438 protein-coding genes, 1 tRNA gene, 1 other RNA gene, 14 pseudogenes and 1 other annotated feature (1 of these 455 running past the window's edge) are annotated in these 457001 nt (G+C 55.3%); of the genes and pseudogenes, 261 read left to right on the top strand and 193 right to left on the bottom strand.

The features are described from left to right. Window positions 1-1376, top strand: the 3' portion of a protein-coding gene (flgK, locus tag H7R76_RS14580) for a flagellar hook-associated protein FlgK (RefSeq protein WP_106926313.1). It extends 292 nt beyond the left edge of the window; 1376 of the gene's 1668 nt are visible here — the last part of the coding sequence; its start codon lies off the left edge, out of view; the stop codon is at window positions 1374-1376. Between the two features lie 14 nt (window positions 1377-1390). Next, window positions 1391-2326, top strand: a complete 936-nt coding sequence (gene flgL / locus H7R76_RS14575; protein WP_106926315.1) for a flagellar hook-associated protein FlgL — start codon at window positions 1391-1393, stop codon at window positions 2324-2326. A gap of 85 nt (window positions 2327-2411) precedes the next feature. Here flgL and H7R76_RS14570 read toward each other — a convergent pair whose 3' ends face one another. Then, the gene (locus H7R76_RS14570; protein ID WP_106926317.1) at window positions 2412-3626 is read right to left on the bottom strand and encodes an MFS transporter; all 1215 of its coding nucleotides are present in this window, start codon (window positions 3624-3626) and stop codon (window positions 2412-2414) included. Between the two features lie 109 nt (window positions 3627-3735). Between H7R76_RS14570 and H7R76_RS14565 the strand changes: the two genes are divergently transcribed. Further along, window positions 3736-4671, top strand: a complete 936-nt coding sequence (locus H7R76_RS14565) for a LysR family transcriptional regulator (RefSeq protein WP_106926319.1) — start codon at window positions 3736-3738, stop codon at window positions 4669-4671. 86 nt (window positions 4672-4757) lie between these two features. Here the strand turns inward: H7R76_RS14565 and rne are convergent, their stop codons facing one another. Continuing rightward, the gene (gene rne / locus H7R76_RS14560; RefSeq protein ID WP_182965608.1) at window positions 4758-7985 is read right to left on the bottom strand and encodes a ribonuclease E; all 3228 of its coding nucleotides are present in this window, start codon (window positions 7983-7985) and stop codon (window positions 4758-4760) included. A 780-nt stretch (window positions 7986-8765) separates the two neighbouring features. Here rne and rluC point away from each other — a divergent pair. Continuing rightward, window positions 8766-9728 carry a 23S rRNA pseudouridine(955/2504/2580) synthase RluC gene (rluC, locus tag H7R76_RS14555; protein WP_181357987.1) on the top strand — a complete coding sequence of 321 codons (963 nt, stop codon included), beginning with the start codon at window positions 8766-8768 and terminating at the stop codon, window positions 9726-9728. A 106-nt stretch (window positions 9729-9834) separates the two neighbouring features. Here the strand turns inward: rluC and H7R76_RS14550 are convergent. Then, window positions 9835-10951 (bottom strand): annotated as a pseudogene (locus H7R76_RS14550) (dienelactone hydrolase family protein). A 168-nt stretch (window positions 10952-11119) separates the two neighbouring features. Continuing rightward, complete coding sequence (locus H7R76_RS14545; RefSeq protein ID WP_182929097.1) at window positions 11120-11704, bottom strand: Maf family protein; 585 nt, start codon at window positions 11702-11704, stop codon at window positions 11120-11122. 142 nt (window positions 11705-11846) lie between these two features. Here H7R76_RS14545 and yceD point away from each other — a divergent pair, with 142 nt between their 5' ends. From yceD to ptsG, 14 genes are all read left to right on the top strand, one after another. Then, window positions 11847-12368, top strand: coding sequence for a 23S rRNA accumulation protein YceD (gene yceD / locus H7R76_RS14540; protein WP_182965606.1), 522 nt, complete (start codon window positions 11847-11849; stop codon window positions 12366-12368). Between the two features lie 16 nt (window positions 12369-12384). Further along, on the top strand, window positions 12385-12558 hold the full coding sequence (gene rpmF, locus H7R76_RS14535; RefSeq protein WP_003036242.1) for a 50S ribosomal protein L32: 174 nt from the start codon (window positions 12385-12387) through the stop codon (window positions 12556-12558). A 79-nt stretch (window positions 12559-12637) separates the two neighbouring features. Further along, complete coding sequence (gene plsX / locus H7R76_RS14530) at window positions 12638-13696, top strand: phosphate acyltransferase PlsX (protein ID WP_106926333.1); 1059 nt, start codon at window positions 12638-12640, stop codon at window positions 13694-13696. Between the two features lie 60 nt (window positions 13697-13756). Further along, on the top strand, window positions 13757-14710 hold the full coding sequence (locus H7R76_RS14525) for a beta-ketoacyl-ACP synthase III (protein ID WP_106926335.1): 954 nt from the start codon (window positions 13757-13759) through the stop codon (window positions 14708-14710). 17 nt (window positions 14711-14727) lie between these two features. Beyond that, entirely contained in the window at window positions 14728-15657 is a 930-nt protein-coding gene (gene fabD, locus H7R76_RS14520; protein ID WP_182929096.1) for an ACP S-malonyltransferase, read from the top strand. 10 nt (window positions 15658-15667) lie between these two features. Next, the gene (gene fabG, locus H7R76_RS14515) at window positions 15668-16402 is read left to right on the top strand and encodes a 3-oxoacyl-ACP reductase FabG (protein WP_182929095.1); all 735 of its coding nucleotides are present in this window, start codon (window positions 15668-15670) and stop codon (window positions 16400-16402) included. A 209-nt stretch (window positions 16403-16611) separates the two neighbouring features. After that, window positions 16612-16848 (top strand): acyl carrier protein, encoded by a 237-nt coding sequence (acpP, locus tag H7R76_RS14510; RefSeq protein ID WP_000103754.1) that lies wholly within the window; start codon window positions 16612-16614, stop codon window positions 16846-16848. 88 nt (window positions 16849-16936) lie between these two features. Beyond that, window positions 16937-18178, top strand: a complete 1242-nt coding sequence (gene fabF, locus H7R76_RS14505) for a beta-ketoacyl-ACP synthase II (RefSeq protein WP_106926341.1) — start codon at window positions 16937-16939, stop codon at window positions 18176-18178. A 122-nt stretch (window positions 18179-18300) separates the two neighbouring features. After that, window positions 18301-19110, top strand: coding sequence for an aminodeoxychorismate lyase (gene pabC, locus H7R76_RS14500; protein WP_182967999.1), 810 nt, complete (start codon window positions 18301-18303; stop codon window positions 19108-19110). A 1-nt stretch (window position 19111) separates the two neighbouring features. Next, on the top strand, window positions 19112-20134 hold the full coding sequence (gene yceG, locus H7R76_RS14495; protein ID WP_106926345.1) for a cell division protein YceG: 1023 nt from the start codon (window positions 19112-19114) through the stop codon (window positions 20132-20134). Continuing rightward, window positions 20124-20765, top strand: a complete 642-nt coding sequence (tmk, locus tag H7R76_RS14490) for a dTMP kinase (RefSeq protein ID WP_182929094.1) — start codon at window positions 20124-20126, stop codon at window positions 20763-20765. Before yceG ends, tmk begins: the two co-directional genes overlap by 11 nt. Further along, window positions 20762-21766 (top strand): DNA polymerase III subunit delta', encoded by a 1005-nt coding sequence (gene holB, locus H7R76_RS14485; RefSeq protein WP_182965603.1) that lies wholly within the window; start codon window positions 20762-20764, stop codon window positions 21764-21766. The genes tmk and holB overlap by 4 nt, the downstream gene beginning before the upstream one ends. 10 nt (window positions 21767-21776) lie before the next feature. Then, a complete protein-coding gene (locus H7R76_RS14480; protein WP_106926351.1) occupies window positions 21777-22571 on the top strand; it encodes a metal-dependent hydrolase in 795 nt (264 codons plus the stop codon). A 300-nt stretch (window positions 22572-22871) separates the two neighbouring features. Next, complete coding sequence (gene ptsG / locus H7R76_RS14475; RefSeq protein WP_106926353.1) at window positions 22872-24305, top strand: PTS glucose transporter subunit IIBC; 1434 nt, start codon at window positions 22872-22874, stop codon at window positions 24303-24305. 196 nt (window positions 24306-24501) lie between these two features. Here the strand turns inward: ptsG and fhuE are convergent, their stop codons facing one another. The 3 genes from fhuE to melR form a co-directional block, all read right to left on the bottom strand. After that, window positions 24502-26685, bottom strand: coding sequence for a ferric-rhodotorulic acid/ferric-coprogen receptor FhuE (fhuE, locus tag H7R76_RS14470; protein ID WP_106926355.1), 2184 nt, complete (start codon window positions 26683-26685; stop codon window positions 24502-24504). Between the two features lie 293 nt (window positions 26686-26978). Next, window positions 26979-30425 carry a transcription-repair coupling factor gene (gene mfd, locus H7R76_RS14465; RefSeq protein WP_182965601.1) on the bottom strand — a complete coding sequence of 1149 codons (3447 nt, stop codon included), beginning with the start codon at window positions 30423-30425 and terminating at the stop codon, window positions 26979-26981. A 117-nt stretch (window positions 30426-30542) separates the two neighbouring features. Next, window positions 30543-31469 (bottom strand): transcriptional regulator MelR, encoded by a 927-nt coding sequence (melR, locus tag H7R76_RS14460; RefSeq protein WP_182965599.1) that lies wholly within the window; start codon window positions 31467-31469, stop codon window positions 30543-30545. Between the two features lie 269 nt (window positions 31470-31738). Here melR and melA point away from each other — a divergent pair, with 269 nt between their 5' ends. From melA to H7R76_RS14445, 3 genes are all read left to right on the top strand, one after another. Next, window positions 31739-33094 (top strand): alpha-galactosidase, encoded by a 1356-nt coding sequence (gene melA / locus H7R76_RS14455; protein ID WP_106926361.1) that lies wholly within the window; start codon window positions 31739-31741, stop codon window positions 33092-33094. A gap of 92 nt (window positions 33095-33186) precedes the next feature. Then, window positions 33187-34617 (top strand): melibiose:sodium transporter MelB, encoded by a 1431-nt coding sequence (gene melB, locus H7R76_RS14450; RefSeq protein ID WP_182965597.1) that lies wholly within the window; start codon window positions 33187-33189, stop codon window positions 34615-34617. A 2-nt stretch (window positions 34618-34619) separates the two neighbouring features. Then, window positions 34620-34874 carry a SemiSWEET transporter gene (locus H7R76_RS14445; protein WP_106926364.1) on the top strand — a complete coding sequence of 85 codons (255 nt, stop codon included), beginning with the start codon at window positions 34620-34622 and terminating at the stop codon, window positions 34872-34874. Here H7R76_RS14445 and H7R76_RS14440 read toward each other — a convergent pair. Continuing rightward, window positions 34855-35547 (bottom strand): DUF2238 domain-containing protein, encoded by a 693-nt coding sequence (locus H7R76_RS14440; RefSeq protein WP_182967997.1) that lies wholly within the window; start codon window positions 35545-35547, stop codon window positions 34855-34857. The two genes, H7R76_RS14445 and H7R76_RS14440, sit on opposite strands and share 20 nt — an antisense overlap. Window positions 35548-35721: 174 nt before the next feature. Between H7R76_RS14440 and lolC the strand changes: the two genes are divergently transcribed. From lolC to cobB, 5 genes are read left to right on the top strand one after another with little or no spacing between them, the layout of a single operon-like run. Next, on the top strand, window positions 35722-36921 hold the full coding sequence (gene lolC, locus H7R76_RS14435) for a lipoprotein-releasing ABC transporter permease subunit LolC (RefSeq protein WP_182929088.1): 1200 nt from the start codon (window positions 35722-35724) through the stop codon (window positions 36919-36921). Continuing rightward, window positions 36914-37615 (top strand): lipoprotein-releasing ABC transporter ATP-binding protein LolD, encoded by a 702-nt coding sequence (gene lolD, locus H7R76_RS14430; RefSeq protein ID WP_182965595.1) that lies wholly within the window; start codon window positions 36914-36916, stop codon window positions 37613-37615. The genes lolC and lolD overlap by 8 nt, the downstream gene beginning before the upstream one ends. Continuing rightward, window positions 37615-38859 (top strand): lipoprotein-releasing ABC transporter permease subunit LolE, encoded by a 1245-nt coding sequence (gene lolE, locus H7R76_RS14425; protein WP_106926370.1) that lies wholly within the window; start codon window positions 37615-37617, stop codon window positions 38857-38859. Before lolD ends, lolE begins: the two co-directional genes overlap by 1 nt. Window positions 38860-38919: 60 nt before the next feature. Next, complete coding sequence (nagK, locus tag H7R76_RS14420; protein ID WP_182967995.1) at window positions 38920-39831, top strand: N-acetylglucosamine kinase; 912 nt, start codon at window positions 38920-38922, stop codon at window positions 39829-39831. 12 nt (window positions 39832-39843) lie between these two features. Beyond that, on the top strand, window positions 39844-40665 hold the full coding sequence (gene cobB / locus H7R76_RS14415) for a Sir2 family NAD+-dependent deacetylase (protein WP_182965593.1): 822 nt from the start codon (window positions 39844-39846) through the stop codon (window positions 40663-40665). Between the two features lie 40 nt (window positions 40666-40705). Here the strand turns inward: cobB and bglX are convergent, their stop codons facing one another. Then, window positions 40706-42928: a beta-glucosidase BglX gene (gene bglX / locus H7R76_RS14410; RefSeq protein ID WP_182929087.1), complete on the bottom strand. Its 2223-nt coding sequence runs from the start codon at window positions 42926-42928 to the stop codon at window positions 40706-40708. Next, window positions 42925-44202, bottom strand: coding sequence for a PTS sugar transporter subunit IIC (locus tag H7R76_RS14405; RefSeq protein ID WP_106926376.1), 1278 nt, complete (start codon window positions 44200-44202; stop codon window positions 42925-42927). The genes bglX and H7R76_RS14405 overlap by 4 nt, the downstream gene beginning before the upstream one ends. Before the next feature lie 260 nt (window positions 44203-44462). Here H7R76_RS14405 and H7R76_RS14400 point away from each other — a divergent pair, with 260 nt between their 5' ends. Continuing rightward, a complete protein-coding gene (locus H7R76_RS14400) occupies window positions 44463-45167 on the top strand; it encodes a GntR family transcriptional regulator (protein WP_106926378.1) in 705 nt (234 codons plus the stop codon). Between the two features lie 35 nt (window positions 45168-45202). Here the strand turns inward: H7R76_RS14400 and potD are convergent, their stop codons facing one another. From potD to potA, 4 genes are read right to left on the bottom strand one after another with little or no spacing between them, the layout of a single operon-like run. Further along, window positions 45203-46249, bottom strand: coding sequence for a spermidine/putrescine ABC transporter substrate-binding protein PotD (gene potD / locus H7R76_RS14395; protein ID WP_182929086.1), 1047 nt, complete (start codon window positions 46247-46249; stop codon window positions 45203-45205). A gap of 1 nt (window position 46250) precedes the next feature. Next, window positions 46251-47057 carry a spermidine/putrescine ABC transporter permease PotC gene (potC, locus tag H7R76_RS14390; RefSeq protein WP_106926382.1) on the bottom strand — a complete coding sequence of 269 codons (807 nt, stop codon included), beginning with the start codon at window positions 47055-47057 and terminating at the stop codon, window positions 46251-46253. Beyond that, the gene (gene potB / locus H7R76_RS14385; protein WP_106926384.1) at window positions 47054-47911 is read right to left on the bottom strand and encodes a spermidine/putrescine ABC transporter permease PotB; all 858 of its coding nucleotides are present in this window, start codon (window positions 47909-47911) and stop codon (window positions 47054-47056) included. Before potB ends, potC begins: the two co-directional genes overlap by 4 nt. After that, entirely contained in the window at window positions 47895-49031 is a 1137-nt protein-coding gene (potA, locus tag H7R76_RS14380; RefSeq protein WP_182965591.1) for a spermidine/putrescine ABC transporter ATP-binding protein PotA, read from the bottom strand. Before potA ends, potB begins: the two co-directional genes overlap by 17 nt. 294 nt (window positions 49032-49325) lie before the next feature. Between potA and pepT the strand changes: the two genes are divergently transcribed. Further along, entirely contained in the window at window positions 49326-50552 is a 1227-nt protein-coding gene (gene pepT / locus H7R76_RS14375) for a peptidase T (protein ID WP_181357988.1), read from the top strand. 102 nt (window positions 50553-50654) lie between these two features. On the opposite strand, the gene H7R76_RS14370 is transcribed toward pepT, so the two are convergent. The 11 genes from H7R76_RS14370 to H7R76_RS14320 all read right to left on the bottom strand — a co-directional run bounded on the left by H7R76_RS14370 (window position 50655) and on the right by H7R76_RS14320 (window position 62629). Further along, on the bottom strand, window positions 50655-51776 hold the full coding sequence (locus tag H7R76_RS14370; RefSeq protein WP_106926390.1) for a ribosomal protein uL16 3-hydroxylase: 1122 nt from the start codon (window positions 51774-51776) through the stop codon (window positions 50655-50657). A 77-nt stretch (window positions 51777-51853) separates the two neighbouring features. Further along, the gene (phoQ, locus tag H7R76_RS14365) at window positions 51854-53317 is read right to left on the bottom strand and encodes a two-component system sensor histidine kinase PhoQ (protein ID WP_106926392.1); all 1464 of its coding nucleotides are present in this window, start codon (window positions 53315-53317) and stop codon (window positions 51854-51856) included. Further along, window positions 53314-53988 carry a two-component system response regulator PhoP gene (phoP, locus tag H7R76_RS14360; protein ID WP_106926394.1) on the bottom strand — a complete coding sequence of 225 codons (675 nt, stop codon included), beginning with the start codon at window positions 53986-53988 and terminating at the stop codon, window positions 53314-53316. Before phoP ends, phoQ begins: the two co-directional genes overlap by 4 nt. A 1762-nt stretch (window positions 53989-55750) precedes the next feature. Beyond that, on the bottom strand, window positions 55751-57121 hold the full coding sequence (purB, locus tag H7R76_RS14355) for an adenylosuccinate lyase (protein ID WP_182929083.1): 1371 nt from the start codon (window positions 57119-57121) through the stop codon (window positions 55751-55753). Between the two features lie 3 nt (window positions 57122-57124). Next, entirely contained in the window at window positions 57125-57766 is a 642-nt protein-coding gene (gene hflD, locus H7R76_RS14350; RefSeq protein WP_182965589.1) for a high frequency lysogenization protein HflD, read from the bottom strand. Window positions 57767-57838: 72 nt separating this feature from the next. Continuing rightward, complete coding sequence (mnmA, locus tag H7R76_RS14345) at window positions 57839-58948, bottom strand: tRNA 2-thiouridine(34) synthase MnmA (RefSeq protein WP_146145712.1); 1110 nt, start codon at window positions 58946-58948, stop codon at window positions 57839-57841. Window positions 58949-59001: 53 nt separating this feature from the next. Continuing rightward, a complete protein-coding gene (locus H7R76_RS14340; RefSeq protein WP_182965587.1) occupies window positions 59002-59463 on the bottom strand; it encodes an NUDIX hydrolase in 462 nt (153 codons plus the stop codon). 57 nt (window positions 59464-59520) lie between these two features. Then, window positions 59521-59850: a curli assembly chaperone CsgC gene (gene csgC, locus H7R76_RS14335; protein ID WP_181357989.1), complete on the bottom strand. Its 330-nt coding sequence runs from the start codon at window positions 59848-59850 to the stop codon at window positions 59521-59523. 59 nt (window positions 59851-59909) lie between these two features. Beyond that, window positions 59910-60701 (bottom strand): hypothetical protein, encoded by a 792-nt coding sequence (locus H7R76_RS14330; RefSeq protein ID WP_106926405.1) that lies wholly within the window; start codon window positions 60699-60701, stop codon window positions 59910-59912. A 44-nt stretch (window positions 60702-60745) separates the two neighbouring features. Next, window positions 60746-61252, bottom strand: coding sequence for a curlin (locus H7R76_RS14325; RefSeq protein WP_106926407.1), 507 nt, complete (start codon window positions 61250-61252; stop codon window positions 60746-60748). 345 nt (window positions 61253-61597) lie between these two features. Next, window positions 61598-62629 (bottom strand): IS630-like element ISEc33 family transposase, encoded by a 1032-nt coding sequence (locus H7R76_RS14320; RefSeq protein ID WP_003033020.1) that lies wholly within the window; start codon window positions 62627-62629, stop codon window positions 61598-61600. Window positions 62630-63126: 497 nt separating this feature from the next. Between H7R76_RS14320 and csgD the strand changes: the two genes are divergently transcribed. From csgD to csgG, 4 genes are read left to right on the top strand one after another with little or no spacing between them, the layout of a single operon-like run. Then, a complete protein-coding gene (gene csgD / locus H7R76_RS14315; RefSeq protein ID WP_106926409.1) occupies window positions 63127-63777 on the top strand; it encodes a biofilm master transcriptional regulator CsgD in 651 nt (216 codons plus the stop codon). A 2-nt stretch (window positions 63778-63779) separates the two neighbouring features. Next, complete coding sequence (gene csgE, locus H7R76_RS14310; RefSeq protein ID WP_106926411.1) at window positions 63780-64169, top strand: curli production assembly/transport protein CsgE; 390 nt, start codon at window positions 63780-63782, stop codon at window positions 64167-64169. A 9-nt stretch (window positions 64170-64178) separates the two neighbouring features. Further along, on the top strand, window positions 64179-64592 hold the full coding sequence (csgF, locus tag H7R76_RS14305; protein WP_106926413.1) for a curli production assembly/transport protein CsgF: 414 nt from the start codon (window positions 64179-64181) through the stop codon (window positions 64590-64592). Between the two features lie 19 nt (window positions 64593-64611). Beyond that, window positions 64612-65457 (top strand): curli production assembly/transport protein CsgG, encoded by an 846-nt coding sequence (gene csgG, locus H7R76_RS14300; RefSeq protein ID WP_106926415.1) that lies wholly within the window; start codon window positions 64612-64614, stop codon window positions 65455-65457. A gap of 20 nt (window positions 65458-65477) precedes the next feature. On the opposite strand, the gene rluE is transcribed toward csgG, so the two are convergent. Continuing rightward, complete coding sequence (gene rluE / locus H7R76_RS14295; RefSeq protein WP_106926417.1) at window positions 65478-66140, bottom strand: 23S rRNA pseudouridine(2457) synthase RluE; 663 nt, start codon at window positions 66138-66140, stop codon at window positions 65478-65480. Between the two features lie 215 nt (window positions 66141-66355). Between rluE and icd the strand changes: the two genes are divergently transcribed. After that, entirely contained in the window at window positions 66356-67606 is a 1251-nt protein-coding gene (gene icd / locus H7R76_RS14290; RefSeq protein ID WP_106926419.1) for an NADP-dependent isocitrate dehydrogenase, read from the top strand. A gap of 69 nt (window positions 67607-67675) precedes the next feature. Here icd and H7R76_RS14285 read toward each other — a convergent pair whose 3' ends face one another. Together H7R76_RS14285 and H7R76_RS14280 are read right to left on the bottom strand one after the other, a co-directional pair. Continuing rightward, window positions 67676-67918 carry a DinI-like family protein gene (locus H7R76_RS14285; RefSeq protein WP_106926421.1) on the bottom strand — a complete coding sequence of 81 codons (243 nt, stop codon included), beginning with the start codon at window positions 67916-67918 and terminating at the stop codon, window positions 67676-67678. A 296-nt stretch (window positions 67919-68214) separates the two neighbouring features. Continuing rightward, window positions 68215-68775 (bottom strand): thioredoxin fold domain-containing protein, encoded by a 561-nt coding sequence (locus tag H7R76_RS14280; protein ID WP_227673906.1) that lies wholly within the window; start codon window positions 68773-68775, stop codon window positions 68215-68217. Between the two features lie 223 nt (window positions 68776-68998). Between H7R76_RS14280 and H7R76_RS14275 the strand changes: the two genes are divergently transcribed. Next, window positions 68999-69538 (top strand): DUF2058 domain-containing protein, encoded by a 540-nt coding sequence (locus tag H7R76_RS14275; RefSeq protein ID WP_106926423.1) that lies wholly within the window; start codon window positions 68999-69001, stop codon window positions 69536-69538. Between the two features lie 11 nt (window positions 69539-69549). On the opposite strand, the gene H7R76_RS14270 is transcribed toward H7R76_RS14275, so the two are convergent. Beyond that, a complete protein-coding gene (locus tag H7R76_RS14270; RefSeq protein WP_182967991.1) occupies window positions 69550-70236 on the bottom strand; it encodes an RluA family pseudouridine synthase in 687 nt (228 codons plus the stop codon). A gap of 189 nt (window positions 70237-70425) precedes the next feature. Here H7R76_RS14270 and H7R76_RS14265 point away from each other — a divergent pair, with 189 nt between their 5' ends. Continuing rightward, the gene (locus H7R76_RS14265) at window positions 70426-70902 is read left to right on the top strand and encodes a cold-shock protein (RefSeq protein WP_106926427.1); all 477 of its coding nucleotides are present in this window, start codon (window positions 70426-70428) and stop codon (window positions 70900-70902) included. Between the two features lie 68 nt (window positions 70903-70970). Here the strand turns inward: H7R76_RS14265 and H7R76_RS14260 are convergent, their stop codons facing one another. Next, window positions 70971-71366 (bottom strand): DUF1398 family protein, encoded by a 396-nt coding sequence (locus H7R76_RS14260; protein ID WP_106926429.1) that lies wholly within the window; start codon window positions 71364-71366, stop codon window positions 70971-70973. A gap of 228 nt (window positions 71367-71594) precedes the next feature. Here H7R76_RS14260 and H7R76_RS14255 point away from each other — a divergent pair, with 228 nt between their 5' ends. The 3 genes from H7R76_RS14255 to H7R76_RS14245 all read left to right on the top strand — a co-directional run bounded on the left by H7R76_RS14255 (window position 71595) and on the right by H7R76_RS14245 (window position 74196). Continuing rightward, on the top strand, window positions 71595-71819 hold the full coding sequence (locus H7R76_RS14255) for a hypothetical protein (RefSeq protein WP_106926431.1): 225 nt from the start codon (window positions 71595-71597) through the stop codon (window positions 71817-71819). Between the two features lie 286 nt (window positions 71820-72105). Next, the gene (locus H7R76_RS14250) at window positions 72106-73455 is read left to right on the top strand and encodes a GGDEF domain-containing protein (protein ID WP_182965585.1); all 1350 of its coding nucleotides are present in this window, start codon (window positions 72106-72108) and stop codon (window positions 73453-73455) included. Window positions 73456-73560: 105 nt separating this feature from the next. Then, window positions 73561-74196 carry a carbonic anhydrase gene (locus H7R76_RS14245; RefSeq protein ID WP_182929078.1) on the top strand — a complete coding sequence of 212 codons (636 nt, stop codon included), beginning with the start codon at window positions 73561-73563 and terminating at the stop codon, window positions 74194-74196. Window positions 74197-74463: 267 nt separating this feature from the next. Here H7R76_RS14245 and H7R76_RS14240 read toward each other — a convergent pair whose 3' ends face one another. The 3 genes from H7R76_RS14240 to H7R76_RS14230 are packed head-to-tail and all read right to left on the bottom strand — an operon-like array spanning window position 74464 to window position 75363. After that, the gene (locus H7R76_RS14240; RefSeq protein ID WP_106926437.1) at window positions 74464-74646 is read right to left on the bottom strand and encodes a DUF1869 domain-containing protein; all 183 of its coding nucleotides are present in this window, start codon (window positions 74644-74646) and stop codon (window positions 74464-74466) included. 5 nt (window positions 74647-74651) lie between these two features. Continuing rightward, window positions 74652-75005 carry a TehB family protein gene (locus H7R76_RS14235; protein ID WP_106926439.1) on the bottom strand — a complete coding sequence of 118 codons (354 nt, stop codon included), beginning with the start codon at window positions 75003-75005 and terminating at the stop codon, window positions 74652-74654. 31 nt (window positions 75006-75036) lie between these two features. Continuing rightward, window positions 75037-75363: a TehB family protein gene (locus H7R76_RS14230; RefSeq protein WP_106926441.1), complete on the bottom strand. Its 327-nt coding sequence runs from the start codon at window positions 75361-75363 to the stop codon at window positions 75037-75039. Window positions 75364-75575: 212 nt separating this feature from the next. Between H7R76_RS14230 and H7R76_RS14225 the strand changes: the two genes are divergently transcribed. After that, a complete protein-coding gene (locus H7R76_RS14225; protein WP_106926443.1) occupies window positions 75576-75836 on the top strand; it encodes a DUF2534 family protein in 261 nt (86 codons plus the stop codon). A gap of 195 nt (window positions 75837-76031) precedes the next feature. Next, window positions 76032-77507 carry a GGDEF domain-containing protein gene (locus tag H7R76_RS14220; protein ID WP_182929077.1) on the top strand — a complete coding sequence of 492 codons (1476 nt, stop codon included), beginning with the start codon at window positions 76032-76034 and terminating at the stop codon, window positions 77505-77507. A gap of 102 nt (window positions 77508-77609) precedes the next feature. On the opposite strand, the gene H7R76_RS14215 is transcribed toward H7R76_RS14220, so the two are convergent. After that, window positions 77610-77714 carry a YoaK family small membrane protein gene (locus tag H7R76_RS14215; RefSeq protein ID WP_106926447.1) on the bottom strand — a complete coding sequence of 35 codons (105 nt, stop codon included), beginning with the start codon at window positions 77712-77714 and terminating at the stop codon, window positions 77610-77612. 46 nt (window positions 77715-77760) lie between these two features. Then, on the bottom strand, window positions 77761-78780 hold the full coding sequence (locus H7R76_RS14210; RefSeq protein ID WP_106926449.1) for a sensor domain-containing diguanylate cyclase: 1020 nt from the start codon (window positions 78778-78780) through the stop codon (window positions 77761-77763). A 324-nt stretch (window positions 78781-79104) separates the two neighbouring features. Between H7R76_RS14210 and H7R76_RS14205 the strand changes: the two genes are divergently transcribed. Further along, the gene (locus H7R76_RS14205; RefSeq protein ID WP_182965583.1) at window positions 79105-79353 is read left to right on the top strand and encodes a putative hemolysin; all 249 of its coding nucleotides are present in this window, start codon (window positions 79105-79107) and stop codon (window positions 79351-79353) included. Between the two features lie 60 nt (window positions 79354-79413). Next, window positions 79414-79719, top strand: coding sequence for a hypothetical protein (locus tag H7R76_RS14200; protein WP_182965581.1), 306 nt, complete (start codon window positions 79414-79416; stop codon window positions 79717-79719). Between the two features lie 30 nt (window positions 79720-79749). Here the strand turns inward: H7R76_RS14200 and H7R76_RS14195 are convergent, their stop codons facing one another. Further along, window positions 79750-80094 carry a DUF488 domain-containing protein gene (locus H7R76_RS14195; protein ID WP_106926456.1) on the bottom strand — a complete coding sequence of 115 codons (345 nt, stop codon included), beginning with the start codon at window positions 80092-80094 and terminating at the stop codon, window positions 79750-79752. 139 nt (window positions 80095-80233) lie between these two features. On the opposite strand from H7R76_RS14195, the gene H7R76_RS14190 reads away from it, so the two are divergent. Beyond that, window positions 80234-80941 (top strand): CTP synthase C-terminal region-related (seleno)protein, encoded by a 708-nt coding sequence (locus H7R76_RS14190; RefSeq protein WP_106926458.1) that lies wholly within the window; start codon window positions 80234-80236, stop codon window positions 80939-80941. Window positions 80942-81003: 62 nt separating this feature from the next. Here H7R76_RS14190 and H7R76_RS14185 read toward each other — a convergent pair whose 3' ends face one another. Then, entirely contained in the window at window positions 81004-82191 is a 1188-nt protein-coding gene (locus H7R76_RS14185; protein ID WP_182929074.1) for a CynX/NimT family MFS transporter, read from the bottom strand. 99 nt (window positions 82192-82290) lie between these two features. Here H7R76_RS14185 and H7R76_RS14180 point away from each other — a divergent pair, with 99 nt between their 5' ends. Next, a complete protein-coding gene (locus tag H7R76_RS14180) occupies window positions 82291-83082 on the top strand; it encodes an AraC family transcriptional regulator (RefSeq protein WP_182965579.1) in 792 nt (263 codons plus the stop codon). Here H7R76_RS14180 and H7R76_RS14175 read toward each other — a convergent pair. The 6 genes from H7R76_RS14175 to yeaG form a co-directional block, all read right to left on the bottom strand. Continuing rightward, entirely contained in the window at window positions 83066-83512 is a 447-nt protein-coding gene (locus H7R76_RS14175) for a DUF441 domain-containing protein (protein WP_106926464.1), read from the bottom strand. The two genes, H7R76_RS14180 and H7R76_RS14175, sit on opposite strands and share 17 nt — an antisense overlap. Window positions 83513-83862: 350 nt before the next feature. After that, complete coding sequence (locus H7R76_RS14170) at window positions 83863-84363, bottom strand: YbaK/prolyl-tRNA synthetase associated domain-containing protein (RefSeq protein ID WP_106926466.1); 501 nt, start codon at window positions 84361-84363, stop codon at window positions 83863-83865. Next, window positions 84356-85852: a diguanylate cyclase DgcJ gene (dgcJ, locus tag H7R76_RS14165; RefSeq protein WP_182965577.1), complete on the bottom strand. Its 1497-nt coding sequence runs from the start codon at window positions 85850-85852 to the stop codon at window positions 84356-84358. Before dgcJ ends, H7R76_RS14170 begins: the two co-directional genes overlap by 8 nt. A gap of 570 nt (window positions 85853-86422) precedes the next feature. Then, window positions 86423-87268 carry an acyltransferase family protein gene (locus H7R76_RS14160; RefSeq protein WP_227673905.1) on the bottom strand — a complete coding sequence of 282 codons (846 nt, stop codon included), beginning with the start codon at window positions 87266-87268 and terminating at the stop codon, window positions 86423-86425. Window positions 87269-87838: 570 nt separating this feature from the next. Continuing rightward, entirely contained in the window at window positions 87839-89116 is a 1278-nt protein-coding gene (locus tag H7R76_RS14155; protein ID WP_182965574.1) for a YeaH/YhbH family protein, read from the bottom strand. A gap of 77 nt (window positions 89117-89193) precedes the next feature. Continuing rightward, window positions 89194-91128 carry a protein kinase YeaG gene (gene yeaG / locus H7R76_RS14150; protein WP_106926473.1) on the bottom strand — a complete coding sequence of 645 codons (1935 nt, stop codon included), beginning with the start codon at window positions 91126-91128 and terminating at the stop codon, window positions 89194-89196. Window positions 91129-91564: 436 nt separating this feature from the next. Between yeaG and H7R76_RS14145 the strand changes: the two genes are divergently transcribed. Continuing rightward, entirely contained in the window at window positions 91565-92311 is a 747-nt protein-coding gene (locus H7R76_RS14145; RefSeq protein ID WP_106926615.1) for a MipA/OmpV family protein, read from the top strand. Between the two features lie 78 nt (window positions 92312-92389). On the opposite strand, the gene H7R76_RS25040 is transcribed toward H7R76_RS14145, so the two are convergent. From H7R76_RS25040 to gapA, 3 genes are all read right to left on the bottom strand, one after another. Then, entirely contained in the window at window positions 92390-96427 is a 4038-nt protein-coding gene (locus H7R76_RS25040) for an autotransporter outer membrane beta-barrel domain-containing protein (protein ID WP_182965572.1), read from the bottom strand. A 322-nt stretch (window positions 96428-96749) separates the two neighbouring features. After that, window positions 96750-97634 (bottom strand): D-hexose-6-phosphate mutarotase, encoded by an 885-nt coding sequence (locus H7R76_RS14135; RefSeq protein ID WP_106926477.1) that lies wholly within the window; start codon window positions 97632-97634, stop codon window positions 96750-96752. Between the two features lie 84 nt (window positions 97635-97718). Continuing rightward, window positions 97719-98714 carry a glyceraldehyde-3-phosphate dehydrogenase gene (gene gapA, locus H7R76_RS14130; protein ID WP_106926479.1) on the bottom strand — a complete coding sequence of 332 codons (996 nt, stop codon included), beginning with the start codon at window positions 98712-98714 and terminating at the stop codon, window positions 97719-97721. Window positions 98715-99053: 339 nt separating this feature from the next. Between gapA and msrB the strand changes: the two genes are divergently transcribed. Further along, complete coding sequence (gene msrB, locus H7R76_RS14125; RefSeq protein ID WP_106926481.1) at window positions 99054-99467, top strand: peptide-methionine (R)-S-oxide reductase MsrB; 414 nt, start codon at window positions 99054-99056, stop codon at window positions 99465-99467. Between the two features lie 43 nt (window positions 99468-99510). Next, the gene (locus tag H7R76_RS14120; RefSeq protein WP_106926617.1) at window positions 99511-99789 is read left to right on the top strand and encodes a YeaC family protein; all 279 of its coding nucleotides are present in this window, start codon (window positions 99511-99513) and stop codon (window positions 99787-99789) included. On the opposite strand, the gene H7R76_RS14115 is transcribed toward H7R76_RS14120, so the two are convergent. After that, complete coding sequence (locus H7R76_RS14115) at window positions 99786-101714, bottom strand: sigma-54-dependent Fis family transcriptional regulator (RefSeq protein WP_182965570.1); 1929 nt, start codon at window positions 101712-101714, stop codon at window positions 99786-99788. The two genes, H7R76_RS14120 and H7R76_RS14115, sit on opposite strands and share 4 nt — an antisense overlap. A gap of 273 nt (window positions 101715-101987) precedes the next feature. Here H7R76_RS14115 and ssuD point away from each other — a divergent pair, with 273 nt between their 5' ends. Genes ssuD through H7R76_RS14100 form a run of 3 tightly spaced genes read left to right on the top strand, consistent with a single transcriptional unit; the run spans window position 101988 to window position 106008 of the window. Further along, the gene (gene ssuD / locus H7R76_RS14110) at window positions 101988-103160 is read left to right on the top strand and encodes an FMNH2-dependent alkanesulfonate monooxygenase (RefSeq protein ID WP_182965568.1); all 1173 of its coding nucleotides are present in this window, start codon (window positions 101988-101990) and stop codon (window positions 103158-103160) included. A 10-nt stretch (window positions 103161-103170) separates the two neighbouring features. Beyond that, window positions 103171-104556, top strand: coding sequence for an FAD/NAD(P)-binding protein (locus tag H7R76_RS14105; protein WP_106926487.1), 1386 nt, complete (start codon window positions 103171-103173; stop codon window positions 104554-104556). Window positions 104557-104610: 54 nt separating this feature from the next. Further along, window positions 104611-106008, top strand: a complete 1398-nt coding sequence (locus H7R76_RS14100) for an LLM class flavin-dependent oxidoreductase (protein ID WP_106926489.1) — start codon at window positions 104611-104613, stop codon at window positions 106006-106008. Window positions 106009-106122: 114 nt separating this feature from the next. Here H7R76_RS14100 and chiD read toward each other — a convergent pair whose 3' ends face one another. The 4 genes from chiD to sppA all read right to left on the bottom strand — a co-directional run bounded on the left by chiD (window position 106123) and on the right by sppA (window position 111173). Further along, entirely contained in the window at window positions 106123-107376 is a 1254-nt protein-coding gene (gene chiD / locus H7R76_RS14095; RefSeq protein ID WP_182965566.1) for a chitinase ChiD, read from the bottom strand. Between the two features lie 215 nt (window positions 107377-107591). Then, complete coding sequence (gene pncA / locus H7R76_RS14090; RefSeq protein WP_182929064.1) at window positions 107592-108233, bottom strand: bifunctional nicotinamidase/pyrazinamidase; 642 nt, start codon at window positions 108231-108233, stop codon at window positions 107592-107594. A gap of 10 nt (window positions 108234-108243) precedes the next feature. After that, on the bottom strand, window positions 108244-109260 hold the full coding sequence (ansA, locus tag H7R76_RS14085; protein WP_106926496.1) for an asparaginase: 1017 nt from the start codon (window positions 109258-109260) through the stop codon (window positions 108244-108246). A gap of 56 nt (window positions 109261-109316) precedes the next feature. Further along, the gene (gene sppA / locus H7R76_RS14080; RefSeq protein ID WP_106926498.1) at window positions 109317-111173 is read right to left on the bottom strand and encodes a signal peptide peptidase SppA; all 1857 of its coding nucleotides are present in this window, start codon (window positions 111171-111173) and stop codon (window positions 109317-109319) included. Window positions 111174-111333: 160 nt separating this feature from the next. On the opposite strand from sppA, the gene H7R76_RS14075 reads away from it, so the two are divergent. The 3 genes from H7R76_RS14075 to H7R76_RS14065 all read left to right on the top strand — a co-directional run bounded on the left by H7R76_RS14075 (window position 111334) and on the right by H7R76_RS14065 (window position 114999). Further along, window positions 111334-111885: an NAD(P)H nitroreductase gene (locus tag H7R76_RS14075; RefSeq protein ID WP_182965564.1), complete on the top strand. Its 552-nt coding sequence runs from the start codon at window positions 111334-111336 to the stop codon at window positions 111883-111885. A gap of 128 nt (window positions 111886-112013) precedes the next feature. Next, window positions 112014-113057: a selenide, water dikinase SelD gene (selD, locus tag H7R76_RS14070; protein WP_106926502.1), complete on the top strand. Its 1044-nt coding sequence runs from the start codon at window positions 112014-112016 to the stop codon at window positions 113055-113057. 4 nt (window positions 113058-113061) lie between these two features. Continuing rightward, window positions 113062-114999, top strand: a complete 1938-nt coding sequence (locus H7R76_RS14065) for a DNA topoisomerase III (RefSeq protein WP_182929063.1) — start codon at window positions 113062-113064, stop codon at window positions 114997-114999. A 111-nt stretch (window positions 115000-115110) separates the two neighbouring features. Here H7R76_RS14065 and gdhA read toward each other — a convergent pair whose 3' ends face one another. After that, window positions 115111-116454: an NADP-specific glutamate dehydrogenase gene (gdhA, locus tag H7R76_RS14060; RefSeq protein WP_106926506.1), complete on the bottom strand. Its 1344-nt coding sequence runs from the start codon at window positions 116452-116454 to the stop codon at window positions 115111-115113. A gap of 234 nt (window positions 116455-116688) precedes the next feature. Between gdhA and H7R76_RS14055 the strand changes: the two genes are divergently transcribed. Then, window positions 116689-116958, top strand: coding sequence for a DUF1496 domain-containing protein (locus tag H7R76_RS14055; RefSeq protein WP_182929062.1), 270 nt, complete (start codon window positions 116689-116691; stop codon window positions 116956-116958). Here H7R76_RS14055 and H7R76_RS14050 read toward each other — a convergent pair. Further along, entirely contained in the window at window positions 116918-117334 is a 417-nt protein-coding gene (locus H7R76_RS14050; RefSeq protein WP_106926510.1) for a pyrimidine (deoxy)nucleoside triphosphate diphosphatase, read from the bottom strand. The genes H7R76_RS14055 and H7R76_RS14050 overlap by 41 nt on opposite strands. A 78-nt stretch (window positions 117335-117412) precedes the next feature. On the opposite strand from H7R76_RS14050, the gene H7R76_RS14045 reads away from it, so the two are divergent. Further along, window positions 117413-117979, top strand: a complete 567-nt coding sequence (locus H7R76_RS14045; protein WP_223878926.1) for a carboxymuconolactone decarboxylase family protein — start codon at window positions 117413-117415, stop codon at window positions 117977-117979. Next, entirely contained in the window at window positions 117972-118604 is a 633-nt protein-coding gene (locus H7R76_RS14040; protein ID WP_106926512.1) for a CDP-alcohol phosphatidyltransferase family protein, read from the top strand. The genes H7R76_RS14045 and H7R76_RS14040 overlap by 8 nt, the downstream gene beginning before the upstream one ends. Here the strand turns inward: H7R76_RS14040 and H7R76_RS14035 are convergent. The 6 genes from H7R76_RS14035 to H7R76_RS14010 form a co-directional block, all read right to left on the bottom strand. Next, the gene (locus tag H7R76_RS14035; RefSeq protein ID WP_182965562.1) at window positions 118601-119905 is read right to left on the bottom strand and encodes a rhodanese-like domain-containing protein; all 1305 of its coding nucleotides are present in this window, start codon (window positions 119903-119905) and stop codon (window positions 118601-118603) included. The genes H7R76_RS14040 and H7R76_RS14035 overlap by 4 nt on opposite strands. An 84-nt stretch (window positions 119906-119989) precedes the next feature. Next, window positions 119990-120622, bottom strand: a complete 633-nt coding sequence (locus tag H7R76_RS14030) for an ATP-binding cassette domain-containing protein (RefSeq protein ID WP_106926516.1) — start codon at window positions 120620-120622, stop codon at window positions 119990-119992. After that, entirely contained in the window at window positions 120622-122157 is a 1536-nt protein-coding gene (locus H7R76_RS14025; protein WP_182929061.1) for an ABC transporter permease family protein, read from the bottom strand. Before H7R76_RS14025 ends, H7R76_RS14030 begins: the two co-directional genes overlap by 1 nt. Beyond that, window positions 122130-123317, bottom strand: a complete 1188-nt coding sequence (locus H7R76_RS14020; RefSeq protein ID WP_420258334.1) for an ABC transporter substrate-binding protein — start codon at window positions 123315-123317, stop codon at window positions 122130-122132. Before H7R76_RS14020 ends, H7R76_RS14025 begins: the two co-directional genes overlap by 28 nt. Then, entirely contained in the window at window positions 123317-124009 is a 693-nt protein-coding gene (locus H7R76_RS14015; protein WP_106926520.1) for a TVP38/TMEM64 family protein, read from the bottom strand. Before H7R76_RS14015 ends, H7R76_RS14020 begins: the two co-directional genes overlap by 1 nt. After that, window positions 124006-124668, bottom strand: coding sequence for a TVP38/TMEM64 family protein (locus H7R76_RS14010; protein ID WP_106926522.1), 663 nt, complete (start codon window positions 124666-124668; stop codon window positions 124006-124008). The genes H7R76_RS14015 and H7R76_RS14010 overlap by 4 nt, the downstream gene beginning before the upstream one ends. Between H7R76_RS14010 and H7R76_RS14005 the strand changes: the two genes are divergently transcribed. Next, window positions 124594-124752, top strand: a complete 159-nt coding sequence (locus H7R76_RS14005) for a hypothetical protein (protein ID WP_181357991.1) — start codon at window positions 124594-124596, stop codon at window positions 124750-124752. The two genes, H7R76_RS14010 and H7R76_RS14005, sit on opposite strands and share 75 nt — an antisense overlap. 115 nt (window positions 124753-124867) lie before the next feature. Here H7R76_RS14005 and xthA read toward each other — a convergent pair whose 3' ends face one another. Further along, window positions 124868-125671, bottom strand: a complete 804-nt coding sequence (xthA, locus tag H7R76_RS14000) for an exodeoxyribonuclease III (protein ID WP_182965560.1) — start codon at window positions 125669-125671, stop codon at window positions 124868-124870. A 449-nt stretch (window positions 125672-126120) separates the two neighbouring features. On the opposite strand from xthA, the gene H7R76_RS13995 reads away from it, so the two are divergent. From H7R76_RS13995 to spy, 6 genes are all read left to right on the top strand, one after another. After that, window positions 126121-127341, top strand: coding sequence for an aspartate aminotransferase family protein (locus tag H7R76_RS13995; RefSeq protein WP_182965558.1), 1221 nt, complete (start codon window positions 126121-126123; stop codon window positions 127339-127341). Then, window positions 127338-128369, top strand: coding sequence for an arginine N-succinyltransferase (gene astA / locus H7R76_RS13990; protein ID WP_106926530.1), 1032 nt, complete (start codon window positions 127338-127340; stop codon window positions 128367-128369). The genes H7R76_RS13995 and astA overlap by 4 nt, the downstream gene beginning before the upstream one ends. Further along, window positions 128369-129847, top strand: coding sequence for a succinylglutamate-semialdehyde dehydrogenase (astD, locus tag H7R76_RS13985; protein ID WP_182965556.1), 1479 nt, complete (start codon window positions 128369-128371; stop codon window positions 129845-129847). The genes astA and astD overlap by 1 nt, the downstream gene beginning before the upstream one ends. Beyond that, window positions 129844-131169, top strand: coding sequence for an N-succinylarginine dihydrolase (gene astB, locus H7R76_RS13980; protein ID WP_182965554.1), 1326 nt, complete (start codon window positions 129844-129846; stop codon window positions 131167-131169). Before astD ends, astB begins: the two co-directional genes overlap by 4 nt. Window positions 131170-131178: 9 nt before the next feature. Beyond that, window positions 131179-132150, top strand: coding sequence for a succinylglutamate desuccinylase (gene astE, locus H7R76_RS13975; protein WP_182965552.1), 972 nt, complete (start codon window positions 131179-131181; stop codon window positions 132148-132150). A gap of 318 nt (window positions 132151-132468) precedes the next feature. Beyond that, complete coding sequence (spy, locus tag H7R76_RS13970; RefSeq protein ID WP_181357992.1) at window positions 132469-132975, top strand: ATP-independent periplasmic protein-refolding chaperone Spy; 507 nt, start codon at window positions 132469-132471, stop codon at window positions 132973-132975. An 81-nt stretch (window positions 132976-133056) separates the two neighbouring features. On the opposite strand, the gene nadE is transcribed toward spy, so the two are convergent. Beyond that, complete coding sequence (gene nadE, locus H7R76_RS13965; protein WP_106926539.1) at window positions 133057-133884, bottom strand: NAD(+) synthase; 828 nt, start codon at window positions 133882-133884, stop codon at window positions 133057-133059. A 217-nt stretch (window positions 133885-134101) separates the two neighbouring features. Here nadE and osmE point away from each other — a divergent pair, with 217 nt between their 5' ends. From osmE to cedA, 8 genes are all read left to right on the top strand, one after another. Continuing rightward, entirely contained in the window at window positions 134102-134443 is a 342-nt protein-coding gene (gene osmE, locus H7R76_RS13960) for an osmotically-inducible lipoprotein OsmE (protein ID WP_182929054.1), read from the top strand. Between the two features lie 285 nt (window positions 134444-134728). After that, window positions 134729-135049, top strand: a complete 321-nt coding sequence (locus H7R76_RS13955) for a PTS sugar transporter subunit IIB (RefSeq protein WP_182934707.1) — start codon at window positions 134729-134731, stop codon at window positions 135047-135049. 80 nt (window positions 135050-135129) lie between these two features. Continuing rightward, on the top strand, window positions 135130-136488 hold the full coding sequence (gene chbC, locus H7R76_RS13950; RefSeq protein WP_106926545.1) for a PTS N,N'-diacetylchitobiose transporter subunit IIC: 1359 nt from the start codon (window positions 135130-135132) through the stop codon (window positions 136486-136488). Between the two features lie 54 nt (window positions 136489-136542). Continuing rightward, window positions 136543-136890, top strand: coding sequence for a PTS N,N'-diacetylchitobiose transporter subunit IIA (gene chbA / locus H7R76_RS13945; protein WP_182965550.1), 348 nt, complete (start codon window positions 136543-136545; stop codon window positions 136888-136890). 25 nt (window positions 136891-136915) lie between these two features. Further along, window positions 136916-137740, top strand: a complete 825-nt coding sequence (chbR, locus tag H7R76_RS13940) for a transcriptional regulator ChbR (RefSeq protein ID WP_106926549.1) — start codon at window positions 136916-136918, stop codon at window positions 137738-137740. A gap of 105 nt (window positions 137741-137845) precedes the next feature. Further along, complete coding sequence (locus tag H7R76_RS13935; RefSeq protein WP_182965548.1) at window positions 137846-139192, top strand: 6-phospho-beta-glucosidase; 1347 nt, start codon at window positions 137846-137848, stop codon at window positions 139190-139192. 11 nt (window positions 139193-139203) lie between these two features. Then, window positions 139204-139959 carry a chitin disaccharide deacetylase gene (chbG, locus tag H7R76_RS13930; protein ID WP_106926553.1) on the top strand — a complete coding sequence of 252 codons (756 nt, stop codon included), beginning with the start codon at window positions 139204-139206 and terminating at the stop codon, window positions 139957-139959. 133 nt (window positions 139960-140092) lie between these two features. Beyond that, a complete protein-coding gene (cedA, locus tag H7R76_RS13925) occupies window positions 140093-140332 on the top strand; it encodes a cell division activator CedA (RefSeq protein ID WP_106926555.1) in 240 nt (79 codons plus the stop codon). Between the two features lie 94 nt (window positions 140333-140426). On the opposite strand, the gene H7R76_RS13920 is transcribed toward cedA, so the two are convergent. From H7R76_RS13920 to hxpB, 4 genes are all read right to left on the bottom strand, one after another. After that, a complete protein-coding gene (locus tag H7R76_RS13920) occupies window positions 140427-141818 on the bottom strand; it encodes an L-cystine transporter (RefSeq protein ID WP_106926557.1) in 1392 nt (463 codons plus the stop codon). Between the two features lie 178 nt (window positions 141819-141996). After that, complete coding sequence (locus tag H7R76_RS13915) at window positions 141997-142587, bottom strand: metal-dependent hydrolase (RefSeq protein ID WP_106926559.1); 591 nt, start codon at window positions 142585-142587, stop codon at window positions 141997-141999. Between the two features lie 89 nt (window positions 142588-142676). Then, complete coding sequence (gene kduD, locus H7R76_RS13910; protein WP_374956738.1) at window positions 142677-143435, bottom strand: 2-dehydro-3-deoxy-D-gluconate 5-dehydrogenase KduD; 759 nt, start codon at window positions 143433-143435, stop codon at window positions 142677-142679. 156 nt (window positions 143436-143591) lie between these two features. Then, entirely contained in the window at window positions 143592-144260 is a 669-nt protein-coding gene (gene hxpB / locus H7R76_RS13905) for a hexitol phosphatase HxpB (protein WP_106926563.1), read from the bottom strand. Between the two features lie 138 nt (window positions 144261-144398). Here hxpB and H7R76_RS13900 point away from each other — a divergent pair, with 138 nt between their 5' ends. Beyond that, on the top strand, window positions 144399-144935 hold the full coding sequence (locus tag H7R76_RS13900) for a YniB family protein (RefSeq protein WP_182929048.1): 537 nt from the start codon (window positions 144399-144401) through the stop codon (window positions 144933-144935). Window positions 144936-145032: 97 nt separating this feature from the next. Here H7R76_RS13900 and yciA read toward each other — a convergent pair whose 3' ends face one another. The 4 genes and pseudogenes from yciA to H7R76_RS13880 all read right to left on the bottom strand — a co-directional run bounded on the left by yciA (window position 145033) and on the right by H7R76_RS13880 (window position 147215). Beyond that, window positions 145033-145431, bottom strand: a complete 399-nt coding sequence (yciA, locus tag H7R76_RS13895) for an acyl-CoA thioester hydrolase YciA (protein WP_106926567.1) — start codon at window positions 145429-145431, stop codon at window positions 145033-145035. A 15-nt stretch (window positions 145432-145446) separates the two neighbouring features. Next, window positions 145447-145986: a septation protein A gene (locus H7R76_RS13890; protein ID WP_106926569.1), complete on the bottom strand. Its 540-nt coding sequence runs from the start codon at window positions 145984-145986 to the stop codon at window positions 145447-145449. 47 nt (window positions 145987-146033) lie between these two features. Further along, window positions 146034-146776 (bottom strand): annotated as a pseudogene (locus H7R76_RS13885) (YciC family protein). 25 nt (window positions 146777-146801) lie between these two features. Next, window positions 146802-147215, bottom strand: a complete 414-nt coding sequence (locus H7R76_RS13880) for a YkgJ family cysteine cluster protein (protein ID WP_182965546.1) — start codon at window positions 147213-147215, stop codon at window positions 146802-146804. A 268-nt stretch (window positions 147216-147483) separates the two neighbouring features. On the opposite strand from H7R76_RS13880, the gene ompW reads away from it, so the two are divergent. Further along, complete coding sequence (gene ompW, locus H7R76_RS13875; RefSeq protein WP_106926573.1) at window positions 147484-148119, top strand: outer membrane protein OmpW; 636 nt, start codon at window positions 147484-147486, stop codon at window positions 148117-148119. Window positions 148120-148191: 72 nt separating this feature from the next. Here the strand turns inward: ompW and H7R76_RS13870 are convergent. Then, a pseudogene (locus H7R76_RS13870) lies at window positions 148192-148266 on the bottom strand (LysE family translocator); the annotation flags it as partial. Between the two features lie 260 nt (window positions 148267-148526). Then, window positions 148527-149474 carry a quinone oxidoreductase family protein gene (locus H7R76_RS13865; RefSeq protein WP_182965544.1) on the bottom strand — a complete coding sequence of 316 codons (948 nt, stop codon included), beginning with the start codon at window positions 149472-149474 and terminating at the stop codon, window positions 148527-148529. A 75-nt stretch (window positions 149475-149549) separates the two neighbouring features. Between H7R76_RS13865 and H7R76_RS13860 the strand changes: the two genes are divergently transcribed. Beyond that, a complete protein-coding gene (locus H7R76_RS13860; protein ID WP_182965542.1) occupies window positions 149550-150005 on the top strand; it encodes a MarR family winged helix-turn-helix transcriptional regulator in 456 nt (151 codons plus the stop codon). Between the two features lie 32 nt (window positions 150006-150037). Here H7R76_RS13860 and trpA read toward each other — a convergent pair whose 3' ends face one another. Genes trpA through H7R76_RS13835 form a run of 5 tightly spaced genes read right to left on the bottom strand, consistent with a single transcriptional unit; the run spans window position 150038 to window position 156569 of the window. After that, a complete protein-coding gene (trpA, locus tag H7R76_RS13855; RefSeq protein ID WP_182965540.1) occupies window positions 150038-150847 on the bottom strand; it encodes a tryptophan synthase subunit alpha in 810 nt (269 codons plus the stop codon). After that, entirely contained in the window at window positions 150847-152040 is a 1194-nt protein-coding gene (gene trpB, locus H7R76_RS13850; protein WP_106926581.1) for a tryptophan synthase subunit beta, read from the bottom strand. The genes trpA and trpB overlap by 1 nt, the downstream gene beginning before the upstream one ends. 9 nt (window positions 152041-152049) lie before the next feature. Continuing rightward, a complete protein-coding gene (gene trpCF, locus H7R76_RS13845; RefSeq protein WP_106926583.1) occupies window positions 152050-153408 on the bottom strand; it encodes a bifunctional indole-3-glycerol-phosphate synthase TrpC/phosphoribosylanthranilate isomerase TrpF in 1359 nt (452 codons plus the stop codon). 3 nt (window positions 153409-153411) lie between these two features. Further along, window positions 153412-155007 carry a bifunctional anthranilate synthase glutamate amidotransferase component TrpG/anthranilate phosphoribosyltransferase TrpD gene (gene trpD, locus H7R76_RS13840; RefSeq protein ID WP_106926585.1) on the bottom strand — a complete coding sequence of 532 codons (1596 nt, stop codon included), beginning with the start codon at window positions 155005-155007 and terminating at the stop codon, window positions 153412-153414. Further along, window positions 155007-156569, bottom strand: a complete 1563-nt coding sequence (locus H7R76_RS13835; protein WP_106926587.1) for an anthranilate synthase component 1 — start codon at window positions 156567-156569, stop codon at window positions 155007-155009. Before H7R76_RS13835 ends, trpD begins: the two co-directional genes overlap by 1 nt. A 34-nt stretch (window positions 156570-156603) precedes the next feature. Next, window positions 156604-156695: a sequence feature (Trp leader region), on the bottom strand. 166 nt (window positions 156696-156861) lie between these two features. On the opposite strand from H7R76_RS13835, the gene rnm reads away from it, so the two are divergent. Together rnm and H7R76_RS13825 are read left to right on the top strand one after the other, a co-directional pair. Then, complete coding sequence (gene rnm, locus H7R76_RS13830; RefSeq protein WP_106926589.1) at window positions 156862-157743, top strand: RNase RNM; 882 nt, start codon at window positions 156862-156864, stop codon at window positions 157741-157743. Further along, window positions 157740-158360, top strand: coding sequence for an L-threonylcarbamoyladenylate synthase (locus H7R76_RS13825; RefSeq protein WP_106926591.1), 621 nt, complete (start codon window positions 157740-157742; stop codon window positions 158358-158360). The genes rnm and H7R76_RS13825 overlap by 4 nt, the downstream gene beginning before the upstream one ends. Before the next feature lie 34 nt (window positions 158361-158394). Here H7R76_RS13825 and H7R76_RS13820 read toward each other — a convergent pair whose 3' ends face one another. Then, the gene (locus H7R76_RS13820) at window positions 158395-159306 is read right to left on the bottom strand and encodes a LysR family transcriptional regulator (RefSeq protein WP_197975070.1); all 912 of its coding nucleotides are present in this window, start codon (window positions 159304-159306) and stop codon (window positions 158395-158397) included. 97 nt (window positions 159307-159403) lie between these two features. Here H7R76_RS13820 and H7R76_RS13815 point away from each other — a divergent pair, with 97 nt between their 5' ends. The 5 genes from H7R76_RS13815 to H7R76_RS13795 all read left to right on the top strand — a co-directional run bounded on the left by H7R76_RS13815 (window position 159404) and on the right by H7R76_RS13795 (window position 165954). Continuing rightward, a complete protein-coding gene (locus H7R76_RS13815) occupies window positions 159404-159895 on the top strand; it encodes a GNAT family N-acetyltransferase (protein WP_106926593.1) in 492 nt (163 codons plus the stop codon). A gap of 241 nt (window positions 159896-160136) precedes the next feature. Beyond that, window positions 160137-161039 (top strand): 23S rRNA pseudouridine(2605) synthase RluB, encoded by a 903-nt coding sequence (rluB, locus tag H7R76_RS13810; protein ID WP_106929050.1) that lies wholly within the window; start codon window positions 160137-160139, stop codon window positions 161037-161039. Window positions 161040-161220: 181 nt separating this feature from the next. Next, window positions 161221-162582 carry an MFS transporter gene (locus H7R76_RS13805; RefSeq protein ID WP_182965539.1) on the top strand — a complete coding sequence of 454 codons (1362 nt, stop codon included), beginning with the start codon at window positions 161221-161223 and terminating at the stop codon, window positions 162580-162582. 18 nt (window positions 162583-162600) lie between these two features. Then, window positions 162601-164958: a beta-glucosidase gene (locus tag H7R76_RS13800; protein ID WP_182965537.1), complete on the top strand. Its 2358-nt coding sequence runs from the start codon at window positions 162601-162603 to the stop codon at window positions 164956-164958. Window positions 164959-164976: 18 nt separating this feature from the next. Beyond that, a complete protein-coding gene (locus H7R76_RS13795; RefSeq protein ID WP_106929044.1) occupies window positions 164977-165954 on the top strand; it encodes a helix-turn-helix transcriptional regulator in 978 nt (325 codons plus the stop codon). Here the strand turns inward: H7R76_RS13795 and cobO are convergent. Continuing rightward, window positions 165926-166516 carry a cob(I)yrinic acid a,c-diamide adenosyltransferase gene (gene cobO, locus H7R76_RS13790; protein ID WP_106929043.1) on the bottom strand — a complete coding sequence of 197 codons (591 nt, stop codon included), beginning with the start codon at window positions 166514-166516 and terminating at the stop codon, window positions 165926-165928. The two genes, H7R76_RS13795 and cobO, sit on opposite strands and share 29 nt — an antisense overlap. Beyond that, window positions 166513-167274, bottom strand: a complete 762-nt coding sequence (locus tag H7R76_RS13785) for a YciK family oxidoreductase (protein WP_182965535.1) — start codon at window positions 167272-167274, stop codon at window positions 166513-166515. The genes cobO and H7R76_RS13785 overlap by 4 nt, the downstream gene beginning before the upstream one ends. A gap of 253 nt (window positions 167275-167527) precedes the next feature. On the opposite strand from H7R76_RS13785, the gene sohB reads away from it, so the two are divergent. Then, the gene (sohB, locus tag H7R76_RS13780) at window positions 167528-168574 is read left to right on the top strand and encodes a protease SohB (RefSeq protein WP_182929037.1); all 1047 of its coding nucleotides are present in this window, start codon (window positions 167528-167530) and stop codon (window positions 168572-168574) included. Window positions 168575-168656: 82 nt separating this feature from the next. On the opposite strand, the gene H7R76_RS13775 is transcribed toward sohB, so the two are convergent. Then, window positions 168657-168908, bottom strand: coding sequence for a YciN family protein (locus H7R76_RS13775; protein ID WP_106929037.1), 252 nt, complete (start codon window positions 168906-168908; stop codon window positions 168657-168659). 395 nt (window positions 168909-169303) lie between these two features. On the opposite strand from H7R76_RS13775, the gene topA reads away from it, so the two are divergent. The 5 genes from topA (at window position 169304) to acnA (ending at window position 176573) form a co-directional block, all read left to right on the top strand. Further along, window positions 169304-171901 (top strand): type I DNA topoisomerase, encoded by a 2598-nt coding sequence (gene topA, locus H7R76_RS13770; protein ID WP_106929035.1) that lies wholly within the window; start codon window positions 169304-169306, stop codon window positions 171899-171901. Between the two features lie 180 nt (window positions 171902-172081). Continuing rightward, the gene (gene cysB, locus H7R76_RS13765) at window positions 172082-173056 is read left to right on the top strand and encodes an HTH-type transcriptional regulator CysB (protein ID WP_035892921.1); all 975 of its coding nucleotides are present in this window, start codon (window positions 172082-172084) and stop codon (window positions 173054-173056) included. Between the two features lie 306 nt (window positions 173057-173362). Next, window positions 173363-173512 carry a YmiA family putative membrane protein gene (locus tag H7R76_RS13760; RefSeq protein WP_484132387.1) on the top strand — a complete coding sequence of 50 codons (150 nt, stop codon included), beginning with the start codon at window positions 173363-173365 and terminating at the stop codon, window positions 173510-173512. 1 nt (window position 173513) lies between these two features. After that, complete coding sequence (locus H7R76_RS13755) at window positions 173514-173681, top strand: YciX family protein (RefSeq protein ID WP_182929035.1); 168 nt, start codon at window positions 173514-173516, stop codon at window positions 173679-173681. 216 nt (window positions 173682-173897) lie between these two features. Further along, window positions 173898-176573, top strand: coding sequence for an aconitate hydratase AcnA (gene acnA / locus H7R76_RS13750; protein WP_182965533.1), 2676 nt, complete (start codon window positions 173898-173900; stop codon window positions 176571-176573). A gap of 93 nt (window positions 176574-176666) precedes the next feature. Here acnA and H7R76_RS13745 read toward each other — a convergent pair whose 3' ends face one another. Then, entirely contained in the window at window positions 176667-177347 is a 681-nt protein-coding gene (locus H7R76_RS13745) for an AraC family ligand binding domain-containing protein (protein WP_182965531.1), read from the bottom strand. A gap of 116 nt (window positions 177348-177463) precedes the next feature. Here H7R76_RS13745 and H7R76_RS13740 point away from each other — a divergent pair, with 116 nt between their 5' ends. Genes H7R76_RS13740 through H7R76_RS13730 form a run of 3 tightly spaced genes read left to right on the top strand, consistent with a single transcriptional unit; the run spans window position 177464 to window position 180389 of the window. Beyond that, on the top strand, window positions 177464-178354 hold the full coding sequence (locus H7R76_RS13740) for a carbohydrate ABC transporter permease (protein WP_106929027.1): 891 nt from the start codon (window positions 177464-177466) through the stop codon (window positions 178352-178354). Beyond that, a complete protein-coding gene (locus tag H7R76_RS13735; protein WP_106929025.1) occupies window positions 178347-179249 on the top strand; it encodes a carbohydrate ABC transporter permease in 903 nt (300 codons plus the stop codon). Before H7R76_RS13740 ends, H7R76_RS13735 begins: the two co-directional genes overlap by 8 nt. Window positions 179250-179261: 12 nt before the next feature. Then, a complete protein-coding gene (locus tag H7R76_RS13730) occupies window positions 179262-180389 on the top strand; it encodes an ABC transporter ATP-binding protein (protein ID WP_106929023.1) in 1128 nt (375 codons plus the stop codon). A gap of 46 nt (window positions 180390-180435) precedes the next feature. On the opposite strand, the gene ribA is transcribed toward H7R76_RS13730, so the two are convergent. Then, window positions 180436-181026 carry a GTP cyclohydrolase II gene (ribA, locus tag H7R76_RS13725; RefSeq protein ID WP_106929021.1) on the bottom strand — a complete coding sequence of 197 codons (591 nt, stop codon included), beginning with the start codon at window positions 181024-181026 and terminating at the stop codon, window positions 180436-180438. A gap of 167 nt (window positions 181027-181193) precedes the next feature. Between ribA and pgpB the strand changes: the two genes are divergently transcribed. The 5 genes from pgpB to yciH all read left to right on the top strand — a co-directional run bounded on the left by pgpB (window position 181194) and on the right by yciH (window position 184783). After that, on the top strand, window positions 181194-181919 hold the full coding sequence (gene pgpB, locus H7R76_RS13720) for a phosphatidylglycerophosphatase B (protein WP_182928279.1): 726 nt from the start codon (window positions 181194-181196) through the stop codon (window positions 181917-181919). A 169-nt stretch (window positions 181920-182088) separates the two neighbouring features. After that, complete coding sequence (locus tag H7R76_RS13715) at window positions 182089-182397, top strand: LapA family protein (RefSeq protein ID WP_106929017.1); 309 nt, start codon at window positions 182089-182091, stop codon at window positions 182395-182397. A 6-nt stretch (window positions 182398-182403) separates the two neighbouring features. After that, on the top strand, window positions 182404-183573 hold the full coding sequence (lapB, locus tag H7R76_RS13710; RefSeq protein WP_106929014.1) for a lipopolysaccharide assembly protein LapB: 1170 nt from the start codon (window positions 182404-182406) through the stop codon (window positions 183571-183573). 149 nt (window positions 183574-183722) lie between these two features. Next, complete coding sequence (gene pyrF, locus H7R76_RS13705) at window positions 183723-184457, top strand: orotidine-5'-phosphate decarboxylase (protein WP_181358023.1); 735 nt, start codon at window positions 183723-183725, stop codon at window positions 184455-184457. Continuing rightward, on the top strand, window positions 184457-184783 hold the full coding sequence (yciH, locus tag H7R76_RS13700) for a stress response translation initiation inhibitor YciH (RefSeq protein ID WP_106929011.1): 327 nt from the start codon (window positions 184457-184459) through the stop codon (window positions 184781-184783). The genes pyrF and yciH overlap by 1 nt, the downstream gene beginning before the upstream one ends. Before the next feature lie 58 nt (window positions 184784-184841). On the opposite strand, the gene osmB is transcribed toward yciH, so the two are convergent. From osmB to pspF, 13 genes and pseudogenes are all read right to left on the bottom strand, one after another. Then, the gene (gene osmB, locus H7R76_RS13695) at window positions 184842-185060 is read right to left on the bottom strand and encodes an osmotically-inducible lipoprotein OsmB (RefSeq protein ID WP_064545993.1); all 219 of its coding nucleotides are present in this window, start codon (window positions 185058-185060) and stop codon (window positions 184842-184844) included. A gap of 279 nt (window positions 185061-185339) precedes the next feature. Beyond that, window positions 185340-186089 carry a DNA-binding transcriptional regulator YciT gene (yciT, locus tag H7R76_RS13690; RefSeq protein ID WP_106929009.1) on the bottom strand — a complete coding sequence of 250 codons (750 nt, stop codon included), beginning with the start codon at window positions 186087-186089 and terminating at the stop codon, window positions 185340-185342. Window positions 186090-186150: 61 nt separating this feature from the next. Beyond that, window positions 186151-186333 carry a YciZ family protein gene (locus tag H7R76_RS13685; RefSeq protein WP_106929007.1) on the bottom strand — a complete coding sequence of 61 codons (183 nt, stop codon included), beginning with the start codon at window positions 186331-186333 and terminating at the stop codon, window positions 186151-186153. A gap of 76 nt (window positions 186334-186409) precedes the next feature. Next, a pseudogene (gene pdeR / locus H7R76_RS13680) lies at window positions 186410-188401 on the bottom strand (cyclic di-GMP phosphodiesterase). Window positions 188402-188548: 147 nt separating this feature from the next. Beyond that, the gene (locus H7R76_RS13675) at window positions 188549-190483 is read right to left on the bottom strand and encodes an exoribonuclease II (RefSeq protein ID WP_182965529.1); all 1935 of its coding nucleotides are present in this window, start codon (window positions 190481-190483) and stop codon (window positions 188549-188551) included. Window positions 190484-190564: 81 nt separating this feature from the next. Then, a complete protein-coding gene (locus H7R76_RS13670) occupies window positions 190565-191722 on the bottom strand; it encodes a carboxymuconolactone decarboxylase family protein (protein WP_182965527.1) in 1158 nt (385 codons plus the stop codon). A gap of 268 nt (window positions 191723-191990) precedes the next feature. Then, complete coding sequence (gene fabI, locus H7R76_RS13665) at window positions 191991-192776, bottom strand: enoyl-ACP reductase FabI (protein ID WP_106928999.1); 786 nt, start codon at window positions 192774-192776, stop codon at window positions 191991-191993. A gap of 24 nt (window positions 192777-192800) precedes the next feature. Next, window positions 192801-193607, bottom strand: coding sequence for a putrescine export ABC transporter ATP-binding protein SapF (gene sapF, locus H7R76_RS13660; protein ID WP_106928998.1), 807 nt, complete (start codon window positions 193605-193607; stop codon window positions 192801-192803). Window position 193608: 1 nt separating this feature from the next. Beyond that, complete coding sequence (sapD, locus tag H7R76_RS13655; protein ID WP_106928996.1) at window positions 193609-194601, bottom strand: putrescine export ABC transporter ATP-binding protein SapD; 993 nt, start codon at window positions 194599-194601, stop codon at window positions 193609-193611. Next, window positions 194601-195491 carry a putrescine export ABC transporter permease SapC gene (gene sapC, locus H7R76_RS13650; protein WP_106928994.1) on the bottom strand — a complete coding sequence of 297 codons (891 nt, stop codon included), beginning with the start codon at window positions 195489-195491 and terminating at the stop codon, window positions 194601-194603. Before sapC ends, sapD begins: the two co-directional genes overlap by 1 nt. Then, on the bottom strand, window positions 195478-196443 hold the full coding sequence (gene sapB, locus H7R76_RS13645; RefSeq protein ID WP_106928993.1) for a putrescine export ABC transporter permease SapB: 966 nt from the start codon (window positions 196441-196443) through the stop codon (window positions 195478-195480). The genes sapC and sapB overlap by 14 nt, the downstream gene beginning before the upstream one ends. Beyond that, window positions 196440-198089: an ABC transporter substrate-binding protein SapA gene (sapA, locus tag H7R76_RS13640; protein ID WP_106928991.1), complete on the bottom strand. Its 1650-nt coding sequence runs from the start codon at window positions 198087-198089 to the stop codon at window positions 196440-196442. Before sapA ends, sapB begins: the two co-directional genes overlap by 4 nt. A gap of 182 nt (window positions 198090-198271) precedes the next feature. Next, window positions 198272-199246: a phage shock protein operon transcriptional activator gene (gene pspF, locus H7R76_RS13635; protein WP_182965525.1), complete on the bottom strand. Its 975-nt coding sequence runs from the start codon at window positions 199244-199246 to the stop codon at window positions 198272-198274. Between the two features lie 167 nt (window positions 199247-199413). On the opposite strand from pspF, the gene pspA reads away from it, so the two are divergent. From pspA to H7R76_RS13560, 15 genes are all read left to right on the top strand, one after another. Beyond that, entirely contained in the window at window positions 199414-200082 is a 669-nt protein-coding gene (gene pspA / locus H7R76_RS13630; protein WP_106928987.1) for a phage shock protein PspA, read from the top strand. A 56-nt stretch (window positions 200083-200138) separates the two neighbouring features. Next, a complete protein-coding gene (pspB, locus tag H7R76_RS13625) occupies window positions 200139-200363 on the top strand; it encodes an envelope stress response membrane protein PspB (RefSeq protein WP_106928985.1) in 225 nt (74 codons plus the stop codon). Then, complete coding sequence (gene pspC / locus H7R76_RS13620; protein WP_182930645.1) at window positions 200360-200719, top strand: envelope stress response membrane protein PspC; 360 nt, start codon at window positions 200360-200362, stop codon at window positions 200717-200719. Before pspB ends, pspC begins: the two co-directional genes overlap by 4 nt. Before the next feature lie 14 nt (window positions 200720-200733). Beyond that, complete coding sequence (gene pspD / locus H7R76_RS13615; RefSeq protein ID WP_106928981.1) at window positions 200734-200952, top strand: phage shock protein PspD; 219 nt, start codon at window positions 200734-200736, stop codon at window positions 200950-200952. A 34-nt stretch (window positions 200953-200986) separates the two neighbouring features. After that, window positions 200987-202384: a YcjX family GTP-binding protein gene (locus H7R76_RS13610; protein ID WP_106928979.1), complete on the top strand. Its 1398-nt coding sequence runs from the start codon at window positions 200987-200989 to the stop codon at window positions 202382-202384. Further along, window positions 202381-203448 (top strand): YcjF family protein, encoded by a 1068-nt coding sequence (locus H7R76_RS13605; protein WP_182929028.1) that lies wholly within the window; start codon window positions 202381-202383, stop codon window positions 203446-203448. Before H7R76_RS13610 ends, H7R76_RS13605 begins: the two co-directional genes overlap by 4 nt. A 125-nt stretch (window positions 203449-203573) precedes the next feature. Further along, entirely contained in the window at window positions 203574-205142 is a 1569-nt protein-coding gene (locus tag H7R76_RS13600; RefSeq protein WP_106928974.1) for an ABC transporter substrate-binding protein, read from the top strand. Window positions 205143-205225: 83 nt separating this feature from the next. Beyond that, a complete protein-coding gene (locus H7R76_RS13595) occupies window positions 205226-206275 on the top strand; it encodes an ABC transporter permease (RefSeq protein WP_106928972.1) in 1050 nt (349 codons plus the stop codon). Continuing rightward, window positions 206275-207108: an ABC transporter permease gene (locus H7R76_RS13590; protein ID WP_182965523.1), complete on the top strand. Its 834-nt coding sequence runs from the start codon at window positions 206275-206277 to the stop codon at window positions 207106-207108. The genes H7R76_RS13595 and H7R76_RS13590 overlap by 1 nt, the downstream gene beginning before the upstream one ends. Continuing rightward, window positions 207101-207937, top strand: a complete 837-nt coding sequence (locus H7R76_RS13585; protein ID WP_182929027.1) for an ABC transporter ATP-binding protein — start codon at window positions 207101-207103, stop codon at window positions 207935-207937. The genes H7R76_RS13590 and H7R76_RS13585 overlap by 8 nt, the downstream gene beginning before the upstream one ends. Continuing rightward, on the top strand, window positions 207924-208628 hold the full coding sequence (locus tag H7R76_RS13580; RefSeq protein ID WP_182965521.1) for an ABC transporter ATP-binding protein: 705 nt from the start codon (window positions 207924-207926) through the stop codon (window positions 208626-208628). Before H7R76_RS13585 ends, H7R76_RS13580 begins: the two co-directional genes overlap by 14 nt. A 212-nt stretch (window positions 208629-208840) precedes the next feature. Continuing rightward, window positions 208841-210382 carry a transcriptional regulator TyrR gene (gene tyrR / locus H7R76_RS13575; RefSeq protein ID WP_106928965.1) on the top strand — a complete coding sequence of 514 codons (1542 nt, stop codon included), beginning with the start codon at window positions 208841-208843 and terminating at the stop codon, window positions 210380-210382. Between the two features lie 210 nt (window positions 210383-210592). Then, entirely contained in the window at window positions 210593-211852 is a 1260-nt protein-coding gene (locus H7R76_RS13570; protein ID WP_182965519.1) for an oligosaccharide MFS transporter, read from the top strand. Window positions 211853-211859: 7 nt separating this feature from the next. Then, the gene (locus H7R76_RS13565; RefSeq protein ID WP_182965517.1) at window positions 211860-213521 is read left to right on the top strand and encodes a hypothetical protein; all 1662 of its coding nucleotides are present in this window, start codon (window positions 211860-211862) and stop codon (window positions 213519-213521) included. Between the two features lie 300 nt (window positions 213522-213821). Continuing rightward, window positions 213822-214697 (top strand): AraC family transcriptional regulator, encoded by an 876-nt coding sequence (locus H7R76_RS13560; RefSeq protein WP_106928959.1) that lies wholly within the window; start codon window positions 213822-213824, stop codon window positions 214695-214697. A gap of 45 nt (window positions 214698-214742) precedes the next feature. Here H7R76_RS13560 and tpx read toward each other — a convergent pair whose 3' ends face one another. Continuing rightward, window positions 214743-215249 (bottom strand): thiol peroxidase, encoded by a 507-nt coding sequence (gene tpx, locus H7R76_RS13555; protein ID WP_106928957.1) that lies wholly within the window; start codon window positions 215247-215249, stop codon window positions 214743-214745. 100 nt (window positions 215250-215349) lie between these two features. Here tpx and ycjG point away from each other — a divergent pair, with 100 nt between their 5' ends. Beyond that, on the top strand, window positions 215350-216315 hold the full coding sequence (gene ycjG / locus H7R76_RS13550) for an L-Ala-D/L-Glu epimerase (RefSeq protein ID WP_106928955.1): 966 nt from the start codon (window positions 215350-215352) through the stop codon (window positions 216313-216315). Here ycjG and mpaA read toward each other — a convergent pair. Next, entirely contained in the window at window positions 216306-217025 is a 720-nt protein-coding gene (gene mpaA / locus H7R76_RS13545; RefSeq protein WP_182965515.1) for a murein tripeptide amidase MpaA, read from the bottom strand. The two genes, ycjG and mpaA, sit on opposite strands and share 10 nt — an antisense overlap. Window positions 217026-217217: 192 nt before the next feature. On the opposite strand from mpaA, the gene H7R76_RS13540 reads away from it, so the two are divergent. Next, window positions 217218-218834 (top strand): peptide ABC transporter substrate-binding protein, encoded by a 1617-nt coding sequence (locus H7R76_RS13540; protein ID WP_106928951.1) that lies wholly within the window; start codon window positions 217218-217220, stop codon window positions 218832-218834. Window positions 218835-218878: 44 nt separating this feature from the next. Here the strand turns inward: H7R76_RS13540 and H7R76_RS13535 are convergent, their stop codons facing one another. Both H7R76_RS13535 and bdcA read right to left on the bottom strand, forming a co-directional pair. Further along, the gene (locus tag H7R76_RS13535) at window positions 218879-219448 is read right to left on the bottom strand and encodes a DJ-1/PfpI family protein (RefSeq protein ID WP_106928949.1); all 570 of its coding nucleotides are present in this window, start codon (window positions 219446-219448) and stop codon (window positions 218879-218881) included. Window positions 219449-219572: 124 nt separating this feature from the next. Beyond that, the gene (gene bdcA / locus H7R76_RS13530) at window positions 219573-220286 is read right to left on the bottom strand and encodes an SDR family oxidoreductase (protein ID WP_182965513.1); all 714 of its coding nucleotides are present in this window, start codon (window positions 220284-220286) and stop codon (window positions 219573-219575) included. Window positions 220287-220444: 158 nt separating this feature from the next. Here bdcA and H7R76_RS13525 point away from each other — a divergent pair, with 158 nt between their 5' ends. After that, window positions 220445-220810, top strand: a complete 366-nt coding sequence (locus H7R76_RS13525) for a hypothetical protein (protein WP_182965511.1) — start codon at window positions 220445-220447, stop codon at window positions 220808-220810. Between the two features lie 43 nt (window positions 220811-220853). Here the strand turns inward: H7R76_RS13525 and H7R76_RS13520 are convergent, their stop codons facing one another. Both H7R76_RS13520 and H7R76_RS13515 read right to left on the bottom strand, forming a co-directional pair. Further along, window positions 220854-221843 carry an aldo/keto reductase gene (locus H7R76_RS13520; RefSeq protein ID WP_106928943.1) on the bottom strand — a complete coding sequence of 330 codons (990 nt, stop codon included), beginning with the start codon at window positions 221841-221843 and terminating at the stop codon, window positions 220854-220856. Between the two features lie 169 nt (window positions 221844-222012). After that, entirely contained in the window at window positions 222013-224157 is a 2145-nt protein-coding gene (locus H7R76_RS13515; protein WP_182965509.1) for a putative bifunctional diguanylate cyclase/phosphodiesterase, read from the bottom strand. A gap of 376 nt (window positions 224158-224533) precedes the next feature. Here H7R76_RS13515 and H7R76_RS13510 point away from each other — a divergent pair, with 376 nt between their 5' ends. From H7R76_RS13510 to dbpA, 3 genes are all read left to right on the top strand, one after another. After that, complete coding sequence (locus tag H7R76_RS13510; RefSeq protein ID WP_106928940.1) at window positions 224534-225709, top strand: methyl-accepting chemotaxis protein; 1176 nt, start codon at window positions 224534-224536, stop codon at window positions 225707-225709. A gap of 165 nt (window positions 225710-225874) precedes the next feature. Beyond that, window positions 225875-226858 carry a zinc transporter ZntB gene (gene zntB, locus H7R76_RS13505; RefSeq protein WP_106929056.1) on the top strand — a complete coding sequence of 328 codons (984 nt, stop codon included), beginning with the start codon at window positions 225875-225877 and terminating at the stop codon, window positions 226856-226858. A gap of 332 nt (window positions 226859-227190) precedes the next feature. Then, window positions 227191-228564, top strand: coding sequence for an ATP-dependent RNA helicase DbpA (gene dbpA / locus H7R76_RS13500; RefSeq protein ID WP_106928938.1), 1374 nt, complete (start codon window positions 227191-227193; stop codon window positions 228562-228564). Between the two features lie 46 nt (window positions 228565-228610). On the opposite strand, the gene ttcA is transcribed toward dbpA, so the two are convergent. Both ttcA and H7R76_RS13490 read right to left on the bottom strand, forming a co-directional pair. After that, on the bottom strand, window positions 228611-229546 hold the full coding sequence (ttcA, locus tag H7R76_RS13495; RefSeq protein ID WP_182929023.1) for a tRNA 2-thiocytidine(32) synthetase TtcA: 936 nt from the start codon (window positions 229544-229546) through the stop codon (window positions 228611-228613). A 317-nt stretch (window positions 229547-229863) separates the two neighbouring features. Then, window positions 229864-231084, bottom strand: a complete 1221-nt coding sequence (locus H7R76_RS13490; RefSeq protein ID WP_000343760.1) for an ISL3-like element ISKox3 family transposase — start codon at window positions 231082-231084, stop codon at window positions 229864-229866. Between the two features lie 98 nt (window positions 231085-231182). Between H7R76_RS13490 and umuD the strand changes: the two genes are divergently transcribed. Continuing rightward, window positions 231183-231617: a translesion error-prone DNA polymerase V autoproteolytic subunit gene (gene umuD / locus H7R76_RS13485; RefSeq protein ID WP_182929022.1), complete on the top strand. Its 435-nt coding sequence runs from the start codon at window positions 231183-231185 to the stop codon at window positions 231615-231617. Beyond that, entirely contained in the window at window positions 231601-232854 is a 1254-nt protein-coding gene (gene umuC, locus H7R76_RS13480) for a translesion error-prone DNA polymerase V subunit UmuC (RefSeq protein WP_106928933.1), read from the top strand. Before umuD ends, umuC begins: the two co-directional genes overlap by 17 nt. 79 nt (window positions 232855-232933) lie before the next feature. Here the strand turns inward: umuC and ydfZ are convergent, their stop codons facing one another. Beyond that, window positions 232934-233137 carry a putative selenium delivery protein YdfZ gene (ydfZ, locus tag H7R76_RS13475; protein ID WP_106928930.1) on the bottom strand — a complete coding sequence of 68 codons (204 nt, stop codon included), beginning with the start codon at window positions 233135-233137 and terminating at the stop codon, window positions 232934-232936. Between the two features lie 412 nt (window positions 233138-233549). Between ydfZ and uraH the strand changes: the two genes are divergently transcribed. Continuing rightward, window positions 233550-233960: a hydroxyisourate hydrolase gene (gene uraH, locus H7R76_RS13470; RefSeq protein WP_182929021.1), complete on the top strand. Its 411-nt coding sequence runs from the start codon at window positions 233550-233552 to the stop codon at window positions 233958-233960. Between the two features lie 415 nt (window positions 233961-234375). On the opposite strand, the gene H7R76_RS13465 is transcribed toward uraH, so the two are convergent. Beyond that, the gene (locus tag H7R76_RS13465; protein WP_106928927.1) at window positions 234376-234888 is read right to left on the bottom strand and encodes a hypothetical protein; all 513 of its coding nucleotides are present in this window, start codon (window positions 234886-234888) and stop codon (window positions 234376-234378) included. Window positions 234889-235003: 115 nt separating this feature from the next. Between H7R76_RS13465 and H7R76_RS13460 the strand changes: the two are divergent. Next, window positions 235004-235494: pseudogene (locus H7R76_RS13460) on the top strand (ATP-binding protein); the annotation flags it as partial. 387 nt (window positions 235495-235881) lie between these two features. On the opposite strand, the gene H7R76_RS13455 reads toward H7R76_RS13460, so the two are convergent. Both H7R76_RS13455 and H7R76_RS13450 read right to left on the bottom strand, forming a co-directional pair. Continuing rightward, entirely contained in the window at window positions 235882-236403 is a 522-nt protein-coding gene (locus H7R76_RS13455) for a hypothetical protein (RefSeq protein WP_106928925.1), read from the bottom strand. A gap of 558 nt (window positions 236404-236961) precedes the next feature. After that, window positions 236962-238082, bottom strand: a protein-coding gene (locus H7R76_RS13450) for an IS3-like element ISSen4 family transposase (RefSeq protein ID WP_182965507.1) whose coding sequence is annotated in 2 segments (ribosomal slippage) — window positions 236962-237824 and window positions 237824-238082 — 1122 coding nt in all. Because the reading frame shifts where the segments join, the coding sequence is not laid out codon by codon here. A 283-nt stretch (window positions 238083-238365) separates the two neighbouring features. Between H7R76_RS13450 and H7R76_RS13445 the strand changes: the two genes are divergently transcribed. The 10 genes and pseudogenes from H7R76_RS13445 to H7R76_RS24895 all read left to right on the top strand — a co-directional run. Continuing rightward, a complete protein-coding gene (locus H7R76_RS13445; protein ID WP_182965505.1) occupies window positions 238366-239844 on the top strand; it encodes a SulP family inorganic anion transporter in 1479 nt (492 codons plus the stop codon). 17 nt (window positions 239845-239861) lie between these two features. Then, a complete protein-coding gene (locus tag H7R76_RS13440) occupies window positions 239862-240689 on the top strand; it encodes a universal stress protein (RefSeq protein WP_182965503.1) in 828 nt (275 codons plus the stop codon). A gap of 629 nt (window positions 240690-241318) precedes the next feature. Continuing rightward, window positions 241319-241687 carry a Fe-S cluster assembly scaffold SufA gene (sufA, locus tag H7R76_RS13435; protein ID WP_106928919.1) on the top strand — a complete coding sequence of 123 codons (369 nt, stop codon included), beginning with the start codon at window positions 241319-241321 and terminating at the stop codon, window positions 241685-241687. A gap of 10 nt (window positions 241688-241697) precedes the next feature. Continuing rightward, on the top strand, window positions 241698-243185 hold the full coding sequence (sufB, locus tag H7R76_RS13430) for a Fe-S cluster assembly protein SufB (protein ID WP_182965501.1): 1488 nt from the start codon (window positions 241698-241700) through the stop codon (window positions 243183-243185). 17 nt (window positions 243186-243202) lie between these two features. Then, a complete protein-coding gene (gene sufC, locus H7R76_RS13425) occupies window positions 243203-243949 on the top strand; it encodes a Fe-S cluster assembly ATPase SufC (protein WP_106928915.1) in 747 nt (248 codons plus the stop codon). Next, window positions 243924-245198 (top strand): Fe-S cluster assembly protein SufD, encoded by a 1275-nt coding sequence (gene sufD, locus H7R76_RS13420; RefSeq protein ID WP_182965499.1) that lies wholly within the window; start codon window positions 243924-243926, stop codon window positions 245196-245198. Before sufC ends, sufD begins: the two co-directional genes overlap by 26 nt. After that, the gene (sufS, locus tag H7R76_RS13415; protein ID WP_182965497.1) at window positions 245195-246415 is read left to right on the top strand and encodes a cysteine desulfurase SufS; all 1221 of its coding nucleotides are present in this window, start codon (window positions 245195-245197) and stop codon (window positions 246413-246415) included. The genes sufD and sufS overlap by 4 nt, the downstream gene beginning before the upstream one ends. 12 nt (window positions 246416-246427) lie before the next feature. After that, window positions 246428-246844: a cysteine desulfuration protein SufE gene (gene sufE / locus H7R76_RS13410; RefSeq protein ID WP_106928909.1), complete on the top strand. Its 417-nt coding sequence runs from the start codon at window positions 246428-246430 to the stop codon at window positions 246842-246844. A gap of 110 nt (window positions 246845-246954) precedes the next feature. After that, window positions 246955-247722: pseudogene (gene ldtE, locus H7R76_RS24900) on the top strand (L,D-transpeptidase LdtE); the annotation flags it as partial. Beyond that, window positions 247723-248199: pseudogene (locus H7R76_RS24895) on the top strand (L,D-transpeptidase family protein); the annotation flags it as partial. It abuts the pseudogene before it with no gap. Window positions 248200-248262: 63 nt separating this feature from the next. Here the strand turns inward: H7R76_RS24895 and H7R76_RS13400 are convergent. From H7R76_RS13400 to ynhH, 3 genes are all read right to left on the bottom strand, one after another. Beyond that, window positions 248263-248499, bottom strand: a complete 237-nt coding sequence (locus H7R76_RS13400) for a major outer membrane lipoprotein (protein ID WP_006118977.1) — start codon at window positions 248497-248499, stop codon at window positions 248263-248265. A 310-nt stretch (window positions 248500-248809) separates the two neighbouring features. Continuing rightward, entirely contained in the window at window positions 248810-250222 is a 1413-nt protein-coding gene (pykF, locus tag H7R76_RS13395; protein ID WP_106928905.1) for a pyruvate kinase PykF, read from the bottom strand. Window positions 250223-250229: 7 nt separating this feature from the next. After that, window positions 250230-250430 (bottom strand): protein YnhH, encoded by a 201-nt coding sequence (ynhH, locus tag H7R76_RS25280; RefSeq protein WP_420107849.1) that lies wholly within the window; start codon window positions 250428-250430, stop codon window positions 250230-250232. 240 nt (window positions 250431-250670) lie between these two features. On the opposite strand from ynhH, the gene fumD reads away from it, so the two are divergent. Next, window positions 250671-250886, top strand: a complete 216-nt coding sequence (gene fumD / locus H7R76_RS13390; protein ID WP_106928903.1) for a fumarate hydratase FumD — start codon at window positions 250671-250673, stop codon at window positions 250884-250886. A 7-nt stretch (window positions 250887-250893) separates the two neighbouring features. On the opposite strand, the gene H7R76_RS13385 is transcribed toward fumD, so the two are convergent. After that, the gene (locus H7R76_RS13385) at window positions 250894-251532 is read right to left on the bottom strand and encodes a TetR/AcrR family transcriptional regulator (RefSeq protein ID WP_182965493.1); all 639 of its coding nucleotides are present in this window, start codon (window positions 251530-251532) and stop codon (window positions 250894-250896) included. Window positions 251533-251664: 132 nt separating this feature from the next. On the opposite strand from H7R76_RS13385, the gene H7R76_RS13380 reads away from it, so the two are divergent. From H7R76_RS13380 to H7R76_RS13365, 4 genes are all read left to right on the top strand, one after another. Further along, window positions 251665-253515: a bifunctional sugar phosphate isomerase/epimerase/4-hydroxyphenylpyruvate dioxygenase family protein gene (locus H7R76_RS13380; protein WP_106928899.1), complete on the top strand. Its 1851-nt coding sequence runs from the start codon at window positions 251665-251667 to the stop codon at window positions 253513-253515. Window positions 253516-253605: 90 nt separating this feature from the next. Next, entirely contained in the window at window positions 253606-254955 is a 1350-nt protein-coding gene (locus H7R76_RS13375; RefSeq protein ID WP_182965491.1) for an MFS transporter, read from the top strand. Beyond that, entirely contained in the window at window positions 254945-255781 is an 837-nt protein-coding gene (locus tag H7R76_RS13370) for a shikimate dehydrogenase family protein (protein ID WP_106928895.1), read from the top strand. Before H7R76_RS13375 ends, H7R76_RS13370 begins: the two co-directional genes overlap by 11 nt. A 68-nt stretch (window positions 255782-255849) precedes the next feature. Then, window positions 255850-256587 carry a substrate-binding domain-containing protein gene (locus tag H7R76_RS13365; RefSeq protein ID WP_182965489.1) on the top strand — a complete coding sequence of 246 codons (738 nt, stop codon included), beginning with the start codon at window positions 255850-255852 and terminating at the stop codon, window positions 256585-256587. Here the strand turns inward: H7R76_RS13365 and H7R76_RS13360 are convergent. The 4 genes from H7R76_RS13360 to chaA all read right to left on the bottom strand — a co-directional run bounded on the left by H7R76_RS13360 (window position 256565) and on the right by chaA (window position 260635). Further along, entirely contained in the window at window positions 256565-257323 is a 759-nt protein-coding gene (locus tag H7R76_RS13360; protein WP_182965487.1) for an ABC transporter ATP-binding protein, read from the bottom strand. The two genes, H7R76_RS13365 and H7R76_RS13360, sit on opposite strands and share 23 nt — an antisense overlap. After that, window positions 257323-258324 carry a FecCD family ABC transporter permease gene (locus H7R76_RS13355; protein ID WP_106928889.1) on the bottom strand — a complete coding sequence of 334 codons (1002 nt, stop codon included), beginning with the start codon at window positions 258322-258324 and terminating at the stop codon, window positions 257323-257325. The genes H7R76_RS13360 and H7R76_RS13355 overlap by 1 nt, the downstream gene beginning before the upstream one ends. Then, window positions 258311-259378, bottom strand: a complete 1068-nt coding sequence (locus H7R76_RS13350; RefSeq protein WP_182965485.1) for an ABC transporter substrate-binding protein — start codon at window positions 259376-259378, stop codon at window positions 258311-258313. The genes H7R76_RS13355 and H7R76_RS13350 overlap by 14 nt, the downstream gene beginning before the upstream one ends. A gap of 156 nt (window positions 259379-259534) precedes the next feature. Beyond that, the gene (gene chaA, locus H7R76_RS13345; protein WP_106928885.1) at window positions 259535-260635 is read right to left on the bottom strand and encodes a sodium-potassium/proton antiporter ChaA; all 1101 of its coding nucleotides are present in this window, start codon (window positions 260633-260635) and stop codon (window positions 259535-259537) included. Between the two features lie 364 nt (window positions 260636-260999). On the opposite strand from chaA, the gene H7R76_RS13340 reads away from it, so the two are divergent. Further along, on the top strand, window positions 261000-261680 hold the full coding sequence (locus tag H7R76_RS13340) for a gamma-glutamylcyclotransferase (RefSeq protein ID WP_106928883.1): 681 nt from the start codon (window positions 261000-261002) through the stop codon (window positions 261678-261680). A gap of 39 nt (window positions 261681-261719) precedes the next feature. On the opposite strand, the gene H7R76_RS13335 is transcribed toward H7R76_RS13340, so the two are convergent. Then, on the bottom strand, window positions 261720-261965 hold the full coding sequence (locus tag H7R76_RS13335) for a DUF1883 domain-containing protein (RefSeq protein ID WP_064544976.1): 246 nt from the start codon (window positions 261963-261965) through the stop codon (window positions 261720-261722). A 247-nt stretch (window positions 261966-262212) separates the two neighbouring features. Beyond that, window positions 262213-262566: a DsrE/DsrF/TusD sulfur relay family protein gene (locus tag H7R76_RS13330; RefSeq protein ID WP_106928881.1), complete on the bottom strand. Its 354-nt coding sequence runs from the start codon at window positions 262564-262566 to the stop codon at window positions 262213-262215. A gap of 71 nt (window positions 262567-262637) precedes the next feature. Between H7R76_RS13330 and nasR the strand changes: the two genes are divergently transcribed. From nasR to H7R76_RS13295, 7 genes are all read left to right on the top strand, one after another. Then, on the top strand, window positions 262638-263846 hold the full coding sequence (gene nasR, locus H7R76_RS13325) for a nitrate regulatory protein NasR (protein WP_106928880.1): 1209 nt from the start codon (window positions 262638-262640) through the stop codon (window positions 263844-263846). Between the two features lie 201 nt (window positions 263847-264047). After that, window positions 264048-265304 (top strand): CmpA/NrtA family ABC transporter substrate-binding protein, encoded by a 1257-nt coding sequence (locus H7R76_RS13320; protein WP_182965483.1) that lies wholly within the window; start codon window positions 264048-264050, stop codon window positions 265302-265304. 1 nt (window position 265305) lies between these two features. Next, complete coding sequence (gene ntrB / locus H7R76_RS13315) at window positions 265306-266184, top strand: nitrate ABC transporter permease (RefSeq protein ID WP_182965481.1); 879 nt, start codon at window positions 265306-265308, stop codon at window positions 266182-266184. A gap of 10 nt (window positions 266185-266194) precedes the next feature. Continuing rightward, complete coding sequence (locus tag H7R76_RS13310; RefSeq protein ID WP_106928876.1) at window positions 266195-266983, top strand: ABC transporter ATP-binding protein; 789 nt, start codon at window positions 266195-266197, stop codon at window positions 266981-266983. Window positions 266984-266994: 11 nt separating this feature from the next. Then, window positions 266995-271059 carry a nitrite reductase large subunit NirB gene (gene nirB / locus H7R76_RS13305; protein ID WP_182965479.1) on the top strand — a complete coding sequence of 1355 codons (4065 nt, stop codon included), beginning with the start codon at window positions 266995-266997 and terminating at the stop codon, window positions 271057-271059. Next, window positions 271056-273662, top strand: a complete 2607-nt coding sequence (locus H7R76_RS13300) for a nitrate reductase (protein ID WP_182965477.1) — start codon at window positions 271056-271058, stop codon at window positions 273660-273662. The genes nirB and H7R76_RS13300 overlap by 4 nt, the downstream gene beginning before the upstream one ends. A 117-nt stretch (window positions 273663-273779) precedes the next feature. Further along, window positions 273780-275171 (top strand): YchO/YchP family invasin, encoded by a 1392-nt coding sequence (locus H7R76_RS13295; protein ID WP_106929054.1) that lies wholly within the window; start codon window positions 273780-273782, stop codon window positions 275169-275171. 43 nt (window positions 275172-275214) lie between these two features. Here H7R76_RS13295 and narL read toward each other — a convergent pair whose 3' ends face one another. After that, window positions 275215-275865 carry a two-component system response regulator NarL gene (narL, locus tag H7R76_RS13290; protein ID WP_182965475.1) on the bottom strand — a complete coding sequence of 217 codons (651 nt, stop codon included), beginning with the start codon at window positions 275863-275865 and terminating at the stop codon, window positions 275215-275217. Beyond that, window positions 275858-277657, bottom strand: coding sequence for a nitrate/nitrite two-component system sensor histidine kinase NarX (narX, locus tag H7R76_RS13285; protein WP_182965473.1), 1800 nt, complete (start codon window positions 277655-277657; stop codon window positions 275858-275860). The genes narL and narX overlap by 8 nt, the downstream gene beginning before the upstream one ends. Window positions 277658-277968: 311 nt before the next feature. Between narX and H7R76_RS13280 the strand changes: the two genes are divergently transcribed. The 5 genes from H7R76_RS13280 (at window position 277969) to narI (ending at window position 286417) form a co-directional block, all read left to right on the top strand. Then, window positions 277969-279357, top strand: a complete 1389-nt coding sequence (locus tag H7R76_RS13280; protein WP_182965471.1) for a NarK family nitrate/nitrite MFS transporter — start codon at window positions 277969-277971, stop codon at window positions 279355-279357. A gap of 397 nt (window positions 279358-279754) precedes the next feature. After that, window positions 279755-283498 (top strand): nitrate reductase subunit alpha, encoded by a 3744-nt coding sequence (locus H7R76_RS13275; protein ID WP_182965469.1) that lies wholly within the window; start codon window positions 279755-279757, stop codon window positions 283496-283498. After that, window positions 283495-285033, top strand: coding sequence for a nitrate reductase subunit beta (gene narH, locus H7R76_RS13270; protein ID WP_106928863.1), 1539 nt, complete (start codon window positions 283495-283497; stop codon window positions 285031-285033). Before H7R76_RS13275 ends, narH begins: the two co-directional genes overlap by 4 nt. Then, window positions 285030-285740, top strand: a complete 711-nt coding sequence (gene narJ / locus H7R76_RS13265; protein WP_182929003.1) for a nitrate reductase molybdenum cofactor assembly chaperone — start codon at window positions 285030-285032, stop codon at window positions 285738-285740. The genes narH and narJ overlap by 4 nt, the downstream gene beginning before the upstream one ends. Continuing rightward, complete coding sequence (gene narI, locus H7R76_RS13260; protein WP_035895580.1) at window positions 285740-286417, top strand: respiratory nitrate reductase subunit gamma; 678 nt, start codon at window positions 285740-285742, stop codon at window positions 286415-286417. Before narJ ends, narI begins: the two co-directional genes overlap by 1 nt. A 228-nt stretch (window positions 286418-286645) precedes the next feature. Here the strand turns inward: narI and H7R76_RS13255 are convergent. From H7R76_RS13255 to H7R76_RS13240, 4 genes are all read right to left on the bottom strand, one after another. Continuing rightward, window positions 286646-286769, bottom strand: a non-coding RNA gene (locus H7R76_RS13255) — RtT sRNA. 46 nt (window positions 286770-286815) lie between these two features. Next, a tRNA-Tyr gene (locus H7R76_RS13250) sits at window positions 286816-286900 on the bottom strand. A gap of 163 nt (window positions 286901-287063) precedes the next feature. Continuing rightward, window positions 287064-287906 (bottom strand): formyltetrahydrofolate deformylase, encoded by an 843-nt coding sequence (gene purU, locus H7R76_RS13245; RefSeq protein WP_106930781.1) that lies wholly within the window; start codon window positions 287904-287906, stop codon window positions 287064-287066. Between the two features lie 46 nt (window positions 287907-287952). After that, window positions 287953-288411 (bottom strand): YchJ family protein, encoded by a 459-nt coding sequence (locus H7R76_RS13240; protein ID WP_106930783.1) that lies wholly within the window; start codon window positions 288409-288411, stop codon window positions 287953-287955. 113 nt (window positions 288412-288524) lie between these two features. Here H7R76_RS13240 and rssA point away from each other — a divergent pair, with 113 nt between their 5' ends. The 3 genes from rssA to galU all read left to right on the top strand — a co-directional run bounded on the left by rssA (window position 288525) and on the right by galU (window position 291766). Continuing rightward, on the top strand, window positions 288525-289436 hold the full coding sequence (gene rssA, locus H7R76_RS13235; protein WP_106930785.1) for a patatin-like phospholipase RssA: 912 nt from the start codon (window positions 288525-288527) through the stop codon (window positions 289434-289436). Window positions 289437-289527: 91 nt separating this feature from the next. After that, the gene (rssB, locus tag H7R76_RS13230; RefSeq protein ID WP_182965468.1) at window positions 289528-290541 is read left to right on the top strand and encodes a two-component system response regulator RssB; all 1014 of its coding nucleotides are present in this window, start codon (window positions 289528-289530) and stop codon (window positions 290539-290541) included. 316 nt (window positions 290542-290857) lie between these two features. Beyond that, window positions 290858-291766, top strand: a complete 909-nt coding sequence (galU, locus tag H7R76_RS13225) for a UTP--glucose-1-phosphate uridylyltransferase GalU (protein WP_106930789.1) — start codon at window positions 290858-290860, stop codon at window positions 291764-291766. Between the two features lie 161 nt (window positions 291767-291927). Here the strand turns inward: galU and hns are convergent, their stop codons facing one another. Beyond that, window positions 291928-292341, bottom strand: coding sequence for a histone-like nucleoid-structuring protein H-NS (gene hns / locus H7R76_RS13220; RefSeq protein ID WP_064545023.1), 414 nt, complete (start codon window positions 292339-292341; stop codon window positions 291928-291930). A gap of 235 nt (window positions 292342-292576) precedes the next feature. Then, window positions 292577-293805 (bottom strand): IS3-like element ISEc27 family transposase gene (locus tag H7R76_RS13215; protein WP_148116659.1). Its coding sequence is split into 2 segments (ribosomal slippage): window positions 292577-293490 and window positions 293490-293805, totalling 1230 coding nucleotides; the frame shifts between segments, so codons are not numbered across the junction. Between the two features lie 350 nt (window positions 293806-294155). Here H7R76_RS13215 and H7R76_RS13210 point away from each other — a divergent pair. The 12 genes from H7R76_RS13210 to H7R76_RS13155 all read left to right on the top strand — a co-directional run bounded on the left by H7R76_RS13210 (window position 294156) and on the right by H7R76_RS13155 (window position 300062). Next, window positions 294156-294605 carry a hypothetical protein gene (locus H7R76_RS13210; RefSeq protein WP_182965466.1) on the top strand — a complete coding sequence of 150 codons (450 nt, stop codon included), beginning with the start codon at window positions 294156-294158 and terminating at the stop codon, window positions 294603-294605. 139 nt (window positions 294606-294744) lie between these two features. Next, window positions 294745-295344 (top strand): DUF1367 family protein, encoded by a 600-nt coding sequence (locus H7R76_RS13205; RefSeq protein ID WP_182965464.1) that lies wholly within the window; start codon window positions 294745-294747, stop codon window positions 295342-295344. Next, the gene (locus H7R76_RS13200; protein ID WP_182967987.1) at window positions 295344-295550 is read left to right on the top strand and encodes a hypothetical protein; all 207 of its coding nucleotides are present in this window, start codon (window positions 295344-295346) and stop codon (window positions 295548-295550) included. The genes H7R76_RS13205 and H7R76_RS13200 overlap by 1 nt, the downstream gene beginning before the upstream one ends. Window positions 295551-295552: 2 nt before the next feature. Then, window positions 295553-296164, top strand: a complete 612-nt coding sequence (locus H7R76_RS13195) for a recombination protein NinG (protein WP_182965462.1) — start codon at window positions 295553-295555, stop codon at window positions 296162-296164. Then, on the top strand, window positions 296161-296301 hold the full coding sequence (locus H7R76_RS13190) for a YlcG family protein (protein WP_182965460.1): 141 nt from the start codon (window positions 296161-296163) through the stop codon (window positions 296299-296301). Before H7R76_RS13195 ends, H7R76_RS13190 begins: the two co-directional genes overlap by 4 nt. After that, complete coding sequence (locus tag H7R76_RS13185; RefSeq protein WP_182965458.1) at window positions 296298-297110, top strand: antitermination protein Q; 813 nt, start codon at window positions 296298-296300, stop codon at window positions 297108-297110. The genes H7R76_RS13190 and H7R76_RS13185 overlap by 4 nt, the downstream gene beginning before the upstream one ends. A 228-nt stretch (window positions 297111-297338) precedes the next feature. Further along, complete coding sequence (locus tag H7R76_RS13180; RefSeq protein ID WP_182965456.1) at window positions 297339-297527, top strand: hypothetical protein; 189 nt, start codon at window positions 297339-297341, stop codon at window positions 297525-297527. Window positions 297528-298203: 676 nt separating this feature from the next. Next, a complete protein-coding gene (locus tag H7R76_RS13175) occupies window positions 298204-298419 on the top strand; it encodes a class II holin family protein (protein WP_182965454.1) in 216 nt (71 codons plus the stop codon). Further along, window positions 298419-298955: a lysozyme gene (locus H7R76_RS13170; RefSeq protein ID WP_182965452.1), complete on the top strand. Its 537-nt coding sequence runs from the start codon at window positions 298419-298421 to the stop codon at window positions 298953-298955. Before H7R76_RS13175 ends, H7R76_RS13170 begins: the two co-directional genes overlap by 1 nt. Further along, on the top strand, window positions 298952-299485 hold the full coding sequence (locus H7R76_RS13165) for a DUF2514 domain-containing protein (RefSeq protein ID WP_182965451.1): 534 nt from the start codon (window positions 298952-298954) through the stop codon (window positions 299483-299485). Before H7R76_RS13170 ends, H7R76_RS13165 begins: the two co-directional genes overlap by 4 nt. Next, window positions 299482-299718 (top strand): Acb2/Tad1 domain-containing protein, encoded by a 237-nt coding sequence (locus tag H7R76_RS13160; RefSeq protein WP_182965449.1) that lies wholly within the window; start codon window positions 299482-299484, stop codon window positions 299716-299718. Before H7R76_RS13165 ends, H7R76_RS13160 begins: the two co-directional genes overlap by 4 nt. A gap of 116 nt (window positions 299719-299834) precedes the next feature. Then, entirely contained in the window at window positions 299835-300062 is a 228-nt protein-coding gene (locus H7R76_RS13155; RefSeq protein WP_182965447.1) for a hypothetical protein, read from the top strand. 94 nt (window positions 300063-300156) lie between these two features. Here H7R76_RS13155 and H7R76_RS13150 read toward each other — a convergent pair whose 3' ends face one another. Both H7R76_RS13150 and H7R76_RS13145 read right to left on the bottom strand, forming a co-directional pair. Beyond that, window positions 300157-300417 carry a DUF6953 family protein gene (locus H7R76_RS13150; RefSeq protein ID WP_502711071.1) on the bottom strand — a complete coding sequence of 87 codons (261 nt, stop codon included), beginning with the start codon at window positions 300415-300417 and terminating at the stop codon, window positions 300157-300159. Window positions 300418-300440: 23 nt separating this feature from the next. Further along, window positions 300441-300623 (bottom strand): YodC family protein, encoded by a 183-nt coding sequence (locus H7R76_RS13145; protein WP_182965445.1) that lies wholly within the window; start codon window positions 300621-300623, stop codon window positions 300441-300443. 124 nt (window positions 300624-300747) lie between these two features. On the opposite strand from H7R76_RS13145, the gene H7R76_RS13140 reads away from it, so the two are divergent. The 18 genes and pseudogenes from H7R76_RS13140 (at window position 300748) to H7R76_RS13060 (ending at window position 316272) form a co-directional block, all read left to right on the top strand. After that, entirely contained in the window at window positions 300748-301734 is a 987-nt protein-coding gene (locus tag H7R76_RS13140; RefSeq protein ID WP_182965443.1) for a terminase small subunit, read from the top strand. Next, the gene (locus H7R76_RS13135) at window positions 301712-303019 is read left to right on the top strand and encodes a terminase large subunit domain-containing protein (protein ID WP_182965441.1); all 1308 of its coding nucleotides are present in this window, start codon (window positions 301712-301714) and stop codon (window positions 303017-303019) included. Before H7R76_RS13140 ends, H7R76_RS13135 begins: the two co-directional genes overlap by 23 nt. Before the next feature lies 1 nt (window position 303020). Next, window positions 303021-304409 carry a DUF4055 domain-containing protein gene (locus H7R76_RS13130; RefSeq protein WP_182965439.1) on the top strand — a complete coding sequence of 463 codons (1389 nt, stop codon included), beginning with the start codon at window positions 303021-303023 and terminating at the stop codon, window positions 304407-304409. Between the two features lies 1 nt (window position 304410). Further along, window positions 304411-305496: pseudogene (locus tag H7R76_RS13125) on the top strand (structural protein); the annotation flags it as partial. A gap of 665 nt (window positions 305497-306161) precedes the next feature. Next, a complete protein-coding gene (locus tag H7R76_RS25035; RefSeq protein WP_286187534.1) occupies window positions 306162-306296 on the top strand; it encodes a hypothetical protein in 135 nt (44 codons plus the stop codon). A gap of 81 nt (window positions 306297-306377) precedes the next feature. Continuing rightward, a complete protein-coding gene (locus tag H7R76_RS13120) occupies window positions 306378-307157 on the top strand; it encodes a hypothetical protein (RefSeq protein WP_182965437.1) in 780 nt (259 codons plus the stop codon). A gap of 10 nt (window positions 307158-307167) precedes the next feature. After that, a complete protein-coding gene (locus H7R76_RS13115) occupies window positions 307168-308121 on the top strand; it encodes a major capsid protein (RefSeq protein ID WP_182965435.1) in 954 nt (317 codons plus the stop codon). Beyond that, complete coding sequence (locus H7R76_RS13110) at window positions 308046-308402, top strand: Ig-like domain-containing protein (protein WP_182967983.1); 357 nt, start codon at window positions 308046-308048, stop codon at window positions 308400-308402. The genes H7R76_RS13115 and H7R76_RS13110 overlap by 76 nt, the downstream gene beginning before the upstream one ends. Window positions 308403-308438: 36 nt before the next feature. Continuing rightward, window positions 308439-308921 (top strand): DnaT-like ssDNA-binding protein, encoded by a 483-nt coding sequence (locus tag H7R76_RS13105; protein WP_182965433.1) that lies wholly within the window; start codon window positions 308439-308441, stop codon window positions 308919-308921. 1 nt (window position 308922) lies between these two features. Beyond that, the gene (locus H7R76_RS13100; RefSeq protein WP_182965431.1) at window positions 308923-309273 is read left to right on the top strand and encodes a hypothetical protein; all 351 of its coding nucleotides are present in this window, start codon (window positions 308923-308925) and stop codon (window positions 309271-309273) included. 1 nt (window position 309274) lies between these two features. Further along, window positions 309275-309859, top strand: a complete 585-nt coding sequence (locus H7R76_RS13095) for a hypothetical protein (protein ID WP_182965429.1) — start codon at window positions 309275-309277, stop codon at window positions 309857-309859. Continuing rightward, a complete protein-coding gene (locus H7R76_RS13090) occupies window positions 309856-310266 on the top strand; it encodes a DUF4128 domain-containing protein (protein ID WP_182965427.1) in 411 nt (136 codons plus the stop codon). Before H7R76_RS13095 ends, H7R76_RS13090 begins: the two co-directional genes overlap by 4 nt. A 69-nt stretch (window positions 310267-310335) precedes the next feature. After that, window positions 310336-311268 (top strand): phage tail tube protein, encoded by a 933-nt coding sequence (locus tag H7R76_RS13085; protein WP_182965425.1) that lies wholly within the window; start codon window positions 310336-310338, stop codon window positions 311266-311268. A gap of 216 nt (window positions 311269-311484) precedes the next feature. Further along, window positions 311485-312015: a KilA-N domain-containing protein gene (locus tag H7R76_RS13080; protein WP_182965423.1), complete on the top strand. Its 531-nt coding sequence runs from the start codon at window positions 311485-311487 to the stop codon at window positions 312013-312015. Between the two features lie 40 nt (window positions 312016-312055). Further along, the gene (locus tag H7R76_RS13075; protein ID WP_182965421.1) at window positions 312056-312394 is read left to right on the top strand and encodes a phage tail assembly chaperone; all 339 of its coding nucleotides are present in this window, start codon (window positions 312056-312058) and stop codon (window positions 312392-312394) included. A gap of 17 nt (window positions 312395-312411) precedes the next feature. Continuing rightward, on the top strand, window positions 312412-312702 hold the full coding sequence (locus tag H7R76_RS13070) for a DUF1799 domain-containing protein (RefSeq protein ID WP_182965419.1): 291 nt from the start codon (window positions 312412-312414) through the stop codon (window positions 312700-312702). Next, window positions 312699-315686: a phage tail tape measure protein gene (locus H7R76_RS13065; RefSeq protein WP_182965417.1), complete on the top strand. Its 2988-nt coding sequence runs from the start codon at window positions 312699-312701 to the stop codon at window positions 315684-315686. The genes H7R76_RS13070 and H7R76_RS13065 overlap by 4 nt, the downstream gene beginning before the upstream one ends. A gap of 103 nt (window positions 315687-315789) precedes the next feature. Continuing rightward, window positions 315790-316272 carry a hypothetical protein gene (locus tag H7R76_RS13060; RefSeq protein ID WP_182965415.1) on the top strand — a complete coding sequence of 161 codons (483 nt, stop codon included), beginning with the start codon at window positions 315790-315792 and terminating at the stop codon, window positions 316270-316272. Between the two features lie 812 nt (window positions 316273-317084). Here H7R76_RS13060 and H7R76_RS13055 read toward each other — a convergent pair. Beyond that, a protein-coding gene (locus H7R76_RS13055; RefSeq protein WP_096147877.1) for an IS3-like element ISSen4 family transposase occupies window positions 317085-318205 on the bottom strand; the annotation gives its coding sequence in 2 pieces (ribosomal slippage) (window positions 317085-317947 and window positions 317947-318205; 1122 coding nt in all). A gap of 21 nt (window positions 318206-318226) precedes the next feature. Here H7R76_RS13055 and H7R76_RS13050 point away from each other — a divergent pair. The 3 genes from H7R76_RS13050 (at window position 318227) to lpxP (ending at window position 322801) form a co-directional block, all read left to right on the top strand. Further along, window positions 318227-318691 carry a DUF6453 family protein gene (locus H7R76_RS13050; protein ID WP_182965413.1) on the top strand — a complete coding sequence of 155 codons (465 nt, stop codon included), beginning with the start codon at window positions 318227-318229 and terminating at the stop codon, window positions 318689-318691. A gap of 11 nt (window positions 318692-318702) precedes the next feature. After that, the gene (locus H7R76_RS13045; RefSeq protein ID WP_182965411.1) at window positions 318703-321042 is read left to right on the top strand and encodes a tail fiber domain-containing protein; all 2340 of its coding nucleotides are present in this window, start codon (window positions 318703-318705) and stop codon (window positions 321040-321042) included. Window positions 321043-321865: 823 nt separating this feature from the next. Then, window positions 321866-322801: a kdo(2)-lipid IV(A) palmitoleoyltransferase gene (gene lpxP, locus H7R76_RS13040; protein ID WP_106927738.1), complete on the top strand. Its 936-nt coding sequence runs from the start codon at window positions 321866-321868 to the stop codon at window positions 322799-322801. 31 nt (window positions 322802-322832) lie between these two features. Here the strand turns inward: lpxP and H7R76_RS13035 are convergent, their stop codons facing one another. The 4 genes from H7R76_RS13035 to yebS form a co-directional block, all read right to left on the bottom strand. Continuing rightward, window positions 322833-323072: a DUF1480 family protein gene (locus H7R76_RS13035; protein ID WP_106927736.1), complete on the bottom strand. Its 240-nt coding sequence runs from the start codon at window positions 323070-323072 to the stop codon at window positions 322833-322835. 112 nt (window positions 323073-323184) lie between these two features. Beyond that, window positions 323185-324624, bottom strand: coding sequence for a 16S rRNA (cytosine(1407)-C(5))-methyltransferase RsmF (gene rsmF / locus H7R76_RS13030; RefSeq protein ID WP_182965409.1), 1440 nt, complete (start codon window positions 324622-324624; stop codon window positions 323185-323187). Window positions 324625-324708: 84 nt separating this feature from the next. Next, complete coding sequence (locus tag H7R76_RS13025) at window positions 324709-327342, bottom strand: PqiB family protein (protein WP_106927734.1); 2634 nt, start codon at window positions 327340-327342, stop codon at window positions 324709-324711. Then, a complete protein-coding gene (gene yebS / locus H7R76_RS13020) occupies window positions 327311-328594 on the bottom strand; it encodes a membrane integrity lipid transport subunit YebS (protein WP_106927732.1) in 1284 nt (427 codons plus the stop codon). Before yebS ends, H7R76_RS13025 begins: the two co-directional genes overlap by 32 nt. 143 nt (window positions 328595-328737) lie before the next feature. Between yebS and msrC the strand changes: the two genes are divergently transcribed. The 4 genes from msrC (at window position 328738) to htpX (ending at window position 333172) form a co-directional block, all read left to right on the top strand. After that, window positions 328738-329235, top strand: coding sequence for a free L-methionine (R)-S-oxide reductase MsrC (msrC, locus tag H7R76_RS13015; protein WP_106927730.1), 498 nt, complete (start codon window positions 328738-328740; stop codon window positions 329233-329235). 97 nt (window positions 329236-329332) lie between these two features. Next, the gene (gene proQ / locus H7R76_RS13010; RefSeq protein WP_106927728.1) at window positions 329333-330025 is read left to right on the top strand and encodes an RNA chaperone ProQ; all 693 of its coding nucleotides are present in this window, start codon (window positions 329333-329335) and stop codon (window positions 330023-330025) included. A 19-nt stretch (window positions 330026-330044) separates the two neighbouring features. Then, the gene (gene prc, locus H7R76_RS13005) at window positions 330045-332093 is read left to right on the top strand and encodes a carboxy terminal-processing peptidase (protein ID WP_182965407.1); all 2049 of its coding nucleotides are present in this window, start codon (window positions 330045-330047) and stop codon (window positions 332091-332093) included. A gap of 194 nt (window positions 332094-332287) precedes the next feature. Beyond that, a complete protein-coding gene (htpX, locus tag H7R76_RS13000) occupies window positions 332288-333172 on the top strand; it encodes a protease HtpX (protein WP_106927724.1) in 885 nt (294 codons plus the stop codon). A 51-nt stretch (window positions 333173-333223) separates the two neighbouring features. On the opposite strand, the gene pgaD is transcribed toward htpX, so the two are convergent. The 4 genes from pgaD to pgaA are packed head-to-tail and all read right to left on the bottom strand — an operon-like array spanning window position 333224 to window position 339447. Beyond that, window positions 333224-333655, bottom strand: coding sequence for a poly-beta-1,6-N-acetyl-D-glucosamine biosynthesis protein PgaD (pgaD, locus tag H7R76_RS12995; protein ID WP_106927722.1), 432 nt, complete (start codon window positions 333653-333655; stop codon window positions 333224-333226). Next, window positions 333652-334983 carry a poly-beta-1,6-N-acetyl-D-glucosamine synthase gene (gene pgaC / locus H7R76_RS12990; protein ID WP_182965405.1) on the bottom strand — a complete coding sequence of 444 codons (1332 nt, stop codon included), beginning with the start codon at window positions 334981-334983 and terminating at the stop codon, window positions 333652-333654. The genes pgaD and pgaC overlap by 4 nt, the downstream gene beginning before the upstream one ends. Continuing rightward, entirely contained in the window at window positions 334976-336991 is a 2016-nt protein-coding gene (gene pgaB, locus H7R76_RS12985) for a poly-beta-1,6-N-acetyl-D-glucosamine N-deacetylase PgaB (protein WP_227673903.1), read from the bottom strand. The genes pgaC and pgaB overlap by 8 nt, the downstream gene beginning before the upstream one ends. Window positions 336992-336999: 8 nt before the next feature. Further along, window positions 337000-339447, bottom strand: a complete 2448-nt coding sequence (gene pgaA / locus H7R76_RS12980) for a poly-beta-1,6 N-acetyl-D-glucosamine export porin PgaA (protein WP_182965401.1) — start codon at window positions 339445-339447, stop codon at window positions 337000-337002. A gap of 614 nt (window positions 339448-340061) precedes the next feature. On the opposite strand from pgaA, the gene H7R76_RS12975 reads away from it, so the two are divergent. Further along, window positions 340062-340670: a helix-turn-helix transcriptional regulator gene (locus H7R76_RS12975; RefSeq protein WP_106927714.1), complete on the top strand. Its 609-nt coding sequence runs from the start codon at window positions 340062-340064 to the stop codon at window positions 340668-340670. A 6-nt stretch (window positions 340671-340676) separates the two neighbouring features. On the opposite strand, the gene H7R76_RS12970 is transcribed toward H7R76_RS12975, so the two are convergent. Further along, the gene (locus H7R76_RS12970; RefSeq protein WP_182965399.1) at window positions 340677-342050 is read right to left on the bottom strand and encodes an MFS transporter; all 1374 of its coding nucleotides are present in this window, start codon (window positions 342048-342050) and stop codon (window positions 340677-340679) included. 176 nt (window positions 342051-342226) lie between these two features. On the opposite strand from H7R76_RS12970, the gene kdgR reads away from it, so the two are divergent. Beyond that, window positions 342227-343018, top strand: a complete 792-nt coding sequence (kdgR, locus tag H7R76_RS12965; protein WP_064544768.1) for a DNA-binding transcriptional regulator KdgR — start codon at window positions 342227-342229, stop codon at window positions 343016-343018. A gap of 208 nt (window positions 343019-343226) precedes the next feature. Here kdgR and H7R76_RS12960 read toward each other — a convergent pair whose 3' ends face one another. Continuing rightward, complete coding sequence (locus H7R76_RS12960) at window positions 343227-343466, bottom strand: YobH family protein (protein ID WP_106927711.1); 240 nt, start codon at window positions 343464-343466, stop codon at window positions 343227-343229. A gap of 168 nt (window positions 343467-343634) precedes the next feature. Here H7R76_RS12960 and mgrB point away from each other — a divergent pair, with 168 nt between their 5' ends. From mgrB to rlmA, 5 genes and pseudogenes are all read left to right on the top strand, one after another. Beyond that, window positions 343635-343778, top strand: coding sequence for a PhoP/PhoQ regulatory lipoprotein MgrB (gene mgrB, locus H7R76_RS12955; RefSeq protein ID WP_035891646.1), 144 nt, complete (start codon window positions 343635-343637; stop codon window positions 343776-343778). Between the two features lie 72 nt (window positions 343779-343850). Then, window positions 343851-344144 (top strand): YebO family protein, encoded by a 294-nt coding sequence (locus H7R76_RS12950; RefSeq protein WP_106927709.1) that lies wholly within the window; start codon window positions 343851-343853, stop codon window positions 344142-344144. 755 nt (window positions 344145-344899) lie between these two features. After that, window positions 344900-345043, top strand: a pseudogene (locus H7R76_RS12945) (DUF2627 domain-containing protein). Window positions 345044-345055: 12 nt separating this feature from the next. Beyond that, complete coding sequence (gene cspE, locus H7R76_RS12940; RefSeq protein WP_001062678.1) at window positions 345056-345265, top strand: transcription antiterminator/RNA stability regulator CspE; 210 nt, start codon at window positions 345056-345058, stop codon at window positions 345263-345265. A 169-nt stretch (window positions 345266-345434) separates the two neighbouring features. Further along, a complete protein-coding gene (gene rlmA / locus H7R76_RS12935) occupies window positions 345435-346232 on the top strand; it encodes a 23S rRNA (guanine(745)-N(1))-methyltransferase (protein ID WP_182965397.1) in 798 nt (265 codons plus the stop codon). On the opposite strand, the gene mntP is transcribed toward rlmA, so the two are convergent. The 5 genes from mntP to manX form a co-directional block, all read right to left on the bottom strand. After that, window positions 346229-346798 (bottom strand): manganese efflux pump MntP, encoded by a 570-nt coding sequence (mntP, locus tag H7R76_RS12930; protein WP_106927703.1) that lies wholly within the window; start codon window positions 346796-346798, stop codon window positions 346229-346231. The two genes, rlmA and mntP, sit on opposite strands and share 4 nt — an antisense overlap. 379 nt (window positions 346799-347177) lie before the next feature. Next, entirely contained in the window at window positions 347178-347636 is a 459-nt protein-coding gene (locus tag H7R76_RS12925; RefSeq protein WP_106927701.1) for a DUF986 family protein, read from the bottom strand. Between the two features lie 54 nt (window positions 347637-347690). Further along, window positions 347691-348542 carry a PTS mannose transporter subunit IID gene (locus H7R76_RS12920; RefSeq protein WP_181358014.1) on the bottom strand — a complete coding sequence of 284 codons (852 nt, stop codon included), beginning with the start codon at window positions 348540-348542 and terminating at the stop codon, window positions 347691-347693. 12 nt (window positions 348543-348554) lie between these two features. Next, window positions 348555-349355, bottom strand: coding sequence for a PTS mannose transporter subunit IIC (gene manY / locus H7R76_RS12915; RefSeq protein WP_106927697.1), 801 nt, complete (start codon window positions 349353-349355; stop codon window positions 348555-348557). 60 nt (window positions 349356-349415) lie between these two features. Beyond that, a complete protein-coding gene (gene manX / locus H7R76_RS12910; protein ID WP_182965395.1) occupies window positions 349416-350384 on the bottom strand; it encodes a PTS mannose transporter subunit IIAB in 969 nt (322 codons plus the stop codon). 454 nt (window positions 350385-350838) lie between these two features. On the opposite strand from manX, the gene yoaE reads away from it, so the two are divergent. After that, window positions 350839-352398 (top strand): CNNM family cation transport protein YoaE, encoded by a 1560-nt coding sequence (gene yoaE / locus H7R76_RS12905; RefSeq protein ID WP_106927693.1) that lies wholly within the window; start codon window positions 350839-350841, stop codon window positions 352396-352398. 61 nt (window positions 352399-352459) lie between these two features. Here yoaE and pdeD read toward each other — a convergent pair whose 3' ends face one another. The 4 genes and pseudogenes from pdeD to pabB all read right to left on the bottom strand — a co-directional run bounded on the left by pdeD (window position 352460) and on the right by pabB (window position 357618). Then, on the bottom strand, window positions 352460-354016 hold the full coding sequence (gene pdeD, locus H7R76_RS12900; RefSeq protein ID WP_182965393.1) for a cyclic di-3',5'-guanosine monophosphate phosphodiesterase PdeD: 1557 nt from the start codon (window positions 354014-354016) through the stop codon (window positions 352460-352462). Between the two features lie 136 nt (window positions 354017-354152). Then, window positions 354153-355517: pseudogene (sdaA, locus tag H7R76_RS12895) on the bottom strand (L-serine ammonia-lyase). A gap of 164 nt (window positions 355518-355681) precedes the next feature. Further along, window positions 355682-356260 carry a CoA pyrophosphatase gene (locus H7R76_RS12890; RefSeq protein ID WP_106927687.1) on the bottom strand — a complete coding sequence of 193 codons (579 nt, stop codon included), beginning with the start codon at window positions 356258-356260 and terminating at the stop codon, window positions 355682-355684. A gap of 2 nt (window positions 356261-356262) precedes the next feature. Further along, window positions 356263-357618: an aminodeoxychorismate synthase component 1 gene (gene pabB / locus H7R76_RS12885; RefSeq protein WP_182965391.1), complete on the bottom strand. Its 1356-nt coding sequence runs from the start codon at window positions 357616-357618 to the stop codon at window positions 356263-356265. A 91-nt stretch (window positions 357619-357709) separates the two neighbouring features. Between pabB and H7R76_RS12880 the strand changes: the two genes are divergently transcribed. Both H7R76_RS12880 and H7R76_RS12875 read left to right on the top strand, forming a co-directional pair. Further along, on the top strand, window positions 357710-357889 hold the full coding sequence (locus tag H7R76_RS12880; protein WP_106927685.1) for a YoaH family protein: 180 nt from the start codon (window positions 357710-357712) through the stop codon (window positions 357887-357889). A gap of 3 nt (window positions 357890-357892) precedes the next feature. After that, window positions 357893-358612 carry a phosphodiester glycosidase family protein gene (locus H7R76_RS12875; protein WP_182965389.1) on the top strand — a complete coding sequence of 240 codons (720 nt, stop codon included), beginning with the start codon at window positions 357893-357895 and terminating at the stop codon, window positions 358610-358612. Between the two features lie 30 nt (window positions 358613-358642). Here H7R76_RS12875 and H7R76_RS12870 read toward each other — a convergent pair whose 3' ends face one another. Together H7R76_RS12870 and H7R76_RS12865 are read right to left on the bottom strand one after the other, a co-directional pair. Further along, on the bottom strand, window positions 358643-360640 hold the full coding sequence (locus H7R76_RS12870) for a heparinase II/III domain-containing protein (protein ID WP_182930433.1): 1998 nt from the start codon (window positions 360638-360640) through the stop codon (window positions 358643-358645). Continuing rightward, complete coding sequence (locus tag H7R76_RS12865; protein WP_106927679.1) at window positions 360640-361878, bottom strand: alginate lyase family protein; 1239 nt, start codon at window positions 361876-361878, stop codon at window positions 360640-360642. The genes H7R76_RS12870 and H7R76_RS12865 overlap by 1 nt, the downstream gene beginning before the upstream one ends. 521 nt (window positions 361879-362399) lie before the next feature. Here H7R76_RS12865 and H7R76_RS12860 point away from each other — a divergent pair. The 5 genes and pseudogenes from H7R76_RS12860 to H7R76_RS12840 all read left to right on the top strand — a co-directional run bounded on the left by H7R76_RS12860 (window position 362400) and on the right by H7R76_RS12840 (window position 367745). Further along, window positions 362400-363688, top strand: a pseudogene (locus H7R76_RS12860) (ABC transporter substrate-binding protein). Between the two features lie 11 nt (window positions 363689-363699). Continuing rightward, on the top strand, window positions 363700-364641 hold the full coding sequence (locus H7R76_RS12855) for a carbohydrate ABC transporter permease (protein ID WP_223878943.1): 942 nt from the start codon (window positions 363700-363702) through the stop codon (window positions 364639-364641). Window positions 364642-364650: 9 nt separating this feature from the next. Continuing rightward, window positions 364651-365490: a carbohydrate ABC transporter permease gene (locus H7R76_RS12850; protein WP_064544808.1), complete on the top strand. Its 840-nt coding sequence runs from the start codon at window positions 364651-364653 to the stop codon at window positions 365488-365490. Between the two features lie 10 nt (window positions 365491-365500). Next, complete coding sequence (locus tag H7R76_RS12845; protein ID WP_106927675.1) at window positions 365501-366595, top strand: ABC transporter ATP-binding protein; 1095 nt, start codon at window positions 365501-365503, stop codon at window positions 366593-366595. Between the two features lie 7 nt (window positions 366596-366602). Further along, entirely contained in the window at window positions 366603-367745 is a 1143-nt protein-coding gene (locus tag H7R76_RS12840; RefSeq protein ID WP_182967981.1) for an alginate lyase family protein, read from the top strand. A 100-nt stretch (window positions 367746-367845) separates the two neighbouring features. On the opposite strand, the gene H7R76_RS12835 is transcribed toward H7R76_RS12840, so the two are convergent. Further along, window positions 367846-368190, bottom strand: a complete 345-nt coding sequence (locus H7R76_RS12835) for a RidA family protein (protein WP_106927673.1) — start codon at window positions 368188-368190, stop codon at window positions 367846-367848. Between the two features lie 128 nt (window positions 368191-368318). Between H7R76_RS12835 and yoaA the strand changes: the two genes are divergently transcribed. The 5 genes from yoaA (at window position 368319) to rnd (ending at window position 374701) form a co-directional block, all read left to right on the top strand. Then, window positions 368319-370229 carry a DNA repair helicase YoaA gene (gene yoaA, locus H7R76_RS12830; protein ID WP_106927672.1) on the top strand — a complete coding sequence of 637 codons (1911 nt, stop codon included), beginning with the start codon at window positions 368319-368321 and terminating at the stop codon, window positions 370227-370229. A 67-nt stretch (window positions 370230-370296) separates the two neighbouring features. Beyond that, on the top strand, window positions 370297-370992 hold the full coding sequence (gene tsaB, locus H7R76_RS12825) for a tRNA (adenosine(37)-N6)-threonylcarbamoyltransferase complex dimerization subunit type 1 TsaB (RefSeq protein WP_182965387.1): 696 nt from the start codon (window positions 370297-370299) through the stop codon (window positions 370990-370992). A gap of 37 nt (window positions 370993-371029) precedes the next feature. After that, window positions 371030-371611, top strand: a complete 582-nt coding sequence (locus H7R76_RS12820; RefSeq protein WP_106927905.1) for a Slp family lipoprotein — start codon at window positions 371030-371032, stop codon at window positions 371609-371611. A gap of 207 nt (window positions 371612-371818) precedes the next feature. Beyond that, window positions 371819-373504 (top strand): long-chain-fatty-acid--CoA ligase FadD, encoded by a 1686-nt coding sequence (fadD, locus tag H7R76_RS12815; protein WP_182965385.1) that lies wholly within the window; start codon window positions 371819-371821, stop codon window positions 373502-373504. Between the two features lie 81 nt (window positions 373505-373585). After that, window positions 373586-374701, top strand: coding sequence for a ribonuclease D (gene rnd / locus H7R76_RS12810; protein WP_182967979.1), 1116 nt, complete (start codon window positions 373586-373588; stop codon window positions 374699-374701). A 134-nt stretch (window positions 374702-374835) separates the two neighbouring features. On the opposite strand, the gene minE is transcribed toward rnd, so the two are convergent. From minE to minC, 3 genes are read right to left on the bottom strand one after another with little or no spacing between them, the layout of a single operon-like run. Further along, window positions 374836-375105: a cell division topological specificity factor MinE gene (gene minE / locus H7R76_RS12805; protein WP_035894584.1), complete on the bottom strand. Its 270-nt coding sequence runs from the start codon at window positions 375103-375105 to the stop codon at window positions 374836-374838. 3 nt (window positions 375106-375108) lie between these two features. After that, the gene (minD, locus tag H7R76_RS12800) at window positions 375109-375921 is read right to left on the bottom strand and encodes a septum site-determining protein MinD (protein WP_106927666.1); all 813 of its coding nucleotides are present in this window, start codon (window positions 375919-375921) and stop codon (window positions 375109-375111) included. 23 nt (window positions 375922-375944) lie between these two features. Next, complete coding sequence (gene minC / locus H7R76_RS12795) at window positions 375945-376652, bottom strand: septum site-determining protein MinC (RefSeq protein ID WP_106927664.1); 708 nt, start codon at window positions 376650-376652, stop codon at window positions 375945-375947. 127 nt (window positions 376653-376779) lie between these two features. Between minC and H7R76_RS12790 the strand changes: the two genes are divergently transcribed. The 3 genes from H7R76_RS12790 to ycgN all read left to right on the top strand — a co-directional run bounded on the left by H7R76_RS12790 (window position 376780) and on the right by ycgN (window position 378315). Further along, entirely contained in the window at window positions 376780-377061 is a 282-nt protein-coding gene (locus H7R76_RS12790; RefSeq protein ID WP_106927662.1) for a YcgL domain-containing protein, read from the top strand. A gap of 54 nt (window positions 377062-377115) precedes the next feature. Continuing rightward, a complete protein-coding gene (locus H7R76_RS12785; RefSeq protein WP_182928654.1) occupies window positions 377116-377775 on the top strand; it encodes a fumarylacetoacetate hydrolase family protein in 660 nt (219 codons plus the stop codon). A gap of 93 nt (window positions 377776-377868) precedes the next feature. Then, window positions 377869-378315, top strand: coding sequence for a cysteine cluster protein YcgN (ycgN, locus tag H7R76_RS12780; protein WP_106927658.1), 447 nt, complete (start codon window positions 377869-377871; stop codon window positions 378313-378315). A gap of 266 nt (window positions 378316-378581) precedes the next feature. Here ycgN and dsbB read toward each other — a convergent pair whose 3' ends face one another. After that, window positions 378582-379112, bottom strand: a complete 531-nt coding sequence (dsbB, locus tag H7R76_RS12775) for a disulfide bond formation protein DsbB (protein ID WP_106927649.1) — start codon at window positions 379110-379112, stop codon at window positions 378582-378584. Between the two features lie 137 nt (window positions 379113-379249). Further along, window positions 379250-380803, bottom strand: a complete 1554-nt coding sequence (nhaB, locus tag H7R76_RS12770) for a Na(+)/H(+) antiporter NhaB (RefSeq protein WP_182930438.1) — start codon at window positions 380801-380803, stop codon at window positions 379250-379252. A gap of 212 nt (window positions 380804-381015) precedes the next feature. Between nhaB and fadR the strand changes: the two genes are divergently transcribed. After that, complete coding sequence (fadR, locus tag H7R76_RS12765) at window positions 381016-381735, top strand: fatty acid metabolism transcriptional regulator FadR (RefSeq protein ID WP_106927644.1); 720 nt, start codon at window positions 381016-381018, stop codon at window positions 381733-381735. 119 nt (window positions 381736-381854) lie between these two features. Here the strand turns inward: fadR and H7R76_RS12760 are convergent, their stop codons facing one another. After that, window positions 381855-383387, bottom strand: a complete 1533-nt coding sequence (locus H7R76_RS12760) for a SpoVR family protein (protein ID WP_182965383.1) — start codon at window positions 383385-383387, stop codon at window positions 381855-381857. A 325-nt stretch (window positions 383388-383712) separates the two neighbouring features. Between H7R76_RS12760 and H7R76_RS12755 the strand changes: the two genes are divergently transcribed. The 3 genes and pseudogenes from H7R76_RS12755 to H7R76_RS25275 form a co-directional block, all read left to right on the top strand. After that, complete coding sequence (locus H7R76_RS12755; RefSeq protein WP_106927640.1) at window positions 383713-385011, top strand: D-amino acid dehydrogenase; 1299 nt, start codon at window positions 383713-383715, stop codon at window positions 385009-385011. Between the two features lie 9 nt (window positions 385012-385020). After that, window positions 385021-386091 (top strand): catabolic alanine racemase DadX, encoded by a 1071-nt coding sequence (gene dadX / locus H7R76_RS12750; protein WP_106927638.1) that lies wholly within the window; start codon window positions 385021-385023, stop codon window positions 386089-386091. 19 nt (window positions 386092-386110) lie between these two features. Continuing rightward, window positions 386111-386242, top strand: a pseudogene (locus H7R76_RS25275) (hypothetical protein); the annotation flags it as partial. On the opposite strand, the gene H7R76_RS12745 reads toward H7R76_RS25275, so the two are convergent. Both H7R76_RS12745 and ldcA read right to left on the bottom strand, forming a co-directional pair. Next, window positions 386183-387916 carry a potassium/proton antiporter gene (locus H7R76_RS12745; RefSeq protein ID WP_106927636.1) on the bottom strand — a complete coding sequence of 578 codons (1734 nt, stop codon included), beginning with the start codon at window positions 387914-387916 and terminating at the stop codon, window positions 386183-386185. The pseudogene H7R76_RS25275 and the gene H7R76_RS12745 overlap by 60 nt on opposite strands. 94 nt (window positions 387917-388010) lie before the next feature. Then, entirely contained in the window at window positions 388011-388925 is a 915-nt protein-coding gene (ldcA, locus tag H7R76_RS12740) for a muramoyltetrapeptide carboxypeptidase (RefSeq protein ID WP_182965381.1), read from the bottom strand. Between the two features lie 93 nt (window positions 388926-389018). Here ldcA and emtA point away from each other — a divergent pair, with 93 nt between their 5' ends. After that, on the top strand, window positions 389019-389630 hold the full coding sequence (gene emtA / locus H7R76_RS12735; protein ID WP_106927632.1) for a membrane-bound lytic murein transglycosylase EmtA: 612 nt from the start codon (window positions 389019-389021) through the stop codon (window positions 389628-389630). A gap of 150 nt (window positions 389631-389780) precedes the next feature. Here the strand turns inward: emtA and H7R76_RS12730 are convergent, their stop codons facing one another. From H7R76_RS12730 to H7R76_RS12715, 4 genes are all read right to left on the bottom strand, one after another. Then, the gene (locus H7R76_RS12730; RefSeq protein WP_068815383.1) at window positions 389781-390761 is read right to left on the bottom strand and encodes an IS5-like element ISKpn26 family transposase; all 981 of its coding nucleotides are present in this window, start codon (window positions 390759-390761) and stop codon (window positions 389781-389783) included. A gap of 45 nt (window positions 390762-390806) precedes the next feature. After that, window positions 390807-391280: an alcohol dehydrogenase catalytic domain-containing protein gene (locus tag H7R76_RS12725; RefSeq protein ID WP_227673902.1), complete on the bottom strand. Its 474-nt coding sequence runs from the start codon at window positions 391278-391280 to the stop codon at window positions 390807-390809. Between the two features lie 8 nt (window positions 391281-391288). Then, window positions 391289-392140 carry an aldo/keto reductase gene (locus H7R76_RS12720; protein ID WP_182965378.1) on the bottom strand — a complete coding sequence of 284 codons (852 nt, stop codon included), beginning with the start codon at window positions 392138-392140 and terminating at the stop codon, window positions 391289-391291. 220 nt (window positions 392141-392360) lie between these two features. Then, complete coding sequence (locus tag H7R76_RS12715) at window positions 392361-393554, bottom strand: multidrug effflux MFS transporter (protein WP_182965376.1); 1194 nt, start codon at window positions 393552-393554, stop codon at window positions 392361-392363. A gap of 244 nt (window positions 393555-393798) precedes the next feature. Between H7R76_RS12715 and H7R76_RS12710 the strand changes: the two genes are divergently transcribed. Both H7R76_RS12710 and H7R76_RS12705 read left to right on the top strand, forming a co-directional pair. Then, the gene (locus H7R76_RS12710) at window positions 393799-394383 is read left to right on the top strand and encodes an NAD(P)H-binding protein (protein ID WP_182930468.1); all 585 of its coding nucleotides are present in this window, start codon (window positions 393799-393801) and stop codon (window positions 394381-394383) included. Window positions 394384-394400: 17 nt separating this feature from the next. Further along, the gene (locus H7R76_RS12705) at window positions 394401-395387 is read left to right on the top strand and encodes an aldo/keto reductase (RefSeq protein ID WP_106926643.1); all 987 of its coding nucleotides are present in this window, start codon (window positions 394401-394403) and stop codon (window positions 395385-395387) included. 118 nt (window positions 395388-395505) lie between these two features. On the opposite strand, the gene H7R76_RS12700 is transcribed toward H7R76_RS12705, so the two are convergent. From H7R76_RS12700 to tnpA, 4 genes are read right to left on the bottom strand one after another with little or no spacing between them, the layout of a single operon-like run. After that, window positions 395506-395757: a zinc ribbon domain-containing protein gene (locus H7R76_RS12700; RefSeq protein ID WP_106926645.1), complete on the bottom strand. Its 252-nt coding sequence runs from the start codon at window positions 395755-395757 to the stop codon at window positions 395506-395508. Window positions 395758-395816: 59 nt separating this feature from the next. Next, entirely contained in the window at window positions 395817-397406 is a 1590-nt protein-coding gene (tnpC, locus tag H7R76_RS12695) for an IS66 family transposase (protein ID WP_064146682.1), read from the bottom strand. 29 nt (window positions 397407-397435) lie between these two features. Further along, window positions 397436-397786, bottom strand: coding sequence for an IS66 family insertion sequence element accessory protein TnpB (gene tnpB / locus H7R76_RS12690; protein ID WP_032414478.1), 351 nt, complete (start codon window positions 397784-397786; stop codon window positions 397436-397438). Further along, entirely contained in the window at window positions 397783-398190 is a 408-nt protein-coding gene (gene tnpA, locus H7R76_RS12685) for an IS66-like element accessory protein TnpA (protein ID WP_015632445.1), read from the bottom strand. The genes tnpB and tnpA overlap by 4 nt, the downstream gene beginning before the upstream one ends. A gap of 124 nt (window positions 398191-398314) precedes the next feature. Between tnpA and H7R76_RS12680 the strand changes: the two genes are divergently transcribed. Next, window positions 398315-398557 carry a hypothetical protein gene (locus H7R76_RS12680; protein WP_182965374.1) on the top strand — a complete coding sequence of 81 codons (243 nt, stop codon included), beginning with the start codon at window positions 398315-398317 and terminating at the stop codon, window positions 398555-398557. Between the two features lie 35 nt (window positions 398558-398592). Here the strand turns inward: H7R76_RS12680 and H7R76_RS12675 are convergent, their stop codons facing one another. Next, the gene (locus tag H7R76_RS12675; RefSeq protein WP_182934397.1) at window positions 398593-399522 is read right to left on the bottom strand and encodes a hypothetical protein; all 930 of its coding nucleotides are present in this window, start codon (window positions 399520-399522) and stop codon (window positions 398593-398595) included. Beyond that, window positions 399519-399704, bottom strand: coding sequence for a hypothetical protein (locus H7R76_RS12670; RefSeq protein ID WP_182934396.1), 186 nt, complete (start codon window positions 399702-399704; stop codon window positions 399519-399521). The genes H7R76_RS12675 and H7R76_RS12670 overlap by 4 nt, the downstream gene beginning before the upstream one ends. 747 nt (window positions 399705-400451) lie before the next feature. Between H7R76_RS12670 and H7R76_RS12665 the strand changes: the two genes are divergently transcribed. From H7R76_RS12665 to H7R76_RS12625, 8 genes are all read left to right on the top strand, one after another. Continuing rightward, window positions 400452-400952: a hypothetical protein gene (locus tag H7R76_RS12665; protein WP_182934395.1), complete on the top strand. Its 501-nt coding sequence runs from the start codon at window positions 400452-400454 to the stop codon at window positions 400950-400952. Window positions 400953-400955: 3 nt separating this feature from the next. Continuing rightward, window positions 400956-401234 (top strand): hypothetical protein, encoded by a 279-nt coding sequence (locus H7R76_RS12660; protein ID WP_182934394.1) that lies wholly within the window; start codon window positions 400956-400958, stop codon window positions 401232-401234. Between the two features lie 12 nt (window positions 401235-401246). Beyond that, window positions 401247-402044, top strand: coding sequence for a hypothetical protein (locus H7R76_RS12655; protein ID WP_182934393.1), 798 nt, complete (start codon window positions 401247-401249; stop codon window positions 402042-402044). 9 nt (window positions 402045-402053) lie between these two features. Continuing rightward, window positions 402054-402314 carry a hypothetical protein gene (locus tag H7R76_RS12650; protein WP_182934392.1) on the top strand — a complete coding sequence of 87 codons (261 nt, stop codon included), beginning with the start codon at window positions 402054-402056 and terminating at the stop codon, window positions 402312-402314. Between the two features lie 153 nt (window positions 402315-402467). Beyond that, window positions 402468-404675 (top strand): tape measure protein, encoded by a 2208-nt coding sequence (locus H7R76_RS12640; protein WP_182965370.1) that lies wholly within the window; start codon window positions 402468-402470, stop codon window positions 404673-404675. A 349-nt stretch (window positions 404676-405024) separates the two neighbouring features. Continuing rightward, window positions 405025-405702: a helix-turn-helix domain-containing protein gene (locus H7R76_RS12635; RefSeq protein ID WP_182934387.1), complete on the top strand. Its 678-nt coding sequence runs from the start codon at window positions 405025-405027 to the stop codon at window positions 405700-405702. 478 nt (window positions 405703-406180) lie between these two features. After that, window positions 406181-406492, top strand: a complete 312-nt coding sequence (locus tag H7R76_RS12630) for a hypothetical protein (RefSeq protein ID WP_182934386.1) — start codon at window positions 406181-406183, stop codon at window positions 406490-406492. A 138-nt stretch (window positions 406493-406630) separates the two neighbouring features. Continuing rightward, window positions 406631-407254: a recombinase family protein gene (locus H7R76_RS12625; protein ID WP_182934385.1), complete on the top strand. Its 624-nt coding sequence runs from the start codon at window positions 406631-406633 to the stop codon at window positions 407252-407254. 439 nt (window positions 407255-407693) lie between these two features. On the opposite strand, the gene H7R76_RS12620 is transcribed toward H7R76_RS12625, so the two are convergent. The 4 genes and pseudogenes from H7R76_RS12620 to H7R76_RS12605 all read right to left on the bottom strand — a co-directional run bounded on the left by H7R76_RS12620 (window position 407694) and on the right by H7R76_RS12605 (window position 409943). Next, a complete protein-coding gene (locus H7R76_RS12620; protein WP_182965368.1) occupies window positions 407694-408083 on the bottom strand; it encodes a hypothetical protein in 390 nt (129 codons plus the stop codon). Between the two features lie 2 nt (window positions 408084-408085). Further along, entirely contained in the window at window positions 408086-408769 is a 684-nt protein-coding gene (locus H7R76_RS12615) for a DUF4145 domain-containing protein (RefSeq protein ID WP_182934383.1), read from the bottom strand. A 116-nt stretch (window positions 408770-408885) separates the two neighbouring features. Continuing rightward, window positions 408886-409380 (bottom strand): annotated as a pseudogene (locus H7R76_RS12610) (DUF72 domain-containing protein); the annotation flags it as partial. Further along, window positions 409377-409943 (bottom strand): hydrolase, encoded by a 567-nt coding sequence (locus H7R76_RS12605; protein ID WP_182930419.1) that lies wholly within the window; start codon window positions 409941-409943, stop codon window positions 409377-409379. The pseudogene H7R76_RS12610 and the gene H7R76_RS12605, both read right to left, overlap by 4 nt. 266 nt (window positions 409944-410209) lie before the next feature. On the opposite strand from H7R76_RS12605, the gene aspS reads away from it, so the two are divergent. From aspS to ruvC, 4 genes are read left to right on the top strand one after another with little or no spacing between them, the layout of a single operon-like run. After that, window positions 410210-411997, top strand: a complete 1788-nt coding sequence (aspS, locus tag H7R76_RS12600; RefSeq protein ID WP_106927787.1) for an aspartate--tRNA ligase — start codon at window positions 410210-410212, stop codon at window positions 411995-411997. A gap of 1 nt (window position 411998) precedes the next feature. After that, window positions 411999-412442, top strand: a complete 444-nt coding sequence (gene nudB, locus H7R76_RS12595) for a dihydroneopterin triphosphate diphosphatase (protein WP_106927785.1) — start codon at window positions 411999-412001, stop codon at window positions 412440-412442. 28 nt (window positions 412443-412470) lie between these two features. Further along, complete coding sequence (locus H7R76_RS12590; protein ID WP_106927783.1) at window positions 412471-413214, top strand: YebC/PmpR family DNA-binding transcriptional regulator; 744 nt, start codon at window positions 412471-412473, stop codon at window positions 413212-413214. A gap of 34 nt (window positions 413215-413248) precedes the next feature. Further along, window positions 413249-413770: a crossover junction endodeoxyribonuclease RuvC gene (gene ruvC / locus H7R76_RS12585; protein WP_106927781.1), complete on the top strand. Its 522-nt coding sequence runs from the start codon at window positions 413249-413251 to the stop codon at window positions 413768-413770. An 11-nt stretch (window positions 413771-413781) separates the two neighbouring features. Here ruvC and H7R76_RS12580 read toward each other — a convergent pair whose 3' ends face one another. Continuing rightward, window positions 413782-414375 carry a YebB family permuted papain-like enzyme gene (locus H7R76_RS12580; RefSeq protein ID WP_182930420.1) on the bottom strand — a complete coding sequence of 198 codons (594 nt, stop codon included), beginning with the start codon at window positions 414373-414375 and terminating at the stop codon, window positions 413782-413784. Window positions 414376-414577: 202 nt separating this feature from the next. On the opposite strand from H7R76_RS12580, the gene H7R76_RS12575 reads away from it, so the two are divergent. From H7R76_RS12575 to ruvB, 4 genes are all read left to right on the top strand, one after another. Beyond that, window positions 414578-415273, top strand: coding sequence for a hypothetical protein (locus H7R76_RS12575; protein WP_182965366.1), 696 nt, complete (start codon window positions 414578-414580; stop codon window positions 415271-415273). 120 nt (window positions 415274-415393) lie between these two features. After that, window positions 415394-416056, top strand: a complete 663-nt coding sequence (locus tag H7R76_RS12570; RefSeq protein WP_182965365.1) for a hypothetical protein — start codon at window positions 415394-415396, stop codon at window positions 416054-416056. A gap of 102 nt (window positions 416057-416158) precedes the next feature. Further along, complete coding sequence (gene ruvA / locus H7R76_RS12565; protein WP_182965364.1) at window positions 416159-416770, top strand: Holliday junction branch migration protein RuvA; 612 nt, start codon at window positions 416159-416161, stop codon at window positions 416768-416770. An 8-nt stretch (window positions 416771-416778) separates the two neighbouring features. Continuing rightward, window positions 416779-417789, top strand: coding sequence for a Holliday junction branch migration DNA helicase RuvB (gene ruvB, locus H7R76_RS12560; protein ID WP_106927779.1), 1011 nt, complete (start codon window positions 416779-416781; stop codon window positions 417787-417789). 78 nt (window positions 417790-417867) lie between these two features. Here ruvB and znuB read toward each other — a convergent pair whose 3' ends face one another. Both znuB and znuC read right to left on the bottom strand, forming a co-directional pair. Then, window positions 417868-418653: a zinc ABC transporter permease subunit ZnuB gene (znuB, locus tag H7R76_RS12555; protein ID WP_182965363.1), complete on the bottom strand. Its 786-nt coding sequence runs from the start codon at window positions 418651-418653 to the stop codon at window positions 417868-417870. Further along, on the bottom strand, window positions 418650-419405 hold the full coding sequence (gene znuC, locus H7R76_RS12550) for a zinc ABC transporter ATP-binding protein ZnuC (protein ID WP_106927774.1): 756 nt from the start codon (window positions 419403-419405) through the stop codon (window positions 418650-418652). The genes znuB and znuC overlap by 4 nt, the downstream gene beginning before the upstream one ends. Before the next feature lie 77 nt (window positions 419406-419482). Between znuC and znuA the strand changes: the two genes are divergently transcribed. From znuA to lpxM, 3 genes are all read left to right on the top strand, one after another. Beyond that, the gene (znuA, locus tag H7R76_RS12545) at window positions 419483-420442 is read left to right on the top strand and encodes a zinc ABC transporter substrate-binding protein ZnuA (RefSeq protein WP_106927772.1); all 960 of its coding nucleotides are present in this window, start codon (window positions 419483-419485) and stop codon (window positions 420440-420442) included. A gap of 12 nt (window positions 420443-420454) precedes the next feature. Then, window positions 420455-421774 carry a murein DD-endopeptidase MepM gene (mepM, locus tag H7R76_RS12540; RefSeq protein ID WP_106927770.1) on the top strand — a complete coding sequence of 440 codons (1320 nt, stop codon included), beginning with the start codon at window positions 420455-420457 and terminating at the stop codon, window positions 421772-421774. 131 nt (window positions 421775-421905) lie between these two features. After that, on the top strand, window positions 421906-422883 hold the full coding sequence (lpxM, locus tag H7R76_RS12535) for a lauroyl-Kdo(2)-lipid IV(A) myristoyltransferase (protein ID WP_106927768.1): 978 nt from the start codon (window positions 421906-421908) through the stop codon (window positions 422881-422883). 126 nt (window positions 422884-423009) lie between these two features. Here lpxM and pyk read toward each other — a convergent pair whose 3' ends face one another. Beyond that, window positions 423010-424452, bottom strand: coding sequence for a pyruvate kinase (pyk, locus tag H7R76_RS12530; protein ID WP_106927766.1), 1443 nt, complete (start codon window positions 424450-424452; stop codon window positions 423010-423012). Between the two features lie 109 nt (window positions 424453-424561). Then, window positions 424562-425466: pseudogene (locus H7R76_RS12525) on the bottom strand (MurR/RpiR family transcriptional regulator). 363 nt (window positions 425467-425829) lie between these two features. Between H7R76_RS12525 and zwf the strand changes: the two are divergent. The 3 genes from zwf to H7R76_RS12510 all read left to right on the top strand — a co-directional run bounded on the left by zwf (window position 425830) and on the right by H7R76_RS12510 (window position 430032). Continuing rightward, the gene (gene zwf / locus H7R76_RS12520) at window positions 425830-427305 is read left to right on the top strand and encodes a glucose-6-phosphate dehydrogenase (RefSeq protein ID WP_106927762.1); all 1476 of its coding nucleotides are present in this window, start codon (window positions 425830-425832) and stop codon (window positions 427303-427305) included. A gap of 234 nt (window positions 427306-427539) precedes the next feature. Further along, entirely contained in the window at window positions 427540-429351 is a 1812-nt protein-coding gene (gene edd, locus H7R76_RS12515) for a phosphogluconate dehydratase (protein ID WP_182965362.1), read from the top strand. A 39-nt stretch (window positions 429352-429390) separates the two neighbouring features. Then, window positions 429391-430032: a bifunctional 4-hydroxy-2-oxoglutarate aldolase/2-dehydro-3-deoxy-phosphogluconate aldolase gene (locus H7R76_RS12510; protein ID WP_106927758.1), complete on the top strand. Its 642-nt coding sequence runs from the start codon at window positions 429391-429393 to the stop codon at window positions 430030-430032. Between the two features lie 74 nt (window positions 430033-430106). Here the strand turns inward: H7R76_RS12510 and purT are convergent, their stop codons facing one another. Continuing rightward, the gene (gene purT, locus H7R76_RS12505; RefSeq protein ID WP_106927756.1) at window positions 430107-431285 is read right to left on the bottom strand and encodes a formate-dependent phosphoribosylglycinamide formyltransferase; all 1179 of its coding nucleotides are present in this window, start codon (window positions 431283-431285) and stop codon (window positions 430107-430109) included. A 182-nt stretch (window positions 431286-431467) separates the two neighbouring features. Between purT and H7R76_RS12500 the strand changes: the two genes are divergently transcribed. Both H7R76_RS12500 and ptrB read left to right on the top strand, forming a co-directional pair. After that, a complete protein-coding gene (locus H7R76_RS12500) occupies window positions 431468-432109 on the top strand; it encodes a tellurite resistance TerB family protein (protein ID WP_106927754.1) in 642 nt (213 codons plus the stop codon). Between the two features lie 82 nt (window positions 432110-432191). Then, entirely contained in the window at window positions 432192-434243 is a 2052-nt protein-coding gene (ptrB, locus tag H7R76_RS12495; protein ID WP_182965361.1) for an oligopeptidase B, read from the top strand. Here ptrB and exoX read toward each other — a convergent pair whose 3' ends face one another. The 3 genes from exoX to H7R76_RS12480 all read right to left on the bottom strand — a co-directional run bounded on the left by exoX (window position 434244) and on the right by H7R76_RS12480 (window position 435912). Next, complete coding sequence (exoX, locus tag H7R76_RS12490) at window positions 434244-434903, bottom strand: exodeoxyribonuclease X (RefSeq protein WP_106927750.1); 660 nt, start codon at window positions 434901-434903, stop codon at window positions 434244-434246. It lies immediately after the preceding gene. A gap of 22 nt (window positions 434904-434925) precedes the next feature. Continuing rightward, window positions 434926-435594 carry a carbon-nitrogen hydrolase family protein gene (locus H7R76_RS12485; protein WP_106927748.1) on the bottom strand — a complete coding sequence of 223 codons (669 nt, stop codon included), beginning with the start codon at window positions 435592-435594 and terminating at the stop codon, window positions 434926-434928. 87 nt (window positions 435595-435681) lie between these two features. After that, window positions 435682-435912 (bottom strand): DNA polymerase III subunit theta, encoded by a 231-nt coding sequence (locus H7R76_RS12480; protein WP_106927746.1) that lies wholly within the window; start codon window positions 435910-435912, stop codon window positions 435682-435684. Between the two features lie 137 nt (window positions 435913-436049). Here H7R76_RS12480 and yobA point away from each other — a divergent pair, with 137 nt between their 5' ends. The 3 genes from yobA to H7R76_RS12465 are packed head-to-tail and all read left to right on the top strand — an operon-like array spanning window position 436050 to window position 437650. Next, window positions 436050-436424 (top strand): CopC domain-containing protein YobA, encoded by a 375-nt coding sequence (gene yobA / locus H7R76_RS12475; protein ID WP_106927913.1) that lies wholly within the window; start codon window positions 436050-436052, stop codon window positions 436422-436424. A 2-nt stretch (window positions 436425-436426) separates the two neighbouring features. Next, window positions 436427-437299 (top strand): copper homeostasis membrane protein CopD, encoded by an 873-nt coding sequence (copD, locus tag H7R76_RS12470; protein ID WP_106927744.1) that lies wholly within the window; start codon window positions 436427-436429, stop codon window positions 437297-437299. A gap of 15 nt (window positions 437300-437314) precedes the next feature. Then, a complete protein-coding gene (locus tag H7R76_RS12465) occupies window positions 437315-437650 on the top strand; it encodes a YebY family protein (RefSeq protein WP_106927742.1) in 336 nt (111 codons plus the stop codon). Between the two features lie 331 nt (window positions 437651-437981). On the opposite strand, the gene H7R76_RS12460 is transcribed toward H7R76_RS12465, so the two are convergent. The 8 genes from H7R76_RS12460 to H7R76_RS12425 form a co-directional block, all read right to left on the bottom strand. Continuing rightward, the gene (locus tag H7R76_RS12460; RefSeq protein WP_182928594.1) at window positions 437982-439067 is read right to left on the bottom strand and encodes a tyrosine-type recombinase/integrase; all 1086 of its coding nucleotides are present in this window, start codon (window positions 439065-439067) and stop codon (window positions 437982-437984) included. Then, on the bottom strand, window positions 439036-439308 hold the full coding sequence (locus tag H7R76_RS12455; RefSeq protein ID WP_182928595.1) for an excisionase: 273 nt from the start codon (window positions 439306-439308) through the stop codon (window positions 439036-439038). The genes H7R76_RS12460 and H7R76_RS12455 overlap by 32 nt, the downstream gene beginning before the upstream one ends. 61 nt (window positions 439309-439369) lie before the next feature. Then, entirely contained in the window at window positions 439370-439612 is a 243-nt protein-coding gene (locus H7R76_RS12450) for a DUF4060 family protein (RefSeq protein WP_182965360.1), read from the bottom strand. Then, on the bottom strand, window positions 439609-440031 hold the full coding sequence (locus tag H7R76_RS12445) for a PerC family transcriptional regulator (protein ID WP_182928597.1): 423 nt from the start codon (window positions 440029-440031) through the stop codon (window positions 439609-439611). Before H7R76_RS12445 ends, H7R76_RS12450 begins: the two co-directional genes overlap by 4 nt. A 35-nt stretch (window positions 440032-440066) precedes the next feature. After that, window positions 440067-441179 carry a RecT family recombinase gene (locus H7R76_RS12440; protein ID WP_182967977.1) on the bottom strand — a complete coding sequence of 371 codons (1113 nt, stop codon included), beginning with the start codon at window positions 441177-441179 and terminating at the stop codon, window positions 440067-440069. 11 nt (window positions 441180-441190) lie between these two features. Beyond that, window positions 441191-443998, bottom strand: coding sequence for a RecE family exodeoxyribonuclease (locus tag H7R76_RS12435; protein WP_182965359.1), 2808 nt, complete (start codon window positions 443996-443998; stop codon window positions 441191-441193). Between the two features lie 142 nt (window positions 443999-444140). Continuing rightward, on the bottom strand, window positions 444141-444311 hold the full coding sequence (locus tag H7R76_RS12430) for a YdaE family protein (protein WP_182965358.1): 171 nt from the start codon (window positions 444309-444311) through the stop codon (window positions 444141-444143). 101 nt (window positions 444312-444412) lie between these two features. After that, the gene (locus H7R76_RS12425) at window positions 444413-444679 is read right to left on the bottom strand and encodes a hypothetical protein (RefSeq protein ID WP_182965357.1); all 267 of its coding nucleotides are present in this window, start codon (window positions 444677-444679) and stop codon (window positions 444413-444415) included. A gap of 412 nt (window positions 444680-445091) precedes the next feature. Between H7R76_RS12425 and H7R76_RS12420 the strand changes: the two genes are divergently transcribed. Then, window positions 445092-446212, top strand: a protein-coding gene (locus H7R76_RS12420) for an IS3-like element ISSen4 family transposase (protein WP_096147877.1) whose coding sequence is annotated in 2 segments (ribosomal slippage) — window positions 445092-445350 and window positions 445350-446212 — 1122 coding nt in all. Because the reading frame shifts where the segments join, the coding sequence is not laid out codon by codon here. A gap of 47 nt (window positions 446213-446259) precedes the next feature. Then, a complete protein-coding gene (locus tag H7R76_RS12415) occupies window positions 446260-446466 on the top strand; it encodes a hypothetical protein (RefSeq protein WP_182967975.1) in 207 nt (68 codons plus the stop codon). 26 nt (window positions 446467-446492) lie between these two features. Here H7R76_RS12415 and H7R76_RS12410 read toward each other — a convergent pair whose 3' ends face one another. From H7R76_RS12410 to H7R76_RS25270, 3 genes are read right to left on the bottom strand one after another with little or no spacing between them, the layout of a single operon-like run. Further along, window positions 446493-446936 carry a hypothetical protein gene (locus tag H7R76_RS12410; protein ID WP_227673901.1) on the bottom strand — a complete coding sequence of 148 codons (444 nt, stop codon included), beginning with the start codon at window positions 446934-446936 and terminating at the stop codon, window positions 446493-446495. Then, window positions 446929-447375: a hypothetical protein gene (locus H7R76_RS12405; RefSeq protein ID WP_182965356.1), complete on the bottom strand. Its 447-nt coding sequence runs from the start codon at window positions 447373-447375 to the stop codon at window positions 446929-446931. The genes H7R76_RS12410 and H7R76_RS12405 overlap by 8 nt, the downstream gene beginning before the upstream one ends. 23 nt (window positions 447376-447398) lie before the next feature. Continuing rightward, window positions 447399-448121 (bottom strand): XRE family transcriptional regulator, encoded by a 723-nt coding sequence (locus H7R76_RS25270; RefSeq protein ID WP_182965355.1) that lies wholly within the window; start codon window positions 448119-448121, stop codon window positions 447399-447401. A 68-nt stretch (window positions 448122-448189) separates the two neighbouring features. Here H7R76_RS25270 and H7R76_RS12395 point away from each other — a divergent pair, with 68 nt between their 5' ends. From H7R76_RS12395 to H7R76_RS12335, 13 genes are all read left to right on the top strand, one after another. Beyond that, window positions 448190-448417, top strand: a complete 228-nt coding sequence (locus H7R76_RS12395) for a hypothetical protein (protein ID WP_019076923.1) — start codon at window positions 448190-448192, stop codon at window positions 448415-448417. A gap of 31 nt (window positions 448418-448448) precedes the next feature. Further along, entirely contained in the window at window positions 448449-448991 is a 543-nt protein-coding gene (locus H7R76_RS12390; protein WP_182965354.1) for a toxin YdaT domain-containing protein, read from the top strand. A gap of 7 nt (window positions 448992-448998) precedes the next feature. Then, window positions 448999-449256: a hypothetical protein gene (locus tag H7R76_RS12385; RefSeq protein WP_182968075.1), complete on the top strand. Its 258-nt coding sequence runs from the start codon at window positions 448999-449001 to the stop codon at window positions 449254-449256. A gap of 73 nt (window positions 449257-449329) precedes the next feature. Then, on the top strand, window positions 449330-450253 hold the full coding sequence (locus H7R76_RS12380) for a phage replication protein O (RefSeq protein ID WP_182965353.1): 924 nt from the start codon (window positions 449330-449332) through the stop codon (window positions 450251-450253). Beyond that, the gene (locus tag H7R76_RS12375; RefSeq protein WP_182965351.1) at window positions 450237-450929 is read left to right on the top strand and encodes a replication protein P; all 693 of its coding nucleotides are present in this window, start codon (window positions 450237-450239) and stop codon (window positions 450927-450929) included. Before H7R76_RS12380 ends, H7R76_RS12375 begins: the two co-directional genes overlap by 17 nt. Before the next feature lie 2 nt (window positions 450930-450931). Continuing rightward, window positions 450932-451183, top strand: coding sequence for a hypothetical protein (locus H7R76_RS12370; RefSeq protein ID WP_182965349.1), 252 nt, complete (start codon window positions 450932-450934; stop codon window positions 451181-451183). After that, window positions 451180-451353 carry a hypothetical protein gene (locus tag H7R76_RS12365; RefSeq protein ID WP_157093533.1) on the top strand — a complete coding sequence of 58 codons (174 nt, stop codon included), beginning with the start codon at window positions 451180-451182 and terminating at the stop codon, window positions 451351-451353. Before H7R76_RS12370 ends, H7R76_RS12365 begins: the two co-directional genes overlap by 4 nt. Continuing rightward, window positions 451350-451790 (top strand): hypothetical protein, encoded by a 441-nt coding sequence (locus tag H7R76_RS12360; RefSeq protein ID WP_182965347.1) that lies wholly within the window; start codon window positions 451350-451352, stop codon window positions 451788-451790. The genes H7R76_RS12365 and H7R76_RS12360 overlap by 4 nt, the downstream gene beginning before the upstream one ends. Continuing rightward, on the top strand, window positions 451787-451933 hold the full coding sequence (locus tag H7R76_RS12355; protein WP_182965345.1) for a hypothetical protein: 147 nt from the start codon (window positions 451787-451789) through the stop codon (window positions 451931-451933). The genes H7R76_RS12360 and H7R76_RS12355 overlap by 4 nt, the downstream gene beginning before the upstream one ends. Next, entirely contained in the window at window positions 451926-452432 is a 507-nt protein-coding gene (locus H7R76_RS24875; protein WP_227673900.1) for a hypothetical protein, read from the top strand. The genes H7R76_RS12355 and H7R76_RS24875 overlap by 8 nt, the downstream gene beginning before the upstream one ends. After that, the gene (locus H7R76_RS12345; RefSeq protein ID WP_182965343.1) at window positions 452432-452689 is read left to right on the top strand and encodes a hypothetical protein; all 258 of its coding nucleotides are present in this window, start codon (window positions 452432-452434) and stop codon (window positions 452687-452689) included. The genes H7R76_RS24875 and H7R76_RS12345 overlap by 1 nt, the downstream gene beginning before the upstream one ends. Further along, on the top strand, window positions 452686-454671 hold the full coding sequence (locus H7R76_RS12340; protein ID WP_182965340.1) for a DNA cytosine methyltransferase: 1986 nt from the start codon (window positions 452686-452688) through the stop codon (window positions 454669-454671). The genes H7R76_RS12345 and H7R76_RS12340 overlap by 4 nt, the downstream gene beginning before the upstream one ends. 35 nt (window positions 454672-454706) lie before the next feature. Beyond that, a complete protein-coding gene (locus tag H7R76_RS12335; protein WP_182965338.1) occupies window positions 454707-454949 on the top strand; it encodes a DUF2767 family protein in 243 nt (80 codons plus the stop codon). A 239-nt stretch (window positions 454950-455188) separates the two neighbouring features. Here H7R76_RS12335 and H7R76_RS12330 read toward each other — a convergent pair. Then, a protein-coding gene (locus tag H7R76_RS12330) for an IS3-like element ISEc27 family transposase (protein ID WP_148116659.1) occupies window positions 455189-456417 on the bottom strand; the annotation gives its coding sequence in 2 pieces (ribosomal slippage) (window positions 455189-456102 and window positions 456102-456417; 1230 coding nt in all). Window positions 456418-457001: the final 584 nt, after the last annotated feature.

The raw sequence follows: 457001 nt of genomic DNA, 5'->3' as shown, positions 1-457001 counted from the left end.
TGCTCTCCAGCTCAACCAACAACCTGTCGACAACGCTGCAGGATTTCTTCAGCAGCCTGCAAACGCTGGTCAGCAACGCCGAAGATCCGGCGGCGCGCCAGACCGTGCTCGGCAAGGCCGACGGCGTCGTGAACCAGTTTAAGGTGACGGATCAGTATCTGCGCGATCAGGACAAGCAGGTTAACCTGTCGATTGCCTCGAGCGTTGATCAGATCAACAACTACACCTCACAGATCGCCAGCCTCAACGACAAGATCTCGCGCCTGACCGGCGTGGGCGCCGGAGCGTCACCGAACGACCTGCTGGACCAGCGCGATCAACTGGTGAGCGATCTGAACAAGCTGGTGGGCGTGGAAGTCAGCGTGCAGGACGGCAGCACCTACAACATCACCATGGCCAACGGCTATACGCTGGTGGCGGGGACGAAGTCAAACCAGCTTGCCGCGGTACCGAGCAGCGCAGACGCGTCGCGCACGACCGTAGCGTATGTGGATAATGTAGCCGGCAACGTGGAAATCCCGGAAAAACTGCTGACCACCGGTTCGCTGGGCGGCCTGCTGACCTTCCGTTCACAGGACCTGGACCAGACCCGTAATAGCTTGAACCAGATGGCGCTGGCCTTTGCCGACGCGTTTAACCAGGTGCATCGCGGCGGGATTGATGCCGATGGCAACACCAACGTCGATTTCTTCGACTTCGGCGATCCATCGGTAGTGGCTAACGGTAAAAACAGCGGTAAAGCCGAGCTGACGGCGACGATGACCAGTTCATCGGCGGTGCAGGCGACCGATTATCGTATTACCAAAACCGATTCCGGCTGGGAAGTGACTCGTCTGTCCAACAACACGAGCGTGACGCTGGACCCGACCAGCGACGCGCAGACTCTGGTGTTTGATGGTCTGTCGGTCAAAGTCGACAGCACCAAGGGCGCTGCCAACACCGGCGACAGCTTTACCGTTAAACCGGTCAGCGACACCATTGTGAATATGAAGGTGGCCATCAGCAGTGAATCGCAGATTGCGATGGGGCTGGCGGATACCACCACTGGCACGAGCGTGGGTGAAAGCGATAACCGTAACGGACAGAAGCTGCTGGATCTGCAAAACAGCAAGGTAGTCGGCGGATCGAAGACCTTTAACGATGCCTACGCCGCGCTGGTCAGTAATATCGGTACCCAAACGGCGACGCTGAAGAGCAGCAGTACCACTCAGGCGAACGTGGTGACCCAGCTGAGCAATCAGCAGCAGTCTATCTCCGGGGTTAACCTCGACGAAGAGTACGGTAACCTGCAGCTGTTTCAGCAGTACTATCTGGCCAATGCGCAGGTGCTGCAAACCGCCAGCACGCTGTTCGATGCATTAATTAATATCCGCTAAGGAAGGGGGCAGCCATGCGCGTGAGTACCATCATGATGTACCAGCAGAATATGAGAGGCATCACGGACTCTCAGTCTGAATGGTTAAAGTACGGCGAACAGATGTCTACCGGCAAGCGGGTTAACCGCGCCTCGGATGACCCGGTCGCCGCGTCGCAGGCGGTGGTGCTGTCACAGGCCCAGGCGCAGAACAGCCAGTACGCTACCGCGCGAACCTTTGCCACCCAGCGCGTATCGATTGAAGAAAGCACGTTGTCGCAGGTGACCACTGCGATTCAGTCGGCGCAGGAGAAGATCGTTTATGCCGGTAACGGCACGCTGAGCGACGATGACCGCGCTTCGCTGGCAACCGACCTGCAAGGGATCCGCGACCAGTTAATGAACCTGGCCAACAGCCAGGACGGTAATGGGCGTTACATTTTTGCGGGCTATAAAACGGATACGCCACCGTTTAGCGATGATGGCACCTACGTCGGCGGCAATATCAACGTTGAGCAGCAGGTGGATTCGTCGCGGACCATGGTTATCGGGCACACGGGCAATCTGATTTTTGATAATGCGACCAGCAATGCCAAGCCGGATGCGGATAAAAACATTTTTACCGCGCTCGATACGGCCATTGCTCAGCTGAAAATCCCGGTCGCTGACGATGAAACCGCCCAGGCGACGGCATCGGCGGCGATTGATAAAACTAACCGCAGCCTGAGCAATGCGTTGAATAACGTGCTGACCGTTCGCGCCGAACTGGGCACCCAGCTCAATGAGCTGGATAAGCTGGATTCCCTGGGCGATGACCGTGCGCTGGCGCAAACGCAGCAGATGAGCAACCTGGTGGATGTGGACTGGAACTCGACGATTTCCAACTACACCATGCAGCAAACGGCGCTGCAGGCGGCCTATAAAGCCTTTACCGATATGCAGGGCATGTCACTGTTCCAACTGAATAAATAACAACATGCAGTTTTGAACATGTCTGGAAACTGGATATGTTTTTGTCGCCCGCGTCACTACCCCGTCGCGGGCTTTTTTTCCTGTTTTATCGCGCGTTAAGCGCCGTCTGGCGCAGACGGTAGGTTTCACTCACGCGAATAGCCAGCGCCACCAGGCCTGCGACCGTCGCTAACGCCACCACGCCTTCCCAGCCCGCCAGTGAATATACCTGCGTTCCCAGCACGGAGCCCACGGACATGCCGATAAACACGCCGGTAAACAGCAGCGCATTCAGGCGACCGCGCGCCTGAGGTTCCAGGCTATAGACCAGATTCTGGTGCGCCACCAGGCTTGATTGCAGACCCAGGTCAAAGCCGATGGCGGAGATGGCAATCAGCGCCAGCTGGGCCATCGGCGGCAGGGCAGGCAGCAGGAACATCAGGGCAAACGAAATGCTGACCAGCAGGGCACCCAACTGGGTAACCTTTTCCGCGCCTACTTTATCGGCTAAACCACCTGCCAGCGGGGCGGCCAGCGCGCCCGCCGCCCCGGCGATACCAAAACCCCCGGCGACCGCGCTACCCATGTGGTAACGTTCGGCCAGCATCACCGCCAGCGTTGACCAGAAGGCACTAAAGGCGATGGACAGAAAGCCCTGCGCCATCGCGGCGCGGCGCAGCGTGGGATAGCGACGCCACAGGTGCGCCATCGACATCATCAGCGCCGGGTAGCGCAGCTCGGAGTGGGCGGTAAAGTGCGGCAGCACGCGCCACAGCAGCGCGCCAATCAGCGCAATACTGACGGCGGCGGCCTGATACATCACGCGCCAGCCGAACAGCTCACCCACCACGCCGCTGACGGTACGCGACAGCAGGATCCCTAGCAGCAGGCCGGTCATGACCGTGCCTACCATCTTCCCTTGCTTACCCGCCGGGGCGAGGATGGCCGCCGCCGGAACGATGTCTTGCGCCATGGTGGCCGCCATACCGATGAGCAGGCTGACCGCCAGCAGCGAGTGAAACTGCTGGGTCAGGCTGTAAACAAGCAGCAGCGCTGCCAGCGACAGGCTTTTAAGCAAAATGAGCGTGCGGCGATCGTAGCGGTCGCCGAGCGGCAGCAGGAACAAAATGCCCAGCGCGTAGCCGGCCTGGGTCAGCGTCGGGATAAGCCCCATCCCTTCAACGCTCAGCTTCAACGTTTCCCCCATCAGCGGCAGCAGCGGCTGAGCATAGTAGATGGCGGCGACGCTAAAGCCTGCGCCAAGCGCCAGGACAAAAATCATCAGGCGGGATGCCTGAGTGTGGATATGTTCGGTTTTCATGGTGTCATCCTCAACGGTGTATGCCGCGTATTCTCTGCTTCTTCAGGGTGGTGCGGTAGCCGCAGCGGTGGTAAAACAGTTATACGTTTTGCGTATAGGCAATAGGGTAATGAAAAGAAATGAGCGTATAGATCGCGTCGAGCTGATGCGCACCTTCATTCGCATCGTCGAGTCCGGCTCGCTGTCGGCGGCGGCGCGACAGCTGGAAACCACGCAGGCGACCATCAGCCGTCGCCTGCAATCGCTGGAAGCGCTGCTGGGGGCGAAGCTGCTGCTGCGTTCGACCCATGCGATGAAGCTGACTGACGACGGCGAACGCGCTTACCAGCACGCGCGGCAGGTGGTCGACGCATGGCTGGCGCTGGAGGACGCGCTGCAGCTTACTGAGGAACAGCCGGTGGGGACGCTACGCGTACGTGCCCCGCATGCGTTCGGCCAGCAGCAGTTGCTGATGCCGCTGGTGGGATTCCTGGCGCGCTACCCGCAGCTTTCCGTGGAGTGGATGTTGCACGACAGGGCGGTGGATTTTATTAGCGATAATATTGACTGTGCGATTCGGGTTGGCGCTGAGGTCGATCCGGCAACGGTTTCGGTACTGCTGGCGGAAGTGCCGCGCTGTACCGTAGCCTCACCCCAGCTGTTGGCCCACTATCCGACGATAGCCGGGCCCTCCCAGCTATCTGCGCTGCCGTGGATTGCCATCAGTACGTTCTATCAGCATGAGGTTGTGCTGCACCATGTGGAACGCGGGCTGAGTGAGAATATTGCGATCGCCGCCCGTTTGAGCACCGACAGCCTGTATGTGGCAAAGAACGCGGCGCTGGCGGGGCTTGGGGCGGCGGTCGTATCAAGCTGGACGGTGGAAGAGGAGCTGGCAAACGGTACGCTGGTGGAACTGCTGCCGGAATGGCAGGCCGCGCCGCTGCCGGTCCATCTGGTCTACCCGTGGGCGCGCTATTATCCGGCGCGTCTGCGCACGTTTCTGAACCTGATGCGCGAAGTGATGCCGCAGATTGCGGGGATGCGGCTGCCGGAGCAGGACTAGAAGGCCCCAGGCCTGGCGCTAGCAGCCACTCGACGGATAAAAAAAATCGGCCGCGGAGGGCCGATTTTTTATTTCACGCGCGCGGTTTATTCAACCGACTGCGGGCGAGTAGGGCCTGCGGTAGCGGTGTGCGTTGCACTGTGGCCGCCAGCGGAACCTTTGCCGTCGAAGTCGAAGGACGGACGAACCCAGTCGCTATGACGCGGCGCTTCCGGCACGTAGTCCGGCGCAGGTGCGCGGGTCATCGGTGCAGAGGCGCGGTTAGCGGCCACCGGTTTTGCAACCGGAGCTGGCTCGGCAATCGCCGGGCTGGCGGCGGCAGGTTCAGCGACGACCGGTGTTTCGATGACCGGCGCTTCAACAACGGGAGCCTCAACTACCGGGGCAGCAACAACAACCGGTTCAGCTTCAACCGCAGGGGCAACGACCGGCTCAGCCTGAACAGCCGGTGCCGCTTCGACGACCGGTGCGTCTGCTTCGGCTTTTGCCTCTTCGACGACTGCCGGCGCGGCGGCTTCTTCCACCTGTGCTACGACGGCGTCTTCGACGACCGTGGCGACAGGGGCTTCGCTTTCCGCTGCCTGTTCCTGCACAATGACAGCCGGTTCAGTCACGACGGTTTCAGCGTGTTCCGTTACGGTTTCTACCGCGACGGCTTCAGCAACGACAGCCTGCTCGGTGGCTTGCGTCTCAATCGGCTGCACGACTTCTTCTTGCTCAACCGGTGCTTCGAGATCGGCCTGATTTTGCACCTGTGCAATCGGGTAGCTGATCCACACTTTACCGGAAGCCAGCTCAGGTGACGCACAGGCGACAGTCAGCGGCATCGGTGATTGGGTCGGGTAACGCTCGTCACGGTAACGACGACGACGCTGGCCGCTCACGCGCAGGTGGCGCGGGGAACGACGAGAACGACGTGGCATACCGTTGTTATCGCGGCCTTCGGCGCTTTCGTCCTGCTCGCCCTGAACCGGCGCATCGACAACGGCTGGCAGGTCAACTTTGGCCAGCGCGGTACGCGGCGCTTCCTGCTGCGGTTCATCGTCGACGATCAGCTCGCGGGCTGCGGTCTGCTCAGGCGTTTCGATACGCACTTTCTGCGCCAGCTGACGCGGCTTACGACGCGGCATGGTCTGTACGCGTTCTTCCTGCGCGGCGTCTGACTCGACAACCGATTCTTCACGCACCTGCTGCGGTTTCGCTTCCTGCGGCTGCTGACGTTTTTCGTCATTGCGGCGGCGGTTACGTTCGCGGCGGGACTGCTGCTGTTCGTCGCGTGACTTCGCTTTCTCGGCGTCATCTACGGCGTTCTGCTGGCGATTTTCGCGGGCTTCGGTCTGCTGAGGCTTCTCGCGGCGGTTGCGGCGATTGTCTTCGCGACCTTCACGGGTTTCGCGCGGCTCGCGAGCTTCGGCGTTTTCGTTACGTTCGCTGCGATCGTTACGATCATTACGGTCGTTACGACGGTCGCTGCGTTCGTTGCGATCGCGACGGTTGTTCTGACGCGGCTTGCGGCGCTCCTGCTGACGCTCAGGTTTCGCATCCTGCTTCTCCGGTACGGCTTCAACCGGCTTCTCCGGGCTACCGGCAAACAGGCTCTTCAGCGCGGCAAAGAAGCGAGAGAGCAGGCCCGGTGCGGCAGCAACAGCGACTTTTGGCTGTACGGCGGCCGGTGCAGCTTTCTCGGCAGTCGCCTCAGGCGGAACTTCCGGCATGACGAAGGTTGCCAGCGCCGGCTGCTCAGGCAGCTTACGTTCAGCAAACTCTTCTTCAACCGGCAGCGCCATGGCTTCTTCATGCAGCTTCGGCAGCAGGTAGCTCAGGGTGGTCGTCTCTTCGCCTTTACGCACGCGCAGTACGGAGTAGTGCGGCGTTTCCATCTGGTCGTTCGGAACGATGATGCAGCGAACGCCGCCCAGGCGGGATTCAATGGCGCTGACTGCCGCACGTTTTTCGTTCAACAGATAGGATGCAATCGGCACCGGGACGATGGCGTGAACTTCTTTGGTGTTCTCTTTCAGCGCTTCTTCTTCAATCAGACGCAGAATGGAGAGCGACAGCGATTCGTTATCACGCACGGTGCCGGTACCGGAACAGCGCGGGCAAACGTGATGGCTGGACTCGCCGAGCGACGGGCTCAGACGTTGACGGGACATTTCCAGCAGGCCGAAGCGAGAAATGTGGCTGATCTGGATACGCGCACGGTCCTGACGCACCGCTTCGCGCAGACGGTTTTCGACCGCGCGCTGGTGGCGTACCGGGGTCATATCGATAAAGTCGATGACGATCAGGCCGCCGAGGTCACGCAGACGCAGCTGGCGAGCGATTTCATCGGCCGCTTCAAGGTTGGTGTTGAAGGCGGTTTCTTCGATATCGCCGCCGCGGGTTGCCCGCGCGGAGTTGATGTCGATAGCGGTCAGCGCTTCGGTGCTATCGATAACGATAGACCCACCTGACGGCAGACGGACTTCACGCTGGAAGGCGGATTCAATCTGCGATTCAATCTGATAATGGCTGAACAGCGGGATTTCGCCGGTGTACAGCTTAATTTTGCTGCTGAAATCCGGACGGCCCAGCGCAGAAATGTGCTGACGCGCCATTTCCATCACTTTCGGGTTGTCGATCAGGATTTCGCCAATGTCCTGGCGCAGGTAGTCGCGGAAGGCGCGAACGATGACGTTACTTTCCTGGTGAATCAGGAATGGCGCAGGGCGGCTTTCAGCGGCTTTCTGAATGGCTTCCCAGTGCTTCAGGCGGAAGCTTAAGTCCCACTGCAGCGCTTCGGCGGATTTGCCAACGCCTGCGGTACGAACGATTAAGCCCATGCCGTCAGGCAGTTCGAGGCTGGACAGCGCTTCTTTCAGTTCGGTACGATCGTCACCTTCAATGCGACGGGAGATACCGCCCGCGCGCGGGTTGTTCGGCATCAGTACCAGATAGCTGCCCGCCAGGCTGATAAAGGTCGTCAGCGCAGCGCCTTTGTTGCCGCGTTCCTCTTTATCGATCTGGACGATAACTTCCTGGCCTTCACGCAGCACATCTTTGATGTTTGGACGACCGTGTGAGCTGTAGTTGGCTGGGAAGTATTCGCGAGCGATTTCTTTGAGAGGGAGGAAACCGTGACGTTCGGCGCCGTAATCAACAAATGCGGCTTCGAGGCTCGGTTCAATACGGGTAATTTTGCCTTTGTAGATGTTCGCTTTTTTCTGTTCGTGCCCTGGGCTTTCAATATCCAGATCGTACAGACGCTGCCCATCAACAAGGGCGACACGCAACTCTTCCTGCTGAGTTGCGTTGATTAACATTCTTTTCATCGTAACTTACTCATTATTCTTACATTGACGACTAAGCTGCGAGCAGAGTGTTGCCTTTCCGGGGTAAACCGATGGCCTCGTGACTATTCACGTCGCCAACCTCACGGTTGTCGCTCGCTTAAGAGGCGCAGAGTGTCGGTAGCCTGTGTTTCAAACGGAAACACAGCGCAATTATTTGGGGAACAGCCTGGGATAACTCTCCAGAGAAGATTCCATTTATACTCGTCATCTTTCAGAAGGTAGAGGGTGCACGGATGTTTCCCGTTGCGTTTTCTTTCTGCCATCTAAAATTCGTACAGTATATGTACCGGTAAGGACTGCAACTCGCAGCCCGCTAACTGTCTGAGGGATCAATACGTCTTACGCCATTGCTGCGTGGATGATCGAACAGACAAAACTGGTCATTCCGTCATACACTTCATCGTTCAAGCTGCTTCGGCGTTGGCTGCGTTCGTTCGCTTCAGTGACGTACTCAAGTACGCTCCTGCGGGCTCACTCCCTTGCCGCCTTGATGCCGCTAGAATGATTTTGTGCATTTATCCTTGTTATTCCAGGTTCAACACGGAAAACAGCTTCATTATTCCTTGGTAACCCGGTTATAGCAAGATGACTTTCACCTTTTATCACCCGGTTACTCACAGTTTCTTCACTCGCTCACTGAGATTGTTCTAATAACAAACAGCTCGCGGGGAAAAGCAACAGCAATAAACGGGTAATGATAAATATAAGCATAGAAAAATGAGTGGCGCTAATGTGCCGGGATATTTAAAATCGCGCACCATGAAAACTGAGACTCCGACCGTAAAAATGATTGCCATTAGCGCTGATGAAGCCGGGCAACGAATTGATAACTTTTTGCGCACCCAGTTAAAGGGCGTGCCAAAGAGCATGATTTATCGCATCCTGCGTAAGGGCGAGGTGCGGGTGAATAAAAAGCGCATCAAGCCAGAGTACAAGCTGGAAGCCGGCGATGAAGTGCGTATTCCGCCGGTGCGCGTCGCCGAGCGTGAAGAAGAAGCGGTCTCGCCGCATCTGCAAAAGGTGGCCGCGCTGAGCGATGTGATTCTGTATGAAGACGATCATATCCTGGTGCTCAATAAACCTTCCGGTACCGCAGTGCACGGCGGCAGCGGCTTAAGCTTTGGGGTGATTGAAGGGCTGCGCGCCCTGCGCCCGGAAGCCCGCTTCCTTGAGCTGGTTCACCGTCTCGACCGCGATACCTCCGGCGTGCTGCTGGTGGCGAAGAAGCGCTCGGCGCTGCGTTCGCTGCACGAGCAGCTACGCGAGAAGGGGATGCAGAAAGACTATCTGGCGCTGGTGCGCGGGCAGTGGCAGTCGCACGTGAAATCGGTGCAGGCGCCGCTGCTGAAAAATATTCTGCAAAGCGGCGAACGCATTGTGCGCGTGAGTCAGGAAGGCAAACCGTCGGAAACCCGCTTTAAGGTGGAAGAGCGCTATGCGGTCGCTACGCTGGTGCGCTGTAGCCCGGTGACCGGACGTACGCACCAGATTCGCGTACACACGCTGCATGCCGGCCATCCCATCGCTTTTGATGACCGCTATGGCGACCGCGAGTTTGATAAACAGCTGGCGGGCACCGGCCTGAATCGCCTGTTCCTGCACGCGGCGGCGCTGAAGTTTACCCACCCGGGTACCGGCGAAGTTATGCGCGTGGAAGCGCCGATGGACGACCAGCTTAAGCGTTGTCTTCAGGTACTGCGTAATCAAAGCAAGCAGCAGTAAGCTGTAAGGCCGCAGGCCGGATAAGCGAAGCGCCATCCGGCTGATGCCGCCCAGATTGCCGGATGGCGATTCGCTTATCCGGCCTACTAGCCTCTCTTATTTTCACTCACTTCAGCCATTTATCCAGCCAGGGGAAAACTTCCTCCTGCTGTTGCAGGTAAAAGACGTGACCTAAATCTTGCCAGGTTTTGGTGACGAGCCTATCGTCGGCGTTTTGCGAAGACCAGACGCGGTGTGCTTTAGCAAAGGCATCATTGACGGTGTTCGCCGGGAACAGTTTGTCCTGCCCGCCGCTGAAAATCAGCATCGGTTTCGGCGCGGCTGGCGATATCAGGGATATCCATTCTGGCAGGCATCCCCGGATGCAGCATATAAAACGCCGACTGGCCGCGCAGCACGTTGTTGCCCGGCGTCATCAGGCCATCGTAGGTACCAAACCAGGAGATAACCGCCGTGGCGGCGACGTTTTCAGAGAGCGCAGCCAGCTGCCAGGCGCGGAAACCGCCCATTGAGAAGCCGAGCACGCCGATACGCTGAGGGTCGACGCCCTTAAGCGAAGCGACGAAGTCGACGGTACGCATATCTTCATAGGCGACTTCCCCGGCTAACGAACGGCCAAGATTGAAGTAGTTACTGGCCAGCGCCTGCTGCTGTTCGTAGACCATCGGGCCACGATCGCCCCAGCCGGGGCTGTCGATGGCGATCACCACATAGCCACGCTTGGCCAGTTCATCACCGATAAAGCGCCCGGTAAAGAACTTATCGGCCCACGCCTGGGCGCTGGCGAGCTGTTGCGGATTGCCCCAGGGGCGAATCAGCTTCTCTTTACCAATATCGAATTTTGAACCATGGTCGTGCAGCAGGACGATGGCCGGATGCGGGCCGGGCGATTTGGGCGTGAGCATGAGCGCGGAGATACGGTTGTCGTCGGTAATATTGAGCGCTAGCTTTTCCGCGGTATAGCTGCCGCGGTCTTCACTGGCGACTTTACGCGCATCGAAAGGTTTGGTTGCGTCCGGCGTCAGCAGGGATTGCCGGAATACCTGCCGGGCGTGCTGCTGCCAGCGTTTAAAATCAGTGAAATGCCCGGAAAGCCACGAATCAGGGTACTGCATGCTGGTTTTCATCTGCTGCCAGCTGGCAGGGAGATTGCCCTCCACCACGCCCTCTGTTTGCCAGTCATCAGCGGCGTGCGCCTGAACTGCGGTTAGCATTGCCAGCATAAATAATATGTTACGTTTGCCACGCATTATTACCCCTTAAATTAAAACGTTGTTTCAATATGGTAAGGGGATTTTAACGGTGAGGAAAAAATAAACTGTGATCGTGGAAGAAATAAGCACGTTTATAGCGCGCGTTTCCCGACGCCGGATCACAACGCCGGGAAGCGACTAATCTAACAGCGGGTTATGATTTTCGCGGCGCAGCATTTTGCACAGCGCAATCAGCGGTAGCCCCACCAGCGTATTGGGGTCACGGCCTTCAAGCCGTTCAAAAAGCGTAATACCTAACCCCTCGCTTTTAAAACTGCCGGCACAGTTGAGCGGGTTTTCTTTGCGAATATAGGCGGTGATTTCTTGTTCGCTTAAATGGCGGAAATGCACATCGAACGGTTCGCATTCGGTCTGTAATTGTCCGTTAGCGGAATTGTACAGCGCCAGCCCGGTATAAAATGTCACCACATTACCGCTGGCTTTTTGTAATTGCAGGCGGGCGTTATCCGGCGTGTGCGGTTTGCCGGTAATTTCACCATCCAGCATACAGACCTGATCGGAGCCAATAATCAGATGATTCGGGAAGCGTTGTGCCAGCGCCTGCGCCTTTAGCTGCGCCAGACGCAGCACCAGGCTGCGTGGCGTTTCGCCCGGCAGCGGCAGCTCGTCCACCTCCGGAGCCGCGCATTCGAAGGGCACGCCAAGCTTCTCTAGCAGCTGTTTGCGATAGGGGGAAGTGGAGGCAAGGATCAAATCAGGCATAATTTTTCAAATAGACGGTAGCGAATTAGATTCCGACATTTTAAACTATAGGCCGCAATGTGTGCGAATTATTGGCAAAAGGCAACCTGAGGCTGCCTTTTTCTTTGACTCTATGACGTTACAAAGTTAATATGCGCGCCCTATGCAAAAGGTAAAATTACCCCTGACTCTCGATCCGGTTCGTACGGCTCAAAAACGCCTTGATTACCAGGGTATCTATACCCCCGATCAGGCGGAGCGCGTCGCCGCGTCCGTAGTCAGTGTGGACAGTGATGTAGAATGCGAGATGTCCTTCGCTATCAATAACCAACGCCTCGCGGTCTTGACCGGTGATGCGAAGGTGACGGTATCGCTGGAATGTCAGCGTTGCGGGAAACCGTTTACTCATCATGTCTACACAAAGTATTGTTTCAGCCCGGTCAAAAATGACGATCAGGTTGAGGCACTCCCGGAAGCGTATGAGCCGATTGAGGTTAACGAATTCGGTGAAATCGACCTGCTGGCGTTGGTAGAAGATGAAATCATCCTCGCCTTGCCGGTAGTTCCGGTGCATGATTCTGAACACTGTGAAGTGTCCGAGGCGGACATGGTCTTTGGTGAATTGCCTGAAGAGGCACAGAAGCCAAATCCATTTGCCGTATTAGCCAGCTTAAAGCAAAAGTAATTGAGGAGTAAGGTCCATGGCCGTACAACAGAATAAACCAACCCGTTCCAAACGTGGCATGCGTCGTTCTCATGACGCTCTGACCGCAGTCACCAGCCTGTCTGTAGACAAAACTTCTGGTGAACAACACCTGCGTCACCACATCACTGCCGACGGTTTCTACCGTGGCCGTAAGGTCATCGCTAAGTAATCACGCGAAAGCGTGGTGAAGCTTAGTGAGGATTTCCCCGCGCAAGCGGGGATAAACCAAACCGAGCGGCGACGATACCTTGACACGTCTAACCCTGGCGTTAGATGTCATGGGGGGCGATTTTGGTCCTTCCGTGACAGTGCCTGCAGCTTTGCAGGCACTGAGTTCTAATCCGCAACTCTCACTTCTTTTAGTCGGCAATCCCGACGACATTACGCCATTACTTGCCAGAGCTGACTTTGAACAACGTTCACGTTTGCAGATTATTCCTGCCCAGTCGGTTATTGCCAGTGATGAGCGGCCATCGCATGCTATCCGCCACAGTCGCGGCAGCTCAATGCGATTGGCGCTGGAGATGGTGAAAGAAGGGCGGGCCGAAGCCTGCGTCAGCGCTGGAAATACCGGTGCGCTGATGGGGTTGGCAAAATTGCTGCTCAAGCCCATTAAAGGGATTGAGCGCCCGGCGCTGGTGACGGTACTGCCGCATCAGCAGAAGGGCAAAACGGTGGTGCTGGATCTCGGCGCTAACGTAGATTGCGACAGTACCATGCTGGTGCAGTTTGCCGTCATGGGGTCGGTGATGGCCGAGGAAGTGCTGGGAATTGCTAACCCGCGCGTTGCCTTGCTCAACATCGGCGAAGAAGAGATTAAGGGTCATGATAGTATTCGTGACGCCTCATTAATGTTAAAAACAATCTCTTCGCTCAATTATATCGGCTATCTTGAAGCCAATGAGCTGTTAACGGGCAAAACTGACGTTCTGGTTTGCGACGGCTTTACAGGAAACGTCACCTTAAAGACGATGGAAGGGGTGGTTCGCATGTTCCTTTCGCTGCTGAAATCGCAGAGCGAGGGGAAAAAACGGGCGTGGTGGCTGATTTTATTAAAGCGTTGGTTACAAAAAAGCCTGACAAGGCGATTCAGTCACCTCAACCCCGACCAGTATAATGGCGCCTGTCTGTTAGGATTGCGCGGCACGGTGATTAAGAGCCATGGTGCCGCCAACCAGCGAGCCTTTGCGATCGCCATTGAACAGGCAGTGCAGGCGGTGCAGCGACAAGTTCCTCAGCGAATTGCCGCTCGCCTGGAATCCGTATACCCCGCAGGGTTTGACGTGCTGGAAACGGGCAAGCAGTAAGGCCCGCTTCGCCGTGCGTTAAACAGAGCGGCTAAATTAGCGAAAAGTGACTGAGCGTACATGTATACGAAGATTATTGGTACCGGCAGCTATCTGCCTGAGCACGTGCGGACTAACGCCGATCTGGAAAAAATGGTTGATACGTCTGACGAGTGGATTGTCACCCGTACAGGTATCCGTGAGCGCCGTATTGCTGGCCCTGATGAAAACGTGTCTACGCTGGGTTACGAAGCGGCAAAACGCGCGCTGGAAATGGCGGGTATTGAGGCAAGCGAACTGGGCCTGATTGTGGTCGCGACCACTTCGGCGACCCACGCGTTCCCAAGCGCTGCCTGCCAGATTCAGGATATGCTGGGCGTGAAAGGCGCGCCGGCGTTTGACGTTGCCGCCGCGTGCGCAGGTTTTACCTATGCACTGAGCGTGGCCGATCTGTACGTGAAAACGGGCGCGGTGAAGTACGCGTTGGTTGTGGGTGCGGATACGTTGGCTCGTACCTGCGATCCTACCGATCGCGGCACGATCATTATCTTCGGTGACGGCGCGGGCGCCGTGGTGCTGGGCGCTTCCGAAGAGCCGGGCATCATCTCTACCCATCTGCACGCCGATGGGAGCTACGGTAAGCTGCTGACGCTGCCGAACGCCGATCGCGTTAACCCGGAAAACTCTATCCATCTGACGATGGCGGGTAACGAAGTCTTTAAAGTCGCGGTGACCGAACTGGCGCACATCGTTGATGAGACGCTGGCGGCGAACAACCTCGACCGTTCTGAACTGGACTGGCTGGTGCCGCACCAGGCGAACTTACGTATTATCAGCGCGACGGCGAAGAAGCTCGGCATGTCCATGGACAACGTCGTCGTCACCCTTGACCGTCACGGTAACACCTCGGCGGCTTCCGTACCGTGCGCCTTCGATGAAGCCGTACGCGATGGCCGCATTAAGCGCGGTCAGCTGGTGCTGCTGGAGGCCTTCGGCGGTGGTTTCACCTGGGGCTCTGCGCTGGTTCGTTTCTAAGTATAAGGATAAAAAACATGACGCAATTCGCTTTTGTGTTCCCGGGGCAGGGTTCACAGGCGGTAGGCATGCTGTCTGAACTGGCGGCTACCTATCCGGTTATCGAAGAAACTTTTCATGAAGCTTCTGCGGCGCTGGGTTATGACCTGTGGGCGCTGACTCAGCAGGGTCCGGCGGAAGAGCTGAACAAAACCTGGCAAACGCAGCCTGCGCTGCTGACGGCTTCCGTTGCGCTGTATCGCCTATGGCAGCAGCAGGGCGGTAAAGCACCGGCGGTGATGGCGGGCCACAGCCTGGGCGAATACTCTGCGCTGGTTTGCGCGGGCGTTATTGCCTTTGCTGACGCGGTACGTCTGGTTGAAATGCGCGGCAAGTTTATGCAGGAAGCCGTACCGGAAGGCACCGGCGGCATGTCCGCAATTATCGGTCTGGATGACGCCTCTATTGCCAAAGCGTGTGAAGAGTCTGCTGAAGGGCAGGTGGTTTCTCCGGTTAACTTCAACTCGCCGGGCCAGGTGGTTATCGCGGGCCATAAAGAGGCGGTTGAACGTGCGGGCGCAGCCTGTAAAGCCGCAGGCGCCAAGCGCGCGCTGCCGCTGCCGGTCAGCGTGCCGTCTCACTGCGCGCTGATGAAGCCTGCCGCAGAAAAACTGGCCGTAGAACTGCAGAAAATCACCTTTAATGCGCCGACGGTTCCGGTTGTGAACAACGTTGACGTGAAGTGCGAAACCGATGCCGACGCGATTCGCGACGCGCTGGTTCGCCAGCTGTACAGCCCGGTTCAGTGGACCAAAACCGTTGAGTTTATGGCGTCCCAGGGCGTAGAGCATCTGTATGAAGTTGGTCCGGGTAAAGTCCTCACCGGCCTGACCAAACGTATTGTAGATACCCTGACTGCGTCGGCCATTAACGAACCGACTGCCCTGTCAGCGGCACTTGCGCAATAAAGAGGAACGCATGAGCTTTGAAGGAAAAATTGCCCTGGTAACGGGTGCAAGCCGCGGTATTGGCCGCGCGATCGCTGAAACTCTCGTCGCTCGCGGCGCAAAAGTTATCGGCACTGCGACCAGCGAAAGCGGCGCGCAGGCGATTAGCGACTATCTGGGTGCGAACGGTAAAGGCCTGATGTTGAATGTGACCGACCCTGCATCTATTGAATCTGTTCTGGGAAATATCCGCGCAGAGTTTGGTGAAGTCGATATTCTGGTCAATAATGCCGGGATTACTCGTGATAACCTGTTAATGCGCATGAAAGATGACGAGTGGAACGATATCCTCGAAACCAACCTGTCATCTGTTTTCCGTCTGTCAAAAGCGGTAATGCGCGCTATGATGAAAAAGCGTCATGGGCGTATCATCACTATCGGTTCTGTGGTTGGTACCATGGGAAATGCGGGTCAGGCTAACTACGCTGCGGCGAAAGCCGGTCTGATCGGCTTCAGTAAATCACTGGCGCGTGAAGTTGCGTCACGCGGTATTACTGTGAACGTTGTTGCTCCGGGCTTTATTGAAACGGACATGACGCGTGCGCTGACCGATGAGCAGCGTGCGGGTACACTGGCGGCAGTTCCTGCGGGGCGCCTCGGCACTCCAAATGAAATCGCCAGTGCGGTTGCATTTTTGGCCTCCGACGAAGCAAGTTACATCACTGGTGAAACGTTGCACGTAAACGGCGGGATGTACATGGTCTGATCGTGTTTTGCACAAAGTGCTCAGACAACGGGCAATCTACGTATGTCTGAGTATGATTAGTGCAAAATCATTTGCGTTATGAGGGCAAACACCCGCAAAATAGCGTAAAATCGTGGTATGACCTGCCGGGATTTAGTTGCAAATTTTTCAACATTTTATACACTACGAAAACCATCGCGAAAGCGAGTTTTGATAGGAAATTTAAGAGTATGAGCACTATCGAAGAACGCGTTAAGAAAATCATCGGCGAACAGCTGGGCGTTAAGCAGGAAGAAGTGACCAACAATGCTTCCTTCGTTGAAGACCTGGGCGCAGATTCTCTTGACACCGTTGAGCTGGTAATGGCTCTGGAAGAAGAGTTTGATACTGAGATTCCGGACGAAGAAGCTGAGAAAATCACCACCGTTCAGGCTGCCATTGATTACATCAACGGTCACCAGGCGTAAGTGAACATCTCCAGGCGGTCATTCGACCGCCTGAGTTTTATCTTTTTGTCCCACAAGTATCTATTTTATCCCTCCTTGGAGGACAAACGTGTCTAAGCGTCGTGTAGTTGTGACCGGACTGGGCATGTTGTCTCCTGTCGGCAATACCGTAGAGTCTACCTGGAAAGCTCTCCTTGCCGGTCAGAGTGGCATCAGCCTGATCGACCATTTCGATACTAGCGCCTATGCAACCAAATTTGCTGGCTTAGTAAAGGATTTTAACTGTGATGACATCATCTCGCGTAAAGAACAGCGCAAGATGGATGCCTTCATTCAATATGGAATTGTCGCTGGCGTTCAGGCCATGCAGGATTCTGGCCTTGAAGTGACGGAAGAGAACGCTCACCGTATTGGCGCCGCTATCGGCTCCGGTATTGGCGGCCTCGGTCTGATCGAAGAAAACCACAGTTCGCTGGTAAACGGCGGGCCGCGTAAGATCAGCCCCTTCTTCGTTCCGTCCACGATTGTTAACATGGTGGCAGGTCACCTGACCATCATGTTCGGTCTGCGTGGGCCAAGCATCTCTATCGCGACCGCCTGTACTTCCGGTGTGCATAACATCGGCCAGGCCGCGCGTATCATCGCCTACGGCGATGCAGATGCCATGGTTGCCGGTGGTGCCGAGAAAGCCAGTACCCCGCTGGGCGTGGGTGGCTTTGGCGCAGCGCGTGCGCTGTCTACGCGTAACGATAACCCGCAGGCGGCAAGCCGTCCGTGGGATAAAGATCGCGATGGCTTCGTGCTGGGCGACGGCGCAGGTATGGTCGTGCTGGAAGAGTACGAACATGCGAAAAAACGCGGTGCGAAAATCTATGCGGAAGTCGTTGGCTTCGGTATGAGCAGCGATGCCTACCACATGACGTCACCGCCGGAGAACGGCGCAGGTGCAGCGCTGGCGATGGTTAACGCCATTCGCGATGCAGGTATTGAAGCGGGCCAGATTGGCTACGTCAATGCTCACGGTACCTCTACGCCAGCGGGCGATAAAGCAGAAGCACAGGCCGTTAAGTCTGTCTTCGGTGACGCCGCCAGCCGCGTTATGGTCAGCTCCACTAAGTCAATGACCGGCCACCTGCTGGGCGCTGCGGGTGCAGTAGAGTCTATCTACTCCATCCTGGCGCTGCGCGATCAGGCCGTGCCGCCAACCATCAACCTGGATAACCCGGATGAAGGTTGCGATCTGGACTTCGTTCCGCACGAAGCGCGTCAGGTCAGCGGAATGGAATACACCCTGTGTAACTCCTTCGGCTTCGGTGGTACCAACGGCTCGTTGATTTTCAAAAAAGTCTGAGTTCGTTGTCTGACAACGCCGTGATAAGGGCCCGCTAGTCGGGCCTTTTTTTATTCGGCTTTCTCTGCTTGTTCAGCGTGGTTCATCCTGCGACACTACCCGGCCATCAATAAGGAGCCATGATGTTCTTAATTAATGGTATTGAGCAGAACGCCCTTGCGGCGGGCGATCGCGCCACGCAGTTTGGCGACGGTTGTTTCACCACCGCGCGGGTGATACAAGGGCGAGTACAGATGCTGGCGGCCCACATCACCCGTCTGCAGCAGGCGTGCCAGCGCCTGGCGATTCCCTTTACCGACTGGTCTACCCTGAGTCAGGAGATGACGCAGCTGGCGCAGTCGCAGCGTGACGGCGTGCTGAAGGTTATTCTCAGCCGCGGTGCCGGCGGCCGCGGCTACAGCGGCAGCGCCTGCCTCGCGCCGACGCGCATTTTGTCTACCTCTCCCGTGCCCGCACACTACACCCGCTGGAAAGAAACGGGCATAACGCTTGCCCTCAGCCCGGTTCCACTGGGCCGCAATCCTTATCTTGCAGGAATGAAACACCTCAATCGCCTTGAGCAGGTGTTGATTCGTTCTCATCTTGAGCAGACGGACGCTGATGAGGCCCTTGTTCTTGACAGCGACGGGTGGCTTACGGAATGCTGTGCCGCAAATCTGTTCTGGCGCTGCGGGCAGAATGTCTATACCCCGTGCCTCGACCAGGCTGGCGTAAACGGTATTATGCGGCAGTTTATCATCGCCCAACTGGCACTGACCGCGTATCGCGTTGTCGAAGTGAATGCGCCGCTAACGGCGCTCGCACAGGCCGATGAAATCCTTATTTGTAACGCGCTGATGCCGGTGATCCCCGTTCAGCGCTACGCGGAGCAGCAGTGGCCTGCGCGCGAACTTTACCAATATTTAGCCCCAATTTGTGAGTCGTCTGATTAGCATGAAGAAACTGTTACGCCTTGTTCTGTTACTGTTGGTTGCCCTCGGCGTTGCCGCCGGCGTCGGCATGTGGAAAGTGCGCCAGCTGGCAGACAGCACTATCCTGGTGAAAGACGAGACCATCTTCACCTTAAAAGCGGGCACCGGGCGACTGGCGCTGGGCGACCAGCTGTACGCCGAGAAGGTGATCAATCGTCCGCGGGTGTTCCAGTGGCTGCTGCGCCTTGAGCCGGAGCTTTCCCACTTCAAAGCCGGGACCTATCGCTTTACGCCGCAGATGACCGTTCGCGACGTGATGCAGTTGCTGGCCAGCGGCAAAGAGGCGCAGTTCCCGCTGCGCTTCGTTGAAGGTATGCGTCTGAGCGATTATCTGAAGCAGCTGCGCGAAGCGCCTTATATCAAACACACGCTGAGTGACGATAGCTACGCCACCGTGGCGAAAGCGCTGGCGCTGGAGAACCCAGAGTGGATTGAAGGCTGGTTCTGGCCTGACACCTGGATGTATACCGCCCACACGACCGATGTCGCCATCCTCAAGCGTGCGCACCAGAAAATGGTTGCCCAGGTCGATAAAGCCTGGGAAGGGCGAATGGACGGCCTGCCGTATCAGGATAAAAACCAGCTGGTGACCATGGCGTCGATTATTGAAAAAGAGACGGCGGTAGCGGAAGAGCGCGATCGCGTGGCGTCGGTATTTATCAATCGCCTGCGTATAGGTATGCGTCTGCAAACCGATCCCACCGTGATTTACGGCATGGGAGAGCGCTACGATGGGAAGATCTCGCGTAAGGATCTTGAGACCCCAACTGCGTATAATACCTACACGATATCTGGCCTGCCGCCGGGCCCGATCGCCAGCCCGGGCGAAGCGTCGCTGAATGCCGCCGCGCATCCGGCAAAAACGCCGTACCTCTATTTTGTGGCCGACGGTAAAGGTGGTCATACGTTTAATACCAATCTTGCGAGCCATAATCGCTCGGTGCAGGATTACCTGAAAGTGCTAAAGGATAAAAATGCGCAGTAATTACATCGTCATTGAAGGACTGGAAGGGGCCGGGAAAACCACCGCACGGGATGTCGTCGTTGACACGTTGCGCGGCCTCGGCGTCAACGATCTGCTGTTTACCCGCGAGCCGGGTGGCACCGTGCTGGCAGAGAAGCTGCGCAGCCTGGTTCTGGATATCAAATCAGTCGGCGACGAAGTCATTACTGATAAGGCCGAAGTGCTGATGTTCTACGCCGCGCGCGTGCAGCTGGTTGAAACGGTGATTAAACCGGCGCTGGCAAGCGGGCAGTGGGTGATTGGCGACCGCCACGATCTTTCAACCCAGGCCTACCAGGGCGGCGGGCGCGGTATCGATCGCCATTTGCTGTCGACGCTGCGTGATGCGGTGCTCGGTGACTTCCGTCCTGACCTGACGATTTACCTTGATGTGACGCCGGAAGTTGGCCTTAAGCGCGCCCGCGCGCGCGGCGATCTTGACCGCATTGAGCAAGAGTCGCTGAACTTCTTTAACCGCACCCGCGCGCGCTACCTTGAACTGGCTGCGGCGGATGACAGTATTCTCACCATTGATGCCACCCAGCCGCTGGACAACGTGATGAGCGATATCCGTGCGGCAGTGACCGCGTGGGTGGTGGAGCAACAGGCATGAAATGGTATCCGTGGTTACGCCCGCCGTTTGAACAGCTCGTCACGAGCTATCAGGCCGGACGTGGTCACCATGCGCTGCTGGTTCAAGCGCGCAGGGGAATGGGGGCTGACTCGCTGGTCTATGCTATCACCCGCTTCCTGATGTGCCAGACGCCGGACGGTCATAAAAGCTGCGGCCACTGCCACAGCTGCCAGCTGATGCAGGCCGGTACGCACCCGGATTACTATGCGCTACAGCCTGAGAAAGGCAAAAGTACGCTGGGGATTGATGCGGTGCGCGAGGTCAGCGAAAAGCTGTACGAGCACGCGCGTCTCGGTGGCGCTAAAGTGGTGTGGATAGCCGATGCGGCGCTGTTGACCGAGGCTGCCGCTAACGCGTTACTGAAAACGCTGGAAGAGCCGCCGAAGAATACCTGGTTCTTTCTGGCCTGTCAGGAGCCCGCGCGGCTGCTGGCTACGTTGCGCAGCCGCTGCCGTTTTTACCATCTGGCTCCGCCGGGTGAAGGGTACGCGCTGGCGTGGCTTGAGCGTGAAATCAGTGCGTCGCGTGAGACGCTGCTGAGCGCGCTGCGCCTGTCCGATCACGCGCCCGCTGCGGCGCTGGAACTGCTTGCCCCCGATACCTGGGCGGCACGGGAAAAATTATGTCAGGCGCTGAGTGCCACGATCGACAGCGGCGACTGGCTGGCATTTTTGCCGTCGCTGAACCATGATTCAGTCGTACAGCGTTTACATTGGTTTTCATCGCTGCTGCTGGATGCCCTTAAGCATCAGCAGCGGATTACGCGCCTGACCAATGCCGACTGTTCGGCGCTGGTTCACCAGCTGGCGCAGACGCTGTCCGGCGCTCGCCTGCAGGCGATTGCCGCCGATGCCTGCACCTGCCGTGAGCAGTTGCAAAGCGTGACCGGGCTGAACCGCGAATTAATCCTCACCGAGCGCCTGCTGCGCTGGGAACAGTATTTGCAACCTGGTGCGGTACTGCCAGTATCTCACCTCTAAGAGAGACACCATGTTTTTAGTCGACTCGCACTGCCATCTTGATGGCCTTGATTATCAATCCCTGCACAAAGACGTAGACGACGTGATGGCGAAAGCCGCCGCGCGTGACGTCCGTTTTGCTCTGGCGGTGGCCACCACGCTGCCGGGCTACCGTCATATGCGCGAGCTGGTGGGCGCGCGCCCGGAGGTGGTGTTCTCCTGCGGCGTACACCCGCTCAACCAGGACGAAGCCTACGATGTTGAAGAGCTTCGCCGTTTCGCGGCGGAGGAGGGCGTCGTGGCCATGGGTGAAACGGGCCTGGACTACTTCTATACGCCGGAAACCAAAGCGCAGCAGCAGCTGTCGTTTCGCCAGCATATTCAGATTGGTCGTGAACTGAACAAACCGGTTATCGTCCATACCCGTGACGCCCGGGCCGATACGCTGGCGATTCTGCGGGAAGAAAAAGTGACGGATTGCGGCGGTGTACTACACTGTTTCACTGAAGACGCGGAGACGGCGGGCAAGCTGCTGGATATGGGGTTCTATATTTCATTTTCCGGGATTGTGACCTTCCGTAATGCTGAACAGCTTCGCGAGGCCGCGCGCTATGTGCCGCTGGATCGTCTGCTGGTTGAGACCGATTCACCTTATCTGGCGCCGGTACCGCATCGTGGCAAAGAGAACCAGCCGGCCATGGTTCGTGACGTCGCCGAATATATGGCGGTGCTGAAGGGCGTAAGCGTTGAACAGCTGGCCGAACAGACCACCGAAAACTTCTCTACGCTCTTCCATATCGACCCCGCCCGCCTGCAATCTGCCTGATTTTAGAGCTTATTTTAATGCTCGTAATTAATGGTCAAAGCGAGTACAGTTCACCGCCATAAAAGTGGCGGTGAATGTTAATCTTGCAACATACAGACACGTTTTATGTAAAGAAGATTAAGTTTTTAAGCCATGGCTCTTTGAAACGTGATAGCCGTCAAACAAAAGCACAGGGATTTATTTTACTCTGTGTAATAAATAAAAAGGGCACTTAGATGCCCTGTCCCTGGTGAGTTTCTCCCCATCTCACCGATGCGTGAAAACGTAGATAAAAGTACAAACTCAGGAGCACTCCTTATTATGTTTAAGAATGCATTTGCTAACCTGCAGAAGGTCGGTAAATCGCTGATGCTGCCGGTATCCGTACTGCCTATCGCAGGTATTCTGCTGGGCGTCGGTTCCGCAAACTTCAGCTGGCTGCCAGCCGTCGTTTCCCATGTTATGGCAGAAGCAGGCGGTTCTGTTTTTGCCAACATGCCGCTTATCTTCGCTATCGGTGTCGCATTAGGCTTCACCAATAACGACGGTGTTTCCGCGCTGGCGTCCGTCGTCGCTTACGGCATCATGGTGAAAACCATGGCCGTGGTCGCGCCGCTGGTACTGCACTTACCGGCTGAAGAGATTACCGCGAAACACCTGGCTGATACCGGCGTGCTCGGCGGGATCATCTCCGGTGCGATTGCCGCGTACATGTTCAATCGCTTCTACCGTATCAAGCTGCCGGAATACCTGGGCTTCTTCGCGGGCAAGCGTTTTGTTCCGATCATTTCAGGTCTGGCCGCCATCTTTACCGGTGTGATCCTGTCCTTCATTTGGCCGCCAATCGGTACCGCCATTCAGACCTTCTCTCAGTGGGCTGCTTACCAGAACCCGGTTGTGGCGTTCGGTATTTACGGCTTCATCGAGCGTTGCCTGGTGCCGTTCGGTCTGCACCACATCTGGAACGTTCCTTTCCAGATGCAGATCGGCGAATTCACCAACGCAGCGGGTCAGGTCTTCCATGGCGATATTCCTCGTTACATGGCAGGCGACCCGACCGCGGGCAAACTGTCCGGCGGTTTCCTGTTCAAAATGTACGGCCTGCCGGCTGCTGCGATTGCAATCTGGCACTCTGCTAAACCAGAGAACCGTGCAAAAGTGGGCGGTATCATGATCTCCGCTGCGCTGACCTCGTTCCTGACCGGTATCACCGAGCCGATCGAGTTCTCCTTCATGTTCGTAGCGCCGATTCTGTACGTTATCCACGCGATTCTGGCGGGTCTGGCATTCCCGATCTGTATCCTGCTGGGTATGCGTGACGGGACGTCGTTCTCTCACGGCCTGATCGACTTTATCGTCCTGTCCGGTAACAGCAGCAAACTGTGGCTGTTCCCGATTGTCGGTATCTGCTATGCGATCGTGTACTACGTCATCTTCCGCGTGCTGATTAAAGCACTGGATCTGAAGACGCCGGGCCGCGAAGACACCACTGAAGAAACCAAAGCGGGCGCAACCAGTGAAATGGCTCCGGCGCTGATTGCAGCCTTCGGCGGTAAAGAAAACATCACGAACCTTGACGCCTGTATCACTCGTCTGCGCGTGAGCGTAGCCGACGTCGCGAAAGTGGATCAGGCTGGCCTGAAGAAACTGGGCGCTGCGGGTGTGGTGGTTGCAGGTTCCGGCGTTCAGGCTATTTTCGGTACCAAATCCGATAACCTGAAAACCGAGATGGACGACTATATTCGTAATAACTAAGTTATTCGAAGTCGAAAAGTTGGGGAGACTAAGGCAGCCGAATGGCTGCCTTTTTTACGTCTGGAGCAGGGTGCCGGATGGCGGCGGCGCCTTATCCGGCCTACAGCTGAACATCCCGTAGATCGGATAAGCGTCAGCGCCATCCGGCAATAAAAAAGGAGCCATCAGGCTCCTTTTGTCTAGTGACGCTCCCCGGTCAGAACTGATAGCTCGCGGTCACGCTCACGTTACGCGGTTCACCGTACACGATTGAACCATCAATATTGGTGTCGTAGGTTTTATCAAACAGGTTGTTCAGGTTGCCCTGAATAGCGAAGTTTTTGGTGACCTGATAACGGGTGAATAAATCCACCAGCGCGTAGCTGCCTTGTTCTGCTCGGAACGTTCCGTATGCGGTGGCGGTATCTTTGTAGACGCGGTTCTGCCAGTTCACGCCGCCGCCAACGGTCAGTTCGGGCATTGCAGGCAGGCGATAGTGGGTGAACAGCTTCACGGTGGTGCGCGGCAGGTTCGGGTTAACCGCTTGACCTTGATTGTCGGTGGCAACATAGCGGGTGGCGCCAAAGGTCATCTGCCAGTTGTCAGTCAGCGCACCGTTAATTTCAAATTCAACGCCTTTGCTGACGGTGCCGTCGGCGGTGGTGTAGGCCGTTTCGCCGTTGCTGCCGGCGATCGGTACCCCGGTAGACTGCGCCAGGTTATCCTGCTCAATGCGGAACACGGCAAGCGTGGTGGTCAGGCGGCTGTCCATCCAGTCGGATTTCAGGCCGACTTCATAGTTGTTGCCGGTAATGGGCTTCAGATATTTGCCGGAACTGTCTTTGTCCTTTTGCGGCTGGAAGATGGAGGTATAGCTGGCGTAGGTAGACCAGTTATCGTTGATGTCGTAAACCAGCCCCGCGTACGGCGTCGTGTGGTTCTGTTCCATGCTGTAGGACAGCGTGTTAACGCTCCAGTTGGTATAACGTGCCCCAACGATCAGATGAAGCGGGTCTGCGAGCGTGATGCGCGTAGCCGCATACAGCGACTTCATGCGCGTGGTATCGTCCTGCGCGAGGCTCTGTGGGGACCAGTTGGTTTCCGGGAAACTGGCGCTATTGAAGTTATCAAAGTTGCCGATTGCATCCGGGAAAACGTTATCCCAGGAGCTGAAATAGCGATTGTTCTGCTTGCTGTAGCTACCGCCCAGCATCAGGTTATGCTGGCGGCCGAACAGGTCATAGCTCCCGTCTGCATAAAGATCTAACGCATCAACTTTACGCTTACCGCTGTTCCAGCCCGTCCCGCCAACGTATTCATAATCCGGACCGTAGCTGCCGTACGGGCCAACTAATGTTCCATCCGCCTTGTTAACATAGGCGTCGATGTACATCATTTTACTGTCGAACTTCACCTCTGAATGGGTGGCATTCAGCGTCGCCTGCCAGGTATCGGCAAAGCGCTGCGTCAGCGTCATGAAGACTTTATTGATGTCTTTATCGTTATAGGCCCAGTCCGGCGAGGTGCTGTGCGCGCGATCGTAATGGTTGGTACTGCCGTCGGTATTCCAACGTGGTAAACCGCCCCAGGTAGGGCTGTTGACATTGATTTGCTGGTATTCATAACCAACGGAGAGGCGGGTGGTGTCGCCGAGATCCGCATCCAGAATGCCTGAGAAGAAGGTCTTTTCGTTATTGTAGCGGTCAAGCCAGGAATCATTGTTCTGATAGCCTGCAACGATACGCGCGCGCACTTTACCGTCATCGGTCAACGGGCTTTGCAGGTCGGCAACATAGCGTTGTTTATTCCAGCTACCGTACTCAGCGGAAAGGTTGCCTTTGAACTCCTGGCTGGTGGCATGTTTACGGATCATGTTAATGGAGGCGGAAGGGTTCCCAGTCCCCGTCATCAGGCCATTTGCCCCGCGTACCACTTCCACGCGTTCAAACAGCGCGGTATCGGAAAGCGCATCGCCCAGGTTCCAGCGGGATTCAAAATAGGTCGGGATACCGTCGACCATATAGTTATCGATTTGAAAGCCACGTGAGAAATAGCTGGTGCGGTCGGAGTCGGCCTGGCTGCTGGTAATGCCGAGGGTATTATTCATGACGTCGCCGAGCGTTTGCAGCTGCTGATCCTGCATACGCTGCTCGTTCACAATGCTGACCGACTGCGGGATATCGCGCTGAACCATCTGCATTTTGGTGCCAGCGGTGGTGGATTTTACGCTGTAGTCCTGCTGGTCGTTGGCAGCACTGCTGTCGGCCGAACCATCGACGACGATGGTGTCTTCGCCGCTGCTGGCAGCAATGCCGAGGCCTGGGTAGAGCGCCAGCGCAATGCCCATAGCCACGAGAGTGAGGGCGGCACGGTTATCCCGGGTAGTGGAAATGAAAGACATGATAAACCCTTAATCTAACGAGTGTTGTTGTGTTCCGCAGCTCTGTGGCCACGGTCAATGAGTGATGCCAATGTGCACTTAAAGATAAATGCAAATGAGAAATATACGCATTTTTATTCATATGTAAACAAAAGTAAGCCGGATAAGGGGCGAAGTGAAACGGTTTTTCAGTCGGGAGCGATCGGTGAGGAAAGGGGGGGCGGGGAGAAATGGCCCGGCGGCGCGACGCTTACCGGGCCTACCATGATGAGGTTAAAAGCCGGGTAAACGTCGCGCCGCTCGGCAGGAGAAACTCAGGCGAGCGCGTTCTCTTCAAGCTGGCGCATAAACTGGCGTACCCAGTCCATGCGTGTTTTACGATCGCCGAGCTCCTGGAAGAACTTCAGACGCGTCGGGCCGTCGAGACGGAAGTGCTGCGGCTGCTTCTGTAGCAGGCCAATCAGCCACGTCGGGTTAACGTGGTTCTTCTCGGCGAACTCGATAACCCCACCTTTCTCGTTGCCCTCCAGCTTGCGAATGCCCAGCTTCTGCGCCTGCTGACGCAGACGGGCAATATCCAGCAGGTTACGCGCGGCGTCCGGCAGCAGGCCGAAGCGATCAATCAGCTCAACCTTGATTTCATCCAGCTCGTTTTCGCCCTTCGCGCTAGCGATACGCTTGTAGAACGACAGGCGCGTGTTGACGTCCGGGATAAAATCGTCCGGCAGCAGCGACGGCATGCGCAGCTCGACTTCGGTTTGCTGGCTGGTTAAATCCTCCAGCGACGGCTCGCGACCTTCTTTGAGCGCATCGACGGCGTTTTCCAGTAGCTCCATATACAGCGAGAAGCCGATGGTCTCCATGGAACCACTTTGGTCTTCGCCGAGCAGTTCGCCCGCACCGCGAATCTCGAGGTCGTGGGTCGCCAGCGCAAAGCCCGCACCGAGGTCTTCCAGTGACGCAATGGCTTCCAGGCGTTTTTGCGCATCGGTGGTCATCGCTTTCGGATGCGGCGTCAGCAGCCAGGCGTAGGCCTGGTGATGCGACCGACCGACGCGGCCGCGCAGTTGGTGTAGCTGCGCTAAGCCGAAGTGGTCCGCTCGCTCGATGATAATGGTGTTGGCGGTCGGAATGTCGATACCGGTTTCGATGATGGTGGTACACACCAGCACGTTGAAACGCTGGTGGTGGAAATCGTTCATCACCCGTTCCAGCTCGCGTTCGCGCATCTGGCCGTGACCGATGGCGATACGCGCTTCGGGCACCAGCTCAGCCAGCCGGTCGGCCGCTTTCTGGATATTCTCGACGTCATTGTACAGATAGTACACCTGGCCGCCGCGCAGGGTTTCACGCAGAATCGCTTCGCGTACGACAAGGCTATCGTACTCGCGCACGAAGGTTTTCACCGCCAGGCGTCGGGCGGGCGGGGTGGCAATAATGGACAGATCGCGCATCCCGCTCATCGCCATATTCAGGGTTCGCGGGATCGGGGTGGCGGTCAGGGTCAGTATATCGACGTCGGCACGCATCGCCTTAATGCGCTCTTTATGGCGCACGCCGAAGCGGTGTTCTTCATCGACAATCAACAGGCCCAGGTCGCGCAGCTTGACGTCGCTTTGCAGCAGCTTATGGGTGCCGATGAGAATGTCAATTTTGCCTTCAGCGGCTTCGGCAAGGATCTGTGTTTGCTCTTTGGCGCTGCGAAAACGCGAGAGCATTTCAATACGCACCGGCCAGTTGGCGAAGCGGTCGCGGAAGTTATCGTAGTGCTGCTGAGCCAGCAGGGTGGTCGGTACCAGCACTGCCACCTGCTTGTGGTTCTCTACCGCGAGGAAAGCGGCGCGCATGGCGACTTCGGTTTTACCAAAGCCGACGTCGCCGCACACCAGTCGGTCCATCGCCAGCGGCTGGCACATATCGCTGAGCACGGCGTTAATCGCCTGCGCCTGGTCCGGCGTGGTTTCGAACGGGAAGCTGTCGCAGAACAGCTGGTACTGCTCGCGGTCATGTTTGAAGGCGAAGCCTTCTTTTGCCGCCCGCTGCGCGTAAATATCCAGCAGTTCTGCTGCGACATCGCGCACCTTCTCGGCGGCTTTCTGTCGCGCGCGGGTCCAGGCATCGCCGCCCAGTTTGTGCAACGGTGCGTTCTCTTCGGCCCCACCTGCATAGCGGCTGATCAGATGCAGGGACGACACCGGCACATACAGTTTGGCGTCGTTCGCGTAGGTGAGCATCAGATACTCGCCGGTTATGCCGCCCGCTTCCAGCGTGGTCATTCCGGCATAGCGGCCGACTCCGTGCTCCAGATGCACCACCGGCTGGCCAACGTGCAGCTCCGCCAGGTTACGAATCAGGGTATCCGGGTTGATGGTACGCCGTGCGTCCTGACGACGACGGGCCACGCGCTCGCCCAGCAGATCGCTCTCGCAGACCAGCGCCAGATTGGCCTGAGTGTCGATAAAACCGTGCTCGGCCGCGCCAATCATCAGATAGTGACCTTTGCCGCTGGCCTCATCCAGCCGCTGAATACGCTTAGGCGACAGCTTAATGCGCGCCAGCAGCTCGCCCAGCGCCTCGCGGCGGCCTTCGCTCTCTACCGAGAACACCACTGAGCCGCCAAAGGACTCAATAAATTTGCGCAGGTTATCCAGCGGCGATTTATTCTGCGCCTGCACGGAAAGGTCCGGCAGCGGCTGGAACCCCAGGTTCGTGCGGGCCGCTTTCTCGGCCAGACGGTCGGTCTTCAGCTGGACGCGCGGCCATTTTTTGAGTTCGCTGTTCAGCTCGTCGGTGCGCAGCCAAAGCTGGGCAGGCGGCAGCAGCGGGCGCATCGGGTCAACGCCGCGGCTTTCAAAACGCGCCTGCGCATCGGCCTGGAAACGCGCCGCGCTGGCTTCCAGATCGCCGGTATTGACCAACAGCGTGTTGGCGGGGAAATAGCTAAACAGCGGCGGCAGCGGCTCGCTGAAGAACAGCGGCTGCCAGTATTCGATCCCGGCGGGCAGGGTGCCTTTGCTGACCTGCTGGTAGATATGCTCGGCATCGCGTTTGACATCGAACTTGTCGCGCCACGCGCTGCGGAACAGCTCAATAGCCGCTTTGTCGGTGGGAAATTCGTGCGCGGGCAGCAGGTTGATGGCCTCAACCTCTTCCAGGGTGCGCTGGCTGTCGACGTCAAACACGCGCAGGCTGTCAATTTCATCGTCGAAGAAATCGAGACGATAGGGTCGGTCGCTGCCCATCGGGTAGAGGTCGAGCAGCGCGCCGCGGGTAGCGAATTCGCCGTGTTCCATAACCTGATCAACGTGACGGTAACCCGCGCTGTCTAGCTGGTCGCGCAGGGCGTCGCGCGACAGGCGCTGGCCTTTTTTCATCACCAGCGCGTGGCCGTGCAGGAAGCTGTGCGGGCATACCCGCTGCATCAGCGTGCTGACCGGCACAATCAGTACACCGCGCTGCATGGTCGGCAGCTGGTACAGCGTCGACAGGCGCGAGGAAATAATATCCTGATGCGGCGAGAAGCTATCGTAGGGCAGGGTTTCCCAGTCGGCAAGGTTCATCACCATGCTGTCGGTAAACTGGCCGATTTCATCGTGCAGGCGCAGAGCGTTTTGCATATCCGGGGCGATGAGCACCACCGGCCCCGCGTGGCGTTCGGCAATATCTGCCACCAGCGTCGCACAGGCCGCGCCGGTCAGTTCGCCAAGCTGGCGCTGGTCGCCAGGTTTTGTCGGTAGGGCATAACGAGCAAGTTCAGGCATAGTCAGCGCACGTTCTCCAGAAGGCCGTAATTTCACGGTAATAATATAAATTTGCTGTACTTATTATCCGTGATGGCGGCGGGAGTGCAACCGCTGAAAGTGCGGGGCGTTCGGGTTTCAGAACATTTGCCGTCTCTGCTGGCTGAGCTTGCGGTATTGCTGCGGCGACATGCCGACAAATTTGCTGAAGGTACTGTAAAAACGACTGCTCGAGCGGAACCCGGCGGTCATGGCAACGTCGATAATGGTTTTATCGGTATCGCTGAGCAGCGCGCGCACGTGGTTGATGCGCATGGCGGTAATGTATTGCTTCAGCGTGAGCTGCATGACGCGTTGGAAGATGCCCATTGCGTAGTTAGCGTTAAGCTTCACGTGTTCGGCGACGTCGTTGATCGTCAGCGCCTGATCGTAGTTGTCGGCAATAAAGCCCAGCATCTGGCTGACATAAAACTGCGCGTGGCGCGAGACGCTGTTTTTGTGGGTGCGTGAAGTTTTGTTCAGCAGGATCGGCTGCCAGCCGGAAAGGCTAAAGCGTTTGAGCATCAGGGCGATTTCGTCGATCGCCAGCTGGCGAATTTGCTCGTTGGGGCTGCTGATTTCCTGCTGCCAGCGCATCACTTCAAAAGTGCTGAGCTGCTGGGTAGCCAGTGATTTAATCACCATACCATGCGTCACGTGATTGACCAGTTCCCGGTCCAAAGGCCAGGAGAGAAACAGATGCATAGGCAGGCTGAAAATGGCCATCTGTTTACAGCTACCGGGGCGGGTTAGCTGGTGCGGCGTACAGGCCCAGAACAGGGTGATGTGCCCCTGTTTTATCTGCACCACTTCGTTGTTAATCAGGTATTCCACATCGCCGTCGAACGGGACGTTGACCTCAACCTGCCCGTGCCAGTGGCTGGCGGGCATGGCGTGAGGCGGGCGCAGCTCAACGTCCAGCCGCTGGTATTCGGAGTAAAGCGACAGCGGGCTGCGGGTCTGTTTTTCATCGCCGTTACACATGTGCGGGTCGGGAGGAAGAAAGACTATCGGTTCGCTGCTCATGATTGCTCCATTTCCTGATTTATCAGAATCATGCCATCGCGGTGGCTTTTAAACCGGGAAGCAGGCCGCAAAAGCCACCGTTACTCATAAGAATAGACTCAAAAAAGGGCCGGATACTCTGCTTTTTTGCCTATTTGTTCCCATAAACTCAGATTATTTGCCTTCCCGCAGAGGATCTGAGTTTATGGGAATGCTCATTGTGGAAGGTGGAAGTTTTCTGTACCTGGCGCGTGCCACCATGAAGGTGTCCAATACTGTTCGGGAGAGTCATGATGACAGCACCAAAAATTACCTTTATCGGCGCCGGTTCCACCATTTTTGTTAAGAATATCCTCGGCGACGTGTTTCACCGCGAGGCGCTGAAGTCGGCGCATATCGCGCTGATGGATATCGACGAAACGCGGCTGGAAGAGTCGCATATCGTGGTGCGCAAGCTGATGGATTCCGCCGGTGCATCCGGCCATATTACCTGCCACACCGACCAGCGCGTTGCGCTGCAGGGGGCTGATTTCGTGGTCGTCGCCTTCCAGATTGGCGGCTACGAGCCGTGCACCGTCACCGACTTTGAGGTTTGTAAGCGCCACGGTCTGGAACAGACGATCGCCGATACCCTTGGCCCCGGCGGCATCATGCGCGCGCTGCGTACGATCCCGCATTTGTGGCAGATTTGTGAGGATATGAGCGAACTGTGTCCGGATGCCACCATGCTGAACTACGTCAACCCGATGGCGATGAACACGTGGGCGATGTATGCCCGCTATCCGCATATCAAACAGGTTGGGTTATGTCACTCCGTACAGGGAACGGCGGAAGAGCTGGCGCGTGACCTGGATATCGATCCGGCATTGCTCCGCTATCGCTGCGCCGGGATTAACCATATGGCGTTTTATCTTGAGCTGGAGCGTAAAACGGCCGATGGCCGCTACGTCAATCTGTACCCTGAGCTGCTGGCTGCCTATGAGGCCGGGCAGGCGCCTAAGCCGAATATTCATGGAAATACGCGTTGCCAGAACATCGTGCGCTATGAAATGTTCAAAAAGCTGGGCTACTTCGTCACCGAGTCGTCTGAACACTTTGCGGAATATACCCCGTGGTTTATCAAACCCGGACGGGAAGATCTCATTGCGCGCTACCGCGTTCCGCTGGATGAGTACCCGAAACGCTGCGTTGAGCAGGTGGCGAACTGGCATAAGGAGCTGGAGGAGTACAAACGCGCCGATCGCATTGATATTAAACCGTCGCGCGAGTACGCCAGCACCATTATGAACGCGCTGTGGACCGGTGAGCCCAGCGTCATTTATGGCAACGTGCGCAATGACGGGCTGATTGATAACCTGCCGCAGGGCAGCTGCGTGGAAGTGGCTTGTCTGGTTGATGCTAACGGGATCCAGCCAACCAAAGTCGGGGCGATACCTGCTCACCTGGCGGCGATGATGCAGACCAACATCAACGTGCAGACGCTGCTCACGGAAGCCATTCTGACGGAAAACCGCGATCGTGTTTACCATGCGGCAATGATGGACCCGCATACCGCTGCCGTGCTGGGTATTGAGGAGATTTATGCGCTGGTGGATGACCTGATTGCTGCCCACGGCGACTGGTTGCCAGCCTGGCTGCATCATTAATCAAAATGACACTGCGCCGGGCAATGTATCCGGCGCGTTACCTTTTGCTACTCTACAGAAGGCGGGCGCTGGTAACAGCGACCCGATACCCTATGAGCATCTCTCTGACGACAAAACTGAGTTACGGATTCGGGGCATTTGGTAAGGACTTCGCTATCGGTATTGTGTACATGTACCTGATGTATTACTACACCGATGTTGTGGGGCTGTCGGTGGGCCTCGTGGGCACGCTTTTTCTGGTGGCGCGCATCTGGGACGCGATAAACGACCCGATTATGGGGTGGATTGTCAACGCGACCCGCACGCGATGGGGGAAGTTTAAACCGTGGATTTTTATCGGCACGCTGGCGAACTCGCTGGTACTGTTTTTGCTGTTCAGTGCGCATTTGTTTGAAGGCACCGCGCAGGTGGTTTTTGTCTGCGTCACCTACATTTTGTGGGGCATGACCTACACCATTATGGATATTCCCTTTTGGTCGCTGGTACCGACCATTACGCTTGATAAACGTGAACGCGAGCAGCTGGTGCCGTATCCACGCTTTTTCGCTAGCCTGGCCGGGTTCGTCACGGCGGGTATTACGCTGCCGTTTGTGGAATTTGTCGGCGGGGCGGATCGCGGCTTTGGCTTCCAGATGTTTACGCTGGTGTTAATTGCCTTCTTTATCGTCTCCACCCTGGTCACGCTGCGCAATGTCCATGAGGTCTTTTCCTCGGATAGTGACGCCTCTGCCGACGGCGCTCGCCTGACGCTGAAAGGGATTGTCGCGCTGATCTACAAAAACGATCAGCTCTCCTGTCTGCTTGGTATGGCGCTGGCCTATAACATTGCCTCAAACATCATTACCGGCTTTGCGATTTACTATTTCACCTACGTGATTGGCGATGCGGCGCTGTTCCCGTATTACCTGTCCTACGCCGGGGCGGCAAATTTACTGACGCTGATATTGTTCCCGCGGCTGGTGAATGCGCTCTCGCGCCGGGTGCTGTGGGCCGGGGCATCGGTGCTGCCGGTTATCAGCTGCGCGGCGTTATTTGCCATGGCGCTGGCGGGCTATCATAACGCACCGATGATTGTGCTGGCAGGGATCTTCCTTAACGTCGGTACCGCGCTGTTCTGGGTGCTTCAGGTCATTATGGTGGCTGACACCGTCGACTACGGCGAGTATAAGCTCAACGTGCGCTGTGAAAGTATTGCCTATTCGGTACAAACAATGGTGGTAAAAGGCGGCTCGGCGTTTGCCGCATTCTTTATCGCCGTGGTGCTCGGGGTGATTGGCTATACGCCTAACGTGGCGCAGTCGGCGCAAACCATTCAGGGGATGCAGTTCATTATGATTGTGCTGCCGGTGCTGTTTTTCATCGTGACGCTGGTGCTTTATTACCGCTTCTATCGCCTGAATGGCGACATGCTGCGTAAGATTCAAATCCAGCTGCTGGATAAATACCGCAAAGTCCCGCAGCCGACGGTGACCCCGGAGAAACCGGCCATCGCGGTGGCAACGGCACGTGACGTAAAGGCATGAGCATGGAATGGTCGTCATGGATTGGTTATCTGGCCGCCAGCCTCACCACGCTCTCGTTTTTACCGCAGGCGATAAAGGTTATCGCCACGCGCAACACGCAGGGTATTTCCGGGCTGATGTACGTGATGTTTGTCTGCGGGCTGGTGATGTGGCTGGTTTATGGCCTGATGATTGAAGACGCGGCGGTAAGCATGGCGAATTTTCTGACGCTGGTGTTTGCTCTGCCGATTTTAATTATCAAGTTTCGTCGCGGGTAACGTGCGCCGCCATCCGGCCTACAACTCGATCCCGTAGGCCGGATAAGCGCCAACGCCATCCGGCAGATTTCAGTTGGCAACTGTGCCAGCGCGCCAGCAGCAGCACCGTCGTCAATGCGCCCAGCAGCGCACAGAACATGTCCGACTGGGTATCCCACGGGTCCCCCTGAGTGCCAAGAAAATCGTCCGCGCCTTGCCCCATCGCCAGCGCCGCCCACCATTCAATCAGCTCGTAGGTGGCGCTGATCGCCAGCGCCACGCAGCACACCAGAAACGCCAGCATTTTTTCACCGCGTACAATGTGCCCGCGCAGCAGAATTTCGCGCGCCGCTAGCGCCGGTACCAGCCCCTGGAAGAAATGGCCGAGTTTGTCGTAGGGATTACGGCTCAGGCTCAGCCACTCCTGCACCTCAAACCCCAGCGGGACTTTCGCATAGGTATACTGGCCGCCGACCATCAAAATGACGGCATGCAGGAAAATCAGCAGATACAGCAGTGGCGTCAGCGGGTAGCGCTTTGCCGTTAACAGCAGCAGCGGGACCACAATAATCACCGGCGTCACCTCCATCAGCCAGGTCACTTTTTCTGCGGCGCTGACGCCGGTATACAGTAAGAACAAGCTCAGCAACAGGGCGCCAGCGGCTAATATCTGTGGGGGAACGGTGCGGATCATCATGAATTCACGGCTAATAAGGGAAAACATCACTATTAACCGTTACGGCGAAAATTTCAACGTTGTCGCCGCCCGGCGGAGAATTGTCAACCTTGCGCTTACGGTTCAGTCATTTACCCATCCTGCTTTCGCTTATATACTCGTGCTTCTGCTATCAGCAACCAGACGGATTACATGTACCAACCTGTCGCACTATTTATCGGCCTGCGCTACATGCGCGGGCGAGCAGCGGACCGCTTTGGTCGCTTTGTTTCCTGGCTGTCAACTATCGGCATTACGCTTGGCGTGATGGCGCTGGTCACCGTACTTTCGGTGATGAACGGCTTTGAACGCGAGCTGCAAAACAACATCCTGGGGCTGATGCCGCAGGCCATTCTGAGCGCCGATCAGGGCTCACTCAATCCGCAAAAAATTCCGCAGGATAGCGTGAAGCTACAGGGCGTGACCCGCGTGGCACCGCTGACGACCGGCGACGTCGTGCTGCAAAGCGCGCGCAGCGTGTCGGTTGGCGTGATGCTGGGCATTGACCCTGCGCAGAAAGATCCGTTGACGCCATATCTGGTGAACGTTAAGCAAACCGACCTGGCGCCGGGCAAATACAACGTGATCCTGGGTGAACAGCTGGCAGGCCAACTGGGCGTGAATCGCGGCGATCAAATCCGCGTGATGGTGCCTTCGGCCAGCCAGTTCACGCCGATGGGGCGTCTGCCGAGTCAGCGTCTGTTCACGGTAATTGGCACCTTTGCGGCGAACAGTGAGGTCGACGGTTACCAGATGCTGGTCAACATTCAGGACGCTTCGCGCCTGATGCTTTACCCGCTGGGCAACATCACCGGCTGGCGTCTGTGGCTGGATAAACCGCTGCAGGTCGACACCCTTAGCCAGCAAACGCTGCCGGCAGGCACCAAATGGCAGGACTGGCGCGAGCGTAAAGGCGAGCTGTTCCAGGCCGTGCGCATGGAAAAAAACATGATGGGCCTGCTGCTCAGCCTGATCGTCGCCGTTGCCGCATTTAACATCATTACCTCGCTGGGGCTGATGGTGATGGAGAAGCAGGGCGAAGTGGCTATTCTGCAAACCCAGGGCCTGACGCCGCGGCAGATCCTTACCGTCTTTATGGTGCAGGGGGCCAGCGCGGGTATTATCGGCGCACTGTTAGGCGCGGTGCTTGGCGTGCTGCTGGCCAGCCAGCTCAATAATTTAATGCCGATTATCGGTGCGTTCCTCGACGGCGCGGCGCTGCCGGTTGCCATCGAGCCGCTGCAGGTTATCGTGATTGCGCTGGTGGCGATGGCCCTGGCGCTGTTGTCAACGCTTTACCCTTCCTGGCGCGCTGCCGCCACCCAACCCGCTGAGGCTTTACGTTATGAATAAGATCCTGTTGCAATGCGACAACCTGTGCAAACGCTATCAGGAAGGCTCGGTGCAGACTGACGTGCTGCACAACGTCAGCTTCAGCGTCGGCGAGGGGGAAATGATGGCGATTGTCGGCACCTCCGGCTCGGGCAAAAGTACGCTGTTGCACCTGCTGGGCGGCCTGGACACGCCGACCAGCGGTGATGTGATTTTCAGCGGCCAGCCGATGAGCAAACTGTCGTCGGCGGCAAAAGCCGAACTGCGCAACCAGAAGCTCGGCTTTATTTACCAGTTCCACCACCTGCTGCCAGACTTCACGGCGCTTGAAAACGTGGCGATGCCGCTGCTGATTGGCAAGAAAAAAGCGGCAGAAATTAACACCCGCGCGCTGGAAATGCTCAATGCGGTCGGCCTGGCGCATCGCGCCAGCCATCGTCCATCGGAGCTGTCCGGCGGCGAACGTCAGCGCGTCGCGATCGCCCGCGCGCTGGTCAATAACCCGCGTCTGGTGCTGGCGGATGAGCCGACCGGCAACCTGGATGCCAAAAATGCCGATAGCATCTTCAAACTGCTTGGCGAACTGAATCAGTCTCAGGGCACCGCTTTTCTCGTCGTGACCCACGATTTGAAGCTGGCGAAACGTATGGGGCGTCAGCTTGAGATGCGCGACGGCCACCTGAGCGACCAACTGACCCTGATGGGAGCGCATTAATGGCTCCTTCGCTGTCGTTACTGATCGGCCTGCGCTTTAGCCGCGGGCGTCGGCGCAGCGGCATGGTGTCGCTGATTTCCGTTATCTCAACCGTTGGCATTGCGCTGGGCGTAGCGGTACTGATCGTCGGGCTAAGCGCGATGAATGGCTTTGAGCGCGAGCTGAACAACCGCATTCTGGCGGTGGTACCGCACGGCGAAATTGAGGCGGTCAACCAGCCGTGGAACCACTGGCAGAGCGTGTTACCGAAAGTTGAAGCGGTGAGGGGCATTGAGGCCGCCGCGCCGTACATCAACTTTACCGGTCTGGTGGAGAGCGGCAGCAATCTGCGCGCGATTCAGGTTAAAGGCGTGGATCCACAGCAGGAAACCCGACTGAGCGCGCTACCGCGCTTTGTGCAGGCCGATGCCTGGGCCAACTTTAAAGCCGGTGAACAGCAAATTATTCTCGGCAAAGGCGTTGCCGATGCGCTAAAGGTCAAAGCCGGTGACTGGGTATCGATAATGATCCCCAACTCCAACCCTGAACACAAGCTGCTGCAGCCAAAACGCGTGCGTCTGCACGTGACCGGCATTCTGCAGCTGAGCGGCCAGCTTGACCATAGCTTCGCCATGATCCCGCTCCAGGATGCTCAGCAGTATCTCGATATGGGCGAGAGCATTTCCGGTATCGCCATCAAAGTGAACGACGTGTTTAACGCCAATAAACTGGTGCGCGACGCGGGCGAGGTGACGAATAACTACGTCTATATCAAAAGCTGGATTGGCACCTACGGCTATATGTACCGCGATATCCAGATGATCCGTGCGATCATGTATCTGGCGATGGTACTCGTGATAGGTGTGGCTTGCTTCAACATCGTGTCGACGTTAGTGATGGCCGTTAAAGATAAAAGTAGCGATATTGCGGTGCTGCGCACACTGGGTGCCAAAGACGGGCTGATTCGCGCAATTTTCGTGTGGTATGGTTTATTGGCCGGTTTGCTGGGCAGCATCTGCGGTGTGGTTATCGGGGTGCTGGCATCCCTGTATCTGACCGGCATTATTAACGTGATTGAAAAACTGATTGGTCACCGATTCTTGTCGGGTGACATTTATTTTATCGACTTCCTGCCGTCTGAACTGCACTGGCTGGATGTCGTTTATGTGCTGGTCACGGCACTGTTGCTGAGTCTGCTGGCAAGCTGGTATCCCGCCCGCCGCGCCAGCCGTATCGACCCTGCGAGGGTGCTGAGTGGCCAGTAATTTGACGTCCTGACCACGCGGCGTTGCTGCTGCGTGCGTCAGTTAGAGAAATTGATCATGATGCATTATGGATTTGACATTGGCGGCAGCAAAATCGCGCTGGGCGTATTTGATTCATCGCGCCAGCTTCAGTGGGAAAAACGCATTCCGACGCCGACAGAGAGCTATGAACGCTTTCTTGAGGCGGTGACCGGCCTGGTGGCGGAGGCTGACGAACGCTTTCACTGCCGGGGCTCTGTCGGTATCGGTATTCCCGGTATGCCGGAAACCGAAGACGGTACGCTGTACGCGGCGAACGTGCCAGCGGCGACCGGACGCCCGCTGCGCGCGGACCTGAGCAGGCTACTGGAACGTGACGTACGGCTCGACAACGACGCCAACTGCTTTGCCATCTCCGAGGCCTGGGACGACGAGTTTACCCAGTACCCGCTGGTGATGGGGCTGATTCTCGGCACCGGCGTGGGTGGCGGCATCGTACAGAACGGTAAATCGATTACCGGGCATAGCTATATCACCGGCGAGTTTGACCATATTCGTCTGCCGGTCGATGCGCTGGAAGTCGTGGGGCGTGATTTTCCGCTCGTCCGCTGCGGCTGCGGCCAGCTTGGCTGCATTGAAAACTATTTATCCGGTCGCGGGTTTGCCTGGCTGTATAACCATTTTTATCAACAGTCGCTCACTTCACCGGAGATTGTGGCCCTGTGGCAGCAGGGAGATGAAAAGGCGCGTGAACACGTTGAACGCTACCTGGATCTGCTTGCCGTCTGCCTGGGCAATATACTGACCATTGTCGACCCGGATCTGCTGGTGCTCGGCGGTGGGCTATCAAACTTTTCAGCGATCGCCGATGGACTAGCGCACCGCCTACCGCGTCATTTACTGCCTGTAGCCCGCACGCCGCGTATTGAACGCGCGCGCCACGGCGATGCAGGGGGAATGCGCGGCGCTGCGTTCCTTCATCTGACCAACTAACATGGAGTAGATATGCAGTCGCGCCGCTTACATCGATTGAGCCGTTTCCGTCGGAATAAACGTCAGCTGCGCCAGCGTCTGCGCCAGCGTATTTTTTTCACGGACAGGGTGATGCCAGAACAGATGGATAAACCAAGAGTACTTGTGCTTACGGGCGCGGGGATTTCGGCAGAGTCGGGTATTCGGACCTTCCGCGCGGCGGATGGCTTATGGGAAGAACACAAGGTTGAGGATGTGGCGACGCCGGAAGGCTACGCGCGCGATCCGCAACTGGTGCAACGTTTCTATAATGCCCGTCGTCGCCAGCTTCAGCAGCCGGAGATTGCGCCCAACGCGGCGCACCTGGCGCTGGCCCGGCTGGAAGCGGCGCTTGGCGAGAACTTTATGCTGGTGACGCAGAACATCGATAACCTGCACGAGCGCGCGGCCAATCACAACGTGCTGCATATGCACGGCGAGCTGCTGAAGGTGCGCTGTACCCAAAGCGGCCAGGTGTTTGACTGGCCGGGGGATTTAACGGTGGAAGACCGCTGCCACTGCTGCCAGTTCCCGGCGCCGCTGCGCCCGCATATCGTCTGGTTTGGCGAGATGCCGTTCGAGATGGACCATATCTACCTTGCGCTGTCGATGGCCGATATTTTTATCGCTATTGGCACTTCTGGCCACGTCTACCCGGCGGCGGGTTTTGTGCACGAGGCGAAACTGCACGGTGCGCATACCGTTGAGCTGAATCTTGAACCGAGCCAGGTGGGCAGCGAGTTTGAGGAGAAGCATTACGGTCTGGCGAGCGAAGTGGTGCCAGCCTACGTCGACGCGCTGCTGAAATCGCTGTAAACGTTCGGGCGCCCGCGACAACTCGCCGGGCGCCCGAAAATTAACTTTCTGCGTAGTAAAATTCTCCCTCCAGCAGTGATGCGCTGTTCAGGCCGACAAAGACCCTGAACCTGCCGTACTCCAGCCGAACATCGCCTTCGGCATCGTAGAAGCCAAGATCGTGCGGCGTTATCTCAAAGTGAACCACCTGCGTTTCACCCGCGGCGAGCATCACCTGGGTAAAGCCTTTCAGCTGCAGGGCGGGGCGGGCGATGCTGGCGACACAATCATGAAGATACAACTGGAGGGTTTCGAGGCCGTCAACGTCAGACGTATTGTGAGCTGCCACGCTCACCATGACCGTCCCTCCGGGCAGCAGACGGGGCGTCACGTGAAGATCGCTGAGGCGCGTCTCGTGCCACGATAGGCCAAAACCAAAGGGAAACAGCGGCGCGTTCGGGCAGTCCAGATATTTGGACAGAAAGCGCGGGCTATGGTCGGACTGATGCGCCGGTCGGCCGGTATTCAGCGCGTTGTAATAGACCGGCACCTGGCCGTTGGCATAAGGGAAACTCATCGACAGCCGTCCGGAAGGGTTGCGTTTGCCGCTGAGTACATCGACCAGCGCGTGGCTGCCCTCAATGCCGGGGAACCAGGCCTCGACGATGGCGTCAACGTGGTCGACAACGTCGGTCAGCACCAGCGGTCTGCCGTTAAACAGGATCAGCACGGTTTTCTTTGCCACGGCGGCGATCTGCTGAATAAATTCGACCTGGTGGCGGGGCAGATGCAGGTCGGTGCGGCTGGCGGCTTCGCCGCTCTGCATCATATGTTCCCCCATCGCCAGCAGGACCACATCGGCCTGACGCGCGTAGTCCAGCGCGCGCTCAAGCTCCTGTGCTCGCTCGTTATCGGTCAGGCAGCGGGTTTGTTCTACCTGGTGCGTTGCGCCAAATTCGCCGAGAAAACCGTAGTCCAGCAGCAGGTCGCAGCCCGGCGTTACGCACAGGTTGCCGTCGGGGATGGTCTCTTGCAGCGCGGTCTTAAGCGTCGTACAGCGCGATTTCTCGCCGTAAACGGCCCACAGCCCAAAGATATCCGGGTTGTCGGCATAAGGGCCAATCAGCGCAACGCGCGTTGTCGCTGGGTTAAACGGCAGCGTCTGACGATCGTTTTTGAGCACCACCAGCGATTTCCCCGCCGTCTCTCGGGCAAGGCGCAGATGCTCCGGGTGATAGCAGCAGCGCTGCTCGCCCTCGGGGGTGACGCCGCGATACGGATCGTCGAATAACCCCAGCTTCTGCTTCAGCCGCAGCACGCGCAGGACGGCGTCATCCAGCGCGCGTTCGCTGATTTTTCCGGCCGCCAGCAGCGGCTTCAGGCCGTTGGCATAGCAGGCGGTTTTCATGTCGATATCCAGCCCGGCGTTGAACGCGATCGCGCAGGCGTCCTGTTCATCGGCCGCGACGCCGTGCGCAATCAGCTCTTTCACGGCGGCATAGTCGGCAATGGTGATCCCCTGAAACCCCCAGCGCTCGCGCAGCAGGGTTTTCAATAGCCATGGGTTGGCGGTGGCGGGAACGCCGTCAACGGTGTTGAAGGACGTCATCACCATCTCGCAGCCCGCGTCAATGGCGGCCTGGAAGGGCGGGAAATAGTCTTCGAACAGGCTCTGGTGCGACAGCTCGACGGTATTGTAGTCGCGACCGCCGATCGGCGCGCCGTAGCCGGCAAAATGCTTCACGCAGGCGGCCAACCCATGCTGCGTGGGCATATCCTGCTGGAAACCCTCAACGCTGGCGCGCACGTACTGTGTGTTCAGAAACACATCTTCGCCGGTTGACTCCATGCAGCGACCCCAGCGAGCATCGCGCACCAGGTCGGCCATTGGCGCAAAGGTCACATGGCTACCGGCGCTGGCGGCTTCTCTCGCCGCCACGACGCAGCACTGACGGATCAGCGCGGGCGACCAGCTGCAGCCGAGCGCCAGCGGGATCGGGAAGATCGTCCGGTAGCCGTAAATCACGTCGGCCATAAACAGCAGCGGTATCTTTAGCCGACTGTTTTGCAGGTGTTTGCGCTGGATTTCGCGCGTTTTCACCGCACCGGAGACGTTCAGCACCGAACCGACGTTATCCACCACCGCCTGCGCGATACCCAGCTTCGCCTTCGGCCCCACGGTCAGCTGGGGCTCATCAAGGAAAAATTCCCCGGACAGCTGCACCAGCTGGCCTATTTTTTCGTCCAGCGTCATCTGCGCCAGCAGCGCGTGAAGGGAGGTCATTGGGCCTCCTGGTCAGCGTTGCGTTCTGCCGCCAGCGCGGCGCGCTCGGCCATTTTGAACCACGGATACCAGAGCAGCGGCGAAAGAATCAGCTGCAGGAACAGGTGCAGGGCGATAATTGATGTCGCGCCGCCTACCGCAGCGAAGAAGCCGACCGGCAGGCCAAAGAGGGTCTGAGCCCCCACGATTTTGGCCACCAGCCCCAGTTTGATCAGCAGCCACGCAATGACGATGGCGATGGCGTTGTTGGTCACAAACGGCACCATCAGGCGGTAGTTCATCACCAGCGGCGTACCGAAGATCACCGGTTCGGTGATGCCGAACAGCGCGGGCATCAGCGCCAGCCTGCCCATCTGGTTAAACTGTTTGCTTTTTGACAGACACATCAACAGTACCAGCCCCAGCGCCAGCCCGCTCCAGGTCACGATGTTAAAGAACGCCAGCCCGAGCACGTTGGGCATTTCCAGACCGTTACGCCACGCGTCAAGGTTTTCGAGATCCATCGCCAGCCAGATGGGGGTCACCAGCGGCAGCACCACGTTGGTGCCGTGAATACCGAGAAACCACATCAGCTGCATGACCAGCGTGACCAGCAGGAACGCCCAGAGGCTACCGCCCAGCCCTTTCAGCGGTTGCTGGATAAGGGTATAGATGCACTGGTGAATGTTTTCCCACGGTGTTGCCACAAAGAGGCGGTTAATCAGCAGAAACACAATACCCACCAGCACGAACGGAAACAGGCCTTCGAACACCCGGCCAATCATCGGCGGCACGCCTTTTGGCAGACGCAGCGTCCAGCCGCGCTGGATGGTAAAGATAAACAGACGCCCGACGCCCAGGCCAATCAGCATCGCGGAAAAAACACCCTGTACACCGAGCCAGGTCAGGGGAATAGCGGTAATTGCGCCACTTTCGTCCGCCATCGGCGTCACGATTAAAAAGGCCATGACAGCCGCCACGCCGCTCAGCGTACTGTCCGTGTCGACGTTGTACTGCCGGACCAGGTTGCGCGCCATGAAGAACGTAACGTAAATGGCCAGGATGCCTAGCGTGCTGGTCGTGACGTTGTTAAACACCGGCATCATGCTGCTGCTGACAAAAAATTGATGCACGCTGTCGATAGGCAGCACCATCAGGAGCACGCTGAGCGATCCGATGAGCGTAATTGCGACGGTAGAGACCATCGAAATAGAGATGGCCTGTAGCCATGGGCTTTTCCCGAGCCAGACAATAAGAGGATTTATTTTATGAAAGGTTTTTTCTAATTTATTCATGAGGTTAATGATAAGTGGTCAGGTCGTCGGGTATTTTTGTTTTAATTGGCTCGGGATAATGTTAAGTCCATCAATATTTTTCTGCGCTGACTTGTCCATTTACATCGCCAGACAGGAATAGGTAGGCGGGAATGGTGCGTAATTACTATTTATCTTATTGAAATAATGATGAAAAAACGTGTTCCTTAGTGGTGCCTTTGCGTGCTGGCAATCCGAGGAAATCGCGTTATGCTGTTTCTCTGAACCGCAGGGAGGCTGCCATGATTTACCGTTCGGTTGTCCACTTAATAAATGAATATATTGATACGTCGAACCGGCGGGAGGGCGATGCGCTACCGGCGGAAAAATCGCTCGCTGCGCATTTTAAGGTGTCGCGAAATACGCTGCGTAAAGCGCTGGCGGTGCTGGAAGCGGAAGGCATTATTGAAAAACGGCAGGGCGCCGGCAGTATTATTCGCCACAAAAAAACGGTGGCCTGGCTGAATGGATTTATGGGTTTTAGCGAGATTGCCCGCATTCAAGGCAAACCGGCGGTCAGCCGCGTGCTGAGCTTTGAGGTGATCCCGGCAGTGGAGAATATTGCCGGTTGGCTACAGTGTGACCCGGGTGAGCCGTTGTTCCACGTGAAGCGGATTCGCACTATGGATAAAACCCCAATGCAGTTGGAGGAAACCTGGCTGTCGGCGCTGCGTTTTCCTCGTTTGACGCTGGAGCACATGAACCACTCAAAGTTCGACTTCTTCGAACAAGAGTGCGGTATTACCATCGCCGGCTGTTACGAGACGTTTTCTACCACTTTAGCTCGCCGAGACGTGGCGCGGATGCTCAATCTGAGCGAAAAGGACCCGGTGATTCGTATCGAAACGCAGGCCGTGGAACCCTCGGGCAGGCCGCTCGACTATTCGGTACTGTATAACAATAACGATGAATTTCGGGTGCGCTATTTCTACCCGCGGGTGAGGTGAGCGTCGGGACGCACGGTGTCCCGACGCGTGGACGCTTAACGTCCGGCTTTCAGTTTCTGATAATACTGTTCATACAGCGCGCTGGCGTTGCCGACGTCGTTCTGCCACTCGCCTTTCTGAATGGTTTCGGCGTCAGGGTAGAGCGACTTATCGTTGGCCACCTCCGGGCTCAGCAGTTTGCGTGCCGCCAGGTTAGGCGTCGGGTAGCCGATGGTTTCCGCAACCTGTTTTGCCACGTCCGGGCGCAGCAGGAAGTTAATCAGCTTCAGCGCGCCCTCTTTATTTTTGGCATTGGCCGGAATCGACAGGCTGTCCATCCAGAAGATACCGCCTTCTTTCGGCCACACGATTTCCAGCGGCGTGCCGGCCTGGCGAGCCACGAACGCCGAGCCGTTCCAGACCATACCGAGGTTAACTTCGCCTTCCATATACGGGTTCGCCGGGTTGTCGGAGTTGAACGCGGCAACGTTCGGCATCAGTTTTTTCAGCTCGTTATAGGCGGCTTCAATCTCTTTCGGATCCGTCGTGTTACCAGAGTAGCCGAGCTTGCGCAGAGCAACCTGGAACACTTCGCGCGCATCGTCGGTCAGCAGCAGGCTGCTTTTGTATTCCGGCTTCCACAGGTCGGCCCAACTGGTGACGCTTTTCGGATCGATGGCATCGCTGTTGACGCCGATCGCCGTTGCGCCCCAGATGTACGGAATAGAGTAGTCATTGTTCGGGTCAAACGGCTTGTTGAGCATCTCTGGGTCAAGATTGCTGAAGTTGCTCAGTTGGGTTTTATCGATCTTCTGAATCATCCCTTCTTTGCGCATTTTGTCGACAAAGTAGGTGGACGGCACCACCAGATCATAGGCACCGTCTTTATAGGTTTTAAGCTTGGCGTACATGGTTTCATTCGACTCGTAGGTCGAATAGATAACCTTGATGCCGGTCTCTTTGGTGAACTGTTCCAGCAGTCCGGGCGGAACGTATTCCGTCCAGTTATAGAAATACAGTGTTTTGCTATCGTCCGCGTGGGCTGCGCTCATGCCGAGCGCTAAAGCACCTGCCGCGAGCAGGTGGCGTGACCATTTCATCATTTTACGTCCCCTGAGTTGTGCGCCTGACCTTCAGGCCCTTGGTTTTATCACGAGCAATCAGCTGGCTGGCAATCACCATGACCAGCGACAGAACCAGCAGAATCGTTGCCAGCGCGTTCACTTCCGGCGACACGCCGACTTTCACCATGGAATAAATCTTCAGCGGCAGAATTTCGTAGCTGGGCCCGGTAACGAACGACGAGACCACGACATCATCCATCGACAGGGTGAAGCTCAGCAGCCAGCCCGCCGCCACCGCCGGCATCGCCAGCGGCAGAATAATTTTCCACAGGATAGTCAGCTCGCTGGCCCCCAGATCTTTTGCCGCCTCCAGCATGCGTACGTCAAAGCCCTTCAGACGGGAGAAGACGGTGACCACCACGAACGGCAGGCAGAAGGTGATGTGGGAGAACAGCAGCGACCAGAAGCCGAGCTGGATCCCAAGCAGCATAAACAGCACCAGCAGCGAGATAGCCATGACGATATCTGGCGACATCATCACCACGAACAGCATGCCGCTGACGAACGGTTTACCGCGGAAGCGATAGCGATACAGCGCCACGGCGGTTAACGAGCCGATGAGCGTGGCGGCGGTCGCGGAGAAAATCGCCATCGTCAGCGAGTGCTGGGCCGCCTGCAGCAGGCTATCGTTGTTCATCAACAGGCTGTACCACTGGGTGGTAAAACCCTGCCAGTTGATCCCGAAACGCGAACTGTTAAACGAGTTCACGATCAAAATGATAATCGGAATATAAAGATACGCATAAATGGCGGTCATAAAGCCGCCGCGCAGCAGTCGACCTATCATTCCAGCTCCACCTTTTTATTGAGCAGGCGCGACGCGCGCCAGTACACCAGCAGCATCAGCCCCATCACCACCGTCAGCGTTATGCTGGTGGCCGCGCCGAACGGCCAGTCGCGAATGTTGAGGAACTGGCTCTTAATGACGTTACCAATCAGCAGGTTTTTCGCCCCGCCCATGAGATCGGAGACGTAGAAGAGGCCCATCGCCGGCAGCATCACCAGCAGACAGCCCGCAATAATACCCGGCATGGTAAGCGGAATAATAATGCGAATGAAGGTTTGCAGCTTGCTGGCGCCAAGGTCTTTAGCGGCTTCCAGCAGCGGTTTATCGAGCTTTTCGATGCTGGAATAGAGCGGCATCACCATAAACGGCAGCAGGATGTACACCAGGCCGATGATCACGGCGCTGGGGGTGAACATAATCCGCATTGGCGTATCAATGATGCCAAGCCACAGCAGAAATTCGTTGAGGTAGCCTTTGGTGCTGAGGAAGATTTTCAGCCCGTAGATTCGAATCAGCGAGTTGGTCCAGAAGGGCACGATCAGCAGAAACAGCAGCAGCGGGCGCACTTTCTGCGGCAGCCGGGCCAGGAACCAGGCAAACGGATAGCCCAGTACCAGGCACGCCAGCGTGGCGATGGCCGCCATGTTCAGCGAGTGCAGTAGCACCTGCGCGTAGAGCGGATCGAGCAGACGCGTATAGTTGTCCAGCGTGAACACCATCTGAACAAAGTTGGCATCGTCACGGGTCAGGAAGCTGGTGACGATGATCATCAGGTTGGGCAGGAACACGAACAGCACAAGCCAACCGACAATTGTGGCAATCACCACATTCTGGAATTTACTTGTGCTCTTCATCAGCCAGTACGACCTCCCAGCTTTCGACCCAGTTAATCGCCATTTTCTGGTCCAGCGAGTGGTCAAAGTCCGGATCGTCTTCGTTAAAGAACTCGCTGACCATCACCATCTTGCCGTTTTCCAGCTCAACGACCGACTCCAGCGTCATCCCTTTATAGTTACGTTCACGGATGTAGCCAATCAGTCCTTCCAGTTCATTGCCGTCGTGGATCTCCTCGACGCGCAGATCTTCCGGGCGCAACAGAACGTTGAGCTTTTGTCCCGGAACAACCGGGAAGTTGACGTAGATATTGCATTCACGGCCTTCGACGTTGGCGCGTACCCGCTGATCGTCAAGACGTGCGATCACGGTCGCATCGAACAGGTTGATCTCGCCAATAAAGCCGGCGACAAACAGGTTTTTCGGCTCTTCGTAGATTTCACGCGGCGTACCGTCCTGCTCGATTTTGCCGTCGCGCATGACCACGATACGGTCGGACATCGTCAGCGCTTCTTCCTGATCGTGGGTAACGAACACGAAGGTGATACCGAGCTTACGCTGCAACGCCTTCAGTTCGTTTTGCATCTGTTTACGCAGCTTGTAGTCAAGCGCAGAGAGCGATTCGTCGAGCAGCAGCAGGCTTGGCTTATTGACTACCGCACGGGCGATGGCGACGCGCTGCTGCTGGCCGCCGGAGAGCTGGTGTGGCTTGCGCTGGGCAAACTCTTCCAGCTGTACCATCCGCAGGGCGTCGTGCACGCGTGGCGCGATTTCGCCCGCCGGCGTTTTCTGCATACGCAGGCCAAACGCGACGTTATCGAAAACGGTCATATGCGGAAACAGCGCGTAGCTCTGAAATACGGTATTAACGTGGCGATCTTCGGCCGGAACGCGGGTGATATCCTGGTTTTCCAGGTGGATCTGCCCTGCGTCAACGCTTTCAAGCCCGGCGATCAGGCGTAGTACGGTCGTTTTGCCGCAGCCAGAAGGGCCAAGCAGCGTGAGGAACTCACCGTTATTGATGGTCAAATCGAGATCCGAAATGACCGTTTTACCATCGAAGTCCTTGCGAATCCCCACCAGTTCGACCAGCGGCGACAGCGAACGCGATTTTGTGTTCAATTTATTACTCTGTCCCATGTAAACGCACCGTGGATACACATCATCTTCGATCGACGGTATCGCTTCCCGATGCGGGGTTTGTGGTTAACCACCTTTAGACGTTTAGAGGTCTGATTCGTATTAATAAGGGCTGGCATTCTACGGCAAACGTACTCAATCGCCAATCCTTGTTAAACTTCCTATAGGAATATCTGACGATTAGATGCCGTTCGGGGAAAAAAAGTCGCCTTTGACGGGCTAAAAGTGACCTGACGCAATATTTGTCTTTTATGGCTTATTGATAATGTTGTCACAAAAAGTGAGGGTGGCTACATGGATAAATTGCTTGAGCGTTTTTTGCAGTACGTTTCTCTGGACACGCAATCGAAGCCCGGCGTGCGTCAGGTGCCGAGTACCGAAGGGCAGTGGAAACTGTTACATCTGCTCAAAGAGCAATTGGAAACGATGGGGCTGGTTAACGTCACGTTGAGCGAAAAGGGCACCGTCATGGGGACTCTGCCGGCCAACGTCAGCGGCGACATTCCGGCGATTGGTTTTATCTCCCATGTGGATACCGCCCCGGACTTTAGCGGTAAAAACGTTAACCCGCAGATCGTGGAAAACTACCGCGGCGGCGATATCGCGCTGGGTATCGGCGACGAAGTGCTGTCACCGGTGATGTTCCCGGTGCTGCACCAGTTGCTGGGGCAGACGCTGATCACCACCGATGGTAAAACGCTGCTCGGCGCCGATGATAAAGCAGGGATCGCCGAAATCATGACCGCGCTGGCGGTGCTGAAAGAGAAAAATATCCCGCACGGCGACATTCGCGTGGCCTTCACGCCGGACGAAGAAGTGGGCAAAGGGGCAAAACATTTCGACGTTGAGGCTTTTAACGCTCAGTGGGCCTACACCATTGACGGCGGCGGCGTGGGCGAGCTGGAGTACGAAAACTTTAATGCCGCATCGGTGACGATCAAGATTGTCGGTAATAACGTCCACCCGGGAACCGCGAAAGGAGTGATGGTCAACGCGCTGTCGCTGGCGGCGCGCATTCATGCGGAAGTGCCCGCCGATGAAAGCCCGGAAAAAACCGAAGGCTATGAAGGCTTTTACCATCTGACCAGCATCAAAGGTTCGGTAGATCGCGCCGAGATGCACTACATTGTGCGCGACTTTGAACGTAAGCAGTTTGAAGCCCGTAAGCGCAAGATGATGGAAATCGCCAAAAAGGTCGGCAAAGGCCTGCACCCGGATTGCTATATTGAACTGATCATTGAAGACAGCTATTACAATATGCGCGAGAAGGTGGCGGAGCATCCGCATATCGTCGAGATTGCTCAGCAGGCGATGCGCGACTGCGATATTGAGCCGGATCTCAAGCCGATTCGCGGCGGCACCGACGGCGCGCAGCTCTCCTTTATGGGGCTACCGTGTCCGAACATTTTCACCGGTGGCTATAACTACCACGGCAAGCATGAATTTGTGACCCTGGAAGGGATGGAGAAAGCGGTGCAGGTGATTGTGCGTATCGCTGAGCTGACGGCCCAGCGCGGCTAACCGTCAAAGAAAACCCGGCGTAGATTCGCGCTGGGTTTTTATGCAGGCCGGATGGCGGCGTAAACGCCTTATCCGGCCTACTATCGGTATAGATTCGGTGGTTTATTCTGCAAAGAACCAGTAGCCGCTGTTGACCAGCGCAGCCAGCAGCGCCAGGAACGATGGATCGTCCAGCGCTTCACCAAAATGCTGGCTTTCCAGCATGATGCTGCCCGCCATCGCATCCAGCGCCTGATGGTGCGGAGAATCCACCTTCTCGCCGTTGACGAAGAAATCATCGCCGATACGGATCACCCGCAGCCCGCCCAGACGCTGAAGCATGTCGCCTTGCTGCAAGGCATCGTAGATTTCATCCGGCTGGTACGGCGGCTCCGGCGGCGCAATATCCAGCTCGTGGCGCGACTGGCTGATAAATTCGCCCAGCCACTGCTGGAAGTGCTCCGGCTGCTGAATTAATCCCAGCATCATCTCGCGAAGGCTGTCGACTTCCTGTGGCAGTAAATCTGCCGGATGATCGCGCGAGGGCACGTCCGGATCGCTGTAGTGCTGGTTGCCCAAGTCGCGCTGCAGAATGTAGTCGGCAAAGCCGCTGATCAGCTCACGGCTGTTCGGCGAACGGAAGCCTACAGAGTAGTTAAGCGAGTTTTCCAGCGCGTAGCCTTCATGCGGGAATCCTGGCGGGATGTAAAGAATGTCACCCGGCTCCATCTCTTCATCAATGATGGCGTCAAACGGCTGCACCTGCAGCAGGTCAGGGTGCGGGCAGTGCTGTTTAAGGGCGGTTTTCTCGCCTACGCGCCAGCGGCGGCGGCCGGTCCCCTGGATAATAAAGACATCGTACTGATCGACATGCGGGCCAACGCCGCCGCCGGGTACCGAGAAAGAGATCATCAGATCGTCAATACGCCAATCGGGCAGGGCGCGGAATGGACGCATCAGCGCGCTGGACGGTTCGTGCCAGTGATCGACGGCCTGCACCAGCAGCGACCAGTTGCTCTCGCCGAGGTGGTCGAAGCTTTCGAACGGGCCGTGGCTCACCTGCCAGTCGCCGTCGAGATGGCTAACCAGGCGGCTATCGACCTCATTTTCCATCGCCAGACCCGCCAGTTCATCCGGTGAAATGGGGTCAATAAAGTTGGCGAAGCCGCGTTTAAGAACGACCGGGCGCTTTTGCCAGTAGCGAGCCAGAAAATCGGCCCAGTTTAACGTTAAGTGGTATTCCATATGACTATTTCCGCAGCAGAGATATGTCCTGGATTATACATCTTATTCACAAAACTACCTTGCTGCGGAAACAGAATTTACCCTTCGTGACTGTCCAGGTTCTGGTGGCCGAAGATAACCTCCATTTTCGCCCCGCCGAGCAGGCTATCGTGGGCAGCGATATGGCCGTCATACTGTTCAACAATATCGCGAGCGACGGCGAGGCCAACGCCCTGACCTGGACGCATGGTATCGGCGCGCTGACCGCGGTCGAAGACGATATCACGCTTGCTCTGTGGAATACCGGGGCCGTCATCCTCAACGATAATGTGCAGGTAATCGTCGGTCTGGCGGGCGGACACTTCCACAAACTCCAGGCAGTATTTACAGGCGTTATCCAGCAGGTTGCCCATGACTTCCATAAAGTCATTTTGTTCACCGGCAAAGGTTATCTCCGGCGAAATATCCAGCGTGATGTTCACCCCTTTGCGCTGATAGACTTTATTCAGCGCCGAGGTCAGGCTGTCTAGTAGCGGCGCAACCGGGTGCAGCTCGCGGCTGACCAGGGTGCTGTCGGTACGCATGCTGGCACGGTGCAGGTAGTAGCCGATTTGCTGCGAGATACGGCTGATTTGCTCCAGCATAACCGGCTCGGCTTCACTGACGGTGATTTTCTCGCTGCGCAGCGAACGTAGCGAGCTTTGCAGCACCGCCAGCGGCGTTTTCAGACTGTGCGTCAGGTCGGTTAGGGTGGTGCGATATTTGTCATAGCGCTCGCGTTCGCTTTTCAGCAGTCGGTTCAGGTTGCGTACCAGGCTGGTGAGCTCGCGGGTGGTATCGGGATTAAGATGCTCACGGTGGTGCTCTTCCAGTTCGCGCACTTCGCGGGTGAGGTCGGCAATCGGGCGCAGGCTCCAGTGAGCGGCTATCCACAGCAGCGGAATGACCAGCAGCAGGTTGGCGGCAACCACGTAGGAGAACCAACTCCAGACCATATAGGAGCGTTTCAGCTCTATCGGAATGGTGTCGATGACCACGATCACCAGCGCGGGCATCAGGCTGGTGGCCGGGTAGCTGTTGACCGCCACCGAGTGGGTCATTTCTGAGTCGTCCCCCTGTTCACGCATCTCGGTGAGCTCTTTTTGCATCTCATGATCGTTGCGCAGCAGCGTACTGGTAGAGTTGACGTCGGCTTCAATTTCATAAAAACCGTTGCCCCGCAGCCACTCCGGCTGAATACGTTTGGTCAACCACGGCAGGTCTTTTTGCTGCCACAGCAGCTGGCCTTTGTCGTTGTAGATCAACGCTACCGTAGGGCTTTGCATATTGAGATTGTCGGGAATATCAACGCTCAGCGCATTGTTTTCCCATTTTGCCAGGGTATAGAACAGGTTGCTCTCGCCGCGCAGCAGACGAAAAGTGGTTTTATCAAAACTGACGCTGTAGCCGACCAGCGCCACCATGCCGTAGGCCAGCGACAGCACGATAACCACGGCAGCCGTCGCCAGCAGAAAACGCATCCGCAGCGACAGCGGCAGAATATGCCGACGAATATGCTTCATTCGCGTAGTTCGAACAGGTAGCCCTGACCGCGCACGGTAATAATCACGTCGTGCGGATACTGGGCCTGAATTTTCTTACGCAGACGCCCCATCAGCACATCAATCGTGTGGCTTTCGCGCAGTTCGGCGTCAGGGTAGAGCTGAAGCATGAGAGAATCTTTACTGACCACCTTGCCATTGTTGCGGATCAGCGTTTCCATAATGGTGTATTCGAAGGCGGTGAGTTTGATCACTTCTTCATTAATGGACAGCTCGCGGCGCGACAGGTCAACCTGGAACGGCGGCAGAGAGATCACCTGCGACGCGTGGCCGCTATTACGGCGCATCAGCGCCTGCATGCGGGCGGCGACCTCTTCAATATGGAACGGTTTGGTCACGTAATCATCAGCACCGGCGCTCAGAACTTCCACCTTATCCTGCCAGCTCTCACGGGCCGTCAGCACCAGAATCGGCAGTGAGATATCGTGGCTGCGCCAGCGGCGAATCAGCGACAGGCCATCTTCATCCGGCAGGCCCAGATCGACAATCGCAATATCGGGGAGGTGCTCGCCTAAATAATAATCTGCTTCCTTCGCGTCTTCTGCGGCATCCACCTGATGGCCCATTTCCTGGAGCTGAACTTTCAGATGGTGACGTAACAGAGCGTTGTCCTCTACGACGAGTACGCGCATGCTGTTTCTCCATTAAATTAGTGACATGAATAGTTTAACGCTAAATATTGTTCCGAACCACATGATGCTGAAATCAAATGGTTTTTTGTTTCTAAAAACAAACGGTAGTGTCTATTGTTCCGCTTTTCCATGTTTGCGATGCTGAATGTTGCCCCGATCAGCATCTTACACGTAAAGGTGCGTTTCTCTTCGAGCCGGGGTGGGGCCTCTTTCCGAGAATGTTATTCCGGCCGCGCTTTCCTGGTGAGCATGAACTATAAGCTGACTTTGATTCGCCAGCTTAAGCATTTTTGATAAATCAGACATTTGTTTATTGGCGGTTGAGGGCGCACGGCTGGATTTTGAGCGGATTCGCGATCGCCATTGATTCTGCGTAATGTGTTGGCTATGGCTGCTATTGACAACCCGTGAAGAGCCGTAAGCCGCGAGAGCCATTGCCTGCAGAAAAACGTACCAATATTCATCTTGCTGCGACCATAGTCGCCGTAGCGTTCATGCTACGTAGCTAGCGCGACTGCGCTTGCCTGACAAGTGGGGATAGATTCCAGCTTCCTGAATAACGACGCTGACAGATTTATCTTTTTCTAGAATTGTCTCAAAATGGAAAAATATGAGTGGCTATGCAGCATTATATGCAATGGCGACAGTCGATGGTTTAATTATTGATGCAGGAACTGGCACAAGTCGTACGAGATTGCTTATGTTGGCGGATACATTAGCAATACTGTTCTGGGAGCGGTAAATCTGAGGTGCTGACGATAGTCCCTCTCACACTATTTATTACGGCATAAATCCTAACGGCTCTGTTGTCAAAACATAGCCAGTATCATTATGATTTACGCTACATTAACAAATGATAGGGAATGCATTTTAGTCGTATTTTCATGTCCGCAATAACTGTCCGTAGCTATTGATGAAAGCAATACACTTTACATTTATTTCTATAACGTGAAGTCTAATGTGGTGCAACAAAGTGCATTGTAATCAGATAGTTGAATAAATATTGTGATGGGTGACGGTACTGCTAGCTAATAGCGCCGCCACCCTGCGTTATTCAGGGAAACAGTCGTGTTCTAATGGTATTGTCGGGTAGTTCGGCGCGCATGCCTGAATAGGTAAATGAGCGGGCCAAGTAACAAAAAAGCAATAAAAATGATAACAGATTCTATTGGCCAGAGTAAGGCAATCAATACATAACATGCCATTTCAAGATTAGTCGTTCGCTCCTCCAATATAGTTGCTTTTGATAAGGTCAATTGGAGTGTGAAAAAAAAGCAAATGGCACAAATTAAATATATTGTAGCTAGTGTAGTAAGGTTCATTCAGATAAGTCCTCTGAGTTTGTTCGGTACAACACCATGGGCACCGTAAAAATAAGATTGTATTGTGATATCCTTATTATTTATAGGTTTATTGGCTATTTTCATGCGGAAACTATCGATGCTTCTGTTACAGGATATTAATGGGCCAGGTCCTTTGGTATCAGCGTATCTCTCCTTCCCAGAAAACATCTGCGATGTAAACATATATTTGAACATTACGAGGACAAAAGGCCATTCAGGGGGAGGGTAAAGGGTAATAAATGTCCGGCCTTATTCTGCCCGCTGCAATAGGCATATAGTTTATTTATATCTATTTGATTTTAAACGATTTTGTTGGTATTGGCTTTGCTTCGCGCTGATTATGTCGAGATGGAAATGGATATTTCTGAAATGGCAGTAGATGTCCTCTCCTTCGGAAAGAAGGAGAGGAGGAGACGGGATTATTTCAGCTCGTCGACCATGGTGATGGCGCGGCCGATATAGTTAGCCGGTGTCATCGCCTTGAGGCGGGTTTTCTCTTCTTCCGGCAGCGCAAGGCCGTCGATGAACTGTTTCATGCCTTCAGCGTCAACGCGTTTGCCGCGGGTCAGTTCTTTCAGCTTCTCGTACGGCTTCTCGATGCCGTAGCGACGCATAACGGTCTGGATAGGCTCGGCCAGTACTTCCCAGTTGTGATCCAGCTCGTCGAGCAGACGGTCGCGGTTCACTTCCAGCTTGCTCACGCCCTTCAGCGTAGACTGGTAGGCGATCAGCGCGTAGCCGATACCCACGCCCAGGTTACGCAGCACGGTGGAGTCGGTCAGATCGCGCTGCCAGCGAGATACCGGCAGTTTGCTCGCCAGATGCTGCAGCACCGCGTTCGACAGGCCCAGGTTGCCTTCGGAGTTTTCGAAGTCGATTGGGTTGACCTTATGCGGCATGGTGGAAGAACCAATCTCGCCAGCGATGGTTTTCTGCTTGAAGTGGTTCAGCGCAATGTAGCCCCACACGTCGCGATCGAAGTCGATCAGGATGGTGTTGAAGCGCGCGATGCAGTCAAACAGCTCGGCAATATAGTCGTGTGGCTCAATCTGGGTGGTGTACGGGTTCCACTGAATGCCCAGCGAGGTCACGAACTCTTCGCTGAACTGGTGCCAGTCAACGTCCGGGTATGCGGCGATGTGGGCATTGTAGTTACCTACCGCACCGTTGATTTTGCCCAGAATTTCTACCTGGCCCAGCTGACGGAACTGACGCTCCATACGGTACGCGACGTTGGCCATTTCTTTGCCGATGGTGGACGGCGTAGCGGGCTGACCGTGGGTACGGGAGAGCAGCGGGATATCACGATACTGCACCGCCAGGTCTTTAATGGCATCAATAATTTTACGCCAGTACGGCAGCACCACTTCTTCGCGCGCGGTTTTCAGCATCAGCGCGTGGGACAGGTTGTTGATGTCTTCGGAGGTGCAGGCAAAGTGAATAAACTCAGACACGGCGTGCAGCTCAGGCACCGACGCGACTTTCTCTTTCAGGAAATACTCAACCGCCTTGACGTCGTGGTTGGTGGTGCGCTCGATAGTTTTAATGCGCGCGGCGTCTTCTTCAGAGAAGTTAGCCACGATGCTATCAAGGTAACCGTTTGCGTCGGCAGCAAAAGCAGGAACTTCCTTGACGGCTGCGTGTGCGGCCAGCTTCTGCAGCCAGCGTACTTCGACTTGTACACGGAATTTCAGCAAACCATATTCGCTGAAAATCCCGCGCAGCGCGCTGACTTTATCGCCGTAGCGTCCATCGACAGGGGAAACGGCGGTCAGTGAGGATAATTCCATAGATCACAACTCCGGGGTTAAATGAGCGAGAATTTGTTTTGCCTGAGTGGTCAGGCGATTACGAGAAAACATGAGCTGCAGACGTCCGCCGCCGACCTGGTGCCACAGCACCGCCGAGCGGATCCCCGCCAGCAGCGAAGCACGGACTTTGGCCTGCACCTGCGGGCTTTGCAGCACTGCAGGGGAGCCAGTCACCTGAATACGCGGGCCGAGTGGGCTGATGACGTCCACATAGATACCTGCCATGGCGCTGAGCAGCGTATCGGACTGCAAATCAAAATGGTCGAGCTGACGCTGCAGGCCGCTGATGCGGTTGCCCAGCGTGTCCATTGCGCCTTTGGCGGCGGCAAGCTTGCGCTCGAGCACCATCAGGCTGAGCGTATAGCGAGTCAGCTCGGCGTTCAGCCCCTGGCGGCTGCTGGCGTTCAGCACGCCGAGTAAGGTTTCAAGGCCGAGACGAAGATAGGCTTCGCTGCCACCAAACACACCCAGCGCGGAGTCTGGGTTAAGGTCGATGACGCTGTTGAGCGAAACGTGTAACGCGTCGCCGTCGCAGTGCCCCTGATGGGCCAACTGCTGCACCAGACGGGCGGACTGGCAAATTCCCGCCAGCGCCAGGGTGATGTCATAGTAATTCTTCGCCACGCTAACTCCTTGTTGCGCTGCCCGACGGCGCGACGCCAGGCAGACTACGTTATGCCCTGCTCGGGGAGGGCTTTATTCCACAGGCAGCGGCAGGCGCTGCTCAATCACGCCGCCGCCGAGGCAGACTTCACCGCGATAGAACACGGCGGACTGGCCAGGGGTAACAGCGGCAACAGGTTCATCAAAGCGAACCTCAATACGTTCTGCATCCAGCGCGGTGACGGTGCACGGGATATCCGTCTGGCGGTAGCGGGTCTTCACGGTGCAGCGGAAGGTGCCGGTGACCGGTTCGCGATCCACCCAATGCAGCTGCTGGGCAATCAGCCCCACGGACATCAGGCGCGGATGATCGTGACCCTGAGCGACAACCAGAATGTTGTTCTCAACGTCTTTATCCACCACGTACCACGGATCTTCGCTGCCTTCTTTGGTGCCTCCGATGCCCAAACCTTTGCGCTGGCCCAGCGTGTGATACATCAGCCCCTGATGAGTACCGATCTCTTCGCCATCGACGGTGATAATTTTACCCGGCTGTGCGGGCAGGTAGCGGCCGAGGAACTCGCGGAATTTACGCTCGCCGATAAAGCAGATACCGGTGGAGTCTTTTTTCTTCGCGGTGATGAGATCCAGCTCTTCGGCGATTTTACGCACCTGCGGCTTTTCCAGTTCGCCGACCGGGAACAGGCTTTGCGCGATCTGTTCGTGGCTCAGCGTATAAAGGAAGTAGCTCTGGTCTTTGTTGCCATCGAGGCCGCGCAGCAGCTGGCTCTTGCCGTTAACATCGGCGCGGCGCACGTAGTGGCCGGTGGCAATGTAGTCGGCGCCGAGATCTTCTGCGGCAAACTCGAGGAAGGCTTTGAATTTGATCTCTTTGTTGCACAGGATATCCGGGTTGGGCGTGCGGCCCGCTTTGTACTCTTCCAGGAAGAGCTCAAATACGTTGTCCCAGTATTCGGCGGCAAAGTTAACGGTGTGCAGCTCAATGCCGAGCTTATCGCATACCGCTTGCGCATCGGCAAGGTCGGCGGCGGCAGTGCAGTATTCCTCGCCGTCGTCTTCCTCCCAGTTCTTCATGAACAGGCCCTCCACCTTATAGCCCTGTTGTTGCAACAGGTAGGCGGAAACGGAGGAATCAACACCGCCGGACATGCCGACGATCACTTTTTTCTGGCTTTCTGACATTGGAATACTCACGACATTGGACTTCAAGGCGGCATATTCTAGCACGCAGCCTGTTACTTGGCACCCTCGGTAAACGGCCAGTTAAATGCACCGATCAACGACAGCGGATAGCGCTCGTCCTGCTGATAGCAGCGGATGCTTTCGGCAACCAGCGCAGACCGGAGGTTTTTGGCATTGAGGATCTCTTCGGCGCTGAGCCACAGGCAGCGATCGATATCGCTATCGTGCGGTTCAGTGGCGCACATTTCGGCAAGTTCAATGACGAAAAGAAAGCGCAGAAACGGCGTGTGGTCGGGTGCCAGCCACTGATGCAGACGCACAAAATGCTGCGGCGTTGCGCGAATGCCGGTCTCTTCCCACAGCTCGCGCTCGGCGGCCTGTATCAGGGTTTCGTCGGCTTCCAGATGGCCGGCAGGCTGATTCCACAGCACTTTGCCATTGATGGTTTCTTCTACCAGCAAAAATTTGCCTTCGGCGTGAACCACGCAGGCGACGGTAACGTGAGGTTTAAACATGCGGCATCCTTATCGGGCAAGAAAGAGGATAAGGATATAAAGAAGGGGAGGGGAAAATCAAACCTTCGTCGGCGAACTCCAGCTTTGCTGCAAAATAACGCCTTTACTGTCGCTGAGGGTGACGGTGATTTGTGTCCATTCGCCGTGGGGAATATCCAGCATCATGCTGGCCAGCGGCTGCGGATGCTGACCTTTTATCACGACGCTGCCGCTTTGGCTGCTGTTGCTTTGCCCGGACTGCCCCTGATGAATCACGTTAATCGTCATCTGGCAGCTGCAATCGTTTGTCAGCGTCGCCATCGGTGTGACAACCAGCGCGTTATCCTGCTGTTGGGTTTCAAACCACAGTTGGTTGCTGAGCGCGGCGGCGATAAGCAGGAGGTGCATAGAAGTCCTCGTCATTGAGCGAAAGACAGCCGGATGAAAAATTCATCCGGCTGTAGGGGTTAGTTCTGATTAACGTACGAAATGTTACCTGAACCGGATTGCTGAACGTAGGTCACCGCATTGTTATGCGTCTGACCGACGCTGCTGAAGTTACCCGCGTTGGTCTGAGACACTAAAATAGCCGAATCATTAGCGCTCTGATTCACGTAAGACTTGTTGTTGCCGACAGACTGCTGTACATCAACAATACTTTTGCTGCCCGCCTGGACAATATCAGAGAGGTTGTAGTTGCCGCTCTGTACTACAGAGCTTGAGTTACTGGTGCCAGATTGTTTAACGCCGGAATTATTGCCAGTGCCATCTTGTGACACCACAATGGCGTTACCCTGACCACCCGATTGCTGTGTCGCAGAAGAGATGTTGTTTGCGCCTTTTTGAGTGACGCTGATAGAACTAGTGGTACCTTTCTGCGTCGCCGAAGATTGGTTACCCGAACCATATTGGTTTACGAAGACAGCGCTTTTGGTCGCAGCCTGGTTGACGATAGAACTGCCATAACTGCCGTACTGATGGACATCAATGACGGAGCCGGATGAGCTCGCCTGATCGGCCTGGGAGAAGTTACCGTTTCCCGGCTGGTAAATATGAATGGCCTGATCCCATTTGCCGCTTTGCGGGACGATAGGGGCTTTGCCCGTAATTGTCGGGATATCCGGAAGCGTGACGCCGCTGCCACCGCCGCCGCCATTACCATTACCAGGCCAACTACCACCGCCTTTGCCATCTTCACTTGCCACAGCGACACCCGATGCTAACAGTGTTGACAAAATAACAATTTTCCACGTTTTCATTAAGATACCCCATAGGTTTAGAGATTGGTCAATCAGTTAAAACGCTAATTTTGGGTAATGCGAATTGCCATTCCTGCCGAATTTTGCACAACGGCCGCGCCGCGGCTTGTGCCTGTTTGATTAATCTGCGTAATATTGCCAACGCCTTTGCTGACAATTTTTGCAGAGTTATCAAAACCAGTTTGCGTAATATCCGCCTGGTTCGCCGATCCTGCCTGCACGACCTCTGCAGAATTATTCGTCCCTGATTGGCTTACCGTAGCGTTATTACCATTACCGTATTGCGCTATTGCAGCGCGATTATTAAAACCATTTTGATTTAATATCGCGTTGTTATACCCACCCACCTGAGAAATAGAACCATAAATATGCGAGCCTGACTGGTTAATAGACGCGTTATTACCGCTGCCATGTTGGCCAGTAATTGCTACCATATCGTAGTTCTGACGATATTGACTTAACCCTGAAAACTCAGAGCCCGCCAGATCGCCTCCCGCAGTAGCCAGATATGAACAGCCCAATAAGGGTATTAATAAGAACCACTGTTTCATAATGGCACCTTGATTTAACCGACGGTTAAAGTCAGGAGTTAAACCAGCGATAGCTTCGTCCGCTTACGGAGTGCGGCAGTCGCTGATTTATGGATTGAGTATGTTCGACAGAAATAATCATTGTTTTCGCCTGGATTACGTATTTTGAAAATGAGCGTCAGTCGATAGTATGAGGATTCAGGAATGAGACAGGCTGGCAGCGGCGTCACCAGGCGGATGCAAACGGAGCGGGCTGCCGCGATAGCACAACAGTATTTAGCGCTTTACGGCCTAAGCTAAATTATTCTTCCATAAGCTAAATGATGGAATAGAAAGTTTACAGCTAAATAGCTGCGCCTAATACCGCTACACTTTTGCCTGACCATGTTTTCCTCCGGGGAATGGGCTGGCGGTTTCCATAAAATGGCGGACCTTTTTCAGTAACTGCCACATTGAGCGGCACTGATGATTACGGGTTATCGTGTCATGAAGTGCCTGCCATAGCCGTTCCACATGATTCACCCACGGCGAGTAAACCGGCTGGTAAATTACCCTGAACTTGGGATTTGCTTTCAACCAGCGCTGTGTTTCGCGGCTTTTATGGATAATGTAGTTATCAACGATCAGCGTGATTGTTTTCGCCCGCCGGTAAGTGGCTTTCAGGTGCTTCAGCAGAGCGATAAACAGCGCTGAACTTTTGCTGTTGCCGCCCACGTAGCTGACTTTACCCGTGCCACTGTGCAGTGCGCCGGCCAGATAGTATTTTTCGTTCTGCCCCGGCGTCACTACCCGTTTCTGCTGTCCGCGCAACTGCCAGTCCGCACCGATTTTAGGATTAAGGTGAATATCCACTTCATCTTCATAAAATACCGGATGCTCTGCGTTGCATTCATCCAGCGCTTTGTGGATTACCGCCATCTTTTCATCTTTATGTGGGTCACGGATGCGCAGAGTTGGCGCGGCCCTGCGCCATACAAGCCCCGCAGATGGCAACCAGCGGCGAACGGTTCCTGCATGTAACTGGCAACCGGTTATCTCATTGATTTTTATTGCCAGTAATTCGGTGCTCCAGCGTGAACGTTGATAACCAAAATCGCCGGGAGAATGCTTTATCAGCTCACGTAACAGGGTGCAGATATGTTCAAAAGGCCAGCGTCGGGAGCGCCCTGCGGGTAAGGATTTCAGGCCTTCAATACCTGAGTGCGTAAACCAGTTAATCCAGCGACCAACGGATGAACGGGCACAACAGAGAGTTCTGGCAACATCGCTGACCCGTTCACCCCGATGAAGCATCAGCATGGCCGTGAGTCTGCGGGCATGATTTTTATCGCGCGTTTTATGAATAGCTTTCTGCATCAGGCGTCGTTCGCCACGGGGTATTGGTGCTATGATCGGCATCGCTCAGTCCGGTTGGTGGTTTTGGTTGGTTTGGCGAATGATCAGATCGCGCAATCCGGGCTGAGTTCCCTTTCAGTGATCTACTATTCCGCGCAGCTATTTAGCGGCATTGTCGGCAGAAGATGGCATACCTTGAATAGACTGAAGTGTAAATACGCATGTTGGCTCAGGCGCTATGGGAAAAGATAAAATTATTTTCTTTATATAAATCATAACCAATAGTGTATTTCTTCGTAATAACCTGACATGTTATTGTTACATTTTGAAACACAAATAACCCTTGCGATTAAAATGCCAATGTCTAGATTGAACAGTATTGCAGCACTTAGGAAACAAGCGCACATTCTGTGCTTAATACCCTTTATTGTCATACTTATTAATTGTCATACTTATTAAATCAGCAACTACACAGAACGGCGACTCTTTCTGCGTATGCATATTGTGTGCATAGCAGAAAGAGATCGCGTTCCGAGCAGCAAGCGGGATGGGGTTTCATAATGCCGAAAGAAACTGAACCGGTACATAACGATATTTTGCTGTTAATAACCAGGCCGTCATTGCAGGCCACTGCCCTGGTTCATCAACTCAAAACATCATTACCAATTAATGTCAGAATTCAGAATATTCAAAAAATGCTCGAGCAGACTGACGCCGAGCGCGTTCTGGTTCTTTTTGATCTTAGTGAGTCGGATAAAAAAAGGACCTTACTCTGGCAAAGTGAACTACGACGATTACGTGAAAAAGTGAAAGTTTTGCTCATTAATATGCCAGAGGACTATCACTTTCATGAAGTAGAGTCATGGTTTGGTATTAGCGCAGTGTTTCATCTTTCCGTCGATGAGCAAACCTTAGTGGGTGGCATTCGCAACGTGATGAACGGGGGTTGCCATTTTCCTCACGATCTCACCAGCTATCTTATTAATCAGTCGGGCAGTTACCGGTACCATGACGATACCAGCGGGTTGACGCAGCGCGAAAAGGATATTCTTAATAAGCTGCGAATGGGTGCCTCGAATGTTGAAATTGCCCGCCTGTTATTTATTAGCGAGAATACCGTGAAGACACATTTATATAATCTTTTTCGCAAGATATCTGTAAAAAATAGAACGCAGGCTGTTACCTGGGCTAACGAAAACCTTAGACGCTAATCATGAAAAAACTGATAGTGATAACGGTAACATTAATAATGCTGCTGGCAGTACGCGTCACCGCTGCAGCAGAAATAGAGGTGCCGGGGCTGGTGACGGATAATACGATCACCCGTGTGGGCCACGATTTTTATCGGGAGTTTACCGACCATTGGGAGGAAGAGTACCCGGGTTCGATTACGATTAATGAACGCCCCAGTGCCCGCTGGGGCAGCTGGATAACGATCAAGGTCGATCAAGATTTGCTGTATCAGACGTTTTTATTTCCAAGTAAAAATGACTTTGATAAACAAGTTAATGTCGCATTAGCTTCCGTGTATGAGGCTTTGCAGAAGCGCGCCATTAATAAAGCTTTATTAAATACTGGCGACTTAACCAAAGATGAGTTCTAGGAGCGTACGATGAAAGTGCTTTCTTTAATTCTTGGTATTGGTTTTTTATCTACCACAGCCCAGGCGGGGAACCTGACCTTCCAGTTTGTTAACCCTAATTTTGGCGGCAACCCCAATAATGGTTCTTTTCTGCTCTCGGAGGCGAATGCGCAAAACTCATATAAAGATCCCAATGCTTACGACTGGAGTACTTCGTCATCAAGTTCAACACTTGATAATTTCACTTCAGCTATCCAGTCGCAGCTGCTCGGTAGCCTGATGGGCAACCTCTCTACCGGTAAACCGGGGCGGCTGGTCACTAAAGACTTTATTGTTGATATCACCAATACCGACGGTCAGCTGATGATGAACATCCTTGACCGCTCTACCGGGAAATCGTCCTCTATTCAGGTCAGCGGCCTGAGCAGTGTTTCAACAAATTAATCAGTGGCGGGATGCTGAGATGAAAAATATAACCGGCGTAGTGGTCATTTTAATTAGCCTGTCGATGCTTACGGGCTGCATTACCTCTCCCCCTAAACAGGCTGCAAAACCAACGCTGTTGCCGCGCTCGCAGAGCTATCAGGACTTAACGCATCTGCCGCCACCGCAGGGTAAACTGTTTGTCTCAGTTTATAATATCCAGGATGAAACCGGGCAGTTTAAACCTTACCCGGCGAGTAACTTTTCAACCTCTGTCCCGCAGAGTGCCACCGCGATGCTGGTTTCGGCGCTGAAAGATTCCAACTGGTTTACGCCGCTGGAACGTCAGGGGCTGCAAAACCTGCTCAATGAGCGCAAAATTATTCGCGCCGCGCAGGAAAACGGTACCGTCGCAGAAAATAACCGCGGTCAGCTGCCGTCGCTGGTGGCGGCTAATATCCTGATTGAAGGTTCGATCATCGGTTATGAAAGTAATGTGAAATCGGGCGGGGCGGGGGCGCGTTACTTTGGTATTGGCGCCAGCACGCAGTACCAGCTCGATCAGATTGCCGTCAACCTGAGGGTCGTCAACGTGAGCACCGGCGAAGTACTTTCCTCGGTGAATACCAGTAAAACGATTCTGTCCTACGAGTTCCAGGCGGGCGTCTTCCGCTATATCGACTATCAGCGTCTGCTTGAAGGGGAAGTGGGCTACACGGTGAATGAACCGGTCATGCTGTGCCTGATGTCGGCCATTGAAACCGGCGTCATTTATCTGGTCAATGACGGGATCACCCGCAACCTGTGGCAGTTGAAGAACGCCTCGGATATCAATTCACCGGTACTCGAAAAATACAAAAGTATCATCGTTCCTGATATTTCCTGACCGCTCACGCCAGGCGAGCGCTATTCGCGCTCGCCGCTGGCATCACGCCATTCGCCGTTGCCGAGGTTGTCCAGCGTGTAGCCACCCATCGCGTAACGAATTAACCGCAGCGTCGGGTAGCCCACGTGAGCGGTCATCCGCCTTACCTGACGATTACGGCCTTCATAAAGCGTCACTTTGAGCCAGGCAGTGGGAATAGACTTACGCTCGCGGATCGGCGGGTTACGCGGCCACAGCCACTCCGGAGCCTCAACGCGTTCGATACCGGCCGGCAGCGTCGGGCCGTCGTTGAGCGTGACGCCGTCGCGCAGCGCCTGCATCGCCTCTTCGCCAGGCTCGCCTTCTACCTGTACATAGTAAATTTTTCCCGTCCGCTTACCCGGCTGGGTGAGCCTGGCCTGCAGCGCGCCGTCATTTGTTAACACCAGCAACCCTTCACTGTCGCGGTCAAGGCGTCCGGCGGCGTACACATTTTGCACGGGAATAAAATCTTTCAGCGTGCTGCGGCCCGCTTCATCGGTAAATTGCGGCAAAACATCATAGGGTTTATTGAACAGTATGACGCGTTTTGGTTGGTTATCCCGGCGCGGCTTAGCGGCTTGTTTTGAGCTGAATCGCTCAACCCGGTGTTTTCTAAAAGAAGTTTTAATCATAGTATTTTCAGGCTTTATAGATTCGCGCATTATAGCCTAAGAACGAGAGTCTTTCATGGCGCCAAACAATCAGGTAGTATTGACAGGCTTATTACAAAACATTAACAAAAATGCTCTAACTCTTTGTGTTGCAGGAAGACGGTAAGACAGTGCATCTCCAGACTAAGTGGAGTGGGCGTAGTAGCGGCAAGAACCTGTGGCGTAAAGGATGACGAGCACACCAGTAGCGCTCGAAGGAGAGGTGAATGGAAAGCAAAGTAGTTGTTCCGGCGGAAGGTCAAAAAATCACCCTGAAAGACGGCAAGCTGAATGTGCCACACAATCCGATTATCCCATTTATTGAAGGCGACGGTATCGGCGTTGACGTGACTCCGGCAATGCTGAAAGTGGTTGATGCCGCTGTTGAAAAAGCCTACAAAGGCGAGCGTAAAATTTCCTGGATGGAAATTTACACCGGGGAAAAATCCACTCAGATCTACGGCCAGGACGTATGGCTGCCAGCAGAGACGCTGGATCTCATCCGCGATTACCGCGTTGCTATCAAAGGCCCTCTGACCACGCCAGTTGGCGGCGGTATCCGTTCTCTGAACGTTGCGCTGCGTCAGGAACTCGACCTGTACGTGTGTCTGCGCCCGGTGCGTTACTACCAGGGCACACCTAGCCCGGTGAAACATCCAGAACTGACCGATATGGTTATCTTCCGTGAAAACTCCGAAGACATCTACGCGGGTATCGAATGGAAAGCTGACTCCGCAGACGCTGAGAAAGTGATTAAATTCCTGCGCGAAGAGATGGGCGTGAAGAAAATTCGTTTCCCGGAACATTGCGGTATCGGCATTAAACCGTGTTCCGAAGAAGGGACCAAGCGTCTGGTACGTGCGGCGATCGAATACGCGATCACCAACGACCGTGACTCCCTGACCCTGGTGCACAAAGGCAACATCATGAAGTTCACCGAAGGCGCGTTCAAAGACTGGGGCTACCAGCTGATTCGCGACGAATTCGGCGGCGAACTCATCGACGGCGGCCCGTGGCAGAAAATCAAGAACCCGAACACCGGTAAAGAAATCATCATTAAAGATGTGATTGCCGATGCGTTCCTGCAGCAGATTCTGCTGCGTCCGGCAGAATACGACGTGATCGCCTGTATGAACCTGAACGGCGACTACATCTCTGACGCCCTGGCGGCGCAGGTTGGCGGTATCGGTATTGCACCGGGCGCGAACATCGGTGACGAATGCGCACTGTTCGAAGCAACCCACGGTACAGCACCGAAGTACGCAGGCCAGGACAAAGTGAACCCAGGTTCTATCATCCTGTCCGCAGAAATGATGCTGCGTCATATGGAATGGTTCGAAGCGGCTGACCTGATCGTTAAAGGTATGGAAGGTGCGATCAACAACAAGACCGTGACCTATGACTTCGAACGTCTGATGGAAGGCGCTAAACTGCTGAAATGTTCAGAGTTTGGTGACGCGATCATCTCAAACATGTAATCCAGATTCTGGGTTAGTGTGAAACGGGAGCCTGATGGTTCCCGTTTTTTTTATCGGTGAATAACGCGCTTACTCGCTGACCAACCAGAATTCAGCTTCCTCAAACATTTCCGTGACGACGCGGCTGATTTGTTCTTTTTCGTGCTTGCTGGCGTCAGTGTTAATGGCGGGCAGCGTCATCATCGGCTTTACGCGAACGTCGGCATCGGGAAAGAGGTTATGAACTCTTTTGCTGAGCTCTGACAGGATAATCTCTTTTGCGCCGGGCAACCCTTCAAAATTCCGTTTGTCATACACCAGTTCCACAAACATGCTAACACTCCATCTTACTGTATATAATAACAGTATATATATCGGAGGCGTGGTGGTGTCAATATCAGCGAGCGTATCGGCCAGGGTTTGCGCAAAAAACGCTGTACGGCAATGCAGGTTTTAGCGGGTGGTAGGCCGGATAAGCGAAGCGCCATCCGGCAGCCTGTACTTGATTGCCGGATGGCGGCGTCAACGCCTTATCCGGCCTACCGCGCGATTATGATGAATCTATCGGCGCCATAATGCTTAACCTCGCGGGATTACCGCCGTGCGGGGTTATCTCAGGCGCCTGCGGGTTACAGGGCTTTGCCGGCTATTTTATCCAGAATGGCATCCGGCTTGGCGCTGCCCAGAATGACCTTTGGCGGGTTATCCAGCACGATCATCGTTGGGGTCAACTGAATCCCCAGGCGTTCGGCTAAGGCCGACTGTTGCACCACTTCGTCCGAGCAGGAGGTACTGGTGCCATTATTGGGCAAAAAGCCCGCCATTGCGCCTTGCAGGCTTTTTTTACGGTCATCGGCACACCACACTCGCCCCATATCTTCAATCACGGAATCACGGATGGAAGGCGGTGCGACGGTCAGGAATGACATTGTCAGCCCGGCATCGTTGTAGCTCTTGATGTTTTTTACAACCTGCGAGCAGAAAGAACACTGATTATCGATGAACACCAGAACCTTGTGTTTTTCATCAGCGGCGGTGAAGGTCACGGGGGCTAACTTAGGCAGAGTGCGGTCGAGATCCTTTAATGCTTCTGCGGTGCTCTCATCGGCGCTGGCCGGGGCATCAGCGGAAAAAACGCTAAAACTCATTGCCCAGACAACTGGCAGGGCAATCAGCGGAAATACTTTCACGGTATACCTCATTTCAACAAACATCGGATCGTCAACGGCGTCTTCGGATGATGTTATTGGCATCAACCGTAAAACGCAGTGACTTTAGCGGATCGAAGCATATCTGAGCAATGATTATTTTTTATACATCTCGCGATACGCGCTTAGCGGCTCCGCCAACTGGCTTCGCGGTGGTCATTGCGGCTATAATCGGACTAAATTTTTCAATGAGTTTAAAACAACGATGACCAAACTGACCTTACAAGAGCAGATGCTAAAAGCCGGGCTCGTCACCAGCAAGAAAATGGCCAAAGTACAAAGAACGGCTAAAAAGTCGCGCGTTCAGGCTCGTGAGGCCAGAGAAGCGGTGGAAGAGAATAAAAAGGCCCAGCTGGAGCGCGATAAGCAACTGAGCGAACAGCAAAAGCAGGCGACGCTGTCTAAAGAGTATAAAGCGCAGGTGAAGCAACTGATTGAGATGAACCGCATCACTATTGCCAGGGGGGATATCAACTTTAACTTCACCGATAATAACGTGATCAAAAAGCTGGTGGTGGATAAACCGACACAGACTCAGCTGATTAACGGCCGTCTGGCGATTGCACGCCTGGCGACGAATGCGGCTGGGGAAAGTGAGTATGCGATCATTCCGGCGATTGTCGCGGATAAAATTGCCCAGCGTGATACCAGCAGCATCGTACTGCACAGTGCGCTAAGTCAGGATGTGCAGGATGAAGACGATCCGTACGCTGATTTTAAAATCCCTGACGATCTGATGTGGTAACGCATTGCCCATCAAAACGGGCTCGCGCAGTGGGCGTTGATATGTTCCAAAGTGACGGGATGGACAAAACGCAGCTCGCTGGCGTGCAGCATCAGCCGCGGCGTCCGTTCGGTGCCTGGAAGCAGAAGGCCGCCATACAGATCGCAGCCTAGTATCGGGTGGCCCAGCAGCTGGCAGTGGATACGGAGCTGATGGGTACGCCCGGTTTCCGGCAGCAGATGTACCCGGGTGAGCGGCAGCGCGCTGCCGTTTTCCTGCTCCTGGCAGAAACGCGACAGCACGCGATAGCGCGAGCGCGCGGGCTTACCGTTGGCGGTGGAAATCGACATCAGGGGAAAACGTGCCGGGTCTTTGGCGATGGGTGCGTCAATCAGCCCCTCGTCATGGCTCAGGTGCCCGCAGAGCAGAGCGCTGTAGGCCTTGCTGACCGTCCGCTGGCTGAGCGCCGCGTTGATGGCCTTATTTCGCGCCACCACCATCAGCCCGGAGGTCCCGAAATCCAGGCGATGCACCAGGGTACAGCCCGGAAAGCGCTGCGTCAGACGGTAGTGTACGGAATCAAAATTTAACGGATTCTTCCCCGACAGGCTGAGCAGCCCACTGGGTTTATTGATAATCACCAGGTATTCGTCCTGATAGCGTATTTCAATCTGCTTATCGCAGGGTGGCGCAATAAAGGTATCGAGAATGGTAGACATCAGGCTGCACGGCTGGAGAGTGGAAGCGGATGATACCCAATTTTCCCTCGGCTGGCGAATTACACGCTCGCCCGTCAGAAAATTATCATCCACACTTAACCCAAAGACATAGTCTGCGCGCGCATTGTGCATTACACTGCGCGCTGCAAAAAATTGAGTTGATTAACGATTAACCAGGCGGTAACGGCGATGAACGGAACAATCACAACGTGGTTTAAAGATAAAGGTTTTGGATTTATCAAAGATGAAAATGGCGACAACCGCTATTTTCACGTGATTAAGGTTGCCAACCCTGAGCTGATAAAAAAAGATGCAGCCGTCACTTTTGAACCGACCACCAATAATAAAGGTCTGTCGGCCTATGCGGTGAAGGTGATACCGGATAGTAAGTACATCTACATTGCAGGCGAAAAGCTGAAGCTGACGTCAATCAAATCTTTCGTGGTCTACAGCGAAGAGGTGCCCGCTGAGACGCGTGTCGATAAAGAGAATGCGGTGCTGTCGGTTGGCCTGCTGATGAACAGTATCCGCCCGAAATCAGAAGCGAAGCCCGGCGAAATGCGCTCTCTGAAAAAGCTGGCGATCACGACCTTCCAGGGGACGACGCTGATTTTCTCGGAAGATGAGATCGATATTGACGCCACGATAAAGCTGCTTAAAATCTAACCATTGCTGCGATGGCGGAAACGGGAGACGATCGTAACCGGCGTTCTCCCGTTTTTTATGGGTCATTATCAGGTGGGACTAATAATATTCTCGGTATGTAATAGCTGATTGTCTTTCGACCAGTAAGAGCGGTTGACTTCATTCACATCCACTACCCACTTAAAGACGCCTGCTCTGGCTAATTCGCGGCAATATTGTTCAAACGGGGTGATGCCGGTAAAATGTCGCTTTGCGGCCATTCTGGCCAAATGGCTGCTGCCGCCCGCGCTGACTTTAATTAAGCTACGGTCACTCTTCATGGATACGTAAGAGTCAGAGGTCGTGACAATTTTGACATTGCCCGTGGCGACAAAATAAATGTAATACGAAATATCATTTTGTTTTAACTGTGTTAAGAACTGCGGGAAATCTGATTTATACCTGACTTGCTCAAAAAGTTCGCACAGCGTGTCGCTCAATTCCATTTTTATCTCCCCTGTATCCCTGTTTCTTATATTAATTTTATTGATTCACCATCCCTGTATTCCCTGAAATGAGTGTAGACGATTAATTGCAAAACTAATAGTTTGTGATGGTTATTTTGTCTGTTTGCGCAGGTTATGCCGCGCTTATGTGGCTGACGGTGGGCGATTTTGGTGGCCTGCGCGCGGCTATCCCCCTACACTAGGCAAGCACTTATAAAGGAGATAACCATGTTAGAAGGGTACTTTGATCTTGATGATGCAACCGGCGTTGATGCCGCTGAGAACCGCAAGCGTCTGCTGGCCGTTCAGGCTGCGCTAGAGATAGCTAAAGCGGCCGTGTCTGCCACCACTGCGAATGCCGGGATTCGTTCGCAGATGGACCTGCGTAACGTCTCACAAGAGGTTGCTACCCTGGCTGATGCAATCCAGGATGCGCTGGAGTCAGACGTGTAGTATCGCAATACCGCCTTCGGGCGGTTATTTCCGACGTGAAGCGTATCAGGCGGTTTATCTATTAATGCGGGTATTTATTTGGAACGCTTTTTGCCAATATAAATACATTTTATTAATGATGGTGATTAAAGTATTCATCGCGTGAATGATTTTTCTCTTCATATAAATGGCTGATAAAACATTAGCAAAGAAATAGCAAGTGGATGTCCTGCTATTTATAAAGTTAAATATTGATTAAGCGCAATATGCATTGGCGTGACGACAGACTATAACATGAGAAGTTGTCATGGAGGACTCATTGATGAGCCTGTGCTGTTCCTGCGTCAGTAAACGAATTATTTTTAGCCTCACCGCCGTCAGCCTGCTTATCGTGGCGATGTTTATGCTGGCGGGCCATCTGGCTACCTATACCATTTTTATTGCCGATATTTATTACCTGGTTTTTTCCGGGCTACTGCTGTTGCTTGATGCAATTATCTTTTTCTTTATGTTTTTCCAGTTTATCTGTAATAGAAAACTGCTTTTTGTCGCCATCCTTGGGCTGGGATTTCTCGGTGCGGATATTTATTGGGTCGAGGTTCTGGTTCTTATCCAGGAAATGATTGCGCTGTGTATTCCATTGAAAGCTATCACCAATGATTTAGCGATTTTTTATCTGTTTCGCCAGCTAACGCTGATGTCGTCATTTCTGATTGCGCTGTTTTATGCCCGTCGAATGAACCAGAATATTGCGCCTGTGGGTAAAGATGAAGCGCTGGTGCTGCTCCTTGCCTGCATATTCCTGGTGATGGCGATCTCTGCGCATAATTTGTCCAGCTATAATCCGCAGATTTCACTTAATCTTATGGGGACGCGCTTTGCGAATGGCCGCAATGCCTGGAATTCCTACTACGGCGTTGCCGTTGTGGCCGCCTGGCTTATGACCCTGGTGCTGACTATTGTGATTACCCAACTGCGCAGCTTGCTGTGGTGCAGCATCGCCGCGTTCTGTGTTTCCAGCCTGTTCAGCAATATTATTTTGCTTAACCTGAACGAGTACAATTTCCCCGTCTGGTACCTTAGCCGCGGCGTGGAGGTCGTTTGTACCTTCTTTGTGATTGTCGTGCTGCTGTACGATATTTTCAAAATGCATAAAAAATCGACGATGTTGTCGATTCACGATCCGCTTACCGGGATCTATAACCGCGCCTATTTCTACCAGGAGCTGCAGCAGTTGGTGGTTTCCAGGAAGCCAATCAGCCTGATGATTATGGACATTGATCATTTTAAACGTATCAACGACCGCTATGGGCACCCGGCGGGCGATGCGGTGATTAAGACGGTGGTTGCGCTGGCGAAAAACGCGGTGCGCGAGGAGGATATTCTGGCACGCATCGGCGGGGAAGAGTTCGCGGTGCTACTGCACGACACGCCCCCGACGGTGGCGGCGCGGATTGCCGAAAGAATACGCGTTGAAATAGAGCGGGAAACGGCGCAGGGCGTGGCGTATCGGACTCCGGAGCCAATGACGATTAGCATAGGTTTGTTTTGTTCGTCGGACAAAGTGTTCTCCGCCGATGAATGTATTTCTTTCGCCGACAGCGCGCTGTACGCCGCCAAGCGCGCCGGGCGTAACCGGGTTATGACCAGTACGTAACTTGCATGTTAATGCCAGAAGGGTCTTTTCCTTCTGCGCGCAGGTGGTACACTGAAAATGTGATGTTAATCATGACCTGCGTAAAAACGAAAAAGAGATACTGCTATGCAACATATCATTGAAGGGTTCCTCAACTTTCAGAAAGAAGTTTTCCCTCAGCGTAAGGAACTCTTCCGCAGCCTGGCGTCTAGCCAGAATCCAAAAGCACTGTTCATCTCCTGCTCAGACAGCCGTCTGGTGCCTGAACTGGTGACACAGCAAGAGCCGGGGCAGCTGTTTGTTATCCGCAACGCCGGGAACATCGTGCCGTCATTTGGCCCGGAGCCGGGCGGCGTATCAGCGACGATCGAATATGCTGTTGTCGCGTTAGGCGTCACGGATATCGTTATCTGCGGTCACTCTAACTGCGGTGCCATGAAAGCCATTGCGACCTGCCAGTGCCTGGAGCCTATGCCTGCGGTATCCCATTGGCTGCGTTACTCCGATGCGGCGAAAGCGGTCGTTGAGAAGAAAACCTTCGACAACGAAACCGATAAAGTGAACGCCATGGTTGAAGAGAACGTGATTGCTCAGCTGAATAATATTAAAACCCATCCGTCGGTGGCAGTAGGCCTGCGCGATAACGCGCTGCGTTTGCATGGCTGGGTATACGACATTGAGAGCGGCGAAATTCGTGCGCTGGAAAAAAACAGCAAGCGCTTCGTGTCGTTGGCCGATAACCCAGACGTTTTCTTCGAGTAATCGACAAACCTGCGCCGCTATACGCTGCTGACCAGCCTGAGCTTGCCGCGTCCTGGCGTAAGGTGTGGTGTTTTGTTGATGATCAAATAAAGAAAAGGTCGCCAGGCCATTGCGTTTTCCTCCGCCAGTGATTGTTTTAAACCTGGCAAAACGCGGGCGCTAGGGCGCTGCAACCAAAGTATGAATCTGCATTGATGGCCTACGCCATCCGGGCGAGAGCAAAAAAAAGGAGCCGTTTCAGGCTCCTTTTTTCATTTCATGCGAACGCTACCAGCCGCAAACATCATGCTCGTTTTCGGTATCATAAGCGCGCACGGTATTGACCAGCTCTTTAACCACGTCAGCGGCAACATCTGGGACCAACAGCTCCATCGGCGTCTCGGTTTCATAATCGACGGAAACGCCGTTGCTATTGTTGGTGACGGTCACCGTATAGGTTGCCTTACCCATTGCTGTTACCCCTTATGTGAATTAACCACTTTGCCCAGGCCAATACCCTCAAGCGTAGCATCAGGATCGGCAAAGAAGTCGATATTAAAATAGGTGTCGTCAGTGAGCAGCTCAATGCGATGCCACTTCTGCGGCGGTGAAATGCCAAAGGAGCCCGCTTCTATCACCACCTCAACGTCGGGTTCGGTTGCGTCGCCGTCGGGGAAGCCAAAGTAGCGCACGGCCCCTTGCATCACGGATAACCGTCCGTAAACGTGGGCTTTAGTGTTGTGATGGGTGAACAGGGCTTTCGGCGCGGTGTCTTTATTCCAGAACGGGGTCGAACGCGAATGAACAAAGTTTTCAGGAATACGTAACATGGATGGCTCCTTACTACATCACCATAGTGTTCTATAGGGATTTCAGCACATCAGCTTCGACAAAGAAGTCGATGTTAAAGACGGTATCGTCGGTCATCGTTTCGATGTAATGCCACTTCTCCGGCGGGAACACGCCAAAATGGCCGGCGTTGATAACCAGTTCGCTCTCCGGCTCCGGTGAGGTTTCGCTGGCAAAACCCAGATAACGAACGGCCCCCTGATGGACCGACAGTCGCGGATAAACGCCCGGTCGCGTACCTTTATCCAGGTGACGTTGAAAAATACCGGCCGGCGCGGTGTCTTTGTTCCAGAACGGGGTGGAACGGGTATGAATACAAGTTTGCGGAATGCGTAGCATGTTTTCCCCCTATACGTTGAATGTATTAAAGCACATTTTTTCCAGCCTGTTCACAATAAAATGTATTTTAAATGCATCTTTCGTGTGGTGTTAAATTCTTGTTCTTTTTTGCCGTTAATTGTTCACTTGTTGCAATGATAAATATTCAATTTATGCTTCATTAGTGTTACAAATACGGTGAAATATCGTGAAGTCAGCGTCGGGAGGATGCAATGATTCTGGAGAAACTGCGGACGTCAAACGGCAAAAAATTCCTGTTGTCCGCTTTTGTGGTGTTTGCGATTGCCGTTGTGGTGGTGGGACGAGCGACCTTCGGTGGGGTGGTGAGTGAATACAACCTGCCGTATTCCGAATGGACCACAAGTATGTTTGTGCTGCAGGGGGCAATGGTGCTGGTTTACAGCTCTATTTTTACCTTACTGTTTTCAATTCCATTGGGTTTTTTCTTTTTAGGCTCTGATAACCAGCGTTAATTCTTTCCGGCGAGCGTTCTGCTCGCCTTACCGTATTCTGATTGCCATTTTGATAAAGACCTGACACGATCAAATTCACGCGTGCGCACTTCGTTATCCAGAATGATCCTGCTTCGTAATGCAAATTTATCGCAATACGAAAAATGCTAACGTAGAGCGTGTTTCAGGAAGAAAGCCCATTCATTCGGGGTGCCAGTGAGAATTATCCAGGACAGTTTACGTAAGAAACAGGCGCTGCTGGCATCGGCATTGATGACCTTGGGTTTGATCTGCGTAACGCTTTTCATTCTTTATTCCCGCGCCATGTCGCAGGTTAACGAAGGCATTAACGCTCTGCAAAATCAGATGACGGAGATGTTTAATGATAATGAGCTGATTGCCGATGCGACGGGCGTGCGCTTTCAGCAGATAAGCTCTCATGCGATGTGTGGCGAGGCCGATATTTTCGAGGCGCGAGGTAGCGCATGGGGGATTAACGCTAACCCGCAGGCGCTTGACCTTCAGCGCGGCGCGATGGTTGCCCGCACCCAGGAGCGTCGTGGCCGCTGCATGTACCTGGCCGCCGAATTCGTGCGTCAGAAAAGCCACGCGCTGAATCCAGCCCTCAAAGACATTCACCGCTATGTTATTGCCAGCGACGCGAGTTGGTTTTACTGGTTTAACGCCTCTGACTCCGTGCCGTTTAATTTTGACACATCACAAATGGCTAATAACCTGCGAAAGTTCTTCTCCGAGCCAGAACCGTTTTACGATCGCGTATTACAGACCAGTGTCCTGAAAAAATCGCGCAGTTCGACGGATTTTTATGATGATAAAATTACGGGCAGTAAAGCCTATAGCGTGGTGAGCTATATTTACGATCTTTCCGAGGGGGAGGCCAGCAATCATATTGTTGCTTACCTGGTTTATGATTTATCTTCACCCCAGCTGATGTCTGCCCTGAAGGAGGCATTCAATAATCGGGTGCAGGACGGATTAATACTGGGTTTTCAGAATCGTCGTACGGGCGAATTGCTGTGTATCGTTAATGACTGTAGCTGGCTGGATAACTATCATACCCATACGGTGTCGTCGCGTTATGAGATCAAATATGCGCTGCCTTTCTGGTCCTTCCTGGGCGAAGATCCTGCGGCGATGACCACCCTGGCACTTGCGCCTGTGCTGCTCATACTGCTGTTTATACTGATTCGCTTCCACCTTAATCGCGCCGATTTGCGCTTTTATCGCGACGCGTTGACCGGTTGCTTTACGCGCAATATTTTCTCTGTGATTCAGCAACGCTCGCTGCCGTATATGACGGTGATCCTCTTCGACTGTAATAAATTTAAGTCAATTAACGATAGCTACGGGCACCAGGTGGGCGACCTTGCGCTACAGGCGATTGCTGGCCGCATGCTGGATTCAGTGCGCGCTAACGGTGACTGGGTCATTCGCAGCGGCGGCGATGAGTTTATTGTGCTGCTCAGCCGTACGGATGTTGCCCACGCGCATATGGTGGCTGAACGGATAGCTTCCGGTATTGCCATGCTGCCATTTAGCGTCCAGGGGACGCCGGTGCCGCTGTCGGTATCATGGGGCGTGGCATCGTGCCGGGATAGCCTGGACGAGGCGATTCAGCAGGCGGATGCGGAAATGTATCAGATGAAAAAGCGGCGCGGGGAAAGGGGATAAGCCGGCGGGGGCGCGGCTTATCTTTGGCGAGCTACCACCAGCCGAGCTGGACGCCAACGACGGTGACGATGGCGACGATCAGCATGATAATCGTGGTCTTTCTCATTGTGCTCCTCCCGGCAGCGCGTAGCCGCCAATAAAAAACCAGCCCAGAAAGATCACGGCAATAACAAAGATAACGATAGGGAAAGCGATACCCAATCTCATGGTGACATCCTGATTCCTGTTATAAACAGCGCGTATGATACTGTAATTAGCCTACCCGCTGGGCGCTAATTTGCGGCCGATGGCGAAATTTTTTGTCCTCGTACATTGCGCTATCGGCGGCGCGAAGGGCGCTGTCCGGGTCCATGTGCGATGGGTCGACGCGCACTGCGCCGATGCTGGCGCCAGGATAGTGGATCAACACCTCACCCAGCAGATAATCGCCGATCAGCAACTGGCGCAGCGTTTCGGTAAACTGCGCAAGCTGAGTGGTCGAACGCTCAAGCGTGGCGACCATAAATTCGTCGCCGCCTAGTCTGCCGAGCTGATCGTCGACAGAAATGCCGTGCCTAAGACGTTGCCCCACCAGCTGTAAAAATTCATCGCCCGCCTGGTGACCGTAGACATCGTTAATTTCCTTGAAGCGATCGAGGTCGATAAACGCGAGAATGACCGCGTGGTTCAGATGACGCGCCAGTGAAAACAGCGTCTCCAGGTTTTCAAAAACCGCCCGGCGGTTAGGCAGACCGGTCAGCGCATCGGTATAGGAGTGATAGACCAGCGCCGCGTTGGCCTCCTGCAGCTGGGTTACCAGCGACTCCTTTTCGATATAGCGCGCGATAATGCTGGCAAACAGCTGCAGCACCTGTTCGCTGTTAAAGCTGAGCGGCTTTTGCTGCGTGCTGGTGGCGCACAGCGTGCCATAGAGCGAACCATCGGTAAGGTGAATCGGTGTACTGAGGAAGGTGGTGATACCCAGCGCTTTTGCCGCTTCGCAGTCGGCCCAGCGTTCTGGCACGTTGTCGCTATAGAAACAGCGATCGTCCATTGCGCGCTTACATAGCGTATCGCCCCACGGCACCGTCAGGTTTTCGGGGATGGTCATATCGCCGCTGTTGCGCGAATAAACAATGTGCTGCAGGTCGGCCTGCGTATCAATTTTTGTCAGATAGGTCGATTCCATATTAGTAACTAACTCAAGCATTTCAAGCAGTTGCCGGACAAGGCTTTCCAGCGACTGTTCCGTAGCAAGCGTTTGTGACACTCTGGCGAGAATAATATCTGACATGAAAACAACGGTCCCCTGGAATGGTATGAGCGATCATAGTGTATGATCCTCAAACGAAATCGTATCTCCTGAATTTTATACATTCTGTATCAGAAAGGTAAGCATAGTGCTGGCAAAACGGGGGTGTTTACCGAGAAGCACCGTGAATGACGGGTAAAAAAAAGCCCCATCGGGGGAGATGGGGCAAAGTAACTCATTGATTATGGAATGTTCTGTTCTCTGGTCAGTTGAGAACGAGAATGACTTTACCTATCAAAAGTGTAGTTAAAATGAAGAAATTATGGAGTTTAAAGCTAAACTCCGGCGTAAAAATAAGGAAAAATTATGTCATCCCGCTATCTTTTACTGCTGCCGCTGTTCCTTGCTGGCTGCGCAAAACAGGCTCAACCGGAGGCGCCATTACCGCCGCAGATCGGTATGGCAAATCCTGCTGCCGTCTACTGCCAGCAGAAGGGCGGAGAAAGCATTCCGCAGATTAATGAGAAGGGACAATTCAGCCTGTGTAAACTGCCAGATGGGGAAACGATCGAAGAATGGGCGCTGTGGCGTCGCGATCATCCGCAGAAAAAATGACAGCGAAGGTGACATCCAGTACACTTCGTAACCAGGATTATTCTGACTAACGAGTGATGTATGTTTTCGCTAAAACCGGGCACTACCGCCATGATCATCGGTGCCCGTACGGTTGCTGGCCGTGCCAATATAGGCAAGAGCGTTGAGCTTTTCGCTCTCATCCAACCCGGTGAACGCTGCCTGAATCCTGTCAACGGCGTGATGACTGAACTGGCTGCCGACGCGCCGCGCGCGCTGTGGCTGGTGACCGGTGACGTCAGCGCCGGCGACGGTCTGCACGGTTTTGCCTTTGTGCGATCGGAATATTTAATGCCGCTGATGCCCGATATGCTGCCGGCGCGTGAGCGTGAGGTGCGGGTAGCGTAAACGCGACGTCGGCTGACGTCGCGCGGTAGGTCAGAGATTTTTCAGCCAGTCGGCGAGCACGCGCGCGTGGTTTTGCGCGGTGTTTGCGGCGGCGTAAACCAACGTAACGCCCTGATTATGCGCAATGTCGGCCAGCCTGCGACCGTCCTCCAGATGGTGTGAAAGCTCTTCGCGATAGTGCTGGCAGAAGCTGGCAAAATCGATCACTTCTCCGTGAAAGGCCTTACGCAGCTCTGCCGACGGGGCCAGGGTTTTACACCACTCATCGTAGATGAGGTCTTCCTTTTTGATGCCGCGCGGCCACAGCCTATCAACCAGAACACGGTAGCCATCATCAGGTGCAGCGTCTTCGTATACGCGTTTACACTGGATCATATCCTTCCTCCCTTTGTCCTTTTTGACCATACCACAAACTTTGGTTGGGTTCTCTGGTCAGCTATTGCTATTGTGCGCAGACATCGCTAGTCTGAGGCTCCTTATGCCGTACGTTAACGTCAGCCCATAAGGACCCATCATGGAAAACTCCGCCGTTACTCCTCTTCTCCGTATTGCCCTCGTTGGCGACTACAATGCGGATGTCATTGCGCATCAGGCGATCCCGCTGGCGATCGACGATGCTGCCGCGGTGCTGGAACTGCCCGTTGAATATTGCTGGTTGGCCACGCGCGACGTGAAAAGCGCTGACGATCTGGCCGGTTTTGACGCCCTCTGGCTGGTGCCTGCCAGCCCGTACCAGAATACCGAAGGCGCGCTGACTGCCGTGCGCTATGCGCGTGAAAACAGCCTGCCGTTTCTGGGTACCTGCGGGGGTTTTCAGCATGCGATCGTTGAATACGCGCGTAATGTGATGGGCTGGGAAGATGCCGCGCACGCGGAAACTGACCGCGAGGGGCGGATGGTCATCGCGCCGCTCACCTGCTCGTTGGTGGAAAAAAGTGATGCCATTGAACTGCGCGCCAACACGCTGATTGCCCGCGCCTACGGCCGCGACACGATCGAAGAAGGGTATCACTGCAACTACGGGATTGCCGCCGACTTCGCCGCCGAGCTTGATGCGCAGCCGCTGCGCGTGACGGGTTGGGATGATAATGGTGATATTCGCGCGGTAGAACTGGTCACTCACCCGTTCTTTGTCGCGACGCTGTTCCAGCATGAGCGCAATGCGCTGGCGGGCCGGCCGGCACCGCTGGTGCAGGCCTTCCTGCACGCCGCCGCGCAGTAAAAATAGACTCACAGTCGATTGGATGGCGGCTACGCCTTGCCCGGCCGACTGTGACTCTCTCTCTACTGGCCGACGTGAATCTCTTTGTCGCGCCCGGCCAATCCGCCAAATACGGCCATCACCAGCGCCAGCCCGGCGACCGCCATCAGTGACAGCTGCCATGCTCCGGTGGCGTCATGCATTTTCCCCATCAGCGGCGGGCCACAGGCGGCGAGCAGATAGCCCACCGCCTGAGCCATACCGGACAGCGCCGCCGCCTGATGTGCCGAACTGGCGCGCAGGCCGATAAACGTCAGCCCGAGAATCATCGTCGCGCCGGAACCGAAACCAAAAATAACCGTCCACAGCGCTGCCTGTGCCGGCAGCAGCCAGTAGCCCAGCGCGCCGATCGCGCACATTAACGCCACGGCAATGGCGATCCCGCGCTGATCCTTTAGCCGATGGAGGATCAGCGGGATGGCGAAACCGGGTGCGGCCGTGGCCAGCTGAAGCAGGCCATGCAGAGAACCCGCCTGCGCTTCGCTGTAGCCCCGGCTAATCAAAATTGCCGGTAGCCAGCCAATAATGACGTAGTAGACCAGCGAGTTCAGCCCGAGGAAAAGCGTGACCTGCCAGGCCAGCGCCGAACGCCAGATCCCCCGGTTATGCATCGCGCCGCTACTGGAGATTGCGCTAGCGCGCGATGAACGCCACTGCGGCAGCCAGCACGCCAGTGCCAGCAGCGGGAATACCATTAACATCAGTAGCGCACCGCGCCAGCCCAGGCCGCTGAGCGCAATCGGTACTACCAGCGCGGAGCCCAGCGCGGCGGCGGCCCCCATCGTTACCGAATAAGCACCGGTCATTTTCGCGACCTGGCCAGAAAAATCCCGTTTGATAAGCCCTGGCAGCAGCACGTTGCCCAGCGCAATGCCGCAGCCAATCACCGCGGTACCGATAAACATCAGTGCGATCGAGGGCAGTGAGCGTACGGCGATGCCGGCGCAAATCAGTAACATCGCGGCAAACAGGCTGCGTTCCATACCAAAACGGCGAGCGACGCCGGCGGCCAGCGGCGAGACCAGCCCAAACGCCAGCAGCGGCAGGGTGGTTAACAGGCCTGTTTGCGCGGTGGTGAGCGCGTATTCGGCGCGAATGGCGTCAAGCAGCGGTGCCGCGCCGGTAAAGGTGACGCGTAGCGTCGAAGCAATCAGTAAAATACCGACAATCAGCAGCCAGCGGCGGCTGGAAGAAGTCACAGCGTCAGACATAGTGTTCTCAGGTCAACAGTAGAGACGCTACGATACCTGCTTTAGCCTTCGTTTAAATCAAGCTAAAATGACAAATTATCGCTAAATTCGGACAAAATAATGCTGGGGTTGGGTTTAGGTGGCTATCATCCTGACAGCCATGAGGATGCTGCAGTAGCCTTTGGTGTGCAGGTATCAGAAGGGGAACAGCATATTCCGCTGCATCAGCACCGAAAAGGACAGCTGATTCTGGCGCTGCACGGTGCGATTACCTGCGAAGTTGAAAACGCTATGTGGATGGTGCCGCCGCAGTTTGCGGTGTGGATCCCCGGAGAAGTACCGCACAGCAATCGCGCGACGCCACAGGCGGAGCTATGCTTTCTGTTTATTGAACCGGGCGCCGCGAAGATGCCCGCGCACTGCTGCACGCTAAAAATTTCGCCGCTGGTACGTGAGCTGATTCTGACGCTGGCCCGGCGGGATAAGGACGCGCGTCTGACGGTGGAAAGCCAGCGGCTGATACAGGTTCTCTTTGATGAACTGCCGCAGCAGCCGGAGCAACAGCTACAGCTGCCGGTTTCCGCGCACCCGAAAATCCGCCTGATGGTCGACACGATGGCATCGGCACCGGCGCAGTGGCAGACGCTGACGCAGTGGGCCAGCCGCTTTGCGATGAGCGAACGCAACCTTGCCCGGCTGGTGGTTAAAGAGACCGGCCTCAATTTTCGCCGCTGGCGGCATCAGCTGCAGCTGATCCTCGCGCTACAGATGCTGGTACGTGGCCTGAGCGTTCAGCAGGTGGCGCTATCGTTAGGCTATGACTCGACGACCGCGTTTATCACCATGTTCCGTAAGGGGCTCGGGCAAACGCCGGGGCGCTATCTGATGGCGCTGACTACGACTTCCCAATAAGCAGCGACACCAGCCCAGCGGCAATCAACGGCCCTACCGGCACGCCGCGAAACAGCGCTACGCCGAGCACGGTACCTATCAGCAGACCCGCTACCAGGTGCGGCTGGCTGCCCATCAGCGTCACGCCGCGCCCGCCAAGCCAGGAGACAAAGACCCCGACGGCGATAGCAACCAGTGATTTCCAGTGACCGAAAGAGTGAATCAGCGTGCTGGCGGGCAGGGTGCCGCTGGCGATAGGCGCCATGACGCTGATGGTCAGAATAATGATACCCATGCTGAGCCCCTGTTTTTCCACCCACGGGAAAAAGGCGCTCAGCGGCGTAACGCGGATAATAATCAGAACCAGGATAGACACGGCAACGGTGGTGTTATGGCTTACAAAGCCAAGCGCCGCCAGACCCAGGAGGATCAGCAGGGTGGTATCGAGCATAGAGCGGTAATCCTTGCCAAAAAGAGAAAAAGACAGCGTTGCCGTAGCCCTGGCGAGGCATTTATTGTCCCCCGGGTCGTGCCCCGGCGTTGTTATGCTCGGCCGGGCTACGTATTTCCGTTTCCCTACTGTACGCAAGAAGCGGCGCGCTGGCAGGTGTTTTTCAATCTTTGCGCAGAATTTCAGGCATTTGCCTGATTATTTGACCAATACCGTCATTAATGGGCTGCCTTCGCGCATAAACAGTGGAATCGTCTTCAGCCATACTTTGCGTAGCGCCGTTCGGCAATGGGGGTCAGGGTGCCGGCTGGCGCTTCGCTTATCCGGCCTACGATCGACCAGGGGTATCATCAGGATTGGCGGCGGAAGGCAACCAGCTCCGGCTGGGCAATGCGCAGGTAATCAGCGGTATTGAGGATCACGGATTTTTCGAGACTGCCTGCGTTAAAGGCAATTTCATCAAAGCGTTCAAACAGCAGCGGATCGGCAATAAGCCGCAGCGCGCGGTGGAAGCTGAACGGCGGGATAGCACCGAACACGCAGGCCGTGAGCGCTTCAACTTCCGCCGGGCTTGCCAGCGATGCCTTCAGCCCGCCAATATGCTGTGCCAGGCGCGACAGATCGGCCTGCTGGTCGGCCGCCAGAATCGCCAGCACATGCTGGTTCACGCCATTGCCTTTTACTTTGCATACCAGCGCCTTTGCGCCCTGGCCAAGCGCGGTACCGCGAAGGGCGGAAACGGCTTCACACTTACCCACTGCGTCGTGCTCCATCACCCGATAGCGCGCCTGTTGGTTATCCAATAATGCCAGCAGCCGCTGGTGGATATTCGGTGATACGGGCTCAATCATGCTTCCCCCCATTATTGCCATTTCGCTGATGTTTATGTTGATAAAGGCGCTGGTCGGCAATGTCCATCGCCGTATCCAGGTTATCGCCTACCTGCATTTTATACGCGCCCCACGAGAAGCTAACGCGATTTTCATCGTCAAGCAGCGCCAACTGCGCTTTGATGCGCTGCGGGATCAACCGGGCATCTTCTTCGTCATAGTCGACCAGAATAATGCAGAACTCGTCGCCGCCGAGACGCACCGCATAATCGCTCTTGCGCACGGTAGCGGAAATCGCCTGGGCAAGCAGGATAATGGCGCGGTCGCCCTCGTTATGCCCCCAGGTGTCGTTGATTTTCTTTAACTTGTCGAGATCGAGCGCGATGATCACGATGCTGGCACCTTGCTCGGTCAGGCGCTGAAGGCGCATGCTTTGCACCGGCGAGAGGATCTTCCGGTTATACAGCCCGGTGAGTGAATCGCTGATGTTTTCTTTGCTGACCATCTGGTAAAGACGGAAGTGGGTGCGCACCAGGTGCATTAAGGTCGCGGTTGTCAGCAGATAAAACAGGAACAGTTTCCACGAGCTGAGCAGGAAGTACATCACGTCCAGCGACAGCTCGATGCGCATATTTTCTGCTAGCGGGCGTGAGTAGTTCACATAGCTCAGTAGATGCGCTGCGCTGCGATGGACTTCAATATGCGCATTATTGTCGGAGTCGGTGAACGAGATATCCAGGTAGCGCCAGACCAGCGGCCGATCGTGGGTATAAAAGATATCGCGCATATCCTGATGAGAAAGATCGACCATCACGATCCCTTTCAGCAGTTCATGCTGAAAGACAGGGGTCAGGAAAGTTAAGATATTCTTACGGGTAAAGGTATCGGCATAGATGCTTGATACCACCGTTCTACCCAGAAAGAGGTTTTCCAGACTGGCGGGAGAAATACCCAAACGCCCACCGTAGAGGAAATTCCAGCCGGTTAACGCCGTATTTGTAATTTTAACCGGGGAATTAAAATAAATATATTGATTCATTAAATCAATATAATAACGAAAACGTTTTTGTGGCTGCGGTTCATTCGGCAGAATAGATTTCCACGCTGTATTATTGGCGATGGCAGAATCAAAGGCTTCCAGCGCGGGCAGATCGTTCACCCACGTCTGGCAGGGAGAATGACCCGCGGTCAACGTGCCCTGCAGCGGCGTATAGGTGTAGTCGTCGACGTTCAGGCCGCTGATGTCACCGCGGTGCTGAACGCTGGCGCAGGCGCGCGCCGCCGCCTGGGCAGTAGGTCGGTCGCCCATTTTGCGGGTGAATTGCGATATAATTAGCTGGTTCTGATATTTATCATAGAGAAAAGCGGCTTCTCCTTTGTCTATGATATATCGCATATATTCTGTCATATCCCGGTGGCTGGCCACCAATTCATAGATCAGAAATGATGATGTCAGTATTACCACACCGGAGGAGATGACGAAACGTAATATTTTGTTCTGCAGTTTCATGGTGAAATTAAATCTTCTTCCGTGTAATTCGGAATTTTACCATGCTATGGTGTGGATCACTAGTGAAGCATGAGATGTGAAATTGTTTCTGGGGATGTCTATGCTTGCCAGATAGGACTCAGTTTATCTATCTGACCGCAATGAGAGGTTGATTTATCTCGTGTAAAGAGATAATGACAAATGAAGCGGGTAACTGGAAGCAAACACGAAGAGCGTATTTGATATTTCAATAATGCTTTCTTGCGCTCATCATCATAATAATGTCGTTTTATAGTAATGACATGGTTCTACACGCAGCGTGGCTTTTCCATATTCATACAAAAATGGAAAAGCCTGCTTCTTTTTATTTTCTATCTGGATAATAACGTTCTTAATTTTCTCTGTAGAGGTGACTCAATTAGCTTAAATGATGTATAGCTTATAATGACAAGAGTGACCATAAAGATTATCATCACATATGGCTTATAGAAAACATTGCGGCCATACCCGCTGAAATCATAATAAAGTACAAAAATAATTTGTAGCGGAAAGTGAAGAAGATATGACGAGTAGCTAATATCGCCAATCCATTCAATTTTTTTTTCCTAAATTTTTGTTCGCGGCATTTAACATGGCAAGAACACATGTGAGTGATGTAAATCCAAAAATAACTATTAAGAACACATTGTCAATTTTTAATTTTAAAATGAAAAACCATGCAATGATAAATGCTAATGAGGCAATCAGAAGGGATTTTTGTGCGCCAAATTTATATATGCTTTGTTCTGTTATTTTAAAACAAATACCACCAAGGAAAAAACAAAATGCACCAATCATGATTGCATTATTTACGTTATATAACATGAATGCCATTAAAACTATTAATATCGATGATGTTATCCGTTTCTGCACAAGGGCGCATAACATAAAGAAAAACAGATACATGAGCATTTCAATAGATACAGACCAGGTAGGCGCATTATATGACCATCCTTTTTCAAATCCCCATGACTGTACCATAAATATATTTAATATCGCATGATAAATGTCATTCATCGGGTAAACAAAAAAAGTATTATGAGAGTGGAAGTATAATATTTGCAATAATGCAACGAATACAAAGCTGATAATATAAAGGGGGTACAACCGGCTTAGTCTTTTAACGAAAAAGGATTTAAAAGAAACTTTTTTTAAATATATACCATCAGAATACAAATAGAAGAAGATAAAACCAGAAATTACAAAGAAAAGCTCGACAGCATAAAGACCATGGGTGTAAAAAATAGACAGATATTTATAAAATGGCTGACTGGTAGTTACAAAAACATTTTTATCGTTCATGAAAAAATGTTGCCAATGCCATAGAACAACGGAAAGCGCTGCTATTCCTCTCAATATATCAAGAGTATAAATTCTTCTCCCAAAAAGCTTTTGCAAAACATACCTCTAGTTATTTGTGTGTTGAAATAATGCGCGGGTAATATTTATTAAGTATAGAGTTATAAAGTGCGCACTATATGAATGAGAATAATCTGACTAGTAATGTTATGTGAGGAAACATACCAGCTTTCTTCAATGATTGCATGTAAAAGTCAAGGTCTGTTGGTTATCTATTTGATTTTAAAGTGTTTTTAATGTTTTTTATCCATTTGCCGAATGATGAGCATACTTGATACAAACAATATATTCGCTCTTTTTTTCATCAACTTATATGTTAAAACTCGTTATTATAAAAATCAAACATGTAAAAATTAAGTAATTTCAGCAGGAATTAACATTCGTATAGTGATTATAGAACTCATCATCATTTGCTATTCAGCATTGAATAACGTTTGAATAATACGGCATAAATTGTGAATTTATTGATTAAAATAGGGGCGTGATTTAAATTTATGTCTGTTTATGGTATATCGATTGGGTGAAAATCAACCCATTTGAAATAAAATCATCCCGGATGAGCATTAAAAATCAGCCAGTTATCACGGTCAACTGGCTGATTGATATGACTTAGTCCTTAACGGTACTGCCTTGCTTATGAAACAGTTCTCGGAACACCGGATAGATATCATCCTGATCGCGAATATGCTGAATGGCAAAATTATCAAACGTCTGCTGCAGGTGTTCATACTCGCGCCACAGGGTTTGATGTGCCCGGCGGGTGATTTCGATATAGCTGTAGTAGCGCACCACCGGCAGAATCTTCTTCGCCAGAATCTCATGGCACAGCGGCGAATCGTCCGCCCAGTTATCGCCATCCGACGCCTGCGCGGCATAGATATTCCATTGTGCCGGGTCGTAGCGGGCCTTCACCACTTCGTCCATTAACTTCAGCGCGCTGGACACGATGGTGCCGCCGGTTTCCTGCGAGTAGAAGAACTCATGTTCATCCACCTCTTTGGCCTGGGTATGGTGGCGGATATACACCACCTCGACGTTTTTATAGGTCCGGCTCAGGAACAGATAGAGCAGGATATAAAAGCGCTTGGCCATGTCCTTGGTGGACTGATCCATCGAGCCGGAAACGTCCATCAGGCAGAACATTACCGCCTGGCTGGAGGGTTCTGGCCGCTTCTCATAGTTTTTGTAGCGCAGGTCAAAGGTATCGATAAACGGAACTCGGTCAATTTTGGCCCGCAGCTCGGCTATCTCTTTGCGTAAGCGCTCTTCTTCCAGCAGCTGTGCGGGCTCACTTTTGGCCACCTCGTCAAGCGTGGCCTCCAGCGCGTGCAGCTCGCGGCGCTTCCCGGCCGTCATGGCGGTACGGCGAGCAAGGGAGTTTTGCAGCGACCGTACCACGCTGATATTGGCGGGCACGCCGTTAGACGTGAAGCCCGCGCGATGGGTTTTGTACTCGGTGAGCTGGCGCTGCTGATTGCGCTTGAGGTTCGGTAGGGCTAAATCCTCAAACAGCAGATCCAGGTACTCGTCTTTGGAAATCTGGAAGACAAACTCATCCTGACCTTCGCCATCGGCGCTGGCCTGTCCTTGACCACTGCCGCCGCCGCCGCCCTGTGGGCGCTCGATGCGATCGTTTTGCACAAAGTGATCGTTACCGGGATGTACCCGGTGGCGTAATCCGCCGCGCCCCTGATGGAACATCGGCTCGCTGATATCATCCGTCGGTATAGAGACAGATTCGCCGCTGTCGATGTCGGTCACCGAACGTTTATTGATAGCCTCGGAGATCGACTGTTTGATTTGCGCTTTATAACGGCGCAAGAAGCGCTGGCGGTTAACCGCACTCTTGTTTTTGCCGTTCAGACGCCGGTCAATGAACCAGGTCATAGCCCCTCCTGAACTGCGTTGCCAACTTATGCATGCCTTGGCCCGGTAAGCGTAAGCTTCCGGGCCGTATGTGGCTGTTATGATGATTTACGTACGCGCAAATACCATTCACATAACAGGCGAACCTGTTTACGGGTATAGCCTTTTTCCATCATCCGATCGACAAAATCATCGTGCTTTTTCTGTTCGTCAGTTGAGGTCTTGGCGTTAAACGAAATCACCGGCAGCAGCTCCTCGGTATTGGAGAACATTTTCTTCTCAATGACCGTGCGCAGCTTCTCGTAGCTTGTCCAGTTCGGGTTGCGGCCGTTGTTGTTGGCGCGGGCGCGCAGCACAAAGTTGACAATTTCGTTGCGGAAGTCTTTCGGGTTGCTGATCCCGGCAGGCTTCTCAATTTTCTCCAGTTCGGCGTTCAGCGATTCGCGATCGAACAGCTGTCCGGTGTCCGGATCGCGATATTCCTGGTCCTGAATCCAGAAGTCCGCATAGGTGACATAACGGTCGAAAATGTTCTGTCCATATTCAGAATAGGATTCAAGGTACGCCGTCTGGATCTCTTTACCGATAAACTCGGCGTATTTCGGAATCAGGTAGCCTTTCAGGAACTCCAGGTAACGCTCCGACTGCTCCTGAGGGAACTGTTCGCGCTCAATCTGCTGCTCCAGCACGTAGAAAAGATGTACCGGGTTAGCCGCCACTTCGGCGTGATCGAAGTTAAACACCCGCGAGAGGATCTTAAAGGCGAAGCGGGTCGACAGACCGTTCATTCCCTCGTCGACGCCAGCATAGTCGCGATACTCCTGGTATGACTTGGCTTTCGGGTCGGTATCCTTCAGGCTTTCCCCGTCGTAGACGCGCATTTTTGAGTAAATGCTGGAGTTTTCCGGTTCTTTCAGACGCGAAAGAATCGAGAAGCGCGACAGCGTTTCCAGCGTACCCGGCGCACACGGCGCGTGGGTCAGCTCACTGTGGTTGAGCAGTTTTTCGTAAATTTTGATCTCTTCGGAGATCCGCAGGCAGTAAGGCACTTTGACGATGTAAACACGGTCAAGGAACGCCTCGTTATTTTTGTTGTTACGGAAAGTCACCCACTCCGATTCGTTCGAGTGCGCGAGGATAATACCGTTAAACGGCAGGGCAGAGATCCCCTCAGTACCGTTATAGTTCCCTTCCTGGGTGGCGGTCAGCAGCGGATGCAGCACCTTGATAGGCGCTTTAAACATCTCAACGAACTCCATAATCCCCTGGTTGGCGCGGCACAGTGCGCCGGAATAACCATAGGCATCCGGATCGTTTTGTGCGTAGTGTTCAAGCTTACGGATATCGACCTTACCGACCAGTGCCGAAATATCCTGGTTGTTTTCATCGCCGGGTTCAGTTTTGGCAATCGCAATCTGTTCAAGAATGGATGGCCACACTTTGACTACGCGGAATTTGGTGATGTCGCCGCCAAATTCATGCAGCCGTTTCGCCGCCCACGGCGACATGATCGTGCCGAGGTAGCGGGAAGGGACGCCGTACTCTTTTTCCAGAATCTGCGCATCTTCCTGCGGGTTAAACAGACACAGCGGATGATCGTTTACCGGGCTGCGCTCGCCGTTGGCGCTCAGCACATAAATGGGCACGCGCTGCATTAAGGATTTCAGACGTTCAGCCAGCGATGATTTACCGCCGCCGACCGGTCCCAATAAGTAGAGAATTTGCTTTTTCTCTTCCAGTCCCTGGGCGGCGTGTTTCAGGTAGGAAACAATCTGTTCGATGGCTTCTTCCATGCCGTAAAACTCTTCGAACGCCGGGTAGCGCCCGATGACTCGGTTCGAAAAGAGACGGGAAAGCCGCGGTTCCTGGGCGGTATCAACCATTATCGGCTCGCCAATAGCCGTTAATAGCCGTTCTGCCGCGTTAGCATAGGCACTGCGATCCTGCTTACATACAGCAAGAAACTCCTGCAGTGTGAACTCTTCGTCCTTGGCAGCTTCATAGCGCTGGCGATAGTGATCGAATATATTCATGGCATGCCGTCCTTTCGTTTTTTAGCACAGGTTAAGAGCCGTTGGTATGAATAATGGGGGCTCCCGGAAGAGGTAAGCCGAACGCCGTTCAACCTTGACCCAGCAACCTGTATGCCAGGTCTGCGGACAATTAACGGTTACGCGTGTGGCGATTACGCCTTCTAAAAATAAGCGTAGATGGCATTTGCAAAACTTGCATGGCGATAAAATCGATTTTCAATGACATATCAATAACTCATCAAAAAATACGAGCATTAAATCTTTTCAACTTTTTTGTGCTTTCATATAGCCGTCATGCATTTGTAAGGGCATTGCCATCAATAGGCGAGATAATGACAAGTCACATTATGTAATTACAGGTAAAAAATTTGTCGTCCGGCTAAGTGGAAGGTAAACTTTCGCCGCTGATACGTTGAAAAAAAAGGAATTACAGATTGTGAATCGAATCAAACTTCTAGCCCTAGGGGTGCTGATTGCCACTTCTGCTACCGCTGCTCAAGCGGAAAGTAAGTTCACGCTGGGTGCGGGCGTCGGCGTCGTTGAGCATGCATACAAACAGTATGACCACGATGTGTACCCGGTACCGGTAATCACCTATGAAGGCGATAACTTCTGGTTCCGTGGTTTTGGTGGTGGTTACTACCTGTGGAATGACGGTACTGACCAGCTGTCTCTGACGGCGTACTGGTCACCCATGTATTTCAAACCGGGCGACAGCGATAACAGCCAGTTGCGTAAACTGGATCGTCGTCAGTCCACGATGATGGGCGGGCTGTCCTGGTTCCACCATACTCAGTACGGTTCTCTGCGTACCACCCTGGCGGGCGATATGCTGGATGAAAGCAACGGTCTGGTCTGGGATCTGGGCTGGGTTTACCGTTACACCAACGGTGGCCTGACCTTAACGCCGGGCATCGGCGTACAGTGGAACAGCGATAACCAGAACGACTACTACTACGGCGTTTCCCGTCGTGAAGCGGCGCGCAGCGGCCTGCGTAGCTACAGCGCAGACAGCAGTTGGAACCCGTATCTGGAAATGACCGCGAATTATCGTTTCGCTGGAAACTGGAGCGTGTACGGTACCGCGCGTTATACCCGTCTGTCTGACGAAATCACCGATAGCCCGATGGTTGATAAGAGCTGGTCCGGACTGCTGTCTACCGGTATCACCTACACCTTCTAAGGCGTGAGCATTCGGTGCGACATGTCGCACCGAATTCAGGCCCCATGACGGTGCGTCGCACCGTCATGATCCCTCCCGCTAAAACGCGTATTTCATCCCAACCATCACCGAGACATCGCTGTAGCGATTGTTGCCTGCCTGTAGTGCGGTTCCGCCCCAGACGTTCAACGCCGACGTCAGTTGCCCCTGAACGCCAAGCTTAAGCTGCGCCACGTTTTGCGCGCCTTGCTGGGTGATGCGTACGGTATTCATGCGAATATCTGCAGCGTGCGTATTGTGCAACCAGTCGAGCTCAACATAAGGTTTGAATTCACGGTTTTTACCGTCATCCTCTGCACGATGGCCGCGCAGATAGAGACGAAGCCCCAGCCGCGACTGCATATTCCCGTGTCCGTTGTCCTGAATTCGGGTCCCGTTATCCTCGGTATGCGCTGCGCTTTTTACGCCCATCCACGTCAGCTGAGCCTGAGGTTCAAGATAGACCGCCTGGCGCCGCGATTCATGCAGCAGAATGTTGTATCCACTCTCAATCGAGGCCGTCATTCCCTTACTGCGGTAATGCTCGCTGGCCAGACTCTCGCCTTTAATCTGGTTATTGAACCAGCTGTAGTTGAGCCAGCTGTCCAGATACATGCCCCGACGGTTCTGCGCATTCTGATACCAGGTGCCGTAAGCCCCGACGCTGTAACCGTCCATGCTGTTGCGCGAGCGATAGCCCGTCGTGGCGGCGCGGGTTGAACCTTGTATGTCGCCGTAGCCCGCCATTAAGCCAGCCCCCCAGCGATCGTCACCGTTGCGGCTGCCGTGGAGGAACTCATTGCCCATTTGGGCAACGTAGCGATTGGCCCGCGAACGAAGCTGCCCGTCGGCAGCGCTAACGCGATTCTGCCCCCCTTCCTGGCGCAGCCAGAATGACCCGGCGAGAGCAGGGCGGTGATCTCCCTGAACGCCGTATTCAGTGGCCCCTTCACGATCGTCGAGCGAGAGATTGAACAGCGTGTTGGCGGCGGCAAGGTTCATCAGATAGCTGCCGGCTTCCGGGCGATACTGTGGCACCGGCGATGGCGGTGAAACTGGCGTTACCGGGGTGGTATTGATCGACGTCAGATACCAGTTTTTCCCTTTTTGCACCAGGCTGTAATCCCATGGCCCGGCAACCACGCGCCCCGTCTGGCGAAATGCGCCCGTAGCGGAGGCCCCGCTAACGCTAATGACCTCAATCCCTTGCTGGGTTTGCGCTCCCAGCCCGCCGACGTTGCGAAAACTGACCGCCGTGGTTCCGGCGGTACTGCCGGCAATGCTGACGCGATCGGTCAGCGAATGATCGCCGCCAAGTACGGTGTTGATCGCCAGCAGGGCGCTGCCCTGGCCGCGGTAATCGCCGCTAATATTAAGCTGATTACCGGCATGCTCGGCGCTGCGTGAGAGGGTGACGGTTCCGCTATTATCCAGCGCTCCGGTAATGCTAAAGACGGCATCAGCGCTCGTAGCCTGGGCGAGCGAGCCGACGGTCAACGAACTGCCGTCATCGAGAGTGGTGCTGCCAACGCTGCCGTTACCTGAAAGCGCCGTCCCGGTTTGCGCACGCACGGCTCCTGCAAGTGAGCCGGTAACATCAAGACGCCCGGCGGCAAGCTTCGTCTCGCCGCTAAAGCGATTGTCGCCGCTCAGCGTTAAGGTACCCGCCCCCTGTTTAGTCAGGCCCCCGGGGCCGGTGATCCCTTGCTTAATCGTCGTATTGTAGCCTTGGGTATCGAGCGTGCCGCCCGCGTCGTTAAGCGCGATCGGACGCGCGCTGTTTAAATCCAGATTATCCAGCAGCTGCAGCGTACCGCCGTCAAACGTCAGCGTACCGCTGGCGTTGCCGAGGTTGGCATCTTTAGCGATTTGCAGTATGCCGCCGGAGAGCGTCCACGGCGTCGTGGCCGTCGTGGTGTTTTGCAAAAGCCAGGTGCTCGCGTCTTTTTTCGTAAAATGGTCAAAGCCCTGATACTGGGCGTCGTTGCCGATGCTGGAAACATCAAAACGGGCATTTTGCGACCCGCCGAGCATAAGGGTATCGTCACCGCTATCGCCGCTTACCGTGCCGATCACCTGATACCCCGCGTGCAGTGTAAGTGAGTTCGTGCCGTCGGTAAACTCGACCGCCCGGGCTCGCGTCTTGCCGTCCTGGCTCATCCCGCCTTCAAGTGTGCCGCTATTAATAATCGTCATATTGCTGCCGTAGACGCCGATACCGCCCGCGCCGGAGGTGCCGCTGGCCGTTCCGGCATTGCCGCCGCTGCCACCGGCAATGGTCCCGGTATTATTGAGCGTTCCGCCGCCGCTGGCGATGTGTACGCCGTCGCCGCCGCTACCGCCATCCGCTTTACCGCTGCCACCGCCGCGATTACCGGTACCGCCGAGGATCGTGCCGTCGTTGGTCACCGTTCCCCCCGCGCCAATCAGCACGCCGTTACCGCCTTTCCCGCCAGCGCCACCGTTGCCGGTATTGCTCCCGCCGCCGCCGGTACCGCCCATCCCGCCGCGCACCGAGGCGCCAGCGGCATTGGTGACGGTGCCCTGGCCGTCAATGGCGAGCCCGTTGCCGCCCTGCGCGCCGGTACCGCCGTTCGCGCTGGTGCCGTTGGCATTGGCTCCCGCGCCGCCGTCACCGCCGATAAACTGCCCTTTATTCAATACCTCGCCCGCGCCGATAATGCTGACGGCGGTGCCGCCAACGCCGCCAACGCCGCCGACGCCGCCGCCGCCGGCAGAATCATCGCCGCCTTTGCCGCCTGATACCTTACCGGAGGTTTCGTTAGTGACGTTGCCCTGCTGGCTGATTTCGATTCCGGTGCCGCCGGTGCCTGAATCACCGCCGCGCGCAGAGGGGAGGTTACCGCTACCGCCGCCTCGGTTGCCCGCGCCGCCGAGCACAGCGCCAAAGTTATCGACGTTCCCGCCGTTTTGTAACGCAATGCCGCTGCCTCCGTTCCCTCCGTCGCCACCGTCCCCGCCGGTCAGGTTGAGCCCGCTGCTGGTGGAGTTTCCGCCGCCGCCGGTACCGGCGCTACCGCCAACTATCTGTCCTGCGGCTTGGTTGGTGATGATGCCGCTGCCAACGACGGTGATCCCGCTGCCGCCGTCGCCGCCCTCTGCGCCATAGCCGACAACGCCGGATCCCTGACCCACTTCTGCAGCCCCGCCGTTACCGCCGTCGCCACCAATGCCGCCGACGATCTGCCCGCTGTTGGTAAGGGTGCTGGTATCACTCAGCCAGACGCCACTGCCGCCGCTGGCGGCTTCACCACCGGTGCCGCCAACGCCGGTAACGGTACTGTTTTGCGTGCTGTTGGCGTTAGCCGCCAGCCCGCCCGTCGCACCGCGACCGCCGCGAAGGGTACCGGTGTTATTAATGTTGCCGCCCTGGGTGGCGGTCACGCCGTCACCGCCTTTCCCGCCGGATCCGCCGCTTCCCGCATGAAGCGTACTGCCGCTGGTGGTCAGAGCGCTAGCGCTGGCGCTACCGGTATTCCCGCCGGTGCCACCATCGCCACCGCTTATTGTTCCGCTGTTGGTATAGCTGCCGCTGGTGGTTAACAGCACACCGCTACCGCCGCCGCCGCCATCGCCGCCGTTACCTCCGTTGCCGGCATTCGCGATATCCGCAGTGTTTGCGCCGCCGTTGCCGCCGTGGCCCCCACGGCCCCCGACGATCGTACCGGTATTGCTGGTTGATCCGCTGCCGTTAAAGACAACGCCAGCCGAACCGCCGCCGCCGCCACCGCCTGCAGCCCCGGACCCGCTGTTTGCACTGCTAACGGGCTCCTGATGACGGCCACCTGTTCCTGCGGGGAGCGGCGTGCTGCCGGTGCTGCCAGCATAGCCGTTTTCACCATCGCTGCTGGCCTGGCCACGGCCACCGACGCCGCCGCGGCCACCGTTACCCCCTACGCCGGTGACAAGGTCCATATTGCCGCCGTGTCCGCCCTGGGCGCTGGCATCCGATGTCGCTGGGCTGCCATCCGCACCGTTGGCGGCATAGGCACCCTGGCTGAAGGCGGCGTAAAGCGCCAGGCTTGTGGCAAACGCAATTGCGCTCTGCCTGAAGGGGAGCGCGTGTAAAACAGGCATGGTAATCCTCTGCTAAAAACTGAATCGGCACATATACGCTTTGCGCAGGTGAGGCCTTTATGGCGTCATGGTTTGCGCAATAGAGTTGATAAGGGAGGCGAGGAGGGATTTAAATAGATAAAAATGGTATTCATTCACTATTAGCTAGTGAGTTGTTTTTATCGATGCAGACTATCACCGATTTTTGTGCCGATTTAGGATCTTGCTTAGAAGATTGATCTATTCAATGTTACCGGTAACTTATTTTGAATAAATGCGCTTTGTTGATGTGCCGTAGAGAAAAAGGCCGGGCAATAGGATAGGCCCGGCCAGGAGGAGGGAATTAGCGGTTGAGGACGCGAATGGTTTGCGCAAGGCGCGCCGGTTTTTCTTCGGTGGCTTTCTGCGTTGCGCTGGCGCAGGCGGTTTCTACGCAAACGAAGGTTTTATAGCCGTCATCCGGCATATCACCCATGCTAACGGACAGGGCCGGGCCAGGGTTCCAGCCGACAACGTTCACATGGTGATGATGAATCACGTCGATAGTACGCTTCAGCGAGGCGTCGTGGATCACGCTGCATGCTTCCGGGTTCAGGTAAACGCGGTCGGTTCGATCCGGGAAGGTCTGTACACCGTCGCTCAGCTCACCGATTTGCGCATTCAACACTTTATCAATATAGCGATCGCCCAGACCACTCACTTTCACGGCATGAATGTCGCCGACGTTGAAATAGGTATGCAGTGCGGTCGTGGTTTCGAATTCACCGTGGGCTTCCAGCTCCATCTCGCAGGTTTTACCCAGCTTGAAGCGCGCGAGCAGAGAGAACTCGTGCGGCCAGTACTGACGGGTGGCATCGCTGCTTTTGAGCTCGAAGGTTAAGACCACGCCATTATCGTCTTCATTATGCGCCTTCAGCGCCCACGGCAGGTTACGGGCAAAACCGTGCGCCGGGAAACCCTGCTGCGCGGCTGGGCCAAACCACGGCCAGCAAATGGGCACGCCGCCGCGGATGGCAACGCCGTCTTTAAACGGGGTATTGGCGCTTAGCCACAGCACTTCTTGTTCCCCCTCTGGCTTCCAGGAAAGCAGATGTGCACCCTGGAAGGCCACTGAGGCTTTTACTTTGGGATGGTCTACGACAATCAGTTCCAGCTCGTCGAGCTGGCGACGGGAGAGGACAGGGGTAAGCTGTTCGATAACCGGGAGAGCGAAAATTTTGTTAATCATGATGCAATCCTTGGTGTTGAAAACTTTTAGCCATAAAAAAAGGCGACCGAAGTCGCCTTTTTGGATCAGGTTCTCATCTCAAACTTATTTGGAGATGTGAGCGATCAGGTCCAGAACTTTGTTAGAGTAACCAGTTTCGTTGTCGTACCAGGAAACCAGTTTCACGAAGTTGTCGTTCAGAGCGATACCTGCTTTAGCATCGAATACGGAAGTGCAAACTTCACCGTTGAAATCGGTAGATACAACGTCGTCTTCGGTGTAACCCAGAACGCCTTTCATTGCGCCTTCGGAAGCAGCTTTGATTGCTTTCTTAATTTCTTCGTAAGAAGCAGCTTTTTCCAGACGAACGGTCAGGTCAACAACGGATACGTTCGGGGTAGGAACGCGGAACGCCATACCGGTCAGTTTGCCGTTCAGTTCTGGCAGTACTTTACCTACAGCTTTAGCAGCGCCGGTAGAGGACGGGATGATGTTCTGAGCTGCGCCGCGGCCGCCGCGCCAGTCTTTGTGAGACGGGCCATCAACGGTTTTCTGAGTGGCGGTGGTCGCGTGAACAGTCGTCATCAGACCTTCGATGATGCCGAAGTTGTCGTTGATAACTTTAGCCAGCGGTGCCAGGCAGTTAGTGGTGCAGGATGCGTTGGAAACGATGTCCTGGCCTTCGTATTTGTCAAAGTTAGCGCCTTTAACAAACATCGGGGTGTTGTCTTTGGACGGACCAGTCAGAACAACTTTTTTCGCGCCAGCGGTGATGTGCTTACGAGCGGTTTCGTCGGTCAGGAAGATACCGGTAGCTTCAGCAACAACGTCAACACCAACTTCGTCCCATTTCAGGTTAGCCGGATCGCGTTCAGCGGTAACACGGATTTTTTTACCGTTAACGATCAGATGACCGTCTTTCACTTCAACGGTACCGTCGAAACGGCCGTGAGTGGAGTCATATTTCAGCATGTATGCCATGTACTCTGCGTCTAACAGGTCGTTGATTGCAACGATCTCAATGTCAGAACGTTTCTGAGCAGCACGGAAAACAATGCGACCGATACGGCCAAAACCGTTGATACCTACTTTGATAGTCATATATTCCACCAGCTATTTGTTAGTGAATAAAAGGTTGCCTGTAAAATTACAAAAACCTTACGCAGCGTCAAGCGGAATCGTGTCAATCATTGCGACAAATCAATCTGCTGCCTAAGCTTTGCACGACTAACCTGCCTCACTCTCCCTTTGAGCTTGAAACCACGTGGGGGCGGCGCCGGGAATTTTAAAGGGCACTGGAGATAAAAATGTGATTGGCGTCACAATTACCCGGCAGCTTTTTTACGCCGATTAAGTTTAGAACAAAAGTTCACGCTTCATTGTTAATGTTTTGTTAGAATCGACTGGCAAATGTATTTTTCATAGCGAGATGTGAGCAAAATGGTGAACAAACCCACCCCAGAAGAACTGAAAAATACCCTGAGTGAAATGCAGTTCTATGTCACGCAGAAACATGGCACAGAGCCGCCGTTTACCGGGCGTTTATTGCACAACAAGCGTGATGGGATTTACCACTGTCTGGTGTGCGATGCGCCGCTTTTCCACTCCCAAAGTAAGTACGATTCCGGATGCGGCTGGCCGAGCTTTTATGAGCCGGTTAGCGATACGGCCATTCGTTATCTCAACGATTACTCCCACGGTATGCAACGCACTGAAATTCGTTGCGGAAATTGTGACGCGCATTTGGGGCACGTGTTTCCCGACGGTCCGCAGCCAACGGGTGAACGTTTTTGCGTCAATTCCGCATCGCTTAGCTTCACGGATGACGAAAATGGCGACGCAATCAAAGGGTGAAGAAACGATTCAGCAAATTATTCCACAGGAGAGGGGGCTGAACATGAGTATTGAGCAAATGATCGACAATATGACGCCGGAAATTTACCAGCGTTTAGCCACCGCGGTGGAGCTGGGTAAATGGCCCGACGGCGTGGCGCTGACCGCAGAGCAAAAAGAAAACTGCCTGCAGTTGGTGATGCTGTGGCAGTCGCGCAACAACAGCGATGCCCAGCACATGACCATTGATACCAACGGCCAGATGGTGATGAAAAGCAAGCAGCAGTTGAAGGAAGACTTCGGCATTGCGCCGAAGCCTATTGCGACCTTTAAGCAGCACTAAGCGGCGGCCCACGGCTCAATTAACCGCTCTTTGGCGTACCACATCGCCTCTCTGACCGCGACCGGCCTGCTCAGCAGGCCAAGCGCGTAGAAGCGATCGGCGATGGTTTGCTGCGCGCGAATGGCCTGCATGTCCATTTCCCGGGTCTGATGGCTGCGCCTTGCCAGCGCGCAGGCCAGAGACCCGGTATCCAGCCCCAACTCCCCGGTCAGCAGCTGCGCGGCCTCCTGGCGGTGACGATCGATATATTTGCCAGTTTTGACCAGCGCGGCCACCACCCCGGCAATAATATCCTCGTTTTGTTGAGCGTACTGGCGGCGGGTGATGTAAAACTGATGATTGTTGACGCGGCCTTCGCCCGTGGCCAGGACACGCAGCGTACCGCTGCGCTCGGCGGTGCTCAGCAGCGGGTCCCACATCATCCAGGCGTCGGCTGACAACACGTCGCTGGCGGTCAGCGGGTATTTCGGCGGCGCGTAAACCACTTTCACATCTTCAAGCCCCAACCCGGCTTCCTCCAGAATCTGTACCAACAGCCAGTGCACGTTCGATCCCTTATTCAACGCAATCCGTTTTCCCCGGAGCTGCTCAAGCGTGCGGATATCGCTCGCGTTGGGCACGACCATCGCCACGCTCCTAGGCGCTGGCGGCTCCCAGGCAACGTACAGCAGCGCGTTGTCCTTCGCCTGGGCGAAAATCGGCGGGGCTTCACCGGTGGTGCCAAAATCAATTTCGTTGTGACTTAAGGCCTGTAACAGCTGTGGGCCTGCCGGGTATTCGCTCCACATCACGTTAACCCCCAGTTCGGCGAAGTTTTGTTCAAGCAGCTGACGCGCCTTCAGCACGCCCAGGTTGCCAAAACGCTGATAGCCGATACGCAGTTCGCGTTCGCGTGGCGCAGGGGGCGGCAGCACCCCGGCTTTCCGCCGCTGTTTAATCACGCCCAAATGTGCCAGATGCGTGCGCAGCGTATGGCGGCTGATACCCAGAAGCTGAGCGGCCTGGCTTTGGTTATGGTCGCTTCGGTCCATGGCGGCGTGGATCATCGCCTGCAGCAGACGGTCGTACAGCGCGCCGCTGTGGCTGTCCAACTGACGACGCATAAAGGCGGCCAGTTCATCGCTCTCCTCCGGTGCGCCCGGCTGCGTGGGCGAAACCGGCGTTAAGCGCAGATGTTCGGCGCCGAGTTCGCTTTCCGGGTTCAGCAGCACCGCGTTGTGCAGCGTGTTTTCCAGCTCGCGGATGTTGCCTGGCCACGGATGAGCGCTCAGCCGCGCCAACGCCTGGGCGGAAAGCCGCTGGGTTGGTCGCCCCAGACGACTGGCATACAGCTGCACGAAATGGTGCGCCAGCACCGGAATATCCTGCCGACGCTGGCGCAACGGCGGCAGCGTGACGGCGGCGATGTTCAGACGATAAAACAAATCCTCACGAAAACGGCGCGCCTGAATCGCTTGCGCCAGATCGACGTGGGTGGCCGCCAGCACCCGCACGTTAATACGGATGGGGCGATGAGAGCCGACGCGGGTAATTTCCCGTTCCTGAAGCACCCGCAGCAGTTTCACCTGCAGCGCGAGGCTGAGCTCACCAATCTCATCAAGCAGCAGCGTGCCGCCTTCTGCCGCCTCAAACCAGCCCTGATGGGTGTGGGTGGCGCCGCTGAATGCGCCTTTTTCGTGGCCGAACAGCTCCGACTCCGCCAGCGACTCGGTCAGCGCGCCGCAGTTGACGGCTAAAAATGGCCCGCCGGCGCGCGGGCTATGGCGATGCAGGTAGCGCGCCACCACCTCCTTGCCGGTGCCGGTTTCTCCGATAATCAGCACCGTCGCGTCGGTAGGCGCAAGGCGCGCAAGGACCTTCTGGAAGGCCTGCGACGCGGGGTCGATCGGCGCGGGTCCGGATAATGTGAGTTCGGCGTTAAGCATCGTGTATCTCCTGCGGATTAATGGCTCGACGTTATCCGTTGCCCACGCAAGATACCAGAGGGGGAAGGCGGCGGTTTGTCGCCATTGCAGCAGCTTTCGCCGTTGCGCTGTTGTATTTGCAACACGCACCGAACGACGGATTTCTGTTTAATTCAATGATAAATAACGTTTTTATTTTAACGAAAAACTGGCACGCATTTCGCTAATGTCTTTATAACTGACGAAGATAATGCCTTCTATAAATACCAAATATAGTTATAAAGGAAATGGATAATGACAGTACAAGCCGCTGAGAAAATAAATGTTTTCTGGTTCTTACCCACCCACGGTGACGGGCGCTACCTGGGGACTACCGAAGGCGGTCGGCCGGTCGATTTACCGTATCTCCAGCAGGTTGCGCTGGCGGCGGACAGCCTTGGCTATTACGGCGTGCTGATCCCGACAGGTAAAAGCTGTGAAGATTCCTGGCTGGTGGCCGCCGCGCTGGCACCGATGACCCGCAACCTGCGCTATCTGGTGGCGGTACGTCCCGGGCTTCAACCGCCGACGCTGGCGGCGCGCATGGCGGCTACCCTCGATCGCCTGTCAGAAGGACGGCTACTGATTAACGTGGTTACGGGCGGCGATCCGGTCGAAAACAAAGGCGACGGCATTTTCCTCAGCCACGCCGAGCGTTACGAAGTCACCCATGAATTCCTGGAGGTTTATCGCCGACTGCTGGCGGGCGAAAAAGTGGATTACCACGGCCAGCATATTCAGGTGGAAGGGGCAGAAGTGCTGTTCCCGGCGGCGCAGAAAAATGGGCCACCGCTCTATTTTGGCGGTTCGTCGACGCAGGCGATCGACGTTGCCGCTGACCACATCGATGCCTACCTGACCTGGGGCGAGCCGCCTCAGCAGGTGGCGGAAAAGTTGGCAGTAGTCCGGGCGCGGGCGCAAGAAAAAGGTCGTCAGCTTGAGTATGGCATTCGTCTGCATGTGATTGTGCGCGAGACGGAAGAAGAGGCATGGGCGGCGGCAGACAGGCTGATTGCGCATCTTGACGACGACACCATCGCTCAAGCGCAGCAGATTTTCGCCCGTATGGATTCAGCGGGGCAGGCGCGGATGAGCGCGCTGCATAACGGCAGCCGCGACAACCTGCGCATTGCGCCCAATCTGTGGGCGGGCGTCGGGCTGGTGCGCGGCGGCGCGGGGACCGCGCTGGTGGGCAATCCGCAGCAGGTGGCGGAGCGTATTCGTGAGTATCAGGCGCTGGGCATCAGCCACTTTATTTTCTCCGGCTATCCGCATCTGGAAGAGGCGCACCGCTTTGCTGAGCTGGTGATGCCGCTGCTGAACACCAGCAGCCAGCCGCGTTCGGCGACGGGGCAGGTGAACACCGGGCCGTTTGGCGAAACCATCGGCGGGGCCAAACGCCCCACTCAGCACGCCAGCGCCAACTGAGGAGGAAACCATGCCCGAGCGTGAGAAGGACCCGCATATTGTGATTGTCGGCGGCGGCTTTAGCGGCACGGCCGTGGCGATTCATCTGCTGCGCGAGGCGACGAGCCCGCTGCGCATTAGCGTCGTGGAGCCGCGCCCGAGTCTGGGATTCGGCGTGGCCTATTCAGCCACCGATCCGGCGCACCGCATTAACGTGCCTGCCGCACGTATGCAGCTTGCCGGTGACGACGATGGCGCGTTCGATCGCTGGTATCGGCGGCACGGTGATTTCCCTCAGGACCCGCAGGCCCTGCTGGCGGACGGTAGCGTTTACCCGCAGCGCGGCGCGTTTGGTCGCTATGTTCAGGACGCGTTTACCGCGGCGGCGCGGGCCCATGGCGATCGTGTGACTCACGTCCGGGAGCGTGCGGTGGGCTGGCAGGATGGCTGCGTTATCACAGCTGAAGGCCAACGCCTGCGCGCGGATGGCCTGGTGCTGGCGGTGAGCCATCCGCCGCCGCGACTGCCTCAGGCTGCACGGCCGCTGGCGCAGCACCCGCGCTTAATTGCCGACCCCTGGCGCGACGGGGCGCTGTCGGCGATCCCCGCCACCGCGCGGGTCGCCATTATGGGAACGGCGCTGAGCATGGCTGACGCGGTCGCGACGCTACAACGTCAGGGGCATCACGGTGACATTGTCGCGTTTTCACGTCATGGGCTGCTCTCGCGGCCCAATGCGCCGCTGACCGCCGAGAAATGGCAGGCCGACTATCAGACGGGAACGCTGCGCCAGCGTTTACGCCAGATTCGCGTCGATATCGCCCGGGCAGCGGCGGTGGGGCTGCCGTGGCAGGCGGTGCTGGACGCGGTGCGCGGACAGGGACAAACCCTCTGGCAGCAGATGGGCGATGCAGAAAAACGGCAGTTCTTACGTCACCTGCGGCGCTACTGGGACGTGCACCGTTACCGGATTGCGCCACAGGTTGCGCAGGCCATTGAGGCACGACGCGCCAACGGAACGTTTCGCTCGCTGGCCGCGCGTTTGCAGACGCTGGAAGCCGATGACGAGGCGCTGGCGCTTCATCTGGCGCTGCGCGGCGGCGGTCAGCATCGGGAAGCGGTGGATTATCTGGTGCTGACTACCGGGCCTGCGCATCACGATTTACTCGACGGCCAGCCTTTTTTCACCGCGCTGCGGCAGGCAGGACTGATTCGCGCGGATGCGTTGGGATTGGGGATAGCGGTCGATGCGCAATCCCTGGCCGTGGGGCGTGCCGACCACATCTGGGTCGCCGGACCGGCGGCGCGCGGCTATTTCGGTGAGTTGATGGGGCTGCCGCAGGTTGCGGACCACGCTCAACGGGTGGCCCGGTCGGTACTACAAACCCTGGCCTGTCGGCAATCCGTAGCCTTCTGAAATTAATACAACCTTATGATTGCGCTGGGGAATCCGGGCGCAGGAGAGACCGTTATGCCATCACAACGTGAAATTCGTCTAAATGCCTTTGATATGAACTGCGTCGGCCACCAGTCCCCGGGACTGTGGGCGCATCCGCGCGATCGTTCGTGGCAGTATAAAGACCTGGAATATTGGGTCGATCTGGCGCGTCTGCTGGAACGTGGCAAATTCGACGGTTTGTTTATCGCCGATGTGTTGGGCGTTTACGATGTCTATAACGGTAACGGCGACGCGGCGATTCGCCAGGCGGCCCAGGTACCGGTAAACGATCCGCTGGCGCTGGTGACGCCGATGGCCCTGGTGACCGAACATCTGGGCTTTGGCCTCACCGCCTCGCTGTCGTTCGAGCACCCTTATCCGTTTGCGCGCCGTTTGTCGACGCTGGACCACCTCACCAAGGGCCGCGTGGGCTGGAATATTGTCACCTCCTATCTGGAGAGCGGGGCGCGCAATATTGGCCAGCAGGCGCAAACGGCGCACGATGCCCGCTATGACTACGCCGATGAATATCTGGAAGTGGTGTATAAACTGCTGGAAGGCAGTTGGGAAGAAGGGGCTATTCTGCGCGATCGCGAGCGGCGTATTTTCAGTGACCCGAGTAAAATTCACGCTATCAATCATCACGGTAAATTCTTCGATGTACCGGGCTACCATCTGTGCGAGCCGTCGCCGCAGCGTACGCCGGTGCTGTACCAGGCGGGCGCGTCAAGCCGTGGTAAACAGTTTGCCGCCAGCCATGCGGAATGCGTGTTTGTGGCTTCGCCGTCGAAAAGCGCGCTGAAAAAAACGGTGGCCGATATTCGCCGTCGCGCCGAAGAGGCCGGGCGCGATCCGCGCAGCATTCTGATCTTCAACATGCAAACGGCGATCGTTGGCGAGACGGATCTCGCCGCGCAGGCCAAATGGCGGGAGTATAAAAACTGGACCAGCTACGAAGGCGCGCTGGCGCTGATTTCCGGCTGGACCGGCATTGATTTTGGTCAGTATCAGCCGGATGAAGTGTTTACCTATGCCAAAACCAACGCGATTCAGTCGGTGGTGGATACGTTTTCAACCGCGGATCCCGATAAACAGTGGTCGGTGAAGGCAATGGCGGAGTGGGTGGGCATCGGCGGGTTTGGCCCGCTGGTGGTCGGCAGCGCGCAGACCGTGGCCGATGAGCTGCAATCCTGGGTGGAAGAGACCGACGTTGATGGGTTTAACCTCGCGTATGCGGTGACGCATGAAACCTTTACCGACGTGGTGGAGCTGCTGATCCCCGAGCTGCAAAAACGCGGCGTGTATAAAAAAGCGTACCGCGAGGGGACGTTGCGCGAGAAGCTATTCGGCGGTAGCGCCCGGCTTCAGGCGCCACATCCGGGGGCCGGTTACCGTATTCATGAAACCAGCGGGCTGTTAACGCCGGTCTGAATTTTGTAGGCCGGATAAGGCGACGCCGCCATCCGGCAAACGGCGCCGGAGCGCCTGATGGCGCCGGAGCGCCTGATGGCGCTGCGCTTATCAGGCCTATAGGATCACCGCGTCTTAATGCTTGATGCCTAACGACTCAGCCAGTTGCTTCGCCAGCTGGTTGTGGTCATCCGCGCCGTACTCCCAGAACATCGCGCCAGCCAAACCTTTACGCTTGATGTAGTCGGCCTTAATGCTGACCGATCGCGGATTCTCATACGACAGCGCAAACAGCGGTTTACCGTCGCTTGACTGCACCGACAGCCACGGTACCTTCGCCTGGTCGTCCCAGTGCTCGGTAAAGCGTTTCTGCGGGTCGTTCAGCAGCTTGCTGACGATATCGTTGTACTTGACGTACGTATCTTTGGTTAAGTCAACGCCGAGCGATTTAAACAGCGCCAGCTCCGGCTCGCCGAAATAAGGCTGGGTAACCGGATTTTTCTGTGCGTCCGCTTTGCTCCAGTCGATGCCCGGCTCTACGCTGCGTTTGGGCACCCGACCATAGAAGCCGATGCCGAGGTTCATCTGGCTGGGCTTCAGCCCGGCGGCAAGGTAGTTATTGACCACAAAGTCGACGCTGTATTTATCGGCGTTCGCCACCGTTGGCCACTGGGTTGAATCATACAGGTTCGCGTTAAAATACTGCGTGCCGTATGCCATGTCATAGGTCATCAGGTTGATGTAGTCCAGCAGTGGCGCAATTGTCTTCACGTCTACCCAGCTTTTCGGGCTTTCTGCGTTGGCCCCCACGGCGATAGTGACCAGCTTTTTCTGCCCGAACGCCGCGCGGAGCTCTTTCAACAGCGCGGTGAAATTATCGCGATCCGCTGGCTGACTTGCGACCAGCCCCCACGCGCCGTTGACCGGATATTCCCAGTCAAGGTCGATTCCGTCGAGGCCGTATTTTGCCACTACCGCCTGGGCCGAGCGGATAAACACCGCGCGTGTTTCAGGCGTCGCTGCCGCGCCGGAGAAGCCGCGAGCCCCCCAGCCGCCGACCGACAGCAGTACTTTCAGATTGGGGTTCTGTTTACGCAGCGTGGGGATGATTTCTAAATCGGACTGCACCTTCGGCGACAGCCAGATTTGATGCAGCCTGGCGGCATCTTTTAAGGCGTCGTTGGTTTCATTTTTTTCGTCATTGTAGATAAGGCCAAACGAATAGTTCAGGTGGGTGATTTGCCGCACGTCGAGCTTATTGATATCGCCGCCCGGCCCGGCGGTAACGTCACCGCCGCCGTTGAAGTAGCCGACGGACATCAGGGAATTCGCGGAAACAACCGAAACGCAGAGCAGGGGTAATGCTGCCAGCAAAGGCAAAAGTTTCATACACGGTCCTCTTTGACATTGAAAAAGCAAACATGCCACGGAAAGGGTGTGGCGAAAAAACAACCGCCTGAACATAGCATTGCCGTGAGGGGAAATCTGCGAGGTGGTTCACGCCGAAGGGAGAGGAGGAGCGTAGGCCGGATAAGGCAAAGCCGCCATCCGGCAAACTGTGCCGCAGTGCCTGATGGCGCTGCGCTTATCAGGCCTACGTGGTGCTAGTTGTGAATTTCCAGCCAGTCGTCCAGCGTATACAGCGTTGCGCCTGCCGCTGCCATCTCCATAAACGCGTTGGCGCTGTCCTGCGGCGTAAGATTCACCCCGCGGCAGCCGTCGGTAATGACGTTAACGGTATAGCCCAGTTGCAGCGCATCGAGCACGGTGAATTTCACGCAGTAGTCAGTGGCCAGGCCCAGGACGATCAGTTCGCGGATATCGTGCTCGCGCAGCCACGCATCCAGCCCGGTTTTCTGCCGATGCCCGTTGTCGAAAAAGGCGCTATAGCTGTCGATATTGACGCTTTCGCCTTTGTAGAACACCGCGTCGATCGCCTGCTGAGAGAGCAGCGGGTGCAGGGCGGCACCTTCGCTGCCCTGCACGCAATGATCCGGCCAGAAGGTCTGCGGCAAACCGTCAAGCGTCCCCTGGCTGTAAGGTTCCACGCCGTGCTGGCGGGCAAAGCTACCGTGGTTGGCCGGATGCCAGTCCTGGCTGGCGATAACGGCCTCGTCGCGCTGTTTCGCGGCGGCGATCAGCGCATTCGCCACATCAACGGTGCTGTCGCCATCGGCAACGGCCAGCGCGCCGCCCGCACAAAAATCGTTTTGCAGATCAACTAATAACAATGCGCGTGCGCTCATTATGCTCTCCTTAGTCGTCCGGGGTTAATTCACCGCGCAGGTTTTGCTGCATGGCCTTACGAATCGCCGTCGCATCCAGCCCCTGGCTTAGCAGATAGTGCAGTTTGGTCAGCGTCGCCTCAACGGTCATGTCCGAGCCGCTAATCACTCCTGCCTGTGCCAGCGCATTGCCGGTGGCGTAGCCGCCCATATTGACCTTACCCGACATACACTGTGTCAGATTGACCACCACGATGCCGCGCTTGCTGGCTTCCGCCAGTTCGTTGAGGAATACGCCGTTCTGCGGCGCATTGCCTACGCCATAGGAGCGCAGAATCAGCGCTTTCACCGGCTGCAGCAGGAAGTTGCGTACCACGTCGGCGGAAATGCCCGGATAGATCGTGACCACGCCAATCGGCTGCGGGGTAATGGGATGCACGATAAGCGGGCCTTCACCGTGCGGGGCGGGCGGCGTACCGAGCCTGCGGATATGGATGCCCGCTTCCAGCAGCGGCGTCAGGTTCGGTGACGCAAAGGCATCGAAGCCGTCGGCATGAGCTTTGGTGGTTCGGTTACCGCGATAGAGACGGTTGTTGAAAAACAGCGTCACTTCGTTGATCGGGTAGTTGGCCGCCACGTACAGCGAATTGAGCAGGTTGATTTGCCCGTCAGACCGCAGCTCCGCCAGCGGAATCTGCGAGCCGGTGACGATGACCGGTTTACCGAGGTTTTCCAGCATAAACGACAGCGCCGAGGCGGTGAACGCCATCGTGTCGGTGCCGTGCAGGATCACAAAGCCATCGTACTCGTCGTAGTGCGCTTTAATATCGTCAGCGATGTGCTGCCAGTCTTCCGGTGTCATGTCGGAAGAGTCCATCAGCGGCTCGTATTCGTGGATAGTAAAGTCCGGCATCTCGGGGCGATGGAACTCCGGCATCAGCGCCAGCTGACGCTGCAGGTGCCCAGAGACCGGAATATAGCCGTGGTCTGAGCGCTGCATCCCGATGGTCCCGCCGGTATAGGCGACGTAAATGGATTTTTTAGGCATGGTTCGTCTATTGATTGAGCAAAAGAAAATCCCCTCCGGCGAGGAGGGGATTACGATTAGCGAATATTGGCGCAGGTCAGGCAAATTGCATAGCGATTTTGCGGATCGTTAAAAATCGCCAGCTTGTCGCCTTCAGCCTTCATCGCGCTGGCGGCATTCGCCAGCGGTGCCGGTAGGTAGGCCTGTAGCGCCTGCGGCAGCGATGCACGCACCGAGCCGGAGAGGTTATCCATGACCATATCAAAGAACGTCGGCTCGCTCTGATAGTAATCGATGTGCCACACCTTCAGTTTCGCCAGTTCAGCGGCTTTCGCCACCGCATCGTCGAAGTCGCCGAGGCTATCTACCAGGCCGTTCGCTTTCGCGTCTTCGCCGGTCCAGACGTGGCCTTGGGCGATTTTATCGATCGCTTCCGGGGTGCTGTGACGCGACTGCGCAACAAGGGTAATAAAGCGTTTGTAGCCGTTCTCAATGCTCAGCTGCATCATCTGCTGCACTTCCGGCGTTAAGGCTTTGGTGACCGCCATGTCGGCCAACGGTGAGGTTGCGACGCCGTCGGTGTGCACGCCGATAGAATCCAGCGTATTTTCCACGGTATTGATCACGCCAAAGATACCGATAGAGCCGGTCAGCGTGCTTGGACTGGCGATGATGTAATCCGCCGGGGTGGAAATCCAGTAGCCGCCGGAGGCCGCCATGCCGCCCATTGAGACCACAACCGGTTTGCCCGCCGCCTTCGCCGCCGCCAGCTCTTCGCGGATCACCTCAGAGGCGCTGACGCTGCCGCCTGGGCTGTTCACGCGCAGCACAATCGCTTTCACCTTCGCGTCCAGGCGTGCGTCGCGAATCTGCGCTGCCGTGGTGTCGCCGCCGACGTTGCCCGGGGTTTCTTCACCGTCCATGATAGCACCGTTGGCAAACACCACCGCGATGCTTGAGCCGGTGTCGGCCGGGGTTTTCACCGCATAGTCATACATGCTGACGGCGCTGAAGTTATTGTCTTTTTTACTCCAGCCGAACGCTTTGGTCATCGCTTTTTCAATCTCTGCGCTTGAGCCTAAGGCATCCACCAGCTTGTTATCCAGCGCGTACTGCGCCGTGTCGCCGTCGACTTTACGCAGGCCGTCCAGCACGCCCTGCGCGCCCGGGAAGATCTGCTGCGCAGTAACCTGACGGTTGGCGGCGACGGTATTGAGGTAGTTCTGCCACAGTTCGCCTATCCAGCGGCTGTCGGCCTCGCGCGCGGCGGGGGACATATCGTCGCGGATAAACGGTTCGACGGCGGATTTATACGTGCCGACGCGGAACACGTGGGTCGAAACCTTCAGCTTGTCGAGCAGCGTTTTATAGTACAGGCCGTTGGTGGCGAAGCCGTGTAAATCAACCACGCCCTGCGGCGACAGCCAGATTTTATTGGCGAAGCTCGCGAGGTAATACTGCGCCTGACTGTAGCTGTCGTTGATCGCATAGACCGGTTTACCGCTGTCGCGGAACTCGCGCAGCGCTTTACCGATATACTGCATTGAAGGCTGGTCGCCGCCGGCAAAGTTTTTCAGGTCCAGCACGATGCCGGTGATGTTACGGTCATCCTTCGCCTGGCGAATGGTCTGAACGACATCGAACAGTGAGTTTTCCTGCAAACGGTCCGAGCTGGCGCCAAAGAACTGACGGCCCAGAACGCTGAGCTTGCTGCTGGGCGAGGGTTTATCCACCACCACGCCGCTGATGTCCATCAGCAGCGCACCACGAGTACTGTGCTCCGTGCTGCTGCTGGAACTGAGCTGCATCCAGATGCCGACGCCGACCAGCACCAGCAGAATAAAGAACAGGTTCAGCACCAGTTCCCGGACGAAATTAAGTAATCGCCACGTCCATTTAAAGAATCCGGCAATGAAGCGCCATACGGTTCGCATGTATTCTCCCTGCAAAACAAAAAAGGTTTACCGAAACGGTAAAACGTCTGGCTATCCTAAATAGACCGCCGCCGGTTGTCAGCAGGAATCGCCTTCGGCGCTGTAACAAAATCCTTGCGCATGTTAATTTTATGAAAAATAACGTGAGAGGAGTGGTTCAATGGATGCCCTGGAACTATTAGTGAATCGCCGCAGTGCGTCGCGCCTGGCCGAACCGGCGCCGGCGGGCGAACAGCTGCAAAATATTCTCCGTGCCGCGCTGCGCGCGCCGGATCACGGCACGCTGCAGCCGTGGCAGTTTGTGATTGTCGAAGGCGAAGGCCGCGAGCGCTTCAGTCAACTGCTTGAGCAGGGCGCGGTGGCCGCTAACGGCGATGATAAGGCGATTGAAAAAGCGCGCAACGCACCATTCCGTGCGCCGATGATTATCGTGGCGATCGCCAAATGCCAGGATCACCCGAAGGTGCCGAAGTGGGAGCAGGAGATGTCGGCTGGCTGCGCGGTGATGGCGATGCAGATGGCCGCGATAGCCCAAGGGTTCAACGGTATCTGGCGCAGCGGTGCGCTGACCGACAGCCCGGTGGTGCGTGCAGGCTTCGACTGCACCGAGCAGGATAAAATTGTTGGCTTCCTCTATCTGGGTACCCCGCAGCTGAAAGCGTCGACGACGATCGGCGTGCCGGATACCGCGCCGTTCGTCCGTTATCTCTGAAAAACGGCTACGATTGTCTGGATTTCACGCAAATGCCCGCGAATTCAGACAGTCGTACTTATCACCGCAGTGTTCTGGCGTTAACATACATCTCTATTCCCATGCCAAAGCAATGACAGGAGTTGTCCATGAGCGAGCAGGCCATTCGTTTAACGCAGTACAGCCACGGAGCAGGTTGCGGTTGTAAAATTTCGCCGAAAGTGCTGGAGACTATCCTGCACAGCGAGCAAACGAAGTTTATCGACCCCAACCTGCTTGTCGGCAACGAAACGCGCGACGATGCTGCCGTTTACGACCTGGGTAACGGTACCTCGGTCATCAGCACCACCGATTTCTTTATGCCAATTGTCGACAATCCGTTCGACTTTGGCCGCATTGCCGCGACCAACGCCATCAGCGATATTTTTGCCATGGGCGGCAAGCCGATTATGGCAATTGCGATCCTCGGCTGGCCTATCAACACGCTGGCGCCGGAAATTGCTCGCGAAGTGACCGAAGGCGGGCGCTTTGCCTGCAAACAGGCGGGCATTGCGCTGGCGGGCGGCCACTCCATCGACGCGCCAGAGCCCATTTTCGGCCTGGCGGTTACCGGCATCGTACCAACCGAACGGGTGAAGAAAAACAGCACCGCGCAGGCGGGTTGCAAGCTATTCCTGACGAAGCCGCTGGGCATTGGCGTGTTGACCACCGCCGAGAAAAAATCGCTGCTGAAGCCTGAACATCAGGGGCTGGCGACGGAAGTGATGTGCCAGATGAACCTGGTTGGCTCGGCGTTTGCCAATATCGAAGGCGTTAAAGCCATGACCGACGTGACCGGTTTTGGCCTGCTGGGCCACCTGAGCGAAATGTGCCAGGGCGCTGGCGTGCAGGCGCAGATTGACTTTGCCGCCGTACCGAAGCTGCCGGGCGTTGAAGCGTATATCGCGCTGGGCGCGGTACCGGGTGGAACCGAGCGCAACTTTGCCAGCTATGGCCATCTGATGGGCGCGATGAGCGACGCTCAGCGCGCGCTGCTGTGCGACCCGCAAACCTCCGGTGGCCTGCTGCTGGCGGTGACGCCGGACGCGGAAGCTGACGTGCAGGCAGCGGCAGCCGAATTTGGCATCACCCTGACCGCCATCGGCGAGCTGGTGACGGCCCGCGGCGGTCGTCCGATGATCGAGCTGCGCTGAACCCATGCGGCTGTTTATTGCGGAAAAACCGAGCCTGGCCCGCGCCATTGCTGATGTACTGCCAAAGCCTCACCGCAAGGGCGATGGCTTTATCGAGTGTGGCAACGGCCAGGTGGTGACCTGGTGTATCGGTCACCTGCTGGAGCAGGCGCAGCCGGATGTCTATGACAGCCGCTATGCGCGCTGGAATCTGCAGGATTTACCCATCGTCCCGGAAAAATGGCGGCTGCAGCCGCGACCTTCGGTGACGAAGCAGCTCAACGTCATTAAGCGCTTTCTTCACGACGCCAGCGAAGTCATTCACGCCGGAGACCCGGATCGCGAGGGGCAGTTACTGGTGGATGAAGTGCTGGATTACCTGGAACTGCCGGCGGAGAAGCGCCATCAGGTGCAGCGCTGCTTAATTAATGACCTTAACCCACAGGCGGTGGAGCGTGCGATTTCGCGCCTGCGCGCCAACAGCGAGTTTATTCCGCTGTGCGTTTCGGCGCTGGCCCGCGCCCGCGCCGACTGGCTGTACGGCATCAACATGACCCGCGCCTACACTATTCTGGGGCGTAACGCCGGTTACCAGGGCGTGCTCTCCGTCGGGCGCGTGCAAACGCCGGTGCTGGGTCTGGTGGTGCGTCGTGATGAAGAGATTGAACACTTTGTCTCGAAAGACTTCTTCGAGGTGAAAGCGCACATCGTGACGCCGAAAGATGAGCGTTTTACCGCCGTCTGGCAGCCAAGCGAAGCCTGTGAACCGCACCAGGATGAAGAAGGCCGTTTGCTCAACCGGGCGCTGGCCGAGCATGTGGTGAAGCGCATTACCGGCCAGCCGGCGCTCGTCACCGCCTATAACGATAAGCGTGACTCTGAACCGGCGCCGCTGCCATTTTCGCTTTCTGCGCTGCAAATTGAGGCGGCGAAGCGTTTTGGCCTGAGCGCGCAGAACGTGCTGGATATCTGCCAGAAACTGTATGAAACCCATAAAGTGATCACCTATCCGCGTTCTGACAGCCGCTATCTGCCGGAAGAGCATTTTGCTGGCCGCCACGCGGTGATTAACGCCATCGGCGTGCATGCGCCGGATTTGCTGCCGCAGCCGGTGGTCAATACCGATACCCGCAACCGCTGCTGGGACGACAAAAAGGTTGATGCTCACCACGCGATAATCCCGACCGCGCGCGCCAGCCACGTGAATCTCAATGACAACGAAGCAAAGGTGTATAACCTGATTGCGCGCCAGTATCTGATGCAGTTTTGCCCGGATGCGGTCTACCGTAAATGCCAGATCGACCTCGATATCGCCAACGGTAAATTTGTCGCCAAAGCGCGCTTCCTTGCGGAAGCGGGCTGGCGTACGCTGCTGGGGGCGAAAGAACGTGATGAAGAGAACGACGGCACGCCGCTGCCGGTGGTGGCGAAAGCTGACGAATTACTGTGTGAGAACGGCGAAGTTGTCGAGCGGCAAACTCAGCCGCCGCGGCATTTTACCGACGCTACGCTGCTGTCGGCGATGACCGGGATCGCCCGCTTCGTGCAGGATAAAGACCTGAAAAAAATCCTCCGCGCGACCGATGGCTTAGGCACCGAAGCGACGCGTGCTGGCATTATCGAGCTGCTGTTTAAACGCGGTTTCCTGACCAAGAAAGGGCGTTATATCCATTCTACCGACGCCGGTAAAGCGTTGTTCCACTCTCTACCCGAGATGGCGACGCGTCCGGATATGACCGCGCACTGGGAGTCTACCCTGACGCAGATCAGCGAAAAACAGTGTCGCTATCAGGACTTTATGCAGCCGCTGGTGGGGACGCTGTTCCAGCTGATTGACCAGGCTAAGAGCACGCCGGTGCGGCAGTTCCGCGGACTGGCAGCGCCGGGTGGGGCGAAGAAGTCATTCAGTAAAGGGAAGGGGAAGAGTAAGAAGCCCGCGGCGAGTTCAGAGCAGCCCGGATAGCCCCTCATGCCTGGTGGCGCTGCGCTTATCCGGCCTACAAGACTATCGTAGGCCGGATAAGGCGTTTACGCCGCCATCCGACAACCTGCTCAGGATGGCGGGATAACGCGATTAAATCACGCCCTGCGCCAGCATGGCATCGGCCACTTTCACGAAGCCTGCGATGTTCGCGCCGCGCACGTAGTTGGTTTGCTTCGCTTCACCGCCGTGCTCAACGCAGGCGTGGTGAATATCCAGCATGATGTGGTGCAGACGCGCGTCGACTTTCTCTGCCTTCCAGCTCATGCGCGCGGCGTTCTGCGCCATTTCCAGACCGGAAGTGGCAACGCCACCGGCGTTGGCTGCTTTGCCCGGCGCGAACAATACGCCCGCGTCGAGGAACAGGTCGGTCGCTTCGATCGTGGTTGGCATGTTGGCACCTTCCGCGACCGCCTTCACGCCGTTGGCGATCAGCACGCGTGCCGCATCGGCATCCAGCTCGTTCTGGGTAGCGCACGGCAGGGCAATATCCACCGCCACGCTCCACGGCTGCTGGCCTTCGAGGTACACCAGACCAAATTCACGCGCGTAGTCGGCGACGCGGCCGTCTCGGCTGGCTTTGATTTCACACAGGCGCGCCAGTTTCTCTTTAGTGAAGCCAGACTCATCAACCACGGTACCGCTGGAGTCAGACGCGGTGATCACGCGCGCGCCCAGCTCCATCGCTTTTTCAATCGCATACTGCGCTACGTTGCCGGAGCCAGAGACCGCGACGCGCATCCCCTCGAAGCCCAGGCCGTGACGCTGCAGCATTGCCTGGGTGAAATACACCAGACCGTAGCCGGTGGCTTCCGGACGAATCAGGCTGCCGCCAAAAGAGAGCCCCTTGCCGGTAAACACGCAAGAGGTGTCGTTGGAGAGTTTCTTCATCATTCCGGCCATAAAGCCGACCTCACGGCCGCCTACGCCGATATCGCCCGCTGGAACGTCGGTGTCGGCGCCCAGATGACGATACAGTTCGGTCATCAGTGCCTGGCAGAAGCGCATCACCTCACCTTCGCTTTTGCCTTTTGGATCGAAGTCAGAACCCCCTTTGCCACCGCCCATCGGCAGGGTTGTCAGGGCGTTTTTAAAGGTCTGTTCAAAGCCGAGGAATTTCAGAATAGAGAGGTTTACGGACGGGTGGAAGCGCATCCCGCCTTTGAACGGCCCGATAGCCGAGCTGAACTGGACGCGCCATGCGCGGTTCACCTGAACCTGATTACGGTCGTCTACCCACACCACGCGGAACTGAATGACGCGCTCAGGTTCAACCAGTCTTTCCAGCAGGGAAAGCTGACGATAGCGCGGGTTCTGCTCGAGGAACGGCCAGAGGGTCGTCATGACTTCGCGTACGGCCTGAGCAAACTCGGTCTGGTGTGGGTCGCGCTGTTGAACATGAGCCAGGAAGGTATTAAGGGAGCAAGCCTTGTCCATAAGTATAAGTACCTCTTATGATTGTGAATGTATGTAGTTGTTATGGTTGTGTTTAATAACGTGCGTTATTTCGACTATATCACTACCCTGCTAACGGATGACAAGGAATTTCCGGGTGCGTAATAAAATTAATACGTCGCGTCGGGTCATAACGAAAAGCGATGATGTAAAAAAGTTAAGTTAGACGTCCATTTGGTCGATAGTAATAAAAGGGCTTTTTAAAGGAGATTGCTGATGAAATGGGTGTGGATGGTCGGTGGGCTGTCGCTTTTGTGCAGCGTCGCGCAGGCGAGGCCGCAGGTGGAAGTGAACGTTCCACCTGAAGTGTTCAGCAACAATGCCAGCAGCCAGCGCGCACAGCCGTGCGCCCGTTGCTGCATGTATGAAGACAGGAACTACTCGGAAGGGGCGGTGATTAAAGCGGAAGGCGTGCTGCTTCAGTGCCAGCGCGATGAGCGCGCCATCAGTACGAATCCCCTGGTGTGGCGTCGGGTAAAGCCATAAACGCGGCGAGTAACGGCACGTCGGCAGGGGCCAGCGCGTAGCGTAAGGCTTCCTGCGGCGTGCACCACACCAGCGCGCTGTGTTCGCGGGCAATGAGTTCGCCGTCGAAACGGGGGACGTGCCAGCCGTGCAGATGCACGATCCTTCCTGAGACTTCGCGCCGATGGCTAGTAATATAGCGCCCCGGCCACGCGACGATAGCCAGCTCTTCCTGTAGTTCGCGCACTAACGCCTCCTGCTGGCTTTCACCGGCTTCAACTTTCCCACCGGCAAATTCCCACAGCCCGGCCTGATCGGCATGCGGCGGGCGCTGCGCAAGGAGAATTTTGCCATTTTGTTCGATAATAGCGGCAACAACATCAATGGTTTTCAGCATAGCGGTCAAAGACTCCGTGAATGAGTTGCCATATTATCGCTGCTTTGTCGTGTGCTAAAGCCTTACAGGAGTTTTCGGGTGAAAAATCAACAACCCTGGGTGCCGCCGCTCAGCCAGCTGCCGCTGAGCCTGAAGCCGATTACCGCGATGCAGCAAAAGCACTATGGCGAGGTGCTGAACCCCACGCGCTGGTGGGGGCGGATGCCGCGACTGTTCTGGCTGGTGGCGCTGTTTGTCGGCTACCTGGAGCGGAAAAAAGCGCGTCTGACGCCGACGCTGCGCGCGCTGCTGATGACCCGCGTCTCCCAGCAGTGCGACTGCGCGTTTTGCATTGACGCCAACAGCCTCCGCCTGGCTCAGCGCTGCGGGGCGATGGACAAGGTGCTGGCGCTGAGCGACTGGCGATCGTCGCCGCTGTTTAACGATGCTGAGCGCGCGGCGCTGGATTATGCCGAAGCGATGACCGCTACGCCGCCGCAGGTCACTGTTGCGCAAAAAGATGCGTTACGTTGTCACTTTAATGCGGAGCAGATTAGCGAAATGACGGCGCTGGTGGCGTTTCAGAATTTATCCGCTCGCTTCAACGCCGCGCTGGATATTCCGTCGCAGGGGCTGTGTCAGATGGGAGAAAAAGCCGATGCTTGATAAGCACCTTCATCCGCGACTTAAGCCGGTACTCAACCGCCTGGCGCAGGCGCTGGACAAGCCCGGCGTATCGGCGGACGGCATTACGCTACTGGGGTTCGCCATTGGGGTGCTGGCGTTGCCGTTCCTTGCGCTCGGTTGGTATGGCGCGGCGCTGGTGGCGATTGTGGCCAACCGTCTGCTGGATGGTCTTGACGGCGCGCTGGCGCGGCGGCGCGGCCTGACGGATGCCGGGGGATTTCTCGATATCGCGCTCGATTTTCTGTTCTACGCGCTGGTGCCGTTCGGCTTTATGCTGGCGGATCCGGCAGCCAATGCGCTGGCGGGCGGCTGGCTGCTGTTTGCGTTTATGGGCACTGGCAGCAGCTTTCTGGCCTTTGCCGCGCTGGCGACGAAGCACCAAATCGACAATCCGGGCTATGCTCATAAATCGTTTTATTACCTGGGCGGCTTAACTGAAGGCACGGAGACGATCCTGCTGTTTGTGCTGGGCTGCCTGTTTCCGGCGTGGTTTGCGTGGATGGCGTGGGTTTTCGGCGCGCTGTGCTGGCTGACGACCTTTAACCGGGTGTGGGGAGGTTACATGACGCTGAAAGGGCTTCAGCGTCATGAAGGCGCGAATTAGCGTGCGCTTTCTGGCCCGCGATCGCCGGTGGCAACCGGGTTTTTCGGGTTCGCACTCCATTCGTACCAGCCGCCATCGTAGACGCTGACGTTCTGCCAGCCCATGGCGCGCGCGTACATGAAGGTTTCCGAGGCGCGCCAGCCGGTACCGCAGTAGAAGGAAACCTGCTGGCTCGGCAGGATATTCCAGGATTTCCACATCCGGGTGATATCATCGGCGCTGCGCATAGTGCCGTCCGGGTTGTGGAAGTCTTCCATATGGGTTGAATCGCTGCCCGCATGGCCCCAGCGCGCGCCGGCAATGTCACCTTTTGGCTTAATGTAGCTATAGCCGCTGGTGGTACCGATAAATTCCGGCCATGAGCGAATGCTCACCAGCGAAGCGTCCTGACGGTGCAGTAGGCCGCGCGCCTGTTCCATATCCAGCATCAGCTGCGGCTGCGCGGTAATGGTGGCACCAAAATCAGGCGCTGGTTTCACGTCCTGAGGTAAGCCACGCTCGACCGGCAGCCCGGCATCGGCCCAGGTCTTCCAGCCGCCGTCCAGCAAGCGAACATCCTTCACGCCCGCATACAGCATGATCTGCGCGACGCGCGCTGCGGCGTACACATCACGACCGTAGAGAATCACGGTGGTGTCGTGGCGGATACCGTGTTTGGCCAGCATCGCCTTGAGCTGTTCGTCGGACACTTTATTCCACAGCGGCTCGCTTTCAACCTCGTTGGTATCGATATAGCCAGCCCCCGGAATATGGCTGACCAGATACAGCTTCGGCGCGCCCCATGCGGCTTCAATAATTTTGTAGTCGCCCGCCGGTTTGGCGGCCACCGCTTTACCTTGCTGCAGGTCGTGCAGCCACTGCGGGTACACCAGTTGCTCGAAGTGCGGCAGCTTTTGCAGCCGTTCCGGCTGCTGCAGCGCATCGCTGAGGGTGGAGATACGGGTGAAACCTGCCGCTTTTAAGCGCTTCGCCACGGCATCGTTATCTTTGCTGTCACCGTAGAGGGCAATGTCGGTCTCTTTTTTCAGCTGATGCTGCTGCGCCCAGGCTTCCAACTGCTCGTTGTTCATGGCTGACAGCCAGCTGGCAGAGAGGTTCAGCGCGCCTGGCTCATGCCCGCGAGGGCCATTTTCCTGCTGTGGCCAGCCGTTGTAAAAGGCGCTCATGCGCGTATCGATGGCGGCACCCTTTTGCTGGAGCAGGTGGGTAAAGGTGAAGGTATTCGCCGTTTCAGCGGCGAAAGCAGAAGAGGCGAGGCCAAGCGCAAGGGCTAGCGCAGTCAGTTGAGAAACACGTTTCATCAAATCGTCCGACGAAGATAAAAGGAGCGTCATTCTGAACCTCTGCTAAAAGAAATACCTTGCGTTAACGCAGTATTTACCGCGTCAGCGCCAGTCCGCGAGCGGTAAACAGCGGCCGTTCGGCGGCACATCGTCCGGGTCGTGGGTGACCTGAACGACCGGAATCTGCTGCGCGCGTAGCGCGTGAAAGACCCACTGACGAAAGCTGCCGCGCAGCTGTTGATCGAGACGGCTGAACGGTTCATCCAGCAGCAGAGCATCCGGCTGCGCCAGCAGAGCGCGGAGCAAGGCCACCCTGGCGCGCTGACCGCCGGAAAGCGTCGCCGGATCGCGCGAGAAAAACCCGGCCAGCTCCGCGTGGGTCAGCGCTTGTTCAACCTGCGCATTACGTGCGCTGCGCGGCACGCTGGCGGGCAGGGCCAGCCGCAGATTCTGCCCAACGCTCAGATGATCGAACAGCAGCGCGTCCTGAAACAGAATGCCGATGCGCCGCTGCTCGGTAGGCAGCGCATCGCAGCGGCGGCCGTTGAGCCACAGCTGGCCCTGGCTGCGGAACGCGCCGTCCAGGGCGCCAACCATCCACGAAAAGAGCGTCGATTTTCCGCAGCCGGAAGGCCCCATCAGCGTCACAATTTCACCCGGCGCGACGCTAAAGTTAACCTCGCGCAGCAGGGGCTGCTCTGCCTGCATGAGCGTTAAATTCTGCACCTGTAGCATCAGCGTAGCCCTCGTCTGAAATGGCTGATTCGCCGCGCCAGTAGCGCGGTTAACAAAAAGAAGAACATCGGCAGCAGCGTTTGCCAGAGTCCCTGAGCGGCAAGCGTGGCGGTGGCGCCGCCGCTGCTCAGCGCGACCGCTTCGGTGGTGAGCGTGGGAATGCGCCCGCCGCCGAGCCATTGCGTGGGGAGATATTGCGCGATGCTGACGGAAAAGCCGACGGCCAACGCAGAGAGCAGGGGGCGGATGACCAGCGGGCACTTTAGCTGTAAAAAGACGCGCCCGCGCCCCCATCCCAGCGTGTGTGCCAGCAGCGTCTGGCGCGGGTCTATCTGCCGCCAGGCAGGACGCAGTACAAACAGCATCCAGGGGACGACCCACAGCAGATGTCCCCACAGCACGGTACTGAACAGTCCGTCTACCCAGCCGTACAGCGCTAACTGATACTGCCCGGCGGCCAGCGGCAGCGCCGGCAGCAGCAGCGGCAGATCCAGCCAGCGCTGATGCCGCGCTGGCCCCCATTCCAGCCACAGCAGGCAGACGACAGCGCCAATCGTGGCCGACAGCAGCGCCAGCCACAGGCTGTTGCCGATCGTTTCCTGGCCGGGCAGCGCGCCGTGCGCCAGCGCCAGCAGGAACAGCGCGCAAAGCGGGCCGCACAGCGGCAGAAGTTGCCCCAGGCTGCGCCCCGGTAGCAACGGGAAATGCGGCTGCCGTTCGCCGTCAAAGTGCGGCGTGCGGTTTTGCCCGTACCGCCACAGTCGCGCGGCGGCGCTGGCAATGACGGCGAGGGCCGCCAGCAACAGCAGGCAGGCCAGTGCGCCTTTGGCCTGCGTGTCGACGTCGCCGTCGTTCAACCACTGCCAGGCCAGGACGGCCAGCGTCGGCGGGTTCCCCGGGCCGACTATCATGGCGACGTCGACCACTGAAAGCGTCCAGGCGGTGGTCGCCAGCAGCGCAACGCTGAGCGATGGCATCAGCGAGGGCAGGATCACCCGATTAAGACACTGGCCGCGCCCGTAGCCGAGACTTTTGAACACCACCACCTGTTCCGCCAGCCGCCGCTCGCCGAGTAGCGCCCAACAGACCCATAGCAGAAAGCCGCTTTCTTTCACCGCCAGCACCAGCCCGAGTCCGATGCCATAGCGATCCTGAATCGGGCTCAGGGCCGGCAGCAGCCGATACAGCGCGCCGCCTTCGGCAAACAGCAGCAGCGCCGCGCTGGCAAAGGCCACATGCGGCAGCGCCAGCAGCCACGGCAGACGCGAGGCCAGCCGCTGCCAGGCGGGAGAGGGCCAAAGGGTGGCGATAATCAGCAGGGTTAACAGCAGCGCGCCGCCGACGGCAATCAGCGTTGAGATAAACGTCGCCGCTGCAGCCTGAGGCAGTTGAGGATCCGCCAGCAGCTGTTGCCATGAGGATAGCGATAGCACAGGCGTGAAGAGCACACCCGCAGCGGGCAGCAGGGGCAGATAGATGACCAGCATCATGCCCCAGCACAGCAGAATCAGTGCGTACCGTAGCGGCGAAGCCATTCCTGCTCCAGCGCGTTCACCCAGGCAGCGTGCGGCTCAGCCAGCACCGGCGGCGTATCTTCCGGCATCAGCGCCCGCAGCGTTTTTTGCTGGCCGGCGCTGAGCGTTGCCGGGTTGAGCACGCTCGGGTCACCCCATACGGCGGGGTCCGCTTTACGCAGTTGTGCCGTCGGCGACAGCAGGAAATTCGCCACCACCTGCGCTCCGGCGCTGGCCGAGGAATTTGCCGGAATGGTGACGAAGTGAACGTTGCCGAGCATCCCGGAGCGGAAGCCGAAGCTGTAGCTGTCCTTCGGCAGTTGGCCTTTTGCCACTTTCTGTCTGGCGTGCATAGGGTTAAAGGTCAACGACAGGCGTAGCGTGCCGTTGGCCAGCATGCTATCCATCCGCGCGGGCGAGGGCGGGAAATCTTTGCCCTGGCGCCACATCAGCGGATGCAGCCGGTCGAGATAAGCCCACAGCGGCGCGGTAACGGCGGCAAAGCTCTGGGAGTCCGGTGGCAGCTTAAGGGCGTCGGGTTGTGTGGTCAGGTTGATCAGCAGCTGTTCGAGCAACGCGGTGCCGGTAAAGTCCGGCGGACGCGGGTAGGTCACCGTACCTGGATGCGCCTGGGCAAAATCGAGCAGCGCCTGCGGTGATTGCGGCGGCTGCGGCGTTTGCTGCTGACGGGCGATAAAGGTCAGCTGCGCGCTGCCCCACGGTGATTCAGCGCCCTCGACCGGCACGGAAAAGTCTTCACGTACGGGCTTGCTGAGATCGACATAGCGCCAGTTTGGCAGCTGTTCTGCCCAGCCGGTGCGCAGCAGGTTGGCCTCTTTAAGCGTACGGAAGTTCTCACCGTTGACCCATAGCAGGTCGACCGAGCCGCGCTGGGTACGCCCGGCACGGGCTTCGGACTGGATGCGTTTAACCGTATCCGCCGCGTCGGCAATGTGCACAATCCGCAGGTTGATGGCGTAATCACGCTTCACTTCACCGCTGACCCAATCCAGGTAGTGATTGACCGCTTCATCGCCGCCCCAGGCGTTGAACCAAACGGTTTGGCCTTTGGCTTCATGTTCAATTTGCTGCCAGTCGGCGGCGATGGCCGCCGATGAACATAGCGACAGCAGGCCCAGCAGCGCGCCGCGCAGGTAACGGTGTGCTCCGTGATAACGCATCAGGATTTCCTCTTCTGGCGTTCGAGATAAAATGTCTTCGCGACAAAGATAACGATAGTCAGTGCGAACAGAATCAGCAGCCCCGTCACGAACCAGTACGTGCCGCCGGTAAGCATGCTGCCGACCCACGAATAGATGATGGTGGCGGGCAGTTGACCGAGGCCGGTGGCAATCAAAAAGTGGCGAAAGCGCATTGACGTTAGCCCGGCGGCGTAGCTTATCGGATCGAACGGCACGAAAGGCAGCAGGCGGCAGATAAGGATCGTGTGTTTACCGTAGCGTGCAAAAAAACCGTCGACGCCGTTGAGCACCGCTTTTCCGGTGAGCTTTTCTACCACGCCGCGGCCCATAATGCGCGCAATATAAAAACATAGCGCTGCGCCGGCCATCGCGCTGCTCCAGGAGAGCACGCCGCCCCAGAATGCGCCAAACAGCGAGGCGTTGGCAAAGGTGATCAAAAACGCCGGCAGCGGCGCGGCGATAGCCTGAAAAATCATCAGCAGAAACGAGACGATCGCCGCTTGCGAACCGTAGGCGCGAATAAAACGCTCGATGCCCTGCTGGTCTACCGCCAGAAAGGCATCGAGGCTATCGCGAACGAACGCATGTACGCCGGGAATCAATAGCCATGCGAGCACCAGCGCCGTCAGCGCGGCAATCATCAGCAGTCGGGCGTACCAGATAGGCTTCATTTCTCGTCCTCTTCGGCCAGCGCAATGTGCTTATGGCGTGCGTAAGCCTTGGCCGCCTGTACCAGCGCAAACAGCACCAGCCCGGCAAGGCTAAGCTGAAGCACAAAGGTCAGGGTGATGCCTTCCGCCGCCAGTTTGCTGGCCATCAACGTATAGATAACAATCCCCGGCAGGGTGGTGAGCGCAGAAACCAGGGTGTATGACCAGAAGGGCATCGACGTTAAGCCGTACGCGTAGTTCTGAATATTATACGGAAACAGCGGGATAAGTCGGGTCAGGATCAGAAAATCAATGCCGCTGTGGGCGATGCCGCGCTCGATAGCCTGAAAGGTGCGGGTATGGCCGACGTATTTGAGCACCAGCGCGCGTCCCAACCCGCGGGCCAGCAAAAAAGAGAGCGCCGAGGCAACGGTCGCGGCGATAAGCGACAGCAGCGTACCGAGCCATGGGCCGAATACCATGCCCGCCGCCAGCACCAGGACGCTGCCCGGCAGCAGGCAGAGCGACGCGAGCACAAACAGGGTGATGTAAAGCGCATAGCCCATCGCGCCGCTTTGCTGCACGGTATCCTGTAATTGACGTAAATGGGTGACCAGCTCAATCAGGCCGATGCGGTGTATCAGAAAGGACAGCAGTGCGACAACGGCAACAATCAGCAGGAGCTTAACGGCTGCGTGGTTGCGACTTCTTTTGCATGGGGGTCCTCCTGCCGGGAAGAAAAGGTGCGCGCGACGGTATTATAGAACGGCCACCTCGGCAAGGATTTCGCGCCTGTTTGTTGATTTTGCTCAGGATTTTTACAAAGCTGCGTTAACGCGACGCCCTTTACGTCAGCAAAGCGCGCCGCGCGGCAACCGATTATTTAAACGTCGCCCATACCGGCGCGTGGTCCGACGGTTTTTCCATCCCGCGGATCTCATAATCGATGCCGGTTTCCACGCAGCGTGCTGCCAGCGGCTGGCTGGCCAGCAGCAGGTCTATGCGCAGGCCACGATTGTCGTCAAACCCTTTGGAGCGGTAATCAAACCACGAGAAGCGGTCGTTGGTTTCCGGGTTGGCGTGACGGAAGGTATCCACCAGACCCCAGCCGAGCAGACGCTGCATCCATTCACGCTCTTCTGGCAGGAACGAACATTTACCGGTGCGCAGCCAGCGCTTGCGGTTCTCTTCGCCGATACCGATGTCGAGATCGGTCGGGCTGATGTTCATATCCCCCATAATCAGTACCGGGTTATCTTTGTTCAGCCGGGTTTCCAGGTAATCCTGCAGATCCTGATAGAACTTGGTCTTGGCCGGGAATTTGGTTTCGTGATCGCGGCTTTCTCCCTGCGGGAAGTAGCCATTGATCACCTTCACGTTGCCAAACGGCGACGGCACTTCGGCAATGATAATGCGGCGCTGGGCATCTTCGCCATCGTTCGGGAAGCCGCGATAAACCGCCACCGGCTCGGCCTTGGTCAGCAGCGCCACGCCATAGTGACCTTTCTGGCCATGATAGAAAATGTGATAGCCGAGCTTTGCCACTTCTTCCAGAGGAAACATGTCATCGTGAACTTTTGTCTCCTGTAGACCAATCACGTCGGGCTGATGCTTTTCGACAATGGCTTCCAGTTGATGAGGACGGGCGCGCAGGCCGTTGATATTAAAAGAGACAAATTTCATAGTCGTTGCCACTTTGCAGAGTGAATTGTGACGGGATAGTAGCAGAATTTAACGTCAGCCGCTGCCTTCACTCCGCGGTATCGCCAATTTCTTTGATGGCTGCTGCCATCTTCCCGAGCAAAATGTGCACCAGGTTGAGGCAATCTGCGCCGTGATGAAGCGTAAAGCTACGATAAATTTCGTAGTGGATCACAAATCCAGAATGATATTTTGCCGATGCATAACATTTCTTAATTTTGCCCTGCAAAGCGCCGTTAATGCCTTAATATTCACTTTTTATGCACATTTATTGAATGGTGATGGTGTGTAACCTATTGATATTTCGTTTGCAGTCCGCGTTTATGCAGTTTTCTCTCTCGCTGGCACGAACCGTGCAATCTACATTTACAGTGAAAAACACTCAAATAATTAACATAAATTAAACCATTCATTTACCTGTAGAGGTCGCTATGTCTCAGTCAATCAGCCGTCAAGATTTTGATCAGTGGATGATGTCGGTTTATGCACCGGCACCGTTTATTCCGGTTCGCGGTGAGGGCGCCTGGCTGTGGGATCAACAGGGGAAAGGCTATATCGATTTTGCTGGCGGTATCGCGGTAAATGCGCTGGGACACGCCCACCCGGCGATGATACGTGCGCTGACCGAGCAGGCGGCAAAATTCTGGCATACCGGTAATGGCTACACCAACGAACCGGCGCTGCGACTGGCAAAGCAGCTGATCGATGCCACGTTTGCCGACCGCGTGTTTTTCTGTAACTCCGGCGCCGAAGCTAACGAAGCGGCACTGAAGACGGCGCGTAAGTATGCGCACGACAAGTTTGGCAGCCATAAGAGTGGGATCGTGGCCTTTAAGAATGCGTTTCACGGCCGCACGCTGTTTACCGTAACCGCCGGCGGGCAGCCCGCCTACTCGCAGGACTTCGCGCCGCTGCCGGGGGAGATCCGTCACGGGGTATATAACGACATCGACTCGGCCAGCGTGCTGATTGATGACGATACCTGTGCCGTTATCGTGGAGCCTATCCAGGGCGAAGGTGGCGTGATACCGGCATCGGGTGAATTTTTACAGGCGCTACGCGCGCTGTGCGATCGTCACCACGCGGCGCTGATTTTTGATGAGGTGCAGACCGGCGTAGGGCGTAGCGGAGAACTCTATGCGTATCAGCATTATGGCGTGACGCCGGATCTGCTGACGACCGCCAAAGCGTTGGGCGGTGGCTTCCCGATTGGCGCGCTGCTGGCACGCGATGCGTATGCCAGCGTGATGACGGTGGGGACGCACGGCACCACCTATGGCGGTAACCCGCTGGCCTGTGCGGTGGCCGGTGAAGTGCTGTCGATCGTGAATACGCCGCAGGTGTTAAACGGGGTGAAGCAGCGCGAACAGTGGTTCAAAGAACGCCTGCGGGCGATTAACCACCAGTTTGCGTTATTTAAAGAGATCCGCGGCGTTGGCCTGCTGATTGGCTGCGCGCTGCGGGATGAGTATGCCGGGAAGGCGAAGCTGATAAGCCAACTGGCGGCTGAAGAGGGGCTGATGGTGCTGATTGCCGGGGCTAACGTGGTGCGTTTTGCGCCGGCGCTGATTATCAAAGAAGACGATGTGACCCTTGGCCTCAATCGCTTCGCCGCCGCCTGTGAACGGTTCATTGCGGGAGAATCATCATGATGATTATCCGTCCGGTCGGCGTAGACGATCTGCCCGGCCTCTATACGCTGGCGGGGGAAACGGGCGGCGGGCTGACCTCACTGCCGGCCGACAAACAGACCCTGGCGGCGCGTATCGCCCGCTCGCAGGCCACCTGGCAGGGCACGCTGCCGCGCGGCGACCAGGGCTATGTTTTTGTCCTGGAAGATACCCGCAGCGGCGCGGTGGTTGGGGTGTGCGCGATTGAGGTCGCCGTTGGCATCAACGATCCCTGGTATAACTACCGGGTCGGTACGTTGGTACATGCCTCGAAGGAGCTGAACGTGTATAACGCGCTGCCGACGCTGTTCCTGACCAACGATCATACCGGCAGCAGCGAGCTGTGTACCTTGTTTCTCGACCCGGCGTGGCGCAAAGAAAGTAATGGCCACCTGCTGTCCTCGTCGCGTTTTCTGTTTATGGCGGCTTTTCGCGATCGCTTTAACCACAAGGTGGTGGCGGAAATGCGCGGGGTAATTGATGAGCACGGTTATTCGCCGTTCTGGGAAAGCCTGGGCAAACGCTTTTTTTCTATGGAGTTTGCTCGCGCGGATTACCTGTGCGGCACCGGGCAAAAGGCGTTTATCGCTGAGCTGATGCCAAAGCATCCGATCTACACCGATTTCCTGAGCGAAGAAGCGCGGGCAGTGATAGGCCAGGTGCATCCGCAAACGGCTCCCGCGCGGGCGGTGCTGGAAAAAGAAGGCTTTCGCTACCGTGACTATGTCGACATTTTCGACGGTGGCCCGACGCTGGAATGTGAAATTGACCGGGTGCGCGCGGTGCGTAAAAGCCGTCTGGTGACGGTGGCTGAAGGCGAACCCGGCGGCGGCGACCTGCCGCTGTGCGTAGTGGCTAACGAACAGTACCAGCATTATCGCGCCATGCTGGTTCACGCTGACCCGGCGAGTGACAGCCTGAGCTTAAGCGCCGAACAGCGAGATGCGCTGAACTGCCATCCTGGCGATAACGTACGCCTGGTGCGCCTGTGCCCAGAGGAGAAAAAATAATGAGCCTGTGGATTAATGGAACCTGGCTTGCTGGCGATGGCCCGCGTCGCCAGCGCGCAAACCCGGTAAGCGGTGAAACGGTGTGGCAGGGGTACGACGCGAGCGTGCAGCAGGTGACCCTGGCCGTGGACGCGGCGCGGGCGGCGTTTCCCGCCTGGGCGCGCCGGCCGTTCGGCGAACGTCAGCAGATTGTTGAGGCCTTTGCCGGGCTGCTTGAGGCGAATAAGGCGGGGTTGACGGAAACCCTGGCACGCGAGACGGCCAAACCGCGCTGGGAAGCGGCGACCGAGGTGGCGGCGATGATCAACAAAATCGCCATTTCCGTGAAGGCCTATCACAGCCGGACCGGCGAAAGCCAGGCCGATATGGCCGACGGGGCCGCAACGCTGCGGCACCGCCCGCACGGCGTGCTGGCGGTTTTCGGTCCCTACAACTTTCCCGGTCATTTGCCGAACGGGCATATCATACCGGCGCTGTTGGCAGGCAACACGGTGGTGTTTAAACCCAGCGAACTGACGCCAGATTGCGCGCAGGCGGTGGTGAAACTGTGGGAACGGGCGGGGCTGCCGCCGGGCGTACTTAACCTGGTTCAGGGCGGGCGGGAGACCGGGGAGGCGCTGAGCGCCCAGCCGGGAATCGACGGCGTGCTGTTTACCGGCAGCTCGGCGACCGGTTTCCATCTGCATCGTCAGCTGGCCGGTCAGCCGCAGAAGATACTCGCGCTGGAAATGGGCGGCAACAACCCGCTTATCGTCGATGAACCTGCGGATATTGACGCTGCCGTACATTTGACCATTCAGTCGGCGTTTATCACCGCCGGTCAGCGTTGTACCTGCGCGCGCCGTCTGCTGGTGAAACGCGGCGCGCTGGGCGATGCGTTCCTGCAGCGGCTGGTCGAGGTGAGCGGACGGATTATTCCTGCCGCCTGGGACGCTGAACCGCAGCCGTTTATCGGTGGGCTGATTTCTGCGCAGGCCGCCGAACGCGTGTATCAGGCCTGGCAAATGCAGGTGGAAAAGGGCGGCGTGACGCTGCTGGCCCCGCGTCTTCTCCAGCCAGGAACATCGCTGCTCACGCCGGGGATTGTTGATCTGAGCGAAGCGCGCGATCTGGCTGATGAAGAGGTCTTTGGCCCGCTATTGGGCGTCTGGCGTTATGATGATTTCGATCGGGCTATCGCGCTGGCGAACGCGACGCGTTACGGGCTTTCCTGCGGATTGATTTCGCCGGACCGGCACAAGTTTGACCGTCTGCTGCTGGAGGCGCGCGCCGGGATCGTGAACTGGAATAAACCGTTAACCGGCGCGGCCAGCACCGCACCGTTTGGCGGCGTGGGTGCATCGGGCAACCATCGTCCAGGTGCCTGGTACGCTGCGGATTATTGCGCATGGCCAATGGCCAGCCTCGAATCGCCGACGCTGGTGCTGCCTGCCGCGCTTAATCCCGGGCTGGATTTTCAGCGTGAGGTGCCCTCATGAACGCCTGGGAGGTTAACTTCGATGGCCTGCCGGGTCTGACGCACCACTACGCCGGGCTGTCGTTTGGCAACGAGGCGTCGACGCGTAATCAACATCAGGTGTCGAATCCACAGCGAGCGGCCAGACAGGGGCTGCTGAAAATGAAGGCGCTGGCTGATGCCGGTTTCCCGCAGGGGGTGATTCCGCCGCAGGAACGGCCCAACGTGGCGCTGCTGCGTCAGCTTGGGTTTAGCGGCCGCGACGAGCAGGTGCTGGCGAAAGCCGCCACGCAGGCGCCAGCGCTGCTCAGCGCCGCCAGTTCGGCGTCGGCGATGTGGGTGGCGAATGCGGCGACGGTATGCCCCTCCGCCGACGCGCTGGACGGAAAGGTCCATTTGACGGTTGCCAATTTGAGCAGCCTGTTGCATCGCGCCAGCGAAGCGCCCACCACCCAGGCCATCCTGCAGGCGATATTTGCCGATCCGGATAAGTTTGCGGTACATGGCCCGCTGCCTGCGGGCACATCGATGGGGGACGAAGGTGCGGCAAACCATAATCGACTGGGGCGTGATTACGGGCAGCCGGGCACTCAGCTGTTTATCTACGGCCGTGATGCGCATGCCAGCACATCACCGCAGCGCTATCCGGCGCGGCAGACCCGCGCCGCTAGCGAAGCGGTGGCCCGGCTTAACCAGATCAATCCCAATCAGGTGATTTTTGCCCAGCAAAATCCGCAGGCGATCGATGGTGGCGTGTTTCATAATGATGTTATCGCCGTCAGTAACCGCCAGGTGCTGTTTTGCCATGAGCAGGCGTTTGTTGACCAGCCGGCGTTATTGCAGCTGCTGGCGCATAAAGTGCCGGGGTTTATGCCCATCGAAGTTCCCCGTGCGAAGGTGACGGTGGCGGAAGCGGTGGCGACCTACCTGTTTAACAGCCAACTGCTGAGTAAGCCTGACGGCAGCATGCTGCTGGTGTTGCCGGGAGAAGTGGAGGAGAACCCGCGCGTCTGGCGTTATCTGAATACGCTGCTGGCGCAGGATAATCCTATCGACGAGCTAAAGGTGTTTGATCTGCGCGAAAGCATGGCCAACGGTGGCGGCCCGGCGTGCTTGCGTCTGCGGGTCGTGCTGACCGAAGATGAGCGCCGGGCGGTAAACCCGGCGGTGATGATGAACGATACGCTGTTTGCCACGCTCAATAATTGGGTCGACCGCTATTATCGCGATCGGTTGACTCAGGCCGATCTTGCCGATCCGCTGCTGCTGACAGAAGGGCGCGAAGCGCTCGACCGTCTGACGCAAATTTTACAGCTGGGTTCCCTCTACCCCTTTCAGCGTTAAGGAGGCGGCATGAAACAGTTTCTGGCATTAACGCTGGCGGGGCGGTTGCCGTCGCAGCCCGAAGGGGACATGGGCACGTTTCACTGGGAGTGGCGAGAAGCGGGGGTGCTGCAGCTGACGCCGCACCGCCCTTGCTCGCAGGCGATGGTGCTGTCGGCGGGGATCCACGGTAACGAAACGGCACCGGTCGAAATCCTCGATAAACTGTTGAGCGCGCTGATCGGCGGCAAGCAGGCGCTACGCTGGCATCTGCTGGTGGTGTTAGGTAACCCGCCGGCGCTGCGTGATAACAAGCGCTACCTGCACAGCGATCTTAACCGCATGTTCGGCGGACGCTGGCTGCATTTTCCGGTCAGCGATGAAACCATCCGTGCCGCCAGTCTGGAGCAGACCGTGACGGCATTTTACCAGCGCGGTGCGGCCGACACGCGCTGGCACCTTGATATGCACACCGCCATTCGCGGCTCACATCACCCGCGCTTTGGCGTCCTGCCGGCGCGCGAGCTGCCTTGGGAGCCGGAGTTTTTAAGCTGGTTAGGCTCAGCGGGGCTTCAGGCGCTGGTGTTTCATCAGGCACCGGGCGGCACGTTCAGCCATTTTACTAGCGAGGCCTTTGCGGCGCTGTCATGCACGCTGGAGCTGGGTAAAGCGCGGCCGTTTGGGCAAAACGATCTGAGTCAGTTTGCCCTGGTGGAACGACAGTTGGCCAATCTGCTGGCGGACGAGCGCGGCGGCGGCTGTGCAACGCCGCCGCTCAACTACCGGGTGGTACAAGAAATAACGCGTCGCAGCGCTGAGTTCCAGCTGCACATGTCGGCACAGACGTTGAACTTTACGCCGTTTGCCAAAGGGACGCTGCTGGCGCAGGACGGCGAGATCCGCTACGTGGTGCAATCGCCCTGCGAGTACGTGCTGTTTCCTAACCCTGACGTCGCGCTGGGTATGCGGGCGGGGCTCATGCTTGAACGTCTTCCCCCATAATATAAAAAAGCCGCACATCATGGTGTTGCGGCTTTTTATTATTTCTCCTCGAGGATATTGCAGAATATTCCTGGTGTTTTGCTTTATTAATAAACATGCTTGCTTTATACTTCTTCAAAATCTCTTCTTAATCAGCATATTGCATATTTTTGTTGCAACTCTCCACAGTTTATCCTTAATTTCCTCATAATTGTCGTAAAATTGTTTTTTACACTTTCATTGTTTTACCTACACTCTGATTATTTGACGATAAACCCCGTAAAGTTAATCTCGTCAACACGGCAATGCGCCGTCAGAATAACTGAAAGTAAGGACTTGATGATGAAAAAATTAACTGCACTGTTTGTTGCTTCTACCCTGGCTCTGGGCGCGGCTAATCTGGCTCACGCTGCGGATACCACCACGACCACCGCGGCAGATGCGACGCAGCCGGCCGGTAAGATGATGCATCATCACAAAGGTAAGATGGGCCCACGTCACGATATGATGTTCCAGGGGCTGAACCTGACCGATGCACAGAAACAGCAGATTCGCGACATTATGAAAGACAGCCGCGAACACATGAAACGCCCGCCGCAGGAAGAGATGCGTGCAATGCACAGCCTGATTGCCAGCGACAGCTTCGACAAAGCTAAGGCTGAAGCACAGATTAACAAGATGGAAGAGCAGCATAAGACCATGATGCTGTCTCGTCTGGAAACCCAGAACAAGATTTACAACATTTTAACGCCGGAACAGAAAAAGCAGTTTAATGCTAATTTTGAGAAGCGTCTGACAGAACATAATGCACCGGAAGGTAAAATGCCTCCTGCGCCTGCCGAATAATCGACCCGGCATACGATCTTAAGACCGCCGAAGTTGCCCATAAATGCCGATGGCTATGGGCAGCTCCGGCGGTTTTCTCATTTATCGCTTCCAGAAGTCATCAAAAACGGTAATCGGCGGACGGCGTTTGTGCTCCGTCTTCAGATACCAGCCTTCGATAATCTTCGCCTGTTCAGGCGCCAGGGTTTTACCTTCCAGATAGTCGTCAATGTTGTCATAAGTGACGCCCAGCGCGACCTCGTCCGGCAGAGAAGGGCGGGAATCTTCAAGGTCAGCGGTGGGGGCTTTCAGATAAAGATGCTCAGGGCAGCCCAGCGCGGCGAGCAGCTGTTTGCCCTGGCGCTTGTTGAGGCGGAAGATGGGGTTAATGTCGGTGCCGCCGTCGCCGTATTTGGTGAAGAAGCCGGTTATCGCTTCCGCTGCATGATCGGTACCGACCACCACGCCGTGGGTCATCCCCGCGATGCTGTACTGGGCCTTCATGCGCTCACGGGCTTTTTCATTGCCGCGAACGAAGTCGCTCAGCTCAATGCCTGCTTCGCGCAGCGCCTGTTCGCTGGCCAGCACGGCTCCCTTAATATTGACCGTCAGTACGCGGTCCGGCTGAATAAATTCGATGGCATCCTGACAGTCCTGTTCGTCGGCCTGCACGCCATAGGGCAGGCGGACCGCGATAAACTGCAGCGCACTGTCACCGGTTTCCGCGCGCAGCTCGTTAATGGCCTGTTGGCACAGCTTGCCGGTTAGCGTCGAATCCTGACCGCCGCTGATTCCCAGCACCAGGGATTTGATAAACGGATAGGTTTTCAGATATGCCTTGAGAAAATCCACGCTGCGGCGGATCTCTGCTTGTACATCTATTTGTGGTTTTGCGCCGAGCGCCTGAATGATCTCTTGCTGTAATGCCATTTACCCCTCCGGAATGAGTGTGCCAGCCTTGCCGATAGCCCATCAGAACAAAGTGTTAAAGCTACCTCTTTGACGGTAAAACGACAAGGATCACAGTTTTACCAGAGGTAAATAAATCCGATTCATTAACCTGATTGGCGTTGATTTCGGCGTATCGGTTGATAATTAGCAATATTTATTCCAGGCTTAAAAAACATCGAACGAAAGGAGAGGGAAGATGAAAAAGCATGTTGCAGGACTTCTGGGGGCCGCAGCCGTACTGGCAATGCTGGCAGGCTGTACCGCTTACGATCGTACCAAAGACCAGTTCACACAGCCGGTTGTGAAAGATGTGAAAAAAGGGATGAGCCGTTCACAGGTGATGCAGGTCGCCGGCAAGCCGTCGTCGGAAGTGACGATGATCCACGCACGCGGCACGTGCCAGACCTATATCCTGGGTCAACGTGATGGTAAAGCTGAAACCTACTTTGTGGCCCTGGATGACACCGGTCACGTTATCAATTCCGGCTATCAGACCTGCGCTGAGTACGATACCGATCCGGCGGTTAAGAAGTCATAATCGCGCATCCAGAGGACATCTACGAAAGCCCGACCTTCGCGTCGGGCTTTTTTATCAGATGTCATGCTTATTTCTTGTCGCGAATTATTTTGAGTAAAGTGTGAAGGTAGTCAAAACAAGAGGTCAATGAGAGACAATTTTTGGGTCTTAGGAATTATCGGTAGGCAAATTGTTGCCGTATACTCAAGGCATAAACAGTAGATAACTCATCTGTTACATACGAGGGTTATGGGCACATGGAACATCGCCCGATGATGACAGATTTCACAAGTTGAGGAAGCGTGAATGGAAAAGAAACATATCTATCTTTTTTGCTCTGCCGGAATGTCCACTTCATTGTTGGTATCCAAAATGCGTGCACAGGCTGAGAAATACGAAGTACCGGTCGTGATTGAAGCCTTCTCGGAAACATTTGCCGGTGAGAAAGGTCCGCAGGCTGATGTTATTTTACTCGGCCCGCAAATCGCCTATATGTTGAACGATATTAAAAAGATTTTACCGAACAAGCCGGTTGAGGTTATTGATTCAACGCTGTATGGCAAGGTCGATGGTTTAGGTGTGCTTAAGGCAGCTGTTGCTGCAATTAAAAAAGCAGCTGCGCAGTAATTTTTTTATTTTTCCCGTCAAAGAGTTATTTCATATTTAATCGCCGCAATTTTATTGCGGCCCTTTAAGGGTATTTTTCTATGAGTAAAGTGATCGATTCGCTTGAAAAGGTACTCCTTCCTTTTGCTGTTAAAATAGGAAAGCAGCCACACGTCAATGCCATTAAAAACGGCTTTATTAAATTAATGCCGCTGACCCTCGCGGGGGCCATGTTTGTATTAATTAACAACGTTTTTCTGAGCTTTGGTGAGGGGTCATTCTTCTATTCAATGGGCATTCGTCTGGATGCGTCCACCATTGAAACATTAAACGGCTTTAAAGCCATCGGCGGTAACGTTTATAACGGTACCTTAGGCATTATGTCGCTGATGGCACCTTTCTTTATCGGTTCAGCGTTAGCCGAAGAACGCAAAGTTGACCCGATGGCCGCAGGCTTAATTGCAATTGCTGCGTTTATGACCGTTACACCGTACAGCGTAGGCGAAGCCTATGCCGTAGGCGCTAACTGGTTAGGCGGGGCAAACATTATTTCCGGTATCATTATCGGTCTGGTTGTTGCCGAACTGTTCACCTTTGTGGTGCGCCGTAACTGGGTCATCCGTTTACCGGATAGCGTACCGGGCTCGGTGTCCCGTTCGTTCTCAGCGGTTATCCCGGGGTTCATTATTCTGTCCATCATGGGGATTATCTCCTGGGCGCTGACCCACTGGGGCACCAACTTCCACCAGATCATCATGGACACCATCTCTACGCCGCTGGCTTCTATGGGTCACGTCGTGGGCTGGGCTTACGTTATCTTTACCTCGCTGCTGTGGTTCTTCGGTGTGCACGGTTCCCTGGCGCTTTCCGCGCTGGACAGCGGCATCATGACCCCATGGGCGCTGGAAAACATCTCTCTGTACCAGCAGTACGGTTCTGTTGAAGCCGCGGTTGCCGCCGGTCACCAGTTCCACATGTGGGCGAAGCCGATGCTGGATTCCTACATCTTCCTCGGCGGTACGGGTGCAACGCTGGGTCTGATCATCGCTATCTTCATCGCCTCTCGCCGCGAAGATCACCGTCAGGTTGCTAAGCTGGCGCTGCCGTCAGGCATCTTCCAGATTAACGAACCGATTCTGTTCGGTCTGCCAATCATCATGAACCCGGTTATGTTTATTCCGTTCATCCTGATTCAGCCGCTGCTGGCCGCGATTACCATGACCGCGTATACCCTGGGCATCATCCCGCCAATCACCAACGTGGCGCCATGGACAATGCCAACCGGTCTGGGTGCATTCTTTAACACCAACGGTAGCGTAGCCGCACTGATTCTGGCGCTGTTCAACCTGGGTGTCGCAACGCTGGTCTACATGCCGTTCGTGATTATCTCGAATAAAGCGCAGGCCACCATTGACAAAGAAGAAAGCGAAGAAGACATCGCCGCTGCTCTGAAATTCTAATGCCAATGCGGTATGGAGCGAACCTCCATACCGCCCTCACAAAAGGGAATAAGTATGTTCGATCTGGATAATGTTGTTGCTGAGGACGTGCAGGAAAACGATCTCGAAGAAGTGGTGATGGGTCTGATTATCAACTCAGGTCAGGCGCGTAGCCTGGCATACGCCGCGCTGAAGCAGGCAAAGCAGGGTGAATTTGAGGCCGCGAAGGCGACCATGGAACAGTCCCGCATCGCGCTGAGCGAAGCACACCGCGTACAGACGCAGCTGATTGAATGCGATGAAGGTGAAGGCCGAATGAAGGTTAGCCTGGTGCTGGTTCATGCGCAGGATCATCTTATGACGTCAATGTTAGCGCGCGAGCTGGTTGCTGAATTGATCGAACTTCACGAGAAGGTACAATAGGCTTTTCCCTATGAGGCAACCAAAGATGATCACCATGGAAATCAACACCGCCCGAGAACAACAGCTCTTTAACGGTAAGAATTTTCATGTCTTCATCTACAACAAAACGGAAAGCATCAGCGGGCTGCACCAGCATGACTACTACGAGTTCACCATCGTACTGACCGGGCGCTATTATCAGGAGATAAACGGCAAGCGGGTCATGCTGGAGCGCGGAGACTTTGTTTTCATCCCGATGGGTTCGCACCACCAGAGCTTTTACGAGTTTGGCGCGACGCGGATCCTCAACGTCGGGATCAGCAAAGACTTCTTCGACACCCATTATCAGGCGCTGGTACCGTTTGCTTTGGTTGCTTCGCAAGTCTATTCGATTAAAAGCACGTTTCTCAGCTACATTGAGTCCGTTATTTCTTCGCTGCATTTTCGTGAAACGGAATTTGACGAATTTATTGAACTGGTTTCCTTCTATGTGATTAACCGCTTGCGGCATTACCGTGAAGAACAGGCGCAGGATGTTACGCCAGCGTGGTTAAAATCCACCGTTGAAGCCATGCATGATAAATTAAAATTTGGTGAAGGTGCCCTGGAAAATATGGTCGAGTTATCCGGAAAAACTCAGGAATACTTAACTCGAGCGACCCAGCGCTACTATGGCAAAACGCCAATGCAGATCATTAATGATATCCGCATTAACTTCGCCAGAAAACAGCTTGAAATAACCAACTACTCGATTACCGATATTGCCTATGAGTCAGGGTATAGCAGCCCAAGTTTGTTTATTAAAACATTCAAAAAGCTCACCTCATTCACGCCGAGCAATTATCGGAAGCAACTGACGGTTATTAAATAACGCGCTGCGGAATTTCGCCGCAGCTCTGAATTAAAGACTTTAACTATCCACGCATAATGTGGAGGGTAACCCACGTTTAACTTGTGGATCACGAGGGAGAAAAGTATGAGCCAGAAATTAAAAGTCGTCACAATTGGTGGTGGTAGCAGCTATACGCCGGAATTACTGGAAGGTTTTCTCAAGCGCTATCATGAACTGCCGGTCAGCGAACTGTGGCTGGTGGACGTGGAAGATGGCCAGGAGAAGCTGGACATCATTCACGCACTTTGTGAGCGCATGGTAGAAAAGGCCGGCGTGCCGATGAAGGTCTATAAGACGCTGAACCGCCGTGAAGCCCTCAAAGATGCCGACTTCGTGACCACCCAGCTACGCGTGGGCCAGCTTAAAGCCCGTGAAAAAGATGAACGCATTCCGCTGAGCCACGGTTACCTGGGCCAGGAAACCAACGGTGCGGGCGGCCTGTTTAAAGGTCTGCGCACTATTCCGGTGATTTTCGACATCATTAAAGATGTTGAAGATGTTTGCCCGAACGCGTGGGTTATCAACTTCACCAACCCGGCCGGGATGGTGACCGAGGCGGTGTATCGCCATACCAACTTCAAGCGTTTTATTGGCGTATGCAACATTCCGATCGGCATGAAGATGTTCTTCACCGACGTGCTGCGACTGACTGAGAAAGACGATCTTTCCATCGACCTGTTTGGTCTGAACCACATGGTCTTCGTGCGTGATGTGATCGTCAACGGCGAGTCCCGTTTTGCCGAACTGCTGGACGGCGTGGCCTCCGGTACGCTGTCTGCCAACACGGTGAAGAACATTTTCGACATGCCGTTCAGCGAAGGGCTGCTGCGCTCCCTGAATCTGCTGCCGTGTTCTTATCTGCTGTACTACTTCAAGCAGAAAGAGATGCTGGCTATCGAAATGGGCGAGTACTACAAAGGCGGCGCGCGCGCGCAGGTGGTGCAGAAGGTTGAGAAACAGCTGTTTGAGCTGTACAAGAATCCGGATCTGAACGTCAAACCGAAGGAGCTGGAACAGCGCGGTGGAGCGTATTACTCCGACGCGGCGTGTGAAGTGATCAACGCTATCTACAACGATAAGCAGACCGAACACTACGTCAACATTCCGCACCAGGGACACATTGACAATATTCCGGCGGACTGGGCTATTGAGGTCACTTCTATTCTGGGCCGCGACGGTGCGAAACCGCACCCGCGTGTGACCCATTTCGATGAGAAGGTGCTGGGCCTGATTCACACCATCAAAGGGTTCGAAATTGCCGCTAGCCAGGCGGCTATCAGCGGTGAATTCAACGATGTGCTGCTGGCGCTGAACTTAAGCCCGCTTATCCACTCTGATAAAGATGCAGAGGTGCTGGCGCGCGAACTGATTCTGGCCCATGAAAAATGGTTGCCGAACTTCGCCGCCACCGTGGAGAAACTGAAACAGTGACAGGAGGCATGATGGAGCGTTTGTTAATCGTTAATGCCGATGATTTTGGCCTGAGCAAAGGGCAGAACTACGGCATTATCGAAGCCTGTAAGAATGGACTGGTTACCTCGACCACCGCGCTGGTTAACGGCGCGGCTATCGACCACGCGGCTCAACTGAGCCGCCGCACGCCAGCGCTGGCGGTGGGGATGCACTTCGTATTGACGCTGGGCGAACCGTTGACGCCGATGCCGGGTCTGACCCGTGAGGGTAAGCTGGGCAAATGGATTTGGCAGATGGCGGAAGAAGACGCGTTGCCGATGGATGAGATTGCCCGCGAGCTGGAGTGTCAGTACCAGCGCTTTGTCGACCTGTTCGACGCTGAGCCGACGCATTTTGACAGCCATCATCACGTGCATATGATCCCGCAAATCTTCCCGCTGGTGGCCGAGTTTGCGAAATCCAAAGGCATTGCGCTGCGGGTTGACCGCACCATTCCGTATCCGTTTACCCTCCCGGAAGGGCTGCGCAGCAGTGAAGGGTTCAGCAGCGAGTTTTATGGCGATGCTATCTCAGATGCGCTGTTCCTTGAGGTACTGGATAGCTCTGCCGCGCGCGGCGAGCAGTCGCTGGAAGTGATGTGCCATCCGGCGTTTGTCGACAACACCATTATGGGCAGCGCGTATTGCTACCCGCGTCTGGCTGAACTGGATGTACTGACCTCAGCGTCGTTGAAATATGCTATTGCGGAAAGAGGCTACCGCCTCGGTACATTCCGCGACGTGTAATCCTTGTTTTACCCCCTCAACCCTTTGCCCGACAGCCACCCTGTCGGGCTTTTTTGTGTATGACGATTGCGCGTGAATCCTGCTATCATAAGGGTTTACCGCTTTGTCTTACTGATTGTGAATTTAACTGCTTATGAAACCGCTTCGCCAACAAAATCGGCAGATTATCAGCTATGTCCCCCGTTCCGAACCCGCTCCGCCCGAGCATGCTGTGAAGGTTGAAGGCTTTCGCGACGTGTGGCTGCTGCGCGGCAAATACGTGGCGTTTGTGCTGATGGGCAGCGCGTTTCGACGTTCTCAGGCGTTCAGCGTTCCGGAATCGGCCCAGCGTTGGGCGGTGCAGATGCGTCAGGAAGGGGACATTGAGGCGTAGCAGGTATAACACCGGATATCAAAAAACCGCGGGTGATTAACCCGCGGTTTTTTTGTGCCCCGGAGAGGGGCGGCGATAACGGTAGCCCGACAGATTAGCGGTGGGCTAACTCGGCATCTTCTTCGCTGTTCAATACGTCTTTATCGGTCTGACGCAGCCATTGGCTGGTCAGCGTACCGGCGGTCATTGAGCCACTGACGTTCAGCGCGGTACGCCCCATGTCGATCAGCGGTTCAACGGAGATCAGCAGCGCCACCAGCGTGACCGGCAGACCCATCGCGGGTAGGACGATCAGCGCGGCGAAGGTTGCACCGCCGCCAACGCCCGCAACGCCTGCGGAGCTAACGGTGACCATACCGACCAGGGTCGCAATCCACAGCGGATCCAGCGGGTTAATGCCGACGGTTGGGGCAACCATTACCGCCAGCATGGCCGGGTAGAGGCCCGCACAGCCGTTCTGGCCGATGGTCGCGCCAAAAGAGGCGGAGAAGCTGGCGATAGATTCCGGTACGCCCAGACGACGCGTCTGCGCTTCAACGTTCAGCGGGATGGAGGCCGCGCTGGAGCGACTGGTGAAGGCGAAAGTCAGCACTGGCCACACTTTACGGAAGTATTTCAGCGGGCTGACGCCGTTGACGCCCAGCAGAATGCCGTGCACAACGAACATAATCAGCAGGCCCAGGTATGAGGCAACCACAAAGCTGCCCAGCTTGATGATGTCCTGCAGGTTAGAACCGGCAACCACTTTGGTCATCAGCGCCAGTACGCCGTACGGCGTCAGCTGCATGACCAGACGCACCAGCTTCATTACCCAGCCCTGTAAGGTGTCGATAGCCGTCAGCACGCGCTGGCCTTTCGGCGCGTCATCTTTCAGCAGCTTCAGCGCAGCAACGCCGAGGAAAGCGGCAAAGATAACCACGCTGATGATTGACGTTGGGTTAGCACCCGTCAGGTCAGCAAACGGATTTTTCGGCACAAACGACAGCAGCAGCTGAGGAACGCTGAGGTCGGCCACTTTACCTGCGTAGCTGCTCTGAATTGCGTTCAGGCGTGCCGTCTCGGCGGTGCCCTGTACCAGACCTTCGGCGGTCAGGCCGAACAGGTTGGTGACCAGTACGCCGACCAGCGCGGCAATCAGCGTGGTGAACAGCAGAGTACCAATGGTGAGCACGCTGATTTTACCCAACTGAGAGGCGTTGTGCAGACGGGCCACCGCGCTCAGAATCGAGGCGAAGACCAGCGGCATGACAATCATTTGCAGCAGCTGTACGTAACCGTTGCCGACAACGTTAAACCACTGAATAGAGTCTTTGAGTACCTGGCTATCAGACCCGTAAATAAGCTGCAGTGCAAGCCCGAAGACCACGCCGATAACCAGACCGACCAGCACTTTTTTTGCCAGACTCCACTGCTTGTGACGCGTTTGCGCCAGCGCCAGCAGCAATACGGCGAACACAACGACGTTCGCGATTAATGGAAGGTTCATCCCCGTTCTCCTGAAGTATTTTCCACGCCGTCTGCGGGCAGTAAAGATGCCGCAGCGGGTGTCTTTTTAGGACAAACCCGTAAAGATTTGTCTGGATGTGAGAAGGTTAACAGAACTGAAAAAAGTCCGCTTATATCCAAATGGAATGGATTATGCCAAAAAAGACATTATCGCTGGATTATTGCTCAGCCCGGCGATTAATAAAGCGATCGAAGTCGTTTTGCAGCAAATTAATCATCGACGAAGACCAGCGCACCACGCTGTTGTCTGGCAGCGATTGCGGCATAAAAACGGCGTAGGCAAACAGCGCCATGCACAGTACGCGCTCTAATTGGTTGCCCTTGCGCGGTGCGAGAATCGGCAAACGAAAGCGCCAGCGGCACGGCCAGAGTAGCGGTACGCCGGCGGGCGTGAGCATATCGGCAAGAATGTGGCTCAGGTAGCCCAGCACCATGCCCTGTACGGCATCGGCGGGGACAATCCAGCTATCCGGGACTTTCAGGTAGAAAAGGGTTAGCGCGCCGAACACGGCGAGCAGGCTGTGGGTAAAGCCGCGATGGCCGCACATTCGGGCGATGGGTTTAGACAGCCAACTGAGCCGTTGCCCGAGGAAGGAGCGCGGATGGTCGATGTCCGGAAGCAGACAAGTTAATATCGCCGAAGGCACGATGTGCCACCAGTCTCCTTGTGCGAGTACCGGCGTCAGTTCGGCATTTTTAGCAAATACCGCGCAGGCGATAGAAAAGAGCAGATGACCTTCCGCCGTCATGATAAAACCCATTAATCTGTGAATTCATACAGTATAGGGTTTTTGTACAGTAGGCGGAAGAGGTTACGGTGTAACTCTTTGTCAAAAAATTAACGTGCCAGCCAGCCACCGTCTACGGCTATCGTATAGCCATTGATGTAGTCTGATGCCGGCGAGGCAAGAAACACCACCGGGCCTTTGAGATCGTCCGGCGTTCCCCAGCGACCGGCGGGAATGCGTTCGAGGATGGCTTTATTGCGCTCGACGTCATCACGCAGCGCCTCGGTGTTGCTGGTCGCCATGTAGCCCGGGGCGATGGCGTTAACGTTGATGCCATGCTGCGCCCATTCGTTAGCCAGCAGGCGGGTGATACCTAATACGCCGCTTTTGGAGGCGGTGTAGGATGGCACACGGATGCCGCCCTGGAAAGAGAGCATTGACGCAATATTGATAATCTTGCCGCCGCTGCCCTGGCTCAGGAACTGCTTTGCTACCGACTGGGAAAGGAAGAATACGGATTTCAGATTCAGGTTCATGACGTCGTCCCAGTCTTTTTCGCTGAAGCTCAGCGCATCTTCGCGACGGATAGTCCCGGCGTTATTCACCAGAATATCGATGCGGCCAGCGGCAGCAACGGCGGCCGGCACGATATCGGCGATCCCCTCAGGTCGGCTGAGATCGGCCTGAATAGCAAACATCCGGCGGCCCAGCGCGGCCACTTTTTCTGCGGTTTCCTGCGGGATACTGCGGCTGACGCTCACGATATCGCAGCCGGCTTCCGCCAGCCCCAGCGCCATCCCTTGACCAAGACCTTTATCACACCCGGTCACCAGCGCGACTTTACCTTGCAGATTGAAAGTATGAAGCATGATTTCGACCCCTGTATTTGGTTTTTATCGTTATGAGAAGACTTACAGGGCTAGAGCATAGAAGGGCATAGCAGAAATTTCAAATAAAAATAAAACAGCGTTTCATTTTTATGATTGGGTTGGCATTTGCGGGCACAATTGGTGCCCGCATTATCATTAGCCGCACAGATTTTCGCGGGTCAGATATTCCAGCGACGTCAGTTTAACGTCGGCAAGCGCAAAACGCGGGTCGAGCTGGCTTTCTGCGGCAGGCACGACAATCGAGCGCATGCGGGCGGCCTTGCTGGCAACCATGCCGTTCACGGAATCTTCCAGCGCCACGCAGCACAGCGGGTCAACGCCTAGCGCCGCCGCACAGTTGAGATACACCAGCGGGTGCGGTTTGCTGTAGGGCAGGCTGTCGGCGGAAGCGAGCGCATCGAACTGGTCACGCAGGTCGAACATGGTCAGCACTTTTTCCAGCATATACAGCGGAGAGGCCGAGGCGAGGCCCACTTTTAGCCCCTGCGCTTTACACAGGGCGACGGCTTCGCGTACCCCCGGCAGCAGTGGACGCGTTTGCTCAACCAGCGCAATCACTCGGGCAATCATGCGTTCAACGACCGTCGCGCGGTCCGGGCCGCTCCAGGGTTGTTGACCGAACCACAGATCCACCACCAGGTCGATGCGCAAACCGCGGGTGTCAGGAAGCTCGTGTCGGCGGGAGAAATCGACACCCAGTTCGCTCAGTACTTCGTGTTCGGCGCGATCCCACAGCGGCTCAGAATCGATCAGTAAGCCATCCATATCGAAAATAGCGGCGCGTATTTGACGCTCGGCGGACATAACTACCTCTCCTTTAGGGTAACGAATGCGGCTTAATGGTATATCATATCGCGCGTAAAGTCGGGCGAAAGTCGCCTTCAGCAGGTAGACTTCATAAGCACTTAGCCCGAGATTCAGGCGTCTTAACAAGGGGAACTCATGACGTATCAACAAGCTGGACGCATTGCCATCCTCAAGCGTATCGCCGGGTGGGTGATATTTATTCCTGCGCTTATCTCTACGCTGATTTCCGTGCTGAAATTCATGTACGAGCACAGTGCAAAGCAGCCGGGGATCGATGCCGTCATGATGGATTTCGTACACGTGATGGTCGACATGATGCGTTTCAATACGCCGTTTTTGAATCTGTTCTGGTACAACTCGCCGCAGCCGGACTTTCAAAACGGGCTGAATATTATGTTCTGGATTATCTTTGCGCTGATCTTTGTGGCGCTGGCGCTGCAGGATTCCGGGGCGCGGATGGCGCGTCAGGCGAAGTTTCTGCGCGAAGGGGTGAACGATCAGCTCATCCTGGAGAAAGCGAAAGGGGCGGAAGGGCTGAGCCGTGAAGCGCTGGAGGCGCGGGTAGAGGTACCTCGCCATACGATTTTTGTGCAGTTCTTCCCGCTGTATATTTTGCCGATTATCGTCATCGCGATCGGTTATTTCGTTCTGAAGGTGCTGGGTTTTCTCTAATGCAGGCCGGATAGGGCGTTTACGCCGCTATTCGGTCATCTGACCGTATCCGGTCGACAAACAATAGGCCCGGCGATTCATTGCCGGGCCTATTGTTTTATGCAGCGGGAATGGCGCGCGGTTTGCCCTGAGGGTCGACCGCAACGTAGATAAACAGCGCCTCGGTGGCTTTATAGCGCTGGCCAATCGGTTCTGATGAAACCTTCTTGACCCAGACTTCAATATTGATGGTGACCGACGTATTGCCGCGCTTGACGCAGCGTGCGTAGCAGCACACTACGTCGCCGACCGCGACCGGGCGCAAAAACGTCATGCCGTCGACCCGTACCGTCACCACGCGGCCGTGGGCCACTTCCTTCGCCATAATGGCGCCGCCAATATCCATTTGTGACATTAGCCAACCGCCAAAAATATCGCCGTTGGCATTGGTATCCGCAGGCATGGCTAGCGTACGTAATACCAGCTCTCCCTGCGGAGCGTCATTCTGTAGTGTCATTCTTATTCTCTGTGCTTACTTGTGGTCGTCTTGTGGCATATGACGATAGATGTACACGCCGCTCAGTACGGTGAATACCAGCGTCAACGCCGTCAGGCCAAACACCTTAAAGTTTACCCAAATGTTTTGCGGTAACCAGAAGGCGATATAAATATTTGCCAGCCCGCAGAGGATGAAAAACACCGCCCAGGCGAGGTTCAGCTTCGACCAGACCGCGGCCGGCAGGGTAATCTCTTTGCCGAGCATGCGCTGAATCAGCGGCTTTTTCATTACCCACTGGCTCACCAGCAGCGCGCCGGCGAACAGGGCGTAAATCACCGTCACCTTCCACTTAATGAACTCGTCGTTGTGGAAGAAAATGGTCAAACCGCCGAAGAACGCCACCACGATAAAGGTGATCAGGGCCATTTTTTCGACTTTGCGATAGCGCACCCAGCTGTAAATCAGGACCACGGCAGTGGCGACAATCAGCGCGCCGGTTGCCGCATAGATATCATAAATTTTATAAAAAGCGAAAAAGACAACCAGCGGTAAGAAATCCAGAAACTGCTTCATACTTCGATTCCGTAGTTCAGCGCCGCCCGCCAGCGGGCGGCATCAGATTATTGACGAATAAGCATATACACGCGGAATAAATAGATCAGCAACAGGGCGGAAACCAGGTTACTGAGCGCATTAACCACTACGGCGCCAAGGTACGGCGTCAGGAAGGCAAAGCTTGATGCAAACAGCAGCAGCAGCGTTTTTGCCAGCATCCAGCCCACGACGGCGGGCGCAATCAGGCGCATATTAGCCCAGCCGAGTCGGGTACTGTGCCGAATGGCGGCAAAGACACCCAGCTTGTCCTGGACCAGCATGACCGGCGCGAACGCCAGCACGATAGCCAGCAAAATGCCCGGCACCACGATCAGCATGACGCCCATCTGGACGAGGAAGGTACTGATAAAATCAGCACCAGCAGCTTCGGCAGCACCGGCGCGCTGGCGCCAATGGCGCGAAGCGCGCTCACCGGCTGCCCGGCAGAGATGAGCTGAATCATCAGCAGAATACCGCCCGCAAGGATGGCATTACCAATCAGCCCGGCAAAGGTCGATGCCGCAGAGGAGCGCAGCAGGATCTGCTGTTGCTCCGGCGTCATGTTCTGAACCAAATCAAACAGCCCCGTACTGCCGGCGAGATGATCGCCGGTTGTCAGCGTCGCCAGCTGTTCATCGCTGGGGGAAAAGGCATGGCCAAGCACCACCGTGATAAATGAACAGAGCAAGGCAATCAGTAAAATGGTGACGAACTGATTGCGGAAAAAATTACCCGTGTCACGGTATACAGACTGCGCCGTGATAGACATGCACTCTCCTTGAGTATTGCAGGTGTTAATTAGCCGGCAATTGTACCGCAAATCGCGCCTGCGTAGCAGCCTCTGCGCCAGCTCCGCTAAGTATATCTTTGTAAAGAGGTTCCAGCGGCGGCAGGCCGTATCGCGCGCGGGCTCGATTGCACGCTTCGTTGAGTTCGCCGTTCTCACCGGACATCGCGAACTCGCGGCACGGAGAGGGACGGTGAGCATAGATAGTACAACTGACGGAATCGCCTATCGTGCCCGAAAGGGCCGAGCAGCGCGGCTGACGCTGGTTAGTGCCGGTCATACAGCGCAAAAAGGGGGTAACAGGCTCAGTAAGCTGCGCGGGGACGGGGCCACCTGCATCATCACCTTCTGCCCAGTAAAAAGAGACTCGAAAATACGCACAACAGGCACCGCACGTCATGCACGGGTTGATTTCACTCATGATTACACCTGATCAAAACGCATCAACAATATTGTCGTGTCCTAAATTATCCAGCCGCTGAGAAGCCGACAAGAGGAGACAAAAAAAATTTTCCGACAAATCAATAAAATTGATATGGCTATTAATAACGGTTGTGACATAAAGCCACAAAATTGATCTGGATTAACAAATGTTAAATCTAATGACTTTGTGTGATCCGTGACGGATCAAAAGTAACTCATTGTGGGTATATTTGCCGCGCTTGAAAAACCATAATGAGGAAGTGGATATGAAAAAGTTAGCAGCGGTTGCATTGGCGTTAAGTACTGTTTCCGGCGGCGCCTGGGCGCATGAAGCCGGCGAGTTTTTTATTCGTGCGGGTTCGGCAACGGTACGTCCTACGGAAGGATCGGATAGCGTCCTCGGCAGTCTGGGAAGCTTTAACGTCAGTAATAACACCCAGTTAGGCTTAACCTTTACCTATATGGCGACTGACAATATTGGTATTGAACTGCTGGCCGCCACGCCGTTCCGTCATAAGGTTGGCACGGGCCCTACCGGCGATATCGCCACTGTCCATCATTTACCGCCGACGCTGATGGCGCAGTGGTACTTTGGCGACGCGCAGAGCAAATTCCGTCCTTATATTGGCGCGGGTATTAACTACACCACCTTCTTTGATAATGATTTCAATAAAACCGGTAAAGAGGCGGGGCTGTCGGATCTCAGTCTTGACGATTCCTGGGGCGCGGCCGGGCAGGTGGGGCTGGATTATCTGATCAACCGCGACTGGCTGATCAACATGTCCGTCTGGTACATGGATATCGACACCAACGTGAAGTTTAAACACAATGGCGTGAACCAGAGCGTCAGTACCCGACTGGATCCGTGGGTGTTTATGTTCTCGGCGGGTTATCGCTTCTAAGGCGTTCCCGGCGGCAATTTATGCGGTCGGGATGTTTTTCTAGCGGCAGGCCTCGGTAGTGATTTTCACCGCCAGCCTGGCCGCGCGCCCTTGGGCGATAGAACGCGGAATCAGGTAGATCATATTCGGACCCGGCGTCAGCGCCATGCCCAGCGAGACGGTGATTTTTTCATCCTACGATGCCAGGCTTTACTGCGGAGGTCATTGTTAGTGGGAAGGTCAGTTACGCCAGGCGTAGCGTTTCGGGCGAAAAAAAAGCCCGCATCGGATGCGGGCAAAAATACTGGAAGCAATGTGAGCAATGTCGTACCGAATACCTGAGTGATTTGCTCAACTACTCGGTAATGAGAAAGATAATATTTCTCATTTAAGATATCAACCCTATTTTTTGTGTGAAAGCGATTTTTTTATCCGAGGGTGAAGACCGTCCGTTTCAGACTATTGTCCAGTGACCAGGCTGTGGCAACGTTTTGCAGCGGCACGGGCGTGGTGGCGATGGTAAATCCGCCCGCAACCGCCGCATTCAGCATCTCGCCGGTCGCCTGTAACAGCTGCGACATTGGCAGGCTGCCAATCCCGCTTCCCATTAGCTGCAGCGGGGCGGATCGCAGTATCGCGCCGTTAAGCGCAATGTCGCTTCCCGCGAGTGACCCGACCTGTACGTAACGAATGGGGGTGTGGCCGCGGCTGTATTTCGCCAGCGCCGGCAGCATCAGTTCCGCGCTGTGCCCCCAGAGATAATCGACGACGACATCAATCCCCAGGTTGGCCTGAACGGCGAATTCGGCGCTGAGGGTGGTGTCATCTCCGGTGAGCAGGATGCTGACATCAGCGTCCAGTGCCGCCAGTGCGCTGGGGTTACGCCCGGTAGCGATCACTTTGCTGGCCCCGAGATGGCGGGCAATTTGCACCGCTAGCTGTCCGGCGCTGCCGGTTGCGCCGTTGACCAGTACGGTTTCACCGGCCCGGAAATTCGCGCGCTTCACCAGCGCCGCCCAGGCGGACATGCCTGGATTGGCCATCGCCGCGGCGGTGATATCGTCCAGGTCGTCCGGCAACGCAAAGCAGTTCTGACGGTCAACAGGGGCGTACTGCGCCATGCTGCCCCACGGCGCGGTTTGAAAGGCAAAATAGACTCGTTCACCGGAAGGGAGCGTGCCGGTGCCGTCGATGCCGACGACAAACGGCAACCTGCCGTCAAAGCTGTAATGTTTACCCGAGGCGCGGCTTTTCACGACGTGGCTGATGGCGGCGGCACGGACGCGAATCCGCGTCTGTTCATCGCCCACCGGCGGTTCATCAAAATCGGCCCATACCGGGCCCTGGTCAAGGTCAAAAACGACGGCTGCTTGCATAAAGGTGTCTCCAGAAGATAATTATGTGTAAAATGCACATATCAGATAACGGCACTATACTTGGTTGGAAAATATATGCAATATGCACATAATAATTATGACATCACGGACTTCCACGGTGCGCTGCTGGATATTATCGGCGTCATGAATCAGCCGGCCCGCGACGAGCAGCTGTTACAGGCGGCGGGCGTTCAGCTTGAACAGCTGCTGTTTCCGCTGCTGGTGGCGATTGGTCGCTGTGGGCCGATAGGCGTGGTGGAGCTGGCGGATAACATCGGGCGGGATTACACCACCGTCAGCCGCCAGGTGAAGAAGCTTGAAGCTCAGGGGCTGGCACATAAGCAGCCGAACGAACGCGACAGGCGGATTAGCGAAGTGACGCTGAGCGAGCAGGGGCAGGCGATTTTTGCGCAGATAGCGGTCGCGCGGCAGACGCTGATGAATCGGGTACTGGAGAACTGGTCGCCGGAAGAGGTACAGACGCTGTTTACGCTGACGCGCAAATACGCCGACAGCCTGCAACAGCAATAAGCCGCCCGACGAGCGTCAGGCGGCTTGAGGCGTTACGCCAATTTGGTGGCCGCTTTCATACGGGCCACAAAGCGTGAAAGCTCATCCAGCATTGCCTGCGGATTGTCGACGTTACGCTCAATGATTTTGACAATGGCGGAGCCCGAGATAGCCCCGGCGGCACCGGCTTCAATCGATGCGGATACCTGATCCGGCGCAGAGATACCAAAGCCCTGCAGCGGCGGCGCGGCGTTGTACTCTGCCAGTTTCGCCACCAGGTGGTGCAGCGGCAGGGCGGCGCGGGTTTCGGTACCCGTCACGCCCGCACGGGAGAGCAGATAAGTGTAACCACGACCGTGTTCGGCGATCTGACGCAGCAGCTCGTCGTCAGCGTTCGGCGGGCAGATGAAAATCGGTGCCACGTTATGACGCATGGCGGCCTGACGGAACGGCGCGGACTCTTCCACCGGCACATCGGCGACCAGTACGGAGTCGACGCCTACGCGCGCGCATTCGGCGTAGAACTCGTCAATGCCGCGGTTGAACACCAGGTTGGCGTACATCAGCAGGCCAATCGGAATCGTCGGGTGCTTCTGGCGAATAGCCGCCAGCATCTCAAAGCACTGAGTCGGCGTGACGCCAGAAGCAAACGCACGCAGGGTCGCGTTCTGGATGGTTGGGCCATCGGCCAGCGGATCGGAGAACGGAATACCCAGCTCAAGCGCATCGGCACCGCCTTCAATCAGCGCATCAATGATTTTCAGTGATTGTTCCGGATTCGGATCGCCTAAGGTGACGAAGGGAACAAACGCGCCTTCCTTGCGGGCCTTCAGTTGAGCAAACAGGTTGTCATAGCGTTCCATCAGATTTCCCCTCGCGCTTTCAGAATATCGTGTACGGTAAAGATGTCTTTGTCGCCGCGCCCGGACAGGTTTACGACCAGCAGCTGCTCTTTTTCTGGGTTTTCACGCATCATTTTCAGCGCGTGGGCCAGGGCGTGGGAGGACTCCAGCGCCGGGATAATCCCTTCATGGCGGCTGAGTTCCTTGAACGCATCCAGCGCTTCGTTATCGGTAATCGAGACGTATTCAGCACGGCCAATGCTGTTCAGGAAGGCGTGCTGCGGCCCAACGGACGGGAAGTCCAGACCCGCAGAGATTGAGTAAGACTCTTCAATCTGGCCTTCATCAGTCTGCATCATCGGCGATTTCATACCAAAGTAGATGCCGACACGGCCGTGTTTCAGCGGCGCGCCGTGTTCGCCGGTTTCAATACCGTGACCGGCTGGCTCAACGCCAATCAGACCAACGCTGGTTTCATCGATGAAGTCGGCGAACATACCGATGGCGTTAGAACCGCCGCCGACGCAGGCAATAACCGCATCCGGCAGACGACCTTCTTTTTCACGGATTTGCACTTTGGTCTCTTCACCAATCATGCGCTGGAATTCACGCACGATGGTTGGGAACGGGTGCGGGCCTGCTGCGGTGCCGAGCATATAGTGCGCGGTTTCATAGCTGCCAGACCAGTCGCGCAGCGCTTCGTTACAGGCATCTTTCAGCGTCGCGGAGCCGCTGTGTACTGCAATAACCTCTGCCCCCATCAGGCGCATACGGAAAACGTTCGGCGACTGACGTTCGATATCTTTCGCGCCCATATAGATGCGGCACTTCAGACCGAGCAGGGCACAGGCGAGCGCGGAGGCTACGCCGTGCTGACCAGCACCGGTTTCGGCGATAATTTCGGTTTTACCCATGCGTTTTGCCAGCAGCGCCTGACCCAGAACCTGGTTGGTTTTGTGCGCGCCGCCGTGCAGCAGATCTTCACGCTTGAGGTACAGCGTGGTTTTGGTGCCTGCCGTCAGGTTGCGGCACTTGGTCAGCGCAGTCGGACGACCGGCGTAGTTTTTCAGCAGGTCGGTAAATTCGGCCTGAAATTCGGGATCCTTCTGCGCGCTGACAAACGCTTCTTCCAGCTGGCGCAGGGCGGGCATCAGAATCTGCGGAACGTACATGCCGCCAAATTCGCCGAAGTAGGGGTTCAGTAAAGTACTCATTCTTGCTCCTTAATATGCGCGCAGCGTCTGAAACACCGAGGCCAGTTTGCTGGCATCTTTAATACCCGGTTTTGACTCGACACCTGAATTGAAATCCAGCCCGACGCAGCCGCTTTTGGCTGCATCTACGCAGTTGTCTGCGCTTAACCCACCGGCCAGCATCACATTGCTCAGATCCTGACCTTGTAACAGTGACCAATCAAACCGCTGGCCGGTGCCGCCCTGGCCGTTGTCGAACAGATATCTGTCGACGTGCTTCAGGCTGCGCGGCGGCAGTGCATTGGTGACGCTCAGCGCTTTCCAGATTTGTACATCGGCCGGTAGCGCGGCGCGCAGGTCATCGATGTAGGCCTGTTCTTCATCACCGTGCAGCTGTACCGCACGCAGGGAAAGCGCAGTCGCGCGACCAACAACCTCCGCAACCGGGGCATTGCGGAATACTCCGACGTAGCTCAGCGGCGCGGCGGCGATAACCTCGCGAGCCTGCTCAACGCTTACCGCGCGCGGTGAAGTGGGGACAAAAATCAGTCCGCCATAAATAGCGCCCGCTTCATAGGCCGCCTGGGCATCCTGCGCGCGGGTCAGCCCGCAGACTTTATTCTCCCCCAGCAGTACGCGGCGGACCGCCGCGTTGAGGTCATCGTGCGCCATCATCGCTGAACCGATCAGGAAACCGTTGGCGTAATGGGCCAGCTCACGAACCTGGGCATTCGTGTTGATACCGGATTCGCTGATGACGGTGACCTCGTGACCCAAACGCGGTGCCAACTGGCGGGTACGGTTGAGGTCGATGGAGAGATCGCGCAGGTCGCGGTTGTTGATGCCGACGACTTTTGCCTTCAGCGCAATGGCGCGCTCAAGCTCTTCTTCATTGCTCACCTCGGTCAGCACGCCCATGTTCAGGCTATGCGCCACCGCGGACAGCTGACGATACTGTTCATCGTCCAGCACGGAGAGCATCAGCAGACAGGCGTCCGCCTGGTAGAAACGCGCCAGATAAATCTGATAGGCGTCGATAATAAAGTCTTTGCACAGAATCGGTTGCGGTGCGATACCGCTGACGATCGGCAGAAAATCAAAGCTGCCCTGGAAGTACTTTTCATCGGTCAGTACCGAAATGGCGGAGGCGTAATGCTTGTAAACGTTGGCAATACGTGCCGGATCGAAATCATCGCGAATGACCCCTTTTGACGGAGAGGCTTTTTTGCACTCCAGAATAAACGCGGTGCGGGTGCCGCTGAGCGCATCATAAAAATGACGCTGGCTCGGCTGCACGTCGTTCTGGAACGAGGCTAACGGTTGTTGTTGTTTGCGGGCTTCTACCCAAATCGCTTTATCGGCAACGATTTTTGCTAATACGGTCTGCATTTCTTATCCTCTTGCCGCTAATGCGGTTACGCGGTCGTAGGCTGCACCGCTGTGTAGCACGTCCAGCACTTTCTTGACGTTCGCCTTCAGGTCTTCATGACCGTACAGGCGCATCAACATGGCGACGTTTACCGCGACGGCGGACTCATGCGCGGTCTCGCCTTTACCTTGTAGCAAGCGCGTCAGAATGTCACGGTTTTCTTCCGGCGTACCGCCCGCCAGCTCGGCCTGGTGGTAGGGCTTGAGGCCGAAGTCGTCGGCAGTCAGCTGATAGCTTTTGATTTCGCCATGGTTCAGCTCGGCAACCACGGTCGGTGCATGCAGCGACACTTCATCCATGCCGCCGCTGTGTACCACCGCCGCACGCTCATAACCCAGCACACGCAGAGTCTCGGCAATCGGCAGCACCAGCTCCGGGCTGTAAACGCCGATCAGCGCCAGCGGCGGGTGCGCCGGGTTAATCAGTGGCCCCAGCACGTTAAACAAGGTGCGGGTTTTCAACTGCTGGCGAACCGGCATGGCGTAGCGGAAACCGGTGTGATACTTCGGTGCGAACAGGAAACAGACGCCCAGTTCGTCCAACGCCGCGCGAGACTTGTCGGCGTTCATGTCGAGATTGATACCAAATGCCGCCAGCAGGTCTGACGAGCCTGATTTACTGGAGACGCTGCGGTTACCGTGCTTGGCGACCTTCAGACCACAGGCCGCGGCCACAAAAGCGCTGGCGGTAGAGATGTTAATGCTGTTGCTGCCATCACCGCCGGTGCCGACAATATCGGCAAACGGATAGTCCGGGCGTGGGAACGGCGCGGCGTTCTCCAGCAGCGCGGTGGCGGCGCCGGCGATTTCGTTCGGGCTCTCGCCGCGAATTTTCATACTGACCAGCGCGGCGGCCAGTTGCTCCGGTTTCACTTCGCCGCGCACCACGGCGGAAAACAGTACGTGGCTTTCCTGCTGGCTCAGCGTTTGTGCCTGATACAGTTTTTCCAGAATCGGCTGGATGGTGTTGCTCTGCTCCAGCTTCTGCAACGCCCATGCCAGCGTTTGTTCCAGCAGACGCGCACCCTGGGTAGTCAGGATGGACTCCGGATGGAACTGAAAGCCGCAGACGCGATCGGCATCGTGACGAACCGCCATCACCATGCCATTAAAGTGGGCGTTGATGGTCAAGCCGGCCGGAATGTTGCTGCCGACCAGCGAGTGGTAGCGCGCTACCGGTAGCGGATTGCTTAAGCCTTCAAACATGGCCTGGCCGTCGTGCTCAATGCTGGACGCTTTGCCATGCAGAATTTCGCCGGCCTGGCCGACGTAGCCGCCGTAGGCTTCCACGATGGCCTGATGGCCGAGGCAGATGCCGATAATCGGCAGCTTGCCGCGCATACGGGTCAGCAGCTCCGGCATGCAGCCGGCTTCGGACGGCGCCCCCGGCCCCGGGGAGAGCATCAGCACCGGGTTATCCATAGTGCCGAGACGGTCGATTAAGGTCTGAGCTGGAACGTGATTACGGTAAATGACCACGTTATGCCCGTTCGCGCGCAGCTGATCTGCCAGGTTATAGGTAAATGAGTCGATGTTATCGAGCAGCAGAATGTCAGCCATCAGAAAATCTCCTGTGCATGATGCGCGGTGGCAATGGCACGCAGCACCGCGCGCGCTTTATTACGGGTTTCATCGGCTTCAGACTGCGGGATGGAATCCAGAACCACGCCTGCGCCAGCCTGAACGGTGGCGATACCGTTTTCAACAAACGCAGAGCGAATAACAATACAAGTGTCCAGGTCGCCGTGTGCGGTGAAGTAGCCCACCGCACCGCCGTAGCTGCCGCGGCGCTTGCCTTCGGCGGCGGCAATCAGCTGCATCGCGCGCACTTTCGGTGCCCCGCTAAGGGTGCCCATGTTCATGCAGGCGCGATACGCGTGCAGCACGTCGAGATCTTTACGCAGCTCGCCGACCACGCGGGAGACGAGATGCATGACGAACGAGTAGCGATCAACTTTGGTCAGGTCCGCGACGTAGCGGCTGCCCGGGGTGCAGATGCGCGCCAGATCGTTACGCGCGAGGTCAACCAGCATTAAGTGCTCCGACAGCTCTTTGTGGTCGGTGCGCATCTCCAGCTCAATACGGCTGTCGAGGTCGCGATCCAGCGAACCGTCGGCGCGACGGCCGCGCGGACGGGTACCGGCAATCGGATAAATTTCAATCTGGCGGCTGGTAGCATCGTACTTCAGCGAACTTTCCGGCGATGCGCCGAACAGGGTGAAGTCGTTGTCCTGCATAAAGAACATGTACGGGCTCGGGTTGCTCTTCTTCAGCACGTCGTAGGCCGCCAGCGGTGAGGGGCAGGGCAGTGAGAAGCGGCGAGACGGCACCACCTGGAAAATTTCCCCGGCGCGAATCGCTTTTTGCATCTTGCGCACGACGTCGCCGTACTCTTCATCGCTTTGGTTAGTTTCACAGCGCATGGTGCTGATTTCTTCTACCGGTAGCGCCGACGGCGGCTCATTGAGCTGCTGGCGAACCTGGGCAATACGCTCAAGCAGGCGATCTTTTTCCGCTGCTGATGGCGTAAACAGGCTGGCCTGAATGCGGGTGCTTTTGGTCTGATGGTCGATCACCAGCAGCGTTTCTGCCAGGTAGAAACAGTAGTCCGGGCAGGCGGTGTCGCTGTCAAGATGCGGTAAATCTTCAAACCCGGCAACCAGGTCGTAGGCGAACAGGCCGCCAAAGAACATGGCTTCGCGTTCGTTCTGCGGCACGTTGACCAGCGTTTGTAACAGACGGAAGGCGTCGAAGACCGACAGCGAGCACAGGCGGGCATCTTCATCCAGCAGCGCACTGACCGCCGGGAAGCGCAGGACGCGGCCGTCAGGCTGATGCGTATTCTCAACGCCTGCGGGCAGTACCGCGTCCAGCAGCGGCAGCAGAGACGCGCCGTTGGCGGAGAGCGCCTGAAGGGTGACGGTATCGCCCAGCGCGGTGATGCGCAGTGCGCTATCCACCAGCAGCAGGCTTTTTAAATCGTTTTTACTGTCAATGTCGGCTGATTCAAGCAGCAGCGTGGCCGGGCGCTTCGCGCAGAGTTGGTGAAACAGTGCGGTTGGGTTTTCACGGTAAATCGCGTCACTGGTCAGAAGCTCGAGCATGGGTTTTGGTGTTTGCATCGTTGTTCTCGCCTGTTCTGTATAATCTTTGCTTAATAAAAAGCCCGCTCATTGGCGGGCTGGTATCTGTATGCGTAACGCAGACGTGATGACTTCGCCCTATAGGGAAGTACGCCACCAACCGCCGTGCAGAGCAATCATTTTGCGAGCCATTTGCAGATACCTTTACTAAGTGAACTTGCGTACTAGTTAACTAGTTCATGAAGGCAAAGTCAACCCCTGATTTTAGAATTTCCCGTATTCCCGCTATGATAGGTCGCGAATAACTCTGAGTAGCACAAAGGAAGCCGTTTTGAGCGACACCAATTACGCAGTGATTTACGATCTGCACAGCCATACTCTCGCCTCTGATGGCCGCCTGACGCCGGAAGAACTGGTGCACCGCGCCGGGGAGATGCGCGTGGGGACGCTCGCCATCACCGATCATGATACCGTTGACGCCATTCCGCGCGCGCGGGCAGAAATTGCCCGCGCCGGGCTGCCGTTAACGTTAATTACCGGCGTTGAAATTTCGACGCTGTGGGAAAATCACGAAATTCATATCGTCGGGCTGAATATTGATATTGCTGACCCGGCGTTGACGGCGTTTTTACGCGCCCAGATCGAACGCCGCCAGCAGCGTGGCATGATGATTGCCGAGCGCCTGGAAAAGGCGCATATCCCCGGCGCGTGGGAAGCGGCGCTGGCGCTGGCCGACGGCGGAGCGGTTACCCGCGGCCACTTTGCCCGTTTTCTGGTCGAGCAGGGCAAGGCCAGCAATATCGGCGATGTCTTCAAAAAATATCTCGCGCGAGGGAAAACCGGTTACGTTCCGCCACAGTGGTGTACAATAAGGGAAGCTATTGATGTCATTCATCATTCGGGTGGGGTCGCCGTACTGGCCCATCCGGGGCGGTACAATTTGTCCGCCAAGTGGCTGAAAAGACTGCTGGCACACTTCAGTGAACACGGCGGTGACGCGATGGAAGTGGCCCAGTGCCAGCAGGCGCCTCACGAGCGCGCTCAGCTTGCCACCTATGCCCGTGAATACGGATTACTGGCGTCACAGGGGTCGGATTTCCATCAACCCTGCCCGTGGATTGAGCTGGGCCGCAAACTGTGGCTCCCGGCGGGCGTCGAGGGCGTCTGGCAGCGCTGGGAACAGCCGCAGAATACAACTGAGAGGGAAGCATGAGTCAGTTTTTTTATATCCATCCGGATAACCCGCAGGCGCGTCTGATTAACCAGGCGGTCGAAATTGTGCGTAAGGGCGGCGTTATCGTCTACCCAACCGACTCCGGCTACGCGCTGGGCTGCAAAATTGAAGATAAAGGCGCGATGGAGCGTATCTGCCGCATTCGTCAACTGCCGGACGGCCACAACTTTACGCTGATGTGTCGCGATCTGTCCGAGCTGTCGACCTATTCCTACGTCGACAACGTGGCGTTTCGCCTGATGAAAAACAACACGCCGGGTAACTACACGTTTATCCTGAAAGGGACGAAAGAGGTACCGCGTCGGCTGTTGCAGGAGAAGCGTAAAACCATCGGGATGCGCGTGCCGTCCAACCCGATCGCGCAGGCGCTGCTCGAAACCTTAGGCGAGCCGATGCTCTCTACCTCGCTGATGCTGCCAGGCAGTGAGTTTACCGAGTCTGATCCGGAAGAGATTAAAGATCGCCTCGAGAAAGTGGTCGATCTGATCATTCACGGTGGCTATCTCGGACAGCAGCCGACTACGGTTATCGACCTTACCGAAGATGCACCGGTGGTGGTGCGTGAAGGCGTGGGGGACGTTAAACCGTTCCTGTAATGCTTCTTATAACCCGGCGCCCGCCGGGTTATTGCTATTTCAAGGCCGCAATCTGCGCCAGCATCCACTGCTGTGCTTTTGCCTGTCCGTTGGACGGGCGGTAATAGACTTTTAGCGTATACGGTGGAATAGGGAATGGCGGTGCGTGTAGCGCCAGCTGGCGGGTATCAAACAGTTGATGCACACCACGGCGCGGTAGGGTAATCGCCAGATCGGTTCGACTGACGATGAACGGCGCCGACATAACGCTTGGCAGCTCTACCACCGTATTGCGGCTGACGTGGCGTGATAGCAGGTAGCTGTCAATCGGACGGTGGTGCTCGTTCCATGGGCTAACGACCACGTGACCGAGCTGGAGATACGTTTCTGGGGTCAGCGTCTCTCCCGCCAGCGGATGCCCTTTACGCACCGCAACAACATAATCATCGGTAAACAGCGCCAGCGACGCCAGGCCGTGGCGCGGTTGAACTTTTTCCTCTTCAAATCCCACCGCGAAATTAACGCGCCCTGCGAGTAAGTCTTCCAGCGCATCATATTCCCGTGAATAGATGATACGGACACGAATTCCCGGCGCAGCGGCCTGCAGGCGGGCAATCAGTTCGGGAAAGAAAACGGCGGCGGTATAATCGGTAGCCGCAAAGGTAAAGGTCTGAGTGCTGGTGGCGGGATCGAAGCTGTCGACTTTCCCCAATTCCCCATTGAGCGTTTCCAACGCACGGGAGATCGCGGGAAAAAGCGCGTCGGCTCTTGGCGTGGGCTGCATCTGGCTGTTCTGGCGGACGAAGAGCGGATCCTCTAACGCAACACGCAAACGCGCGAGCGCATGGCTAAAAGCCGATGGGCTGATGGCGAGGTCGCTGGCGGCTTCCGTCACGCTGCCAAGCCGGTAAAGTGCGTCGAACACCAGCAGCAGATTGAGATCGAGCAGGCGAAGATTATGATGCATGATATTCAGTTTGGTAGTGAAAAGAATGCAGCGTGTTCATATCATGTCAGCGCTAAAATAGCGACTTCTTATCGGAGTGCGTTAATCAGGAGGCATTGTGTCACACGTGACTTTTCGTCAGGCGACCGCGGCGGATATTGACCGCTGTTATGAAATCGAATCGGCGGCCTATCCGGCCGACGAGGCGGCAACCCGGGAAAAAATCGCCATACGTATCGCCCGCTATCCACAGGGCTTTTTGTGTATGGAGCAGCGCGGAGAAGTGATCGGCTTTATTAATGCCGGCTGCGCCTGGGAGGTGGTGATGTCGGATGAGGCTTTTAAAGAGCTGGTCGGCCACGATCCGGCGGCACCCAATGCGGTCATTATGTCCGTCGTGCTGCATCCGGATTATCAGGGCCAGGGGCTGTCGACGCAAATGATGCAGGCCTTTATCGCCCACTTGCGTCAGCAGGGAAAAACGGCCATTTATCTGATGTGTAAGGCCCAGTACCTGGAGATGTATAAGCGTTTTGGCTATCAATTCCTTAAGCGCTCCGATTCGACCCACGGTGGCGAAGAGTGGTTCGAGATGATGCAAACCCTGTAGCGGGCGGCGACGCTTTTGCTTCATTCAGACGCTATTATGTCGCGCGCGGTAGAAAAGGGCAGGAACAAGCTGCCCATTTCTTCTAAAATTCGTGTAGTATGTGCGGTCACCATTCTGGGCGGGTAGCCTGCGCTGTTGTAAAGCGCCGCTGCCGGCCTGTTTATGCGGCCCGGTGTATACTTCCCGCGCGGCTAATGAAGTCTCTAAGACGCCTGTGAAGGCGACACCTGAAGGAAGCTCAATGAGCGATAAAAGCGAAAAACTGCAAAAAGTGCTGGCACGCGCTGGCCACGGCTCCCGTCGTGAAATTGAAACGATTATTGAAGCGGGCCGCGTGAGCGTCGACGGCAAAATCGCCAAGCTGGGCGATCGCGTTGAAGTCATCCCTGGTCTCAAAATTCGTATCGACGGGCATCTGATCTCCGTTAAAGAATCCGTAGAACAAATTTGTCGCGTTCTGGCTTATTACAAGCCGGAAGGTGAACTGTGTACGCGTAACGATCCGGAAGGGCGTCCGACCGTGTTCGATCGCCTGCCTAAACTGCGTGGCGCACGCTGGATTGCCGTGGGGCGTCTGGACGTCAACACCTGTGGTCTGTTGCTGTTTACTACCGACGGTGAGCTGGCTAATCGCCTGATGCACCCAAGCCGTGAAGTTGAACGTGAGTACGCGGTACGTGTGTTCGGTGAGGTCGATGACAATAAGGTGCGTCAGCTTTCCCGCGGCGTGCAGTTGGAAGATGGCCCGGCGGCGTTCAAAACTATTAAATTCAGCGGTGGTGAAGGTATCAACCAGTGGTACAACGTGACCCTGACTGAAGGCCGTAACCGTGAAGTACGACGCCTGTGGGAAGCCGTTGGCGTACAGGTTAGCCGACTGATTCGCGTCCGCTACGGCGACATTCCGCTGCCGAAAGGCCTGCCGCGCGGCGGCTGGACTGAGCTGGATTTGGCGCAGACCAACTATCTGCGTGAGCTGGTTGAACTGCCGGCAGAAACGTCCTCAAAAGTGGCGGTGGAAAAAGACCGTCGCCGTATGAAGGCCAACCAGATTCGTCGCGCCGTGAAGCGCCATGCGACCACCGGCAATAGCGGTAACGGCGGCAACCGTCGTTCCAGCACGCGTAACAACCCGAAAGGGTAATGACGTAGGTTCCGGCGGGCGTCCGCCGGAACCATCTTCTCGTTTTCATTCTCTCCTGTGATTGCATTCACACTTCTGTATAAAGACAAAAAACAGGAATTCCCCAGACAAAGAACGCAAAGTGATAAAATAACCCCCGCCATATACTGTCGCTACAGATTACTTAAACAGGTAGCCCGAAATGGAAACAACCCAAAAACTCTCGGCAAGCTATGTGGTTATCGGCGTAAAAGAAAAAATTGGCTATGGCTTTGGCGATTTTGCCTCTAATTTATCCTTCGGTTTTGTTTCGCTCTTTTTATTATTTTTCTATACCAACATCTACGGCATTAGCGCCGTTCAGGCGAGCCTGATATTTGTGATTGCGCGGGTGGTTGACGCCATTTTCAATATTCTGATTGGCTTTGCGATTGATAAAACCCACAGCCGTTACGGCAAGCTTCGCCCCTGGTTATTATATGGTTCAATCCCCCTTGGGTTATTAACCGTACTCTGCTTTCTGCCGTTTGGCGGTGAGGTGAAATTCTGGTTTGCGCTGTGCTCGTATACCCTTTATTGCCTGGCGTATACCGCCGTCAATACGCCGTATTCGGCCATGACTAACCGCTTAACGCAGCATGAATCCTCGCGTTCATCGCTGTCCGTATATCGCTTCGTGCTGGCGATTGTCGGCTATCTGATTGTATCAACGACTGCAGATATTCTGATTTCTCCGTTTGATGACAAGCAAATGGGCTACGTTTTTGCCGTTTCCTGTTTTGCGCTGCTGGCGACGTTTTTGTTCCTGGCCTGCTTTGGCATGACCAAAGAGCGCGTGGGGGCAGAGGAAGATACGCCCGCGCCAACGCTGCGTGAAATGTTCCGTGCGGTAATGGGGAATGCGCCGTTGATTAACCTGTCTCTGTTTACCGTCTTTTTCTATATTGCCTATACGGTCTGGATGGCGATTGCTATCTACTTTATTAAATACATTATTGGTAATGAAGGTTTTACCTCCTCTTTCTTTATGATCCAGTCTGCGGCCTATATTTTGGGGACCGTCATTTCTGAGAAAGTCATCGCCGTCATGGGCAAAAAGAAAATGACCCTGGTGGCGCTGCTGATAGGCGTACTGGGGATGCTCATGCAGTATTTTGTTGCCGGTCATAATATCTGGCTGATTATGACCGGCGTCTGTTTATTCAGTATTACGCTAGGCATGGGATTCGTCGCCATGTGGTCAATGATTGCCGATACCGTTGAGTATGCTGAATGGCACCATGGCGTGCGTACGGAAGGCGCCATATACGGTTTCTTCAATTTCATCACCAAAATTGCCATGGCTATCGGCGGCGGCTGTGCCGGATGGATGCTCGATTACTACCACTACGATGCGGCTAACGTGAGCGCCAGCGCGCTGGCGGGAATCAATATTCTGATGACGCTGTTCCCCGGCGCGATGTTTGCGATCGGTGCCATCTTTGTGGCCAGTTACGCGCTGGATGAGAAAACCTATCGCGACATCGTACAAAAAATCAGCCTGCGTAAGCAGAATGCGCTTTAACCTCAGGGAGTCAGAGAAATGAATCGTGATTTTACCAGCATCATTACGGCAATGAGCGCCGAAGAGAAAGTTGCGCTGCTTACCGGAAGCGGCCTGTGGCGCACGGCGAACCTGCCACAGCATGGCATCCGCGACATTGTGATGACCGATGGCACCTATGGCGTGCGCTACAGCAGTGCGCAGATAGACGGTAGCGAGAAGTGGAGCATGGATGACTTCATCTCCGTCATCACGCAAACCGCCAATCAGGCCAGCGCTGAAGAATCGGCCGCGAAAGGGGGCAGTGAGGCTCTGTTTAGCGCGTCACTGCCGGCAACCTGCTTCCCGAACGGCTCCAGTCTGGCCTGTAGCTGGGACAGTGAACTGGTCTACCAAATGGGGCAGGCGCTTGGGCGTGAGTGCCAGCATATGGGTGTCGGCATTCTGCTTGGGCCGGGGATCAATATTCGCCGTACGCCGCTGGCCGGGCGCGGTTATGAATATTATGCCGAAGACCCGGTTGTAAGCGGCGATATTGCCGCCGCGCTGATTAACGGCCTGCAGGATGAGGGGGTGGGGGCAAGCCTCAAGCACTTTGCTGCCAACAACTCGGAATACCGTCGTACCGAGATGGATTCGATTATTGAAGAACGCGCGCTGCGTGAAATCTATCTCGCGGGGTTCCAGCGGGCGATTGCGAAGTCGCAGCCGTGGACGGTGATGTCCTCCTATAACCGCCTCAACGGCGTGCAAACCTCTCAGGACCCGTTCCTGCTGACGCAGGTGCTGCGTGAAGAGTGGGGATACGACGGTCTGGTGATGTCTGATTGGTACGGCGTGAAAGATCGCCCGGCGTCGCTGCTGGCGGGCAACGATCTGGCCATGCCGGAAACGCGTCGCGATAAACAGACGCTGCTGGCGGCCATTGAGGAAGGGACTGTACCGATGGCGGTGGTGGATCGAGCCTGTCTGCGAATGCTGACGCTACTGGATAAAGTACATCGTCACCGGCGGCCTGACGTGCAGGCAGACTTCCCTGCACATCACGCGCTGTCTCAACAATTGGCTGCTGAATCCATTGTATTGTTGAAAAATGAACACGATCTTCTGCCGCTGCGTGCGGAAAAAACGCGACGTATTGCCGTTCTGGGCAAGCCCGCGCAGGAGCCGGTTATTCAAGGTTCAGGCTGTGCAACCACGGTACCGTACCTGCTTGACCGCCCGCTGGACGAAATTTTTGACCTCGCCGGGGACGATTTCAGCGTGAGCTGGGCGGTAGGGGCACCGGATGATGTCCACAGTGACGAAGCCGCGCTAGCGCAGGCGAAAGCGGTGGCCCAGGAAGCTGACGTCGCGGTGATTTTTGTCAGCACGGCCGTCGGTGAGGACGGTGAAAACGGCGATCGCCAGGATCTGAATATTCTCGCCGTGCATGAGCGGTTGATCCGTGAAGTCGCCTCGGTACAGCCTAATGTCGTGGTGGTGCTGGCTAACAGCGATGCGGTCGTGATGCCGTGGCTGGGGGAATGTAAGGCGCTACTGGAGACGTTCTTCGCCGGGCAGGGCATGGGGCGCGCGGTGGCCGAGATCCTCTTCGGTTTGCGTAACCCCAGCGGTAAGCTGACGGTGACGGTGCCAAATACGCTGGAAGAGACGCCCGCCTGGCTGCATTACCCGGGGGAAAACCTGCGCCATCACTACGGCGAAGGGCTGTTTGTTGGCTACCGCTACTATGATAAACGCCGCCTGACGCCGCTGTTCCCGTTCGGGTTCGGCTTAAGCTACACGCAATTTACCTACGCGAATTTGACCCTGGAGGCCACTCGGTTAGGGGCGGAGGACACGCTGGCGGTATCATTTGATTTGAGCAACGTGGGCCAGATTGACGGTAAAGAAGTCGTTCAGCTTTACGTCAGCGCGCCGCAGGGCGAGCTGATTCGTGAAGTCCGTGCCCTGAAAGCTTTTGATAAAATTGCGTTGGCGGCCGGGGAAACGCGGCGGGTAACGCTGAGGCTGCCGGTTGCGGAGCTGGCTTGCTATCATCCGGGGCTGGCCGATTGGCTGGTAACCCCGGGGACATGGCAGGTCCAGATTGGCGGCTCTTCACGTGACCTGCCGTTGCAGGCGGAATTTACCGTTGACTGCCCGGCTCGCCATGTTCCGTTGCGCGACGATAACTCGCTGCAGCAGCTGATTCAGCAGCCGGAAGCGTTTGCCCGCGTGGTGCAGCTGATTAGCGATAAAAGCCATCTGCCTGCGGATCGGGTGCGGGAAAAGCTGATTCGCCTGGCCCCGGATCTGTTTTGCGGCCTGCTGATTGCATTGACGGAGTTCCTTGCGCTGGATATTGAGCGCGATGAGCTGAATGCAGTACTGGCAGGGCGGCCTTACCCGTAAGTACACAGGAGAGCGCGCGTGTTTCCTTTTTCAGTCACTCACCCGGGCCCGGTGGTACAAACCGGGCGGCAGACGGCCCACAGCGGCTATGAGCTGATTGCCTTCGACGCCGAGAAGCTGAACGTATTTGCCGCGGAGGTTCGCTACTGCGAACCCCACTGGCATCTTGCGCCGGAGCTTATCACCGTCCTCAGCGGCCGTTTTTCATTGACGGTTGGTCAGCGCAATGTGGAACTCGGGCAGGGGGAGATGCTGTACATCAATGCGGAAGAGGTACACGCGCTGAGTGCGCTAGAGGACGGGAGTCAACTGGTGACCGTCCAGTTTTCCCCCGGACTTTTTGATGAGCTGCACCCGGCGCCGGTACTGGACTGGCGGACATCTCGCCAGGCGCCGACTGACGCAGCTCGGCAGGTGTTTCAGCGGCTCATCGCGCTGCTGGCGCAGATTATTGATGAACGTGCGCCGTTTCAGCGCATCGCGGCAATTTACCTGTTGCTGGATGCATTAGTTGCCGGCGGCAAACCTACCCAGCGGGCGGAAAGTACGCTGCGGGAAGAGGCGATGATAAAAGAAGGCATTGACTACATTAACCAGCATTTCGACCGGCCGTTGACGCTTAGCGATGTCGCCCACCATAGCGGCATGAGCTACTCGTGGTTTTCCAGGCTGTTTAAAAAGGTCAGTCGACACAATTTTAAAGAGTATCTGACGCTGGTGCGGCTCAACAAAGCCCGCACGCTGCTGCGTGATACGCGAACGCCGATTACGGAAATCAGCCACAGCTGCGGTTTTCAGGAGCATAAATCGCTGATCGCCGCGTTTAATAAATACTGTGGCCTAACGCCGACCGAATACCGAAAGCGCTTTATTTCGCGTCAGAATCTGGCGGAGAGTACCCTGGCACAAGGGGAAGATTGCCTGTGCCTGCCGCTCAACCGCGCGTTGCTCGACAGGCTCACGCTGCTTAGTAATCGATGCCAATCTGCGCCTTGATTCCGGCTTCGAACGCGTGTTTTACCGGGCGCAGTTCGCTGACCGTATCGGCATAGTCGAGGATGTCACGGTGACAGCCGCGACCGGTGATGATGACCGTCTGGTGATGCGGGCGGCTTTTCAGCGCGGTTAACACCTCTTCCAGCGGCAGATAATCATAGGCCACCATATAGGTCAGCTCGTCGAGCACCACCATATCCAGGCTATCGTCGGCCAGCATTCGTTTGGCATGCTGCCAGACTTCAAGGCAGGCCGCCGTATCGCTTTCGCGGTTCTGCGTATCCCACGTAAAGCCGGTCGCCATCACCTGAAACTCAACGCCTAGCGGCTCAAGCAGGTTACGTTCGCCGTTAGGCCACGTGCCTTTAATAAACTGAATCACGCCGACGTTATGGCCGTGGCCCACAGCTCGGGTGGCGGTGCCGAAGGCGGCGGTGGTTTTACCTTTGCCGTTGCCGGTAAAGACGATCACGATCCCCCGGCTATCCTGGGCGGCGGCGACGCGGGCGGCCACGCGCTCTTTTACGCGCTGCTGGCGTTCACGGTAACGTTCATCACTCATTGGGCAATTCCTGGTTTACGCCCTGGCTGGGCATCAAAAGTCATACCGGTTTTCCGCCGGCTATCGTCGCCCATCAGCCACAGGTAAAGCGGCATAATATCGGCAGGGGTTTTTAACTTCATTGCATCTTCCGTCGGGAACGCACTGGCGCGCATTTTAGTGCGCGTGCCGCCCGGGTTAATGCAGTTTACGCGCAGATGGCGGCTTTGATACTCCTCGGCCAGCACCTGCATCATACCTTCGGTGGCGAATTTAGACACCGCGTAGGCCCCCCAGTTAGCGCGGCCCTCGCGCCCGACGCTGGAGGAAGTGAAGACCAGTGAACCGGCTTCAGATTCCAGCAGCAGCGGCAACAGTGCCTGGGTGAGCATAAAGGTGCCATTGACGTTCACCTGCATCACCTGCTGCCAGACCTGCGGATCCTGCTCGGCCATCGGGACCACGTCGCCCAATAGCCCGGCGTTGTGCAGCACGCCGTCAAGGCGCGGGGAGTGCAAACGGATTCGCTGCGCAAGCTGCTGGCAGTCCTGCGGGGTGCAGGTTAACAAATCCAGCGTGTAAATGTGGGCAGGCAATTCGCTGATTTTGCTGATTTCCTGCGCAACTGAACGCAATTTTTCTTCGCTGCGGCCCAGTAAAATGACGCTGGCGCCGTAGCGCGCGTAGGTGATTGCGGCTTCCCGACCGATGCCGTCGCTGGTACCGGTGACCAGAATGATACGGTTTTGCAACAAGTCGAGCTGGGGTTGATAGTGCACGGTTGCTCCTCTATGGCCCTTGCTGACCATATTTTATGTACTTTTCATGGCTTTTGGGCTTTATGCCTGAATCTGCTCGCTATTTCAATCAGCGAGCCGGAGAGACAACGTCTGATTAACAATTTGCAATGATTTCATTTGCAAAAAAGTCATCTGGAAGCCGCCTCGAAGGCTGATACTCGGGCCGAGACGCGCCGGGCTCGGTGTTGTACACTGAGCGACAGAATATGTGATTTTTGTACAAGGTGGATGTGTGGAATTACTTTTTCAGTATGGTCTGTTTCTGGCGAAAATCGTCACCGTTGTCGTTGCCATCGCCGTGGTGGCGGTGCTGATTGTTAATCTGACGTCGCGTAAGCGGCAGCGCGGCGAGCTGCGGATCACCAACTTAAGCGAGCAGCACAAGGACATGCAGGAAGACTTAGCCGTGGCGCTGCTTGATGGCCCGCAGCAGAAGCTGTGGCAGAAAGCGCAGAAGAAAAAGCTGAAGCAGGAGGCGAAAGCCGCGAAGGCGAAGGCTAAACAGGGTGAGTCGTCAACATCCAGCAAGCCGCGCGCCTGGGTTCTGGATTTTAAAGGCAGCATGGACGCTCACGAAGTGGCCTCGCTGCGCGAAGAGATTACCGCCGTATTGACGGTTGCGACTCCGCAAGATCAGGTGGTGCTGCGTCTTGAAAGTCCTGGAGGGGTGGTGCACGGCTATGGTCTGGCGGCTTCCCAGCTACAGCGTATCCGCGATAAGCAAATCCCACTGACGGTGGCGGTGGATAAAGTCGCCGCCAGCGGCGGCTACATGATGGCCTGCGTGGCGAACAAAATTGTTGCGGCGCCGTTTGCGATCCTCGGTTCCATTGGCGTGGTGGCGCAGATCCCGAACCTGAACCGTTTTCTGAAAAATAAAGACATCGACGTAGAGCTGCATACCGCCGGCCAGTATAAGCGCACGCTGACTCTGCTGGGCGAGAACACCGAAGAAGGGCGACAGAAGTTCCGCGAAGAGCTCAACGAAACCCACCACTTATTTAAAGACTTCGTGAAAGCGATGCGTCCGTCGCTGGACATCGAACAGGTTGCCACCGGTGAACACTGGTACGGTTCGCTGGCGCAGGAAAAAGGGCTGGTGGATGAAGTGGGCACCAGCGATGAGCTGCTGCTGGGGCTGATGGCCGACCATGAAGTGGTGAACGTGCGCTACACTCAGCGTAAAAAAATGATGGATCGCTTTACCGGCAGTGCTGCAGAAAGCGCCGATCGTCTGATGATGCGCTGGTGGCAGCGTGGGCAGAAGCCGATGCTGTAAGAGGCCTCCGTCTGAAATGACGACGCCCGGTAAACATCGTTTACCGGGCGTTTTTGTTGGGGCTTAGGCCAGGGCCTTACGCTCAGTCAACCAGGTGATACTTTTCAGATAGCTCGTGGGCGAGATACTTGAACATATTAAACACGGCTGTGCTTTTCGGCGTCGGCAGGCCTTGTTCATCCAGGAAGTACTCTCCGCTGAAAACCAGCACGCCGTTACGCTGTTCAACGCCCGTTGCTTCAATTCCGGCCAGGGTATCTTCGTGCTCGCGGATAAGGCGATTGGCTTCAATCAGCAGCGTCTGACGATCGATAGGTTGGCTATTCTTTGACATATTCAACTCCTCAACATTCTCGCGCTAGTGTACGCCGGGAGGATGCTGTGGGCAAATATTCCCGACGTTTACCAGGGGCAATCATTTTATCGCAAAGTTGGCACGAATGGTGTTTGCATGCTAATAAAGTTGCGTAACGAATTTTATCAGGTACAGTGTGACGCTTTCGGCAATCTGGCAGCAGATTTGCTTGACATTCGACCAAATATTCTTCGTGCTATAGCACCTGACGAAAAAAAGTCTGTAAACTCAGCCGCCTGGCCGCTTGCCTCAAAAGCCGGTCAGTAAAGGGTTGATATCCATTGGCGTTGCCGCAACATACAAGGTTTGTCGCCAGTGGGATGTGGAACATGTGCGATGTATTCCTGGAAGAATCAAATTAGGTAAAGGTGAATATGGGTAAAGCTCTCGTTATCGTTGAGTCCCCGGCAAAAGCCAAAACGATCAATAAGTATCTGGGTAATGACTACGTGGTTAAGTCCAGCGTCGGTCATATCCGCGATTTGCCGACAAGTGGCTCAGCCGCCAAAAAGAGCGCTGACTCTACCTCCACCAAAACGGCCAAAAAGCCTAAAAAGGATGAACGAGGCGCGCTGGTTAACCGCATGGGCGTCGACCCATGGCATGACTGGGCGGCACACTATGAAGTGCTGCCAGGCAAAGAAAAGGTAGTTTCGGAACTCAAACAGCTGGCGGAAAAAGCCGACCACATCTATCTCGCAACCGACCTTGACCGCGAAGGGGAGGCCATTGCATGGCACCTGCGGGAAGTGATCGGTGGAGATGAAACGCGCTACAGCCGCGTGGTGTTTAACGAAATTACCAAGAATGCGATTCGTCAGGCTTTCGAAAAGCCGGGCGAACTGAACATCGACCGTGTTAACGCCCAGCAGGCGCGTCGCTTTATGGACCGCGTTGTGGGTTATATGGTCTCGCCGCTGCTGTGGAAAAAGATCGCCCGTGGTTTATCCGCCGGTCGCGTACAGTCCGTTGCGGTGCGCCTGGTCGTAGAGCGCGAGCGCGAAATTAAAGCCTTCGTTCCGGAAGAGTTCTGGGAAGTTGACGCCAGCACCACCACGCCGAGCGGCGATGCGCTGGCGCTGGAGGTAACCCATCAGGGTGACAAGCCGTTCCGTCCGGTAAACCGTGACGAAACCATGGCGGCGGTCAGCCTGCTGGAAAAAGCCAGCTATAGCGTGCTGGAACGTGAAGATAAGCCGACCAGCAGCAAGCCGGGTGCGCCGTTTATTACCTCCACGTTGCAGCAGGCGGCAAGCACCCGTCTGGGCTTTGGCGTGAAGAAAACCATGATGATGGCGCAGCGCCTGTATGAAGCGGGCTACATCACCTACATGCGTACCGACTCAACCAACCTGAGTCAGGATGCGGTCAACATGGTTCGCGACTATATCGGCGATAACTTCGGTAAAAAATATTTGCCGGAGAACCCGAACCAGTACGCCAGCAAAGAGAACTCGCAGGAAGCGCACGAAGCGATTCGTCCTTCCGACGTTTCCGTTCAGGCGGAAGCGCTGAAAGACATGGAAGCGGACGCGCAGAAGCTGTATCAGCTGATCTGGCGCCAGTTCGTGGCCTGTCAGATGACGCCGGCACAGTATGACTCCACCACGCTGACCGTGAAGGCCGGGGATTTCAAACTCAAAGCGCGCGGTCGTACGCTGCGCTTCGACGGCTGGACTAAAGTGATGCCAGCGCTGCGTAAAGGCGATGAAGACCGCACGCTGCCGATGGTCAACCAGGGCGATAAACTGAGCCTGGTTGAACTGACCCCTGCGCAGCACTTCACCAAACCGCCTGCGCGCTTTAGCGAAGCATCGCTGGTGAAAGAGCTGGAAAAACGCGGAATTGGCCGTCCGTCTACCTATGCGTCGATCATTTCGACCATTCAGGACCGCGGCTACGTGCGTACCGAAAACCGCCGTTTCTACGCGGAAAAAATGGGCGAGATCGTCACCGATCGTCTGGAAGAGAACTTCCGCGAGCTGATGAACTACGACTTTACCGCGCAGATGGAAGACCACCTCGACCGCGTGGCGAACCATGAAGCCGAGTGGAAGCAGGTGCTGGATCTGTTCTTTGGTGATTTCACCAAGCAGCTCGAAAAAGCTGAGAAGCCGCCAGAAGAGGGCGGCATGCAGCCGAACGAGATGGTACTGACCAGCATCGACTGCCCGACCTGTGGCCGTAAGATGGGGATTCGTACCGCCAGCACCGGTGTGTTCCTCGGCTGTTCCGGCTACGCGCTGTCGCCGAAAGAACGCTGCAAAACCACCATTAACCTGGTGCCGGAAAACGAAGTCCTCAACGTGCTGGAAGGCGACGATGCCGAAACCAATGCGCTGCGCGCCAAACGTCGCTGCCAGAAATGCGGCACGGCGATGGACAGCTACCTGATCGATCCGAAGCGTAAGCTGCACGTTTGTGGTAACAACCCGACCTGCGACGGCTACGAGATTGAAGAAGGCGAGTTCCGCATCAAGGGCTATGACGGTCCGATCGTCGAGTGTGAAAAATGTGGTTCTGAGATGCACCTGAAAATGGGGCGTTTCGGTAAGTACATGGCCTGCACCAATGACGAATGTAAGAACACGCGTAAAATTCTGCGTAACGGTGAAGTGGCGCCGCCGAAGGAAGATCCGGTGCCGCTGCCGGAGCTGCCGTGCGAGAAGTCTGACGCCTATTTCGTGCTGCGTGATGGCGCCGCTGGGGTATTCCTGGCCGCTAACACCTTCCCGAAATCACGTGAAACTCGCGCGCCGCTGGTGGAAGAACTGTTCCGCTTCCGCGACCGTCTGCCGGAGAAACTGCGCTACCTGGCCGACGCGCCGCAGCAGGATCCCGCGGGCAACAAAACGATGGTGCGTTTCAGCCGTAAAACCAAACAGCAGTACGTTGCCTCTGAAAAAGACGGCAAAGCGACGGGCTGGTCAGCGTTCTTCGTTGACGGTAAATGGGTCGAAGCGAAAAAGTAACGTTTTTCATCAAAACATCACAAAGGGCCGCATTGCGGCCCTTTTTTATAACCTCGTTATTATTTTTTGTTTCCATCTATACACACTTGCTATAAATGATATAGTGGTTATAGCCGATGCATTTCTTATGATTAAATCGTCTTTATGATCGATTTCTGAGTACAGACTGGATACAACCGCATGAAATTACAGCAGCTCCGCTATATCGTTGAGGTGGTAAACCATAACCTCAACGTCTCCTCTACCGCAGAAGGGTTATACACTTCACAGCCGGGTATCAGTAAGCAGGTCAGAATGCTGGAGGACGAGCTGGGTATTCAGATTTTCGCCCGTAGCGGTAAACATCTGACGCAGGTCACCCCCGCTGGACAGGAAATTATCCGCATTGCGCGAGAGGTGCTGTCGAAGGTTGACGCCATCAAGTCGGTTGCCGGGGAGCACACCTGGCCGGATAAAGGCTCGCTGTACGTGGCGACAACCCATACGCAGGCGCGCTATGCGCTGCCGGGCGTGATTAAAGGCTTCATTGAGCGCTATCCGCGCGTGTCCCTGCACATGCACCAGGGGTCGCCGACTCAGATTGCCGAGGCGGTCTCTAAGGGGAACGCTGACTTTGCTATTGCTACCGAAGCGCTGCATCTTTATGACGATTTAGTTATGCTGCCGTGCTATCACTGGAACCGTTCTATCGTGGTGACGCCGGAGCATCCGCTGGCGTCGAAAACGTCGGTCACCATTGAAGAGCTGGCGCAGTACCCGCTGGTCACTTACACCTTCGGCTTTACCGGCCGCTCTGAGCTGGATACGGCATTTAACCGCGCGGGCCTGACGCCGCGCATCGTCTTCACCGCTACCGATGCGGACGTGATTAAAACCTACGTGCGTCTGGGGCTCGGGGTGGGGGTGATTGCCAGCATGGCGGTCGATCCGATTTCCGACCCCGATCTGGTGAAGCTCGATGCGGACGGTATTTTCAGCCACAGCACCACTAAGATAGGTTTCCGTCGCAGCACCTTCCTGCGTAGTTATATGTATGATTTTATTCAGCGTTTCGCCCCACACCTGACCCGAGATGTAGTGGATACAGCGGTTGCGCTGCGCTCGAATGAAGATATCGAGGCCATGTTTAAAGATATTAAGCTGCCTGAGAAGTAATCCGTAATGATTATCCGCCTTCAGCCCTTGAAGGCGGAAATGCTTATAATACTCCCCAATAATCCCCTGTTTTTTATGCTGTCATCCTGCAATTTCAAGAAATAAGAATTGTTTCTATTAGCCATTTAGCCACAAAAGTAGAAATAAATTTAAGGTAAGGCAAACTTCTTCGCGTAAATAACCCATGGCTGTCAAAAGATTAAATAAATCTCCGCCGCGGGTTCGTAAAATCGCTGGATCTTTGCTTAAAATTTACTTAGGATTTATCTCAATGATGATTAGTTGTAACAATTAATTGGTGTGAAAGTGATAAGTAATATCGATTGTGAGAGGGCGGTAATGACGTCAGAAAATAAAGCATCAGGCGTGAAACGTAAAGCCTGGCTGAGCGTGTTCCTCGGGTCTGCGCTGTTCTGGATTGTCATTGCGCTGCTGATCTGGAAATTCTGGGGCTGACATGCTGGCGTCCGAACGCATTAAGCCGAAGAAACCTCGCGCCCCGTTGGTAGAGAAGCCGGCCCGCGATGATGAGAATAAGGTTAAGCTCCCTGAAGAATGGAAACTGACGCCGGAGCAAAAGGAATTTATCGAACTCTTCAATCAGGATGAGAATAAGAAACAATAACAATATAGCTGTTTTGCCGCCGTCCGATCCCTCCTGTTTACCAGCCTGCTATTCCCCTTAGCTCTTTATTACGTCCCATCGCTGTCCCTGAATAAGGCGTTGATCGCATTTGTCATTCCGAGCCCTTTTCCGGCGTGTTCGGGCCTGTGTGTTATCTTTAATAAGGACCCTAAGGAGTGTCTGAGTACCGCAATTCCCGCCATTTAAGGAGGAGCTATGTCGTCAACCCTACGAGAGGCCTGCAAGGAAACGCTACAGGTCGATAATAAAACGTACCACTACTACAGTTTAGCGCGCGCCGCTGAAGCCTTGGGCGATCTCTCCCGCCTGCCCAAATCACTCAAAGTCTTACTTGAAAACCTGCTGCGCTGGCAGGATGGCGACTCGGTTACCGCGCAGGATATTCAGGCGCTGGCCGGCTGGCTTCATGGTGCCCATGCGGACAGAGAAATTGCCTATCGCCCTGCGCGCGTGCTGATGCAGGATTTCACCGGCGTACCGGCGGTGGTGGACCTGGCCGCCATGCGTGAAGCGGTAAAACGGCTGGGCGGCGATACCCACAAGGTTAACCCGCTGTCGCCGGTCGACCTGGTGATTGACCACTCGGTGACGGTGGACCGCTTTGGCGATGATGAGGCGTTTGATGACAACGTCTGCCTCGAAATGGCGCGTAACCACGAACGTTATACCTTTTTGCGCTGGGGGCAGCAGGCCTTCAGCCGCTTCCGCGTCGTGCCGCCGGGCACCGGTATTTGCCACCAGGTCAACCTTGAGTACCTTGGCCAGGCGGTGTGGAGCGAACAGCAGGGCAATGAATGGGTTGCCTATCCCGACACGCTGGTCGGCACCGACTCTCATACCACGATGATTAATGGTCTGGGTGTTCTGGGCTGGGGCGTCGGGGGTATTGAAGCCGAAGCGGCGATGCTGGGGCAGCCGGTCTCCATGCTGATACCTGACGTGGTGGGCTTTAAGCTGACCGGTAAACTGCGTGAAGGCATTACGGCCACCGACCTGGTCCTGACCGTTACTCAGATGCTGCGTCAGCTTGGCGTCGTGGGTAAATTTGTCGAATTTTACGGCGATGGGCTCGACGCTTTGCCGCTGGCAGACCGTGCCACGATTGCCAATATGGCGCCGGAGTACGGCGCAACCTGTGGTTTTTTCCCGGTTGATGAGGTTACCCTTGGCTATATGCGGTTGAGCGGGCGTAGCGACGCGCAGGTCGCGCTGGTAGAAGCCTACGCCAAAGCGCAGGGGATGTGGCGACAGAGCGGAGACGAACCGGTATTCAGTCAGACGCTGGCGTTGGATATGGGCACTGTCGAAGCCAGCCTGGCTGGGCCGAAGCGCCCGCAGGACCGCGTTGCGCTGGGCAGCGTACCGAAAGCCTTTAGCGCCGCGACGGAGCTCGAGGTTAACGGCGCGCCGCGTGCGAAACCGGCCGTTGGCTTCACGCTCGATGGTAAACAGCATGCGTTGCCGGAAGGGGCGGTGGTGATTGCGGCCATCACGTCGTGTACCAACACGTCCAATCCCAGCGTGCTGATGGCCGCCGGGCTGTTGGCGAAAAACGCCGTCGCGCGCGGCCTGAAGCCCAAACCCTGGGTCAAGGCCTCGTTGGCACCGGGATCGAAGGTGGTGTCCGAATATCTGGATTACGCCGGGCTGACGCCGTATCTCGACCAGTTGGGCTTTAATCTTGTCGGCTATGGCTGTACAACCTGTATCGGCAACTCCGGCCCGCTACCGGAACCGATTGAGCACGCGATCAGGCAGGGCGACTTAACCGTTGGGGCGGTGCTCTCCGGTAACCGTAACTTTGAAGGGCGTATTCATCCGCTGGTGAAAACCAACTGGCTGGCTTCTCCGCCGCTGGTGGTGGCCTATGCGCTGGCGGGCACCATGACGGTTGACCTGACGCAGGAGCCGCTTGGGGAGGATAGCCTGGGTAACACGGTATATCTGAAGGATATCTGGCCGAGCAGCGCTGAGATTGCGCATGCGGTGCAGCAGGTGTCGACCGATATGTTCCATAAGGAGTATGCAGAAGTGTTCGCGGGGACGCCGGAGTGGAAGGCCATCAGCGTGCCTGCCTCTGATACCTATGGCTGGCAGGCGAATTCAACCTACATCCGGCTGTCGCCGTTCTTTGATGAGATGGGCGTAACGCCCGATCCGGTTGAGGATATCCACGGTGCTCGCGTGCTGGCCATGCTCGGCGATTCGGTGACGACCGACCATATCTCCCCTGCGGGCAGTATCAAGGCCGATAGCCCCGCTGGCCGCTATTTGCAGGAGAACGGCGTCGCCAGCCGCGACTTCAACTCCTACGGCTCACGCCGCGGTAACCATCTGGTCATGATGCGCGGGACGTTCGCCAACATCCGTATCCGCAATGAGATGGTGCCTGGCGTTGAAGGGGGAATGACGCGACTGCTGCCGGGCAACGACGTGATGTCTATCTATGACGCGGCCATGCAGTATCAGGCCCAGGGAACGCCGCTGGCGGTGATTGCCGGTAAAGAGTACGGCTCAGGATCCAGCCGCGACTGGGCGGCAAAGGGCCCGCGTCTGCTGGGCGTTCGGGTCGTTATTGCCGAATCGTTTGAACGTATTCACCGCTCGAATCTGATCGGTATGGGCATTCTGCCGCTGGAGTTCCCGCAGGGCGAAACGCGCAAAACGCTGCAGTTGACCGGCGAAGAGCGGATTGATATCGGCGGGTTACAGCAACTGAAGCCCGGCGCAACTATTCCGGTGCTGTTCACCCGCGCGGACGGTCAGCAGCAAACCGTGCTGTGCCGCTGCCGAATTGATACGGCAACCGAGCTGACCTACTACCAGAACGACGGCATTTTGCATTATGTGATTCGCAATATGCTGCATTAAAAAAAGGGGGCCGGTGACGGCCCCCAAAACGGACGATTGCAAAAGGGAAAACGGACCCAGCATGTTGAACAGCATCATTAATGCGTTCATGCTCTACACCACTCGCGCTAAAACCGATTTATTAAACTTTCTTGCCAGATAGTCGATGCTCAACTCATCGTTGGCGTAATTATGATGTAAATAATTCAGTAAATAAATGATTGAGTCTTCTTTTACACGGTTATTAATAATCTGAGAAATATGACCGCGCTGCAAGAATATTGCCAGCTGTATTAATAACGTTTCGAGCATCAGGGGGCGGTGAGCGAGTTCATTAATCAGCTCTTCATTTAATTGATTCGTGTAAAAGGCGCTGTGAACAAGAGTTTGATGGGTCGCCATAAACTGTTTTTCTGGCGCAAATTCGGCGAGGAGGGCGAGCAGCGGCGGTGTGAGAAAGGCCGGACGAATCAGAATATTCAGCAGCGACAGCTTTTCCACTTTCTCAAAGTAGTGCTCTTCATGCGGGGCCACCACGAACACGGAACCGCGGCTGATGGGCCAGGAAATCCCGTCAATGACGTGCATGCCGCTGCCGGAGGAAACGCAGACCATTTCATAGAAATCGTGAGCGTGCAGCGGGCAGATATCCTGATCGGCAATATGTTTAATCATCAATGAGGCGTTATCTGGGAAATAGGTCGCGTGGCGACGTAGTGTCATAGCCGGTACCTCCAGAAATATATTGTTTTTCAATAATACAACCTGATAAAGAAAAATGAAATGTTCTTTCATTAATCTGTGTGGCTTCACAGCTAATTTTTATTAGCTGCTATTTAATGCCGTAGCAAGATGGCTTTTTCGACCGTAAGGAGACAACCGCAGCATGTTTTTATATATTAGAGGAATCTATGAACGAAAATAAACTATTAGGTCTGGCATGGATCTCGCCCTACATAATAGGGTTACTGGTGTTTACCGCATTCCCCTTTGTATCATCGTTCCTATTGAGTTTTACTCAATACGATCTGATGAGCCCGCCGCAGTTTACCGGTATTGAAAACTACCGGTATATGCTGACGGAGGATGGTCTGTTCTGGAAGTCCCTTGGGGTGACCTTTGCATACGTTTTTGTCACGATTCCCCTCAAGCTCGCGTTTTCGCTGTGCATTGCCTTCGTGCTTAACTTTAAGCTGCGTGGCATCGGTTTTTTTCGCACGGCTTATTACATTCCCTCGATCCTCGGCAGTTCGGTCGCGATTGCGGTGCTGTGGCGAGCGCTGTTCGCCATTGATGGGCTGCTGAACAGCTTTATTGGCGTATTTGGCGTTGACCCGATTAACTGGCTTGGGGAGCCGCCTTTAGCGCTGCTCTCGGTCACGCTGCTGAGCGTATGGCAGTTTGGTTCGTCGATGGTGATCTTTCTCGCTGCATTGCAAAACGTCCCGCAGTCGCAATATGAAGCGGCGATGATCGACGGTGCGACAAAATGGCAGATGTTTTTGAAAATCACGGTGCCGCTGATTACCCCGGTTATCTTCTTTAACTTCATTATGCAAACCAGCGGTGCCTTTCAGGAATTTACCGCGCCGTATGTTATCACCGGCGGCGGCCCAACGTATTACACCTACCTGTTCTCGCTGTACATCTATGATACCGCCTTTAAATACTTCGATATGGGCTATGGCGCTGCGCTAGCGTGGGTGCTGTTCCTGGTCGTGGCTACCTTCGCCTTACTTGCCTTTAAATCGTCGAAATACTGGGTGTTTTATTCTGCCGATAAGGGAGGCAAAAATGAGTGAACTGACCCACCAGACCCCTTCGGAAATGGCAGCCGCGCGCGAGGTTGCACGTACGCTGCGGCGTGAAAAGATCAGCCGCAACATCCGTTATACCATCCTGATGCTGGTGGGGCTGCTGATGCTTTACCCGCTGGCGTGGATGTTCTCAGCCGCGTTTAAACCGAACCATGAAATCTTCACCACGCTGAGTCTGTGGCCTTCACACGCCACCTGGGACGGCTTTATTAACGGCTGGAAGACCGGTACGGAATATCACTTCGGTCATTACATGCTCAACACCTTCAAGTACGTGATCCCGAAAGTTATTCTGACCATTATCTCCTCGACCATCGTGGCCTACGGTTTTGCCCGTTTTGACATCCCAGGGAAGAAATTCTGGTTTGCAACCCTGATTGCCACCATGCTGCTGCCGAGCACCGTGCTGTTGATTCCTCAGTACCTGATGTTCCGCGAAATGGGCATGCTCAACAGCTATCTGCCGTTGTATCTGCCCACCGCATTCGCCACTCAGGGGTTCTTCGTCTTTATGCTGATTCAGTTCCTGCGCGGCGTGCCGCGTGACATGGAAGAAGCCGCGCAGATTGACGGCTGTAACTCCATTCAGGTGCTGTGGTATGTGCTGGTGCCGATTCTGAAGCCGGCGATCATCTCCGTGGCCCTGTTCCAGTTTATGTGGTCGATGAACGACTTTATCGGTCCGCTGATCTACGTCTACAGCGTGGATAAGTACCCGATCGCCCTGGCGTTGAAAATGTCTATCGACGTCACCGAAGGCGCGCCGTGGAACGAAATTCTGGCTATGGCAAGTATCTCCATTCTGCCTTCGATCATTGTCTTCTTCCTGGCGCAGCGTTACTTCGTCCAGGGTGTCTCCAGTAGCGGAATTAAAGGTTAAAAGGAAAATATCATGGCTGAAGTGATTTTTAACAAACTGGAAAAGGTGTACTCCAACGGCTTCAAAGCGGTGCATGGTATCGACCTGAAAATCGCCGAAGGCGAATTCATGGTGATCGTCGGGCCATCCGGCTGCGCTAAATCGACGACCCTGCGCATGCTGGCAGGGCTTGAAACCATCAGCGGCGGCGAAATTCGCATTGGTGACAAGGTGGTGAATAACCTCGCGCCGAAAGCGCGCGGCATCGCGATGGTGTTCCAGAACTATGCGTTGTACCCGCACATGACCGTGCGTGAAAACCTGGCGTTCGGCCTGAAGCTGAGCAAAATGCCGAAAGAGCAGATTGCGGCCCAGGTGAACGAAGCCGCCAAAATCCTCGAGCTGGAAGAGCTGCTGGACCGTCTGCCGCGACAGCTCTCCGGTGGGCAGGCGCAGCGTGTGGCCGTGGGCCGCGCGATTGTGAAAAAGCCGGACGTGTTCCTGTTTGATGAACCGCTGTCTAACCTTGACGCTAAGCTGCGTGCGTCGATGCGCATCCGTATTTCTGACCTGCATAAACAGCTCAAACAATCGGGTAAGCCGGCGACCACCGTTTACGTCACCCACGATCAAACCGAAGCAATGACCATGGGCGACCGCATCTGCGTGATGAAGCTGGGTCATATTATGCAGGTCGATACCCCGGACAACCTCTATCACTATCCACATAATATGTTTGTTGCCGGGTTTATCGGCGCGCCGGAGATGAACATCAAACCGGCGAAAATACTGAAAAAAGCGGACGGGCTGCACGTGACCGTCGGCCACGATACGCTGCCGCTGAGCGCCCAGCAGCAGCGTAAAGTCGTCGGCCACATCGACAAAGACGTGTTCTTCGGCATTCGCCCTGAATATGTTGCGGTATCAGTCCGTCCGTTCGCGGAAGGCGGCGGTAGGGGCACGCTGATCCGTGCGGAAAATATGGGCCATGAGTTCTTCCTCTATCTGCAGGTAGGGGAGTTTGAAATGACGGCGCGAATACCGTCAGACGATGCGAAAGAGATCCTTGACGCCGGTCTTCACCGCCCGGTTTGGTTTTGCTTTGATATGGAGAAATGTCACATCTTTGATGCGCAGAGCGAGCTGAATATTTCGCTGTAGGGTGGGGGACGGTCGCCGTTCAGGAACGTAACGGCGACCGCAAATATTACTTAGTCAGCAAATGCCCCATCTTGGCTGCTTTGGTGTCAAGATAGTGGGCATTTTTCGGGTTACGGCCAACGATCAGCGGCACGCGTTCCACGATATTGATTCCCGCTTCGGTCAGAATTTCGACCTTCTTCGGGTTGTTGGTCAGCAGACGCACCGCGTCAACGCCCAGCAGCTTGAACATATCGGCGCACAGGGTGAAGTCGCGCTCATCGGCGGCAAAGCCGAGCTGGTGGTTGGCTTCTACGGTATCGTAGCCCTGATCCTGCAGCGCATAGGCACGAATTTTATTCAGTAGACCAATGTTGCGACCCTCCTGGCGATGATACAGCAGGATCCCACGGCCTTCTTCCGCGATGTGCGACAGCGCGGCTTCAAGCTGGAAACCACAGTCACAGCGCAGGCTGAATAGCGCATCGCCGGTCAAACATTCAGAGTGTACCCGCGACAGCACCGGCGTTTGCCCGGTAATATCACCAAAAACCAGCGCGACGTGGTCGTGCCCGGTTGCCAGTTCTTCAAAGCCCACCATCAGGAAATCGCCCCAGGGGGTTGGCAGTTTGGCTTCTGCCACACGTTTAAGCTGCATGTGATTCTCCAGATTATGTCAGCGCCAACGACGCCTTCTGTTTTCCTTATTTTGCCACAACGTGCTTTACTTCACCTAATCGTGCGCGGGCGACCGCCGTTAAAGCGCACAAAATTGACACTTTATTGGGTTTCCACACTGTGACATCGCTGAAAAAAGGAAGAAAAATGCCGACCATTGCCACGCGAACCCTTATTGGAGCCGCCATACTTTTACTGATGCCGCTCGCGGTGTGGATAACCGGCTGGCAGTGGCTTCCGGGGCCGAGCGGCTGGGGGCTCAAGGCGCTATACGCGGTAACGGAAACGGTCACTCAGCCCTGGGGGATTATCACCCATCTGCTGCTATGCGGCCTGTTTGTCTGGGCGCTGCGCCCGCGTCCGCGTGGCGCGATTGTGCTGGTGTTGATTCTGAGTGCAGCGGTTGTGCTGGGGCAGGGGGCAAAATCGCTGGTGAAGGGCATGGTGCAGGAACCCCGGCCGTTTGTGGTCTGGTTGGAAAAAACGCAGCAAATCCCGGTTGAGCAGTTCTACACTTTAAAACGGAGCGAACGCTCGGCGTTGGTCAAAGAGCAGCTGGCGCAACAGCGTGATATTCCCGGTTTTTTACGCCATCACTGGCAAAAAGAGACCGGTTTTGCGTTCCCGTCAGGACACACCATGTTTGCCGCAACCTGGGCTCTGCTGGCCGCCGGGCTGCTGTGGGCGCGGCGTCGCGCGATTGCGGTAGCGCTGATGATGGCCTGGGCGATTGCCGTGATGGGCAGCCGTCTGCTGTTAGGGATGCACTGGCCGCTGGATTTGATGGTGGCCACCGTCATGTCGTGGGTGCTGGCGACGCTCGCCGGCTGGCTCGCCGTGAGGTACTGTGGGCTGCTGGAAAAAGAGACATAAAAACAGGGCGCGAAGCGATGAAAAGGGGAAAAGGGTTGATTTCCTTCGTTGTCACCCATAGATCCTGGTCTTACAGAACGCTTTTCCATTTCGTCGCCGCGGTGAAGATGTTATTTTATAAGGCTGGATGCTGTGTTAACACTGCAGAAGCCGCATAACGGGAAGTCATGTGAAATACTTACTCATTTTCTTATTAGTGTTAGCGATTTTCGTCATTTCAGTGACGCTGGGTGCGCAAAACGATCAGCTTGTGACCTTCAACTATCTGCTGGCACAGGGTGAATTCAGAATTTCGACGCTGCTTGCGGTGCTGTTTGCCGTTGGCTTCGCCATTGGTTGGCTGGTTTGTGGCCTGTTCTGGCTGCGTGTGCGCGTGTCGCTGATGCGTGCGGAACGTAAAATCAAACGACTGGAACATCAACTTGCCCCAGAGACGGCCCCAGCGGTAACGCCGGCGGCAGCGGCGGCGAAGGAATAATTATCTATGCTGGAGTTGTTGTTTCTGCTTTTGCCTGTCGCCGCCGCCTATGGCTGGTATATGGGCCGCAGAAGTGCGCAACAGTCCAAACAGGACGAAGCGAACCGCCTGTCGCGTGACTACGTGGCAGGGGTCAACTTTCTTTTAAGCAACCAGCAGGATAAAGCGGTTGACCTGTTCCTCGACATGCTGAAAGAGGACACCGGCACCGTGGAAGCGCACCTGACGCTGGGCAACCTGTTCCGTTCACGCGGCGAGGTTGACCGGGCTATCCGCATTCACCAGACGCTGATGGAAAGCGCCTCCTTAACTTACGACCAGCGTCTGCTGGCGGTGCAGCAGCTTGGTCGCGACTATATGGCCGCCGGGCTGTACGACCGCGCCGAAGATATGTTCAGCCAACTGGTCGACGAAACCGATTTTCGCATTAGCGCGTTGCAGCAGCTGTTGCAAATTTATCAGGCTACCAGCGACTGGCAGAAGGCGATTGATACCGCCGAGCGGCTGGTCAAACTGGGTAAAGACAAACACCGCGGCGAAATTGCCCACTTCTGGTGTGAACTGGCGCTTCAGCAGATGGGCAACGACGAGCTGGATAAAGCCCTGTCGTTACTCAAGCGCGGCGCGGCGGCCGATCCGTCCAGCGCCCGTGTCTCCATTATGATGGGCCGCGCGTGGATGGCGAAAGGCGACTACGCCAAAGCCATGGACAGCCTGCTGCGGGTGATTAACCAGGATAAAGAACTGGTTAGCGAAACCCTCGAGATGCTGCAAACCTGCTATCACCAGTTGGGCAAAGACAAAGAGTGGGAACCGTTCCTGCAGCGTTGCGTGGAAGAAAACACCGGCGCAGCGGCCGAACTGATGCTCGCGCAGGTCGTGGAGCAGAGCAAAGGCAGCGACGCGGCGCAAACCTACGTTACGCGCCAGCTCCAGCGTCACCCGACGATGCGCGTGTTCCATAAGCTGATGGACTACCACCTCAACGAGGCGGAAGAAGGGCGCGCGAAAGAGAGCCTGATGGTACTGCGCGACATGGTTGGCGAACAGGTGCGCAGCAAGCCGCGCTACCGCTGCCAGAAGTGCGGCTTCACCGCTTATACGCTTTACTGGCACTGCCCGTCGTGCCGGGCATGGTCAACCATAAAACCAATTCGCGGCCTTGATGGGCAGTAATTGTAAAAAAACGCCCTCCTTAGTTACAACATACTTTAATTTCCCCACCGTTGCCGCCTCTGCCATTGTGCCTGCTGGGTCACGCAGGTAGAATGCTGCCCGTTTACCTTTTCTGCACCGCGCGTGCCCATCAACAAGAAGGTCCAGTCATGTCCGTTGCTTCATCTTCTTCTCGTATCGTCACATCCTCTCCCGTTGTTGTTGCTCTCGACTATGATAATCGCGATAAGGCGCTCGCCTTCGTTGACCGTATCGATCCGCGCGACTGCCGCCTGAAGGTCGGCAAGGAGATGTTCACGCTGTTTGGCCCACAGCTGGTGCGTGATTTACAGCAGCGCGGTTTTGATATTTTCCTCGACCTGAAGTTTCACGATATCCCAAACACCACCGCCCACGCGGTGGCGGCAGCAGCCGATCTCGGCGTGTGGATGGTGAACGTCCACGCTTCAGGCGGCGCGCGCATGATGACCGCCGCGCGTGAAGCGCTGGTGCCGTTTGGCCACGATGCGCCGCTGCTGATTGCGGTCACCGTGCTCACCAGCATGGAGTCCAGCGACTTACAGGATCTGGGCATCGCGCTGACCCCGGCCGACTACGCGGCTAAGCTGGCGACGCTGACCAAGAACTGCGGGCTGGACGGCGTGGTATGCTCGGCGCAGGAAGCGGTACGCTTTAAGCAGGAGCTGGGACAAGCGTTTAAGCTGGTGACGCCGGGTATTCGTCCGGCTGGCAGCGCGGCGGGCGATCAGCGTCGTATTATGACGCCGGAACAGGCGCTGGCGGCGGGCGTGGACTATATGGTGATTGGTCGTCCGGTGACGCAGTCCGACAATCCGGCACAAACTCTGCGTGATATTAACGCATCGTTAAATCTGGGGGCGTAATGAGCGAGACGAACAGCCGTCTGGTTTACTCAACGGAAACCGGGCGTATTGACGAACCGAAAGTTGTCGCAGCGCGTCCGAAAGGCGATGGTATTGTGCGTATACAGCGCCAAATCAGCGGGCGTAAAGGGAAGGGCGTGTGCCTGATTACCGGCATCGATCTGGATGACGATGCGCTGGCAAAGCTGGCCGCCGAACTGAAGAAAAAATGCGGCTGTGGCGGTGCGGTGAAGGACGGCGTGATTGAAATTCAGGGCGATAAACGTGACCTGCTGAAATCACTGCTGGAAGCGAAAGGCATGAAGGTGAAGCTGGCGGGAGGCTGAGTAGCCTCCATGAAAAGGGCCCCGATTTTCATCGGAGCCCTGCAATTCTGCGTGCGACTTACTTGCCAACCTGATGGCCGATAATCCCGCCAACCGCCGCGCCACCCAGCGTACCCAGGGCGCTGCCGTCCGTTAATACTGCGCCACCGATGGCACCTGCACCGGCACCCAGCGCGGTGTTACGGTCACGTTTAGACCAGTTAGAACATGCGCTCAGCGACATGACCAGTGTTACTGCTACCATCGCGGCAGCCATTTTTTTGCTCATTGAAGTCATTTTGTTTCTCCTGAATGTTTCTATTCACGGAAGCGCTACCGTCATTATAGACATCGCAGGCGGTCCTCTCCCGTAAAGCTTGTTGCGCAGGTTGTAAATTTTGCTGCTAAAAGTCACGCAAGTGATAGTTACTTCCTGTTATATCGCTAACATTAATTTTACGGTTTTGTGATGTTGTAGACAGGTAAAAACTCTTAATTCCGTGGTCGGAAAAATCTCATAGCGAGGCGGGGGCGGGAAAGGGAAACAACCCGACGCGGTGCGCATCGGGTCAAGGCGTTACGGGCGTTTAACGATGTTCACGGTCAGACCCGTTTGCTCAAGCTGAAGCTGCTTTTCGGTGGTCAGATTATCGTCGGTGATCACCCGGTTGAATGCGCTCATCGGGCCGAGCGCGTAAGGGTGAATCGCACCGAATTTCGAGCTGTCGCTAAGTACAATCGCCTCGCTGCCTTTTTCCAGCACGGCGTTGACGATATCGGCACGCATCATATCGCGGCCGGTAAAGCCAGTCTCTGGCTGCCAGCCGTCAATGCCGATAAACGCCTTACTGAAATGCACCTGCTGAATATACTGACGCGTCAGTGGGCCGACCATACTCTCGCTTTTTTTCTGGTAAATGCCGCCCAGCAGAATCACTTCTCCCGGCGTCTCTTTGAGCAGATGGGCAATATAGCTGCTGACCGTAATAATGGTGATATCCGCCTGAGTTGCCAGCGCGCGCGCGAGCAGGGCGTTGCTGCTGCCGTTTTCGATAAATACGGTTTCACCCGGACGAACCAGCGAAGCGGCAAACTCTGCCAGCTCACGCTTGAGGGCGAAGTTGTTCATCATGCGCGTTTCGACGTCTTCGCTGTCCAGCGGCACCGCATAGCCGTGGGTACGGCGCAGGTAGCTCTGTTTTTCCAGCAGGTTCAGGTCCTGACGAATCGTCACTTCCGATACGCCGGTCATTTTCGCCAGATCGGCGACGCTCATACGGCCTTTATCAATGACCAGTTGGAGAATAGTTTGCTGTCGGGCGTTCATAATAAATCGATTAATTTCTCTATGCTAAGGCGTCCGTTACGCGATGGCAGGGCAAATGGCGTCAGATTTCCCACGGGGATTTAGGCTGACCTGTTTTGGCATCGCGTTCATCTGCGGCATACGCCAGCAGCTCGGCTTTTAATATTTCCAGATTATTGATGGCGGAGTGGGTATCGCCGCCGACCAGAATATCCAATACGGTATCAATACGTTGGGCAACCTGGCGCGCATCGAGCTCGGACATGGTGGGATCCTGTTAATAAATTCGATTGAAATCAATGATGCAAAATTTACAGACAAAAGAGAAGTGAAAAAAAAGCTTAGCTTATAACCCCCTGGCGCGCCGCCAGCCAGCTTTCCAGCTCGGATGCGGGCATGGGGCGGGCAAAAAAATAGCCCTGACGTTCCTCGACGCCGTTGTGGGTCAAAAATGCATCGTCGTTTGCATCCTCCACGCCTTCGGCAATAACGCGTAAATTCAGCGCGCGGGCCACCGCGATAATCGCCAGCACGAGCGATTGCGATACGGAATGCGTGTGTACGTGATGCACAAAAAGATGGTCCAGTTTGATGGTATCAATAGGGAAACGCGCCAGCTGCGAAAGAGAAGAATAGCCGGTACCGAAGTCATCAAGATGGATTTGCGCGCCCAGCGAACGAAACTGCTTGATGACCTCCAGCGCCAGTTCCGCGTTATCAATCAGACAGCTTTCGGTCAGCTCGATATCAATCGGGCATTCCGCAAAATGCTGCGCCTTTAGCGCCTGTTTGAGGTCGCTGACGATGGATTGATCGACCAGCTGGCGCGCTGAGACGTTCACTGCGACGCGCAGATGAATGCCGCGATCGCGCCACTGCGCCAGCTGGCGGATAGCCTCCAGCATCACCCAGCGCCCCAGCGGGACAATCAGCCCGGACTCCTCGGCGTAGGCAATAAAGTCCATCGGCGGGATCAGCCCGCGCTCCGGCGAATTCCAGCGTACCAGCGCCTCTACGCTTTGTACTTCACCGTTCATCGTCACCTTGGGCTGATAGTGAATGATGAGCTGATCGCTTTGCAGTGCTTTGCGCAGGTTGGTGTCCAGCCACAGGTATTCAAATACCCGCAGATTCATCTCAGGGGAAAATATGCTAAAACGACCGCGTCCGCGCTCCTTGGCGGTGTACATGGCGGTATCGGCATTGCGAATCAGGCTTTCCGGGTCTTCACCGTGCTGCGGGGCGAGCGAAATGCCGAGCGAGCAGCCGCTGTAAACTTCAAGCAACCCAATGCGGAACGGATCGCGCAGGCGGCTCAGAACCCTGGATGCCATCGCCTCTAACGCCCCCTGCGACGTATTGACCGCCAGTACGATAAATTCGTCGCCGCCGAGCCGGGCCAGCGTCTGACCCTCTTCCAGGCAGCTTAAAATCGACAGCGCGACCGATTGCAACAGCTGATCGCCAAAAACGTGGCCATAGGCATCGTTCACTTTCTTAAAGTTATCGAGGTCAAAATAGACGATGCCAATCTGCTCGTCCCCCTGGCGGGCGTCAATGGCGTGGCCGATCATCTCAGTGATGGCGTGACGGTTGGGTAAGCCGGTGATGGTATCGGTATTCGCCAGCACCCGCAGCCGCTCCTGAGCCTTACGCTCTTAGGTAATATCGATGCCGGAGCAGATTAAGTAGATTTCATTTTTGCCGCTGCCGCTGTGGACGAAGCGGTTGCGGAACAGAAACAGGCGTAGCCCCTTGCGGGTTTTAATCCAGCGTTCAACTTCATAGGGCCCGCCGTTAGTAAAAAAATGGGCAACGTTTTCCCGGGCGGCGGCGGCCTCCGGGGCGGACATAAACAGCTCAAACGCTGTTTTACCAATCACGTCCTGCTCTTTGACACCGCTGTATTCCTCGCACAGGCGGTTAAAGCGCTGAATTTTGCCTTCACGGTCGAGGATAACGATGACGGTATTGGCTTCGGAAACGACCTGTTCGGCAAACAGCAGACCCTGTAAAAGATCGCGGGCGACGGAAGAGGTGTCGAACCAGGAGGAGGCGGTACCGGCCCATTCGGTACAGCTGATTTTGCGGCCAATCAGATGAACAGGCACGTCATAGCCGTTGAGCTGAATAGAGATAGCCACGCTTGAGGTCGTAACGGTCATGGCGCGAATACGGCTGACGCTTTCTTCGCTTAGCGGAATGGCGAGGTCGGTGTTTCTGTCGGGGTCCGTCCCCATATGCAGCGCGGACTCACCGTGCGACATACGCCAGTACAGGCTGCTTTCACTGGAGTTTGGGTCGAGCAGACTTTGTGCCAGAGATTTCTCCATTTCTTCCCCTCGTACACCTGCGTTTGATGAGACCAATTTCCACGTCATTGGTATTCAGTGTGAACGCATTTGGGTAATTTCGCTGGAAAAAAAAGAGAAGGGTATCGCGGATAAAAAAACGGCCCCGTCAGGGGCCGTTTTACAGCATTATGCTGCTGGTCGGGCAATCACGCTGCGTGTCTCCATGCGGACTTCCGCAATGGTGACATCAATAACGTCGGTCACTTTATAAACCACTTCGCCTTTGATTTGCACGGTGCCGTTTTCCTGGCTGCAGACCAGCTCGTCGCGCACGGCGTGCAGGAACGGTGCCGGGATAAAGGCAACCGCGCCGTTATCAACCAGACGCACGCGCATACCGCCGCGGCTGACGTCGATAATCTCAGCGGCAAAGCGGGTATCTTTACCTGCCTGCAGATTGAGGTAGCGTGCGTAGAGCCAGTCGGCCACGTCGCGTTCCGCCATGCGGTTCAGACGGCGGCGTTCGGCCATCTGCACGGTAACGTCGTCCTGAGGGCGCGTTGCGCTTTCACCTTTCACGATTGCTTTCAGCAGACGATGGTTGATCATGTCGCCGTACTTACGAATCGGTGAGGTCCAGGTGGCGTAGGCTTCGAGCCCTAACCCAAAGTGCGGGCCCGGCTCCGTGCTGATTTCAGCGAACGACTGGAAGCGGCGAATGCGGCTATCGAGGAAGCCCGACGGCTGTGCATCCAGCTCACGGCGCAGCTTGCAGAAGCCCGGTAGCGTCAGAACCTCAACCGGATCAACATGCACGTCATGGGTTTTCAGCAGGGCGGCCAGCGCTTCCGTGTTGTCCGGAGTGAAGCCGGTGTGAACATTGTAAATACCAAACCCGAGCTTATCGCGCAGCACGCGGGCAGCGCAGATGTTCGCCGCGATCATCGACTCTTCAACGATGCGGTTGGCAATGCGGCGCGGCTCGGCCACGATATCCAGCACTTCACCTTTTTCACCGAGGACGAAGCGATAGTCCGGGCGGTCTTTAAAGACCAGCGCGTGGATTTTACGCCACTCGCTGCGCAGCTGGCACACGCGCTGTAGCAGGGTGATTTGGCGCGCAATGGCATCGTTCTGCGGCTGCCAGCTACCGGTGTTCTCCAGCCAGTTGGACACGTCGTCATAGGCCAGTTTGGCTTTCGACTCGATGTTGGCGGCGAAGAACGCGATGTTGTCTTCGATGGTGCCATCGGCGGCCAGCGTCATTTGGCAGGCCAGCACCGGACGCACGACGTTAGGGCGCAGGGAGCACAAATCGTCAGACAGCTCACGCGGCAGCATCGGAATATTGAAGCCCGGCAGATAGTTGGTGAATGCGCGGATTTTTGCCGCCTCATCCAGCTTGCTGCCTTCGACTATCCAGGCGGTTGGGTCGGCGATGGCCACGGTGAGCAGCAGCTTGCCGTCGGCCGCTTCTTCTACGTACAGCGCATCATCCATATCTTCAGTGCTGGCGCTGTCGATAGTGACGAAGTCCAGCGCGGTCAGATCGCGGCGCTCAAGACCTTCGTCCTGCATTTCGGTGGCGACGCCGTTCGGCGCTTCTTTTTCCAGATTGTGACGGGCGAGGGTGACCCACCACGGCACAAAGTGGTCGTCACCGTAGGTGATAAACTGGGTGAGTTCGGCGTAGAAGCTACGATCGCCTTTCAGCGGATGACGGCGCATTTCAGCAACGGCCCAGTCACCCTCTTTAAAATCATGAGTTACGCCGCGTTCAGCGCGGCATGGAATCGCATCTTTCAACAGCGGATGGTCAGGCACGATAGACAGACGATCGTCTTTGCGGTGAACCTTGCCCACAAAGCGAGTCAGGAACGGCTCAACCAGTTCTTCGGGCTCGGCGCTCTCTTTCTCTTTTTCAGAGTGAATTACCGCGATAATGCGGTCGCCGTGCATCACTTTTTTCATCTGCGGCGGCGGAATAAAGTAGCTTTTCTGTGCGTCGACTTCGAGGAAACCGAAACCTTTTTCCGTGGCTTTGACGACCCCTTCCGCGCGGGGCGTTTGGGAATGGAGTTGCTGTTTTAGCTGCGCAAGCAGCGGGTTGTCCTGAAGCATATTGATCTATTTTCGTGGCCAAAAGAGCGGCTGACATTTTTACGCGAATCGATGGGTTGCAGCAAGCGCTCTTTCACCCTTTTACGTAACTTGTTGTGCGCTACTAAACGCGATGCGCAGCCGGTTTAGCCAGCCGCTCAGCGCGCTCCAGACCAGCAGCGCAATTGCGTCAGGTGTTGATATGCCGTGCTCGGCGAGCGGGCTCAGCTGCGCGGCGCTAAATCGGTCCGGCGCGCGGGTCAACAGCTGTGTTGCCAGCGCAAGCGCGCGCTCGCAGGGATAGTGGTGGCTCCAGGCCTGAATCGCGCGCTCGCCGTTACGCACAGCGTCGGGCAGGCCGCTGGCGCCTTGCCAGAGGGTGCTGTAATGGTTAAAGCAGCTGACGCTGCCATTGACGCGCGCCGGGATCAGCGCCGCCAGCGGCAGCATCGGGTGGGCGAAAGTTAACGCATTAATCAGCTCGCCAAAGCCATCAAGCAGCGCCGCCTCGTGCGCCAGTACCGGCGCCAGTGCGTTCAGCTCAGGCAGATGTTGCCAGCGGGCGAGAACATCACTCTGCGGGGTATTGGCCTGCTGGGCCTCAATGGTCGGCAGATCGCTGTGCCAGCGCGCGTTCTCGTGGCGAAAACGTTCGGCGTCAGCATCTTCCTGCACCGGCATGCCGGGGATCCAGCGCACCGGAAAGCCGAGCTGAGCCTGGAATATCGCCACCACTCGCGCCTGGAAGCCGACAAACCCCACGATCTGGTTGATGAGAATCATATCGTGGAGCGTCAGGCCAACGTCGTCCAACTGCTGGCGCGCGCGTGGCGTGATGATTGACGGCGAGCTGGCGAGCTGGCGGGCATATTCCGTAATTTGCGCCAGACGGCGGTTGCTTTCACGCGAGGAGTCCGGGCCGGGCAACGGCGCCAGGCGTGCGGCATAGTGGTTACACAGCCGCTGAACGCCGGAAACCTGGGCGACGGTCAGCGCGGTGCTCAGCCTGTCGTACGCGCTGAAGGTCTGTAAACGGCTGACGGCGACGGTATCAGGGAACAGGGTATTGGCTAACCGCGTGGCGGCACCCAACCAGCGCAGATTGGTGTTTAGCAACGCATCGGGCAGGGCGAGATCCAGTAAAAAACGGTCGTCTACGTGCGCGGCTTCGGGAACCAGCGGCATCACGTCGCTGTGTTGGGTTCTCGACTGGGTTTCGTGATACCAGTGGTTTTTGCCGGAAACGCGGCGTGGCTCCATGGGTGTTCCTTGATCTGAAGGTGGCGAACCAGCAGCGTCGAAGGTGATGTTGCCGGATCGTTATGGGTAAATATCCTGGCGCATGCGTGACGAGGGAGAAAATATTGTTCGGCGATAATTAATAACTGACTGGAATAACAGAGGGGGAAGAAGGGAAACCTTGTCGCCCGGCAGAACGCAGTGACGCCGGAGAATGCAGGCCTGATAAGCGTAGCGCCATCCGGCAATGCGGAGCACATTGCCGGATGGCGGCGTTGCCTTACCCGGCCTACAGTTCCAGTTCGTTCATCGCGGCAATGCTGAAACCGCCGTCCACGTGCACCACTTCTCCGGTGATCCCGGCGGAAAGGTCAGAGCACAAGAAGGCGGCGGAGTTCCCCACGTCTTCGATAGTGACGGTGCGGCGAATCGGCGTGACGGCTTCGCAGTGCGCCAGCATTTTGCGGAAATCCTTGATGCCGGAGGCGGCGAGCGTGCGAATTGGGCCGGCCGAAATCGCGTTTACGCGCACCCCCTCTGGCCCCATAGCGTTCGCCATATAGCGCACGTTGGCCTCCAGCGACGCTTTAGCCAGCCCCATCACGTTGTAGTTCGGGATAGCGCGCTCGGCACCCAGATAGGAAAGGGTCAACAGCGCAGCGCCGGGATTCAGCATGCTGCGGCAGGCTTTCGCCATCGCCACAAAGCTGTAAGCGCTGATGTCGTGAGCGATTTTAAAACCTTCACGGGTCACGGCATTGACGTAATCACCGTCCAGCTGATCTGCCGGAGCAAAGCCAATAGAGTGAACAAAACCGTCAAACGTCGGCCAGACTTTAGCCAGCTCGGTGAACAGGGAATCGATGCTTGCATCTTCCGCCACGTCACACGGCAGAACGATGCTGGAGCCCAGAGAGGCGGCGAACTCGACTACGCGGCCTTTCAGTTTGTCGTTCTGATAGGTGAATGCCAGCTCGGCGCCTTCGCGCTGCATCGCTTGGGCAATACCGTAGGCGATGGAGAGCTTACTGGCGACGCCCGTAATCAGAATACGTTTACCGGAAAGAAAACCCATCGTATTTCATCCTTCTCTTCAGTGTTAGCGATCTTTACGCCAGGCGTCGGCGGTCAGCGCCTCGCCAAAGTGGCCAGCAATCAGTCGCTTGGTTAAATCGTGCAGCGGAGAGGCCAGCACATCAGCAGTGCTGCCGCGTTCCACAACCTCACCCTGGTGCATCACCAGCACCTGATCGCTGATGTGTTTCATCATGCCTAAATGCTGGGTCACGTAAATATACGAGATCCCCTGTTTTTCCTGCAGTTCGAGCATCAGGTTAACCAGCTGCGAGCGCATCGACATATCCAGCGAGGCCAGCGCTTCATCACAGATGATTACTTTGGGACGTAGGATCAGCGCGCGCGCCAGCCCCAGACGCTGTTTCTGGCCCGGCGCCAGCATATGCGGATAGTAGCTGACGTGATCCGGCAGCAAGCCGACCAGACGCAGCGTGTCGATAATCTGCTTCTGCCGCGCCTCCGGCTCGAGATCGGTGTTCAGGCGCAGCGGGAAATCAAGGATCTGCGAAATACGCTGACGCGGGTTCAGCGAGGTGCTCGGGTCCTGGAAAATCATGCGAATACGCTGGCTACGGAACGAATAATCGCCGAATTCCAGCGGGTGATCGTCAATCAGCAGCTCGCCGGTGGTCGGCTCGACCATCCCCGCCAGCATTTTGGCCAGCGTCGATTTGCCGGAACCGTTCTCACCGATGATCGCCAGCGTCTGTTTTTCGCGCAGCGTAAAGCTCAACGGCTTCACCGCCTGTAGCGTCTGGCGGTGGAACCAGCCGGTGCGGTAGCGGAAGGTTTTACTCAGGTTGCGAACTTCAAGCAGCGTTTCAACCATGTCACTCTTTCTCCATGTTCAGCGGGAAATGACAGGCGAACAGGTGGTTCTTCGCTCCCGTCAGGCGCGGGGTTTCAATGCATTTGCGCTGTGCATAAGGGCAGCGCGGCCCCAGGCGGCAGCCCATCGGCAGCTGTTCGAGCAGCGGAATGGCCCCGGAAAGGGTGTTCAGGCGGCTCTTATGCGGCATCGAACGGCCGAAGTCCGGAATAGCGCGAATCAGCGCCTGGGTATACGGGTGATGTGGAATCGTCACCAGCTCTTCGCTGGGCGCGCTCTCCACCGTCTGCCCGCAGTACATGACGTTAATCTTATCCGCCCAGTGGGTCAGCATTTGCAAGTCGTGTGAAATCAACAAAATGGTGGTGTTGTTATTCTGGTTAAGGCCGGTCAGCAGGCGGAAGATTTGCGCCTGAGTGGTGGGCTCCATGGCGTTGGTTGGCTCGTCGGCAATCAGCAGACGCGGCTGGTTGGCGAGCGCAATCGCGATCATCACTTTCTGACATTCGCCTTCGGTCAGCTCGTAGGGGAAGCTACGCATCGCGTCTTTGTGATCTTTAATCCCCACGCGGTGTAAAAGCTCGATGGCGCGGCGCTTACGCCAGCCCAGACGCTGCCACCAGCGGCCTTTAAAGGTCCAGCCAGGGATATTTTGCATCAGCTGCATGCCCACACGTTCAGACGGATCGAGACAGGACTGCGGCTCCTGGAAAATCATCGATACGTTGTGGCCGACCAGCCTGCGGCGCTCGCGATTGGACAGGCGCAGCAGGTCAATATCATCAAAGCGCATACGGTCGGCGGTGACCCGCCAGTTGTCTTTGGTGACGCCGCAAATTGCTTTGGCAATCAGGCTTTTGCCCGAGCCAGACTCCCCTACCAGGCCGCGAATTTCACCTTCTGCCAGCGTCATGCTGACGCGATCGACGGCCTTCACCCAGCCTTCGTTGGTTTTAAACTCAATGGTTAAGTTGCGAATATCCAGTAACGGCATTATTCCACCCCCGCATTAATCGCGCGGCGAATGCCGTCGCCCAGCAGGTTGACCAGCAGTACGCTGACCATAATGGCCGCGCCGGGCAGCATCACCGTCCACGGCGCAACATAGATAAGTTCCAGCGCATCACCCAGCATCGCGCCCCATTCGGGGGAAGGCAGCTGCGCGCCAAGATCAAGAAAGCCCAGCGCGGCAATGTCCAGAATCGCCATCGACAGGGCGCGGGTAATTTCGGTGACCAGCCCGGCGGCGATGTTCGGCAGAATGGCAAACCATAAAATATTCAGCGTCGTCGCGCCGTCCAGACGCGCGGCGATGACGTAATCGCGCTCCAGCTCGTCGTGCACCATGCTGTAGATAGAGCGCACCATGCGCGGCAGCAGCGCCAGCCAGACGGCAAACATAGCGTGCGTCAGGTGTGGCCCGGCAAAGGCCACCACGATAATCGCCAGCAGCAAAGAGGGGATGGATAAAAGCGTATCAAGGATGTGGTTCAGTACCGCCGAGCGCAGGCCGTGGGTTGACCCGGCAAACGCGCCCAGCACCAGCCCAAAAGCGGTAGCCGCGAGGGTCACCACAAACGCGCCGCCAACGGTGGGGGCCGCGCCGCTCAGCAGACGGCTTAAGACATCACGGCCCAGGTCGTCGGTGCCGAGGAAGAAGGAGACCTCGCCGTAGCGCGACCACGACGGCGGCAGCAGTTGATAGCCGAGGAACTGTTGATCGATACCGTATGGCGCAAACCAGCCGCCGAGAATGCAGATTACCGCCAGGGCGATGCAGCCGTAAAAGCCGATCATCGCGGTGGTGTCACCGTAGAACTTACGCCACACGGTGCGCAGGGCGCCCGGCGGGCGCTTCTCAAGGTAGACGCTATCGTAAGGCATACCATTCCTTATGTTTCAGTGGGTTAGCCATAGCACCCAAAATATCGGAAATCACGTTAACGATGATCACCAGCGCGCCAATCACCATCACACCGGCCGAAATGGCCGCGTAGTCCTGCTGGCGAATGGCGTTAATCAGCCAGCGTCCGAGCCCCGGCCAGCTAAAGACCATTTCGGTGATCATTGCCAGCGTCAACATGGTGGAAAACTGCAGCCCCAGGCGGGGAATAACCGGCGGCAGCGCGTTGTGCAGCACGTGACGGCGCAGAATGGTCAGGCGCGATACGCCGCGGGTGGCGGCGGCCTTCACGTAGTTGGTGTCGTAGACAGCGATGGTGCTGATACGCATCAGGCGCACCACTTCGGTGGTTGGGGCGACGGCCAGCGTCAGTACCGGCAGCACCATATGACGCAGGGCGCTGACGATCATCTCATGGCGCCACGGCGAGTCGGAAAGCCACGCGTCAATCAGCGCAAAACCGGTGACGTTTTTCACTTCGTACAGCAGATCAAAGCGGCCGGAAACCGGCAGCCAGCCCAGCGTCAGCGAGAAGAACAGCGTCAGCAGCAGCGCCAGCCAGAAAACAGGAATGGAGAAGCCGAGCAGCGCGAAGAAGCTGATGACTTTGTCCTGCCATTTGTTGCGGGTGATCCCGGCCAGCATACCGACCGGAATACCCATCAGCAGCGCAAAGCCGAACGCCAGAATGCACAGCTCCATCGTGGCGGGGAAGACCTCGCGCAGCTGCTCGGAGATCGGCTGGCCGTTGATGCTCGACACGCCGAAATCCCAGTGCAGGACGCTTTCAAACCAGAACGTCCATGCGTTCCACAGCGATGCGCCCTGAAGCGGTGCGTGCGGGGTAAAGTAGCTCAGGCTGAAGCCAACGAAGGTCAGGAAAAAGAGCGTAACCAGCAGCAGCAACAGGCGACGAAGGGTGAAAATAATCATGGTTTTTGCACCTTCTCTTCTTTTTCCCGCGAGACGCCGGCGAACGAGGCGTTACCAAACGGGCTCAGCACCAGCCCTTTAATATCGTACCGGTAGGCCTGCAGCCGCAGCGAGGAGGCCAGCGGCAGTATCGGCAGCTCGCGAGCCAGAATCTGCTGGGCTTCGTCGTAGGCGTCAATACGTGATGCCAGCTGCTGCGAGTCCAGCGCTTTGCGCAGCACGTTGTCGAATTCGCGGTTGCACCAATGGGCAAAGTTGGTTTGCGAGTTAATCGCCGCACAGCTCAACAGCGGGCGGAAAAAGCTGTCCGGGTCGTTACTGTCGGTGGCCCAGCCGGAGAGGGTCAGGTCGTGGTTCATGTCCATCAGCCTGGCCTCCTGGAAGCGGCCTTCCACCGGGACGATAATCACTTTGACGCCAATCTGCGCCATATCGGCCTGAATCAGCTCCGCGGTTTTCAGCGGGCTGGGGTTCCACGCCTGAGAGCTGGTAGGCACCCACAGGCGCAGCGTCAGCTTATCGAGGCCCAGAGCCTGCAAACGGCGCCGCGCTTCTTTCGGGTTGTATTCGGTAATTTTAGCTTCGTTATCGTAGGCCCAGGAGGCACGAGGCAAAATCGACGCCGCCGTTTCGGCGGTACCGTAATAAATCGACTGCATCAGACGCTGATTATTGATAGCCAGCGACAGCGCATGACGTACCTCAGGATTATTGAGCGGCGGTTTGTCGGTATTAAAGGCCAGATAGGCGATGTTCATCCCCGGGCGCAGCGTCAGGCGCAGGCGCGGATCGTCACGTAAAATGGTTAACTGGCTGGCGGCAGGCCAGGCCAGAACATCGCACTCGCCGGTCAGCAGCTTCGACAGCCGCCCGGTGCCGCCGGAACCGAGGTCAACCACCACCTGCGGCATCAGCGGCGTACCGCGCCAGAACTGCGGGTGACGCTGCAAGCGGATATATTGCCCGGCGCGATATTCATCAAGCTGGAACGGCCCTGTGCCTACCGGCTGGCGATCCAACTGCTCCTGACGATCCTCTTGGGTGAGCCTGGCGGCGTATTCTGCTGACATCACCGACGCGTAGTGGGTGGCCAGATGCCAGAGGAAAGACGCGTCCGGCCGCGCGAGGCGAAACTCAACCGTGTGGCTATCGAGCTTGCGCACGCTCTGTACGCTGTCGGCAAACTGCAGGCTATCGAAATAGGGGAACGCGCTGCCGTTGACGTTATGCCACGGGTGCTGGCGATCGAAAATGCGCTCGAAGGTAAACACCACGTCGTCGGCGTTCAGCGCGCGCGACGGCGTAAACCAGCGGGTGGTCTGAAACTGCACGTTATGGCGCAGATGGAAACGGTAGGTTGCGCCGTTGTCCAGCACCTCCCAGCTTTCCGCCAGCTCCGGCACCAGACGATAGGTGTACGGGTCGACGTCCAGCAGACGGTCGTAAAGCTGTGCGGCGAGGGTATCGACAATCAGCCCGCTGCCCGCTTTTTGCGGGTTAAAGGTGTTAACCTGCCCGCTAACGCAGTAGACAAAGCCGCTGTCGCGAATGTCGGCATGGGGTGGGGCAAGCGGCTGCGGTGCGGCAATCGCCTGGCCGCAGATTAACCCCAACGCTGCCAGGAAAGGTGACAAATTCAGGCGCATAGTTTCTGTATTTTTTCGATTGATCTGCAAAGTGTATCGCACTTACGGCTGCCAGGTACAAATGTCTGCGCGTAACTGCTTTAAAAGTCATCAAATCAGTGGGGTTAACGCGTATCACACCCGCGTGTTGCTCTCTGATCGCCACGCAAAATTCGCCGCTGGTGCGGCGCGTCGTGCCGTTGTCAGATCTGATGTTTTTTTAACAGCGCGCGCAGTTGATGGTAGGTTAGCCCCAGCAGTTCTGCGGCGTTTTTCTGATTAAACCGGGCCTGTTGCAGGCTTTGCTGTAGCAGGCTTTTTTCTTGCTCCAGCTGAAACTGGCGCAGGTTAAGCGGCAGCGCGGGGCGGGCGGTAGCCTCTTGCGTTGCGCTGCTGATGGCGGGCTGGCGGTGGAAGGGGTCGATAATAATGTCGTCCAGCGGTTCATCAATGGAGCCATGGCGATAAACTGAACGCTCCACCACGTTTTTCAGTTCGCGAATATTACCCGGCCAGCGGTAGTGCCGCAGCGTGTCGCGCGCGCGTTCGGTAAAGCCCGGGAACAGCGGTAGCTTCAGCTCGCGGCACATCTGAATCGCAAAATGTTCGGCCATCAGCATGATATCGCTCTGGCGCTCGCGTAAGGGCGGTAGCAGCACCACGTCAAACGCCAGACGGTCAAGCAGGTCGGCGCGGAAGGTGCCTTCCGCAACCTGCTGGGGCAGATCGGCGTTGGTAGCGCAGACCAGGCGGACGTTGACCTGCAATGGCTGACTGCCGCCGACGCGTTCGAGCTCGCCGTATTCAATGACGCGCAGCAGTTTCTCCTGTACCAGCATTGGCGCGGTGGCCAGTTCATCAAGGAACAACGTGCCGCCATCGGCGCGCTCGAAACGGCCTGGATGACGCTTTTGCGCGCCGGTAAAGGCGCCGGCCTCATGGCCGAACAGTTCGGAATCGAGCAGGTTTTCATTCAGCGCCGCGCAGTTGAGCGAAATAAACGGCCCCTGCCAGCAGGAGGAGAGGTAGTGCAGACGGTTGGCGATAAGCTCCTTGCCCGTCCCGCGCTCACCGATAATCAGCACCGGTTTATTCAGCGGCGCCAGCCGGGAAACCTGCTCCAGCACTTCGAGAAAGCGGTTGTTCTCGCCGAGAAGGTTATCTTTGTATTCTGCCATGATGAAATTCGCCACTTGTTGGTGTAATTCGGCATTTTACTGTAGACGCTTGCGGCGCAAAATTCAATCACCTCTTTTATAATCAATGAGATAAAAAGTTGGCACGGAAGTTGTAATAAGCATTACGCAGGGCTAAGCCCGAAACACAGAACTATGAGGATTGAACAATGGGTATTTTTTCTCGTTTTGCCGACATCGTGAACGCCAACATCAACTCGCTGCTCGAGAAAGCAGAAGATCCGCAGAAGCTGGTGCGACTGATGATCCAGGAAATGGAAGATACGCTGGTGGAAGTGCGCTCCACCTCCGCCCGCGCGCTGGCGGAAAAGAAAGACCTGACCCGCCGCGTGGAACGTGCGCTGGCGCAACAGGTTGAGTGGCAGGAGAAAGCCGAGCTGGCGCTGCGCAAAGATAAAGAAGATCTGGCGCGCGCGGCGCTGATTGAAAAACAAAAGCTGACCGATGTTATCGATACGCTGGAGCATGAAGTCACGCTGGTGGATGAAACGCTGGCGCGAATGAAAAAAGAGATTGGCGAGCTGGAAAACAAGCTGAGCGAAACCCGCGCCCGTCAGCAGTCGCTGGCGCTGCGTCATCAGGCGGCCAGTTCGTCCCGCGATGTGCGTCGTCAGTTGGACAGCGGTAAACTGGATGAAGCGATGGCCCGCTTCGAGTCCTTTGAACGTCGTATCGATCATATGGAAGCCGAGGCTGAGAGCCACCGCTTTGGTAAACAGCCGTCGCTGGACCAGCAGTTTGCTGAGCTGAAGGCGGACGATGAAATCAGCGAGCAGTTGGCCGCGCTGAAAGCCAAAATGAAGCAAGATAACGAATAATTATTCCAGCGGCGCGCCATCCCCGCGCCGCTGCTCATACATGATAAGGAGTTATTATGAGCGCGCTTTTTCTTGGCATACCGCTGACGCTGTTTGTGCTGTTCGTATTGCCAATTTGGCTCTGGCTTCACTACAGCAACCGCTCCCGTTCGGGTGAGCTTTCGCAGGGCGAGCAGCAGCGTCTGCTGCAGCTGACCGATGACGCGAAGCGAATGCGCGAACGCATTCAGGCGTTGGAGGCGATTCTCGATGCCGAGCATCCAAACTGGAGAGACAAATAATGGCGCTGGATTTTAACAAAAAGCTGTGGCGAATCCCGCAGCGGGGCATGGTGAAAGGGGTCTGTGCCGGCATTGCCGAGTACCTCGACGTGCCGGTGAAGCTGATTCGTATTATTACCGTGCTGGCGATGCTGTTCGGCCTGTTTTTCTTCGTCCTCGTCGCCTACGTCATTCTGACCTTTGCCCTCGATCCGATGCCGGAAGGGGCCATGAACGGCGAGCATCAGCCCACCAGCCGCGACTTGTTGGACGCGGTCGATGCCGAACTGGCCGCTGGCGAACAGCGGTTACGCGAGATGGAACGCTACGTGACGTCCGATACCTTTACGTTGCGCAGCCGCTTCCGTCAGCTCTGATAAAGAGGTAAACGATGAGCAATAAATGGCAGCGGGCGGGACAGAAGGTGAAGCCCGGTTTGAAAATCGTCGGCAAACTCGCTCTGCTGACCGCACTGCGTTACGGTCCGGCGGGCGTCGCCGGATGGGCGGTGAAGTCCGTGGCGCGCCGTCCGTTGAAAATGATCCTGGCGGTGGCGCTGGAACCGCTGCTGTCGCGCCTCGCCAAACGCTATTTCCCCATGGCAAAATAGCGCTATCGGCGTGGACGGGAGTGTCTGATAAGCAATGAAGCGACTCAAAAATGAATTCAATGCGCTGGTCAACCGTGGCGTTGACCGGCATCTTCGTCTTGCCGTTACCGGCCTGAGCCGGAGCGGCAAGACCGCATTTATCACCGGCCTGGTGAATCAACTGCTGAACGTGCATACCGGCGCGCGGCTGCCGCTGCTGAGCGCGGTGCGTGAGGAGCGCCTGCTGGGCGTGAAGCGCATTCCCCAGCGCGATCTCGGCATTCCACGCTTTACCTATGACGAAGGGCTGGCGCAGCTCTACGGCCAGCCGCCGGCGTGGCCGACGCCCACTCGCGGAGTGAGTGAAATTCGCCTTGCGCTACGCTACAAATCCAACGATTCGCTGCTGCGTCATTTCAAAGAGACCTCCACGCTGTATCTGGAGATTGTCGACTATCCCGGCGAATGGCTGCTCGATCTGCCGATGCTGAATCAGGACTACCTGACCTGGTCGCGACAGATGACCGGTCTGCTGAACGGCCAGCGCGGCGAGTGGTCGGCAAAATGGCGCCAGCTGTGCGCCGGGCTGGATCCGCTGGCTCCCGCCGATGAAAACCGTCTGGCGGAAATCGCCCAGGCCTGGACCGACTATCTGCACCGCTGTAAGCAGGAAGGGCTGCACTTTATTCAGCCAGGGCGCTTTGTGCTGCCCGGTGATATGGCGGGCGCCCCGGCATTACAGTTCTTCCCGTGGCCTGACGTCGACGGTGCGGGTGAGGCAAAACTGGCGCAGGCGGACAAACACAGCAATGCGGGGATGCTGCGCGAACGCTTCCATTATTACTGCGAAAAAGTGGTGAAAGGGTTCTACAAAGAGCATTTCCTGCGTTTCGACCGCCAGATCGTGCTGGTTGACTGTTTACAGCCGCTCAACAGCGGGCCGCAGGCGTTTAACGATATGCGTCTGGCCCTGACTCAGTTGATGCACAGCTTCCACTATGGTCAGCGCACGCTGTTCCGCCGCCTGTTTTCGCCGGTGATTGATAAGCTGCTGTTTGCCGCTACCAAGGCGGATCACGTGACCGTCGATCAGCACGGCAATATGGTGTCGCTGCTACAACAGCTGATTCAGGATGCCTGGCAGAATGCCGCCTTTGAAGGTATCACCATGGACTGCCTGGGGCTGGCTTCGGTGCAGGCGACGCAAAGCGGGTTGATTGAGGTCAACGGCGAGAAGATCCCCGCGCTGCGCGGCCATCGTTTGAGCGACGGCCAGCCGCTGACGGTTTATCCTGGCGAAGTTCCGGCACGGCTGCCGGGCCAGGCTTTCTGGGACAAACAGGGCTTCCAGTTCGAGGCTTTTCGCCCGCTAACGATGGACGTTGACCAGCCGCTGCCGCACATCCGCCTGGATGCGGCGCTGGAGTTTTTGATTGGAGATAAGCTGCGATGACCGATTCTTTTAAACCGCGAATCGATTTTGACGGGCCGCTTGACGAAGCGAAGGCGGAACAGTTTAAAGGCGCGCAGGCGTTTGACGGTGAAGCGGCGGAAAAATTCGCCCCCGTGGCGCTGGATGACATCGGCGAGCCGGAAGGGCAGGCCGAAGCTACCGTGGAAGCGGCGCTGCGCCCGAAACGCAGTCTGTGGCGTAAAATGGTCGCCGCCGGGCTTACGCTGTTTGGCGCCAGCGTGGTTGCGCAGGGCGTGCAGTGGACGGTGAATGCCTGGCAAACCCAGGACTGGGCCGCGCTGGGCGGCTGCGTTGCGGGCGCGCTGATCGTTGGCGCGGGCGTGGGCTCGGTCGCGACCGAGTGGCGCAGGCTGTGGCGTTTACGCCAGCGCGCGCAGGAGCGTGATGAGGCCCGCACGCTGATGCACAGCCACAGCGTCGGCAAAGCGCGTGCCTTCTGTGAGAGCCTGGCGCGTCAGGCTGGGCTGGATCAATCTCATCCGGCGCTACAGCGCTGGTATGCCGCAATACACGAGACCCAAAGCGACCGTGAAGTGGTGAGCCTGTATGCACACCTGGTGCAGCCGGTGCTCGATGCGCAGGCGCGGCGCGAAATCAGCCGCTCAGCGGCAGAATCGACCTTGATGATCGCCGTCAGTCCGCTGGCGCTGGTGGACATGGGGTTTATCGCCTGGCGTAACCTGCGGCTGATTAACCGTATTGCTAACCTGTACGGCATTGAGCTCGGTTACTACAGCCGTTTGCGCCTGTTCCGACTGGTGCTGATCAATATCGCTTTTGCCGGTGCCAGCGAGCTGGTGCGTGAAATTGGCATGGACTGGATGTCGCAGGATCTGGCCGCGCGTCTTTCGACTCGCGCAGCGCAGGGTATTGGTGCCGGGCTGCTCACGGCACGACTGGGCATTAAAGCCATGGAACTGTGCCGCCCGCTGCCGTGGATCGACAACGACAAACCGCGTCTGGGGGATTTCCGCCGCGAGCTGGTCGGGCAGTTGAAGGCGACGGTACAGAAGGGCAAAAGCGCGCCGTCGCGGGACGATTGAACGAGATAAAATAACCTTATGCGAAAATAGCATAAGGTATATCTATACTTATCTTTACTGAAAGTGACAAGCGGCGCTACCTTAGCGGGTATCGCCAACCGCATGATCATTATCAGGAAGTCCCGATGACAAGAAAATTGCTGCCGTTTTTGGTGCTGACCGCGCTGTCAGCTTCTGCCTATGCCGCTACGCCGCCCACGACGCTGGTGGTCGCACAGGGCCTGGATGATATCGTCAGCCTTGACCCGGCGGAAGCGAACGAGCTTTCCAGCATCCAGACGGTGCCGAGCCTGTACCAGCGGCTGGTCCAGCCGGACCGCAACGATCCGGCAAAAATCACGCCGATTCTCGCCGAAAGCTGGCAGGCCGATGCGGCGGCGAAAACGCTGACCGTCAAGCTTAAGAGTGACGCCAAATTTGCCTCCGGCAACGCCCTTCGTCCAGAAGACGTGATTTTCTCTTACACCCGCGCCGTGACGCTCAACAAGTCGCCGGCATTCATCCTCAACGTTTTAGGCTGGCAGCCGGATAACATTGCTAGCCAACTGAAGAAAGTTGACGATCACACGCTGCAAATTCACTGGACCGCTGACGTCAGTCCGGCGGTGGCGCTGAATATTCTGTCGACGCCAATTGCCTCTATCGTGGATGAAAAATTGGTCGCGGCCAACGTGAAGGGGAATGACTTTGGCAACGAGTGGCTAAAAATGCACTCGGCCGGCAGCGGTGCGTTTAAAATGCGCGTTTACCAGCCGCACCAGGCCATCGTACTGGAAGCAAACGCTACCTCGCCAACCGGTGCGCCGAAGCTGAAAAGCGTGATCATTAAAAACGTGCCCGATCCGGCCTCGCGCCGCCTGCTGATTCAGCAGGGTGACGCTGACGTGGCGCGCGATCTCGGCGCCGACCAAATTGATGCCTTGCAGGGCAAGCCAGGCCTACAGGTGCTGAGCATTCCTTCTGCGGAGCAAAACTACGTTGCCTTCAACACTGCCAATACCGCCAACCCGCTGCTGGCTAACCCGGCGTTCTGGGAGGCCGCGCGCTGGCTGGTCGACTATAACGGGATTACCAAAGATCTGCTGAAAGGGCAGTATTTTGTGCATCAGAGCTTCCTGCCGGTCGGCTTCCCGGGCGCGCTGGACAACACGCCGTTTAAATTTGACCCTGAAAAAGCGAAAGCGATTCTGGCGAAAGCGGGCATTAAAGATGCGCACTTTACCCTCGATGTGGAAAACAAGCCGCCGTTTATCACCATCGCGCAATCGATGCAGGCCAGCTTTGCCCAGGGTGGCGTGAAGGTTGAACTGCTGCCGGCCGCGGGCAGCCAGGTGTACGCTCGCGTGCGTGCGAAGCAGCACCAGGCGGCCATCCGTCTATGGATCCCGGACTACTTCGATGCGCACTCTAACGCCAGCGCTTTTGCCTTTAATGACGGTAAATCAAGCACCGTCGCCGGGCTAAACGGCTGGAAAATTCCTGAGCTGAACAAAGCGACGCTGGCGGCAGTGGCTGAGCCGGATGCGGCTAAACGTCTTGACCTGTATAAGAAAATGCAGGAAGAGCTACAGCGCAGCTCGCCGTATATCTTTATCGATCAGGGGAAAACGCAGATTGTTATCCGCGATAATGTGAAAGGCTACCAGCAGGGGCTTAACGCCGATATGGTCTGGTACGATCGCGTGACCAAGTAACCGCTATCGCAGCCGCGGCCCGCAGGTATCCGCCTACGGGCCGCGGCCGTTTGTTTTGTTGTTGATAGAAATACGGAATTCCCATGCCCGCCGTTTTACCGAATCTAACCGCTCTGCGAACCCGGCGTCTGCTGTCGGCGCTGCTTCAGGGGCTACTGACGCTGGCGCTGACGCTTCTGGGGCTGCTGCTGGTGACCTTTGCGCTTTCTGCGCTTTCGCCCGTCGATCGGGTGCTGCAAATTGTTGGCGACCATGCCAGCCAATCTACCTATGACCAGGTGCGCCACCAGCTGGGGCTGGATCGATCGCTGCCGGTACAGTTCTGGCACTATCTGGTGAATCTGACCCACGGCGATCTGGGTACCGCGAGCGCCACCGGACAGCCGGTACTGCACGATCTGCTGGCGGCATTTCCGGCCACGCTGGAACTGGCGACGCTGGCGCTGATTATCGGTGCGATTTTCGGCGTTATCGCCGGGGTCTTGTGCGCCCGCTATGCTGGCTCGCCGTGGGATTTTGCCGTGCGCACGTTGACGCTGCTGGGTAACTCGGTGCCGATTTTCTGGCTCGGGCTGCTGATGCTGGCGCTGTTTTACGCGAAGCTACAGTGGAGCCCCGGCCCCGGTCGCCTTGACGATATTTATCAGTTCACCATTGAGCCAAAAACCGGCTTTGCGCTGATCGATACCTGGCTTTCCGGCGATAAAGAGGCTTTCCGCAACGCTTTCAGCCACCTGGTGCTGCCGGTGCTGCTGTTGGCCTACTATTCGATGGCCAGCATTACGCGCCTCACGCGTTCGGCCTGTCTGAGCGAAATGAATAAAGAATACATCCTGCTGGCGCGCGCCAAAGGGGCCGGAGAAATGAGCATTCTGCTGCGCCACGTGCTGCCGAATATTCGCGGCACGCTGCTGACGGTGATTGCGCTGGCCTATACCGCCATGCTGGAAGGCGCGGTGCTGACCGAAACGGTTTTTTCCTGGCCGGGCATCGGGCGTTACCTGACGACGGCACTGTTTGCCGGTGATACGTCGGCGATTATGGGCGGAACGCTGCTGATTGGCGTGTGTTTTGTCCTGATAAATAACCTCACCGACGTGCTGGTGCGGCTAACCGATCCGAGGGTTCGCTAATGCCCACTTCGCTATTTTTACGTCGTCTGCTGCGTTCACCTGCGGCGTGCTGTGGGCTGACGGTTATTGCTTTACTGGTCCTGACGGCGCTGTTTGCGCCGTGGCTCGCGCCGCAGGACCCGAACTGGCAGGATGCCGCCGCGCGTCTGCAAATGCCCAGCGTGCAGCACTGGCTGGGGACCGACAGCTACGGGCGCGATCTGCTTTCCCGGCTGATCTACGGTACCCGGCCTGCGCTGGGGCTGGTCGCGCTGGTGACGGTGATTACCCTGCCGGTCGGGCTGCTGATTGGCATCCTCTCCGGTTATTACGGCGGCTGGCTGGAACGCGCTCTGATGCGCTTTACCGATGTCGTGATGTCTATGCCGAGGCTGATTCTGGCCTTCGCATTTGTCGCGATGCTCGGCCCTGGCCTCGTGAACGGTGCGCTGGCGCTGGCCTTAACCACCTGGCCTGCCTATGCGCGCCAGGCGCGCAGCGAGATTCAGCGTCTGCGCCACAGCGACTATCTGGCCGCCGCCGAAATGATGGGCATTCGTGGTCTACGGCTGCTGGTGGGCCACATTCTGCCGCTGTGCCTACCGTCCGCCATTGTGCGTCTGGCATTGGATCTGGCGGGCATTATTCTTGCGGCAGCGGGACTCGGTTTCCTCGGGCTGGGCGCTCGCCCGCCGATGGCGGAGTGGGGGGCGATGATTGCCGATGGTATGCAGGTTATCTTTGACCAGTGGTGGATTGCCGCCGCGCCGGGCGCGGCCATTCTGCTGGCCAGCCTGGCATTTAACCTGCTAGGCGATGGTTTACGTGACGTACTGGAGCCGCAACATGACTGAACAACGTCTCTGCGTACAGGGGCTGAATATTGACTATCCTGCTGCCCGGGTGGTCAATAATATGAATTTTACCCTGGGTAATGAACGCCTGGCGCTGGTGGGCGAATCGGGCTCCGGTAAGTCGATGACCGCACGGGCGTTGATGGGGCTGGTGCGTAAGCCCGGTATCGTCAGCGCCGAACGACTGAGCGTGCTAGGCCGCGATGTGCTGACGCTCAACGCGCGTGGCTGGCGTGAGCTGCGTGGTAACGATATCGCCATGGTATTACAGGACCCGCGCTATGCGCTGAACCCGGTGAAAACCATACGGGCACAGCTGGAAGAAGCGCTGACCCTGCATCAGCGTCTGGGGCGACGCGAGCGGCAGGAAAAAATAGAATCCGCCGTGCTGGCCATGGGGCTGGACGTGCGCGTGCTGGATCGCTATCCCGGCGAACTGTCCGGTGGAATGGGGCAACGGGTGATGATCGCCATCGCGCTGATTAACGACCCGCAGGTGCTGATCGCCGATGAACCGACCTCGGCGCTGGATGCCCGGCTGCGCAACCAGATCCTTGAGCTATTGGTCGCGCAGTGCGAGCAACGCCATATGGCCATGCTACTGATCAGCCACGACCTGCCGCTGGTGGCGCAGCACTGCCACCGCGTGCTGGTGATGTACCAGGGCAACGGCGTTGATGAGATGGCGGCTGCAGACCTGCCGCAGGCTACGCATCCCTATACGCGCACCCTGTGGACCTGTCGCCCGAATGCGCAAACCTATGGACAGATGCTGCCGACGCTGGACCGTACGCAGAATTTTGAGGAGGCGGCGCATGGCGATCGTTAATCTTGAGTCGCTTCAGGTGACCTTTGGTGACAAAACGGCAGTCTCTGCTGCCAGTTTTCAGGTCGAGGAGGGCGAAACGTTCAGCCTGATCGGCGAGTCCGGCTGCGGGAAGTCGACCATTCTGCGGGTGATTGCCGGGCTTCAGCGGGAATGGCGCGGGAAGGTGGCGCTGTTCGGCCGCCAGATTGGCGCGGGGGCGCGCTTTCACGGCGATCTGCGGCGCAATGTGCAGATGGTATTCCAGGACCCTTACGCCTCGCTGCACCCGAATCATACGCTGTGGCGCACGTTGGGCGAACCGCTGCGCATTCACGGCGAGACGGAGGTCGACATGCGCGTGCGCACCGCGCTGGAGCAGGTGGGCCTGCCCGCCGATGCCGCGCGGCGCTATCCGCATCAGCTCTCCGGCGGCCAGCGTCAGCGCGTTGCCATTGCCCGCGCGCTGTTGTTGCGTCCAAAAATCCTGCTGCTGGATGAACCCACATCGGCGCTGGATATGTCGGTGCAGGCGGAGATCCTTAATTTGCTTAACCGTCTCAAACAGGCGCACAGCATGACCTATCTGTTAGTCAGCCACGATGCGGACGTGATTGCGCATATGTCGGATCGCGCGGCGTTTATGGCCGGCGGCGTCATTCAGCGCTTTTTCGATCGCGAAGCGTTAACGCGCGGCGAACACCGTATGGGGTAACCCCTCAATGCCCGACGCAGTCCGCGCCCTCACCCTTAAAAGGGAGAGGGCGCGGGTGCAGTTTAGTGATTTTGTCCGATTGATCGTATAACTTTACGGCACAAAGGCCATTTTTCCGCCATACTGTCAATAATTGTTGACAGTCATCTTCCCGCCGACCGATAACTGTCTTATTATTCATACGTCTTTGGCTCTTAAGGGTGAACACTCCCATGCGTCTTGAAGTCTTTTGTGAAGACCGCCTTGGTCTGACTCGTGAACTGCTCGATTTATTGGTCCTGCGCGGTATTGATCTGCGCGGTATCGATATCGACCCTGTTGGCCGAATCTACCTTAATTTCGCGGAGCTGGATTTCTCCAGCTTCAGCAGCCTGATGGCGGAAATCCGCCGTATCGCCGGCGTCACTGACGTACGTACCGTACCGTGGATGCCCTCCGAGCGCGAACACCTGGCGCTGAGCGCGCTGCTGGAAGCCATGCCGGAACCGGTGCTGTCGCTGGATACTCGTAGCAAAATCGAACGTGCCAACCCGGCGAGCTGCCAGCTGTTTGGCATGAGCCAGGATCGCATGCGTAACCACAACGTGGCGCAGCTGATTAGCGGCTTCAACTTCCAGCGCTGGCTGGAGAGCGATGCGGTGGAATCACATGCTGAGCATGTGGTGATCCACGGGCAAAACTTCCTGCTGGAAGCCACGCCGGTCTACATCAACGGCGAGGGCGATAGCCGAATCCTGGCGGGGGCAGTCGTCATGCTGCGCTCGACATTGCGTATGGGCCGTCAGCTGCAAACCATGACCACGCAGGATGTTAGCGCGTTCAGCCAGATTGTCGCCGTCAGCCCGCGTATGCGGCAGGTGGTCGATCAGGCTCGTAAGCTGGCGCTGCTGACCGCGCCGCTGCTGATTGTGGGGGAAACCGGCACCGGTAAAGATCTGCTGGCTCACGCTTGCCATCTGGCGAGCCCGCGCGCGGCGAAGCCGTACCTGGCTCTGAACTGTGGTTCTATCCCGGAAGATGCCGTCGAGAGCGAGCTGTTTGGCGATGCTGCCGATGGCAAAAAAGGGTTCTTTGAGCAGGCTAACGGCGGCTCGGTGCTGCTGGATGAAATTGGCGAAATGTCGCCGCGTATGCAGACGAAACTGCTGCGCTTCCTCAATGACGGCACTTTCCGCCGGGTGGGTGAAGATCATGAAGTGCACGTTGACGTGCGCGTTATCTGTGCCACGCAGAAAAACCTGGTCGAGCTGGTGCAAAAGGGATTATTCCGTGAGGATCTCTACTATCGCCTCAACGTGCTGACGCTCAACCTGCCGCCGCTGCGCGATCGTCCGCAGGATATCATGCCGCTGACCGAGCTGTTCGTGGCGCGCTTTGCCGATGAGCAGGGGATCGCGCGGCCGAAGCTGTCTGCCGATTTGAATACGGTGCTGACCCGCTATGGCTGGCCGGGCAACGTGCGGCAGCTGAAAAATGCAGTCTATCGTGCGCTGACGCAGCTGGAAGGCTACGAACTGCGTCCGCAGGACGTGCTGCTGCCGGATCACGATGTCTCAAGCGCGGCGGTCGGTGAAGAGGCGATGGAAGGTTCGCTGGATGACATTACCCGCCGTTTCGAGCGCTCGGTGCTGACTCAGCTTTATCGCAGCTATCCGAGTACGCGCAAGCTGGCTAAGCGTCTTGGCGTATCGCATACGGCGATTGCCAATAAATTGCGGGAATATGGCTTGAGTAATAAGAAGGGCGAAGAGTAATCCCTGCCGCGTAATAACCCGGTGGTGCCGTGCCACCGGGTTATTCTGGACATATCAAAATAGAAAAGTTTGCATCATAATTCCAAACTTTTTCCCCGCCCCGACGACAATTACTTCCACGTTTTTAGCAGAATGATTTTTTTTGTGATCTCAATGCCGTTTTAGAACAGGTTGCCCGAATACTGTTGGCACTCCAAAATAGGAGAGCCTATGAATACGTGCGACGAAGCAGTAAAAGCAAAGCGTAAAATTTATATTACGTTGAGCTTATTTATATTAGTGTACTTTTTTTCATGGAAAGCGACCCTGGATACCTATTCCTTCTGGTTATCAGAAAAAATAGGTCTGGACGGCGTGGCGATCGGTATTGTTTTCGCAGTAAACGGTTTTTGTGCGGTATTGATTAAACCGGTTTACGGATTTTTAATCGATCGGCTTGGGCTGCGTAAGGATTTGCTTTTTTTCATATCACTTATTTCTATTACCGTGTTTCCATTCTTCTTTTATATTTACAAACCGCTATTACAGAATGTTCTTTATCTGGGGATCGTGGCGGGTGCGGTCTTTTTAAGTATGGGGTATTACGCGGGCTGCGCGGCGGCCGAGTCATATCTTGACCGCTTTGGTCGCCTGTTTGACCTTGAGTTTGGGCAAATTCGCATGTGGGGAGCGATTGGCTCAGTTTTCTCGGCGGCCAGCACTGGCTACATTTTTAATATTAACCCCATGATTAACTTTGGCATCAGCTCTGCCGGTGCGCTGGTCATTCTGATTATTGTTCTGACCATGAAGATTGAGGTCAGCGATGAGGTGAAAAGCCGGATTATCGCCAAAGAAAAAACGACGCTGAAAGACATCACAGCCCTGTTCCGCCAGCGCAATTTCTGGACGTTTGTCCTTTATGTTTGCGGTGTGGTGTGGGTATTGTTTGTCGCGGAGCAGCAGTATCCTCGTTTCTTTATTACCTTTTATGACAGTAAAGAGACGGGACATCAGATGTACGGCTATCTTGGCGCAGCGAGCCTTGGCTGCGAGTTTCTGTGCATGATGGTTGCGCCGGGAATCGTTAACCGGCTGGGGCCAAAAGCGGGGATGCTGATCACCGGTTTTGTCGTCGCCGCACGTTTTATCGGTTCCGGGCTGGTCACCAGCGCGCTAGCGATTGGTATTATCAAACTTTCCTGGGGCATTGAAATGTCCTTTCTGCTGGTGTCGGTATTTAAATACCTCGAGATAAATTTTGATAAAAAAATTAACGGCACCATGTATTTATTAGGCTATCAAAGCGTGAACTATGTGGGCACCGTTTTGCTGTCACCGTTGAGCGGTTATTTATACGAAAAAATCGGCTTTGCTGATACCTATTTATTAATGGGCGGTACCGCACTGCTGTTTACGGTTTTATCGGCGGTGCTGTTGAACAATAATTGTAAAACAGCGCAATTAACCTTGAACCCCCGACACTCATGAGCCGAAAATGACAAGAGCGCGAATTATCAGTCGACTTTACCAGATAATAAATAGCACCGTAACCCGAACGCTGAATAAACAACAAAGCTTTGCTCAGACATTAACATTAGCGGGGGATCCCTACATTAGCGGGAAGTTTGCGCTGGCGTTGAGCCTGCTGCTTGAACAGTCTCCAGAGCGTTGCGCGGAATGGGAAAGCCTTTGGCCTGAACTGGTGAGTGCGCCTTGCGATAACTGGGGCAAATATTATTTCCTCCAGGCGCTGCTGAGGCTGCAACAACAAAGGGTGCTGGAACAGGTATTGACCGCCGGGCAGCTCGCGGTGCTGCGTGGTAAGCTAGACTGGCAGGAGATGGTCGAAGAGACGACGTGGCAGCTGAAATCGTGCTTTCCCACTAACTTCTACGGCGTTGCGTTCAGCGTGGCGCGGCTCAGGTTCCTGCTGGGGTGGGAAAGCGAACGGGCATCGCAGGAAATCTTACAGCGGCTCCTTGAGCATTACCGCGCCCACGCGGAGAACGGCTGTTGTGACGAAACCCGTGGGCATGGCCGCTTTGATCGTTACAGCGTGCTGCTGGTAGCGGAAATTTGCCAGCGCCACCTCGAAACCGGGTTGCCGGTCGCCGATTGGTTACAAGCGTCGCTGCGCCAGGCGGCAACGCTGGTGCTGTCGATGTGTACCGATAATGGTAGCGGTTTCCAGTGGGGACGTTCGATCGGTGCCTATGGCGACAGTGCCTTTAATGAGATTCTGGCGGTCAGTGCGCGTCTTGGGTTGCTGAATGCGCAGGAACTGGCGGCGGCAGGCGCGTTTTCTCTAGCCTGTAGCGAACGCTTCCTGAGCTTCTGGTATGACCCGGATGAGCAGAGCGTAAATTTGTGGTTTAAGGGCCGTCAGACCGACGCCTATCGTGCCGAGCATCGGCTGGTCGGGGAGAATATTAGCCTTTGCGTGCAGCACCTGAACGTCCAGCAGGTCTGGTCCGCGAGAGCTGCCGCATCGGCGTCAGTGCCACGTCCGGCGCAGCTTGCGCTAACCTTCACCGCATTTCGTGAAGCGCGCTATGCTCGCGGCCTGTATCAGTGGTATGACGGGCAGCGTGCTTTTGTGCTGCCGCTGATAAACGGTGCTCGCCCCTACCACGGTACGTCGCCTTATTTCCCTATTCCGTTCAGTGAAGGGCTGTTTACCGGCGTGGCGCAGGGCGATGCGCCGCTATGGGTGCCCGGTATTTATGATGAGCGCGGCCGCGTGCTGCGTCCGCTGGTCTGGTTTCGCGGTACTCGGCAGCAAAAGACCGCCGGGGGATGGGAAATTATTATCGAATATGACGGGCTGGACGTGGTCGCCGAAGCTGGTGAGGTGGTGCAAGAACCGCTGCGCGACGCCGAATTCGGTTGCAGGACGCGCTTTCTGATCGCGCCCGGGAGCGTGACGCGCGAGGATACCTTTACCTGTCCGCCGGGTAGATCGCTGCGCATTGAGCTGATCGCGGCGGTTTATGCTGAAAGCACGCTGGTCCGGTTGCAAGGGTATACGCAGATCCAGCGTCGGGCGACCACGCTACGTAGCCCGACCGGCCCGCTGGCGCAGGAAATCGTTGGCAGCCTCGCGTGCGCCGAACGAACGGAGTTCACCGTTAGCTGGCAGGTACAATACAATGAATAAATTGCCTCTGGCGGGGCGATAAAATACACGACGCGTCATCAATCTATTTATCACCTCCTTTTATATTACGATGATTTTATATCACTCGCTTAAGGGCTTCTGCGGCTATTTGAATATGACCATGCGGGTGAGCAAGATCATCATATTGACGGACGCAGGAGGCTGGAACATTAATTGATTGATTTAATGTGATGGGTCTCTGGGTTTAACCTGGTCAGCACGAAGACAATTCTATTGTCGTCTCGAACGGGCGGCCAGGCGTAAGCCCGGATAAATTTACTTTCTCTGAACTGAGGTTCTATGGCGACATCGCGCGGCTATGGAAAAGATGCCACCCTATTGGAAACCCTTGAAATTGATGAAACGGCCATCTATTTCAATCGAATGAAAAATACATCAGCAGATTATTATCATTTTCATGAATGCCCTGAAATGCTTTTTATTACGAGGGGTATTGGCATTGCCGTCGCCGAACATCAGCAGTTTACGGTGAAACCCGGGCGGCTATTTATTTTTCCGCCTGGGCGAGTGCATAAAATTTATGTTGAACAAGGGGCGAACAATCAATATCACCGTACGACGCTACATTTCAATAGCACTCTGCTGGAACCTTTCTTTCGTGACTTTCCCCGGCTGCAGATACTGCTGCGCCAGTTGAGCAGTTACGGTGAGAAAATACGTATTTTCGATGTTTCTGCTATTCAGCCAATGATTGAAATGCTGCTCGAGCGCTTCGACGGTCTGGGGCATGATGGCCTGGTCACAATCAATGATAGCGCGCTGTTGCTGATGCAACTGATTAGCTTTCTGCCCGGGCAGGAACTGGAGAATGCGCTGCATTCAGAGCAGAATGCGTTTTCCGCCAGTATTATTCGCTGGATTGAAGAACACTTTCAGGAGCACTGCTCGCTGGAGGCGCTGGCTGCCGCATCGGGCTGTTCGGAGGGGCATGCATCGAGGCGCTTTCGTCGCGAAACGGGCGGTACGTTGCAGGAATATTTGATCATGAGGCGGATCCGCCATGCCTGTGAACTGCTCGTGCATACAACCCTGTCGGTCAGGGAAGTGGGGAAGCGCTCGGGATTTACGGAATATGCCTGGTTTATCACCAGTTTTCGAAAATATATGGCAAAAACCCCCCTCCAGTACCGCAAATCATATAGTCTAAGAGGCTGAGGGATAAGAAATTGTCCTGACCGCAGTGCGGTCAGGACAAGAATATTACGCTTTCAGCGCTGCCAGCGCAGCGTCGTAGTCCGGCTCGTTGGTGATTTCGTTCACCAGTTCGCTGTATACCACGTTGTCGTTCTCATCAATCACGACAACCGCGCGAGCGGCCAGGCCTTTCAGCGCGCCATCGGCAATGCCGACGCCGTAGGTCTGCAGGAATTCCGGCGCACGCAGAGTAGACAGCGTCACGACGTTGCTCAGGCCTTCTGCGCCGCAGAAGCGAGACTGGGCGAACGGCAGGTCAGCGGACACGCACAGAACAACGGTGTTCTCCAGTTCGCCAGCCAGCTGGTTGAATTTACGCACGGATGCCGCGCATACGCCGGTATCGATGCTCGGGAAAATGTTCAGAACTTTACGTTTGCCAGCGAACTGGCCCAGGGTGACGTCGGACAGATCTTTTGCCACCAGCGTAAACGGTTGAGCTTTATCGCCCGCCTGTGGGATAGAACCTTGAACAGCAACGGGATTGCCCTGGAAATGTACGGTTTGCGACATGATTATCTTCCTGTTTACATATAGTTAACGTCAACCCTAGTGTATGACAACAGACGTTAACACGGCAAACCCTATTTACGCCTGAATAAAAGGAGCCAAAATGAGAAACCTGCGCGTGTTTGAAGAGGCCTGGCCGCTGCATACGCCTTTTGTGATTGCCCGCGGCAGCCGCAGCGAAGCAAAAGTGGTGGTGGTTGAACTGGAGCAGGATGGGGTAAAGGGCGTCGGTGAGTGCACGCCGTACCCGCGCTATGGCGAGAGCATCGCCTCGGTGATGGCGCAGATTATGACCATCGGGGAGCAGCTGGAGCGCGGGATCACCCGCGAACAGCTTGCTCAACTGCTGCCAGCCGGGGCCGCCCGCAATGCGGTCGACTGCGCGTTGTGGGATCTGGAGAGCGCACTGGCCGGTCGCTCCGTCGTCAAGCAGCTGGGCGTCACGCTGCCCGGCACGGTGACGACGGCGCAAACGGTGGTGATCGGCACGCCCGAACAAATGGCTGCCAGCGCAAAGGCACTGTATGCCAGCGGCGCCAGGCTGCTGAAGGTGAAGCTGGACAATCATTTTATCTGTGAGCGAATGGTGGCGATTCGCGAAGCCGTACCGGAGGCGACGCTGATTGTCGATGCCAATGAGTCCTGGCGCGGAGAGGGGCTGGCCGCACGCTGCCAGCTGCTGGCGGACCTGCGCGTCGCCATGCTGGAGCAGCCGCTGCCGGTGGGCGAAGATGACGCGCTGGAGACGTTTATTCACCCGTTGCCGATCTGCGCTGACGAAAGCTGCCATACCCGTGAAGATCTGTCGATGCTGCACGGGCGCTATGAGATGGTGAATATCAAACTCGATAAAACCGGCGGGTTGACCGAAGCGCTGGCGCTGGCGGCCGAGGCAAAAGCGCAGAATTTTGCGCTGATGCTTGGCTGTATGCTTTGCACGTCGCGGGCCATTGCCGCCGCGCTACCGCTGGCACCACAGGTACGTTTTGCCGATCTCGACGGCCCCACGTGGCTCGCCGCCGACGCGCAGCCGGCGCTACGCTTTACCTGCGGTGAGCTTCATTTGTGAGGTTTCGGCTGCCAGTGCAGCAGCCTGGTCATCGCCGCCAGATAACGCTCGCTGGCCTCGTCTGAGGAGATGGGCGGGAACTCGGCGGTAATACAGTGCAGCCCGATATCGTTGCACCAGCTGCCGAATGAACCGGGCGTCTCGTAGCCGACGCTGCTGACCATCGGCAGAGTGAAGGCGTCCGCCAGCCAATGCCCCAGCTCGCTGCCGCGGGTGTCTTCAATGCAGGCCAGCGGGTCGTGGAACGATACCACCCACGCGGGGCTAATCTGGTGAATCAACTGGCACAGCGCGCGGCTTTCCGGCTCGGAGGCCGGGCGGCTGCCGGTGAGCAATACTACGTCGCGCTGTTCCGCAGCGCTATTCCAGCGATATACCGTTTCCCCTTGCTTCCAGTTTGCCGCTGGGAAATTGCGATTCAGATCCACGCCGTTGGCGTTGGCGCGCAGTCCGAGCTGGCAGCCGTCCGGATTGACTGCCAGCACCACGTGATGCCGACGCAGATCCGGCGACAGGGTGCGCAGAGCGCAGGAGAGCGTGACCACCGAGGAATTTTCATCCCCGTGGGTGCCTGCGATGATTAAGCCACTCTGCGGCCCGGCCAGCGGCGCAGGGAACCAGATCAGCGGCGCGCCCAGCAGCGAGCGGCCATAGTGTTGTGTCCCAGGAGGGAAAGCGCCGCGCTGGGCGCGGGGGCGGGTAGCAGACATAGCGTGAGTCCTGATACTTAAAGGGGATATTGTGCAGTGTTGTGCAAAATTCGCCGTGAATCAAATAGTTTCCTGCATATGAATTGACGGTGTAAATCAACTTTCTACGACATGGCGTTTGCAATTATGGCAAGTGAAACAAATAATATTTTCATTATGTTGTGTGGGTTTATCTACTTTTAAGGGGATGTCATGAAGTATCCTTTCACCTTGACCTGCTGTGCTGCGCTGTTAGTGGGTCTGAGTACTGTCGCCGTGGCGGCGGAAGTGCCTGCCGGGACGACGCTGGCGAAGCAGCAGGAGCTGGTTCGCCATATTAAAGATGAACCCGCTTCATTAGATCCGGCAAAAGCCGTCGGGCTGCCGGAAATTCAGGTTATTCGCGATCTGTTTGAAGGCCTGGTTAACCAGGATGCTAACGGCAATATCATTCCTGGCGTGGCTGCCCGCTGGCAAACGAACGATCAGAAAACCTGGACCTTTACCCTGCGCAGTGATGCGAAATGGTCGGACGGCACGCCGGTCACCGCGCAGGACTTCGTTTACAGCTGGCAGCGTCTGGTCGATCCGAAAACCACCTCGCCGTTTGCCTGGTTTGCCGCACTGGCGGGGATCATGAACGCGCAGGACATCATCGATGGTAAAGCGAAGCCTGAAACGCTGGGCGTGACGGCGGTTGATACCCATACGCTGCGCGTGCAGCTCGACAAACCGCTGCCGTGGTTCGTCAACCTGACCGCTAACTTCTCGCTCTATCCGGTCAATAAAGCCGCCGTTGACAGCGATAAAAACTGGACGCGTCCGGGCAAACTGGTGGGTAACGGCGCCTACGTGCTGGCCGATCGTGTGGTTAACGAAAAGCTGGAGCTGGTGCCGAATAAGCATTACTGGGATAACGGCAAAACGGTGATCCAGAAAGTCACCTTTATGCCGATTAACCAGGAGTCAGCCGCCACTAAACGCTATCAGGCCGGGGATATTGATATCACTGAATCTTTCCCGAAAAACCTGTATCAGAAGCTGAAAAAAGAGCTGCCGGGCCAGGTCTTTACGCCCCCACAGCTGGGAACTTACTACTACGCTTTTAACACCCAGAAGGGGCCGACCGCCGATGCGCGCGTGCGTCTGGCGCTCAGCATGAGCATCGATCGGCGCATTATCGCCGATAAAGTGCTGGGAACCGGTGAAAAACCGGCGTGGCGCTTTACTCCGGATGTCACGGCAGGCTTTAAGCCGCAACCGTCGGCGCTGGAAGAGAGTAGCCAGGCCGAGCTGAACGCGCAGGCCAAAATGCTGCTACAGGCCGCAGGCTACGGTCCGAATCGCCCGCTGAAGCTGACGCTGCTGTATAACACCCAGGAAGTTCACCAGAAGATTGCCATTGCCGTGGCGTCGATGTGGAAGAAAAATCTGGGCGTCGACGTGAAGCTGCAAAATCAGGAATGGAAAACCTATATCGACAGCCGCAACACCGGCAACTTCGATGTGATCCGCGCGTCGTGGGTTGGAGACTACAACGAGCCGTCGACTTTCTTGTCGTTGCTCACCTCAACCAACAGCGGCAATATCGCACGCTTTAACGATGCGGCGTATGACAAGGTGATTCGCCAGGCCAGCCTGGAGAGCAGCGCCGAGGCGCGTAACGCCGATTACAACATGGCCGAGAAAATTCTGGCGGAAAAAGCGCCGATTGCGCCGATTTACCAGTATACCAACGGGCGCTTAATTAAGCCTTGGGTGAAAGGATACCCGATCACCAATCCGGAAGACGTGGCCTATACGCGCACGATGTATATTATCAAGCACTAACCTCTTCGCTGGCGCAGTGAACTGCGCCAGCGGTCTTTCTTCTCTTACCGCTGCAACACCTCTGCGAACCTGGCCAGCCACTGTGGGTGCGCGGGCCAGGCAGGAGCCGTCACCAGATTGCCGTCCACGTGCGCCTGATCGATACCAATGTCGGCATACTGACCGCCGCTAAGCCTGACTTCCGGCGCGCAGGCGGGATAGGCGCTACAGGTACGGCCCTTTAATACGCCAGCGGCTGCCAGCAGCTGTGGGCCGTGGCACACGGCGGCAATCGGCTTGTTGGCTGCATCGAAGTCTTGCACCAGCTTAATCACCTGCTCATTGAGGCGCAGATACTCGGGCGCACGTCCGCCGGGGATCAGCAGGGCGTCATAATCCTGCGCGTTTGCCGAGGCGAAATCGGCGTTCAGCACAAAGCGGTGGCCGGGCTTTTCGCTGTAGGTTTGGGCACCGTCAAAATCGTGGATCGCCGTCATAATGTAATCGCCTTTCGGCTTATCCGGACAGACCGCATCAACCTGATGGCCAATCATCTGCAGCGCCTGAAATGGCACCATGGTTTCGTAATCTTCCGCATAATCACCAACCAGCATGAGAATTTTCTTGCCAACCATAATCTACCCTCAAGAAATCAAGATGTTTAAGATATAGCCTGGCGGTGAAGGGATAGCGAACCGCAAACCGCGCGCTGCATCACGGATATGACGAGAGCCCGCGCGGTAGACGGCGAGGACAGCGTCAGGCACCGAATGCGCCGTCGATGGTGTGCATCGCACCGGTAACAAATGCTGCTTCAGGCCCCGCGAGCCAGGCCACCATCCCGGCGACTTCTTCCGGGCGTCCGTGGCGTTTCAGCGCCATAAAGCTGTGCATCAGCTCTTTTAGCGGGCCGGATTCCGGATTGGCGTCGGTGTCAATCGGCCCCGGCTGCACCACGTTCACCGTGATACCGCGCGGGCCAAAATCGCGCGCCAGCCCGCGAGCCAACCCCTGTAGCGCCGATTTACTCACCGCATAGGCGGCCAGGCCGGGAAGGGGCATTCGGTCGCCATTGACTGAACCAATCACAATAATCCGCCCGCCGTCGGGCATGAGGCGGGCGGCTTCCACCGCAGCATGATAGGGCGCATGGATGTTAATCCGGAACAGGCGGTCGATGGCGTCGCTGTCTTGCTCTAACGCATCACCGAAAATAATGATACCCGCGTTAATCACCACAATATCCAGCGGACCGCAATCGTGTACCCGTTTGATGACCGCGTCGCGGTCAGCGCTATCCGCTACTACGGCAGTGCTGCCCGTTTCTGCCGCCAGCCGTTCGGCGGCTTCTCGTGAGCCAGCATAGCTGAACGTGACCGCCGCGCCCTCGGCGGCAAAGCGCCTGACGATGGCCGCGCCGATGCCGCGGCTGCCGCCTAAAACCAGTACGGATTTATTCTGAAAGACAGACATAGAATCGACCCTCATGCAGATGATGCGACGATGATGATGACGTGCGGCAGACCGCGCTGCCAGCAAGGAGTATAGCTGCTTGCGTAGCGCTCCATTTGCCGCCGCCGCTGCTATACTTGCTCAAGCAATTTTCCCATTCTGGCTGCGGGCAAACTGAGATGATCTATGCATCTGATATCATGATCTTTGGCAAAGTGTTGCTCGCCATTTTTTTGCTGCTGTTGCTGGCAAGCTATCTTTTCGCAAAATTCAATTTCCCGATTTCCGTGCTATTGACCACCTGGCTTTCTACTGCCGCGGCGTTTGCGTTGCTGGTGGTGTTGGTATTGATGCCGGGGATCCGGGAGGATGAAGTGTCGCTGGGCAAACGTTGGCTGGAAGAGTGTTCAGTGGTGGAGAAATATGAGCGACATTCGCTAGGTGAATCGACCAATCGGTTACGGTGTCACGGTGTGGAAGAGCGGGTGGATGCGCGCGATTATCAGACATTTACTCTGGCATACCTCGAACGCGGGGCGCGCTGAGATAGCCCGGCATGACGAGAGTATCGTCTCCGGGCTGCCGTGGTTATCGCCCTACGCGTGCCTGAAGCGCCGCCGGGTAACGGTCACCGACTATCTTCACGGCGTCCAGCGCCCGGGTGATTTGCTGGCGTTCATCGGCGGTCAGTTGGATATCCACCGCGCCGAGGTTTTCCTCCAGCCTGTACCGTTTTGTGGTGCCGGGAATCGGCACAATCCACGGTTTTTGCGCCAGCAGCCAGGCAAGCGCAATCTGCGCGGGCGTCGCCTGACGTTCGGCGGCCAGCGCGCCCAGTACGGTTATCAGCTGCGCGTTAGCGGCCAGCGCATCGGCCTGAAAACGGGGCACCTGGCTGCGAAAATCGTCGCTGCCAAAAGCGGTGCTGGCGTTAATCGCCCCGGTCAGGAAACCTTTTCCCAGCGGGCTGAACGGCACAAATCCGATTCCGAGCTCTTCCAGTAACGGAATGATTTCCTCTTCAGGCTCGCGCCACCACATAGAGTATTCGCTCTGTAACGCCGCGACCGGCTGTACGGCGTGCGCGCGGCGAATGGTTTGTGCACCGGCCTCAGACAGGCCGAAGTGTTTCACCTTACCTTCGGCAATCAGGTCTTTGACTGCGCCCGCCACCTCTTCAATCGGCACATTCGGATCGACGCGATGCTGATAAAGCAGGTCGATGGTCTCTGTTTTCAGGCGGCGCAGCGAGCCTTCTACCGCTTGGCGGATATGCTCCGGACGACTGTTTAAGATCTGTTGTTTGTTATCATTGCCGAATGTGAATCCGAACTTGGTGGCAATGACCACACGTTCACGAAACGGTTTCAGCGCCTCACCGACCACGTCTTCGTTGACATAAGGGCCATAAACTTCGGCGGTATCGAAGAACGTCACGCCGCGTTCGACGGCAGCGCGAATTAATGCGATAGCTTCATGCGTGTTCGTTGCCGGGCCATAGCCGTGGCTCAGCCCCATGCAACCTAGGCCAAGCGCGGAAATGGTGAGGCCGGAACGGCCAAGAGTGCGTTGTTGCATATCAAGCTCCTCAATACGTGAAACGGCGGCCCGCCGGGCGAGGGTGCTGCGGGCTGTCTTGTGTGAGCAGAGAATAGCGCGGGTGGATTTATTTTATCAGAGGGTCTAATTCGATAAGCTTAATGAATTTTATTCATAACCGATGGCCAGACCTGCCGGCCATCGGCGTTCAGGCGTGCTTTTTCTTCCCGGCGGAAGAGGAGATATCGCGGCGCAGCGCGGCGGGGGCATTCAGCTCGCCGCTGAGCGGGAGATTATTGAGCATCACTTCAATATCTTCTGCCGGGACCGGATCGGAGAACCAGAAGCCCTGTAGCGCATCGCAGCCCAGCCCGGTGAGAATGCGCTGCTGTTCCTGCGTTTCTACGCCCTCCGCCACGACGGCCATATTCATCGAATGCGCAATCGAGATAATCGTGGAGACGATTTTGATATGTTTGCTGTTTTCCCGCATGTCTTTCATAAAGCTTCTATCAATTTTCAGCTCTCCGGCAGGGAGGTCCTGCAGCGCCAGCATGTTGGAATAACCGACGCCGAAGTTATCAATTGAGATCGTGATACCGATACGGCAGAAATCGTGAAAGATCTGAACGCTGCGATCAAATCCGTGCAGCGCTGCGGTTTCGGCGAGTTCGAGCGTTAAGCGCGTTGGCGAGACGCGATGGCGGACCAGCGTGTCGCAAACCAGTTCATAGAAGTTCTGCTGCTCAAACTGCACCGGGGAAATGTTAATCGACAGCGTCCAGTCATCGTGCCCGGCAAGACTCCATTTATGCAGCTGCGCGCTGGCTTGTTCCAGGATCCAGTTACCCACCGGCACAATGAGCCCGGTGTTTTGCAGCGTCGAGAGGAACACTTCCGGCAGCAGGATGCCTTTTTTCGGGTGGCGCCAGCGCAGCAGCGCTTCAAAACCGTAAATGCGCTTTTCTTTGACATGATATTTTGGCTGATACCACAACTCAAACTGACCGCGCTCCAGCGCTTGAGTCAGGTCCTGCAAGAAGTGCGCGCCTTGCCATGTGCTGTCGAGCATCGACTCATGATAAAACACCCAGCCGTTGCGACCATTGTGCTTCACGTGATACATCGCTGTATCGGCAGAAAGCTTCAAATCCTGCGGCGTTTCGCCGTGACCCGGGTACAGGCTGATGCCGACGCTCAGCGATATTTGCAGAATCTGCCCGGAGTGATAAAACGGCCGCCGGATGCTTTCGACCATGCGCGTACAGATATCGGCAATCTCGGCTTCGGTGCTGTCGGGGGCCAGCAGAATAAATTCATCGCCGCCGATACGGGCAAGGGTCATTTTAGGCGTCAGGCAGGCGCTCATACGGTTGGCAACGGAGACCAGTAGATTATCCCCAACGTGATGCCCCCAGGCGTCGTTGACCAGTTTAAAACGATCAAGATCCATCAGCACCAGAGCAAAAGTGCTGCCCGCCAGCCGAGCCTGGTGCAGGCAGGCCAGCAGACGCATATCGATCTGGCTGCGGTTGGCAAGGCCAGTCAGACCATCGTAGCGGGCCTGCTGTTCAAGCTGCTGGTTCAAACGCTGCAGGTTTTCGGTAAGCCGCGTGGTGCGGACCTGAGAGTCGACCATGGAAATCATCAGCATCAGCCCCAGCAGCAGCAGCGTGGTGACGGAGACCCAAATAGACAGGCCTTCTTCGCTGACCATCGCCGTATGGCTTACCATGATGTGGCCATGCCCGGTAAAGGTGGCGGCGCTCATGCCGGTATAGTGCATGGCGGCAATCGCTATCCCCATCGCCAGCGCTGCACCAATGCGCGTCAGCAGGACGCCTTTGCTGTTCAGTCGCAGGCTGAACGCCAGCCACAGGGCGACGCAGGAGGCGACAATGGCTATCACCACCGAGACGATAATCAGCGGAATGCTCCAGGTTATTTCATCGTGAGCCATCAGTGCCGCCATGCCCACATAGTGCATGGTCACGACGCCGCTGCTCAGCAGCGCGGTGGCAATGCACAACCGCTTAAGCGATAGCGTGTTACCGGCAACGGCAATATTAATGGCCAGCGATGACGCAATAATCGCGGCCAGCAGCGAAATTACCGTAAGCCCCAGGTGATAGCTCATGGGCATCGACATTTTCATCGCCAGCATGCCGATAAAATGCATTGACCAGATACCAATGCCGAGCGTGGCGCCACCGGTTATGCGCCAGAAGATAGCCGCTTTCTTATTTGAAGCAGCGATTTTTGCAGCACTATCAAGCGCAACGAAAGATGCGATGAATGCCACCAAAAATGAAATACCGACCAGTATCGGGTCCCACGAAGCGTGCAGCATCATGCAATCCATACCTTTTCATAAAGTGGGTTCTATTTAATCTATCAGCATAATCCGAATTTTATCCAGAAAAATAACTATCAAAATCCGTTTTTTTTCACGGATTAGATACCTTTAGAAATTAATTAAGCAGGGCTTAAACTCGGTGAAATGACAGTGAATAATACAGCGTCGGGCATTATATTATGCTTACTTTCTATGGAGTTAATCTATTTTCTGGTGGGTGTGGTAATAAGTTTTGCTTTGGTTGAGATAATGCGCTGAAAAAAGTGAAACTCGCACAGCTAACGGTTAAAGTGATGAAAATATTTAAAAGAGTCTGGAAAATACATCTTCTGGTGATATAACAAAATGACACAACGAGCGTTGAGGGGAATTTATGTTTAAAAACATTAGCGTCCGAACGTTTATCCTGGTGTTTATTTTGGCGGTATTTTTTATTGCGGATGTGATCTGCCTTATATTGTCTAAAAATATATTCTTGCTTTTGGCTATTAATATTATATGGGTGGCAGCGATCGCCTTGCTGTGGCTGTATATGACCAAATATCTGGTCACGCCTATCAATGCGGTGAAACGCAGTATAGATGAAGTCAATGATGGCAACCTGTCGGTACGTATTCCGGTCTTTGGCAATAACTGTGCAGGCCGCTTAATTCCGGGGATCAATAACTTATCGAATAATATCTCGACGCTGGTCGCCGAAATACGCAGTTCATCAGACACGGCGATGACGTTGTCTGAACAGCTGGCGACCCGCAGCGGCGAACTGTCGGTAAAAACGGAACAGCAGTCGGCCACGCTGATGGAAACCGCCGCGAGCATGGAACAAATTGCCGCCAGTACCAAAAATAACGCCGAGCATACGCGGCTGGCCAGCGAGCGCGCGGGTGACGCAACCCAGTGCGCCCGCAAAGGCGGCGCGCTGATGGGGGAAGTGGCGACCAATATGCAGTCTATTACCGACTGCGCCCGGCAGATGACGGAAATTATCGCCATGATCGACGGTATTGCCTTCCAGACCAATATTCTGGCGCTGAACGCGGCGGTTGAGGCGGCGAGGGCGGGCGACCACGGAAAAGGATTCTCGGTGGTGGCCGGTGAAGTGCGTAATCTGGCGCACCGCAGCGCGGAAGCGGCGAAGAGCATCAAGACCTTGATCAATGTCACCAGCGAAAACGTCACCCAGGGGGCAAGTATTGTCGCCGAGGCGGAGAAAAATATGCAGGAGATCGTGACCGGCTCTGGCGAGCTGAACGGTCTGATGGAGCAGATTGCGGTGTCGACGTCCGAGCAGGAAAAAGGTATCGACCAGATAACCCTGGCGCTGAATGAGCTCGAGACCGTCACGCAAAGCAATATTACGGTGGTCGAAGAGCTGGCGAGATCGTCGGATATTCTGAAACGTCAGGTTATTGAGCTACAGTCGCGGACGCAGAATTTCCGCGTTGGTGACGAACAGCAGGCTGCATCTCCACGCCCGGCCATCGTAGGTCAACCGCTACAGCCTGCGGTGGCGGGCAGCAGCGAGCAGAATTTCTGGCAATCGTTTTAACCCGTTTTGCTTCCCTCACCCCGGCAGAGATGCCGGGTTTTTTTTGCCTTACGCCCACTCACTGCCGCTTTTATGAACGATTTCAGCGCCATGGCGCAGTCACAAGTTGCTTAACAAAGCGAGATGGCTAGACTATCAGGATAAAGAGCGGTGAGCGGAGGCGAAGTGGAAGCCATAAAAGGATCTGACCTTAACGTACCAGATGCGGTATTTGCGTGGCTGCTGGATGGCCAGGGCGGCGTGAAGCCGTTAACCGATGCGGACTGTGTCAGCCAGGACAATCCGTGCTGGCTGCACCTGAACTATACCCATCCAGACAGCGCCCAATGGCTGGCGACCACGCCGCTGCTGCCAAACGTGGTGCGCGATGCGCTTGCTGGCGAGAGCCTGAGGCCGCGGGTGAGCCGCTTGGGTGAGGGGACGCTGATTACGCTGCGCTGCATTAACGGCAGCACCGATGAACGACCCGATCAGCTGGTGGCGATGCGTCTGTATATTGACGAACGTATGATTGTCTCTACCCGCCAGCGGAAAGTGCTGGCGCTTGATGACGTGGTCAGCGATTTGCAAGAGGGCAGCGGCCCGACGGACTGTGGCAGCTGGCTGGTGGATATTTGCGATGCGTTGACCGATCACGCCAGCGAGTTCATTGAACAACTGCACGATAAAATTATCGACCTTGAGGATAACCTGCTGGAGCAGCAGGTACCGCCGCGCGGTTTTCTGGCGCTGCTGCGTAAGCAGCTTATCGTCATGCGCCGGTATATGGCTCCACAGCGTGATGTTTACGCCAGGCTCGCCAGCGAACGTCTGTCGTGGATGACCGATGACCAGCGCCGACGGATGCAGGATATCGCCGATCGTCTGGGACGCGGGCTGGATGAGATTGACGGCTGTATTGCGCGTACGGCGGTCATGACCGATGAAATTGCCCAGATGATGCAGGAATCGCTCTCCCGACGAACCTATACCATGTCATTGATGGCGATGGTTTTTCTGCCGAGCACCTTCCTGACCGGGCTGTTTGGCGTCAACCTTGGCGGCATCCCCGGCGGCGGATCGCATCTGGGTTTTTCGCTCTTCTGCATTATGCTGGTGCTGCTGATAGGCGGTGTTACGTGGTGGTTACATCGTAGTAACTGGTTGTAAAAAATCGCCTTTTTTACCCCCTTAGGATAGGGTAACGCCACTTAATTTGAGCGAAGTCAATAAAACGGTATGCCAATCGAGGCAATATCGATCTCGCAGGTGAATGCAACGTCAAGCGATGGGCGTTGCGCTCCATATTGTCTTACTTCCTTTTTTTGAATTACTGCATAGCACAATTGATTCGTACGACGCCGGCTTAGAATAGTCGGCTTTTTTTTGTCCTTTTTCCGCGGCCTGACCGCACCCGCCGATTAATTTGTCGCATCCCGCGGCGAGATCTGCGACGATACGCGCCTGCTGACCGTTAGCCCCCTAATTCGCGAGAAAATATTGTGACCGCTTTTGCCACCCTGAATGCCCTTCCTGCCGCCCAGCTCGATAATCTGAACGATCTGGGCTATCTCTCTATGACGCCGGTTCAGGCCGCGTCGCTGCCGGCAATTCTGGCCGGGAAGGACGTGCGCGTGCAGGCAAAAACCGGCAGCGGTAAAACGGCGGCGTTTGGTCTCGGTCTGCTTCAACACGTTGATGCCAGCCTGTTCCAGACCCAATCGCTGGTGCTGTGCCCCACGCGTGAGCTGGCCGATCAGGTCGCTGGTGAAATTCGTCGACTGGCCCGCTATCTGCCGAATATTAAGGTGCTGACGCTGTGCGGCGGTCAGCCGTTCGGCGCACAGCGGGATTCCTTACAGCACGCGCCGCATATTATTGTGGCGACGCCGGGCCGCCTGCTGGATCACCTGCAAAAGGGCACCGTTTCGCTGGATGCCCTGCATACGCTGGTGATGGATGAAGCAGACCGCATGCTGGATATGGGCTTTAGCGATGCGATGGATGAGGTGATCCGCTTTGCGCCCGCGTCTCGCCAGACGCTGCTGTTCTCCGCCACCTGGCCGGAGGCCATTGCCGCCATCAGCGGCCGCGTGCAGCGCTCGCCGGAGACAATCGAAATCGACAGCGTTGATGCATTACCGGCGGTAGAGCAACAGTTCTTTGATGTGCCGCGCCACGGTAAAATTGCACTCTTACAGCAGCTGCTGAGCCAGCATCAGCCAGCATCCTGCGTCGTGTTTTGTAATACCAAAAAAGATTGCCAGGCCGTGTTTGAGGAGCTGAATGCCGCAGGGCAGAGCACGATCGCCTTACACGGCGACCTTGAACAGCGCGACCGCGATCAGACGCTGGTGCGCTTTGCCAACGGCAGCGCGCGTATTCTGGTGGCAACCGACGTCGCGGCTCGCGGGCTGGACATCAAATCGCTGGCGATGGTGGTGAACTACGAGCTGGCGTGGGATCCGGAAGTGCATGTTCACCGTATTGGCCGTACCGCCCGCGCGGGTAACAGCGGGCTGGCGGTAAGTTTCTGCGCGCCGGAAGAGGCGCAGCGCGCCAATATCCTGGCCGAAATGCTGCAATTAAAGCTGAACTGGATGCCGGAACCGGCCAAAACGCGCGTTACGCCGCTGGCGCCGGAAATGATGACCCTGTGCATCGACGGCGGTAAAAAGGCCAAGATGCGCGCGGGCGACGTGCTGGGTGCATTAACCGGTGACGTGGGGCTGGTGGCTGCGGATATCGGGAAAATTGATGTGCACCCGGCGCATGTCTACGTGGCGGTGCGCGAAGGCGTGGCCCATCAGGCCTGGAAACTGTTGCAGAAAGGGAAAATCAAAGGCAAAGCGTGCCGTGCGCGTCTGCTGAAATAACCGCTTGAATCAGCGTCTCAGGCCGCAGCCTGAGACGCTAAATCGCTTACTTCACTTCGACCACGTTCAGACGCAGCTCGTCCAACTGACCGTCTTCTTCTTCCGGCTGCCAGCCCATCGGCTGTAGCGGCAGCTCTTCCCGATCAAACGCCAGGTCACCGCCGTCAACCACTTCAGAACCGTGGGTCAGTCCTTTGAAGTCAAACAGGCTGGTATCGCACAGGTGCGACGGTACCACGTTCTGCATCGCGCTGAACATGGTCTCAATACGGCCAGGATAGCGTTTATCCCAGTCACGCAGCATATCGCCAATCACCTGACGCTGCAGGTTCGGCTGCGAACCACACAGGTTACATGGAATGATCGGGAACGCTTTCGCTTCGGAGAAGCGCTCGATGTCTTTTTCACGGCAGTAGGCCAGCGGGCGGATAACGATATGTTTGCCGTCATCGCTCATCAGCTTCGGCGGCATCCCTTTCATTTTCCCGCCGTAGAACATGTTCAGGAACAGGGTTTGCAGAATGTCATCGCGGTGATGGCCGAGGGCAATTTTCGTCGCACCCAGTTCGGTGGCTGTCCGATAGAGAATACCGCGGCGCAGGCGAGAGCACAGCGAGCAGGTGGTTTTGCCTTCAGGGATCTTCTCTTTCACGATGCCGTAGGTGTTCTCTTCGACAATTTTGTACTCGACGCCCAGCTTCTCAAGGTATTCCGGCAGAATATGCTCCGGGAAGCCCGGCTGCTTCTGGTCGAGGTTGACCGCCACCAGGCTGAAGCTGATCGGCGCGCTCTGCTGCAGGTTGCGCAGAATTTCCAGCATCGTGTAGCTGTCTTTGCCGCCGGACAGGCAGACCATAATACGGTCGCCATCTTCAATCATGTTGAAGTCGGCGATGGCTTCGCCCACGTTACGACGCAGACGCTTCTGTAATTTGTTCAGATTGTATTGTTCTTTTTTGCTAATTTCTTGATTTTGTTGCATTTAATAGTTACTCAGAAATCTAAATGGAAACTCAGGCCCACTACAGCGTCTTCCAGTCCATTTGATTTACGATAAAAGCGCTGTCCCGCGCTGACGGCGAATCAGCGAATGTGTGGCGTGTATGGTACGGATTACGGCGACGAATGCCAGCATGTTTTGCACGACAGCGCCGACTGACCCGCCGATGGTCGTTGCCACGCGGTAAATGTTGTTCGTCTTCAATGGGTTCACGCCGTGGGGCACGGGATGACTTGATCTTTTTATGTGTCCTATAATACTGTATATATAAGGGTCTTCCCCGATCATGGTGGGAAGGCTCAGAACGCCATATTCAGCTTTCCGTAGTGGAACATCACCCCCAGTTTAAAGCGCTCCCGGTTTCGGTATCCCCTGGCTTTTATCCTCAGCAGCCTGATCTTGCTGTTAAGTGCCTCCGCATTTCCGTTTGAGACACTGTGTCGCATCGCATTCAGGATCCCGTACAGCCTTTTTCCTATCGTTTTCGCGGCATTTTTCATCATGGGAACGTCACTGTTAGCCGCCAGCGCCAACCATCTCTGCCAGTCACTCCGTCTTTCCTCGCTCCATGGCCTGTTCCAGATATCCTTTGCCAGCTCTTTCAGCGCCCAGCACTGGCTCGTCAGCTTCATCTGTGCACGCAGCCACATCAGCTTTTCCTGCCGGGATTCGGTCATCCACTTATCGCTGTACTGCCACAGGAAGCGGGTTCCTTTTGCCTGGTGTCGGCTTTCAACAGGGAGGTGCGGATGTTCATTCTGACGGGTTTTATCAACTACCTCGCCCAGTTGCTTCGCCACATGGAAGCGGTCAAAGGCGATTTTCTCAACCGCACTGGGTAAGTGGATACGCGCTGCTCTTATATAGCCCGCGTTCATGTCCATTGAGAGCGTTTTGATAGCCAGCAACTGCCCATCAGTGAGCGTGCGAAGATAGCCGGCAAGACTCTCTGTGCCGCGATCATCCGTTAAGGCCAGCGCCCGACCATCGCGATCGGAGATCACCGTTATGTAACGATGTCCTTTTTTAAAGGCGACCTCATCCACATTCATATGACGGGCGGATAATGGCTTTTTTATCCGGGCAAGACCTCGCTTAACTGCCCGGGTCATAATGCCGTCAACCGCATTCCAACTGAGCTTAAGTTGCTTCCTGACAGCATCAACGGTGCTGATTTTCAGCCATGAGAGAACGAACGATTCGAATAGCAACGTATACCGGCTTCCGGGGCCAGCCCACGGAACAGGCAACGTCAGGCAGCCATGCTCCGGACACATAATTCGTGGAACATCGGCTTCAACAATAGTGGTGAACTGGCAGGTATCAAGATGGCGCCATTTACGATGACGGTGATCGTGAACAGAACAGGATTTACCGCAGGTCGGACAGGCTAGCCGGGTGTTTTCAGCGATCTCAATAGTGACAGTAACAGAACCGGCATTTTCATCGAGAGAAAGGGACTTTACCTGCCACGGATCGGACAGGTTGAGAATATGAGCGTAGAGGGACTTTTCGTCCATGGCGGTGACCTCTGGCGATTAAATACACCATTATCATGCCTTCAGCCACCACAACAAGGGAAGACCCATATATAAACAGTGTTATTGAGTGGTTGAATATGAAGGTGCTTTATCTCTCTAAACCCGAACCCCCTGTCAAACTGCCGCTGTTCTTAGAGCGGGTTCCCTGCGGTTTTCCTAGCCCGGCGCAGGATTATGTGGAAGAAAGTCTGGATCTGACTGCGCTGGTGGTCAAGCATCCCAGTGCGACCTATTTTATCCGGGTGAGCGGGGATTCGATGATTGGCGCGGGGATCGGTGATGGCGACCTGCTGGTCGTGGATCGCTCGCTAAAAGCCTGCCATGGCGACATCGTGGTGGCGGCGGTGGCGGGGGAGTTTACGGTTAAAGAGCTGCGAATCCGGCCATCGGTTCAGCTGGTTGCGCATAATGCTCGCTATGCGCCGATTGTTTTTCACGCGGAAGAGGAGCTACAAATCTTCGGCGTCGTGACCTTTAGTTTAAAAGCCCATAAATATGTTCGCGCTGGTTGATGTTAACAATTTCTATGCTTCCTGTGAGACGGTCTTTCGCCCCGATCTCCAGGGTAAACCAGTGGTCGTGGTGTCCAATAACGATGGGTGCATTATTTCGCGCTCGGCAGAGGCAAAAGCGCTCGGCATCAAGATGGCTGCGCCGTATTTTAAAATTAAGGATGAGCTGCGCCGTCAGGGAGTAACCGTTTTTAGCTCAAACTACGCGCTGTATGCCGATCTTAGCCATCGGGTCATGCAGACGCTGCTGGCGTTCGTGCCGAATGTCGAGATTTATTCTATTGATGAAGCGTTTATCGATCTGTCGGGCTGCCGTTCGCTGGAATCATTTGGCCACCAGATACGCGAAACGGTGCAGAAGCATACCGGGCTGACGGTCGGCGTGGGGATCGGGCCAACCAAAACCCTCGCCAAACTGGCGAACCTGGCCGCTAAAACCTGGCGTAAAACCCATGGCGTGGTGGATCTTTCAGCGACAGAGCGCCAGCGCAAGCTGCTGGCGCTGCTCCCGGCACATGAAGTCTGGGGAGTCGGGCGTCGCACGCGTAAAAAACTCGAACTGATGGGCATTGAGACAGCATTGCAGCTTGCTGACACGTCAACATGGGTGATTCGCCAGCATTTTAACGTGGTGATGGAGCGTACGGTGCGGGAGCTGCGCGGCGAGTCTTGCCTGGCGCTTGAGGAGTTTGCGCCTATTAAGCAGCAAATTATCTATAGCCGTTCGTTTAGCCACCGCATCACGGACTACGATGAAATGCATCAGGTTGTTTGTGCTTATGCTGAACGCGCAGCGGAGAAACTGCGTGCGGAAAGGCAGTACTGTTGTGTGATTAGTCTGTTTATGCGCACCAGCCCGCATGCGGTAAATGAGGTATTTTACGCGCCGCAGTCTAGCGGCAGGCTGGCCGTTCCGACCTGTGACACCCGAGATATTATTCGTGCAGCGACCCGTTCGCTGGACACCGTCTGGCGCGAGGGTTTTCGTTATATGAAGGCGGGGGTGATGCTAAGCGATTTTTTCAGCCAGGGCGTAGCGCAGCTTAACTTGTTTGACCCTCATCCGCCGCAGGCTAACGGGCACGCGTTGATGCAGGTTATCGATAGTATTAATCACTCGGGACGGGGGCACATTGGCTTTGCCGGTAAAGGGATTGAACAGGCATGGGCAATGAAGCGAGCGATGCTGTCTCCTGGCTACACAACGCGCTATACGGATCTGCCGGTTGCCAGATAGCGGGCTGCCATTAAGGCCACGCTGAGCGGCCTTAATGGGCGTGCTTTCACCGTTTAACGCGGTGAGAACGGGGGACTGATTAGTTGAGCCCCAGGCGGATCAGATCAATCGGGCAAAACGTACCGTCCTGACCATCAATCTCTACGCAGCTTGCGCGGCGTAGCTGTTCCGCCGTTTTGCCTTCTCCGTGGATAGTGGTAATCACACCGGTTGCGCCATTGTTGGCGATCATCACACGGCTACCAGTGGTGATAGCGTTACGGTTACGATCGTAAGTTTTCATCGTCTCCTCCTTTCACATTGTAAGACGGGTTAGATTGGCGGTATGAATTAATAGCGCGGTAGACGGTGTCATGTTTTGCGCTCTGTCAAAATGCGGCTTTTTTTGTCGGGATTTATGGACAAAACAACTGTGCCCTTGCCCGCTTAATACCTATCCCGATGGACAAGCTGAATGTTGTTCGGGCTGACACACTGGCCATCGGCATCGACAAAAACGCCGGAAGCCGCTTTACCGCTTGTCTTATTCGCCAGCATCAGATGCGGCTCACCATGTAAAATATGCGCGTGCTTCTTCAGAACACCACTCCGTGAACAGAGGACATTTTCCCATCAATTGATAACAAAAAGTTGAATTTTATTTATCAATAAGATGACTAAGATTGACCTGTGATTTTGATTACAGGAAGCAAACAATGAATGCAAAAATAAGTCTGGCGTTGTTACTGACCTCTCTGTTAGCGCCGGTGGCGTACAGCGCACCAATAGGAACGCTCAGCGTCCACATTCTCAACCAGCAAACCGGGATACCGTCAAAAGACGTTGATGTGACGCTGGAAAAACAGCAGGCGACGGGCTGGGATATGCTGGCGAAAGGAAAAACGGACAGCGATGGCCGGATTAAATCGCTGTATCCTGACGATCGGGACATGCAGCCAGGCGTTTATCGGGTCACGTTTAAAACCGGGGAGTATTTTAAGCGTGAAAAGTACGCGTCGTTCTTCCCTGAAGTCCCGGTATTATTCACGGTGACAAAGACCAATGAAAAGCTGCATATTCCACTTCTGCTGAGTCAGTATGGATATTCGACCTATAAAGGAAGCTGAGTTTCGTTCTCTGCCCGAACGACCGCCAGGCCAGCCTGAACGCTGGCTTTTTTTATGCATTATTCGGATGGTGCGGGGAAAAATCCAGTCGGACGAAGGGGATTTATTATCCACCCTCCATTGCCCACGATGAAATGAAACCGCCGTATGCTGGTGTTTTTCGCACCGCGGTGGTTTTGCATGGAACCCAAATCGCCAGCGTTTATGTCTAATCTACGCTGCTTCCATGGGAGAAAACTGGTCAGATATCAACCCATTATGGGGCATGTTATTGTCATATTTTTAATGGGGGTAATATGTGCACTAATCTTTTTGATAATGCTCGTCGTTACACTGACGAGAAAAAATAACAACGAAAGCCGCAGATTGCGGCTTTTTTCATACACCTGAAAAGAAGGGGCGTTCTGGTGATTAATTATTCACCTATATTATGCGTATTGATTAACTCGGGTTTCAGGCGGTCGAATGGCACGCAATCGCGCATGTCGTAATACAGCCCTTTGTCGATGTAGCGGCTGCAAACCAGATCTACAGCATTGCCAACATCCAGATCTTTCAGCCACTGAATGTCTTCAGATTTCGTATTGTGCGGGCGGAAAGAAAATCCCATGCCGCCTTCTTTACTCACTGCGTAACAATCAACGTCTGTTTCACATTGAATACGGTCGATAGTCATTGAGAATCTGATCCAGCCTCGTTTGAGTTGGTCTTTCAGCTTCAGTTCGTTTTTAAGCCGCTGCTCGGATACGCTATCGATGCTGTATGTGTAAACCTCAATTTTCGGTTGTGGCTTTACTTCCTGCTGGTGCGGAACTGATGGTGGGATCTCCCCTGCGCTATCGTGGGAGTTGCCAGCAAAATGGTAACCGGCGAGGCCACCTATTATTAAACAACCCAATCCTGTGGCTAAAACACCATAAGTCTTCATCGTAATTCTCATTCAGTGGATTCATTCGCCGCAAAGTATACAGGATATGAATATGTATTTTTAAAGCGGTGATTGATTTCATCCCTCCGATAATAGGGGGGGATGTGCTATCTAGCCGAAATTCACCAACCCAGCAGAGCTGCTGGCGCGGCAACGGGAAGACGGACTCAAACGGTGTGAGGCGCTGGACAAACTGAACCAGAAGCGCGGACAGATAAAATCTGCAGTGGTTCCGGCATTAAACGCCTGCATCGCAGCTGTACGTTCGCCAACGACGAAGGGTCCAGCGAGCAACAGCGCAAGGCCTACACCATAGCGAAAAGCTACGCGCAGAACTTCGGGAATGGCTTTGCTCGCTTCGTGTTTAGCTGCGACCGGGGTACCGGGAAAAACCATCTTGCCGCGGCGATTGGTAACCATCTACTGTCTGCTGGTTATTCGGCCCTGGTCGTCACCATTCCGGATCTGATGCTTCGGGTTCGAGAGTGCTACGACGGCGGCCAGTCGGAAGCCTCTCACCAGGAGAATCTATGCACGGTTGACCTGCTTGTGCTGGACGAGGTCAGCATTCAGCGCGGCCGCAGCGGCGAGAAGACCATGATCAGCCATAGCCGGGAGAAGTTCTTTGAAGAAATCGCTCTAGTGGCGCAGTAAATTTGGCCACCTGATTAAAGGTGATATTCTCACCACAACATAAAACAGGTGGCTTAATGAACAAGAAAGCCAAACGTACGTTCCTCCTGCGCAGGCATTGTGGAGCGTGCAGTTGGGCTCCGGCACGGAAGGGCTAGTGCGTCTTTGTAATGGCTGAATTAATCGTCAACATTGACCTCCATCTCCCCTTGTGGCAGTTCACCCTTAGCGCAGTCAGTAAGTTGCGCACTGTAGCGATCATCTATTTTGTTACAGTCAATGATGGATACATAGGCCCACTGAGCGTGGGCCTGAATTACTGGCAGACAGAATGTCGTATTTCTTGCTACGAAGCCGAAATTAAAAAACCTTCCAGAACGGGCGAGAACATATTTTTTTAACATTCCAATATTTAACTGGATTATTGCTGTATTGTTTTACCACCTCTTCTGAGCTGACTGACGCGTCAGGAACAAAGTCCGCAGGGACCTGAACCGCGTGGCTTCCGGATGATATGTAATAGTACTTTCCTGCTTCTGGAATAAGTGATGAATGAGTGCTACTAATAAATGAGCCGAGATTCTTTAATTGTGAGACAGAATACAAAGCACCCGGTTTTACTTTACTGACGACTACGTTTCCTTTTGATTTGAAAACATTAGAATCAAGCTCATAACGATCAGCCATTTCGAAACAATCATCTTTACTATTCAGGACGTAAGAGCCGAGATAGATAGTTCCTATGTTTCCCTGACGATTCAGTACATACAATGTTGCAGCATCACTGCCATTATAATTATCATAATCAAGGGGCAGTACCCTTGCGCATCCAGTAACCCCAAGAGATATTGCTGCAATTATGATTATTTTCTCTATTTTCATATCATATCAACCTTAATTAGATAGATAGTTTTCATCATTAACAAAATTTGTGATTTTGGCTTATGATACAGATAGTTATGTGAGTCGAATAGCCGCCTTGTTCACAAAGTTGATAATACACCTTGTAGAAATGATGAAGCTGTTTGCTTCAGGGTATTGAGGTATTTAAAGACTGGCAGTCTTGACGTCGGTAGGAATGCTCAGAACACATCTCTCCTTGTTCAGGTGAGGGAACAGCCCCTATAAGTATCCATGGCAAACCGAACCATTCACTTTCAAAGACTATCTGGAGAACGGTTCAGTTATCCTGTAAGCCTAATGTCCGTTACTCGCTTACTGCGGAACTTCAGTTCAGCTAGCTGGTCCGCGTTGTGCCAAAAGCGGACACTTCCAAAACAGAATGGATAAATAAATGTCAAATAGCGCGTACAGAAGTCCACTCACAGTTTGACCCTGTCTGTGGTTTGCTTATAGTATTGTTCGGCTTTGAACGAATTCAGGTTCCGGCCTTATGCCTGTCAGTTGCCCCTGACCTGCCCCCACGATTAGATACAACACTCAGTTAGTAACGTCGGAATCTTCATTCTCAGAATGACCCTTTCTCCAGCCCGCTGCAAATTCAGACGGTGTCTGATAATTCAGCGTGGAGTGCGGGCGGCATTCGTTATAATCCTGCCGCCAGTCATTAATAATTTTCATGGCATGAACGATATCGCTGAACCAGTGCTCATTCAAACATTCATCGCGAAATCGTCCGTTAAAGCTCTCAATAAATCCGTTCTGCGTTGGCTTGCCCGGCTGGATTAAGCGCAACTCAACACCATGCTCAAAGGCCCATTGATCCAGTGCACGGCAAGTGAACTCCGGCCCCTGGTCAGTTCTTATCGTCGCCGGATAGCCTCGAAACAGTGCAATGCTGTCCAGAATACGCGTGACCTGAACGCCTGAAATCCCAAAGGCAACAGTGACCGTCAGGCATTCCTTTGTGAAATCATCGACGCAGGTAAGACACTTGATCCTGCGACCGGTGGAAAGTGCGTCCATGACGAAATCCATCGACCAGGTCAGATTGGGCGCCGCCGGACGGAGCAGCGGCAGACGTTCTGTTGCCAGCCCTTTACGACGTCTTCTGCGTTTTACGCCCAGGCCACTGAGGTGATAAAGCCGGTACACGCGCTTATGATTAACATGAAGCCCTTCACGGCGCAGCAACTGCCAAATACGACGGTAGCCAAAACGCCTGCGCTCCAGTGCCAGCTCAGTGATGCGCCCTGATAAATGCGCATCAGCAGCCGGACGGTGAGCCTCATAGCGGCAGGTCGACAGGGATAAACCTGTAAGCCTGCAGGCACGACGTTGCGACAGACCGGTCGCATCACACATCAACATCACGGCTTCCCGCTTCTGGTCTGTCGTCAGTACTTTCGCCCAAGAGCCACCTGAAGCGCCTCTTTATCCAGCATGGCTTCGGCAAGCAGCTTCTTGAGTCTGGCGTTCTCTTCCTCAAGCGACTTCAGGCGCTTAACTTCAGGCACCTCCATACCGCCATACTTCTTACGCCAGATGTAAAACGTGGCATCGGAAATGGCATGCTTGCGGCAGAGTTCACGGGCGGGTACCCCAGCTTCGGCTTCGCGGAGAATACTGATGATCTGTTCGTCGGAAAAACGCTTCTTCATGGGGATGTCCTCATGTGGCTTATGAAGACATTACTAACATCGGGGTGTACTAATCAACGGGGAGCAGGTCACCCCCAGGCAACACGCGGACAATACATATACACCAGCAATGGAGAATCTGATAACCGTTATGCGTATTACGCCACCCTGAGTTTTTCCTACCTCCGTCGTACTGAGCGAGTCTCAGCACGCACTCAATTACATCCCGTCTGCGGATGTGCTTTATCGTACGTAAAATCGTTGCCCTCCAGGGCTGACTGTATCTAAAAACTGAGAAATTATTATGCTGCTGTCCTCGACACGTAGGGACTGGCTGGGTAACGTCCGTGGTGACGTTCTTGCCGGTATTGTTGTCGCGCTCGCGCTCATTCCAGAAGCGATCGCATTTTCCATTATTGCCGGTGTGGATCCCCAGGTAGGCCTCTACTCAGCGTTCTGTATCCCTCTCGTTACGGCCTTCTTTGGCGGGCGTTCGGCAATGATTTCGTCCTCCACGGGGGCAATGGCGCTGCTGATGGTGACTCTGGTGAAAGATCAAGGCCTGGAATATTTACTGGCCGCGTCCATTCTTACAGGGGTATTCCAACTGATAGCCGGCTATCTGAAGCTCGGCGGGCTGATGCGCTTTGTTTCACGCTCAGTGGTGACGGGATTCGTTAATGCGCTGGCAATACTGATATTCATGGCCCAGTTGCCAGAACTGACCAACGTAACCTGGCATGTCTATGCCATGACTGCAGCGGGCCTGGGGCTTATCTATCTCTTCCCCTATCTCAACAAAACCATTCCTTCACCTCTTGTCTGCATCGTGGTACTGACCGGCATTTCCGTGTTGCTGCAGCTTGATGTTCGGACCGTCGGGGACATGGGGAAACTTCCCGACAGCCTGCCGGTATTCCTGCTTCCTGACGTACCTTTAAATCTCCAGACGCTGCTCATCATCCTGCCTTATTCTGCCGGGCTTGCGATGGTTGGCCTGCTTGAGTCGATGATGACCGCCACGATTGTGGATGACATGACCGACACGCCAAGTGACAAAAACCGGGAGTGCAAAGCTCAGGGTATCGCGAATATCTGCACATCCTTTATCGGAGGAATGGCAGGCTGCGCGATGATTGGGCAATCCGTTATCAACGTAAAATCTGGTGGACGTGGACGGCTTTCAACCCTCACGGCGGGCGTGGTTCTGCTTTGCCTGATTGTGTTCCTGCGCGACTGGGTATCTCAAATACCGATGGCGGCGCTGGTCGCAGTGATGATTATGGTTTCCATCGGAACATTCTCCTGGCGCTCTATTACAAACCTGCGTTCACACCCCCTTTCAACCAGCGTGGTCATGCTTGCCACCGTCCTGGTTGTGGTGGCAACACATAATCTGGCCTTCGGTGTACTGACCGGTGTACTGATTGCTTCGCTTAACTTTGCCACTAAAGTATCCCGGTTCATGCGTGTAACCTCAGTTCTGGAAGGGATGAGCCGGACGTATACCGTTACCGGCCAGGTATTCTTTGCATCAGCAGATCGCTTTACCAGCCACTTTGATTTCCGTGAAGCGATTGAGAATGTGGTGATAGATGTTTCACATGCCCATTTCTGGGACATCACTTCGGTTACAGCCCTGGACAAAGTGGTTATTAAGTTCCGCAGAGAGGGTACTGAGGTTGAGATTCGCGGGATGAATGATGCCACCCGCACCCTTGTTGATCGGTTTGGTATGCATGATAAACCCGAAGAAGTTGATAAATTAATGGGAGGTCATTAATGTCCGGAAGTCATGAAATGAACAACACCGTTGTTGCCTGTGTGGATGGTTCGTCATCAACACAGGCCGTCTGTAAATATTCGGCTTGGGCGGCCTCCACGCTGAAGGTCTCTCTGGCCCTGCTTCATGTACTGGAAAAAAGTAGCCAGCCTGTGGCTTCGGACCTGACAGGAACCATCGGCTTAGACAGTTGGGAACATTTTACAGAAGAGCTGGTTCACCTTGAGGGCGAACGTAACCGATTATTGATGGCGCAGGGTAAAGCCATTCTGAAAAATTGTTCTGAGCTGCTGGCAGAGACGGGGCTACAAGCACCACAACAATTGCAAAAACATGGCACGCTAGATGGGATTTTGGCTGAATTAGGGGAGACGCGTCTTATGGTGCTGGGGCGTCGAGGGGCATCAAATCCGGTCGGAAGCCATCTTGAGAATGTTATTCGTCTGCAAAAAAATCCTGTCTTAATTGTACCCGAAACCTTCTCTGTTCCTTCACGTGTCATGTTCGCCTATGACGGAAGTGAAGCGAGTCTGGAAAATTTGCGCCAATTATCCGTAAGTCCATTGTTTTTGAATCTGACATGCCATCTGGTGATGGTGAATGGAAGGTCAGAGTCGCTGGAGGTCGCTCAGTCTCTGCTGCAAAGAGCAGGCATAACCAGTCAGGCAAGTTTGCTAAAAGCCGATACTGTGGCTCATGCGCTGTGCCGCTACGCCGAGGAACACGGGATTGATCTTATGGTTATAGGAGCGTACGGACATTCACGGCTGCGCAAATTCTTTATCGGCAGCAACACAACAGAGATGCTATCTGATAGCCGTCAGCCCCTGCTAATGCTCAGATAAAACAGGCGGGCCCTGATTTCGGGGCTGCTTCTAGCTCACAGCAGCCTTTAGCTCTGTGATCTTTTCCGCTTTGTGCCAGAGGCGGACGTTAGCTATACCGTGACATGATGATTTATTAGGAGCCGGTAGGGGGAGTTACCATTGCAGCACACTACCAGAGATTCTACGATTTAAAATTCCCTGCGATCATTAAGAGGTTACAGCGAAATGCAATAGCACGAATCTGGGGGGGAATGGGGGCAAAAGGTATTGTGGGGGCATGTTTGGGGGCATAAAAAAGTCTGTATATGTCCCTATATAGCTATACAGTAGTTTCCGTAACCCATTGATAGTGCTCTAACCCCTTGATTCACAGAACACGCCAAAACCGATTAAATAAATAGGCATTAGCTATGCATCTTTAATTCTCTGCCGCATTAAGCCTATCAATGCAATTAAATCTATTATTTTTCAAAGCATTGCAAAATTTTCTCTATCCCATTCACCTGCCGTAGCAGGGTCTATGCTTATAAAAAGCGATACACAAAGGGGCGCAGGCGCAATACCCCCACGCGGCGCGGGTTGAAGTGATAATCATTATCACTAACATGGCGTTATTCCCTTTGTGGCTCCACTGATGAGGTAGACCTATGGAAGTGCATTCTGGAACCTTTGATCCCAACGATGTGACCTGGCGCGGTATCACGCTGACGCCTTCGGCAGCGGCGCATATTCGCGAACTGGTCAAACAGCAGCCGACGCTCCAGGGCGTGCGTTTGGGGGTTAAGCAAACCGGCTGTGCGGGCTTCGGCTACGTGCTGGACGCAGTCAGCGAGCCGGATCGTGACGATCTGTTGTTTGAGTACGAGGGCGCGAAGCTGTGGGTGCCTTTACGCGCAATGCCGTTTATTGACGGTACCGAGGTGGATTACGTGCGCGAAGGGCTGAATCAGCTGTTCAAATATCATAACCCCAAGGCGCAGAACGAATGCGGCTGTGGCGAAAGCTTCGGGGTATAGGCGGTACATAATGACGCGTAATACTGACGCAACTGACGATGTCCAGACCTGGGCCGGCGGCCCGCTGAACTATAAAGAAGGCTTTTTCACTCAGCTGCAAACCGACGAGCTGGCGAAGGGCATTAACGAAGACGTGGTGCGGGCGATCTCCGCCAGGCGCAACGAGCCGGAATGGATGCTGGCATTTCGCCTCAAGGCCTATCGTGCCTGGCTGGAAATGGAAGAGCCTCACTGGCTGAAGGCGCACTATGATGCGCTGAACTATCAGGACTACAGCTATTATTCCGCGCCGTCCTGCGGAAACTGCGACGATAGCTGCGCCTCTGAACCTGGCGCACAGCAGCAAACCGGGAGCAGCAGCTTTTTAACCGATGAGGTTGAAGCCGCGTTTAACCAGCTTGGCGTTCCGGTACGTGAAGGTAAAGAGGTGGCGGTAGACGCCATTTTTGATTCGGTGTCGGTGGCGACAACCTACCGGGAAAAACTCGCTGAACAAGGGATTATTTTTTGCTCGTTTGGTGAAGCGATTCATGACCATCCGGAGCTGGTCCAGCGTTACCTCGGTACGGTTGTTCCGGAAAATGACAACTTCTTTGCTGCGTTAAACGCGGCGGTGGCCTCAGACGGTACCTTTATTTATATCCCTAAGGGCGTCCGCTGCCCGATGGAGCTGTCGACCTATTTCCGTATCAACGCAGAAAAAACCGGCCAGTTTGAGCGCACGATTTTGATAGCCGACGAGGGCAGCTATGTGAGCTACATTGAGGGCTGCTCGGCGCCGGTGCGCGATAGCTATCAGCTGCATGCGGCGGTGGTAGAGGTGATCATTCATAAAGACGCCGAGGTGAAATACTCCACCGTGCAGAACTGGTTCCCCGGTGACAACAACAGCGGCGGGATCCTCAACTTTGTGACCAAGCGCGCGCTGTGCGAAGGTGAAAATAGCAAAATGTCGTGGACGCAGTCGGAAACGGGCTCGGCCATTACCTGGAAATACCCTAGCTGTATTTTGCGCGGCGATAACTCGGTGGGGGAATTTTTCTCCGTGGCGCTGACCAGCGGTCACCAGCAGGCTGATACCGGCACCAAGATGATCCACATCGGTAAAAACACAAAATCGACCATCATCTCGAAGGGGATTTCCGCCGGGCATAGCCAGAACAGCTATCGCGGGCTGGTGAAAATTATGCCGACGGCGACCAACGCCCGCAACTACACCCAGTGTGACTCGATGCTCATCGGCCCTGACTGCGGTGCACATACGTTTCCGTACGTGGAGTGTCGCAATAACAGCGCCCAGCTGGAGCACGAGGCGACCACTTCGCGTATTGGTGAAGACCAGCTGTTCTATTGTCTGCAGCGCGGCATCAGCGAAGATGATGCCATCTCAATGATTGTTAACGGATTTTGTAAGGATGTTTTCTCGGAGCTGCCGCTGGAGTTCGCCGTGGAAGCGCAAAAACTGCTGGCTATCAGCCTTGAACACAGCGTCGGTTAAGCATTAAGGGAAACGATATGTTGAATATCAAAGATTTACAGGTCTCCGTTGAGGACAAAGAGATTCTGCGCGGCGTCAGCCTGAACGTCCGCCCGGGCGAAGTCCACGCCATTATGGGACCGAACGGGTCGGGGAAAAGTACGCTCTCTGCGACGCTGGCTGGCCGTGAAGACTATACGGTGACCGGAGGGGCTGTCACCTTTAAAGGCCATGACCTGTTAGCGCTGTCGCCGGAAGAGCGGGCCGGGGAAGGGATTTTTATGGCCTTCCAGTACCCGGTTGAAATTCCCGGCGTGAGCAACCAGTTTTTCCTGCAAACCGCGCTCAACGCGGTGCGCGCCCATCGTGGGCAAGAGCCGCTGGATCGCTTCGATTTTCAGGATTTGATGGAAGAGAAAATCGCCTTGCTGAAAATGCCGGCGGACCTGCTGACCCGGTCGGTGAACGTCGGGTTTTCTGGCGGTGAAAAAAAACGCAACGATATCTTACAGATGGCTGTGCTGGAGCCTGAATTATGCATTCTTGATGAAACCGATTCCGGGCTGGATATCGATGCGCTGAAAATTGTCTCGGAAGGCGTTAACGCGCTGCGGGACGGCAAACGCAGCTTTATTATCGTCACTCACTACCAGCGTATCCTGGACTATATCAAGCCTGACGTGGTGCATGTGCTGTATCAGGGGCGGATCGTGAAATCGGGTGATTTTCGGCTTGTGAAACAGCTGGAGGAACAGGGCTATGGCTGGCTTAGCGAACAACAGTAGCGCGCTGCAGCAGTGGCATGCGCTATTGCAGGCGCGCGGCGGACAGCCGTCGCCGCAGGCGCTGGCGCACCTGCAGCAGATCCATCAGCTTGGCCTGCCTACACGCAAGGATGAAGACTGGAAGTACACCGCGCTTGATAAGCTGCTCGCCAGCACCTTTGTCGCGCCCGCGCTGCCTGCATTGACGGCTCAACAGCGCGATGCTCACGCGGTAGCGCTGGCGGCGCATCGGCTGGTGTTCGTTGACGGTCAGTTTGATGCACGTCTCAGCGATGATCCTGGCGGTAGCGGGTTTGAGGTGACGGTGGATAATCAGCGCCAGTCGCTGCCGGATGCGGTTCATCCCGAGGCCTTCCTGCATCTGACGGAAAGTCTGGCCACCAGCGTGACGCGTATCCGCGTACGGCGTAATCAGCGTCCCGAAAAACCGCTGCTGCTGCTGCATCTGACGCGCGGCCTGGAAACGGGCGAGATGAATACGGCGCATTACCGCCACCATTTACAGCTAGAGGAAGGGGCCCAGGCGACGGTTATCGAGCACTATGTCAGCCTGAATGCGCTGCGCCACTTTACCGGCGCAAGGTTGACGATGGACGTGGCCGATAATGCCCAGCTACAGCATCTGAAGCTGGGGTTTGAAAACGATCAGAGCTACCACTTTTCCCATAACGATCTACGGCTAGGGCGAGACGCAGCCGCTTTCAGCCACAGCTTCCTGTTGGGCGCGGCGGTTGCCAGACACCACACCAGCAGCCAGCTGAATGGCGAAAACAGCACGTTGCGTTTGAATAGCCTGGCGATGCCGGTTAACGCTGAAGTGTGCGATTCCCGCACGTGGCTTGAACATAATCAGGGCTACTGTAACAGCCGGCAGCTGCATAAAACCATCGTCAATGATAAGGGGCGGGCGGTATTCAACGGTGTGATTACCGTGGCGCCGCACGCCGTTAAAACCGACGGCCAGATGACCAACAACAATCTGCTGCTGGGTCGGCTGGCAGAAGTCGACAGCAAACCGCAGCTCGAGATTTACGCTGACGATGTGAAATGCAGCCACGGTGCCACCGTCGGGCGAATCGACGACGAGCAGCTCTTTTATTTACGTTCACGCGGCGTGGCGCTGGAGGAAGCGAGGAACATCATCCTTTATGCGTTTGCCGCCGGGCTGACCGATGCCATTACCCTGGAGGCGCTGAAGCAGCACGTACTGGCGCGGATCGGGCTGCGTCTGGCAGGAGGTAAACAATGACTTTTTCCGTACAACAGGTGCGCGCCGATTTTCCGGTACTCTCCCGCGAAGTCAACGGCCAGCCGCTGGCGTATCTGGACTCCGCGGCCAGCGCGCAGAAACCCGAGCAGGTGATCCACGCGGAAGCGGCGTTTTATCGCAACGGCTACGCGGCGGTACACCGGGGCATTCACACGCTGAGCGCCGAAGCCACCCAGCGAATGGAAGAGGTGCGCCAGAAGGTCGCGCGTTTTCTTAATGCAGCCAGCGCCGAAGAGATCGTCTTTGTGCGCGGTACGACTGAAGCGATTAATCTGGTCGCCAACAGCTGGGGCAACCGTAACGTTCAGGCGGGCGATAATATCGTGATCACGGCGATGGAGCACCACGCCAATATTGTGCCGTGGCAAATGCTCTGTGCACGTGCGGGGGCACAGCTGCGGGTCATCCCGCTCAACGCCGATGGCACGTTGCAGATGGCGGCGGTCGAGGGGCTATTTGATGCGCGCACCCGCCTGCTGGCGGTGACCCAGGTGTCTAACGTGTTGGGGACCGAGAACCCGCTGTCGGAGCTGATTGCCATCGCGCATCGCCATAACGCGAAAGTGCTGGTGGACGGCGCGCAGGCGGTGATGCATCACCCGGTCGACGTGCGGGCGCTGGGCTGCGACTTCTACGCCTTCTCTGGCCATAAACTCTACGGCCCCACGGGAATTGGCGCGCTGTATGTTACCGCCGACATCCTACAGACGATGCCGCCGTGGGAAGGCGGTGGGTCAATGATTGCCACCGTTAGCCTGACGGAAGGCACCACGTGGGCGAAAGCGCCGTGGCGTTTCGAGGCCGGAACGCCGAATACCGGCGGCATTATCGGTCTGGGCGCCGCGCTGGATTATGTCAACGGCCTGGGGCTGACGCACGTTGCTGAATATGAACAGACGCTGATGCGCTACGCGCTGGACGCGCTGGCAGACGTGCCGGATCTGCATTTGTACGGGCCCGCCGAACGCCTGGGGATCATTGCTTTTAATCTCGGCAAGCATCATGCCTACGACGTTGGCAGCTTTCTCGATAACTATGGGATTGCCGTACGCACCGGTCATCACTGCGCGATGCCGCTGATGGCGTTTTATCAGGTGCCCGCAATGTGCCGGGCGTCGTTGGCCATGTACAACACCGTTGAAGAGGTCGACCGCCTGGTGGCGGGCCTGCAGCGCATTCGCCGATTACTGGGGTAACAGGGAGCAACCATGGCGGCTTTACCGGACAAAGATAAACTGTTGCGCAACTTTAACCGCTGCGCCAACTGGGAAGAGAAGTATCTCTATATTATTGAGCTGGGCCAGCGTCTGGCGCCGCTCAGCCCCGAGCAGCACCGCCCGGAGAATATTATTCAGGGGTGCCAGAGCCAGGTGTGGATTGTGATGGGGCGTGACGATCGGGGTCGTATCACGCTGCAGGGCGACAGCGATGCGGCAATTGTTAAAGGCTTGATTGCCGTGGTGTTTATCCTCTACGATGGGATGACCGCTGCGGACGTACAGGCTTTTGATGTACGGCCCTGGTTTGAACAGATGGCGCTGGCGCAGCATCTGACGCCGTCACGTTCTCAGGGACTGGAGGCCATGATTCGCGCTATCCGCACGCAGGCGGCAAGTTTTAGCTAATATCAAATAGACAGCTTTCATTCTGTTACGAAAGGTGGGCGGGCAGCCCACCACGCTGGTGGTTCAGCTTTCTGGCATGTTGTCAGTGAATATGAATAAGGAATCCAGATATGAAGCGCGCGTCCCTCTTAACACTCGGCATTTTAGGCGCCCTCAGCGCGATCTCAAGCGCCTGGGCGGTTGACTACCCATTACCCCCTGCCAACAGTCGTTTAATCGGCCACAATCAAACCTACACGGTTCAGGAGGGGGATAAGAACCTACAGGCCATCGCCAGACGCTTTGATACGGCGGCGATGCTGATTCTTGAAGCCAACAATACCATCGCACCGGTTCCCCGTCCCGGCACCGTGGTGACGATTCCGTCGCAGATGCTGCTGCCGGACGTCCCGCGTGAAGGGATTGTCGTCAACCTCGCCGAGCTGCGCTTGTATTACTTCCCGCCGGGTGAACAGCAGGTCCAGGTCTATCCGATAGGCATCGGCCTGCAGGGGCTGGAAACGCCGGAAATGACGACTCGGGTCGGGCAGAAGATCCCGAACCCGACCTGGACGCCAACGCCGGGTATCCGCGCGCGTTCGCTGGAGCGCGGCGTGACGTTGCCCGCTGTCGTGCCTGCCGGGCCGCATAACCCGCTAGGGCTGTATGCGCTGCGTCTGGCGTACGGTAACGGTGAATACCTTATCCATGGTACCAACGCGCCGGATAGCGTCGGGCTACGCGTCAGCTCGGGCTGTATTCGCATGAATGCGCCGGACATTAAGGCGCTGTTCGCCCAGGTGCGCAGCGGGACGCCGGTGCGGGTGATCAATGAGCCGGTGAAATATTCAGTGGAACCGAACGGCGCGCGCTATCTGGAAGTGCACCGCCCGCTGTCGCATAACCCGCTAGGGCTGTATGCGCTGCGTCTGGCGTACGGTAACGGTGAATACCTTATCCATGGTACCAACGCGCCGGATAGCGTCGGGCTACGCGTCAGCTCGGGCTGTATTCGCATGAATGCGCCGGACATTAAGGCGCTGTTCGCCCAGGTGCGCAGCGGGACGCCGGTGCGGGTGATCAATGAGCCGGTGAAATATTCAGTGGAACCGAACGGCGCGCGCTATCTGGAAGTGCACCGCCCGCTGTCGCAGAACGCCGAGCAGGACACGCAAACGATGAAGATGACGCTGTCATCCGGCTTTAAAGTGTTTGCTGGTCACGGTAGCGTGGATGAAGCGCAGGTGAAGCGCGTGCTGTCTCGTCGTGCCGGATATCCGGTGGCGGTGTCTCAGGGCGCTGGGGCGGCTTCAGCTTCGGAGCCGGTCGTGTCAGCACAGAATGCGGACATGACATCAGGGAAGGTTACGCAGTAGGGCGGGGGATTTACAGGCAAAAAAAATGGCGCACAATGTGCGCCATTTTTATTACCAGAACTCTTACTTACGGTAAGAGTGAGCCTGGTTGTCCAGACGCTGGTTAGCACGAGCTGCGTCGTCTTTAGCAGCCTGAACGTCGGAACGCACTGCGTTCACGTCGTTGCTCAGCTGGTCAACTTTAGCGTTCAGAGTCTGAACGTCAGAAGACAGCTGATCGATTTTAGCATTGCTGGAGCAACCTGCCAGCAGAGTAGAACCCAGGATTACCGCGCCCAGTACCAGTTTAGTACGATTCATTATAAATACCCTCTAGATTGAGTTAATCTCCATGTAGCGTTACAAGTATTACACAAACTTTTTTATATTGAGAATATTTTTTTATGCGTTTTCCCTTATTTTTGATCGTTCGCTCAAAGAAGCACCGACTTTGCGCTTTTGCCGGGAAAATGCGTGTGAAAACAGAGGACTTCCATCGGATTCATCTTAGATAATCGAAGTTTAAATAGTGAGAGCCTATTTGATTTTTTATTGAGCAGGGTTATCTGAGTGTATAAAAAAAGCGCCCAATGGGCGCTTTTTAGGCAAACTATAATAAGTATGTGGATTATTACAGTACGTGTACGGAGGCGGTGTTGGTGGTGCCGCTCGGTACCAGCGCGCCGGAAACCATCACCACGACGTCGCCTTTCTGTGCCAGACCGCTTTCTACAGCGACTTCTTTGCCCAGACGGTAGAAATCATCGGTAGAGCTGATTTCTTTGACAACCTGTGCGACAACGCCTTTGCTCAGCACCAGCTGACGCGCAGTCGTTTCGTTGGTGGTCAGCGCCAGGATGGTGGCATCCGGGAAGTATTTACGGATAGCGCGTGCGGATTTACCGCCCTGGGTTGCTACCACGATCAGCGGTGCGTCCAGTTTCTCAGCGGTTTCTACTGCGCCACGGCAGACGGCTTCGGTGATGCGCAGCTTACGGCTGTCGTTGTTGAACTCCAGACGGCTGGTCATCACGCGGTCAGTACGTTCACAGATGGTGGCCATAATGGTCACGGCTTCCAGCGGGTACTTACCTTTTGCGGATTCACCGGACAGCATGACTGCATCGGTGCCGTCGAGGATGGCGTTTGCTACGTCGCCGGCTTCAGCGCGGGTCGGACGCGGGTTTTTGATCATGGAATCCAGCATCTGGGTCGCAGTGATAACGACTTTGCGCGCGCGGATACATTTTTCGATGATCATTTTCTGGGCGAAGATAACTTCTTCAACCGGGATCTCAACGCCCATGTCACCACGAGCAACCATGATGCCGTCAGAGGCTTCGAGGATTTCGTCGAAGTTGTTCAGGCCTTCCTGGTTTTCAATTTTGGAGATGATCTGGATGTTTTCGCCGCCGTGCGCCTTCAGGTGCTCGCGGATTTCAATAACGTCAGAACGTTTACGAATGAAGGATGCGGCAACGAAGTCAACGCCCTGTTCGCAACCGAAGATCAGGTCCTGTTTGTCTTTTTCAGCCAGCGCTGGCAGCGCGATGGAAACGCCCGGCAGGTTAACGCCTTTGTTCTCACCCAGGTCGCCGTTGTTCAGCACTTTACAGATAACTTTGTTACCTTCGATAGCGGTCACTTCCATACCGATCAGGCCATCGTCAACCAGCACGGTGTTGCCCACTTTCAGGTCAGAGGTGAAGCCTTCGTAGGTGACCGCAACGATTTCGCTGTTGCCGATAACGGATTTGTCGGTGGTGAAGGTGAAGGTCTGGCCCGCTTTCAGGGAGACGTCGTTACCGCCTTCCAGTTTGATGGTACGGATTTCCGGACCTTTGGTATCCAGCAGGATAGCGGCTTTCTTACCGGTTTTGCTCATCACGTTGCGCAGGTTCTTGATGCGCTGACCGTGTTCAGCATAGTCGCCGTGAGAGAAGTTCAGACGCATAACGTTCATGCCCGCGTCGAGCATTTTGCCTAACATCTCTTCGGATTCGGTTTTCGGCCCGATGGTGCAAACAATTTTGGTCTTTTTCATGACAGTCTTAGTCTTTAAGTTGAGATTGAGAAGGATTTGGAATTCTCGCCCCATGCGCGCACGGCCACGGAGTCAAACCTGTGTTACGAAAGTTGCTATGCCACGCCATAAGGATAGGTGACATAAAAAAAGCGTGCAGAGGAAAGTGTGCTAGAGGTTCAGCATAGTCAAAAAGGCGATGTTTTAATCGTTTATTGATGTAGTCCAATGAGCTGAAACCATTCAAGAAAGAAACGCGGCGGATTATACGATGTTATGGCGAAAAAAGAAAATAAAAACGCTGTTTCAAAATGAATGAAGGCTGTTTAACAAAATAAAAACGAATTATAGGTGAAAATGTAACAGCATAGATGCGCAACGGCAGACGCCGGGAGCCTGCTGATTTGCTTTCTGTGCGAAACGAAACAATAATAATTTGATTCTTAATGGAAATTAGCGAGCGTAAACGATGGGAAATCAGGCAAAAGACGACGTTTTATACCAGGAAATGTGCCGCGTAGTGGGAAAAGTTGTGCTGGAAATGCGCGATTTGGGCCAGGAACCGAAGCATATTGTGATCGCTGGCGTGGTCCGCACGGCGCTGGCAAACACCAAGGTCCAGCGTTCAGAGCTGACGCGTGAAGCGATGCAGAAGGTGGTAACTGCGCTGTCAGGGCAGGCCTGACAGCGGATCAGGCGATCACAAAGCGCAAAATCGATTTCACCGCCAGCTCGCTGTGGTGATGAATCAGCCCCTCATCGTTGATATCCGGAAGCGGACCGTCCAGATAGAGGCTGTTAAAGCTGTAAAAATTAGACACCTGATAAAAGCTGAAGCTGCTAATCAGACGGTGAACGTCGCGCGCGTCTAACGCGGGCTGGAATATGCCCTGTTCTTGCCCGCGGTGCAGAATCTGCTCCAGCAAGGAGAGGGCGCTTTTATTCAGCCGCTTCAGATCGCCCGAAGCCAGCAGCCATTTCCCGCGCTGCATATTCTCCATACAGATAATCCGCATAAAATCAGCGTGCTCGGCGTGATAACGTACGCTCCATTTCACCAGTTGGACGAGTGCTTCCACCGGCGGCAGATTCTCCAGCCCCAATTGCTGCGCGGTCTCGCGAATGCGCGTATAGACGTACTGCAGTACCGCCTGGTACAACAGCTCTTTAGTCTTAAAGTAGTACACCACCATACGCTTGGTCGTCTGCGCCTCGCCGGCTATCTGTTCCATACGCGCACCGGCCAAGCCGTGCTCCGCAAAAACCGCGATTGCGGCGGTAAAAATCCGTGTTTTTAGCGACTGCGCTTCATCGTGAGCGATGGCTGACATAACCACTCCTGTTCATTTTTGCCGGGCACAAAAAATACACACAACGATCACAAATTAGCAACCAAATCTGGCGCACTTGAACCAAATGATTCATATTCGATGCAACTGCTACCGCCAAAGCCAGGTGAAACCATGTTGCGTTCAATTGCTACCGTATCCCTTTCTGGAACCCTGCCTGAAAAGCTCAGCGCGATTGCCGCTGCCGGTTATCAGGGCGTTGAAATCTTTGAAAACGATTTGCTCTATTATACCGGTACGCCGACGGATGTCCGTAATATGGCCGACGATCTGGGGCTTAAAATCACGTTATTTCAGCCTTTTCGCGATTTTGAAGGCGGCCCGCGCGAGCGGTTTGCGGCTAACCTGGCGCGAGCCGAGCGCAAATTTGCGCTGATGCACGAGCTGGGCTGCGACACGCTGCTGCTGTGCAGTAACGTTCAGGCCGACTGTTCTGCCGACTTTTCCCTGCAGGTTGAAGATTTGCGCGCGCTGGCGACGCTGGCGGAGCGGGAAAATATCCGCATTGGCTATGAAGCGCTGGCGTGGGGTACCCACGTAAATCGCTGGTATCAGGCCTGGGAGCGGGTGAAAGCGGTAGATAGCCCGGCGTTGGGGATCGTGCTCGATAGCTTCCATATCCTGGCATTAGGCGACGATCTGCGTCGTTTGCACGAAGTGCCGATGGACAAGATCACCTTCCTCCAGCTGGCCGATGCACCGTTGATGAAAATGGATGTGCTCGAGTGGAGCCGCCATTTCCGCTGCTTTCCGGGGCAGGGTGAACTGCCGCTGGTGGCGTTTACTCAAGAACTGACGCGCCTTGGCTACCGTGGCCCATGGTCGCTGGAAATTTTTAACGACGGCTTCCGCGCCTCGCCCAACGGCGCGACGGCCAAAGACGGCTATCGCTCGTTGCTGTGGCTGGAAGAGCAGACTCAACGCACACTCGGTGAGAGCGGGGCGGATCTGTTCCACACGGCCAATCTACCGACTTTTGAGGGCATTGAGTTTATTGAGTTCGCCGCGAGCCCTGGCGAAGCGAAAAAGCTGAGCACCATGCTCGGCGGTATGGGATTCCAGCTGGAGGGGATGCACCGTTCCAAGCAGGTCGCGCTGTGGCGTAACGGCGGCGCGCGGGTAATTATCAACTATCAGCCCCACAGCTGGGCGGATCACTTCTATCAACGTCACGGCGTCTCGCTGTGTGCGATTGCGCTACGGGTCAGCGAAAGTGCGCCAGCGATCGCTCGCGCCAAAGCCTATGGCTACGCCACCTGGCAGGGCGAAGCCGGGCCGAATGAAAGCACCATCCCGGCGGTATGCGCACCGGACGGCAGCCTGATTTATCTTGTCGATAGCCAACAGGATATTTACGCGCAGGATTTTACCCTCACCGAAACGGCGAACGTGGGGCCGCTGCTGGGGATCGACCATCTGGCGCTAGGGATGGAGGCCGACAGCCGTGACAACTGGGTGATGTTTGTTCGCGCGGTGCTGGGTTTTACGCTGGAGCATGAACAAACGCTACCAGACCCTTACGGCCTGGTGCGCAGCCTGGCGGTGCAAAGCCCGCAGGGTACCGTACGCCTGGCGCTGAATATCTCTCAAAGCCGCGCAACGCAGATTGCCCGCTCGGTGGCCTGCTATCAGGGGGCCGGGCTACAGCACGCGGCGTTCGCGGGTCGCGATCTCCCCACGCTGCTGGACAACCAACCGCTGGCAGCCGCGCTGTCGCTGCCGGTTCCGGCAAACTATTACGATGATTTGCAGGCGCGATTTGGCGATAGCGCGCAGGTGGAAACCCTACGCCGCCAGCAGATTCTCTACGATCGTGACGGTACGGGCGGCGAATTTTTACACCGTTACACCTTACCGTTCAGCGAAGGGCGCTTCTTCTTTGAATTTACCGAACGTCGTCACGGCTACGCGCAGTACGGCGCGGTGAATGCTGCCGTACGACTGGCGGCAATGCAGTACCGTTAGCGCCGGAATGTACCATTCGGTACGCTGGCGCCACAGGCTAGACCATAACAATAAACATTCATCTGCACTCGACAACGACAGGTAAACACTATGAATTCACTCGGCCAACCTCGTGTGGCCACCGCTGCGGCGGTGAACGCGATCCCTCGCTCCCGGCGGCGCATTGGTATTCTGGCGCTGCTGGCCGTGGGGACCATGATCAACTATCTCGACCGCACGGTGCTGGGGATTGCCGCGCCGCAGCTGACCCAGGAGCTGGGCATTAGCGCCGCGGTGATGGGGATTGTCTTTTCTGCCTTTGCTTGGACCTACGCGCTGGCGCAGATCCCCGGCGGCATGTTCCTCGATCGCTTCGGCAACAAGTTGACCTATTTTCTGGCGCTGAGCTTCTGGTCGCTGTTTACGTTGCTGCATGGTTTTGCCGTAGGTCTGAAAACGCTGCTGCTGTGCCGTTTTGGTCTTGGCGTCAGCGAAGCGCCGTGCTTCCCGGTGAATAGCCGGGTGGTGAGCGCCTGGTTTCCGCAGCATGAACGAGCAAAAGCGACCGCGGTGTATACCGTTGGTGAATATCTCGGGCTGGCCTGTTTTGCGCCGCTGCTGTTCTGGATTATGGGCGGTTTTGGCTGGCGCATGCTGTTTATCTCGGTAGGTGTCGTCGGCATGTTATTTGCGCTGGTCTGGTGGCGATGCTATCGCGAACCGCATGAGGACAGCCGTCTGAGCCAGCAGGAGCGCGAGTACATTGCCGCCGGCGGCGGCATCAGCTCTGGCGCTGAGCAGCGCAAGGCGTTCAGCTGGCCGCTGGTACGTCAGCTGTTGCGCAAACGGCAAATTATTGGCGCCAGTATCGGCCAGTTTGCGGGCAATACCGTGCTGGTATTTTTCCTGACCTGGTTCCCCACCTATCTGGCGACCGAGCGGCATATGCCGTGGCTGAAAGTCGGGTTCTTCGCCATTCTGCCGTTTCTGGCAGCGGCGGGCGGCGTGATGTTCGGCGGTTGGGTGTCGGATAAGCTGCTGAAAGCTACCGGCAGCGCCAACCTGGGCCGTAAGTTGCCCATTATCGCGGGGCTGCTGATGGCGAGCTGCATTATTAGTGCTAACTGGCTGTCCAGCGACACGGCGGTGATCCTGGTGATGTCGTTCGCGTTCTTTGGCCAGGGGATGGTCGGGCTGGGCTGGACGTTAATTTCCGATATGGCACCGAAGGGGCTGGGCGGGCTGACCGGCGGGCTATTTAACTTCTGCGCCAACCTGGCGGGGATCCTCACGCCGCTGGTGATTGGTTTTATCGTGGCGGCGTTTGGCAGCTTCTTCTACGCCCTGGTGTATATCGGCGGCGCGGCGCTGCTTGGCGTGGTGGCGTATCTGTTTATTCTCGGTGATGTGAAGCGCATCGAACTGGATCTGCCTGAACTGGAGGAAACGCATGCACATTAGTGGGCGTACGCGGTTGATTGCGCATTTGGGATATCCGACGGAAAGCTTCAAGGCGCCAATGATCTATAACCCCTGGTTTGAAAACCAGAGCGTCGACGTCAAAGTGGTGCCGATGGGCATCAAGCCGGAAGATTATGCGTCGTTGATCCCCGCGCTGTTTTCGCTAACCAATATTGCGGGCGCACTGGTGACGATGCCACATAAAGTGGCGACCTGCGGGCTGGTCGACCGGATGAGTCCCACCGCGCAAATTGCCGGTGCCTGCAACGCTATCCGCCGCGAAGCCGATGGTTCGCTGACCGGTGATATGTTTGACGGTGACGGCTTTGTGCGCGGCATTCAGCGCAAGGGCTTTGGTACCGTCGGGGCACGCGCGATGGTGGTGGGCAGCGGCGGCGTGGGGTCGGCGATTGCGGCTTCGCTAGCGGCAGCGGGCGTCAGTGCGTTGACGCTATACGATGCGCGGGAAAGCACGGCGCACGCGCTGGCTGACCGTTTACAGGGGCATTACCCGCAGCTCGAACTGACGGTGATGGACAACGATCCGGCGGGGCATGGCCTGGTTGTCAATGCGTCACCGTTGGGCATGCTCCCTGCCGATCCGCTGCCGATGGACGTTCAGCGAATAGAGCCCGGCACGTTCGTGGGCGAAGTCGTCATGAAGCAGACGTTTACGCCTTTCTTGCAAGCGGCAATGGCGCGCGGGTGTCCGGTACAGCCAGGGACGGATATGCTGTTTGAAATGATCCCGGCCTATCTGGACTTCTTCCATCTGCCGGTGGCAACGCCGGATCGGCTGCGGATGCTGGCGGAAATTCACGACTAAAGTGCTGGTCAGAAGCGTAATAGCCCAGATAATATAACGCTTATGTCTGGGCTACTTCGTTTCTTCTTATGCATTCCACGTTAACACTTCTGGCGGCCGGCAGCCTGCGCCGCGCGTTTATCCCGTTACAGGCGCAGTTTTCCGGGCAAACCGGCATTGCGCTGAAGCTGGTTTTTGGCCCCGCCGGTTTACTGCGCGAGCGTATTGAAAGCGGTGAACCGTGTTCGCTGTTTGCATCGGCGAATCGCCAGCATCCTCAGGCGCTTTGTGACGCCGGCCGCGCAAGCGGTCTCCATCTTTTTGCCCGCAATTCGCTGATGCTTACCGTGCGAAATACCCCGCAGACGAAGGGAAAAACGTGGCGGGAACTGCTGGCGGATGAGACGCTGCGGTTAGCGACTTCGACGCCGCTGTGCGACCCTTCCGGTGACTACACCTGGCAGCTTTTTGAGCGTATAGCGTCCTGCTATCCGGCGCTGGGCAATGCGCTCAAGCAGCGCGCAATGCCGCTGGTTGGCGGGCGGCATTCGCTCGCGCTGCCGAACGGGGCGATGGCCAGCCAATGGTTGATTGATGAGGGGTTCGCCGATCTGTTTATCGGCTATGCTCACTACGCCACCGCGCTGGAGAATCAAAGCAACGTTCGCTGCGTCGTTATTCCCGAGCCGTGGAATATTCACTGTGAATATTACCTGACCGATGTTGATGAGCATGACGACGCGCGGCTGTTCCGCCAGTTTATACTGGGTGAAGAGGGGCAGCGCTGCCTGCGCGACGCCGGGTTTATGTCGGCGAGCGGTGAATAGTAAAAAGCGGAGTCACCACCGGGGAAGGGTAATCCTCAAGCTGAAGCTTACGAACCCGTACGCCGTAAGCGCGCTGGAGATTGGCTTCCTGTACCACCTCGGCTGTTCGTCCGGCCAGCCATTGACTGTCAGGCATCAGCAGTAGCGTATGGCTCGCCACCTGAAGCGCGTGGGTAGGATCGTGGGTGGTAAACATCACGGTACGCGACTGGGCGCGCGACAGATCGCTTATCAACTGTAACACCGTCTGCTGATTGCCCAAATCGAGCGCCGAGCAGGGTTCATCCAACAGGATATTCTGGCTGGCGCTGACCAGCGCGCGGGCGATCATCACCAGCTGCTGCTGACCGCCGGACAGATTGCTGAACAGCGCGTCAGCCAGATTGGCGATATTCAGCTGAACCAACGCCGCCTGCACCTGACGTTCGTCCTCTTCCTGCGGCTGTGAAAACAGGGCAATATGGCGCGCGCGTCCCATCAGTACGATTTCTCGAACCCGCCAGCCAAAAGCGGGGCGAAAAGACTGTGGAACAATCCCTACGCCACCGCTGGCCACCACCCGGCCGGATAACGACGGCAGTACGCCGGTAATGGTGTCCAGTAACGTACTTTTCCCCCGACCATTGGCCCCCAGAATCGCCCACACTTCGCCGGGCTGGCAGTGCAGATTCAGCGGGGTAAACAGCGGCAAGTGGTGACCATATTCGAGCTGCGAGAATGTGAGCGTCGGGGTCATCAGATCGTTCCTTTTCGGCTGGCGCGTACCAGCATAATGGCAAACAGCGGCGCACCGACCAGCGCAGTAATAATCCCGATGGGGATTTCTGCCGCGGTCAGCGTACGGGCGAGATCGTCAACCAATACCATAAAGCTGGCACCGATCCAGAAGGCGCAGGGGAGCAGGCGACGGTGATCGGCGCCGCTGAGCATTCGCGCGAGGTGAGGGATCACCAGACCAACCCAGGCAATACTGCCGCTGACGGCCACCTGCGCCGCGACCAGCAGCGCGCAGCACAGCAGCACGACGCGGCGCAACGCGGTTACGCTAACGCCCAGCGCGCGGGCGTCTTTATCATCCAACGACAGCAGGTTGATGCGCCAGCGCAGCGTGTAAAGCACCAGCGAGGCGGCCGCCACCGGGATGACGAGCAGCAGCACTTTGTGCCAGTTGGCGGTGGCAAAACTACCAAGCAGCCAAAAGACAATATTCGGCAATACCTCTTCCGTGTCGGCCATGTACTGCATCAGGCTGACCAGTGCGGCGAAGAAACCGCTGAGAATAATCCCGGCAAGTATCAGCACCAGCGTGCTTTCCCGGCCTTGAAGCGCCGCCAGAAGGTAAACCAGCGTGAGCGCCAGCAGGCCAAAGAAGAAGGTGGTGCCCATCATCAGCGGCATACTGAGTCCGAGCAAAATAGCCAGCGTGCCGCCAAAGGCAGAGCCCGAAGTGACGCCGATAATATGCGGGTCGACCAGCGGATTCTGGAACACGCCCTGGAGCGTCGCGCCGCATAGCCCCAGCGCGCCGCCGGCGAGCAGCGCCATCAGAATGCGCGGCAGGCGAACGGACCAGACGATCTGGTGGGCGATATCGCGGCTATGCGGGTGTATCAACTGCGCCAGCACTTCACCGATAGATAAACCGTATTGACCAAAACACAAAGAGAGCACGGCAACGGTGAGCGTGAGCAGCATCAGCCCACCCTGTAACGTTTTGGGGCGACTACGGATGTGCATTAGCCTGCCAATCGGTACGGTAGAAACGATGGTAGTAATCCTGCGCCTGCGCATCGACGTCGATATCTTTGTAGCGCTGCGGGTAGAGTTTTTTCGCCAGCCACAGTTCGCCAATAGCCAGCGCTTCCGGCATTGGATAGCCCCATGCTTTCGCGTATTCCGGCATCAGCCAGACGCGGTGATTTTTCACAGCATCAATGCCTTGCCACTGCGGGTCGTTGACTATCTGTTTCACCACCTCGGGGTAGCGGTCCTGCACGAAGATAACCTGCGGATCCCACTGCAACACTTGTTCCATCGACACCTGGCGTGCGCCTTTTACGGTTGCGGCGGCCACGTTGATAGCGCCCGCATGTTGCATCATCAGGCCGGTATATTTCCCTGAACCATAGGTATTCAGATCCGGGTTAGCCATGTACACGCGAACTTTCTCTGCGGACGGAATGGCGGCGACCGGCGCGTTGAATTTGGCGCGCGCGGCAAAGGTGTAATCAATGAGCGCATCCGCCTGTGCCTGACGGTTAACCACGTCACCAATCAGGCGAATACCCTGTTTAAGACCTTCGTTATACGCGCGTTCTTCATCGGCCATGGTGGGATTCATTTTCTTTTGCTCACCGGCGGCGTCTTCACGAAGAGAGATGGCAACGACGGGGATCCCCGCATGGGAAATTTGCTGAATCATGGCCGCCGGTGCGTAGTTGGCGACAAACACCACCTGTGGGTGCAGCGCCAGCAGGCTTTCAATATTGACCTGGGTGAGGTCGCCCGGCATCGGCAGCGTTTCAATGCCGGGCATGAAGCGGGCAAAACCCGGGCCGAGCTGTTTTTTCCAACTGCTCAGGACGCCAACGATATCCGCAGAGGCGTCCAACTGTACCAGCAGGTTTAAGGTCTGGTGTTGGAGCACCACCACGCGGTTGACCGTATCGGGAAGGGTAACCTGGCGGCCAAGCTGGTCGGTTACGGTACGGTCGGCAAGCGCAGGGGTCGCTGCCGCCAGGCTGGCGCAGGCTAGCGTCAGACCAACAAGTAAACGGTGTAATGTAGACATGAGTCGCTCATTCAGGAGGGGAAGTAATCGATGTGTATTTGATTATATAACGAAGGGAAATGCAAACCGTCTGACGGAAATACCCCTAAATTTCTCCTGAAAACAAAAAAGGCCGCAGCGTTTTCGCGGCGGCCTGGTTCGGGCGCATGCTGCCATTCAGGCAAAAATGGTCATCAGGTATGCGGCAAACAGCGCCAGGTGCGCTGCGCCGTTCAGCACGTTGGTACGCCCGGTCGAGAACGAGATGTGGCACAGTATCAGCGAGGCAACCATCACGATCATCTCCGGCATCCCCAGGCCGAACATCAGTTCGTTACCGGTCAGCCAGGCGATCAGCGTCACCACCGGCACGGTGAGGGAAATGGTCGCCAGCACCGAGCCAAAGAACAGGTTCATCGCACGCTGCACCTGGTTATTAAGAACCGCCTTCAGCGCGCCTAAGCCTTCCGGCGAGAGGATCAGCAGAGCGACCAGGAAACCGGTAAACGCGACCGGCGCGTTCATGCTGGTCAGCAGCGTCTCCAGCGGGTTTGCGTTCATTTTGGTCACTGCAATCACCGCCACCAGATGGACAATCAGCCACAGGGCGTGCCAAAGGCTGCTGTGCGCCGACGGTTTACCGTGGTGCGGGTCATCATCGTCGCTGTCGTCCTCATGCTCGTAGACAAACAGACTCTGGTGCGTTTTGGTTTGAATAAGCAGAAATACGCCGTACATGGCGGCGGAAATCAGCGCCACGAGCAGCGACTGGCCGATGGTAAAATTGGCCCCCGGCAGCGCCGTCGGGAACACCAGCACAATAATGGCCAGCGGAAACAGGGCAATCAAATATTGTTTGATGCCGAACAGGTTCATATATTGCGTGGCAAATTTGCGCCCGCCAAGCAACAGCGAGAAGCCCACCAGTCCGCCGGTCACGATCATAATGATCGAATACAGCGTATCGCGCATCAGGGTAGGGGCGGCATCGCCGGTGGCCATCAGCGCAGAAATCAGGCTGACTTCCAGAATAACGACAGAGAGACTTAAAATCAGGGAGCCGTAGGGCTCGCCGAGACGGTGGGCTAAGACGTCGGCGTGGCGAACCACGCTAAAGGCACTGCTCAGAATACCAACCAGAGCGAGAGCATTAATCGCAACAACCACTGGCAATGACTGACTGCTTCCCCAGAAGAACAGGATTGCCAGCGCGATGACCGGGAAAATGAGCGACGTCTCCTTGTGGCGAGTTTTCACCGCCTCATGTGCGTGGGTCATGTGTTTCTCCATATATGCAGGTATTTATAATTATAGAAAAAATCAGGGGCATAAATTAACAAATTTTTCCATGTGTCAGGCAATCTTTTACTAAAATTTACCCATGGCGCGAATTTTATGGTTAAAGGTCTATAATATAAAACAACTGATAAATATCTATTAAATAACAGTCAATTGTCATGTTGTTATTTTTATTATTCGTCTGGAGTGTTCACGGTGAAACGCAATAGGGATCCGGCAGACAAATTGCATCCGAGGGCGTAAAGCTGGATAATATTTCGTCAATGACAGCGCCGGAAGTCGCCATCCGTTCCCTTGAGAGCGTATGTGTTGCAAGGACGAGTTGTGGTGGTGGAGGTTTAAAGTGTTAACGCGTGATTTCTTAATGAAGGCGGATTGTACGACGGCGTTTGGCGCCATTGAGGCGTCGCTGCTATGGTCAGCTGAACAGCGCGCGGCATCGCTGGCGGCAACGCTGGCCTGTCGGCCGGATAATGGCCCGGTATGGATATTTGGCTACGGTTCGCTGATGTGGAACCCGGCGCTCAACTACAGCGAGTCGGTTACCGGCACGCTGGTTGGCTGGCATCGGGCCTTCTGCCTGCGCCTGACGGCGGGGCGCGGCAGCGCGTGCCAGCCGGGCCGTATGCTGGCGCTGAAAGAAGGCGGGCGCACCACGGGCGTCGCCTATCGGTTGCCGGATGACGAAATTGAAAACGAGCTGTCGCTGCTGTGGAAACGCGAGATGATCACCGGCTGCTACCTGCCCACCTGGTGCAAACTGGCGCTCGACGATGGGCGTACGGTAAATGCGCTGGTGTTTATTATGGACCCGCGCCATCCGCTGTATGAATCCGACACCAGCGTGCAGGTCATTGCCCCGCTGATTGCGCGCGCAAGCGGCCCGCTTGGCACAAATGCGCAGTATCTTTTCTCGCTGGAACAGGAACTGCAAAAGCTGGGTATGCCGGACGATGGATTAAATGAACTGATTCATAAAGTGCGGCTGCTGGTGGGGGGCGTCAATCCGCCGGGGCTGGCTTAGTCGCAGGACCACCCCGGAAGCGTGCTTCCGGGGCAGGGCTCAGGCAGCGACGTAGCTGATAGAGTGCTCAAGAGACTGGCTATGACTGTCAATCAGTACGTTCCAGGTACCGCTGTAAGGCACGGTCAGGTATGCCTTTTCTTCGTTCTGTACGCTCAGAATATCGGCGCCGTGATTGCTGGCGCTCTTTTGGGTGCTCATTAAATGAATGTGGCAACGCTCAGAGCAACGCACCACCACCGTATCTCCGCCAAATAACGTCAAACTTGCCTTTACCATCACCAAAATACCCCGCTGCCATGAGTCAATGCGCTCCCTGCGATGAAATCCTGCTTGTGATGTTGTTCACAATTCACTCATCGCATAACACCAAACCCTGTGCCTGCGGATGCTGATTTTGATCAAAAAATGCCGCAATGCTTCAACAAAAATGACAATGTTCCTGAATGCATTCAGCCTTCGCCACATTGCTGCGCAGAATGCAGCAGACGTAATACAAAATCCTTTAAAAACGGGGTAAATGGCGACGATATCAGAAGGTCAGCACTTTATCCGCGGCCAGCGTCCACTGCGCTAGCTCGACCAGCGTGCCAATCTCGACGCCGTCAATCAGCGGCAGGGCGGTGATGCCACGGCCGTCGGTGCAGGTTTTACACAGCTTCACCGGCACGTTTTGCGCAGTGAGGATCTCGAGCATTTGCTGAATGTTGTAGCCTTCCGCGGGTTTTTGCCCGCGCAGGCCTGCGGTGACGGCGTCAGACATCAAAAATAGCTGAAGATGCAGGTCTTCCTGCTGTTCGCGCAGGGCGATAGCAAGGCGCAGGCTGTTGAACAAAGATTCGCTGCCGTAGGCGGCACCGTTGGCGATAATGACGATACGTTGCATCTGAACTCCTTTTAGGCACGGTTATTGCTGGTTGTTGCTAAAGATAGGTAAATCCTCTACCGGGAGCGCATATGATAAATCATGAAGATGATACCCCCGACGCTATCGAGTGGTTTCGCTACGCGCGGCAGGTGCAGAAAGACCAGCTTCGGCAGCTGGCGCGGCAAGGGCAATTGGTCAGCCAGATAAGCCACGTCGTGCATATGTTACAGTGTGAACGCGGGGCCTCCAACATCTGGTTATGTTCACAGGGGCGACTGTACGGCGCCGAGCGCCGGGCCAGCGCCGCGCTGGTGGATGAACAGCTGCGCCCGCTGCTGCGGTGCCTGTCGCCGCGCCATCTGCCATCAACCAGCGGCCTTTGCCAGCGCATCGCTCGTGCGGTCTGGTCGTTGGAACAGCTGCCCGCGCTGCGCGAAAATGTTGCCAGCCGGCAAATTGCCGCCGAGACGGCCACCGGCCAGTTCAGCCGCACCATTCGCCATTTACTCAACATTATTCCACAGCTGAACGACAGCATTGACGATCCGCAGCTCGCCGCGCGGCTGGTGGCGCTGTACAGCTTTATGCAGGGCAAAGAGCTGGTGGGTCAGGAGCGTGCGCTGGGGGCGCAGGGGTTTGCGCTGGGCTGTTTTAGCCAGGAGCTTCGCCAACGGCTGGTCGATCGTATTGACGGCCAGCAGCCCTGTTTTGACAGCTTTCTGTCGCTGGCGACGAGCCCGCTGAAGATGCTGTTTTACACCGAATGTCAGGCGGGGATAGCGATTGAACAGCTGCGGCGGATCGCCTGTACCCGCCAGCCCGGCGAGGATGATGGCGAAACGGCACTGCGCTGGTTCCAGCTGCAAACTCAGCGGCTGGAGCAGATGCGCGGGCTGGAAGAGCTGCTGATTGGCGAGCTGATGACGGCCGTTGATGGCCTGCTGCTGGACGATAACGCCCCCGATCCACGGCAGGATGACGCCGTCAGCGACGGTATGTTGCTGCACCTGGACAGGCAGCTGCTGCCGCTGGTGCGCCAGCAGGCGCGCGAACTGGAGCAGCTTTCCAGCCAACTGGCGTCGCTGAAGGATACGCTGGAAGAGCGGCGGCTGATTGATAAAGCCAAAGGCGTGCTGATGACCTACCGGCAGATGAACGAAGAGCAGGCCTGGCACTGCCTGCGCAAAATGGCGATGGAGAAGAATCAGCGCATGGTAGAGATCGCGCGCGCGCTGCTGGCGGTAAAGACGTTATGGCAGCAGGAGGCCCCCCCACCGTTGCACAATGAACGGGCATGAATGCTTTGCTGCGGTGCAAAAAAGGTGACGTAGACAACATTATTTGCCGCAACCCCGTGTGTTTACGACCTGGCATCTGAATTGCATTAACTTAATAAATCATCGGTCACGAGCCAACGGCGGTTCGGAGACCACGAGGATAAAGGCGTCCTGCAATGCGAAGCATTGCCGGGCGCTTTTTTTTTGCATTCGGGAGCGAATATGGGCGAGACGTTTTCACTATCACGGCGGCGATTTATTCAGGCGGGCGCGGCGCTGGGCGGCGCGATGCTGCTGCCGGGCATCATGCAGGCAGCCTGGGCGGCCGGTTCCGATAAACCGGAACGGCAAACGGTCAAGGTGGGGTTTATCCCGCTCACCGACTGCGCGCCGTTGGCGATTGCGGCGTTAAAGGGATTCGATAAGAAGTACGGCATCACCCTCGTGCCAAGTAAAGAAGCCAGCTGGGCGGCAGTGCGCGACAAACTGGTTAACGGCGAGCTGGACGCGGCGCACGTACTCTATGGCCTGCTGTATGGGCTGGAGCTGGGCGTGGCGGGTAAACCGCAGGCGATGGCTAACCTGATGACGCTGAACCGTAACGGCCAGGGAATCACCCTATCGACGGATTTGCATGCGCAGGGCGTGAGCGATCTCAGCGCGCTGAAGACGCTTATTGGCAACAGCGCGCCGGGCACCTACACCTTTGCGCATACCTTTCCGACCGGCACTCATGCGATGTGGCTCTACTACTGGCTGGCCAGCGGCGGCATTAATCCCTTCAGCGATATTCGTACCGTGGTGGTTCCGCCGCCGCAGATGGTGATGAACATGCGTATTGGCAACATGGTGGGTTTTTGCGTCGGCGAGCCGTGGAACGCCCGCGCCATCAACGATCGCATCGGCTTTACCGCCGCCACCAGCCAGGAAATCTGGTCGGAACACCCGGAAAAAGTCCTGGGCACGCGCCGTGAGTGGGTTGAACAGTACCCGAATACCAGTCGTGCGCTGGTGGCTGCGCTGATGGACGCCGCCCGCTGGATTGACGCCTCTGCGGATAACAAGCGGGAAACCGCCCGAATTCTGGCCCAGCGCGGGTGGCTCAACACCAAAGAACAGTACCTGACCGGCCGTATGCTCGGCGACTACGACAACGGTATCGGGCGTCGCTGGCACGATGCGCACCCGATTCGTTTTTTTGACCAGGGCGATGTTAGCTTCCCGTGGCTGTCGGACGGCATGTGGTTCCTGACCCAGTTCCGCCGCTGGGGTCTGCTGAAAAGCGATCCGGATTATCTGGCCGTTGCCCAGCGCATCAACCGCATCGACGTGTGGAAAGACGCCGCGCAGGCCGTGGGAGGGATCGCCGCACCAACGCAAACCTTACGCAGCAGCACCCTGATTGACGGCACCGTCTGGAATGGGAGTGACCCCGCCGGATACGCCCGCCGTTTTGCCATTCAACGTTTGGGAGCATGAGATGAAGAGCAGAAACAAAACCGTTGAGAAGATGCCCGCGCCAGCGGGAGAAGTGATTACGCTGCCGCCGGTGCAGGTACGTCGACATGCCCCCGTATGGGGTCGGCGGATTCGCGGTCTGGCTGAGCGCGCGATCCCGGCGCTGATGGGATTAGGCATGCTGGTGCTGCTCTGGCAGCTGGCGGCAGTCAACAGCAAAGGTTTTCCGACCCCGCTAAGCACGCTCGACTCCGCGCTGACGCTGTTCGCCGATCCGTTCTACAACAATGGCCCTAACGATGTGGGCGTTGGCTGGAATGTGCTGGCGTCGCTCCAGCGTGTGGCCGTGGGGTTCGGTCTGGCGGCGCTGGTCGGGATCCCGCTGGGCTTCCTGATTGGCCGCTTTACCTTTTGTTCCCGCATGTTTACGCCGCTTATCGCACTGCTGCGCCCGGTCAGCCCGCTGGCGTGGCTGCCAATTGGCCTGCTGTTGTTCCAGAAGGCGGAGCCTGCCTCGAGCTGGACCATTTTTATCTGCTCTATCTGGCCGATGGTGATCAACACCGCTGAAGGGGTCAGACGCATTCCGCAGGACTACCTCAACGTTGCGCGGGTGCTACAGCTTTCTGAATGGACGGTCATGCGCAAAATCCTCTTCCCGGCGGTATTGCCCTCGGTACTGACCGGCGTTCGGCTGTCGATCGGTATCGCCTGGCTGGTGATTGTGGCGGCGGAAATGCTCACCGGTGGTCTGGGCATTGGTTTTTGGATCTGGAACGAGTGGAACAACCTCAACGTGGAAAACATCCTCATTGCGATCGTCATCATTGGCGTCGTCGGGCTGCTGCTGGAGCAGGGGCTGATGCTGATTGCGCGTCGTTTTAGCTGGCAAGAGAAATAAGGAGAATCGCATGAAACCATTAATTCAGGTCCAGGCCGTGAGCCAGCGTTTCCATACCGCCAGCGGCGAGTTTCTGGCTTTACAAAACGTCTCGTTTGATATTCACGAAGGGGAAACGGTGAGTCTGATAGGCCATTCTGGCTGTGGGAAATCCACGCTGCTCAACCTGATCGCCGGGATTACCCTGCCAAGCGAAGGCGGGCTGATTTGCGATAACCGGGAGATCGCGGGGCCGGGACCGGAGCGGGCGGTGGTGTTCCAGAACCATTCGCTGCTGCCGTGGCTGACCTGCTTTGATAACGTCGCGCTGGCGGTTGACCACGTTTTCCGCCGCAGCATGAGCCAGGCCGAGCGCCGGGAGTGGATTGAACACAACCTCGATCGTGTACAGATGGGTCATGCGATGCACAAACGGCCTGCGGAAATCTCCGGCGGCATGAAACAGCGCGTTGGCATTGCCCGCGCGCTGGCGATGAAACCTAAGGTGCTGCTGATGGATGAACCGTTCGGTGCACTGGACGCGCTGACCCGTGCGCATTTGCAGGACTCGGTGATGCAGATCCAGCAGGCGCTGAATACCACCATCGTCTTGATAACCCACGACGTGGATGAAGCGGTGCTGCTCTCCGATCGCGTGCTGATGATGACCAACGGCCCGGCGGCCAGCGTGGGCGAAATACTGGAGGTTAATCTGCCGCGCCCGCGCAATCGGGTACAGCTGGCTGATGACGGGCGCTATCACCATCTGCGTCAGCAGATTCTGCATTTCCTCTACGAAAAACAGCCCAAAGCGGCGTAAGGGACGGGCGTATGCGGAAACTGGTGATGATCGGTAACGGTATGGCGGCAACCCGGCTGGCGGAGAAGCTGGTGACCGCTGCACCGGGGGTATTTGCGATAACGATTATCGGCGATGAGCCGCACCCGGCCTACAGCCGTATTCTGCTTTCTCCGGTGCTGGGCGGAGAGAAAACGTTTCCGCAGACGCTGCTGCAGCCGGAGGGATGGTACGCCGGACACGGCATCACGCTGTGCACCGGGGAGACGGCGCTGGCGGTGGATATTGCGGCCTGTCGGGTCACCACCACCCAGCGCACGCTGATCTGGGACGAGCTGGTCTTCACCTGTGGCTCCCACGCTTTTATGCCGTCGTTGCCGGGCATCGCGTTGCCGCATGTGTTTGCCTTCCGCACTCAGGCTGATGTTGATGCCATCCTGGCAAGTCCGGGGGCGACGGTGGTGATCGGCGGCGGGGTGCTGGGGGTGGAAGCGGCGGCCGCGCTGCGGCAATCAGGTGACAACGTCACGTTGGTGCAACGCAGCGGTCGATTGATGGAGCAGCAGCTCGATGAGCAGGCCAGCAAACTGCTGGTACAGCGCCTGGCGGCGCGCGGCATCCGCTGCGAACTGAATGCCGGAATTGCGGCCATCACCCCTCAGGCAGTCATGCTTGATGACGGTCGCAACATTCCTGCACAGCGGGTGGTGATGGCGACCGGCGTGCGGCCAAATATCGCGCTGGCGCAGGCCGCAGGGTTGCTGTGTCAGCGCGGCATTGTGGTTGATCGCCAGCTGGCGACGTCGGTCCCCGGCGTTAGCGCCATCGGCGAATGCTGCGAAATTGACGGCCAGACTTTTGGCCTGGTCGCGCCCTGTATGCAGCAAGCGGATGTGCTGGCGGCGCGGCTGTGCGGCGCGCCCGGCAAGGATTTTCACTGGCAGGATGCGGGAACGCGCCTCAAGGTCAGCGGTATCGATCTGTTCAGCGCCGGGCAGGTTGAGGCTCGCGATGAGGATGAACAGTGGTCATCGTTCGACCCGCAGACCGGCCATTATCGTCGCCTGCTGGTGCGCGATGAACGCCTGATAGGCGTTCTGCTGCTGGGCGACTGCGCCCGTGCGGCGACCTTTACCGATTTATTGCACGCTACGCAGCCTGCGCAAGCGGGTTGGATCTTCGACCAATTCACGACGCAGCCGCGGGCTGCAGGAACGCAAACAATGACTAAATCAACCTTAGCGGTGGTCGGAAACGGCATGGTCGGCCACCATTTTCTTGAGCAGTGCGTCAGCCGTAATCTGCATCGGCAGTACCAGATCGTGGTCTTTGGCGAGGAGCGTTATGCCGCCTATGACCGCGTCCATCTGTCAGAATATTTCGCCGGACGCAGCGCCGACTCGCTGTCGTTGGTTGAGGGCGACTTTTTCGCCGAACACGGCATTGAGCTGCGCTTGTCGCAGCGCGTGGCGGCGATTGATGGCGATGCCCGGCTGATTCGCGATGCCGACGGTCACGAGCTGCACTGGGATAAGCTGGTGCTGGCGACCGGATCTTACCCGTTCGTGCCGCCGATCCCCGGCAGCACGCTGCCCGGCTGTTTTGTTTACCGCACACTCGACGATCTGGATGCCATTGCCGCCCGCGCAAAAACGGCGACCTGTGGCGTGGTGATCGGCGGCGGCTTACTGGGGCTGGAGGCGGCGAATGCGCTGCGTCAGCTGGGGCTGGAGACGCACGTGGTGGAGTTTGCGCCAAATCTGATGGCGGTACAGCTGGATAACGGCGGCGCGGCGATGCTGCGTGAAAAAATCACGGCGTTGGGCGTGAATGTACACACCAGTAAGGCGACAACCTGCATTGAAGAGACGGAGCAGGGACTGACGCTGCGTTTTGCCGACGGCGAGAGCCTGAGCGGCGATCTGGTGGTCTTCTCGGCCGGGATCCGCCCACAGGATAGCCTGGCGCGTGCCAGCGGGCTGTGCCTGGGTGAACGCGGCGGCATCGTGATTGATAATCAGTGTCGTACCTCCTGTGAGGATATCTACGCTGTCGGTGAATGCGCGCTGTGGGACAGCAAAATCTATGGCCTGGTGGCGCCGGGCTACCAGATGGCACGCGTCACGGCCGCGACCCTGGCCGGTGAACCGGCCGCGTTTACCGGTGCTGACATGAGCACCAAGCTGAAGCTGCTGGGTGTTGACGTGGCCTCGTTTGGTGATGCCCAAGGGCGCACTCCCGGTAGTCAGAGCTATCAGTGGATCCACGGGCCGCAGCAGATCTACAAAAAGATCGTGGTCAGCGCCGACGGTAAACGACTACTCGGCGGTGTGCTGGTGGGCGACGCCAGCGACTACGCCACGTTATTACAGATGATGCTTAACGACATGGCGCTGCCGTCGCAGCCGGAATGGCTGATTCTACCCGCGCTGGAGGGCAGTGCGCCTAAAGCGCTGGGGGTGGCGGCGCTGCCTGATTCGGCGCAGATCTGCTCATGCCATAACGTCAGCAAAGGGGATATTTGTCAGGCGGTCAGCGATGGCGCAACCAGCGTGGGGGCTATTAAGCAATGCACCAAGGCGGCGACCGGCTGCGGTGGCTGTAGCGCGCTGGTAAAACAGGTGATGGAATATCAGCTGGCGCAGCAGGGGGTGGAGGTGAAGAAAGACATCTGCGAACATTTCCCGTATTCGCGGCAGGAAATCTATCATCTGGTGCGCGTCAACCGTATTCATACCTTTGATCAGCTGATTGCCCGCTATGGACATGGCGATGGCTGCGAAATTTGTAAACCGCTGGTTGGCTCGGTGCTGGCCTCCTGCTGGAATGAATATCTGCTGAAACCGGCGCATCTGCCGCTACAGGACACTAACGACCGCTATTTTGCCAACATTCAAAAAGACGGTTCCTACTCGATTGTCCCACGAATGCCCGCCGGGGAAGTCACGCCGGACGGGCTGATCGCCATTGGGCAGATCGCCAAGCGCTATGCGCTGTACAGTAAAATTACCGGCGGGCAGCGTATCGATCTGTTCGGCGCGCGATTAGAACAGCTACCGGAAATCTGGCGTGCGCTGCTGGAGGCCGGCTTTGAGACCGGACACGCCTATGGAAAATCGCTGCGTACGGTGAAATCCTGCGTCGGCTCGACCTGGTGTCGCTACGGTGTGCAGGACTCCACCGGGCTGGCGGTGACGCTTGAGCATCGGTACAAGGGGTTACGCGCGCCGCACAAAATTAAGATGGCGGTGTCCGGCTGCACGCGGGAGTGCGCCGAGGCGCAGGGCAAAGACGTCGGCGTGATTGCGACGGACAAGGGCTGGAATCTTTATCTTTGCGGCAACGGCGGTATGAAGCCGCGCCATGCGGATCTGTTCGCCAGCGATCTGGATGATGCCACGCTGCTACGCACCATCGATCGTTTCCTGATGTTCTATATTCGCACCGCCGATCGTCTTCAGCGCACCAGCACCTGGATGGATAACCTGGAAGGCGGCATCGACTATCTGCGTAGCGTGATCATGGACGACTCACTGGGCATCGGCGACGAGCTGGAGCAGGAAATGGCGCGGGTGATTGAGAGCTACCAGTGCGAATGGCAAACCACCCTCAACGATCCGCAGAGACTGGCGCTGTTCCGTTCCTTCGTCAACAGCGAAACGCCGGACGAAGCGATGCAGCGACAGTCGGTGCGCGGGCAGCCGCAACGGGCTGTCATCGCTGCACCGCTCGCGCTGGAGGTCAGCCGTAAGCCCTGGCAGGCTATCTGCTCGCTGGAGGATATTCCGCCGCAGGCCGGTATTGGCGCGCGTCTGGGCGAGCTGCAGATAGCGCTGTTCCGGCTTAACGATAAGGTCTATGCGCTGGATAATCTGGAGCCGGGCAGCCAGGCTAACGTGCTGTCGCGCGGGCTGCTGGGCGACGCCAGCGGTGAACCGATTGTCATTTCACCGCTGTATAAGCAGCGCATTCGTCTGCGCGACGGGCGACAGTGCGACAGCGGCGAGCAGGTCGTGCGGGCCTGGCCGGTGAAGATTGAACAGGGGCAGGTATGGGTTGGCAACCAGGCGCTGGTACTGCGCGCGGAGGCGTCATGAGGGAAACGAAAACCACCTGTCCCTACTGTGGCGTTGGCTGCGGGGTTGTCGCGCGCGTTGAGGGCAGCGTCGTCAGCGTGGAGGGCGATGCGACTCATCCGGCCAACGCGGGGCGTCTGTGCGTCAAGGGGGCATCGCTGGCGCAAACTATCGGCCTGGAAGGGCGATTGCTGTACCCGCAGCTTGATGGTCAGGCGGTGAGCTGGCCGCAAGCCCTGACCGCGGCCGGCGAACGGCTGCGGGCGATCATCGATGCGTACGGCCCGCAGGCGGTGGCTTTTTATGCGTCAGGCCAGCTGCTGACCGAGGATTATTACGCGGCCAACAAGCTGATGAAAGGGTTCATCGGTGCGGGCAACATTGATACCAACTCACGGCTGTGTATGTCGTCGGCGGTGACGGGCTATAAGCGCGCGTTCGGTGCGGATGTGGTGCCGTGCAGCTATGAAGACGTGGAGCGTAGCGACCTGGTTATTCTGGTGGGCTCCAACGCTGCCTGGGCCCATCCGGTGCTGTATCAGCGGTTGGTTCAGGCAAAACAGCGGCGTCCGCAGATGAAAGTGGTGGTTATCGATCCCAGACGCACGGCTACCTGCGATATTGCCGATTGCCACCTGGCGATTTCACCGGGCACCGACGGTGGGCTGTTTGTCGGCCTGCTGCGGGCGCTGGCGCAAGCGGGCGTGGCCCGAATGGACTACGCCGACGCTAGCGCTGCGCTGACGGCGGCAGAGGGGTGGACGGTGGCTCGCGTCGCCGCATTTTGTGGCCTGAGTGAGGGCGAGGTGCAGGCGTTCTATGCCCAATTTATCGCGGCGCCGCGTGCCATTACGCTCTACACCATGGGCATCAACCAATCCTCCAGCGGCAGCGATAAATGCAACGCCATCATTAATGTCCATCTGGCGAGCGGTCAATTCGGCCGCGAAGGCTGTGGGCCATTTTCGCTGACCGGACAGCCTAATGCTATGGGGGGGCGCGAGGTGGGCGGTCTGGCGACGATGCTGGCGGCGCACATGAATTTTGAGCCGGCGGATCTGGCCCGTGTAGCACGGTTCTGGGGCACTGAGCGGCTGGCGCAGACGCCGGGACTGATGGCGGTTGACCTGTTCACTGCTATTGGGCGCGGTGATGTCAAAGCGGTATGGATCATGGGGACCAACCCGGCAGTATCTTTGCCTGACAGCCACGCGGTGAGTCAGGCGCTGGCGGCCTGCCCGCTGGTGATTGTCTCTGAGGTCGCTGCGGAAACGGACACGTCGCACTATGCCGATATTCGTTTCCCGGCGCTGGCCTGGGGGGAGAAAAATGGCACCGTGACGAACTCCGAACGGCGCATTTCCCGTCAGCGCCCGTTTTTACCGCCGCCGGGCGAGGCGCGTGCTGACTGGTGGATAATTGCTCAGGTGGCCGACGAACTCGGCTTTGCCGAGGCATTCGGCTGGCAGCATCCGCATGAGGTGTTCAGTGAACATGCGGCGCTTTCCGGGTTTGAGAACCACGGCCAGCGAGCGTTCGATATCAGTGGGCTTGCGAGCCTTACCCGTGCGCAGTGGGATGCGCTGGCGCCGGTGCGTTGGCCGGTTAGCCGTGGTGAAGGCAAATGGGATCTTCATCGCGGCTGGCGTACGGATGGTCGTCTACGAATGGTGCCGGTAACCCCGCAAACCATGCAGGCGCGCAGCGAGCCGCTGTATCCGCTGATTCTCAACAGCGGGCGCGTACGCGATCAGTGGCACACCATGACCCGAACCGGCAGCGTACCGCTGCTGATGCAGCATATCGCGCAGCCGATGGTGGAAATTTCGCCACAGGATGCCGCCCACTATACGATACAGCACGGCGGCCTGGCGCGGATCAGCTCACCGCGCGGCGTGATGGTGGCTCGCGTCGCGGTGAGCGATACGCAGCGCCCGGGCTCGCTGTTTACGCCGATGCACTGGAATGACGGCTTCGCGCGTCAGGGTAAAGTCAACAATCTGGTTGCCCCCACGGTCGATCCGCATTCCGGGCAGCCGGAAAGCAAGCAAACGGCGGTGCGTATTGCGCCGTGGCAGCCGCTGTGGCAAGGGGAATTGTTGAGCCGCGCGCCGGTAATGCTACCGCGCCATCTGCACTGGTGGCGTAAAGCCGCACCGGGGTTGCATCATCTGACGCTGTGCGGCGAGCGCCTGATTCAGAGCGCACTGCTCGCCTGGTGTCAACGGCAAGGTTGGCAGATTCAGGTCGCAAGCCTGGGGGATACCTGGCATCTGCTGGCCTGGCATGACGGGCAGCTGATGCTGGGATTCTGGAGCAGCCGCACGCTGCCGGACGTTGACGTCTCGCTGATTTTACGCGCTTTCGACGAAGCGCCGCAGGCGCTTGCCGAACGTCATGCGCTGCTCGGCGGGCGCGATCTGGCGCGGCCGGCGGTAGGGAAAATTGTGTGCAGCTGTTTCAGCGTGGGTGAAAAAACCATCGTCGATGCCATTGAAAGGCAGGGATGCGCCACAACGGAGGCTTTGGGGGAACGGTTGAAATGCGGGACCAACTGCGGTTCGTGTCTGCCGGAGCTAAAGGCGCTGCTGGCCTGCGCCGAACGCAGGGCGGCGATTTTATAGCCTTTCAGTCTATTCCTGGAATGCGCCGCAGAAGCTGAACAATGCGCGTAAAGGGAATAGACTTAAGGCGTTAGGGTCGGCGATTTCCGACCTTTGATTTACGCTGGCTATGAGGTTGTGGATTTGTCTTTGCGTTTTTACTCGTCATTTCTGGTGCTGCTGATATTAACCAGCGGCAGCGCGCGGGCACGGCAAACGTTTATTGAAGAGGCCGAACACCCTTTCGATAATCTACCGGATCTGGGTATCGCGCCGGAAACACACGATGGCGAAAAACAGTTTGCCGAAATGGTAAAGTCGTTTGGCGAAGCCAGCATGACCGACAACGGCCTTGATACCGGCGAGCAGGCGCGGCTTTTTGCCCTCACGCAGATCCAGGAAAAGGTCAACGGCGAAGTGAACGAACAGTTGGGCAGTTGGCTGTCGCCGTGGGGGAACACCGACTTCCAGATGCTGGTGGATGAAAAGGGCAAACTGACCGGCAGCCACGGCAGCTGGTTTATTCCGCTTGAGGACAATACGCGCTACCTCACCTGGAGCCAGCTTGGACTCAGCCAGCAGGATGAAGGGCTGGTGGGCAATCTCGGCGTGGGGCAGCGTTGGGTCGCGGGGCACTGGCTGCTGGGCTATAACACCTTTTATGACAGCCTGCTGGACGCCAGCCTCGATCGCGGCGGCGTCGGCGCGGAGGCGTGGGGCGAGAACCTGCGCTTCTCAGCCAACTATTATCATCCTCTTCATGATTGGTATCGTGGCGGTACGACGTTGCAGCAGCGGATGGCGCGCGGTTACGATGTGACCGCACAGGCCTGGATACCGGCCTATAACCACATCAATACCAGCCTCAGCGTTGAACAATACTTTGGTGATAACGTTGATCTGTTTCGCAGCGGTACCGGCTACCACAATCCGGTCGCCGTTTCCCTGGGGCTCAATTACACGCCCGTTCCGCTGCTTACCTTCAGCGCCCAGCACAAACAGGGCGAAAGCGGGGTTAATCAGAACAACCTTGGCATGAAGGTGAACTACCGCTTCGGCGTGCCGTTAAAAAAACAGCTGGCAGCCGACGAGGTTGCGCAGCGGCGTACGCTACGCGGCAGCCGCTACGATGCGCCGGAGCGCAATAATCTACCGGTCATGGAGTTTCGTCAGCGTAAGAGCCTGACGGTGTATCTGGCGACGCCGCCGTGGAACCTCACCGATGATGAAACGGTTGAGCTTAAGCTGCAGGTGCGCGATCGGTATGGCGTGAAGTCGCTGACCTGGCAGGGGGATACCACGGCGCTCAGCCTGACGCCACCTGCGGCTAATAACAGCACCGAGGGCTGGAGCATCATCATGCCGGCGTGGGATTATACGGAAGGCGCCAGCAACACCTGGCATTTATCGGTGGTGGTGGAGGATAACAAAGGCCAGCGGGTGACCTCGAATGAGATCACGCTGGCGTTGACCGAACCGGTGGTCAGCGTTTCGCCGACCGAGAACGGTTGGTCGAACGTTGCACCTTAATTGTGCGTGACAGCGGCTGCCACGACAATTAAGCGGCGGTGGCTCAGAAAATACGTTCCTGATTCACCCAAACGGCAGCTTCCACGCGGGATTTCAGCTTCATCTTTTTCAGCATATGCTTCACGTGCACTTTCACCGTGCTTTCGGTGATGTCCAGACGGCGGGCAATCATCTTGTTCGGCAGTCCTTGGGCAATCAGCTTGAGGATATCGCGTTCGCGTGGGGTCAACTGGTTGATGTCGCGATCCGACGTTGCGCGGTTAGCGCGCAGGCTGGCGGCCAGCACCGGCGTTAATGCTTCACTCAGCACCATTTCACCGGCGGCGGCCTGTTGCAGCGCCTTCAGCAGATCTTCGGGTTCCATATCTTTCAGCAGGTAGCCGTCGGCGCCGCGTTTGAGGGCGGTGACAACGTCTTCTTCATGATTCGATACGCTGAACACGACAACGCGCCCGGAGAGCGACTTTTCACGCAGCTTGTCGAGCGTTTCCAGACCGTTCATGCCGGGCATATTGAGATCGAGCAAAATCAGATCCGGATCGAGCGTTTCCGCCAGTTCAATACCTTGCTCGCCGTTGCTGGCTTCCCCGACGACCTGGATATCCGAGGCCATACTGACCAGCTGTTTAACGCCGGTACGCAGCATGGGATGGTCGTCAATGAGCAGGATGGTAGCCCGTTCCTGATTAGTCATGGATTTCTCCTTGGAGGGTTGAAAGCGATTTTTCGGGGATAAACGTGACCACGACTTCAGTGCCGCCGCTTTCACGACGGCGAACCTGGCAATCGCCGCGCAGGCTTTGTGCGCGATCACGCATAATAATAAGACCGTAGTGGTTGCTGCGCTCGGCGTGCATCGGCACGCCGCAGCCGTTATCCGCCACCACCAGTTTGACCTGATTGGCCTGCTGGGTGACCGTTACCTTCACTTCGCTGGCCTGCGCGTGTTTTAGCGCGTTGCTGAGCGCCTCGCGGGCAATTTGCAGGACGTGGATCGCCTGGTGTGACGGCACGTGGCGCGGCGGCAGCTGGTAATCCAGCTGGACCGGGAAGCCGAAGTGATTACTGTATTCCTGACAGCTGGCTTCCAGCGCCGGACGCAGACCTGACTCGGTCAGCTTCAGACGGAAGGTGGTTAACAGCTCGCGCAGCTGCGCCCAGGAGGTGTTCAGCTCGTTACGCACCTGGCCGAGCAGCTCGCGGCTCTCTGCCGAGGCGTTTTCGTTTTGCATCATTTGCAGACAGCTGATCTGCATTTTCATGCAAGAGAGCGACTGGGCAATAGAGTCATGCAGCTCACGGGCAATGGTCGCCCGCTCTTCCATCACGATCAGCTGCTGCTGGCGTTCGAGCTGTTTATCCAATGCCAGCGTCGACGTTAGCTGTTCGAGCAGCGTGTCGACTAACTGCTGCTGATCGTGGCTCAGTTCACGCCCGTGTGGCAGCGTGGCGAGCAGGATCCCGTACTGGTTGCGAGGGTCGGTGAGCCGCCATTTCAGCGTGACGCCGTCCGGCGCGGAGGCTTCTTCATCGCGCGGGCACAAATAACAGCCCCGGTCGTCGCATTCACGGCCGGAATGACAGCTGAATTCCTGATGGTTTTCCTCATCTTCGGTGTCGTAAACCCGCACTTCAATTTCCCGCAGCGGGGTGAGCGTCTGAAGGCCGTTCAATACTGGCGAAATGCGCTCACATAGCGGCGCGCTGGCATGCAGGCGTCGGTTGGCCTGCCACAGGAAGGAGAGGATGGCGTTTTTCTGCTCCAGCCCGGCGGTTTTTTCCTGAACGCGCCGCTCCAGCGAGGCGTAGCTTTCGGCGAGCTCGGCGGACATATTGTTCAGCGCCATACCGAGGGTTGCCATCTCATTGCGCCCGCTGATTTGCGCGCGGTAGGTAAAATCACGATGGCTGATGGCTTCAGCCATACGCAGCAGCTGACGCCACGGATGCAGCAGCCGAGTACGCAGCCAGAAGACGGTAAAGATAAACAGCAGCGCCATGAAGAAGGCCATCAGGCGGTGCATCCATACCACGTGGGTAATACGTTCTTCCGTGGTGTGGTCAAAGACGGTCACCAACTGATTGATACGGCTCACGAAACCGGTCACGTCGTTCAGCACCTCATCCTGACTGCGGGCGTTACGAATGTCCGGCGCCAGATGGCCCAGCCAGTATTGCTGTAACGACTTCAGCTGCGGCACCTGGCCGTCGCGCTCGGCTGCCAGCTGCAGCTCGGGGCTGAAGACGGTGCGCTGCATTTCATCAAATAACGTCTGGTCGCTCGGTTTTACCGGGATGGCCGCCAGCAGGCGATAGCTTTGCATACGCAGCGAACCGGCCTGGTTAATGGCGTGTGCGCTGCCCTGGACACCGTTGACCAGGCGGGCAGAAATCATCATGCTTGCCACCCCGATAAGGGTTGATAGCAGGACGATGAGGGCCAGTTGATTCACCAGCGTGAGTGGTGTAAAAAAACGTTTAAACATTGTGCGATGCGGCTCCTGGCGGAAGACTCTCCGGCGAGTGGCGTTATTTTCGGCTATCGCCTGGAGTATACCCATACCCCTAAAGGGTTACCTCTTTATTTCCATAATAGTAAGGCGCGGGTACGCGGAGGGGTAGCGACGTAACAGCCACGTGATAAAACAGGTTTTTTTGGGCATAAAAGCCTACTCCCTAAGGATGACGCTGTTTTTTTGCGCATTCTACAGCCAACTTTTCCTTTGATTTATATCAACTTACCTCACGGTGTAAACCCTAATGTGGCGGGGGTTAATATTAATAATCAGAGGTGTCTATGAGTCACTCCACTGCCCCCGAAAGGGCAACCGGCGCTGTCATTACCGACTGGCGTCCGGAAGATCCGGCGTTCTGGCAAGAGCGCGGCCATCGCGTCGCAAGCCGGAACCTGTGGATTTCAGTACCGTGCTTGCTGCTGGCGTTCTGCGTTTGGATGCTGTTCAGCGCCGTCGCGGTGAATTTACCGAAAGTGGGCTTCCAGTTTACCACTGACCAGTTGTTCATGCTGACGGCGCTGCCGTCGGTGTCCGGGGCGCTGCTGCGTGTTCCTTACTCCTTTATGGTGCCGATGTTCGGCGGCCGTCGCTGGACGGCATTCAGTACCGGGATCTTGATCATTCCTTGCGTATGGCTGGGCTTTGCGGTTCAGGATACGTCTACGCCATTTAGCACCTTTATTATTATCTCACTGCTGTGTGGTTTTGCGGGCGCTAACTTCGCTTCCAGCATGGCGAACATCAGCTTCTTCTTCCCGAAACAAAAGCAGGGCGGGGCGCTGGGCCTGAACGGCGGTTTGGGGAATATGGGCGTGAGCGTGATGCAGCTGGTGGCTCCACTGGCGATCTCGCTGTCCATCTTTGCCGCTTTCGGTAGTCATGGCGTACAGCAGCCGGACGGCTCCGAGCTGTTCCTGGCAAACGCCGCGTGGATTTGGGTGCCGTTCCTGGCCATCTTCACCGTCGCGGCCTGGTTCGGGATGAACGAACTGGCGACGTCTAAGGCATCGCTGAAAGAGCAGTTGCCGGTGCTGAAACGCGGCCACCTGTGGATCATGAGCCTGCTGTATCTGGCGACCTTCGGTTCGTTTATCGGGTTCTCGGCGGGCTTTGCGATGCTGTCAAAAACCCAGTTCCCGGAAATTCAGATCCTGCATTACGCCTTCTTCGGCCCGTTTATTGGCGCACTGGCGCGTTCAGCGGGCGGGGCGATCTCTGACCGCCTGGGCGGCACGCGCGTGACGTTGATCAACTTCATTATGATGGCGGTATTCAGCGCGCTGTTGTTCATGACGCTGCCGAGCAACGGTGAAGGCGGTAACTTTATCGCGTTCTACGGCGTGTTCCTGGCGCTGTTCCTGACGGCCGGTCTGGGCAGTGGTTCTACCTTCCAGATGATTTCGGTTATTTTCCGTAAGCTGACGATGGATCGCGTGAAAGCCGAAGGCGGTTCTGAAGAGAAAGCGATGCGTGAAGCGGCGACCGATACGGCGGCAGCGTTGGGCTTTATTTCCGCCATTGGTGCGATCGGCGGGTTCTTTATTCCGAAAGCCTTCGGGACCTCGCTGGAATTAACCGGCTCACCGGTTGGCGCGATGAAAGTATTCCTCGTGTTCTATATTGTCTGCGTGATCGTCACCTGGGCAGTATACGGTCGTAAAGCAAAATAATAACCGCGACGGTTATTTGTGAAATAAAAGCGCGAGGGTTCGCGCTTTTATTTTATTCCCTCTTAGTTACAACATACTAATAACCGAATCTGTGCTTGTAGCCGCGTGCCCGTTGGGGGCCTTGCAGGGAGAGAGAAATACCTACCCCTTAATACCAGTACGCTAAGTTGTAACAATACGAAACGCATAAAATTAATAAAATATCCTTAAAATACATGGTGTTAAAAAATAGGTGTTAATACCACCTTGGTGGTATGTGTGTTTTGCGTGGTGGTTGTTAAGCAAGAGCATCTTGATCGTTATCAATTCCCTTCATCTTTCAGCGCGTTACCTTCGCTGCAAATTCAGCAATGTCGACTTATCAGAGAGCCGTCAGGCTCCACACAGGAGAGACCCGATGAGTAAATTCCTGGACCGGTTTCGCTACTTTAAACAAAAGGGTGAAACATTTGCCGATGGGCACGGACAGATTCTAAATACCAACCGGGATTGGGAAGATGGATACCGCCAGCGCTGGCAGCATGACAAGGTGGTTCGTTCCACGCACGGCGTGAACTGCACCGGTTCCTGCAGCTGGAAAATCTACGTTAAAAACGGTCTGGTCACCTGGGAAACCCAGCAGACTGACTATCCGCGCACCCGCCCGGACCTGCCGAACCACGAACCTCGTGGCTGCCCGCGCGGCGCGAGCTATTCCTGGTACCTCTACAGCGCCAACCGCCTGAAATACCCGCTGATGCGTAAACGCCTGATGAAAATGTGGCGTGATGCGAAGAAACTGCACAGCGATCCGGTTGATGCCTGGGCCTCCATTATTGAAGATGCGGATAAAGCGAAAAGCTTTAAGCAGGCGCGTGGTCGCGGTGGTTTCGTTCGTTCCTCCTGGCAGGAAGTGAATGAGCTGATTGCGGCGTCTAACGTCTACACCGTAAAAACCTACGGCCCAGACCGTGTGGCAGGCTTCTCGCCAATTCCGGCGATGTCGATGGTCTCCTACGCCTCCGGCGCACGTTACCTTTCCCTGATTGGCGGTACCTGCCTGAGCTTCTACGATTGGTACTGCGACCTGCCGCCGGCTTCTCCGCAGACCTGGGGTGAGCAGACTGACGTTCCAGAATCAGCCGACTGGTATAACTCAAGCTACATCCTCGCCTGGGGTTCCAACGTTCCGCAAACGCGTACCCCGGACGCCCACTTCTTCACCGAAGTTCGCTATAAAGGCACCAAAACCGTTGCTATCACGCCGGACTACGCTGAAATCGCTAAACTTTGCGACCTGTGGTTAGCTCCGAAGCAGGGTACCGATGCGGCCATGGCGCTGGCCATGGGCCACGTGATGCTGCGTGAATTCCACCTCGACAAGCCGAGCCAGTACTTCACCGATTACGTTCGCCGCTATACCGACATGCCAATGCTGGTGATGCTGGAAGAGCGTGACGGCTTCTACGCCGCGGGCCGTATGCTGCGCGCAGCGGATCTGGTTGATGGCCTGGGCCAGGAAGAGCATCCAGAATGGAAAACCGTCGCCTTTGATGAAAAAGGTGAGATGATCGCGCCAAATGGTTCTATCGGTTACCGCTGGGGCGATAAAGGTAAGTGGAACCTCGAACAGCGCGACGGCAAAACCGGCGAAGAGGTTGAGCTGCGCCTCAGCCTGCTGGGCAGCCATGACGATGTTGCACAGGTTGGCTTCCCGTACTTTGGCGGCGACGGTACCGAACACTTCGCCAGCGTAGAACTGGAAAATATTCTGCTGCACAAACTGCCGGTGAAACGCCTGCAGCTGGCAGACGGCAGCACCGCGCTGGTGACCACCGTTTATGACCTGACCATGGCCAACTACGGCCTGGAACGCGGCCTGAACGATGAAAACTGCGCAACCAGCTACGAAGATATTAAAGCGTACACCCCGGCGTGGGCTGAGAAAATCACCGGTGTATCCAGCGCGCAGATCGTCCGTATCGCGCGTGAGTTCGCCGATAACGCCGATAAGACGCACGGTCGTTCGATGATCATCGTCGGTGCCGGTCTGAACCACTGGTACCACCTCGATATGAACTATCGTGGTTTGATTAACATGCTGGTGTTCTGCGGCTGCGTCGGTCAGAGCGGCGGCGGCTGGGCACACTACGTAGGCCAGGAAAAACTGCGTCCGCAGACCGGCTGGCAGCCGCTGGCGTTTGCCCTTGACTGGCAGCGTCCGGCTCGTCATATGAACAGTACGTCCTACTTCTATAACCACTCGAGCCAATGGCGCTATGAGTCGGTTACTGCACAGGAACTGCTGTCACCGCTGGCGGACAAATCTCGCTATACCGGTCACCTGCTGGACTTCAACGTGCGTGCTGAACGCATGGGCTGGCTGCCGTCTGCTCCGCAGTTAGGCACTAACCCACTGCGCATTGCCGATGAAGCGAAGAAAGCGGGTATGACCCCGGTGGACTACACCGTTAAAGCGCTGAAAGAAGGTTCTATCCGTTTTGCGGCTGAACAGCCGGAAAACGGTAAAAACCACCCGCGTAACCTGTTCATCTGGCGTTCTAACCTGCTGGGCTCTTCCGGTAAAGGTCACGAATACATGCTGAAGTACCTGCTGGGTACCGAGCACGGCATTCAGGGGCTGGATCTCGGCAAGCAGGGCGGCGTGAAGCCGGAAGAAGTGGAATGGCAGGATAACGGCCTCGACGGCAAGCTGGATCTGGTGGTGACGCTGGACTTCCGTCTGTCGAGCACCTGTCTATACTCCGACATCGTGCTGCCTACCGCGACCTGGTATGAAAAAGACGATATGAATACTTCGGATATGCATCCGTTTATTCATCCGCTGTCTGCCGCCGTTGACCCGGCCTGGGAATCAAAAAGCGACTGGGAAATCTACAAAGGCATCGCGAAGACATTCTCCGAAGTCTGCGTGGGGCACCTTGGTAAAGAAACCGACGTTGTCACGCTGCCAATTCAGCACGACTCCGCTGCCGAACTGGCACAGCCGTTAGACGTGAAGGACTGGAAAAAAGGCGAATGCGACCTGATTCCGGGCAAAACCGCACCGCACATTATTCCGGTTGAGCGTGATTATCCGGCAACCTATGAACGCTTTACCTCTATCGGCCCATTGATGGAAAAAATCGGTAACGGCGGTAAAGGGATTGCCTGGAACACCCAGAGTGAAATGGATCTGCTGCGTAAGCTCAACTACACCAAGGCGGAAGGCCCGGCGAAAGGCCAGCCTAAGCTGGACACAGCAATCGACGCCGCAGAGATGATTCTGACTCTCGCCCCGGAAACCAACGGTCAGGTGGCAGTAAAAGCCTGGGCGGCGCTGAGTGAGTTTACCGGTCGTGACCACACGCATCTGGCGCTCAACAAAGAAGACGAAAAAATTCGCTTCCGTGATATTCAGGCGCAGCCGCGCAAGATTATCTCCAGCCCAACCTGGTCCGGTCTGGAAGACGAACACGTCTCTTACAACGCTGGTTATACCAACGTTCACGAGCTGATTCCATGGCGTACGCTGTCTGGTCGTCAGTCGCTGTATCAGGATCACCAGTGGATGCGCGACTTCGGGGAAAGCCTGCTGGTTTACCGTCCGCCTATCGACACCCGCTCGGTAAAAGAGGTGATGGGTAAGAAATCTAACGGTTACCCAGAGAAGGCGCTGAACTTCCTGACGCCGCACCAGAAATGGGGCATTCACTCTACCTACAGCGACAACCTGCTGATGCTGACTTTAGGTCGCGGCGGCCCGGTGGTGTGGATGAGTGAAGAAGATGCCAAAGAGATCGGTATTGAAGACAACGACTGGATTGAAGTCTTTAACAACAACGGTGCACTGACCGCGCGTGCGGTAGTCAGCCAGCGTGTACCGGCCGGCATGACCATGATGTACCACTCGCAGGAACGTATCGTGAACCTGCCGGGTTCAGAAATTACCGGTCAACGCGGCGGTATCCATAACTCGGTGACCCGCATTACGCCAAAACCGACCCATATGATCGGTGGCTATGCGCACCTGGCCTACGGCTTTAACTACTACGGCACCGTAGGTTCAAACCGTGATGAGTTCGTGGTGGTACGTAAGATGAAGAACATTAACTGGCTGGACGGCGAAGGCAATGACCAGGTACAGGAGAGCGTAAAATGAAAATTCGTTCACAAGTCGGCATGGTGCTGAATCTCGATAAATGCATCGGCTGTCATACCTGCTCAGTCACCTGTAAAAACGTCTGGACCAGCCGTGAAGGGACCGAGTACGCATGGTTTAACAACGTTGAAACCAAGCCGGGCACCGGTTTCCCGACCAACTGGGAAGATCAGGAGAAGTACAAAGGCGGTTGGATCCGTAAAATCAACGGCAAGCTGGTACCGCGCATGGGTAACAAAGCGCTGCTGCTGGGTAAAATCTTCGCCAACCCGCATCTTCCGGGTCTGGATGATTACTACGAGCCGTTTGATTTTGACTACCAGACGCTGCACAACGCGCCGGCTGATAGCAAGGCGCAGCCGATTGCACGTCCACGCTCGCTGATTACCGGCAAGCGCATGGACAAAATCACCAAGGGTCCGAACTGGGAAGACGACCTCGGCGGTGAGTTCGAGAAGCTGTCGAAAGACAAAAACTTCGAGAACATGCAGAAGGCAATGTACGGCCAGTTCGAAAACACCTTCATGATGTACCTGCCGCGCCTGTGCGAGCACTGCCTGAATCCGGCGTGTGTTGCTACTTGCCCGAGCGGTGCAATTTACAAGCGTGAAGAAGATGGCATCGTACTGATCGATCAGGATAAGTGCCGCGGCTGGCGTATGTGCATCACCGGCTGCCCGTACAAAAAAATCTACTTCAACTGGAAAAGCGGTAAATCGGAAAAATGCGTTTTCTGTTACCCGCGTATCGAAGCCGGTCAACCGACAGTATGTTCTGAAACCTGCGTGGGCCGTATTCGTTACCTCGGCGTGCTGCTGTACGACGCGGATGCCATTGAAACCGCAGCCAGCACCGAGAACGAGAAAGACCTGTATCAGCGTCAGCTGGACGTGTTCCTCGATCCGAACGATCCGAAAGTGATCGAGCAGGCGCAGAAAGACGGTATCCCGCTGAGCGTGATTGATGCAGCACAGAAATCGCCGGTTTATAAAATGGCGATGGACTGGAAGCTGGCACTGCCGCTGCACCCGGAATACCGCACGCTGCCGATGGTCTGGTATGTGCCACCGCTGTCACCGATTCAGTCCGCAGCCGATGCGGGTGAACTGGGCAGCAACGGCATTCTGCCGGACGTGGAAAGCCTGCGTATCCCGGTTCAGTACCTGGCAAACCTGCTGACCGCAGGCGACACCCAACCGGTAGTGCTGGCGCTGAAACGTATGCTGGCGATGCGCCATTTCAAACGTACCGAGACCGTTGACGGTGTGATTGATACCCGCGCGCTGGAAGAGGTCGGTCTGACCGAAGCGCAGGCGCAGGAAATGTACCGTTACCTGGCGATTGCCAACTACGAAGATCGTTTCGTGGTACCAAGCAGTCACCGTGAACAAGCGCGCGACGCGTTCCCGGAGAAAAACGGTTGTGGCTTTAGCTTCGGCGATGGCTGCCACGGTTCGGACAGCAAGTTCAACCTGTTCAACAGCCGTCGTATTGATTCTGTGGATGTGAGCAGCAAAACGGAGCCACACGCATGATTGAACTCGTGGTGATTTCACGTCTCCTTGAGTACCCGGATGCTGCCTTATGGCAGCATCAAGGCGAACTCTTTGACGTTCTGTCTGAATCAGAAAAACTGGAAAAAGCGGATGCCCAGGCGCTGGGCGTTTTCCTGCGCGATTTAACCGCGCAGGATCTGCTGGATGCTCAGGCTGCCTACAGCGAGCTGTTTGACCGCGGTCGTGCGACGTCGCTGCTGCTGTTCGAACACGTGCATGGCGAATCCCGCGACCGCGGGCAGGCGATGGTCGATCTGCTGAATCAGTACGAGCAGCATGGCCTGGTTCTCGACAGCCGCGAGCTGCCGGACCACCTGCCGCTGTATCTGGAGTACCTGGCGCAGCTGCCAGAGAGCGAAGCGATTGGCGGCTTGCAGGACATCGCGCCGATTCTGGCGCTGCTCTGCGCGCGTCTGCAACAGCGTGAGAGTCGTTATGCGGTGCTGTTTGAGCAGTTGCTGAAGCTTGCGAACAGCGCGGTTGATGAAGCGAAAGTGGCGGAAAAAATTGCCGACGAAGCGCGCGATGATACGCCTCAGGCGCTGGATGCGGTGTGGGAAGAAGAGCAGGTGAAATTCTTTGCCGACCAGGGCTGTGGTGACTCGGAAATTACTCACCACCAGCGTCGTTTTGCCGGTGCCGTGGCCCCGCAATATCTGAATATCTCTAACGGAGGACAGCAATAATGCACTTCCTGAATATGTTCTTCTTCGACATTTATCCGTACATTGCGGGTTCTGTCTTCCTGATTGGCAGTTGGCTACGTTACGACTACGGCCAGTACACCTGGCGCGCCGCGTCCAGCCAGATGCTGGATCGTAAAGGGATGAATCTCGCATCTAACCTGTTCCACCTTGGGATCCTGGGCGTGTTCGCCGGTCACTTCCTGGGTATGCTGACGCCGCACTGGATGTATGAAGCGTGGCTGCCGCTGGAAGTCAAACAGAAGATGGCGATGTTTGGCGGTGGCGCGGCTGGCTTGATGTGTCTGGTCGGCGGCGTGCTGTTACTTAAACGCCGTTTGTTCAGCCCACGCGTGCGTGCGACGACGACCGGTGCTGACATCCTGGTGCTTTCCGTGCTGGTTATCCAGTGTGCGCTGGGCCTGCTGACCATTCCGTTCTCGGCGCAACATATGGACGGCAGCGAGATGATGAAACTGGTTGGTTGGGCGCAGTCCGTGGTGACCTTCCACGGTGGTGCGTCTGCACACCTGGACGGCGTGGCGTTTATCTATCGTATGCACCTGGTGCTGGGGATGACGCTGTTCCTGCTGTTCCCATTCTCGCGTCTGGTGCACATCTGGAGCGTGCCGGTCGAGTATTTGACCCGCAAGTATCAGATTGTTCGTGCGCGCCATTAATACGGCGTAGTGACGTGCTAAACCCCGCTTCGGCGGGGTTTTTTGTTTGTGCGGCCTGTGTTCCCCGGCGGCGCTGCGCTTGGCCGGGCTACACGGATATCGAAGCATTTGTAGCCCGGCCAAGCGCAGCGCCGCCGGGATATATATGGCAGAGACGCAAAATAGAGCTAAAGAAATAACAGAGATGTATTTGAATGTTTAATTGGGGAAGATACAACCGGGAGAAGATGGTGGTGGGGGAAGGATTACTCAGCGCTACGCGCTTCGGGTCGTTGTCTGCGACAACGCTTTCTCGCTACGCTCGAATCGAACCTTAGTCGAAGCGTCTCATCCTTCCCCGCATGGGCAGAATATACAATTTTAGCGTTTTAATTAAATGAGATACTATCAGGAAGTGATGGTGGTGGGGGAAGGATTCGAACCTTCGAAGTCGATGACGGCAGATTTACAGTCTGCTCCCTTTGGCCGCTCGGGAACCCCACCACTGGGGTAATGCTAGGTTTTACTGGCCTGCTTCCTTCTCGGGAAGCGGGGCGCATCATATCAAATGACGCGCCGCTGTAAAGCATTCGTTTGTCGAAAATGAACTGTTTGCCTGCTTTTTATCCGTAACGGGTTAAAGCTAATCAATTCATTTCGCTAACGATTAAAGAATAATCGTCCGGTTACCGTACACAAAGACGCGCTGTGCCAGCACCTGATAAAGCGCGCGGCTGAGCACGTTTTTTTCTACATCGCGCCCGGCGCGCATCATATCTTCTGCTGTATAGGTATGATCGACGTGAATCACATCCTGCATAATGATCGGACCTTCGTCCAGGTTATCGTTGACGTAGTGGGCGGTGGCACCAACGATCTTCACGCCGCGTTCATAGGCCTGGTGATACGGACGCGCGCCGATGAAGGCCGGCAGGAACGAGTGGTGAATATTGATGATTTTGTTCGGGAAGCGGGCAACAAACTCCGGCGTCAGCACGCGCATATATTTCGCGAGCACGACATAATCCGGCTGGTGGGCTTCAATGGCATCCGCCATCAGCTTGTCGTGCTCCTCGCGGGCAAGACCCTCGTGGCTGACCAGTTCGAACGGAATACCAAAACGTTCAACCAGCGAACGCAGCGTATCATGGTTGCCAATAACGGCAGCAATCTCAACGTCCAGGCCGCCGTAGTTCGCCTTCATTAACAAATCGCCCAGGCAGTGCGCCTCTTTGGTCACCAGAATCACGATACGGCGACGCCCGGCGGGATTCAGCTCGCGTACCGAACCTTCCGGCAGGGCGCTGTCCAGATCGGCCAGCAGGGTTGCATCGTTGAAGATCCCTTCCAGCTCGGTACGCATAAAGAAACGCCCGGTGCGGTGATCGACAAATTCATTGTTCTGCACGATGTTCAGTTCGTGTTTGTAACAGATATTGGTAATGCGCGCGATCAGGCCTTTCTGGTCAGGGCAGATTGTGCGTAAAACTTTTCGTTGGATGGAATGCATTGCCGGGTAAATCCTGTTGATGATGTTTGCGAAGCTGTTGCCGGGCCTACTGCCCGCAGCATTTTTTAAATTTCTTCCCTGAACCACAGGGGCAGGGATCGTTTCTGCCAATGACTGGCCGTGTGCCATCGATATAATACCACTGCCCGTTTTCTTTTAAGAATCGTGAACGCTCAATGATGGCGCCGTTCTTGTTATGTTCACGAAAACGGGCAACGAAGCTCACGAAGCCTTCGTCGGCGTGGCGGCCGTCTTCCTCGGCGAAAACGGTGAGCCCCAGCCATTCAGTATGGGCGAAACCGTTGCGAATGTCGTCGCGAAACGCGTCGGCCTGACAGGTGGGGTGCCAGGTTTTCACCAGATAATCTGCATCCTTCTTCACGAAGGCGCAATAGCGCGAACGCATAAGACTCGATGGGCTGGGGGCCGCGGCATTGCCAGACAGATAAGGCTGGCAACATAAGCTATACTCGAGAGCGCTCCCACAAGGGCAAAGTTCAGACAAAGAGATCTCCCTGATTCGATAAAATAACGGCGAGGTTTCGCCTGATTGCGATATGGTAACCGAGCGATGGAGATGATGCCACGCCAGAAATAAGAGGATGTTCGTCGGTAACAATGAGAAAAATTAAAATCGGCCTGGCGTTGGGTTCAGGAGCGGCGCGCGGCTGGTCGCATATCGGCGTGATTAAAGCGCTACAGAAAATGGGCATTGAAGTTGATATTGTTGCCGGTTGCTCTATTGGTTCACTGGTAGGGGCAGCTTACGCCAGCAACCAGCTTCCCGCGCTCGAGCAGTGGGTGTGTTCGTTTAGCTACTGGGATGTACTGCGCCTGATGGATCTCTCCTGGCGGCGCGGTGGGTTGCTGCGCGGTGAACGCGTATTTAATCAATATCGGCAGATTATGCCCAATGACACCATTGAGCAGTGCGAGCGACGCTTTGCGGCCGTCGCCACCAATTTAAGCACCGGTCGCGAGTTGTGGTTTACGGAAGGTGATTTACATATGGCCGTGCGCGCGTCATGCAGTATTCCCGGTCTGATGGCGCCGGTGTTGCATAACGGCTACTGGTTAGTTGACGGTGCGGTGGTTAACCCGGTACCGGTTTCGCTCACGCGTGCGCTGGGCGCGGACATTGTTATCGCTGTCGATTTGCAACATGACGCACATCTTATGCAGCAGGATCTGCTGTCCGTGAATATTCAACCCGATGCGGAGATCGATGAGTCTCCCGATGAGCTATCATGGCATGAACGCCTGCGCGCTCGGCTAGGACGCGTTGCCTCACGTCGTTCCGTGGTGGCGCCTACGGCAATGGAAATCATGACCACATCGATACAGGTGCTGGAAAACCGTCTCAAGCGTAACCGCATGGCGGGTGACCCGCCGGATATTTTACTGCAACCGTTTTGTCCCCAGATCTCAACTCTGGATTTTCATCGAGCCTCATCTGCAATCGCCGCGGGCCAACAAGCGGTTGAAAAAAAGACAGATGAGCTTTTGCCTTTGGTTCAGAGTTCAACTTAAGGCACTTTTTTCGACTACTTCAGCAAAATCTGAAAGGCGATGATCGCAATAGCATGCCACTATTTAAATATCGTCGGGCAGGGGAGATATCATGACGCAGCCGTTGGCGGGTAAACACATTTTAATTGTCGAAGACGAACCCGTTTTCCGCTCACTTATGGATTCATGGCTTTCGTCGCTTGGCGCGCGCACGTTGCTGGCCCAGGACGGCGTTGATGCGCTCTCGCAGATAGAGTGTCAGAGGCCAGATCTGATGATTTGCGACCTGGCCATGCCAAGGATGAACGGCCTGCAGTTGGTGGAGCATTTGCGTAATGCAGGTGATGCCTTGCCGATTCTGATTATTTCCGCGACTGAAAATATGGCCGATATCGCGAGGGCACTGCGCCTTGGCGTGCAGGATGTGTTATTAAAGCCGGTGAAAGACCTCAACCGGCTGCGGGAAACCGTGCTGGCTTGTCTGTATCCCAATATGTTTAATTCCCGAGTGGAAGAGGAAGAGCGGTTATTTGAAGATTGGGATGCGTTAGTGAGCAATCCGGCAGCGGCGGCAAAACTGTTACAAGAGCTACAGCCGCCGGTGCAGCAAAAAATATCCCATTGCCGGATAAATTATCGCCAGCTGATGGCGGTGGATGCGCCAGGCTTAGTTTTGGATATTGCGCCGCTTTCTGAACACGATCTGGCATTTTATTGTCTGGATGTTACCCGCGCGGGTGATAATGGCGTTCTTGCCGCATTGCTATTACGTGTGCTGTTTAATGGTCTGCTGCAAGAGCAGTTCGCGCATCAAGGCCAGCGTCTGCCAGAATTAGGCAGTTTGTTAAAACAGGTTAATCAACTGCTCCGTCAGGCCAATCTACCCGGCCAGTTCCCGCTGCTGGTGGGTTATTATCACAGCGGGTTAAAAAATCTTATCCTGGTATCGGCCGGTTTGAACGGCACATTAAATACCGGCGACCATCAAATACAAATAAGCAATGGCGTACCGCTGGGTACGTTAGGAAACGCCTACCTTAACCAAATAAGCCAGCGCTGCACTTCATGGCAGTGCCAGATTTGGGGTAAAGGCGGCCGTTTACGCTTAATGTTGTCTGCGGAATGAGCAAACGCATTTTTTTTCAGGGATAGCTTTAACAGCTTAACTGCCGTGGTGATACTATCAGGCAAATTGATGTGGATATACTCGTCATACTTCAGCGTGCTGTGCGTTGAACGAACCCGTTATCTTCGGCTTAGGTGATTTATGCCAGCGCCGATCTTATGGGCGGCGCTCCTCCTTCAGCCCGACTTTCGAGTATAAATCTTAATTCGAGGTCATCGCGTCCTTTTCAGAGCAGCCTCAGTAGGTTGTGATGATATACTCGGCGCGTTATTAATAAACGAGCAAGTTCAAAGTTTGAACAGTTCAGGAGATTTGAATGGCTGCCCTAAATTCGAAAGTAAGAAAGGCTGTTATCCCGGTTGCCGGATTAGGTACAAGGATGTTGCCTGCCACCAAAGCAATTCCTAAGGAAATGCTGCCGCTGGTGGATAAGCCTTTAATTCAGTATGTCGTGAACGAGTGTATTGCAGCTGGTATCACTGAAATTGTGCTGGTGACTCATTCTTCTAAGAATTCTATTGAAAACCACTTCGACACCAGCTTCGAACTTGAAGCGATGCTGGAGAAGCGCGTTAAGCGTCAGCTTCTCGACGAAGTGCAGGCTATTTGCCCGCCGCACGTCACCATTATGCAGGTTCGCCAGGGTCTGGCGAAAGGCCTGGGCCACGCGGTACTGTGCGCGCACCCGGTGGTCGGCGATGAGCCCGTTGCGGTCATTCTGCCGGACGTTATTCTCGACGAATATGAATCCGATCTGAGCCGTGAAAACCTGGCCGAAATGATTAGCCGTTTCGATGAAACCGGCGTGAGTCAAATCATGGTCGAACCGGTTGCAGACGTGACGGCCTACGGCGTGGTTGACTGCAAAGGCGCAGAGCTGAAGCCTGGCGACAGCGTACCGATGGTGGGCGTCGTTGAGAAGCCGAAAGCCGACGTTGCGCCGTCTAATCTGGCGGTCGTTGGGCGTTATGTTCTTGGCGCGGATATCTGGCCGCTGCTGGCGAAGACCCCTCCGGGAGCCGGCGATGAAATCCAGCTGACTGACGCGATTGATATGCTGATCGATAAAGAAACCGTCGAAGCATACCATATGAAAGGCAAAAGCCATGACTGTGGTAATAAGCTGGGTTATATGCAGGCGTTTGTTGAATACGGTATTCGTCACAATACGCTGGGCGAAGAGTTCAAAGCGTGGCTGCAAGATACGCTGGGCATTGCTAAGTAATATAGCGGATGCTTTAAAAAGCCGGGGAAACCCGGTTTTTTTATTTCTGAATAACACAAAAGGATAAAAAATGAGCGTGCTTGCGTAGGTGCGTTCGTGCAGACGGGGTATTGTGGATATAAAAAATCCCGCCGTAGCGGGATTTTTGCGAAGCGTAAGGATTAATCCTTGATCAGGAAGTCGTCCAGAGATTTACCCTGTTCGTCCATCGCTTTTTTGATAACTGCCGGGGTACGACCCTGGCCGGTCCAGGTTTTGGTTTCGCCGTTTTCGTCAACATAGCTATATTTAGCCGGACGTGCAGCGCGTTTTGCTTTGGTGCCGGTTTTAGCAGCAGCCATGCTATTCAGCAGTTCGTTCGGATCAATACCGTCAGCAATCAGCATTTCGCGATATTGTTGCAGTTTACGGGTGCGCTCTTCGATTTCCGCAGCAGCTGCGTTTTCTTCTTCGCGACGTTCGTTAACAACAACTTCTAATTTTTCCAGCATTTCTTCAAGCGTTTCAAGGGTGCATTCTCTTGCCTGCGCACGAAGAGTACGGATGTTGTTCAAAATTTTAAGTGCTTCGCTCATTGTAGTAATCTCAAACTTATATTGTGGGGTGGTTTGTTGAAGTAATAATAGAGCGATAAAATCAGATGTGCAATAGGGAAGAATGTAAGGAATTCAAAATAACGTGTTATTTGATGCTGCCATTAATATTTATAAGTTAAATTGCGGCCAGACTTCTTCGGTTGAACGGTCGTTATTGCGGGAAAGCGCAGCGGGATAACGAGTGCCATGCTGAAGCACACGGGTGGATTGGCCCCTATATTTCCATACACTTTTTATCACTTAACCCATTACTGGTTCGCCGCCGCAGATATTCCCGTGGCGAACGATACCCCAGTGCACTATGCGGATGCCATTCGTTGTAATGTTCGAAGGCCTCCGCAAGGTTCTTTACCGCTGTTAACCCGTCGGGTTTCGGCATGATGCTGATGTAATCGCGCTTCATCGTTTTCACGAAGCTCTCTGCCATCCCGTTGCTTTCCGGGCTACGTACCGCCGTATGTTTAGGCTCCAGTCCTACCATTCTGGCGAACTGACGCGTCTGATAAGAACGGTAGGCTGAACCGTTGTCTGTCAGCCACTCAACTGGGGATGTCGGCAGGCTGTTACCGAAACGACGCTCCACGGCACCCAGCATGACGTCCTGCACGGTTTCACTGTCATATCCACCGTTACTGGCCGCCCAGTAAAGTGCCTCGCGATCGCAACAGTCCAGAGCGAACGTGACCCGCAGTTTTTCACCGTTATCACAGCTGAACTCGAAGCCGTCAGAGCACCACCGCTGGTTACTTTCTCCAACGGCCACTTTCCCTGTATGCGCCCGCTTCGATGGCGGTATTTCCGGTTTACGCTCAAGCAGCAGCGCATTCTGACGCATGATGCGGTATACGCGTTTGGCATTGATCACCGCCATGTCGTCAGTTTCTGATTGTCTGCGCAGCAGTGCCCATACCCGACGATAACCATAGGTGGGCAGATCGCCGATAACGGTATGGATACGGGCCAGCGCGTCAGTATCATCAGGCTTGCGCTTGCACCGACGATCCTGCCAGTCCTTTGACCGACGGGCCATGGCATGCAGTTGCGCACGTGAGACCCGGAGGCAACGACTGACAAGGCTTATTCGCCATCCTCCGGCAACAAGGGCACGTGCGCTATCCACTTTTTTTGTCGGCCATATTCAACGGCTTCTTTTAGCAGCTCGTTTTCCATGGTTTTCTTGCCCAACAGGCGTTGCAGCTCTTTAATTTGCTTCATCGCAGATGCCAGCTCCGACGCGGGCACAACCTGTTCTCCTGCGGCAACGGCTGTAAGGCTGCCTTCCTGATACTGCTTACGCCACAGGAACAGCTGACTGGCAGCAACGCCATGCTGACGGGCGACCAGCGACACGGTCATTCCGGGCTCAAAACTCTGCTGAACAATGGCGATTTTTTCCTGAACACTTCGCCGTCTGCGCTTCTCTGGACCTAAAACATCAATCATTCGGACTCCAACGACTAGTCTAAAAACTAGTATTAAGACTATCACTAACTTAAGTGATACCAACTGTCTGGAGATTCAGGGGGCCAGTCTAATTCGAGATAACGCTACGGCTATCGACCTGCCTGACGATGTTGCTGAAGCTATGGCTGACGAGAGGGGATATCCGGATATCAACCCGGAGATGGCCTGGGAAGAGTGGTTGGCGTTTAGGTAGTAGCACATTCGTCGTGTCTGTTGTTTCGAGGTTGATATATATCAAACGTTAGACTGAAGTTAGTTGTCCGGAGTCAGTGGCTTTGTTGTTATATCTTCAAGGATTGCGATAAGCGCACTGATGGCAGGAGGCCCGGATGAAAATTAAAAAAATTCAATTCATGAATCAACCCACTGTAATGCTGGCTCTATTTTTGGCCGTTGTTCTGTTGGGTGTGCTTAGTTTTACGACTTGCTCATCTCCGGGACCACAAGAGAGCGTGATACATAAGGCTCAAGTCGAAAAAAATGTTTGGCTATATGTGACTAAATCGGAACAACCGATTGAACGTGGGCTATACCGCTATTTCCTTGTGGATCAGGTTCAGGATGATACCAATGCGCTGGATGTGCTTAAATTCGTTAGGCCCATTCTGGTTTCGGACCGTGATGATGTTACATTTGTTGGCAATGGCTCTACTTTGGAAATTTCAGTAACTGGACATATCCTGTCGTTCACCACTGCGAGCGAGGCTAATGAGAGTTACGGTAAGATTTTTTCTGAGATAAAACTGCATATCCTTAACCCTAGAACCATTGAAAACTGATGGGGCTCGGGGTCGATTCCCTCTCAGTACTCACATAACCCGCCACGGCGGGTTTTTACATTGATTTCCCATTATCACCTGTACATAATGTCAGTGTCAGCTTGAACAACTGACAGCCTTATGCGCCACGGAGAAGACCATGGCGCAGTTACAACTCATCAAGCAAAACTCTGGAATCCTGATCCCGGCGACGCCGGAGACCAGCGATATTCTGCAATCAAAAATTAAGCTCGGCGCCGTGCTGGTGGCTGAGTTCAAACAGGTCCGCAATCCGGCATTTCATCGCCGCTTCTTCGCACTGCTCAACCTCGGCTTCGAATACTGGGAACCTGCCGGCGGTGCTATCTCGTCAAACGAGCGCAGGCTGGTAACCGGCTACGCCAAATACCTGTCTGCATACGGTGGCAACGAAGGCGCGCTGCTGGATGCCGCTGAACAATATCTTGACCAGATCGCCAGTCGCCGTGTCACCAACGGCATCAGCCTGTGCAAATCCTTTGATGCGTACCGGGCCTGGGTAATCGTAGAGGCCGGGCATTACGACGCTATTCAGCTGCCGGACGGCACGCTTCGCAAGCATCCCCGCAGCATCTCATTTGCCAACATGGACGAAATCGAGTTCCAGCAGCTGTACAAGGCCGCGCTCGATGTTCTCTGGCGCTGGATATTGTCCCGCACGTTCCGCACGCAGCAGGAGGCCGAGAACGCCGCGGCTCAGCTGATGAGTTTCGGGGGATGATGCCGATGAAATTTAGCTGGTTCCATCATCAAGAATGCACCACAGAACAGGCCGACGAACTGCTGGCCAACTACCGGCGCCGCGGCGTCAAAGTCGAGCGCAGCCTGAACCGTGACAACATCACCTGGACTGTCAGCGCGCAGCTGCCGGAAGGCGACAAAGCGCCGCGCCCGAGCCGGGTATGGCAAAGCAAGGCGTGGGGGTAAGCATGGCTAAGCTACCGCGCCGCAAGTGCGCCAACAAAGAATGCCGTCAGTGGTTCCACCCTGCGCGCGACACGCAGACAGTGTGCGGCTATGAGTGTGCCAGCGCCGTTGCCAAAGAACAGACCAGGAAAGCCCGCGAAGCCGCGCTGCGCAAGGAGCTATCGCATCAGCGCGCCGTCGAGAAGAAAGAGCGTGCGGCCTGGCGCCAGCGCAAAGCCGCGGTTAAACCGCTGAAGCACTGGGTTGACCTGACGCAGCGCGCCGTGAACGACATTTGCCGCGAGACTGAGCTGGCAGAAGGGCGGGGCTGTATTTCTTGCGGAACGAAAACAGCGTTCGCATGGCATGCAGGGCACTACCGCACGACGGCCGCCGCCGGGCACCTGCGCTTCACCCGCTTCAACATCCATCTTCAGTGTGACGCCTGCAACGTCTACAAATCCGGGAACATCGAAGCATACCGGGCCGCGCTGGTGGAGCGTTACGGCGAAGAGCCGGTGCTGGCACTGGAGAACAACAACACCCCGCACCGCTGGACGGTCGAAGAGCTGAAGGAAATCAGGCTCGCGGCCCTGGCGGATTTGCGCACGCTGAAAAAGCAGGAGGCCGCGTGACATTCGAATCCTATTTTGCCGATCACCTCCGCGTTCGCTGGCAGCGGCTGCGCTTATACCACTTTCCCGGCTCTGTGCTTACGGACTACCGGATACTGAAAAATTACGTGAAAACCTGTGCTGGAGAAACGCTATGAACCTCGAATCAATCGCTAAATATTTTGCACCGAAGTCCCCGATGTTCAGTGACTCCTCACGGGCAACTGCTACTGACAACCTCACCGGAACGGATGTAATGGCAGCACTGGGCCTGGTTAACGCGAAATGCGGATTTGGTTTTGATCTTTACTTGGCAAAAATTGGTATCAGCAGCCCAGACCGGGCGATGGAGGCGCTCTGTGAAACAGCCGAACAATTATCAAAACGACATAGCGCGATTTGTGGACTCAGCGAAAGCGTACGCCGCCGCGTTATCGAAATCCTTTGCACCTTTGCTTACCAGGACTACACGCGAAGTGCTGCAAGCGTTCGCAGCTGCGAATGTTGCGGTGGCGAGGGATTTACCGAAGCAGAAGTATTCACTAATAAAGTCCAGTACCCGGACGGGAAGCCGCCTAAGTGGGCAAAGGTCACAAAAGGCGTTTGCCCGTCATACTGGGAGGAATGGAAGTCGGTTCGGGATACAGCGCGCGTTTTATGCTCTGCATGTAACGGAAAGGGTGTTATCAGCAATGCGTGCCGCTGCCATGGGAAGGGAAAGGTGCTGGATAAAGAGGCCACGCGGTTGCAGGGCGTTCCAGTGATGAAAGAATGCGGGAAGTGCTCGGGCAGGGGATATGCCAGATTGCCAGCGGAGAACGCCAGGAAGGCCATATGCGCAGAGGTCATGGAAATTAGCCAACCGACCTGGTCCCGCAGCTACAAGCCGTTCTACGAGCAACTGATAACTCAATGCCACATGGAAGAGAGTAGCGCTGATGCTGCTTTGAAGTCCGTCACACGATAGCAGCAGTGTTTTGCTAATACGCAGCATTTTAAAAGCAAGGTATTGCATGTTCGAATAAAAAGGACTAATCTACGTCCAACAATGGGATATTCTGCTCATACGTTAGCGAATACATTCAAGCCCTGCGGTTAACCCCGTGGGGCTTTTGCTTTATAGCGATTTAAGATTTTCTAAAACCATGCATCCTTCAGCACCTTTATAATTCCCTCTCACCGTACAGGAGGGGATATGAAAGAAGGGTATTACTGGATTCAACACGATGGCATCGTTGAAGTAGCTTACTTCACACCAGAAGAGTTTGAAGACATTGAAACTGGCAGGACGGTGACCGGCATATGGCATCTGGCCATGAATGACGATATCTGCCACAACGGTGAAGCAGAGGTTCTCGAAGGGCCGCTGCAGCCACCGAAATAAAAACACCAAACACTCAATCCCTGGCACCCGCCGGGGATTTTTATTTTCAGGCTCCGGGAATCACTCCTAACTTCCCCTTTACCGGTTATCAGCGGCGATAGAGCGATAGCACCTCAAGGGCATGAGCGTGGCCACTGCGTAAGAGTGGCTGGTAACTACATAAATATTCACGTAGTCTTATGGTGAGTACAGTCATTTGTGAGTAACCAGTATGCTGTTTTTCTTTGAAAGCACATGGCCCATCTTATCGATCCTGTTGTTAGGGTTAGCAATGGTTGCCTACGGTCTGGAGAAAAAGATGATAATGACAATTCTGCTCCTGGTGGCTGTGGTGGTTCTGATTGCTGGGGCATTTTGCTTTAAAGATTATTGACCCGTGTTGGTAAGCATTGACGATGCTTATGAAATAGATTTAATTTATTTGTGCAGCGAATCCCCCAACGCGGAGGGGCGTACAGTCAAAACGATGAATGCACAAATGCGCGCGGATCAGTTGACTGGCTGATTCACCGGGAGGCACCCGGCGCTGCACCCCTTACCTTGGCCTGCTCATCTGAGTGGGCCTTTTTTATTTCAGGCCCCGGGAAAACTCCCAGACGTGTGTTGTCGTTAAATCAGCCCGAGAGCCTGAACCCCTTTAAAACACACAGCACCCGCCACGCAGCGAGGTGAGAGCATGTATCGAATGGACAAACTGACAACAGGCATTGCCTACGGTGCGTCAGCCGGTAACGCCGGATTCTGGGTGCTTCAGCTACTGGACAGAGTAAGCCCATCGCAGTGGGCTGCAATTGGCGTGCTCGGAAGTCTGATGTTTGGCCTGATGACGTACCTGACAAATCTGTATTTCAAAATCAAAGACGACAGGCGAAAGGCCGCGCGGGGTGATTGATGTCGAACAAAGTAAAGTTCAGCGCCGCCATGCTTGCTCTTCTCGCTGCCGGAGCAACAGCTCCTGAACTGTTTGACCAGTTCATGAGCGAGAAAGAAGGTAATGCGCTGGTGGCCGTTGTCGATCCCGGTGGCATCTGGTCGCTATGCCACGGCGTCACAGTAATCGACGGTAAGCGAGTCGTGAAAGGCCAAACCGCGACCGAAGCGAAATGTAAGAAGGTTAACGCTATTGAGCGCGACAAGGCGCTGGCGTGGGTTGACCGGAATATCAAGGTGCCGCTGACCGAGCCGCAGAAGGTCGGCATCGCGTCGTTCTGCCCTTACAACATCGGACCTGGTAAATGCTACCCATCAACCTTCTATAGCCGTATGAACGCCGGTGACACGAAAGGCGCCTGTGAAGCTATCCGCTGGTGGATTAAAGACGGTGGCCGCGATTGCCGCCTGACAAAAGGCCAGAAGAATGGCTGCTATGGGCAGGTAGAACGGCGGGACCAGGAAAGCGCGTTGACGTGCTGGGGGATAGACCAGTGAAACCGGGTGGCATCTGCATCATTGTGATTGTTGCGTTGGTTGGTTCGTTTCTCGCTGGCAGCGAATGGACGAATCGCAGCTGGGAAACAAAGTGGGCTGACCGGAATAGCGCGGAATCTTCACTGGAAGCGAATGCACAGACCGCAGCTCGCATGATTGAACAAGGGCGAACAATCGCCCGGGATGAGGCTGTTAAAGATGCTCAAGCTAAAGCAGCGAGCGCTGCCGCTACTTATGCTGGCTTGTCTGCCAGCGTTAAGCAGCTGCGCGCCGAAGCAACAAAACTCGCTACCCACCTGGACGCCGCAAAGCACACCACAGATCTCGCCGCTTCCGTCAGAAGCAAAACAGCCGGAGCCACCGCAGCAATGCTTGCCGACATGCTCGGAAGCCTTGGAGAAGAAGCTCGATATTATGCTGGACGCGCTGACGAAAGCTACCGGGCAGGAATGACGTGTGAGCGGATTTACGACTCGGTGAGAGAATCAAATAATAACCCACAAAAACCGATATCGAAGGTAACGCAATGAGTGAAGCTAAACCGCAGGACGGCAGCACCGTTAAAGGCTATCGAACTTTAACGGCAGGTGACATCGAGGTGATGAATCGCCTTAAAGATGTGAGCCGCCATTTTCTAAATTTGTTGGATACAGCCAAGGAAACTGGCGCCGATCCGCGCTGGATTGCTATGGCTAAAACCGAAATGCAAAAAGCCTGTATGTCGGCTTGTCGCGCAGTTGCGCAGCCTGACGACGACTGTTAAGCCATTACAAAGCTCATCATCGCGTGACTTCGATAATGCATTGCTAAAGTTGAAATTTTTAACATTGCCCCAATCTTCTTATTGCCACAGATAGGCTGTGGTAAAAGGAGAAGCGAATGCTTGAGAATTATTTTGATGGGACAAGTAAGACCGAAACTGAAGCACAAAAAAAGTTTCAGCGACTGGCAGCCGTTCAGGCGGCGTTAGAAATAGCGAAGCATTCCGTTGGCCCCGGAGGAGAAGGTACTCATTCGCGGGTTGATGAAGATTTGGAATTCGTTACAAGTAAAATTGAGGCCCTTGCTGACGCTATTCAGAAGGCTCTTTCTAAGAATATCGACTAATTTCTAAACCGCCCGAGGGCGGTTTTTTATCACCATTAGGATTTAGCTTTCCATGGTAATGTCGAAAACAAGGGCGAGGTTATCGCCCTGCGTCTTAACCGCGAGCCTCTCGGCTTTCCTCGTCTTCAGGAACACGGTATCGCCAGTACTTATCTGGTTTGACCCAAACAACATTTTCACCGCTTTCAACTCGGAAGGAATTTATCACCTTAGTTGATAAGGCTTGGTTACCATCTGCGTTTTCTTTGAGGTGCTGTTCGTTTCCTGATTTCACCAAGTGATCAACAACATCCTGTTGATAGAGGCATCTATCATTAGCAAGAGTTGACATCATCCATTTTGTTACATCATGAATTGATAAGGCAGTAGTGTTTGGGTTTAAGGCTTTGGGGTGACTAACTCAAGCGAATCTGCCTTGAAAAAGCCTTGCTCTAGCTTTTTCCCCGCGAACCATTGACATATATATGAATATCCCTGTGTTGTTGAAAAGGTTTTGACAGTCATATCAGGGCCGCCAGATTTCAACTTAACAATATCTCCAGACTTAAACTCATCATTCATAACTTTTTACTCCTTGTAATTGGTTACGGTAACCAAGGACGCACAAGAAATGCTCTTCCATGATTACCTCATTGGTTCGAATGGTTACTATCTCTTTGTTTGAAAAAACTATCCAGAGGAATTTATGGCAAAACCGGACTGGGGCGAGCTTCAGCAACGGTTCCTGTCCGAGCATGCCAAAACGGGTATATCACCTAAAGACTGGTGCGAAGCGCAGGGACTGAACTACGCCACCGCCCGCCGATATATCAAAAAACCAGCTGCTCAAAGTGCGCAAAAATCTGCGCAGAAGAAAGTGCGCAGTGCGCAAATTGAAAAGAGCGCAGAAGAGCTGGTGGACAGCAAGCTAAGTCCAAAGATAAAGCTCTTCATCGCTGAATATCTGAAAGACCAGAATGCGACTGCTGCCGCGGAGCGTGCAGGATATAGCGATTCGAATTATGGTCGTCAGCTCATTGCGAATCCTAACGTTGCGCAGGCTATTGCGCAGCAGCAGAAAGCTTCCATTGCGCGCACGCTGGCCGATGCCGATGTGGTCCTCGCGCAGATGTGGCAGCTCGCCACTTTCGATGCAAACCAACTCTCACAATACCGCCGGGGCGCTTGTCGTTACTGTTGGGGCTTCGGTCATCATTACCAGTGGCGCGATGCGGTCGAGTTCAATGAGGAAACGGCAAAGGTTGAGGGGCGAGGAGGTGCTAAACAACCCGAAGACACTGGCGGCTATGGTTACGATCACAACAGGGAACCAAATCCAGAATGCCCTCGCTGCAATGGTGATGGAATAGGTCGCCCTCACTTCCCTGACTCTAGATATCTGCCGCCAACAGCTGCGCTGGCTTACTCCGGTGTGAAGGTCGGTAAAAACGGTGTCGAAATAACAGCTATCAGTCGCGAGAAGATGTTTGAGGCTGTGATGAAGCGACTTGGCCTGGCTGATAGCGAGTTCGCTCAGAAGCTGCAGCAAATTGAAATCGAGCGCCGGCAGTTGGAGATCGAGAAATTACGCAAGGAACTGGCGGCGGATCCTGAAGATGATGTGCCGACACCAGTTGCAATCAATATCAACGTGGTAGACGCGAGGGTTCGTGATGATAGCGCCGACGCTTAACGTCCCTCAGGCGCGCTTCCTCGCCATGCCGCATAAGTTCAAGGCCTATGTTGCTGGGTTCGGTTCCGGTAAGGCGTGGGTTGGCTGCGGAGGCATCTGCAAGGGTATGTGGGAGTTTCCCAAAATCAACCAGGGTTACTTCGCGCCGACTTATCCGCAGATCCGTGACATCTTTTATCCGACGGTTGAGGAGGTGGCCTTTGACTGGGGGTTGAGCGTCAAAATCAATGAGGGGAACAAAGAGGTTCACTTCTATGAAGGGCGGCGTTATCGCGGCACGACGATTTGCCGTTCGATGGAGAAACCCGGCTCGATAGTCGGTTTCAAAATCGGCAACGCGATGGTAGATGAGCTGGATGTCATGGCCGCCGCCAAAGCGCAACAGGCATGGCGAAAAATTATCGCGCGTATGCGTTACAAGGTTGATGGACTGCGCAACGGTATTGATGTCACTACGACCCCGGAAGGCTTTAAGTTCGTCTATCAGCAGTTCGTGAAAGCCGTACGCGAAAAACCTGAACTGGCTGCGCTGTATGGCTTGATTCAGGCCAGTACGTTCGATAACGAGAAGAATCTTCCTGCTGACTATATCCCTTCGCTACTCAGTTCTTACCCTGACGAACTGATTCAGGCTTATTTGCGTGGAAGGTTCACCAACCTTAACAGCGGCACCATTTATCACACGTTCAACCGCAAGTTGAATAACTGCACCGATGAAATTCAGGACAATGATCCGCTGTTTATCGGTATGGATTTCAACGTGGGGAAAATGGCCGCGATAGTTCACGTCAAGCGTAACGGCCTGCCGCACGCGGTTCGCGAGTTGGTGAAGGTATACGACACGCCAGCAATGATTAAGCGCATCCAGGAGGAGTTCTGGCGCTACGAAGGCGGTCGTTACGTGAAAAGCCGGGAAATTTACATCTATCCCGATGCCTCCGGAGACTCCCGCAAATCCCAGAACGCCAGCAAGACCGATATTGCCCAGCTCAACGATGCAGGATTCAGCGTCATTGTAGATGATGCCAACCCGCCGGTTAAAGACCGCATCAACTCGATGAACGCAATGTTCTGCAACGCCAACGGCGAACGCCGCTATCTGGTTAACGTGCAAAACTGCCCGGTCTATACCGAAAGCCTTGAACAACAAGTCTGGGCTGCAAACGGCGAACCGGATAAATCAGCCGATAACGATCATCCCAACGACGCTGGTGGGTACTTCATTGTGAAAGATTACCCGATCGTGAAGCCCGCCTACTCAATCACCATGGACACCACATTCTGATATGGCAAATGACGACATCACCTGGGTTCGACCAGAGCACCGGGCGGCTTCTGCTGCCTGGCGGAAATACAGGGACTTCTGCAAAGGAGCTGAGGCCGTAAAAGCGGCGGGTAATAAGTATCTGCCGTATCTCGACCCAATCGATAAATCAACGCGTAACCGCAAACGCAACGAAGACTATCTGAGCCGCGCGGTGTTCTACGCCATCGCTGGTAATACAAAGATCGGCATGCTTGGCATGGCCTATCGAAAGGATCCCACCTTTAACGGCCAGGATAAGCTGAACTACCTGCTGGACAATGCTGACGGGGCCGGTACCAGTATCTATCAACAATCTCAGTTGGTTGCCGAAAACGTGCTGGAGGTTGCGCGAGAGGGGCTTTATGTTGACTACGCCGCAGCATCAGATGAAGCAATCATTCTCCGCTATCCGGCAGAAAACATCATCAACTGGCGCACAAAGCGTATTAACGGACGCGATCAACTGGTGCTGGTGGTTCTGAGAGAATGCGTCGAAGAGCCGGATGGTTACGCCTTTAAAGATGAAATCCAGTATCGCGAGCTTGCACTGGAAGAAGGGCGGTTCATCTGCCGGGTGTGGCGCCGGGCTGGCGGCACAGCAAGCGGAACCTACACCGTCGACAGTGAATACCATCCGAAGCCTAAAGGGAAGGACTACTGGGACGAAATTCCGTTCACCTTTGTCGGTGCCCAAAACAACGATCCCACAATCGATGATTCACCGCTGGCTGCGCTGGTGGAGATAAACCATGGTCATTACCGCAACAGTGCTGATTATGAAGATAGCGTGTGGTTCTGCGGTCAGGTGCAGCCGTATATCACTGGACTCGATACCGGTTGGCGTGACCACCTCGAAAAGCGGGGCGTTAAAATTGGTTCCCGGTCACCGCTTTTGCTTCCCAAGGAGGGCTCATTCGGTTACGCCCAGGCACAGCCAAACATGCTGGCGAAAGAGGCCATGGACAGCAAGCGCGATTACATGGTGCAGCTCGGCGCGCGGCTGATCGAACAAAACTCAGCGGCGAAGACGGCAACCCAGGCTAGCGGTGAGCAATCATCCTCTACATCAGTACTCGGTATCTGTGTATCGAATGTCTCTGAAGCCTACACGCTGGCGCTTCGCTGGTGTGCTAAATACCTCGGTATCAATGGCGAATCAACGAGCTACACGATCAACCAGGAATTCATCGCGAAGGTTGCAGAGTCCGGCATGGTGTCTGCAATCGTCAGCGCCTGGCAATCTGGCGCGCTGCGTGACACTGATATGGTGCGCGCGCTGCAAAAGCTGGATCTGATTGACCCGGCGGACAGCCCGACAGACGTTATCGATGCTCTTCGTAATCAGGCACCGACAATGACCGGGGGCTGATATGGGGACAGTCAACGAGAGCTTGCGCGATGAAGCGATAGCGCATTCTGTCTGGATTAGCCGTTATTCGACTGGTGTTGCAAGCCGGATGGTCAAACTACTTAACGAAACGGATGCTGAACTGACGGCGCGCCTGCTCGATGCGCTGGACAGACTCCCACCTGAAAGTTTCACCGTCTCCCGGCTGGAAAGTTTGCTCGGCAGTGTGCGGGAACTCAACCATCAGGCCGTCACCGCTATGCAAACCGGGCTTCAGGATGAGCTGGTGACGCTGGCGAAGAATGAAACCAGTTATCAGCTGAGCCTGTTCGATTCCCTCCTGTCGTCACAGGTACTGTCTCGCTACCCGCTACAGGGCATCACCGCTGATATGGTGTACGCCGCTGCGATGGCTCAGCCCTTTCAGGGGCGACTGCTGAGCGAGTGGGTGAGCAATCTGGAATCGGACAGGCTGGCGCGCATCGTTAATGCTGTGCGTCGTGGGTATCTGGCCGGTGATACGGTGGAAGCCATTGCGCGAAATGTGCGTGGACATGCCAACAAAGACTATCGCGACGGGGCGCTGCAAATGAGCAGGGCAAACGCTGCCAGTATTGCAAAAACAGCAGTGAGTCACCTGGCGGCTACAGCGCGCAACAGCTTCACCAGTGCCAACAGCGATATTGTGAAGGGCAAGCAATGGCTATCGACGCTGGACAACAAAACCAGTCACGACTGCATTATTCGCGACCTGCTGCGCTATACGCTGGAGAATAAGCCGATAGGGCACAAGGTGCCGTATTTACAGGGGCCGGGGAAAATACATTTCTGCTGTCGCTCAACCGAAACGCTGATCCTGAAGTCATGGCGGGAACTGGGCATCGATATTGATGAGATGGACGAAGGCACGCGCGCCAGCATGGACGGACAGGTTCCGGCGAAAACGACGTATCTCGAATGGCTAAAGCGCCAGCCGCCGCAGCGGCAGGATCAGGTTCTTGGTTCTGAACGTGGCCGGATGTTCCGCGCAGGAGAAATCGACCTGGGGGAAATGTTTACGGACAAAGGCGAGTGGATAAGCCTCGAACAGCTCCAGGAGCGTTCCGGCGGGGTATCAACCGCTGAGTCCTCACGTTCTCTGGATGAGCTGGTGGAGTGGATGACCGGCCGCGTGGCGCAGAATGTGAAGTTCCCGGATGGTGTATCTCTGGATGAAGCGAAACAGGCAGCACAGGCGGCATTCGATGTTATCCAGCGGTTCGGGCTCCAGCCCGTTGCGGCATTCGGTAACACACTGGATGTTCCGGCAACTGCGGCAGGTGCATATGAATCATCCTCACGAACCGTGCACCTTTCCCGGTGGGCGATGGACAGCAGTGAATGGGAAAACATTCTGAAGAACAGCGCAGGAATCGACATGACAATGATGGTAAGGCCATCCGTCGCGTCATCCTCGCTGTCTCAGGGGGTGCTGGATGCTTCCCCTGCGGAATTGCCGTATGTTGCGGTGGCGTCGGTTAAGGGCTCCGTGTGGCATGAACTGGGTCACCATCTGTATTATTCCCGGCCTGAAGTTGGTGCTCTGGTTGAAAGTGCTTATGATGATGGCTGGTGGCGTGCTCTCAGCGCCTATGCCGCAGAAGCGCCGAAAGAACTTTTTGCTGAGGTCGTATCGGCGTTTATGAGCGGCCAGAATGACACTATCAACCCCGAGATCCTCCAGTGGCTGAAACAACACTCCCGTTCCTGAAAAAAGCGTCAGAGCTGGCTCACATGGAGCCATTGCCAGATGACATCATCGAACAACTGGACACTATCTGCAAAGAGGCGGGTGAGACCACGCCGGAAGGCCGAATGATCGGCATCCTGATTGGCTCGGTTTATACCCGGCTAAACAACCCTGATTAAGAGTTATACAAACACACCTAGCCCTGGCATCCGCCGGGGCTTTTTTATGGGCGAGGCCCGACAAAATCCCGAGGGGAAATTATGTTAATCCGAAATATGCTTCTGAAGTATTACGCGTCTGAAAACAATGGTGAAGGTGCTGGCGGCGGTGATGGCAATCTCGAGATCACTCCTGAAATTCAGAAGCTGATTGATGAGCGGGTGACCAGCGAAGTCATGGGACTGAAAACGAAAAATAGTGAACTGCTGGGTACCATTAAGCAGCAGAAAGAAAACCTTTCCCGCTTTGATGGTATCGACCCGGACGCTGTACGCGGCATCCTGCAGCGTTTTTCTGACGACGAAGAGGCGAAGCTTATCGCTGCCGGAAAAATTGATGAGGTGCTGGATAAGCGCACTGAACGGCTGCGCGCGGACGTCGATAAGCAAATCAAAGTTGCTAACGAGCGCGCGGATAAAGCCGAAGCGTTCTCCAACAAGTTTCGGGATCGCGTCCTGGGCGATGCTATCCGCGCCGCAGCCCTTAAAGCTGGTGCGCTGGCTGAGGCGTCCGACGATCTGATCCTGCGTGCCAAAGGCACATTCCAGCTCAACGACGAAGGCGAGGCCGTAGCGGTTGATGCAAATGGCGATGTTCTGTTCGGCAAAGATGGCAAAACCCCACTAAGCCCCATCGAATGGGCGGAGTCTCTCAAGGAGACGGCCCCGCACCTGTTCCCGCGTGCTGAAGGTACTGGCGCGGGCGGACATAAACCGGGGAACGGCGGCGGCAGCCTGAAACGTTCCGAAATGAGCGCCAGCAATAAAGCGGAGTACATCCGTAAGCACGGCCAGCAGGCCTATCTCAAATTGCCTAAGTAAGGATTAATCAATGACTACGACTGTAAACACCGACCTGATTATCTATGACGATCTCGCGCAGACTGCATTTCTTGAGCGCCGCCAGGATAATCTGGAGGTATTTAATGCCGCCTCTAATGGCGCAATTATTCTCGATAACGAACTGATTGAAGGTGATCTGCGCAAGCGTGCTTTCTATAAAGTTGGCGGCTCTATCGAATCGCGTGACGTTAACTCCACTGACCCGGTCACGGGGAAAAAAATTGGTGCTGGCGAGTCTGTCAGCATCAAAGCACCGTGGAAATACGGCCCGTATGAAACCACTGAAGAGGCGTTTAAACGCCGTGGGCGTTCTGTTGATGAATTCTCTGAAGTGATCGGCGTTGATGTTGCTGATGCCACGCTGGAAGGCTACATCAAATATGCTCTTCAGGGGCTTATTGCCGCTATTGGCGCGAACGCCGAAATGACAGTTACTGCGGACATTGCGACTGACGGCAAGAAAACGCTGACACGTGGCCTTCGTACCTACGGCGATAAGTTCAACCGCGTTTCGCTGTTCGTCATGCACTCCACTACCTACTTTGACATTGTTGATCAGGCCATCGACAACAAAATCTACGAAGAAGCGGGCGTGGTGGTATACGGCGGTCAACCAGGTACGTTGGGTAAGCCTGTTCTGGTGACCGATACCATGCCCGTTGACGCGATTCTGGGGCTGGTGGCCGGTGCAGTGTCCGTAACTGAATCACAGGCTCCGGGCTTCCGTTCCTACGACATCAACGACCAGGAGAACCTTGCAATCGGCTATCGTGCAGAAGGCACGGTTAACGTTGAACTGCTGGGTTATAGCTGGGATGAAACGAAGGGAGTCAACCCTGACCTGACGAAAATCGGTACTGGCGCGAACTGGAAGAAACACTTCACCAGCAACAAATCCACAGCTGGCGTGCTGATCAAGCTGGCGGCTGCAGCGGGGGAGTAACACTGTCAGCGGATAAAACCTCCGCTACTGCTGACAGTACTGATGCGGTTACCGTTTCTCTCAAATACACCCTGAATGGCTCCGGCGTTTCCGGCAAAACTGTCGCGTGGACATCCACGGGCGGCTCGTTGAACGTCGCCAGCTCACAGACAGGCTCTGCTGGTGGTGCAACGGTGAAACTCACGTCAGGCGCGGCTGGCACCTTCACGGTAACCGGCATGGTTGACGGTGTGGCGAAAACCACTGAAGAGATCACCTTCACTGCGCCTTCCGGTGAATAACGCATGGGGCGAAAGCCCCATAAACTGGATGATTCGATGATCAATACCGATATCACTTCCCAGGATGCCAACAGCTATGCCACTGAAGCTGAATTAATAGCTTTCGGCGCGCTACGTGGCATAGAGTTGCCGGACAGCCTTATACCTCTGCTGATTAAAGCGATGGACTACCTAGAAGGGCTGGACTGGGTTGGCTCAAAAGCTGATCCGAGACAGGCTCTGGCATGGCCACGCGTGAATGTCGTTCTGGATGAACATGATTTCCCGCCGGATGAAGTTCCGCGCCAGGTAATAACCGCACAGTGCATGCTAGCAGTAGAGGCAACCGACGGCGATTTACTCTCCAGCGTGCGCGAGGCTGCTGTGAAAACTGAACGCGTGGAAGGTGCCGTCACCATGACCTATGCGGTCGCAGATGGTGAAGTCTTCACGCCGTCTTATCCTGCTGTAATGGCGCTGCTGGGCGACCTCGCTGGTGGTCGTGGTTACGCCATCAATGCATTTGCAGAGAGGGCCTGATATGGCGATTGATTACCAACGTATGCAGGCCAGAACAACCCGCATGCTCAGGAAGAACGGCGCGACGTACAACGTCACTCGCAAGGGCTCAGTAACTGTAGTCGGGGGCATTGAGCATAAAACTGATGCGGTACAGTTCTTCGCGGTGGGCGTGAAGACCGAATACTCGCCGGGCGAAATTGATGGAACGGTCATCGTTAACGGTGACGTGCAGATCGTTTTTACAGCAGAGCAGGAAATTAAAATCGGTGACCTGGTGGATATCGACGGCACACTACACCGCGTTATCAAACCGAATCCGGCAAAACCTGCCTCCCTGGTACTCTGCTATAAAGCGCAGCTGAGGGCTTAGTATGGGAGAGAACGCCGCATTTATGGCTGAAATCACGGCATTCGTGAATAAGGCCAAAGTCAATCAGGAAGCCGTGGTGCGTGCTGTTGGTATCAAAATACTCAATCAGTTGGTGATGATGTCACCTGTAGGCAACCCGGAACTGTGGGAAGTGAACCAGACAGCCGTTGCCTATAACAAAGCAGTTTACGACCACAATCAGACACAGCTAACGGATCCGGCAAACCGCACTAAAACCGGGCGTCTGAAGAAGAAAGCACGCGTAACCGACAGCATGGATATCAACGCTCCGGCAGGTTACACAGGCGGGCGTTTTCGCGGTAACTGGCAGGTATCGTTTGATGCACCGACAACAGACGAAACTGGGAGAATAGATAAGACCGGCGACCTGACAAAAGCAGCGGGCAACTACACGCTGTCGCTGTTCAAGGTTGGCATGAAATCCATCTACTTCTGCAACAACGTCCCGTATGCATACCCGCTTGAGATGGGGCACTCCGAGCAGGCACCCGGAGGGATGGTGCGGATCACTGCAGTAGAATTCCAGCGCTTCTTTGAAGAGGCTGTCAGGGAGGTGCCGAAGTGATTCCTGACATTGCGTCGGCAATGGCCGCCAGGCTGGGAAATTGGGCAGATGCCGCGAACATCACCGTCGCGTGGGAAAATATCGAATTCACGCCGCCGGCTACCGGAATTTATCTGGTGGTTCACGATATGCCTGCAACGCCCCGGACTCTGGACCTTGGCCTGAATTGCCGGGTCTATTCTGGGGTGTACCAGGTTAATGTTGTGACCCCCACCGGAACCGGGCGATCGGATGCTATAGCGCTGGCGAGTCAGGTTGCTGCGCTATTTCCAGAAGGGCAGGAGCTGCAGGGCGATGGCTTTACCTGCTGGATAACCAGCACGCCCGCAATTTTTCGTGGTATCCCGACCGCTGTTTCCTACACCGTACCCGTCAGCCTGAACTATCAGGCTGATATCGTCAGCTAACTGCTTTTATGTCACCGATATGACCCGTCGCCTGGCGGGTTTTTTATTACCTAAATTCAGGAGAATGCAATGGCATTTGCAATTCCTAACGGGTCGCGTGTAAACGTGGCCAAGGCCTATCTTGCGCCGATTATCTTCACAGCGGCATCCAATGCGACCGAGTGCGAACTGACTGTTGCGTCGGCAGATGGTATTGCCGCCGGGGATGTTATTCAGGTTAACTCAGGCTGGCTGAGGCTCGATAACATGGTGTTGCGGGTTAAATCAGTGAGCGGCACTAAAGTTGTCCTGGAAGGGTTTAATACCTCAGACACGAATAAATTCACGGCGGGGACCGGCGCTGGCACGCTACGTAAAATCGACTCATGGATCACCATGCCACAGGTGATGACGCTGTCTACTGAGGGCGGTGACCAGCAGACGATCAGTGTGCAGTTTCTGGAGGATGATAAGGCCCGCACCATTCCCACGTTTAAAAACGCTGTGGTGCAGGTCTACTCGTTTGCCCATGATCCGCTGCTGGCTATCTACGCGCGACTGAATGAACTGGATGAGTCGAGCGATACCACCGCCATCTGGTTCCATAACCCGCGTGGCAAGGCTGATCGATTTTACTCTGCCAAAGTGTCATTCCAGAAAGTGCCAAAGACCGAAATCAACGCAGTGGAAAGCAATGAAGCGCGTATGAACTTTGAGTCGGATATGCAGATTTACCCGATTGCTGATTCTTCCGCTTCGCCGCTGGCTTTTCTGTCTAACTTGCCGGCGACAATGGATGTTGCGGCGGGTGATGCGCTGGATCTTGCGGTTGTCATGCAGGGCGGTTCAGCGCCATACGCCTATGTGTGGAAGAAAGGGACCACCGCACTTTCGGGCAAAACGGCTTCGGCGCTCAATATCCCTTCAGTTGCAGCTGGTGACGCCGGGGAATACGCCTGTGAAGTCACCGATGCTACTGGTACGACAATGACCTCGGCTAAATGCACCGTCACTGTCAGTTAATCTTCTTGCCCGGTTCGCCGGGCTTTTTTTATTGAAGAGTACCGCTGGCGAATTTTCTGTATCCACACCCTCTGATTTATCAAACTGCGCCTTCACACGCGCTCTCTTAACCAAGAACCTTTCAGAAAGCGATCCTGAGAACTGCCGTTAGCGCCGGTGGGCCTCTTGGGGCGGCTTTTCTGTGTGAACAGGTTCGCTTTTTAAAGGGTATACACCATGACTTATCCAACCGTAGCAGTAAACGGTGTTTCCGTTCGTGTTGACGACGAAGGGCGCTATAACCTCAATGACCTTCACGCTGCCGCAGTGGCAAACGGCGAAGCCACAGAATCGCAGCGTCCCAGTAACTTTTTGAGAACTGCGCAAATTAAACGATTCATTTTTGCACTAAAAACCAAAGCTCAAAAAAGAGCTTCGGAAGAAATTCAACCACTTAAAGTAATAAAGGGTGGCTCCGAGTCTGGTGCTTGGGGCGTCGAATTACTGGCTATCCGTTATGCCGCATGGATTAAGCCAGAGTTTGAGGTCGAAGTATATGAGGTGTTCAGAACCGTGGTGCGCCTCGGCATCAGTGCCATGTCCCGCCTGAACAAGATCGACCACATTATTAACACCGAAACCAAAGCGATCAGCCAGTGCGCCAGCCAGATGGCAAGGTGGGGTAGCGGTGGTCGTAAACAACTACTGCATGCAGCGCGGGAACGTGTTGCTGACGAAGTTCAGATGTATTTACCAGGCATCAACTAAGACCTGCTCCGGCGGGTTTCATTTTTTCTAAGGAACCGTAATGACTAAATTCTCCCTGATCCCAAACCCAACCTTTTCCGCTACTGCCAGTATCCCTCGTGCCGGTGCTGAAGATGGTCAACTGTCGTTCACTTTTCGTCACAAGACGCTCGAAGAGCTTCGTGTAATGGATGATGAACTTCAAAAAAAGGCTGAAGGCAAAAAAGCCGCAATCGAGCCACAGGCTGATTATCTGATGGAAATCGCGGAAGGTTGGGCGCTTCCAGATGAATTCACGCGAGAAAATGTGATTGTCCTGCTGAAAAATTACCCACGTGCTTTCGATAGTATCGGTCTGGCGTATACGAAAGAGTTGATGGGCTTTCGCGAAAAAAACTGAGGCAGGTCGCCGCAGCGTTGTACACGCCGGGGCCGACATTAGCGGAACTGAGCGCTTTTGGTTTGACGCCTGAAGACGTGGAGCAAGAGGTGGGAGTATTGCCGTCAGTCTGGCGGGCTTTCACCATCTTCTCCGCGTTAGCCACCCAATGGCGTGTTGGGGCTAACGGTGCGTCAGGCCTTGATTACAACGTCCTCCCCTGGGTGTTCCAGATCCACGGGGTTGAGGATGCGGCGGCCTGTATGGCTGACCTTCAAATCATGGAAAGCGAGGCACTCAAGGTAATGCATAAAGAGAGGCCACAATGAGTAACGATATCGCCACTATTTCTCTTCGCGTTAATACCGGTGACCTGGAGCGTGGTAATCAGGCGCTGGATAAATTCCAGGACACCGCAGCGACAGCCGCAGGCAAAGCCGATGATCTGAACAGCAGCTTTAAGGCTGGCGCCAGTACTCAAAAGCAGAATACCGAAAGCCTCAAGCAGCAGCGGCAGGAACTCGAAAACCTGCTGAATAAAATCAGCCCGGTGAATAAGGCGCTGGATGAACTGGATACTATCCAGACTAATCTAGCGAAATTCCGGGGTAAAGGGCTGGTTGGCGATGAAGATTACGCTCGCTACAACAGCGTGCTGGAGACGACTCGCTCAAAACTGGCGCAGGTCATGGAGTCTGAGACAGCAGAGGGCCGGGCTCGAATCGAACAGGCCCAGGCTACGCAACGAGCCGCGGCTGCTGGTAAAAGTTTTATCGCGTCACTGGAAGAACAAGCCTCGGCAATCGGTAAAACCCGCACCGAAATGCTCGAACTGAAAGCGGCGCAATTGGGGGTATCTCAGCAAGCCGCGCCAATGCTGGCGAAACTCAAAGAACAGGAAAAGGCCTGGCAAAGCGGTGCAACCAGCGCAGGGCAATACCGTAACGCTATGCGTATGCTACCGGCACAGCTAACGGATATAGCGACTCAGTTGGCTGGCGGGCAGTCTCCGTTCCTTATCCTGCTCCAGCAGGGTGGTCAGATTAAAGACCAGTTTGGAGGCGTTCAGGGGGCGATAAGTGGAGTTGGGGAATACATTCGCAATTTGGCCGGGATGATAACCCCGACCACAATTGCTCTTGGCGGTTTGGTTGGAACTATTGGCCTACTGGCTGCTGCTGCATACAGCTCATCCGAACAGTTCGATCAAGTCGCCCGGTCAGTCATTATGATGGGGGGGGCTGGTTTTGCATCTATGCAGCAACTCAATAAGGCTGCGGATGATGTTGCGGACAGAACCAATACATCAATCAGTTCGACGGTCGACACCTTGGTTGCGCTGAATGATACAGGCAAGTATACAGCCGAACAGATGAAGCTGATCGCTACATCCATAACCCTGATGGGCAAGGCAGGTAGCGATACCAAAGCGGCAATGTCTGATTTCGGAAAGATTGTTAACGATCCAGTGAAAGGTCTCGCGAGCCTGAATGAGCAATACGGCATTGTCGATGAAGCCATGATGAAGCACATCATTCAGTTGCGTAAGCAGAAGGGGGAAGAAGCTGCGGTTGCTGAGGCTATTCAGCTTTACGCTGACGTCATGACCAAGCGTGCTGAAGAAACGAACAAGGCTACTGATAATATTGGTCGGGTTTGGGATACGCTGAAAAAAAGTGCATCCGACAACTTCAGAGATATTGGCATTACCGTTCGTGCTTGGGGAAATCAGGTGATCGATATTTTCAACCTAGTTGAAGCTTCGATAAAGGACCTGTTCCTCAACATCACCTCGCTGGATGCCAAGTTCACTGGAACCATTGCGGGATGGGCGGAGAAAATCCCTGGTGGTGGAGCAATAACGAACTTCCTCGGTATGGATGTCGAGGCAATGAAAAAGGCAGGGGTAGAAGCTGACAAAGAGATCGCTGCGAACAAAAAACGCTACGACGAGCTTTGGAAGCGCATAACTGCACCTAATGCCCAGGCCAATTATGAATCTGAGGCAAGGGGGAGTGGAGTATCAGGAAATGGCGGCGCCAGTCGTGAGTCAAAGAACGCTGTATCCAAGTTAGCTGAAGATTCCGCCAAAAAGACCCGGGAGACCAAAGCCACTCTGGATGCTGGCGATCGCACTCTGGAGAACTACCGAGCCCAGGCCAGAACATTAACGGAAACCCTCGAAACATTGCGGCAGACCGGTGATGTCCACGCCAAAAACACTGAACTCAGCAAGCAGCAATCACGTTTTGCAGAGCTGGATGAGGCTGCGAAAACACGGTCGCTTACTGCACAGGAAAAATCACTCCTGTCGAGCCGTGAAGCCATTCTTAATGCTGCTAAGATTGTTGATCAAAAGAACAAGGAAGTTGAGGCCCAGCAGAAGATTAACGGCCTAGCACAGCAGGCAAATAAGTACGTCACGCAGATGACAGAAAAGTCCGAGGCACTCAGGAGTGGTTCTGGTTTGAGTAGCCGCATGGCTCAACGAATGACTGAGGAGGCCCAGTTAAGGCAAGGTTGGCTGAATGGCGGCGGCAAGCTTGAGGATTCAGGTTATGAAAAAGAGCTAGCAGCCCTTCGTAACTACTACGCTGAAGAGGATAAGCTGCGGGGGGACTGGAAAGCAGGTGCATTGAGCGGATGGAATGAATATCTGGAGGCTGCGACCGATACCTACAGCGCAGTGAAGGGGGTTGCTGGTTCTGCTCTTACCGGATTATCCGACATGCTTACCGACCTTATGACCACTGGTAAGGCATCGATTAAGTCGTTTGGGATGTCGATGCTGAAGATGATCGCGCAAGTCGTAAACCAGTTGATGGTTGCCTATGCAGTGCAAGCAGCTATGGGCTGGATAAATGGTGGTGCATCACCATCCTCCGGAGGAGGGCAATCATTTGCTGTTCCGTCTTACACCCCGAATGCTAAAGGCGGCGTCTATGATTCGCCGGGTCTTAGTAAGTATGTAAATGGCGTCTACGACTCTCCTCAGTATTTCACCTTCCAGGGGGCATCTAAATTCGCCAAAGGCGGAGTATTTGCTGAGGCGGGCGAAGAGGCCATCATGCCGCTGACGCGTGATTCTGCCGGACGACTTGGGGTTAGGGCCCAGGGCGGTGGTGTGTCTCAACCGCAGGTCAACATTGATATTTACGTCGACAATAAGGGCAACGCATCATCAACCACTTCCGGTGATGGAAGCGACGCAGCAAGGGCGTTAGGGAAGGAGATTGAAGCTAAGGTGACTGAGGTCTTAATGAGGGCATCAAGGAGCGATGGCTTACTTGGACGACAGTTCCAGCCGAAGTAATTTTCATTGAAGTAATATTGAGAAATCAATATCGCACGCACCTAGTTACATCATAGCATCCCTTGGTTATTATGCTCAAAACCATACTAATCAGGGGATAATAATGAAAAAGGTCTTTGTGACTACAGTGTTAGCTATGGCGCTTTCTGCGTGTGCTGGGAGTGGCTCAAACAGTAACGCTCAAAAGCAAGCCAAGTATGATGAGCTTTCTAAATGCGATGTTGCTATCGAAGCACCTTCCCATTCACCGACAAACAAAAAGGAATTCGCAGAGTTTCTCTCTGTGCAAGCTCGCAATGCTTCAGCTGATCAGTTCGTAACTCAAAAAAGGTTGGATATCCTTCAGCTTGTTGGCTGGAATTCTTCTGTCGCTGACGCTATTGCATCGTGTGGGGCCAACAGAAAGGATAAGCGTAAGGAAATGGCATCGGTCGCTTTCGAGCGAATTAAGGCGACTACCAATAATGCAGATGAAAAACGCGCACTAGTCGAGGCATATAGCGCTTGGGAAACATACGTAACTAGCCAAACACCTCTCGCCAAACAAGATTTCGATTCGAAGATTGGTTACTACAAAAATATGTGATTATGCCGAATTCATAACATCGGGTTCCATACAGGCTAATCAACACCAAGCCCCGACCGGGTTTTAATCACAGCCCACATATGTGGGCTTAATCCATAACTGTTTGGATGTTATACTCCTCTGATGAGACAAATTATCTATTCAGAACTCCCGTTTAGGCGGTCATGCGAAGGCGTGGCCGCTCCTGAATTTTCTATGGAGTTCTATCATGAAATCACAAAAGCGCGCGGTGCGCCGACATCACGCCAGAAGACTTAAAGCCAAACGAACCCGCTATCACAATGCAGGTGCTGGAGGGGAGAAGGCTGTAGGTATTGTTTATCAAACACCTTGCTTATGTTCTTGCTGGATGTGCGGAAACCAACGCAAACATCATGGTATTCGCATACAAGAGCGCAGAGACAGAGCAATGTATCCTTTGTGATTACTGGCCCGCCATCTGGCGGGTTTTTGCTATCTGGGGTTAGGTGGCTTTTTGTTTGATGCAGGGAGGTGAAAATTTAAGCGCTTCATTCAAAGGGGGCGAAATATTACAGCAATTTTTTGAGGTGTGCATTGTCAGTAGAACGTGATTTTTGTGCAAAAAGTGCTATTGGTGTGTAATGTTACACATGATTTGAAGGGAGGGCATCTAAACAAAAACCACAGATTGTGGTTTAAAAGAGTGTTTCCTGACAGGAAACTTCGTCGATAAATGCTACAACGTGAAAAAATGGTACGTTTATCTTCGTCGAACGTGGTCCTATCGTAACCAAAACACGATTGCCTAAAAGTTATAGCTAGTGACCTGCCCCCACGATTAGATACAACACTCAGTTAGTAACGTCGGAATCTTCATTCTCAGAATGACCCTTTCTCCAGCCCGCTGCAAATTCAGACGGTGTCTGATAATTCAGCGTGGAGTGCGGGCGGCATTCGTTATAATCCTGCCGCCAGTCATTAATAATTTTCCTGGCATGAACGATATCGCTGAACCAGTGCTCATTCAAACATTCATCGCGAAATCGTCCGTTAAAGCTCTCAATAAATCCGTTCTGCGTTGGCTTGCCCGGCTGGATTAAGCGCAACTCAACACCATGCTCAAAGGCCCATTGATCCAGTGCACGGCAAGTGAACTCCGGCCCCTGGTCAGTTCTTATCGTCGCCGGATAGCCTCGAAACAGTGCAATGCTGTCCAGAATACGCGTGACCTGAACGCCTGAAATCCCAAAGGCAACAGTGACCGTCAGGCATTCCTTTGTGAAATCATCGACGCAGGTAAGACACTTGATCCTGCGACCGGTGGAAAGTGCGTCCATGACGAAATCCATCGACCAGGTCAGATTGGGCGCCGCCGGACGGAGCAGCGGCAGACGTTCTGTTGCCAGCCCTTTACGACGTCTTCTGCGTTTTACGCCCAGGCCACTGAGGTGATAAAGCCGGTACACGCGCTTATGATTAACATGAAGCCCTTCACGGCGCAGCAACTGCCAAATACGACGGTAGCCAAAACGCCTGCGCTCCAGTGCCAGCTCAGTGATGCGCCCTGATAAATGCGCATCAGCAGCCGGACGGTGAGCCTCATAGCGGCAGGTCGACAGGGATAAACCTGTAAGCCTGCAGGCACGACGTTGCGACAGACCGGTCGCATCACACATCAACATCACGGCTTCCCGCTTCTGGTCTGTCGTCAGTACTTTCGCCCAAGAGCCACCTGAAGCGCCTCTTTATCCAGCATGGCTTCGGCAAGCAGCTTCTTGAGTCTGGCGTTCTCTTCCTCAAGCGACTTCAGGCGCTTAACTTCAGGCACCTCCATACCGCCATACTTCTTACGCCAGATGTAAAACGTGGCATCGGAAATGGCATGCTTGCGGCAGAGTTCACGGGCGGGTACCCCAGCTTCGGCTTCGCGGAGAATACTGATGATCTGTTCGTCGGAAAAACGCTTCTTCATGGGGATGTCCTCATGTGGCTTATGAAGACATTACTAACATCGGGGTGTACTAATCAACGGGGAGCAGGTCACACGCTCGACCAGAATATTTATGAAGAAACCAGCGGGAATATAGGGGTACGCATTGCGATATTTGCAAATGCTGTCCCTTATCCCGGAACGGGCCTTAATTATTTCAACGCCGCAGGGCAGTGCACATTTTCAACCACGCGTAAGCCCTTTGTGATTCAGGGCTTTTTCTATCCTTCGACAAGCTTTCAGGGCATCGGCGGAATGGTGCCGCTCGGCACCTTTGGCTGGGCCGTACGCCCTGCAACGAACTCCACGAGCTGGAACATCGTCAGGATGAAAGGACTGATGATGAGCGGCGGGAGTGTGAAAAGCGGTTTTGGCCGGGTTATCAGGCGCGTATCACGGCAAAAATACGATATTCAGTCAGAAGGCATGTCGGGCGTGAAACTCCCCGCCATACCCAATTTTTATTAAAAGGAGCCGAAATGTCTGCTGGAACAATTTCCATTCAAAATAATGCCGCGGCGGTTGCCGGCGATGGAACGGCATTTACTGCTGAGCTTGCGGCTGGTGATTTCATCGTTATTACCACCGGCGGGGTGACCTATACGCTCCCGATAAAATCCATCGAGAGAGATACTGCGCTGACTCTCACCAGGAACTACAGCGGCCCGGCGGTGACAGGCGCTGCTTGGACAGCGATGCCGCGCGATACATTGAATCGAATTAGTGGGCAAATTGCCGCTGATACGGCGTATGCAATCCGCCAGCGTGTTCTTGAAATCGATAACTGGTATCAGCTGCTTGAGGTTAATGGTGATGTAACAATCAAAATGGCCGACGGCTCGAGCTACACGGGCCCTTCATGGCTTAAGCTGATTGATGTTATGAAGGAGTTGCAGATAGATGAGCTAATCCCTATAGCGGAGCAAATTCGTGCGGATGCAAAACAGGTAGCCGAAGATAAGCCCGTTATCGTGCAGGCAAAGGAAGACGCCGAGGCCGCAGCAGCCGCAGCAGCCGTTTCAGAAGGGAACGCCGTTACGTCAGAGAGCAACGCGGCGGAATCGGCATCCACAGCCAGCACAAAAGCCAACGAAGCAGCAGAATCTGCAAAGCAAGCAGCGGCATCAAACCCGCAGTTGGCGCTACAGAAGAGCCTTAATCTGCAGGATCTGGCAGACCGCGCAGCGGCATGGCTTAACGTTCGTCCGGTTGGCTCAACGCCGTTAGCGGCGGCGGCGGTAAACGACGGTGATGCTCCGCAGTGGTTGCAGGTTCAAAACCTGGTAAGCGCTGGTACTGGCGGGCCGACAATGAACGGTGTAATGAACTATCACGTCGGCGAAGCTGTGCAGTGGGAAACCCGTGCATACTATCCACCAAACTGTTTGCCGCGTGACGGCCAGATCGTCAACCGCGCGGATTGGCCTGAGCTGTGGGCGTGGGCGCAAAAAACATCGCCGATCACAGATGCGGCATGGTTGGCCGACGTGACGAAGCGCGGCTCTTATTCCACCGGCGACGGCTCAACTACTTTCCGCCTGCCGGACTGGAACGGCGTTCAATCAGGCTCGATCCCTGGCGTGTTCTTTGGCGGTGGCGCGGGGACGAATGACAAGCTGTTAGCGCTTAACGCCGCTCCAGATTTTGGCGGCTCTTTCGGGTCTGACATGGCAGGTGTTGCGTGGCTCGCAGCAACCTCGGCGTCCGGCGGGTTTAAGGTCACAGCATATCAGACGAATAATATTTTCCACCCAACATCAGGTTTCGATAAATATAGTGGGTATGGCCTTTGGGAGTTCAAAGGGTCCTATTCTAACGCAGCATATGGACGAAATAACGCTACGGAGGTCGCACCTAACCGTGTTTATGGGGTATGGCTCGTTCGCGCATCCGGCGGGTTCGTTGCTGCAAACACGACGTGGGACGTTGTCAACGCACTGACGGCAGCCCCTGGAGTGTCAACGACAAACTACGGCGGCGTGGTTAACTCTACGCTGAAGGTCGGCACCGCTGACTACGGCAAAGCGGGATTGCGCACCGTAGTTACCAACAGCTCAACTGGCGTTAAGACGGTAAGCGCTGAAGTGCTGGTGTCTGACTCAACCGGGTCGACGACAACAACGAAAGTTATCAAGCTAGGCACCGTTGATGGACTGACAGGCGGAGCTGTAACCAGCCCTATTGGGCGTTCCGGAATTTCCAACGCGTCCTATGATTCTCTGTACAACAATAACAGAAACCTGGGTCATTGGTCTGAACAAATGAATGCCCCGGGAACCGGCTACCTTTACCCGCATATTAGCCTGAAGCTGTTCACTCCTGGGGTTAACGCTGGCGTATTTACATGGTCAGGGCTAACGAACACTGGCGGCCCGCAATACGTGTTGTCGTACACGACTGAGGCCAATACCACCCCGTGCATGTGGCGATTCGACTCCGCGACTGGAAACGGCATTGCTGCGAATGGCTCATGGGTTAATGGTGCTTCAGATGAGCGTGCGAAGTATGAGATCGAAGAGCTGAAAGATGCTTATGGCGCGCTTGATGGAATCAAGGCCCGCACGTGGCGCATGAATACGAAGGCAGGAAAGGGCAGGTTCGGCATTGGCGTCCTGGCAAATGGCCTTTATGACCAGTTCCCGGAAGCGACTTTATATGCTGGTGATCTGGAGATGGACGACGGCACAACGCTTAAGGATGCGCTGACCGTTCAGGCTGGCGATAGCGGGGTGACTGTTGCGGTGCTTACGGCTGTTATGCAGGACATGGTCAAGCGGATGGCCGACTTGGAGGCAAAATTGAAAGCTCTGACAGAATAGATACTCAGTGTGAAAACAGCGGCCCGCGACATGTAAGCGCGGGCCGCTGCTGTAGGCCAGGTGTTCATGCCATTGGAACTACTGGGAATCCATGGGGCTAAAAATTAGCGCAAAGCAACTCAAAACCGATGAAGGTGGTGATTAGTCTTGCGCTAATTCTTAGGGACAAACACCCTCCAATTTCACTCGTCGCGATCCCGAACTTCATAGTAACCGTTTGATATTAAAAGGTTGGATTAAGCCGTAATGGTAAGTGTTTTTAGGCTTTAAGGCTGATTTAACTGTTTGATTTTATTGTCATTTTTTCTAATGACTGGACAACAGGAATCGTATTCGGTCTCTTTTTCTCTGCCGTATGCACTCAGCAGGACAAGCTCCGCGGGAATCCGTTAGCTTGTTAACCCAATGTAAACAGATTCTCGCTCCCATCCAAGCACTTTTGTACAATTTAGCGACTTTTTTTTCTTTTTATAAAGTGACAATAGTCGCAGACGAAATACAAAATGCTAAGAACTCATATTTTTCCGAAAAATAGATATGTCGCTAATAATATTATTTGTCGCGTTAAAAAGTTTATTTTCTATTGTGAATTAAAATCTCTATTTTTTTTGCTAAAAAAGGCGCATGCTTTGCGGCGAGTTGAGCCACAGCCTGCCACACCGCGCCATACCTCTGTTGACCACCGTTTTGTAAATAAACGTCTGGGCAGTGAATTTGTCGAACGTAGCACTGTCCAACGATTATACGTACCGCATAAAGACAAATGAACGGACTCGTTTTTTTCCTTACGCGTTACCCTTGCATTACGTTGCTGGAAACAATGATGTCCAAAAAATTTGATACCGCTTTACTTCATCCCCGTAACGGGTTGAAGTGGTTCGCTCTGGCCTCTTTATGGCTGGTGGTGCAGTTGCCGTACCCACTCTTACACCTGCTTGGCACTTCTCTTGGTAAAGCGTCACGACGTTTTTTAAAGCGCCGTGAGCAAATTGCCGCGCGCAATATTGAGCTTTGCTTCCCGAATATGGATGCCGCACAGCGGGAAAAGCTGATTGAACAAAACTTTATGTCACTGGGAATGGGGCTTATCGAAACCGGTATGGCCTGGTTCTGGAGCGATGCCCGCGTTAAGAAATGGTTTGACGTTGAAGGTTATGCCAACCTGATGGACGCGCTGAAAGAGCAGCGCGGCGTTATGGTGGTGGGCGTGCACTTTATGTCACTGGAGCTCGGCGGTCGTGCGATGGGGCTGTGCCGTCCAATGATGGCAACTTACCGTCCGCATAATGACCCGCTGATGGAATGGGTGCAAACCACCGGTCGCCTGCGTTCGAACAAAGCGATGATCGATCGCCGTAATCTGCGTGGTCTGGTGCAGGCGCTGAAGGCCGGTGAGGCCGTCTGGTTTGCGCCGGATCAGGACTACGGTCCGAAAGGCAGCGTCTTTGCGCCGTTTTTCTCGGTAAACGAAGCGGCGACGACCAACGGTACCAACGTGCTGTCGCGCCTTTCCGGCGCGGCGATGCTGACCGTGACCATGGTGCGCAAGCCGTGTCAGCGTGGCTACACGCTGCATATTAGCGAAGCCATGACGGATTATCCGTGCGGTGATGAGATCTCCGCTGCGTGCTATATGAACAAAATTATTGAACGCGAAATCCTACGTGCGCCGGAGCAGTATCTGTGGGTGCATCGCCGGTTCAAAACCCGGCCGCGCGGAGAGGCGTCACTGTACAAAGCCGTACCGCACGCGAAATAAATAACCCGCCTTTGGGCGGGTTCCTTTTGGGTTAGACAAGCCGCATAACCCAGGCGTCGGACGGTCGATCGTAGCGTTGACGATAGAGAACGGAATGTTCGCCATCAAGAAGGGCCGGGATGCTGATATCAGCGTCCCAGGCATCTAACTGCATGCATAAATCAGGATCGGACTTGCAAGGAATGCTTAACGTTCGCTCGCCGTGCTGATCGGCGTGCATCACGGCATCATCAATTTCGAATGCGCCGATGCGTACGCTGGTTTTACTCATAATGCTCTCCGTTAATCTGCTGACCGTTGTGGTACGACCAGTTAGGCCGTACCTTTTCAGCGTAGTCAACGCGGAGAATTCTGCCAGTCAAAAGGTGCGCTTTTTTTGTGCGCTACTCCGACCTGTTGGCAAAAAGCTTGCCGTCACGAACTAATTCACGGGGATAACTGTTTTTCAGCCGTGAGCCGATGCGTTTGGCCAGGCCCAGCGGGAATCCCTGGAAAGTGACAATCACATCGTCCGTGGCGGGCGACTGCTGCGGGTATACATCGCGGCCACGATACCATTCTTCCGCTTCTTCCAGCGTCAGCTCATGCCCTAACTTTCGGGTGTTTGCCAGCGCGATAACCGCTTCATGCTGCCAGCGGAAACCTTTATTGTGTGTTTCGGCAAGCTTAAGCCCGATACGGGAAAAACGAACTTTTCCCAGCAGAGGCGCAATCTCACCCGGGAATAGCCATATCTCTTTGTCGCGCTGCCACAGCGTCAGCGTATCGTCCCATTCAATACCGACCTTACGCGCAGCGTCGGCAACCGCCGCGGACTCGCGGCTTTTCATGGGCGCAAACGGGAATTTACCCACTTTATAGCCCGGAGCCGGTAGGGGATCGATGGCGGCGGTTTTACGCAAACGGGCGACGAAGAAGCCTTCACAGTCATAAATTTGCGGGAAGACGTGCAGAAAACCTTCTGGCGTCAGCGCCTGTTCCGCGCCAGGGAATAGCGTGCCCAGTGGCGCTATCTCTACCGCCTGTGGATAGCGCGCCAGCAGCCAGGCTACCACCGATTCGTTCTCGTCGCGGTTTAGCGTACAGGTTGAATAGACCAGCGTGCCGCCGGGGCGCAGTGCATGGAAGGCACTGTCGATCAGTTCACGCTGCGTATCGGCTATCGCCTGATTGCTCGCCAGCGACCAGTTTTTCAGTGCGTCCGCATCTTTACGCACTACGCCTTCGCCGGAACAGGGGGCATCTAACAGAATGGCGTCGAAGCATTCCGGCAGCGCGGCGCCAAATACGCGGCCGTCGAAGTGGGTCAGGGCGGTATTACTGATGCCGCAGCGGCTGATGTTGGCATGCAGCACTTTCACGCGGCTGGCGGAAAACTCATTGGCCAGCAGCATACCGCGATTGCCCATCCGCGCGGCAATTTGCGTGGTTTTAGAGCCTGGGGCCGCGGCAATGTCCATTACCCGCTCGGGGCGCTCGCCTTCGGCAAACAGCGCGGCCACCGGCAGCATTGAGCTGGCTTCCTGAATGTAAAACAGCCCGCTTAAGTGTTCGGCGGTGCTACCCAACGGCAGGGCGTCTTCCTCTTCGCGTTCAATCCAGAAACCTTCCGCACACCAGGGCACCGGCGTCAGCTGCCACCCATAGGGGGCGACCAGCGCCAGAAAATCATCCACCGTGATTTTCAGCGTGTTGATGCGAATGCTACGGCGCAGCGGGCGCTGGCAGGCAGCAAGAAAATCCTCAAAAGAGAGATGTGCGGGCATGGCCTCGCGCATCTGCGCAAGGAATTCATCAGGAAAATAGACAGAGTTTTGAGCCACTGGCGGATACCACAAGGAGATAACGAGCGCGCAGTCTAGCATAAAACGCGCCGGTGACGGGACACCGGCGCGTGAGGCTGGATGTTAACGCGGCAGGGCGGTGCCCCAATCGCGCCACTCTTTGGGTTCAGATTCCAGCAGCAGGAAGTGTTTACCTTCCTGCGCTTTCGGCGCCAGCGGCGTCCCCGGCGGCGTGGCGAAGGCGATACCGCCGCGAATGAACTGGTTGAAGGTGCCGGTTTTCACCACGCCGCCAATCAGGCCAAAGTCAAGGCTGTAGCCTGATGCCAGCCAGAACACCGAGTTGTTGCGCACCAGATGCTGGTAGCGCTGGCCGATGCGCAGCTCGACCATGACCCGGTCAGACAGGCTGCCGAGGTGCAGGCCGGTAATCGTGCCCACTTCGATACCGCGGAACAACACCGGCGTGCCGATGCTCAGCGAGCCGGCTTCTGGCGCCTCCACCACGACGTTCAGCCCGTTCAGGTAGCGGGAGTCGGCGATGGTGGCTTCCTGCAGCTCGAAGTCACGACGCAGCTCGCCGTGCCCCGGTTCAACGTTGACGTACGGCTGTAGCAGCGTGTCCAGGTGCTCGACGCCTGCCGCGGAGATCTGGGGGGTGATCACCGAGAAGCGCGTGCCGCGGCGAGCAAAGGTGTTGACGTACTCTGGGTACAGCACGGCGCTGGCCTGCACCTCGTTGCGAGAGGCGTTAAGCGCCAGGCTCTGCACCTGGCCGATATCGATACCGAGGTAGCGGATTGGCATACCGGCGGACAGTTTGTCCGCGTCGAAAGCGTGCAGCGTAATTTGACCACCGACGGCGCGGGCGGCCGTTTCTGACGGGAACAGCACACGTTTATCACCTTTGCGGGTGCCATTATTGGCTTCGCTGATGTTGTCAAAGCTCACAGCCCCCTTCAGCGCACGCGATAGCGGCGATGCTTGTACCGTTAGCCCGCTGCCGTTGAGCTGTACCTTCGCGCCGCCTTCTGCCCAGAAGACGCTACTTGGGGTCAACAAGGAACGGTATTCCGGTTTGATGTGCACGGCGATATCAAAGGCGTTGGCACGCGGCTGTACCGAGGTGACTTCACCGACCTCAAACTTACGGTACAGCACCACCGATCCGGTCTGAATATCCGGCAGCGTCTCGGCGGTAAGCATCAGGGTCGTGGTCGGGTAGTCGCTCAGGTTATTCTCCTGCGCTTTCTCCAGATTGGCGTACAGCGGATAGCTGTCCTTCATCGGCCCTTTTTCTCCGGGCAGAATACGAATGCCGCCGCTTAACCATTCATTAGCGCTGGCACCAAGGAACTCAACGCCATCAATCCCAACCTTGACGTCCATCTTGCTGTTGACGACGAATTTGCTGTCGCCGTGCAGCAGGTCGCGGTACTGCGGGTCAATAGCGATGGCGAAGGCGATCCCTTTTGCGCTTAGCGTGCGCTCCATCACCTGACCTATACGCACGCCGTGCAGCATAATCGGCTGCCCGGCTTCAATACCGTAGCTCTCCGGTGCCGTGAGGGTGAGCGTCATTACCCCGGGCTGCTGCAACAGGGTTTTATCCGCCGCCAGTACGGTAAAGCTGTTTTTTGGCGCGCCTTCGCCCGGTACCAGCTCAAAGGTACTGCCGGTCAGCAGTTGGCTGAGGTTGGTGTTTTCCAGCGACAGCTTCGGCTGGTGCAGTTCGATGCGCGTTCTTTCGCGCAGCAGCGACACCACGCTTGGATCGACGGTCATTTCACCGGTCACCGAGCTGTCAGGATTTAAGGTCATTTTGGTGAGCTGGCCGACCTCCAGTCCTTGATACAGCATCGGGGTCGAACCGGCTTTCAGCCCATCGCCGTTTGGCAGTTGGAGCTGAATCAGCACCCCGCGCTGGCTATGGGCGAGGTCTTCATACAGACCAAATTCGTCGTTTTGCGCAGCGGCCTGGGAGTCTGCCGGCGAGTCGAAGGCAATGGCGCCGTTAACCAGCGCCGCCAGGCTTTCCAGCTGCACTTTCGCGCCGCTGAGGCCTACGTCGGCCTTCACGCCGGAGACGTTCCAGAAGCGGCTGCCTTTTTTCACTAGGTTAGTGAAGCGACGCTCAATGAGCACGTCGATCGTCACGCCCTGGTTATTTGGGTTAATGGTGTAGTCGTACACGCGGCCAACCGGAATCTTGCGGAAATACACCAGCGACCCGCTGCTCAGCGAACCGAGATCCGGCGCATGCAGGTGAATCATCAGCTCGCCGTTATTCAGACGGTATTTCGGCTGCGTATCTAGTGCGGTAAAGCGATCGCTGGGCTCACCTTTACCGGGCATCATTCCGATATAGTTACCGCCAACCAGAGCATCAAGGCCGGAAACGCCGGCCAGAGAGGCTTTTGGTGTGACCAGCCAGAACTGCGTATCCGTGCGCAGCGCGTCTTCCATGTCGCTTTTGATGCTGGCGCGCACTTCAATTTTGCTGCGGTCTTTTGCCAGGCGGATGTCCTGTACCGTCCCCACTTCTACGCCCTGGAAGCGCACAGGCGTGCGCCCGGGGACGATACCATCCGCCGACATAAAGTCGATGGTAATGGTCGTCCCGCGATCCTCGTAGCTATTCCAGATAAGCCAGCCGGCAATTATCAGCGCGATAACCGGCAGTAACCAGAACGGTGAAATGCGACGTTTTGTTTTAATTCGCGCTTCAGTCTGTGAAGCGGGCGTTTCCTGACTCATGTGCGTCCCAAAGTAAGCGGCTGTCCAGCCATTCAACAGCAAGGATAGTTAATATTACCGCAGCGCCAAAATAAAACGCAGCGGGGCCCATCGTGAAGGCGAGAAGCTGATCGCGATTGATGAGCGACATGGTTAATGAAATGACAAACAGATCGAGCATTGACCAGCGGCCAATCCAGGTCACAAAGCGCAGCAGCAGGATACGCGTGCGCAGCCCCTGTTCGCATTTAAAACGGATACTGAGCAGTAGCGTCAGCATCACGATAACTTTGGTGAACGGCACCAGGATACTGGCAAAAAAGACCACTGCGGCCACGGCAACGTTGCTGTTAGCCAGCGACATAATCCCGGAGAGAATGGTGTCTTCCTGGCGGCCGCCGTTGACATAAATAATCGATATCGGCAGCAGGTTCGCCGGAATCAGGAACACGATTGACGCGACCAGCGCCGCCCAGCTTTTTTGTAAACTCTGCTTACCGCGATGATAAAGCGGGGTGTGGCAGCGGCTACAACGCCCGCGCGCGTCGCGATAGCCCGTGTAGTGGCAGTTCAGACATACCTGAAGCGACGTGTCCGGCCGGGTGGCGGGGCGCTGCGGGTAGAAGCGTTCCCACAGCTGTTCGACGTTAAGGTGAATGAGCGTCAGGATGCTGAGTATGACCAGCGAAATATAGGCCAGTAGGCCAACACCCGGTTGTAAAAAAGCGTAGTCCTGAACTTTAATTGAGGCGACGGCGATGCCGACCAGGTAGATGTCGAGCATCACCCACTCTTTGAGTTTATCCAGCATCAACAGGACAGGACGCAGATTCATCCCTAGAATATTACCCAGCCAGAGATAGGCGATAGCGACAACCAGCACCGCCGGGGCGGCGACGGTACAGAAAAAGACCATTGCCGCCGTGACCGGGTCGCCGCTGTCGGTCATCTGCCAGATGCCGTGTAGCAGGTTGGCGTCAATGCGCACCCCGAGCAGGTGCAGACGCAGCAGGGGTTCGCTCCAGGCGAAGGGCATCAGCAGCAGCATGGTAATCGCCATGGCGCCCAGGCGCGTTAACGACCAATCGCGGCCGTCGCGCACTTTGGCGTTACAGCGTGGGCAGTAGGCACATTGCGATGATTTTACGACCGGTAACCGAAAAAGCATATCGCACTGCGGGCAACGTTGGTAATGTGCCCACGGTAGTGGTTCGCTCACCGCGTGAATGCGTATTTTCTTTGTCGGCGTTATAGATGATATTTTCAGTGCCATTTATTACATTGATAAATGAATGTATAACTCTATCTTAACCTAAGTATGGATTCATCTTGAGCCCGAACGCACTTAATGCGTATTTTATCAGGCCAGAGAATGGGTAACGAACCAGTAACATCGTAAACAACAGTGATTGAATAATGAGCAAAACAGAATTTTACGCGGACCTTAACCGTGATTTTCAGGCATTAATGGCAGGTGAAACAAGTTTCTTAGCGGTAATCTCTAACACCAGCGCGCTGCTGTATGAGCGTCTGTCCGACGTAAACTGGGCCGGTTTCTATCTGCTGGAAGGCGATACGCTGGTTCTCGGGCCGTTCCAGGGCAAAATTGCCTGCGTGCGAATCCCGGTTGGGCGCGGCGTTTGCGGCACCGCGGTGGCGGAAAATCGCGTTCAGCGTATTGCAGATGTTCATGCTTTTGATGGGCACATTGCCTGTGATGCAGCCAGCAACGCCGAAATCGTGTTACCGCTGCAGGTAAACAATCAGGTGATTGGCGTGCTGGATATTGATAGCACCGCGTTCTCGCGCTTTAGCGAAGAGGATGAACAGGGCTTATGTGAACTGGTCGGCCACCTGCAAAAAGTGCTTGAAGCCACCGATTATCAAAAATTCTTTGCACCCGTCGCAGGATAATCAACGGATAACGTAGCATTTACGGATGGCGTCATTATAATGTCGCCTGTTCATGCCTGCGGCTTGTTGGCTACGTCCGTTGTAATCAGGAAATTTCATGGAAAATCAACCTAAGTTGAATAGCAGTAAAGAAGTTATCGCATTTTTAGCCGAACGTTTTCCGCAGTGCTTTAGCGCGGAAGGTGAAGCTCGTCCTCTGAAAGTCGGTATTTTTCAGGATCTCGTCGAGCGTGTTGAAGGGGAAATGAACCTCAGCAAAACCCAACTGCGTTCCGCATTACGTCTTTATACTTCAAGCTGGCGCTACCTTTACGGTATCAAAGCCGGTGCCGTTCGCGTCGATCTCGACGGCAACCCATGCGGTGAGCTGGACGAGCAGCACGTTGCACACGCACGTCAACAGCTTGAAGAAGCCAAAGCTCGCGTTCAGGCGCAGCGCGCTGAACAGCAGGCGAAAAAACGCGAAGCGGCCGCTGCGGCGGGCGAGCAGGGTGATGCGCCACGTCGTGAGCGTAAACCGCGTCCTCCGGTACGCCGTAAAGAAGGGGCCGAGCGCAAGCCGCGCGCTGCTGCTGCAAAACCGGCTGCTAAACCGGCTCGCGAAGTGCGTGAAGAAAAACTGACGCCGGTATCCGATCTGTCTGCGCTGACGGTCGGTCAATCCCTGAAAGTTAAAGCGGGCAATAACGCTATGGATGCAACGATCCTGGAAATTACCAAGGATGGCGTTCGCGTTCAGCTTACTTCTGGTATGTCAATGATTGTACGCGCAGAACACCTGGTGTTCTGAAACGGAGGCCGGGCCAGGCATGAACAAATTTTTTAGGCTCTCCGCGCTTGCTGGCCTGTTATTAATAACAGGCCAGGCCGTAGCGGTAGAAGATATTACCCGTGTTGATCAGCTTCCTATTCTTAAGGAAGAGACTCAGCACGCCACGGTAAGCGAGCGCGTGACATCGCGCTTTACCCGTTCCCACTACCGCCAGTTCGATCTCGACCAGGCCTTTTCGGCTAAAATTTTTGACCGCTATCTGAACCTGCTGGACTACAGCCACAACGTGCTGCTGGCCAGCGACGTGGCGCAGTTTGCGGCGAAAAAGGGTCAGATTGGCGACGAACTTCGTTCAGGCAAACTTGACGTCTTCTACGATCTTTACAATCTGGCGCAAAAACGCCGCTTTGAGCGCTATGAATATGCGCTGAAGGTGCTCGATCGTCCGATGGACTTCACCGGTAATGACACCTTCAACCTCGATCGCAGCAAAGCGCCGTGGCCGAAGGATCAGGCTGAGCTGAACGCCCTGTGGGACAGTAAAGTGAAGTACGACCAGCTGAGCCTCAAGCTCGCCGGTAAAGACGACAAAGAAATTCACGACACCCTGGCGCGACGCTATAAGTTCGCGATCCGTCGCCTGGCGCAAACCAACAGCGAAGACGTGTTCTCATTGGCGATGACGTCGTTCGCCCGCGAGATCGACCCGCACACCAACTACCTTTCACCGCGCAACACCGAACAGTTCAATACCGAGATGAGCCTGTCTCTTGAAGGGATTGGCGCGGTGCTGCAAATGGACGACGATTACACCGTGATTAACTCCATGGTGGCTGGCGGCCCGGCGGCGAAAAGCAAGGCCATTAGCGTAGGCGATCGCATCGTCGGCGTGGGCCAGTCGGGTAAAGGGATGGTTGATGTCATCGGCTGGCGTCTTGATGATGTGGTCGCGCTGATTAAAGGGCCGAAGGGCAGCAAGGTGCGCCTGGAGATCCTGCCGGCCGGTAAAGGCTCTAAAACGCGTATTGTGACGCTGACCCGCGAGCGCATCCGTCTGGAAGACCGCGCGGTGAAAATGACGATCAAAGGTACCGGCAACGAGAAAGTGGGGGTTCTGGATATTCCTGGCTTCTACGTTGGCCTGACCGAAGACGTCAAGGTACAGCTGCAGAAGCTGGAAAAACAGAACGTCAGCAGCATTATTATCGATCTGCGTAGCAACGGCGGCGGTGCGCTGACCGAAGCGGTTTCGCTTTCCGGTCTGTTTATTCCGTCCGGCCCCGTGGTGCAGGTGCGCGATAATAACGGTAAGGTGCGCGAAGATAGCGACAACGACGGCGTCGTTTACTACAAAGGCCCGCTAGTGGTGCTGGTTGACCGCTTCAGCGCCTCGGCGTCGGAAATCTTCGCTGCGGCGATGCAGGACTACGGCCGCGCGCTGATCGTCGGCGAACCGACCTTCGGTAAAGGCACCGTGCAGCAGTATCGTTCGCTGAACCGTATCTACGATCAGATGCTGCGCCCTGAATGGCCGGCATTGGGCTCCGTCCAGTACACCATTCAGAAGTTCTACCGCATTAACGGCGGCAGTACGCAGCGTAAAGGCGTCACCCCGGACATCATGATGCCGACCGGTACCGAAGAGACCGAAACCGGCGAGAAGTTCGAGGATAACGCGCTGCCGTGGGACAGCATCAACGCAGCCACCTACGTGAAGTCGGGCGATATGGCACCGTTCGAGCCGCAGCTGCTGAAGCTGCATGCCGATCGTATTGCCAAAGATCCTGAGTTCCAGTACATCGCGAAAGATATCGCACATTTCAATGCGCTGAAGGACAAGCGCAGCATCGTTTCTCTCAACTACGCACAGCGTAACAAAGAGAACGAGGAAGATGATGCGACGCGACTGGCGCGCGTAAATGATCGCTACAAGCGTGAAGGCAAACCGCCAATCAAGAAACTTGACGATCTGCCGAAGGATTATAAAGAGCCGGATCCGTATCTGGATGAGACGGTCAATATCGCTATTGACCTGTCGAAGCTGGAGAAGGCGACCTCCGCTGAACAGCCGGCGGCAAGCAAGTAACCCCCCAACAGGCACAAGCAATTGTGCCTGTTTTTTTATCTCCCGCAGCTTCTCGTAAACAACGATGCTACAAAATGTAAAGTTGTGTCTTTCTCGTGACTTAGCCTCACGTAATCGTTGAAAATTCCCGGATTACCCATACGATATGGGTAATCGCATAGTGCGTTTTGTTAAAAAGAGGTTAAAAGTAAATTATGATGCGAATCGCGCTCTTCCTGATGACCAACCTGGCGGTGATGGTCGTATTTGGGCTGGTGCTAAGCCTGACGGGAATTCAGTCGAGCAGCATGACCGGTCTGCTGATTATGGCGCTGCTATTTGGTTTTGGCGGTTCCATTGTGTCGTTGATGATGTCTAAGTGGATGGCGCTGAAGTCGGTGGGCGGCGAGGTCATTGAACAGCCGCGTAATGAGCAGGAACGCTGGCTGATGGAAACCGTTGCCCGCCAGGCGCAGCAGGTGGGTATCGCTATGCCGCAGGTTGCGCTTTACCATGCGCCGGATATTAACGCCTTTGCCACCGGCGCGCGCCGTGATGCATCGCTGGTCGCCGTGAGCACCGGCCTGTTGCAGAACATGAGCCGTGACGAAGCTGAGGCGGTTATCGCGCATGAAATCAGCCACATCGCTAATGGTGATATGGTTACCATGACGTTGATTCAGGGTATCGTGAACACCTTTGTTATCTTTATCTCCCGCGTGATTGCGCAGATTGCAGCCGGTTTCCTCGGCGGTAACCGCGACGACGGCGAAGAGAGCAGTAACGGCAACCCGCTGATTTACTTCGCGGTGGCAACGGTGCTGGAGCTGGTGTTCGGTATTCTGGCAAGCATTATCACCATGTGGTTCTCGCGCTATCGTGAATTCCACGCAGATGCCGGTTCGGCGAAGCTGGTTGGCCGTGAGAAAATGATCGCGGCGCTGCAGCGCCTGAAAACAAGCTATGAGCCGCAGGAGGCCAGCAGCATGATGGCATTCTGCATCAACGGTAAGTCGAAGTCGCTGAGCGAAATGTTCATGACTCACCCGCCGCTGGATAAACGTATTGAAGCGCTGCGCAGCGGCGAATACATGAAGTAATCGGCGTTGCCGAAAATGAAGCCAGCCCGTCAGTCACGGGCTGGCTTTTTTTTAGCCGCGGTTTTGCGGCGGCTCTGCCTTTAAATCAATAATCCGGCCGATGTTATCGTGATAGACCGTAAGCAGGTTGTACTGGCTCAGCTCCGAAATCATCTGCGGCGCAATATTAAAGCTCCTGGCAAGTTCGTCATTCTCCAGCGACGCCAGGCGAGCATGACGTCGGGCATGCGTTCGTCGGCGGTTGTACTGATACCAGATAATCAATAGCCAGCCGTTGGCGACGGCAATCAGCAGGTACACCAGCAGCGTATTGAATGCTTCGATGGCGGTATCCCAGCGCTGACCGCTGCTTTCCGTCAGCTTCATCACCAGATTGACATAAAGGAAAAACAGAAAGCCACACCAGGCGATCAACGTTAATACTGCATCAAAGCAGCGGGGCAGCAGGCGGTGTTCGGTTAAGATAACGCAATGCTCGCTCATGACATTCTTCCTTTTCCACGATCGGGACTCACCCAGCGTGCACGGGCGCGCTGGCGTTTCAGCATGACTTTGGGGAACGCGACGACAGTGGTGAGCATGCCTATCATCCAGTACACCATCGGAAACCAGATAACCCAGAACAGGGAGGTTGCAACCTGTTTTTCATAGCGACGTTCGATAAACAGGCTGACGGCGAACTGCAGCAGACACATCACCCCCAGCAGCAGTCCGGTGAACTCCGGTGGAAACAGGCTTTTGACGGCCAGATTTTCCGGAAGCGGCGCAAGGTAGCTGAGCACAAACAGCAGCACCGTCACCGCGTAGGCGAAAGCCCACAGCGTAGAGAGCGTGTATTCTGCAAATAGCGGCCACATGCGGTGGTGTTCCCAATAAAATAACTTGCGCAGGTTGACCCAGAAAACCTCTGCGCCGCCCTGCGCCCAGCGTAGCCGCTGCTTCCAAAGTCCTTTTAGCGTTTCGGGCATCAGGATCCAGCACAACGCGCGTGGTTCAAAAAAAATGTCCCAATGGCGTAGCTGTAGTTTCCAGCTGATATCGATGTCCTCGGTGATCATATCGGGGCTCCAGTAGCCGACGTCGGCCAGCGCCTGTCGGCGGAAAGCCGCAATGACGCCGGATACGGTAAATACCCGGCCATATATGCGCTGCGTTCGCTTGATAAGACCGATAATGGAGGAAAACTCGCCAACCTGAATGCGGCCAATCAGCGTAGATCGCGTGCGAATTCGCGGATTGCCGGTGACCGCGCCAACGTGCGGATACTGAATCAGCGGGGCGACCAGATAGGCCGCCGTATCGCGGTCGAGCAGCGCATCGCCGTCGATACACACCAGCAGATCGCCTCTGGCCGCCGCTGCACCGGCTTTTAGCGCCACGGCCTTACCCTGATTTTCTGCCAGATGAATGACCCGCAGGTGCGGCTGCTCGTGCGCAAGCTGCTCAAGCACCTCGGCGGTGTTATCAGATGAACCGTCGTTGATGGCGATCACCTCAATGTGCCGATACCGCTGCGCCAGCGCGGCGGCGATGGTTTCTCGCGCATTTTTCCCTTCGTTAAAACAGGGAATCAGAATAGATATCAGCGGCTCGCCGCTGAGTTCGGGCGGCGGCATTTCATCACTCCACGGCCAGTGACGTTCGAGCTGGAACCAGAAGTAAAGGCCGCCGGTCACCCACAGTACGGACATAAACAGCGGCCAGAAGAAGACGAAATCGAGAATCAGTTCACCGGTAAAAATGGCCGCGACGCCCAGCGGCAGACCCAATACCAGTCCTAAAATACAAAAAGCAATAAGGCGATCAGTCATTGTTTGGGTACCAGTACGAAGAGAACGCGGGCCGAATATGAGAAATATCGGGCTGGTTATTAATGAAATCGTCGGGGTAATAGCCATAGTTTTTCACGCCGTTGAGCTGAAGCACCTGCATCCACTTCACCAGTAGGGCGTCAGGAACGGCGTTTTGCTGTCGTTGGTTCCAGTCTTTGGCCTGCAGTTCGAAAATGGTTTTGTTCAGCGCGCCAGGGCGTGCTGCCACCGTGCGTACCAACTGCGACAGCCAGGCATGGCTTTGTGCGGGCGAAATTGACTCCATCAGCGGCATGGCCATGGGTACCGTCCAGTCATAGGCGGCAAGAAAATCGTCAAGATTCTGGGCAAACCAGGTTTCGCTTTTCGGTTCAAGCAACGGTAGGGCAAAAATATTACGCGCGGTCTGTATCTGTGGACCGCGAATGCGCTGCGTGGCCTGGCTTAACTGAAGCGTGAAGGTGGTGAGCGCCTGACTTTTGAAACGGGTCCACGCTTCTTGTGCGGCGGGGCTGTGCGCCATCTCCGCGATAGCGGTGGTTGAACCGGTTTGTCGCCATGCGCTGAGGGCTTCCGGTCCGGCATCCTCAAAATCACTTAACACCGCATCATCGTGGAACAGAATGCCGTTGAACGGAGCGTAGCGGGCCAGGTCTTCGTAGAGATCCGTTATCTGGCGGCGCGCCTGCGTGTTCCACGGTGACAGCCTGATATAAGGCTCAGTGGCCGTCAGCGTGCGACCGCTCTGCGGATCCCAGCGCTGTACGCGGGGAAGGTGGGGCGCGAGGTTGAAGGCCAGCACCGGCATCCAGGCGAACACCTTAACCCTGCCACGAGTCTGAAGCTGCCAGGAGACGAAGTTAAACAGATCGGCCCGCACGGGGAGCCAGCGATTCGGGAAATAGAGCGCTTTCACGTTGCCATCGCCCTGCGGATCGGAAAACGCCTGTAAAAAAACGTGGCTGATTTTCATGTCGTAGACCCGCTGCACCAGCCTGTCGATATTCCGGGTTTGCTGGGCAATATCCGGGTCGTAGAGATAGTCGAGGTCGACGTGCATCACTCGCACCACCTCCGGTTCCTGCGCCTGCGTAACCATGCTGGCAAAGGCTTTCAGCGAGGGGTTTCCTGAAATCAGCATGCGCGGAATGTTGTCGATATTGCGTGCATCGCCAAGGCCGTCGGCCAGCGTAAAGGCCAGTTGATACCCCTGTTTTTTAGCTATTGCCAGCGTGACGCCGTTGGCTTCGCCGTAAGGCCAAACCCAGGCACGCGGCGCTTTTCCCGTCACCGAGCTGATTTTCTCGGTCACTTTGCGCACGTCCTCGCTAATGCGCTGGGTGAATTGTTGGTCGGTTTCATAGCGGCCGCTTTTCCGATCGTAAAACCGATTGGCAATCGCCGGTTCCAGGCTTCCCTGCGGGTTAGCCGGAAGACCGTAATGTGAGGCCCAGGTATGCGCCCCCACTTCAACCAATGATGAACGGCTCACTTCTTGCACCATCTGCCAGGTGGCGAAGCGATCGCGCGGCGTCATCAACCCGCCGAAATTGACCTTCTGCCCGGCGGGCGTATCCACCCAGCTACCGACAGGTGCCCATAGTGCGGGGACGTTCCATGCCTTCAGCAGAGGCCAGACGCGGGTGTAAAAGCTGCTGTATCCATCATCGAAGCTCAGTAAGAAAGCCTTCGGCGGCAATGTCTTGCGCGATGCGTGCGCATCGATAATATCCTGCACGCTGACGGCGTGATAACCGTTGTGCAGCAGCCAGCTTATCTGTTCATTGAGCGCGCTGGTGCGAACGGCCAGATAACGCTGATCGGCAACATCATCTTCAACGTCGTGATAACCCAGCACCAGAAAATGATTTTTCGGCCACGGCTGGCTGGCAGCCAGCGGGGAGCGATCCTGTGGGGCGATAAACGGTACCGCTTGAGCGCAGACGGCTGCGCTCAGGCATAGCCAGCCGAGGGCTACCAGGCTGATACGGAGACGTATATTCAGCATATTCATCCTTAAAACCGTAAAGTTGCATCAAAGGTGACGGCGAGATTGCTTTCCCGTTTGCCATCGTAAGGGCGTTTATCCCAATTGAGCATCAGCCCGGTATCGAGAACGTTATTCCACTGGATACGCTGCCCGTAGCCGAGGAGAGTGATAGCGCCAGGGGATTGTTGCTTCTGCCAGTAAACGCCGCCGCCAGCGAGGATTTGTTGGCTCCAGAGCGTGTCGTAATGTCGATACATCTCGTGGTCAAGGGTCAGCGAAGCCGCCGTAGCGAGATCCCTGGAAGGGTTGTAATACAGCGTGTCTGCACGGCTGTTGGTGCTGGTGGATATTTCTGGCCCGAGGGTGAGCGTCATTGAAGGCCGCTGCCATATCCGCTCTTCGCCGGTTATGTTGTATTCCTGTCGACGGTTACCGTCAGAGAAATCACTGTAAGCGGCGCTGAGGCGATAGTTACGCTGCTCGTTCTGATACCAGTGCACCGAAGCGGCAGCCCGATTAGCGCTGATGCCATTGCGCAGCGCCCGCAGCGGCGTGGAGCGCGAGATACGCTCCAGTTCGCCGCCAAACTGCCAGCTATCGACGGGGCGATACTCGCCGATAATACGTCCGCCGGGCTTGCTGCCTCCGTGAAAGTGGTTGCTGGAGAGCTCGATTTCTCCCCTAAAATCGCGTGGCCGCCACTCCAGGCCGCCAAACAGGTGATGGGCAGAACCGTTACCTTCATCAAAATGGCCTTGCGCAAAGCGGGTGCCCGCAAAAGGCCGCCAGCTGTCCGCCATGGGCGGGCCGTAGAGCGTGGCATCCCAGGACAGATCGCGGGAGCCGCTGATCGGGTTGTCGGAATACAGCCCTTTAGTGGCGTTAACGCGCAGCTCGGAAAAATGCTGAATATCGCGCATCCTCGCCAGCTTTTGTGTGCTGCGATCTTTTGGCGTACGGGCGATAACATCATCCGTCAGTAAATCCATCTGTCGCCACTCATGCAGATCCATGGCGATGTAGGCCTGCTGGCTTTCCAGCGCAATATTGGTCGGCTCCAGCGCTTCAGCCATTTTGAGCCTGCGTTCGGCGCTTCTGGGTTGGCCGCGGGCCTGCAATACGGCGGCGTAATCAATCTGCAAACCCTGATTCCCCGGTGCGGAATCGGCCAACTGCCGGGCAAGGGTTTGTGCCTGCGCCAGCGCGTTGCTTGCCGTCAGATACTGGACGTTGAGCGATTGGCCGATAAGCCAGAGGTCATTAGGCTGCGCGCTGGGATCGCCGGGGTTATAGCGAGCCCAAGGGGCATGTTGCATGACGCGGTCCACGTATTGCCGCGCAGCAGGGTATTGACCGGTATCCAGTAAAGCGAAGAACAGTTCGTTTTGCTCATCCTCCGCATCCGGGACATAACCGGGGTACCGGGCGAGAAGCGTCTGGGCGGCGGCGACATCTTGTTGTTCCAGATAGGCCGAAATGACCCAGCCGATGGCCCAGTCGGGGATGGCCTGATGTGCGGCGGCCAGCGCAAGATATTCATGGGTAACTCCCGGGTAATCGGCATTGGCGTAGAGTGCGCCAAGCCGGTCGATACGGGCACGTAGAATGTCCATCTGCGCGTCAGGATTATTTTTCCAGCGTGTTAGCAGCGCCTCGTAGCGGCTGAGCGCCTGCTGTGCCAGATGGTAGCGCTCGCGCTCAGTACGCGTAGGGAGCACGGCAAGACGCACGATTTCAGCCACCGCGTTGAGATCCAATTGCCGTTGTTGGGCAGGCGAAAGCTTCGCTTCAGAAGCATGTCTTTGCGCGGGCGTATCAACGCGGTTGCGGCTTAATGCCGTTACCCATTCGCTAAGCAACGCGCTATCACGGGAGTTCTGGGTGAGCGCGAGGGTATCGTTTAACAGCCGATCCCACTCTTTTCCCTGCTGTTGATACACATAGGCGAGCGTTTGCCGATGCGCTGGGGTAGGGCTTTCGGCGAGCAAACCGCGCGCGGCTTCCAGCGCCAGGGTATCCTGACGGGCGTCGGCCAGCGTTTTGATGTAACCAATACGGTAGTCATCCTTATTGGGTGCCAGCGTCAGCGCCTGCTGCCATAGCAATAGTGCCGTTTGCCACTGCTGAAGGTTTCGGGCGGCCTGCGCCGCGGCCGCAAGCCCGCGCGCTGGCAGCGGCATATACACCTGATAGCGCTGCCAGAGGTGAATGACGTCCCGGTCGTCTCCGGCCCATAATGCAACCTGTAACCAGTCGGCCACCTGCTCGGCATTTAAGGCGCGATGCTGCTGATAGCGCTGAACGTAAATAAGAAATGGCCGATAATTACCGTTACCTGCCTGCTGAATCTTTTGTTCATATATGGATTCAGCGCCGTGAACCAGATTCGGAATGAGTAATATCAGGCTAACTGAAAGCGATAATGCCGAGTTGAGATAACCGTGCGCTTTATTGTGTTGAAACGAACTATCCATATCTATTTACCATGGCTGTATCCAGAGTCCATGACAAAACGTGGCTGCCTTTCAATCCTGATTCAGGGAAAGGTAATAATGGTGATGACGCGATTGTTCTTTTGCAGTGTCTAACTTACCTTTAGGTAATAATGAATTTTCCTCGTGATCGGGCCGTGTGAACGCTAATATACACCTGATATGTTTGGCGATAAATATACGACAAATGGCTGCTATATTTTAGGATTTATCTGTAGATGGCTGCAATCTTATGATTTATCTCAGCATGTTTTTTATTTTTAAACTATTGATAATGATCTATTTTGTTGGTTTTTAAGTATTAATTTTTGTCGTTGTGTCATACGCGTCTCGTCGAAGAAAAAGACATTTTATCCGCTAATATTTAGGACGTTTTATGACAAAAAATCTTAATCTTATAATCAGCATCTTTTCTGTGGTTGTTTTTTAATTATAATTACGACTCGTCATTACTGTGCTGCAGGTGGTGTGTGCTTGATATGACGGAAAGAGGGAATCAAATTAATCGCGTTTGTCACCATTATAATAAGCCATGCAATGGAGGTTGTCTTTTCTCCTGAAAGGATGTTCCTGCTTTAATGTATAAGGGATGATTTGTGGCAACATCTATACTGCTCGTCACGCAAGACAGCTACCTCGTCAGAGGCATTGAACTGTTGTTTCCTGATATTATCCAGTTAGATTCGATCGACCGTAAGGTATTTGATGGTGGTGCCGATGAGTATTCAGTATTGATTGATAGCCGGTCGCCGCTCCACTGCTATGACTATCTGATCCTTGATGCTATGCGCTCGAAAAAACCGATCTCCTGTATCATGCTGGATATGCGCTATCGTGAAGCCGAGATGCTAAATATGAAGGTATTTTTACACAGCCTACTCGCGCCGACGGATACGGCCGCGCTGTTTACGCTGCTGTTAAATATGAAAAGCCGTCGTTTGACGCCGGTCTGGTTAGAGAACCTAGCGCTCAGCGCTTGCGAAAAGCGCATGCTGCGTCTTTTAATGGCCGGGAGAACCATGGAGGAGGTGGCCGATGCGTTAAATACGTCGGCACGGGGACTTTATCGTCAGCGAACAGAACTGTCTGAGCGTCTTGGCGTGGAGAACTTTAATGAGGCCTGCCTGTTTATCTTCAAAAATAATCTGCTGGAGGCGGTGGACGATACCGGCCTGTTAGGTCGGCGGCGGGTATCGTCTGGATAATGCGGGTTAGCTTTGGGCGCGCGGCTGCGTTACGCGCAGGCCGCTGAACAGCGTAGCAATGACCGCGAGCGCGCCTGCCAGCAGCAAAGAGACGTGGGTGCCGCCGTTGCCAAAGAGGTTAAACATCAGTGCAACCAGCGCGGCGCCGGTGCTCTGACCAAGCAGCCGAGCAGTGCCCAGCATGCCGCTGGCGCCGCCGCTGCGGTTGCGCGGCGCGGAAGCGATAATCGTGTGGTTGTTGGGCGACTGGAACAGACCAAAGCCTGCGCCACACAGCAGCATACGCCAGATGATATCGAGGTCGCTCGGCGATGTGGGCAGCAGCGCCAGCGCAAACAGCCCACAGGCCATCACCCCCATCCCTAACGCCCCAAGCAGCCCCGCGTGAACCCGCTCAATCAGATAGCCCGCCAGCGGGGCCATTACCATGGTAGCCAGCGGCCATGGCGTTAACAGCAGACCGGTTTCCACTTCGCTACGCCCGACAACGGTCTGTAAAAAGAACGGCAGGGAGACCAGCGCCAGCATTTGCGCACAGAACGAACATATCGATGTGCAGATTGACAGCGAAAACAGCGGAATACGCAGCAGATCAACCGGCAGCAGCGGCACCGGGAGGCGCAGCTGGCGGCGAACGAAGAAGAAGCCAATGACCAGCAGCGCGACCACTTCGGCCAGCACCAGCGTGGTCGACTGCCCCTGGGCAAAGCTACTGAGTGCGGTAATCAACAGGCCGAAGGTCAGTGCATTTATGACTGCGCTCGGCAGATCGAAACGCGGTTTATCGCTGTGGCTGGCATTTGATGGCAGGAAGCGTACGGCTAACAGCCAGGCAATAATGCCGAGCGGTACGTTAATCAGAAACAGCCACTGCCAGGAGGCCAGCGATAGAATTGCGGCGGCAATCGTCGGGCCTGCCGCCGAGGATACCGCCACGACAAATGAGTTGATTCCCATCCCGCGCCCAAGCTGGCGCTGCGGGTAAATCAGACGAATTAATGCCGTGTTGACGCTCATCAGCGCTGCGCCGCCAAAGCCCTGAGCGATACGCGCGAGGGTCAGCATTTCCAGCGAATGCGAGAACGCGCACAGCAGCGAGGTGAGGGTGAAAACGACCAGCCCTGCTTTATAGATACGGTGATAGCCAATCATATCGCCAAGAAAAGAAAGAGACAGCAGGGAGATGACGATAGCAATTTGATAGGCATTCACGATCCAGATGGACGCTGCGGGCGACGCGTTCAGGTCGCTGGCGATGGTCGGCAGCGCAACGTTGGCGATGGCTCCGTCGAGAACGGCCATCGTAATGCCGATGACAATCGTCAAAATGGCACCGTAGCGCTGAGGCAACGGCAGGCCATCAATCATGTTTTTAGTCATGTGGGAATTTGTTTATGATGAAATTATTAACCGGAGAATGATTCTAGCATTGATTAATCAATTGAATGTCGAAGATTTGTAACCAGGTCACAGAAGTTTCATTGCTACGGCGGCCTTGCGAAATTATAATAAAAACCGGTTCTAATATTTATAAAACAGTTGCGATGAGGTGATAAATGTCAGCAGCAGATTTGGACAAACAGCCAGATTCTGTCTCTTCGGTACTAAAGGTATTTGGTATCCTGCAGGCACTTGGCGAAGAACGCGAGATTGGCATTACTGAACTTTCGCAGCGCGTCATGATGTCGAAAAGCACCGTTTATCGCTTTTTGCAAACCATGAAATCGTTGGGCTACGTTGCCCAGGAAGGGGAGTCCGAGAAGTATTCGCTGACCCTGAAGCTGTTTGAGCTTGGCGCACGTGCGCTGCAAAACGTCGACCTGATCCGCAGTGCCGACATCCAGATGCGTGAACTCTCTCGTCTGACGAAAGAGACCATCCACCTGGGCGCGCTGGATGAAGACAGCATTGTCTACATTCACAAAATCGACTCCATGTATAACCTGCGTATGTATTCCCGCGTCGGTCGTCGTAACCCGCTGTACAGTACGGCAATCGGGAAAGTGCTGCTGGCCTGGCGCGATACGGCTGAAGTGCGTCAGATTCTTGAAGGCGTGGAGTATAAGTGCAGTACCGAGCGTACGATTGCGAATACCGACGAGCTGATTACCGTGCTCGAGCAGGTGCGCAAGCAGGGCTACGGTGAAGATAACGAAGAGCAGGAAGAAGGGCTGCGCTGTATCGGTGTGCCGGTATTCGACCGTTTTGGCGTGGTCATCGCCGGGCTGAGTATCTCGTTCCCGACGCTACGTTTCTCTGAAGAACGTCTGCATGAGTATGTCGAGATGTTGCATACTGCGGCGCGTAAAATTTCCGAACAAATGGGTTATAACGATTACCCATTCTGATGGTGAAATGAAAAAAAACCGGCAAATAGCCTAATGCTGGTCAGTTAAGGCGTTGAATTCAGAAGCTGGAACCGTCGGCCGGATAAGGCGTTTACGCTGCCATCCGGCAATCAGCGCAGTGTGCCGGAGGGTGCTTTGCTTATCCGACCTACGAATTTAGCTTAACTGACAGGTATCAGGCAAAAAGCCGGTTTTTTTACGTCTGGCGTTAGCCTTGATCGACGACGCTAACGCTTTTGCGCAGCAGCGGGCAGCTCGGACGGCCGACAACGCCGTTGTCACCGTGCAAATAAAATGCGGTGCTAAATCCCTCTGCGGTCAGATATTTACACTGTAGTCCTAACCCACCGGCGGTCTTCTGGCTTCCCGCCAGCACGCCGTAGCCGCTCAAAAGAACCCCAATCGCGATAATGACCAGGCAAACGATGGTTCTGATTAACAAGCGCATAAACATTCCTCTTCTATTATATCTATCATCAATACTACCGTAACGTGATAACGCATTGATACAAGTCTATGATTCCTAAAAGCACGAGATGCCATTACAGTTAGCCGCGGTTTAAGGTTAGCATGCTAATTTGGTTGTATCTGAATAAGAATTCATGCGGAGAGTGGAGTGAAAAAGTTTCGGTGGGTATTACTGATACTCGTGATTGCCGCCTGCCTGCTGCTCTGGACACAGATGATCAACGTGATGTGCGATCAGGACGTTCAGTTTTTCAGCGGAATTTGCAGCATTAACCGGTTTATACCCTGGTAAAACATTTTTGCCGGCAGCATTTCCTTCCGTAATGTGAGTGGTAGAATAGATCGTTCCTTTTGAGGTGGTAAAATGAGTGATCTTGTAAGTTCTGGGGCATTAAATCTGGCATCTCTGGCGTTATCCTTCCTGCTGCTGTTAGTCGGCCTGGTTCTGTGGTTCTTTGTGAACCGCGCCAGCTCCCGCGCTAACGAGCAAATCGAACTCCTTGAATCGCTGCTCGATCAGCAAAAGCGCCAGAATGCGCTGCTGCGTCGTCTGTGCGAAGCAAACGAGCCCGAGAAGAAAGAAGAAGACGCGCCAAAAGCTGAAGAAGTAGAAGAAGACGACAAAGATGATTTTATTCGCCTGGTTGCCGAGCGATAAACACTTTGCGTGATGACACCGCGCAGCCTGCAATGGGCTGCCGGACCGCAACGCGCTGCACCAAAGCGGTGCGTACTCCATCCCCCCATCACTGTTCGTCACCTTTGCGCGCCGTTGGCATGATTTTGCGCAAACGTGGTTGAGCGCGCTTCACCGATATTCCTCCTGCTGAAGATCTAACCTTATGTTGTTGTTATTTATCATTCATTGATGTTTTCTATTTAACTCAACATTATTATCGATGGTATTAATGTTGTAGCGTCGCTTAATAACCAGGCAATCCCGGCTTGCATAATGCAAATCATAATAGCGAAACGTTTTTATTGCCTAATCATGAAGCAATGTCACGAAACGATCATTATTTTGGTGCAATATAGTTAGCGCAATTAAGCAGTACGTCCTGAGAAGGGGCGGCAACAGAAGAACGCCTTATAACTAGCCGGTAAACCGGCGGGCAAGAAAGTTATAGCGAAAATAATCTAACGATATAAATTTTTTATGAAGCGGTAGGCAAAATCTGGACGCAGGATAAAAGTTGGTCTATGTTAAAAAAGTCTTACGTTACCGTAGGCTAGGTCACGTATCAGGCTGTCTGGCAAAGACCTGCAGCGCATTCTTGTCGGTGGAAAAGCGCCGGTGAGCAAATGATTTGTTGGGATTTGTGCGGCCGATCGACTCGCGTTTAAAAATGGCTTGCCATTATTTACGTTGTATGTGATAACACGTTTTGGGTTAAACGAGGTACAGTTCTGTTTATGTATGGCATTATCAGTAAAGAAGTTCTGAGTAAACACGTTGACGTTGATACCGCTTCTCTGCCGAACCTTATATTAGTGCCTCATGCAGTCATGTCTCAGTTTTATCTATGAAAACGCCTGCGGGCGCAGAAAACACTCTAAGGAATTTTGCAAATGGCAAAGATTAAAGGTCAAGTTAAGTGGTTCAACGAGTCTAAAGGTTTTGGTTTCATTACTCCGGCTGACGGCAGCAAAGATGTATTCGTACACTTCTCTGCAATCCAGGGTAACGGCTTCAAAACTCTGGCTGAAGGTCAGAACGTTGAGTTCGAAATTCAGGACGGCCAGAAAGGCCCAGCGGCTGTTAACGTAACCGCTATCTGATTCGACGACCACTGATCTTGCGGCGCGCAAGCGCAACATTATCAGACATAAAGCCTCGCAATTGCGGGGCTTTATCATTTATACCCCCTGCGATTTCCCCCTCGCTTTACCTTCCGCCGCTGCCAGAATAGCGGTACACTTCGCCCTTTGTTATCAAGCCGGAGTTGCTATGTCCTACAGTTGTCCGCTCTGCCACGCGCCGCTCACGCGCAGCGGCAATAGTTACCTTTGCCCGCAGCACCACCAGTTTGACCGGGCGAAAGAGGGCTACGTCAACCTCCTGCCGGTCCAGCATAAGCGCTCCCGCGATCCGGGCGACAGCGCTGAGATGATGCAGGCGCGACGCGCGTTTCTCGATGCCGGGCACTATCAGCCGCTGCGCGATGCCGTTTGCGATAAGCTACGCATGATTGCGCCGCGGCAGGTACTGGATATCGGCTGTGGTGAAGGCTACTACACCCACGCGTTCGCCGCTGAAGCGCAGGAAACGTGGGGGCTCGATGTGTCGAAAACGGCGGTTCGCTACGGCGCGAAGCGTTATCCGCAGGTGAATTTCTGCGTCGCCTCCAGCCAGCGTCTGCCGTTTGCCGACGGCTGCATGGACGCGGTGATCCGCATTTATGCCCCGTGTAATCCGCTGGAACTGAAGCGCGTGGTGAAGCCTGGAGGGTGGGTCATTACCGTGACGCCCGGCCCACGTCATCTGGTCGAACTGAAGGGATTAATCTACAGCGAAGTGCAGCTGCATGCGCCGCATTCGGAAGTGATTGAGGGTTTTACGCTGCACAGCCATGAAGCGCTGGCCTATCCGATGGCGTTGACCGGCAGTGAAGCGGTTACGCTATTACAGATGACGCCGTTTGCGTGGCGGGCGAAGCCGGTCGTGTGGGATGCACTTAAGCAGCGCAGCCAGTTTGACTGCCAGACGGATTTTGCCATCCACGCCTGGCAGCGAGAGGCTGATTAACCCATAAAGTGGGCGTAGAGGATCTGCGCGCCAATCGCGATCAGCACAATCCCGCCAAGAATTTCGGCTCGTTTACCCAGCAGCGGGCCGATGAAACGGCCTACCATCATACCCAGCGTCGACATCAGGAAGGTGGCGCAGCCGATAGCGAAAGCGGTCGCCAGGATGTTGACCTGAAGGAATGCCAGGCCTACGCCGACGGCCATTGCATCGAGGCTGGTGGCGATGGCCGTGGTGACCAGTAGCCAGAAGCCGTGACGGCGCGGCGCTTCTTTTTCTTCTTCGTCGTCATCGCCACGGACGCCCTCGACGATCATACGTCCACCGAGGAATACCAACAGCACAAACGCGACCCAGTGGCTCCATTCCATGACGAAGCGGCTGGCCAGCATGCCCAGCCCCCAGCCAATAAGCGGCGTCAGCATTTCAATCACACCAAAAATAAGACCGGTGCGCAGGGCTTCAGAGAATTTAGGTTTATGCAGGGTTGCGCCTTTACCAATTGATGCTGCGAATGCATCCATTGACATGCCTAAGGCAAGGAGGATAGTGGCGGTTAAATTCATGAGCGTGTCCAGACCGGGAAGTTTCCATACGACACATTCCTGCCCCCAGTAATCAGCAGTAAATGCGTCTATGGTCTCGCTTGACTACTGACGTAATCCGTACGCACCACGTTTTGCAACGAGTATGTTGACACGTACATTCCCAGCAAGTGGAAATCAGCTACTCCCCAACGACGGGCGCAACCTTAACATATTTTTAGAATATAAAACAACTCTTGCTATTGCATATTTCATCGTTTAATGATAACGATTTTCATTTAGATTTATTGCGTAATCAAGAAGTTAAAAAATAGGAAGTCATTTGGCGGAATAAACATAGCCAACGCTATATTACGACTGTTTGAATATAACACAGTTATAGCGATGGCTATATTTTAACTCATTGATTGTTAATGAGAAGATTGTAGATCTTTTCCAGGTCATCAATATTTTTGACCCGCACAAGAAGACGGCGCTGCTCTAATTGCATCACCAGTACGCCATCCTCGGATAAATTCATTTTCTGGATGCGGCTGTATTTAATCCACGCATTGGCGAAGAAAAAGCCTTCCGTTTTGAAAATAATTTTGGGGCTGCGGATCCAGAACAGATAAAACCCCATCAGCGCCAGCGCGCATAATAACCAGGTGGTCATTATTGCGCCGTGGTGGGTGACGTTGTTATAAACCAGAATGACAATCAGCACGACGAATATCACGCTGTCTACGCGGCCTGGGCGCAGTAGCGGGACGGAGAGTAGGGTAGCGCCATGACGGCGAGGCATGATGAACTGGTCGTAAATGGCGAATGCCAGCAGCGCAAGAATGAAAAGTACCAGTATCAGGTCCGTTACGGTCATTAAGCCTCCAGATAAAAAAACCGGGGGCACAGGGCCCCCGGCGAACAGCAGATATTACAGACCCAGCAGGCCGATAGCGTAGCCCACGATACCGATGACGAAGAAGCCAACGATGATCCACAGGGCATTGACTTTCTTACGCAGCAGCCACATACAGGCGAAGGTCAGCAGCAGCGGTACCAGACCCGGCATCAGCTGGTCCAGGATAGTCTGCACGGTAGTCACACGGGTTTGACCATCCTGACCGGTGATGGTTGAAACCACCAGCGGAATGTTCACGTGCGTCCATTTGTTAACCAATGCCCCCATGACAAACAGGCCGAGGATAGACGCCCCCTCTGTCAGTTTCTGCAGGAAGCCACCGCCCATATCGCTAACGATATCGATACCTTTACGGTAACCGTAAGCCACGCCGTAATAACGGGTTGCCAGACGGACCAGGTTGAACAGGATGAAGAACAGCAGTGGCCCAAGCAGGCTACCGCTCATCGCGATACCGGCACCCAGCGCCGCGAAGACCGGACGAACGGTACCCCAGAAGATCGGGTCACCGACACCCGCCAGCGGCCCCATCAGACCAACTTTGATGCCGTTGATGGCCGCATCGTCAATCTCTGCGCCGTTCGCACGCTGCTCTTCCATTGCCAGGGTTACGCCCAGCACTGGCGCCGCGACATACGGATGGGTGTTGAAGAATTCCAGGTGACGTTTGATGGCTTGTTTGCGCGCATCGTTGTTCTCTGGGTACAGGCGTTTAATTGCCGGAACCATGGAGAAGCAGAAACCCAGCGCCTGCATACGTTCGAAGTTCCATGAACCCTGAAACAGGTTAGAACGAATGAACACGCCACGAATGTCACTCGGTGTGAGTTTTTTCTCAGTGGTAGTTTTAGTCATATCAACCATGTCGCTCACCTGTTAGTCCAGTTCGTTATCAAGATCGTTGTTGCCTGCAGCCTGAGCTGGCGCACCGGCGACGCGGTTATATTTCGGGCTAAGCTGGATGTAGAGAACGGCCATAACGGCGCCAATCACACCCAAAGCAACCAGGTTGAAGTCAGTGAACGCCGCAGTGACGAAGCCGAGGTAGAAGAACGGCATCAGGTAGCCTGCGCGCATCATGTTGATGACCATCGCATAACCGACGACCACGATCATGCCACCGGCGATGTTCAGACCGCTGGTCACAACTTCCGGAATGGCGTTCAGCATGCTCTGAACTTCGCTGGTACCGACGGAAATAGCAACGATAACGGCCGGGATAGCAATACGCATCGCCTGCAGGAACAGGGAAGAGACGTGGATCCATGACAGCGCCGTAAGGTTACCGTTTTCAGCGGCTTTATCTGCTGCGTGCTGGAATGCCACGGTGATGGTACGGACGATGATGGTCAGTACCTGGCCCGCTGCCGCCAGCGGAATCGCCAGTGCGATACCTGCACCAATACTTTGATGCCCGGCGATAACCAGAATGGTGGAAATAATAGATGCCAGAGCGGCATCTGGTGCAACCGCCGCACCGATGTTCATCCAACCTAGTGCGATCATTTCCAGGGTACCACCGATGATAATACCGGTTTTCATATCCCCGAGAACGATACCGATCAGCGTACAGGCGACCAGCGGACGGTGGAACTGAAATTCATCGAGTATCGATTCCATACCCGCAATACATGCGACGATGAACACCAGCACAATCTGAAGAGTGGTAATCTCCATTGTACTTCTCCTATTGCTAATTCAAACTTAAGTGTGAAAGCTAAAAAGTTGCCAGAGTGCTTATTTCGGCACTTTAGCAATCAGATCCATCATTTTCAGTCGCTGATCGGTTGAAACCTTACGGACTTCCAGCTCGATACCGCGTGCGTTCAGTTTGTTAAACGCCTCGATATCTTTCTCGTCAACGGATACCGCGTTATTCACCTGGGTTTTGCCCTGGCGGAACGCCATACCACCGACGTTTACGGAGGTCACCTTCACGCCGCCTTCCACAATACGTTCTACGTCAGTCGGGTTAGTGAACAGCAGCATCACACGTTCACCCGCGTATTTCGGGTTGTTGTAAACGCGGATCATTTTGGCGACATCGACAACGTGTGCCGTTACGCCAGGAGGAGCAACTTGAGTCAGCAGCGTTTTGCGCACGGTATCGGCAGCGACTTCATCGCTGACGACAATAATGCGGCTCACGTTAGTCTCTTTGGTCCAGCGGGTGGCGACCTGACCGTGAATCAGACGGTCATCAATACGAGCCAGACCGATAATCATGTAATCGTTCGGGCCCATCGGTTTCGCTGGAGCAGCGGCTTTCGGTGCAGCAGGTGCGGCACCGGGCGCGGCTTTTTCTACCGGTTTCGCTTTCAGCGCTTTCACGCCTTCGCTACCGGTTTCAACAGCCAGCGCAACCAGCTCATCAAAACTTGGGTTATCGTCACGCGCCATAAAGGTTTCAACCAGCATCGGAACGTTGACGCCGGCGATCACTTCATAGTTTTCTTTGTCGACAACAATGCGGCTAGCCGCGTTGAATGGGCTACCGCCCCAGGTATCAACAAGGAACAACACGCCTTTGCTGGTATCAAGCTTTGCCAGCTGCGCGTTGTATTTTTCGATTAACGTTTCTGCATTCTCGCCAGGCACGAAATCGATCCAGCCAACATTCTCCTGCTCACCCAACAGCATCTCTGCCGTTTTCAGCAGTTGTTCTGCTGCCCAACCATGTGTGCCTATAACAATAGCAATCGTCACTTGCTACCTCCTTTATTATCGTGTGTATCAGTAGGGCTGATACATTTTGAACCGATGCCATAACCGAATCGATTCAGACAAGGGTTAGAGAGAAAATCCAATAACTACCGAGAATTATTTTAGACAGTGAAAGAATAATTAATGTGATGAAGATCCGTAATTTAGTTAAAGGACAGCAATTATTTTGTGGTGCAAAAAATTGTCTTACATTTTGCAAAGACGCGTAAATCTTTGCCAAAATGCTCATTGTTTTTGCTATGTTGTATTTCCGTTTAATTACACAGGAGTATAGGGCATCAGCCCGTAGTATGGATCGTCACCGACGTCTTTTCGCCATTGACCGCCGTTGCGGCACACCTCCCGGCCTTCTGCGCCACCTTTTTTTATCGCCCGGTATCGTCTCGCTTAAACATGACATAGCGATGACTCGTCACGTCTCTCGTTGGAGTGGTTTATGGAACTGTTGATGGACCCGTCAATTTGGGCCGGATTGTTGACGCTTGTCGTTCTGGAAATTGTTCTCGGTATTGATAACCTGGTGTTTATCGCCATCCTGGCCGATAAACTGCCGCCAAAGCAACGTGATAAAGCCCGCCTTATTGGTCTGTCGCTGGCGTTGGTGATGCGTCTGGGGCTGCTTTCCGTTATTTCCTGGCTGGTCACGCTGACCGCGCCGCTGTTTAGCGTATGGGGGCAGAGTTTCTCCGGACGCGACCTGATTATGCTGGTCGGCGGCCTGTTCCTGCTGTTTAAAGCGACCACCGAGCTGCATGAGCGGCTGGAAAACCGCCAGCACGACTCAGGCCACGGTAAGGGCTACTCCAGCTTCTGGGTGGTGGTGCTGCAGATTGTGGTGCTGGATGCCGTGTTCTCGCTGGATGCGGTGATTACCGCCGTCGGCATGGTGAACGATCTTCCGGTCATGATGGCCGCCGTGGTGATTGCCATGGGCGTGATGCTGCTGGCGTCTAAACCGCTGACGCGATTCGTGAACGAACATCCTACGGTCGTGGTGCTCTGTCTGAGCTTCCTGCTGATGATCGGTTTGAGCCTGGTGGCTGAAGGCTTTGGCTTCCATATTCCGAAAGGCTACCTGTACGCGGCAATTGGCTTCTCGATCATCATTGAACTGTTTAACCAGATTGCGCGCCGTAACTTTATCCGTCATCAGTCGACGCTGCCGCTGCGTGCGCGCACGGCAGACGCCATCCTGCGCCTGATGGGCAACCGCAAACCGGTCAGCGCCGCGCAGGAAGAAGGCCACACGACGACCGTGCCGGTGCCGGAAGGGGCCTTCGTGGAAGAAGAACGCTACATGATTAACGGCGTGCTGACGCTGGCCTCGCGTTCGTTACGCAGCATCATGACGCCGCGTGGCGAAATCAGCTGGGTCGATGCCGATCTGAACGCTGATGAAATCCGTCAGCAGCTGCTGTCGTCACCGCACAGCTTGTTCCCGGTGTGCCGTGGCGAACTGGATGAAATTGTCGGTATTGTGCGCGCCAAAGAGCTGCTGGTGGCGCTGGAAGCCGGTGAAGATGTGTTAGCGCTGGCTGCCGCCAACCCGGCAATTATCGTCCCGGACACGCTGGACCCGATTAACCTGCTGGGCGTGCTGCGCCGGGCGCGCGGTAGCTTTGTGATGGTGACCAACGAGTTTGGCGTCGTGCAGGGGCTGGTCACGCCGCTGGACGTGCTGGAAGCGATTGCCGGTGAATTCCCGGATGCCGATGAAACGCCGGAAATCGTGGCCGATGGCGAAGGCTGGCGGGTGAAAGGTACTACCGATTTGCACGCGCTACAGCAGACGCTAGGCCTGGATAACCTCGTGGACGAAGATCACGACTACGCCACCGTGGCGGGGCTGGTGATTGCCGTCAACGGGCAGATTCCGGCAGTGGGCGAAACGGTTGAACTGCCGCCGCTGCAAATCACCGTGACCGAGGCCAACGGCTACCGTATCGATCAGGTACGGGTGCTGAAGCTGTCTTCACCGCACGACGAAGACGCGTAATCCGTGTTCACCCGGCCGAGGCGTATCAGCGCCGACGCCGGGGTTTTGCCTGCTCCTGCGGCTAGACTTTTTCTGCTTCATTCTCAGCCAGCCAGCGGGGGAAATCCGCCAGCGGCATTGGCGGTGAGAACAAATATCCCTGCAGTAAATGCACGCCGTGGCGCTGCAGGTAAAGCGCCTGATCCTGCGTCTCAACCCCTTCTGCAATCAGCTCAATATTCAGGCGCTGCCCCAGCGCGATGATAATGTCCGTCACCGCGGAGTTCACCGCATCGGTGCCAATTGCCGCGGTGAATGCTTTATCAATCTTCAGCACGTCAGGATGCAGCATCTCCAGCCAGGAGAGGGAGCTATTGCCGGTTCCGAAATCGTCAATTGCCAGCTTAACCTGATGATTTCCCAGTTCACTGCGTAGCGGATAGCTCACATCATGCGGAGCATCGCGTTCCGTTAACTCGATGGTCAACTGCTGTACCGGCTGATAGCTAAACCAGTGCTGCTGTAAATCCTTCAGCAGCCGACCATGTTTAAAGTGCGCAGCCGCGACGTTAATACCTATCTGAAACGCGCGGTCGTTGGGAAACAAATGCAGTTTTTTCGCCGTTTCGCTAATGACATAGCGGGTAAGGGGAATAATCAGGTTTTGCGTTTCCGCAATCGGGATAAACACGTCCGGCTCTACCCAGCCCACTCGGGGATTGTGCCAGCGGAGCAGGATCTCAACGCCGATGCAGCGCTGCATACGGGCGTCCATCTGCGGTTGACAGTAGAGGCTGAACTCTTTACCGGCGATGCCCATGTTGATCTCGCGTGAGAAGCTCAGCCGCCCAGCGGTTGCCAGCCAGGCAATCCATGTAAACAGCACGCTCATAATAATTGCCAGCGGCAGATCGGTGATCAGATTGCGTAGCGCAAGCCGCGCGGGGCCCGGACTCAAGGCACTGATGCTAAAGGGGAAGGCGGTGGATGTACGGGTATAGATTTTGTCGTCACCCGGCGACAGCGCGTTATTAATGCCAGGACCGTGCTGATAATTCAGATCGCCCACGTTCAGGCTGATACGGTTAATTAACGGCGGCGAGGGTTCAAGAATGATATTGCTGATCAAATCAATATTAATCGAGACCATGACGCCGTCCTGACCGTCGTCGGAGGCCGGGTACCACTGAATCAGAATTGGTGTTCCCACGATCAGGGAGTGATCGAGCGTCAGCGCCAGCAGCGGCAGACGGCTGGGCAACTGTGGCTGGAGGCTGTGTAGCGCAACGTCACGTGCGCCCAGCGCGCTGGAACAGTACAGCTTACCGGCTTTTACCAGCGCAATAGAGCGCACGGTTTGCAGCGCAACGGCCAGCTTGCGCAACGGCAAATGGATGGCCTGACAGGGCTGGCCCACCAGCGCCAGCATGTCGCTGCGCCGAGATTGCAGCGGCTGTAATATTTTATTCAATCGCTCAACGGAATGCGCGGTGAGCTGGTCTAGCTGTTTCTGATTTTCGCCACGCTGCGAAATAAATCGTGTCCCCAGGGTGAGCGCGAAGGCGCAGACCGCGATCACCATACATACCGCGATTCGCTTACGGAGGTACTGCCTGATAATCCATTGTGCTGTCTGCATTTCCGATGCTCAGTGCGGATGTATTGATAATGAAAATACCAGTGCCGACACAGCAAGTGTAGTGGGAAGCGAAAATTGTGAGGAAAATAAGGAGATAAATCACCCACCCGTATTAGGGGGTGGGTGAAAAGGCTGATTAGTCACACTGTACTTTGATGGCCAGACCGCCGCGCGACGTTTCGCGGTATTTGGCATTCATGTCTTTGCCGGTCTCGTACATGGTTTCAATGACTTTATCGAGCGACACGCGCGGCTCGCTGGTACGACGCATCGCCATCCGCGCGGCGTTGATCGCTTTCACCGAGGCGATCGCATTACGTTCAATGCACGGCACCTGCACCTGACCGGCCACCGGGTCACAGGTCAGCCCCAGGTTGTGCTCCATGCCGATTTCCGCCGCGATACATACCTGCTCCGGGCTCGCGCCCAGCAGTTCCGCGAGGCCGGCCGCCGCCATTGAGCAGGCCACGCCCACTTCCCCCTGGCAGCCTACTTCGGCACCGGAAATAGACGCGTTCATCTTGTACAGCGCCCCAATAGCGCCCGCCGCAAGGAAATAGCGGATGTAGATATCCGGACTTACCGACTCGATAAAGTGATCGTAGTAGGCCAGTACCGCCGGTACGATCCCACAGGCCCCGTTTGTCGGTGCGGTAACCACGCGGCCACCGGCGGCGTTCTCTTCGTTGACCGCCAGCGCAAACATATTCACCCAGTCAACCACGTTCATCGGGTCGTGGGAGAGCTTATCGCTGGACACCAGCATGCGGCGCAGCGCAGAGGCACGGCGCGGGACGCGCAGCGGCCCAGGCAGGATGCCTTCGGTGTTCATGCCACGGTCGATACAGGCGCGCATGGTCTGCCAGACGTTGGCAAAATAGTCTTCAATCTCTTTTTTGCTGTGCAGTGCCAGCTCGTTTTGCATCACCATACCGGAGAGCGACAGCCCGGTTTCTTTGCAGTAGCCGAGCATTTCCGTGGCGGAAGCAAACGGGTAGGGTACGCTGACCGCGTCGCTGGCTTCTTTGCCGAAATGTTCTTCATCGACGATAAAGCCACCGCCGATAGAGTAGTAGGTTTTGCTGTAAACCAGAGTTTCTCCGGCCTAGGCGTGAATACGCATGGCGTTTTCATGCAGCGAGAGGTTTTCGCTGCGAAAACGCATGCCGTCATCGGCCGGGAAATCAACTTCCACGCGCCCGTTGGCCAGCAGCAGGCGGCCGCGGGTTTCTACGTCACGAATAAACGCCGGGATCGCATCGATATCGACGGTGTCCGGCTGGTTACCCGCCAGCCCCATAATAATCGCGATATCGGTATGGTGGCCCTTACCGGTGAGGGACAGTGAACCGTAGACGTCGACGGCAACGCGCGTCACGTCATCAATCAGTCCCTTTTCGACCAGGTCATCGACGAACTGTTTGCCAGCCTTCATCGGCCCTACAGTATGGGAAGATGAGGGACCAATCCCCACCTTAAACATGTCGAATATACTAATCACTTTAACACTCCTGACAGGGTTGCCGCGTTGTTGCGGCAACGATGTAATAACTGCGCATAGTGTATGAGGGAACCCGGCGTTCAGCTTAACTATTCACATGAATTTAACTAATGAATCTCTGTGATTTTACTAATACTGAAAACCGGCGGTTATGATAAGTATAGTCAGGGCTTCAGGCCCACTTGTAGCGCCAGCTCACGAATGATGCCGGCGGTCATGCCCCAGACAAAATAGTGCTGATACCAGGAGAGCCAGACGCGGTGCGAATTGCCGCGACGGTGGATGTCGAGCGGATGGTAACGGCCCAGACGCAGCGCTTCGGCCAGCGGCATTTCGAACACGGAGGCCACTTCATCTTCGCTGGCGTGATAGTGCAAATTCGGCGGGATCACGCCAAGCACCGGCGTCACCTGAAAACCGGTGACGCTGTCGACCGGCGGCAGCATGCCGATAATTTCCACGCTTTCTGGCGGAATGGCGACTTCTTCCTGTGCTTCACGCAGGGCAGCGGCAATCAGCGAGGCGTCGCTGCTGTCTACCGCGCCGCCGGGGAACGCTACCTGTCCGGGGTGTTTGCGCAAACGCGCTGAGCGCTGCGTGAGCAGCAGACCCGGCTCGGGACGGCGCACAATGGGCACGAGCACCGCTGCCTGGCGGGCGTTTAAGGCCGCGCGGCTGGGCTGCGGGCGAAGCAGCTGAAAGCGGGAGAGAAAGTCGTCCAGATTCAGCGAACGCTCTTCCATGTTCAGGACTCCAGTTGATGTAAGATACGATTCACTTTATCAAATGTTTCCTGATATTCCGCATCTTCATTACTGTCGGCGACCAGACCGCCGCCAGCGGAGCAGTAAAGCGTGCCGCCGGTAGCGGTGACGGTACGGATAGTAATGCTGGTGTCCATATTGCCGCAGGCGCTGAGATAGCCGATGCTGCCGCACCAGGCGTTACGACGATGCGGCTCCAGCTCGTCAATAATCTCCATTGCCCGCACCTTCGGCGCACCGGTAATGGAGCCGCCGGGGAAAGCGGCGCGCAGCAGATCGCTGGCGTGCAGCGCGGCGGGCAGTTCGGCGGTGATGGTGCTCACCAGGTGGTGTACCGCCGGGAAGGGTTCGACGACAAACAGTTCCGGCACGCGTACGCTACCGGGTGTGGCCACGCGGCCAATGTCGTTGCGCATCAGGTCGACAATCATCAGATTTTCTGCCCGATCCTTCGGCGATGCGGCCAGCTTCTGCGCCTGCGCGGCGTCGGCCTGCGGATCGTCGAGGCGCGGCAGGGTGCCTTTAATCGGGCGGGTCTGGATCTGCCCTTGTTCCAGTTGGATAAAACGCTCCGGCGACAGGCTTAAAATAGCGCTGTCGGCAAAACGTAAAAATGCGCTGAACGGCGCGCGGTTGGCGTGATTCAGGCGGACAAATGCCGCCCACTCGTCGCCGCGATAGCGGGCCTGAAAGCGCTGCGCCAGGTTGACCTGGTAGCAGTCGCCGCTGTGCAGATAGGCCTGCACCTGGCGGAACTTCTCGCCATACTGCTGGCGGCTCATGTTTGAGTGCCAGGCCGACGTCAGAGCAAAGGGCTCGGTCTCAGGCATTGCCTGCTGTTGGAGCCATGCCAGACGCGCATCGATATCGCCGTAGCTGAGCAGGGTGACGACCTCGCGCTGGTGGTCGACAATCAGCGCCCAGTCGTAGAGGCCAACCGCCATATCTGCCAGCGTGATATCGCGTTCGGCGTGCTGCGGCAGCGTTTCGAACCGTCGCCCCAAATCATAGCCGAAAAGCCCAACGGCACCGCCGGTAAAGGGTAAATCGCTTAACGGCTGGCGAGCAAAACCGCGCGCGTCCAGCGTCTGCTGCAACAGATGTAGCGGGTCAGCCGTTGAGGTATGGCTGCTGCCATCGTGGTTTACCACGGTTATTTCGCCGTGGGTTACCAGCGTGGCACAGGGTTCGGCGACCACGATGTCATAGCGGCTGTGCGGGTGATCGGCGTAGCCGGAGTGCAGCATCATCGCCCACGGAGAGGCGCTGAGCGGGGCAAAATAGAATTCCGCGGCGTCCTGTCGCCACGGCAGCGTCATCGTAGAAGGGTGTAACATGGTTATTCTGTCCAGCCAGGTCTGCGCTGCCTCTGGCGAAGAATCGGGCAGCATGAAATAATAAGCGCCCACAATGTAGCAGGAGTCAATAATGTTTGCAGGATTACCTTCACTGAGCCATGAGCAGCAGCAGAAAGCCGTCGAGCGTATTCAGGAACTGATGGCGCAAGGTATGGCGAGCGGCCAGGCTATTGCGCTGGTAGCCGATGAACTGCGTGCGAACCACACCGGTGAGCGCATCGTCGCCCGCTTTGAGGACGAAGACGAGTAAGCGATGGCTTCCCGTTTAACGCTGCTGCTGGCGATAGCGCCGCTGACAGCAGCGGCCGCAGAATCTTGCTCGCTAACCGATCCTCAACTGACGCTGCAAAGCTATACCGTTGATGCTGCTCGCGAGCGTATTGCGATGTACTGGCTTAAGCCCGGCGGTAAGGCCTACGGTTCGCTGCGTGGGTTGCTTAATGTGATTAACGACGACGGTCGGGTGCACATGGCGATGAACGGCGGAATCTACGATAAAGCCTATGCGCCGCTGGGGTTGTACATTGAAAACGGCGAGCGCAAAGCGGCCCTCAACCGGGCTTCCGGCGGCGGCAACTTTTTCATTAAGCCCGGGGGCGTATTCTATCTGCGTGGTCAGCAGGCGGGAATTGTCAGCCTCGATAAGCTAAAGTCGACGAAGGGCATGGACTACGCGGTTCAGTCCGGCCCGATGCTGATTGAAAATGGCATCATCAACTGGCGACTCAAGCCGTCGGCCAGTTCGCGCAAGTTGCGCAACGGCGTCGGCATCACCGCTCAGGGAAAGGTGGTATTTATGCTGAGCGAACGCGAAACCAATTTCTACGACTTTGCCTGCTATGCAAAATCTCGTCTCAACGTCCGGCAGATGCTCTATCTGGACGGCACCATTTCTAAAATGTACCAGCAGGGGGGCTCGATCCCCTGGCAGTATCATCCTTTCGTCACCCTGATTACCGTTGAGAAGCGGTAGATACGCCTTCCGTTTCCGGAAGGCGGCGGGTTAAAGCTGGATATCCGGCAACAGCTGAGGGTCGTCGTGCAGCGTGACGTGTGCCGCTCGCTCGCCTCGCCAGAAGGTCAGCTGCGTAGCGCCTCGTGCGGTGTGTACGCTGACTTCAGTGAGCGGTGAGCGGGTAGCCAAATCCCACAGACAGACAAACTGTGCCTGCGGCAGATGGTTACGCATAACCAGATAGCTCAGGTCGCTCACCGCCGGGTTATCCGGCGCCAGCCCTTGCCACAGCTCTCCGTCACCGGCCAGCCACAGGGCGAAGGTATCGCCTTCGCGAGCAAAGTGGCGCGGCTGGCAGCCATACAGCGGCGTGACGGTCGACGACGACATGTTTCGCAGCGGACCGCCTAGTGAGAACGGCTGTGGTGTGCCGCTTTGGTCAAGCGCCTGCGCCGCCAGATGCAGCGTCCAGTCAAGCTGCTGGCGATGCGGATTATCGACCGTCGAAAGGTCGATCAGCACATCGTCCAGCCACAGCAGACGACGGCGGAAGCGTACCTCGCGCCAGGCTTCGGCGTCCCACTCGACGCGGGTGTGGCTGTTAAGCGTCGGCGGCGGTTGCCCCCAGTCCACCTCGCAATCCAGCCACAAATAGTCGTCACCCTGATGCTGGCCCAGTACCGTTGGGTTGGCAGGCGGCTGATTGGTCTGGTTAACCGTTAGCGTATTGTGAGTAGCGCTGTTTTTGTAGTAGTCATAGTGCATTCGGGCCCCGTAGCCGGTGGTGCCAAGATCCGGTAGTAGCCAGCCGTCCCGGTGCCACAGCAGCAGGCTCAGGCGATCGTAGTGGTCATGTTCGCCGCCCCATGGGCTGTGTTTTATCAGCACCGCCTGCCGTTGCTGCGGCCGACGCCAGAGGGTTAAACCGGCACCAGGGGCAAACAGGGAATGCTCGGGGATGGGGGAGGCCGCGACCTCTGGCAGCGGTTGGGCGCGCCAGAGCAGCGTTTCCATTTCATCCGTCTGCACATCGGTAAACTGCAGCACCGCCGCGTACTGCGGATCGCGCCAGATAAACCACGCGAATTCGTACAGATCCCGGTGGTGCAGCTTCTCCTGACCGGCAATGCAGTCGTTCAGACGTGGGAAGGTACCGTCGGGGAGCAGCAGCGACAGCGGGAAGCTGAGCATCTGCCGGTACCACGGGCCGTCAATCAGGCTCCAGCGGCTGCCGCGCGCCAGTTTTTCAAAGGCAAAAAAGCCCTGTAGCGCGTAGTAGTGGTAGTGTACCGAACCTTCAAACCACAGACCTTCCGCCAGCAGGCCGTGCTCGAGCTGCCAGCGAAGGCCGTAGGGAGCGTTAACGGCAAACTCCAGCAGGCTGTCATCTTCCAGCACAAAACCCAGTACACCGAGGGCGGCGTTGATTTTCACCTCATGATTATGGATTTGCGGACTGCGATGCGCCTGTAAAAAGGTCGCCGCACAGCGCAGGAGGTGGCGGCTGATATGCTCGCGTTCGGCCACGCTAAGGCTCTGGCAAATAAAGTCATAGCCCAGCGCCATATCGAGAATACAGTTGGCTTCGCACAGAGTTTGCGCGTTCATTTTCCCCGGGCCGTTGTGCGGAATATCGCCATGCACTTCATAGGCCGGATAAACGTCAGCGTAGCCCATCAGAAGGGTGCGTACTTTGTCGCGGTAGGCGGTTTCGCCAGTCAATTGCCACAGTAGCCCCAACTGCTGACAGGCGCTGGCGTTGCGCCCGTTCATTTCTCGCCACCATGCGCCGTCCCACGGCTCGCCGCTGAAGACTTCGCCGTCCACCGGGCAGCGATGATGGTGCGGTGAGTCCGCCTGCCAGGTCAGCCGCACCCCGTGGTGCGGACAAAAATAGTAGAGATTCCAGGTGGCGATCCCGCTTTGCGGAATACAGACCGCAGCGTGGAGCGCCGGTTGTGCATCCTTAATGAGCCGTTCAATCAGGCCGCTATTGCCGGCTGCACGTCTGGCAATCTCGGGCCATAGCCCAGAAAATTGTTTCATTATTGGTTTTCCCTGGCCTCTGTCGACGCTGGCAGCGGGGCAATCAGCGTGGTGATATCGTCAGGATATTTTGCCCGCAGCCACCGGGCTTTTTCACGGAACTGTGCGTCATCCGGCCAGGCGTGAGCGGCGCTTGCAAGGTTACGCAGCGCTTTTTTGTCATCCATTTTATCGAGATCTTTCCACGGCCAGGCGGCGTCGCTGTTGATAAAGCCGGCGATGTATTGGTAGCCCTTGCGCAGGCTGTGATCGTCGAGGGTAAAGTTCCAGATATCGACGCCCGCTTTTTCGCCCAGGCGACCAAGACGGTTATACGCATCAAGGTTAAAGTTGCTGTAGTGCCAGGGACGCGTGCGCTCCAGCTCGGCCATCTGGCGGCCTTCTATGTCAAACTGCCCGGCGATGCGGCGTAGCTGGGTGATGTACAGCCGTTTTTTGGCTTCGTCGGCGTTGCCGCTGAACAGCGCAAATGTCGCGGCCTGCATATCGAAATAGGTCCCGTGGTTGTTGTGCCAGTTTTCTTCTTCAAAACCGTTCTGGCTGGTGGTCATCCAGTGATAAAAATCACCGAACCACGTCTTCAGCTCGCCGATCTCTTTGTCGCTGAGCACACCGGACGGCTGCAGAATGGCGATGGCGTCAACCACCTCAACCAGCGCCCGGCTGTCGATGATCCCAATGCCACGCCCGGTATTAATACCGGGAATGGCCTGGGCATGCTGGAGATTGGGCGTCATGTAGGTTTTAGGATCGAGGAACCAGGATTTTATCTGCGCGGCCGCTTTTTGTGCGTAGCGGTCGTCATGTGAGAAATACCAGGCCAGTGCCAGGGTCGAGACATCGTTGCTCATCTTCACCAGCCGGTTTTTGTCGGTGGCGTCGCTGTTGGCATCGGGGTTGGTTTGCCCATCTTTGCGAATGTACGGCAAGCCGTCTTGGGTGTCGGGGTTCGGCCACCAGTAAGGCGGGAAGCTGTAGTAATCGTGCTTGTTGCCGCTGGCGGCGACCAGCGACTTATCCATAACTGAAAACAGCGGGTGCTTTAGCGCCAGATCCGCCTTTTTCAACAGCGCGCCTTCGGCCTGCACGAACAGCGGGTCTTTGGCGGCGATCTGCTGACGGCTGAAGGCCAGATCTTTAGCATCCAGCGTGTACGGTTCGGCGGCGTACAGCGACGCGCTCAGCCCGGAACAGAGTAAGGCAATGCCTAATAGTCCTTGACGTGGTATTGAACTCATAGTGATAACCCTTCTGCAAATATGAGAAAAGATAACAAGAGAATTACCCCATTGCGTATTTAATAAAACGCAAAAGGCAGGCTTTTTAATTAACAAAATAATTTCTGAAATAGGATTTCGTGCAGTGTAAAAGACAAAGTGATTTTTTTTGTGACTTTCATCATATTTAGCGGTGTGAATAAAAAATGGCGCATTTAATGTAGTGCGGATCACATATTTTGGCCATTTTCTACATTTTTTGATTCCTTCAATGAAATGCGTAAAATTATATCTTTATGATTTTTAATGATTTAATAATTAAGTCACTTTTATTGTCACTTTTTCATGTGATCTGATTCAACTTTTGCGTTTTTGAAATGGGATTTCTTTTTGGCGTGGTTGTATTGGAAAATACATTTCTATTTAATATTCGAAAATAACGTTTACGTCCGTTGTATTAATGTCGGCTGCTTATCAGGAAATGATAAACAGCCGGTGCGAATTTATTTACCGTTGTGCCCTACAATAAAGGATATGCCACCATGTCTGCGAATAAATTACGTTCATTATTACTGCTTTCCGCCCTGGGTCTTGGTGTGAGCCAAAGCTACGCCGCCACGACGCTTAACGTCTGGATCCGCGCCAGCAACGATTCGAAGAATATCTATAAGCAGGAGGCCGAGACGTTCGAGAAGAAGACCGGGATAAAAATTGAATACTTCAATGCCACGACCGACTTCGAGCAGCGCCTGGCGCGTGCGGCGCGGGCAACGCCCTACCTGATTTAATCTTCAACGATGCGGCTTCTTTGGGCCAGTTTATACAGCTCGGTATTGCTGATGAGATCGACCCGAAAACCATCAGCGGCGGCGACCAGCTTTATCCTACCGCCTGGAACAGCACCCGTTATATCGATGGCAAGTACTACGGTGTACCGACCTCGGCGCAAACCTTCGCGCTGTTTGTGCGCAAGGACTGGCGTGAAAAGCTGGGTCTGCCGCAGCCGAAAAGCTGGGAGGATATTCAGACGCTGGCCAAAGCGTTTACCACCCAGGATCCGGACGGCAACGGTAAAAACGATACCTACGGCTTTATCATGCCGGGCTCCACCACGCGCGGCTACGCCAGTTGGTTTATGAGTAGCTTTATCTGGCAGGCGGGCGGTGATTTCGTCAAAGAACATAACGGGACGTTCAGCGCCTCGCTGGCTACGCCGGAGGTCGCGCAGGCGATGACCTTTATGCGCACCATGATGTGCGAGAAGGTGACTCAGCCGGGGGCGATTAACGCGACGACTGCCGACGTGATCCCGTCGTTCCGTTCCGGGCAGAGCGGGATGTTCTTCAGCGGCCCGTACCATATTGCGCTGTTTGATAAAGACCCGGGTAAGGAGAAATTCGAAGTGGTGCCGGTTGTCGGGCCGAAAGGCGAAGCGACCCTCGCCGAAGGGACCACCGTCTTTATGATGAAAAGCAGCCAGCAGAAAGAGGCGGCGCGCAAATTTATTGAATTCATGATCTCGCCGGAAGGGCAGGAGATCGGGATGGGCAAGGGCAGCCAGCATATTCCGGTGGTGCGCCTGCCGGTGAACCAGAATGTCAACGTGAAGGACGTCTATCAGGACGACCGCTGGGAGACTTTTGCCCGCCTGTATAACGAGCAGGGCCGTTACGTACCGCAAATCCCTAACTGGACGCCGGTGCGTCAGGTCGCTGCCGACGGTTTCAACCGTATCTTTGCTGACTGTAACAGCGATATTACCGCAGAGCTGAAAAAGACGGACGAGAAGGTCAATGCCGAGCTGGCGAAACAAAATGTGCTGGCTAAATAAAGGAGTAAGTGATGACGCTGCATGAGACGAAGTCCTCGCCGCTAAAGCAAGCCGCTTCGCCTGACGCGACCGGCTGGCTGACGGCAAAGCGCAAACGGGCGCTGATACCCTGGCTGTTTCTCGCCCCGGCGCTGGTGATCTTCAGCTGGTTTAAGTTTATCCCGATGATCCAGGGTCTGGTGATGAGCTTTTATAAGGTCAACTTTAACCAGCCGGACGAATGGGTGGGGTTCGCGAACTTTACCCGTGCCTTTGCCGACGTGGAGCTGCACGCGGCGGTCGTCAACACGTTGCTGTACGTATTAGTGACGATGTTTGCGGCCGCAATTCTCGCGTTCTTCCTCGCGATGCTGCTGGAAGGCCCGGCGCGCCATTTGCGTTTCATCCGTACCGCCATCTTCCTGCCTGCGGTAACCAGTGCGGCGATTGTCGCCGAAATGTGGCGTATTTTGTTCAACCCAACGCCGAATGGGGTGGTAAACCATATTCTCAGCTGGTTTGGCGTGGCCGACCAGGGGTTTCTGGCCAGCTCCGATCAGGCGCTTGGGGTGATTATGTTGCTGCATATCTGGAAAGCGGTGCCCTACAACATGGTGATTTTCATCGCCGGGCTGGCAGGCATTAGCCGCGATCTGTACGACGCCGCCAACGTCGACGGCGCAAACTGGTGGAACCGCCTGCGCTACGTCACGCTGCCCGGCATGATCCCCGCGCTGTCGGTAGTGCTGATGCTTTCGTTCATTCGTGGCTTCCGTGTGTTTGCCGAAGTGTATGCCACCACCGGCGGCGGGCCGTCTAACGCCACGGAGATGATCATGACCCATATCTACAAGCTGGGCTTTGAACAGTTCGACTACGGCTACGCCTCGGCGGTGTCATTCCTGCTGTTCGCCTTCACGGTGGTGTTAACCATCTGCCATCTGACGCTGAAAAAACGTATCGCACGTTACTAAGGAGCCGCGATGTTAAGTAAACGTTGGGATACCGCAGGACGCTGGTGCATCTATGCGCTGCTGTTGATTGTTTTTGTTGGACCATTCTGGGGCATCGTCGCGACCGCGTTCAGCGGCGCGCCGGTGAAGCCGGGGGAGCTGCTGGCGTGGCCGAACCAGTTCTCGCTGGAAAACTTTATCTTTGCCTGGCAGGACATTGGCGTCTGGCAGTATCTGCTGAACTCCATCCTGGTGGTGTTCTTCGGCACCATCCTGCAGGTGTCGGTGAGCGCGCTGGCCGCCTATGCGCTGGCGCGTAAAAAGTTTCGCGGCGTGGCGCTGGTGAGCCTGGTCATTCTCTCGACCATGATGCTGCCGGAAGAGGTCATCGCCATTCCGCTGTACATGATCATTAACTGGCGGCTGCCGTTTATTGACGCCTCGCTGTACAACAGCTACCTCGGGATGATCTTGCCGGTGGTCGGCTGGGCGTTCTCCATCTTCGTGCTGACCGAATTTATGTCGGCGATTCCGAAAGAGCTGGAAGAGGCGGCGCGGATTGACGGTGCCAACGAGTGGCAGATTTTCTTCCACGTCATCCTGCCGCTGGTGAAGCCGGCGCTGGGCACGGTGGTCACCTTCGGCTTCATCATGATTTGGGACCAGTATTTATTGCCGCTCATTGTGGTGAACCAGGACAGCCTGAACACCATTCCGGTGATCCTCGGCACGCTGCGTACCGATGAGAGCATCACGCCAAACATTTTTATCGCCATTACGCTGTTAGCGATGCTGCCGAGCATCATCGTCTACCTGGGCCTGCAAAAACATTTCAACCGCGGGATTATGTCCGGCGCGGTCAAAGGATAAGGAGCTACCGATGGGATCCGTTGTACTGAATAACGTGCGTAAATCATACGGCGAGGCACACGTCATTAAAGATGTGTCGTTGACTATTCCTGACGGCGAGTTTTGCGTTCTGGTGGGCCCGAGCGGCTGCGGCAAGTCAACGCTGCTGCGGATGATTGCCGGTCTGGAAGAGATTTCCGGCGGCGAAGTGCATATTAACGAGCGGAACGTCACTGACGTGGAGCCAAAACTGCGCGATATTGCGATGGTATTTCAGAGCTACGCGCTCTATCCGCAGATGACGGTGCGTGAAAACATGGGATTTGCCCTGAAAATGGCGCGTTTGCCGAAAGGCGAAATTAACGACAAAGTGAACGAAGCCGCGTCGCTGCTGGGGCTGGGACCGCTGTTGGAGCGTCTGCCGAAGGACCTTTCCGGCGGCCAGCGTCAGCGCGTGGCGATGGGGCGCGCTATCGTGCGTAAACCGCAGGTGTTCCTGTTTGATGAACCGCTCTCTAACCTGGATGCCAAGCTGCGTACCCAGGTGCGCGGCGAGATTCGCGACCTGCACCGACGCCTGAAAACCACCTCGGTATACGTGACCCACGATCAGATTGAAGCCATGACTATGGGCCAGATGATTGTGGTGCTGCGCGATGGTCGTATCGAACAGGCCGGGACGCCGCTGGAGCTGTATGACCAGCCGGCCAATCTGTTCGTTGCTGGTTTTATCGGATCGCCTGAAATCAACCAACTGCCGGGCGAAGTGGTGCTCAATGGCAGCGTCACCAGCCTGCGTCTGAAGGATGGTTCGCTGCTGGCGCTGCCGACGGGCATGCAGGTCAAACATGGCCAGCAGGTGGTGTATGCGATTCGCCCGGAACAGGTCAACGTGGTGCACGAGGCGCGCGATGATGCGCTGGCGGCAAAGGTCACGGCGGTGGAAAACACCGGCTCAGACATGCAGCTGTTCTGCGACACCGGCGGCGGCGCTTTTACTTCGGTCTTTAAGCAGCGCCTGGCGGTGAAAGAGGGCGATAATATCTGGCTGCAGCCGAAGCTCTCCGGCGTGCATTTGTTCGACGCACAAAGCGGCCAGCGCATAGCATGCCTGGAGGAACAATAAGGTGGCGATGAAGCTGTACACCCTTGATGAAAATTGCCTTGAAAACACCCGCGCGGGGCTGAAACAGCCGTTTTCGCCGCTGCAGCTGGCGCTGAGCAAGCTGGTGGCCGAGGCGGACCAGCTTCGGCGCGAGCCGCCGGAAAGCGTGGTGCATAAGAAGCTGCGCCCGGCGAGCGGCGATGCGCATGATTATTACAGTCTGGGCACCTACTGGTGGCCCAATCCCCGGCGGCCCAACGGGCTGCCGTATATTCGCCGCGACGGGCACATTAACCCGCAGTGTGAAAATAACGATACCGACACGTCGCGGATTATCCGCATGTGTGAACGCTGCCTGACTTTAGGTTTAGCGTGGTATTTCACCGGTCAGCGTCAGTACGCGCAGGCTGCGGCGCAGCAGATACGCTGCTGGTTCCTTGACGCGGATACGCGTATGAACCCGCATCTGAACTATGGCCAGGCCATTCCGGGGATTGTTTCCGGGCGCGGCACCGGGCTTATCGATACCCGCCTGCTGTGGATGGTGGTGGACACCATCGGGCTGATTAACGGCGCCAGCGTACTGGATACCGACGATATTATCGGTTTACACCAGTGGTTCCGCGACTTTAACCACTGGATGTACTACAGCGAAATCGGCCATTCTGAATACGTCTGGCACAACAACCACGGCACCTGGTACGACGCCCAGCGCGCGGTGAATGCGTTGTTCTACGGTGACAAAGGGCTGGTGGCGAGGATTATTGAGCAGGGGATCACCCAGCGTATGGCGGCGCAGATTGACCAGGACGGCAAGCAGACGATGGAACTGGAGCGCACCATTCCGTTCCACTACTCGCTGTTTAACCTTGAGGCGCACCTGCTGCTCAACCGCTATGCCGAGCACGTTGAGTTCGATCGCTGGAACCACATTCGTGACGGGCGCGGGGTGAAGCAGGGAATTGACTACCTGGTACCGTTTATCCGCGAACCGGATCTCTGGCCATACAGCGATTTGCAGGGGATTGTCTGGGACAGCGCGCTGCGTGTCCTGTTGCAGACGGTGCGCGGGTATCCAAAGCAGTCGGCGAGCTATCGTGACGTGCTGAAGTGCTTGCCGCAGGAGACGCTACAGTTGAAAGAGCAGCTGATGTGGTGTCCGGGATTGTAGGCCCGATAAGCGTAGCGCCATCAGGCATTTGGCGCACGTTGCCGGATGGCGGCGTGCAGATACCGTGCCTCACCGATCCGGGGAGGCACGGCATACTGATTTACACCGCGGCGATAATCTTAATCTCAACCTTATATTTCGGGTTCATCAGCTTCGCCTGCACGGTGCAACGCACCGGCGCGTGACCGGCAACCACCCACGCATCCCACGCTTTATTCATGGCGGCAAAATCATCGCCGTCCGCCAGGAAGAGGGTGGCGTCGAGAATGCGCGACTTATTGCTGCCCTGTTTTTCCAGCACCGCGTCAATCTGCGCCAGCGTATTTGCCGTCTGCTCAAACGCATCGGCGTCCAGGTTTGTCGGTACGCCGGTGTAGTAGAGGGTCTGGTTGTGGATCACAACATCAGACCAGCGCGCTTCGGCATCGATACGTACAATTGTCATTTCCATTTCCTTATTCACATCACGTCATCGCGCTAAGACTGCCACATTGTCGCCGCCGCGTCACGACTTCGGCTGGCGTAAGCCCGATTGGCCTGACATAATCACTGGAAATTTTTCCAGGGGGTAACGTGACGGACGATTTTGCAGCAGACGGCCAGCTTGCGCAGGCGATAACCGGGTTTAAACCGCGTGAACCGCAGCGTCAGATGGCGCACGCCGTCGCTCAGGCGATTGACGAAGGTCAGCCGCTGGTAGTGGAAGCCGGTACGGGTACCGGTAAAACCTATGCCTACCTGGCACCCGCGCTACGTGCGGGTAAAAAAGTCATTATTTCTACTGGCTCCAAGGCGTTACAGGATCAGCTCTACAGTCGGGATCTGCCCACCGTGGCGAAGGCGCTGACGTTCACCGGTAAGCTGGCGCTGCTGAAAGGGCGCTCAAACTACCTGTGTCTCGAACGTCTGGAGCAGCAGGCGCTGGCGGGCGGCGACCTGCCTGTTAACACCTTGAGCGATGTGATCCTGCTGCGTAGCTGGGCTAACCAGACGCTTGATGGCGATATCAGCACCTGCGTGAGCGTCCCTGAAGACTCCCAGGCCTGGCCGTTGGTCACCAGTACTAATGACAACTGCCTGGGCAGCGATTGCCCGCAGTATCAGGACTGTTTTGTCGTGAAGGCGCGTAAAAAAGCCATGGACGCTGACGTGGTGGTGGTTAACCATCACCTGTTTCTTGCCGACATGGTGGTCAAAGAGAGCGGCTTCGGTGAGCTGATCCCCGAGGCCGATGTGATGATCTTCGATGAAGCCCACCAGTTGCCGGATATCGCCAGCCAGTATTTCGGCCAGTCGCTTTCCAGCCGCCAGCTGCTGGATCTCGCGAAAGACGTGGTTATTGCCTACCGCACTGAACTCAAAGATACCCAGCAGCTACAGAAATGTGCCGACCGCCTGGCGCAGGCGACGCAGGATTTCCGCCTGCAGGTGGGCGACCCGGGCTATCGCGGAAACCTGCGCGATCTGCTGGCGGACAGCGCCGTTCAGCGCGCGCTGCTGCTGCTCGACGATGCGCTTGAGCTGTGTTACGACGTCGCAAAGCTGTCGCTCGGCCGCTCCGCGCTGCTCGACGCCGCCTTTGAACGGGCCACGCTCTACCGTGCGCGGCTTAAGCGGTTAAAAGAGATCAACACACCCGGCTATAGCTACTGGTATGAATGTAATTCCCGCCACTTCACCCTTGCGCTGACGCCGCTGACCGTCGCGGATAAATTCAAAGAAGTGATGGCGGCCAAGCCGGGCAGCTGGATTTTCACCTCTGCCACCCTGTCGGTGAACGACGATCTGCACCATTTTACCGAACGACTGGGCATTGAAGCGGCGCACTCGCTGCTGTTGCCAAGCCCGTTCGACTACGCCAGCCAGGCGCTGCTCTGCGTGCCGCGCAATCTGCCGCTGCCCAATCAGCCCGGCGCCGCGCGCCATCTGGCCGCGATGCTTAAGCCGCTGATTGAGGCCAACGACGGGCGCTGCTTTATGCTGTGCACCTCGCACGCCATGATGCGCGATCTCGCCGAGCAGTTCCGCGCCACCATGACCCTGCCGGTGTTGTTACAAGGTGAAACCAGTAAAGGCCAGTTGCTGCAACAATTTGTCAGCGCCGGGAACGCCCTGCTGGTTGCCACCAGCAGCTTCTGGGAAGGGGTTGATGTGCGCGGCGATACGCTTTCTCTGGTGATTATCGACAAGCTGCCGTTTACCTCGCCGGACGATCCGCTGCTGAAGGCGCGAATGGAAGACTGTCGCCTGCGTGGCGGCGATCCGTTTGAGGAGGTGCAGCTCCCTGATGCGGTCATTACCCTCAAGCAGGGCGTGGGCCGCTTGATCCGCGACGTTGACGATCGCGGCGTGCTGGTGATTTGCGATAACCGTCTGGTGATGCGCCCTTATGGGGCAACGTTCCTCGCCAGCCTGCCGCCGGCCCCGCGCACCCGCGATATTCGCCGGGCGGTGCGATTTCTGGCGCTGTCATCGACGCGGTAATGCGTGGCAAAGTGTGATAAGATGCGCGCCATTTTGTTGATCCGTAACTGCGAGAGCGCGACTAACCATGCGAATTCTGGCTATCGATACTGCCACGGAAGCCTGTTCGGCTGCCCTGTGGGATGATGGTAAAACCTGTGCTCACTTCGAGCTTTGTCCTCGTGAACACACTCAACGTATTCTGCCGATCGTGCAGGATATTCTCACTGAAGGCGGCGTGAGCCTTACCGACCTCGACGCGCTGGCGTTCGGCCGCGGGCCGGGTAGCTTTACCGGCGTGCGTATTGGCATTGGTATTGCGCAGGGGCTGGCGCTGGGCGCCGAGCTGCCGATGATCGGCGTATCCACGCTGGCGACAATGGCGCAGGGGGCGTGGCGCAAACAGGGCGCAACCCGCGTACTGGCCGCTATCGATGCGCGCATGGGCGAAGTGTACTGGGCTGAGTACCAGCGTGATGAGCAGGGCGTATGGCACGGCGAAGCAAGCGAAGCGGTGCTTAAGCCGGAAGCGGTACAGCAGCGCCTGAGCGCCCTGAGCGGCGAATGGGCCACCGTTGGCACCGGCTGGGGCGCATGGCCTGAGATGGCGCAGGGAACAAGCGTGACGCTGCGCGACGGCGGAGTTAACCTGCCTGAGGCCGAAGATATGCTGCCGATTGCCTGTCAGCTACTGGCTCAGGGCAAAACGGTCGCCGTAGACAAAGCGGAACCCGTTTATTTGCGTAATGAAGTTGCGTGGAAGAAACTTCCTGGCCGCGAATGAATCTTAGTAAGTGAATATTGAGATCGGGAGCAGCATCATGGCAGGTAAAAAATTCATCGTTCGTGGCGCCATTGCCGGGCTTATCGCCGTTGCGTTAAGCGGCTGCGTCAGCGTGCCGGATGCCATACAGGGCAGCAGCCCTACGCCGCAGCAGGATCTGGTTCGGGTGATGGCGGCACCACAGCTGTACGTCGGGCAGGAGTCCCGCTTTGGCGGTACGGTGGTGGGGATTGAAAATCAGCAGGGTCATACCCGCCTGGAAATCGCCACGGTACCGCTGGATAGCGGCGCGCGGCCTATTCTGGGCGAAGCCTCGCGTGGGCGTATTTACGCCGACGTTAACGGTTTCCTCGACCCGGTGGATTTCCGCAGCCAGTTGGTGACGGTCGTCGGGCCGATTGTCGGCACCGTTGAGGGCAAAGTGGGCACCACGAAGTACAATTTCCTTCACGTTCAGGTCACCGGCTATAAACGCTGGCGCGTGACCCAGCAGGTGGTGATGCCGCCGCAGCCTATCGACCCGTGGGTCTTTGGCCCGCACCCCTGGAACTACGGCTACGGCGGTTGGGGCTGGTATAACCCCGGCCCGGCTGAAGTACGTAACGTCGTAACGGAATAATTTTTGCGGTCAAACCGTCAAAAAAGAAACAGCGGCTAGTCCGCTGTTTCTTCGTTGTAATGGATATAAAAAAAATAAAGAGTGACGCGCTTCGCAACCTTAATTCCGATTAATTCTTAAACTGGTACGCTGAGTTAATATTATGTTAACGAAAGTTTACCGTTTGGGGTTGCGATGACGACGAATACGTATTTTAGAGGTGATGCTTTGAAAAAGGTTTGGCTCAACCGTTATCCTGCCGATGTCCCGGCAGAGATCAATCCTGACCGTTATCAATCCCTGGTGGAACTGTTTGAACATTCGGCGACGCGCTTCGCCGACCAGCCTGGCTTCGTGAATATGGGCGAAGTCATGACCTTCCGTAAGCTCGAAGAGCGCAGCCGCGCCTTTGCCGCTTACCTCCAGCAGGGGCTGGGCCTCAAACAGGGCGATCGCGTCGCGCTGATGATGCCGAACCTGCTGCAATATCCGGTGGCGCTGTTTGGCATTCTGCGCGCCGGGATGATTGTCGTAAACGTTAACCCGCTGTATACCCCGCGCGAGCTGGAGCATCAGCTGAACGACAGCGGCGCACAGGCCATCGTGATTGTCTCCAACTTTGCCCATACGCTGGAAAAAGTGGTTGAGAATACCCAGGTGAAGCATGTGATCCTGACCCGAATGGGCGATCAGCTGTCGACCGCTAAGGGCACGCTGGTGAACTTCGTGGTCAAGTACATTAAGCGCCTGGTGCCGAAGTACCATCTGCCGGACGCGATTTCGTTTCGCCGCGCGCTGCACGCGGGCTACCGGCTGCAGTATGTTAAGCCCGAAGTGACGGCCGATGATATTGCTTTCCTGCAATATACCGGCGGCACCACCGGCGTGGCGAAGGGCGCGATGCTGACGCACCGTAACATGCTGGCTAACCTCGAGCAGGTAAAGGCCACTTACGGGCCGCTGCTGCATGAAGGCAAAGAGGTGGTGATCACCGCGCTGCCGCTGTATCACATCTTCGCGCTGACCATGAACTGCCTGCTGTTTATCGAGCTGGGTGGCAAGAATATCCTCATCACCAACCCGCGCGACATTCCCGGGCTGGTGAAAGAGCTGGCGAAATATCCGTTTACCGCGATGACCGGGGTTAACACCCTGTTCAATGCGCTGCTGAATAACAAAGAGTTCCAGCAGCTTGACTTCTCCACGCTGCATCTGTCCGCCGGCGGCGGAATGCCGGTAAACCACGCGGTCGCCGAGCGTTGGGTGAAGCTGACCGGCCAGTATCTGCTGGAAGGCTACGGCCTGACCGAATGCGCGCCGCTGGTGAGCGTTAACCCGCACGATATCGATTACCACAGCGGCAGCATCGGTCTGCCGGTGCCGTCTACCGATGTGAAGCTGGTGGATGATGACGATAACGAAGTGCCCGCCGGCCAGCCGGGGGAACTGTGCGTGAAGGGGCCGCAGGTGATGGAAGGCTACTGGCAGCGTCCTGATGCAACCGCTGAAATCATCAAAGACGGCTGGCTGCATACCGGTGATATTGCGGTGATGGATGACGAAGGCTTCCTGCGTATCGTTGACCGTAAAAAAGATATGATTCTGGTGTCGGGATTTAACGTCTACCCGAATGAAATTGAGGACGTGGTGATGCAGCACTCCGGCGTTCTGGAGGTGGCTGCGGTCGGCGTGCCGTCAGGCAACAGTGGGGAAGCGGTGAAAATTTTCGTGGTGAAAAAGGACCCGAGTCTGACCGAAGAAGCGCTGATCACCTTCTGCCGCCGCCAGCTGACCGGCTACAAAGTACCGAAGCTGGTGGAATTCCGTGAGGAATTGCCAAAATCGAACGTCGGAAAAATTTTGCGACGAGAATTACGTGACGAAGCGCGTGCCAAAGTAGACAATAAGGCATAAGTTACGCGTTACGATGCCAGACGCCAGCTCCGCTGGCGTTTTTTTTGGCGCAATCTAAGAGAGTAAGATTTGAACTATCAGATGATCACCACCAACGACGCGCTCCGCACTCTGTGCGATGCGGTGCGTCAGACCTCCTCCGTCGCGCTGGATACCGAGTTTGTCCGCACCCGCACCTATTATCCGCAGCTGGGCCTGATTCAGCTTTTCGACGGTGAGCGCACGGCGCTGATTGATCCTCTGGATATCACCGACTGGTCGCCGCTGCAGGCGATTATGCAGGATCGCAACATTACTAAGTTCCTGCATGCCGGTAGTGAAGATTTAGAAGTCTTTATGAATGTCTTCGGCGCGATGCCGCAGCCGCTGATTGATACCCAGGTGCTTGCCGCGTTCTGCGGTCGCCCGATGTCCTGGGGCTTTGCGGCAATGGTGGCGGAGTACTCCGGCGTTGAGCTCGATAAAAGCGAATCGCGCACCGACTGGCTGGCACGTCCGCTGACGTCGCGTCAGTGTGACTACGCGGCGGCGGACGTCTGGTATTTGCTGCCTATCGCCCATAAGCTGATGGCGGAAACCGAACAGGTGGGGCGTCTGGCCTGGGCGCTTGATGAGTGCCAACTGATGCAACAGCGCCGCCAGGAAGTGACCGACCCGTGCGACGCATGGCGTGATATCACCAACGCCTGGCAGCTGCGTACCCGCCAGCTTGCCTGCCTGCAGCTGCTGGCCGAATGGCGTTTGCGCAAAGCTCGCGATCGTGACATGGCGGTGAACTTTGTGGTTCGTGAAGAGCATTTGTGGAGCGTGGCGCGCTATATGCCGGGCAGCCTCGGCGAGCTCGACAGCCTTGGGCTATCGGGGAGCGAAATTCGCTTCCACGGTAAGGCGCTGATTAGCATGGTTGCTAAGGCACAGGCGCTGCCTGATGATGCGCTGCCGGAGCCGTTGCTCAACCTGATGGATATGCCGGGCTACCGTAAAGCGTTTAAAGAGATCAAAGCGCTGGTGCAGGAAGTCGGGCAGGTGAACGACGTCAGCGCGGAGATGCTGGCCTCACGTCGGCAGATTAACCAGTTGCTTAACTGGCATTGGCAACTGAAGCCGCGCACTACCGCCCCGGAAATGATTTCCGGCTGGCGAGGTGAGCTGCTTTCTGGCGCGTTAGATAAACTGCTGGCGGAATACCCGCGCTAACGACCGCCATCCGGCAATTTGCTCAGGGCATGCCTGATGGCGCTACGCTTATCAGGTCTCCACGACGCCTTATCCTCAAATGGCAGACACAAAAAAAGCGCTATCACTAGCGCCTTTTTTTACACCGCCGAAAGTCAGGATTTTGACTCTTCTGCTTCCGGTAGCGTGACGTTGAGTTCCAGAATCGAAATATCCCCGTCTTTTTGCTCTAACTGCACCGTGACCATTTCTGGGTCAATCTGCACGTACCTGCAAATCACTTCCAGAATATCCTTCCTTAACTGCGGCAGATAGTGCGGTTCTGCATCGCTGCGGCGGCGTTCCGCGACAATGATTTGCAGACGTTCTTTAGCAATGTTGGCGGTATTCTTTTTCCGTGAGAGAAAAAAGTCGAGTAATGCCATGAGTTATCCTCCGAACAGGCGTTTGAGGAAACCTTTCTTCTCTTCTTCAATGAAGCGGAAAGGACGTTCTTCTCCCAACAGACGATCCACGGTGTCGGCGTAGGCTTTGCCTGCATCAGACACGGTATCCAGGATAACCGGTTCGCCCTGGTTTGATGCACGCAGTACGGACTGATCTTCCGGAATGACGCCAACCAGTTTGATGCGCAGAATTTCCAGCACATCTTCCATGCTCAGCATATCGCCTTTGCTTACGCGGCCTGGATTGTAGCGCGTCAGCAGCAGGTGTTCTTTAATCGGTTCTTCACCATTTTCGGCGCGGCGGGATTTCGACGCCAGAATACCCAGAATGCGGTCGGAGTCACGTACCGAGGACACTTCCGGGTTGGTGGTAATGATGGCTTCGTCGGCGAAGTACAGCGCCATCAGCGCGCCGGTTTCGATACCGGCAGGGGAGTCGCAGACCACGAAGTCGAACTCCATCTTTTTCAGCTCGTCGAGCACTTTCTCGACGCCTTCACGGGTCAACGCATCTTTATCGCGCGTCTGGGACGCCGGCAGGATATAAAGATTATCGGTACGTTTATCTTTGATTAATGCCTGATTCAGCGTGGCATCACCCTGAATAACGTTAACGAAATCATAAACTACGCGACGTTCGCAGCCCATAATCAGGTCAAGGTTACGCAGACCGATATCAAAATCGATAACGACCGTTTTCTTTCCCTTCTGCGCCAAACCAGTCGCGATGGCCGCGCTGGAGGTGGTCTTACCCACGCCCCCTTTACCTGAAGTCACAACAATAATGCGTGCCATAGAAATTCCTTGTTAAAAAGGGATTAATTTAACGGTTGAATAGTCAAAGCGCCGTCGCCTAAGCGCATGCGCGCCGCTTTGCCATAAAATTCGGCTGGGATCTGATCGCTCAGCCAATATTCCCCGGCAATGGAGACCAGCTCCGCCGCCAGGTGGGTACAAAATACTTGTGCTTCCCGGTCTCCGCCGGCGCCTGCCAGAACGCGTCCACGCATCATGCCATATACGTGAATGTTCCCGTCGGCGATAAGCTCTGCGCCCGCGCTGACGTGGCTTGTCACAATCAAATCACAGTTTGGTGCATAAATGCGCTGACCGGAACGTACCGGGGTATCAATCATTCGCGTTTTTGTGATCGGACTAACAATTGGCTCGGGTTCTGCCGGTTTAGGCTGCTCCACGGGCATCGCGCGGGCGATTTTTTCTTTACCTTCAGTCAATAAAGGGAGACCCGATTGGTCAATGGCCGCTTTAAACTGCGGGTTCTTGCAGCCGCTGACGCCCACGATGCGCAGGCCAACGGACATGATTGCCTGTTGGATTGCGCGCCATTGGGTAAACTCTTCAAGGTTGCTGACGTTGACCACGACCGGGGCGTGACGGAAAAAAGCCGGAGCCTGGGCGACTTTGTCTTCTAACGCCTGACGAATAACCTCGGGTCTTGCATCATGCAAATGGACCACAGATAAGGTGAAGCTACTGCCTTTAAGTTCGATGGGCGTGTTTGACATCCTGGCCTTACTCAATTTGCTATTTACCGCCGCGTCATGCGCAGCGATATTCCGAAGACTATCAGTCATGTTATAGTCACTAATATATTCAAGCAAGTAACCACAGTCCTAATTCCGAGTATAAAGTATGTTTTGTGTGATTTATCGTAGTTCTAAACGTGATCAAACCTATTTGTATGTCGAAAAAAAAGACGATTTCTCTCGCGTGCCTGAAGAACTGATGCAGGGCTTCGGCCAGCCGCAGCTGGCAATGCTGCTGCCGCTGGATGGGCGTAAGAAACTGATCAATGCCGATCTGGAAAAGGTAAAACAGGCGTTAAAAGAGCAGGGGTATTATTTACAGATCCCGCCGCCGCCTGAAAATCTGTTAAAGCAGCATCTGGCTGAGTCACAAAATAAGGGCGAATAATCTGCGCCTGCGGCCGATGTGTGTCCTTGGTTGACGAACAAGTAAGGGAAAAGCATGTATCAGCATCATAACTGGCAGGGTGCTCTGCTGGATTACCCGGTGAGCAAAGTTGTTTGCGTGGGCAGTAACTACGCCAAACACATTCAGGAAATGGGCAGCGCGACGCCGGAAGAGCCGGTTCTCTTTATTAAACCGGAAACATCGCTGTGCGATTTGCGCCAGCCGCTGATTTTGCCGCAGGGCCTTGGGTCGGTACACCATGAGGTTGAGCTCGCGGTGCTGATTGGCGCAACCTTACGCCAGGCTACGCCGGAGCACGTCCAGCAGGCCATTGCGGGCTACGGCGTCGCGCTGGACCTTACGCTGCGTGATCTTCAGGGTAAAATGAAAAAAGCGGGGCAGCCGTGGGAAAAGGCCAAAGGGTTTGATAACGCGTGCCCGATCTCGGGTTTCATTCCTGTCGCTGACTTCGCCGGCGATCCGCAGAATACATCGCTGGGCCTGAAGATTAACGGCGAAGTGCGTCAGCAGGGCAGCACGGCCGATATGATTCACAAAATCGTGCCGCTGATTGCCTATATGAGCCGTTTCTTTACCCTGAAACCGGGCGATGTGGTGCTCACCGGTACGCCGGAAGGCGTTGGCCCGCTGCACGCGGGCGATGAGCTCGAGGTGCTGTTTAACGGCCTGTCGCTGGCCACCCGCGTATTGTAACGGCTGCTTGCCGCCTGTTTTAGGCGGCAAAACTTGCATCCCTGTGCCAGACTGGTTATAAGGTGCAACCTGATTTTTGATGTGGACATCCCGATGAGCGAATTACCTTTCTGGCAGAGCAAAACCCTTGATGAAATGACCGACGCCGAATGGGAGTCGCTGTGCGATGGCTGCGGGCAGTGCTGCCTGCACAAGCTGATGGATGAAGACACCGATGAAATCTATTTCACCAACGTCGCCTGCAAACAGCTGAATATCAAAACCTGCCAGTGCCGTAACTACGAACGTCGTTTCGAGTATGAGCCTGACTGTATTAAGCTCACGCGTGACAATCTGCCCACCTTTGAATGGCTGCCGATGACCTGTGCCTATCGTTTGCTGGCGGAAGGAAAGGGGCTGCCAGCGTGGCACCCGCTGCTGACCGGTTCAAAAGCAGCGATGCACGGCGAGCGTATTTCGGTGCGCCATATTGCGGTCAAAGAATCGGAAGTACGCGACTGGCAGGATCATATTTTAAATAAGCCGGAATGGGCTGACTAAAGCCGGATTTATTCGCGAATCCTCTGTTTTATTATTCTGCTAATAAAAACGCTACGTCATTCCTTCTCCGTGCCGATAGATAACTTATCGGTATTGGTAGAGGGATAATCATGCGTAATTCCATAAAACTTTTAATGCTGGCAGTGATGATTAATCTCTGTGGTTGGGGGCTACTTTTAGCGGCTGGCTACGGGATTGGATCACTGACGGGGATGTGGTAAACACGCTGCCAACCGCAAAGGCGATGCTGCTGGCAGCGTTCAGGATTAACGGCCGAAAAGATCGCGTCTTTTGGGTTTAAACGGCTGGGCAATCAGCACCAGCAGCGCCACGATCAGGTAAGCGGCGAAAATACCGACCAGCCACTGAGGCATCTCCAGCGATAAGAACTCCCACTGGCGCACGGCGCAGTCGCCGGATGCCACAAACACCTGCGGTAGCCATTTATCCAGCGGCAGCCAGCTTGGGAAGCGGGCCATAAAATCGCAGGTCATAAACGGCGACGGGTGCAGCTGAATCATGGTGTGTTCCCAGGCCAACTGCAGACCGCGGAAGGCGCTATACAGCCAAATCAGCAGCGCGACGTAGCGCAGCGGGCTTTTCGGCGCAATCGCCCCTACCAGACCGGCGCCCATGACGCCGAACAGCGCACAGCGCTCATAAATGCACAGTACGCATGGTTTTAATAGCATCACATGCTGAAACCATAATGCCACCAACTCAAGCGCAAAAGCGGTTAACGCCAGCAATAACCAGGCACTGCGGCCACGTGAGCTCTGGTTTAAATATCGCAACATAATCATTTCCCTGGAACGTGCTTTGAAAAAGCAGTGTAAACGAAAACGTTAGCCCTGCCATCTGGCTATACGCAATTATTCGTAAATGGCAGTTCAATGCCCACGGAAAACCGTGGGCATTGAGAAGCGCAGCTATATTAGTGGGTTATTGCGGGAAGCACCAACATTCCTTTATTCATCATCCAGTCGATAACGGGCTGGAGAGTAAACTCGACGCACAGCAGGCCCACGAGCGTCAGGACCAGCGTATAAGGCAGCGCCATCCACACCATTCGACCATAGGACAGGCGAATGAGCGGCGCCAGCGCTGACGTCAACAGGAACAGGAACGCGGCCTGGCCGTTTGGCGTCGCCACCGATGGCAGGTTTGTCCCGGTATTAATTGCCACAGCCAGCAGCTCAAACTGGCGCAGGTCGATTGCGCCGTTATCCAGTGCCGTTTTGGCTTCATTAATATAAACGGTGCCCACGAATACGTTATCCGAAATCGACGATAGCAGGCCGTTAAACAGATAGAACAGCGACCGCTGAGCGTGAGGTGAGGCTTGCAGCACAAAGTCGATAATAGGTGCAAACAAATGCTGGTCAATGATGACCGCCACGACCGCGAAAAATACCGTCAACAGCGCGGTGAACGGCAGCGCTTCGGTGAAGGCTTTGCCGATGGCGTGCTCGTCGGTAATGCCGGTAAACGAGGTGGCAAAGATAATCACCGACAGACCAATCAGGCCGACTTCCGCCAGGTGCAGCGCCAGCGCCAGCACCAGCCAGACGCCGATAATCCCCTGCACGACCAGGCGCAGGGTTTCCTGACGGCTGCGCTGCTGGCTGCTGCGCACGTCAAAATCATGGAGGATTTTCCGTACCGGCTCTGGCAGCTCCGCGCCGTAGCCAAAGGCTTTAAATTTCTCCAGCAGCAGGCAGGTGATTAGCCCGCAGAAAAACACCGGAACGGTGACCGGTGACATACGCAGGAAGAATTCGCCAAAGTGCCAGCCGGCCACCTTAGCGATAATCAGGTTTTGCGGCTCGCCGACCATGGTCATGACGCCGCCGAGTGCAGTACCCACGCCCGCATGCATCATCAGGCTGCGCAGGAAAGCGCGGAACTGCTCCAGCACTTCGCGGTTGTGTTTATCGATATGGCTGTCGTCGAGCAGATCGTCATCGTCCGGGCGAGAAGAGGCGACCCGATGGTAGATACTGTAAAAACCGACCGCCACGCTGATGATCACCGCCACAACGGTCAACGCATCGAGGAAAGCCGACAGAAATGCAGCCGCCATGCAGAACGCGAGCGACAGCAGCCGCTTGCTGCGGATGCTCAGCAGCAGGCGGGTAAAGATAAACAGCAGCAGCTGCTTCATAAAGTAGATGCCGGCAACCATAAAGATCAGCAGCAGCAGTACTTCCAGGTTGGCCGCGACTTCATTTCGCACATGCTCGGCCGAGGTCATGCCGACAAACACCGCTTCAATGGCCAGCAGGCCGCCGGGTATTAACGGATAGCACTTCAGCGCCATCGCCAGCGTGAAAATAAACTCACCAACCAGCAGCCATCCGGCGACAAACGGATTGATTAAAAAGACCAGCGGGTTAATGACCAGGAAAATCAGCAGTAATAGCTTGTACCAGTCAGGCGACTGGCCTAAAAAGTTGCGCCACAGGGCGCGACCGTAAGAGATGTCCATGACAATCGTCTTCCTCCTGAAAAGATGACATTTTTTACCACTAAATGCGCGCAACTGCCAGAATTCCCCCTGGAAGGGCCGTTTCCGTCCTTAAAAAGAAATGTGAAAAATGAAACGGCGATCCCTTTTTAATTAGGTTGTCCCGCTATCTGCGCTATGTTGGCTCTGGTATGATGAGTGTAATTGCAACGCTGTGTAATGGAATTTTTACTATGGTCATTAAGGCGCAAAGCCCGGCGGGTTTCGCTGAAGAATACATCGTCGAAAGTATCTGGAATAACCGTTTTCCTCCAGGATCAATTCTTCCGGCTGAACGCGAACTCTCTGAATTAATTGGGGTAACCCGCACCACCTTACGTGAAGTGTTGCAACGCCTGGCGCGAGACGGCTGGTTAACAATTCAGCACGGTAAGCCCACGAAGGTGAATAACTTCTGGGAAACGTCCGGGCTCAATATTCTGGAGACGCTGGCGCGCCTCGATCATGACAGCGTGCCGCAGCTGATTGATAATCTGCTGTCCGTTCGCACCAATATTGCAACCATCTACATTCGTACCGCTTTCCGTCAGCATCCTGATAAGGCGCTGGAAGTGCTGGCAAAAACGCGTGAAGTGGAAGATTATGCCGACGCCTTTGCCGAGCTCGACTATAGCGTGTTCCGCGGCCTGGCTTTTGCCTCCGGCAACCCTATTTATGGGCTTATCCTTAACGGGATGAAAGGGCTGTATACCCGTCTGGGTCGCCACTATTTCTCCAGCCCGGAAGCGCGCGCGCTGGGGCTGGGCTTCTACCATAAGCTGATTGAGCTGTGCGAGAAGGGCGAGCATGAGAAGGTGTACGAAACGGTGCGCCGCTATGGTCACGAGAGCGGCGAGATCTGGCACCGCATGCAGAAAACGCTGCCGGGTGATTTAGCTATCCATAGTCGCTAGTCAGTGCGCTGATTTTGTTCCCTGTAGGCCGGATGGCGCTTTGCTTATCCGGCTTACAACAGAAAGGGAAAGCCTTCCCGGAGTCAGCGCTTCGCGCCTCGTCCGGGCTACGATAGAGGCTACAATGCGTTTGGCCGCGGCGGGCAACGCTCCAGCAGCTCCACGCTACCATCCGCGTTCTGCTGCTCCAGATGCACATCAAACCCCCACAGACGATGCACGTGCTTCAGCACCTCTTTACGGCCTTTATCGAGCGGCGCGCGGTTGTGCGGCACGTAGCGCAGCGTCAGCGAACGGTCACCGCGCAGGTCGACGTTCCATACCTGAATGTTGGGCTCCAGGTTGCTGAGGTTGTACTGGGAGGACAGCTGGTTGCGAATTTCCCGATACCCTTCCTCATTGTGAATGGCCGAAATTTCCAGATAGTTATTACGATCGTCATCCAGCACGGTAAACAGGCGGAAGTCGCGCATGATTTTCGGTGACAGGAATTGGCTGATAAAGCTCTCATCCTTGAAATCCCGCATCGCAAAGTGCAGGGTCGTCAGCCAGTCGGAACCGGCGATATCCGGGAACCAGTATTTATCCTCTTCGGTCGGGTTCTGGCAAATGCGCTTGATGTCCTGGAACATCGCAAAGCCGAGCGCGTAGGGGTTAATGCCGCTGTACCACGGGCTATTATAAGGCGGCTGGAAGACTACGTTGGTATGGCTGTGCAGGAACTCCAGCATAAAGCGCTCGGTCACCTTACCTTCATCGTACAGGTGGTTAAGGATGGTGTAGTGCCAGAACGTCGCCCAGCCTTCGTTCATCACCTGCGTTTGTTTCTGCGGGTAAAAATACTGGCTGACCTTGCGCACAATGCGCAGGATCTCGCGCTGCCACGGCTCCAGCAGCGGGGCATTTTTCTCCATAAAGTACAGCAGGTTTTCCTGCGGCTCCGAGGGGTAGCGGCGCGCGGACTCAACGGCTTTTTCCTCATCGCGTTTTGGCAGCGTACGCCACAGGGTGTTCACCTGGCTTTGCAGATACTCTTCGCGGCTTTTCTGCCGTGCTTTTTCTTCCTGCAACGAAATTTTTGACGGTCGTTTGTAGCGGTCAACGCCGTAGTTCATCAGCGCGTGGCACGAGTCGAGCAGCCGCTCAACCTCGTCCACCCCGTAGCGCTCTTCGCACTCGGTGATGTATTTGCGCGCAAACAGCAGGTAGTCAACTATCGAACTGGCGTCGGTCCAGCTGCGGAACAGATAGTTGTTTTTGAAGAAGGAGTTGTGGCCATAGCAGGCATGCGCCATAACCAACGCCTGCATGGTGATGGTGTTCTCTTCCATCAGATAGGCGATACACGGGTTAGAGTTAATGACGATTTCGTAGGCCAGCCCCTGCTGCCCGTGCTTATACTGGCGCTCGGTTTCAATAAATTTTTTGCCAAACGACCAGTGCGGGTAGTTAATCGGCATGCCGACGCTCGAGTAGGCGTCCATCATCTGCTCAGAGGTAATGACTTCAATCTGATGCGAATAGGTGTCCAGCCGGTATAGTTTGGCCACCCGGTCAATTTCCGCCAGGTAGGTTTCCAGCAGCGAAAACGTCCAGTCGGGTCCATCGCTCAGACGAGTGGTATCCTTATTCATCGAGTCAATTGTAGCCATTAGCGCGCCCTCATTGTTGGCGACTCTCTCTGTGCGGAGAGCCTCACTTCAAGAATAGAACACCGCAGAAATTCTGTAACAACCGTCCTTTCTAAACTTCATGATTTATTCATTTTACTGGCGATAATTTTGCCTCTTTGCAGGATTTTATGCTGACAAAAAATAGCGGGCAGCATGAGATGTCAATTTCTCCGCTGGCCCGCTGCATGGGCGCTCTGTGAGGTAAGTCACCATAAAAAAAGCATATGTTGAATAATATTTTCACCTGGGTTATCAATTTGTAATTAGAAGATTGTTCTTTTACTCATTCTGGACTGGAGTGGCTATGCACATTGTCATACTGGGAAGTGGCGTGGTGGGCGTGACCAGCGCCTGGTATTTAAGTCAGGCGGGGCATCAGGTGACGGTGATTGACCGCGAAGCGGGTCCAGCGCTGGAAACCAGCGCGGCAAACGCCGGGCAGATCTCGCCGGGCTATGCGGCACCGTGGGCTGCGCCGGGCGTACCGCTAAAGGCGATTAAATGGATGTTCCAGCGCCATGCGCCGCTGGCCATTCGCCTCGACGGCACCGGTTTTCAGTTAAAGTGGATGTGGCAAATGCTGCGTAACTGCGACACGCGCCACTACATGGAAAACAAAGGTCGCATGGTGCGGCTGGCGGAATACAGCCGCGACTGCCTGAAGACCCTGCGTGAAACCACCGGTATTGCCTATGAAGGTCGCCAGGGCGGCACCCTGCAGCTGTTCCGCACCGCCCAACAGTATGAGAACGCCACCCGCGATATCGCCGTGCTGGAAGAGGCTGGCGTCCCGTATCAGCTGCTGGAAGCATCTCGTCTGGCTGAGGTCGAACCGGCGCTGGCCGACGTGGCGCATAAACTCACCGGCGGCCTGCGTCTGCCAAACGATGAAACCGGCGACTGCCAGCTGTTTACCCAACGGCTGGCAAAAATGGCTGAACAGGCGGGCGTGACCTTCCGCTTTAATACCCCGGTTGATAGCCTGATTAAAGACGGTGAGCGTATCGTCGGCGTGAAGTGCGGCGATGAACTGGTCAAAGCCGATGCCTACGTGATGGCCTTTGGTTCTTATTCAACCGCCATGCTGAAAGGGCTGGTGGATATTCCGGTTTACCCGCTCAAAGGCTACTCGTTGACTATTCCCATCGTCGAAGAGCGCGGGGCGCCGGTGTCAACCATCCTCGATGAAACCTACAAAATTGCCATTACCCGTTTTGATAACCGCATCCGCGTGGGCGGCATGGCGGAGATCGTTGGTTTTAACACCGAACTCCTGGCACCACGTCGCGAGACGCTGGAAATGGTGGTCGGCGACCTGTTCCCGCGCGGCGGACGCGTGGAAGACGCCATCTTCTGGACCGGGCTGCGCCCGATGACCCCGGACGGTACGCCGATTGTGGGCAAAACGGCGTTTAAAAACCTGTGGCTGAATACCGGACACGGCACGCTGGGCTGGACCATGTCCTGTGGCTCGGGGCAGCTGCTGAGCGATTTGATGTCTGGCAGAATGCCAGCGATACCCTATGATGATCTCAGCGTTGCGCGCTACTCGCCGGGCTTTACACCCGCTCGCCCACAGCACTTGCATGGTGCGCACCATTAAGGAGAACGCATGTCACGTCCCGTGCTCGCCAGCATCGATCTGCAGGCGCTGAAAGAGAACTTAGCCATTGCCCGTCGTGCCGCTGCCGGCGCTCGCGTCTGGTCGGTGGTCAAGGCCAACGCCTACGGCCACGGCCTGGACCGGGTGTGGAACGCCCTACGGGAAACCGACGGCTTTGCCATGCTCAACCTTGAAGAAGCCATTTTGCTGCGCGAGCGCGGCTGGAAAGGGCCGATTCTGTTGCTGGAAGGATTTTTCCACGCCGACGAACTGCCGTTGTTTGATAAATACCGGCTGACCACCAGCGTGCACAGCAACTGGCAAATTAAAGCGTTGCAAAACGCGCGCCTGCACGCGCCGATTGATGTTTATCTGAAGATCAACAGTGGGATGAATCGCCTTGGCTTCGCGCCTGAGCGGGTGAACAGCCTCTGGCAGCAGCTGCGTGGCATGAGCAACGTCGGGGCGATAACGCTGATGTCGCACTTTGCGCAAGCGGAGAACACCGACGGCGTCGCCGCACCGATGCGTCTCATTGAACAGGCGGCAGAAGGGCTGGACTGCCCGCGCTCGCTTGCCAACTCTGCGGCGACAATGTGGCACCCGGAAACCCATTTCGACTGGGTGCGACCGGGCATCGTACTGTACGGAGCATCACCTTCCGGCCAGTGGCAGGATATTGCCAACACCGGCCTGAAGCCAGTGATGACGTTGAGCAGCCAGATTATCGGCGTGCAGAACCTGAGGGCGGGCGATGCGGTGGGCTACGGCAGCCGCTATCGGGCGAGCCGCGAGCAGCGTATCGGGATTGTTGCCTGCGGCTATGCCGACGGCTACCCGCGTATCGCGGCGAACGGCACACCGGTGCTGGTGGACGGTATTCGCACGGGAACAGTTGGCGCGATTTCAATGGATATGCTGGCGGTGGATTTAACCCCGTGCCCGCAGGCGGGAATTGGTACTGCGGTAGAACTGTGGGGGCAGGAGATTAAGATTGATGACGTGGCCGCCAGCGCGGGCACCGTTGGTTACGAGCTCATGTGCGCGCTGGCACCGCGTGTACCTGTTGTGACAGTGTAACTATTTGCCGTGTAGCCCGGTGGCGCTTTGCTTACCGGGTCTACAGATTTACGACAGGCCGGATAAGCGCAGCGCCCTCCGGCACAACACACTACTCGGATTCTTCCTCGGCTACCCGCACGCCCACCTTCAGCACCTGATTTTCTTCCTTCTCTGCCACGGTCCACACCATTCCGGCAAACTCAACCTGGTCACCGACGACCGGTGCAGCCCCGAGCAGATGCTCGACAATTTCGCCCAGCGACTGCTGGTTGTCGCGAAACGCTTCGCCGCCGTCGAGGCCATAAATCAGCGCCACGTCGGCAAATTTCGCCTGGGCTTCGAGAATAAAGTCGCCAAAGAAGCTTTGATCGAGCGCGACCGGCGGCGACTGGCTGAACATTTTACCCAGCGACGGCAGATCGCGTTCGCGGCCAATTACGCAGAGAATGTCATTTTCCCGCAGCCGGGTGCTGCCGGTCGGATGCAGCAGGACGTTATCGCGAAACAGGGCGGCAATGCGCGTTTCTGGCGGCATATGCAGGTCGCGCAACGCCGCGCCGACGCACCATTTTTCGGCGCTGAGCTGATACACAAACTGTTCCCACGGATTTTCCGGATGAATATCCAGCCCAACGCGTGAAATAGGCCAGCCGACCGGCGGGACCACCACTTTGGCTTTTTTCGCCGCCCACGACAGCGATGTGCCCTGCAGCAGCAGCGAGACCAGCACCACGAAGAAGGCAACGTTAAAGAACAGCCGCGCGTTTTCCAGCCCGGCCATCATCGGAAACACGGCGAGAATAATCGGTACCGCGCCGCGCAGGCCAACCCAACTGATGAACGTGCGTTCGCGCAGGTTAAAACCGCGAAACGGTAGCAGCCCGGCGAACACCGACAGCGGGCGGGCAACAAAAATCATCCAGATAGACAACAGCAGCGCCGGAACGGCAATGGGCAGCAGGTCCGACGGCGTCACCAGCAGCCCCAGAACCAGGAACATGCCGATTTGCGCCAACCATGCCAGACCATCAAAGTTTTGCAGAATGCCGAAGCGGTTACGAATCGGCCGGTTGCCCAGCAGGAAGCCGCACAGGTACACCGCCAGAATACCGCTGCCGTCGAGTGAGGTGGTGACGGCAAAAATCATGATCCCGCCGCTGAGTGCGAGCAGCGGATACAGCCCGGCGGGCAGGGCAATACGGTTGATCATTTGCAGCAGCAGGTAGCCGCCGCCCAGACCAATCACAATGCCCAGGCCGAACTGCTGGATAATATGCACAAGGAACATCCAGCTCAGGCCGCTTTCATGCTGTTGGATCATGGCAATCAGGGTGATGGTCAGGAATACCGCCATCGGGTCATTGCTGCCGGACTCAATTTCCAGCGTCGAACCCACGCGCTCGTTCAATCCTTTGCCACCGAGTAGCGAGAACACAGCCGCTGCATCGGTTGAACCGACGATGGCGCCAATCAGCAGCCCTTCCATCAAATCCAGATTAAACAGCCAGGCCGCCATCATGCCGGTCAGGCCTGAAGTGATCAGCACCCCTACGGTCGCCAGCGACAGCGCCGGACCCAGCGCCACGCGAAACGAGCTGGCCTGGGTGCGCATCCCGCCGTCCAGCAGGATCACCGCCAGCGCCAGGTTGCTGACCATATACGCGAAAGGGTAGTTATCGAACGGGATACCACCAATACCGTCAACGCCGGCAAGCATGCCGATGGCTAAAAAGATAACCAGAATCGGGATGCCGAGGCGGGAAGAAAATGAGCTTAAGAGAATACTGCAGGTTACTAAGACAGAACCCAAAATAAAGAGACTAATAACTGCCGTGGCGTCCAATGTTCACGTACTCCCCTAAACGTGCTTGCTAGTCACAAAACGTTACCATATTTAGGGCGCAAACATTGGATTAATAAGCGGTGATTATTGTTTTTTATTCAGTTAATACCGGGTGTCCGCTGACGGTGAGCGTGGAACGCCCGAGTGAATGCGTCAACTGCGCATGGGCACCCAGCGCCAGCGTCACCGTGCGCGGTTCGTGGCCAAAATCGAGGCCGGTAATGACCGGGATCGACAGCCTGGAACGCAGATAGTCGTACATCGCGTTAAGATCGTAGCCGGCATCGTAATCATTCGGCGTCGCGCCGCTAAAACTGCCCAACACCAGCGCTCGCTGGCGCGGCAGGATCCCGGCATAGAGTAGCTGTAACAGCATGCGCTCGACGCGGAACGGATGTTCGTTAATATCTTCCAGCACCAGAATACCGTCACGGATGTCCGGCAGCCACGGGGTGCCGATAAGTGAGGTCATCATTGCCAGGTTGCCGCCCCACAGGGTGCCCTGAGTATCGCAGTTCGGGCCATCGCCCGCCCACTCGATGCAATACTCCGGGCGGGTTAACGCCTGCCAGAAGTGCGTCTCGGTGAAGGATTCTGGCGATTCTGCGCCGAAATTGCCTGCCAGCATCGGCCCGCTGAAGGTGATCACATTGCCATGGGCCAGCAGCCCCATCTGGATGGCCGTAAAATCGCTGTGCCCGCAGATCAGCAGCGGATCGTGTTTCTGGCGGTTGGCTAAGCCCTGCCAGTCGATGTTGTCCAGCAGACGGCTGGCGCCGTAGCCGCCGCGTACCGGCATCACAATGCGGTTTTTACCCGCCAGCGTAACGAGGCTGTTGATATCGGCCAGCCGCGCATTTTCATCACCGGCGAAGCGACGATCGCGCCGCGCGATGACCTGCTGATGAACCACCTGATGTCCAGCGTCTTCTAATCGCGATACCCCGCGCTGCGCGGCGGATTGGTTAATACAGTAGCCGGAAGGGGCGATAAGATGAAACTGAGACATGGCATTTCCTTGCAGAGTATGAAACGAGTATCATGCCGCCTGAGCCCATGGTTGTCATTAACGGCAGCAAAGTTCAGCTAAAAGGATAGATGCGTGAAATTGAGATGGTTTGCTTTTTTAATTGTATTACTCGCCGGATGTAGCTCTAAATCGGATTACCGTAATCCACCCTGGAACCCTGAGGTGCCGGTGAAGCGAGCGATGCAGTGGATGCCAATTAGCGAGAAAGCCGGTGCGGCATGGGGCGTCAGCCCGCGTCTGATCACCGCGATTATCGCCGTGGAATCCGGCGGCAACCCAACGTTGGTCAGTAAATCCAATGCGGTAGGGCTGATGCAGCTTAAAGCGTCCACCTCCGGGCTGGATGTTTATCGCCATATGGGCTGGAGCGGCCAACCGTCGACCAGCGAGCTGAAAAATCCGGAGCGCAATATTTCCATGGGCGCGGCCTACTTGAGCATACTGGAGCACGGTTCGCTGGCGGGAATTAACGACCCGGAAGTGATGCAATATGCGCTGGTGGTGTCTTACGCCAACGGCGCAGGTGCGCTGCTGCGCACCTTCTCATCGGACAGGAAAAAGGCGATTGCCGAAATTAACGAACTGGACAAGGATGAATTCTTTGACCACGTCGTGAAAAACCACCCGGCACCGCAGGCACCGCGTTATATCTGGAAGGTACAGAAAGCGATGGACGCCATGTAGTTAAGGAAGGTGCGAATAAGCAGGTCATTTCTTCCCAAGCTGACTCGCTGATTAAAATTTCGCGGATCTGGGCCGATTTTTTTCCCGCAAACAATCGAATCAGCCTATTTAGGCTATTTTTTCCACCATTTCTGGCGTTATTTCCGGTTTTTACTGAGATCTCTCCCACTGACGTATCATTTGGTCCACCCGAAACAGGTTGGCCAGGGTGAATAACATCGCCAGTTGGTTATCGTTTTTCAGCAGCCCCTTGTATCTGGCTTTCACGAAGCCGAACTGCCGCTTGATGATGCGAAACGGGTGCTCCACCTTGGCACGGATGCTGGCTTTCATGTATTCGATGTTGATGGCCGTTTTGTTCTTGCGCGGATGCTGCTTCAAGGTTTTTACCCTGCCGGGACGCTCGGCGATCAGCCAGTCCACATCCACCTCGGCCAGCTCCTCGCGCTGTGGCGCTCCTTGGTAGCCGGCATCGGCTGAGACAAATTGCTCCTCTCCATGAAGCAGATTACCCAGCTGATTGAGGTCATGCTCGTTGGCCGCGGTGGTGACTAGGCTGTGGGTCAGGCCACTCTTGGCATCGACACCAATGTGGGCCTTCATGCCAAAGTGCCACTGATTGCCTTTCTTGGTCTGATGCATCTCCGGATCGCGTTGCTGCTCTTTGTTCTTGGTAGAGCTGGGTGCCTCAATGATGGTGGCATCCACCAAAGTGCCTTGGGTCATCATGACGCCTGCTTCGGCCAGCCAGCGATTGATGGTCTTGAACAATTGACGGGCCAGTTGATGCTGCTCGAGCAGGTGGCGGAAATTCATGATGGTGGTGCGATCCGGCAGGGCGCTATCCAGGGATAATCGGGCAAACAGGCGCATGGAGGCGATTTCGTACAGGGCATCTTCCATGGCACCGTCGCTCAGGTTGTACCAATGCTGCATGCAGTGAATACGCAGCATGGTCTCCAGCGGATAGGGCCGTCGGCCATTGCCCGCCTTGGGATAAAACGGCTCGATGACAGCGGTCATATTCTGCCATGGCAGAATATGCTCCATGCGGGAGAGGAAAATCTCTTTTCGGGTCTGACGGCGCTTAGTGCTGAATTCACTATCGGCGAAGGTGAGTTGATGGCTCATGATGTCCCTCTGGGATGCGCTCCGGATGAATATGATGATCTCATATCAGGAACTTGTTCGCACCTTCCCTAAGTTATCAGGCATTTTCAACGTGTAGCTTTCCCGGCAAACATAGGTTTGTGAGAATCCACCGTAGGTCATGCCGCCCAGATGTTTATCTGGCGTATTAAATGACAATGTCGTACCCGATTCGCAGAATTGCTCCAGATCGTGGCGGCAGGCAGGGCACTCGCCGCAGGAATCAACAATGCAGCCGACAGCGGCAAAATCACCCGGTTTAAATTGGGTGACATTATTACCAACAGCAATCACCCGGCCAACGATTTCATGCCCGGGAATAACCGGATAATGAGTGCCGCCAAAATCATTTTTGATTTGATGTAAATCAGAGTGGCAGATGCCGCAGTAGAGAATTTCTATTTCCACATCATCATTTAATAATCCACGGCGTTTGATGCTGAATTCCCGCAAGGGGTTGTTTGCGGCATCGGTACCCAACGCTTTTACGGTTTTAATCATGATTTACCTCAAATATCCAGTTTCCAGTCTGCAATCCATTCCACTCGCGCCGGATCACGGTGGGAGAAAAATGCGCTTGTCGCGGTATCGATAGCGGTTATTTTCTGCATATCGTCACCGCTTATCTCAAAATCAAAAATAGCGATATTTTCTGCCATGCGCGCTTTTTTGACCGTTTTGGCCAGCGATATAATGCTTCGCTGGTAAAGCCAGCGCAGGATAACTTGCCCAATGCTCTTGCCGTATTTCTGACCGATGGCCGCCAGCACCGGATGGTCAAACAGTCCATTCTTTCCTTCGGCGAAAGGTGCCCAGGCTTCAGGCTGGACCTGTCGGCTTAGCATCCACGGTGCAGCGTGAAGTTGCTGATTAAAAGGGTTCACTTCAATTTGATTGACCGCCGGTACGACGTTATTGAACGCGATGAGATCGGCAAGCCTGTCCGGATGAAAATTACTGACGCCAATGGCGCGAATTCGCCCGGCAGCGAGCAATTCTTCCATTGCTCGCCAGGCACCGTGGACATCATTGTAGGGTTGGTGGATTAAATACAGGTCGATATAGTCCAGCTGGAGTCGGTTAATTGAACGCTCAAACTGGGCCTTTGCGCCCTCATAATTCACGTCCTGTACCCATAGTTTGGTGGTGATAAACAGCTCTTCGCGATTAACACCGCTACGCTTTATGGCGTTTCCGACCTGAGTTTCGTTCTGATAGGCGGCGGCAGTATCAATCAGACGATAACCCGTTTCTATGGCGTCAATCACCGCACGCTCACATTCAGCCGCGTCCGTCATCTGGAAAACGCCGAAGCCTGCCAGGGGCATTTCAATGCCGTTGTTCAGTTTTACCGTTTGCACATGAATATCCTCAATCCTGGGTGTGAAAAGAGCTTAGCGCAGCCTTATTTATTTGATTAGAGGGTGAAATTTTCTAAGGTTAATTAGCAGTACTCATAAATGAGCGATGAACACTGCTTCTGCATGGCTACTGGAGATTGTTGTCTTTAAGAAACTTGCGGGTACCGCGCTATGTCAATGCAGCGATGGGGCAGCTTGATGCCTTCTTTGGCAAAAATAGTTAATGACCGGCCTTACTCATTCGGGTGGTCAGCGCCATAGCTGCGCTGGCCAAAGTGAAAAGGGTGATAATCCAGTCCATCGTCCAGGGGGTTCCATCGCTGAACATCGCTAACAGCAATGATGAAACGATGCCACTGCCGTACTGGAGTGAACCAATCAGTGCTGAAGCCGACCCCGCAGCATTCGGTGCCGAATCCAGAGCGGCGGCCGTTGCGGTGGCGGCAATAATGCCATTCATCGAAAACAGGATGAAAATTGCGAGAGCAATCAGGGCGATTCCACCGACATTCAGTTTTGTCGCAACCGCCAGCACCAGGGACGCTGTAGCGGCAATCAGCACGGCGCTTTTTAAGAGCGTTTCCAGTGGGTAACGTTGTACCAGGCGACGGTTAACCGCACTTAGCCCCATTACGCCAACAATGTTGACGGCAAACAACCAACCGTAATGCTGCGGATCTACATGGAAATACGTGATATAGACAAAAGGAGAGCCTGCAATAAATGCATAAACGGCCACATAATAAAACGTCAGACAAAGGGTGAACTTCATAAAGTTCACGTTACGGATCAACCGATAATATGTCCGGAACGCACCACCAATTGAGGACGATATACGACGTTCAAGCGGCAATGTCTCAGGCAGCCAGTAGAGTGACAGCAGCATGAATACGCCAATGGCCGTCAACAACCAGAAAATGGCATGCCATGAGGTGAATTTAATCATCTGCCCACCAAGCAGTGGGCCAACAATAGGGGCAATCGCCATGACAATGGTTAATGTTGAAAGCATCTGGGCGGCGCGAGTACGGCTAAACAGATCACGAATCATCGCGCGCGCTAGCATCGGGCCGGTGCAGGCCCCCAGCGCCTGAAATACCCGCCAGAAAACGATATGCGTGATATCAGTAGAAAGCGCGCATCCTGCTGAACCGATAATAAATAACACCATGCCAATTATCAGGGGAGGGCGACGACCGAAGCGATCGCTGATCGGCCCCCAGATAAGCTGCGCCAGACAAAAGCCAATCAAAAAGCCGGTGATAGTTAATTCTGCATCACCCTGCAATTCCTTCGCCATAATGGGCATTGCGGGAAGATAAATATCGGTAGACAAGGACGTAAACGCCATCAGGGCGCTGAGGATCATAATAAAAAGTAGTCCGGTTGTCTTAACGGAGGGAGAACGGTTCATACATGCCTGCTTAAGGAAGGATACTGCGTTCAATAATAGCGACCCGGCGGCAATTAATAATCATCGTAGGCTGGATAAGCGTTATGAGTCGCGCTCATGAATATAACCTTTTATCACCTGTCGCTCATCAAAGTGGTTTTGATTATTCCATAATTGAGAATTCTGAATGCGGTATAAATCCACATACAAACACAATCACACCCTCTAGTATTGCCCTCAGTGATTTGAAATGAGGAAGGGAAGAATGACAAACGTATTGATTCTGGGGGCTGCGGGCTCTCTTGCCCGAGTGGTTACCCGCTACTTACTGGATAACAGCCAGGCTCAGTTAACGCTGTATTTACGTAACAGTGCACGCCTGCAAAACCCGGATACCGCCAGGGTGACCCTGATTGAAGGGGATGTTCTCAATGATGAACAACTCAGGCTCGCCATGCGCGGTAAAGATATTGTGTACGCCAATTTATCCGGAAATATGAAGGAGCAGGCCGCGACGATTATTCGTGCAATGAAATCAACGGGCGTGCGTCGTTTGATCTTCATTAGCTCAATGGGAATATATGATGAAGTGCCGGGAGAGAAATACGGCAGTATTTTGGCGCCTTATCGGGAATCAGCAAAAATTATAGAAAATGCAGGGCTCGATCATACCATCATCCGGCCTGCGTGGTTTACCAATGGGCATGAAGTTGAATATGGACTAACGCACAGAAATGAACCCTTTCGGGGCAGCAGCGTTTCCCGGTTAAGTATTGCCGATCTAATTAACCGTATGGTGATTGAGCCATCACTTTATGTACATGACAGCCTGGGCATCGCCCGCGTTTAATGAGTAAGGAAATTAATATGAAATATCGTCAGTTAGGTCGTAGCGGATTAACCGTATCAGCATTAGGCATGGGGGCAATGAATTTAAGCTTTGGAACCGGTAGCGCCGTTGATGATCGGACCGGGATTAACGTTCTTCATGCTGCGCTCGACAGGGGGATTAACTTTTTTGACACTGCTCAGGCCTATGGCCCCTATACGAATGAAAAACTTGTGGGTAAGGCGTTATCTGCACATCGTGAAAAAGCGCTTATTGCGACCAAATTTGGTTTCAAACTGGAAAATGGTGTGACAACGGGCGTTGATAGTCGTCCTGAAAATATCCGCGCTGTTGCTGAAGCATCCCTGAAAAGCCTGAAAACAGATTATATCGATCTCTTTTATCAGCACCGTGTGGATCCGAATGTCCCTATTGAAGATGTTGCAGGTACGCTGGGAGATTTAATAAAGGAAGGTAAGATCCGTCACTATGGTTTATCCGAAGTTGGTGCTGCAACCATTCGTCGGGCACATGCAGTCATGCCAGTCGCAGCCGTGCAAAACCAGTACTCTTTGTGGACCCGTGAGCCTGAAGCAGAAGTATTGCCCGTTTGTGAGGAATTGGGAATCGGGTTTGTGCCCTGGGGACCTCTGGGGACCGGATTCCTGACGGGAACGATTGATTCCTCAACAAAATTCGATAGCGCGACTGATTTACGTGCAAACTTTCCGCGCTTCACCCCAGAGGCAATAAAAGCGAATATGCCGTTAGTCAGCATGCTCCGGGAGGTCGCAGCCAGTAAAGGAGCGACACCCGTACAGGTTGCTCTGGCATGGTTATTGGCACAAAAACCATGGATCGTACCGATTCCCGGGATGGATAAAGTTTCCTATATAGACGACAACATTAAAGCGATTGATCTTGAATTGAGCGAAGAGGATTTGGCTAATATGGATGCTTTGTTAGCAGGCATAAAAATCCAGGGGAATCGACTGGATGATGGTTTGCTTTCGATGTCGGAATGATGGCAGCGCTGATTTGTGTGAGTGTGCAACCAGCCAGGAAACTGGCTGGTTGAGTTATAGTCACAAATACTGACGTACGGCATGCGCCTCAATGCTGATTGAGCAGCAGAAATACATTTCACTCTTCCGCTTTATGAGCCCAGGCGGGCATTGCCGTCAGATAACGTTTTGCCCGTTTCCGGGCTTCTTCCGGGCCGACTTTTTGCCAGGAATCAAGGAAGCTGGCTAAGCCTGATACCGCGTCTTCCCAGGGTTTTAGATTGCCGTTGCTGTCGATGCAGTATGCGCAATATCGATCGCTGGCACTGTGTGCATCAGGTGCAGACATCGGCATCCCGCAAGCCTGACAGAACTGTTCATGTTGTGACATATGATGCTCCTTATGGTGACATCCTGGTAAGCGTTAACCGGACGCCGTATTGACACTGGTCAGGCAGGTATAGCCACGTTCCACGGCAGAAGTTCACCAACCCTGTTGGAAGGCCACTCAGGCAGAACGCTCAGGATGTGGCGCAGATACGCTTCTGGATCGATACCGTTCAGACGGCACGTTCCGATCAGTCCGTACAGCAGTGCACCACGTTCGCCACCATGATCGCTCCCGAAGAAGATGTAGTTTTTCTTTCCCAGGCAGACGGCGCGAAGCGCCCGCTCCGCGGCGTTATTGTCGGGTTCCGCCAGACCGTCACGGCAGTAGTAACACAGGGCATCCCACTGGTTCAGGGCATACGTGAACGCCTCTCCCAGCCGGGATTTTTTCGACAGTGTCGCACTTTTCTCCACCATCCACTCATGCAGTGACGCCAGCAGCGGCGCACTCCGCGACTGTCTGGCCGCCAGACGCTCTGTCTCCGGCATGCCGCGTATTTCCGCTTCGATGGCGTACAGTTCGCCGATGCGTTTCAGCGCTTCCTCCGCCGTGGCGCTCTGGCTGCTGATGTACACGTCGTGGATTTTTCGGCGGGCATGCGCCCAGCATGCCGCCTCTGTCAGCACGCCGCCTTCTCGCGATGTACTGAACAGCCGGTCATACCCCGCGAAGGCATCTGCCTGCAGGACGCCACGGAAGGAGCGAAGGTGCAGCTCCGGGTGTTTTCCCTGCCGGTCCGGTGAGTACGCGAACCACGCTGCCGGAGGATCTGACGAACCGGCATTCCGGTCATCCCGGACATACGTCCAGATACGCCCGGTTTTCGTCTTTTTCCTGCCCGGCGCCAGCACCGGCACTGGAGTATCATCTGTATGCAGTTTGCGGCAGTTCATCACGTAGTGATAAAGGGCTTCGTCCAGCGGCGCCATTAAACGGCAGCACGTATCCACCCAGTTGGAGAGCAGTGCGCGGCTCAGCTCCACCCCCTGGCGGGCAAGGATTTCCGTCTGGCGGTACAGCGGCAGATGTTCACAGTATTTGGCTGTTAACACACGGGCCAGCAGACCCGGTCCGGCGATACCCCGCTCGACAGGACGTGACGGCGCGGGAGCTTCCACGATACCGTCACATTTTGTGCAGGCTTTTTTTACCCGCACTGTGCGGATCACTTTCAGGGCGCTGGCAACCAGCTCCAGCTGCTCCGCGCTGACTTCGCTGAGGTACGCCATTTCACCGCCACATGCCGGGCAGCAGGTTTCTTCCGGCTCCAGCCGGAGTATCTCACGGGGAAGATGTTCCGGAAGCGGACGACGGTGCCGGGACTGACGGAGCTGGCGGGGAACCTGCGGGTCGTCTTCCCGCCCACTGTAACGATCGCTCGCCTGTTCGCGCTGTTTCAGCAGCGCTTCGGCCTGTGCCACCTCGCGGCGCAGTTTTTCAGAACGGGTGCCGAACATCATACGGCGCAGTTTTTCTATCTGAGACCTCAGGTGTTCTATCTCCCGTTCGTCTTCCTCGATCTTTTCTTCAGCGCGGGTCAGCGCAGAGCGCAGGAAGGCCTCAGTCTCGGCAACGAGACTGAGCTGGCTGTCTTTCCGGCGAAGTTCTTCTTCCAGCGCGGTGATACGGGCGAGATAGTCCTGACTCATGACCCATTTATAATGCGGCCATGCTTTTTTTACAACATTGTCAGTGAGTTAAGACGGGGTGTTTTGGGCTGACGCCAGTCCAGCTTATCGAGGAGCATGGCCAGTTGCGAGCGACTAATGGCCACCTTGCCGTCGCGCACGGCGGGCCAGATGAACTGCCCTTCCTCAAGGCGTTTGGTGAAGAGGCACAGTCCATCCGCATCTGCCCAGAGAATTTTGACGGTATCACCCCGGCGGCCACGGAAGATGAACAGGTGGCCGGAGAAGGGGTTCTCATCCAGTACGTGCTGTATCTGCTCGCCCAGACCGTTGAAGGATTTACGCATGTCGGTGGCGCCGGCGACCAGCCAGATACGGGTGCCAGACGGGAGGGAGATCATCGTCCCCTCCCGGTCAGTTCGCGAAGCAGTGTTTTCAGGATAGCGGGAGATAAGTTCCCTGTCAGGCGCAGACTGGCGCTCCCGACAGCCACTTCGCAGGTCATCACCTCACCGTAAGCGGAACCGGATGGTTCATAGTGTGGTTCTGCATGATGTGACAGGGACATGTCAGATACCACAACAGGGATGACAGCATCAGGTTTACTGACTGAACGTTGTATTTCATCGGGCAAAAGGTGGCTGTAGCGCTGGCGCCATGTAAACAACAGATTGTCATTAATCCCGTGTTCTCTGGCCAGTTGGGCCACGCAGGCTCCAGGCTGATAAGATTTTTCGACAAGTTCCAGTTTAAAGTCCATGGAGTAAGACGCACGAACCCTGCGGGGACGAAGAGAATCTGACATTGATAGAGTCCATTAACGTTTATAAGAGGACTCTATCATCGTCAATCACCGGAAATTTCAACAGACGGTACTGAGATGACGCTTACCTCAAATCATCATCAAACGTGTCATCAAAGAGATACGGATGAACACGGAAAATAAAACCTGTGACATTACTCTGCACAATGGCGTGAAGCTGAACAACTACCCGCTGACATACGTTGTCGATGGTTCCCGCCTTGCTGATATTGCCAGCTTGCTCGATTCGCAGGAGCATTCATTCACAGATGCAGATGCCGCTACGACACCTGCTCATATTTGGCCTGAGTGGGTGCAGGATGAGATGGCTGAAGAGTGGAGAAGACCACCAGCGGAAACAGACGATTAGCCCGTATGAATAGGCGAGAATGTAACGGGGCTACTTCAGCCCCAATCACTAAAGCTGTGCCTTTTCTGTGCTTCTTCCACCGATAGACCCGTATACTTCGCTAACTTTGCAAAATCAGGTGCTGGAGTCGGTTCAAGGCATTTCAAGAACAATGGTTTATCGTTCTTGTATCGTGGTAGCGTCCCCCAATCCCTGATTCTGCTCAATTCAATGTTGCTTTCAGCTATGTCAGGGAAGTTCATTAGGAAAGAATACAACTCTTTGATTACATGGTCAGTTAGCGCAATAGTGAGTTCTGTGATGCTTACATATTTGGCTGTCATTGGAGCACCGATAATCTCAGGCAACTCAAGGAAGCTCTGTTTATTGCCAAAGTCCATACGTGACAGAGGTTCTTTTACCCACTCGCCGATTTCATTTCTGGCCCGGAGATACATCATCACCTGATTGTAGTTTCCGAACATTGAGCTAATCCTGACTGTATTTCGCCACGTCATAGCAATAGCATCAGGGTTAGGTGCTTTGGGCTTCATGCGCAATAAGCGATACTTTACCCATCTCGATGTTTTTTCGAACAATGATTTGTTAGCTGTTGGTTCAGCCCTGATGAAATAAAATCCTGTAGCGGTGAAAGCAACCTCTTCCAGCTTGGCTAACACTGTCGGGTAAGCGATAGCCCTGTACAGAGGTTCACCCCATGTTATGTTGCCAGCGTAGTTTGACTTGATAGCGATGAGATTATTCAGGCACTCATGCGCGAGAATGAACGTTTGGTTTGCTGTGGCAAAGTTATCCTTTGCGGTACGCTGGAGTTCTTGTCCTCTGTTGATGCGGATAGCAACTAACCCACCGAGAAGAGCAGAGCAGAACATAGTGAATATTGGTAACCAATAGTCCTTCAGGTAGTCGGGTGCTGGCTTCAATGCTGCAATAGCATTGGCGATAATTTCAGCATCATGACTCATTTCTGACCCTTCTGTTCGTGATACTGCTTCAGCGCCTCTTCCCATTTCTGTTTACAGGCAGGGTAAAGCCACGCTTCCATATCCGGTTGACGGTCGCCACACATAGCAGTAGAAATCCCGCCAATATTTACCCCACAGCCACCGGGCTGTAATCGTAATTCTGCTTTGCTGTACGAACTCATGTGACCCATCTCATATGCTCCATATCAGATAAACGAAAAACCCCGCACCAGCTTACACCGATACGGGGTCTTCTCAGAATTCTTAAAATGCAACTTAACAGTGCAAACTGATTCCCCGCGATGAGAGCGGGAAGAAAAGGTTAAAACACCTTTTAAAAATAATCTGTTAAGTGTTTGGTCACACTTAAAACCGATGTCTTCACTTCGTGTTATGACATCTAATCGCATGGTGACCAGAACTGTTAACCAACTATCTAAACAGAGGTAAACCGAACTTCTCAGTAACCTTTACAGATAGGTCTTTATCTTAGCACATTTTTAATTTTGTATCGAGCGTTAATATAATGCAATGGCACGATTTGCCTTTTCAGGGTAACTGATGTGTGGTATGGACTTCGTTTAATTTGTTAATAAACGGTTGCAAATATGTTAAAATAATGCTACCATTACTACATGGGATTAGCCTCCCTGCTGAAGTAAATGCAACTCTATCCGAGTATTTCATAGGTCTTGGTTGCAATCCCTTGACCTATCCTCTAAATCCAGTCTGTTACGCAAAGTCTATCAAATCCTGCTCTCCACAGGTGCAAAACCCCATACGCCCGTTCTTGTTCGTTCATGCGTATTTGGTGGTCTTTGCATAACAGACGTAATCTGAGTTTTCACAATGATTGAACAAATTCCCTTCTATGCAACACTACTTTTCACCTTGGCGGTTCTTGCCCTGATGTCTAAGGATTCCAAATAATGTACCAAGATAAAATTAAGCTGGGCGATGCATCCAAAGGCATTTACACGGTGTACACGCGAGCACCTCTATTGGATTTCATCATCTCCGAACCATCATCACCTAATCGTGTGTCTCGTGTTGAGGTTCCTATTGACTCATCACAGTTTATCGGTGCTTTCTCCGATACCAGCGGTAAGGCGGTAACCTTAAAAGTGGTTGATGATGCTGCAAAGATTGCTGGCGTGATGCTGTCTGCTGCTTCCTCTATTGCTGCTGGTCAGTTAACGACAAACTTTCTTGACCTGAAGTCTGCAATGTTGGTTGAAGTGCCTAATATGGTGTCACATCTGCGCCAATCCATTCTTGAGACCAATGGTTTTGAGGGTGTCGAATTTGATGGTGGTAAGTTCACCTGCACTGGCCTGACTGGTGCTACCGATGATGCTCAGGATGTTCTGGATGCTGTTGTTAAGCAACTTGATTCCCTTGGTCTGATTCTTGTCTCTTGTGGGAAATAGATAATGTTTACCAAATTTGACCCTAAGAAGAATGGTTTCACCGTTGATTTTAACGAAGCATCCTTTTCTGCCGTGATGAATGGTATCTACGGTAACCCAGAAATTCTTATCACCAGTCTGCAAGAAACTTTCGTTGCTGGTGGGTTATCTGAAGAACTGGCACGTGGTCAGGCTCTGGAGTGGTACGGAACAATCCGCTCTAACCTTGACGGTATGATTGCCAAGGCTCAGGCCACTCCATCACCTGCAACATTCCATTCTGCGCCAGCAACCTTACAATAACGAGAACAAATAATGGCTTCTATCAACCCTGCATTTGATGCAATTAAAAACGATACCACCAGTGCCTTTATGGATGCTGGTAGTTACAAGCCTGTAGTCACCTCAGGTATCAAACTTGTACCCGGTGATGGTAAATGGCGTACTGGTGCAAACGGTCTGCCTGAGTTTATCCCTAATGAGGTGGATTCCTCTGAACCTGATTACGACCCACTGGATAACATCAAGCATAAACAGGCTCGTGAAATGGCAGAGTTTGAAGCCCGTCAGGCACTCCCTGACGACGTAGTTACCATTGATAGCTTCCGACACCTTGCGCCTACAGCCCGTCAGATTGCCGTAGAAGACTTTGCTTACCCTCGACTGCTGGAGCTACAGGATGCCGTTGCACGTGCATGTGATGAGGTGGAGTATCTGGAGCAATCCAAAGACACCATCAAGCTCCAGCTTCAGGCTGAATACGCCAACAGTACGCCACTCATCAAGCGCTTCTACTGTGAGAACTTGTATTACTACACGGAAGCACTGAAAAGCGGTGTGTTCAACATTGACGGCTACACGGTGAAAGATGTTGTAGCGCCATCTGAAGTAACATCACGCCTTTGTGTGATTATGTGGCCTAATGGCTTCAATGCTATTACCGATTTTGCGAAGACATCTGATGCTATCGCATACGCTGAGGCTAAATATGAAAAATCCATGTCTCAGGCTGTCGCTAAGCGTAAGGCTGCTCAGGTTAAACAGGCTCAATTCACCAAAACAGTTAAAGCAGAATTAGATTTGATTGCTGAGGCTCGTAAATTATTCAAATAAGGTATACCAATGACCAATTCTGGACAATTCAAAAAAGGTAATACTGTGTCCGTTGGTCATGGTCGCCCTCGTATTAACCCAATCTTAAAAGAACTCCGACAGCTTAGTGATGAGGTGAAGCAACTGCCATCATCGCTACTGTCTGCCATCGCTGAGGTCGAATCTGTCACCCTGAAAGAAGCAAGAATCCCAATCAATCAAATTAATGACCAATTACGACTGCTGGCGGCTGGGGTTCTGTATCTGAGAGAAAGGGGGAAGCATGAATGACATTATCACCGCTCCTTTTATGGCGTTTATCCTTCCCCCTCAATCAAGAAATGCTGAAGTATATCCACCAGCTACCAATCCGCTATCCCAATCACTTCACACCTGATGACCTTGCAAAGCTAAACCTTGCTGTCGTTGGTGATAAGGTTACCAATGTCAGAAAGTAAATATGTAGTAGACGAGTTTGTCGTCGAGCTAGGGTTCCGAGAAACTGTTATGCGCGGCTTAGTCAAACTTGAAAAAGCTGTAGGTCAACACGCTCAGAAGATTGAAACCACGCTTAACAGAACCTTCAATCGTGACCGCTCAGCGGGTCTAAATCGCTCTCTAAAGCGTTTTGAACAGAATGCTATTGCTACCTCTCGTCGTGTCAATAAATCGCTTACACAGGCGTTTAACGTGCGAGGTGGTGGGGCTGGTCTCTTCCGTCAATATGAACAAGAAGGTACTAATGCAGCCCGTAGAGTAGGGCGTGAGATTGCCCGTAACATGCGTATCAGGTTGCCCGTTGAACCACCAGTTTATAACCCTCGTACACGTCAATCTGCTGGTGACCTTCTGGCTAACCGTCAGGCTCGTATTAATGATGCTGTTCACCGTAATACCACATCAGGTTTCTACGGGAATATGGCGCTACGCACACCAGAGAGAGCGCAAGAGTATACATCACGCCTCAACGCACTACGTGACCAGCATGTAGCATCTGGCGACCTTCAGTCGTTCCGTACAGGCTTGCGCTCTCTTAACTATGAGTTTGCTCAGGGTGTACGTGCAGCGTCACAGGCACGAGCACAGGAGCGTTTAACAGCTATGAATGCTGGTGGTAGGTTTGAAGGTCTGCTGTCTCCTATCTCTGGTGTGATTGCTGGATTCTTTGCCCTACAGAAAGCGATGCAGTTCTTTCAGGACTCTCTTCAGGAGGGTATGAAACGTGCTCAGGCTAAGGTCATGCTCCAGTCTGCTTATGGCAAAAATACAGACAGTATCACCGAGCAAGTTAATGACTATGCTAACAGGTTTGGTATGGACAAAGCTGAGGCACAGCAACAAGCCGCTATCCTTAGGCAGACGTTACCCGCCTCTATCTTCAAAGATGCTGATATTCCAAAGTTACTCGAAACAGAATCAGTATTCGGTCACCAGACCGGGATGGATAATCAGGCTATCGGTAGATTGAACTACGTCTTACCGCAGATTGCAGCATCAGACCATCTGAAGGGTCAGGACTGGATGCAGGTTGTGAACTCAGCCCCAGCCATCGTTAAGCCTCTTCAGGAACTCACCAAGACAAAGAATGTTGGTGATATGCTGAAGGCTCTCAAATCAATGTCTGGCGCTAAGTCGGCTAAGATGATGGTTCAGGCGATGGAACTCCTGAATAAACAGACTGGTGCTGCTGACAAGGCCATGAAAAGCATGATTGCAACCTTGGGGCGATATACTTCCGCTCAGAAAGATGCTCAGGATGTCATGTATCAATCGTACAGTGACGGTTTCAAAGGGCTCCTTGAGTCACTGACCAATAACCTCAAAGCCAACTCTGGTACATTCCGTACAGCAGGTCATGCTATCGGCTGGTTCATGGACAGATTGACCGAACTCAGCAACATGTTCGGTTCAGTGGCAATGAACATTGACGGATACAGTCAGCTCATCCATGAGAAGTGGCAAGCCCTTTACCAGTGGATGCCAGAACCGCTGAAGGAAACCCTGAAGACAGTCGGTAAAATCTTCAATGACTTTGCTGATTTGCTTATCGTGAGTTTGACCGCACGTCTTGGTGTTGGTGCTATCACCAAAATCTTAGGCTCTGGCGCTGGTGTGGTAGGTGCTGCTGGTGTCGGTGGTCGTATTGCTGGCGCTATCGGTAAAGCCTCTATTGTTGCTACCAGTGCTGTGATTGCTGTTGAGGTTGGTAACCTTGTCTTTGATAAGCTGATTCCATCCTTTGCAAAATACATGGGGTGGGGTGGTAAAGATGGGACAGAAACCACTCACGGTGGCAATACCATCAAGGGTTCGTGGGCTGATAAACTGTTTACTGAAGTTGAAAATCTGTATGACGAAGCTAAGGGTAACTGGAATCAGGCTATGAATGCACCAATGTTTCCGGGTGCTTACAATGGTTCTACTGGTACAGCAGTTCAGCAGGCGGTTGATGTTCGTGTAACCGTTGACCCTATCACTCTTGCATCAGCTAGTGTTGATGTGACCATGCCTGATGGCGTTATCAAAAAGGTTAGTCTGGAAGCTACGCAAGACTACTTCGATACTAAGATGATGCAGACCCAAGCCACAGGTGGCGGCTGGCAGTCTCAGTCACACAATGCTGGCTGGTCTCCATCCTTGCTGAGTAAGTAATCAATTACCCCTTCTCAGGGGTTTTTGTGTGTCCGTTAACATTTAGATTGACTTTTAATTAACATTATGTTAACATTTCTTATGGTCACAGAAGAACTCCAGACCTGGCAATTTGTCACCTCCAGACCATCCCATCTATAGGTAGTTTATAAAAGCATCATTCCAGTGTGTCAGTTAAGTTGTGTGGGAACGTAATATACCACTATGCAGCCTAATACCTCACTGACCTTGGTTTCTTAATTGATACTCTGGGTATGGTGTTTCTATAACTTTCTTTTGAGCTTCTACGGAAGCGAAACACACTACTGGTGTAATCCCAATCACCAGCTTAATAACATTTGAGGTATTAATGTATGCAAACACTTTTGTAAAAGCCTATCACGAAGTATTGAAGTCTCCTGACCTGAACCCAACGGATAAACTGGTCTATCTGACACTGTTGAGTTATCAGGAAGCAGGTCTTCAGGTATTCCCATCTAATGAACATGTGGCTGAATCACTTAGCATTTCTCAGGACTCAGTTATCAGGTCAACCAAGAAGCTGGTTAATCTTGGTGCTATTGAGAAGGTTCGTAGGTTCAACAAATCCAACCTCGTCACCGTTAATAAGTTGCCTTCTAAGCCAGACGTCGCAAATTGCGACCTCCAGACCTTGCAAAGTGCGACCTCCAGAGGTAGCAAAGTGCGACTCTATAATAATAGAGATAAGAATAAAGATAATAATAGCTTTAAAGAAAAAGAGATTGAATCACGAGGTAATGACTTAATTGAAGGAGACAAGGCTATTGTGATTAAGAGCGCTAGCGGTCTAGACAACTTTGAACAGAACTCTTTAGATAAAGAAGAACTACGTGAAGAGAAACACGCCAGTGTTCCGTTCGACATTGAACCAACCTCTTACACGTTACCAGATGAAGAAGACAATGAACCATTAGACCAAGACGATGATGATGAATGGTTCTATGACGAAGACAGGCACCCACCGCAACAAGCCCCAGCATTTAAACCCCTTGTAAGGTATTTCTAGCAATGAACGTTTACGAAGACTCAATCCATCAGCTTTACATCCTTGAGGCTGAGTACCACAGAAATAAGCTGACAGCCACAGAAATTCACCGCTATGGTCGCTGGCATAAAACAGAGTTACCCGAGTACTTCTACCAACAGTACGGACACCAAATTCCCTTTTAATGAGGCTTACACAATGATTACCCTAACACCAGAACAGCGCATGATGCGTGACTCCCTCTCCCATTCAACACGTGCAGATGCTCGTGTGACAGAGTTCCTACGTTTAAAACTGCTCGGGTACAAACACCGGGAGATTGCTGAGCAGATGAATATGACTCTTGCTGCTGTAAATATCCTGTCTAGTCGGATTAAAAGAGTGTAACTAATTGATTTTAAATAGATAAATAATCATTCCTCTGCTCATCCAGCCCTGCACCATCTCCCCTTAGCATTACCCACATATACATCCCCTTTAGAAAATAAGGTTATTTACAATGACTACATCAGCCCAAGCAGCAGCCCCTGCACTCGTGGCTTCAGAACTCGCCCTACAGTTCTACCAAGCTGTCCTGACTCGTGATTACACCACTTTACGTGACGTGTTCCACTGGTCTAAATCTGAACTGGACAGTATGACCCCTGACCAGCAATTCACAGCAGCAGGTAAACTCATCTCTGCTGGTAACATCGCAATCCGTAAAGTACCGATGACAAAATCAGCTATTGAAGCGAATGCACCAGCACCAGCCAATGTGACCAAAGAAACAGCCACATTCACACGTAAGCCATTTCTGAAATCTGCTTAAGAAGTTCTGTTCACAATGGGTATACCCAGACTGAAAACATCTTTCGTGAAAAAAGATGTTCACATAGGGTTCTTTTCACTAGCTCTATATAGTGTTTTCACGTATAGTTAGTTCATCAAAACCCTATGTGAACACAACATGAAAAACGTCCGTATCTACTGTCGTGCAAGTACCCAAGAACAAGACGCTACACGCGCATTGTCCCAGCTTGAACAATTCGCTTCAGATAAAGGTTTAAACATCGTTGCTCGCTACGTTGAAAACGAGTCAGGGACAAAGCTGAACCGTACCGAACTCACCAACATGTTAAACGATGCACAGCCCGGTGATGTTCTCCTTGTGGAGTCTACAGACCGTCTGTCACGTCTTGAGGCTCAGGATTGGGATAAGCTGAAATCACGTATCAATGATGCTGGAATCTCCCTCGTGATAATGGACTTGCCAACTACTCAGCAGTTCCTGACCACCAGCAATGATGATGCTGTTACAGTTGGTGTCCTCAAAGCGGTTAACAACATGCTGATTGACATCATGGCGACAATGGCACGTGAAGACTATACGAAGCGTCGTAAACGTCAGGCTGAAGGGATTGCAAAAGCCAAGGATGCAGGGAAGTATCAGGGGAGACCAGCTAACACAGCGTTACGTGACAAGGTTTCTTCTTACTTAGAGAAAGGCTCATATACCTATGCAGAGATAGCAAAGTTATGTGATTGTTCTCTTGGCATGGTGGCTAAAGTCAAAGCGTTACAGACACAATAATGAGCTTGTCGTTAGCAAGCGAACTCCAAAGAACTCATATCAGGCTACCGTAACAGGTGGCCTTTTTGCGTTTCTGATAGCCCATTCGCCATACTTTAAAATTTAGGTAAGCCAGCCTCTTTACAGAGCCAGCCCCTCTAAGCACATGACCATATGTTTTGGAAAAAATAAAAAAGGGAAATCTTTGGGGAGACTCCAGAGACTTCCCTTCAGAGTCAGAAACTATACGTGGCGAATCCCAATTCTTTCAATACGAACACTATGAGCCAGAACGATGTGAGCAGCACACCCACCAACTTCACTGCATACCCGATAGCTGGGTACTGTGATTTGTGTTCTACCGCATACCCAACGATGCAAATCATGATGAACCATACCAGCAGACTGGTAACAAACAGCGGGTCTAACCTAAACATCCTTGAACATCCCTATGAAATAACTACTTACCCAGAACAAGCTCACAGTTGCCCTGATTGAACAGATTACGAGCCTCCGTTGCCCATTGTGGCCCACCTAGCGACAACCCTTTATTGAGCAATGCAGTTTCAATATTCGAATATGCGTAACTGATGCCCATTGACTGATAAAACTCAGCAAATCCGGTAGCGAGGTCATCCCCGGTAGGTACTCCGAGGTTACTAGAAGCATAAGTCTGTTTATACAGCGCAAGTGACTTGTTCAGCCCCTTCTGCAAGATATCTCCTTTTATGTTCGCTTCTTGAGCATAAACAGTGCATTGGAGTACACCCATAACCTCGGTTACCTGCACGGCCTGAGCGGAACCAGCCACCAGCATTAATCCACCTAGAAGAAACATGCTTTTTGACATGATTATCCTTTCCTCGCTTCAGCTTTCTCTGCTGCAACTTCATTAATTCTCTGTAGTTTTTGCTGCTTTTTATGGCGGGCTATATACCAATCATCAAAAAGCATTTCTATCAACTCAATCAGAAGGTCTGCTTCTTCTGGGCTGACATCAATGATTAGGTTGATGTCTTGCTCCATATGAGCACCGATATTGCCAATGCTCTTAAGGTTTAAAATTGCTTGCCAAATCAGAGGGTCAACATCATTTTCAATGGCCTGTATTTCTTGATGCAGATTCTTTTTTCCGTTGACCTTCCAAAAATCACGAATCATGCCCTGCAAGCAACGTCGTGCAAGAGTGGCTGAAGCTTTGGGTGATAGGTCAACTATGGCACAGGCTTCTTGGTAGTCTGCAAGGATTGCTGACGGAATGTAAGAAGGGTAATCCTTTGCTCTTTGATTAATGTTTTGAGGGTAAACAGGAAAGACAGTTTTATTGCCTTTTGGGAGTATTGTCCCGTGCATATCGATGTAAGCGGTTTTTTCAATAGTAATAACCGGTTTCCCACAATCAGGGTGAGGGCACACAATTCCTACTGTGATGCAATGCCAGATATCAACGCCAAGATTTAGGTCAATTTCCGTTGTTTTCTTATCATCGCCTCTGATAACAGCGGAATGGTTGCAGTGAGGGCATACCCAAGACATCGAAACTCTCCGTAGCTGGTTTTATCCCGCTATATGACACCTTATCCAGATGTTTTTCAATGGCTTTGGTCATGTTCAAAGTTGAGATTTTGAAGGCTTTAAGGGGGTGTGTATCAATGGAGGGGTGACATTAGGATAACGCGGTTAACGCCACGTTCGTGCAGGCCGCGATTCAGCAACCGTTCTTCCTCGCCTTTACTGAAAAAGCCGGGATGGCGCACTTCCACACCGTAATGAAAATCTTTCGGCAGACCATCGAGAAAAGCCCATAGCGCGGGAAGATCGCGCGGGCCGAAGGTTGCGGGAAGCTGCAACCAGTACTGGCCGATACGCCCGGCGAGCGGCGACAGGCGTTGGAAAAATTCCTGCGTGAGATCGTCACACTGGCGAAGCGCGGCCTGGTGTGAAATGGTTGCCGGAAATTTAAAGCAGAAGCGAAAATGATCGTCCGTTTGCGCCTGCCAGCGGGTGACGATCTCGGCTTTAGGCAGGGCGTAGAGGGTCGTATTGCCCTCCACACAGTTAAAATGACGGGCATACTGTTCAAGGCTGGTGATACCCAGGCGCACCCATTTCGGATGCGACCATTGGGGAAGCCCGACATAAATCATAGCGCGGCCAGGATCGCTTCGGTGCTGCGAACGCGCGCAATGCGCGGGAAAATATAGGACAGGCTGCTCTGATGCTGATCGTTGTTAAACGCGCTGCACGCGTCTTCGGCTATGACCAGGTTAAAGCCCAGCTCCCAGGCGTTACGCGCGGTCGACTCCACGCCGATATTGGTTGAGATCCCGCACAGGATGATGTTCTCAATACCGCGACGACGCAGCTGCATTTCAAGGTCGGTACCGTAAAATGCGCCCCACTGGCGTTTAGTCACTTCGATATCGCTGTCCTGTTTACCCAGCGCGGCCGGGTAGGTCCACCAGTTATCCGGCAGCGCTTTTGCCGGGGCCGGGGCGTCAACCGGCTGCTTTAACGCTTCGCCAAAATCGGCGGACCAGCCCACGCGAACTAACACCACCGGCGCGGCGACGGCGCGGCATTTCTCGGCCAGACGCGCCGCGCGTGCGACCACGTCGTCAGCGGTATGCGGGCCGCCGGCAAAGGGCAGAATGCCTTCCTGAAGGTCAATCACCACAAGGGCGGTTTTTTTGGCGTCTAAATTCAGCATGGAGTTCCTCGGTATACGGGCTATGGGGAGCATACCTTACAATCGTCGCCAGGTTATTGAACGGATAAATATTGTTAATTTTTGTGAGCGGGGGCAATAAGCGTTCAGCAAACAGGCGTATAAACAGCTGCGGACTTATCGTGGGCGAGAATTTCCAGTATAATAGCCCCCTTTTTTCATCCAGTAGTGACATTCAGCTAAAGCTGCGACAGTAACGCCTGCACGGCAGGCGACAATCCGCCGACGGCTAAGTTAAGGGATATCTCATGCGTACAGAATATTGCGGACAGCTTCGACAGTCCCACGTTGGGCAGCAGGTGACTCTGTGTGGTTGGGTCAACCGCCGTCGTGATCTCGGTAGCCTCATTTTTATCGATATGCGCGACCGTGAAGGCATCGTTCAGGTGTTCTTCGATCCGGATCGTGCGGATGCGTTGAAGTTAGCCTCTGAACTGCGTAATGAGTTCTGCATTCAGGTCACCGGCACCGTTCGCGCGCGCGATGAAAAGAACATCAACGCGGACATGGCGACCGGCGCTATCGAAGTGCTTGCTTCTGACCTGACGATCATTAACCGTTCAGAATCGCTGCCGCTGGACTCAAACCACGTCAACACCGAAGAAGCGCGTCTGAAGTACCGCTACCTCGACCTGCGTCGTCCGGAAATGGCTCAGCGCCTGAAAACCCGCGCGAAAATCACCAGCTTCGTGCGCCGTTTCATGGACGATCACGGTTTCCTCGATATCGAAACCCCGATGCTGACCAAAGCGACCCCGGAAGGTGCGCGCGACTACCTGGTACCGTCCCGCGTACATAAAGGTAAATTCTACGCGCTGCCGCAGTCTCCTCAGCTGTTTAAACAGCTGCTGATGATGTCCGGCTTCGACCGCTACTATCAGATCGTAAAATGCTTCCGTGACGAAGACCTGCGCGCCGACCGTCAGCCGGAATTCACCCAGATCGACGTGGAAACCTCCTTCATGACCGCACCGCAGGTGCGTGAAGTGATGGAAGCGCTGGTGCGTCAGCTGTGGCTGGAAATCAAAGGTGTCGATCTGGGCGATTTCCCGATCATGACCTTTGCTGAAGCCGAGCGTCGCTATGGTTCCGATAAACCGGACCTGCGTAACCCGATGGAACTGGTTGACGTTGCCGATCTGGTGAAAGACGTTGAGTTTGCGGTCTTCTCCGGCCCGGCGAACGATCCGAAAGGCCGCGTTGCCGCACTGCGCGTACCGGGCGGGGCGTCTCTGACCCGTAAGCTGATTGACGAATACGGCAACTTTGTGAAGATCTATGGCGCGAAAGGCCTGGCCTACATCAAAGTGACCGAACGTGCTAAAGGCATGGAAGGCATCAACAGCCCGGTGGCCAAATTCCTGACTGCGGACATCGTGGAAGCGATTCTTGAACGTACCGGCGCGCAGGATGGCGACATGGTGTTCTTCGGCGCCGACAATAAAAAAGTGGTGGCCGATGCGATGGGCGCGCTGCGCCTCAAGCTGGGCAAAGATCTTAACCTGACTGACGAGTCCATGTGGGCGCCGCTGTGGGTTATCGACTTCCCGATGTTTGAAGACGACGGTGAAGGCGGCCTGACCGCGATGCACCACCCGTTCACCTCGCCGAAAGACATGACCGCCGATGAGCTGAAAGCCGCGCCGGAAGATGCCGTGGCGAATGCTTACGACATGGTCATCAACGGCTATGAAGTGGGCGGCGGTTCCGTGCGTATCCACCGTGGCGATATGCAGCAGACCGTGTTCGGTATTCTGGGCATTAACGAACAGGAACAGCGTGAGAAATTCGGCTTCCTGCTCGACGCCCTGAAATACGGCACGCCGCCGCACGCGGGCCTGGCGTTTGGTCTGGACCGTCTGACCATGCTGCTGACCGGCACCGACAACATCCGCGACGTTATCGCTTTCCCGAAAACGACCGCGGCTGCCTGTCTGATGACCGAAGCACCAAGCTTCGCGAACCCGGCTTCGCTGGGTGAACTGGGTATTCAGGTTATTGCGAAAGAGCCGAAAGAGTCGGCGGAGAATAAGTAACATGTCATTCAAGCGACCCGTTTCTATTCTGGTGGTCATTTACGCCCAGGACAGTAAACGGGTGCTGATGTTGCAGCGACGCGATGACCCTGACTTCTGGCAGTCGGTCACCGGCAGTATAGAGGAAGGGGAAACCGCGTCGCAGGCTGCCATGCGTGAAGTAAAGGAAGAGGTCACCATTGATGTTGTGTCTGAGCAACTGACCTTGATGGACTGTCAACGCACGGTGGAGTTTGAAATTTTTCAACATTTACGTCATCGCTATGCCCCTGGCGTCGAACGCAATACGGAATCGTGGTTCTGTCTTGCGCTTCCTCACGAACGGGAAGTGGTGTTCACCGAACACCTGGCTTACCAATGGCTCGATGCGCCCGCTGCGGCGGCGCTCACCAAGTCGTGGAGCAACCGGCAGGCGATTGAAGAATTTGTCATTAACGCTGCCTGAAAGGGCATAGTTTTTTGGAGATATTTTTATGGCAGGTCATAGTAAATGGGCCAACACCAGACATCGTAAAGCCGCGCAGGATGCGAAGCGCGGCAAAATCTTCACCAAGATCATTCGTGAGCTGGTGACGGCGGCCAAACTGGGCGGCGGCGATCCGGATGCGAACCCACGTCTGCGTGCAGCGGTAGATAAAGCCCTGGCCAACAACATGACGCGCGATACCCTGAACCGCGCTATCGCGCGCGGTGTGGGCGGTGATGAAGATTCCAACATGGAAACCATCATCTATGAAGGCTACGGTCCTGGCGGCACCGCGGTGATGATTGAGTGCCTGTCTGACAACCGTAACCGTACCGTTGCGGAAGTGCGTCATGCATTCAGCAAAACCGGCGGCAACCTGGGTACCGACGGTTCCGTCGCGTATCTGTTCAGCAAAAAAGGCGTGATCTCCTTTGAACAGGGCGACGAAGACGTCATCATGGAAGCGGCGCTGGAAGCCGGTGCTGAAGATGTGGTGACCTTCGACGACGGCGCGATTGACGTCTATACCGCGTGGGAAGAGATGGGGAAAGTGCGTGATGCGCTGGAAGCGGCTGGTCTGAAAGCCGACGCGGCGGAAGTGTCCATGATTCCATCGACCAAAGCCGATATGGATGCGGAAACGGCGCCGAAGCTGATGCGTCTGATCGACATGCTGGAAGACTGTGACGACGTTCAGGAAGTCTACCACAACGGCGAAATCTCTGACGAGGTTGCTGCTACCTTAGAATGAGGTGGTTTAACGCTGACATAACAGGAGAGGCGTGATGTCTATTATTCTCGGCATTGACCCGGGGTCACGCATCACCGGTTATGGTGTCATTCGCCAGGTGGGTCGCCAGTTGACCTATCTTGGCAGCGGATGCATCCGCACTAAAGTTGACGATCTGCCGTCGCGTCTGAAGCTGATTTACGCAGGCGTGACGGAGATCATCACGCAGTTCCAGCCGGACTATTTCGCTATCGAGCAGGTCTTTATGGCGAAAAACGCCGATTCGGCACTCAAACTAGGGCAGGCGCGCGGCGTGGCGATTGTAGCCGCCACCAACCAGGAACTGCCGGTTTTTGAGTATGCGGCTCGCCAGGTCAAACAGACGGTGGTGGGTATCGGTAGCGCGGAAAAAAGCCAGGTACAGCATATGGTGCGAACGCTGCTCAAGCTGCCCGCCAACCCGCAGGCGGATGCCGCGGATGCGCTGGCGATTGCCATTACCCATTGCCATGTCAGCCAGAATGCCATGCAGGTGAGCGATGCAAGGCTGAATTTAGCGCGTGGACGGCTGCGATAACTTAAACCGCCTCAGTCGCCGTTGATTGGGGGGGTATCTACATTTTGTGAATCCACCAGAATAAGATTCGGATGCTGCCACAGGCTGGCTGGCGTCACCGTTTTGCGCTCCCAGGGAATAGACCCTAAAAACCAGAGCTTCCAGAAGGTGAGCTTCGCACCGGGGTTGCTGTGCAGCAATTCTTCAAACGTCTCGACGTCGCCTATCGGAATACACAACGCTTCTTTGTAGATATCAAACACAAATTTCGAACAGAACTGGCGTGATGACTCGTATTTAAATCCCGTGTGATAAAATTTATTTAGCCGGGCAGGAACCTGCTCCATGATCGCGAGTTTTTGTTCGACCGTCAGGCCGCCGCGCAGGCGACGAACGGCATAACGCTGTTCAGCGGAACGCTGAATAAACAGCGATAGCGTGGTGACGGTTGAGAGAGGGACGCGGCTTTCAGCCACCAGATAGTCTTCGCCGTTGTGGCCGATAATTATGCCAACATGGTTACTCCAGCACTGTGATGCGGTTGATATCTGGCCGAAAAGCGCAGCACCTATACAGGTAAAGACAATATCTCCGGTTTCATATTGCGTTGAATAATGTTTTTTCATGCTCTCGTTCCATGGTGATTTTCTGAAATGACGCCCTTTATTTTACGCTGTAAGATAATTAACACTATATTAGTGCCATGACAAGAAATGGGTTATTGATAAATTATTCCGATGAATGCTGTTATCTATTGTTATTTGGGTTGTTAATGTGTTTTTTACGGCATTAAAAAAAGAGCGCTTAATTTTATCAGAAGGAAGGGGAATGGAAGGTAAACAGTCGCAGGGAAGACGAAAGCTATTCTATCCGCCTTATGTATGTATTTGCATCAGCATGCATTTTTTTCTGAGCTTATGTTATTGTCTGGTTATTGATATAACAGAGGCTAATGCAATCGTTTTTTTATTGAAGCCAGGCACTATTTCGCTGTTCTTTTTATTTATTCCTATCAAGGCGCGAAGTGTCAGAATGCTGGTGGTGTTTGTCTCGATTGTTATCACTTTTATCTTTAATCAATGGCCCCTGGCTACAGGAAATAAAACCTTAGTTTTGTGTGTGCAGGTCGCATGGTTTATCGCATGCTGGTCCACAACGGCGGTAAATAAATCAGGCTGGCTGATGATGAGCGTAGCGTTATTTTTGCTCTGTATTTGGGGTGTAATCCGGCAGGAGCGGATAAAACAACAGTTTAACACTGCTGATATTTATATTGTTAATGATGGAGTAAGTTGTGGTGCAAATGGTCACTGTTTCCAGTATATTGCGGCACAAGGTTATGGCTTGACGGCGAAACGACAGACGATTTTTAGTAGTGAAAATTATGTGAATATTTATTACAGCTACCCAGAAGGTGTTCCTGCTGTAAATTTTGATGGAATGAACGGCGAGTTTTCACAATATTTGCTATGTCATGGTCGTTTAACGCATGTTGAGCATAATAACATGGCGGTATGCAATTGAATTCAGCAAGCTTAAACCGAGTTGTCCGTAACGTTATTATTCAATATGTCAGGTTATACCGGTATTGTTGTAATAATATTTGCTTCTGATTAATCAGCATAAATGGTTAGGGTATTGCTGGTGAATATGCGTAAACTAATGGCCATGAAACATAGATTGTGGATAGTACCGATCATTTTCAGTGGCTATGTGTTGTACACGGAATATGGCTATTATCATAACAGCGTTCGTGATAGCGGACTCGTTTCCGCCGTTCATTACGTTAGCACCACTGAGCGCAAGATGAGCGGTGATTGTCATTTAGCGCGAGATACGTGTGCGGGCCTCTATTCGTACGACACGACCTGGCGGCAAGGAGAGCAATCTTACGTTTTTCATACCGACAGAGAACTAAACCCGCCAGCAAGGGCGATGTGCGTACAATTTGTCCAGAACGATCCAAGCGTAGCCAAACTCTGCCATCATCTCTTTTTCAATGCCAGCTTTGTACCTTATTTAATCGCTATCTGGTCAATCGCCGCTTTTATGAGTCTGACGCGCTTTGTCCACCATAAACTGCATCCCCGCCTGCCGATGCTGGAGACCTGGCGTATTATTGATCGCCGTCATCACTTGTTACTGGAAACGCAGGAGCGGGAAGAGGCGCTGCGGTTTATCGGTAAAGGCTATCGAATTTGCCATACGACGCGCGGGCAGGAGGTTATCCGGGTGGGGCGAAAGAAAGTCGATAATCATTATACGGTATATTTTGTTCGTGCCAGCAACGGTACCCGTAGGCGATAAAGCGCCTGGCAAATCGCTAAAGACGTTTTTCATCTGGATATCTATCCAGTCTTTTTTTATGATAGTGCATTACCTTTTCAGCCCTTAACGCAGGAGCGTCATGTGATAGGCAGACTCAGAGGCATCATTCTCGAAAAACAACCCCCGTTGGTCCTTCTGGAGACCGGCGGCGTCGGCTATGAAGTGCATATGCCGATGACCTGTTTTTACGAGCTGCCGGAGGCCGGGCAGGAGGCGATCGTCTTCACCCACTTTGTGGTGCGCGAAGATGCCCAACTGCTGTACGGTTTTAACAATAAACAGGAGCGGACCCTGTTTAAAGAGTTGATTAAAACCAACGGCGTCGGCCCGAAGCTGGCGCTGGCCATCCTGTCGGGCATGTCGGCGCAGCAGTTTGTCAACGCGGTGGAACGTGAAGAGCTTGGCGCGCTGGTCAAGCTGCCGGGGATTGGCAAGAAAACCGCCGAGCGCCTGATTGTCGAAATGAAAGACCGCTTCAAAGGGCTGCATGGCGATCTGTTTACCCCTGCCGCCGATCTGGTGCTGACGTCTCCTGCGGGGCCGGAGAGCGACGACGCCGAGCAGGAAGCGGTTGCCGCGCTGGTGGCGCTGGGCTATAAACCTCAGGAAGCCAGTCGGATGGTGAGCAAAATCACCCGTCCGGACGCCAGCAGTGAAACATTGATCCGCGAAGCGCTCCGCGCGGCGCTATGAGGTAAAGGATGATTGAAGCAGACCGTCTGATTTCCGCTGAAAGCACGTTGCCAGAAGATGTGGCAGACCGTGCGATTCGGCCAAAATTACTGGAAGAGTATATCGGCCAGCCGCAGGTGCGTTCGCAGATGGAAATCTTCATCCAGGCGGCGAAGCTGCGCGGCGACGCGCTGGATCATCTGCTGATCTTCGGCCCGCCGGGCCTTGGGAAAACGACGCTGGCAAACATTGTTGCCAATGAAATGGGCGTTAACCTGCGCACCACCTCTGGCCCGGTGCTGGAGAAAGCGGGCGACCTGGCGGCAATGCTCACCAACCTTGAACCGCACGATGTGCTGTTTATCGACGAGATTCACCGCCTGTCGCCGGTTGTGGAAGAAGTGCTCTATCCGGCAATGGAAGACTACCAGCTGGATATCATGATTGGCGAGGGCCCGGCTGCGCGCTCAATTAAAATCGATCTGCCGCCGTTCACCTTGATTGGTGCTACCACCCGCGCGGGTTCGCTGACCTCACCGCTGCGCGATCGTTTCGGTATCGTCCAGCGTCTGGAGTTCTACCAGGTGCCTGATTTGCAGCACATCGTCGGGCGTAGCGCCCGCCATATGGGGCTGGAAATGAGCGACGAAGGTGCTCTGGAGGTTGCCCGTCGCGCGCGCGGTACGCCGCGTATCGCTAACCGCCTGCTCCGGCGCGTGCGCGACTACGCTGAAGTCAAGCATGACGGCACTATCTCGGCCGACATCGCCGCGCAGGCGCTGGATATGCTGAACGTCGACGCCGAAGGCTTTGACTATATGGACCGCAAGCTGCTGCTGGCGGTGATTGATAAGTTCTTTGGTGGGCCGGTTGGGTTGGACAACCTGGCGGCGGCAATCGGTGAAGAGCGCGAAACCATTGAGGACGTGCTGGAGCCGTATCTGATTCAGCAGGGTTTTTTGCAGCGTACCCCGCGTGGGCGCATCGCAACGACGCGCGCGTGGAGCCACTTTGGCATCACGCCGCCGGAAATGCCTTAGCAATGCAACACCTGATGGCGCTTCGCTTATCAGGCCTACCATTCTGTAGGCCCGGTCGGCGAAGCGCCACAGAGCAAATCAGGCGGCCGCTTTGCGGGTCATGCTCAGGATAAACAGCAGCGCCGCGCACAGCACGACGGAAGGCCCGGCCGGCGTATCGTAAAACGCCGAGAAGGTCAGCCCACCCGTTACCGCAATCATCCCTACCACGACGGCAATACCCGCCATTTGTTCCGGCGTACGCGCAAAACGTCGCGCCGTCGCCGCGGGGATAATCAGCAGTGACGTAATAATCAACGCGCCGACAAACTTCATCGCCACGCCGATGGTCAGCGCCGTCACCAGCATCAGCAGTAGTTTAACCCGCTGGAGCTTCACGCCGTCGACAAACGCTAAATCCGGGCTGATGGTCATCGACAGCAGGTTGCGCCACTGCCAGAACAAAATACCCAGCACCACGATGACGCCGAGCGCAATCGAGATCAGATCCTGCGGCGTAACCGCTAGCAGATCGCCGAACAGGTAGGCCATCAGGTCGACGCGGATATTCGACATCAGGCTGACGACCACCAGGCCGAGCGACAGCGCGCTGTGCGCCATAATGCCGAGAAGCGTATCCACCGCGAGGTGAGGGCGCTTCTCTAGCCACACCAGACCACCGGCCAGCAGCAGCGTGACGGCGATGACCGCATAGAAAGGGTTAACGTCCAGCAGCAGGCCGAACGCCACTCCCAGCAGCGAGGCATGGGCGAGGGTATCGCCAAAGTAGGACATCCGGCGCCAGACGACAAACGAGCCCAGAGGGCCCGCCGCGCATGCCAGCATCATTCCGGCCAGCCAGCCGGGAAGTAAAATTTCAATCATGACTGCCCATTTCCCCGACGAAGAACGATACGGCCCTGTAAATCATGGCGGTGGTTATGCTGATGACGGTAAATCCCCAGCTGTTCGGCGCCGCGCGGGCCAAACATGGAGATAAATTCCGGATGCATGGAGACCACGTCCGGCGTGCCGGAGCAGCAAATATGATGATTGAGACACAGCACATCGTCGGTTTTCGCCATTACCAGATGCAGATCGTGCGACACCATCAGCACCGCGCAGTTAAGCTCCTGGCGAAGCTGATTAATCAGATCGTATAGCGCCACCTGGCCGTTGACGTCAACGCCCTGGGTGGGTTCATCCAGCACCAGCAGCTGAGGCTTGTTTAACAGCGCACGCGCCAGCAGAACGCGCTGGGTTTCACCACCGGAGAGCTTCTGCATCGGTGCATCCTGCAGGTGCCCGGCCTGTACGCGCATCAGCGCGGGCAGAATATCTTCTTTGCGCGTTGCCGGGTGCAAGCGTAAAAAACGCTTGACGGTAAGCGGTAATGTCGCGTCAAGGTGGACCTTTTGCGGTACGTAGCCTACGCGCAGCTGTTTTTCACGCACGACCACGCCTTCGCTGGGCGGCACGAGGCCCAACACCACGCGCACCAGCGTCGACTTACCCGCGCCGTTCGGGCCAAGCAGCGTCAGAATGCGCCCTGGCTTGAGATTCAGTGAGATGTCGGAGAGCACCCGGCGCTGGCCGAAGCTGACGGAGACATTTTGCAGCGATACAAGATTCGTCATAGCAATTAGGGGTTGCACAAGATAGTGAATGTTATAATATCACACATCACTTATTCATTTCGATTATCAGACGCATTATGTTACAGAAAAATACGCTTCTTTGCGCAGCCTTATCAGCCGCGCTTTTGGGTACCGCCGTACCGCGTGCGGATGCTGCCGTTGTCGCCTCACTTAAACCATTAGGATTTATCGCTTCCGCGATTGCCGATGGCGTTACCGAGACCCAGGTTTTACTGCCTGACGGTGCGTCTGAACATGATTATTCATTGCGCCCATCTGATGCAAAACGCTTACAGAACGCGGACTTAGTGGTGTGGATTGGTCCAGAGATGGAAGCGTTCATGGACAAGTCAACGCAAAGCATTGCCGACGGCAAAAAAGTCACCATTGCCCAGCTTGATGGTGTGAAACCGTTGCTCATGAAAGGGAGTGATGATGACGATCATGATGCTGCTGAAGCGGGTGACGGTGAACACGCCCACGGCGAAAAAGGTGACGCACATCACCATCATGGTGAATACAACATGCACCTGTGGTTATCCCCAGAGATAGCGCGGCTTTCGGCGGTTGCAATCCATGACAAATTAGTGGACCTTATGCCCCAGAGTCGAGCCCGGCTTGACGCCAACCTGAAGAATTTTGAGGCTAATCTGGCCACGGTCGATAAGCAGGTGGCAAATGAGCTGACGCCGGTAAAAGGAAAGGGCTATTTCGTTTTTCATGATGCCTATGGCTACTTCGAAAAACACTACGGTTTGACGCCGCTTGGGCACTTCACCGTTAACCCTGAAATTCAACCTGGTGCGCAGCGTTTACATCAAATAAGAACACAGTTGGTTGAGCAAAAAGCAACCTGCGTTTTTGCTGAGCCACAATTCAGGCCCGCTGTCGTTGAATCTGTCGCGCGGGGAACCAACGTTCGCATGGGAACGTTAGATCCTCTAGGCACGAACATTCAGTTGAGCAAAGAGAGCTATCCAGCATTTCTGACTCAGTTGGCGACCCAGTATGCGAGCTGCCTGAAAGGAGATAAGTAAGGAAGTGAATACGTGCAGCAGATAGCCCGCTCTGTCGCCCTGGCATTTAACAATTTGCCGCGACCCCACCGCGTTATGCTGGGGTCACTCACCGTTCTCACACTGGCCGTCGCCGTTTGGCGGCCGTATGTTTACCACCCCAATTCTTCACCGGTTGTTCGCACCATCGAGCTGGAGAAAAAAGAGATTCGCTCTCTGCTACCGGAGGCCAGCGAACCGATTGACCAATCCGCGCAGGAAGACGAAGCGATTCCTCAGGATGAACTGGACGACAAAGCCGATAACGAAACGGGCGTGCATGAATATGTGGTATCCACGGGCGATACCCTAAGCAGCATCCTGAACCAGTACGGCATTGATATGGGCAACATCAGCCAGCTTGCTGCGGCTGATAAAGACCTGAAAAATATGAAGGTGGGCCAGCAGCTCTCCTGGACCTTGAACGATGATGGCGATCTCCAGCGTTTAACCTGGGAAATGTCGCGTCGTGAAACCCGCACCTACGATCGCGTTGCAAACGGTTTCAAAATGAGCAGCGAGATGCAGCAGGGCGACTGGGTTAATAGCTTGATCAACGGCACCGTCGGCGGCAGCTTTGTCTCCAGCGCGACCAGCGCCGGGTTAACCAGCGCGGAAGTGAGCGCGGTGATCAAAGCCATGCAGTGGCAGATGGACTTCCGTAAGCTGAAAAAAGGCGATCAGTTCTCGGTGCTGATGTCGCGCGAAATGCTCGACGGCAAGCGTGAACAGAGCCAGCTTCTTGGCGTGCGTCTGCGTTCCGACGGTAAAGACTATTACGCTATTCGCGCTGAGGACGGTAAATTCTACGATCGTAGCGGCACCGGGTTGGCGAAAGGCTTCCTGCGCTTCCCGACCGCGCGTCAGTTCCGCGTGTCGTCTAACTTTAACCCGCGCCGCCTGAACCCGGTGACCGGCCGCGTTGCGCCACACCGTGGCGTTGACTTTGCGATGCCGCAGGGGACGCCAGTGCTGGCCGTCGGTGACGGAGAAGTGGTGGTGGCGAAGCGTAGCGGTGCAGCCGGCTACTATGTGGCGCTGCGTCACGGTCGTACCTACACCACGCGCTATATGCACCTGCGTAAGCTGCTGGTGAAACCGGGGCAGAAAGTCAAACGCGGCGATCGTATTGCGCTTTCCGGTAATACCGGTCGTTCAACCGGCCCGCACCTGCATTATGAAGTGTGGATTAACCAACAGGCGGTTAACCCGCTGACGGCGAAATTACCGCGTACCGAAGGGCTGACCGGCTCAGACCGTACCGACTATCTGGCGCAGGTGAAACAGGTTCTGCCGCAGCTGCGTTTTGACTAGTTTCGACTAAGAAGTATGCGTTCAGAGCCGACGTCACTATGGCGTCGGCTTTTTCTTTTGTGCGAAGCATTCTGCCTCGCTACACTATTTGATTATTCGCACCGACCCGATAATTCGAACCTGGAACAGGCATGGAAACGAAAAAAAATACCAGTGAATATATTCCCGAGTTTGAGAAATCTTTCCGCCATCCTCAATACTGGGGTGCCTGGTTAGGCGTGCTGGCATTTGCGGGGATCGCTTACGTACCGGCAAAAATTCGTGACCCTATTCTGGGTAAGCTCGGTCGCCTGGCGGGTAAATTTGGCCGCAGCGCTCGCCGTCGTGCTCAGATCAATCTGCTGTATTGCTTCCCGGATAAAAGCGAAGCCGAGCGCGAAGCCATTATTGATGAGATGTTTGCCACCGCGCCGCAGGCAATGGTCATGATGGCCGAACTGGCGTTGAAAGGGCCTGAAAAAATTCTGCCGCGCCTCGACTGGCAGGGGCAGGAGATTATCGATGAACTCCGCGCCAATGGCGAAAACGTCATTTTCCTGGTACCGCACGGCTGGGGGGTGGATATCCCGGCAATGGTGATGGCCTCGCAGGGGCAAAAAATGGCGGCGATGTTCCATAATCAGGGCAACAAAGTCTTCGACTACGTCTGGAACACCGTTCGTCGTCGTTTTGGCGGTCGTCTGCACGCCCGTAACGACGGCATCAAGCCGTTTATTCAGTCCGTCCGTCAGGGCTACTGGGGCTACTATCTGCCGGACCAGGATCACGGCCCGGAGCACAGCGAGTTCGTGGATTTCTTTGCTACCTATAAAGCCACGCTGCCGGCGATTGGCCGTCTGATGAAGGTGTGCCGCGCGCGCGTGGTGCCGCTGTTCCCGGTTTATGATGGCAAAACGCATCGTCTGACCATTCTGGTTCGACCACCGATGGATGACCTGCTGGAAGCGGATGACAACACCATTGCGCGTCGAATGAACGAAGAGGTGGAGATTTTCGTTGGGCCACATACTGAGCAGTACACGTGGATCCTGAAGCTGCTGAAAACGCGCAAGCCGGGTGAAACCGAGCCGTATCAGCGTAAAGAACTCTATCCAAAGAAAAAGAAATAGCCCCGTAGCCCGTCCGAGCAATGCGACGACGGGGCGGCACCGAGCCTTTCCGGCGGCGCTACGCTTGGCCGGGCTACGCAGATAAAAAAACCGGACATCGTCCGGTTTTTTTATCGCGAGAATAACTTACTCAACGGTCAGAATACGCGTGGTGTTGGTTGAACCCACGGTGCTCATCACGTCGCCCTGGGTCACGATAACCAGGTCGCCAGACATCAGATAGCCTTTATCACGCAGCAGATTTACCGCGTCGTGTGCCGCCGCCACGCCGTCACATTCGCTGTCGAAGAAGACTGGCGTCACGCCGCGGTACAGCGCTGTCAGGTTCAACGTACGCTCATGGCGGGACATCGCGAAGATAGGCAGCCCGGAGGTGATACGTGAGGTCATCAGCGCGGTACGGCCGGACTCGGTCATGGTGATGATGGCGGTCACGCCTTTCAGGTGGTTAGCCGCATACATTGCTGACATGGCAATCGCTTCTTCCACGTTGTCGAACTGCACGTCCAGACGGTGTTTAGAAACGTTGATGCTGGGGATCTTCTCTGCGCCCAGGCAAACGCGCGCCATGGCCGCTACGGTTTCAGATGGGTACTGGCCTGCTGCAGTTTCTGCTGACAGCATGACCGCATCGGTACCGTCCAGCACGGCGTTGGCCACGTCCATAACTTCCGCACGGGTAGGCATTGGGTTGGTGATCATTGACTCCATCATCTGGGTCGCGGTAATCACGGAACGGTTCAATTGACGAGCGCGACGAATCAATGCTTTCTGGATGCCTACCAGCTCCGGGTCGCCGATTTCAACGCCGAGGTCACCACGGGCAACCATCACCACGTCGGACGCCAGGATGATGTCGTCCATCGCGTCCTGGCTGCAGACGGCTTCCGCACGTTCCACTTTGGCAACGATTTTCGCATCGCAACCCGCTTCACGGGCCAGGCGGCGAGCGTAGTTCAGGTCTTCGCCGCAGCGCGGGAAGGAGACGGCCAGGTAATCAACGCCAATTTTGGCGGCCGTGTGGATGTCCGCTTTATCTTTGTCGGTCAGAGCTTCTGCCGAGAGGCCACCGCCTAACTTGTTGATGCCTTTGTTGTTGGAAAGCGGGCCGCCCACGGTCACTTCGGTGAACACCTTCATGCCCTGGATTTCCAGTACTTTCAGCTGTACGCGGCCATCATCGAGCAGCAGGATATCGCCCGGTACCACGTCGGCAGGCAGACCTTTGTAGTCGATGCCCACTTTCTCTTTATCGCCTTCACCTTTGCTTAGGTTGGCGTCGAGCAGGAATTTATCGCCGATGTTGAGGAAAACTTTGCCTTCTTTGAAGGTTGATACGCGAATTTTTGGTCCTTGCAGATCGCCAAGGATGGCTACATGGCGCCCCAGTTTTGCTGCAATTTCGCGGACTTTGTCGGCACGTAGCTGATGATCTTCAGGCGTACCGTGAGAGAAGTTCATACGGACGACGTTAGCGCCGGCGGAAATGACTTTCTCAAGGTTGTTGTCGCGATCGGTTGCTGGGCCTAACGTGGTGACGATCTTGGTTCTGCGAAGCCTTCTGGACATGTAATACTCCGTTGACTAGTACAACTCAGGTGTTGCGTGAACAGGAATTCGGCAATATGCCAATAATGCGTTACCGAATGCTTAAATAAATGACGCTTTTTTATCGCTTTTAGTGATTATCGCTGTGTGTCGATAGTTCTTTATCAAACCGCGATTCCTTTAACGCTTCTTTGACTCGCTTCAAGTTATCCCTGAATTTTGCTCCACGGCGCAGGGTAAAGCCGGTTGCCAGCACATCAATGACGGTGAGCTGGGCCAGCCTCGACACCATGGGCATATAAATATCGGTATCTTCAGGAACGTCCAGCGTGATAGCGAGTGTGGCCTCTCTGGCCAGCGGCGTCCCTGAGGAGGTGATGGCAATGACCATAGCATCGTTTTCACGCGCCACCTGCGCAACCTCCACCAGGCTCTTGGTCCTGCCGGTATGGGAAATCAGCACCACAACGTCGTCATCGCTGCAATTCATACAGCTCATTCGTTGCAAAACAATGTCATCGGAATAGATAACCGGCACGTTAAAGCGGAAAAACTTGTTCATGGCGTCATGCGCCACGGCGGCGGAGGAACCGAGCCCGAAAAAGGCGATTTTCTTTGCCTGAGTCAGCAGGTCGACGGCGCGATTCACCGCCGACATGTCGAGCGACTGACGCACGTGGGCGAGGCTGGCCATCGCTGACTCAAAAATTTTTGCCGTATATGCCTCGACGCTGTCATCCTCATCTACATTACGATTAACATACGGTGTACCGTTGGCCAGACTTTGGGCAAGATGCAGTTTAAAATCAGGAAAGCCTTTGGTTTCCAGGCTGCGGCAGAAGCGGTTAACGGTCGGTTCGCTTACCTCAGCTTCCAGAGCGAGGGCGGCAATGCTTGAGTGGATTGCCTGTTCGGGGGCCGCCAGAATAACTTCCGCGACTTTTCGCTCGGATTTGCTAAGGTTTTCCAGTTGGGACTGGATTCTTTCCAGCATGTTCATCGTGACAAGGTGCTCATAGATTGAAACGATTCCATTAATGGGTGAAATCTGCAGGCGTTTTAGCAAGAATATACGCTTGAAGCGGAATGAAAAGTGAAGAGTAACAGCAAAAGATGTTGTTTTTTTTCATTACATGATCGGTGTCGTATTTTAACCGACGCCCTTCAGGCGAAAGAACGAACAAAACTGGCGCATTGCCTAAGCGTCGTTGCCCTGCTGGTTCCGAATTGTGCGATCGGCGGCGCTGAAAGGCGTTAAAGGGTTTCGGCAATTTCGTAAACACAGTACAGTGCACCGTAAGAAAATTACAACGATATCCGTGATTTTCCGGGGAAACCCGGGCGATAACGGGGAGATAGCCTGGCATAGAACCGGGAATATAAACTGAGGAGAATGACATGGCGGTAACGCAAACGGCCCAGGCATGCGATCTGGTCATTTTCGGCGCGAAGGGCGATCTTGCCCGCCGGAAACTGCTGCCTTCCCTGTACCAGCTTGAAAAAGCCGGCCAGATTAATCCGCAGACGCGGATTATCGGCGTAGGCCGCGCCGACTGGGATAAAGCGGCATACACCAAAGTTGTCCGTGAAGCGCTCGAAACCTTTATGAAAGAAAAAATCGATGAAGGTTTGTGGGACACCCTCAGCGCACGTCTTGATTTCTGCAACCTCGATGTCAATGATGCCCCGGCATTTGCGCGTCTTGGCGAGATGCTCGATCAAAAAAATCGCACCACCATCAACTATTTCGCGATGCCGCCAAGCACGTTTGGCGCCATCTGCCGCGGCCTGGGCGAAGCGAAGCTGAACGCCAAACCGGCGCGCGTGGTCATGGAAAAACCGCTGGGTACCTCACTGGAAACTTCACGTGAGATCAACGACCAGGTCGGTGAATACTTTGAAGAGTGCCAGGTTTACCGTATTGACCACTATCTGGGTAAAGAAACGGTACTGAACCTGCTGGCGCTGCGCTTTGCTAACTCCCTGTTTGTGAATAACTGGGATAACCGCACCATCGATCACGTGGAAATCACCGTCGCCGAGGAAGTTGGCATTGAAGGCCGCTGGGGTTACTTCGACCAGGCCGGTCAAATGCGCGACATGATCCAGAACCACCTGCTGCAAATTCTGTGCATGATTGCGATGGCGCCGCCGTCCGATCTGACCGCCGACAGCATTCGTGATGAGAAGGTGAAAGTCCTGAAGTCGCTCCGCCGTATCGACCGCAGCAACGTGCGTGATAAAACCGTTCGCGGTCAGTACACCGCCGGATTTGCCCAGGGCCAGAAAGTGCCGGGCTACCTCGAAGAAGAGGGCGCGAACAAGTCCAGCAGCACGGAAACCTTCGTCTCTATCCGCGTAGATATCGACAACTGGCGCTGGGCGGGCGTGCCGTTCTACCTGCGTACCGGTAAACGTCTGCCGACCAAATGCTCTGAAGTCGTCGTTTACTTCAAAAACCCTGAACTGAATCTGTTCAAAGAGACCTGGCCTGAACTGCCGCAGAACAAGCTGACCATTCGTCTGCAGCCGGACGAAGGCGTGGATATTCAGATCCTTAACAAGGTGCCGGGGCTTGAGCACAAGCATAACCTGCAGGTGACTAAGCTGGATCTGAGCTACTCGGAAACCTTTAACCAAACGCACCTTGCCGATGCTTACGAACGCCTGCTGCTGGAGACGATGCGCGGTATCCAGGCGCTGTTCGTACGCCGCGACGAAGTGGAAGAAGCCTGGAAGTGGGTTGACTCCATTACTGAAGCGTGGGCAAGCGACAACGACGCGCCGAAACCTTACCAGGCAGGGACCTGGGGGCCGGTTGCCTCTGTGGCGATGATCACCCGCGACGGCCGTTCCTGGAACGAGTTTGAGTAAGGCGTCGCTGTAATCCGGAAGAGTTATTTTACCGGTAACATGATCTAACACAGCAAGTCGTGCTTTTTTTACGCATTTAAGCCCCGGGAGGATTCACCCCCGGGGCTTTTTTTATTACACTGCGGGCAGACCTTTGCCTCTGAGCTGCGCTATTCGGGCATTTATCTCTTAATCAGATCAATAAATAAACCGCAGTAGGTCGTAGCCTGGACAGAAAAATTTTAAGGAGCCTTTATGAACTCTGTAATGTTACGGGTAACAAATCGCATTATCGAACGCTCTCGCGACACGCGCGCGGCTTATCTCGCACGTATCGAGCAGGCAAAAACTGAAACGGTTCACCGCTCCCAGCTTGCCTGTGGCAACCTGGCACACGGTTTTGCTGCCTGTCAGGCAGACGATAAAGCGTCGCTGAAAAGCATGTTGCGTAACAATATCGCGATCATTACCTCCTATAACGACATGCTGTCGGCCCACCAGCCGTACGAGCATTACCCGGATATCATCCGTAAAGCGCTGCACAGCGTGAACGCGGTCGGGCAGGTTGCTGGCGGCGTTCCGGCAATGTGCGACGGCGTCACTCAGGGTCAGGACGGGATGGAACTTTCGCTGCTTAGCCGTGAAGTGATCGCCATGTCCGCCGCCGTTGGCCTGTCTCACAATATGTTTGACGGCGCGCTATACCTCGGCGTGTGCGATAAAATCGTCCCGGGGCTGGCGATGGCTGCGCTCTCCTTTGGCCACCTGCCGTCTATCTTCATCCCATCAGGCCCGATGGCCAGCGGTCTGCCAAACAAAGAAAAAGTCCGTATCCGCCAGCTTTATGCGGAAGGCAAGGTGGATCGCAATGCGCTGCTTGAATCAGAAGCCGCGTCCTACCACGCACCGGGTACCTGTACTTTCTATGGTACCGCCAACACCAACCAGATGGTGATTGAGTTCATGGGCATGCAGCTGCCGGGTTCTTCGTTTGTCCACCCGGACGCCCCGCTGCGCTCCGAATTGACCGCTGCGGCGGCACGCCAGGTCACGCGTATGACCGGCAACGGCAACGAATGGATGCCGCTGGGTAAAATGATTGACGAAAAAGTGGTGGTCAACGGTATCGTTGCTCTGCTGGCGACCGGCGGCTCAACGAACCACACCATGCATCTGGTGGCGATGGCACGCGCGGCGGGCATTATCATCAACTGGGACGACTTCTCTGAACTGTCTGACGTTGTACCACTGATGGCGCGTCTGTATCCGAACGGCCCGGCAGATATCAACCACTTCCAGGCGGCTGGCGGCGTACCGGTGATGGTACGTGAACTGTTGAAAGGCGGTCTGCTGCACGAAGACGTGAATACCGTCGCCGGTTTTGGTCTGTCCCACTACACCATGGAACCGTGGCTCAATAACGGCAAACTGGACTGGCGTGAAGGCGCAAACGCCTCGTTGGACGACAGCATCATCGCCAGCTTCGACAAGCCGTTCTCTAAACACGGCGGCACCAAAGTGCTGAGCGGTAACCTTGGCCGCGCGGTGATGAAAACCTCCGCAGTGCCGGTGGAAAACCAGATTATTGAGGCACCGGCCGTGGTCTTTGAAAGTCAGCACGATGTTCTGCCGGCCTTTGAGGCGGGTCTGCTGGATAAAGATTGCGTGGTGGTTGTGCGTCATCAAGGACCAAAAGCGAACGGCATGCCAGAATTACATAAACTTATGCCGCCACTTGGTGTATTATTGGACCGCTGTTTCAAAATTGCGTTGGTCACCGATGGACGACTGTCCGGTGCATCCGGTAAAGTGCCGTCAGCGATTCACGTCACCCCTGAAGCCTATGATGGTGGCCTGCTGGCGAAAGTCCGCGACGGTGACATGATTCGCGTGAACGGTCAGACCGGTGAGCTGACGCTGCTGGTTGATGACGCTGAGCTGGCCGCGCGTCAGCCGCATATTCCCGATCTGAGCGCCTCGCGCGTGGGGACAGGCCGTGAACTGTTTGGCGCATTACGGGAAAAACTGTCCGGCGCAGAGCAGGGCGCAACCTGTATTACCTTTTAAGTTGACACGTTTTGTAGATCTGGCGAGAGAATAATTCTGATGAAAAACTGGAAAACAACTGCAGAAGCAATCCTGACCACTGGCCCGGTAGTGCCGGTCATCGTGGTGAAAAAGCTTGAGCACGCCGTACCGATGGCGAAAGCACTGGTTGCTGGCGGCGTACGCGTACTGGAAGTGACGCTGCGTACAGAGTGCGCAATGGACGCTATCCGCGCGATTGCGAAAGAAGTGCCGGATGCTATCGTGGGCGCGGGTACCGTGACCAACGCACAGCAGCTGAAAGAAGTGACCGATGCGGGCGCGCAGTTTGCTATCAGCCCGGGCCTGACCGATGAGCTGCTGAAAGCGGCAACCGCGGGTACTATTCCGCTAATCCCGGGTATTAGCTCCGTTTCTGAACTGATGCTGGGTATGCAGCACGGCCTGAAAGAATTCAAATTCTTCCCGGCTGAAGCGAACGGCGGTGTGAAAGCGCTGCAGGCTATCGCAGGTCCGTTCTCTCATATCCGTTTCTGCCCGACTGGCGGCATCTCTCCGGCGAACTACCGTGACTATCTGGCGCTGAAAAGCGTACTGTGCATCGGCGGTTCCTGGCTGGTTCCGGCCGACGCGCTGGAAGCTGGCGACTACGATCGCATCACCAAACTGGCTCGCGAAGCGGTTGAAGGCGCGAAACTGTAAGGTGTTTGCCTTACCCGGTTAACTGACCGGGTAGGACAAAAAAAGAGCGGGCACGCGTTAGCGGCCCGCTTTTTTTATCCCTGGATAATCACGGCGGCGGCGGCGATTTTTGCCCGTTCCACCGCCTGTTCTACGCTGTCGCCGGTAGCCAGTGCGACGCCCATCCGCCGCGAACCGTCAATATCCGGTTTGCCAAACAGACGTAGCTGTATCCCCGCGCCAAGCGCATGATGGACCTTATCAAAGGTCACGTTACGGCTGGTCAGTTTTGGCAGCAGCACGGCAGAGGCAGAAGGGCCGTACTGACGAATGGCGCCGATAGGCAGGCCCAGAAATGCGCGGACGTGCAGCGCGAACTCAGACACATCCTGTGAAATGAGCGTAACCATACCGGTATCGTGCGGGCGAGGAGAAACTTCACTGAACACCACGTCGTCGCCGCAGACAAACAGCTCAACGCCAAACAGACCATAACCGCCCAGTGCCAGTACCACGTCGCGAGCGATTGCCTGCGCACGTTCCAGCGCCAGCTCGCTCATCTGCTGCGGTTGCCAGGATTCGCGATAATCGCCGTCTTCCTGACGATGGCCTACCGGTGCGCAGAAGTGCACGCCGTCGACGGCATTCACCGTCAGCAGCGTAATTTCAAAGTCAAAATTCACGACGCCTTCGACGATCACCCGGCCAGCCCCTGCGCGGCCACCTTCCTGCGCATACTGCCATGCCTGCGTCAGCTGATCTTCACGGCGAATAAACGTCTGCCCCTTGCCGGAGGAGCTCATCACTGGCTTGATGATACACGGCAGGCCGATGGTGGCTACCGCCTGGCGAAACTGTGCTTCGCTATCGGCAAAATAGTAGGCTGAGGTCGGCAGCTTAAGCTGTTCGGCCGCCAGACGACGAATGCCTTCGCGATTCATGGTCAACTGAGTGGCGCGTGCGCAGGGCACAACGCGCTGCCCGTCCTGTTCCAGCGCAATCAGCATGTCGGTCGCGATCGCTTCGATTTCCGGTACGATAAAATCCGGTTTCTCTTGCTCGACCAGCGCCTTCAGCGCCGCTCCGTCAAGCATATTGATAACGTATGAGCGGTGCGCTACGTGCATCGCTGGCGCATCGGCGTAGCGATCGACGGCGATGGTTTCAATCCCTAATCGCTGGCATTCAATGGCGACTTCTTTACCTAACTCACCGGAACCCAAAAGCATTACGCGCGTCGCCGCCGGACGCAGAGCTGTGCCTAATAACGTCATTTACCTATTCCACCGTCTGACAAAAATTTGTCGCATTATAAACGAAAACGTTTGCGTCTGTCTTGTTGTCGACGCGGCAGCGCGGCTATCGCGTTAAATTTGCACATCTTTATCTGTACCAGACATATTCTGACGTCTGCTCGCATAGGCTAAGCTTCTCATGAATTTATACTGGGGGTCATATGTCTGGCTGGCTTAATCAACTGCAATCACTGTTGGGCAAATCATCGGGTAATGGGAAAGGCGCTCTTGGCGAAATGCTGGTGCCGGGAGCGTTAGGTGGTCTGGCAGGGCTGCTCCTTGCCAGTAAATCATCGCGGAAAATGCTGGCGAAGTATGGTACTGGCGCGCTGCTGGTGGGCGGCGGTGCGGTCGCCGGGAGCGTGCTGTGGAACAAATACAAAGATCAGCTACGCGGTTCGACGCCGGCAGAAGCGAAGTATGGCCAACCGGCCGCGCCGCTGGATGTGCGTACCGAGCGTTTGATTCTGGCGCTGGTGTTTGCCGCAAAAAGCGATGGCCATATTGATGCTAAAGAGCAGGCTTCGATTGAACAACAGCTGCGCGATGCCGGCGTGGAAGCGCAGGGCCGTGCGCTGATTGCGCAGGCAATTGAACAACCGCTCGATCCGCAGCGGCTGGCGCGCGACGTGCATAACGAAGAAGAGGCGCTTGAGCTGTACTATGTGAGCTGCGCGGCAATCGACATCGATCACTTTATGGAACGTCGCTATCTGGATGAGCTGGGCGAGGCGCTGAAGCTGCCGTCAGAAGTGCGCGAAAGCATCGAGCGCGATTTACAACAGCAAAAACAGCAGCTTTAAGTGCAATCTTGCAGGTTTTGCTTGCATCAACGTTGAATTTGTCCACCCTTAGAGGGTGTGACTAAAACAGAAGAATAACGAGATGCCGCCAAAAGCAAAACGGATATCCCACGCCATGACCTTACATGGCGATACGCGCGTTGATCATTACTACTGGCTGCGTGACGACACTCGCACGAAGCCCGCCGTGATGGAGTATTTACAGCAGGAGAACGCCTACGGTCGCGAGGTGATGTCGAGCCAGCGCAGTTTGCAGGATCGCGTGCTTAAGGAGATTGTCGATCGCATTCCGCCGCGGGAAGTGTCGGCCCCGTATTGTAAAAACGGCTACCGCTACCGGCAGATTTTTGAGCCAGGCCAGGAGTACGCTATCTATCAGCGACAGGCTCCAGGCGAAGAAAACTGGTCGCTGCTGCTTGATGAAAATAAGCGCGCTGCGCGCAGTGAGTTCTATGCCCTCGGCGGGCTGAACGTCGCGCCTGATAACAACCTGCTGGCGGTCACGGAAGACTTTCTCTCCCGCCGCCAGTACAGCCTACGCCTTCGCCATCTGGCTAACGAAACCTGGCTGCCTGAGGTGATTGAAGACGTCTCACCGGGCGTGGTGTGGGCCAACGACTCGCGCTCACTCTATTACGTTCGCCAGCATCCGACAACGCTGCTGCCGTGGCAGGTCTGGCGTCATCAGGTTGGTACGGCGCCTGAGCAGGATTGCCTGATCTATGAAGAACAGGACGACACCTTTTACGTCAGCCTGCATAAAACGTCATCACGCCAGTTTGTGGTGATTGCGCTCTCCAGCGCCACCACCAGTGAAATGCAGCTGCTCGACGCCGATAATCCCGACGCTCGTCCGCAAACGTTCCTGGCCCGCCGCAAAGATCATGAATACAGTCTCGACCATTACCAGGGGCATTTCTACATGCGTTCTAACCGCGACGGTAAGAACTTTGGCCTTTATCGTGGCGTCAGTGGGGAAGAGGCCAACTGGCAGACGCTGATTGCCGCGCGTGATGCCGTCATGCTGGAAGATTTCACCCTGTTTCGTGACTGGCTGGTGGTTGAAGAGCGCCAGCGTGGCCTGGCAAGCCTGCGGCAGATCCATCGGCAGACTCACAAAGAAACGGCCATCGTCTTTGACGATCCGGCCTATGTGACCTGGATTGCCTATAACCCGGAGCCAGAAACGGCCTGCCTGCGCTATGGCTACTCGTCGATGACCACACCGGATACCCTGTTTGAGCTGGATATGGACAGCGGTGAACGCCGCGTGCTGAAACAGCAGGAGGTTAAAGGCTTCGACGCCAGCCGCTACCGCAGTGAACGCCTGTGGATCACCGCGCGCGACGGGGTGGAAGTCCCGGTTTCGCTGGTGTATCGGCATGAGCATTTCCGTTCCGGCAAGAATCCGTTGCTGGTCTATGGCTACGGTTCTTACGGTGCGAGCATGGATGCTGATTTCAGCAGCAGCCGTCTTAGCCTGCTCGACCGTGGTTTTGTCTTCGCCATTGCCCATGTTCGCGGCGGCGGCGAGCTGGGGCAGCAGTGGTATGAAGACGGCAAATTCCTGAAGAAGAAAAATACCTTTAATGACTATCTCGACGTCTGCGATGCCCTGCTGGCGAAGGGATTCGGTGCTCCGTCGCTGTGTTATGGCATGGGCGGCAGCGCGGGCGGGATGCTGATGGGAACGGCGATCAACGAACGCCCCGAGCTGTTCCACGGCGTAGTGGCGCAGGTGCCGTTTGTCGATGTGGTGACAACCATGCTGGATGAGTCTATCCCGCTGACCACCGGCGAGTTTGAGGAGTGGGGCAATCCGCAGGATGAAACCTACTATCGCTATATGAAATCGTATAGCCCGTATGACAACGTGCGGGCGCAGGCTTACCCGCATCTGCTGGTCACCAGCGGGCTGCACGACTCGCAGGTTCAGTACTGGGAGCCGACAAAGTGGGTGGCGAAGCTACGCGAGCTGAAGGTTGATGACAATCTGCTGCTGCTGTGTACCGAAATGGATGCCGGCCACGGCGGTAAGTCGGGGCGCTATAAAAGCTATGAGGGTGTGGCGCTGGAGTTCGCGTTCCTGATTGCCCTGGCGCAGGGGACGCTGCCAGGGCGTGCGGAGCGCTAGCTAGCCCTCGAGATAGTGTTTTAGCGTCAAACGCAGTTCCGGGCTCATGCGGTCGAGGTTGTTAAACAGCCAGCGCAGGTAGCCCGGATCGTTTTTAGCCACTTCGGCGACTTCCTGCCCGCGATATTTACCGAAGGTAAACGTACGCAGCAGCGCCGGGCGCCCGGTGACGTCGACCATTTGTTCCGGCGTCCACCCGGAGGCTTGAATAATATCAATCAGCAGTGCGGCGGTAATGTAGCAGTCGTAAAGCGCGCGGTGGTGATGCAGCCCCGGCGGGGTTGCGACGCTCAGCTTACGGGATTTATACAGCGCCATGTTGCTGTACTTGATACCTGGCCACAGGCGGCGCGCCATTTTCATGGTGCAGATCCACTCGCCGTTCATCTCAGGCAGCACGCGGCGGTCAAAGCTGGCGTTGTGAGCAACATACCAGGGACTGCCCTGATAAAACGGCACTACCTCTTCAATCCATGGCTTATCGGCTACCATCTCTTCGCTGATATGGTGAATCGCCATGGCCTGTGCGCTGATGGGGCGGTCGGGGCGAACCAGATGACTCATGGGGTTGACGATTTTTCCGTCAATAACATCGACGGAGGCAATCTCAACGACGCCTCCTTGCAGGTCGCAGGTTTCGGTATCGATAACGCGCAGCATGGCGAACTCCCGGCCAAAACGTCTAGCGTAAAGGAATGATCTCGCCTTGCCAACCCTGGGCGCTTTTTCTGCCGGTTACCAGCAGTTCGCCGGCGTCGGCGCGGACGATCAGCTGGCCGTTTTCATCCCACAGCGCGCTGCCGCCGGAGAACGTGCCGCAGCCGTAGTTGGATTTTAATACCGCGATGGCATATTTGTGGGCAAAGCGCTGTAAACGCTGGGTCGTACGCTGCTGCTGAAGTTCGGCCATACAGCTGACGGTTGCCAGCAACGAGGCCTGGTGAGACAGCTCACAGCCTTCGGTGTTAAGTTCAAAAACGCTTATCTGATCAGATCCCGGTGCCAGACAGGTGCCATGGCCCTGCTGATGTTTGGACGGCGCCGCGTCATCGGGGGTAAAAATAACGATCCCCTTAATCCGTTGCCCTTCCTTTTCCATCGGCAGCCCGGCGATGATCGTCATCCGGTGGCGCTGTGCAGCATCGCGAAGCGGGCGAAGCTGGCTGTCGGGCGGCGGGGCAGGCAGGGCGTGCTCGTCAGCTGAGCCCGTAAGGGAGAGTTCCGGGAAAATAAGCACCTTACAGGCCTGCTCGGCGGCGGCATCAATAAAACGCAGATGGCGGGTAATGTTTTCAGCAACATCTCCCGTTCTGGGCGTATATTGCGCTGCAGCAATAGTCCATGTCAGCATAGTTGCATCCTTCAACACGTCGTCTGTGGGCTTTTATTCTAACAAGGTATCAAATCTGACGTAAGGAACTGTCACTAACAGTAAGCATTATTTGGTTTTCGGTTCATACGGCAGGCGTGAGAGATTTACGGAAGCCAGACGGTGTGCAATGAGACGCTCACGGAACCAGTCGCGCAGGTGCGCAGGCTGCTCGCGTTCGACGACTTCGGCAACGACCGGCATGTTATAGCGCTCTTTGAACGCAACGCCCGCTGCGGCCAGGTCAACGTTAACTTTGTCCATCTCCTGCTGAGGCAGGGCTGCCAGGTTGGTTTGCATGCTTTTCTCCTTGGAATATCGCGCAAAAGTTACTAAGAGTCTCGCAAAATGGCAAGTCCGCAGGGCACCCATCTCGACGTGAACATTATACAGCGTTATTCTTTGACTTATATTGATAACAAAAGGGAATGATGGAAATGAACTTCACCGCACCCCGCGCGCTCTGCACCATGCTTTTTACTCTTGGCCTTTTGAGCGCCTCATCCGTCTGGGCGCACGCCCATCTGCAACAGCAAACGCCCGCAGCAAACACTGAGGTAAGCCCTGCACCGCAGGCGCTGACGCTGAATTTCTCCGAAGGCATTGAGCCCCATTTTAGCGGCGTGACGCTAACAGGACCGGATCATCAGACGGTCGCTACTGGCAAACCGGTTCGCAGCGAGAGCAATAAAATGCAGCTGGTTGTGCCGCTGACCCAGACGCTCATGCCTGGTCTCTATACCGTCGCGTGGCATGTGGTGTCGGTCGACGGGCATAAGACCAAAGGCCAATATCAGTTTAGCGTGAAGTAACGATGCTAACGGCACTGTATATTGCGCTGCGTTTTGTTCACTTTGCGGCCTTGATGGTCGCTTTTGGCTGCACGCTTTACGCGGGCTGGTGGGCACCCTCCGCGCTGCGTCGCCTGTTGATTCAGCGCTTTGCCCAGCTACTGCGTAGCGCATTGGCCGTTAGCGCGCTTTCGGCGATGCTGATGCTGGTGGTGCAGGGCGGGTTGATGGGGGAGGGCTGGTCTGACACCTGGCGTCCCGACGTCTGGCAAGCGGTGCTGCATACGCAGTTTGGCGGCGTCTGGCTGTGGGAAATCGTGCTGTCCTGGGTTGCATTGGGCATCGCCTGGGTGCGGCCGCGGCAGATGATGCGACGGCTTTTGCTTCTCTGTGTCGCGCAGTTTATCCTGCTGGCTGGCGTGGGCCATGCGGCCATGTATGACGGCGCGGCGGGCGCGCTGCAGCGTGTTAATCATGCGCTGCATTTGCTGTGTGCGGCGGCGTGGGTTGGCGGGCTGGTGCCGTTTCTCTACTGCCTGCGACTGGCGAAAGGACGCTGGCGTAAGGCGGCTATCGGTACGATGATGCGCTATTCCCGCTACGGCCATCTGGCCGTTGCCGGAGCGCTGGTGACGGGGTTGATCAATAGTTGGCTCATTCAAGGGGGGCTGACCGTCGCCACGCCGTACGGTATCGCACTTTGGGTGAAGATGGGGCTCGTTGCGTTGATGGTCGCGCTGGCGCTACTAAACCGCTATCTGTTAGTGCCACGCATGGCATCGACGCCGCAGGGGCTGGCACAGCGTCTGTTCCTCCGCACCACGCAGGCGGAAATTGTATTGGGGGCACTGGTGCTGGCGTGCGTCAGTCTCTTCGCGACCTGGGAACCTTTTTAATCAAACTGGCGAACTATGAAAAAAATTATTCTGTCTTTGTTGTTATTAACCGCTTCCGGCAGCGCGCTGGCCGCTCAGGTCATCACCGTGAGTCGATTTGAGGTGGGGAAGGAGAAGTGGGCTTTCAACCGTGAGGAGGTGATGCTGACCTGCCGCCCTGGGCACGCGCTATACGTGATTAACCCCAGTACGCTGGTGCAGTATCCGCTCAATGATGTGGCCGAGCAGCAGGTTAAGGCGGGTAAAACCCAGGCACAGCCGCTGAGCATTATTCAGATTGACGATCCTGCCCAACCGGGAGTGAAGATGAGCCTGGCACCATTTATTGAACGTGCCGAGAAGCTCTGCTGATCGTCTATCTGTTTAATAATCAATAAAAAACCGCAATCATTCTCGAGAAATGGCTGCGGTTTTTTTTCATTATGCCGTTTCATTGACGAAAATTTTCCGCTCGCAAGGGCTGCGGACTGGAAAACCTGTCACGGTCATCTATTCTTATAAAGCATGGCGACTTAGCCTGCATTAATGCCAACTTTTAGCGCACGGCTCTCTCCCAAGAGCCATTTCCCTGGACCGAATACAGGAATCGTATTCGGTCTCTTTTTATCTGTCTGTTTTTGCTGGGTATTTTTAGGTGGTACCCGAAATTCCCCGAAAATCACCCGAAATAATTATATCCTGTTTAAACCATATCATACTCTGCACCGCGTGCGTCCAGGTATTTTTGCGTCATTGTTAAATTTTTGTGTCCTAACAGGCGCTGCGCAAAATCTGCGCCACGTTCCTTTTCGTAAAGTCTACCAGCCAAGCTCCTGATCTCATGGTAGGTAGGAGGGTTGGGGCCAAACTTTAACCCGGTTGAATCCCTCGTGTCTGAAAATGCCTGTGTCAGCCCATCTGGAGTTAATGGCCCAGGCTTCCTTCCGCCGCGCCTCACCGATGAATAAAGCATAAAATCGGATGGGTTATTCTCTCTGCACTGTTCGATAACATCCTTCAATACAAGGTTTGCCGCGTCCAGTCGTAAATCGAGTGGGATAGCCAGCTTATGCCCAGTTTTTTCCTGTGTCACGAATAACCTACCATCAATCACGTCGCTGAATCTGAACATCGAGACATCCTCTCTCCGCTGCCCAGTAACCAGTGCTAGGTCGCAGGCGCTTGCCGCCCACTCTGAGTTGGTGTTAGCCGCCGCCCTGATCACCATGAACTGTTCAAGTAAAAGACGTTCACGCTTGACCTTTGGCGTTGGGGTTCTGGTCGGTTCCGCCGGATTCTTGTCAATTCGTCCCTCAACAATTGCTTCCCTGAATATATCGAGCAATACAGATCTCAGCCCGGAGGCCATGCTTTTCTTGTCACTGATGATGTAGTACTCCAGAAACTCAGCGATATCTTTTGTTGTCACCGAAGTCAGAGGAATCCTGCCGAACTCTTCGTTAATCGTGGCTATCTGGTTTTTCCGTACCTTCATTGTGTTAGGTTTTAATTCCCTTCGCTCAAGAATTACCGCATAGCGCTCCAGCCATGCCGACACCGTAAAGGTGGGCACATCTTTTATTTTTTCAAGAAGCGTAGATGGCAGGTAGTTCTGATCGATGTAGCTGTTGGCCTCAATAGCCTGGGCAACTGCATCTTTTCGGGCAACCCGACCCAGTGATATTTCCTGTCCGGTGATCGGGTTGCGCCATGAGTAAAGCTTATCTCTTTTGCGAAAGGTCAGATTACGGGGCAGATTAGCGTCGTAACGTACCGGCCTGTTCGCCATATTTCAGTCTCTCCAGTAGAGTGCCTTTCGTCGGCAATTCCTGCCGCGGTGCCTTGTGGCGTAAGTTTTTTTTGCTCGGATCTACGTAAATTGAGTCCGGATGCAGACGATACTCTTTACCGTGGCGCTCAGGGGCGGGGTAAATTCTTCCTTCGCGAACCCAGCGGCGAAGAGTAGATAAAGAAGGTGGAGTGGCGTAAACGGAGTTTGCCCATTCCTGCAGGTTTAAAAGCTTTGCCATCTTGCCTCCTGCTGGCAACCCATTATATAGCTGCCAGCCAATTGTTATTGATAATCCAGAATCAAGATACCTGGCCCGGCAGCGCACGCAGTCGGCGCATCCCGGTCATCGCTGTGGCCACATAGCTTCGGCTACGGTTGACCACTTCTACCCAGACCTTCACGCCTTCAACCCGCACCGTATACGTTTCTTTCATCTTGCTGCGCCCGTAGTCGCCGTAGCGCTCCTGATGCGTAGCCAGGGCGATGGCGCATGCCTGGTACGCGAGTGGGGATTGTCTACTGCCTCGGTTGATCAACTTCATGCTTTGGTCCTCCGAATGCAGCGGTTACGTTGAGAGGCGATCAAGGCGACGCCGGTGACCGTTTTCTGGAGGCGGGATAGCTCCGCCCATACCGTAGCCGCCCGGCGCCACAGTCCGCGTTTTTCCAGTTGCGTAGCCGTTGACTGTAGCTGTCGTAATTGACCGTGCTCGGTAGGGGCCTGTGTTGGTCCATTGACGAGCTCGTCTGCATACCAATCACTCACAACGAAGTTATGAATCCGGCCATCGACAGTATTCCGGGTGCGGATAATCATTCCGCTCTCCGTCATTACGCCAATGATGTAACGTGTTGCCCGGTCGGTGAGGCAGAGCGCTTCACTGATTTGTGGGGCGCTGGCCTGCGGATTTTCGAGCAGGTAATGAGCGACCGCTTTCTGACGTTCAAATTTATCTACCATGCTGATAATTCGGCCCCTGCCAGGGCCGACCTCCATTAGCCAACGTATTCCGGTTTCATGTCGTCGAGCGTTACGCGGAACTGTTCGTAAAGCTCGTCGCCGAGGTGACGGCGCGCAGCGGTGAGTGTTGCTTCAGCCTTCGTGAACAGGTCGGCTGCGTCCGGTTCGCCGGCAGACGGCAGGGAGTTAATCGTCGCCTCGATTTTGTTGCGAGCATTCACCCGGTGATAACGCTGCGTGGCTTTGTTCTTAAGTTCGGTGAATAATGCTGAACCCAGGGTTGCCTTGGCCTGATTGATGTCTTCACCAACGGCCTTAGCGGCGTCGATGTCCTCGGCAGCATCAATGCGATCACGAAATTCATCGGCGATAGCATCAATATTCACTGCGGATTCCCGAGCGCTGGTGGTAGTTGCGACAGTGTCTGCTGAGATTTCAGCCAGGCTAACGCGCTGCGGCGCCGGGTTAATTTCTTTCTCTGTGCGCTGCTCAACTTCATCCGGTGTGTAGACGCCAAGAACAACTGCCGGGCAGTAGAGACGCGCCCAGTATTTCAAAGCCAGATAGGCGATCTGCTGTTTAGGGTTTGAGATCCACAGCGGGGAATTGCGGGTAATCACGCTGGAAAGGAAAACTGGCTCTCCCCAGGTAACTTCGCTCTCGCCGCGAATGACCGCACCAACACGCACTGAAAGGCCTTGTTCATCTGCGCTGCTCCAGCCGCGAACCGTCTCTTTTTTATCGTACGTTCCGCCGCCTTTTGCCGGCTTCTTGACGATCTCTTCACGGCTGCTGGCGCATTTTGACCAGTCGCCTTCGTACTCATAGTGGAAGCGGCCCACGATTGCGTTTGAGCTGGAAATCACAGCGTTAACCAGTTGCGCTTCGTAACCCAGAACGCCATTCACCAGATGCGTTTTCTGCGCTACGGCGTATGGGTTCATACCCCACTGCATAGCCTGCATGATAATAGCCATGCAGTCGGCCGGATTACCTCGGAGGTGTTCTGGTACCGTCACTGCCGCCTGAGCCATGAGTCCGGCTACAGCCTGGAGCTGGGTTAGCGCCTGAACGTTGAAAATGGCATTGCTCGCTGAAATGGTGGTTGGTGCCTGTTGTTCTGCGTTCACGATATTCATGTTTTCCATCATCATTCCCCTTATGCCAGACGCAGCGCTTCAAGGCGGCGCAGGTCGAAGTCGTTCAGTTCGTCGGTGTAGTCGCCGGTGATTGGCGCTGGCCACTCGCCAGTATCAAAGCCGGTCGCGATAGCGCGCATCGCCTTGCGGTACTCCAGCATGCCCAGCTCCAGCAGTTCGGTTGATGCCTCGATGATTGCGATCCAGTGGTAGTTCTCGTCTTTGTTGACGAAAATCCAGAAGAACTGGTCAAGCGCCGCCGTTTCGCAGTACATCGCTGCGCTCAGGTGGTAGTCGCGGTCGATGATTTCCCGGTGAAGCCGCGCGCGCAGGCCTTCCTGCTTCACGTTCCACATGCTGATGGTTTTCAGGTCGGCACCGACACGAACGCCGTCGAGGTCGATTTCCAGATCCGGGCGTACGCGGACTTCTAGACCGGTTTCGTCGTCAAAGCCGAAGTAGCTCACCTCGACAGCGCGGCTTGGGTGCGTAAGCAGCTTGCCAGCGGTCGGGTGCTGGAGCAGGGCCGTCTGAATGTTCAGTGCGGTGCTCAGCTGCTGGCGGGTAACCAGTACTTTCCCTTCCGGGTTTTCACGCCATGCGTCCAGCAGTTCGTCGGCGAACACGGCGCCCGGGTTAACAGACTTCACGGCCTGAATCAGATCGGCTTTCGTGCCGGAGACTTTCAGCGGCTGCGGTTTCTGTGCTTCCTGCGCGACCAGATCAGGGTTGATGATTGCCAGTTGCTCGAGCAGCGCGTCACGGCTTCCGCTGGTTTTTACCTGTGGCGGCAGGGTGGCGTTGTACTCTTTGATGCAGGCTTTCATCGCCGCGGCGGTTTGTTTCTGGTCCGCTTCAATACGCTGGAACTCGGCAGGCAGCGACATGTAGCTTTGCCCGGTTTCTTCCAGCGATGCGCCAAGCGGCACCTGCGGCGGCAGGGTGGCGTTGTGCTCTTCCAGCAACGCTTTGATGTCGTCGGCAGACAGCTGCGGCGGCAGGTTGGCGTTGTGCTCGTCGATAAAGGCGCGGATCGTTGCCGTTGTGGTGAATGCACCTTCCGGTATAACCGGTTCAACGCTGAATTCAGCATCCAGTTGTTCAGGTTGCAGCGCCAGTGCATGCACCAGGTTGCCCATATCCAATACCGGTGAGCGCTCTTTGACGATGGTCTTGGCGACGTGGCGGGCGTTGAAATACATCAGGGACACGCGGACATCTTTCACCTGCGTGGAGCTGATGCCGTTGGCGGCGTGGTAAACCTCATTCGGCAGACCTTCGTAACGGCCAGGCTCGAAGAAAGCAGGGTACTCAGCATCTGGTGCTGGTTGCGGTTCTTCTGTGGTTACGTCCGGCGCGGTGTCGTTCGCCAGGCTCGGTGCCGCGGCGGCCAGAATTTCCCCAGCGCTGGCTTCAGTTACGGAATCTGCCTGCGGATCATCTTCCACAGCACTTTTGCCTGCTGATACCGCATCGTTATCTTCGCCTTCGGCGCACTCAGTCTCTTCCATCGGCTCATCGCTGGTGGTTTCCTCGGTTTGTTTTTCTGGGGCGTTCATCAGGCCTTCAACGGAGAAGATGCCGCCGCCGACGTTGCCGATTTTTGGCTGTTCGGCTGCTGCTTTCTTTTCTGCCGCGACCTTCTCGTTAATCTCGTTTTCCCAGCTCTTTTCGGGTACGTGGCCAGCGGCCGCCATGGTTTCTTCGGTTGGGTGCTCGTGATCGGTTTCAGTCAGGTTCGCATTGATATAGGTCTGCAGACTGACGGGGAAGTGGTGGGCGTTCTCGGCAGCGCCGCGAATAAGAGCGAAAATTGCAGCGCGCGAATAATCAAGGATGCCAGCGCATTTACGCAGCGTCTCAGACCACTCTTTGAACGGACTCTGTTTCTTGCTGATAATCTCTTTTGCGCGGCGATAAACGCCACCAGGAATATCGTAGATGTTGAAATCCATTGTCAGTGTGGCCAGCGCAATATCAATGTCCAGAGTGTCCAGCGTGTGGATGAGTTCAGGATTGCGATCGGTCTTATTGCCGCCGCCAGCATTGGTTTTAACGTCGGTGCGCTGAATCTGCGCCACGCGGTTTCCCTTTTGCCACTCTTTCACCAGCAGGCCACGGTCGATGTATTCGGTGCTCACCCACGCTTTAACGAACTGAATAAAGTGGTTCAGCTCATGGCGTTGTATCTGTGGCAAGGCTTTTTGCACTGCGTCGGTCAGCTTCCACAGTGTCGGCATGTCGAATGCTTTTACTTCAGGGCAGTTTTCGACAGCCAGCAGCAGGTTCTGAGCGTAGGTGTTGTCCGTGTCCAGCTCCAGCGCTGAAAGCTCTTTACGGCGTGGGATGCTGATGTGGTAAACGTGGCCTTCCTCTGCGCACAGCTGCGCGAGGATCTGAATGCGGAAAGGCATTGTGACCAGTTGAAATGCTGCATTCTCATCTTCAGAGAATTCAACTTTGCGATCGCCGTTCTCTTCGGCCATCAGCTCCGTAGTCAGCGCGCTGTCGGCGACGCCTTCCTGGTGAAAGCTGTCCTGCGGTGCCGCGCCTTCTTTCAGTTGCCATGTGCGCTGGTCGTCGGCCAGTTCGTAACGTTCGCACCAGGTTAAATCAACGGTGCTTTCTTCCGGCAGGTCGTTAAATACCGGGAAGTCAGTGCGAACAGGCTTCATGTAGTCTTTGCCGCGGCCCGTTTCGATCCCCGCGTCTTCCAGTTCAACGTCGAGCTGCAGGTTGGCGCGCGCTTCGGATTTCGCACTGAACCAAATCACTGCGTCTTTCTTTCCAGACTTCTGAGTAGCCTTTACCACGTGGAAGAATTCCATGTGAGATCCTCTTTTTTGGGTGTTAGAATCCCCGGGCCATTGATGGCGCCCATTGGGTGTCTTTTTTGGTTTGGTATAAATTCCGGTGTAACTTTGGTCGGTGTCACCGGACGTACAGGCCCGCCTTGCGCGGGTTTTTACGTTATGACTCGTGGGCCATCTGGTCGTAAGAGGCACAACGTACACAGCAGTAATCGCGCTCTTCGCGCTTCAGCTGCGCGCCGTGGATCAGCGTCAGCGTGTTCTTCACTTCTTTGCCTTGCTCAATCGGCTTTCCACACAGGTGGTAAGCGCATTTCTTCTGGTTATGCATCCGGATCTCCTTTCTGTGCCAGCAGGTAGCAGAGACGGCGCAGGAGTGCCTCGAAGTAATTCAGTTTCACGGCCTGCTGCCGTGCTGGTTTACGTGCGTAATCAATCACCGTATGACTCCAGTTCGCCAGAGAGAACACCGCGTATTTTTTGAATCTCACTACGTGAAATATCGCGTTGTTGATGCATAAATCGTTTAACAAGAGATAGCGCTTCAAGAACCGCATCCTTGTCTTCGCAATCCAGGTTATCAACAGCGGAAACAACTGCTGAACGAACCAGTTCAAGATTCTCTAATCCAGACAAAAGCTCTGCTTCTAAGCTTGCGAACCCTGCGTATTTTGTGGCTAGTTTCAGTGCGTCCTTCATCTCACCCTCGATACCTTGTCTTTAGAACTCAGTGAACTTCGCTGGTGGCGCCGTGGCGCTGATCTTCACGGTTGAGCGTTTGAACTCTGCACTTCACCACCGCGAAGCCCACTGCCATGTTGCTCGTATCGCTGAGCTGCGGAACGTTGTTGAACCTTATGCGCGTTGTGTTTCGCGATGGAGTGATGATGTACTATAAGTTCATTAATGTAAAGTACCAAAAGTACATAATGATAATGTGGCAAGTTCATAAATACATAACAATATGAACTTTAAAGGGATTTATTTTTAACGCGGCGCTTGCTATGCTCACAAAAACATCACTGAGGGTATGGTTATGGTGACCTGCTCCCCGTTGATTAATACACCGCGATGTTAGTAATGTCTTCATAAGCCACATGAGGACATCCCCATGAAGAAGCGTTTTTCCGACGAACAGATCATCAGTATTCTCCGCGAAGCCGAAGCTGGGGTACCCGCCCGTGAACTCTGCCGCAAGCATGCCATTTCCGATGCCACGTTTTACATCTGGCGTAAGAAGTATGGCGGTATGGAGGTGCCTGAAGTTAAGCGCCTGAAGTCGCTTGAGGAAGAGAACGCCAGACTCAAGAAGCTGCTTGCCGAAGCCATGCTGGATAAAGAGGCGCTTCAGGTGGCTCTTGGGCGAAAGTACTGACGACAGACCAGAAGCGGGAAGCCGTGATGTTGATGTGTGATGCGACCGGTCTGTCGCAACGTCGTGCCTGCAGGCTTACAGGTTTATCCCTGTCGACCTGCCGCTATGAGGCTCACCGTCCGGCTGCTGATGCGCATTTATCAGGGCGCATCACTGAGCTGGCACTGGAGCGCAGGCGTTTTGGCTACCGTCGTATTTGGCAGTTGCTGCGCCGTGAAGGGCTTCATGTTAATCATAAGCGCGTGTACCGGCTTTATCACCTCAGTGGCCTGGGCGTAAAACGCAGAAGACGTCGTAAAGGGCTGGCAACAGAACGTCTGCCGCTGCTCCGTCCGGCGGCGCCCAATCTGACCTGGTCGATGGATTTCGTCATGGACGCACTTTCCACCGGTCGCAGGATCAAGTGTCTTACCTGCGTCGATGATTTCACAAAGGAATGCCTGACGGTCACTGTTGCCTTTGGGATTTCAGGCGTTCAGGTCACGCGTATTCTGGACAGCATTGCACTGTTTCGAGGCTATCCGGCGACGATAAGAACTGACCAGGGGCCGGAGTTCACTTGCCGTGCACTGGATCAATGGGCCTTTGAGCATGGTGTTGAGTTGCGCTTAATCCAGCCGGGCAAGCCAACGCAGAACGGATTTATTGAGAGCTTTAACGGACGATTTCGCGATGAATGTTTGAATGAGCACTGGTTCAGCGATATCGTTCATGCCAGGAAAATTATTAATGACTGGCGGCAGGATTATAACGAATGCCGCCCGCACTCCACGCTGAATTATCAGACACCGTCTGAATTTGCAGCGGGCTGGAGAAAGGGTCATTCTGAGAATGAAGATTCCGACGTTACTAACTGAGTGTTGTATCTAATCGTGGGGGCAGGTCAATGGGTTTAGGAATGGATATGTCACGAGATGAGCTACTGGAAGAGCGCGCAGCTTTCATCGCTGGCGAGATTGGCGGGGCGGTTGTTGAGTTGATTATCGCCGGGGTGGTAATAGAGCGTGATGCGATTGTCGAGCGACTGGAGACGAAGCGAAAAGCGGTGGGCAATATGATCCACAAAGGAGTGTTACGGGATGCGGCAGAGTTCGTGAGGAAAGGGCAGTAAAAACCCGGCGCGGTGGCCGGGATATTTTACTGGTTACTCAGTAAATTATAGGCGGTATAAACAGCGCCAATTATAGCGGGAATGGCTAGAATTATTGCTAACTTAGCTTCAGCTATTGATGTCTTTGTATTAGCTTCAGTTAGCTTCGCTGTTATCTCTACCTTGTCTGACAAAGATTTATTGACAGTATCAAAGCGCTTATCAATATCGTCGAAACGTTTGTCGATTGCATTAAATCGATCATCAATGCGCTCGAATTTAGTTTCGATGCGCACCATAGTTTCGTTCAGGCGTGACAGCGTCAACTCTATTGAGTCAACTTTCTTTTCCAGGCGATCTAAACGTTCTGTCATGCCACCACCTCCGCCACCACCATTGCCATACCCTAATGATGCATCATCATCTAGATAATTTCCAGATATAGCTTCTGGAGAACGTGCGCTGACAAGCGTGAGAACCTTCTTATTCACCTTGTTCTCCTGCAAGTGTCACATTAAAATAAATTTCTTTTGAATCAATAACATTTCCGTAATTGACTAACAGGTTTCTCAACTCGCAAGAGAATTTATAAATTCCTGAACTTGTAGCTTCGAAATAAAAGTTGGCAGAGAGGAATGAAGTCCTTTTTACTGGATCAATTTCATCTGACGGAATTGCTGACATTCCATGGCTAGAATTCGTTACTGAGTTTCCCTCTGGATCTTCTAATCCTATAGAAACAAGATAGTTTTCTTTCGGGTCTAGTTCTATGAATGAAACCCCAACGCTCATCGGGAGAATATTGTTGTCCCTTGTTTTAAAGTTTAAAACTGGATTAGTTGCTCCCTTTGGGCTGTACTTTGCCGGAAACATAAAGGCTATTTTTTCCGGTGGATTTTCAATGATCTTAGTGCCAGCGTCATCTGTCATACGTAATCCAAACCCTTGTGTTGTTACCCATGCTTCCTGTACGTCTGCGGCATGCTGCCAATCACCTTGCCGAAGACGAAGATTTTGTTCATCTCTTCCTTCTCAATCGGCTCCCACGGTCGATAGGTAGGGTTATCGGAGATGACCAGTAACTTGTCTTTCATCTTCTGCAGGCGCTTAACATGCGATGTATCGTCGTAGATAAAGGCGTAAATGCCATCGCCGTCAAAGTGCTGAACGCTGATATCGACGAAAAGCAGATCACCGGGTTCAATCGTGCCTGACATGCTGTCGCCGCGAACGTTGATGATGCGGATCTGCTCCTGTTTACGGCCGTTAAACATCTGGCGAGCATCTTCAACGGAGTATTCCACGGAGCGCAGTACCTCCACGAACTCACTATTAATGACTCCTGGCCCAGCACTAACAGAGAAATCGAGAACATCTATACGAAATGTTTCTGTCGATTTCTGCAAGCGCCCCTCCGAGATCCCATCAGCCTCGCTATCACCTAACAGGTAAGTTGAAGTTGTGCCAATGCTCGCAGCAAGCTCTTGCAGCTTCCCGCGCCTTGGAATTGATTCCCCGTTAAACCATTTGCTTACGGCCTTTGGTGTCAACTTCATCTTTTTGGCTATCTCAGCCTGACGACCATGAACCGGTAAACCAGCTTTATCGCAGGCCAGCGCTAGCCTATGGGAAAAGTCTTTTCGCGCTTTTTCTTCCTGAACCATAGGTTCAATCATAATATCTCTTGCGTGAACTATCAGTTCCAACATAATATGTACCTACAGTTCATATTGAGGATTAAAAAATGCAACCAACAAGCCTTGGCGAAATCATCAAGCTGATTCGCGTACCAGTGGTGGCCAAAGCATGCGAGCGAACTCCGCGAGCAATCTACAAATGGATCAATAGCGGCTGTTTGCCACGTACTGATTACACCGGCGAGACGGCTTATGCATCGAAAATTGCTGAGGCCTCGGGTGGTCGCTTTACCACCACCCAAATTCTTGAAATCAGCAAACCAAAAGTAGCCTGACCAGCACTTCAACCACGAAAGGGAAAGCACTATGCAATCACTTACGTATCACCAGAATACAACCTTTGACGATAAGCCTCTGATAAACCGTTATCAGCCAGCGCAAAGCGTATCACCAGAAAAAATCCGCGATGCCGTCCGCGCCTGGGCGACCTCAATCAATAACCAGGATGTAGTCGCCGGGCTGATCGTTGAGGAATGGGAGCGGCAGGGCGGCGGCGTGCTGGACTTCCCGGACGACCTGAGCCGCCGCCGGCAGAAGCTGTTTCGTTGGCTGGATGGCACTACTCTGGCGGCGCAGCGCAATATCGAGCTGCTGACCCCGGCGATCACCGCTGTTCTCCCTCTGGAGTTCCGGGGCCGCCTGGCGCCGCAGGATGACTTCATGGCGCGTTATGCGGCTATGGAGAAAGAAGTCAGCGAGGCAAAACAGGCGCTGATGCTTCGTGCGCCGCAGCACCAGATGGTGAAGGAGGTTCGTGAGGGGATCGAGAAGATGCTGGCCATGCTTCCGGCCGAGGCCATGGGGCAAGTTCTCAGCGGTCTGGCTGCGCTAGCGCCTGGTCTGCTGTGAGGGGCCTATGAATCACATCGAATTCATTGAGAAGAATGTTCGTGATGAGCTGATTAAACAGGGCTTTACTCCGGCGGTGGCGCAGGGGGGGGCATATCAGGCCGTGGACATGTACAAGCGCATGAGTCAGGCCAGCCGTAAGGGAAGGATTTTTGATGATGTTTTACGACACGCGAAGTTATGGGCAGAAAAGCAAATGCTGCCATCAGACAAGTTCGAGAAGAAACGCGTTAAGCGTAATCAGCCGCAGCCTGGGCTGTTCTGAAAGGGTGAAGACTGTTGTGCGCCAACACAGCCAGTCTTCGAGTGTAATTCCAGGCAGAAATTACGGGGCAAGTATGTCAAACACCGCTGAAATATTCAAATTTCCCACAAATGCCGAGAATGCAGGAGGTCTTATGGCCGACCTGTCCAACGGGTATACCCGAATCGCTAACGAGATTCAGAAGCTCAAACCACGTCTGCGTATGTCCGGGCGTGAGTGGCAGTGTCTGGAAGCTGTGATCTGGTTAACCTACGGATGGAATAAAAAACAGGACCGGGTTACAAACACAGTAATTGCCGGGCTTACTGGTCTTAGCGATTCACACGTTTCTGATGCAATTCGGTCGCTTTCTGAGCGTGGAATTATCTTCAGTCACAAGCAAGGCGTGATGAAGACCGTCGGTATAAATACTGAACTTTCTGCCTGGATTTTAGACAAATCGAAAACGGGAAAAGTCTTCCCGAAAACAGAAAAATCCTTCCCGAAATCGGGAAAAACCTTCCCGGAAACGGTAGACACCCAAGACTATAACAATAACAATATTAAAAGATCTTCGTCCGAGAATTCTGACGAATCCCCTGACGACCGCCTGAGTAAGTTTTTATCTGCTCATCCTGACGCCGTGATTTACACCCCCAACTTCACCAAGTGGGGAACAGCGGCAGACCAGCAATGCGCCGAATGGCTCGTTGTCCTGGTCGAGAAAGTTAAACCCTTCCCGAAGAAACCTATCATGGCCTCCTGGGCTAACGATGTGCGTCTGATGCGCGAGCTTGACGGTCACAGTCACCGTGAAATTTGCGAGCTGTTCCTGTGGGCCAGCAAGGACGCTTTCTGGCATACGAACATCCTCTCTCCGGCAAAGCTGCGTGCCAAATGGGACACGTTGAGCCTCCAGCGTAATGCTGGTGCCCGTTCCGCCACCGCCAGCCGCCAGGCTATCGACTTCAACAACACAGACTGGATTAACGGGGTGCTCGATGAAAACTCTCTCTGAGCAGATGGTCAACTTCGACCGCGAAAACTTTGTACGCGTGGCTCACGGCATGCCGGAGGTGCAGGACACCCTGCCGCCGCAGGCAGAGCAGACGGCGGAAATCTTCAACGCTCTGTTCAGTGAGCTGCGCGCAACGTTCCCCGCAAGTGTCCACAGCTTCAACGACCAGGACGCATTCAACGAACTGCGCCGCCAGTGGCTTCTTGCCTTCCGTGAAAACGGGATCACCACCATGGAGCAGGTAAACGCCGGTCTGCGCGTTGCACGGCGTCAGGAGCGCCCGTTCTTACCTTCGCCGGGGCAATTCATTGCCTGGTGTCGTGAAGGCCGTAGCGTGCTTGGTATTAGCTCTGCTGACGTCATGGCTGAGTACTGGAAGTGGCAGAAGCTGGTTTTCCGTTACACCAGCAGCGAGCAGTACCCGTGGAGTAAGCCGGTGATGTATCACATCTGCCTGGAACTGCGCCACCGGAGCACCGAGGGCCAGTTGAGCCGCCAGGAGCTGGAGCGCGAAGCCGTCGCCGTTCTGGATATGTGGGAGCGCCGGGTGCAGTCGGGCAAACCAGTGCCACCAATCCGCCGCGCGCTGGCCGCGCCGAAGGCGGCAACCGGGCCGACACCGGCTCAGATGCTGATGGCTCAGTACAAACGCAACAAAGACGCTGGGAGGGCGTGAGCATGACCGAATTCACGATAAAACATACCAACAAGGCGATCGCAATTATCGCTGAGTACCTCCAGCGCGCCAGCCGGAACGAGCAGCTTCAGGAAGCTAAAGTTCGACTCGACAAGAAAATCGTTCTGCTTTCCGAGGATGAGCAATGCGATCATAGCATGCTGATGGCTGCGTTTGTACCGGCCATGACCAGCCACACCCGGGAGAAGTTCTTCGAAGAAATCGCAGTAGCACTGAAAGGAGCCGCGCGATGACCAAGCCACGCTATCTCAAAGCGGGTACCGCGAACTGCCCCAAGTGCAAAGGCTCGCTGGAATGGGAGCAGCACTTCGGATTCATGAAGGTCTACAACGTTGACGGAAAAGAGCTGTATCAGGGCCGCTGCATGCAGTGTAAGACGTACTGGGGAGTGAAAACGAAATGAGCAACGATATCACAGCACTGATGCAGAAATTAAAAGAACGTGCAGAACTGGCTAAGCGCGTTGGAGCGAAAAATCCACGCTTCACTGCTGATGAAGTACTGGCGCTGGTAGAGGCGCTGGAGAAGGCGCAACACGAATCAGCGGTTAATTGGGAAGCTGCTGCATCGATGAACGTCGAAAATCAGGAGCTGAAGCAACGCATCGCCGAACTGGAGAATTATGCAGAGGCTGAGGCGGTCGGAGCAGACAAAGCTGCGGAAGATAGCGTGTATTGGATGAAGCGCTGTAAAGAGCTGGAGTCCCGCACTGTCACCGTTGAAATCCCCCTACCAGACTGTACGTATGCCGACCACAGCTACCCGGCGTATTCAAAGCACCAGGTGGTCAACATTCTGGCCGCCGCTGGCATCCAAGTTATCGAAGGAGAAGGACAGTGAAATGTGCTTCATGTGGTGGCTCTGTCGTATGGATGGGGCCATGGTCGAACCTGACTCATACCGAATGCCAGCAGTGTGGCGCGGTGAATAATCAGGTCGCTGAGGATTTTGAATCTGAAATTGAGGATGCGGACGATGATTAACCAGTTAACAGACTCAGCACCAGTAACCGACGAAGACCTGGAACACATGATTTTGGGTCTGGAGCGTGACGGAATTTACCCCAAGCTGCTGTCGTTGATGAGAGAGCTGCGGGAGCGGAGAAAGGCGAGTGGTGATCCAGCGTATTACGTGCTTTCCGATGATGACGGCATCGAGATAAATACGGTGGACGAGTTTAGTTGCGGGCGGCGTGGTGGGCAACCGCTCTACACCGCACCGCCAGCGCAGGTAGTGCCAAATGAAATGGCTATTTCTGATGATATGAATCTTTATCAGAAAAGTTTTGCGCAAGGCCATAACGCCTGCCGTGCCGCCATGTTGCAGGAAAGCCAAAAAGCTGCAGGAGTACCACAAAACTGCAGGAGCTGCGCAAAAGTGCAGGTGTTGCCGCCCGGCATGCAGACCGCGCCAACGCTGGATTCTTCACCGAAAAATGCCGAGTCGCCCAGCGGCATAATCGAGACAAAGGCGGTGAAGTAATGGATCCATTACTCGAGTACGCCTGCAAGCGTATCGCCGAGCTGGAAGGTCTGCTGCTGGTGGAGGTTCCTGAAACGGTATGGCCTGCCGAAGTCGGCATGGTCTTATCTCAGGTTGAAGTCGCCGGGGAACTCCCGGCGCATCACCAGCGCCGCCTGCAGCACCATATCAATCGCATGTGGCTGGAAAAAATGCCTGTACCGTCAATCATCGCCGCGGCCCGTTCGCTGGCCGCAGCCATGGAGAAATTCGCGTGAGAGATTCAGAAATCATTGTTGATAACTTTGCTGGCGGCGGCGGGGCGTCTACTGGCATTGAAATGGCTACCGGCCGCAGCGTGGATATTGCGATCAACCACGACCCCAACGCGATCGCGATGCACACCACCAACCACCCAAACACGCTGCACTATTGCGAGTCTGTTTATGCGGTACGTCCGAAAGTTGCGACCGCCGGCCGCCGCGTTGCGCTGGTATGGTCCTCGCCGGATTGCCGCCACTTCTCGAAAGCGAAGGGTGCCAAACCCGTTGAAAAAGCGATTCGTGGGCTGGCGTGGGTAACGTTGCGCTGGGGGCTTGATGCTGACCCGCGGGTGATGATGCTGGAGAACGTCGAAGAGTTCAAAACGTGGGGGCCGCTGCTGGCGGCAGAAATGCGGCCGGACCCGGCGCGCATCGGCGAAACATTCCAGGCCTTCGTTGGCATGCTGACAACCGGCATCCCGGCAAATCATCCGGCACTGCTGGAGTGCTGCGAATTTCTGGGGATCCCTCTCAACAGCGAAGATGCTGCGCGACTGGTGAAAGGCCTGGGTTATGTCGTTGAGTTCAGAGAGTTGCGCGCATGCGACTATGGCGCGCCGACTATCCGTAAACGGTTCTTCATGGTCATGCGCCGGGACGGGCAGCCGATTACTTGGCCTGAAGCAACACACGGCGATCCGAAGACAGAAGCGGTACTGACAGGAAAGCTGGCGCCGTGGCGCACCGCGGCAGAATGCATCGACTGGTCAATTCCGGCCCCGAGTATTTTCGACCGCAAAAAGTCTCTGGCTGTGAATACGCTGAAGCGGATCGCGCGCGGCATCCAGCGTTTTGTTATCGATAGCCCTACGCCGTTTATCGTGAAATGCAACCACACCAGCACGAAAACAAGTTACGACTGTTTCCGTGGGCAGGCTCTCGACGAGCCGCTGCAGACGATCACGAAAACGCACGGCTACGCGATCGCCGTACCGCACCTGACGAAGTTCCGCACCGGTGCGACCGGGCAGCCAGTTACCGAACCGGTCCCGACGGTTACCGCTGGCACGTCGGCGCGCCCGGGCGGTAATGGGCATGCTCTCGGGGTGGTGGAAGCTGCGTTGACGCCGTTCCTCGCGGGCAATGGCGGCAGCGAGTACCAGGCGAAGCCGCGACCGCTGACGAAACCTGCGCACACAATCCTGAAAGAATCCCGCGCATGTGTCGTTGCTCCGGTTATCGCCCGGCAGTTCGGTGCCAGCATTGGGCACCGGGCCGACGAGCCGAGCGCGACTATCACGGCGGGCGGCGGCGGTAAATCGCAGCTGGTGACGTCGACGCTGATTCAGATGGGATATGGCGAACGCCCCGGGCAGGAACCGCGTGTTCTGCAACTGGACAACCCGCTGGGCACCGTTACCGCCGGCGGCAATAAGTTCGCGACGGTGAGCGCGTTTCTGGCGAAGCACTACGGCGGGAACTACTCCGGCCCGGGCGTCAGCCTGGACGAACCTGCGCATTCTGTCACCACCGTTGATCACCATGCTATCGTCGCCTCACACCTGGTGAAGCTGCGCGGCACCTGCCGGGACGGGCAGCGCACGGACGAACCTATGCCAACGGTCACCGCTGGTGGCCAGCACGTAGGGGAGGTGAAAACCACGCTGGCAGCTGACGGATATGACGAGCACCGCGCGCAGCAGACGCTGGCTTTCCTGCGGAAATACTGCGGCGAGGATTGCGACGGGCTGGTTACCGTGGACGGGATCACTTACCGGATTGTTGATATTGGTATGCGCATGCTTCAGCCGCATGAGTTGTACCGGGCGCAGGGCTTCCCGGAGTGGTACATCATTGACCAGGACTACACGGGCAAGAAGTACGCGAAGGACAAGCAAGTTGCCAGGTGTGGCAATGCTGTGCCGCCGCCGTTTGCTGAGGCGCTGGTGAGGGCTAATCTGCCAGAGATGTGTCACAGAAAATCCATCGCAGCCTGAACTATAATCCCCTCAAATCACGAGGGGATTTTTCTATGTCCGAATACGATGAAATGTCTGAAAAAGTCTATGACGAAGCGTGTCGCATAGTCGGGCAGTGTTGCCTGGCACTGGCAGAGAATGGGGCTGATACCAATCGAGATCGTCTTGTTCATCAGCTAAAACGCCTCCACTGGCTGTACATGCAGGAAACCAATGAATCAAATCTGTCGATACTGCTTGCCATTGAGCAGCTAGCCACGAGCGAGGACTGGAAGAAGCCCTACATGGGTGGCTGACGCAGGCAACCTGCCTCGGCGTTTTTTTATGCTGGGCATCAAAATGAGGTCGGACAAAGCAACTGTTAACAAGACACGGTGTAGAAATTGGTGGGAGTATGTACTTATCCAATTTGAGGTGACCGACAAAATGACGATCGTATTTATCCCTCCACTGATAACCCTTCTGGTAGCAAAAGAGAACGAGGTGAGCAGGCCACTCACTCAGCAGGAAGTCGAACAGATTCGTGGATTGGCCCCTATATTTCCATACACTTTTTATCACTTAACCCATTACTGGTTCGCCGCCGCAGATATTCCCGTGGCGAACGATACCCCAGTGCACTATGCGGATGCCATTCGTTGTAATGTTCGAAGGCCTCCGCAAGGTTCTTTACCGCTGTTAACCCGTCGGGTTTCGGCATGATGCTGATGTAATCGCGCTTCATCGTTTTCACGAAGCTCTCTGCCATCCCGTTGCTTTCCGGGCTACGTACCGCCGTATGTTTAGGCTCCAGTCCTACCATTCTGGCGAACTGACGCGTCTGATAAGAACGGTAGGCTGAACCGTTGTCTGTCAGCCACTCAACTGGGGATGTCGGCAGGCTGTTACCGAAACGACGCTCCACGGCACCCAGCATGACGTCCTGCACGGTTTCACTGTCATATCCACCGTTACTGGCCGCCCAGTAAAGTGCCTCGCGATCGCAACAGTCCAGAGCGAACGTGACCCGCAGTTTTTCACCGTTATCACAGCTGAACTCGAAGCCGTCAGAGCACCACCGCTGGTTACTTTCTCCAACGGCCACTTTCCCTGTATGCGCCCGCTTCGATGGCGGTATTTCCGGTTTACGCTCAAGCAGCAGCGCATTCTGACGCATGATGCGGTATACGCGTTTGGCATTGATCACCGCCATGTCGTCAGTTTCTGATTGTCTGCGCAGCAGTGCCCATACCCGACGATAACCATAGGTGGGCAGATCGCCGATAACGGTATGGATACGGGCCAGCGCGTCAGTATCATCAGGCTTGCGCTTGCACCGACGATCCTGCCAGTCCTTTGACCGACGGGCCATGGCATGCAGTTGCGCACGTGAGACCCGGAGGCAACGACTGACAAGGCTTATTCGCCATCCTCCGGCAACAAGGGCACGTGCGCTATCCACTTTTTTTGTCGGCCATATTCAACGGCTTCTTTTAGCAGCTCGTTTTCCATGGTTTTCTTGCCCAACAGGCGTTGCAGCTCTTTAATTTGCTTCATCGCAGATGCCAGCTCCGACGCGGGCACAACCTGTTCTCCTGCGGCAACGGCTGTAAGGCTGCCTTCCTGATACTGCTTACGCCACAGGAACAGCTGACTGGCAGCAACGCCATGCTGACGGGCGACCAGCGACACGGTCATTCCGGGCTCAAAACTCTGCTGAACAATGGCGATTTTTTCCTGAACACTTCGCCGTCTGCGCTTCTCTGGACCTAAAACATCAATCATTCGGACTCCAACGACTAGTCTAAAAACTAGTATTAAGACTATCACTAACTTAAGTGATACCAACTGTCTGGAGATTCAGGGGGCCAGTCTAACGGGTGCATAAATATACCCCGTATGGATAAATATCAACCTTATGTATTAGCGTGGTTGCATCCATTTTGTGCATTACTTTATCGATGATGAATGGTTACGCTGCTCAACCATTCTGCCTCCAGGCCGGCTTTCGGCAGCGGTATCCTTAACCGCTATTCATCTATTTGCCTCAGCGCGTGTATGGGTAAATTGTTGGGTAGAGAAAACGATTCCAACAAGGAAACTACGGTAATAAGCCCGGCGTAATGGGGTTCTCAGGGTTAAGTCCATAGTTATGGCGATGTTATTTCAAGCCGATGCTGTTTAATTTACAGATAACAATACCCGGCAGTGCGCTACACAATTTGTCGGCGATCACATTTTTTCAGGCAAACTCATTAATCTTTTCAACTATTAACCTGTCGAGCTAATTTGTGGGCGCACGGTGTGCGGTACATTGACGTCTGACTGAACGGGATGCGGTTAAATATTTCAGATTTATGATGCAGTTA

This window comes from Klebsiella sp. WP8-S18-ESBL-06 (genome assembly GCF_014169755.1).
GTDB classification, from domain to species: domain Bacteria; phylum Pseudomonadota; class Gammaproteobacteria; order Enterobacterales; family Enterobacteriaceae; genus Kluyvera; species Kluyvera ascorbata_B.
Note: the sequence above shows the minus strand (reverse complement) of the source record. Positions and strands in the feature narration are given on the sequence as shown.

What these genes read in the sequence shown, in the direction of transcription:
- flgL (WP_106926315.1), top strand. Translation starts at nt 1,391, where the DNA reads ATGCGCGTGAGTACCATCATGATGTACCAGCAGAATATGAGAGGCATC.
- H7R76_RS14570 (WP_106926317.1), bottom strand. Translation starts at nt 3,626, where the DNA reads ATGAAAACCGAACATATCCACACTCAGGCATCCCGCCTGATGATTTTT.
- H7R76_RS14565 (WP_106926319.1), top strand. Translation starts at nt 3,736, where the DNA reads ATGAAAAGAAATGAGCGTATAGATCGCGTCGAGCTGATGCGCACCTTC.
- rne (WP_182965608.1), bottom strand. Translation starts at nt 7,985, where the DNA reads ATGAAAAGAATGTTAATCAACGCAACTCAGCAGGAAGAGTTGCGTGTC.
- rluC (WP_181357987.1), top strand. Translation starts at nt 8,766, where the DNA reads ATGAAAACTGAGACTCCGACCGTAAAAATGATTGCCATTAGCGCTGAT.
- H7R76_RS14545 (WP_182929097.1), bottom strand. Translation starts at nt 11,704, where the DNA reads ATGCCTGATTTGATCCTTGCCTCCACTTCCCCCTATCGCAAACAGCTG.
- yceD (WP_182965606.1), top strand. Translation starts at nt 11,847, where the DNA reads ATGCAAAAGGTAAAATTACCCCTGACTCTCGATCCGGTTCGTACGGCT.
- rpmF (WP_003036242.1), top strand. Translation starts at nt 12,385, where the DNA reads ATGGCCGTACAACAGAATAAACCAACCCGTTCCAAACGTGGCATGCGT.
- H7R76_RS14525 (WP_106926335.1), top strand. Translation starts at nt 13,757, where the DNA reads ATGTATACGAAGATTATTGGTACCGGCAGCTATCTGCCTGAGCACGTG.
- fabD (WP_182929096.1), top strand. Translation starts at nt 14,728, where the DNA reads ATGACGCAATTCGCTTTTGTGTTCCCGGGGCAGGGTTCACAGGCGGTA.
- fabG (WP_182929095.1), top strand. Translation starts at nt 15,668, where the DNA reads ATGAGCTTTGAAGGAAAAATTGCCCTGGTAACGGGTGCAAGCCGCGGT.
- acpP (WP_000103754.1), top strand. Translation starts at nt 16,612, where the DNA reads ATGAGCACTATCGAAGAACGCGTTAAGAAAATCATCGGCGAACAGCTG.
- pabC (WP_182967999.1), top strand. Translation starts at nt 18,301, where the DNA reads ATGTTCTTAATTAATGGTATTGAGCAGAACGCCCTTGCGGCGGGCGAT.
- yceG (WP_106926345.1), top strand. Translation starts at nt 19,112, where the DNA reads ATGAAGAAACTGTTACGCCTTGTTCTGTTACTGTTGGTTGCCCTCGGC.
- tmk (WP_182929094.1), top strand. Translation starts at nt 20,124, where the DNA reads ATGCGCAGTAATTACATCGTCATTGAAGGACTGGAAGGGGCCGGGAAA.
- holB (WP_182965603.1), top strand. Translation starts at nt 20,762, where the DNA reads ATGAAATGGTATCCGTGGTTACGCCCGCCGTTTGAACAGCTCGTCACG.
- H7R76_RS14480 (WP_106926351.1), top strand. Translation starts at nt 21,777, where the DNA reads ATGTTTTTAGTCGACTCGCACTGCCATCTTGATGGCCTTGATTATCAA.
- ptsG (WP_106926353.1), top strand. Translation starts at nt 22,872, where the DNA reads ATGTTTAAGAATGCATTTGCTAACCTGCAGAAGGTCGGTAAATCGCTG.
- fhuE (WP_106926355.1), bottom strand. Translation starts at nt 26,685, where the DNA reads ATGTCTTTCATTTCCACTACCCGGGATAACCGTGCCGCCCTCACTCTC.
- mfd (WP_182965601.1), bottom strand. Translation starts at nt 30,425, where the DNA reads ATGCCTGAACTTGCTCGTTATGCCCTACCGACAAAACCTGGCGACCAG.
- melR (WP_182965599.1), bottom strand. Translation starts at nt 31,469, where the DNA reads ATGAGCAGCGAACCGATAGTCTTTCTTCCTCCCGACCCGCACATGTGT.
- melA (WP_106926361.1), top strand. Translation starts at nt 31,739, where the DNA reads ATGATGACAGCACCAAAAATTACCTTTATCGGCGCCGGTTCCACCATT.
- melB (WP_182965597.1), top strand. Translation starts at nt 33,187, where the DNA reads ATGAGCATCTCTCTGACGACAAAACTGAGTTACGGATTCGGGGCATTT.
- H7R76_RS14445 (WP_106926364.1), top strand. Translation starts at nt 34,620, where the DNA reads ATGGAATGGTCGTCATGGATTGGTTATCTGGCCGCCAGCCTCACCACG.
- H7R76_RS14440 (WP_182967997.1), bottom strand. Translation starts at nt 35,547, where the DNA reads ATGATCCGCACCGTTCCCCCACAGATATTAGCCGCTGGCGCCCTGTTG.
- lolC (WP_182929088.1), top strand. Translation starts at nt 35,722, where the DNA reads ATGTACCAACCTGTCGCACTATTTATCGGCCTGCGCTACATGCGCGGG.
- lolD (WP_182965595.1), top strand. Translation starts at nt 36,914, where the DNA reads ATGAATAAGATCCTGTTGCAATGCGACAACCTGTGCAAACGCTATCAG.
- lolE (WP_106926370.1), top strand. Translation starts at nt 37,615, where the DNA reads ATGGCTCCTTCGCTGTCGTTACTGATCGGCCTGCGCTTTAGCCGCGGG.
- nagK (WP_182967995.1), top strand. Translation starts at nt 38,920, where the DNA reads ATGCATTATGGATTTGACATTGGCGGCAGCAAAATCGCGCTGGGCGTA.
- cobB (WP_182965593.1), top strand. Translation starts at nt 39,844, where the DNA reads ATGCAGTCGCGCCGCTTACATCGATTGAGCCGTTTCCGTCGGAATAAA.
- bglX (WP_182929087.1), bottom strand. Translation starts at nt 42,928, where the DNA reads ATGACCTCCCTTCACGCGCTGCTGGCGCAGATGACGCTGGACGAAAAA.
- H7R76_RS14405 (WP_106926376.1), bottom strand. Translation starts at nt 44,202, where the DNA reads ATGAATAAATTAGAAAAAACCTTTCATAAAATAAATCCTCTTATTGTC.
- H7R76_RS14400 (WP_106926378.1), top strand. Translation starts at nt 44,463, where the DNA reads ATGATTTACCGTTCGGTTGTCCACTTAATAAATGAATATATTGATACG.
- potD (WP_182929086.1), bottom strand. Translation starts at nt 46,249, where the DNA reads ATGATGAAATGGTCACGCCACCTGCTCGCGGCAGGTGCTTTAGCGCTC.
- potC (WP_106926382.1), bottom strand. Translation starts at nt 47,057, where the DNA reads ATGATAGGTCGACTGCTGCGCGGCGGCTTTATGACCGCCATTTATGCG.
- potB (WP_106926384.1), bottom strand. Translation starts at nt 47,911, where the DNA reads ATGAAGAGCACAAGTAAATTCCAGAATGTGGTGATTGCCACAATTGTC.
- potA (WP_182965591.1), bottom strand. Translation starts at nt 49,031, where the DNA reads ATGGGACAGAGTAATAAATTGAACACAAAATCGCGTTCGCTGTCGCCG.
- pepT (WP_181357988.1), top strand. Translation starts at nt 49,326, where the DNA reads ATGGATAAATTGCTTGAGCGTTTTTTGCAGTACGTTTCTCTGGACACG.
- H7R76_RS14370 (WP_106926390.1), bottom strand. Translation starts at nt 51,776, where the DNA reads ATGGAATACCACTTAACGTTAAACTGGGCCGATTTTCTGGCTCGCTAC.
- phoQ (WP_106926392.1), bottom strand. Translation starts at nt 53,317, where the DNA reads ATGAAGCATATTCGTCGGCATATTCTGCCGCTGTCGCTGCGGATGCGT.
- phoP (WP_106926394.1), bottom strand. Translation starts at nt 53,988, where the DNA reads ATGCGCGTACTCGTCGTAGAGGACAACGCTCTGTTACGTCACCATCTG.
- purB (WP_182929083.1), bottom strand. Translation starts at nt 57,121, where the DNA reads ATGGAATTATCCTCACTGACCGCCGTTTCCCCTGTCGATGGACGCTAC.
- mnmA (WP_146145712.1), bottom strand. Translation starts at nt 58,948, where the DNA reads ATGTCAGAAAGCCAGAAAAAAGTGATCGTCGGCATGTCCGGCGGTGTT.
- H7R76_RS14340 (WP_182965587.1), bottom strand. Translation starts at nt 59,463, where the DNA reads ATGTTTAAACCTCACGTTACCGTCGCCTGCGTGGTTCACGCCGAAGGC.
- csgC (WP_181357989.1), bottom strand. Translation starts at nt 59,850, where the DNA reads ATGCACCTCCTGCTTATCGCCGCCGCGCTCAGCAACCAACTGTGGTTT.
- H7R76_RS14330 (WP_106926405.1), bottom strand. Translation starts at nt 60,701, where the DNA reads ATGAAAACGTGGAAAATTGTTATTTTGTCAACACTGTTAGCATCGGGT.
- H7R76_RS14325 (WP_106926407.1), bottom strand. Translation starts at nt 61,252, where the DNA reads ATGAAACAGTGGTTCTTATTAATACCCTTATTGGGCTGTTCATATCTG.
- H7R76_RS14320 (WP_003033020.1), bottom strand. Translation starts at nt 62,629, where the DNA reads ATGCCGATCATAGCACCAATACCCCGTGGCGAACGACGCCTGATGCAG.
- csgD (WP_106926409.1), top strand. Translation starts at nt 63,127, where the DNA reads ATGCCGAAAGAAACTGAACCGGTACATAACGATATTTTGCTGTTAATA.
- csgE (WP_106926411.1), top strand. Translation starts at nt 63,780, where the DNA reads ATGAAAAAACTGATAGTGATAACGGTAACATTAATAATGCTGCTGGCA.
- csgF (WP_106926413.1), top strand. Translation starts at nt 64,179, where the DNA reads ATGAAAGTGCTTTCTTTAATTCTTGGTATTGGTTTTTTATCTACCACA.
- csgG (WP_106926415.1), top strand. Translation starts at nt 64,612, where the DNA reads ATGAAAAATATAACCGGCGTAGTGGTCATTTTAATTAGCCTGTCGATG.
- rluE (WP_106926417.1), bottom strand. Translation starts at nt 66,140, where the DNA reads ATGCGCGAATCTATAAAGCCTGAAAATACTATGATTAAAACTTCTTTT.
- icd (WP_106926419.1), top strand. Translation starts at nt 66,356, where the DNA reads ATGGAAAGCAAAGTAGTTGTTCCGGCGGAAGGTCAAAAAATCACCCTG.
- H7R76_RS14285 (WP_106926421.1), bottom strand. Translation starts at nt 67,918, where the DNA reads ATGTTTGTGGAACTGGTGTATGACAAACGGAATTTTGAAGGGTTGCCC.
- H7R76_RS14275 (WP_106926423.1), top strand. Translation starts at nt 68,999, where the DNA reads ATGACCAAACTGACCTTACAAGAGCAGATGCTAAAAGCCGGGCTCGTC.
- H7R76_RS14270 (WP_182967991.1), bottom strand. Translation starts at nt 70,236, where the DNA reads ATGTCTACCATTCTCGATACCTTTATTGCGCCACCCTGCGATAAGCAG.
- H7R76_RS14265 (WP_106926427.1), top strand. Translation starts at nt 70,426, where the DNA reads ATGAACGGAACAATCACAACGTGGTTTAAAGATAAAGGTTTTGGATTT.
- H7R76_RS14260 (WP_106926429.1), bottom strand. Translation starts at nt 71,366, where the DNA reads ATGGAATTGAGCGACACGCTGTGCGAACTTTTTGAGCAAGTCAGGTAT.
- H7R76_RS14255 (WP_106926431.1), top strand. Translation starts at nt 71,595, where the DNA reads ATGTTAGAAGGGTACTTTGATCTTGATGATGCAACCGGCGTTGATGCC.
- H7R76_RS14250 (WP_182965585.1), top strand. Translation starts at nt 72,106, where the DNA reads ATGGAGGACTCATTGATGAGCCTGTGCTGTTCCTGCGTCAGTAAACGA.
- H7R76_RS14245 (WP_182929078.1), top strand. Translation starts at nt 73,561, where the DNA reads ATGCAACATATCATTGAAGGGTTCCTCAACTTTCAGAAAGAAGTTTTC.
- H7R76_RS14240 (WP_106926437.1), bottom strand. Translation starts at nt 74,646, where the DNA reads ATGGGTAAGGCAACCTATACGGTGACCGTCACCAACAATAGCAACGGC.
- H7R76_RS14235 (WP_106926439.1), bottom strand. Translation starts at nt 75,005, where the DNA reads ATGTTACGTATTCCTGAAAACTTTGTTCATTCGCGTTCGACCCCGTTC.
- H7R76_RS14230 (WP_106926441.1), bottom strand. Translation starts at nt 75,363, where the DNA reads ATGCTACGCATTCCGCAAACTTGTATTCATACCCGTTCCACCCCGTTC.
- H7R76_RS14225 (WP_106926443.1), top strand. Translation starts at nt 75,576, where the DNA reads ATGATTCTGGAGAAACTGCGGACGTCAAACGGCAAAAAATTCCTGTTG.
- H7R76_RS14215 (WP_106926447.1), bottom strand. Translation starts at nt 77,714, where the DNA reads ATGAGATTGGGTATCGCTTTCCCTATCGTTATCTTTGTTATTGCCGTG.
- H7R76_RS14210 (WP_106926449.1), bottom strand. Translation starts at nt 78,780, where the DNA reads ATGTCAGATATTATTCTCGCCAGAGTGTCACAAACGCTTGCTACGGAA.
- H7R76_RS14205 (WP_182965583.1), top strand. Translation starts at nt 79,105, where the DNA reads ATGTCATCCCGCTATCTTTTACTGCTGCCGCTGTTCCTTGCTGGCTGC.
- H7R76_RS14200 (WP_182965581.1), top strand. Translation starts at nt 79,414, where the DNA reads ATGTTTTCGCTAAAACCGGGCACTACCGCCATGATCATCGGTGCCCGT.
- H7R76_RS14195 (WP_106926456.1), bottom strand. Translation starts at nt 80,094, where the DNA reads ATGATCCAGTGTAAACGCGTATACGAAGACGCTGCACCTGATGATGGC.
- H7R76_RS14190 (WP_106926458.1), top strand. Translation starts at nt 80,234, where the DNA reads ATGGAAAACTCCGCCGTTACTCCTCTTCTCCGTATTGCCCTCGTTGGC.
- H7R76_RS14185 (WP_182929074.1), bottom strand. Translation starts at nt 82,191, where the DNA reads ATGTCTGACGCTGTGACTTCTTCCAGCCGCCGCTGGCTGCTGATTGTC.
- H7R76_RS14180 (WP_182965579.1), top strand. Translation starts at nt 82,291, where the DNA reads ATGCTGGGGTTGGGTTTAGGTGGCTATCATCCTGACAGCCATGAGGAT.
- H7R76_RS14175 (WP_106926464.1), bottom strand. Translation starts at nt 83,512, where the DNA reads ATGCTCGATACCACCCTGCTGATCCTCCTGGGTCTGGCGGCGCTTGGC.
- H7R76_RS14170 (WP_106926466.1), bottom strand. Translation starts at nt 84,363, where the DNA reads ATGATTGAGCCCGTATCACCGAATATCCACCAGCGGCTGCTGGCATTA.
- dgcJ (WP_182965577.1), bottom strand. Translation starts at nt 85,852, where the DNA reads ATGAAACTGCAGAACAAAATATTACGTTTCGTCATCTCCTCCGGTGTG.
- H7R76_RS14155 (WP_182965574.1), bottom strand. Translation starts at nt 89,116, where the DNA reads ATGACCTGGTTCATTGACCGGCGTCTGAACGGCAAAAACAAGAGTGCG.
- yeaG (WP_106926473.1), bottom strand. Translation starts at nt 91,128, where the DNA reads ATGAATATATTCGATCACTATCGCCAGCGCTATGAAGCTGCCAAGGAC.
- H7R76_RS25040 (WP_182965572.1), bottom strand. Translation starts at nt 96,427, where the DNA reads ATGCCTGTTTTACACGCGCTCCCCTTCAGGCAGAGCGCAATTGCGTTT.
- H7R76_RS14135 (WP_106926477.1), bottom strand. Translation starts at nt 97,634, where the DNA reads ATGATTAACAAAATTTTCGCTCTCCCGGTTATCGAACAGCTTACCCCT.
- gapA (WP_106926479.1), bottom strand. Translation starts at nt 98,714, where the DNA reads ATGACTATCAAAGTAGGTATCAACGGTTTTGGCCGTATCGGTCGCATT.
- msrB (WP_106926481.1), top strand. Translation starts at nt 99,054, where the DNA reads ATGGTGAACAAACCCACCCCAGAAGAACTGAAAAATACCCTGAGTGAA.
- H7R76_RS14120 (WP_106926617.1), top strand. Translation starts at nt 99,511, where the DNA reads ATGAGTATTGAGCAAATGATCGACAATATGACGCCGGAAATTTACCAG.
- H7R76_RS14115 (WP_182965570.1), bottom strand. Translation starts at nt 101,714, where the DNA reads ATGCTTAACGCCGAACTCACATTATCCGGACCCGCGCCGATCGACCCC.
- ssuD (WP_182965568.1), top strand. Translation starts at nt 101,988, where the DNA reads ATGACAGTACAAGCCGCTGAGAAAATAAATGTTTTCTGGTTCTTACCC.
- H7R76_RS14105 (WP_106926487.1), top strand. Translation starts at nt 103,171, where the DNA reads ATGCCCGAGCGTGAGAAGGACCCGCATATTGTGATTGTCGGCGGCGGC.
- H7R76_RS14100 (WP_106926489.1), top strand. Translation starts at nt 104,611, where the DNA reads ATGCCATCACAACGTGAAATTCGTCTAAATGCCTTTGATATGAACTGC.
- chiD (WP_182965566.1), bottom strand. Translation starts at nt 107,376, where the DNA reads ATGAAACTTTTGCCTTTGCTGGCAGCATTACCCCTGCTCTGCGTTTCG.
- pncA (WP_182929064.1), bottom strand. Translation starts at nt 108,233, where the DNA reads ATGAGCGCACGCGCATTGTTATTAGTTGATCTGCAAAACGATTTTTGT.
- ansA (WP_106926496.1), bottom strand. Translation starts at nt 109,260, where the DNA reads ATGCCTAAAAAATCCATTTACGTCGCCTATACCGGCGGGACCATCGGG.
- sppA (WP_106926498.1), bottom strand. Translation starts at nt 111,173, where the DNA reads ATGCGAACCGTATGGCGCTTCATTGCCGGATTCTTTAAATGGACGTGG.
- H7R76_RS14075 (WP_182965564.1), top strand. Translation starts at nt 111,334, where the DNA reads ATGGATGCCCTGGAACTATTAGTGAATCGCCGCAGTGCGTCGCGCCTG.
- selD (WP_106926502.1), top strand. Translation starts at nt 112,014, where the DNA reads ATGAGCGAGCAGGCCATTCGTTTAACGCAGTACAGCCACGGAGCAGGT.
- H7R76_RS14065 (WP_182929063.1), top strand. Translation starts at nt 113,062, where the DNA reads ATGCGGCTGTTTATTGCGGAAAAACCGAGCCTGGCCCGCGCCATTGCT.
- gdhA (WP_106926506.1), bottom strand. Translation starts at nt 116,454, where the DNA reads ATGGACAAGGCTTGCTCCCTTAATACCTTCCTGGCTCATGTTCAACAG.
- H7R76_RS14055 (WP_182929062.1), top strand. Translation starts at nt 116,689, where the DNA reads ATGAAATGGGTGTGGATGGTCGGTGGGCTGTCGCTTTTGTGCAGCGTC.
- H7R76_RS14050 (WP_106926510.1), bottom strand. Translation starts at nt 117,334, where the DNA reads ATGCTGAAAACCATTGATGTTGTTGCCGCTATTATCGAACAAAATGGC.
- H7R76_RS14040 (WP_106926512.1), top strand. Translation starts at nt 117,972, where the DNA reads ATGCTTGATAAGCACCTTCATCCGCGACTTAAGCCGGTACTCAACCGC.
- H7R76_RS14035 (WP_182965562.1), bottom strand. Translation starts at nt 119,905, where the DNA reads ATGAAACGTGTTTCTCAACTGACTGCGCTAGCCCTTGCGCTTGGCCTC.
- H7R76_RS14030 (WP_106926516.1), bottom strand. Translation starts at nt 120,622, where the DNA reads ATGCTACAGGTGCAGAATTTAACGCTCATGCAGGCAGAGCAGCCCCTG.
- H7R76_RS14025 (WP_182929061.1), bottom strand. Translation starts at nt 122,157, where the DNA reads ATGGCTTCGCCGCTACGGTACGCACTGATTCTGCTGTGCTGGGGCATG.
- H7R76_RS14020 (WP_420258334.1), bottom strand. Translation starts at nt 123,317, where the DNA reads ATGCGTTATCACGGAGCACACCGTTACCTGCGCGGCGCGCTGCTGGGC.
- H7R76_RS14015 (WP_106926520.1), bottom strand. Translation starts at nt 124,009, where the DNA reads ATGAAGCCTATCTGGTACGCCCGACTGCTGATGATTGCCGCGCTGACG.
- H7R76_RS14005 (WP_181357991.1), top strand. Translation starts at nt 124,594, where the DNA reads ATGGGTGACCAGCTCAATCAGGCCGATGCGGTGTATCAGAAAGGACAG.
- xthA (WP_182965560.1), bottom strand. Translation starts at nt 125,671, where the DNA reads ATGAAATTTGTCTCTTTTAATATCAACGGCCTGCGCGCCCGTCCTCAT.
- H7R76_RS13995 (WP_182965558.1), top strand. Translation starts at nt 126,121, where the DNA reads ATGTCTCAGTCAATCAGCCGTCAAGATTTTGATCAGTGGATGATGTCG.
- astA (WP_106926530.1), top strand. Translation starts at nt 127,338, where the DNA reads ATGATGATTATCCGTCCGGTCGGCGTAGACGATCTGCCCGGCCTCTAT.
- astD (WP_182965556.1), top strand. Translation starts at nt 128,369, where the DNA reads ATGAGCCTGTGGATTAATGGAACCTGGCTTGCTGGCGATGGCCCGCGT.
- astB (WP_182965554.1), top strand. Translation starts at nt 129,844, where the DNA reads ATGAACGCCTGGGAGGTTAACTTCGATGGCCTGCCGGGTCTGACGCAC.
- astE (WP_182965552.1), top strand. Translation starts at nt 131,179, where the DNA reads ATGAAACAGTTTCTGGCATTAACGCTGGCGGGGCGGTTGCCGTCGCAG.
- spy (WP_181357992.1), top strand. Translation starts at nt 132,469, where the DNA reads ATGATGAAAAAATTAACTGCACTGTTTGTTGCTTCTACCCTGGCTCTG.
- nadE (WP_106926539.1), bottom strand. Translation starts at nt 133,884, where the DNA reads ATGGCATTACAGCAAGAGATCATTCAGGCGCTCGGCGCAAAACCACAA.
- osmE (WP_182929054.1), top strand. Translation starts at nt 134,102, where the DNA reads ATGAAAAAGCATGTTGCAGGACTTCTGGGGGCCGCAGCCGTACTGGCA.
- H7R76_RS13955 (WP_182934707.1), top strand. Translation starts at nt 134,729, where the DNA reads ATGGAAAAGAAACATATCTATCTTTTTTGCTCTGCCGGAATGTCCACT.
- chbC (WP_106926545.1), top strand. Translation starts at nt 135,130, where the DNA reads ATGAGTAAAGTGATCGATTCGCTTGAAAAGGTACTCCTTCCTTTTGCT.
- chbA (WP_182965550.1), top strand. Translation starts at nt 136,543, where the DNA reads ATGTTCGATCTGGATAATGTTGTTGCTGAGGACGTGCAGGAAAACGAT.
- chbR (WP_106926549.1), top strand. Translation starts at nt 136,916, where the DNA reads ATGATCACCATGGAAATCAACACCGCCCGAGAACAACAGCTCTTTAAC.
- H7R76_RS13935 (WP_182965548.1), top strand. Translation starts at nt 137,846, where the DNA reads ATGAGCCAGAAATTAAAAGTCGTCACAATTGGTGGTGGTAGCAGCTAT.
- chbG (WP_106926553.1), top strand. Translation starts at nt 139,204, where the DNA reads ATGGAGCGTTTGTTAATCGTTAATGCCGATGATTTTGGCCTGAGCAAA.
- cedA (WP_106926555.1), top strand. Translation starts at nt 140,093, where the DNA reads ATGAAACCGCTTCGCCAACAAAATCGGCAGATTATCAGCTATGTCCCC.
- H7R76_RS13920 (WP_106926557.1), bottom strand. Translation starts at nt 141,818, where the DNA reads ATGAACCTTCCATTAATCGCGAACGTCGTTGTGTTCGCCGTATTGCTG.
- H7R76_RS13915 (WP_106926559.1), bottom strand. Translation starts at nt 142,587, where the DNA reads ATGACGGCGGAAGGTCATCTGCTCTTTTCTATCGCCTGCGCGGTATTT.
- kduD (WP_374956738.1), bottom strand. Translation starts at nt 143,435, where the DNA reads ATGCTTCATACTTTCAATCTGCAAGGTAAAGTCGCGCTGGTGACCGGG.
- hxpB (WP_106926563.1), bottom strand. Translation starts at nt 144,260, where the DNA reads ATGTCCGCCGAGCGTCAAATACGCGCCGCTATTTTCGATATGGATGGC.
- H7R76_RS13900 (WP_182929048.1), top strand. Translation starts at nt 144,399, where the DNA reads ATGACGTATCAACAAGCTGGACGCATTGCCATCCTCAAGCGTATCGCC.
- yciA (WP_106926567.1), bottom strand. Translation starts at nt 145,431, where the DNA reads ATGACACTACAGAATGACGCTCCGCAGGGAGAGCTGGTATTACGTACG.
- H7R76_RS13890 (WP_106926569.1), bottom strand. Translation starts at nt 145,986, where the DNA reads ATGAAGCAGTTTCTGGATTTCTTACCGCTGGTTGTCTTTTTCGCTTTT.
- H7R76_RS13880 (WP_182965546.1), bottom strand. Translation starts at nt 147,215, where the DNA reads ATGAGTGAAATCAACCCGTGCATGACGTGCGGTGCCTGTTGTGCGTAT.
- ompW (WP_106926573.1), top strand. Translation starts at nt 147,484, where the DNA reads ATGAAAAAGTTAGCAGCGGTTGCATTGGCGTTAAGTACTGTTTCCGGC.
- H7R76_RS13865 (WP_182965544.1), bottom strand. Translation starts at nt 149,474, where the DNA reads ATGCAAGCAGCCGTCGTTTTTGACCTTGACCAGGGCCCGGTATGGGCC.
- H7R76_RS13860 (WP_182965542.1), top strand. Translation starts at nt 149,550, where the DNA reads ATGCAATATGCACATAATAATTATGACATCACGGACTTCCACGGTGCG.
- trpA (WP_182965540.1), bottom strand. Translation starts at nt 150,847, where the DNA reads ATGGAACGCTATGACAACCTGTTTGCTCAACTGAAGGCCCGCAAGGAA.
- trpB (WP_106926581.1), bottom strand. Translation starts at nt 152,040, where the DNA reads ATGAGTACTTTACTGAACCCCTACTTCGGCGAATTTGGCGGCATGTAC.
- trpCF (WP_106926583.1), bottom strand. Translation starts at nt 153,408, where the DNA reads ATGCAGACCGTATTAGCAAAAATCGTTGCCGATAAAGCGATTTGGGTA.
- trpD (WP_106926585.1), bottom strand. Translation starts at nt 155,007, where the DNA reads ATGGCTGACATTCTGCTGCTCGATAACATCGACTCATTTACCTATAAC.
- H7R76_RS13835 (WP_106926587.1), bottom strand. Translation starts at nt 156,569, where the DNA reads ATGCAAACACCAAAACCCATGCTCGAGCTTCTGACCAGTGACGCGATT.
- H7R76_RS13825 (WP_106926591.1), top strand. Translation starts at nt 157,740, where the DNA reads ATGAGTCAGTTTTTTTATATCCATCCGGATAACCCGCAGGCGCGTCTG.
- H7R76_RS13820 (WP_197975070.1), bottom strand. Translation starts at nt 159,306, where the DNA reads ATGCATCATAATCTTCGCCTGCTCGATCTCAATCTGCTGCTGGTGTTC.
- rluB (WP_106929050.1), top strand. Translation starts at nt 160,137, where the DNA reads ATGAGCGATAAAAGCGAAAAACTGCAAAAAGTGCTGGCACGCGCTGGC.
- H7R76_RS13805 (WP_182965539.1), top strand. Translation starts at nt 161,221, where the DNA reads ATGGAAACAACCCAAAAACTCTCGGCAAGCTATGTGGTTATCGGCGTA.
- H7R76_RS13800 (WP_182965537.1), top strand. Translation starts at nt 162,601, where the DNA reads ATGAATCGTGATTTTACCAGCATCATTACGGCAATGAGCGCCGAAGAG.
- cobO (WP_106929043.1), bottom strand. Translation starts at nt 166,516, where the DNA reads ATGAGTGATGAACGTTACCGTGAACGCCAGCAGCGCGTAAAAGAGCGC.
- H7R76_RS13775 (WP_106929037.1), bottom strand. Translation starts at nt 168,908, where the DNA reads ATGTCAAAGAATAGCCAACCTATCGATCGTCAGACGCTGCTGATTGAA.
- topA (WP_106929035.1), top strand. Translation starts at nt 169,304, where the DNA reads ATGGGTAAAGCTCTCGTTATCGTTGAGTCCCCGGCAAAAGCCAAAACG.
- cysB (WP_035892921.1), top strand. Translation starts at nt 172,082, where the DNA reads ATGAAATTACAGCAGCTCCGCTATATCGTTGAGGTGGTAAACCATAAC.
- H7R76_RS13755 (WP_182929035.1), top strand. Translation starts at nt 173,514, where the DNA reads ATGCTGGCGTCCGAACGCATTAAGCCGAAGAAACCTCGCGCCCCGTTG.
- acnA (WP_182965533.1), top strand. Translation starts at nt 173,898, where the DNA reads ATGTCGTCAACCCTACGAGAGGCCTGCAAGGAAACGCTACAGGTCGAT.
- H7R76_RS13745 (WP_182965531.1), bottom strand. Translation starts at nt 177,347, where the DNA reads ATGAAAGAACATTTCATTTTTCTTTATCAGGTTGTATTATTGAAAAAC.
- H7R76_RS13740 (WP_106929027.1), top strand. Translation starts at nt 177,464, where the DNA reads ATGAACGAAAATAAACTATTAGGTCTGGCATGGATCTCGCCCTACATA.
- H7R76_RS13735 (WP_106929025.1), top strand. Translation starts at nt 178,347, where the DNA reads ATGAGTGAACTGACCCACCAGACCCCTTCGGAAATGGCAGCCGCGCGC.
- H7R76_RS13730 (WP_106929023.1), top strand. Translation starts at nt 179,262, where the DNA reads ATGGCTGAAGTGATTTTTAACAAACTGGAAAAGGTGTACTCCAACGGC.
- ribA (WP_106929021.1), bottom strand. Translation starts at nt 181,026, where the DNA reads ATGCAGCTTAAACGTGTGGCAGAAGCCAAACTGCCAACCCCCTGGGGC.
- pgpB (WP_182928279.1), top strand. Translation starts at nt 181,194, where the DNA reads ATGCCGACCATTGCCACGCGAACCCTTATTGGAGCCGCCATACTTTTA.
- lapB (WP_106929014.1), top strand. Translation starts at nt 182,404, where the DNA reads ATGCTGGAGTTGTTGTTTCTGCTTTTGCCTGTCGCCGCCGCCTATGGC.
- pyrF (WP_181358023.1), top strand. Translation starts at nt 183,723, where the DNA reads ATGTCCGTTGCTTCATCTTCTTCTCGTATCGTCACATCCTCTCCCGTT.
- yciH (WP_106929011.1), top strand. Translation starts at nt 184,457, where the DNA reads ATGAGCGAGACGAACAGCCGTCTGGTTTACTCAACGGAAACCGGGCGT.
- osmB (WP_064545993.1), bottom strand. Translation starts at nt 185,060, where the DNA reads ATGACTTCAATGAGCAAAAAAATGGCTGCCGCGATGGTAGCAGTAACA.
- yciT (WP_106929009.1), bottom strand. Translation starts at nt 186,089, where the DNA reads ATGAACGCCCGACAGCAAACTATTCTCCAACTGGTCATTGATAAAGGC.
- H7R76_RS13685 (WP_106929007.1), bottom strand. Translation starts at nt 186,333, where the DNA reads ATGTCCGAGCTCGATGCGCGCCAGGTTGCCCAACGTATTGATACCGTA.
- H7R76_RS13675 (WP_182965529.1), bottom strand. Translation starts at nt 190,483, where the DNA reads ATGCTTCAGGACAACCCGCTGCTTGCGCAGCTAAAACAGCAACTCCAT.
- H7R76_RS13670 (WP_182965527.1), bottom strand. Translation starts at nt 191,722, where the DNA reads ATGGAGCCACGCCGCGTTTCCGGCAAAAACCACTGGTATCACGAAACC.
- fabI (WP_106928999.1), bottom strand. Translation starts at nt 192,776, where the DNA reads ATGGGTTTTCTTTCCGGTAAACGTATTCTGATTACGGGCGTCGCCAGT.
- sapF (WP_106928998.1), bottom strand. Translation starts at nt 193,607, where the DNA reads ATGGTTGAAACGCTGCTTGAAGTTCGCAACCTGAGTAAAACCTTCCGC.
- sapD (WP_106928996.1), bottom strand. Translation starts at nt 194,601, where the DNA reads ATGCCGTTACTGGATATTCGCAACTTAACCATTGAGTTTAAAACCAAC.
- sapC (WP_106928994.1), bottom strand. Translation starts at nt 195,491, where the DNA reads ATGCCTTACGATAGCGTCTACCTTGAGAAGCGCCCGCCGGGCGCCCTG.
- sapB (WP_106928993.1), bottom strand. Translation starts at nt 196,443, where the DNA reads ATGATTATTTTCACCCTTCGTCGCCTGTTGCTGCTGCTGGTTACGCTC.
- sapA (WP_106928991.1), bottom strand. Translation starts at nt 198,089, where the DNA reads ATGCGCCTGAATTTGTCACCTTTCCTGGCAGCGTTGGGGTTAATCTGC.
- pspF (WP_182965525.1), bottom strand. Translation starts at nt 199,246, where the DNA reads ATGGCAGAATACAAAGATAACCTTCTCGGCGAGAACAACCGCTTTCTC.
- pspA (WP_106928987.1), top strand. Translation starts at nt 199,414, where the DNA reads ATGGGTATTTTTTCTCGTTTTGCCGACATCGTGAACGCCAACATCAAC.
- pspB (WP_106928985.1), top strand. Translation starts at nt 200,139, where the DNA reads ATGAGCGCGCTTTTTCTTGGCATACCGCTGACGCTGTTTGTGCTGTTC.
- pspD (WP_106928981.1), top strand. Translation starts at nt 200,734, where the DNA reads ATGAGCAATAAATGGCAGCGGGCGGGACAGAAGGTGAAGCCCGGTTTG.
- H7R76_RS13610 (WP_106928979.1), top strand. Translation starts at nt 200,987, where the DNA reads ATGAAGCGACTCAAAAATGAATTCAATGCGCTGGTCAACCGTGGCGTT.
- H7R76_RS13605 (WP_182929028.1), top strand. Translation starts at nt 202,381, where the DNA reads ATGACCGATTCTTTTAAACCGCGAATCGATTTTGACGGGCCGCTTGAC.
- H7R76_RS13600 (WP_106928974.1), top strand. Translation starts at nt 203,574, where the DNA reads ATGACAAGAAAATTGCTGCCGTTTTTGGTGCTGACCGCGCTGTCAGCT.
- H7R76_RS13595 (WP_106928972.1), top strand. Translation starts at nt 205,226, where the DNA reads ATGCCCGCCGTTTTACCGAATCTAACCGCTCTGCGAACCCGGCGTCTG.
- H7R76_RS13590 (WP_182965523.1), top strand. Translation starts at nt 206,275, where the DNA reads ATGCCCACTTCGCTATTTTTACGTCGTCTGCTGCGTTCACCTGCGGCG.
- H7R76_RS13585 (WP_182929027.1), top strand. Translation starts at nt 207,101, where the DNA reads ATGACTGAACAACGTCTCTGCGTACAGGGGCTGAATATTGACTATCCT.
- H7R76_RS13580 (WP_182965521.1), top strand. Translation starts at nt 207,924, where the DNA reads ATGGCGATCGTTAATCTTGAGTCGCTTCAGGTGACCTTTGGTGACAAA.
- tyrR (WP_106928965.1), top strand. Translation starts at nt 208,841, where the DNA reads ATGCGTCTTGAAGTCTTTTGTGAAGACCGCCTTGGTCTGACTCGTGAA.
- H7R76_RS13570 (WP_182965519.1), top strand. Translation starts at nt 210,593, where the DNA reads ATGAATACGTGCGACGAAGCAGTAAAAGCAAAGCGTAAAATTTATATT.
- H7R76_RS13565 (WP_182965517.1), top strand. Translation starts at nt 211,860, where the DNA reads ATGACAAGAGCGCGAATTATCAGTCGACTTTACCAGATAATAAATAGC.
- H7R76_RS13560 (WP_106928959.1), top strand. Translation starts at nt 213,822, where the DNA reads ATGGCGACATCGCGCGGCTATGGAAAAGATGCCACCCTATTGGAAACC.
- tpx (WP_106928957.1), bottom strand. Translation starts at nt 215,249, where the DNA reads ATGTCGCAAACCGTACATTTCCAGGGCAATCCCGTTGCTGTTCAAGGT.
- ycjG (WP_106928955.1), top strand. Translation starts at nt 215,350, where the DNA reads ATGAGAAACCTGCGCGTGTTTGAAGAGGCCTGGCCGCTGCATACGCCT.
- mpaA (WP_182965515.1), bottom strand. Translation starts at nt 217,025, where the DNA reads ATGTCTGCTACCCGCCCCCGCGCCCAGCGCGGCGCTTTCCCTCCTGGG.
- H7R76_RS13540 (WP_106928951.1), top strand. Translation starts at nt 217,218, where the DNA reads ATGAAGTATCCTTTCACCTTGACCTGCTGTGCTGCGCTGTTAGTGGGT.
- H7R76_RS13535 (WP_106928949.1), bottom strand. Translation starts at nt 219,448, where the DNA reads ATGGTTGGCAAGAAAATTCTCATGCTGGTTGGTGATTATGCGGAAGAT.
- bdcA (WP_182965513.1), bottom strand. Translation starts at nt 220,286, where the DNA reads ATGTCTGTCTTTCAGAATAAATCCGTACTGGTTTTAGGCGGCAGCCGC.
- H7R76_RS13525 (WP_182965511.1), top strand. Translation starts at nt 220,445, where the DNA reads ATGATCTATGCATCTGATATCATGATCTTTGGCAAAGTGTTGCTCGCC.
- H7R76_RS13520 (WP_106928943.1), bottom strand. Translation starts at nt 221,843, where the DNA reads ATGCAACAACGCACTCTTGGCCGTTCCGGCCTCACCATTTCCGCGCTT.
- H7R76_RS13515 (WP_182965509.1), bottom strand. Translation starts at nt 224,157, where the DNA reads ATGATGCTGCACGCTTCGTGGGACCCGATACTGGTCGGTATTTCATTT.
- H7R76_RS13510 (WP_106928940.1), top strand. Translation starts at nt 224,534, where the DNA reads ATGTTTAAAAACATTAGCGTCCGAACGTTTATCCTGGTGTTTATTTTG.
- ttcA (WP_182929023.1), bottom strand. Translation starts at nt 229,546, where the DNA reads ATGCAACAAAATCAAGAAATTAGCAAAAAAGAACAATACAATCTGAAC.
- H7R76_RS13490 (WP_000343760.1), bottom strand. Translation starts at nt 231,084, where the DNA reads ATGGACGAAAAGTCCCTCTACGCTCATATTCTCAACCTGTCCGATCCG.
- umuD (WP_182929022.1), top strand. Translation starts at nt 231,183, where the DNA reads ATGAAGGTGCTTTATCTCTCTAAACCCGAACCCCCTGTCAAACTGCCG.
- umuC (WP_106928933.1), top strand. Translation starts at nt 231,601, where the DNA reads ATGTTCGCGCTGGTTGATGTTAACAATTTCTATGCTTCCTGTGAGACG.
- ydfZ (WP_106928930.1), bottom strand. Translation starts at nt 233,137, where the DNA reads ATGAAAACTTACGATCGTAACCGTAACGCTATCACCACTGGTAGCCGT.
- uraH (WP_182929021.1), top strand. Translation starts at nt 233,550, where the DNA reads ATGAATGCAAAAATAAGTCTGGCGTTGTTACTGACCTCTCTGTTAGCG.
- H7R76_RS13465 (WP_106928927.1), bottom strand. Translation starts at nt 234,888, where the DNA reads ATGAAGACTTATGGTGTTTTAGCCACAGGATTGGGTTGTTTAATAATA.
- H7R76_RS13455 (WP_106928925.1), bottom strand. Translation starts at nt 236,403, where the DNA reads ATGAAAATAGAGAAAATAATCATAATTGCAGCAATATCTCTTGGGGTT.
- H7R76_RS13445 (WP_182965505.1), top strand. Translation starts at nt 238,366, where the DNA reads ATGCTGCTGTCCTCGACACGTAGGGACTGGCTGGGTAACGTCCGTGGT.
- H7R76_RS13440 (WP_182965503.1), top strand. Translation starts at nt 239,862, where the DNA reads ATGAACAACACCGTTGTTGCCTGTGTGGATGGTTCGTCATCAACACAG.
- sufA (WP_106928919.1), top strand. Translation starts at nt 241,319, where the DNA reads ATGGAAGTGCATTCTGGAACCTTTGATCCCAACGATGTGACCTGGCGC.
- sufB (WP_182965501.1), top strand. Translation starts at nt 241,698, where the DNA reads ATGACGCGTAATACTGACGCAACTGACGATGTCCAGACCTGGGCCGGC.
- sufC (WP_106928915.1), top strand. Translation starts at nt 243,203, where the DNA reads ATGTTGAATATCAAAGATTTACAGGTCTCCGTTGAGGACAAAGAGATT.
- sufD (WP_182965499.1), top strand. Translation starts at nt 243,924, where the DNA reads ATGGCTGGCTTAGCGAACAACAGTAGCGCGCTGCAGCAGTGGCATGCG.
- sufS (WP_182965497.1), top strand. Translation starts at nt 245,195, where the DNA reads ATGACTTTTTCCGTACAACAGGTGCGCGCCGATTTTCCGGTACTCTCC.
- sufE (WP_106928909.1), top strand. Translation starts at nt 246,428, where the DNA reads ATGGCGGCTTTACCGGACAAAGATAAACTGTTGCGCAACTTTAACCGC.
- H7R76_RS13400 (WP_006118977.1), bottom strand. Translation starts at nt 248,499, where the DNA reads ATGAATCGTACTAAACTGGTACTGGGCGCGGTAATCCTGGGTTCTACT.
- pykF (WP_106928905.1), bottom strand. Translation starts at nt 250,222, where the DNA reads ATGAAAAAGACCAAAATTGTTTGCACCATCGGGCCGAAAACCGAATCC.
- fumD (WP_106928903.1), top strand. Translation starts at nt 250,671, where the DNA reads ATGGGAAATCAGGCAAAAGACGACGTTTTATACCAGGAAATGTGCCGC.
- H7R76_RS13385 (WP_182965493.1), bottom strand. Translation starts at nt 251,532, where the DNA reads ATGTCAGCCATCGCTCACGATGAAGCGCAGTCGCTAAAAACACGGATT.
- H7R76_RS13380 (WP_106928899.1), top strand. Translation starts at nt 251,665, where the DNA reads ATGTTGCGTTCAATTGCTACCGTATCCCTTTCTGGAACCCTGCCTGAA.
- H7R76_RS13375 (WP_182965491.1), top strand. Translation starts at nt 253,606, where the DNA reads ATGAATTCACTCGGCCAACCTCGTGTGGCCACCGCTGCGGCGGTGAAC.
- H7R76_RS13370 (WP_106928895.1), top strand. Translation starts at nt 254,945, where the DNA reads ATGCACATTAGTGGGCGTACGCGGTTGATTGCGCATTTGGGATATCCG.
- H7R76_RS13365 (WP_182965489.1), top strand. Translation starts at nt 255,850, where the DNA reads ATGCATTCCACGTTAACACTTCTGGCGGCCGGCAGCCTGCGCCGCGCG.
- H7R76_RS13360 (WP_182965487.1), bottom strand. Translation starts at nt 257,323, where the DNA reads ATGACCCCGACGCTCACATTCTCGCAGCTCGAATATGGTCACCACTTG.
- H7R76_RS13355 (WP_106928889.1), bottom strand. Translation starts at nt 258,324, where the DNA reads ATGCACATCCGTAGTCGCCCCAAAACGTTACAGGGTGGGCTGATGCTG.
- H7R76_RS13350 (WP_182965485.1), bottom strand. Translation starts at nt 259,378, where the DNA reads ATGTCTACATTACACCGTTTACTTGTTGGTCTGACGCTAGCCTGCGCC.
- chaA (WP_106928885.1), bottom strand. Translation starts at nt 260,635, where the DNA reads ATGACCCACGCACATGAGGCGGTGAAAACTCGCCACAAGGAGACGTCG.
- H7R76_RS13330 (WP_106928881.1), bottom strand. Translation starts at nt 262,566, where the DNA reads ATGCAACGTATCGTCATTATCGCCAACGGTGCCGCCTACGGCAGCGAA.
- nasR (WP_106928880.1), top strand. Translation starts at nt 262,638, where the DNA reads ATGATAAATCATGAAGATGATACCCCCGACGCTATCGAGTGGTTTCGC.
- H7R76_RS13320 (WP_182965483.1), top strand. Translation starts at nt 264,048, where the DNA reads ATGGGCGAGACGTTTTCACTATCACGGCGGCGATTTATTCAGGCGGGC.
- ntrB (WP_182965481.1), top strand. Translation starts at nt 265,306, where the DNA reads ATGAAGAGCAGAAACAAAACCGTTGAGAAGATGCCCGCGCCAGCGGGA.
- H7R76_RS13310 (WP_106928876.1), top strand. Translation starts at nt 266,195, where the DNA reads ATGAAACCATTAATTCAGGTCCAGGCCGTGAGCCAGCGTTTCCATACC.
- nirB (WP_182965479.1), top strand. Translation starts at nt 266,995, where the DNA reads ATGCGGAAACTGGTGATGATCGGTAACGGTATGGCGGCAACCCGGCTG.
- H7R76_RS13300 (WP_182965477.1), top strand. Translation starts at nt 271,056, where the DNA reads ATGAGGGAAACGAAAACCACCTGTCCCTACTGTGGCGTTGGCTGCGGG.
- narL (WP_182965475.1), bottom strand. Translation starts at nt 275,865, where the DNA reads ATGACTAATCAGGAACGGGCTACCATCCTGCTCATTGACGACCATCCC.
- narX (WP_182965473.1), bottom strand. Translation starts at nt 277,657, where the DNA reads ATGTTTAAACGTTTTTTTACACCACTCACGCTGGTGAATCAACTGGCC.
- H7R76_RS13280 (WP_182965471.1), top strand. Translation starts at nt 277,969, where the DNA reads ATGAGTCACTCCACTGCCCCCGAAAGGGCAACCGGCGCTGTCATTACC.
- H7R76_RS13275 (WP_182965469.1), top strand. Translation starts at nt 279,755, where the DNA reads ATGAGTAAATTCCTGGACCGGTTTCGCTACTTTAAACAAAAGGGTGAA.
- narH (WP_106928863.1), top strand. Translation starts at nt 283,495, where the DNA reads ATGAAAATTCGTTCACAAGTCGGCATGGTGCTGAATCTCGATAAATGC.
- narJ (WP_182929003.1), top strand. Translation starts at nt 285,030, where the DNA reads ATGATTGAACTCGTGGTGATTTCACGTCTCCTTGAGTACCCGGATGCT.
- narI (WP_035895580.1), top strand. Translation starts at nt 285,740, where the DNA reads ATGCACTTCCTGAATATGTTCTTCTTCGACATTTATCCGTACATTGCG.
- purU (WP_106930781.1), bottom strand. Translation starts at nt 287,906, where the DNA reads ATGCATTCCATCCAACGAAAAGTTTTACGCACAATCTGCCCTGACCAG.
- rssA (WP_106930785.1), top strand. Translation starts at nt 288,525, where the DNA reads ATGAGAAAAATTAAAATCGGCCTGGCGTTGGGTTCAGGAGCGGCGCGC.
- rssB (WP_182965468.1), top strand. Translation starts at nt 289,528, where the DNA reads ATGACGCAGCCGTTGGCGGGTAAACACATTTTAATTGTCGAAGACGAA.
- galU (WP_106930789.1), top strand. Translation starts at nt 290,858, where the DNA reads ATGGCTGCCCTAAATTCGAAAGTAAGAAAGGCTGTTATCCCGGTTGCC.
- hns (WP_064545023.1), bottom strand. Translation starts at nt 292,341, where the DNA reads ATGAGCGAAGCACTTAAAATTTTGAACAACATCCGTACTCTTCGTGCG.
- H7R76_RS13210 (WP_182965466.1), top strand. Translation starts at nt 294,156, where the DNA reads ATGAAAATTAAAAAAATTCAATTCATGAATCAACCCACTGTAATGCTG.
- H7R76_RS13205 (WP_182965464.1), top strand. Translation starts at nt 294,745, where the DNA reads ATGGCGCAGTTACAACTCATCAAGCAAAACTCTGGAATCCTGATCCCG.
- H7R76_RS13200 (WP_182967987.1), top strand. Translation starts at nt 295,344, where the DNA reads ATGCCGATGAAATTTAGCTGGTTCCATCATCAAGAATGCACCACAGAA.
- H7R76_RS13195 (WP_182965462.1), top strand. Translation starts at nt 295,553, where the DNA reads ATGGCTAAGCTACCGCGCCGCAAGTGCGCCAACAAAGAATGCCGTCAG.
- H7R76_RS13185 (WP_182965458.1), top strand. Translation starts at nt 296,298, where the DNA reads ATGAACCTCGAATCAATCGCTAAATATTTTGCACCGAAGTCCCCGATG.
- H7R76_RS13180 (WP_182965456.1), top strand. Translation starts at nt 297,339, where the DNA reads ATGAAAGAAGGGTATTACTGGATTCAACACGATGGCATCGTTGAAGTA.
- H7R76_RS13175 (WP_182965454.1), top strand. Translation starts at nt 298,204, where the DNA reads ATGTATCGAATGGACAAACTGACAACAGGCATTGCCTACGGTGCGTCA.
- H7R76_RS13170 (WP_182965452.1), top strand. Translation starts at nt 298,419, where the DNA reads ATGTCGAACAAAGTAAAGTTCAGCGCCGCCATGCTTGCTCTTCTCGCT.
- H7R76_RS13160 (WP_182965449.1), top strand. Translation starts at nt 299,482, where the DNA reads ATGAGTGAAGCTAAACCGCAGGACGGCAGCACCGTTAAAGGCTATCGA.
- H7R76_RS13155 (WP_182965447.1), top strand. Translation starts at nt 299,835, where the DNA reads ATGCTTGAGAATTATTTTGATGGGACAAGTAAGACCGAAACTGAAGCA.
- H7R76_RS13145 (WP_182965445.1), bottom strand. Translation starts at nt 300,623, where the DNA reads ATGAATGATGAGTTTAAGTCTGGAGATATTGTTAAGTTGAAATCTGGC.
- H7R76_RS13140 (WP_182965443.1), top strand. Translation starts at nt 300,748, where the DNA reads ATGGCAAAACCGGACTGGGGCGAGCTTCAGCAACGGTTCCTGTCCGAG.
- H7R76_RS13130 (WP_182965439.1), top strand. Translation starts at nt 303,021, where the DNA reads ATGGCAAATGACGACATCACCTGGGTTCGACCAGAGCACCGGGCGGCT.
- H7R76_RS25035 (WP_286187534.1), top strand. Translation starts at nt 306,162, where the DNA reads ATGGAGCCATTGCCAGATGACATCATCGAACAACTGGACACTATCTGC.
- H7R76_RS13120 (WP_182965437.1), top strand. Translation starts at nt 306,378, where the DNA reads ATGTTAATCCGAAATATGCTTCTGAAGTATTACGCGTCTGAAAACAAT.
- H7R76_RS13115 (WP_182965435.1), top strand. Translation starts at nt 307,168, where the DNA reads ATGACTACGACTGTAAACACCGACCTGATTATCTATGACGATCTCGCG.
- H7R76_RS13105 (WP_182965433.1), top strand. Translation starts at nt 308,439, where the DNA reads ATGATCAATACCGATATCACTTCCCAGGATGCCAACAGCTATGCCACT.
- H7R76_RS13100 (WP_182965431.1), top strand. Translation starts at nt 308,923, where the DNA reads ATGGCGATTGATTACCAACGTATGCAGGCCAGAACAACCCGCATGCTC.
- H7R76_RS13095 (WP_182965429.1), top strand. Translation starts at nt 309,275, where the DNA reads ATGGGAGAGAACGCCGCATTTATGGCTGAAATCACGGCATTCGTGAAT.
- H7R76_RS13085 (WP_182965425.1), top strand. Translation starts at nt 310,336, where the DNA reads ATGGCATTTGCAATTCCTAACGGGTCGCGTGTAAACGTGGCCAAGGCC.
- H7R76_RS13080 (WP_182965423.1), top strand. Translation starts at nt 311,485, where the DNA reads ATGACTTATCCAACCGTAGCAGTAAACGGTGTTTCCGTTCGTGTTGAC.
- H7R76_RS13075 (WP_182965421.1), top strand. Translation starts at nt 312,056, where the DNA reads ATGACTAAATTCTCCCTGATCCCAAACCCAACCTTTTCCGCTACTGCC.
- H7R76_RS13065 (WP_182965417.1), top strand. Translation starts at nt 312,699, where the DNA reads ATGAGTAACGATATCGCCACTATTTCTCTTCGCGTTAATACCGGTGAC.
- H7R76_RS13060 (WP_182965415.1), top strand. Translation starts at nt 315,790, where the DNA reads ATGAAAAAGGTCTTTGTGACTACAGTGTTAGCTATGGCGCTTTCTGCG.
- H7R76_RS13050 (WP_182965413.1), top strand. Translation starts at nt 318,227, where the DNA reads ATGAAGACATTACTAACATCGGGGTGTACTAATCAACGGGGAGCAGGT.
- H7R76_RS13045 (WP_182965411.1), top strand. Translation starts at nt 318,703, where the DNA reads ATGTCTGCTGGAACAATTTCCATTCAAAATAATGCCGCGGCGGTTGCC.
- lpxP (WP_106927738.1), top strand. Translation starts at nt 321,866, where the DNA reads ATGTCCAAAAAATTTGATACCGCTTTACTTCATCCCCGTAACGGGTTG.
- H7R76_RS13035 (WP_106927736.1), bottom strand. Translation starts at nt 323,072, where the DNA reads ATGAGTAAAACCAGCGTACGCATCGGCGCATTCGAAATTGATGATGCC.
- H7R76_RS13025 (WP_106927734.1), bottom strand. Translation starts at nt 327,342, where the DNA reads ATGAGTCAGGAAACGCCCGCTTCACAGACTGAAGCGCGAATTAAAACA.
- yebS (WP_106927732.1), bottom strand. Translation starts at nt 328,594, where the DNA reads ATGGCACTGAAAATATCATCTATAACGCCGACAAAGAAAATACGCATT.
- msrC (WP_106927730.1), top strand. Translation starts at nt 328,738, where the DNA reads ATGAGCAAAACAGAATTTTACGCGGACCTTAACCGTGATTTTCAGGCA.
- proQ (WP_106927728.1), top strand. Translation starts at nt 329,333, where the DNA reads ATGGAAAATCAACCTAAGTTGAATAGCAGTAAAGAAGTTATCGCATTT.
- prc (WP_182965407.1), top strand. Translation starts at nt 330,045, where the DNA reads ATGAACAAATTTTTTAGGCTCTCCGCGCTTGCTGGCCTGTTATTAATA.
- htpX (WP_106927724.1), top strand. Translation starts at nt 332,288, where the DNA reads ATGATGCGAATCGCGCTCTTCCTGATGACCAACCTGGCGGTGATGGTC.
- pgaD (WP_106927722.1), bottom strand. Translation starts at nt 333,655, where the DNA reads ATGAGCGAGCATTGCGTTATCTTAACCGAACACCGCCTGCTGCCCCGC.
- pgaC (WP_182965405.1), bottom strand. Translation starts at nt 334,983, where the DNA reads ATGACTGATCGCCTTATTGCTTTTTGTATTTTAGGACTGGTATTGGGT.
- pgaB (WP_227673903.1), bottom strand. Translation starts at nt 336,991, where the DNA reads ATGCTGAATATACGTCTCCGTATCAGCCTGGTAGCCCTCGGCTGGCTA.
- pgaA (WP_182965401.1), bottom strand. Translation starts at nt 339,447, where the DNA reads ATGGATAGTTCGTTTCAACACAATAAAGCGCACGGTTATCTCAACTCG.
- H7R76_RS12970 (WP_182965399.1), bottom strand. Translation starts at nt 342,050, where the DNA reads ATGACTAAAAACATGATTGATGGCCTGCCGTTGCCTCAGCGCTACGGT.
- kdgR (WP_064544768.1), top strand. Translation starts at nt 342,227, where the DNA reads ATGTCAGCAGCAGATTTGGACAAACAGCCAGATTCTGTCTCTTCGGTA.
- H7R76_RS12960 (WP_106927711.1), bottom strand. Translation starts at nt 343,466, where the DNA reads ATGCGCTTGTTAATCAGAACCATCGTTTGCCTGGTCATTATCGCGATT.
- H7R76_RS12950 (WP_106927709.1), top strand. Translation starts at nt 343,851, where the DNA reads ATGAGTGATCTTGTAAGTTCTGGGGCATTAAATCTGGCATCTCTGGCG.
- cspE (WP_001062678.1), top strand. Translation starts at nt 345,056, where the DNA reads ATGGCAAAGATTAAAGGTCAAGTTAAGTGGTTCAACGAGTCTAAAGGT.
- rlmA (WP_182965397.1), top strand. Translation starts at nt 345,435, where the DNA reads ATGTCCTACAGTTGTCCGCTCTGCCACGCGCCGCTCACGCGCAGCGGC.
- mntP (WP_106927703.1), bottom strand. Translation starts at nt 346,798, where the DNA reads ATGAATTTAACCGCCACTATCCTCCTTGCCTTAGGCATGTCAATGGAT.
- H7R76_RS12925 (WP_106927701.1), bottom strand. Translation starts at nt 347,636, where the DNA reads ATGACCGTAACGGACCTGATACTGGTACTTTTCATTCTTGCGCTGCTG.
- H7R76_RS12920 (WP_181358014.1), bottom strand. Translation starts at nt 348,542, where the DNA reads ATGGTTGATATGACTAAAACTACCACTGAGAAAAAACTCACACCGAGT.
- manY (WP_106927697.1), bottom strand. Translation starts at nt 349,355, where the DNA reads ATGGAGATTACCACTCTTCAGATTGTGCTGGTGTTCATCGTCGCATGT.
- yoaE (WP_106927693.1), top strand. Translation starts at nt 350,839, where the DNA reads ATGGAACTGTTGATGGACCCGTCAATTTGGGCCGGATTGTTGACGCTT.
- pdeD (WP_182965393.1), bottom strand. Translation starts at nt 354,016, where the DNA reads ATGCAGACAGCACAATGGATTATCAGGCAGTACCTCCGTAAGCGAATC.
- H7R76_RS12890 (WP_106927687.1), bottom strand. Translation starts at nt 356,260, where the DNA reads ATGGAAGAGCGTTCGCTGAATCTGGACGACTTTCTCTCCCGCTTTCAG.
- pabB (WP_182965391.1), bottom strand. Translation starts at nt 357,618, where the DNA reads ATGTTACACCCTTCTACGATGACGCTGCCGTGGCGACAGGACGCCGCG.
- H7R76_RS12880 (WP_106927685.1), top strand. Translation starts at nt 357,710, where the DNA reads ATGTTTGCAGGATTACCTTCACTGAGCCATGAGCAGCAGCAGAAAGCC.
- H7R76_RS12875 (WP_182965389.1), top strand. Translation starts at nt 357,893, where the DNA reads ATGGCTTCCCGTTTAACGCTGCTGCTGGCGATAGCGCCGCTGACAGCA.
- H7R76_RS12870 (WP_182930433.1), bottom strand. Translation starts at nt 360,640, where the DNA reads ATGAAACAATTTTCTGGGCTATGGCCCGAGATTGCCAGACGTGCAGCC.
- H7R76_RS12865 (WP_106927679.1), bottom strand. Translation starts at nt 361,878, where the DNA reads ATGAGTTCAATACCACGTCAAGGACTATTAGGCATTGCCTTACTCTGT.
- H7R76_RS12855 (WP_223878943.1), top strand. Translation starts at nt 363,700, where the DNA reads ATGACGCTGCATGAGACGAAGTCCTCGCCGCTAAAGCAAGCCGCTTCG.
- H7R76_RS12850 (WP_064544808.1), top strand. Translation starts at nt 364,651, where the DNA reads ATGTTAAGTAAACGTTGGGATACCGCAGGACGCTGGTGCATCTATGCG.
- H7R76_RS12845 (WP_106927675.1), top strand. Translation starts at nt 365,501, where the DNA reads ATGGGATCCGTTGTACTGAATAACGTGCGTAAATCATACGGCGAGGCA.
- H7R76_RS12840 (WP_182967981.1), top strand. Translation starts at nt 366,603, where the DNA reads ATGAAGCTGTACACCCTTGATGAAAATTGCCTTGAAAACACCCGCGCG.
- H7R76_RS12835 (WP_106927673.1), bottom strand. Translation starts at nt 368,190, where the DNA reads ATGACAATTGTACGTATCGATGCCGAAGCGCGCTGGTCTGATGTTGTG.
- tsaB (WP_182965387.1), top strand. Translation starts at nt 370,297, where the DNA reads ATGCGAATTCTGGCTATCGATACTGCCACGGAAGCCTGTTCGGCTGCC.
- H7R76_RS12820 (WP_106927905.1), top strand. Translation starts at nt 371,030, where the DNA reads ATGGCAGGTAAAAAATTCATCGTTCGTGGCGCCATTGCCGGGCTTATC.
- rnd (WP_182967979.1), top strand. Translation starts at nt 373,586, where the DNA reads ATGATCACCACCAACGACGCGCTCCGCACTCTGTGCGATGCGGTGCGT.
- minE (WP_035894584.1), bottom strand. Translation starts at nt 375,105, where the DNA reads ATGGCATTACTCGACTTTTTTCTCTCACGGAAAAAGAATACCGCCAAC.
- minD (WP_106927666.1), bottom strand. Translation starts at nt 375,921, where the DNA reads ATGGCACGCATTATTGTTGTGACTTCAGGTAAAGGGGGCGTGGGTAAG.
- minC (WP_106927664.1), bottom strand. Translation starts at nt 376,652, where the DNA reads ATGTCAAACACGCCCATCGAACTTAAAGGCAGTAGCTTCACCTTATCT.
- H7R76_RS12790 (WP_106927662.1), top strand. Translation starts at nt 376,780, where the DNA reads ATGTTTTGTGTGATTTATCGTAGTTCTAAACGTGATCAAACCTATTTG.
- H7R76_RS12785 (WP_182928654.1), top strand. Translation starts at nt 377,116, where the DNA reads ATGTATCAGCATCATAACTGGCAGGGTGCTCTGCTGGATTACCCGGTG.
- ycgN (WP_106927658.1), top strand. Translation starts at nt 377,869, where the DNA reads ATGAGCGAATTACCTTTCTGGCAGAGCAAAACCCTTGATGAAATGACC.
- dsbB (WP_106927649.1), bottom strand. Translation starts at nt 379,112, where the DNA reads ATGTTGCGATATTTAAACCAGAGCTCACGTGGCCGCAGTGCCTGGTTA.
- nhaB (WP_182930438.1), bottom strand. Translation starts at nt 380,803, where the DNA reads ATGGACATCTCTTACGGTCGCGCCCTGTGGCGCAACTTTTTAGGCCAG.
- fadR (WP_106927644.1), top strand. Translation starts at nt 381,016, where the DNA reads ATGGTCATTAAGGCGCAAAGCCCGGCGGGTTTCGCTGAAGAATACATC.
- H7R76_RS12760 (WP_182965383.1), bottom strand. Translation starts at nt 383,387, where the DNA reads ATGGCTACAATTGACTCGATGAATAAGGATACCACTCGTCTGAGCGAT.
- H7R76_RS12755 (WP_106927640.1), top strand. Translation starts at nt 383,713, where the DNA reads ATGCACATTGTCATACTGGGAAGTGGCGTGGTGGGCGTGACCAGCGCC.
- dadX (WP_106927638.1), top strand. Translation starts at nt 385,021, where the DNA reads ATGTCACGTCCCGTGCTCGCCAGCATCGATCTGCAGGCGCTGAAAGAG.
- ldcA (WP_182965381.1), bottom strand. Translation starts at nt 388,925, where the DNA reads ATGTCTCAGTTTCATCTTATCGCCCCTTCCGGCTACTGTATTAACCAA.
- H7R76_RS12730 (WP_068815383.1), bottom strand. Translation starts at nt 390,761, where the DNA reads ATGAGCCATCAACTCACCTTCGCCGATAGTGAATTCAGCACTAAGCGC.
- H7R76_RS12725 (WP_227673902.1), bottom strand. Translation starts at nt 391,280, where the DNA reads ATGATTAAAACCGTAAAAGCGTTGGGTACCGATGCCGCAAACAACCCC.
- H7R76_RS12715 (WP_182965376.1), bottom strand. Translation starts at nt 393,554, where the DNA reads ATGAACCGTTCTCCCTCCGTTAAGACAACCGGACTACTTTTTATTATG.
- H7R76_RS12710 (WP_182930468.1), top strand. Translation starts at nt 393,799, where the DNA reads ATGACAAACGTATTGATTCTGGGGGCTGCGGGCTCTCTTGCCCGAGTG.
- H7R76_RS12705 (WP_106926643.1), top strand. Translation starts at nt 394,401, where the DNA reads ATGAAATATCGTCAGTTAGGTCGTAGCGGATTAACCGTATCAGCATTA.
- H7R76_RS12700 (WP_106926645.1), bottom strand. Translation starts at nt 395,757, where the DNA reads ATGTCACAACATGAACAGTTCTGTCAGGCTTGCGGGATGCCGATGTCT.
- tnpC (WP_064146682.1), bottom strand. Translation starts at nt 397,406, where the DNA reads ATGAGTCAGGACTATCTCGCCCGTATCACCGCGCTGGAAGAAGAACTT.
- tnpB (WP_032414478.1), bottom strand. Translation starts at nt 397,786, where the DNA reads ATGATCTCCCTCCCGTCTGGCACCCGTATCTGGCTGGTCGCCGGCGCC.
- tnpA (WP_015632445.1), bottom strand. Translation starts at nt 398,190, where the DNA reads ATGTCAGATTCTCTTCGTCCCCGCAGGGTTCGTGCGTCTTACTCCATG.
- H7R76_RS12680 (WP_182965374.1), top strand. Translation starts at nt 398,315, where the DNA reads ATGAACACGGAAAATAAAACCTGTGACATTACTCTGCACAATGGCGTG.
- H7R76_RS12675 (WP_182934397.1), bottom strand. Translation starts at nt 399,522, where the DNA reads ATGAGTCATGATGCTGAAATTATCGCCAATGCTATTGCAGCATTGAAG.
- H7R76_RS12670 (WP_182934396.1), bottom strand. Translation starts at nt 399,704, where the DNA reads ATGAGTTCGTACAGCAAAGCAGAATTACGATTACAGCCCGGTGGCTGT.
- H7R76_RS12665 (WP_182934395.1), top strand. Translation starts at nt 400,452, where the DNA reads ATGTACCAAGATAAAATTAAGCTGGGCGATGCATCCAAAGGCATTTAC.
- H7R76_RS12660 (WP_182934394.1), top strand. Translation starts at nt 400,956, where the DNA reads ATGTTTACCAAATTTGACCCTAAGAAGAATGGTTTCACCGTTGATTTT.
- H7R76_RS12655 (WP_182934393.1), top strand. Translation starts at nt 401,247, where the DNA reads ATGGCTTCTATCAACCCTGCATTTGATGCAATTAAAAACGATACCACC.
- H7R76_RS12650 (WP_182934392.1), top strand. Translation starts at nt 402,054, where the DNA reads ATGACCAATTCTGGACAATTCAAAAAAGGTAATACTGTGTCCGTTGGT.
- H7R76_RS12640 (WP_182965370.1), top strand. Translation starts at nt 402,468, where the DNA reads ATGTCAGAAAGTAAATATGTAGTAGACGAGTTTGTCGTCGAGCTAGGG.
- H7R76_RS12635 (WP_182934387.1), top strand. Translation starts at nt 405,025, where the DNA reads ATGTATGCAAACACTTTTGTAAAAGCCTATCACGAAGTATTGAAGTCT.
- H7R76_RS12630 (WP_182934386.1), top strand. Translation starts at nt 406,181, where the DNA reads ATGACTACATCAGCCCAAGCAGCAGCCCCTGCACTCGTGGCTTCAGAA.
- H7R76_RS12625 (WP_182934385.1), top strand. Translation starts at nt 406,631, where the DNA reads ATGAAAAACGTCCGTATCTACTGTCGTGCAAGTACCCAAGAACAAGAC.
- H7R76_RS12620 (WP_182965368.1), bottom strand. Translation starts at nt 408,083, where the DNA reads ATGTCAAAAAGCATGTTTCTTCTAGGTGGATTAATGCTGGTGGCTGGT.
- H7R76_RS12615 (WP_182934383.1), bottom strand. Translation starts at nt 408,769, where the DNA reads ATGTCTTGGGTATGCCCTCACTGCAACCATTCCGCTGTTATCAGAGGC.
- H7R76_RS12605 (WP_182930419.1), bottom strand. Translation starts at nt 409,943, where the DNA reads ATGCTGAATTTAGACGCCAAAAAAACCGCCCTTGTGGTGATTGACCTT.
- aspS (WP_106927787.1), top strand. Translation starts at nt 410,210, where the DNA reads ATGCGTACAGAATATTGCGGACAGCTTCGACAGTCCCACGTTGGGCAG.
- nudB (WP_106927785.1), top strand. Translation starts at nt 411,999, where the DNA reads ATGTCATTCAAGCGACCCGTTTCTATTCTGGTGGTCATTTACGCCCAG.
- H7R76_RS12590 (WP_106927783.1), top strand. Translation starts at nt 412,471, where the DNA reads ATGGCAGGTCATAGTAAATGGGCCAACACCAGACATCGTAAAGCCGCG.
- ruvC (WP_106927781.1), top strand. Translation starts at nt 413,249, where the DNA reads ATGTCTATTATTCTCGGCATTGACCCGGGGTCACGCATCACCGGTTAT.
- H7R76_RS12580 (WP_182930420.1), bottom strand. Translation starts at nt 414,375, where the DNA reads ATGAAAAAACATTATTCAACGCAATATGAAACCGGAGATATTGTCTTT.
- H7R76_RS12575 (WP_182965366.1), top strand. Translation starts at nt 414,578, where the DNA reads ATGGAAGGTAAACAGTCGCAGGGAAGACGAAAGCTATTCTATCCGCCT.
- ruvB (WP_106927779.1), top strand. Translation starts at nt 416,779, where the DNA reads ATGATTGAAGCAGACCGTCTGATTTCCGCTGAAAGCACGTTGCCAGAA.
- znuB (WP_182965363.1), bottom strand. Translation starts at nt 418,653, where the DNA reads ATGATTGAAATTTTACTTCCCGGCTGGCTGGCCGGAATGATGCTGGCA.
- znuC (WP_106927774.1), bottom strand. Translation starts at nt 419,405, where the DNA reads ATGACGAATCTTGTATCGCTGCAAAATGTCTCCGTCAGCTTCGGCCAG.
- znuA (WP_106927772.1), top strand. Translation starts at nt 419,483, where the DNA reads ATGTTACAGAAAAATACGCTTCTTTGCGCAGCCTTATCAGCCGCGCTT.
- lpxM (WP_106927768.1), top strand. Translation starts at nt 421,906, where the DNA reads ATGGAAACGAAAAAAAATACCAGTGAATATATTCCCGAGTTTGAGAAA.
- pyk (WP_106927766.1), bottom strand. Translation starts at nt 424,452, where the DNA reads ATGTCCAGAAGGCTTCGCAGAACCAAGATCGTCACCACGTTAGGCCCA.
- zwf (WP_106927762.1), top strand. Translation starts at nt 425,830, where the DNA reads ATGGCGGTAACGCAAACGGCCCAGGCATGCGATCTGGTCATTTTCGGC.
- edd (WP_182965362.1), top strand. Translation starts at nt 427,540, where the DNA reads ATGAACTCTGTAATGTTACGGGTAACAAATCGCATTATCGAACGCTCT.
- H7R76_RS12510 (WP_106927758.1), top strand. Translation starts at nt 429,391, where the DNA reads ATGAAAAACTGGAAAACAACTGCAGAAGCAATCCTGACCACTGGCCCG.
- purT (WP_106927756.1), bottom strand. Translation starts at nt 431,285, where the DNA reads ATGACGTTATTAGGCACAGCTCTGCGTCCGGCGGCGACGCGCGTAATG.
- H7R76_RS12500 (WP_106927754.1), top strand. Translation starts at nt 431,468, where the DNA reads ATGTCTGGCTGGCTTAATCAACTGCAATCACTGTTGGGCAAATCATCG.
- ptrB (WP_182965361.1), top strand. Translation starts at nt 432,192, where the DNA reads ATGCCGCCAAAAGCAAAACGGATATCCCACGCCATGACCTTACATGGC.
- exoX (WP_106927750.1), bottom strand. Translation starts at nt 434,903, where the DNA reads ATGCTGCGCGTTATCGATACCGAAACCTGCGACCTGCAAGGAGGCGTC.
- H7R76_RS12485 (WP_106927748.1), bottom strand. Translation starts at nt 435,594, where the DNA reads ATGCTGACATGGACTATTGCTGCAGCGCAATATACGCCCAGAACGGGA.
- H7R76_RS12480 (WP_106927746.1), bottom strand. Translation starts at nt 435,912, where the DNA reads ATGCAAACCAACCTGGCAGCCCTGCCTCAGCAGGAGATGGACAAAGTT.
- yobA (WP_106927913.1), top strand. Translation starts at nt 436,050, where the DNA reads ATGAACTTCACCGCACCCCGCGCGCTCTGCACCATGCTTTTTACTCTT.
- copD (WP_106927744.1), top strand. Translation starts at nt 436,427, where the DNA reads ATGCTAACGGCACTGTATATTGCGCTGCGTTTTGTTCACTTTGCGGCC.
- H7R76_RS12465 (WP_106927742.1), top strand. Translation starts at nt 437,315, where the DNA reads ATGAAAAAAATTATTCTGTCTTTGTTGTTATTAACCGCTTCCGGCAGC.
- H7R76_RS12460 (WP_182928594.1), bottom strand. Translation starts at nt 439,067, where the DNA reads ATGGCGAACAGGCCGGTACGTTACGACGCTAATCTGCCCCGTAATCTG.
- H7R76_RS12455 (WP_182928595.1), bottom strand. Translation starts at nt 439,308, where the DNA reads ATGGCAAAGCTTTTAAACCTGCAGGAATGGGCAAACTCCGTTTACGCC.
- H7R76_RS12450 (WP_182965360.1), bottom strand. Translation starts at nt 439,612, where the DNA reads ATGAAGTTGATCAACCGAGGCAGTAGACAATCCCCACTCGCGTACCAG.
- H7R76_RS12445 (WP_182928597.1), bottom strand. Translation starts at nt 440,031, where the DNA reads ATGGTAGATAAATTTGAACGTCAGAAAGCGGTCGCTCATTACCTGCTC.
- H7R76_RS12440 (WP_182967977.1), bottom strand. Translation starts at nt 441,179, where the DNA reads ATGGAAAACATGAATATCGTGAACGCAGAACAACAGGCACCAACCACC.
- H7R76_RS12435 (WP_182965359.1), bottom strand. Translation starts at nt 443,998, where the DNA reads ATGGAATTCTTCCACGTGGTAAAGGCTACTCAGAAGTCTGGAAAGAAA.
- H7R76_RS12430 (WP_182965358.1), bottom strand. Translation starts at nt 444,311, where the DNA reads ATGCATAACCAGAAGAAATGCGCTTACCACCTGTGTGGAAAGCCGATT.
- H7R76_RS12425 (WP_182965357.1), bottom strand. Translation starts at nt 444,679, where the DNA reads ATGAAGGACGCACTGAAACTAGCCACAAAATACGCAGGGTTCGCAAGC.
- H7R76_RS12415 (WP_182967975.1), top strand. Translation starts at nt 446,260, where the DNA reads ATGTCACGAGATGAGCTACTGGAAGAGCGCGCAGCTTTCATCGCTGGC.
- H7R76_RS12405 (WP_182965356.1), bottom strand. Translation starts at nt 447,375, where the DNA reads ATGACAGATGACGCTGGCACTAAGATCATTGAAAATCCACCGGAAAAA.
- H7R76_RS25270 (WP_182965355.1), bottom strand. Translation starts at nt 448,121, where the DNA reads ATGATTGAACCTATGGTTCAGGAAGAAAAAGCGCGAAAAGACTTTTCC.
- H7R76_RS12395 (WP_019076923.1), top strand. Translation starts at nt 448,190, where the DNA reads ATGCAACCAACAAGCCTTGGCGAAATCATCAAGCTGATTCGCGTACCA.
- H7R76_RS12390 (WP_182965354.1), top strand. Translation starts at nt 448,449, where the DNA reads ATGCAATCACTTACGTATCACCAGAATACAACCTTTGACGATAAGCCT.
- H7R76_RS12385 (WP_182968075.1), top strand. Translation starts at nt 448,999, where the DNA reads ATGAATCACATCGAATTCATTGAGAAGAATGTTCGTGATGAGCTGATT.
- H7R76_RS12380 (WP_182965353.1), top strand. Translation starts at nt 449,330, where the DNA reads ATGTCAAACACCGCTGAAATATTCAAATTTCCCACAAATGCCGAGAAT.
- H7R76_RS12375 (WP_182965351.1), top strand. Translation starts at nt 450,237, where the DNA reads ATGAAAACTCTCTCTGAGCAGATGGTCAACTTCGACCGCGAAAACTTT.
- H7R76_RS12370 (WP_182965349.1), top strand. Translation starts at nt 450,932, where the DNA reads ATGACCGAATTCACGATAAAACATACCAACAAGGCGATCGCAATTATC.
- H7R76_RS12365 (WP_157093533.1), top strand. Translation starts at nt 451,180, where the DNA reads ATGACCAAGCCACGCTATCTCAAAGCGGGTACCGCGAACTGCCCCAAG.
- H7R76_RS12360 (WP_182965347.1), top strand. Translation starts at nt 451,350, where the DNA reads ATGAGCAACGATATCACAGCACTGATGCAGAAATTAAAAGAACGTGCA.
- H7R76_RS24875 (WP_227673900.1), top strand. Translation starts at nt 451,926, where the DNA reads ATGATTAACCAGTTAACAGACTCAGCACCAGTAACCGACGAAGACCTG.
- H7R76_RS12345 (WP_182965343.1), top strand. Translation starts at nt 452,432, where the DNA reads ATGGATCCATTACTCGAGTACGCCTGCAAGCGTATCGCCGAGCTGGAA.
- H7R76_RS12335 (WP_182965338.1), top strand. Translation starts at nt 454,707, where the DNA reads ATGTCCGAATACGATGAAATGTCTGAAAAAGTCTATGACGAAGCGTGT.